The sequence below is a fragment of the Curvibacter sp. GW821-FHT01G03 genome, from assembly GCF_059422285.1.
Genome location: NZ_JBWKWP010000005.1, coordinates 1 through 375,149, shown reverse-complemented (window position 1 = coordinate 375,149; position 375,149 = coordinate 1). Strand labels below are relative to the sequence as shown.

Sequence of the window (375,149 nt, the reverse complement as noted above, 5' to 3'; positions counted from 1 at the left end):
AGACCAGTAGTAGGACAGTTCTGCATGGGCAAATGCATAATTGACGCGATCCCTTATTGATGCAAGGGTAGCCATTCCTCCTAGATGAATGATCGGATACCCAGGATTTATACCTCTTGAGATGCTGTTATTGTTCTTTGCCCCGAAGACACCATCCACATGCGCCGAATGCCAGAACTCCCATGCATTTGGATCGTTATAAAGTGTCGGATAGCTTGCTGACTCATTCTGATGGTTGGAACCGATAACGAGATCGCTTGAGATTGGCGCTACCAATGGTGCATCAAGAATATAGACAGGTGGCTTGTTAAAGCCGCTTGTGAAGTTTGCAGCATCATTGGTGTTGGCAAACCCTTTGTACCACGGAATGACCTCAGCCCCCGAATACACATCTCCCGGGGCAGTTTGTGAGTCAACCAATCTTTTAATTTGCTTTCTTTCGACCTCGAAGATTTCTATGATTCCACTTTCAGACGTCTGAAGCTGTCTAATCTTCTCGGGCGATGCATCAATTTCAAACTCTGTGGCAACCCACGAAAGTACCTTAATCGGCTTGTGTCCGATTTTTTTCAAAATAGCGTCTGCTACATGGCGGATACTGGGTATTTCAAGGTCGGGACCGCCAAATTTTGCATTTTTGGTGTCGCGATGGCGGTAGCCTTTATTTTTTTCGGCTTCTACGAACTTCGCAACAAAGAAAGGGTCAAGTGCGACTCTGCATCTTACCTCTCCGCTCTTGTTTTTAATTTTTCTTGGGCTTTGTGGATGATGATCGTCCTCTTTTTGGGTATTTCTTGTGCACTCGCAATAGTGCTGCAGATTATCGAGATGAATGCTGCTGTTATGCGGAGATTTGAGGTCAGCATATTTTCTCTCACGATATCGATGATTCTTGGAGGTGCTGTTTATGAATTTCCAATACAAAAATTCTGGTGTGGGCAGCTTTGTCGCACAAACGCGGGCCGTCGAACTGTTAGCTTGAGCTGACGAGTGGGCCCAAGGGCGCAAGCAGCGCTGAAAGCCAATGAACGGGCTGGCGCACAACACCGCGCCCAAAGCGAGAGGTCCGCTGCCGATCTGACCAGGGCAGGCCCGCTTCACCCGCACCTTCTGGATGTCCAGGCCTGCATGCAGGCCACCTGGGCCTTTGTACGCGAGACGGTGCAGGGCTTGCAGGACTGGATCAACCCGTCCGCTTGACAGCGGGGTCTGGTGAGGGTTTGCCACGGGTGGACAGGCGGGCACGCTCGTGACATCTTGTGACAACGCGTCGCGCAGTTGCAGCGCGGTTCATTCCCAAGAAGATAGGAGCCTCGGCCATGAAGACACGCCAGAGAATCCTGCTGATGAGCCTGGCCTCGCTGCTGGGCATGGCCTTGATCAGTGCCACGGGCCTGCAAGCTCTGCGCCAGACCCTGGTGGAGGGCAAACAGGAGCAGATCCTGAAAGTGGCCCGATTGGCCCAGGGCGTGGTGGCGCAGTACCAGCAACTGGAAAGCGCCGGCAAGCTGAGCCGTGAACAGGCTCAGACCCAGGCCCGCGAGGCGCTGACGGGCATGCGCTTTGAAGACGACTACCTGTTTGTGCGCACCCTCGACAACGTGATGCTGGTGCACGCCGACCCGCGTCGCGTGGGCAAGGTGGACAAGGGCTCTCGCACCGATGATGGCCGCCTGACCTCCGAGGTCTACCGCGACGGCCTCAGCCGCGCCCGCCAGGTGTTCATGACCGCCTACGTGGCCCGGCCATCCGCGACCGACAAGAGCGAAGTGCCCAAGCTGCTGGGCGCCATCCTGGACGAGCGCTGGGGCTGGGTCATCGGCAACGGGGTGTTCATCGACGACATTGACGCGATCTACCGCAGCTACCTGTTGCGCTTTCTGGGTCTGGGTGGCGTGGTGCTGGCCGTTTTGCTGGGTCTGGGCTGGCGCACCCATCGCGTGCTGCAGCGGCAGCTTGGGGGCGAGCCCGATTACGCGGCCACCATTGCCCGGGGCATCGCCGCAGGGCGGTTGGACCAGTCCATCGTGCTGGAAGGGCCCGCTGAAAGCCTGTTGGGTCAGATGCAAACCATGCAGCGCTCGCTGCGCGACGTGGTGCAAAAGGTTCAGCAGGGGGCGTCCACCATCCGCCAGGCGGCCGAGGAGGTGGCCCAGGGCAGCCAGGACCTGTCCAACCGCACCGAGCAGGCGGCGGCCAGCCTGGAGGAGAGCGCCTCGTCGATGGAACAACTGACCGACAACGTTCAGCACAACGCCGAGGCGGCACAACAGGCCCGTCAGCTGGCCTTGCAGGCCAGCGATGTGGCCAGCCGAGGGGGCTCGGTGATGGCTCAGGTGGTGAGCACCATGGCCGAGATCAATGATTCATCGCGGCGCATCGGCGACATCATCGGCGTGATCGATGGCATTGCATTCCAGACCAACATCCTGGCGCTCAACGCGGCTGTCGAGGCGGCCCGTGCCGGTGAGCAGGGGCGCGGCTTTGCCGTGGTGGCCAGCGAGGTGCGCAGCCTGGCAGGCCGCAGCGCCCAAGCCGCCCGCGAGATCAAGGCCCTGATCGCCGATTCGGGCAGCCGGGTCGAGAACGGCAGCCACCTGGTCCAGCAGGCGGGCTCCACCATGGACGACATCGTGAAAGCGGTGGACCAGGTCAGCGTCATGATCCAGGACATCTCGGAGGCCGGCGCGCAACAAAGCCGCAGCCTGGGCGAGATCGGCAGCGCGGTGTCGCAACTCGACCAGATGACGCAGCAGAACGCGGCCCTGGTCGAGCAAAGCTCTGCTGCGGCCGCCAGCCTGCAGGAGCAGGCCCAGCGGCTGACGGGGACGGTGGGACATTTCCATTGTTAAGGTCGATGGCCCGCCGATGGCCGGGTGTGCGCCCACCGCGAGAACAGGCTCTCAGGCTGACCCAGACCAGGGGTTGAACAGATCGATGCCCAGGCCTTCGAAATCATGGGTGTGGCGTGTCACCATGCACAGGCCGTGAGCGGCTGCGGTGGCCGCCAGCAGCGAGTCGATGGTCGGCAGGGGTCGGCCAGCCTTCGCCAACAAGCGGCCCCAACGATCGCCGACAAGCTGATCCACCGGCAGGATGCGCCCTTGGAAGTAGGCCGGAAGCTCGGTCTCCAGCCAGTCGTTCAAGATCTGCCTTTTCGGAAGGTCCTGCAGGCTGTCGATGCCTTTGCGGATTTCTCCGAGGGTGAGGACGCTGAGGAACAAGGCGCGAGACGGGCGTTGTGATATCCAGTGGGCGACGGCGGGGTTGGGGGCCTTACGCCGCAACTCGGACAGCACGTTGGTGTCCAGCAGATAGCTCACCAGGGAACCTCGGGTACGGTGTCCTGTTGCCGTGTCAGGTCCAACTCCAGGTCCGGAAACGGCGCCTGCTGCATGAATTCCACGAGAGACTGATGTCGACCTGAGAGCGATTCATATTGCTTTTGGGATAGCAGAACCGCCACCGGGCGCCCGTGCAGGGTGATGTCCTGTGGGCCTTCGGTTTCGGCCTTCTTGACGACTTCGGAGAAGCGGGCTTTGGCTTCTTGAACTTGCCAGATGGACATGGGTGCCTCCGTGAATTCTGACCAGACAGGTCATAGTTTATCGCCATGCCATGGGCAGGTGCTTTCGGTGCCCTGTCCGCCGGTCAGTTCGTCAGTTCGTCAGCCTTTCAGCTTGTGCGCCGGCAAGCGTGCCGCCAGCCGCTCGCCCATCTCCGCGCCCAGTGCCTGCAGGCCGCTCAGCGGGCGCACCATCACCTCAAACTCGGTGATCAGCCCTTGGGCGTCAAACTGGATCAGGTCGATGCCCTTGAGCGCCTTGCCCTTCACGTTGGCGCTGAACTCCAGCACCACGCTCAGGCCATCGTCGCTGGCCAGTTCTCGGTGGTAGGCAAAGTCTTCAAACACTTGCATCACCGTGCCCAGGATCATCTCCAGCGCGGCCGCCGGGCCATACGGCGTGTGCGCCATCGGCGAGCGGAACACGGCGTTGGGGTGCAGCAAGGTGCTCAGGCCGCTGAGGTTTTTGGTTTGCACCATGGCGTGCCAGCGGGCCAGGGAGGCCTGCACGGCGGGGTTCAGGTGGGTCAGGGTGTTGATCATCGCAGTCTCCTTTGGGGGTTCAGATTTGGGCGGCGAGGGTGGTGCCTTGGTGGATGGCACGCTTGGCATCCAGTTCGGCGGCCACATCGGCACCGCCGATCAGGTGCACGCTGCAGCCGGCGGCCCGCAGCCCTTCGTACAACTCGCGCTGGGGTTCTTGGCCGGCGCAGACCACCACGTTGTCCACGGGCAGCAACTGGGGTTGGCCGTCCACGGTGATGTGCAGGCCTTCGTCGTCGATCTTCTGGTAGGCCACTGAATTCGTCATGGCCACGCGGCGGGCCTTCAGGGCGCTGCGGTGGATCCAGCCCGTGGTCTTGCCGAGTTGGTCGCCCACCTTGCTGTCCTTGCGCTGCAGCAGGTGCACCTGGCGTGGCGAGGCCTCCACCTGCGGGCGGGCCAGTCCGCCGGCCTGGGCATAGCTTGGGTCGATGCCCCATTCGGCATAGAACTTGGTCGGGTTCTGGCTGGCGCTGTCGCCCGCATGGGTGAGCACCTCGGACACATCAAAGCCAATGCCCCCGGCCCCGATCACGGCCACCGAGCGGCCCACGGGCTGGTGATCGCGCAACACGTCGAGGTAACCGAGCACCTTGGGGTGGTCGATGCCCTCGATCGCCGGGGTGCGTGGCACCACGCCGGTGGCCAGCACGATCTGATCAAAGCCCCCAGCCTTCAGGCCGGCCACATCGACGCGGGTGTTCAGGTGCAGAGCCACCTTCGTCAACTCAAGCTGGCGTTTGAAGTAGCGCAGGGTTTCATGGAACTCCTCCTTGCCCGGCACCTGTTTGGCGATGTTGAACTGGCCGCCGATCTCGGCCGCGGCGTCAAACAGGCTGACCTGGTGGCCACGCTCGGCGGCGGTGACCGCAAAGCTCAATCCGGCCGGGCCGGCGCCCACCACGGCGATCTTCTGCGGCTGGGCCGTGGGCTCGATCAGCAGCTCGGTCTCGTGGCATGCCCGGGGGTTGACCAGGCAGGAGGTGATCTTGCCGCCAAAGGTGTGGTCCAGGCAGGCCTGGTTGCAACCGATGCAGGTGTTGATTTCGTCGGCCCGGTTGTCGGCGGCCTTTTGCACAAAGAAAGGGTCGGCCAGCAGGGGGCGGGCCATCGACACCATGTCGCAGACGCCGTCGGCCAGCAGTTGTTCGCCGACTTCGGGCGTGTTGATGCGGTTGGTGGCCACCAGCGGGATGCCGACATGCCCCTTGAGCTTGCCGGTCACCCAGGCGTAGGCCGCGCGCGGCACCTTGGTGGCGATGGTGGGGATGCGGGCCTCGTGCCAGCCAATGCCGGTGTTGAGGATTGTGGCCCCGGCGGCTTCGATGGCCTGGGCCAGGGTGATCACCTCGGCCAGGGTGGAGCCGCCCTCGACCAGGTCGAGAGCCGACAGACGGTAGATGATGATGAAGTTCGGGCCCACCCGCTCACGCACCTGCCGCACGATTTCGACGGCAAAGCGGATGCGGTTTTCGTAGGGGCCCCCCCATTCGTCGCTGCGGTGGTTGGTGCGCGCCGCAATGAACTCGTTGATCAGGTAGCCCTCCGAGCCCATGATCTCGACGCCGTCATAGCCCGCCCACTGGGCCAGGGCGGCGCAATTCACGAAATCGGCGATGGTCTGCTCCACCTCTTCACCTGACAGGGCCTGGGGCACAAAGGGGTTGATGGGCGCCTGAAGTGCACTGGGGGCCACCAGGCCTTTTTGATAGGAATAGCGGCCGAAATGCAGGATCTGCATGGCAATCTTGCCCCCCGCCGCGTGCACGGCCTCGGTCACCGTGCGGTGCTGCAGGGCTTCGGCCTCGGTGCTGAGCTTGGCGCCGCCCTTCATGGGGCGGCCCGCGTCATTCGGGGCGATGCCGCCGGTCACCATCAAGGCCACGCCGCCGCGGGCGCGCTCGGCGTAAAAGGCGGCCATGCGCTCAAAGCCGTTCGGCACCTCTTCGAGGCCCACATGCATGGAGCCCATCAACACGCGGTTCTTGAGGGTGGTGAAGCCCAGGTCCAAGGGCTGCAGCAGGTGAGGGTAGGGGTGGCTCATCGTCGGTCTCCGTTTTAATTGCAACTGGTTGCATAAAATTCTAGAGGCAAAATTGGTCTTTGTGCAACCGGTTGCATAAACGGTGGCCCAAGCGCCCCAAAAGCTGTGTTGAGGCAAAATCTTCCCCATGTCCCTGCCCCATGCCTTGCTCACGGCCCTGATCGAGCGACCCAGTTCAGGTTTTGACCTGGCGGCCCGTTTTGACAAATCGATGGCCTATTTCTGGCAGGCCTCACACCAGCAGATCTACCGTGAACTGGGCCGGCTGGAAGAGGCGGGCTGGGTGCGCTCCAGTGCCGACGAAAGCGCCCGGGGCGGGCGCAAGGTCTACGAAGTGCTGGACGCGGGGCGTGAGGAACTGCGCCGCTGGGTGGCCGAGCCCGCCGACCCGCGGCCCCTGCGCGAGGAACTGATGGTGCGCCTGCGGGCTGATGCCGCCGTCGGCCCCTGTGGCCTGGAGCCCGAAATTGCCCGTCGGCTGGCCCTGCACCAGGCCCAGCTGGCGGTCTATCAGGCCATCGAACAACGCGACTTTCCAGCGGGCGGTGACCAGCGAGCCCAGCGCCTGCAGCACCTGGTCCTGCAGGCCGGCATCATGGTGGAGTCCATGTGGTGCGAGTTCTCAGAGCGCGCCCTGGCCATCCTGAATGAACCCGAGCCTGAGGCCGGCGAGGGCTCCCCTGCAGCGGATCAGGCAGCAGGCCCGCCATCCCCGTGAACAAAGGGGATCGCGTGCTCCACCGTGTCCCAGATGAAGCGCCCTGAGGGCGATTTCTGTTCTTCCACGATGTGGGCCACCAGCCCGGCCGCACGCGAGATCACGGCAAAGCCGCGCATCACGGCGGTGGGCACGCCCAGTTCGCCCAGCAGGGCGGCCACGGCGCCGGTGGCGTTGATCGTGACGGGGCGGCCCCAGACCTCGTCCACCGCTTGGGACAAGGTCATCAAGGCATCCAGATGGGCCCCCTTCAACTCGGGCTCGGCCCGGCCCAGCTCGATGAGCTTGTAGGCGCGCGGGTCCACCGGTTTGTGCAGGTGGTGGCCGAAGCCGGGCACGGCCTGTTTGCGCGCGCGATGCTCACGGGCGATGGCCAGCGCTTCGGCGGGCCCATCCGGGGCGGCCAGGATGCGGTCCAGCAAGCGGGAGCCGTTCTCCATGGTGCCCACAAAAGAGCTGCCCACGGCCAGCAGACCGGCCGCCACCGCGCCCTGCAGGTTCTCGGGGGCGCTCATGTAGATCAGGCGGGTGGCAATGGCGCTGGGGGTCAGGCCGTGCTCCATCAGCACCACCAGCACCACGTCGGTGATGCGCACATCCACCGGTCGCAGCGGTCGCCCCAGGATTTGCATCAGCATCACCTCGGTGAAGCCTTTTTGGCCCATCAGGTCTTCGACCAGATCCGCATCGCGGTAATGCAGGCTGGTCAGGGTGTGGCGGCACAGGCCGGTGGTCGGGGTGTTCTGGGCTTGGGGGGTCGTCATGGGGATTCCTTTGGAACAGTTTCAGGCAGCGGGGCTCAGCGCTTGCTGGCGCACCTCGGTCTTGAGCACCTTGCCCACGGGTGAGCGGGGCAGGCTGGCATGGAAGTGGATGCGCTTGGGGGTCTGCACCGGGCCCAGGCGCTCACGCACATAGGCGATCAGCGCGGCCTCGCTGGGCAGGGGCAGGGCATCGGGGCGCAGTTGCACTGCGGCCTGCACCGATTCGCCCCACTTGTCGTCGGGCACGCCGAACACCACGCATTCGTGCACGGCCGGGTGCTGACCCAGGGCGTTTTCCACATCCACCGGGTAGACGTTGAAGCCACCGGTGATCACCACGTCACGCAGGCGGTCCTTCAGGAACAGGTAGCCCTGTTCGTCGATCAGGCCCCGGTCGCCGGTGTGCAGCCAGCCTTCCACCAGAGTTTCGGCGGTCTTTTCGGGCAGGCGCCAATAGCCGCTCATGAGCAGGTCGCCGCGCGCCACCACCTCGCCGATCTCGCCGGGCGGCAGGATCTCACCGCTGGGCGACATGATGGCCACGTCGCTGAACCAGGCGGTGCGCCCCACCGCGGCCCAGTGGCGCTCGTCCTCGAAATCGTCCGGGCGCATCACGGTCAGGATCTGCGGCGCCTCGGTCTGGCCATAGGTGGTGCCCAACACCGGGCCGAAGAATTCGCGCACGGCGCGGATCTTCTCGGGCGGCATGGGGGCCCCGCCATAGATCAACTGGCGCAGTTGCGGGTAGTCGGCCCGGCTGCTGCCGGGCAGGGCCATCAGCATGTAGATCAGGGTCGGGGGCATGAAGCACACCGTGCCGCCACGCTCGAGAAAGGCCTGGCGCACCGCCTCGGCCCCGCCCTGGGCCAGCAGCACATGGCAGCCGCCCTGGGCCAGCACGGGCAGCAGGTAGGTCGAGGTGCCGTGCGTGATCGGGGCGGCCACCACATAGCGCGTGTGCTCGTCAAAGCCCCAGGCCTGGATCTGGTTGACGATGTTGGCCATCCAGGCCCGGTAGGGCTGCATCACGCCCTTGGGCAGGCCGGTGGTGCCCCCCGTGAACTTGATGGCCTGGGTGGCCTGATCAGGTTGATGGAAGTGAGGCTCGGGCGCTTGGGCATGGCGCTCGATCAGACGGGTCAGTGCGGCCCCACCCAGGGCGATGCGGTGGCCCGGGGCCTCGCCCAACAGGGCGGTGCCGGCCTCGTCGAGCACCAGCACGCTGGGCTCGGTGGCGTCGACGATGCGGCGGATTTCGGGCGCAGTGCTCTTGGGGTTCAGCGGCACCCAGGTCTTGCCGCAGGCCAGCACGGCCAGCAGGGCCACGATGTGGTCGGCGCTGTTGTGGGCACAGATGGCCACCCGGCTTTGCTCGTGCGGGTCGGCCGCCAGCAGGGCGGCGGCGACGGCGCGCACGCGGCGGGCCAGCTCGGCATAGGGGATGCATTGATCCGGGGCATCGATGGCGATGCGCTCGGGCCAGCGCCGGGCGGCGCGCCAGAAGAAATCAATGGGGTACATATCGGGTTCTCGTGAACGGTGATCAGTGAACGGTGATCAGTGAGTGGGGTCAGAGAGTGGAGGTTGGTGCGCGGCTCAGTCGGCCTTGGCCCCGGAGGCCTTGACCACCTCACGCCAACGCTTGATCTCGTTGGCGATGGTCTGGCGCATCTGCTCGGGCGTGCCGGGCAGGGGGGTGGCCGCCATCTCTTGCAGACGCTGGCGCAGCTCGGGCTGGGCCAGCGATTTGTTCAGCGCCTGGTTCAGGCGCTCCAGCACGGCGGCCGGGGTGCCGGTGGGCGCGGCCAGGCCAAACCATGACTGCACCTCCAAGCCCGGGTAACCCGATTCGGCCAGCGTGGGCACATCTGGCAGCAGCGGCGAGCGCTGGGCGCTGGTGACGGCAATGGCCCGCAGACGCCCGGCCTTGATGTGGGGAAGCGCCGAAGGCATGTTGTCGAACATCGACTGCACCTGGCCACCGATCAGGTCGCTGATGGCGGGGGCGCTGCCTCGGTAGGGCACATGCAGCAGGTTCAGGCGGCTCTGCATCTTGAAGATCTCCCCCGACAGGTGGATCGACGAGCCGCTGCCCGATGAGGCAAAGGTGATGCCCTCTTTGTTCGCCTTGGCAAAGCGCTGGTAGTCGCCCACCGATTGGATGGGCAGAGTCGGGTTGACCACCAGCACGTTGGGAATGCTGGCGATCAGCCCGATGGGCTCGAAATCCTTCACCGGGTCATAGCCCAGGCGCGGATACAACGACGCGTTGATGGTGTTGGCAATCGTGTAGACGTAAAGGGTGTAGCCATCGGCTGGCGCGTGGCTGACGGCCTCGGCCCCCACATTGCTGTTGGCGCCGGTGCGGTTGTCGATGGTCACTGGCTGGCCCAGCTGTTCGCTCAAGCGCTGGCCGACCTGGCGTGCGATCAGGTCGGTGGCGCCACCGGCTGAATAACCCACCACCAAGCGGATCGGTTTGACCGGCCAATTGAGGGTTGGTGTCGCGGTGCCCGGCTGGGCCGCCACCAGGCCGGGCAGGCCGCTCAGGGCAGCCTGGGCGAGCAGGCCCACGATCAGGCGGCGGCCAGACCTGCGGGTGCACAAGGGTTTGAGGTTCATGGTTTTGTCTCCGAGGGTTCAAATCAGCCGCTGGCGTGTCTGGGGCACACTGCGCGGCTGGGCTCAACACCGGATTGTTCTGAATGTCCACGAAACGCATGCATGAAAACGTTCACCTGGTGGACGAAGAACCCTCGCCGGCCTCCCTCCAAACGCCGGGCAAGGGGCTGGACGACGAGGCCGGCAACCGCACCCTGCGCCGGGGCCTGCAGGTGCTGGACCAGGTGCTGGCCGGCGGCCGTGAAGGCGTGCGGGTGGTCGACCTGGCTCGTGCCACCGGCCTGGAGCGGGCCACGCTGTACCGCCTGTTGGCCCCTTTGATCGAGGCGGGCTACGTGGCGCGGCAAGGGCGCTACCGCTACCAGCCCGGGCTGCGCCTGGCCCCCTTGCAGCCGCAGCCTGGCAGCGCCAACTGGGCGGTGCGCCTGGCGCCGGTGCTGGCCCAGGTGAGTGCCTGTGGCGGCGACGCCACCTTTGCGATCGTGCGTGAGGGCGCGCTGTCACGTTGCATTGCCCGGCATGTGGGCACGCACCCGGTGCAGATTCTGGTGATCCAGGTCGGCACGGCCCAACCCCTGGGGGTGGGGGCGGCAGGCCTGGCTTTGCTGTCGGCCCTGCCCGAGACCGAAGTCGAGGCCTGCATTGCGGCCAATGCCGGGCAGTTGGCGGCGTATGGGGGCATGAGCCCGGAGCGCCTGCGCCTGCTGGTGGCGGCCAGCCGTGAGCGGGGCTGGTCGGTGGTGGGCAACCACGCCACCCGCGGCGTGCTGGCGGTGGGCTGCGCCGTGCGCAATGCCTTGGGCGAGCCGGTGGCCGGCATCAGCGTGGCCACCACCCTGGCGCGCCTGCCCAAGGCGCGTCAGCAACTGATGGCACGGGCGATGCAGGAGGCCTTGCAGCAGCACCTGCCCGAGGGCTTGTGAGGAACTGCGGTGGGCGGCTCAGGCGCTCAACGGGGCCTGGGGGGAACGCAGACCGCGGGCCAGCTTGACCAGGTCGATCAGGCGCAGCACGCGTTCTTCGGCCGCCGTCCCGACCAGCACTCGGTCCTCGCGCTGGCCAGCGGGCAGGCGCCCGTGTTCGATGTTGACCAGCGCCGGCACCTTGAATCCCAGCCACTGCCCGTCGTCTTCCAGCACCAGCACCTGCCCGGCGTCGGTCGGGTCTGCCGCCAGACCCAGCAGCGGCGCCAGGGCCAGCACCGGAATGGCCCGGCCCCGGTTCATCAGCAGGCTGCCCTGTCCCAGACCATGCACTGCGGAGCCTGGCTCCCAGGGCAGAATTTCTGCGATCTGCGGCAAAGGGCTGGCCACATCGCCCCCCAGGCGGTAGATCAGCAAGGGGCCGCTGTCACGAGGCGGGGCGGCCTGGGGTTCACCCCCACGCGCTTGCTGGCCACCGGACTGGCTCAGCCGGGTCAGGTCCAGCAGGCGCGCATCGGTTTGCAAGGCCTGCGCGTCGAGCAGCAGAAAAAAGCCGATGCAACTCGGCTCGGGCCGGCCCGGTGTCGCCGCCAGGGCCTCCACCGGCAGGGTGCCGGCAAACAGGGCCGAGCCCGTGAGGCTGTAAGCGGGCAGGGGAACGCGCTGGCGGCAGTCGGCCGCCACCACGTCGGTGATGCTGTCGACCAGGCAGGCCACCAACCCGCCCGCGGTGGGAACCAGAAAGGCCTGCTGATCGGCGCTGACCTGATGGCCTGCCTGGGGGCTCAGCCCGCAAAGCTGGCCCAGGTGGACGGCCGGCACGTCGTGTCCATTGAATCGCATCATCCCCAGGAAGGCCCCCGAGGCATTGCGCACGTCCTGCAGCTCCGGATTGACCACGGTGGTGTGAACGGCCTCGGTGCCGATCGCCATCGGAATGCCCTGGCAGCGGAACAGCATCAGGGGCTGGGCGTCCACCACCGGCAAGGCAGATCCTGCCGGCACGGACGGGCTTGCGACGGGTGCCCTGGGCGACTCAGTCTGGCCGTCTGCGGCTGGTTCGGGCGTCGCTGGCCAGGTCATGGGCAGATGGGGCTGGCTGATCAGGCGTTGCACATTCAGCAGGCTGACCTGGCTGCCATCGTCCGGGCGCTCAAAACCGCCCATCAGAACCGAATCGCTTTGCTGCGCTGGCCCGAGCCGGCGCATGTGGGCCGGGGGCAAGGCGTACACCCCCACCACCCCATCGGCCGCCAGTCCGAGCAGGCGCTGCTCCCATTCAACCACCACCACATAGGGGGCCGGTCTGGGCTGGGCCGTGCCGGGTTGCAGCAGGTGGCGCAGGTCCATCACCGGCACCATCAGGCCGCGCAAGGAGAGCGCGCCGATGATGCTGGGGCACTCGGTGGGCAAGGCGCTCAGGTTCCCGGTCTGCACCACCTCCTTGAGGTGGTGCTGGTACAAGGCCAGTGACATCCCCGCCAGGTGGAACACCCCCACGTGGAGCGGGTCGGCGGCGGCGGGGCTCATGCGCTGGCGGCTGCGGTCAGCTCATGGATCAGGTTGGCCACACCGTCGGCCAGGCGGGCCTGGGCCTCCGCTGCCTGGGCGATGCTCTCCACCCGGCTCACGGTGAGGGTCACATTGCCCAGGATGCCCTCGAAGCTGGTGGAGGCGGCCCGGCTGACTTCTGCCCCCTCATTGACTTCGCGAGAGGATTGCTCGATCAGGTTGGCGATCTCCTTGGCGGCCCCGGCGCTGCGCTCAGCAAGCTTGCGCACCTCGGCCGCCACCACGGAGAAACCCACCCCGTGGGCGCCGGCGCGGGCTGCCTCGATGGCCGCGTTGAAGGCCAGCAGGTTGGTCTGGCTGGCAATGTCACTGATCACGCGCACGATCTCACCCACCTTGGCCGAGCTGGCCTCGATGCGGTCGATCGCGCTGATGGACTTGCGCAACGAGTCATGGCCCAGTTCGGCGGCCCGAGCGGTCTCGGTGGCACGTTCGGCGGCCACCCGGGTGTTGTCGGTGACTTGGTGGATGCTGGTCAGCAGGCTTTCGATGCTCTGGTTCATCTCGTCGGCCCGCTTGGCAATGCTTTGTTCCAGCTGGATCTCCTTGGTGACGTCGAATGCGTATTTGACGATCTTCACCACCTTGCCATTCAGGTCCAGGATGGGGTTGTAGGTGGATTGCAGCCAGACATTGCGCTGGTATTTGCCCACCCGGTGGAAGCGCCCGGAGAGGAATTGACCCTCGCCCAGGCGCAGCCAGAAATCGCGGTACTCCAGGCTTTGCGTGTACTCGGGTGTGCAGAACAGGCTGTGGTGCTGGCCCTGGATCTCGCGCAGCGTGTAGCCCATGGCGGCCAGGAAGTTGCGATTGGCGGTCAGTACATTGCCGTCCAGATCAAACTCAATCACCGCCTGGCCCTTGTCGATGGCTGCCACCTTGGCTTCGTACTCGGAGGTGCGCACCTTGGATGCCGTGATGTCAGAGGCGAACTTGACCACCTTCACCGGTCGCCCCAGGGCATCGAACACGGGGTTGTAGGTGGCATGGATCCAGACTTCGCGCCCCTCGTTGCCGATGCGTTTGAACACATCGGTGATGTACTCGCCGCGCCCCAGGCGCTCCCAGAGCTGGTGGTATTCGGTACTGTTGGCCATGTCGTGCTCGACAAACATGCGGTGCGGGCGGCCCTGGATGTCCTCCAGCGAATAGCCCATCAGGCCCAGAAAATTGCGGTTCGCGGCCAGGATTTTGCCGCTCAGGTCGAATTCGATCACAGCCTGAGCCCGGTCGATGGCCACCAGCCTGGCATCCGCCTCGAGTTGGCGTGACTTGCTGTCGGTGATGTTGTTGGCCTGCACGATCACCTTGGCCAATTGGCCGTCCAGCCCCAGGACCGGGGTCAGGGTGGCGGCCAGCCAGATTTCCTTTTCCGCATGGCCTTTCAGGCGCATCTCGCCAGACCAGCTTTCACCGCGCCGCAGCGTGGGCCAGAGGGCCTGGCGGGCCGGGCTTGGCTTGTCTTCATCAAAGACCAGGCTGCTCTCCGGGCGTCCGAGCAACTCCTCGCGCTGGAGCTCCAGCGCATTCAGCATCGGCTGGTTGGCACTGAGGATGAGGCCCTGGGCGTCGAAATCCATGACACAGGTGGTTTTCTGCAGGGTGTCCATGCGAGCCTGGATGTCGAGGCTGGCCAGCTTCTCGGCCGTCACGTCGCTGCAGAACTTGATCACCTTGATCGGCTGACCGTCCAGGTCAAAGATGGGGTTGTAGGTGGCGCGCAGCCAGACCCGCTTGAGGTTTTTGCCAATGCGCAGGTACTCGCCACCCTCGAACTGGCCTTGTCCCAGCTTTTGCCAGAAGGCCCGGTAGGCGGCCGGGTTGAAGGTGTCGTTGTCGACAAACATCCGATGGTGCTGGCCGGCAATCTCGTCCAGGGTGTAGCCCATCAGGTTCAGGAATTGCTCATTCGCGGTCAGCACGGTGCCGGCCATGTCGAACTCGATGGTGCCGTGCGAGCGTGTGATGGCACTGACCTTGCCATCGTCCTCCAGGGATTTGAGCATGGCCTGGGTCACGTCGGTGGCGAACTTGACCACCCGCACCGGCTTGCCGTCCAGCCCCACGATCGGGGTGTAAGTGGCCTGCAACCAGACGGGGCGGCCCTTCAGGTCGCGTCGCCGGAACGAGCCGGTCTGGGGCTGGCCGGCGCGCAAGGCAGTCCAGAATGCCGGGTACTCCGGGCTGTCCACATACGCCTTGTCACAGAAAAGGCTGTGGCTTTGGCCTATCACCTCGTGGCGGCTGCACTGCATGGCCTGCAGGAACAGGTCGTTGGCCTCCAGGACCTCGCCCTCCAGATTGAATTCGATCACGGCCTGGGTCTGGTCGATGGCCCGCATGCGGACCTCGGCCTCGATGGCCTTGAGCCGGGTGCTGGTGATGTCGTGGGCAAACTTGATGAAGCGCTCGGGCTTGCCATCGGGGCCGATCACGGGTGCAGCAATGCCGTAGATGTGGATGCGGCGACCCTGGGCATCCATGCGCTCGAACTCCCCACACACCGAGCGTCCGGCATGCAGCTCTGACCAGTAATGGTCGTAGGCCGGGCTTTCGACGAGCTCTGCCGGGCACATCACGCGGTGGTGCTGGCCCTGCAGTTGCTCCAGTGGGTAGCCGTACAGGGCCAGAAAATGGTCATTGGCTTCGGTCAGAAAGCCATCGCGGTCAAATTCGGCCAGCGACTGGGCCTGGTCAATCGACTTGCCCAGGCTGATCAACTCGCGGGCTTCGCCCGGCGTGAGGCTTTCGCCCCGCATCAGTTTTTCGGTCAGCAGGTCGTAGAACGCATTCTTGAACATCCGGAGCTCCTTCGATCGTGGTGCATGGGCCTTTGCCATGCACTTTGAATCAACACCTCGGAGCGAATTTATCAGATGATCACATATTTATCAATAAAAATTGTATTTATGAGTCTGAATGGTGGCGGATATCGTATTTATCGAATTAGTTCGAGCATTCGGGCTTGCGGCTCTGGCAGGTAGGCACTCGGCGCCAGGTGGCGCGCTCAGGCCAGGTGCCAGGTGCCAGGTGCCTGGTGGCAGGGGCATGGGGCATGGGGCATGGGGCATGGGCGCCTCAGTCCAGGCTGATGTTGGCCTTCTTGATCAGGGCCTGGTACTGCTGCGACTTGGTGTCGGCGTTCTTCAGGATCTCTTCGACTGACCAGTTCAGCGGCTCGAAGGCAAAGGTGTTGAAGCGCTCGCGCACCTCGGGCTCTGCCAGCACCTTGAGCACATCGGCGTGGATCTTGGCTCGCACCGCGGCCGGCACTCCCTTGGGGCTGAGCAGGCTGACAAAGGAGTTCACGTCCAGACCCGCCGGGCCACCGGCTTCGGCCACGGTGGGCACCTCAGGCAGTTGGGGGATGCGCTTCGGGGCGGCCACTGCGAGGTAGCGCAGCTTGCCGGCCTTGTACACCCCCTGGCTGGACGGGATGCTGGCAAAGCTCCAGGCCACATCGCCATTGGCCACCGAGGTGTAGAGCTGGCTGACCTCCTTGTAGGGGGCGTGGACCATCTGCACCTCGGTCAGCGACTCCAGCCATTCGGCCCCCAGGTGCCCCGGGCTGCCCACCCCCCAGGATCCATAGCTGATGGAACCGGGCCGGGCCTTGGCAGCGGCCAGCAGGTCTGCCATGGTCTTCCAGGGCGACTGGGAGGACACCGCCACCATGAAAGGGGTGCGGAACAAGGGCGCTACCGGGTCGAAGGCCTTGAGGGTGTCGAAATTGCGTGATTTGTACAGGTAGGGCAGGGCGGCCAGGTGCTCGCTGTCGAGTTGCACCAGGCTGTAGCCGTCGGCGGCGGCCCGGCGCGCCGCCTCGATGGCAATGAAGCCGCCGCCGCCAGGCCGGTTGTCCACGGTCACGCTTTGCTTCCATTGGGCCGACAAGCGATTGGCCACCAGACGCAGCACGGCGTCGGGGCCGCTGCCCACGGCGAAGGCGGTGAACACCGTGACCGGCTTGGTCGGGTAGTCGGTGCTGCCTTGGGCCGCCACCGGTGCGTTCAGGCCCAGCCCCCCCAGGCTCAGGGCAGCCACCAGGGCGAAGCGGCGTGTGATGTGTTGGCTCATGCTTGTCTCTTTTCTGAGGTTGGGATGGGATCTGGCGGTGGGTTCAGTCGGCCGGACCGACCTTCAGGGTGACGCGGCCCACGCCGGCCACATGGCCTTCGATGCGGTCGCCGGGCAGCACGGCCCCCACGCCCTCGGGGGTGCCGGTGTAGATCAGGTCGCCCGGCTGCAGGTGGTAGAACTGCGACAGGTCGGCGATGATTTCACGCAGGTTCCAGATCAGTTTGTCGACGTCGGACTGCTGCCGGGTGGCGCCGTTCACGCTGAGGGCGATCTCGCCGTGTTCAATCACCTGGCCCGGCAGGGGCACGATCTCACCGCACACCGAAGATTCTTCGACATCCTTGCCGAGGTCCCAGGGGCGGCCCTTGTCACGGGCCAGCAACTGCAGATCGCGACGTGTCATGTCCAGGCCCGGGGCGTAGCCATAGATCAGCTCATGGGCGTCTTCTGCCCTGACCCGAAAGCCTGGCTGGCCGATGGCCAGCACCAGCTCCATCTCGAAATGGTAGTTGGCCGTGCCGGGGGGGTAGGCCACGGTGGCCCCGCTTTGCACCAGGGTTTGCGGGGCCTTGGTGAAGTAGAAGGGGCGTTCCACGCGCTTGTCCACCGGCTTGCCCATCTCGACCGCATGGGCGTGGTAGTTGCGGCCGACGAAGAACAGGCGGTTGATCGGCAGGCGCCGGGTGCTGCCCTGCACAGGCAGCGACATGACGGCGGGCGGGTTCCAGAGGTAACTGGGGGTCGGGTTCATGGCAGATCGACGGGTTGGGGGCCGCAGGTGAGGTGGATGAGGCGGGAGAGGACGCGGTTCAGCGCACCTCGTAGACGCCCAGTTTCTGGTGCAAGGGGGATTCATCCGCCATGAAGACAAAGGCCGGGGCGTCGGGGCGTGGGTTGACCAGCGTGACGGGCGTGTACCCCGGCGCGCAGCAGGTGTCGGCCTCGGCCAACTGAAAGGACTGATCGTCGACCTGCCCCTGTACCCGAATCTCCAGCGCCCCCTCGATCACATGGAACACGCAGGCGGGTGAGCGTGCCGGCAAGGCCAGGGTCTGGCCTGGACGCAACATCAAGGCGTAAAAGCCCAGGATGTTCTCGGCATGGCCGCCGGTGGCCGGGTTGGTGTAGGTGAGTTGCACCGCGTCGAGGCCCGGCTGGTCCTCGGCCAGGGCCTGCAGCGCGGCGCGGGCCTCCGCCCAGGGGTAGCGCAGCATGGGGTAGGCCCGGGGGCTGCGTTCGAACACCGGGGTGGGCAGCAGGCCCCCGCGGGCGTGGGTGCGCTCACCGTGGCCGGGTTTCACGGCCTGGCGCGGGCCATCCACGTGGTAGGACGCCTCCATGTAATGCACCAGGGGCAGGTCCAGCACGTCCAGCCACACCACGGGCTGGTCTCCGTCGTGGCCGTGCTCATGCCACAGCCCGGTCGGGGTCAGGATCAGGTCGCCCCGGCTCATGGGGCACTTTTCGCCGTCCACCGTGGTGTAAGCCCCTTCCCCCTCAACGATCATGCGCACCGCGTTGGGCGTGTGACGGTGCGACGGGGCCCACTCACCGGGCAGCAGCAGTTGCATGCCCAGGTACATGGCGGCGCTGGCTTGCATCTTGTCCAGCCCATGGCCCGGGTTGGCCAGCACCAGCACGCGGCGCTCGGCTTTTTCGATCGGGGTCAGTTCACCCGCCTGCAGCAACAGCGGTCGCAAGGCCTGGTAAGACCAGGCTGTCGCCCGGGTCTGGGGCCGAGGCTTGCCCGGCGGCAAGACCGCCCGCAGGCTGGGCCACAAAGGCACCAGGTTCTGCGCCTTCAGCGCATCGCGGTAGTCCTGGGGCAGGTCTTCCAGGCGTCCAAGTTCATTCATGAGGGGCTCCAGGCCGGCTTGCAGGGGCTGGCGGGTGTTTCAAATGCATACTGATAGAAAGTGTGCTGACGAAAAGTGTAGGTTTAGAATTTGACGCCCATCACCCGTGCAAACCCTGAACCCTGTCCGATGTCCGCCCTCCCGCCCAGCCTGAGCCCCGATCTCGAGGACCTGCCCGGTTTTCACATTCGCCGACTGCAGCAGATCGCCGTGGCGGTGTTTCTGGAGGAAACCCAGGAACACGGCCTGACACCGGTGCAATACGCGGCCATGGCCGCCGTGCAGCGCCAACCCGAGCTGGACCAGCGCACCCTGGCCCGCACCATCGGCTTTGACACCTCCACCATCGGCAGCGTGATCGACCGCCTGGAAGCCCGCGGCCTGATGCGGCGCAATGCCTCGCCCACCGACCGGCGCGTGCGGCTGCTGACCCTCACCCCCGACGGCGACACCTTGCTGGCCGAGGTGCAGCCCGGCATGCTGCGCGCCCAGGCCCGCATGCTGGATCCGCTGCCCCCCGAGCAGCGAGAGACCTTCATGCAGATGCTCAAGGTGCTGGTGGACGGCAACAACGAGTACAGCCGGGCGCCCAGCGTGCCGCTGGAGCCCGCTGTGGAAGGGCGGCGGGCGGGTTGAATGGAACGCAGGGGTGATCGAGGCATGCAACACTTTGCTGCGCTTGATACCCCGCCGACGACACTTGTTATTAACGGGTGCCGTTATTAATTTCGGATGATCAACCTGGACTCCGACTGATAGGAATGCCAGCCATGGCCCGTGAAATTCCCTGGCCCCATCCGGGTGAGATTCTTTTGCATGGCTATCTGGAGCCCATGGGCATCAGCCAATACGCCTTGGCCAAGGCGATTGGCGTGCCCCCTCGGCGCATCAACGAGATCGTCAAGGGCTTGCGCGGCATCACGGTCGATACGGCATTGAGGTTGGCGGTGTTCTTTGGCACCGATGCCCAAAGCTGGATCAATCTGCAGACGGACCACGATCTGATGCGGGCACGGGAAGACATGGCCGATGTGTTGGCCAGCATCCAGAGGCATACCGGTGTCGCGGAAGCGAACTCTGCGTGAGATCGCCACTGCGAGCCTCAACCACCCCTCAAACCGGCTCCCCCAGATTCAGCATCAGCCGGTTGGCCCAGGCAAAGATGGCGACGGCGTGCAGCATGTCCAGCACCTCCAGGTCGCTCAGGCCCTGGTCGCGCAGCGACTGGATGGCGGCGGGGCCGAAGTCGGCGGGGGCTCGGGTCAGGGCGATCGAGGCGCGCACGATGGCGCGTTCGCGCGGCGTGGTGCCGGCCGTGTCGGGGTCTTCGAACACCTGGGCGATCACGTCGTTGCGCTTGGTCAGTTGCTCGAAGCGCTGCGCATGCACCGAAGCACAGTACACGCAGCCGTTCACCCGCGACACCACCGCGCTGGCCAGCTCGCGTTCGGCCCGCGACAGGCCGCCCGGCGCGTACATGATGGCGTTGAACACGGTGGAGCGCTCTTGCAGGATGCGCGGCTGCTGGCTCAGCAGCAGGTAGTAGTCGGAGCTGCGGGCCTTGGGGTGGCTGCTGTCGAGCACGGCCAGTTGTTCGGGCGTGGCCTGGGCCAGGTCCAGCACCGGCAGCCAGGCCTTCCAGCCCAGGGTGGCGCTGGTGAAACCCTTGATGTTGAGCGGTTCGCCCGGGGGCGGCAGGTTGGCCGGGTGCACGAAGGGGGCGTCGTCGGCCGCCGGGGGCTGGGCGGTGGTGGCGCCCAGGGCCTTCATGGCCTGCAGGCCGGCCAACACGCGCACCTGGTAGCTCACATAGGCGATCAACTGGGCCAGTGCAATCGCTTCCGGGGTCGAAAAACCCGCGGCTGGGAGGCTCAGCAGGGCCTCGCGGTCGCCGGCCACCGGGTTCACGGTCAGGGTGTGGGCAAAGGCCCGGGCCGCGGCCAGCCGGCCCGAGTCCTGCACCGGTCCGTGCTGGCGCAAGGCCTGGGCATAGTGGGCCGTCAGGCCTTCATGGCCGACGGTCTGCGCCATGGACAAGGCCACGTGCAGGCGCTCGCCCAGGCTCAGGCCGTGCAGGGCCGGGTCGAACAGGGCGTCGTGGCTGCCCTGGGTGGCGGCCACCACCTTGTCGCGCTGGTGGCGGGTGGTGTACAGGGCCTCGGCGGGGGCCAGGGGCACCAGGGTGTCGATCAGGTCAGTGCTCATGATGGGCTCTCTCAGGGGTGGGCGTGGGCGGCCTGCGCAGCATGGGCGTCCACGGCTTGTTGTAAAAAATCCAGCACGCCAGCCCAGGAGGCCTGGTCGGCTTGTGCATTGGCGGCGGGGTGGCCCCCGGTGGTGCTGAGGCGACCCGACACCGGGTGGGCATAGACCAACTGGGTGGTGGGCACCGTCGGAAACAGAACGCTGTGGCCGGCCTCGGGCCAGTCGAGCTGGCGCACGGGCCAGGGATGCCCGGCCTGCGCCAGGTGATCCACCACCATGCGCCCGTAGAGGCTGGAAGGCCACGAGCCATCATCCCCCGCGGTCAGCAACAGCACCGGGCCGCGGATGCGCTCCACCCGGATGCGCGCGCGCTCCACGGCCTCGGCATCGTGCAGGGAGGTCAGCAGGGCATGGGTGTGCCGACGGGGTTCGGGGCCTTCATCCCAGGGGGCCCAGCTGGCGTGGCGGTTGTGCTCCCAGACATGCGGGATCGGGCGGCCCTGGTAGAGCCAGGCCCAACCCTCGCGCCCCAGGGCTGGGTCGCAGGCGTTCTGGGCGCAGTTGACCACGGCCGAAGGCACATAGCCGATCACGGCCGACACCAGATCGGGGAACATCGCCCCCAGCAGCAGCACCAGTTCACCGCCGCGCGACTGCCCGCTCAGCGCCACAAAGCCCTGCGCGGGTTGCAACTGCCGGTGCATCCAGTGCAGGGCGGTCTCGAAGTACTCCAGCGGGGTGTTCGAGATGTAGTCGGACAAGCCGGGCGCCTTGAAATAACCCAGCGCCAGAGCGGTGTAGCCGCGCGAGGCATACAACGCGCCCCGGGCTTCGTTGATGCCGCCGCCCGAGCCATTGAGCACCAGCACCGCTGGGTGCGGCCCCGGGCCAGCGGGCGTCCACAGGCTGCCCACCAGGCCTTGCTCGCGGATTTCGCGGCGCTGCACGCCGGGAGCCGCCAGTTGCTGCACCAGCCAGGCCTGCGCCACGACCTGATCGTCGCGCAGCAGGGTGATGTGGGTCCGCAGCGCGGCCCCGGGCTCGGTGCCGAACACCTCGCGGGAGGCGCCGGGCTGTTCGGGCGCCTGGGCCCAGATCAGGCCCATGGCGTCCACGCCCTCGTAGGCCGAACCAGGCAATGGGGCGTCGCGGCCCAGGTCGACCTGACCGGCGGCATCGGCCTGGTACCGGGCCGTGGCCACCCAGGCCACACCGGGCCCGCGCACGGTGCGGCTTTGCAGCGTGATCGTTTCGCCGGGTTGCAGGCCCTGCACCCGGATCTGGCGCGGTACATCGATCAGCGCCTCGGCTGGGAGGATGCTCAGGTGGACGGCGGTGCTCATGGCTTACTTGCCCACGCGGCTGACCTGCATGGCCGTGGTGCGGTCGCTGAGCAGCGGCACCACCTTCAGGCCCTTCTTGGCGGCCCAGATGTTCTGGTAGTGGAACAGCGGGATGGCGCCCACATCGTCGCTCACCAGCTTGGCCGAGTGGCGCAGGATGGCCTCGCGGCGGCGGGCATCGAACTCGACCGTGGCCGCGTCCAGCGACTTGTCGACCGATTCATTGCCGTAGCGGCCCCAGTTCGAGGCGCCGCGGCCGCGCTTGGCGTCCACGCTGGCAAAGGCATTCAGCAGGCCGTAGCTGGCCTCGCCGGTGCCATTGCCCCAGGCCAGCACGCTCACCGCGTACTCGTTCTTGTTGGCCTTGCCGGCATACACCGACCACGGCACCACCTCGACCTTGGTCTTCACGCCGATGCGGCTCCAGAACTGGGCCACCGCCTGGGCGGTCTCGGGGCCTTGCGGGTAGCGGTCGCCAGGCACATGGATGCTGATCTGGAAGCCTTGCGGAAAGCCGGCCGCGGCCAGCAGCTTTTTGGCCTGCTCGGGGTCGTTGGCGATCTCGGGGATGTCGGGGTTGAAACCAAAGCTGCCCTTGGGCATCCATTGGTTGGCGACGGTGACCGTGCCTTGCAGGATGCGGTCGGCGATCGCCTTGCGGTTGATGGCCAGCGACAGCGCCTGGCGCACCCGCACATCGAGCAGCGGGTTCTGGGCCAGCGGCTTGCCGGCGTTGTCGGTGATGAATTCATTGGGCCCCGTGCGGAAGCTGGGCTGCACCAGCAGCACGCGCAGGCCAGGGTAGGTGAAGACGCTGAAGGCCGGGTTTTTGCGCAGTTTCTCGACATCGGTGACCGCCACCTTGTCGATCACGTCCACGTCGCCCGCCAGCAGGGCGGCCGTGCGGGCCGCCCCATTGTTGATGAAGCGGTAGTTCACCTTCTCCCACTCGGGCTTGGGGCCCCAGTAGCTTGGGCTGCGCTCGAACACCGTGCGGTCGCCCGGCACGTACGACACCCATTTGTACGGCCCGGTGCCCACCATGGCCCGGCCGGCGTTGTAGTCCTCGGTCTTGGATTTCTCGCCCACGTGCTTGCTCACGATGTAGACCGAGGCGATCTCCAGCGGCAGCATGGGGTTGGGGGTGGTGGTCTTAATCACCACCGTGTGGGCATCGCGGGCCGTGGTCGATTCAACCGAGCGCAGCGCCCCGGTGTACGAGGCCACGCTGCCCGGCACGTTGCGGGCGCGCTGGAACGAAAACACGATGTCGTCGGCGGTGAAGGGCGTGCCGTCCTGCCATTTGATGTCGGTGCGCAGCTTGAACTCCCAGGTGCGCTCGTCCAGGCTCTTCCAACTGCTGGCCAGGGCCGGCTCCAGCTTGCCGCCATCGCGTGAGTTGATGATCGAATCCCAGAAATGCAGGGCCAGCGAGCGGTCGCCGGCATGGTTGTTGAGCTGGGGGTCCAACGAGGACAGGGGGTCGGCGTAGCCGATCGACAGGGTCTGGGCGCCGGCCAGGGGGCTGGACAGGCTGGCGGCCAGAGCCAGGGCGGTGAGGGTGGTTTTCATGGGCGTCTTTCCGGGTGGGGGTGGGGTTCAGACCGTGTCGTGCAGATGGCAGGCCACCTGATGCCGCACGGCAATGCCTCGCAGCGTGGGCGCCTCGGTTCGGCAGCGCTCGGTGGCTTGGGGGCAGCGCGGGTGGAAATGGCAGCCCGGCGGCGGGGCCAAGGGGCTGGGGATTTCGCCGGCCAGGGCGGTGAATCGGGTGCGACGCTGGGCGATGTCGGGAATCTCGGCCAGCAAGGCCTGGGTGTAGGGGTGGGCCGGCCGGGCAAACAGCTCTTCGGCCGAGGCGCTTTCCACCACCCGGCCCAGGTACATCACCACCACCCGGTCACACAGGTGGTGGATCACGCCCAGATCGTGGCTGATGAACAGGTAGGCCAGGCCCAGCTGGTCGCGCAGGTCCATGAACAGGTTCAGGATCTGGGCCTGGATCGACACATCGAGCGCAGCCACTGCCTCGTCGCACACCAGCATGGCCGGTTGCACCGCCAGGGCGCGGGCGATGCCGATGCGCTGGCGTTGCCCGCCGCTGAACTGGTGCGGGTAGCGGTGGCGCAGGCTGGGGTCCAGCCCGGCGCGCTGCAACTGGGCACACACATAGTCATCCAGCCCGGCGGCATCGGTGAGGCCATGGTGGCGCGGTGCCTCGCCCACGATGCGCGACACGCGCAGGCGCGGGTTCAGGCTGGCATGGGGGTCCTGGAACACCATCTGCACCCGCAGCCGGGCGGCCAGGCGCTCGGCCGGGCTCAGGGCCTCCAGCGACTGACCGAGCACCTGCACCTCGCCCGAGGTGGGGCGCAACAGGCCGGCGGCGATGCGGCCGAGGGTGGATTTGCCGCAACCCGATTCACCCACCACCCCCACCACTTCGCCGGGCTGCACGCTCAGGCTCACGCCATCCACCGCACGGGTGATGCGGGGTGGTGCGGGGGGCAGCAGCCGGTCCAGGCCACGGCCCAGCCAGCCGCGGGGGGCGCGATGGCCAAAGTGCTGACGGATGTCGCTCAGGGCGACCAGGGGCGGCGAGGTCTGGGGCGTCATGTTGGAAAGTGGCGCGCTCATGCATCGGCCTTGTCTGAGGGGGCGGCCAGGGTGGCGGGGCCGGGGTGATGGCAACGCACCGTGTGGTCGGGGGCTTCCGGGCGCGCCGGGCTGATCTCGGGCCGGGTCTGCTGGCAGGTGGCGGTGGCGCGTGGGCAGCGCGGGGCAAAGGCACAGCCCGCGGGCATGTCCAGCAGGCTGGGGGCCATGCCGCTGATCTGGCGCAGGCGGGTGCCGCGCTGGTTGGCACTGGGCAGGCTGCCGATCAGGCCCTGGGTGTAGGGGTGCTGGGGGTGGTCCAGCACCTGGTCGACCGTGCCGTGCTCCACGATGCGCCCGGCATACATCACCGCGATCTGATCGGCCAGGCCGGCCACCACCGACAGGTCGTGGCTGATCCAGATCAGCGCCGTGCCGCGCTCGCGCACCAGGGCCTGCACCTCGGACAGGATCTGGGCCTGCAAGGTGACGTCCAGGGCGGTGGTGGGTTCGTCGGCAATGATCAGGTCGGGCCCGTGCAGCAGCGCAATGGCAATCGCCACCCGCTGCCGCATGCCGCCTGAGAGCTGGTGCGGGTAGGCATCGAGGCGCTCGTCGGGGCTGGGAATGCCCATGCTGGCCAGGGTGTCGCGGGCCAATTGCCGGGCCTGGGCCCGGCTCACGCGGCGGTGCGCCTGAACCGCCTCGATCATCTGGGTGGCGATGTCCAGCACCGGGTTCAGCGTGGCCATGGGGTCTTGAAAGATCATGGCCATGCGGTCGCCTTGCAGGCTGCGGCGCTCGCGCGGGCTCAGGTCGCGCAGCTCGCGGCCCTGGAACAGCAGTTGCCCGCCTTCCACCCGGCCCGGTGGGTCGATCAGGCCCATGATGGAAAAGCCGGTCACCGACTTGCCCGAGCCGGATTCGCCCACCAGCCCCAGCACCTGGCCGCGCCGCAGGGTGAACGAGACCCCGTCCACCACGGGCAGCACGCCCTCGCGGGTGTGGAAGCGGGTGCGCAGGTCGCGCACCTCCAGCGTGATGTCGCCCGCGTCTGTCGAAATGGGAGATGCCATGGCGTTCACTTCATGAGGCGGGGGTTGAGCACATCGCGCAACTGATCCCCCACCAGGTTGATGGCCACGATGGTGGCCAGCAGGGCCAGGCCCGGGAAGACGCTGATCCAGTATTCATTGGACAGCAGGTACTGGTAGCCATTGGAGATCAACAGCCCCAGCGAGGGCTCGGTGATCGGCACCCCCAGGCCCAGAAAGGACAGGGTGGCCTCCAGCGTGATGGCTCGGGCCACCTGCAAGGCACCGATCACCAGCAAGGGGGGCAGGCAGTTGGGCAGGATGTGGCCCAGCAGAATGCGCCAGTCGGGCAGGCCCAGGCCGCGAGCCGCCTCCACGTAGTCACGGCGCGCCTCCACCAGGGCCTGGCCGCGGGCGGTGCGGGCGTAGTAGGCCCATTCGAGCAGCACCAGGGTCAGCACCACATTGCCCACGCCCTTGCCCGTCCAGGCCAGGATCATCAAGGCCATCAGCAGGGTGGGGAACGACAGCAGCAGATCGACCAGGCGCATGATCAGCGCATCGATGCGCCCACCCGCATAGGCGGCCAGCAGGCCCATCAGCGTGCCCACCACAGCCGCCACGGCGGCCGAACCCACGCCCACCAGCAGGCTGATGCGCAGGCCGTAGACGATGGCCGAGTACAGGTCGCGCCCCTGGCCGTCGGTGCCCAGCCAGTAGGTGTACTGGCCGCTGCCCTGCGGGCTGCCTGGCGGCAGGCGGGCGTCCAGCACGTCGAGCTGCATCAGGTCGTAGGGGTTCTGCGGCGTGATCCAGGGGGCCACCAGGGCCACCAGCAGCACCGCCAGCAGCAACAAAAGGCCGGCCAACGCGATGCGCGAGCGCGCAAAGTCGGCCGCCATGCGCCACCAGATCGAGTGTTCGCGGGCCGCCAGCGCGGGTTTGACCAGACGGGTGCCGCTCATGCCGCCCCCTCCAGCCGCACCCTGGGGTCCAGCAACTTGTAAAGCACGTCCACCAGCAGGTTCAGGGTGACGAAGATCAGTACCACCACCATCAGGTAGGCCACCACCACGGGGCGGTCCAGCGAGTTGATGCTGTCCAGGATCAGCTTGCCGGCGCCGGGCCAGGCAAAAATGCTTTCGGTGACCACCGCGTAGGCGATGGTCGAGCCCAACTCCAGGCCCAGCACCGTCACCAACGGGATCAGGGTGTTGCGCAACACATGCCACAGCAGCACCCGGGCCGGCGACAGGCCCTTGGCGCGGGCAAATTTCACAAAATCCTGCGGCAGCACCTCGCGCACGCCGGCCCGGGTCAGGCGCAGCACCAGCGAGATCTTGAACAGGGCCAGATTAATGGCTGGCAGCACCAGGTGATGCAAGCCGTCCAGCGTGAGCCAGGACCAGGCCACGCCCAGCCACTCGCGGGTGGCGCCACGGCCGCTGGCCGGCAGCCAGCCCAGTTGCACGCTGAACACCATGATCAGCATCAGCGCCACCCAGAAGGCGGGCAGCGAAAAGCCCACGATCGAGCCCGCCATCAAGGCCTTGGACAGCGGGTGCTCGGGCCACATGCCCGCCACCAAGCCCAGGGGCACGCCGATCACCACCGCCAGCAGCAGGGCCGACACCGCCAGTTCCAGGGTGGCGGGCAGGCGCTGCAGGATCAGGTGGAAGGCGTCTTCCTGGTACACAAAGCTGCGCCCCAGGCTGCCATGCAGGGCGCCGTCGACAAAGGCCAGGTACTGCCGCCACAGCGGCTGGTCCAGGCCCAGGCGGGCAATGGCCTGCAGGCGCTCCTGCTGGTTCAGGTCGTCGCCGATCAGGATGTCGACCGGGTTGCCCACCGCGTGCAGGCCCACGAACACGATCACCGTCATGGCCAGTACGACCAGGGCCGCCTGACCGATGCGGCGCAGCAGCCAGCCGCTCATGCCGCGGTCGCAGCGGCTGCCACGTCGTCGTAAGGCGGCAGGGCCGGGGCCGGGGTCCATTCCTGACCGTCCAGTTCGGGGTCGGCATAGGCTTCCATGGCGGCAAAGTGCTGCGCGGCGTCCTCGCTCAGCAACTGGGCGGCCAGGCCGCGGGCCAGGCGCTGGGCGCCTTCGCTGATCTGCGGGATGTCACCGGCGCCGGCGCCCTGCGACAGCGCGGCCGCATAACAGAAGCAGTGCACCCGTTCCAGGCCCGGCAGGCTGCCCGGCGTGCGTTGCTGAAATTCGAACAGCGGACCCAGATCAGGCGACTGGTCCAACTCGCTGTCTTCTTGCCCGGCCGGGGCGGTGAAGCGGTCCTGCCAGGTGCGCACATGGGGCGCCAGGCGGGCGTACTCGGGGCGTTGGCTCCAGTCGGTGCGGAAGCCCGTGCTGAAGATCAGCACGTCGGCGGCCAGCGGGCCCTTGGCGGTGTCCACCCGCAGCACGCCGTCGCTGCGCAGGCTGACACCCAGGATGGGGGTGCCCAGATGAAAGTGGGCGTTGGCGTGACGCGACACCCGCAGCGTGCTGCCGTGTGGCGGCGGCACCTGCTGCACATTGATGTAGTGGCGCAAGCGCCACTTCCATTCGTCCGCCAGCGTCGGGTAGCCATGCACCATGCCGGGGTGGCCAGCGCCCTTGCCTTTGTTGACGCGGGGCAGGTCGGGGCGGCGGATCAGCAGGTCGACCCGCTGCGCGCCGTGTTCCAGCGCCGTGGCCGCCACGTCCATGGCCGAGGAGCCGCCCCCCACCACGGCCACGCGCAGGCCGCGCATGCGCTCGCCGTCCCAGACGTCGGAGGAATGCACCCAGCGGTCTCGCGGCACCTGGTGGGCCCAGGCCGGCACCCAGGCCCCGCCCAGGCCATCCCGCCCGGTGGCCAGCACCAGGTGGCGGGCCCGCACGGTCAGCGTGCGGGCCGGTGTCTGCCGCTGGTCCTGCAGTTCGATCTGCACCGTGCCGTCGGCCTGGGGCAGTACATCGGTCACCCGGTGCTGGTTGAGCACCTCCAGATCCAGCACCTGGCGGTACCAGCGCAGGTAGTCTGCCCATTGCAGGCGCGGGATCTTGTCCAGTTCGTTCCAGGCGTCCAGGCCGAATTGGGCCTCGAACCAGGCGCGAAAGGTCAGGGCGGGCAGGCCCAGCGCCGGGCCGGTCAACTCTTTGGGGGAGCGCAGGGTCTCCATGCGCGCCGTGGTGGCCCAGGGGCCTTCAAAACCGGCTGGCGCCTGGTCATAGATGCGGTTGCGGATGCCCAGGTGGCGCAGCGAGGCCGACAGGGCCAGGCCGGCCATGCCGCCGCCGATGATGGCGACATCCAGCACCTCGGGGTCGGCCTGTTGAGGTACCCAGGGCTTGGCGGGCAGGCACAGCCATTGCAGGTCCTGCTTCAGGCGGGCCTCCAGGGCGGCCAAGCCGGCGGGGGAAACAGCGGAGGACACAGGGGTAGCGCTCATGGTCGAGCCTTTCTAGTCAAAGTGAAATCGGGTTGTTCGTCGGGGACTGGGGCGCCAGGCCATGCTCTGCATCGAGCAAGTGGGCGTGGGCCGAGGGCGGGTGTTCCTGGAACCCGGGCAACTGGCGGGCCTGCGCCAGCAAGGCCTGCACCAGGGCCTCGGTGCGCTGCTGTTGGGCCGGCGCCACGGGCCGGGTCGGCAGGGTGATCACGCCAAAGAAAAAGGGCACGTCGGTGTCCAAGGGGCGCACGGCCACGCCGCTGGGCTGCAGGCCGTGCGCGGTCAGCGGCTCCAGCACGGCCACGCCAAGCCCGGCCCGCACCAGGGCCATCGCGCTGGCCGAAGCATTGGTTTCGATCAGCGCGGGCTGTTGGGTCGGCCCGAGCGCATGTTCGAGTCGATGCCGCAGCCGGTAGGGGTTGCCCATGGTGATGAGGCGGCGCTGACCCAGTGCCTGCAGGGGCACCACCGCATGACGCGCCAGTTCATCGTCGGCCGGCAACACCGCCACGCAGGGCAATTGACCAATCCAGTGCACCTGCAGGCCCCGGTGCTCCAGCGGCAGGCTGCACAGGCCCAGGTCCACCTCACCCAGCAGCACCGCCTGCAAGACCTGCTCGGGCACGCCGGTGTTCAGTTGCAGCGGGCTGGGGCCCAGGCCTTGCTCCAGGTGGGCCAGGGCCGGGGGCAACAGGCCCAGGGCCAGGGCCGAGGTGGCGGCCACTTCCAGGGCCGGCAGCTCGCGGCTGGCAATCTGGCGGGCCCGCTCGCCGACCTGGCGCAGGCCGGCGAGGGCACGCTCCACATCGCCGCGCAGGCCAAAGCCGTGCTCGGTGGGGGTGACCCTTGGGCCATGGCGCTGGAACAGCGGGTGGCCGATTTCGGCCTCCAGCTCCTGGATCAGCCGTGTGACCGCCGGCTGCGAACGCGCCAACAGCCGAGCCGCACCGGTGATGCTGCCGCTGGACATGACGGCCGAAAAGGCTTCGAGGTGGCGAGTTTCCATGCCAAGAATCTACATTGCGCATTAATGCAGGTCAATCATTCAATATTTATATGCTTATGAGTTCAGCGTGCCAGGCATGCCGGTCAACTGCTGATAGGCACCCTTGATCGCGGTGATCAGGCCTGACGACCGCTGAAATTGCCTGCCCGTGACCCAAATCACGCGGGCGAGGGCGCAAAAAGCGGTGCTGTGGCCCGCTGCACCGCGGAACCGGAGTGCGCTCGGGTAACATCGTGCCCCGCGGATCATCCGGACCGAAGCCCTGCGGGGTGCTGTCGGTCCCATGCCATCAAGCTGCCTGCGGCGCCCCCGTGGCGACAGGCCGAACAGGGTTTCTCGTGCGTCTCAATTCAATCAAGCTATCAGGGTTCAAGTCGTTCGCCGAGCCGACCAACTTCCTGCTGCCCGGGCAGCTGGTGGGGGTGGTGGGCCCGAACGGCTGCGGCAAATCCAACATCATGGATGCCGTGCGCTGGGTGCTGGGCGAAAGCAAGGCCAGCGAGTTGCGCGGCGAATCGATGCAGGACGTGATCTTCAACGGCACGACCACGCGCAAGCCGGCCAGCCGATCCAGCGTTGAACTGGTGTTCGACAACATCGACCACCGCGCCGGTGGGCAATGGAACCAGTACGAAGAGATCGCCGTCAAGCGCGTGCTGACCCGCGACGGCAACAGCAGCTACTACATCAACAACCAGCCGGTGCGCCGCAAGGACGTGCAGGACGTGTTCCTGGGCACCGGCCTCGGGCCACGTGCCTACGCCATCATTGGCCAAGGCACGATCAGCCGCATCATCGAATCCAAGCCTGAGGAACTGCGCCTGTTCCTCGAAGAGGCGGCCGGGGTGTCCAAGTACAAGGAACGCCGCCGCGAGACCGAAAACCGCCTGTCGGACACGCGTGAGAACCTGACCCGGGTCGAAGACATCCTGCGTGAGCTCAATGCCAACCTGGACAAGCTCGAAAAGCAGGCCGAGGTGGCCCGCAAATACAACGCCTTGCAAAGCGATGTCACGCTCAAGCAGCACCAGTTGTGGTTCCTGAAACGGCGCGAAAGCGAAGGCGACCAGGCCAAGGTGCGGGCCGACGCGGCCCAGGCCGTGAACGACCTGGAGTCGCGCACCGCCGACCTGCGCCACATCGAAGCCGACCTGGAAACCATCCGCCAGGCCCACTACACCGCCGGTGACCAGGTCAACCAGGCCCAGGGCGCCCTGTACGAAGCCAGCGCCGAAGTCGGCCGCCTGGAGGCCGAGATCCGCTTTGTGGTGGAAGGCCGCCAACGCGTGGAGCAGCGCCTGGCCACGTTGCGCGAGCAGATCGGCCAATGGTCGCTGCGCCGCGAAGACGCCGAAGCCCAGCTGGAAACCCTGGCCGAGGACGACATCAGTGCCGAAGAAAAGGCCGAGCTGCTGGCCGCCCAGGTCGAAGAGCAGGCCATGCGTCTGCCCGAGCTGGAAGACGCGCTGCGCCTGAGCCAGCAACGCGCCAATGAACAGCGCGTGCTGGTCAGCCAGGTGCAGCAGCAGATCCAGGTGCTGGCCGCCGAGCAGCGCAGCCTGGATGAGCAAAGCCGCAACCTGAACCAGCGCCACGACAAACTCAGCACCGACCGCAAGGCGCTGGCAGTACCCGATGAGGCCTTGCTGAACACGCGCCGCGCCGAATTGGAAGAAGCCCAGGCCGTGGCCGAAGAGGCCGAGGCCCGACTGCACGAACTGCAGGAAAGCGTGCCCGCCCTGGACGAAGACAGGCGCAGCCGCCAGCAGGCCGTGAACAGCGAGAGTGCGCGCCAGGCCGACCTGTCGGCCCGCCTGGAGGCCCTCAAGGCCTTGCAGGAGAAGGTGCGCACCGACGGCAAGCTCAAGCCCTGGCTGGCCAAGCACGGCCTGGACCACCTGCAGGGCCTGTGGAACCGGTTGCACATCGAAGCGGGCTGGGAAAACGCCCTGGAAGCCGCCCTGCGCGAACGCCTGGGCGCCCTCGAAGTGTCGCGCCTGGAGCTGGTGCGGGGCTTTCTGGGCCAGGCGCCAGCCGATGCGCCGCCCACCCGACTGGCCTTTTTCAGCCCGCCGGCAGCCGCCGTACCCGCGCCCGCCGGGGCCTGGCCTCGCCTGTCGGAGCTGTTGCGCCTCAACGATGCCGGCCTGAGTGCCTTGCTGGCCGATTGGCTGCACGGCTGTTACACCGCGCCCAGCCTGGACGAAGCCCTGGCCCAGCGCGCCAGCCTGAAGCCGGGCGAGGTGGTCTATGTGGCCGGTGGCCATGCCGTGTCGGCGCATGGCGTCACCTTCTACGCCCCCGACTCCGAGCAGGCCGGCCTGCTGGCCCGTGCCCAGGAGATCGAGAACCTCGACAAACAACTGCGGGCCCAGGTGCTGCTCGGTGAGGAAGCGCGCAGCGCCCTGGTACGTGCCGAGGCCGCCTATGCCGATGCCTCGCAACGCCTGGTGGCCGTGCGGCGTGAGGCCGCCGAGGCCCAGGGCCGCCGCCACGAGCTGGACGTGGAGACCCTGAGGCTCAGCCAGCAGGCGGAGCAGGCCCGCCAACGCAGTGAGCAGTTGCAGGCCGATCTGGCTGAAGTCGATGCCGCCCTGGAGGAACTGCAAGAGCGCCGCATCACCGCCGAGGCCCGTTTCGAAGAACTGGACCTGCAACTGGCCGACACCCAGGAGCGGCACGCCCAACTGGACGAACGTGTGATCGAAGCCGAGCGCAAGCTGGCCGAGAGCCGTGAGCAGCAGCGCACCCTGGAGCACCAGGCCCAGGAAGCCACCTTTGCCCGGCGCTCGCTCGAAGCCCGGCGCGGCGAACTGTCCCGCACCATCGACACCGCCCGCCAGCAGGCCGAAAGCCTGGTGGCCGAGCAGCAGCGCGCCCACGACGAGTTGGCCCGCCTGTCCGACGCCGCCGCCCAGGGCGGGCTGCAGGATGCCCTGCACCTCAAGCTGGAGCGCGAGAAGAACCTGGGCGCCCGACGCAGCGAATACGACGACCTCACCACCAAGCTGCGCGCCAGCGACGAGATGCGCCAGAAGCTGGAGCGCGAGTTGGAGCCGCTGCGTCAGCGCATCACCGAGTTCCAGCTCAAGGAACAGGCCGCCCGCCTGGGTTTTGAGCAGTACGAAGGCCTGCTGGCCGATGCCGGCGCCGACCTGGCCGCGGTGGCCGCCTCGATCGAGCAGGGTGTCGTGCGCCTGACCGGCCTTCAGTCAGAGATCGACCGCCTGAACCGCGAGATTGCCGCCCTGGGGGCTGTCAACCTGGCGGCGCTCGATGAACTGACCGTGGCCCGCGAGCGCAAGACCTTTCTCGACGCCCAGTCGGCCGACCTGACCGAGGCCATGAACACGCTGGAAGACGCCATCCGCAAGATCGACGGCGAAACCCGCGAGTTGCTGGCCGGCACCTTCAACACGGTCAACCATCATTTTGGGCGCATGTTCCCCGAGCTGTTCGGCGGCGGCAATGCCAAGCTCATGATGACCGGCGAGGAAATCCTTGATTCGGGCGTGCAGGTGCTGGCCCAGCCCCCGGGCAAGAAGAACCAGACCATCCACCTGCTGTCCGGCGGCGAGAAAGCCCTGACCGCCATTGCCCTGGTGTTTGCCATCTTCCAGCTCAACCCCGCGCCGTTCTGCCTGCTCGACGAGGTGGACGCCCCGCTGGACGACGCCAACACCGAGCGCTATGCCAAACTGGTGGCCAGCATGAGCAAGGAAACCCAGTTCCTCTTCATCAGCCACAACAAGATCGCGATGGAAATGGCCGAACAACTGATCGGCGTGACCATGCAGGAGCAGGGCGTCTCGCGCATCGTGGCGGTCGACATGGAGTCGGCCCTTTCGATGGCCGACCACGCCTGATCCGGCCCAGAGACCCAGGAACCCCAAGCAACCATGAGCAATTTGCAAATCAGCCTGGCCATTGCCGGCGGCGCCATCCTGGCGGCGGTGGTGGCCTACAACACCTGGACTTCGCGCAAGAACGAACCGCGCAAGCCCGAACCAGAGCCCGACAGCCAGCATGCCGGCACCGACCTGACCGATCCCCTGGCGCGCCGTGAGCCTGGCCTGGATGCGGCCCTGGTCGACCCGCTGGAGCCCGCCCAGGCCAGCGATGCCTCTCCTGGTCTGGGCATGCCGCTGCCCGTGCTGGAGCGCAAACCGGGTCTCGACTCGCTGATCGACGTGATCGCCCCCATGTCCCTTGAAGGGGTGGTGTCGGGCGATGCCGCCCTGGCCGCGTCGCCGCACACCCGACGCGCCGGCAGCAAGCCCTTTGCCATCGAGGGGCTGAATGAAGCCAGCCAGCACTGGGAAACGCCCGTGCCCGGCCAGCGCTACGGGGCCTTCCAGGCTGGCGTGCAGCTGGCCAACCGCACCGGTGCGCTCAACGAGATCGAGTTTTCCGAGTTTGTGATGAAGGCCCAGGCCTTTGCCGATGCGGTGAACGCCTTGCCCGAGTTCCCCGACATGCTGCATGAGGTGGCCCGCGGGCGCGAGCTGGACCAGTTCGCCAGCGACCACGACGCCCAACTGACCTTCAGCCTGCGCGCCCGCCAGGCTGCCTGGAGCCCCGGCTATGTGCAGCAGAACGCTGCGCGGCTGGGCTTTGTGCCCGGCGTGATCCCGGGGCGCATGGTGCTGCCCTCGACCGTGGCCGGCCTGCCGCCCATGCTGGGCCTGACCTACGATGCCCAGGCCGCCATGGCCGACGACCCCGAGCAATCGGCCCTGCGCGACATCTCGCTGCACCTGGACGTGCCCCAGGTGCCGCGCAGCGAACAACCCTTCCGCCAACTGCGCCAGGTGGCCCAGGCCCTGGCCGAAGCCATGGACGGCGTGGTCACCGACCAGAACGGCAACCTGATCCCCGAGCAGGCCATGGACGCCATCGGCGTCGACCTGGAACAGCTGTACGACGCCCTCGACAGCCGCGACCTGGCCGCCGGTTCGCCGCAGGCGCGGCGGTTGTTCAGCTGAGCCGAGCCGGACCGTCTGGCCGACACAGGGCTGCATTGAGGCAGCATCTGCCCAGGCCGGCTCACCATCGGGCCTGATGGCTTGCATGCTGTCCTCTTTGCCGCACCTGCGGCGCCTGCCAGAGGACGCGCACCATGTCGTTGCCCACCCCCTCAGCCCCACCGGCTGATCTGCCTGGTTCCCTGCTCACCGACCTGAGAACCCTGATCGAGGGCACCAGGCAACGCGCTGCGGCCACGGTCAACAGCGAGTTGACCTTGATGTATTGGTCAATAGGGCAACGCATTCACAATCAGATCTTGTAAGAGCGCAGGGCGAACTATGGGCAAGAGGTGCTGTTGACTGTGTCCCATCACCTTGAGCATGAGTACGGGCGTGGTTTTGCCGAGAAGAACCTGCGGCGCATGGTTCTTTTTGCCCGCCTCTTCCCCGTTGCCGAAATTGTCGCGACACTGTCACGACAATTGAGCTGGTCTCATTTTTTGGCCTTATTCCCCCTCAAAGACCCGCTGCAACGCGAGTTCTACGCCCAGATGGCCAGCACCGAACGCTGGAGCGTGCGCACCTTGAGAGGGCGCATCGATTCGATGCTGTATGAGCGCACCGCCTTGTCGCAGCAGCCCGCCAACTTGATCGAGCAGGAGCTGACAAGCCTGCGTCAGGAGCAGACCTTGTCGCCTGAGATGCTGATGCGCGACCCTATGTGCTTGATTTTCTGGGCGTGAAAGACAGCTGGCAGGAGCGTGACCTGGAGGCCGCCATCGTGCGCGAGATGGAGTCTTTTCTGTTGGAGCTGGGGGCGGGCTTCAGCTTTGTGGCTCGGCAAAAGCGAATTCAGCTCGATGGAGACGATTTCTACCTGGACCTGTTGTTCTACAACCGCCGCTTGCGACGCTTGGTGGCCGTCGAGCTGAAAGTCGGTGATTTCAAGGCGGCGGACAAGGGCCAGATGGAGCTGTACCTTCGCTGGCTGGACCGGCATGAGCGCGAGCCCGGTGAGGGAGCACCTTTGGGCATTTTGTTGTGTACCGGCAAAAAGGCTGAGCAGATCGAACTGCTTGAGCTGGGCAAGTCAGGCATCCATGTGGCCGAGTACCTGACCAGCCTGCCGCCCCGTGCCCTGCTGACTGAACGGCTGCAAAAGGCGGCGCAGCAAGCGCGCTTGCAGCTTGCGCAGCACCAGTCGCTTTGAACTCTGTCTGGCCGCCCAAGCCCCGCCGCTGCGTTAGGATGGGCGGCCGCTTGGGCGATGGCCTGAGCCATGGCCGGGCAAGCCGGCACCCAGCCCCGAGCCACCCCCATCTTGGATAAAATTTTTGCCGCATGCGGCCCAGCGTCTGGGCCCGCCGCCGGACGTTTTTCATGACCACCCTTGACCCGAACGGGGCTGCCACGCCGCCCGCGGATGCCGCTACCGTGGCGCAGGCCCAGGCCTTGCGCGAGCAACTGCACCACCATGCCCACCGCTATTACGTGCTCGATGCGCCCGAGATTCCGGATGCCGAGTACGACCGCCTGTTTCGAGCCCTGCAGGCCCTGGAGGCGGCCCACCCCGAGCTGCTGACGCCCGACTCGCCCACCCAGCGCGTGGGCGGGCGTGTCTTGGAGGCCTTTGCCAGCGTGCGCCATGCCCTGCCCATGCTCAGCATCCGCACCGAGACCGACACCGAAGCCAGTGGCGCCGAAGCCTTTGACGCCCGCATCCGGCGCGAACTGGGCCTGGGGGAGGGGGGCGATCCGGTCGAGTACGTGGCCGAACTCAAGTTTGATGGCCTGGCCATGAACCTGCGTTACGAGGCCGGCGTGCTGGTGCAGGCCGCCACCCGGGGCGATGGCGAGCTGGGTGAAGACGTGACCAGCAACATCCGCACCATCGGCCAGATCCCGCTGCGTTTGCCGGCGGGGGCCCCGCCCGTGCTGGAGGTGCGGGGCGAGGTCTACATGCGCCGTGCCGACTTTGAGCGCCTGAACGAGGCCCAACGGGCCCGTGGCGACAAGTTGTTCGTCAACCCGCGCAATGCCGCGGCCGGGGCCGTGCGCCAACTCGACTCCAACATCGCAGCCCAGCGGCCGCTGAGCTTTTTTGCCTATGGCCTGGGCGAGGTCACGCCCCCGGAGCAGGGCGGACCGGCCTGGCTGACCCATTTCGAGATTCTGCAAACCCTGAAATCCTGGGGATTCCCGGTCGAGGCGCTGGACCAGACCGCCCGGGGGGCCGCCGAACTGGTGGCCTACCACCAGAAGATCGGGGCCCTGCGCGACCAGTTGCCTTACGACATCGACGGCGTGGTCTACAAGGTCAACAGCCTGGCCCTGCAGCGCCGGCTGGGCTTCGTCACCCGCGAGCCCCGCTGGGCCGTGGCCCACAAGTACCCGGCGCAGGAGCAACTGACCACCGTGCTGGGCGTGGATGTGCAGGTGGGCCGCACCGGTGCGATCACCCCGGTGGCCCGGCTGGAGCCGGTGTTTGTGGGCGGCGTAATGGTGTCCAACGTCACCCTGCACAACCAGGACGAGATCGCCCGCCTGGGCCTGCTGGTGGGCGACACGGTGATCGTGCGCCGGGCCGGCGATGTGATTCCACAGGTGGTGGCGGTGGTGGCCGAGCGCCGCCCGGCCGACCTCGATCTGGCCGCCGAGCCGCTGCCCGAGCCCTACAAGCGCTTTGTCATGCCTACCCAGTGCCCTGTCTGCGGCTCGCACGTGATGCGCGACGAGGGCGAGGTGGTGGCCCGCTGCACCGGCGGCCTGTTCTGCAAGGCGCAGCGCAAGGAGTCGATCCGCCACTTTGCCAGCCGCCGCGCCATGGACATCGAGGGCCTGGGCGAGCGTCACATCGACAACCTGGTCGAGTACGACCAGATCGGCAGCGTGGCCGATCTGTACAGCCTCACGCTGCAGCAGTTTCTCGATGTGAAGCGGCGGGTAGACGAGCGCGACGGCGTGGCCGCCGAGCTGCAAGGCCGCGACGAGGTGCCCACCAAGTGGGCGCAGAACATCCTCGACGGCATTGCCGCCAGCAAGCAGCGCCCGCTGGGCCGATTCCTGTTTGCCCTGGGCATCCGCCACGTGGGCGAATCCACCGGCAAAACCTTGGCCGACTGGCTGGGGCGCCTGGCCTGGGTGCGCCGCGCGCCCTTGCCCCTGCTGCGGGTGCTGCCCGACGTGGGCGACGTGGTGGCCACCTCGATCTACGAGTTCTTGCAGGAAGACCACAACCGCAAGGTCATCGACACCCTGATCGCCCAAGGCGTGGTGCCGCCCGACACCGGCCTGCCCAACCCGGCGCTGGCCGACAAGCTGAGCCTGCCCAGCCTGCTGGGGGCCTTGAAGGTGCCCAAGCTCACCCCGCTGCGCGCCGAGCAACTGGCCCCGCACCTGCGGGCCCTGAGCGATCTGCTGGATGCCCAGGGCGCCTGGCAGGCCGCGGCCGAGCTGCCGGCCGAGGTGCTCAAGTCGCTGCAAGCCTTTGTGGCCGAGCCCGGCCAGGCCGCGGTGCTGAAGGACCTGGACCAGATCCGCACCGAGCTGCTGGCCGCCTTGCCGGCCCCCAGCACGGGGCCGCGATCGTCCTTGGCGGGCAAGACCGTGGTGCTGACCGGCACCTTGCCCACCCTGGGCCGCGATCAGGCCAAAGACTTGCTGGAAGCCGCCGGCGCCAAGGTGACCGGCTCGGTGAGCAAGAAGACCGACTACCTGGTGGCCGGTGCCGAGGCCGGCAGCAAACTCGACAAGGCGCTGAGCCTGGGCGTGCCCGTGCTCGACGAGGCCGGCATGCTGAGCCTGCTGGCCCAGACCGACGGCGGGCCCGAGCCCGTGACACCGGCGACCCCCACCGTGGCGGACGCTGCGTCGCCCCCTGTGGCCGAGCCCCCCCAGGGCCAACTGCCCTTCACCCTGACCGGAGACTGAACATGGCGATCCGAGAGATCCTGAAAATGGGCGACCCCCGCCTGCTGCGCATCGCCCAGCCCCTGGCCGATGCCGATTTCGACAGCGACGCCCTGCACCTGCTGGTGCGCGACATGTTCGAGACCATGGCCGCCGTCAACGGCGCCGGCCTGGCCGCACCGCAGATCGGGGTGGACCTGCAACTGGTGATCTTCGGCACCGACGCCCCCAACCCGCGCTACCCGGATGCGCCGCCTGTCCCCCGCACCGTGCTGTGCAACCCGGTGCTCACCCCGCTGGGCGACGAAGAAGAAGACGACTGGGAAGGCTGCCTGTCGGTGCCCGGCCTGCGCGGCGTGGTGCCCCGCTACAAACGCCTGCACTACCGCGGCCTCGACCCCTATGGCGACCCGATCGAGCGCACCGTGGAGGGCTTTCACGCCCGGGTGGTGCAGCACGAGTGTGACCACCTGATCGGCAAGCTCTACCCCATGCGCGTGCGCGATTTCTCGCGCTTTGGCTTCACCGAGGTGTTGTTTCCGGGGCTGGATCCGAAACAGGACGATTGAGTTCAATCGCAGAAAAAGCACAAGCTCATCGAACAAGGTTTTGGTTGGGCTAAGACGGTGGGTCTGACACGCCAGTTGAAGCGATCTACAACCTGGTACGCGTGCGCACCTTGGGGTAAATGCGAGTGAAGGTGCCGAATTGAGCGAGAGAGCGTGAAAAGCTGGGCTCAAGTCGAGGACAAGCTGAACTTCTCGCCCTGAAATGCCGGGACGGGAGATGCGTACACAGGCCTATAGACTTTGGGCCAGGGCCGCCCTCGCTAAGGGGCACAGTCCTTCAGCCAGCCGAGTCTGTGCCGTGGCTGGTACCTGGCGATACAAGTTAGGAAAAGACCCCGCTCACATTCCTCGAAGCCATCGTCTGAAGATGCACAGGGTTCAATTGCTACATCGAACTTCGCATGCATAGGCGGCCAGATTGAAAGCAGAGTGAGGAAGGATAATTCAACCCTATGAATGATCTCGACATCGCTCTTGTAGGGCAAACCTCGCTGCCGGGTCTTTGTCCTATCGCAGAGGCTGTGCAGCAACTCGCTACTGATTCGGGGCGTGATGAGCGAGGCGCGATCTTCACACGCAAAGAAGTCGTTGACTTCATGCTGGATCTCGTTGGCTACAGTGCAGACGAAGATCTAACCTCTGCCAGGTTGTTAGAACCCTCATTCGGTGGCGGCGAGTTCGTTGTCGCAGCAGTGGCTCGGCTTGTGGATTCTTGGAAGAGGGGGGGATGTGTCGCAGACCTGGCAGCGTGCATCTATGCTGTCGAGCTGCATCAAAGCACCTTCGAGGCCACCATGGAGTCGGTCAGGGCTAAGCTTAAAGAGCTTGGCTTTGAGGCGGCTGAGGCCGCGAGACTGACGCAGGCGTGGCTGCACTTTGGCGACTTCTTGCTTGCACCGATACCAGGTCGATTTGATTTTGTGGTCGGTAACCCACCCTACGTTCGCCAAGAACTGATCCCTGCGGCCTTGCTTGAGGAGTATCGCCGCAGGTTCTCTACCCTCTACGACAGAGCCGACCTCTATGTGCCTTTCATTGAGCGATCTTTGAACTTGCTGGCTGAGAGCGGACAGATGACCTTCATCTGTGCCGATCGCTGGACCAAGAACAAGTATGGTGGTCCGCTGCGTGCCATGGTCTCCAGCGGGTTCTCATTGCGAGCCTTTGTCAATATGACTGAGACCCAAGCTTTTGACACCGATGTGGTTGCCTACCCGGCCATCACTTTGATCGAACGTGGCAGGACAACACAGCCGACCATGGTGGCGGAGAACCCTGCCATCGCACCGCCGATGTTGGCAGAGTTGGCTGGGGCTTTAAGAGGGCAGGTTGACGTGCCGTATGTCCGAATCGTTCCGAACGCAGTCCAAGGCAGTTCTCCATGGTTGCTGACCTCGGGCACCAAGCTCGACATCATTCGACGACTTGAGGCGAAACTGCCGACGCTGGAAGAAGTCGGGTGTAAGGTGGGCATTGGAGTTGCCACTGGAGCTGACCGTGCGTTTATTGCGCCCTTCGACGAACTCGACGTCGAGCCATCTCGAAAATTGCCACTGGTCACCACCAAGGATCTTGCCAGTGGGCACGTTGTGTGGAAGGGACTAGGTGTCATCAATCCTTTTGAAGACGATGGGACGCTGGTTGATTTGGCGAAGTACCCCAAGTTCGCCAAGCACCTAGATACACATCGGGAAGCTATTTCGCAACGCCACGTTGCGAAGAAAGCACCAGATCGCTGGTATCGCACTATTGATCGAATCACCCCTTCGCTTGCGGCTGTGCCCAAACTGTTGATTCCTGACATCAAGGGCGAGGCTCAGGTTGCTTACGAGGCCGGCCACCTCTATCCCCACCACAACCTCTATTTTGTGACCTCAACAGATTGGAATCTGCATGCATTGCAGGCTGTTCTACTCTCCTGCGTCACCACGGAGTTCATTCGATCCTATTCGACAGCCATGCGTGGTGGTTTCCTCCGCTTCCAAGCTCAATACTTGAGGCGGATTCGGATCCCTCGGTGGGTAGATGTCTCCGAGGAACTGCGGGCCAGTTTGATCCAGGCTGCAGAAGTGTTGGATCTGTCGGAGTGCAATGCGGCGGCGGCTAAACTTTATAAGCTCTCAGACGAGGAAATGAGGGAGCTCAAAGGCTGACACCAAAGGAGAATCATGCCGCTCGATCTTTGCGACTACGAAAACAAGGCCAAGCAGGCTATCAAGAATTTTTGGAGCAGTCGTGAGGCTGCAAAAGCCAAACAGGCTGCCTCCGGCAAGGCCGATCAAGGCGAGCGTGCAGGTGTCACGGCAGGCAAAAACATGGATGCCTTTGCTGAGTTGACCATTGATATCGTGAGGGCAAACGGCCTACCTCATGCAGACATTCACCTAAAGAGAAAAGCCCTGACCTTACCAGGCTATTTTCGACCGACGAAGCTGTGGGATCTATTGGTGATGGATCGTGGTCGCCTTATCGCGGCCCTCGAATTCAAGAGCCAGGTTGGGCCTTCTTTTGGCAACAACTTCAACAATCGGACCGAAGAAGCCCTTGGCACTTCGCACGACTTGAACGTGGCGTTTCGCGAGGGAGCGTTTGGAGAGCAGCCCCGGCCGTTTGTGGGCTGGCTGATGGTCGTTGAGGATGCACCCAAATCGCGTGCCTCTGTCCGAGAGAGCTCACCCCACTTTCCAGTATTCGCGGAATTTGCTGGAGCAAGCTACCTTCAACGCTACGACCTACTCTGCAAAAAGCTCATGCAAGAGCAGTTGTATTCGTCGGCCTCGCTCATGGCGACACCTCGATCCGGGGGCTCAGACGGATCCTTCTCTGACATGTCTACCCTGACAAGCCTCAAGTCGTTTGTTGCTAGCCTAGCGGGACACGTTGCGAGTCAGGCTGCGAAATGAACATGACCAGAGGCATTCGAACTGGAGGCGCGATGATTGCGTCTATCTGCCCCTGATAGTCGACTGCTGTATCTAGCGGACTGCACCTACGGCAGGCCCAGTGGCCTGCAAAGTCGCCTGCGCCAGGCTGTCATACACCGGCAACTGGGCGTCGCGGTGCAGCAGGGCGGGCAGGGTCAGGCGCTGGAAAGGCTTGCTGGCGTAGCGGGAGGCGCTGCGGTAGAAGCGCTGCTCCAGCGCCAGGCCCATCCGGGCATAGGCCTCGGCTGCCTGCTCGTCGAGCTTGAAGCCGTCGTAATTGATCACGGCACCCACCTTGTGGCCCAGCGGGGCGCACAGTGCGGTGACGGCGGCGCGGATGCGCTCCACATCGGCTTCGGTGCGCACGCTGAGGTGCTGGAAGTTCAGGAACAGCAGGCCTTGTGCGGCGTCGTACCGGAAGCGGGCCTCAAAGGCCATGTTCAACAGGCGCTCACGCAGGCCCATGGGTTCGGGGCGGAACAGGGCCGGGTCCATGAGGCGGGGCTGCTCGATCAGGGGGCGAAAGCCCATGTGGGCCACGATGTCGCGCTCGATGTCCACACCCGGGGCCACTTCCGTGAGGCGCAGGCCCTGCGGGGTCAGTTCGAACACGCAGCGCTCGGTGATGTACAGCACGCGTTGGCCCTGCAGGGCGGCGCGCCGACCGGCAAAGGTGATCTGCTCGACCTGGGGCAGAAACTTGCGCGAGCGGCCCTCCTGCAGGATGCGCAGTTGACCGTCGGCTGCGGCCACCTTCAGGCCGCCGGCGGTGAAGGTGCCGGCAAACAGCACGGTGCGCGCGTTTTGCGAGATGTTGATGAAGCCGCCGGCACCGGCCAGCTTGGGGCCGAAACGGCTCACGTTGACATTGCCGGCCGCGTCGCATTCGGCCATGCCCAGGCAGGCCAGGTCCAGGCCACCGCCGTCGTAGAAGTCGAACTGCTGGTTCTGGTCGATCACGGCCTCGACGTTGAAGCCGGCGCCAAAGTCCATGCCGCCCGCGGGCATGCCCCCGACGATGCCGGGCTCGGCGGTGAGGGTGAACAGGTCCAGCACGCGCTCTTCATTGGCCACGGCCGACACGCCTTCGGGCATGCCGATGCCCAGGTTGAGCACGCCGTCCAGGGGCAGCTCCAGCGCGCAGCGGCGCGCGATGATCTTGCGCTCGTCCAGGGGCAGCGGGGCCAGGCTGTCGAGCGGCACCTGCAGTTCAGACGAAAATGCGGCCGAGTAGCGCGTACCGTAGGTCTGCATGTGGTTGTCAGCTTGGGCCACCACCACACAGTCGACCAAGGTGCCGGGGATGCAGACCTGGCGCGGGTTGAGCGAGCCGGCCTGGGCCACGCGCTCAACCTGGGCGATCACGATGCCGCCTGAGTTGCGGGCCGCCATGGCCATGGCCAGGTTGTCCAGGGTCAGGGCCTCGCGCTCCATGGTGATGTTGCCGTGGGTGTCGGCGGTGGTGCCGCGCACCAGGGCCACGTCGATGCCGAAGGCCTTGTAGAAAAGCCATTCCTCGCCATCGATGTCCATCAGGCGCACCAGGTCTTCGTGGGTGCACCGGTTGATCTTGCCGCCCCCCAGGCGCGGGTCGACGAAAGTGCCCAGCCCCACCTTCGACAGGGTGCCGGGCTTGCCCGCCGCGATGTCGCGGTAGAGCTGCGAAATGCAGCCTTGAGGCAGGTTGTAGGCTTCAATCTGGTCGGCCAGGGCCATTTGGCCCACCTTGGGGATCAGGCCCCAGTGCCCGCCGATGGCGCGCCGCACCAGGCCCGGATGCCCCAGGTGGTTGAGCCCGCGTTCACCGCCGTCGCCCTGACCGGCGGCAAACACCAGCGTCAGGTCGCGTGGGGTCTGGCTGGCGGTAAAGCGTTGCTCCAGGGCCAGCAGCAACTCCTCGGGGGTGCCGATGCCGACAAAGCCCGAGGTGGCCACCACGTCGCCGTCGCGGACCAGGGCGGCCGCCTCGGCGGCCGAAACGATCTTGTTGCGCATGTCTTGTCTCCGGTGTCTTGTTTTGTTGGCGCAGCCCCGGGGTGGGCCCCGGGCTGCGGCTTTCGGGTCGCAGATCTCAGATCTCAGGTCTCAATAGAGGCCGGTCAGGTAGTAGGTGGCAATGATCACGCCCACGGCGGCCGTCTTGATCAGGGTGATCGCGAAGATGTCCTTGTACGAGGTCTTGTGCGTGAGGCCGGTGACGGCCAGCAGCGTGATCACGGCGCCGTTGTGCGGCAAGGTGTCCATGCCGCCGCTGGCCATGGCGGCCACACGGTGGAACACTTCCAGCGGGATGTGGGCTGCGTTGGCGGCCTGGATGAAGGTGTCGGACATCGCGGCCAGCGCAATGCTCATGCCCCCCGAGGCCGAACCGGTGATGCCGGCCAGTGCCGAGATCGAGATGGCCTCATTGAGCAGCGGGTTGGGGATGGCCCGCAGGGCATCGGCCACCACCGTGAAGCCGGGCAGGGCGGCGATGATGCCGCCAAAGCCGTACTCGGATGCGGTGTTCATGGCGGCCAGCAGGGCCCCACCGACGGCGGCCTTGGTGCCATCGGCGAAACGCTTCTTCACCGGGCCCCAGGCAAACACCACCACGGTCAGGATGCCCATCAGCAGCGCCGCCTCGACGGCCCAGATGGCCGCCACTTTGCTCACATCGGTCACCACCGGCTTGGCCATGGTGGGCAGGGCTGCGGTGTGCACCGCGCCGTAGAACTGCGGGATCAGCACCGTGAACACCTTGTTCATCACCCCCACCACCAGCAAGGGCGCCAGGGCCAGCCAGGCGTTGGGCAGCTTTTCGGCGGCATAGGGTTCGGGTTCGTTGCTGTGGCCGCTGCCATAGCCTTCGCCGGCCTCACGTGCACGACGACGGCACCAGGCGAGGTAGGCCAGGCCGGTCACCAGGATGAACACCGTGCCCACCACGCCCAACCAGGGCGCGGCCCAGGTATTGGTCTTGAAGAAGGTGCTGGGGATGATGTTCTGGATCTGCGGGCTGCCCGGCAGCGCATCCATGGTGAAGGTGAAGGCGCCCAGCGCGATGGTGCCCGGGATCAGGCGCTTGGGGATGTCGCTTTGACGGAACATTTCGGCCGCGAACGGGTAGACCGCGAACACCACCACGAACAGCGACACGCCGCCGTAGGTGAGCAGCGCACACACCACCACGATGGACAGGGTGGCACGCTCGCGCCCCAGCAGCCCGATGACGGCTGCCACGATGGACTTGGAAAAGCCCGACAGCTCGATCACCTTGCCAAACACGGCGCCCAGCAGGAACACCGGGAAGTACAGCTGCACAAAGCCCACGAGCTTGTCCATGAAGATGCCGCTGAACAGCGGTGGCACCAGGGTGGGATCCGTCAGCAGCACCGCCAACAGCGCGCAGACCGGCGCAAACAGGATCACGCTGAGGCCGCGGTAGGCCACGAACATCAGCAAAACCAGCGAAAGCAAAATGATCAAAAAGCTCATGCGGTCCTCCGCAGGGCGAGCTTGTGAGCCTGCGCGGATTGCAGCGCGGCACAGAAAGGGGTGGGGGTCACGGTGTCTGTCTCCAGTCGATATGAGAAGACCGTCGGGCTGTGGGGCGCGACGGTCCAAAGGTGGGGGGCAGATTGTGGGATCAGGAAGCCGTCGGCCTGGGCGTCGCTTGTGAGCGTGTGTTATTTGCGTTTTTGGCTCAGCGCGCTGTTCAGTCCCGCTGGTGTGGGTGGCGGCCTACAAGGCCTCCAGCCAGCGCAGCAGGCGCAGAGGGCTGAAAGGCTTGCCCATGTGGGCCTGGGCCCCCAAGGCCAGGCTGGTCTCAATGTCGGCCTGGCTGGCATGGGCCGAGATGACCAGCACCGGTGTGTCGGCCAGCAGGGCGTGGGCCCGCATCGCCTGCAGCAAGTCGTGGCCGCTCATGCCGGCACCAAAGCACAGGTCGGTGATCACCAGGTCGGGCTGTTCGCGCTGAGCCAGGGCCCAGCCCGAGGCGGCGTCGGCGGCCAGCAGCACCTCGCTGTGCTGGTGCAGCACCAGCCGCAGCAGTTCGATGATGAAAGCGTTGTCCTCGACCAGCAACACACGCCGTCGGGGCCGTACTGGGGGGCCTGGCGTTTCGAGGGGCTGGAGGACTGCGTTCATGGCGATCTTTCGGGGCTGCTGCTGCATGGGCCATCCCACCGTGTGCCGCGCCGTGGCTGGACGGACCTGGGCTGTCGGAAGGATTTGTTGCAGTTTGATGCAGTCCCCGAAGGGGCTGTGCAGGCCACAGACGGCACGCCCTGTAGGAGGGCATCGATGTCCGGACGCGCCATTGCGCCAGGACAGGGCCAAGGCACTCCGCGGCGCCCGTCAGCCGTGCAGGGGGCTGCCCGGCCGCTGACGGCTTGGTTTCAGACCGTGCCCAGGGCTTTCAACAGCTCGGTCTCGATCTCGATCTGCTTGCGGTTCTGCTGCAGTTCGGGGCCCTGGATCAGGAAGGTGTCCTCCACCCGCTCGCCCAGGGTGCTGACCTTGGCCATCTGCAGGCTGATGTGGTGCTGGGCCAGCACCCGGGCCACCATGTACAGCAGGCCCAGGCGGTCGCTGGCCGAAATGCTGAGCAACCAGCGCTGGGCTTTTTCGTCGGGGCGCAGGTCGATGCGCGGGGCAATCGGAAAGCTCTTGACGCGGCGCGACACCCGGCCCCGGCTGGGGGGGGGCAGGGGGCCCGCTTCGGTCAGGGTGCGGGCCAGTTCACTTTGCACCATGCTGGTCAGCTCGCGGTAGTGCTCGGGCAGCATCTGGGTCACGACCTGGAAGGTGTCCAGGGCGTAGCCATTCGAGGTGGTGTGGATCTTGGCGTCCAGGATGCTGAAGCCGGCCTGGTCGAAGTAGCCGCAGATGCGGGCGAACAGGTCGGGCTGGTCGGCGGTGTAGACCAGCACCTGCATGCCTTCGCCCACCGGCGACTGGCGGGCCCGCACAATGGGGTCGAGCGAGGCCACGTGGCGCGACAGCTGCCGGGTGTGCCAGGCGATGTCGCCCGCGTCGTGGCGCATGAAATAGCTCACGTCCAGCGTGTCCCACAGCGGCTTTTGCACCTCGTGGGGCAGTGCGTACAGGGCCAGCTGCACCAGCGCCTCACGCTTGCGGGCCTCGATCTCGGCGCGGGCGTCGGGGGCGCGGCCGCCCAGCACGCGCAGCGTGTAGCGGTACAGGTCTTCCAGCAGCTTGCCTTTCCAGGCGTTCCAGACCTTGGGGCTGGTGCCGCGGATGTCAGCCACCGTCAGCAGGTACAGCGCTGTCAGGTTGCGTTCGTTGCCCACGCGTTTGGCAAAGGCCTGGATCACTTCGGGGTCGCTGAGGTCTTCTTTCTGGGCAATGCGGCTCATGGTGAGGTGTTCACCCACCAGCAGCTCGATCAGCTCGCTGTCATCACTCGCAATGTCATGGTCGCGGCAGAAGCGGCGTACCTCGGCACGCCCCAGCTCGGAGTGGTCGCCCCCTCGGCCCTTGGCGATGTCATGGAACAGCGCCGCCGTGTAAAGGATCCAGGGCTTGTCCCAACCGGCCGCCAGTTGCGAGCAGAAAGGGTATTCGTGCGCGTGTTCGGCCATGAAGAAGCGGCGCACGTTGCGCAGCACCATCAGGATGTGCTGATCCACGGTGTAGACGTGGAACAGGTCGTGCTGCATCTGGCCCACGATGCGGCGGAAGACCCAGAGATACCGCCCCAGCACCGAGGTCTGGTTCATCAGGCGCATGGCGTGGGTGATGCCCTCGGATTGCTGCAGGATGCTCAGGAAGGTGCGGCGGTTCACCGGATCGCGGCGGAAAGCCCCGTCCATCACATGGCGGGCGTTGTACAGGGCGCGCAGCGTGCGGGCCGACAGGCCCTTGAGGCCCACCGTGGTCTCGTACAGCAAAAAGGTTTCGAGGATGGCGTGCGGCTGGTTCAGGTACAGGTCGTCGCTGGCCACCTCGATCATGCCGGCCTTCTCGAAGAAGCGCTCGTTGATGCGCCGCGGCTCATGGGTGTTGGGGTGCAGCCGCTCTTCGATGTTGAGCATCAGGATCTGGTGCAACTGCGACACCGCCTTGGCGGCCCAGTAGTAGCGGCGCATCAGGGCCTCGCTGGCCCGCACGGCCAGGCGCGAGCCATCGGGTGCATGCGACTGGTAACCAAAGGTCTCTGCGACCGCTGTCTGAAGGTCGAACACCAGCCGGTCTTCGCGGCGCTTGGCCACCACGTGCAGGCGGGCCCTGATCAGGCTCAGCAAGGCCTCGTTGCTCTTGATCTGACGGACCTCGAACGGCGTGGCCAGGCCCTTGGCGGCCAGGTCGTCCCAGGTGTCGCCAAACCCGGCCGCCTTGGCCACCCACAGGATGGTCTGCAGATCGCGCAGGCCACCGGGCGACTCTTTGCAGTTGGGCTCCAGCGAGTAGGGCGTGTTCTCCGACTTGTTGTGGCGTTGGCGCAGTTCCAGGCTCTTGGCAACAAAAAAGGCCTGGGCATCCAGATGGGCCCGGAAGGCCTGCTGGAAGGCCGTGAACAGATCGGTCGGGCCGATCAGCAGGCGGGCCTCCAGCAGCGAGGTCTGCACCGTGACGTCCTTGCCCGCTTCGGCCACGCACTCGCTCAGGGTGCGCACGCTGGAGCCGATCTCCAGGCCCACGTCCCAGCAAGAGCCGATGAAGGCCTCGAGCCGGGATTTGAGCTCCGGCTCGCTGTCCGCCACCACGCTGTCGGGCAGCAACACCAGCACGTCCACATCCGAATAGGGAAACAGCTCGCCGCGCCCGTAGCCGCCCACGGCCGCCAACGCAAAAGCGGGCGGAAATCCAGCGCGCCGCCACAGCTCGGCCAGCAGGTCATCGACCAGCCGGGCCAGCCGGGTGAGCAAGCCGTGGATGCCCCGGGTGGTGGCGCCCTCGGTCTGGAGTTGCTGCAACAGAGCCGCTTTCTGCTCTTTGTAGGACTGGCGCAAGGCCTGGAGGTCGGTCATGGCGGGGCGGGCGGCGCGGGGTGAACGGGGCGAAAACGGGACGAGAGCCTGAGGCTCAGGTCTTGGTGGTGGTGACGAAGCCCGGCAGCGGCGGGCTGCCGGCCGACAGCGTCAGCACCTCATAGCCGGTTTCGGTGACCAGGATGGTGTGCTCCCATTGGGCCGACAGGCTGTGGTCTTTGGTGACGATGGTCCAGCCGTCGTTGCCGTGCGACTTCACTTCGCGCTTGCCGGCATTGATCATGGGCTCGATGGTGAAGGTCATGCCGGGCTTCAGTTCTTCGAGCGTGCCGGGCTTGCCGTAATGCAGCACCTGGGGCTCTTCGTGAAAGCGCTGGCCGATGCCGTGGCCGCAGAACTCGCGCACCACCGAAAAGCCATGCCCTTCGGCAAACTTCTGGATGGCGTGACCGATGTCGCCCAGGCGGGCACCGGGCTTGACCTGCTGGATGCCGATCCACATGGCCTCGAAGGTCAGCGCGCTGAGGCGCTTGGCCGCGATCGAGGCGTCGGGCATCACGTACATGCGGCTGTTGTCCCCGTACCAGCCCTTGTCGGTGATCACGGTGACATCGATGTTCATGATGTCGGTCTTCTTGAGCGGCTTGTCATTGGGGATGCCATGGCACACCACATGGTTCAGCGAGGTGCACAGCGAAGCCGGGTAGGGCGGGTAGCCGGGGGGCTGGTAACCGACGGTGGCCGACTTGGTGCCCTGCACATTGACCATGTACTCATGGGCCAGGCGATCGATCTCCAGCGTGGTGACGCCGGGTTTGACGAAGGGGGTCAGGTAGTCCAGAACCTCGGACGCGAGGCGGCAGGCCACGCGCATGCCCTCGATCTCTTCCGCGTTTTTGTAGGTGATGCTCATGACGCGGATTATCCCACCTGAGAATAGCCGCGTCGGGGCACGGCCTTGGCCGGCCCCAGGCTGCCGGTATCAGCGCAGGTTGCCGGTGTGGCCCAGCGAATAGCGGCCAGGTTGCGGCCACACGGCCAGGCCATGGGGCTCCTGCCCCACCTTGATCTGGGCCACGGCGCCGCTTTGGGTGTCAAAGCGGTACACCACGTCGTCAAAACGACCCGACAGCCACAGCCACTTGCCGTCGGCGCTGACATTGCCCATGTCGGGGCTGCCGCCGCCCTGGATCGGCCACTGCGCCGTGACCTTTTCGGTGGCAAAGTCGATCACCGTCACGCTGCCCGGGCTTTTGCGCGGGCCGTGGATGCGGTGCGAGCCCCGGTTGGCCACATACAACTGCTTGCCGTCGCGGCTCGGGTACAGCCCGTGCGCGGCCACCCCGGTGGCAATGAAGCCCACCTCGGTGAGCGAATCACCGTCGAGCACGTGCACGCCGTCGGCCTCCATGTCGGCCACGTAGAAATGCTTGCCGTCGGGCGAGATGCGGATGTCCTGCGGCATGCCCTTGGTGGCCGAGCAGACTTCGGTCTCCATCGGCGACACATTGGGGTCGCTGAGCTTTTGCCCGTCCTTGAAGCGGGTCTTGGGCATCTGCAACTTCAGGTAGCCCAGCACCTCGCGCTTGCCCAGGTCGATCTTGGCCACGCTGCCCTGAAACTCACAGGTGAAGATCGCGTAGCGCCCGTCGATCGAAAAGTCGGCATGGTTGATGCCGCCGCACTTGGGCACATCGATGGCGTATTGCAGGGCCAGGGTCTTGGGGTCGCGAAAATCCAGCCGGTGCTTGGCCTCGGCCACCACGATCAGCGAGGCGCCATCGGGCGTGGCGTACACGTTGTAGGGGTCGTCGACCAGGATCTCCTTGCCCGGCTTGCCGGTGCGCGGGTCGATCGGGGTCAGGCTGCCATCGGTGCGGCGCTCGGCATTGTTGGCCACCCACAGCGTGCGCAGGTCCCACGAAGGCACCACGTGCTGTGGGGCTGGCCCCACCTTGAACTTGTCGACCACCTTCATCTTGGCCGGGTCGATCACATACACATCGTTGGAGCGCAGATTGGGCACATAGATGCGCTCCAGGTCGTCGCGCACGGCCGGGGCCATGTGGTCAGCAGCGGTTTCGCTGTAAAGATTGGCCGGGTTGGGCACCGGCGGCATGCCGGGCACGGTGTTGACCGTCGCCGGCTTGGCCGCGCCATTCTTGCCGACCGCGTCGGCCCCCTGCACCCCGCTGGCCAGCAGGCCCATCACGATGACAGCCGAACTGACGGCCAAACCAACGGCGTTGCGGGCAAAGACTTTCCCGAGGGACATGAGAAGAACACTCCAGATAAAAGAGGCGGCTCAGGGCTTGATGGCCGCCTGGATCGCTGCGGCCGAAGTCTCCACGATTTGCTGCACCCCGACTTGACCCAGCGCAACGCTTGCGCGACGCGGGTCGCCGGTCACGCCCCGGGCTCGGTCGCGGGCGCCTGGGCTGGCCAGTGTGTCGGTGCGCACCAGGGCCGGGTCGGTGGCCAGCATCAGCGAGGTGTCGGCCAGGCCGGCGTGCTCGCCGATCTCGGCCGGGCTGAAGCCGCGCTGCTTCAACTCGGCCACGTAGGCGGTCTGGGTCACGCGGTAGTACTCGCTCAGGGCATGCACCCGCGCCGGCGGGCCGCCGTCACGGGCCCAGGCCTGGTTCAGGCGCTCGGCCACCCGCTCCAGGTTCTTGCGGTAGCCCCCGTGGTCACCCAGAAAGAACACATCGCGAAAACCATGCTGCCGAAAGCTGCGCGCCGAGCCCTCCAGCACGGCCTCAAAAGCCGGCTCGGGGATCGAGATCGTGCCCGCAAAGCGCATGTGCCCGGCCGGCGGGTGGATGCTGCCCTCGGGCACATAGGCCAACACCGGGGCGACCACCGTGTGCCCCACGCGCCGGGCAATCTGACCGGCCAGCACATGCACCCGCACGTTGTGCTTGCCCAGCGCCATCTGCGGCCCGCTCTGCTCGGTGCCGCCGATGGGGATCAGCACCGTGCGCGTGCCCGCATCGAGGCGGGCCTGCAACTCGGGGCTGCTCAGGTCTTCCAGAAAAGGGCTGTCTGGCTCTGCCGCCTGGGCCATCGGCCCCAGCGGGCCGGCCAGCAAGGCCATGAGGCCCAGGCAGGCCAGGGTGTGGGGAAGGTGGCGAAGCGGCATGCGAAGGAGGTCGGCGAAGCGGGAGTTGGGATTATGTGTTGGGTATGTCAACGGGCGGTGAATGGGCGGCATCCGGTCTGCTCATGTCGCCAATATGCAAAAATAGCGACATGATTTCTTGACGTGTTCCAACTTCGACAAAAAAAGAACATGTTGTACGGACATGTCGCCGGCAGCGACATGAACTCAGAACGTGTCGTCGAAACAGGCTTTTTGCATCATGACCAAGAACGTCTTCGCTTGGAATCCCGAGCAGCCACACAACCACTTGCCCGCACTGCCCCCGGCGCACGAGTTGGAAAGCCGCACCGTACTCAAGGCATGCATCGAAGCCCGCGCCGCGCTGGCCGAACTCAAGCAAGCGGCCGAACTCATCCCCAACCAGGCGATGTTGATCAACACCATCCCGCTGCTGGAAGCCAAAGACAGCTCGGAAATTGAGAACATCGTCACCACCACCGACCAGCTTTTTCAATACGCCCAAGGCCATGAGCAGGCCGACTCGGCGACCAAAGAGGCATTGCGCTACCGCACCGCACTGCACCAAGGCTTTCGGTCGCTCCAGCAGCGCCCCCTGTGCACGGCGACCGCCGTCGAGGTCTGCCGCACGCTCAAGGGCGTGGACATGGACATTCGTCGAACGCCTGGCACTCAGTTGGCCAACGACCGCACCGGTGAGGTGGTCTACACCCCGCCTGAAGGTGAAGCCCGTTTGCGGGACATGCTGGCCAATTGGGAGCGTTTTTTGCACGAGGCCACCGATCTGGATCCCCTCATCCGCATGGCCGTGGGACATTACCAGTTTGAGGCCATTCACCCTTTCATCGACGGCAACGGGCGCACCGGGCGGGTGCTCAACATCCTGTACCTGATTCAACAAGACCTGTTGAATCTGCCCATCTTGTACCTCAGCCGCCATGTGATTGCGCACAAGGCCGACTACTATCGCCTGCTGCTCTCCGTCACCCGTGATGAGGCCTGGGAGCCCTGGCTGGTCTTCATGCTGCAGGCGGTCGCCGTTACCTCCAAGTGGACCACCGGCAAGATCGCCGCCATCCGCGCGCTGGCCGAGCACACCACCGAGCATGTGCGCACCCGGCTGCCCAAGATCTACACCCGGGAGCTGGTGGACGTGATCTTCGAACAGCCTTATTGCCGCATTGGCAATCTGGTGGACAAAGGCATTGGCCAACGCCAGGCCGCTTCACGCCATCTGCAAGAGCTGGTCAAGCTGGGTGTGCTGCGTGAAATGCCTTTGGGCAAGGAGAAGCTCTTCATCCATCCGAAGCTGATGCAACTGCTCAGTCGCGACAGCAACCAGTTTCTGCCTTATGAGTGATGGCGCACCTTGGCGAATGTCGGTCGGACTCGAACTTTCTGCCTGTTGAGATGGCGCTTCACACCCCCTCAATCACCGCCGAAACCCCCGCCCCCAGCCGCGTCCAGGGCAGGCTGGCCGGGTCGGCGGGCATGGGGCCTGGGGCGCGGGCGACCAGGATGTGGGAGGCGATGGGGGTGAAGTCGGCGCGGAAGTGCACCGAGCTTTTGTTGACCAGCAGCTTCATGGCCTCGGGCTGGATGCCCACGCAACGGTACAGCTCCCGGTCCAGCATCTGGCATTTGCCGCTGGCGACCACGATCAGCACACCGTCCAGCTCCAGACAGGCGACCTGACCGAGGCGAGTGAGCACGCCGTGCATCATGGGGCCCAGCAGGCGAACGCTGCCCTCGAACAGGGCGCGCACGGTGACCACGGCCTGCACGGGTGGGTCGCTGAGCTGGCCGGGCAGGGTGCTCACCTGGCGGCCCAGGCTCAGGGACAGACGGGCGCCGAGGCCGGCCCGGTGGGCGGCCGCGGCGGCTTCGGGGTCGTACAGCAGGCCCAGCGCCACCTGGCCGGGGTAGCGGTGCCCGGCGCCGGCCTGCAACAGGGCATGCAGCATGCCGGTGGTGTTGCTGTCACCCCCTGCGCCGGGGTTGTCCTGGGTGTCGGCGATCACCACCGGGGCGCTGGCGTGTTCGGCCAGCGCCAGGGCCTGCTGCACCGCAGCCAGGGGTTCGGGCAGGCTGACGCGCCAACGCTGGGGCGGCTGGCAAAGCTGGGTCCACAGTTCTTGCACCACCGCCTCGGCGTGCTCGCCATAGGCCCACACGCAGGGGCCGCAGCAGGCGATGTCGGCGGCCGGGAAGCCCATGGCGATGCTGCTCAGGGTGGCTTGACGGGCATCCACCTCGGGCAGTTGCGCGTACAAGGACGCGGCCGGCTCGATCAGGGTGCAGCCGGCGTTGATCGGGATCAGGAAGGGCACGCGGCGCCAGGCCATCGGCAGGCGTTGGCCGGCCTGCATGCGGCGCTCCAGCAGTTGGGCGGCCAGGCGGCCGGTGGCTTCGGTATCCACATGCGGGTAGGTGCGGTAGGCCACCAGGCCGTCGGCCAGCGCCAACATGTCGGCGCTGACGTTGGCGTGCAAATCAAGGCTGGCCACGATGGGCAGCTGATCGCCCACCAGCGAGCGCAGGCGTCTGAGCAATTCACCTTCGGCGTCTTCGAAGGCAACGCTGACGGCGGCGCCGTGCAGATCCAGGTAGATGGCTTGCAGGCCCGGGCCGGCCAGGGCCTGGCGGGCCGCCTCGACGATGGCGCCGGCAATGCGCTCGAACGCCTCGTCGCTGACCTGGGCCGAAGGCGTGGCCCCCGCCCAGCAGGCGGGCAGCAAGGCCCAGCCCCGCGCCTGGGCCTCGCTGATGAAGCCGCCCATGGGCAGGCTGCTGCCCGTGAAGCGGCGAAGCATGTCGGCCCCTTCGCTGTAGGCCGGAAAGCCGTCGCCGCGCAAAAAGGCGGCCCAGTCGGCCGGGCTGGGGGCGAAGGTGTTGGTCTCGTGCTGAAAGCCGGCGATCAGGATGTTCATGGTGTTTCGCAGTGGGCAGGGAGGGGTTGAGGCTTTGGGCAGGCGGCTACCAGCCCAGGGCCAGGTGCAGGCCGAGCAACACGCCCATGCCGGCAAACAAGGCGTGGTTGATGTTGCGCCGGCCCCCGAAGTAGGTGAGCAGGGCGGCGGCGCAGGCCCACCAGCGGGCATCCTGCCATTGCGGCACCCACTGGCCCTGGTTCAGCGCCACCTCAGGGACGACCATGGCCAGCAAGGCGCCCAGTGGTGCAAAGCGCAGGCAGGTGCGCAGCCAGCCCGGCAGGCGGGGTTGCTGGCCGGGCAGCAGAAAAAAGGCCCGGGTCAGCACGGTGATCAGCACCAGCAGGGCCACGGCCAGCCAGCCCCTGTGTTCGGGGTCATCGAGCATGGGGCCTCGGTCGGCGGTGTTCGGCCAGCAGACCCGCGGCCATGGCGGCCAGCATGGTGACCAGCACCGGCAGGCCGCGTGGCAGCGCCTGGGCCGGCAGGGCCACGGCACAGGCCGCGAAAGCGGCCACGCGGGTGGGGCGGTCTTTGACCATGGGCAGGGTCAGGGTCAGCAAGGCCAGGATGGCCACAAAGCGCAGGCTGTTGGCGCCGGGCAATTGGTCGGCCAGCAGCAGGCCCACCCCGGATGAGAGCTGCCACACCGCCCAGTTGCTCAGCGCCAGGCCGAGGTAGAAGGCCACCTCGCGGCGGCGTTGCCGGCGGTTGTGGCCGGGCAGGGGGTGGCGCTGGGTGAACAGCGCATAGATCGGGTCACCGGCAAAGTAGGACAAGGCCACGCGCTGCGGTCGGCTCAGGTGGTGGAAGTAGCGGCTCCATTCGGCGCTGAACACCACGAAGCGCAGGTTCAGCACGGCCGCGGTGGCCCCCACCAGCCACAACGGGGCTTGGCTGGCCATCAGCGGCAGGCAGGCCAGTTGGGACGAGCTGGCATACACCAGCAGCGACATGGGCAACAACACCGCCATGGGCAGGCCGCTTTGGGCCATGGCCACGCCCGCCACCAGGCCCATGGCGGCCGTGCCGGTGGCCGGCCCGGTGACGGCCCGCACCCCCGCCAGCGCGTGCCTCACGGTGCGTGGGCCGAGCCAGGCGGGCCAAAGGGTCAAGGCAGGCCGCCAGCGGCGCATCAGGCCTCCGCGATGTGCGGCCAGGGCCGTTGGGCCGGGCGCATCTGTTCGAAGGCGCGGGCCATCTGCAGCACGCCCAGGTCGTCAAAGCGGCGCCCGGCGATCTGCAGGCCGATGGGCACGCCATGGCTGTCGTAGCCGCAGTTCACCGAAGCAGCGGGCTGCTCGCTCATGCTGAAAGGCAGGGTGAAGCCGATGTGATCCATGGCCTCATTGACGTTGTTGGTCGGGTACGCCCATTCGGCCGGAAAGCTGGTGTTGGGCGACACCGGCGACAGCACGTAGTCGTAGGGCTGGGTGGCGGCCACGGTGGTGGCGCGGGTCTTGAAGGTCATGCTGTAGGCCTCGAAAGCCTGCTCGCCGCTGAAGCCCAGGCCGCCTTCGGCCCACTGACGCACGATGGGCAGCACCTTGGCGCGGCGCTCGGGCGGCAGGGCCTGCACATCGACGCCCGAGCGGATGCGCCAGAAGCGGTCCACCCCGTGCAGCAGCTCGTTGCTCATCCAGGGCTGCAGGGTTTCGATCACCGCCCCGGCCTGCTCGAACAGGCGGGCCGCCGCCACCACGGCCTGCTGCACCTGGGGCGACACCGGCATGCCGCAGCCGGCCTCCAGCAACAGGCCGATGCGCAGCCCCTTGAGTTCGCGCTGCAGCGACAGCCACGGGATGTCGGACGGCGGCAGGCTCATGGGGTCGCGTGGGTCGGGGCGCGACAGCACGGCCATCATCAGGGCCGCATCGGTGACGGTGCGGGTCATGGGGCCGGCGCAGCGGCCCATGTACGGCGGGTCGATCGGCACCCGGCCCAGGCTGGGCTTGAGGCCGGCCAGCCCGCACCAGGCGGCCGGCAGGCGCACCGAGCCGCCGATGTCGGTGCCGATGTGCAGCGGGCCGTAGCCTGCGGCACCCGCCGCGCCCGCGCCGGCACTGCTGCCGCCGGGGTTCATCGCGGTGTTCCAGGGGTTGCGGGCCAGGGCATGGAAGCTCGACAGGCCTGACGAGAGCATGCCGTACTCGGGCATGGTGGTCTTGGCCACGAAGACGGCACCGGCCTCGCGCAGGCGAGCCGCGGGCGGCGCATCGGCCGCAGCGGGCACCGGCAGGCTGGCGGCGGTGCCCACCGGCACGGGCACGCCGCGGGTGGCGATGTTTTCCTTGATGGTGGCTGGCACGCCGTCGATGCAAACACCGCCCACGCTGATGGGGGTACCGGCACGCCAACGGGCTTCGGCAGCGCGCGCCATGCTCAGTGCGGCATCGGCATCAAGCGCATAGGTGGCGCACAGCACGGGCTCGCAACGCTCGATGCGCTGCAGCACGGCCTGGGTCACTTCGACCGGCGACAGGCTGCCGTCACGGTAGGCCGCCACCATGGCGGAGGCGGAAAGGGCGTGGAGTTCACTCATGGGTCAGGGGTCCTGAGGTGGAGAAAATCGGGAAAGGACGGGGTACTTACATCGGGTCCAGCGGGTAGATCGGGCGGCGCACCCGTTTGAATTGCAGTGCGCCGTAGTCGGACGTGGTCACGCCCAGCCCGTCGCACTCGATCACCTCACGGGCCAGGTCGCCAAAGCCGGCGCGCCAGTGCACCCGGCTCTTGAGGATGACAAAGCGCTTTTGCAGCGGATCGACGCCGACGCTGGACAGGCAGTTCAGGTCAAACGGCTCCTGGTGCTCGGAGATCAGCACGATCTCCAGGCCGCCCACGGCCAGCACCACGGTGGGGCCCAGCCGGGTCTGCACGCCCTGGTACATGGGCCCGCGGTTGCGAAAGCGCCCGTCAAAGGCCAGCTTGACCCGACCGGTGACGCTCAAGGGCGGGCTGTCACGGCGCAGCGCCGGCATGGCGGTCTTGCCGCCCAGGCTCAGTGTGATCTCGCTGCCGATGCCGGCGGCCAGCGCCTGTTGCACGGCCTGGGGGTCCCAGATGGCATAGAAGACGGCCTCGTCCAGGCCCTGGCGCAGCACCTCGGCCAGCACCTCGGTGGTGTCCATCGAGCCGCCCGAGGCCGAGTTGTCGCAATGGTCCAGCAGCACGACCGGGCCGCCGAGGCCGATGGCGCAGGCCTGGGCCCGTGCCACGGCTTCGGCCAACGGGGTGGGGTGGAACACGAAGCCCTCGCGGGCCTCCCAGGCCTGGGTCAGCAGGGCGTCGCAATGCCCGCGGGCTGTCTCAGGCCGTGCGTCGGTGCAGACCACGGCGCTCAGGCCGGCCTGGCTGATGTCGGCGTGCGGAAAGCCCACAAACACCGAGGCGGCCAGCACCTCGCCGCCGGCCTCCAGGGCCTGGCAGCGCGCCTGTAGCGAGCGATTGGGCTCGGCGTGTGTGCCCTGGCGCATCACGTGCGGCAGCATGGGGGCCTGGCCCCACTGCATCACGGGGCGGATCTCGCCACTCAAAGTGCGCAGGATCAGTTCGGCGGCCCGCACACCGGCGGCATGGATGTCCACATGGGGGTAGGTGTGGTAGCCGGTGATCACGGTGGCGTGACGCACCATGTCGTCGTACACATTGGCGTGCATGTCCAGGGTGACGCCCACGGGGATGTCGGGGTCGATCTCGCGCAGGCGGCGCAGCAGCGTGCCTTCGGCGTCTTCCAGCGATTCGGTGACCATGGCACCGTGCAGGTCGAGCAGCACGGCATCGAAGCCGCCCCGCGCCACGCGCGACAGGATGGCCTGGCTGATGCGCTCGTAGGTGGCATCGTCGGTGGGTCGGCTGGGTTGGGCCTCGGCCGCCGTGGCAATCACCACCTCGGCGCCCACGCGCTCGGCCACGTCAATGAAGCCGCCCAGGGCCAGTCCCGTGCCTCGGTAGGCTGCCAGCAGGCTGGCCTGGTCAGCATCGGCCGGCAGAGCACGGTAGAAGCGCTCGAACGGGGTGGGCACAGGTGAAAAGGTGTTGGTCTCGTGCTTGAACTGGGCCAGCAGAAGTCGCATGGTGAGGGTCCTGTCGGGCGGAGGGATTCAGCCCCGGCGGGCCAGCTCGGCCCGGGGGGCGGCGGCCAGCAGGCGGCGGGTGTAGTCGTGGGCGGGCTGCTGGAACACCTGGGCTGTGGGGCCTTGCTCGACGATCTCGCCCTGGCTCATCACGATCACGCGGTCGCACAGTTGGGCCGCCACCCGCAGGTCGTGGGTGATGAACAGGATGCCCAGGCCCAGGTCGGCCTGGATTTCACGCAGCAGGGACAGGATCTGGGCCTGCACCGACACGTCCAGGGCCGACACGGCCTCGTCGGCCACCAGCACCTGGGGCTGGCAGGCCACGGCGCGGGCAATGGCCAGGCGCTGCCGCTGTCCGCCCGAGAACTGGTGTGGGTAGCGGTCAAGCGCGGTGCGGGGCAACTGGATGCGGTCCATCAGCTCTTCGGCGGTCTGGCGGGCCTGGCGCTCGCCCATGCCGAAATTCATCGCCCCCTCCATCAGCGACGAGCCCACGGTGCGGCGCGGGTTCAGCGAGCGGTTGGGGTCTTGAAACACCACCTGCACCCGCGATCGCAGGGGGCGCAGCCGCCCCTCGGGCAGGCCCTGCACCGGGGTCTCGCCCCACAGAATGCTGCCTTCGCTGGGGTCGATCAGGCGGATCATGCAGCGGGCAAAGGTGGATTTGCCCGAACCCGACTCGCCCACCACGCCCACGGTCTCGCCCCGATGCACGGCCACGCTGGCATCGCGCAGCGCGGTGTTGGGCTTGGCCCGGCCCAGCCAGTCACGGCGCACATAGGTCTTGCCCACGCCGGTGGCGCTGAGCAGGGCACGCCCACCGGGCAGTTCGCGCGGGGGGGGCGGGGTCATGCCGGGCACGGCGTCCAGCAGCATGCGGGTGTAGGCTTCGCGCGGTGCCTGCAGCACCTGCTCGGCCGGGCCTTGCTCGACCACGCGGCCGCGGTGCATCACCATCACCTGGTCGGCGATCTCGGCCACCACGCCCATGTCGTGGGTGATGAAGAGCACGGCCGAGCGTTGTTCCACTTGCAGCTCGGCGATCAGGCGCAGGATCTCGGCCTGGGTGGTCACGTCCAGGGCCGTGGTGGGCTCGTCGCAGATCAACAGCCGGGGCTTCAGGATGATGGCCATGGCGATCACGATGCGCTGGCGTTGGCCGCCCGAGAGCTGGTGCGGGTAGCTGTCGTAGATGCGCTTGGGGTCGGGCAGGCGCACCCGGTCAAAGATGGCCAGGATGTGGGCCTTGCGCTCGTGCGCGGGCCACTGGGTGTGGGTGCGCAGCAGCTCATCCACCTGCTCGCCGCAGCTGTGCACGGGGTTGAGCGCGGTCATGGGCTCCTGGAACACCATGCCCATGCGGGTGCCGCGCCAGGCGCGCAGGCGTGATTCGGGGGCCAGTCGGGCCTGGTCCATCAGGGTTTCGCCGGCCAGGCGGATCTGGCCCTGGGTGGCGCACAGGCCTTTGGCCAGCAGGCCCATCACCGTGGTGGCCAGCACGGATTTGCCCGAGCCCGACTCGCCGACGATGCACAGGGTCTGGCCGGCTTCGATGCGCACGTCCAGGTGCTCAATCGCAAAAGGGCGGTCGGCGTCGGCCGGCAGGGCCACCTGCAGGCCCTGCACATCGAGGATCACTTCGGCGGGCCGGGGCACCGGGGGCGGTGCCGAATCCAGGAAGACGGGGGTGGGGGAGGTCAAGGTGTTCATGGCAGGGGGCTCGCTCAGGCTCGCTTGGAGAACTTGGGGTCCAGCACGTCGCGCAGGCCGTCGCCCAGCAGGTTGATGGCCAGCACGGTGGGCACCAGGAACAGCGCCGGAAACATCACATTGCCCGGGCTCTGGGCAAACTGCACCCGCCCTTCGGCCATGATGTTGCCCCAGGTGGGCACGTCGGCCGGCAGCCCCAGGCCCAGAAAGCTCAGGATGGCCTCGGTCAGCACCGCGGAAGCCGCAATGAAGGTGCCCTGCACGATCAGCGGGGCCAGCGCATTGGGCAGGATGTCGCGCCACAGGATGGTGAGGTTGGACGAGGCCAGGGCCCGCGCCGCCTCGACAAAGGGCTCGTCACGCAGGCCCATCACCAGGGCGCGCACCAACCGGGTCACCCGTGGGATTTCGGGCACGGCAATGGCCAGGATCACGGTGGGCAGGCTGGCCCCGAGCATGGCCACCAGGGTGATCGCGACCAGCACGGCGGGGATGGCCATCATGCCGTCCACCAGGCGCATCACCACCGCATCCACGGGCCGGAAGTAGCCCGCCAGCATGCCCAGCAGGCAGCCACCGGTGATGGCGAGCACAGCGGTGCACAGCCCCACACCCAGCGAAACGCGGGTGCCGAAGAGCACGCGGCTCCAGATGTCGCGGCCAAAGTTGTCGCTGCCCATCCAGAACACATGCTGCAGGGTCTGGCCGTCGGGCAGGGTGACTTCGCCATGGGTGCCGGCAGGCACCGAGATGAAGCTGGGGTCCATGGCCGAGGGGTCGAAAGTGCCCAGCCACGGGGCCAGCACAGCCAGCAGCAGCAAGGCGGCCAACACCGCGCAGCCCAGGCGCACGGCGCTGTTGCGCCAGAGTTTTTTCCAGTTGCTCATGGGAGATCCGGGGAAGGAGGGTCAGTAACGGATGCGCGGGTCGAGGAACAGGTAGCTCAGGTCGACCAGGAGGTTGATCAGCACATAGGCCAGGGCAAAGAACAGCACCACCCCCTGCAGCACCGGAAAGTCGCGGTTCAGCACGGCGTCCACCGTGAGCTGACCCAGGCCGGGGATGGCGTACACCGTCTCGGTCACCACCACGCCGCCCAGCAGCAGGGCGGCACTGACGCCGATCACGGTGACCACCGGCACGGCGGCGTTGCGCAGCGCGTGGTGGGTCAACACGGCCAACTCGGTGATGCCCTTGGCCCGGGCGGTGCGGATGTAGTCCTCGGTGAGGGCCTCGCTGACCGCGGCCCGGGTCACCCGGGCCAGCAGGGCCACATAGGTGACCGACAGGGTCAGGCAAGGCAGGATCAGCTGGTGCAGCCAGGGCCAGAGGCCGGACTCCAGCCGCCGGTAGCCCTGCACCGGAAACCAGTGCAGTTGCAGCGCCATCACATAGATCAGCACATAGCCCACCACGAACACCGGCACCGAGAAGCCGGCCACCGAGAACGCCATGACGGCCTTGTCCAGCCAACTGCCCATGCGCCAGGCCGCCAGGGTGCCCAGGGGCAGGGCCAGCACGATGGCCAGCAGCAAGGTGCCGGCGGCCAACGACAGGGTGGGCTCCATGCGCTGGGCAATCAGCTCGACCACGGGCTTGTTCATGAAGAAAGAGTGGCCCAGGTCGCCTTGCAGCACGGCTCCGCCCCACAGGCGGAACTGCTGCCACAGCGGCTGGGTCAGGCCGAGTTGGGTGCGGATGCGGTCCAGGTCTTCGCTGGTGGCGCTGTTGCCTCCGATCACGGCGGCCGGGTCGCCCGGCGTGAGGCGCACGATCATGAAGACCGCCACGGCCACCACCAGCAACACCGGCAGGGTGGCCAGCAGTCGTTTGGCCAAAAATGAAAGCATCAGGAAATCTCCGGAAAACAGTCGCCCCGGCGCCGGCCGCGCCCCTTGCAGGCAAGGCGCAGGCCGGGCCTGTCGGGCAGGCAAGCTGGCGGGCGAGCGGGGCCCGGCTCAGGGCTTCTTGATGTTCCAGTACACCTGGGCGCCGGCCGGCACCAGGCCGGTGATGCCCTTGCGCACGGCGGCAGGTTGGCTGTACTGGCCCACGGGCACGTGGGTCACGGTCTCGAAGGCGCGCAACTGGGCGGCCTGGGCCAGCTTCTTTTTGTCGGCGTCGGTGCTGGCCTGCGAGAACTGCAGCTTGATCTTCTGCAGCTCGGGGTCGTCCTGCCAGCCGAACCAGCCCTTGTCGCCAGCGGCATTCATCATGGCCATGGTCAGCGGGTTGAGGATGTCGGAGGCGGTCCAGGAGGTCATGAAGGCGTTCCAGCCGCCCGCGCTGGGCAGGTCTTTCTTGGCGCGACGGGCGACCAGGGTCTGCCAGTCCATGGTCTGCAGGTCGACCTTGAAGCCGGCCTGCTCGAGCTGCTGCTTGGCCACCAGGGGCAGCTTGGCAATGGCACCCAGGTCGGTGGGGCGCATCAGCACCACCGGCTCACCCTTGTAACCGGCCTCGGCCAGCAAGGCCTTGGCCTTGGCCGGGTTGGCGATGCCGGTGTACTCACCGGTGGCATCGGATTCAAACGGCGTGCCGCAGGGGAACATGCTCTTGCAATAGCGTGACATGCCGGGGGCGCCCACCTGGGTCTTGAGGAAGGCTTCTTGCCCCATGGCCAGCATGGCGGCGCGGCGGATCTTCTCGTTGTTGAAGGGCGCGTGCAGAAAGTTGAAGCGGAAGATGAACTGGTTGCCTGCAGGTTGCGCATCGACCAGGGTCAGGTCAGGGTTGCTGCGCAAGGTGGCGTATTGTTCGAAAGCCGGTTGCTCCAGGATGTCGACCTCGCCGTTGATCAGGGCGTTCATCTGGGTCTGGGCATCGCGCACGATCACCCACTCGACCCGGTCGACATACACGTTCTTGCCGCCGGTGGTGCCCGAAGGGGCTTCGGCGCGGGGCTTGTAACGGGCGTTCTTCAGAAACACGACTTTTTCGCCAGGGCGGTACTCGTCGGCCTTGAAAGTGTAGGGGCCAGAGCCGATGGTCTCCTTGATCTGGGTGTCGCCCGGGGTGTCGGCCACACGCTTGGGCATGATGAACGGCACGTTGGCTGAGGGCTTGCCCAGGGCTTCGAGCACCAGGCCGAAGGGCTCCTTGAGCACCAGCACAAAGGTCTTGGCGTCGGGGGTCTCGTAGTGGTCCAGGGCCTTGGCCAACTGGCCGCCCATCGTGTCGCGGCTGGCCCAGCGGGTCAGCGAGGCCACCACGTCTTCGCTGGTGACGGTCTTGCCGTCGTGGAACTCCAGGCCGTCGCGCAGCTTGAAAGTCCAGGTCTTGTTGTCCTTGGACACGCTCCATTTCTCGACCATCTGCGGCTTGATGCGCCCATCCAGGTCGGTGCCGAACAGGGTGTCATAGATCATGTAGCCGAAGTTGCGCGAGATGTAGGCGGTGGTCCAGATCGGGTCGAGCACCGTGACGTTCGAGTGCGGAATGATGCGCAGCGTCTTGGTGTCGGCCAGGGCACCCAGGTGGGTGCCGGCGGCGGCCAGGCCCAGCAGCAGGCCGGCGGCCCATTGGCGGCGACGGGCGCTGTTGAAGGAACGTTCGGACAAGGCTTTGTGCAGTGGCAGGGGCATGGACAGGTTCCTGTTCGGTGGCAAGGGGGACGGGCGGCGCTGGGGCCTGGGCACTCTGCGCAGGGTCGTCATCAGCGATGGGGGTATTTAGTCACGTCCGATACCAATTGACTATGTACAGTTGGGGCCATGAAGATCAGCACAGTACGCACACGAAGCGCGCCCGCACGCCCCAGCAGCAGACCTTTGGCGCACCGTTTTCAGGCACGCGCGGCTGGGCTGTACCAGGGTGCACCACGATGATCACCTTGCAGTCCGACAGCGCCACGCCGCTGGTGCGCCAGGTGTTCGAGGCGATGGCCGCCCTCATCGACAAGGGCAGCCTGCGCCCGGGCACGCGCCTGCCCTCGGTGCGAGGCCTGGCGCGCGAGCAGGGCATCAGCACCATGACCGTCACCCATGCCTACCAGCGCCTGGTGGCCGAAGCCTATGTGGAGGCCCGTCGCGGCAGCGGCTACTACGTGGCGGCGCCGGCCAAGGCGCAGCCCCGCCATCGCCCCTTTGTGGGCCGTACCCAGGTGGATTCGCTGTGGCTGATCCAGCGCGTGTTCGAAGACGACAGCGCCTTGCTCAACGCCGGATGCGGATGGTTGCCCCCGGATTGGCTGCACCTGGAGGGCGTGCGCCAGGCGCTGGCCAGCCTGGCGCGCAAGAGCCCCGCCGGGCTGGCCCATTACGGCACGGCACATGGCTACCTGCCGCTGCGGCAACAGATCCAGACCCAGTTGGCGGCCCGGGGGGTGCAGGCCAACCCGCATCAACTGGTGCTGACCCATGGCGCCACCCAGGCCCTGGCGCTGCTGGGGCGCTGCCTGCTGCGGCCGCGCGACACGGTGTTGGTCGATTCGCCGGGGGCCACCAACTTCTTTGCCGCGCTGCGGGCCATGGACCTGAGGCTGATCGGGGTGGAGCGCCGGCTGGACGGTCCCGACGTGCAGGCGCTGGCCACCCTGGCCCAGCGGCACCGGCCCAAAGCCTTTTTCACCACGACCACGTTGCACAACCCCACCGGGAGCCAATGCTCGCCCACCGTGGCGGCTCAGGTGCTGAAGTTGGCCGAGCAGCACGATTTTCATGTGGTGGAAAACGAGGTGATGGCCGGCCTGGAACCCCCCGGTTCGGTCAATCTGGCCGCCCTGGCGCCGCTGGGCCGGGTGTCTTATGTGGGCAGCTTCTCCAAGACCATCACCCCCAGCCTGCGGGTGGGCTTTGCGGCGGTGAGTGAAGACCTGGCCGAAAAACTAGTCTACCAGAAGATGCTGGGCAGTCTGACGAGCTCTGAACTGACCGAGAAGCTGGTGCACACCGTGCTGGTGGACGGGCATTACCGCAGCCATCTGGCGCGCCTGGGCGAGCGCCTCGCGCAGGCCCAGCGGCAGGTGTGTGACGGCCTTGAGGCGGCTGGCATGGTGCTGTTCACCCGCCCCCAGGGCGGGCCGTTTGTGTGGGCCGGCCTGGGACACGATGGGGTGGATGTGCAGGCCGTGGCACAGCGCGCCGTGGCCGAAGGGCTGATGCTGGCCCCCGGCAACCTGTTCCGGCCCGATCTCAAACCCACGCCGTGGCTGCGCTTCAATGTGGCCTATGCCCACGACCCCAGGCTGTACCGCTTCCTGAGCCAGGAGGTGAAGCGTGCTGTGCGCCGCTGAAGGGGCTGGCGTGCAGGCCGGGGAGGGGAAGAGGGCGCAGCGACCGCCTGATCGGGTGGGTTGGCCGCCCACACGCTAAAATGCCGGGTTTTCCACGCACCGCTCGGGTCAGGGCGGGCCGGTCCCATTCAGCGACCGGCCGTTCTGCCCCCAGCCCCTGCAGCTCCACCCAAACAGGCCGCCCAAGTGACCTCGCACCCCTCGCCCACGATGCACCACCTGCACATCAGCACCTTTGAAGGCGGCAACGCCTTGAGCGCTTTCCGGGTTCAGCAACTGCTGCCCCGGCTGCAAGTCATCCACGACCGCATCTCCGGCATCGCTGCGCGTTTTGTGCACCTGGTGGCCTCCGAACAGCAGCCCGACGCGGCCACCCGCGAGCGCCTGGCGGCCCTGCTGACCTACGGCGACCCCTACGCCGGCCCCACCGAGGGCGAACTGCTGCTGGTCAGCCCGCGTTTCGGCACTGTGTCGCCCTGGGCCTCCAAGGCCACCGACATCGCCCACAACTGCGGCCTGGCCTTGAAACGCGTCGAGCGCGTGACCGAGTACGTGATCACCCTGAAGCAGCCCTTGCTGGGCAAGGCCACGCTGAGCGATGAGCAGCGCGGGGCCGTGGCGGCGCTGCTGCACGACCGCATGACCGAATCGGTGATGTTCGAGCGGGCCCAGGCCGCCGGCCTGTTCACCGAGCTGCAGGCCCAGGCCATGGCGTACGTGGATGTGCTGGGCGGCGGCCGTGCCGCGCTGGAAACGGCCAACACCCAGTTCGGTCTGGCCCTGGCCGACGACGAGATCGACTACCTGGTGGCCGCCTTCACCGGCTTGCAACGCAACCCCACCGATGTGGAGTTGATGATGTTCGCCCAGGCGAACAGCGAGCACTGCCGGCACAAGATCTTCAACGCCCAGTTCACCATTGACGGCGTGGCGCAAGACAAAAGCATGTTCGGCATGATCCGCAACACGCACCAGTTGGCCCCGCAGCACACCGTGATTGCCTATTCGGACAACGCCTCGGTGATGGAGGGCCATGCGGTGGAGCGTTTCAATGCCGCCTCGGCCCAGGGCCAGTCGGTGGCCTATGCCAAGAGCGAAGCCACCCACCACGTGCTGATGAAGGTGGAAACCCACAACCACCCAACTGCAATTTCGCCTTTCCCGGGCGCCTCGACCGGCGCGGGCGGCGAGATCCGCGACGAAGGTGCCACCGGCCGGGGCTCCAAGCCCAAGGCCGGCATGACCGGCTTCACCGTGTCGCGCCTGGTGTTCGACGAGACGCAGAGCACCGAGTTCGGCAAGCCCGAGCACATCGCCAGCCCGCTGCAGATCATGGTGGAAGGCCCCCTGGGGGGCGCCGCCTTCAACAACGAGTTCGGCCGCCCGAACCTGGTGGGCTACTTCCGCGAATACGAGCAGACCATTGAGTCGGACGTGGACAGCATCCGCCGCGGCTACCACAAGCCCATCATGATTGCGGGCGGTCTGGGCGTGATCGACGCCGACCTGACGAAGAAGATCGAGTTCCCGGCCGGCACGCTGTTGATCCAGTTGGGCGGCCCGGGCATGCGCATCGGCATGGGCGGTGGTGCCGCCAGCTCGATGGCCACCGGCGCCAACGCGGCCGAGCTCGACTTTGACTCGGTGCAGCGCGGCAACCCCGAGATTGAACGCCGGGCGCAAGAGGTGATCAACCATTGCTGGGCTCAGGGCGCGGGCAACCCGATCCTGGCCATCCACGATGTGGGCGCTGGCGGCCTGTCGAATGCCTTCCCCGAATTGACCAACGACGCCGGCCGCGGTGCGCGCTTCGACCTGCGCAAGGTGCCGCTCGAGGAGTCGGGCCTGGCCCCCAAGGAGATCTGGAGCAACGAAAGCCAGGAGCGTTACGTGCTGGCCATCGCCCCCGAGTCGCTGGGCCAGTTCAAGGCCTTCTGCGAGCGCGAGCGTTGCCCGTTTGCGGTGGTGGGTGTCGCCACCGAGGAACGCCAGCTGGTTTTGGCGGACGAGGGCCAAGCGACCCCGGTCGATATGCCGATGAATGTGCTGCTGGGCAAGCCGCCCAAGATGCACCGCGACGTGAAGACCGTGGCGCGCCAGTTCAAGCCGGTGGACCTGACCGGCGTGAGTCTGCAGCAGGCCGCCATCGAAGTGTTGGCCCACCCGACCGTGGCCAGCAAGCGCTTTTTGATCACCATTGGCGACCGCACCGTGGGGGGCATGAGCCACCGCGACCAGATGGTGGGGCCCTGGCAGGTGCCGGTGGCCGACTGCGCGGTCACCCTGGCTGATTACAAGGGCTTTGCCGGCGAGGCCATGAGCATGGGCGAGCGCACCCCGCTGGCCGCGCTCGATGCCCCAGCCTCGGGCCGCATGGCGGTGGCCGAGGCCATCACCAACCTGCTGGCCGCGCCCATCGAGCTGCCCCGCGTGAAACTGTCGGCCAACTGGATGGCCGCGTGTGGCGAGACCGGTGAAGATGCCGCCCTGTACGAAACCGTGAAGGCCGTGGGCATGGATCTGTGCCCGGCCCTGGGCATTTCGATCCCGGTGGGCAAGGACAGCCTGTCCATGCGCACGCAGTGGAAGGACGAATCGGGCCAAGCCAAAAAGGTGACCTCGCCGGTCAGCCTGATCGTGAGCGCCTTCGCCAGCCTGGCTGACGTGCGTGGCACGCTGACGCCGCAGCTCGATGCCAGCGTGGACGACAGCACCCTGGTGCTGATCGATCTGGGCAAAGGCCAAAACCGCATGGGCGGCTCGATTCTGGCCCAGGTGCTGAACCAGGTGGGTGATTCGGTGCCCGATGTGGACGATGCGCAAGACCTGAAGAACCTGGTCAATGCGGTCAACGCCTTGCGTGCCCAGGGCAAGATCCTGGCCTACCACGATCGCAGCGATGGCGGCCTGTTCGCCAGCGTCTGCGAAATGGCCTTTGCCGGCCATGTGGGCGTGGCCCTGAACGTGGACATGCTGGTCACCGAAGGCGACGGCATCAGTGACAGCCGTGCCGAGTACGGCGACAGCAAGAACTGGGCGCAGCAAGTCAGTGCCCGCCGTGAAGAGCTCACCCTGAAGGCCTTGTTCAGTGAGGAACTGGGCGTGGTGCTGCAGGTGCGCACCACCGAGCGCAACGAGGTCATGCAGACCCTGCGCGAGCATGGTTTGAGCAAGCACAGCCACTTCATCGGCAAGACCCGCCCCGCCGGTGCCGCACTGGACGTGGGCAAGGGCGAGATCCAGGTCTGGCGCGACACCAAGAACGTGTTCAGTGCCAGCCTGTCGGACCTGCACCAGGTCTGGGATGCGGTGAGCTGGAAGATCTGCCAGCGCCGTGACAACCCGGCCTGTGCCGACGCAGAACATGCCGCCGCCGGCGCGCCCAGCGACCCGGGCGCCCACGTCAGCCTGAGCTTTGACCCGGCCGACAACGTGGCGGCCCCGTTCCTGAACCTGAGCCGGCCCAAGGTGGCCATCCTGCGCGAGCAGGGCGTGAACTCGCACGTCGAAATGGCCTATGCCTTCACCGAGGCCGGCTTCGAGGCTTACGACGTGCACATGACCGACCTGCAAAGTGGCCGAGCCCAGTTGAGCGACTTCAAGGGCGTGGTGGCCTGCGGCGGCTTCAGCTACGGCGACACCCTGGGGGCCGGCATCGGCTGGGCCCGCTCGATCACCTTCAACCCGGTGCTGGCCGAGCAGTTCAAGGGTTTCTTCGGCCGCAGCGACACCTTCGGCCTGGGCGTGTGCAACGGCTGCCAGATGTTTGCCGAACTGGCCGACATCATCCCGGGCGCCGAGGCCTGGCCGCGCTTCACCACCAACCAGAGCGAGCGCTTTGAGGCCCGCCTGTCCATGGTGGAGGTGCTGGAATCGCCCAGCCTGTTCCTGCAAGGCATGGCCGGCAGCCGCCTGCCGATCGCGGTGGCGCACGGCGAGGGCTATGCCAACTTCAAGTACCGGGGCAAGCCGGCCGAGGCGATCGCGGCCATGCGCTTTGTGGACCACTTTGGTGCGGCCACCGAGGCCTATCCCTTCAACCCCAATGGCAGCCCGCAAGGCCTGACCGCCGTGACCACGGCCGACGGCCGCTTCACGGCCATGATGCCGCACCCCGAGCGCGTGTTCCGCAATGTGCAGATGAGCTGGACTTCGGGCGACAAATCCGAGTTCAGCCCCTGGATGCGCATTTGGCGCAACGCCCGCAAGTGGGTGGGTTGATGCCCACCGGCTGAGCTGCACAGGGCTCGCCGCTGTTCGAAAAGGCCTGGCCGCGTTGCGCTGCCGGGCCTTTTCGTTGGCCGGGCGTCATCAGACTTGATGCGCATCAAGCCTGCGGCATCAGAAATGAGACACACTCTCGCCGAATTGAAGTTTCTTTTTGTAACTTTTTGCCGGAGGTCAGCCCATCTGGGGTCTTCAAACTGAGCGCCCGGCCCGCAAGATGGAGTGTCGTGATGAATGGAAGCCGAGCCCGGTGGCGTGATCTGAGCCTGGGAACCCAATTGTCCCTGAGCAATTTCCTGCTGGTACTGGTGGTTCTGACGGCCTTGATTGCGGCCATCACGTGGTCCGTCTCTCGGGCCACCGAAGAGCAGGCCACCCAGGAGGTGAGCGACAAGACCCAGTTGCTGGTGCACCTGATCAAGGCCACCGACGACGATTTGCGGCTGCGGACCTCGGCCCTGGCTTTGGCCTTCAATGCCCGCCTGAATGGACAGGTGAGCCTGAGTGGCGAAACGGTCGACATGGGCGGCAAGCAGGTGCCTGTGATGCTGCTGCATGGGCGGCAGGTCAATCTGGACAACAGTGTGGTGGACGAGTTTTCTCAACTCACCAAGAGTTCGACCACGGTGTTTGTGCGCACCGGCGACGATTTTGTGCGCATCACCACCTCTCTCAAGACCGAACAGGGCCAGCGCGCCAACGGCACCGCACTGGACCGCCAGCACCCGGCCTATGCCCTGGCCTTGCAAGGCCAGCCTTTCGTGGGCCTGGTGTCACTGTTCGGGCGTCAGTACATGACGCGCTACGACCCCCTCAAAGACACCGCTGGCAAGGTGGTGGGCCTGAGCCTGGTGGCCCAGGAGTTCACCGAGTACCTGGCCATCCTCAAGAAGACCGTCCGCGAGCTGAAGATTGGCGAGACCGGCTATTTCTATGTGCTGGATGCCCGCCAGGGGCCGAACTACGGCAACCTGGTGATCCATCCGGCCAAAGAAGGCAAGAACATGCTCGACTCCAAGGATGCCGACGGCCACAACTTCGTGCGCGAGATGCTGGAGCGCAAGACGGGTGTGCTGCGCTACCCCTGGATCAATGCGGAGCTGGGCGAAACCAGGGGCCGAGAAAAAGTCATCTCCTTCACCTACTTCAAGGAGTGGGACTGGGTGATTGCCGGCGGCACCTATGCCGAGGAATACTCAGCCGGCGTGGTGCACCTGCGCAATCTGTACGCCCTGCTGGGGGCGGTGATCGTGCTGCTGATCTCGGTGGCCTGGTGGCTGCTGTTCCGCAAGCTGGTCGTCCAGCCCCTGGTCGCAGTAGGCCATGCGGCCGACCAGATTGCCCAGGGCGATCTGACGGTGGCCCTGCAGGTGAATCGGCACGACGAAGTCGGGCGTCTGCAGGAGTCCATCAACCGCATCAGCCAGGGCTTGGCTGGCGTGGTTCGCTCGGTGCGCGAGAACTCGCAAAGCGTGGCCACGGCCAGCGCCGAAATCGCCCAGGGCAACCAGGACCTGAGCGGGCGCACCGAAAGCCAGGCCAGCGCCCTGGAGCAGACCGCGGCCTCGATGGAGGAGCTGGGCTCGACGGTACGCCAGAACGCCGAACATGCCCGCACGGCCAGTCAGTTGGCGGTGACGGCCAGCACGGTGGCAACCCGCGGTGGCGAGGTGGTGGGGGAGGTCGTGAACACCATGCGTGGCATCAACGACAGCTCGCGCCGCATCGCCGACATCATCGGCGTGATCGACGGGATCGCCTTTCAAACCAACATCCTGGCCCTGAATGCCGCCGTCGAAGCGGCCCGCGCGGGTGAACAAGGGCGCGGCTTTGCCGTGGTGGCCAGCGAGGTGCGCAGCCTGGCCCAGCGCAGCGCCGAGGCCGCCAAGGAGATCAAGTCGCTGATCAGCGACAGCGTCGAGCGGGTTGAAATGGGCAGCGACCTGGTCGATCAGGCCGGCCACACCATGCAGGAGGTGGTGGAGGCGATCCAGCGCGTCAGCGACGTGGTGAGCGAAATCAGCACTGCCAGCGGCGAGCAAAGCGCTGGCGTAGCCCAGGTGGGCGAGGCCGTGACGCAGATGGACCACGCCACCCAGCAGAACGCAGCCCTCGTCGAGGAGATGGCCGCTGCCGCCAGCAGCCTGCGCCATCAGGCCGATGAACTGGTGCGCTCGGTGTCGCTGTTCAAGGTGGATGAGGGCGCGCCATCATGGCGCACAGTGGCTCGTGCCGAACCTGCTGCGTCTGTGCAGCCCAGGCAGACTCCGTACGCTGCCCGGCCAGCGCTGAAACTGGCGGCGGGTGGGGCTGAGCGCAGAGCCGCACAGGCCGCGATCGGCTCGGGCTCAGAGGTGCGCCGCGGGACCGGCACCACCGGCAGCGGCGGCAGTGGCGGCGCTACCGAGAGCGATTGGGAAAGCTTCTGAACCGGGCAGGGCAGGGGCGATTGACCGCGCCTGCCCGGCGAGCCCGCTGACGTGGGCGCCGAGGTACCGGCTCAGGCGGCCGGCAACTGTTTCATCTCTCGGCGCAAGGCCACAGCATCCAGATCGGCGATCGAGGCTTCACCGTGAGCGAGGCGGAACAGGCGCATCGAGTGGCTGACCTCATCGACCTCAAGGTGCAATGCCTTGGCTGCCGCCGCCAGTTGCTCGACCAGGGCCGCATTCTGCTGGGTGATCGAGTCCATGTCGGCCACCGCCGAGTTGATCTGAGAGATGCCCCCCTGCTGCTCGGCGGCTGAGTGACTGATTTCGTGCAACACCATGCTGACCTTGCCCACCGCGGCCAGTGCCTCGTCCATGCGCCCGCGGGCGGCCTGGGTCTGCTGGCTGCCACTGTCGATGCGCTCGGAGGACTCCACGATCAGTTGGCGAATCTCCTTGGCTGCACCCGCCGTGCGTTGCGCCAGGGCCCGTACCTCGGACGCCACCACGGCGAAACCACGCCCGCTCTCGCCAGCCCGGGCCGCCTCGACGGCAGCGTTCAGGGCCAGGATGTTGGTCTGAAATGCCACCCCTTCGATCAAGTGGATGATTTCACCGATCTTGTGCGACGACTCGGTGATGCCCGTCATCGTCTGAGCCACCGATTGAACCGCCTCGTTGCTGCGTCCGGTCACATTGGACGTCTCGGTGGCCAGGTGCGCCCCCTGGGCCGCAGCAGCGGCACTCTGGCTGACCATGCTGTTGATTTCCTCCATGGCGGCCGCGGTCTTCTCCAGGCTGGCGGCCTGGGATTCCGTGCGGGTCGACAGGTCATGGTTGCCCGCGGCCACCTCACGCACGGCATCGCCCAGGTAATCGACCTGTTGGCGCACGTCGCGCACCACCGTGCGCAGATTGACCGACAACTGATGCAGGCTTTGCTGCAACTGCCCCAGCAGACCGGAGTCGCCGGTCTTGATTTCTTCGGACAGGTCGCCGGAGGCCAGGCGGTTGGCATCGTTCATGATCTGGCGCAAGGGCGCCACGGCCCACGCATGGGTGAGGTAACCCGCGACCAATGCCGCCACCAAAGCGGCCGTTGCGGTGAGGCCGGAAGGGGCACCGAGTGCGATGCTGGCCCAGGTGACACCCGCCACGGCGGCATACAGCACGCTCATGCGCAGGGGCCTGAGCCCTTGCATGACCTGTTGCCAACGGCCTGCCAGACCGGTGCGCAGCACAGCGCCTTGGCGCAGCACATGCCGCAGGTGGCCTTGTCGGGCTTCTTCTCGCATCACGGCGTACAGCGCTTCGGCAGCTTCAATCTCTTCGCGGCGTGGGGCGGTGCGAACCGAAAGATAGCCTGTGATGCGTTGGCCATCGCGCATGGGAGTGGCATTGGCGCGAACCCAGTAGTGATCGCCGTCCTTGCGCCGGTTCTTGACCAGACCGGTCCAGGGTTGCCCTTCTTGCACGGTGTCCCACATGTCGCGGAACGCCTCGGCAGGCATGTCAGGGTGGCGCACCAGATTGTGGGGCTGGCCCAGCAATTCCTCTTTGGGGTAGCCGCTCAGTTCGATGAAGTCCTGGTTGCAATAGGTGATGCGCCCCTTGGTGTCTGTCACCGACACCGGGGTCATGCGGGGTGGGTAGAGATGCTCGCGCTGTGTGACGGGTTCATTGATTCGCATGAAAGTCTCGATGGGGGCCACTCACCACAGGGGCGGCGGCTGGGTGGTTCACGACAACGCAACGGTGACGCTTTGACACTGACAGCCTTGAAATGTAAACCGCCCAGGCCGCTCGCAAACAGATCGCTCCCGCAAAATCGGCATATTCAACAAGAAACCCCGGTCAAGCCTGATCGAATCTGTCACTTGTGAGGGCTTGAATCAACAGCCAGAAGACTTTTCATCAGATCAAGGCCGCAGCACAGCTGCCTCAGTCTCGCGCGGGAATGTTCAGCCCCCGCTGCACGGCCGGGCGTGCCACAAAGGACGACAACACCCGCTGCACCTGCACAAAATCAGCCTGACCGACCAGGTCACCCGCTTCGTAGAAACCGAACAGATTGCGCACCCATGGCCAGATGGCGATGTCGGCAATGCTGTAGTCCTCGCCCATGATCCAGGTGCGCCCTTGCAGTTGCTGCTCCAGCACCCCCAGCAGGCGCCGGGATTCGGCGACATAGCGATCGCGCGGGCGCTTGTCCTCATAGTCCTTGCCCGCAAACTTGTGGAAGAAGCCCAACTGGCCGAACATGGGCCCGATGCCGCCCATCTGGAACATCAGCCATTGCAGCACCTGGTATCGACGCGCCGGGTCGGCCGGCAGCAACTGCCCTGTCTTTTCGGCCAGGTAGACCAGGATGGCGCCCGACTCGAACAAGGCCAGGGGCTGGCCACCCGGCCCTTGGGGGTCCAGGATGGCCGGGATCTTGTTGTTGGGGTTGAGCGAGAGAAATTCGGGCGACAGCTGATCCTGGGTCTGAAAGCTCACCAGATGGGCTTCGTAGGGCAGGCCGATCTCCTCCAGCATGATCGACACCTTGACCCCGTTGGGCGTGGGCAGCGAATACAGCTGAAGCCGATCGGGATGTTGTGCGGGCCATTTGTGGGTGATGGAAAAAGAGGAGAGGGTGGAGGAGGGGGTGCTCATGACGTTGCCGGTGCTGGGGCGCGACCCGGGTCAGGGCCGGCCATTGGTTGGATAAACCGCCATTGGAACCAGTGCGCGCAGGGCCTGCAAGCGGCGACGTTGGTGCCACGGTTCATGGCAGGGGCATGTTCGCCACACCGTGCACGTGCCAGTCCGGCCAGCCTGCTGGATGCCCGCCCGCATCGCTGAAAATCCGGAGGCGGGCCGCTGCTGCGCCCAAACCACTCAAGGACTTCAAGATGGATCTGTCTGCCCTGCAGGCCACGTTGCGCCAGTTTGCCGCCGATCGCCACTGGCAGGCTTTTCACAACCCTAAAAACCTGGCCATGGCCTTGATGGTCGAGGCCGCCGAGCTGACCGAGATCTTTCAGTGGATGACGCCCGACGAAGCAGCGCGCACCCGAGAAACACCCGATGTACAGCAGCATCTGGGCGAAGAAATGGCCGATGTGCTGTTGTACCTGCTGCAGCTGGCCGACCACACCGGGGTCGACCTGGAACAGGCGGTGGCCGATAAATTGATCAAAAATGCCCAGAAGCACCCGCCGCTGCCGCCTGCATGAAGCTGGGGCAGGGCGGGGTATTTCAGCGTGGTTTGCGAGCGCCCGCCGTCGGGGCAGGGCTGACATGGCCCCGGGCCACGAACGGCACCAGGCCCAGCACGAAGCCAAGCACCGACAGGGCGCCCACGTAGTGCGCCGGTGCCAGCACGTCTTTTTGCAACCAGGTGGTCATGATGATCGGCGTCAGCCCACCAAACACGGCATAGGCCATGTTGTAAGCAAATGACAGGCCGCTGAATCGCACCCGGGGTGGAAAGGCCCGCACCCCCACGATGGGCACGATGGCGATGGTGCCCACAAACAGGCCGGTGATGGCGTAGTGCCACAGCAATGAAGCCGGCGTTCCGGGCAGGTCGGTGTAGAACAGGTAGCTGCTGATCAGCAAGCCAGCAAATCCTGTCAGCATCACAGCCCGCGTGCCCAGGCGGTCGCTGGCCCAGCCCACCAGAATGCATCCCACGCTCAGCATCAAGGTAGCGAGGGCATTGGCCTGCAGTGCCAGGGTCACCGGAATGTGGTGGGTCTTTTGCAGGTAGGTTGGGGTGAACAGCACCACCACCACGATGGCGGCCGAGAGCACCCAGGTCAACAAGGCCACCACCACGCAGGCCCAACGATGCTCACGCAGCACGGTCTTCACAGGCAGTTCTTCGGCAATGTGGCGCAGTTGCGCCAGTTCTTTGAAGATCGGGGTCTCTTGGAGAAAGCGTCGCAGGTACACCGACACCATGCCGAAGACGCCCCCCAGGATGAACGGAATGCGCCAGGCAAACCCCTGCACCTCGGCGGCTTCGTAATGGCTGTTGATGCCGATGGCCACCAGAGAACCCAGCAAGATGCCGCCGGTGATGCCCGAGGTCAGCGTACCAATGCCCAGGCCGTAATGGCGCCGCGGCACGTGTTCGGCCACAAACACCCAGGCGCCGGGCATTTCGCCGCCAATGGCAGCCCCCTGCAAAACCCGCATGGCCAGCAGCAGCAAGGGCGCTGCGACGCCAATCGAGGCATAGGTGGGCAACAGGCCGATCACCAGCGTGGGCAGTGCCATCATGAAGATGCTCAGCGTGAACATGCGTTTGCGGCCCAGCTTGTCGCCAAAATGCGCAATCACGATGCCGCCCACCGGTCGCGCCAGGTAGCCCGCCGCAAAGATGCCAAACGTCTGCAACTGGCGGAGCCAGTCCGGCATGTCGGCGGGAAAGAACAGACCACCCAACACCGTGGCAAAAAAGACGTAGATCACAAAGTCGTAAAACTCCAGTGTGCCCCCGAGCGCGGACAGCGCGAGGGTCTGGTAGTCATGGCGATTGAGGGGACGGTGTGGTGCCTGTGGCGCCACACGCTCGGAAGTGGAAGTCATTAAAAGCCTGGATGGGTCGCCGGTGTGGCGACAATGCGTGACGAAGGCCGCAGGTCGTGTGGCAGGATTTCAGCTGTTCAGGGGCCTGGGGGTGGACGGCCACACGCACGCAGACCACGATGGCGACCTGCGCTTGGAACAGATTGGGCTGCGTTGCACCGCCCAAGCCTCCATTTTAGGGTTAACCCTAGATCCGAATCGGAGTCAGGGCTTCTGGTGGCCCGGCTTTGGCCCAAAGGCCAAGGCCTGCCAGGTGTTGCCAAGCCGTCTGCATCTGCGCCTGGCTGCGGAGCCGTCCGTTGAAAGACCTGCTGAATGAGTTGCCCGAACGGCCCAGCGCCGTGCTACGTCTACTTTATACAATGTATATTATGTCAAATATCAGGTGTAGAACGAATACGCAGAATGAGCCCTCGATTGCCGCATTGAATTCCACACCCCATCGGGACTGCTCCAAGGGTTGCGCATCTCCCATGCCCCCTGACATCAGCAGGATCAAAACACGAACTCGCACTCGAAGCGGGCCACACCATCACTGACCAGCATCACCTGGTGCCGTATGGCTGTGCAACGCCATCTCTGGCGCATGGCATCCAGCCCCTGTGGGGGATCGAACAAGGCATCTTGAGCGAAAGCCGCCGCACTGGCCTCGCCGGCCGTGCGCGCTGATTCGTACTAGAGGTCGCCAATAGCCGATCTCGGCGCAGACGGCCACCGGGTTCAGTGTGCCCTGCCACTGGCCGTGCTCGTGGGCGGGGCGAAACCGACGGGCATGTGGCGGGGTGTGCCGAAATGGCCGGCTCATACAAAGGTTCCAACCAGCCCAAAACAAGCCTTTGACGTCACTCCCCTCACCGGCCCTCCGCCCAGGCGTTCATGTGGGGGCTCATATGGCATCCAGGTAGGCCATCGACTCGCTGAATCCGCTGCAGAGACACCCTGCCGCGTGCCTTGTTCAAGCGGTCCAACCACAGCGGACGCTTGCGATCATGCGTGCCCACGAGCACGTCCAGTTTTCCATCGAAAACACAGGTATTGCACTGATCCTCAAGCTGGGCAGCCATTGGCGTCGGCAGAGAGGATCGCCCTCACTGCCCACACGCGGTACCACCGGCGCCCTGCAAGCTCTCGAAACGAATGGATCTCCTGTGCGCTGGAAATTGACATCGATAAGTGATGCTTATCGTGTTTTATTTAATTTAAGATGAGTAATCACACATGCTATGTATGATTAAATACTCTTATCGCTTACGACCTTGATTGAGGCGCCGGCAGGGCCAAAGCCGCGGTGCGCGAAGCCCCTCAGCGTTCGAGGGTGTGACGAGTGCCAAAGTTGAGGCATGCGCCAGTCAACACGCCTTCGCTGTGGCGCTGGAGAATGCCGTGGTGGTTTTTCAATGGGTCACTTATGATCAATTGCCCATTGATACAAATAAGGGGGACTTCATGCCAGCCTGCTTCGTTGAAGCGCATCGGGTGACCCACGGCAAAGGATGCTGCACCAAAGGAATGCAGGAACTGTGACCTCAGATCTCCCTCACGCCCAGAGCGCATCCCCCCTGAACTCGCAGGAAAAGCACTTGCTGAGTGCTGAGGTCTTGACCCTGGTGTATGGGTCGACCCGGCGAAGCACATTGGTGGCTCTTTTGGTGGCAGCCACGGTTCTGGCCCTGCAGCACGGAGCCGCCGCACGGGTGCCGTGGTGGGTCTGGGCAGGCGTGACGATGCTGAGTTACGGCGCCCGTGAAATGCTGGCCTGGCAGTTTCGTACCCGTTCCAGTTCAAACACACCGATGGCACGCTGGCTGCTGGCGTACCGGGTGGCCACGGCCGCCTGTAGCTCGGTGTGGGGCCTGGCCGGATGGTTCTTCTACCCGGGTGGCGACACGGTGGGCCAGGCTTTTCTGGTGGTGATCTTGGTCGGGGTGTCCAGCGGCGGCATCATGGCCTACCTCATCGATCCCCCGTGTGGTCGCCTGTTCTGTGCAGGCATCTATTTCCTGGCATTGCCTGGCTTTTTGACCCACGGCAGTTCCTTTTCGGTGTCGCTGGCCCTGATGCTGGCCTTGTTCATGGTCTACATCAGCTTGTCCAGTGCATCGATGTCCCACCACTTGCGTGAAAACATCAGCCTGCGCATCGTGGCCAATCAGCGTTCACAGGCGGTCCATGAGATGGCCGAACGCCAAGCGCTGCACATCCAGCAAACGCCAATGGGCGTGATCGAATGCGACACCCAATTCAAAGTGACGGTCTGGAATGCCGCCGCTGAATCGATGTTTGGCTACACCGCCCAAGAGATGCTGGGCCAGCCCCTGACCGTTTTGATGCCCCCCTGGGAGCGTGAGCGGGTGAGGCATGTCATGCGCCATCTGTTTGCGAATGGCCTGGCCCAGAACAACCAGAGTGAGAACCTGCGCAAGGATGGCCAGATCATCATCTGCGATTGGTTTGCCACGCCGCTGAAAGACATCGACGGCCGAATCATTGCAGCGGCCGCGCTGGTGGTGGACAAGAGCGAGGCCCAGAAAAACCTCGAGGCAGTGCACCAACTGGCCTATTACGACATGCTGACCGGTTTGCCCAACCGTCGCCTGCTACTCGACCGCATCGAACAGGCCTTTGCCCTGAGTGCACGGCAGCAGGACCATGGCGCCGTGGTGTTTCTCGACCTGGATCGCTTCAAAACGCTCAATGACATGAAGGGCCATTCTGCGGGTGACCTGCTGCTCAAACAGGTCGGCACCCGCTTGCGAGAGATGATGCGCAGCCATGACACGGTGTCGCGCTTTGGGGGTGACGAGTTTGTGGTGGTGCTGGAGGGCCTTGGCGAGCAGCAGGAGACGGCCTTGATGGGCTGCCGACAGGTGGCGCAAAAGATCATCACCGAACTGAACAAGCCCTTCGACATCTCGGGCTTCGAGTACCAGACCTCGCCCAGCCTCGGCATCTGTCTGTTCCTGGCGCATGAACTGAGTGTCAATGAAGTCTTGAAGCGGGCAGACATGGCCATGTACCAGGCCAAGCAGGCCGGACGCAACACCGTCTGCTTTTACGACCAGACGCTGCAGCCGCAACTGGAGGCGCGGGCGAATCTGGAGGCTGACTTGCGCCATGCCATCGCCCAATCGGAGCTGGTGCCCTACTACCAGGTGCAAGTGGATGGACAAGCCGAAGTGCTGGGGGCCGAGTTGTTGCTGCGCTGGCGTCATCCGCACCGGGGCTGGGTGTCGCCGGCCGACTTTGTGCCGATTGCCGAGGAGTCCAACCTGATCTGCGAGATCGGGGAATGGGTTCTGCTGACCGCCTGCCGGCAGCTGCATGCCTGGCAGGGGCAGGCCGGGATGCAGGACCTGCGCCTGTCGATCAACGTCAGCGCGCGCCAGGTGGAGAGAAGCGACTTCGTCGAATCGGTGGCCCGATGCCTGGACGAAACGGGCTGCCCGGCCGGGTTGTTGCGCCTGGAACTGACCGAAGGTCTGATGCTGCGACGAAGCCAGGAGCTGATTGCCAAGCTTCAGGCCTTGCACGCCCTGGGGCTGTCGCTGTCCATCGACGATTTCGGAACCGGCTACTCGTCCCTGTCGATGCTCAAGCATTTCCCGCTGGATGAGCTCAAGATCGACCGCAGCTTCGTCTCCGATCTGCCAGGCAACACCGACGATGCCACCCTGATCAAGACCATCATTGCCATGGGCCGCAACCTCGGCCTGGAGGTGATCGCCGAGGGCGTCGAAACGGCGGCCCAGTTTGAATTTTTGCGCCAATCGGGTTGCATGGCCTACCAGGGCTATTTGTTTGGCCGCCCCTCAGCCATCGAAGATTTCGAGCAACAGTTGAAGGCCCGCGCCACCGCCTTGCAGGCCTGACCCCTGCCCTGCCCCGGGCAGGACCGGCTCAAAGGTCGAACACCTGCCCCTGGTTGTTGCGCTTTTGGCGCTTGAACGGAGGCAGGCCGGCCAGCAGACGCTGGCCAAAGCTGGTGCTGATCAGGCGCCGGTCGTAGCAGTAGACATGGGCCTCATCGGTTTCACTGCGAATGGCACGCCCCACCCACTGAGCCAGGCGGATGCTCACCGCCGGCACCACCAGCTCCATGAACGGATCACGCCCCTTGGAACGCAGCCACTGGGATCGAGCCGAACTGACCGGATCGGAGGGCGGCGCAAAGGGCAGCTTGCAGATGAAGACGCTTTCACACAGCGGCCCAGGCAGATCCAGGCCCTCACCGAAAGACTGCATGCCGAAGATGATGGAGGCGTCGCCCCGCTCCACCTTTTCGCGGTGGCGCTGCAGCAGGGTCTGCCGCGGCAGATCGTTTTGCACCAGCACCCGGCTGCGCAGGCTGCCGCTGAGGCTGTCGACCGCGGTGCGCATCTGGTCGCGCGAGGTGAAGAGCACCAGCGCACCAGCCTGCACCTGGGCCAGGTCCGCCATCAACTCTTTGCACATGGCCTGGTTGTACTCGGCGGCACGTTTGGGGTCGGCCGGCGTATCGACTGCCACAAAATGCCCTTGCCTGGCGAAGTCAAAGGGGCTGCTGACCACCCGGGTACTCACGTTGTCCAGCCCGCGCAAGCCGGTTTCGTTGAGGAAGAAATCAAAGCTGCCGCAACTGGTCAAGGTGGCCGAAGTGATCACCACGCCACGGGCCTTAGCCCACAGCTTGTGGCGCAGGGCACTGGCGGGCAGGATGGGACTGGCCGAGCCCGTGATCGACAGAAACTCGCCATACAGACCAAAGGTGAACCAGCGCGCCGCGGGCACTTCGGTCTCCAGCAGCATCAGTGCTGCCCAGGCCTGCACGGCTTCCAGGCGTGGTGCCAACACCCCCAGCTGAACGTAGTGGGTGGCCAGTTCTCGCGAATCTTCCGGGCGTTCCTTCATCTGGGTGCGCAAAGCCGCCGAGATGGCCTGCAGGTGCTTGAGCATGGCACCTGAAAGGGTCAGCACCTCGCTGACCGGATTGCTCAGCACCGCAGGCAGCGGCCCGATGGGCAGCAACTCCACGGGTTCATCGCTCAAGCCCCGCGGCCGGTACAGGGCCAGCGCCTGCTGCGCCACCTCGTTGAGGTGGACCTTGAGCGCACTGCCCTGCCCTGTCAGTTCGGCGGCCGCATCCAGGTCCAGCATTTCAGCCGTCTTGCGGGCGCGCAAGGCCAGTTGCTCCACCCAGCGCAGCCGGGTCAGGTCGGTGCTTTCCTGAAAATGGTTCAATGCCACGGCGGGCAGGTGGTGGCCCTCGTCCAGCACCAGCAGACAGTCCGACAGATCGGGCAGCGTATTGCCGTTCAGTGTGGCCAGCAACAGGTCGTGGTTGGCCACAATCACCTGCGAGGCCGCCAGGGCCTTGCGCTGGTCAAAGTAGACGCAGTCCTGATAGTCGGGGCAATGCTTGGCCGTGCAACTGCTGGCCTCGGCCGCCACCGGGCTCCACATCTCTGGACTGGGCGGAACGGCCAGGGTGTCCCGATCGCCATCCCAACGGCGCTCCTTCAATTCGGCGGCCATCTGGCGGTAGAAGTGAAGCTGGTATTCGGTGGGTGCACGCCCGTTGCTGGACGCACTGGGGGCGTTTCCGGCCGGCAACTCGTCGGCAAACAGGTCGGGCTCGCCTTCGCCGTTGACCCAACGCATCAGCTTGTACTTGCAGACGTAGCGCCCGCGCCCCTTGGCCAGGGCGTGGGTGAAAGGCTCGGGCATCAACTGGCTGAGCAAAGGCAGATCCTTGTGCACCAATTGCTCTTGCAAGGCCACGGTGGCGGTCGAGATGATGACGCGGGTCTTGCGCGCCAGGGCGGCGGCAATGGCGGGGGCGGCATAGGCAATCGATTTGCCCACGCCGGTACCTGCCTCGATCACGGCAAAGGCGCGCTCGGGCTCTTCCTCACACTTGCCCAGGGTGGGCGTGCTGAAGGTCTGTGCCACCAGTTCGGCCATGTCGCGTTGGCCCGCGCGGGCTCTGAAACCGGTTGAAGCGGCCACCACATGGTCAAACGCGGCCAGAGCGGTGGCCTGGGTTGTCTCTGCGCTCACCAGGTGCCCCGCGGCTGGCGGGCGCGCAAGGCCGCGGCAATGGCCTCCACGTTGGCACTTCGGCCTACTTGCTGCGCAAAGTCGATGGCGGTCAGGCCTTTCTCGTTGCGCAGCGAGGCATCAGCCCCCTCCTCGATCAGCACCTTGAGCACATCGCTGCGCCCATACATGGCCGCCATCATCAGCGGCGTGCTGCCATTGGGCGAGGCGGCATCGATGTAAGCAGCGTTGTCCAGCAGCAGGCGCACCATCTCCACCTGGTTCTGAGAGGTGCCGGAGGCCGCGTAGTGCAAAGGCGTCCAGCCGGTCTTGTTGACATCGGCGTCGTGCTCGATCAGCAGCTTGGCCAGGGGCAGATCACCCCGGATGGCGCACAGCATCAGCGCGCTTTCACCCTTCTTGTTGCGCACTTCGGCCTCGATGTTGGGCGCGCTCAACAAGGCCTCGACGGCACGCATCGACTGCAGGTCCACCGCCATCATCAGGCCGGGCTGGCCGGCTTCATCCACCGTGTTGGGATCAAAACCACGCCGGATCAAGGCCTGGATGGTGCTCGCATCGTTGCGGCGGATGGCGGTGAAGAAGTCTTCAAAAGACCCGGCACGCGCCGGCAGGCTCATGAGAGCCAGGCCTGCGCTGGTCCCCAGGGCAATCAGACATTGGCGGCGGCTTGTTTTCATGCGGCACTCCCGGCGACTTGGCTCACCACTCCACGGAACAGACGCTCGAAGTTCGCACTGGTCAGTGCGCCCACCGCCTCTGCGCTCAGGCCACGCAGTTGCGCGATCTGGGCCGCCACAAGGGGCACGTACGAGGGGTTGTTGGTCTTGCCACGGTAGGGTACCGGGGCCAGATAGGGGCTGTCGGTTTCGATCAGCATGCGGTCGAGCGGCACAAAACCGGCCACTTCCCGCAGATCGCTGGCACTCTTGAAGGTCAGGATGCCGGAAAACGAGATGTAAAAGCCCAGGTCCAGCGCGGCTCGGGCCACCTGCAGGCTTTCGGTGAAGCAGTGGAATACACCGCCGGCGGCGCCTTCGCGCCCGTCTTCACCCAACTCGCGCAACAGGGCCAGGGTGTCGTCGGAGGCGCTGCGGGTGTGGATCACCAGCGGCTTGGCGCAGGCCTGCGCTGCGCGGATGTGGGTTCGAAAGCGCTCGCGCTGCCACTCCATATCGGCCACGCTTCGCTCGCCAAGCCGGTAGTAGTCGAGGCCGGTCTCACCGATGCCCACCACCCGCGGCAATGCCGCACGCTGCAGCAAGTCATCCAGACTGGGCTCCAGCACCCCTTCGTTGTCGGGGTGAACGCCCACCGTGCACCAGAAATTATCGTGCTGCTGAGCCAGCGCATGGACGGATTCAAACTCCTCCAGCGTGGTGCAGATGCAAAGGGCTCGGTCAACCTGGGCATCGGCCATGGCACGCCGGATGGCGGGCAAATCGGCGGTCAGCTCAGGAAAAGTCAGGTGGCAGTGGGAGTCGACAAACATGAAAAACTCAACGGAAAGGCCCGCGACAGGGCGGGCGTCATTCAAACAGGGGGAGATCCGGCCCTTCAGGTACGGCGGCCGGCAGATTTCAGATGGTCTGGGTGGGCCGCTCGGAGGCCAGGTGGCTGCCCAGCATCTCCTCGATCTTGATCTTGAGCAAGCGGGATTTCTCATCACGCGGAAACTGGATACCCACCCCCTGGGTGCGGTTGCCAGCTGCGCGCGGTGGCGTGACCCAGGCCACACGACCGGCAATCGGGTAACGCTGCGGGTCGTCCGGCAGGGACAAGAGCACGTAGACATCGTCGCCCAGGCGGTAGTCGCGCGCGGTCGGAATGAACATGCCCCCTTCGGCAAACAAGGGAATGTAGGCGGCATACAAGGCCCCCTTCTCCTTGATGGCGAGCTGCACAACACTGGGGCGCGGGGTACTGGGACTGTTCATGGCGTGGACTCTGTGGCCGAGTTTAGGGCGATTTGCGCCTCGCTCACAAGCGCTTCCAACATCAAACCTGGGTTATACGGGTGATCTGCCGTTCGAGCCGCCTCGCTGAGGTTGCGCGACCAGCGCAGCAGCACCTTGTGGGCCGGTGGACGCGGCAGTTCGCTGGCCATGAAGTAACGCGGTGCCGCGCCGGAGGCCATGGCCAGCAGGTCATGGCAGACCTTCTGCAGGCTCTGGATGTTGCGTGCGGCGGGCCAGTGGGCCAACACGCCGGGGTCACCCCGCAGCAACGCACGGGGCAATTGCGCCCAGGACTCGGGGGTCAGCCCCTCAGCGGCCAGCATCAGCGCGTCTTCGGGGCGTCCGCCGGCCGCGCGCAGCAACGCCGCGGCGGCGGCAGCCGGCAAGCCCTGCCCCGCCAGCCAATGGCCGGCCTCGTCAGCACCTGGCCAGACCAGTGAGTGGGTCAGGCAACGGCTGCGGATGGTGGGCAGCAACTGGTGGGCCGCTTCACTGGCCAGCACAAAGCGCACATCGCCCGGGGGTTCTTCCAGGGTTTTGAGCAGCGCATTGGCCGTGATGTGGTTCATGTCCTCGGCCGGGTACACCAGCACGGCCTTGCCACGCCCCCGCGATGAGGTGCGCTGGGCAAACTGCACCGCCTCGCGCATCGCCTCGACACGGATCTCGCGGCTGGCCTTGCGCTTCTTGTCGTCAATTTCAGACTGCGCTTTCTCCGACAAGGGCCAGCCCAAGGCCAGCAGTGCTGTTTCGGGCATCAGCACCATCAAATCAGGGTGGGTGCGCACGCGCACGGCGTGGCAACTGGCACAGTGGCCGCAGGCGCCATGCGGTGTGGGTGCATCACACAACCAGGCCTCGACCAGGGCGAGGCCCAGCGGGTACTGACCCAGGCCCGAGGGGCCTTGCAGCAGCCAGGCGTGACCGCGCTGGCTCAACAGGCTGTCAAGCTGCCGTTGCAACCAGGGCGCCAGGGGCGGGCGGGCCTCGCGCTCTTCACTCATTGCGGACCTCCATGGGCGGCCACCATGATGGCCAGCCAGCCCTTGCGCACCAGCACCCGGGTGATCTGCTGCCAGACCTGGTGTCGGCTCTGAGCCGCATCGATGCGTTCAAAACGGCCAGGCGCTGCGGCGGCGCGTGCCGCGTAGCCCGCTGCCACCTGGCCGAAGAAGGCCACGGGTTGAGACTCGAAACGATCGGGCACACGGGCGTCGGCCAGTCGGGCGGCCGCCACCTCGGGGTCGAGATCAAACCAGATCGTGAGGTCCGGCTGCCGCAGGCTGCCACCAGAGCGGCCTTGCACCATGCGCTCGAGCTGGGCCAGGGTGTCCAGATCGAAGCCCCTGCCACCGCCCTGGTAGGCAAAAGTCGCGTCGGTGAAGCGGTCACACACCACCACCTCTCCGCGGGCCAGGGCGGGTTCGATGACCTGTTGCAGGTGGTCACGTCGAGCGGCAAAAATCAGCAAGGCTTCGGTCAGGGGGTCCATGGCGTCGTTCAGCACCAGGGCGCGCAGTTTCTCGGCCAGGGGCGTCCCGCCAGGCTCGCGGGTCTGACACACCACCCGCCCCTGGGCACGAAAGGCCGCCACCACCCCCTCGATGTGGGTGGTCTTGCCGGCACCGTCGATGCCTTCGAAACTGATGAACAAGCCGGGAGTGGGTGGGGTCATGGTCGACGCTGGAATTGGTTGACGGCCCGATTGTGCTCGTCAAGGGTGGCACTGAAGTGGCTGCTGCCGTCGCCACGTGCGACAAAGTACAGTGAACGGCTCTCGGCGGGGTGCACGGCGGCCAGCAAGGCCCCCCGGCCGGGCATGGCGATCGGGGTGGGCGGCAGGCCGGGGCGGGTGTAGGTGTTCCAGGGCGTGTCGGTGAGCAGGTCGCGTTTGCGCAGGTTGCCATCAAAACGTTCGCCCATCCCATAGATGACCGTGGGGTCGGTCTGCAGCAGCATGCCGGTGCGAAGGCGATTGACGAACACGCTGGCAATCAGCGGGCGGTCGCTGCCGCGCCCGGTTTCTTTTTCGACGATGCTGGCCAGGACCAGGGCCTCGTCGGGCGACTTCAGGGGCAGGTTCGGGTCACGGGCCTGCCAGGCAGCCTCCAGTTTCTTGTCCATGGCCCGCAGCGCCCGTTGCAACACAGCCAGATCGCTGCTGCCCTTGGAGTAGGTGTAGGTGTCGGGGTAGAAGCGGCCCTCGGGCACCGTCCCGGGGCGACCCAGACGCGCCATGATGGCGGCATCATCGAGCTCGGTGCTGTCGCCTTTGAGTTGATCGGCCCGTGCCAGGGCCTGGCGTACCTGGCGCCAGTTCCACCCCTCGACCAGGGTGACGGCACGCAGGGCCTCTTCACCTCGCACCAGCTTGCTCAGCAGGCGCCTGGGCGTGATGGTCGCGTCAAGCTCATAGCTGCCGGCCTTGATGCCACGGGCCTGGCCTGAAAAGCGGAACCACGCATACAGGAACAGGGGATTCACCTCCACACCCGCATCCTGCACGTCCTGCGCCAGGGCACGCGGCGAGGTGCCAGGTTCGATCGAGAGGTCGATCGTGGGCGCAGCCAGGCGCAAGGGCGCATCCAGCCACCAGAACACGGCGCCGCCCAGGGCTGCTGCCACCAACACCAACATCACCAGCAAAGCGCGCACAGCCCAGGCCCCATCACGAACAAGTTTTTGACGGGGGATGATAATTCACGCATGACACAAGCCATGAATTCTCCCCAGGCGCTGCTTCACGGTGTGGCGCCCTTGTCGACGCTGGGCGTGATTCGCGCCCGCGGCGACGATGCTGCTTCGTTCCTGCACGGTCAACTGACCCAGGATGTGCTGCTTTTGCCAGACGGGCAGGCCCGCCTGGCCGGCTATTGCTCGGCCAAGGGGCGCCTGCTGGCCAGTTTTGTGCTGCTGCGCCTGAGCGCCGCCGAAGTTTGGCTGGTATGCCCCCAGGCCTTGCTGGCATCCAGCCTGAAGCGCCTGTCCATGTTTGTGCTGCGAGCCAAGGTCAAGCTCGACGATGCCAGTGCCGAATTGAGCGTGCGGGGCCTGGCCGGCGAAGCCGCCTTGGCCGCCCTGCCCGCAGGGACCCCGCCCTGGACGGCCTCCCCCTGCGCTGCGGGGCATGCCATTGCGCTGTATCCGGCAGCCGGTGTGGCACGCGCGCTGTGGGTGGGCCCGGCAAGCGGCAGTGAGTCCACCGCGCCGGCCCTGTCCGAGTCGCTCTGGGCCTGGTCGGAGGTGTTGGCCGCCGTGCCGACACCCGGTGCCTCGCAGACCGACAGCTTTGTGCCCCAGATGCTGAACCACGAGTCGGTGGGCGGCGTGAGCTTCAAGAAAGGCTGCTACCCCGGGCAGGAGGTGGTGGCACGCAGCCAGTTCAGGGGCACGCTGAAGCGCCGCACCTGCCTGGCCCACGGAGCAGGTCTGGCCAGTCTTGAGCAGGCCCCCAGCCCCGGCCAGGAGGTGTTTCTGCCAGATGATGCGGCCGATCAGCCCAGCGGTGTGGTGGTTCAGGCCGCCGTGTCCCCCACCGGCGGGGTCGATCTGCTGGCCGTGGTGCAGGTGACGGCCAGTGCCGCCGGTACCACCTTGCACCTGGGCGCACCGGATGGCCCCGCCCTGGTGGTGCAGCCCCTGCCCTACCCGCTGCTGGCCGACATCTGATCCACGGACCGGATTCGCGTCTTCAGATCGGCGTCTTGGATCAAAGGCCCCGCACCATTTCAATGTGCGGGATATCCACTTCGTAGAACACGTCGCCACGGGGCTCAAAGCCCAGTTTTTCGTAAAACCCGCGGGCGCTGGTCTGGGCGTGCAGCAGCACCTCGCGGTCGCCCCGCTCACGGGCGGCCTCCATCAGGGTGCGCAACACGTCTGCGCCCAAACCCGAGCCCCGCATGGCCCGCAAAACCGCCATGCGGCCAATGCGGGCCACACCGGGCGCATGCACCAGCAAACGGCCGGTGGCCAGGGCCTGGTCGAGGCGGTTGTAGACCACCGCGTGCAGGGCGGTGGCATCGGCCTCGTCCCATTCCTCGTCCAGGGGAATGGCTTGCTCCTGGACAAACACCTCGGTGCGCACGCGGGCCGCATCGGCCCCCAGCGTGGTCCAGTCACCGCGGCGCACCTCGAATACCGGCTGGCCTGCGGCGTGGTCCAGCAGCAGGCTTCGCAAAGCATCCGGCACGCGACGCGAGGTCTGGGTGGCCGGATCAGCGAACACATACAACAGCTCGCCAGACACCAGCAACTGATCGCCCCGGAAAATGGCGCCCACCAGTTCAATCGACGAATTGCCAATGCGTCGGCAGCTCAGGCCGACCTCGAGCACGTCGTCGTAGTGCGCCGAGGCGTGGTACTCCAGCGTCAGACGCTTCACGTAAAGCTCACCGCCCAGCGCCTGCATCGAGGCCTCGTAAGGCAAGGCCAGCTCGCGCCAGTAGTCACCCATGGCGGTGTCCAGGTACATCGCGTAATGGCCATTGAAGACGATTTTCTGCATGTCCACTTCCACCCAGCGCACGCGCAGGCGGTGAAAGAATCGGAAATCGCTGCATTGTGGCGCTGGGGTGCTCATGGGGACTCCGTGGGGGGATTCAGGGCAGCGCGCATGGCCTCTGCCGCATGTTGGTGGGCTTGCAGGGCTTCAGGGATGGCGCGGCCCATCTTGATGAATTCGTGGGTCACGCCGCGGTAGATCTCCAGGTCCACCGCATGGCCGGCCAGACGCAGCTTGTCGGCATAGGCAATGCCCTCGTCCACCAGTGGATCGAACTCGGCCAGCCCCAACCACGCCGGTGCAAGCTGCTCGGTGTCGGGGGCCAGCAAGGGGGCGAAGCGCCAATCCTCGCGCTCCTGACGGGAGGGCACATACTGATCGAAAAACCACTGGATGTGGGACGCCTCCAGCACCAGGCCATGGGCAAAGCGCTGGTGCGACACGGTGTCCTGGTAAGCCGTGGTGCCAGGGTAGAACAGCAGTTGCAGGGCCAGTGGCAGGCTTTCCAACGCAGCCTGCACCGCCAAGGCGGCAGCCAGGGTGCCGCCAGCGCTGTCGCCCCCCACGGCCAGCCTTGATGAATCCAGTCCCAGACCGGGGCCTTGGCCATGCAGCCAGCGCAAGGCATCCCAGCCATCGTTGAAGGCCGTCGGAAACCGGTGCTCCGGGGCCAGCCGGTAATCGAGCGACACCACGGCACAACCCGATCGCAGGGCCAGGCTGCGGCACAGGATGTCATGGGTGGCGATGCTGCCGATCATGAAACCACCGCCATGCAGGTACAGCAACACAGGCAGCCCTGTGTGCAGGGTGGGCCGGTAAAGGCGGGCTGGCAGGGCGACCCCATCGCGGGCCGGTATTGTCAGCTCACGCACCTCGGCCAATTCAGGGCGGCTGATTTCAAGCACATCGGCCCCGGCTGCATAGGCGGCGCGCGCCTGCCGTGGGGACAATGAGTGTAAGGGTGGACGCCTGGCCTTGAGCATGCGGTCGATCACGCCTTGCATCGCAGGGGTCAGCCGGTGGGCTTGGGAAAAAGTGCTGGAAGACATCGGTCTCGGATCGTTGCGGCTGTCAGCACCGGGCCTTGTCACCTGAGTGACCGCCGGGGTGATCTGCCTGGGGTTTGAACGTCTGGTCAGGCCAGGCTTCAGCCGGTAAAGTCAGTTGCGCATCGTACAACGTGGCGCTTGGTCCGATCGGCGACCGGTGTCCCCTCAACCCGTCTGACACTTTATTTTCGCTTCATGGCCTTCATCAACTACGTCACCCAGATCCAGTTCGAGTTTGGCGCCGTGCGCCTGCTGGCGGCCGAATGCGAGCGCGTAGGCATCCAGCGCCCCCTGATCGTCACCGACGCCGGGGTGCGCGCCGCGGGCGTGCTGCAAAAGGCCCTGGATGCCCTGCCGGGCCTTAGCCTGACCGTGTTTGACCAGACCCCCTCCAACCCCACCGAGGCCGCCGTGCGGGCCGCCGTCGAACTGTACAAATCTCAGGGCTGCGATGGGCTGATTGCGGTGGGCGGTGGCTCGGCCATCGACTGCGCCAAGGGCATCGCGATCGCGGCCACGCACGAAGGCCCGCTGACCACCTACGCCACCATCGAAGGGGGCTCACCCCGCATCACCGAGCGCACCGCCCCCTTGATCGCAGTGCCCACCACCAGCGGCACCGGCAGCGAGGTGGCGCGTGGCGCCATCATCATCGTGGATGACCACCGCAAGTTGGGCTTCCATTCCTGGCACCTGGTGCCGCGGGCAGCCATCTGCGACCCGGAACTCACCCTGGGCCTGCCCCCGGGCCTCACGGCGGCCACCGGCATGGATGCCATCGCGCACTGCATGGAGACCTTCATGTCGGCGGCCTTCAACCCGCCAGCTGACGGCATCGGCCTGGACGGCCTGGAGCGTGGCTGGGCCCACATTGAGCGTGCCACCCGCAATGGGCAGGATCGCGAGGCGCGCCTGCAACTGATGAGCGCCTCGATGCAAGGTGCGATGGCCTTCCAGAAAGGCCTGGGCTGTGTGCACAGCCTGAGTCACAGCCTGGGGGGCGTGAATCCCCGCCTGCACCATGGCACGCTGAACGCCATGTTCCTGCCCGCGGTGGTGCGCTTCAACGCCAGCGCCGAATCGGTGCAGCGTGAGCGCCGGCTGGACCGCATGGCCCACGCGATGGGCCTGCGCTCGGGCGGAGACATCCCGGACGCCATCCGCGACATGAACGCCCGCTTGGGCCTGCCCACCGGCCTGGCCGCCATGGGCGTCACGCGGGATCAGTTCGACGATGTGATCAAGGGTGCCTTGGCCGACCATTGCCACAAGACCAACCCGCGCATCGCCAGCCCCGAGGAATACCGCGAGATGCTGGAAGCCTCAATGTGAGCCCTGTCAAAGCCTGGTGCTGGGTTCATTCAGCAAAGCCTCCAGGGTGGGTGCGCTGAACATGTGCTCGGACCACGCTTCCAAATGCTCCACCGATGCACTCTGAAGCCGCTGGTAGACCCAGGCGGGCACGGGGGTGAAGCGCTGCTCTATCACTCGAGTCAGCATCATGGCGATGCCTTGTGAAAGCCCTTGTGAAAGTCCTTGTGAGAGACCCTGTGTCAGTCCTTGAGACAATCCTTGTGAATGCCCTTTGGACAGTCCTTTTTCAATGGCTTCGTTGTAAAGGCGTTCCAGGGTTTCTTCGAGCATGGTCGGGCCTTTCAGAAGGTCGTGGATTTGATCGAGTTCGTCGGCGACGATGTCCGGCATTTTGCGCCGTATCAGGCGACGGAGCCAGACATTGAGGGTTCTTCTCAATTTCTGATGCTCGGGTGCCTGGAGCGCCTGACCCATCGCGTACGCCAGCCTGGCGATGTCGGACCGATTGGTGCTGTGCTCCAACTTGAACAAGGCTTCGGTCACGTTCCGAACTTCGTCAGACTGGGATAGCTTCAATCTGGCTTCATCGATCAGGTGATACAGCAAGCGCGGTCTGTAGGGTTCCAGCGCAGGTATGCCAGGGGCGAAACAGTCAGCCACATCCTGAGCCGCAGACCAGGAGCGATGTCCTTTGTAAAGGACCAAAGGCAGCAAGGGCGGCAGCCTGCCTTGCTCCAACTGCCCTTCCTTGATCAGATGCTGGGCCAGCAGGCCCACATAGACCATCATGCGCACCGCCATCCATTCGTCGGGCTGGCTTTGAAACTCCATCAGCAGATAAACCCAGATCCAGCGCGGCCCCACCAGTAACCGCCAGACCATGTCGTCGTGGCGCTGCTTGTCCGATTCGCTCACGTAGCTGGCATTGACCCGCTCCAGCGTCTCGAACCTGGCCGCCTGCACCCAGTCGCCGGGCACGAAACCGAGCAGCAGGTCGCGCACCATCTCGGGGTGGGAGAACAGCAGCTTGTAGTCGTTGTCGTGGTGCGTGGGCATCGCCCATGCTGCCGCGGATCGCACAAGGGCCAGTTGCATGGCCGCCAGACTGCGCTGTCAGCCTGACAGCGGGTAGCAGCCCAGTCCGGAGGAGCCGTTCAGAGGGCCTCGACCCGACCCATGTCCGGGGCATGCAGCCACTCGGCGAACTCGTCGGCCAGTTGCTGGCTGGCCTGCACGGCCCGAGTCCAGGCGACTGCACGGCCAGCATGGTCATTGCCATAGTGGGTGAAGTCCTTGCGGTCGGGCAGTTTGGCGTTGGGCAGGGTCTGCACCCAGGCCGGGTCGGGGGCCAGCACCAGCATCGGGTCCAGAAAGGCGCTGGCACGGTGGCGCCACTTCAGGGCCTTGTCGAGCCAGCCGGGCACCACGGCCTGCTGAAAATGCGGATACAGCACCACGCCCGGGGCGGGGCTTCGGTAATCCAGGTGCATGTGGTAGTCGGTGATGCCGCCATCCCAGTAGGCCCCTGGTGGGGCGCCGGCGATACCGCTGACCGAGCGCAGCACAAAGGGGATGGAACAACTGGCCTGCACGGCGTCCATGAAATTGGCCGGTGTGAGGGCCACCTGGCGGCTGCGGTAATCACGGGTGCTGAAGGGCAAGGCGGCATGCCGGGCCGAAAACACGACCCGCTCCAGCCAGGCCCCCATGGCACGGCGCTGCACGGTGTTGCTCAGAAATGCGCCCAGATACCCCAGGGGCGTGGCCAGACCATGCTCCTGGGCCAGCACGTGCCGGCCGCGCGAGGCAATCACATGCAGTCGGTAGCGTGGGTGTTCCAGCACTTCATGTTCGCGACCGCCAAAAAACAATTTCAAATTGTCGGCAAATCGCTCGCTCACATGCTCGGCGCTGGGGCGCTTCTGGCCTGGCGCCAGTTCATAGCGTTGGGCGATGTAGTCATGTTCAAGCCGGGCAAAGGCCTGAACGGGATCGTCCAGGCACGCCGTGGCCATGCGCCACGCCCCAATCGAGGCCCCCACCAGATCGATGGGCTGGCTTGAGCGCGGCAGCCATTCGCCGAACAGGAAACGGTCCAGCGGCCCCAGCACCAACCCCTTGGGGCCGCCGGCTGCCGCGGGCACCACGCGAATGTGCTGAGGCTGCAGCCCGTGGGCCTGCAATTGGGCGCGGGCCTGGGGCCCGGCATAAAGACGTAGCGCTCTCATCGGGGCATGCGCGGCTGGTGGGGTCCGGGTTCAGACAAAGGCGCCCACTTCCTGGGGGGTGGTCCAGTCGATCGGATCCTGCTGCAGCACCATGTCGATGTCGAGCTCCAGCGCCAGGCCCACGGTGTCCGGAAAGCTCACCGCCAGTTCGCGGTCGGTGAATCCCGCTTCCTTGGCGCGGGTGCGCCAGGAAGCCAGGTGGATCACACCCGCCAGTGGCTCATAGACCTCGTTCTCGAACGGGGCAACCTGGTACTCGAGCGCATCGACGATGGCCGCCGGAAACTGCCATTTGCGGGCAAATCCGGCACTCACCTGGGCGTAACAGAAGCCCAGCTTCTTGCGCTCGCTGCGCGCCCGCTTGAGATCCAATGGCCCGTGCTCCATGTTGAGCAGCGCCATGTCACGCGGCATGCCCATGTGCATGGCGAGTTCGCCGACCGCATGCAGCAAGCCCGAGGTGAAGGCCGCGCTGGGGTTCTGCCGCACCACGCCGGCCAGAATGCGGGACACCTTGGCCGTGTCCAGGCTGTAGCGCCAGAACTGCTGCAGGTTGATGCCCGCCACGCCGCGGAAGGCGCCGCCCACCGCTGCCGCGGACACCAGGGTCCGAACATGGTTCAGGCCCAGCACGGCCAGGGCCTCGGCCACGCCGTTGACTCGCCGCTCCAGATGAAAGAAGGCCGAGTTGGCCAATTGCAGCAAGCGGGCTGTCAAGGCCGGGTCGGTGCTGATCAGTTGCGTGATGCGACGCAGGTCCGACTCGTCCTTGTCCAATTCCAGCATGAGCAAGGCCACCACCCGCGGAATGCTGGGCAGGGCGATTTCAGAGGCCAGAAGGGCGTCAAGCTCCATGGAAATTGATTTTGAAACTGATTGTTTCCGATTATCGTCAGCGCGAGCGGTTTTGCAGCTTGGCAAATGCAGAAGCCATGGCAGATGGGGTTGCCGCGTCGTTTTGGCGCCGCTGCCCGCCGCCCTGGTGCTGGCGCCCAGCCCCTTCAAAGCGGTTGTCGCGCGGACCGTCGCGGCGCGCCGGTGCGGCGTCGAGCTTCATGGACAGGCCGATGCGCTTGCGCTCCACATCCACCTCCATCACCTTCACCTTGACGATGTCACCGGTCTTGATGACTTCGCGCGCATCGTTGACGAACTTGTGGCTGAGTTGGCTCACGTGCACCAGACCGTCCTGATGCACCCCCAGGTCAATGAAGGCGCCAAACTGGGCCACATTGCTGACGGTGCCTTCCAGAACCATGCCTTCACGCAGGTCCTTGATGTCTTCAACCCCTTCGTTGAAACGGGCCACCTTGAAATCGGGCCGCGGGTCGCGCCCCGGCTTCTCCAGTTCGCCCAGGATATCCTTGACCGTGATGACGCCGAACTTCTCGTTGGCAAACAGCTCTGGCTTCAGGGTCTTGAGCATGTCGGCACGGCCCATCAGTTCGGCCACAGGCTTGCCGGTCTTGGCCATGATCTGCTCCACCACAGGGTAGGTTTCGGGGTGCACACCGGTCATGTCCAAGGGGTTCTCGCCACCGCGGATGCGCAGAAAACCCGCGCTCAGCTCGAAGGTCTTGGCCCCGAGGCCGCTCACGCTGAGCAACTGCTGGCGGCTGGCAAAGGCGCCATTGGCCTCGCGCCAACGCACCACCGCCTTGGCCACGGCGGCGCTCAGGCCCGACACCCGCGACAGCAGGGGCACGCTGGCGGTGTTCAGATCCACCCCCACCGAGTTCACGCAGTCCTCCACCACCGCTTCGAGCGTGCGAGCCAGTTCACTCTGGTTCACATCGTGCTGGTACTGGCCCACGCCAATGCTCTTGGGGTCGATCTTGACCAGTTCGGCCAGCGGGTCCTGCAAGCGGCGCGCGATGCTGGCAGCACCACGCAGGCTCACGTCCACATCGGGCATCTCTTGCGAGGCGAATTCGCTGGCCGAGTACACCGAGGCACCCGCCTCGCTGACCACCACCTTCTCCACGTGACGGTCGATCTTGGCCAGCAGCTTGATCAGGTCGGCGGCCAACTTGTCGGTTTCGCGGCTGGCCGTGCCATTGCCGATGGCAATCAGGTTCACGCCGTGCTTTTCACACAGGCGGCCCAAGGTGTGCAGCGAACCGTCCCAGTCGCGGCGTGGCTCATGCGGGAACACGGTGCTGGTGTCCACCAGCTTGCCGGTGGCATCGACCACGGCCACCTTGACACCGGTACGGATGCCTGGGTCCAGGCCCATCACCACACGCGGACCGGCGGGCGCCGCCAGCAACAGGTCGCGCAGGTTGTCGGCAAACACCTTGATCGCCACCTTTTCGGCCTCTTCACGCAGGCGCGAGAACAGATCCCGCTCGGTGGACAGGCTCAGCTTGACGCGCCAGGTCCAGGCCACGCACTTTCGAAGCAGGTCGTCGGCCGGTCGGCCTGCATGGCTCCAGCCCAGGTGCAGGGCAATGCGCCCTTCTGCCACTGAGGGCTGTCCCGGTTCCGGGGGCACCGGCAACACCAGTTTGGCCTCCAGAATCTCGAGTGTTCGGCCGCGAAACACCGCCAGGGCGCGGTGCGATGGCACCCGGCCAATGGGTTCGTCGTAGTCGAAATAGTCGCGGAACTTGGCCACATCGGGGTGGTTTTCGTCCTTGCCCTCGATCTTGCTGCTTTTCAGCAGACCTTCATTCCAAAGCCACTCGCGCAGGTTTTGCACCAGGGCGGCGTCCTCGGCCCACCGCTCGGACAAAATGTCGCGCACGCCGTCCAGCACGGCCCCGGTGGTGGTGAAATCACTGCCGTCTTCGCCCTTGGCGGTTTTGACATAGGCCTGGGCCTCGTCCGCCGGCACACGGGTCGGCTCGGCAAACAGGAGATCGGCCAGGGGTTCAATGCCGGCTTCGCGGGCAATCTGGCCCTTGGTGCGGCGTTTTTGCTTGTAGGGCAAGTACAGGTCTTCGAGTTCCTGCTTGGTGGGGGCCGCATCGATGGCCGCGCGCAGGGCATCGGTCAGCTTGCCTTGCTCGGCAATGCTCTTCAGGATGGCCTCGCGGCGGTCTTCCAACTCGCGCAGGTAGGCCAGGCGGGCTTCCAGCTCACGCAGTTGGATGTCGTCCAGGCCCTGGGTCACTTCCTTGCGGTAGCGGGCAATGAAGGGCACGGTCGCGCCCCCATCCAGCAGGTCTACAGCAGCGCGCACCTGCGCCTCGTTCACCCTGATTTCAGCGGCCAATTGCCGAATGATCTTTTGCATGTCTCTCGCAGCGTCACGGTCGAATCCGAAGCCGGCGAGTGTGCCACAGCGCCCTGCCCCTGGCGTCCAAATGAGCTGGCTCGGGTGTGAAACTTTGCCGCATCGCAGCCGACAGACGGCAGCCGCTAAACTGCCCGGCAACATGGAGTGAAGCGATGGCCATCGAGCAAGGCAGTGATCTTTTGAAAACCGTGGTGCTGCTGGGCGCCGGGGTGCTGGCCGTGCCGCTTTTCAAGCGACTGGGGCTGGGCTCGGTGCTGGGCTACCTGGCCGCGGGCCTGGCCGTGGGGCCCTTCGGCATGGCCGTTTTCAGTGAGTCCCAGACCATTCTTCATGTGGCCGAGCTGGGGGTGGTGATGTTCCTGTTCGTGATCGGCCTGGACACCCAGCCGAGCCGGCTGTGGAAGCTGCGCCGCCAGATTTTCGGTCTGGGCTTGATGCAGGTGCTGACCTGCGCCACGTTGCTCACCACCCTGGGCCACCTGCTGGGGCTGGCCTGGCCAGTGGCCTTTGTCGCCGCCATGGGGTTTGTGCTGTCCAGCACGGCCATCGTGATGCAGGTGCTGGACGAGCGCGGTGAATCTTCCAGCCCGCCCGGGCAGCGCATCGTGTCGATTTTGCTGATGGAAGACCTTTCCATCGTGCCACTGTTGGCCATCGTGGCCTTTCTGGCCCCTGCACCGGCCGACCAGGAGCCCGTGTCGCGCTGGGTCACCATGGGCGTGGCGCTCAGCGCCATCCTGGGCCTGGTGACGGTCAGCCGCTGGTTGCTCAACCCCTTGTTCAGCCTGTTGAGCAAGGTGCGCGCCCGCGAAGTGATGACCGCGGCCGCTCTCCTGGTGGTCTTGGGCGCTGCCCTGGCCATGCAGTGGGGCGGGCTGTCGATGGCCTTGGGCGCCTTCGCCGCCGGTGTGATGCTGTCCGAATCGACTTTTCGGCATCAGTTGGAGGCCGACATCGAACCCTTCCGGGGCTTGCTGCTGGGCCTGTTTTTCATGGGCGTGGGCATGTCGCTCGACCTGCCGCTGGTCTTGCAGGGCTGGCCCAAGCTGCTGGCGGGCGTGGTGGGCTACATGCTGCTCAAGGGCCTGGGGGTGTACACCGTGGCCCGCCTGACCCGTTGCAACCGGCGTGACTCTGTGCTGCGCGCGGCCATGATGGCCGAAGGTGGCGAGTTCGCCTTTGTGCTGTACGCCACGGCCGCCCATGCGGGCCTGATCGAGGCCGAGATGAATGCCGTGCTGAATGCGGCAGTGATCTTGTCCATGGCCCTGAGTCCTCTGTTGTTGGCCGCCGTGCGCCGAACCCTGGCGGCCCGCCCTGCCCCGCCCGACCTGCGCGGCATCCAGTCCGTGGACGCCGCAGCCGAACTGGCCCCCAGCGTGCTGGTGATCGGCTTCGGTCGTTTTGGCCAGATTGCCTGCCAGAACCTGCTCGCCCGCGGCATCGAGATCGCCATCATCGACCGCGACACCGACATGATCCGGGCCGCGGCCCAGTTCGGCTTCAATGTGTATTACGGTGACGGCACCCGGCTGGACGTCTTGCAAGCCAGTGGCGCCGGCACTGCGCGCGCAGTCCTGGTGTGCGTGGACGACAAGGCCGCCACCACGCGCATTGTCGAATTGATCAAACAGAGCTTCCCCCTGACCCCGGTGCTGGCCCGGGCCTTTGATCGCCAGCACGCCATCGAACTGATGCACCATGGCGTGGATTTCCAGATGCGCGAAACCTTTGAAAGTGCCATGGCCTTCAGCCTGGAGGCCTTGCGCCAACTGGGGGTTGAAGCGTCGGACGCCGCCGCCGTGGGCGAGGACATCCGCCGGCGCGACTCGGAACGCCTGCAAATGCAACTCAATGGCGAAGCCAAGGCGGCCCTGGCGCTGCTGCATGGCAACCGCTGGGCCCCCACCCCGCTGACCACGCCGCAGCGCGAAGGCCAGGCCCTGAACACGGCGGCCGAAGCGGTGATCCATGGCGACGCGGTGGCGGAACCGGCACCGACCCCAGGCCGGAGCTGAACCATGGACCTGTTCAAGGCGCTGCTGCGCTTCATCAAGACCCTGCTGCTGGGCACGCTGGCTTTGCTGCTGGTGTTCGAAGAATGGGGTTGGGACACCCTGTCAGCCCTGGTCGGATGGATCGCCCGGCTGCCGGTGCTGGCCTGGCTGGAGCGCCGCATCCGCGCACTGCCCCCTTGGGCCGCCCTGTTGATGTTCGCGGTCCCGGCCCTGGCCCTGCTGCCCGTGAAGCTGGGCGCCCTGTGGCTATTCAGCCAGGGCCACGCGGCGCTGGGCCTGGTGCTGCTGCTGGGCGCCAAGCTGCTGGGCACCGCGGTGTTGGCACGCCTGTTCCACCTGACCCAGCCGGCCCTGATGCAACTGGCCTGGTTTGCCCGCTGGTACCCTCGCTGGAAAGCCTGGAAAGACCGGCTGCTGGCTTATGTGCGCAACAGCGCGCCCTGGCAGGCGGCCCGCGCCCTCAAGACCCGGGTGGTGGGCCAGGTGCGCGCCTGGTGGCAGGCCTGGCGCGGTTGAACCTAGCCCTGCGGCAACCAGCCCCGCACCAGCCCGCTGAGCACCAGCCCCGCCGCCAGCAAGACGGCAAACTGCATCTCGAACCGGAAGGTCTCGATCAGCAGCGCGCTGTAGTCGTCGGCGTGGGATGCACGCCGCAAGGCCCGCAGAAGGCGCTGTGCCCGGGGCCAGAGCAGGATGGGCAACAGACACAAGGATGACCCCGCCAGCCAAGCCAGGGGCAGCAACAGTGCGAATGTGCCGGTCAGCATCAGCGCATGGGCCCGCCGTGCATGGGCAGCCCCCAGGCACACGGCCAGGGTGCGGCGCCCCACCCGTTCATCGTGGGCCAGATCGCGCAGATTGTTGATGGCCAGTGCCGATGCGGCCAGCCCCCCCATGCAGAGCGCGGCCAGCACGCTGGGGGCGTCGAATCCGCCCGTCAACAGCCATTCGCTGCCCAGCACAGCCACCAGCCCGAAAAACACCAGCACGGTCAGCTCGCCAAATGGCGTGTAGGCAATCGGCCGCGGCCCGCCCATGTAGGCCAGCGCCGCCAGCAACGACGCACTGCCGATCACCAACACCGGCCAACCTTTGAGCAGCACCAGCCCCAAACCGAATGCCGTGGCCAGCAAGGCCAGAGCGGCCACCACCCACTGCATTTGGCGCACTGCGATCCAGCCCAGCGCCGTGGCCCGCGGCAAGCCGGTGGCGGTGGGCGACTGGTGCGCACCGCGCCGGGTGTAGCCGACATCGTTTTGCAGGTTGGTGATGATTTGCATCAACAAGGCCGCCACCACTGCGGCCGCTGCGGCCCAGGCATCCAGCGCACCGGTACGGTGCCACCCCAGCGCGGCCCCCACCAGCACCGGGGCCAGCGCGACCCACAGACTGCGTGGGCGCACGGCCACCTGCCAGGCTTTCCAGGTCTGCCAGCGGCCTCTGGGCGGTTCGGCCGGAGCCGACGGGGCAGATTGCAAGGGGGATTTGTTCACGGCATCGGTTGCTACAGGACGAAACAACCGATTCTGCCAGCCGCGCCCGACTGGGGAAGCCGTGACGGCGCCAACGCATTTGCTTACCAAGCCACCAGGCCGGACAGCCGTGCACCCCCCTACCACTGCCCAAAATCGCCCACCGCCAACCCACCCACCCGCCGTCAAGGAGTCTTTGTGGAAGCCGCCCTTCGCCTTGTGATCGACCCGCTCAACCACCTTCTGTGGAGCCATGTGCTGATTTACGCCCTGCTCGGCGTCGGCCTGGTATTGACCCTGGGCACCGGCGCGGTGCAACTGCGCGGACTGGGCCACAGTCTGGACGCCTTGCGCCGGGATGGTGGCAGCAGCGGCATCACGCCATTGCAAGCGTTCGCCACCGGCCTGGCCAGCCGGGTAGGCACAGGCAACATTGCCGGCGTTGCCACCGCCATCGCCCTGGGGGGGCCGGGGGCCATTTTCTGGATGTGGCTGACCTGTCTGCTCGGCATGGCGTCGGCCTTCACAGAGTCCACGCTGGCTCAGATCTACAAGCAGCGTCACCCGGACGGCAGCTTCCGCGGCGGGCCAGCCTATTACATTCAGCACGGGCTGGGCTCACGGCGCTGGGGCATGGCCTTCGCGCTGGCCCTGATTGTGGCCTTCGGCCTGGTCTTCAACGCCGTGCAGGCCAATTCGATCGTCGACGTGCTGCACACCGCCTATGGCTGGGACAAGGCCGGCATCGGGATTGCCCTGGTGGCCCTCAGTGCCTTGTCCATCTTTGGCGGCCTTCGCCGCATCGGCCGCATCGCTCAATGGCTGGTGCCCATCATGGCCCTGGGCTACCTGCTGGTGGCGCTGTATGCCCTGGTGGTGAACTTTGACCGCGTGCCCGGTGTTTTCGCACTGATTTTTCGCAGCGCCTTTGGCCTGCAGGAGGCCGCCAGCGGCCTGATGGGCTACGGCGTGGCCCAGGCCCTGCAATTTGGCGTCAAACGAGGCCTTTTCTCGAACGAAGCCGGCATGGGCAGCGCCCCCAATGCGGCGGCCACCGCCACGGTGCAGCATCCAGTGTCGCAAGGCCTGTTGCAGATGGTGGGTGTGTTTGTGGACACCATCGTGATCTGCACGGCCACCGCGCTGATCATTCTGTTGTCAGACCAGTTCGTACCAGGCGGGGCACTCAAAGGTGCCGCCCTGACCCAGGCCGCAGTGCAGGCCCACATCGGCAGCGCAGGCCAGGCCTTCATGGCGGTGGCGGTGTTCTTCTTCGCCTACACCTCCATCATCGGCAACTACGCCTATGCCGAGGGCAATGTCGAATTTCTGCGCAGCAGCAAGCCCCTGGTGATGGCTTTCCGGGTGTTGGTGCTGTGCATGGTGATGTTTGGTGCCGTGGCCAGCGTGCCCCTGGTCTGGGACATGGCCGATGTGGCCATGGGGGTGATGGCGTTGATCAACCTGGTGGCAATCTTCAGGCTGCGTCGCTACGCATTTGCAGCGTGGGCCGATTACCGCCGCCAGATCGCCACCAGCAGCACGGCACCGACGTTCCGGGCCGGCGTGCTGCCAGATCAGGGCCGCAGCACGGCGGCCCAAGGCGTCTGGCGGCCTTGAAGCAACGGCTCAGGCGGCGCGCAGCGCGGCCTTGAGCTGCTCGCCCAGTTCTGGCTTGTGGGAGAACGGATCGGTGGGGTTGCGGCCCTGCACCACGTCTTCGAGGCGGGTCTGCACCGAGCCCAGGGCGTGCGGGTGGCTGAAGATGTAGAACTGATCGGCGCTGATGGCGTCGAACACCTTCTGGGCGACCTGGGCAGCCGTCACCTTGCCCGAGCCCACCGCCTTGTCGCTCATGGCCTGGCCGATCAGTTGGCTCTTGGTGGGCTTCTGGTCACGCAGTTCAGCAGGTTGGTTGCGGTGGCTCTGGTTGATGCCGGTGGGCACGAAGAAGGGGCACAGCACGCTGGCACTGATCTGATCGCTGACCAGGCGCAAATCCTGGTACAGGGTTTCAGTCAGGCTCACCACGGCATGCTTGCTGACGTTGTAGATGCCCATGTTGGGTGGGGTCAGCAGGCCGGCCATGCTGGCGGTGTTGACGATGTGGCCCCGGTAGGCCGGGTCTTTGGCCGCGGCCTCCAACATCATGGGCGTGAACAGGCGCACGCCATGGATCACACCCCAGACGTTGACACCCAGCACCCATTCCCAGTCTTTGACCGAGTTCTCCCACACCAGCCCGCCGGCGCCCACGCCCGCGTTGTTGAAAACGAAGTGCGGCGCGCCGAAGCGCTCCTTGACCGCCGTGGCCAAGGCCTCCATCTGGTCGGCCTTGGCCACGTCGACGCGGCGGGCCAGCACCTGGGCGCCGGCAGCTTCGAGTTCGGCCTGGGCCTTGTCCAGGGCATCCTGTTGCACATCCACCAGCACCAGGTTCATGCCCAGACGGGCGCCAATGCGGGCGCATTCGAGGCCGAAGCCCGAGCCGGCCCCGGTGAGCACGGCGGTGGTGTTCTTGAAATCCTTGATCATTCTTTGTCTCCTTGATTGAACGGGTTGCGGAGGCGCTCAGGCCGCGTCGAGCGCGCGCAGCACGTAGCCGATGCGCGGGAAATGGACATGCACGGTGCCGGCGTGCTCGTCGGTGCGCCGCAGGGTGTAGTGCATGCGCGTGGCGGCCACCAGCTCGCCCTCGGTGGTCTCGGTGCCAAAGGCTTCCGCGGCAATGCTCACGCGGCTGCCCAGGGCAATGCCATGCTCATCCTGGAAGGGCTCGTCGCCCAGAGCCACCGGCTGGCTGGCCGCGGCCACGGCGATGGCATCGGCCGAGTCGAACTTGTCGAGGCGGCCGTGCCCCAGCGCGGCCAGCCGATCCATCCACCCCAGGACGCCCGGCGTGGCCTGCAGGATGTCGCCCATGACCGGGTTGCGCACCCGGCTGAACCACAGCGGATGGTAGGCCGCAAAGTCGGCCACCGTGGGCGCATCGCCCAGCAGGAAGGGGTGGTCTTCGAGCATGTTGGCCAGGCGGCGCAGGTAGCTTTTGTAGGCGGCCGTGGCATCGCCAGGGCGCAAACGGGTCATGCCGGTGGACATGGCGCCCCGGTCGGCGGCAAAGGCCTTGGCCACCTCGGGCGGCGCGCCGGCGAACATGGCGGCCGCACCCTTGGGGCTGAGGTTGTAGGCCATGGCGGCCCAGAACAAGGTGGTGTCGGCCCACTGGGCCAGCACCCGGGCCACACCCTTTTGGTGGTCAGGGTACAGCGTGGGGCTGGGCTGGCGGTGCTCCAACACGTCGCAGATCAAGGCCGTATCACAGTAGATGTCGGCACCGATTTGCAGGAACGGGGTCTTGCGGTAGCCCCCGGTCAAGGCCAGCACGTCGGGCTTGGGCATGATCGAGGGGATGATCACCGACTTCCAGGCCAGTTGCTTGTAGCCCAGGATAAGGCGGATTTTTTCCGAGAACGGCGACGTGGGGTAATGGTGGAGGATCAGGTCGTGCATGGCGGGCTCCGTGGGGTTGGGGGGCGCGGGCGCCTCAGATCACCTTGACCAGTTGCTTGCCGAAGTTCTTGCCCTTGAGCAGGCCCAGGAAGGCGTCGGGCGCCGACTCGATGCCCTGGGCCACGCTTTCACGCGGGCGCAGCTTGCCGCTGGCCACCAGGCTCCCCAGTTCGGCCAGGGCCTCGGGCCACACTTCCATGTGCTCACCCACGATGAAGCCCTCAACCTTGAGGCGGTTGATCAGGATCAGGGCCGGGTTGGCCAGCGGCAACGGCTTGCCGTCGTAGCCGGCGATCATGCCGCACACCGCGACGCGGGCAAAGGCATTGGTGCGCAGCAGCACCGCATCGAGGATGTAGCCGCCCACGTTTTCAAAGTAGCCGTCGATGCCGTTGGGGCAGGCCTCCTTGAGGGCCTGCGACAGGCTTTTGACATCGGGGTGGGTCTTGTAGTCGATGCAGGCGTCAAAGCCCAGTTCGTTCACCGCGTAGGCGCATTTCTCGGGGCCACCGGCAATGCCCACCACGCGACAACCGCGCGCCTTGGCCACCGCGGCATAGGTACTGCCCACCGCGCCGGTGGCGGCACTGACCACCACGGTCTCACCGGCCTTGGGATTGATGATCTTGACCAGGCCATACCAGGCTGTCACGCCGGGCATGCCGACCGCGCCCAGGTAGTGGGACAGCGGCACATGGGTGGTGTCCACCTTGCGCAGGGTGCCCGGCGTGGACGCATCGACCACGCTGTATTGCTGCCAGCCCCCCATGCCCACCACCTTGTCGCCCACGGCGTAGCGCGCGTGGCGGCTTTCCAGCACCTCGCCCACGGTGCCACCGATCATCACCTGGCCCAGGGGTTGGGGCTGGGCATAGCTCTTGCCGTCGTTCATGCGGCCACGCATGTAGGGGTCAAGGCTGAGGTAATGGTGTTGAACCAGCACCTGACCTTCCTGCAAGGGGGCGGTGTCGGTCACCACGAGTTTGAAATTGTCGACGGTGGCCTCGCCCTGAGGGCGGTTGTCGAGCACGATCTGCTTGTTCTGGGGCATGGGTTTCTCCTGGTCAGGCCGATCATTCGGCCTTGGGTGGGTGTTCAGGGGGCGTGGGGACATCAGTCCGTGGACACGGCGGCAGGGCCCTGGCCCGGCGTTTCGGTGCGTTTCACGTACTTGAAAGTGCCGGTCGAATGGGCGCAGGCCTCCCCGGCTTCGTTGTAGATCGTGGCTTCGGTGAAGGCCATGCTGCGGGTGCGGTGCATCAACCGCCCCTTGCCGGTCAGGCGCCCGGTCCCCGGGCGCATGAAGCTGGTCTTCATCTCGATCGTCACCACCCCCAGATCGGGGGCCACGCTGCGCGCCGCCGTGGCCATGGTGACGTCCAGCAAGGTCATGATCGAGCCGCCATGCGCCACCTGAAACGAGTTCATGTGCTCAGGCCGGGGCTCGTACACGATCTCGGAATGCCCGCCTTCGAAGCGGGTGAGTTCAAACCCCAGCAGGGTGACAAAAGGAATTTCGACGCCAAAGCTCATAAAAAGGTCCATGGGGATTCAGAGCGCGAGTGTGCGCCCCGTTCGGGGCATTTTCAGCCTGCTGTCACGATCGAGGTACCGCCATCCACCGCCAGCCACTGGCCGGTGATGTGCTTGCCCGCGTCCGAGGCGTACAGCAGGCACAGGCCTTTGAGATCTTCGTCATCGCCGAGACGGCCCAGCGGTGCGTGGGCGGCCAGACGTTCCTCGCCCAGGGCCTTGAGGGTGCCCACGGTCATCTTGCTCGGGAAGAAGCCCGGGCAGATCGCGTTGACACGGATGTTGTGCTGGCCCCATTCCGCGGCCAGGGTGCGGGTGAAGTTGATCACCGCGCCCTTGGAGGTGTTGTAGGCGATGGTGTTCATGCCCTTGGGGTTGCCGCCCAGGCCTGCGATCGAGGCCAGGTTGATGATGCTGCCCTTCTTGCGGGCGATCATGCTGTGTTTGGCCACATGCTGGCTGAGGATGAAATAGCCCCGCACGTTGAGGTTCATGACCTTGTCCCAGGCTTCCACCGGGTGGTCTTCGGCAGGCGAGCCCCAGGCGGCGCCGGCGTTGTTCACCAGGATGTCGATGTGGCCCAGACGGGAGATGGACTCGTCGGCCAGACGGCGGATGTCGTCCTCACGGGCACAGTCGGCTGCAATCCAGCTGGCGTCGATGCCGGCGGCCTTGAGTTCGGCGGCCGACTCTTCCAGGTCTTCGGCCTTGCGCGAACTCAGCACCATACGGGCACCGGCCTCGCCCAGGGCATGGGCCATTTGCAGGCCCAGTCCACGTGAGCCGCCGGTCACCAGGGCGGTGCGGCCTTGAAGGTCAAAAAGTTGTTGCACGTTGCGTGTCATGGGAATGTCTCCTGCTGTTGGATGGCGAACCCGGCGCTGGCCAGGCTCATGCCGGGGTCAAAAGAACGGAACGGAATCAAATGGAATGAGAAGGATTCTGGGCATTCCAGGCGGCGCCACCTGTCTCGGCGGCGATACCTTCAGGCTGACTTCAGGCTCTCAGCGGTCCTCACGGGCTTGCAGGGCGGCGCGCACAAAGATCAGCAGAACGCCAGCAGCGGTCGCCAGACCACCCCAGACCAGCAGACGCTCCCCCTGCCCCGGCGCGACCCGCTCGGTGGCCAGGCCCAGCACCACGCTCAGCAGCCCGCCGTAGATCAGCCACCACACGAGCTGCTGCAGGCGCAACAACAAGCGGGGGCTGACACGCAACAGGGCCACGGGGCAAGACCTCAGAAAGCGTCTTCAGGCAGCTCGGCGCAGGTCTGGTCACGCGTTTCAACCACCCGCAGCCAGGCCCCGATCTTGGGCAATTCGTAATGGAAAAAGAAGCGCGCTGCTGCCAGACGTCCCTGTGCCGTGGCGTCACGGGGGCCACCGGCCTGCACAGCCAGCGCCACGTCCAGCCAGATCCAGGCCAGCACCGTGTGACCAAAGGCCTGCAAGTAGGGCACTGCATTGGCCAAGGCGTCGGTAGGCACGCCAGTGGCCCAGGCCGCCTTGGTGGCCGCACCGACCTGTTGCAGGGCACCACCCAGCGCATTGGCATGGGCGGCCAGTTCGGGCTGCTGCAGCGCACGCTCGATGGTGTTGTTGATGCGGGCCGCCAGCAACTGCAGGCCCCGGCCGTTCTCCATCAGCACCTTGCGGCCCAGCAGATCCATGGCCTGGATGCCGTGGGTGCCTTCATGAATCATGTTCAGGCGGTTGTCACGCCAATACTGCTCCACCGGAAAGTCACGGGTGTAACCGTAGCCCCCATGCACCTGGATGGCCAGCGAATTGGCCTCCAGGCACCACTCGCTGGGCCAGCTCTTGGCGATCGGGGTGAGCACCTCCAGCAACAGGCGCGCATCGTCAGCGGCCTCAGGGGCGCCGGTGTGTTGTTCGTCGACCAGACGGGCGCAGTACAGCTCCAGAGCCAGCGCGCCTTCGCAGTACGACTTCTGGGCCAGCAGCATGCGCTTGACGTCAGCATGCTCGATGATGCGGATCTGCGGCTGAGCGGCGTCCTTGCCACCCACGCCCATGGGGCGGCCCTGGGGCCGGTTGCGGGCGTAGTCCAGCGAGGCCAGATAACCCGCCATGCCCAGCATGGTGGCGGCCATGCCCACGCCGATGCGGGCCTCGTTCATCATGTGGAACATGCATTTCAGGCCTTCGCCCGGGCGACCTACCAGGTAGCCCACGGCCCCGCCCTGCCCGCCTGGCTGGAACTTGCCTTCGCCAAAGTTGAGCAAGGTGTTGGTGGTGCCCCGCCAACCCAGTTTGTGGTTCAGACCCGCGAGGACGACGTCATTGCGCTCGCCCGTCAGACGGCCTTCGGTGTCGACCAGCTTCTTGGGCACGATGAACAGCGAGATGCCCTTCACGCCCGGAATGGTCTTGCCATCGGGACCCGGGATCTTGGCCAGCACCAGGTGAATGATGTTCTCGGTCAACTCGTGTTCGCCGGCCGAGATCCACATCTTGTTGCCCTTGAGGCGGAAGCGCGGGCCCAACGGATCAGCCTCGGCGCCCTCCCCATCGGGCACGGCACGGGTGGCCACATCGCTGAGGCTGGAGCCGGCCTGCGGCTCGGACAGGCACATGGTGCCCGACCAGCGGCCAGCAAACTCGTTCTTGGCGAAAACCTGCTTCTGCAGCTCACTGCCGTGGGCCATCAGCAGGTTGGCATTGCCGGTGGTGAGCATGCCCGAGCCGATGCTGACCGAGGCGCAACCGAAAAAAGCGTTGGCGGCGGCTTCAACCGTGTAGGGCAATTGCATGCCACCCCAGTCGTAATCCTGCGCAGCACTCAGCATGCCGGATTCGGCATAGGCCTTCTGGGCATCATGGGTGGCCTGGGGCAAGGTCACCTTCTCACCGTCGAAATGGGGCTCCTGGGTGTCCACCAGACGGTTGAAGGGGGCGTACTTTTCGCGAGCGATGCGCTCGCAGGTGTCCAGCACGGCATCGAAGGTATCGCGGCTGTGGTCCGCGAAGCGCTCACGCTGGTTCAGGTTGTCGGCTTGCAGCCACTGGAACAGAAGGAAATCGATGCTGGAACGGAGGCTCATGGCGTGGACTCTGTGCGTAAGAAGAGATCAGGGGGAGCCAGCAGAAACAGAGCATGCCGCAGCCCGGAGCGGGCTGAATCTGGGCATGGCGCGTGTCCGTGGCCCGTGCGGAGGCCTGGCTGCCAGGGTGTCAGTCACGCCAAGGCAGCTCAGGCCTGGGAGACTGCGCCGGCATCCGCTGGACGCCGGCACCGCCTCCCGGTGCCGATCACAGCACTTCGAAAATGCCGGCAGCACCCATGCCACCGCCAATGCACATGGTCACGGCCACGCGCTTGGCACCGCGGCGCTTGCCTTCGATCAGGGCGTGGCCGGTCAGACGCTGGCCGCTCACCCCATAAGGGTGGCCCAGGGCGATGGCGCCACCGTTCACGTTCAGGCGGTCAGCCGGAATGCCCAACTTGTCGCGGCAGTAGATCACCTGCACGGCAAAGGCTTCGTTCAACTCCCACAGGTCGATGTCGCTGACCTTGAGGCCCAGGCGGTCCAAAACCTTGGGCACGGCAAAGACGGGGCCGATGCCCATCTCGTCGGGCTCGCAACCGGCCACAGCAAAGCCCAGGAAGCGGCCCAGCGGCTGCAGGTTGTGGCGTGCGGCGTACTCTTCGCTGACCACCACGCAGGCGCCGGCGCCATCGGAGAACTGGCTGGCGTTGCCGGCCGACACCACACCGCCAGGCATGGCCGGCTTGATGCCGCTGATGCCTTCCTTGGTGGTGCCTTCGCGGGTGCCTTCATCGCGGCTCACGGTCACTTCCTTGGTGCGCAGGCCCATCACGGGGTCGGCCACGCCGGCGGTCACGGTGATGGGGGCGATTTCGGCATCGAACAGGCCGGCGGCCTGGGCGGCGCAGGCCTTTTGCTGGCTGGCAGCGCCGTACTCGTCCATCACGTCGCGGCCGATGTTGTAGCGCTTGGCGACCTGCTCGGCCGTCTGCAGCATGGACCAATAGATTTCGGGTTTGACCTTCAGCAGCGCCGGATCGGCCAGCATGTGCTGGTTCATTTCCTGCTGCACGCAGGAGATGCTTTCAACGCCGCCAGCCACATACACCTCACCTTCGCCGGCGATGATGCGCTGCGAAGCCAGGGCAATGGTCTGCAAACCCGAGGAGCAGAAGCGGTTCACGGTCAGGCCCGACACATTCACAGGGCAGCCGGCCATCAGGGCGATCTGACGTGCGATGTTGGCACCCGTGGCGCCCTCTGGGTTGGCGCAGCCCATGATCACGTCCTCGATGTGGGCAGCATCGATACCAGCCCGGGCAATCGCGTGCTTGACGGCATGGCCGCCCAGGGTGGCGCCATGGGTCATGTTGAACGAACCCTTCCAGCTCTTGGCAAGCGGGGTACGGGCGGTGGAAACAATAACGGCCTTGGTCATGGCAGGGTGCCTTTCTGTCGGTTATGGGGTTCGGCTGTGCTCACGAAGCCTTGGAGGCATTGCGCAGCAGTTGTTGATAGAACTGGATCGCTTCCACGTAGTTGCTCACCGAGATGCGCTCGTTGGTGCCGTGGAAACGTGGCAAGTCTTCGGGGTGCGCACGCACCGGCGAGAACTTGTAGATGTTGCTGCTGAGGTCGCCGAAAAAGCGGGAATCCGTGCCCCCCACCATCAGGCCAGGGGCCACAACGGCATCGGCGAACAACTCACGCACCGTGCGGTTGATGAGTTGATAGCCTCGGGCCGAGGTGGGCGAGACGGCCGAGGGCTCGGCACTGTCGCGCAGGCGTTGCAGCTGGATGGCTTCGTTGGCCACCACGGTTTTCACATGCTGTTCAACCGAGTCCAGGCTGTCACCGGGCAGCAGGCGAAAGTTCACCGTGGCTTCGGCGTGGCCGGGCAGCACGTTGAGCTTGTTGCCGGCGTTGACGATGGTCAGGGCCGTGGTGGTGCGCAGCATGGCGTTCGAGCTGGGCGACTTCTCGAGTTGCTGACGCACCAGGGGCCCGAACAGCCACAGGTTGGACAACAGGAAGCGGTTCACACCGTGCATCTCGGGCGCCAGGGTGTTGAACAGATCCTGGGCCACACCCGTCACGCTGGCGGGCAATTGCTGGGCTTCGAGCTGCGTCAAAGCCTTGCTCAGCATGCCGATGGCGGTCTGAGGCGGCGGCATCGACGAATGGCCGGGGGCGGTGTCGACGCTGAGCTGCCAGGTGCCAATGCCTTTTTCGGCCACACCAATCAGCGCCGCCGGCACTTGCAGGCCAGGCAACACGCCTTCGGTGACCACCATGCCTTCGTCCAGCACGAAGTCGAACTGGACCCCGCGCTGCTTCAGTACCTGGGCCATCTCCCGCGCACCCGCCCCGCCGACCTCTTCGTCTCCGCCCGACAGCAGGTAAACCGTCTGACGAGGTTGAAAGCCAGAGGCCAGCAGCGATTCGATGGCTTCCAGCTGGGCCATCAGGTTGCCCTTGTCATCCCAGGCGCCACGGCCCCAGACAAAGCCATCCTGGATGCGACCCTCGAAAGGAGGTACGGTCCATTTGGCTTCGGTGCCGGGGGCGATGGGCACCACGTCCTGGTGTGCCATCAGTGCCAGCGGCAAGGCTTTTGCATCGCTGCCGGTCCAGATGAACATCAGGCTGTGGGCACCGAAGCGCTCCAGCTTGAGCTGCTGGTGAACACGCGGAAACTGCTGCGCCAGATAGGCGTGCAGTCGGTCGAATTCGGCTGCGTTGAGCTGGGCGTCGGATTCCGACGACACCGTCTGGATGCGAACCGCACCGGCCAGTCGCTTGGCGACGGCATCGGCATCGACCTGCGGGGAGGCAATGCGTTCGACGGCCAGTTGCCGCGAGGGTTTGAGGAGGGTGTTGCCCACCACCACAGCACCCAGGCCGGCGCACAGCACCAGCACAGCCAGAGAGATTCGCTTGAGGCTCATGTCGTGTCAGCTGGTGGCGACAGCGCTCAATTGAAGGTCTTGCCTTCGGCCACCAGGCGGGCCAGCAACGGGGCCGGCTGCCAGAACTGGGCGTCGTCGAGCGGGTTCTTGGCAAAACGCTTCATGGCTTCGGCGACGTTGAACAGGCCCAGCTGATCGGCATAGTGCATCGGGCCGCCGCGCCAGATCGGGAAGCCATAGCCGGTCAGGTACACCATGTCGATGTCGCTGGCCTTGCTGGCAATGCCCTCTTCCAGAATGTGGGCGGCTTCGTTGACCAGGGAGAACACCAGACGCTGCACGATTTCCTCGTCGGAAATCTTGCGCGGTGTGATGCCCAGGTCCTTGCGATGCTTCTCGATCAGGTCGACCACCAGCTGGCTGGGGATGGCATCGCGCTTGCCCGGCACGTAGTCGTACCAGCCGGCGCCGGTCTTCTGACCGTAGCGGCCCAGTTCACACAGCAGGTCAGCGGTCTTGCTGTACTTGAGGTCGGGCTTCTCGGTGTAACGGCGCTTGCGGATGGCCCAGCCGATGTCGTTGCCAGCCAGGTCGCCCATGCGGAACGGGCCCATGGCAAAGCCAAACTTCTCGACCGCTTTGTCAACCTGAGCCGGGGTCGCCCCTTCTTCAAGCAGAAAGCCTGCCTGGCGGCTGTATTGCTCGATCATGCGGTTGCCGATGAAGCCATCGCACACGCCCGAAACCACAGCGGTCTTCTTGATCTTCTTGCCCACGGCCATGACGGTGGCCAAGACATCTTTGGCAGTGGCCTTGCCACGCACCACCTCAAGCAGTTTCATCACGTTGGCCGGGCTGAAGAAGTGCATGCCCACCACGTCCTGCGGACGCTGGGTGAAGGACGCAATCTTGTCGACGTCCAGCGTCGACGTGTTGGAGGCCAGAATGGCACCGGGCTTGGCGACGGCATCGAGCTGCTTGAACACGGCTTCCTTGACACCCATTTCCTCGAACACCGCTTCGATGATCAGGTCGGCGTCCTTCAGGTCGCCATAGCTCAGGGTGGTGCTGAGCAGGCTCATGCGCTGCTCATATTTGTCTTGCTTGAGCTTGCCCTTCTTGACCTGGGCTTCGTAGTTCTTCTTGATGGTGGCAATGCCGCGGTCCAGGGCTTCCTGCTTCATTTCCAGCATCTTCACGGGGATGCCGGCATTCAGGAAGTTCATCGTGATGCCGCCGCCCATGGTGCCGGCGCCGATCACGCCCACTTGGCGAATGTCGCGCTTGGGGGTGTCGTCCGCCACATCCGGGATCTTGGAGGCAGCGCGCTCGGCCACGAACAGGTGGCGCAGGGCACGGCACTCGGGGGTCCACATCAGGTTGATGAAGATGTCGCGTTCAAAGACCATGCCGTCGTCGAACTTCTTCTTGGTGGCGGCCTCGACGGCGTCCACGCACTTGCCCGGGGCGGGGAAGTTCTTGGCCATGCCCTTGACCATGTTGCGGGCAAATTGGAAGTAGGCGTCGCCCAGGGGGTGCTTGCAGGGCAGGTTGCGCACCAGGGGGAAGGCCGAGCCGTCGGCGGCATGCTTGGCGGCCACCTCGCGGGCCATCGCCAGCGCTTCGTCGGCCAGCGACTCAGGCGAGGCGGCCAGCTTGTCAAACAGCTTCTGGCCCGGCAGGCTGGCCAGCAATTCGCTCTTGACGGGCTCACCGCTCACGATCATGTTGAGCGCGGTTTCAACACCCAGCACGCGCGGCAGGCGCTGTGTGCCACCCGCCCCGGGGATCAGGCCGAGTTTGACTTCAGGCAGGGCCACTTGGGTGCCGGGGGCTGCAATGCGGTAGTGCGCCCCCAGAGCCAGCTCCAGGCCTCCGCCCATGGCCACGCTGTGCACAGCGGCCACGACCGGCTTGGCCGATTTCTCGACCGCGCCAATCACGCTCAGCAGGTTGGGTTCCTGCAGCGCCTTGGGGCTGCCGAATTCCTTGATGTCGGCACCGCCCGAGAAGGCCTTGCCTGCGCCTGTCAGCACGATGGCCTTGACGGCGGCATCGGCATTGGCCTGCTCAAGGCCGGCCACGATGCCCTGGCGGGTGGCGAGGCCCAGGCCGTTGACCGGGGGGTTGTTCAGGGTGATCACAGCGATATCGCCGTGGACTTTGTATTCTGCCGTCATGCGGGTGTTCCTCGATGAATAAAAAAGAACGATCGTGCGATTTTTATTTTAGGGAAAGCTTGCTGCACCGCAACGACCGGGCTGTCCCAGCCGGGACAAAATGAGCGGTTTTGACCGATGCACAAGGGAAAACCCCTAACAAACGATGTGCAGGGCGGCCGCTCACCACCCTGCCCTGCCCCGTTTTTCGGGGCGTGTCTCAGACCTCCAGCCACTCCTTGCGCACGTCGGCATCGGCACGCAACTGATCAGGCGTGCCTTCGAACACGATGCTGCCATGCCCCATGACCAGCGTCCGGTCGGAGATGGACATGGCGATGGTCAGCTTCTGCTCGATCAGCAGCACCGAAATGCCGCGAGCCTTGAGGTTCTGCAGGTATTGGCCCACCAGTTCGACGATCTTCGGGGCCAGCCCCTCAGTGGGCTCGTCGATGATGATCAGGTCGGGGTCCCCCATGAGGGTGCGGCACAGCGTGAGCATCTGCTGCTCGCCGCCCGACATGACGCCGGCCTCGGTGTGCTGTCGCTCCTTCAGGCGCGGGAACATCTGGTACATGTCGTCAAACGACCAGCGCGAGCCCTTGCCATTGCCCTTGCGGCCCAACAGCAGGTTCTGGTGCACCGTGAGCTTGGGGAAGATCTCGCGGTTTTCGGGCACATAGCCCAGCCCCAGATGGGCGATCTCGTAGGCCTTGCGACCCTGCAGGGCCTGCCCTTTCCAATTGATCGAGCCTTCCCAGTTGACCAGGCCCATGACGGCCTTCGCGGTTGTCGAACGGCCTGAGCCGTTGCGCCCCAGCAGGGCCACGATTTCGCCCGGCTGCACATCGAAATGCACGCCATGCAACACATGGCTCTTGCCGTAGAAGGCGTGCAGGTTCTCTACCTTCAGCATGCTCAATGTCCTCCGGCCTGGTTCTCGGCCACCACGGAGCCCAGATAGGCTTCTTGCACGCGCTGGTTGGCGCGCACGGCTTCAGGCGTGTCAAAGGCGATCACCTCGCCATACACCACCACGGCGATCTTGTCGGCCAGGCCGAAAACCACCCCCATGTCGTGCTCCACCGTGAGCAAGGTCTTGCCCACCGTCACCTCACGGATGAGGCTGATGAAGCGTTTGGTCTCGCTGCGGCTCATGCCGGCGGTGGGTTCATCGAGCAGGATCACATTGGCGCCGCCGCCGATGGTGATGCCGATCTCCAGGGCCCGCTGTTCGGCGTAGGTCAGGTTCATGGCCAGCACGTCGCGCTTCTTGTCGAGGTGGATCTGCCGCATCAGTTCTTCGGCCCGTTCGTTGGCATCGTGCAGACCCGAGAGGAAGCGCAAGAAGGTGTACTTGTAGCCCAGGCTCCAGAGCACCCCGCAACGCAGGTTCTCGAACACGCTCAGCTTCGGGAAGATGTTCGTGATCTGAAAGCTGCGCGACAGCCCGCGCCGGTTGATCTCATAGGGCGGCAAGCCGTTGATGCGCTGCCCGTTGAGCACCACGTCACCGCTGGTGGGTGCAAAGCGGCCGCTGATGAGGTTGAACAGGGTGGATTTGCCCGCCCCATTCGGCCCGATGATGGCCACCCGCTCGCCGTGGGCCACCTTGAGGTTGGCACCGCGGATGATTTCGGAGCGACCGAAGCTTTTGCGCAGGTCGTTGAGCTCCAGGGCGTATTCAGAAGTGGCGGTCATGACTCAGTGGGCCTCCGTGCGCTTGATTTCTTTTTCGATTTCTTCCTGGATCAGGTGCCAGCGGGCCACAAAACGGCGCCGCACCAGCTCGAACAGGCCCAGGCCCACGGCCAGCACCGCACCGGCACACAACCAGCTGGTGGTGGCTTCCGCATTCACGCGCAGGTGCAGGAACTCCATTTCGGGGCCCAGGGCCGCGTTCAGCTGCAGGTGGTAGAGCATCTCGATCATCGAAGCCGCCCCCAGCACCACCACCGAACCGGTCAAGGCCATGCCCAGGTAACAGCTCAGCAGGGGCTTGAGGCGGCCGAAACGGGCCAGCCGCACATTCAGCATCACCAGGCTGGCGATGCCGCCAGGCGCATACATCACCATGAACAGGAACACCAGGCCCAGGTACAGCAGCCAGGCCTTGCTCAGCTCGGACAGCAGCACCGAGGCGAACACCAGCAGCACGGCACCGATGATGGGCCCGAAGAAGAAGGTGGCCCCCCCCAGGAAGGTGAACAGCAGATAGCCGCCGGAGCGGATCACGCTGAGGCTGTCGGCCCCGGTGACGATCTCGAAGTTGATGGTGGCCAGGCCGCCGCCCACGCCGGCAAAAAAGCCGGCGATGATGAAGGCGAAATAGCGCACGCGCTGGGTGTTGTAGCCGATGAACTCGACCCGCTCGGGGTTGTCGCGCACCGCGTTCAGGATGCGCCCCAGCGGCGTGCCCGTGAAGGCGAACATCGCCGCGGTGCAGACGAAGCAATAGAGCGCGATCAGGTAATAGACCTGGATCTGCGGCCCGAAGCTGATGCCCATGAAGCTCTGGCCATACACCCGGTTGGTGGTGATGCCACCTTCGCCGCCAAAGAAGTCAGGCAGCATCAAAGCCATCGAGGCCACCAGCTCGCCCACGCCCATGGTGATCATGGCAAAGGTGGTGCCCGACTTCTTGGTGGTCACCCAGCCCAGCAAGGCGGCAAAACCCATGCCGGCCATGCCGCCCACGATGGGGATCAGCGACACCGGGATGCTCAGCCCCTTGCCGGCCATGTTCATGGCGTGGATGGCGATGAACGAGCCCAGCCCGGTGTAGACCGCATGGCCAAAGCTCAGCATGCCCCCCTGCCCCAGCAGCATGTTGTAGCTCAGACAGATGATGATGAGGTAGCCGATCTGCGAGAGCATGGTCAGCGCCAGGCTGCTCTTGAACAGCAGCGGAGCCACGATCAGGGCCAGCGCGAACAGGGCCCAGATCACGATGCGCCCCAGGTTCAGGGGCTTGAAGCCGTAAACTTGAATGTTGTTGGAACTCATGGATCAATCCTCCCGTTTGCCCAGCAGGCCCTTGGGCCGGAAGATCAGCATCAGCACCAGCAGCAAGTAGGGCAGGATGGGCGCGACTTGCGAGATGGTGAGCTTGAGCACGGAATAGAGCGCAGTGTCTTCGGTGATGTGAAAGCCCAGGCCCACGAGCGCCGTGGCCATCGAATAGTCCAATGCCACGGCAAAGGTCTGCAGCACACCGATCAGCAGCGAAGCCAAAAAGGCCCCTGCCAACGAGCCCATGCCGCCGACCACCACCACCACGAAGATGATGGAGCCCACCGAACCAGCCATCGCCGGCTCGGTGACATAGGTGTTGCCGCCGATCACGCCCGCCAGGCCAGCCAGAGCGGCACCGCCACCGAACACCAGCATGAAGATCCGTGGCACGTTGTGGCCCAGGGCTTCAGCCATGTCGGGGTGAGTCAGCGCGGCCTGGATCACCAGGCCGATGCGGGTGCGGGTCAGCAGCAGCCAGACCGAGGCCAGCATCAACAGCGCCACCAGCATGATGAAGCTGCGCGACTTGGGAAACTGCGTGCCATACAAGGTGAACAGCGGACCTTGCAGTTGCTCGGGCAGCCCGTAGGGCACGGTGGAGCGGCCCCACACCAGTTGCACCACTTCGAGGATCAGATACGACAGGCCGAAGGTGACCAGCAGTTCAGGCACATGGCCGAATTTGTGCACCCGGCGCAGGCTGTAGCGCTCGAACAGAGAGCCCAGCGCGCCCACCGCGAGCGGTGCCACGAACAGCGCCGGCCAGAAGCCGATGGCCTTCGAGATGGTGTAGGCGAAGTACGCGCCCAGCATGTAGAAGCTCGTGTGGGCGAAGTTCAGAACGCCCATCATGCTGAAAATGAGCGTCAGCCCAGAGCTCAGCATGAACAGCAGCAGCCCATAGCTGATGCCGTTGAGCATGGAGATGGTGAAAAACTCAAGATTCATTGAAAGTCTTTTGCATCAGGGTCAAAAAAAAGGCCCGAGCGGCGTCGGGCCTCGCAAGTTCGACAACAGTTCAGGGTCGCTTCATTTCACACGAAGTCGGGGTGCTGGCCACATAGGGTTCATAGAACTTCAGGGGCACCAGGGTATAGCCGGTGTTTTCAGGCGAGTAAGGGTACTTGCCGCCCGCCTTTTCCCACTTGGTGATGTACAGGCCCTGCTGCAACTGGTGATCGGTCTTGCGCAGTTCGACCTCGCCGTTGAAGCTCTTGAACTTCATGCCTTCCATGGTGGCGGCCACCTTGACCGGGTCGGTCGACTTGGACTTGGCAAAGGCCTCGGTGAGCGCCACAAACACGGTGTAGATGTCGGTGGTGTAGAGGTCGTCGTTGAACTTGGCCTTGAACTGGTCGGCCAGCTTCTGGATGTCGCCACCCATGTTGTAGTGGGCGTAGCTGACCTGGTAGATCTTGCCCGCCGAGGCCGCACCCATCGCAGTCGGGGTGCCCGATGTGACGGCGTAGTAGGTCAGGAACTTGACGTTGTTCAGACCCGAATCGTTGGCGGCCTTGATCAACAGCGCGAGGTCGGAGCCCCAGTTGCCGGTGATCACGGTGTCGGCACCCGACTGCTTGATCTTGGCGATATAGGGCGAGAAATCACGCACCTGGGCCAGCGGGTGCAGGTCGTCGCCGACGATCTGGATGTCGGGGCGCTTGCGGCTCAGGTTGGCCTTGGCAAACTTCGAGACCTGCTGACCGTGCGAGTAGTTCTGGTTGATCAGGTACACCTTCTTGATGTCGGCCTGATCCTTCATCCAGGTGGTCAGGGCCTCCATCTTCATCGAGGTGTCGGCATCGAAGCGGTACTGCCAGTAGCTGCACTTGCTGTTGGTCAGGTCGGGGTCGACCGCGGCATAGTTGAGGTAAAGCACCTCTTTGCCCGGATTGCGTGCATTGTGCTTTTCCAGTGCATCGATGATGGCCAGTGCCGGGCCCGAGCCGTTGCCCTGGGTGACGTAGCGGGCACCCTGGTCGATGGCCGAGCGCAAGGCGCTGGTGGTCTCCTGGGGGCTGAGCTTGTTGTCAATGCCGATGATCTCGAACTTCACACCGGCAGCATTTTTCTTGTTGAACTCTTCGGCCAGGAACTGAAAGCTCTTGAGCTGGTTGGTGCCCACAGCCGCCATCAGACCCGACAGCGGATCAAGCCAGGCGATCTTGACTGTTTCACCCTGTTGGGCAAACGCGCCGCCAGCCAGGGCCAGCAGGGTCGAGGCCACCACGGTCTTCATCACGAATTTCATGCTTTGTCTCCGTTCTGTTTGGAATGTTTTCAGCGTAATGTCTTTGTGCAGTGCAGCGCTCAGGGAATGCCCCTAGCATCTATCACGCAGGCGACTGAACCATTCAGCCAGTCGCCCAATCCTCTCGGCATCTTGCGTTCAGAGCCCAGGCAGTTTGTAGCCTTTGAGCTGGTCGCGCAGCCGAGTTTTCAGCATCTTGCCGGTGGCCCCGATGGGGATGGCGTCGACAAAAATGACGTCGTCCGGGATCTGCCACTTCGCCGTCTTGCCCTCGTAAAAGGCCAGCAGCTCCTCTCGCGTCACCTCGGTACCGGGCTTCTTGACCACGGCCACCACCGGGCGCTCGTCCCACTTGGGATGGGGCATGCCGATGCAGGCCGCCATGGCGATGGCCGGGTGGCCCATGGCGATGTTCTCGATGTCGATCGAGCTGATCCATTCACCACCCGACTTGATCACGTCCTTGCTGCGGTCAGTGATCTGCATGAAGCCGTCGGCATCGATCGTGGCCACGTCGCCGGTGGGGAACCAACCCCGCCCCTGCTTGTCCTTGATCAGCGGTTGGCTTCCTTCGTTGCGGTAGTAATCGCCCAGGATCCAGGGGCCCTTGACCAGCAGGTCGCCGTAGGCGCGCCCGTCCCAGGGCAGCTCTTCGCCGTCACCGTCGACGATCTTCATGTCGACACCGAAGATCGCCCGCCCCTGCTTCATGCGGATCTTCATCTGCTCGTCCTTGGACAGGCTCAGGTGCTTGTTCTTGAGCGTGCACAGGGTGCCCAGGGGCGACATTTCGGTCATGCCCCAGGCATGCAGCACTTCCACGCCGTAGTCGTCCTGGAAGGCGTTGATCATGGCCGGCGGGCAGGCTGAGCCTCCGATCACGGTGCGCTTGAGTTGGCTGAACTTCAGGCCACCCGGCTTCATGTGGCCCAGCAGCATCTGCCACACCGTGGGCACGCCCGCGGCAAAGGTGACGCCCTCAGCCTCGATCAGCTCATAGACCGATTTGCCATCGAGTGCCGGCCCCGGGAACACGAGTTTGCAGCCGGTGAGTGCCGCCGAATACGGCAGACCCCAGGCATTGACGTGGAACATGGGCACCACGGGCAGCACCGAATCACGCGCCGACAGGCACATCACATCGGGCAGCGAAGCAGCGTAGGCGTGCAACACGCTGGAGCGGTGGCTGTACAGGGCAGCCTTGGGGTTGCCGGTGGTGCCGCTGGTGTAGCACATGCTCGACGCGGTGTTCTCGTCGAATTCAGGCCAGTGGTAATCGCCGCTTTGAGCCGCGATCCAGGCCTCGTAGCTGACCAGGCCCGGCACGCCACTGTCGGCCGGCAGCTTGTCGGCATCGCACAGCGCCACCCACAGCTTGATGCCGGGGCAGCGCGCATGCACCGCCTGCACCAGGGGCAGGAAGGTGGTGTCGAAACACATCACCTGGTCGTCGGCATGGTTGATGATCCAGGCAATCTGGTCGGGGTGCAGGCGGGGATTGACCGTGTGCAACACGCGGCCCGAACCGCTCACACCGTAATACAGCTCCAGGTGACGGTAACCGTTCCAGGCCAGGGTGGCCACGCGGTCACTGAATTGCAGGCCCAGCTTCTCGACCGCATTGGCCACCTGGCGCGAGCGTGTCGCAAGGTCCTTGTAGGTGTAGCGGTGAATGTCGCCCTCGACCCGGCGCGACACGATTTCGCCATCGCCATGGTGCCGATCCGCGAATTCAAGCAGGGTGGAAATCAAGAGGGGTTGGCTCTGCATGAGACCGAGCATGTTGGCTCCTTAAGTTGATTCAGTCGTTCAAGTTAAACCTTGGGGACTGCGCGCCATTGACATGAGTCAACGCAGGCACTAGGGCCATTCACAGCCGCCTCAGGACGATTCTGGCACCGCCACGGCAGCCCACGGCCCACGCATGTCCCATCGGTTACTGTGTGCACTGTCAGGCCGCAGTGCCCTGGGCACAAACCGTGTCGTGCCATTGACAGGCCGCTAGGGCAAACCCGAATGGCCCCAGGTCAAAGCCGTCGGTCGCCGAAGGGCTCACAATCGCGCCATGCTTCACGGTATCGACCTCATGGCCAGGCAGTTCCTGGCTGCCCAACCCTGGTATGACGGCCTGCCCGCGGCCGAACAGGAGGCGCTGCAGGCTTCCATACAGACCTTTCTGGCCCGCAAGGGCGAGGTGCTCCTGCCACAGGGCCAACGCGTCAACGGCTGGTACGCCGTGCTGTCTGGGCTGGTGCTGCTGGAGAGTGAGTCGCAAGGCCAGCGCCGATCGGCCTTTATCGGCATGCCCGACGGCGAATGGTTTGGCGAAGGCTCGGCGCTCAAGAACGAGCCTCGGCGTTACAACGTGGTGGCGCTGCGCGACACCTGGCTGCTGTGCTTGCCCCAAGAGCGATTCCAGCACTTGTACGCCACCAGCCTGGGCTTCAACCAATACCTGGCCCAGCACCTGAACATGCGGCTGGGCCAGGCCATGACCCTGATCGAAACCGGACGCATGCGCAGCCCTGACTACCGGGTGGCCCTGCACCTGAGCCGCCTGTTCTGGCGCAGCACCCGCCAGCTGTACGTCACCCAGGAGGAACTCGGCAAGCTGGTTGGCGTGTCTCGCCAGACCGTGAATCGGGTGCTGCGTGACCTGGCGGCCCGAGGCATCATCTCGCTCGACCACGGCCGAGTGCTGATCCGCTGTGATGCCGCCCTGGGGCGCTACCTGGCCAGCGCGGATGACATCCCAGGCACTCCGAGCCTGCCCCTCCCGTCCTGAGCCATGCCCCTGCACCGCACAGGCGTTTGCCCCTGCAGGACAATGCACGGATGACCGATCTTGCCTCTGTGCCCGCCGCCTCGGACGCCACCCACGACTGGTCCAGCCGCTTCTGTGCCCTGGGCCCCACCTTCTATACCCTGTTGAACCCCAGCCCCCTGCCCGCACCGGTGTGGGTGGGCCGCAGCGAGGCCGCGGCCCGCAGCCTGGGCTTGAATCCGGACTGGCTCGAATCCGACGAAGCCCTGCAGGTGCTCACCGGCAACCAATTGCTCCATGGCATGCGGCCGCTGGCCAGCGTCTACAGCGGCCACCAGTTCGGCGTCTGGGCCGGGCAATTGGGGGACGGGCGTGCCATTTTGCTGGGCCAGACGCCCTCGGGCGATGAACTGCAGCTCAAAGGCAGCGGCCGAACCCCCTACTCCCGCATGGGCGACGGTCGTGCCGTGCTGCGCTCCAGCATCCGTGAATTTTTATGCAGCGAGGCCATGCACGGCCTGGGCATCCCCAGCTCCCGTGCGCTCAGTGTGACGGGCTCGCCGGCGCCGGTGCGGCGCGAAACCATCGAAACCGCCGCCGTGGTGGCCCGCACGGCGCCCAGCTTCATCCGCTTCGGGCATTTCGAGCACTTTGCCGCCCGCGATGAACTGCCTGCACTGCGTCAACTGGCGGACCACGTGATCGACCAATTCATGCCTGAGTGCCGCGAACACCCCCGCTGGCCCGGCAAGCCTTACGCCGCCCTGCTGGAACAGGTGAGCGAGCGCACAGCCCGCCTGATGGCCCAATGGCAGTCAGTGGGTTTCTGCCACGGGGTGATGAACACCGACAACATGAGCATCCTGGGGCTGACGATTGACTACGGCCCATTCCAGTTCCTGGACACCTTCGACCCGGACCACATCTGCAACCACAGTGACAGCCAGGGCCGTTACGCTCACCAGCGTCAACCCAACATCGCCTACTGGAACCTGTATTGCCTGGCCCAGGCCCTGCTGCCGCTGATCGGCGAGCAAGACGATGCCCTGGCCGCCCTTGAGTCGTACAAAACGGTGTTCCCTGCCAGTTTCGAGGCCCGCCTGCGCGACAAGCTGGGCTGGTGCGAGCCCCGGCCGGGCGACGGCGAACGAATCGACGGCACGCTGCGCCTGCTGGCCCAGCAGCGTGTCGATTTCACGATCTTCTGGCGCCGCCTGAGCTTGGCGGCCGGCAACGCCGATTACGGCCCCGTGCGCGATCTGTTCATGGACCGAAGGGCCTTTGACGACTGGCTGCCAGGTTACCTGAGCCGGGCCCAGGCCGACTGCGGCACGCCGGATGCCGCCCGGATGCTGCGCAGCAACCCCAAATTTGTGCTGCGCAACCACCTGGGCCAGCAAGCGATTGACAAGGCCCAGGCCGGTGACATGTCCGAGGTGCACACCCTGCTGCAACTGCTGGAGCGCCCCTTTGACGAGCACCCAGGTCACGAGGCCTATGCCGACTTCCCGCCCGATTGGGCGTCTTCCATCTCCATCAGCTGTTCATCATGACCTCTATCCACAAGACCGATGCCGAATGGCAGGCCGAGCTGGCCGCCAAGGGTGCCGAGCCCGGCGCCTTCCAGATCACTCGCCAGGCTGCCACCGAACGACCCTTCACGGGCAAATACGAAAGCCACTGGGCCCCTGGCACCTACCACTGCATGTGCTGCGGCCAGAAGCTGTTCGACGCCGACACCAAGTTCGATGCGGGCTGCGGTTGGCCCAGCTTCTGGCAGGCAGCGCTGCCCGGCGCCATCCGCGAAATCGTGGACCGCAGCCACGGCATGGTCCGCACCGAAACAGTTTGTGCACAATGCGGGGCTCACCTGGGCCATGTCTTTGAAGACGGCCCGGCCCCGACCGGCCTGAGGTATTGCATGAACTCGGCCTCGCTCAACTTCGAACCCAAAGCATGAAGCTGCTTCTCGACTTTTTCCCGATCCTGCTGTTTTTCGCAGCGTTCAAGTTCGCCGGCATCTACGCGGCCACCGCCATCGCCATCGTGGCGACCATTCTGCAGATCGGCTACCTGCGCTACAAGACCGGCAAGATCGAGCCCATGCAGTGGATCAGCCTGGGGGTGATCGTGCTGTTTGGAGGCGCCACGCTGATCTCGCACAACGACACCTTCATCAAATGGAAGCCCACGGTCCTTTACTGGCTGATGGGCTCAGCTCTGCTGATCGGGCAACTGGTCTTCAAGAAGAACCTGCTCAAAAGCCTGATGGGGACCCAAATGGAGTTGCCCGAAGACGCCTGGCGACTGACGCAATGGAGCTGGGTGGGCTTTTTTGCCGTGATGGGCTGCCTGAACCTGTGGGTGGCCTACCACTTTGACACCGATACCTGGGTCAATTTCAAGCTGTTCGGCGGCATGGGCCTGATGTTTGTATTTGTCATCGCGCAGGCCCTGGTGCTGTCGCGCTACATGAAGACCGACGACGCCAAGGATCCCTCATGACGCAGCAGGCTGTCACCGCCCAGGCCATTGCCGACACGCTGCGCGTGGCCTTGCAGACCCACACCCTGGAAGTACTGGACGAAAGCGCAGCCCATGCCGGCCATGCGGGCGCCAACGGCAGTGGTTCGGGCACCCATTTCAGGGTGCGCATCGCCTCGCCCTTGTTTACGGGCCGTTCACGCGTAGCCCAGCATCGGCTTGTGTATGATTCGCTGCGAGATTTCATGGACCAGGGCCTGCATGCCCTCGCCATCGAAGTGCTTTAACCGCCTTATTTGCTTTAACGCCCACCAGGCTTGTCTATCCATCAGGCCCCAAGGCCCCAACATCTCCGGATTTTCTGAGGAACAAGGATGAAGAAACTGTCTCTGGGCAGCATTGCTGCTGCTGCCATTGCCGTTACGCTGGCCCTGCCGGCCTCGGCGCAAAACATTGCCATCGTGAATGGCAAGGCAGTGCCCAAGGCCCGCGCCGAAGCGCTGGCCCAGCAAGTGGCCCGCTCCGGCCGCCCGGTCACCCCTGAGCTGGAAGGCCAGATCAAGGACGAAGTGATCGCCCGTGAGATCTTCATGCAGGAAGCCCAGAAGCTGGGTCTGGACGCCACCGAAGACTTCAAGACCCAACTCGAACTGGCCCGCCAGACCATCCTGATCCGCGAACTGTTCGCCGACTTCCAGAAGAAGAATCCGGTCACCGACGAGGAAATCAAGGCTGAGTACGACAAGTTTGCCGCCGCCAACGGTGGCAAGGAATACAAGGCCCGCCACATCCTGGTCGAGAAGGAAAGCGAAGCCAAGGACATCATCGCCCGCCTGAAGAAGGGTGCGAAGTTCGAAGACATCGCCAAGAAGCAATCCAAGGACCCAGGTTCGGGCGCCAAGGGCGGCGATCTGGACTGGGCCAACCCCGGCAGCTACGTGAAGGAATTCACCGAAGCCCTGATCAAGCTCAACAAGGGCCAGACCACCGACGCCCCGGTGCAAAGCCAGTTCGGCTGGCACGTGATCCGTCTGGACGACGTGCGCCAGGCTCAACTGCCCAAGATCGACGAAGTCAAGCCGCAGATTGCCCAGCAACTGCAGCAGCAACGCCTGGCCAAGTTCCAGGAAGACCTGCGCGCCAAGGCCAAGGTCGAATAAGACCCCACCTTGCCGGTTCCATCAAAAAAGCGGCTCAGGCCGCTTTTTTGTTGTCTGAAACCCCATCAGCCTTGGGCGAAGGCCCAGCGCCAGGTCATCAGTGCGCCCAACAGCACGGGTTGGTGCAGCATGTACCAGCTCAGGCTGATGCGGCCCAGGGGGCCCAGCCACCGGCCCCAGAGCGGCAATGGCCGGGTCAGCCAGGCCGGCTGCGAGCGCATCAGCCATTGGCCAGCGGCCAGCCCCCACCACATCACGCCCAGCCAGGGCAGCACGGGCACATAGTCCTCGGTCACCGGCTTGTGGCCGATCAGTCCCAGCCAGTTCAAGGCCCGGCCATCCAACACCGACAAGGCCGGCCAGACCTGGTGCAGCATCGGTGCAGCCCACGCGGCCCCCAGAGCCGCGGCGCCGGCAAGCCACAGCCAGCGCCCCCAGGCGGCGCTCAGGCGGGCCAGGATCAGCATCACCGCCAGGCCGTGCAGCACGCCGAAATAGATGAAGCTGTTGGGAAACATCAGGTACGAGCCCGCGCTGACGGCCAGTGCACAGGCCGCCACCTGGGCCCAGCGCCGCCAGAAGCGCGGCCAGCCCTGGCCCTGGGCCAGGGCCACCGATTGCCCCAGTCCGGCGCACAGCAGGAACAGGCTGACAATCAGAGTGCGCTGAACCGTCCAGAACGGGTCCTGGAAAAAGTTCTGGTGCAGCCACCCGAGGTGGTTGAGATCGAAGCAGAAGTGGTAGGCCGTCATCCACAACATGGCCAGCGCCCGCAGGGCGTCGATGGCGTCAAAACGGGCTGAATTCCGGGTCATGCCCTGAGTGTAGAGGGGCCGATGCATCCGGCTGATCGCCGCATCGTGGGCAGGGCCGCTAAAATCCGCCCTCCTCCTGTCCAGCCGACCGGTCACTGCCGGTGAGCCCACCCATGTCTTTGCTCAACCACCAAATCGAGCTTCTAGCCCCGGCACGCGATGCCGAGATCGGCATCGAAGCCATCAACCATGGCGCCGACGCCGTCTACATCGGTGGCCCCGGTTTCGGTGCCCGGGCCTCGGCCGGCAACGACATCCGCGACATCGAACGGCTGTGCCGCCATGCCCACCGTTTTGGCAGTCGCATCTTCATCACCCTCAACACCATCTTGCGCGACGACGAGCTGGAGCCCGCGCGCCAGATGGCCTGGGATGTCTACAACGCCGGCGCCGATGTGCTGATCGTGCAGGACATGGGCCTGCTGGAGATCGATCTGCCCCCGATCCAGCTGCACGCCAGCACCCAGACCGACATCCGCAGCGTGGAGAAGGCCCGCTTCATGCAAGACGTGGGCTTTTCGCAGATTGTGTTGGCACGTGAGCTGACGCTGGAGCAGATCCGCGACATCCATCAAGGCCTGGACCCCAACCGCTGCCAGTTGGAGTTTTTCGTGCACGGTGCCCTGTGCGTGGCCTACAGCGGCCAGTGCTACATCAGCCACGCCCACACCGGCCGCAGTGCCAACCGGGGCGACTGCTCGCAGGCCTGCCGCCTGCCCTACCAGGTGACCGACAGCCAGGGCCGCTTCGTGGCGCACGACAAGCACGTGCTTTCGATGAAAGACAACAACCAGTCCGACAACCTGGAAGCCCTGATCGATGCCGGCGTGCGCAGTTTCAAGATCGAAGGCCGTTACAAGGACATGGCCTATGTGAAAAACATCACGGCCCACTACCGACGCCTGATCGACGAGGTGATCGAATCGCGTGAAGGCTCCTACGATCCCGCCCGCCCGCCGCTGGCGCGGGCCTCCAGCGGCCGCACCCGCTTCACCTTCACCCCGGACCCCGACCAGAACTTCAACCGCGAGTTCACCGACTACTTTGTGAACGGCCGCAAGGAAGACATCGGTGCCTTTGACACGCCCAAGAACCCCGGCCAGGCCATCGGCTGGGTGACCCAGGTGGGCCCCAACTGGATCGAACTCGAAACCAGCAGCCCCGCCACGGTGCTGCACAACGGTGATGGCCTCTGCTATTACGACCTGCAAAAAGAGCTGGTCGGCGTAGCGATCAATCGGGCCGAGCCAGCGGCAGCCGGCAAGGTGGGGCAGTGGCGCGTCTTCCCCAAAGACCCGATGGAGGGTTTCAAGGACCTGCGCCGCGGGACCGAGATCAACCGCAACCGCGACATGGACTGGGTGCGCCTGCTGGAGAAGAAGTCGAGCGAGCGCCGCATCGGGGTGTGGGCTGCGCTGCAGGACACGCCGGATGGGTTTGAACTGCAGCTGACCGATGAAGAGGGTCACCAGGGCCATGCACGGCTGCAGCACCCGCATGAGCCCGCCCGCGATGCCCAGCGCAACGAGGCCAGCCTGCGCGAGCACCTGAGCAAGTTCGGCGCGACGGTGTTCGAACCCATTGATGTGAGCGTGGCCTTGAGCCAGCCCTGGTTTGTGCCCGCCTCGGTGCTCAACCCGCTGCGTCGGGACGCCATCGCGGCCCTGGAGACCGCCCGCGCGGCCGCCTATCAGCGCCCAGAGCGCGGGCAGGCCGTGCAGCCGCCAGTGAATTACCCCGAAGACACCCTCACCTACCTGGCCAACGTCTTCAACGACAAGGCCCGCGCCTTTTATGCACGCCACGGCGTGAAGGTGATCGCCGCAGCCTATGAAAGCCACGAGGAAGAAGGCGAGGTGTCGCTGATGATCACCAAGCACTGTGTGCGATTCTCGATGAGCCTGTGCCCCAAGCAGGCCAAGGGTGTGACCGGCGTGCAGGGCACGGTCCGGGCCGAGCCCCTCACGTTGATCAATGGCAAGGAGAAGCTCACGCTGCGCTTTGACTGCAAGCCCTGCGAGATGCACGTGGTGGGCAAAATCAAGCGATCGGTGCTGAACCAGGCCAAAGCCGAGCCCCTGACCTTCTACCGCACACGCCCTGACGCCAAGCCCCTGCACTGAGCCCACGCAGGGCCGGGCAAGTCCTGACCTGCGTCAAGAGGAGCCGCCGCCACATCCTGCCCACAGGGTCTTGGACATCCAGGAGATGGCTGCCAGAGGTATATTGATTTCACAGGGTTGCCACACCGTGGCAACCGGTTGTTGAAAGGAATCCTCATGCACATCCTCGTGCCCATCGACGGAACCGATTTGTCTCTGGACGCCGTCCGCTTTGCCATCCGCCTGGCCCATGACGGCCTGCAGGCGCATCTGCTGCTGGCCAATGTGCAATCCCCGGCGACCTTGTATGAACTGGTGAAGGCGCCCAACCCCGAGGTGATCGAGCAGATCAGCACCGCAGCGGGCAGCCATGCCCTGGAAAAGGCACAGGCCTTGCTGCATGCCGCAGGGGTGCCCCACCACACCGAGGTGGTGACCGGGGATCCGGTCCCGGCCCTGCTCGATCTGATCGAGCTCAAACGCTGCGCGATGGTGGTGATGGGCGGCCACGGCAAGAGCCTGCTGCGCACGGCGCTGGAGGGATCGGTGTCCCATGATCTGCTGCAGGCCTCTCCGGTGCCGGTGCTGATCGTCAAGCCCCCTGCACAGGACTGACCCAAGCCCAGGGCGCTGTTCAGTCGCCCTGCTGAAGAGCCAGCAGGCCGGCGTTGTCAAGCAGGCGGTAGCGCCGCCCCAGCCGGTCCATGGGCTCAAGAATCCCGTCGCGGACCAGGGCGCTGACCTCGCGGCTGACCGTTTCCAGCTTCAGATCCAGCATGGCGCCCATGTCCTCACGCCGGAACAGCAGCACCTCGTCGGGCTGCTCACGGATCTGCATCTTGCGCACCAAATGGCTGACCCGTTGCCGTGCCGACCCGAAATTGAGCTCGGCCAGCCAGTCATCCGCGGCCTTCAGGGCCCCTTGCCATTTGGCCATCAGTGCACCATGCAGGCGCGGGCTCTGGGCTGCCAGACCTTGCAAGACCGTCAGCGGTATCCGGCACACAAGCACATCGGATAGCGCAACGGCTTCGCTGTCGTAACGGCGTGTCACCAAGGCCTCCAGGCCCGCCACATCGCCGGGCCGCACCACGCGCACGATGCGCTGACGCCCGTCAGAGGTCAGGCGAACCAACTTCAGCAGCCCCTTGCGCAGGGTGAAAACCCCCTGTGCAGCCTGTCCCTCCGAGTACATGGATTCACCGGCCTTGTATTCGAGGTCGTCTATCGGGGCGTGGATCTGAGCGAAGTCGCGCTCATCCAGCTCGGCGAACAACGCCATGTCACGCACGGCGCAGGCGCTGCAGTCGGAGGTTCCGCGCCAGGCGGATTCGGTCTTGATGGGGATCATGGGCAATGCGCGCGAAAAATGCGTCGTCAAGCCCTGGATTGTGTCCCAGTTGCGCCGCACGAACCAACAAGATGCCCATCTTGCCGTCACGCCGCCCAGGACGGCCGGGCCTTTGTCAGCGTGTCAACGAGCGGTGTCCACAGGCAGCTTGCCCTGGATGAGCTGCAAACGTCGCGTCACATTGACCGCCTTGGCGGGGCGCTCCATCGCGGCTTGCTGTGCCATAAACCAGCCCTGCTGGGCAAGGCAGACCTTCTGTTCCTGGCGGGTCAAGGCCGCCAGCGCAAAACCAGCCACCAGGGCCAGGATGCTGATCGGGGTGAGTGCCGAGGTGCCCTGGCTGCTGAGCCCCATGGAGTGACCCGCCAGATGACCCCAGGCTGCGGCCAGGCCCAACACGATCAGGATGCGTGCAATCTGCCACTGGCGTTGGGCTTGGCTGGATCGCAAGGGTTGAACAATTTGTTTCATATTTTCTCCCTTGCGCGGATGATAAATCCAAACCGGCAACCGCTACCCAGGTCGATTGCAAATTGCCGTTTTCATCTCCCGTGTTGCGGCCAGCACACAACAAACTCAAGCGTTGCCCAGATCGCGTGGCCGACTGCGTTGTTGCTTGACCTGCCCGCGCTGACTCTTGTCCTGCAATCGCCGAAGGCGTGAACCACGGGTGGGCTTGGTCGCTCGCCGTGTCTTGGGAGGGACGGCCACTGAATCGATCAGCGCCTGCAAACGCTGCAAGGCTTCCAGCCGGTTTTGCTCCTGGCTGCGCTGGGTCTGGGCCTTGATCACCACCACACCCTCGGCGGTGATGCGGTGGTCACGCAGCCCCAACAGCCGTTCTTTCAGATCGTCGGGCAGGGAAGCATCGGGAATGCTGTAGCGCAGGTGCACCGCGCTGGACACCTTGTTCACGTTCTGGCCGCCCGCGCCCTGGGCACGGATGGCGCTGAACTCCACCTCTTCTTCGCGCACCACCGGGCCCGCGCCGGCGGGGGCTGGGTTGCGGGTTTCGTCGTCCGGGTCCACGCTCACCGCGGCCGGTACAGCTTGAACAGCTGCTCAGGCCCGACGCTGAAGTAGTCGGCCGGGCCACCCCCACGCAGCACGGGGCCGGCAGCGGCCGTGTCAAAGATGCCGTCGCGCAACAGGCTGCGCTCGATGTGCACCGCCACCACCTCACCCAGCACCAGCCAGGTTGGCACGGTCTCGTGGGCCGCGGTCTGGAGTTGGAGCAACTGGGTCAGGCGGCATTCGAAGTTGACCGGGCTTTCGCCCACCCGTGGCGGCTTCACCAGACGCGAGGCCTTGGGCGTCAGCCCTGTCAGTTCGAACTCGCTGACCTCAGGCGGCACGGCGGCGCAGCTCTGGTTCATGGGCTCGACCAGTGGCCGGTTCACCAGGTTCCAGACAAACTCCCCGGTCTGCTCGATGTTGCGTACCGTGTCCTTGTACCCAATGCTGGCGAACCCCACGATGGGCGGCACGTAATTGAAGGCATTGAAAAAGCTGTACGGAGCCAGGTTCAAGGCGCCGTCAGCCGAGCAAGTCGAGATCCAGCCGATGGGGCGCGGCCCCACGATCGCGTTGAACGGGTCATGCGGCAGGCCGTGGCCCTGGGCTGGTTCGTAAAAATAAGCTTCGTTGTCCAAGGGGTCCTCACTCGATGACGGCACAGGCCGATGCTTCAGCGAAATTTCAGCGCAAATTTCAGCGCAGGTGGCCCCAAAACAGCAGGGCATCGCGCTCGTCCACCGACAGCGACACGGGCGCGCCCACCGGCAGCAAGACCTTGGTGGCCACATGACCATGCGGCAGGCCGGTCAGCACCGGCACCTTCAGCTGGCTGCGCAGCCACTGCACCACTGAGTCGAGCTTGAAACCCTTGTCATGGGGCGTTAATTTGTACTCATTGAACTGGCCCAGCACGATGGCCTTCTGGCGGGCCAGCAGCCCGGCATGCAGCCACTGGGTGAGCAAGCGCTCCAGACGGTAGGGGTGTTCGCCGATGTCTTCGAAAAACAGCACCCCGCCCTTGATGTCAGGCAGGTAGGGGGTGCCGATCAGGCTGGACAGCACCGCCAGGTTGCCGCCCCACAGGGTGCCCTGCTTGACCGTGAAGGGCTTTTGCACCGGCGCGGTGGCCGCGGCGGCCGTGCCTTTGCGGGGGCGTGGCAACTCCCAGCCGGCCCCCTCGCCATGGCCGCTGAACAGGTCGTCCAGGCAGGCCAACATGATGTCGTCGGGCTCTTCTTCGGTGCCCAGGTCGGCCCCCAAGGCTGGGCCGGCCCAGGTGATGGCGCCCGTCTTGGCCAACACGGCATTCTGGAAAGCGGTGAAATCGCTGATGCCGACAAATTCGGTGCCGCGCTCAACGGCTTTGGCAATCGCCTTGTAGGGCAGTTGGGGCAGCAGCCGTGTGAGGCCATAGCCGCCACGCGAGATCAGCGCGATGTCGGCACCGCTGGCGGCCGCCCGGCCAATGGCGGCAAGACGGGTGTCGTCATCACCCGCAAAACGGGTGTGGCTCGCCAGGGCATCGGGGTCGATCTCCACTTCATGGCCCATGGCCCGCAACCGGGCCACCCCACGGCGAAAGGCTGCCTTGTCGCGCACCGCGCTCGAAGGCGAATAGATGTAGATGTGCTTGGGGCCGTGGTCGTGCCCACAGGCCGCGTGGTCGTGATCGTCGAAGTCTGACAAAGTGCTTGTCCGCCGGCCTGGGGGCCGCGGCTCCTTGGTTGTGCGGGGCCTGCAGCCACCGCGGTTCATGGCTTGAAGTATTCCACAGCCCGGCGGGCAATCGGCTCACCGTGCTCCTGAACAAAATGCCCGGCCTCTGGCAATACCCAGGGCTCGGGGCATGCCCGTATCTGCTCACGCAGGCGCTGCATCACCGGCAGGCCCAGCACGGGGTCGGCTGCCCCCACCACCAGCAGGCTGCGACCGGCCCACTCTTGCTGCCAGAAATCCCGGGCCTGGCGCGACAGCGCGGCCCCAGCCGACCCGGGGTGCTCGGGCACCATGGGTGGGAAGGCCTGCAGCGCAGCGCGATGCCCTCGATCGGGAAACGGCGCGTTGTAGGCCGCGCACTCCTCGGTGCTGAGCGCGGGCACAGCCCGTGCCATCAGGCGCCCCACGTCGAACAAAGGCTTGCTGCGGCACATCTCGCGCCAAGCCAGAAAGCCTGGGGACAAGGGCTCCTCACCGGTGGCGAGCAGGGTGTTCATGGCCAGCAGGCCCTGGTAGCGCGAGGGCTCGGCCATGGGCAGGGTCAGGCCCAGAATGCCGCCCCAGTCCTGCACCACCAGCACCACGCGTTGCAGATCCAGGCGCTGCACCAATTCGAGCAGCACCTGGCGATGCCAGTCGAATTGGTGAGCGGCCGGCTTCTTGGGCTTGTCGCTGCGGCCGAAGCCCGGCATGTCGGGGGCCACCACCCGGTGCCCGGCGGCCAGCCACACCGGCAGCATGTGACGGTACAGGTAACTCCAGCCCGGGTTGCCATGCAGACACAGCCAGGTGATGGGCGCGTCGACAGGCCCCTCGTCCAGGTAATGCAGCCGCAATCCGGCCAGGGCCGGCAGATCGCTCAAGTACCGGGGCGCCCAAGGGTAGCCGGGCAGCGCGGCAAAGGCATTGTCGGGTGCGCGCACCGCGTCGTCACGCAGCGGGTGGGCCGCTCTGGCCTGCTCACGCTGAGTCGCTCGCCGGGCCTGAAAAAAATGCTGCAGGGCCAGGCTGCAATCGTGCTCGGCCACGCCACCCTGCACCGTGGTCTGATGGTTGAGCTGGGCTTGCCCGAACAGATTGAGGACCGAACCCGCCGCCCCGGTCTTGGGCTCGGCAGCACCAAAGACCACGCGGTCCAGACGGGCCTGCAGCAGGGCCCCGCTGCACATGGCACAGGGCTCCAGCGTGACGTACAGGCTGCAGCCGTCGAGACGGTAATTGCCCAGGGCCGCACCGGCCTCGCGCAGCGCCACGATCTCGGCATGGGCACTGGGGTCGTGCCGCGCAATGGTCTGGTTGTGGCCGCGACCGATCACACGCCCCGCCTTGACCACCACCGCGCCCACCGGGACCTCACCCGCGGCCGCCGCCAGTCGGGCTTCGGCCAAGGCCAATTGCATGAAGGCGTGGTCCATCGCGGATTGCGGGTCCGGTAGCGGGGTATCAGAAGCCGTCAACATGGTGTGCTCAATTCTCGTCGGGCATGGGCCGCGGCTTTTGCATCAGGGCGTCAACCGCCTCCTTGGTCTGCTGGGGCAGTTGGTTCAGGGGCACCGCCGCAGGCGGCGCACCGGCAGAACCGCTGGCCGCCGCCGGTAACGCGGGCCTGACCAGGGGCGGTGGCGCCACGGCGCTGCCCAGTTGCCGCTTCACCAGCAGGCCCGTGATGACCAGGGCCAGCACCAATCCGATCAAACCGATTCCACCACGCATCACAGATTCTCCTGAGGGACCAGGCCCAGACGTTGCATCCATTGAGCCAGGCCACGCGCAGCGTCGTTGTCGGCGCTGCGGTAGGCCTCGTACATGGCGGCGTGGGATTCGGGCCGGTGCTGGTTGAGTTTGAGCTTGCACTGCAGCGACTCGACACGGAGCTCGAATGCCACGATGCCGCGCAGCATGCCTTGGCGCCAATCGGCGTCCAGCCCGTGCCACTGCGCAGCGTAGCCCGGCTCGTGATCGGCGATCAACTGCTTGAGCAAGGCGTCTTTGGCCTCGGCCTCGTCAAGCAGCCGGGCCTGCACGGTCGCATGCACCGCCAGGTAGTTCCAGGTGGGCACTCGCGCCAGATCGGGGTAGACCGCCGGCGATAGATAGGCCTGCGGCCCCATGAAGGTCAGCACCGCACGCGGGCGCTGTTGCAGGTAGCGCCAGTGCGGGTTGGCCCGGGCACAGTGTCCCAGCAGCAGCGCCGGGCCCCCTGCCCCGTCCTCGGCTGCCAAATGCAAAGGCAGATGGGTGACATAGGGCAGACCGTCATCGTCGTTCGAGATCAGGCTGGCCAGGGGGTGCTCGCGCATCAGCGCGTGGGCCAGCGCCGGGTCCGAGCCGTCGAATTGCGGGGGCAGGTACATCGAATGAGCCTCTCTGCGTCAGAGCGTGACAAGTTCGATATTGTGTGCCAGACCGCCTGCTCTATGGCGCCCCCTGGGCACTGCCGCCCAGAGCCAGGTACAGGGTGACCTGGTTCTTGAGTTGCGAGAGCTGATTCTGCGCCCAGGCGGTTTCGGCGGTGCGGCGGGTCTCCTGGGCATCCAGCCACAGGTTCAGGGCCACGGAACCCTGGCGGTAGCGCACCTCGTACAGTTGTTCGCTGCGCCGGCTGGCGGCCAGCGAGCCGGCCAGCAGTTCGCCCTGCCGGGCCAGGGCACTGCGGTTGCTCAGGGCGTTTTCGACATCGCCCAGGGCCGAATAAAGCGTCTGGCGGAAGCTGACGACCGCACTCTCGTACTGGGTGCGGGCAATGGCGTTGTTCAGCTTCATGGTGTTGACCTGCAGGAACGGCAGGGTCACACCGGCGCCCAGCAAGGCATAGGGATTGGACAAAGCCTGCCCCAAAGCCAGGCTGCTGCTGCCCAGGGCCCCGGTGAGGGTGAGCGCAGGGTAGTAGCTGGCGGCGGTGGCATCGGCGCTGGCCAGGGTCTCACGCAGGCGCAACTCGGCCGCACGCAGGTCGGGGCGTCGACCCAGCAATTGGGCCGGCAGCCCGGGCGCCACCTCGGGCATGGCCTGCAGCGGCAAGCGCTGCGGCTCGGTACCCAACCAGGGCTGCAAGGCCGTGTCGCTCGGCGCCACATCCAACAACAGGGCCAGGGTGGTGCGGGCGCTCAGCCGCTGCTGCTGCAGGTCGGCCAGCGTGGCCTTCTGGCTCAGCACCGTGGCCTCAGCCTGACTGATCTCCAGGGCCGACACCGCACCGGCCCGGTATTGAGCCTGGACCAGGTCTCGGGTCTTTTCGGCGTAGGCCACGCTTTGCTCACCGGTGCTGATGCGCTGGTTCAGGTAGGCCAGTTGCCAGTAGGCCTGCAGCACGCTGCCGATCAGGCTCAGGCGGGTGGCCTGGCGATCCTGCTCGGTGGCCAGCGACTCCCAGCGCGACACATCGCTCAAGCTGCCCAGGCGGTTCCACAAATCGGCCTCGTAACTGACTGAGACGCTGGCGCCGCTGCTGCGGGTGCTGGCCCCGCCGTCCAGCGGCTTCTGGCCCTGGGTGCTGACGCTGCCTGCGAGGGTGGGCCAGCGGTTGCGTTCCGCCAGTTCGGCCTGCAGCCGCGCCTTGCGCACCTTGAGGGCCGCCACGGCCAGATCGTTGTTGCGGCTCAGGGCCGCCTCGACCAGGGTGTTGAGCTGCGGGTCGCCAAAGGCGCCCCACCAAGTATCAGGCCCATCGGCGGGGGCCGTCACCACGGCGCCTGGGTGTGACCAGGCGCCGGGCACGGCCACCTGGGGCGCCTGGTAAGGGGTGCGCACCGAGCTGCAGGCCCCGAGCAACAAGCCCTGTGCCAGGGCCAGTACCAAAGCAAGCGGCAGCGCAAGTCGATGCGGGGCCGGTGTCTTGGGCTTTGAAAAAGGAAGGTCCATCATGAAATCGTTGCGCCACAGCGCCTTGTGTCCAGGGGCGTCCATCTCGGGTCGATCACGGGTCAGTCCTGGGTCAATCACGGGCCAGGGCCTCGACAGGGTTGAGCCGGGCCGCGCTGCGCGCCGGCAGGAAGCCGAACACCACCCCGATGAGGGTCGAGCACAGAAAGGCCGCCCCCATGGCCGAGGTGGAGAAAGCCAGCGTGAAGTTGTTGCTGAAGTGCTTGAAAAGGGCCCCGAAGCCCAAAGCCAGCGAGATGCCCAGCACACCGCCCAACAGGCAAACCAGCACGGCTTCGATCAGGAACTGCTGTTGAATATCGCTTTGCCGTGCCCCCACCGCCATGCGCACGCCGATTTCGCCGGTGCGCTCGGTGACGCTCACCAGCATGATGTTCATCACGCCGATGCCGCCCACCACCAGCGAAATGACGGCAATCGACGACACCAGCAACGTGAGCGTGCGGGTGGTGCTTTCAATGGTCTGGCGGATGCTGTCGGTGTTGAGCACATAGAAATCCACCCGGCCGTGACGGCGCTCCATCAACTGGTTGATGCCCTGCTCGGCGGCGGCCATCGAGATGCGATCGTCCACCCGCACCGTGATGCTGCGCAGATAGCCCTGTCCGATCAGGCGGCGCATGGCCGTGGTGTAAGGCACGAAGACATTGAGGGTCTCCATGTTGGGGCCGAACCCCCCTTCCTTTTTGGCGGTGACGCCCACCACATAGACCGGCATGCTGCCCAGCAACAACACCTGGCCCACCGGGTTGGTGTTGGGGAACAGTTTCTTGCGGGCGTTCTCATCGATCACCGCCACCTGGCCGTAGGCCTGCACGGCGGCTTCACTGAAGGCCGTGCCGCCGGCCATCTCCAGGCCTTTGACCCGAAAATACTGCTCGCCCACGCCCGTGACCTGCACCGAGGCATCGATGTTGGCATACCGCGCCGTGACCGAGGCCTGCACATTGGGGGTGACGCTGTCCACATAGCTCTGCTCTTTGAGCGCGTCCGCATCAGCCGGGCTCAGGGTCTGGATGCGGGCGGCCCGCGGGTCGCCGAACCCGGTGCCCGAGTACACATCGATGGTGTTGGTGCCAATGGAGCTGATGTTGGCCAACACCTTCTGGCGCGAGCCCTCCCCCAGAGCCACCACCGACACCACCGAGGCAATGCCGATGATGATGCCCAGCATGGTCAGCAAGGTGCGCAGGCGGTGCGCATTCATGGCCAGCAAGGCCATGCGGAAGGCTTCACCCAGCCGGTCTGCCCAGCGGCTCAGGGCGGTCCAGGGCCCAGTCCGGCCAGCGGCCTTGGGGCGGAGGATCACCGCGTCACCCGCCGAGGCGGGCGTCAAGGGTTGGCTTGGGACGTTGCTGCGGTCGGAGACCACCTCGCCATCGCGCAGTTCAACAATGCGCTGGGCATGGCTGGCCACCTGCATGTCGTGCGTGACCAGGATGATGGTGTGGCCCATCGCATGCAATTCAGCCAGAATCTTCATCACCTCGGCGCCGGACTGGGTGTCCAGCGCCCCGGTGGGCTCGTCCGCCAGGATGACGCTGCCACCGTTCATCAGGGCTCGGGCGATCGACACCCGCTGCTGCTGGCCACCCGACAGCTTGCCCGGCACATGCGAGGTGCGTCCGGCCAGGCCCAGGCGCTCCAGCAGGGCCAGGGCGCGGGCCCGGCGCTCACGCGCCCCTGAGCCGGCATAGATCGCGGGCACCTCCACATTGCCGGCGGCCGACAGGTCGCCCAGCAGGTGATAGCGCTGGAAGATGAAGCCAAAATGCTCGCGCCGCAGCGCGGCCAGTTCGTCAGCCTGCAGGCTGCCCACTTCGCGACCATTGATCTGGTAGCTGCCCCGGCTGGGCTGGTCCAGGCAGCCGATCAGGTTCATCAAGGTGGACTTGCCGGAACCCGACTGACCCACGATGGCGATCATCTCGCCGGCGGCCACATCGAGGCGGATGTCCTTGAGCACGGCCAGCGGGCTGTCACCGACCAGGAACTCGCGCCACACCCCCTGCAATGACAGCAGGGGCTGGGCGGGATCTGAAGCCGAGGCGGGAGCCGCGCCGCCCGGTGTTGGGTGCGCGCTCATGTCAGAACCCACCCGGTGGCGGGCGCATGCTGCGCGATTCGCCCGAGGCCGACGGGGCCCCGGCAGCATTGCCCAGCACCACCTTCTCACCCTCTTTCAGGCCGTCCAGGACTTCCACGGTCACGTTGTTGTTGATGCCCACGTGCACGGTGCGCGGCTGCAACTGCCCGTCGCCGCCCAGCACGCTGACCCGGTAACTGCCGTCGCGCTGGCGGGCACTGAGAGCGCCCACAGGCATCGTCAGCGCGTTCTTGGCCTGACCGCGCACGATGTAGACCATGGCGGTCATCGAGATGCGCAGCTTGTTGTCGGGGTTGGGCACGTCAAACAGGCCGTTGTAGTAGATGGCCGTGGCGCTGCTGGTGGAGGTCGAACTGGAACTGCTGCTGGAGGAACTGCTGGTGGTGGAGGTGCTGATGCTGTCGGTGGCCGGCTCGATGGTGCGCAAGGTGGCGTCGTAGCGCTTTTGCGGTTCGCCAAGAATCGTGAAGTACACCCGCTGTCCCGGTTTGACCGAGGTGACATCGGCCTCTGAGATCGAGGCCTTGACGGTCATGGTGTCGACCTTGGCCACGATGATGATGGTGGGGGTGGACTGGTTGGCGTTGACGGTGGTGCCTTCTTCGGTCACCAGGGCCACCACCTGCCCATCAATGGGCGACACGATGCGGGTGTAGCCCAGGTTGACGCGGGCCGTGTCCACCGCCACCTTGGCCTGGTCCACCTGGGCGCGCAGCGCCTCCACGCTGGCCCGGCTGGTCTTTTCGGTGGCCAGAGCGGCCTCCAGATCGGCCTGTGAACTTGCCTCGGAAGCCCGCATCTGCTGCTGCCGCTTCAGGGCCAGTTCGGCCTGCGTGAGGGTGGCCTCGGCAGAGCGCAGCTGCGCCTGCACATTGGCCAGGGCAGCCTCGTTGTTGCGCAAGGTGTTCTGCTGGGTGAGCGAGTCGATCTCGGCAACAAGGTCGCCTTTGCGAACGATGTCACCCAAGGCCACCTTGAGCGACTTGACCTGGCCCGACACCTGGGCCCCCACACTGACCTGCTTGAAGGCCTTGAGCGTGCCATTGGCGAGCACGGTGTCTTCGATGTCGGCCCGAGCCACCGGGGCGGTGATGTATGCGGGGGCCGGCGCGGGCGCGAAGAAGGTCTTCTTGCCCGCCACCAGGGCGATGGCCAATACCCCGACCGCGATCCCTGGACGGATCAGGCGTTTGAATTCAATGTTCATGAAAAATCTGAGGCTTGCAAGTCGCCCAGTTTGCCAGCCCCGCATGACACCAGCGCTTGCGCAGCGTCACAGGAAGGTAAAGCGAGCCCGCCCCCATCCGGTTTCAGGCCCGGCCCGTCACAGACCGAACAGAGCCCGCAGTGCACCGTCGTCCATGCCCTCCACCGCCACCCGCTTGGTGCGCCCGCTGCTGCCCAGCTCGATGGTGACGGCCGATTTGGACACCCCGCAGCGTTGCGCAACGAAGGCAATCAGCGCCTTGTTGGCCTCGCCGTCCACCGGCGGCGCCTTCAGCTGGATCTTGGGCTTGCCGTCATGGGTGCCCATCAGCTGGGTTTGCTTGGCGCCGGGTTGGCAGTAGAGAACGATCTTGGCCATGGAGAAAAACGATCAAGGACAGGGAAAGCGGCCTTGGACGGCCCCCAGCATGGCAGGGATGATAGAACGCGGCCACCGCTGTTTCAGTAAGATGACGCTCGCCTGCCCTGCCCCACACCCCCTTGATGACCCCCAGCGCCAGTTTTCCGATCCGCACCGAATGCCCGCCCGGCGCCTGCGTCTGCGACCGTGACGCCCTGCTGCAAAACCCCAGCGGTGACTTGCGCGTGCTGCGCCTGACGCGTGAAGAGGAAAAGCGCCTGCTGCAGCGGCTGGAAAACCTTGCCAGCCTCAGCGACCTGCGCCGCCTCGAAGAGCGCCTGGAAGAGCAGCTTGGCATTCGCCTGACCATCAGCACCAGCCCCAACGAGGTGCGCACCCTGCGCGGCATCACCATCCTGGTCCACGAGCAACCTGGCCTGTGCAAGAAAACCCGCCAGGCCATCCCCGCCGCCATCAAGAAAAGCCTGGAGCAACGGCCTGAGATCGCGTTCGAGTTGCTGGATGAGGGGGGATTGTTTGGGGGAGGATGAGTCGGCGCATTCGGCCTCTGTGCCCTTCCGTATGGACTCGGTCGGGTCACCGAGCGAGCGCAAGGCCGAACGACGACTGAAAGCGGTCTCGCAACGACTCAGCACCTCCTCGGCCAGGTCGGGCAACGCGGACAAAGGCGTTTCCCGAGGCCTGGAGTCGAACACCGCCTGAGCCGGCCGCAAAAGATCGCCTGGGTCCTGATGCCAGTCGAGCACCGCCCAACCCGAGGCCACCGTTCCCTTTTAGCCCTCCCGATGGATCTGGCCCACCCTGACATGCCCGTAGATCACCTGATTGCGGGCTCGGCTGCGGACACGATCTTTCAGTCAAAACGACAGCCGGAGCCCTGAACAAGGAAGTCAGCAACCCTCATGCCTCTATGTGTCGGTAGCTTGACAGAAAGTGCCCCCCCTCGCGTCCTAGAGTAGGCAGACATCGGCAATCTAGTCGTGACAGACGTGATGAAGGGAACCTGTTCATGAAGCAAAAACAATGGCCAGTCGCCGGCGGCGTGAGAGCGCTCGGCTCCGCTGCGTGGGCGCAATCGGAGGCGCAATTGGCGGTGCAAATGTTGGGTGTGCTGGCCAACGCCTCGACCTCCATGGCCAACATGGCCATGTTGGCCATACGAGCCCAAAGCGGTGATGGCGTGCGGTCACTGGCCGTGGGCCTGCGTCACACCTTCTAAAGACGCCATGAACAACCGAGCCCTGGCAGGATTTCTCTGACCGTGGGCTGCCGGAGGGCTCGGACCGATTCCCCCCCCTGTCTGTTCTCCAAAGAGGTCACAATGAACATATCTCCAATTGGCGCGGCACTGCTCTGGAGTTGCGCAGCAGGTGCAGGCGCTGCGCCCGCGAACGACGGCTATCCGAGTCGTCCGGTGCGGATCGTCGTGCAGTACCAGGCTGGCGGCGCAACCGACACCTTGGCGCGAATCCTCACAGAAGCTCTGAGCAAGCGGCTTCATCAGCCTTTTGTGGTCGACAACCGCAGCGGTGCCACAGGCATCATCGGCAGCGACCATGTGGCCAAGAGTGCTGCCGATGGTTACACGCTGCTCCTGACCACGCCAGCGGCCATCAGCACCAACCTGGTCCTCTACAAGAAGCTACCCTACGACCCGCGCACTGACCTGCGCATGATCTCGGATGTCGTCAGACCCTCTTTGGTACTTGCGGTCAATCCATCGGTACCGGCGCGAGACTTCAGGACGCTGATTGAGGCCATACGGCGGTCTCCCGGCAACTATGCGATGGGATCTTGGGGCGCTGGCACATTGCCCCATCAAATTCAGGTGTACATGGACAAAACCTATGGCCTGCAAACTCTGCACGTTGCCTATAAAGGTGAAAGTCCGATGTCCGCAGACCTGATCAGCGGCGTAGTCCAGATCACCTTGGGCTCCGCCGCCACCCTCAAGCCCTTCATCAACACCGGCAAGTTGCGAGCCCTGGCGGTGGTGGGCAACCACCGCGCTCAAGGCCTCCCCCAGGTTCCAACCTTCAGCGAGCAGGGCTACAAAGATGCTGTCTACAGCAACACGGGTGCCATATCGCTGATGGCTCCCGCCCGGACACCCGACTTCATTGTTCAACGCGTGGCTCATGAGCTTGCCGCCGTGATGCGTGAGCCCTCGGTCCGCGAACGCGTCGAGAGCCTGGGGCTTGAGCCGGTTGGGAATACGCCCGCCGAGGCCACAGCCGCCTACGCGAGTTTTCTCCCCGTTGCCCTCGACCTGGCCCGCTCCACCGGCGTGAGCTTGGATTGACCCGGTTTTCAGCAGCAAGCCCCCCCAACCCGGCGAATGCACCCGCTCCGCACAGTGCGCTGCCTGAGTCACCTTGTGGGTCTGATGGGTTGCACTGCCGCGGGCAGCGGCGCCAACCGGCCTGAGCACCGTGCCGGCACGGGTACCGACGCCAAAGAAAAAGGAATCAGCATGACCACCAAAGACGACACCCCTTCCATCCTGTTCATGGGCACCGGCAGCGAAACTGTGGCGCCAGGCCTGCACATCCTGCATGGCCAAGGCCAGTCTTTTGTGGCCGAGACCGATGTCGGTCTGGTCGTCATCGATGCGGGCCCTGGTGGCCCGGTGACCGAGAGCATGATCGCCAGTCTGCGCCAGATCAGCAGGTCTCCTGTGCATGCGCTGTGCTACAGCCATGGGCACATGGGCTACAACGCAGGCGTGGCCACCTGGCTGGCCCATGCAGCAGAACGGGGTGATGCAGCCCCACGGCTGATCGCACACGACAACCTCCCACGCCGGTACGCCCGCTACCGGGAGACTCTGGCACTGCAACATCGCATGGCGGAAGTTCAGTTCAACCGATCGCCCGGTTTCTTTGATCATCGGATCGACTTGCATGAGCCGACAGAGACCTTCGCGGATCGCCTCATCCTCGGCAACGATGAGCAGCGCATCGAACTTTTTTGGGCACCATCAGAGACCGATGATGCGATTGCTCTGTGGTGCCCTGCCCACCGTGTGCTTTACGGGGGCGCTGCATTGCTGAACTCCATCCCCAACATCGGCACGCCTTTTCGCACCCAACGGGACACGGCTCGCTGGGCCAATACGCTGGAAGCCATGGCCGCACTCCGTCCACTCAAGGCCGTGCGCGAGTTCGGCCCCGTGATCGAGGGTGAGGAGTCCGTGCAGCAGGTACTGGGCCACACGGCACGCACGCTGCGTTGGCTGCGATCCGAAGTGGTGAGACTGATGAACGAGGGCTTGAACGAACAACAGGTGCTCGCAGCCATCCGGTACCCTCAAGAGCTCTTCTGTGTGCCATGGATGCAGCCAAGCTATGGCGACCCCAGCTACATCGTGCGCGACATCTATCGCTCCGAGAACGGCTGGTGGGACCGCAACCCGACCTCCTTGCATCCGGCAGCGCCCGAAGCCGTTGCGACCGCCGTGGCGGAAGCCATCACCGACAAAAGTGCCTTGATCAAGCATGCCCAAACACTGGGCGATTCAGGGCAGCATCAATTGGCGCTCCATGTGATCGACCTGCTGGCCATGTCAGACAGCGACGCACCCGATATCACCCTGGCCCGAAAACTCAAGGCAAGCTTGTTGCGGCAACGCGCAACCCAGGTTGAGAGCTTTGTCTCTCAAAATCTCTACCGCGTGAGTGCCGACATGATCGAGCAATCCACATCATGCCGGTTCGGAATTCACTGAGGCAAAACGTGCCCTCATGGGAACCCTGGCACGATGCATGAAAACAGGCGCGTCAAACCGTTGACCCTGTGCCTTGAAACCCCTTCACAGTGCGCGTGCCTGGATTTCAAAGGCTGGCAGGCCTGCACCCTACTCGCTGCGCGGAAGTTCGTGGTGAGCGAGGCTGGCTGTCAGCACCTCGCCTCATCGGGCACCAACGATCCGAGCCAGCGTTTCCTCCAGTAGGCTCCGGTCCGCCACACGCTTGGCGTCGGTGCGCTGAGCCAGGTTGTGTAGCTTGCGCCGCACAGCCGGCAAATCGACCGCATGTGGAAGCCCAATGAGATCGAAGTCCGGCTGCTGATCTTCAATGGATCGTAGGAACGCACATGATGGCTCATCAAGCCAACTGGCGACACGCGCCAACAGGCGTTCACGAATGCCCAGCAAGACTTCGGCTTCAATGGGCTCTGCCGTCATGCCCTTGAAGTGCACCTCGAAGGTAGCCGAGAAATCCGCTGGCACGCGAGGTGCCAGCATCTCCCAAGCAGGCTTGGGGCTACAGGTCAGATAGACGAGGAAAGTCCGCCAGAGTACCTGATCAGCTCGTTTGTCTTCCAGCAACAAGCCAACATCGAAAAGATCGCGCGGATGCTGCCGCGAGAGTGCCGCTGCCAGCTTGCCGGCGTAGAGATCAGCAAAGTCCAACACCTGCACCGAGGCGAAACCGAACGCGTCCTCCACCCTTGGGCGTACCACCATGTTGCGTACTGGATGCACCGCCCCCCGCATGACCGGGGTTGTCTCGATCTGCACACGCGCACGACCGCGACTGGCCACCAACCGCGTAACGCCTGAGCCTTCGCCTGCAGACAACTGCACCTGCAACTGCAGGGGCCGGGCGCGCAGCCTGTCGGCCAGTCGCCCAAGCGCTTCGGCGATCAGCTTCGCATCCTCGGCATAGCCATGTACCGGCAACCAAGCCAGATCAATGTCCACCGACAAGCGTGGCAGGTCGTGCTCGAACAGATTGATTGCCGTGCCGCCCTTGAGCGCAAAACGCGGTTCCTGCGCCAGTAGCGGCAGGATCTCGACCAGCAGCCGGACCCGGTCGGTATAGCGGCGATCCCAGTGATCAAGCCAGGTGTTCATCGAGGTCTGCCGGCAAGGTGATCTGATAGGTCGGATGCAGGCGGCCGCCAGGCACCAGTGCGCGCTTTCCCCGGCCCAGATCAACCCCCTCCAGCGACACGTGCGACAGCCACGCATGCCGGTGGCGCTGGGCCAGCGCCAGAAACACCCGTTTGGCCTTGATGCTGCAACAGTGGCGCAACAGCAGGCCAACCCGCTGCGGCCGCAGCGTCGTCATGGCCTGCATCAGCGCATCGGCCTCGTAGACCCACGTTGCGCCTGCGATGCCGTCGCACAGCTCCAGCATGGCCCGCTCGGGCGTAGAGCAGACCAAGGCATCGGTGCCTGGCGCCGCCTGGTACCAGGCCAGCCCTTGTTCGGACAGCGTGTTCTCAGACACCTCCGATATGAACGACAAGGATGACAGATCGAACGCCCCTCTGCCCAAGAACTCGAAACGCTGCTCCAACGGGAGCTTGTAGAGCCAACCCGGTGACCGCTCCGGCCCATACAACGTGATTGCTCCTGCGTCGCCCAGACGCAGGTAGTGCTCGTGCCCCTGCAGGCTTAGAGCGAATCGGCCGCCGACATGCAGTGGCATCCCCTCGCCAACCTGCAAGCTGCGAACCACCCCCTCCCACTGCAGGTGGCCACCCTTGCGCATGTAAACGCCGCGTACAGGTGACACCAGCCAGCCGCTGCTCACATAACGCGCGACGAGGCTGTTGGAGTAGCCGTGCGCTCGCAGCCAGCGGCTCGATATCAGGCGTGTGTCGCCAAGCTCGGCCAGCAGCAGGTTCAGATTCCCTTTTTTTTGATCACTCATAATGCTCAAAATACAGCTTTTATAAACTCTTGCCAAGGCCTGAAGGTTTGGTTGAAGATGAAAAAGATCACTTATAGTGATCTTTTTACGAAAAAAATAAACCACGCGCCGGGCATTGGCGGCACATTCAGAGAGAGCTGTCATGCCGTTCTCCCTTCACAATGCCGCGCTGCAGACGGACACCACCACGTATTCAGAAAGCGGCTTCGGCACATGGGTTCGCCTGTCAATCCAGGCATCTACCATATCCGCCCACTCCGCAGCATATGGCGCCGCTGCTCGGCGTACTCGGCCGTGTTGCGGATCGAACACGAGGAACAGCAGTCCTCGTGGGCGAGCGGCAGGTCGTCGGCCTTGGTGCGCTCGGACACGATCTGGGTCACTCGGCTGAGCGTCGCCTTGGACATGCGGCGGTCAGGCGGCGTTTCTCCCGCAGCTTCTCCAGCGCGGGAGACTTGCCCTGCGCGACGGCCTTCTTGGCGGCGATCACGCTTTTCACGGGCCATCACCAGCGAAATATTGGGGCTTGAGATTGCGTATTGCTGGGTCGGTCAGCAGCGAGGTCGTTCTCCTGTTTCGTGACGGCTTTCACTGCCAACGATCAGGAGGCCTGCTGACGCCGGGAAAGCCGCCTCAAACAAACTTTCCCGATAAGACCTTTACCGTGAAACACGGGTTGGGTCTGGATAGTGAACTGGCAGGCCTTGATCCGGCCCTCGGTTCTTGCCGGCAGTTCGACCGCCAACCTTTTCTGCTGGCCGGCGATAACAACCGATAGCTGCCGTGACGTATTCTTTTTTAAATCAATACGTTACGGCAGTTTCTCGATCATCTGAGATAGTCCCAGAAGGACCTGATTTCACTCCCACTCGATCGTCGCTGGCGGCTTGGAGCTCACGTCGTAGGTGACGCGGTTGATGCCACGCACCTCGTTGATGATTCGGCTGGAGACCTTCTTCAGCAACGCGTAGGGCAGCTCGGCCCAGTCAGCGGTCATGAAGTCGCTGGTCTGCACGGCGCGCAGGGCCACCACGTAGTCGTAGGTGCGGCCATCGCCCATCACGCCCACGCTCTTGACCGGCAGGAAGACGGTGAATGCCTGGCTGGTGAGGTCGTACCAGGTCTTGCCGGTGGCCTCGTCACGGAAGTTGCGCAGCTCTTCGATGAAGATGGCGTCGGCGCGGCGCAGCAGATCGGCGTATTCCTTCTTGACCTCGCCCAGGATGCGCACCCCCAGGCCGGGGCCCGGGAAGGGATGGCGGTAGACCATTTCGTGAGGCAGGCCCAGGGCGACGCCCAGCTCGCGCACTTCGTCCTTGAACAGCTCGCGCAGGGGCTCCAGCAGCTTCAGGCCCAGTTGCTCGGGCAGGCCGCCCACGTTGTGGTGGCTCTTGATGGTGACGGCCTTCTTGCTCTTGGCACCGCCCGACTCGATCACGTCGGGGTAGATGGTGCCCTGGGCCAGGAAGGTGGCGCCCTTGTGGCCGCCATTGCCGGCCTTGAGCTTGGCCGCTTCGGACTTGAAGACTTCGACAAACTCGCGACCAATGATCTTGCGCTTGGCTTCGGGCTCGCTGACGCCGGCCAATTGCCCCAGGAACAGGTCGGAGGCATCCACACGGATCACCTTGGCGTGGAGCTTGCCTTCAAACATCTCCATCACCATGTCGCCCTCGTTCAGGCGCAGCAGACCGTGGTCGACGAACACACAGGTCAGTTGGTCGCCGATGGCGCGGTGGATCAGCGCGGCGGCCACGCTGGAGTCCACGCCACCCGACAGGCCCAGGATCACCTCTTCGTCGCCCACCTGCTGGCGGATCTTTTCGACCGCCTCACTGATGTAGTCGCCCATGATCCAATCCGGCGAGACGCCGCAGATGCCCAGCACAAAGCGCTGCAACAAGGCCGGGCCTTGTTTGGTGTGCGTGACTTCGGGGTGGAACTGCACGGCGTAGAAGCGACGGTCTTCGTCGGCCATGCCGGCGATGGGGCAGCTGTCGGTGCTGGCCATGAGCTTGAAGCCCGGGGGCAACTCGGTGACCTTGTCGCCGTGGCTCATCCACACGTCGAGCATGCCGTGGCCTTCGTCGGTGACGAAGTCCTGGATGCCTTCGAGCAGACGGGTATGCCCGCGGGCGCGCACCGCGGCAAAGCCGAATTCACGCTTGTGGCCGCCTTCGACCTTGCCGCCCAACTGGTGCGCCATGGCTTGCATGCCATAGCAGATGCCCAACACCGGAATCCCCAGCTCGAACACGGCCTGAGGCGCCTTGTCGGTGGTTTCTTCATAGACGCTGGCATGGCTGCCGGACAGGATCACGCCCTTGAGCTGGCCATCGGCCGCGTATTGGCGAATCCACTCGTCAGACACGTCGCAGGGATGAACCTCGCAGAACACATGGGCTTCGCGCACGCGACGTGCGATCAGCTGGGTGACCTGGGAGCCGAAGTCGAGGATGAGGATTTTCTGGTGTTGCATCGCAGGGGCTTCGCTTACTCGGCGCGGTAGTTGGGCGCTTCTTTGGTGATCTGCACGTCGTGCACGTGGCTTTCGCGGATGCCGGCCGAGGTGATCTCGACGAATTCGGCACGCTCATGCATTTCGGCAATGGTGCCGCAACCGCAGTAGCCCATGGAGGCCCGGATGCCGCCCGCCATCTGGTACACGATGGAGACCATGGAGCCCTTGTAGGGCACACGGCCTTCGATGCCTTCGGGCACCAGCTTGTCGGCATTCGGGTTGCCGGTGCTGGACTCCTGGAAGTAGCGGTCGGCACTGCCTTGTTGCATGGCGCCGATGCTGCCCATGCCGCGGTAGCTCTTGTAGCTGCGGCCCTGGAACAGGATCACTTCGCCCGGGGCTTCTTCGGTGCCCGCAAACATGCCGCCCATCATCACGGTGGAGGCGCCTGCCGCCAAAGCCTTGGCGATGTCACCGCTGTAACGAATGCCACCGTCGCCGATCAGGGGCACACCGGTGCCTTTCAGCGCACTGGCCACGTTGTCGATGGCCATGATCTGGGGCACACCCACGCCGGCCACGATGCGGGTGGTGCAGATCGAGCCGGGGCCGATACCGACCTTGACCGCATCGGCACCGGCTTCCACCAGGGCCAGCGCCGCAGCGCCGGTGGCGATGTTGCCGCCAATGACTTCGATCTGGGGGTAGTTCTGCTTGACCCAGCGCACGCGCTCGATCACACCCTTGCTATGGCCGTGGGCGGTGTCGACCACGATGGCATCGACGCCGGCCCGGACCAGGGCTTCAACGCGTTCTTCGGTGCCCTCACCCACGCCGACGGCAGCGCCCACCCGCAGACGGCCCGAGGGATCGCGTGCAGCATTGGGGAAGCTGGTCTGTTTGGTGATGTCTTTGACAGTGATCAGGCCCTTGAGCTCAAAGGCGTCGTTGACCACCATCAGGCGCTCCAGGCGGTGCTTGTTCAGCAGGGCCTTGGCCTCTTCGGCGGTGGCGCCCTCTTTGACCGTGATGAGTTTCTCGCGCGGCGTCATGATCTGCGAGACCTTGACGTCGTAGCGGGTTTCAAAACGCAGGTCACGGCCGGTCACGATGCCCACCACCTTGCCACCGTCGCACACCGGGAAACCCGAGATGCCCAGTTGCTCGGACAGCTGCATCACCTGCAGCACGGTGTGCTCCGGGGTGATGACCACCGGATCGCGCAACACGCCGGATTCGTAGCGCTTGACCTTGGCCACCTGAGCGGCCTGCTCTTGCGCAGTGAGGTTCTTGTGGACGATCCCGATGCCCCCTTCCTGGGCGATCGCGATCGCCAGGCGGGCTTCCGTCACCGTGTCCATGGCGGCAGACACCAAGGGCAGGTTCAGGGTAATGTTTCGGGTGAATTTCGTGGCGAGGGAAGTGTCCTTTGGCAGGACTTGGGAGTACGCTGGCACCAACAACACATCGTCGAAGGTGAGCGCTTTTCCGAGAAGGCGCATGTCAAAGCTCCAAAAGAAGGATTGTAGCCGTGTCAGGGACCCTTGACCGGCTGGCCCCTCACAACCTGCTTTTGGCGGACTGTCGCGGGACAATGGCCGCAGGATAAACTCAGGCCATGAGATCACTTTTGCTGCTGCTTTCTGCCGCCCTGCTGATGGCGGCGACCCCTGCTTTTGCCCAATGGATGTGGCTGGACAAGGATGGCCGCAAAGTGTTCAGCGATCGGGCCCCGCCACCCGAGGTGCCGGCCAAGAGCATCCTGAAGCAGCCTGGCATGCCGGCGCGTTCCGCAGGCGATGCCTCGGGGGGCAACGACGCGGCAAATGGCGCTCGCAGCGACACGCCGGACGCCCCCAAACCCGCCGCAAACCCTGGCAAGAGCAATCTGGACAAGGCCGTCGAAGAGCGCAAGCGCCAGGCCGAAGCGGCAGAAAACGAGAAAAAGAAAGCAGAAGAGGCACGCATTGCCAGCCAAAAGGCCGACAACTGCGCGCGGGCCCGCCAAAACATGGCCACCCTGCAATCAGGCATCCGACTGGCGCAGGTCAACGAAAACGGCGAGCGGGTCATTCTGGACGACAGTGCCCGCAACGCCGAAGTCACCCGTGCTCAGGCCATGATCGACTCGGATTGCCGCTGACTGGCTGGCACCCAGCGCCGGCAGCGGCGCGGCCAGCCCGCCTCAGGCGCCGTAACCGGCCGCAGCCCCTGGCCGGCGCCGGGCGAACAGACCGGTGCCCCGTGCACCTTGCTTGGCAAAGCGCTCGCGCCGCGCGACCTTGGGGTCGACCACCAGGGCGCGACACAGCTCGACCCGGTCACCCTCCCGCAGGGGCTGATCCCAGCCAGCCCGTCGCCCCCAGACACTGACGGTGTAGTGGTTCAGATCGATGCCCTCGCCGGCTTCCAGCCATCCCGAGGCACGAAGCGCCTGCATGACCGTGACGGGCACAGGCAGCCTCAGTGCCTGCTCGAGCACCTGACGAGGCGCCGGGGCCATCGCCACGGTGAGGGTCAGCAACGGGGTGGACTCAGCCATACACCTGCTCAGCCCGTTTGACGAAAGCATCCACCAGGCTGCCGGCAATCTTGTCGAAAACCGGCCCGACCAGCGCGCCAAGCGCCTTGTTGGAAAAACCATAGCTCAGCACCAGCTCAACACGACAGGCGCGCTGCGTGCCATCACCCACCGGCAAAAATTGCCAGGTGCCTTCGAGCTTGGAAAAAGGCCCCTTCACCAGTTTCATGCCCACCTCGCGGCCTTCCACATGGGTGTTTTCAGTGACGAAGGTCTGACGGATGCCGCTGAAGGCGATGCCCACCTCGGCCGTCATACCGCCCTCTTGCTTGGCCAGGACCTGGGCGTGGTCGCACCAAGGCAGAAATTGGGGGTATTGCGCCACATCGGTGACCAGCTTGAACATTTCCTGCGGGCTGTACCAGATCAGGACGGACTTGTTGACGGTTTTCATGAATTTGCGGGCCAGCCCGCAACTCGGCGCCCCACAGGCACCGGGGCGCCTAAAATCTTGGGTTCAGGCGAAACGGATTGTAGTGAGTGGCTGCCGCCTTTTGGCAGCAAGCCGCGGCGATGGCAGGGTCGGGATGGCCCGGCTCTTTCAATCTCTTGTTGCCGCCCCATCTGGACACCATGGCGAAAAAACCCGAAACCTCTACCCGCATTGCCGACAACAAGAAGGCCGCGTTCAATTATTTCTTCGAAGAGCGCTTCGAGGCGGGCATGGTGCTGCAAGGCTGGGAGGTCAAGGCCGCCCGCGAAGGCAAAGTCCAGCTCACCGACGGCTATGTCGTGATCCGTGATGGCGAGCTGTATGTGCTGGGCTGCATGATCAACCCGCTGAGATCAGCCTCCACCCACGTCAGCCCGGACTCCATCCGCACCAAAAAGCTGCTGATGAAGAAAGACGAAATCAAGCGCCTGATCGGCAAGGTGGAACAAAAAGGCTACACCCTGGTGCCGATCAACCTGCATTGGAAGAACGGCAAGATCAAGTGCGAAGTGGCTCTGGCCAAGGGCAAGGCCGAGCACGACAAGCGCGACACCATCAAGGACCGCGAGGGCAAGCGTGAGGTGGAGCGGGCCATGAAGAGCCGCAACCGCTGACCCTGAAATTTTTTTCAGCGTCACGGAATATTCCGGGCTCGCGACCTGTTCACCCACTTGCAGACCCCCTGCATACCCAGGAGAACACCATGACCCCCTTGAATTTTTCGCGTTCGGCGCTTGTCGCCACTCTGTTGGCCACTGCTTTGCTGGGCGGGTGCGCCTCGATGAGCGCACCGCCCCCTCCAGCGACCGTGTCGGGCGATGCCCTGGTCGGCCCCAGCGGCATGACGCTGTATGTGTTTGACCGCGACGCCGCGAACTCAGGCAAATCCATGTGCAACGGTGCCTGCGCCACCAACTGGCCGCCCCTGAAGGCCGGCGCCTCCGACAAGGCCCGAGGCGACTACAGCGTGATCACCCGAGATGATGGCCAACTGCAGTGGGCCTTCAAAGGCAAGCCGCTGTACCACTGGGCCAAGGACAGCAAGCCGGGCGACCGCACGGGCGACGGTTTCAATCAGGTCTGGCACACGGCCCGCCCCTGATCGTCTCAAACCATGAATGCCACGGCGCTCAGCGAACACATTCCCCGCCTGCGGCGCTATGCCCGCTCGCTGACGGGCGACCGCTGGGCTGCCGACGATCTGGTGCAAGACACCCTGGAACGAGCCTGCAGCAAGTGGCGACTGTGGCTGCCCGGCACCGACCTGCGGGCCTGGTTGTTCACGCTGATGCACAACGTGTTCATCAACCAGTTGCGCCGGCCAGCCCTGCACATCGTGAGCGACAGCCCCGGGCAGGACGATCTGAGCGGCTCGGCGCTGGACCGCGTGGCCGCCCCCGTCTCGGGCCATGAGCAGGCCATGGACTTGCAGCGCTGCCTGCTGCGGCTGCCACACGAGCAACGGGAAACCCTGCTGCTGGTCAGCCTGGAAGACCTCAGCTATGAACAGGTGGCGCACATCACCGGCGTGCCTGTGGGCACCGTGATGTCACGCCTGTCGCGCGGCCGGGCGCGACTGCGGGAATTGCTCGAAGCCCCGGCACGGCCCCAGGCCGCGGTACCAGCCCTGACGCCGGACACCACGGGCAAGGTGCACCCGATTGCCCGGCAACGGCCTCATTGAGGCCCCCACAGCCCATCCAGCCATGCCTGACAACACCCCACACCCCTCTCAGGGCCAGCCGCCGAACCTGCCGCCCGATGACGTTCTGCAGGCCTTGATCGACCAACGCCTGGGCCCTGCCGATAGCGCCGCCGCCTGGCAGGCCCTGGCTCGCGAGCCGGCCCGGACTGCCGAGGTGCAGGCCCAGCAGGCCGATCGGCTGGCCCTGCAGGCGCTGCATGCCGAGGTGCTTGAAGAACCCATCCCCACCGTGTTGCAGGCGACGCTGGAGCGCGCCGGCAGACGACAGCAGCACTGGCACAGCGCTGCCCGATGGTCTGCCATGGCCGCGGCCGTGTTGCTCACGTTTGGTGCAGGCTGGTGGAGCCGGGGCCTGCAAGCCCCTGGCCAGAACCTGGCGCTGGATCGCGCGCCTGGCCGCCAGTTCTCGGCGCAGGCCAGCGTGGCCCATGCGGTGTATGCCCCCGAACAGAAACACCCTGTGGAGGTGGATGCCAGCCAACAACAACATCTGGTGCAGTGGCTCTCCAAGCGGCTGGGACGCCCACTCAAACTGCCCGACCTGCAAACCAAAGGGTATGCCCTGGTCGGGGGCAGATTGCTGCCCGGCGACACCGGTGCGCGTGCCCAGTTCATGTACCAGGATGGGCAAGGGCATCGGCTCACGCTGTACCTGGGTGCCCTGCCCCCATCGCCAGCGCAGGGCACAGGGACAGGCCAAACTCAGGCCGGAGCCGCCCCGCTGGCGGGGTTCAGTTTCAGCCAGGAGGGGCCGGTGCCCTCTTTCTATTGGGTCGAGGGCGATTTCGGCTATGCCCTGCAGGCCGATCTGCCACGCCAAGTCTTGCTGGACCTGGCGTTGGCCGTCTACAAGCAGCTCTGAGGCCGCGTCAAAGACCTCGGGGCTCAGCCCTTCAGGTCACGCAAGGGGTGCTCGGACGCCGACCAGGGGCTGCTGAAGAACTGAGCCACCAGATCCGCAGGCACGTCTTCGACCCGGCTGGGGTTCCAGCGTGGCTGGTGGTCCTTGTCCACGGCCAGCGCACGGATGCCCTCCACCGTCTCGCTTTGGCCAGGGCGCAGGTGAAAGCAGCGGTGCACCATGTCTCGTTCCATGCGCAGGTCTTGCGCCAGGTCCAGGCTGCGGGCGCGCCGGATCTGCTCCAGCACCACATGCAGCATCAAAGGGGAACGCTTGCGCAAGGTGGCCGCCGTGTGACGGGCCCAGTCGTCGCCAGAAGCCGCCAGCGAGGCCACGATGGTGCTGGCATCCGCCAGGGCGAAATGCTGGTCCACCGCAGCGCGGTGGGCTTGCTCTGCCGCTGGTGGCTGAACCCATTGGGTCTGCAAAAAGGCCTGCAGCGCCTCGGTCGTGGCCCATTCACCGCTGGCCAGGGCCTCCCACAGGCCGGCCTGCCGCTCTGCGGGCAGGTAGTGGTCTGCCAGCCCATATACCAAGGCGTCCGCGGCACCGATGGCATCCCCCGTCAAGGCCAGCCATTCGCCCACGCGGCCAGGGCAGCGCGACAGAAAGTAGCCGCCCCCCACGTCCGGGAACAGGCCGATGTTGGTCTCAGGCATGGCCATCTTGGTGCGCTCGGTCACGATGCGCACGCTGCCGCCCTGGCTGATGCCCATGCCACCACCCATGACGATGCCATCCATGAAGGCGATGTAGGGCTTGGGGTAGGCATGGATCAGGTGGTTGAGCGCGTACTCTTCGGTGAAGAAGGCTTCCAGATCCGGATCAGCCGTTGTTCCGGCCTGGTGCAGAAAACGGATGTCGCCACCGGCACAGAACGCCCCGAAAGCGCCCTCCTTGTTGCAGCCACGGATCGCTACAGCCAGCACGGCCGGGTCTTGCGCCCAGGCCTGCAAGGCCACCGTCAGGTCACGCACCATGCCCAAAGAGAGCGCATTCAGCGCCCGAGGCCGGTTCAGCGTGATCAGACCAACGCGGCCACGCACCTCGGTCACCACGTCGCCATTGAAAATACTCATGCGTTTTGCTCCTTCCAACCTAATAGTTCGTTGAATACCAGGGCCCCGATCACCAGAGCCCCGCCGGCCAGCACTTGCGGTGCGGGCCGCTCTCCGGCCCCAAGCCAGGCCAGCAGAATGCCGAAAATCACCTCCAGCAGGGCCAGCAAGGCCACCTCGGGGGCCTTCAGGACCCGCGCGCAGCGCACCGCCAGCACACAGGGAATCGCCAGCTGAACCACCCCCAGCAGGGCCAGCCAGCCCAGATCCGAGCCACTGGCCTGAAAGGGAAACGCCAGCGGCAAGGTGGTCAGGACCGAAATCAATGCGCCGATCAGCACGGAGGGCACCAGATCGATGGTGTGACCCTGGGCATGGGAGCGCTGAACGACGGTCCAATTGATCGAACCCGCCAGCGGCACACACAAAGCAACCAGGGTACCGACCCAGGGAGCATGGCCCAATTGGCTGCCATACATCCAGGCGATGCCCAGCCCGGCCACCACGATGGCCAGCCAGGTCCGTGTAGCGATGCGATGTCCCAGAAACACCCGCGCAATCAAGGCCGTGAACAAGGGCCCCAAGGCCATGGTGACCAGTACGTTGGCCACCGTGGTCAGCATGATGGCCACCATGAAGGCTGTGAACATCACACTCCAGCACACCCCCGATACCCACAGCGCCCGCCCACCATGGCGCATGTTGGCGTACACGGCGCGCCCCTGCACCAGAGGCAGGATCAGCAACAAGGCCAGCACATTGAACAGGCTGCGCCAGAAGGTGACCTCAAAACTCTGGGCATGGTCGAGTTGACGCGTCACGACGCCTGCAATCGACCACATCAGGGTCACGGCCACCATCAGAATGACCGCTCGGGAATGGGAAAGTCGCATCACAAAGAAAGAAAAGCCGGGCCCCTCATGGGGCCCGGACAAGGGGACTGACCCGGCGCATCGGGCCAAATTGAATATTTTGCACGATCCTCAGCCCGACGCGTCGAGCGCGGGGCCCGTCTGCCGCCGTGCCACCCGGATTGGTGCCGGGGGCGGGGTCAGAGCCAGGATCGGGATCGGGCCGCGCTCAGTCGCGGATCTCCAGGGCGCGGTTCAAGCTCAGCGCAGCCAAGGTACCGATGGCGCCCGACAGCAAGTAGATTCCCACATAGGCCAGACCAAAATGGGCCGACAAGCCCAAAGCCACCAGCGGCGCAAAGCCAGCGCCGACCAGCCAGGCCAGGTCAGAGGTCAGCGCCGCCCCGGTGTAACGGAACTTGGCCGGGAAATTGGCGGTCACAGCACCAGCGGCCTGCCCATAAGAAAGCCCCAACAGTAAAAAGCCGGTCACGATGAAGGCATCCTGGCCCGATTGGCCACCCCCCATGAGGGTGGGCGCGGCGGCACTGAACAAGGCAATCAAGGCCGCCAGGGTCCCCAGTGTGGTACGGCGCCCAAAGCGGTCTGCAATCAGGCCCGACATCACCACCCCCCCGGCGGCGAGCACCGAGCCGAACATCTGCACCATGAGGAACTCACTGATGGAGCGGTTGGAATACAAGGTGATCCAGGACAGTGGAAATACCGTGACCAGGTGGAACAGCGCATAGCTGGCCAGGGCAGCCAGGGCGCCAATGATCAGGTTGCGGCCTTGCGAACGCACCAGCTCGGTCACGCGGGTGGGTTGCAGTTCACGCTCTTCAAGAAGCCGGGCGTATTCATTGGTCGAGACCAGACGCAGGCGGGCAAACAGGGCCACCACGTTGATGGCGAATGCCACATAGAAGGGGTAACGCCAGCCCCACTCAAGAAAATCAGATGCCTCCAGGTTGCCCAGCAGGTAAGAGAACAGGCCCGCGGCGATGAAGAAGCCCAGCGGCGCGCCCAATTGCCCGAGCATCGCATACCAGCCCCGGCGCTCAGCCGGCGCGTTCAGCGCCAACAAGGAGGGCAGACCATCCCAGGAGCCCCCCAGGGCAATGCCTTGCGCCACCCGGAACACCGACAGCAGCACGATGGAAGCCATGCCCAACTGCGCATACGAGGGCAAAAAGGCCATGCCCGCCGTCGACAGCCCCAGCAGGAACAAGGCCAGGGTCAGTTTGGCCTCACGCCCCATGTGCCGCTGAATGGCCATGAACAGCACCGACCCCACCGGGCGGGCCACAAAGGCAAACGAGAACACCACAAACGAATACAGCGTACCTTCCAGCCGCCCCTCAAACGGAAAGAAGACGCTGGGAAAAACCAGCACCGACGCGATGGCATAGACGAAGAAATCGAAATACTCGGACGCTCGCCCGACAATCACGCCAACGGCGATCTCTCCGGGGGCGATGGGACTGCCGTGGGCGCCGTGGCCCTCGCGGCGGACTGCGTCCTGAGACGGCAGGTTTGCTTCGGCGCCAAGGCCGAGGGTATGAGTCATGCTGGACACCATAGTTTGCCTCTCAAATAGTTGTGCCATCCGCCCGGGCAGGCCCAAAGCGAACCCCCACCGACATTTGACCTGGGACAAAACGTCCAATCGCCAAAAACGGCAGGCAGCGCTAGATTACCGCACCCAATCTCCTTAGCACATACTGCTTTTCCCTGGCATGACCCTCCTCAAGCCCCTTCGGGGATTGCTGCCGCTGGCTGCAGTTCTCTTGACCGGTTGCAATACCGTGGTGATGAACCCTTCGGGGGACATCGCATCCCAGCAGGCCCACCTGATCGTGGTGTCCACCTTGCTGATGCTGCTGATCATCGTTCCGGTGATCGTGCTGACCTTGCTGTTCGCCTGGCGCTACCGCCAGAGCAACAAGGCCGCGGCCTACGAACCGGACTGGGATCACTCCACCCAGCTGGAGCTGGTGATCTGGGGTGCGCCGCTGCTGATCATCATCGCGCTGGGCCTGCTGACCTGGATCAGCACCCACACCCTGGATCCGTATCGCCCGCTGCATCGGCTGGATGCCCAGCGCGAGATGCCCTCGGACATCAAGCCCCTGACGGTGGAAGTGGTGGCACTGGACTGGAAATGGCTGTTCATTTACCCCGAACAAGGGATTGCCACGGTGAACGAGCTGGCGGCGCCGGTGGACGTGCCGATCCAGTTCAAGATCACGGCCTCGACGGTGATGAACTCGTTCTACATCCCAGCCTTGGCCGGTCAGATTTACGCCATGCCGGGCATGCAGACCCAGTTGCACGCCGTGATCAACCAGGCTGGTGAATTTGAAGGCTTCTCGGCCAACTACAGCGGCGCGGGCTTTTCGGGCATGCACTTCAAGTTCCACGGTCTGAGCGGTGCTGACTTCGAAAAATGGGTGCAGACCAACAAAAACTCGGGCAGCACCCTGGGCCGCAACGAATACCTGAAGCTGGAGCAACCCAGCGAACGTGATCCCGTGCAGCGCTTTGCGAGCGTGGCGCCCGACCTTTACAACGCCATCCTGAACCGCTGTGTGGACAGCAGCAAGATGTGCATGAACGAGATGATGGCCATTGACGCCGCCGGCGGCATGGGCACCAACAACTTCAGCGTGGCCACCCGGGGCGAAGCCCAGGGCTGGAAGCAGCGCGGCGCACGTTACGTGAAGGCCGAGCTGTGCACCCCCAACGACCCCAGCAACCTAGAAGGGGCCTCCAGTGCCTCCACCGGCCTGTGACACGAGCTGCCACTGACGCCTGCGGCCAGACCGCGCACGGCTCCCCTACTCTTTCCCCGCGAGACTGACCATGCTCGAACATCTTGACCTGACGAAGCTTATTTTTGGCCGTCTCTCCTGGGACGCCATCCCGTTCCACGAACCCATTCTGCTGGCCACCTTCATCATGGTGGCGCTTGGCGGCCTGGCCGTGCTGGCCTTGCTGACCAAATTCCGCCTCTGGGGCCCCTTGTGGCGCGACTGGATCACCAGCATCGACCACAAACGCATCGGCATCATGTACATGATCTTGGGCGTGATCATGCTGCTGCGCGGCTTTGCCGACGCGCTGATGATGCGTGCGCAGCAGGCCCTGTCGTTTGGTGACGCCGCCGGCTTCCTGCCGCCGCACCACTACGACCAGGTGTTCACGGCCCACGGCGTGATCATGATCTTCTTCGTGGCCATGCCTTTCGTGACGGGCCTGATGAACTACATCGTGCCCATGCAGATCGGCGCGCGCGACGTGTCCTTCCCCTTCCTGAACAACTTCAGCTTCTGGATGACCACCTTCGGCGCCGTTCTGGTGATGGCTTCGCTGTTTGTGGGCGAATTCGCCCGTACCGGCTGGCTGGCCTACCCGCCGCTGTCGGGCATCCTGGGCAGCCCGGACGTGGGGGTGGATTACTACATCTGGTCCCTGCAGATCGCGGGGGTGGGCACGCTGCTCTCGGGGGTCAACCTGATCGCCACGATCGTGAAAATGCGCGCACCCGGCATGACGCTGATGAAGATGCCGGTGTTCACCTGGACCGCCCTGTGCACCAACGTGTTGATCGTCGCAGCCTTCCCGGTGCTGACCGCCGTGCTGGCCCTGCTGTCGCTGGACCGCTATGTCGGCACCAATTTCTTCAGCAACGACCTCGGCGGCAACGCCATGATGTACGTGAACCTGATCTGGATCTGGGGTCACCCTGAGGTCTACATTCTGGTACTGCCTTGCTTCGGCGTGTATTCCGAAATCGTCTCGACCTTCTGCGGCAAGCGCCTCTTCGGCTACACCTCGATGGTCTACGCCACCGTGGTGATCACCATCCTGTCTTACCTGGTGTGGCTGCACCACTTCTTCACCATGGGCTCTGGGGCGAGTGTGAACTCGTTCTTCGGCATCACCACCATGATCATCTCGATCCCGACCGGGGCCAAGATCTTCAACTGGCTGTTCACCATGTACAAGGGTCGCATCCGCTTCGAGGTGCCCATGCTGTGGACCATCGGTTTCATGGTGACCTTTGTGATCGGCGGCATGACAGGCGTCTTGCTGGCCGTGCCCCCGGCCGACTTCGTGCTGCACAACTCGCTGTTCCTGATCGCCCACTTCCACAACGTGATCATCGGCGGCGTGGTGTTTGCCGTGTTTGCCGCCATCAACTTCTGGTTCCCCAAGGCCTTTGGGTACAAACTGGACTCGTTCTGGGGCAAGTGCTCGTTCTGGTTCTGGCTGGTCGGCTTCTACCTGGCCTTCATGCCGCTGTACGTGCTGGGCCTGATGGGCGTGACCCGTCGTCTGAGCCACTTCGAAGACCCGTCGCTGCAGATCTGGTTCCAGGTGGCCGCCTTCGGTGCCGTGTTGATTGCCCTCGGCATCGGCAGCTTCATCATCCAGCTGGTGGTGAGCTACCTGCGCCGCGAACAACTGCGCGACACCACGGGTGACCCATGGAATGCCCGTACCCTGGAATGGTCCACTTCGTCGCCGCCGCCCGACTACAACTTTGCCTTCACCCCCGTGGTGCATGACAACGATGCATGGGACGACATGAAGAGAAACGGCTACCAGCGTCCGCAGCAGGGCTTTGTGGCCATCCACATGCCCAAGAACACGGCCGCCGGCTTCGTGATCGCTGCGCTGAGTGCCGCCACGGCCTTCGGCCTGATCTGGCAGATGTGGTTGCTGGTCGGTCTGGGCTTTGTGGCCACACTGGCTGCCATCATCGTCCACACCTTCAACTACAAGCGCGACTACTACATCCCGGCCGAAGAGGTCGTGCGTGTTGAAGCCGCCCGTACCCGCCAACTGGCCACCGCCCATGTCTAAGTCACACACCGCCTCTGCCGGCCTGGCCGGCGCATCGGCGGGCTCGAACCCGAGCTCGCGCTACTACGTGCTGGAACACCATCCGGAAAACGGCACGCTGCTGGGCTTCTGGCTCTACCTGATGAGCGATTGCCTCATCTTTGCCTGCCTGTTTGCCACCTACGCCGTGTTGGGGCGCAGCTATGCGGCCGGCCCCTCGGGCGCCGAGCTGTTCGACCTGCCCCTGGTGGCGGTCAACACCTCGCTGCTGCTGCTGTCGTCCATCACCTATGGCTTTGCCATGCTGGAAATGCAGAAGAAGCGCCTGAACAGCACCATCGCCTGGCTGCTGGTCACCGGCGTGTTGGGCGCGGGCTTCATCAGCCTGGAGCTGTATGAATTTGCCCACCTGATCCACGAAGGTGCCGGCCCGCAGCGCAGTGCCTTCCTGTCCTCCTTCTTCACGCTGGTGGGCACCCACGGCCTGCACGTCAGCTTCGGTCTGGTGTGGCTGGTGACGCTGGTGTTCCAGCTGAAGCAGCACGGCCTCAACGCCGCCAACCGCCGCCGTCTGCAATGTCTGTCGATGTTCTGGCACTTCTTGGACGTTGTCTGGATCGGCGTTTTCACCTTCGTTTACCTGATGGGAGTTCTGCCATGAGCGCACACCACCACGACCACGCCGATCATGGCCATGGTCACGACGACCACGATGAGCATGGCGGCCACGACCATGGCAGTCTGAAGAGCTACGCCACGGGTTTCATCCTGTCGGTGATCCTGACCGCCATCCCGTTCTGGCTGGTGATGGGCAAGACCTTCGGCAGCTCCAGCACCACCGCCATGGTGATCCTGGGCTTTGCCGCCGTGCAGATTGTGGTTCACATGGTGTACTTCCTGCACATGAACACCCGTTCCGAAGGCGGCTGGTCAATGCTGGCCCTGATCTTCACCACCATGCTGGTGGTGATCACACTGGCCGGTTCGCTCTGGGTGATGTTCCACCTGAACCACAACATGATGCCGACCTCGGCACATGAGATGCGCAACCTGCCATGAGCCTGACGGCAACCCCCCAATCAACGGCAGAACCACGACAGCGCTCTCGCGCACTGCACGTGGCCCTGCTGTTGGCCGGGGTGTTGCTGATGGTCTTGTTTCTGGCCCTGGGCTCCTGGCAGGTGCAACGCCTTGGCTGGAAGCTGGACCTGATCGAGCGCGTCGAACAACGCGTGCACGCCCCAGCCACACCGGCCCCCGGCCCGGGCCAATGGCCCCAAATCACGGCCCGCAGCGATGAGTACCGCCACGTCAGCCTGCGCGGGCACTTGCTTTCGGACAAGACGAGCCTGGTACAGGCCTCGACCGTGCGGGGTGCCGGCTTCTGGGTGTTGACCCCCTTGCGCACCTCGACTGGCGCGGTGGTGTTCATCAACCGCGGCTTTGTAGAGCACCGGGCGCCCGTGGCTGACCCCGTGACGAGCGAGATCGAGATTCAGGGCCTGTTGCGGCTGAGCGAGCCTGGAGGCGGCTTCCTGCGTCACAACGATACCGCCGAACAACGTTGGTACTCACGCGATGTGCAGGCTCTGGCCCAGATCCACGGCCTAAGCACGGTGGCCCCCTATTTCATCGATGCCGACGCAGGTGCCGGCGATCTGGGACAATCCGGCGCAAACGAAGATGCCAAGGCCGGTCAGCCCCAACGCCCCGTGGGGGGCCTGACCGTCGTGAATTTCACCAACAACCACTTGGTGTATGCGCTGACCTGGTATGCCCTGGCCGTGATGGTGGCCGGTGCCCTGGTCTATGCCTGGCGCCAAAAGCACGCCACAGCCTGACCGTCCGCCGCGCCCGTGGTGTGGCGGGCCGAATGAACCGCCTCCCAACCCCTGATGCGCAGCCCATGACAAGCAAAGAGCAATCCCGGCTGGACCACCTGACCGGACACCGCAACATGTTGCTGCTGATCCAGCTGCGCTGGTTTGCAGTGATGGGCCAGATTGCCACCATTGCCGTCGCCAAGCTCATGCTGGACATCCATCTGCCCATGCCGCAGATGGTGGAGGTGCTGGCCTGCCTGATCGGCTTCAACATCGCCAGCCACCTGCGCTGGCATGAACAGCGCGAGGTGGGCAACCATGAGCTGTTGCTGGCCCTGAGCGTGGATGTGGCCGTGCTCACCTTGCAGCTGTACCTGAGCGGCGGTACCACCAACCCGTTTGTCTTTCTTTACCTGCTGCAAATCGCCCTGTGCGCCATGCTGCTCGAGGCTTGGTCGACCTGGGCGATGGTGGTGGTGTGCACGCTGTGTGTGGCAGGCCTGGCCTTGTTGGCCCGTCCACTGGACTTGCCCCTGGACCATGACCGGGGCTTGGCGAGCTTCTACGTGTTGGGCCTGCTGCTGTGCTTCATGTTGAATGCCGCCCTGTTGGTGGTCTTCATGACCCGCATTCAGGACAACCTGCGCCTGCGCGATGCCCGACTGGCCAACCTGAGGCAGCAAGCCGCCGAGCAGGAGCACATCATTCGCATGGGCTTGCTGGCCTCGGGAGCGGCCCATGAACTGGGAACACCCCTGTCGACCCTGGCGGTGATCCTCGGAGATTGGCGGCGCATGCCCTTGTTCCGCCAGAACCCCGACCTGTTGGATGAGCTGACCGACATGCAGGGAGAGTTGGCGCGCTGCAAATCCATCGTCACCGGCATCCTGATGTCGGCTGGTGAGGCACGCGGTGAGGGGGCCGAACGCAGCACCTTGCAGGCCTTTCTCGAACAGGTGGTGACGCAATGGCGCGGTACCCGCGAACTGGGCCAGTTCGAGTTTGAAATGAAGCTGAAGACCGACCTGCCGTTGGCGGCCGACACCACCTTGCGCCAGATGATCTGCAATGTGCTGGACAACGCCCAGGAGGCCTCACCCGGCTGGGTCAAGGTGAGCGCGCAGAGCGACGACGACTGGCTGACCCTGCAGGTGTCAGACCGGGGCGCGGGATTTGCAGTGGAGGTTCTGCGCCAGATTGGCAAACCTTACCAGTCCACCAAAGGGCGCCAGGGCGGTGGATTGGGGCTGTTTCTGGTCTTCAACGTGGCCCGTACCCTGGGCGGCTCGGTGCGGGCCGAAAATCGCCCTGACGGGGGTGCGGTTGTCACCCTGAGATTGCCTTTGCGGGCCATCACACTCGACGACAATAGCGGCCATGGAAGCTGAACGTCTGCTGTTGATCGTTGAAGACGATGCCGCTTTTGCGCGCACCCTGGGCCGATCGTTCGAACGCCGTGGCTATCGCACCTTGCACGCCAGCACCCTGCACGACATGCAGGCCCTGCTGCAAGAACACCAGCCGGCTTACGCCGTGATCGACCTCAAACTCAACGGAGATGCCACTGGCCTGACCTGCGTGCAGCAACTGCACCAGAAAGTGCCTGAGGCCTTGATCGTGGTACTGACCGGTTTTGCCAGCATTGCCACCGCGGTAGAAGCCATCAAGCTGGGCGCATGCCACTACCTGGCCAAGCCCTCCAATACCGACGACATCGAAGCCGCTTTTGGCCATGTGGCTGGCAGCACCGAGGTCGAACTGACCAACCGCTCCACCTCGATCAAAACGCTCGAATGGGAGCGCATCCACGAAACCCTGGCTGAGACGGGCTTCAACATCTCCGAAACGGCGCGCCGCCTGGGCATGCACCGCCGCACCCTGGCCCGCAAGCTGGAGAAGCAGCGGGTCAAGTGAGCAGCGTCGAAGCCATGGCTTCTGATGAGCTGTTTTAGCCCCCCGCCCAGCCTCGGGCGTTTCCCCAACGGACTCGCCCCTTGATCAAGCCCGTGTCGAGGTAGCCGACCACCCCGAGCCGATATCGGCCCGTCCGAGAAACGCACACCTCACCAGGTCGGCATCCGCTCCAAAAACAAAAAAGGGGGCCCAAAGCCCCCTTCTCTCTTCACAACCCTGCCTGCGTCACATGAACACAGGCGGGGCTGAGTCAGCCACCTCAAGCGCGGCTGGCGCGCTTGCGGTCCTGTTCCTTCAGGTGGCGCTTGCGCAGACGCACCGACTTGGGCGTGATTTCGACCAGTTCGTCGTCCTCGATGAATTCAACGCCGTATTCCAGCGTGAGTTCGATCGGGGGCGTGATCTTGATGGCGTCTTCCTTGCCGCTCACGCGGAAGTTGGTCAACTGCTTGGTGCGGGTGGCATTGACCACCAGATCGTTGTCGCGGCTGTGGATACCGACGATCATGCCTTCGTACACCGGGTCGTTGGCCTTCACAAACATGCGGCCACGGTCGTCCAGCTTGCCCAGGGCGTAGGTGAAAATTTCACCATCGTCCATGGAGATCAGCACGCCGTTCTTACGGCCACCGATTTCACCCTTGTGGGGTTCGTAGCTGTCGAAGATGTTGCTGATCAGGCCAGAACCGCGTGTCAGGTTCAGGAACTCGTTGGTGAAACCGATCAGGCCACGGGCCGGGATGCGGTATTCCAGGCGGACGCGACCACGGCCATCGGGTTCCATGTTGACCAGCTCGCCCTTGCGCTCGCCCAGGGCTTGCATCACGCCACCTTGGTGGCCCTCTTCGATGTCGGCCGTCACCATCTCGATCGGCTCGTAGCGCACACCGTCGATGTCGCGGAACACCACACGCGGCTTGGACACGGCCATTTCATAGCCTTCGCGACGCATGTTTTCCAGCAGAATGGTCAAGTGCAGTTCGCCGCGACCCATGACTTCAAAGATACCTTCTTCGTCGGTTTCCTTCACGCGCAGGGCCACGTTGTGTTGCAGTTCCTTTTGCAGGCGGTCCCAGATCTGACGGCTGGTCACGAACTTGCCTTCACGACCGGCCAGCGGCGAGGTGTTGACGCAGAAGTTCATGGTCAGGGTCGGTTCGTCAACCTTCAGCATGGGCAGCGGAGCCGGGTTGTTCACGTCGGTCACGGTGACGCCGATACCGATGTCGGCAATGCCGTTGATCAGCACGATTTCGCCCGGGCCGGCTTCAGTGGACTGGACGCGGTCCAGGCCCTGGAAGGTCAGCACCTGGTTGACGCGGCCCTTGACGGCCTTGCCGTCCGGACCTTCCATGACCAGCACGTCGCTCATGGGCTTGAGCGTACCTTGGCTGATGCGGCCCACACCGATGCGACCCACAAAGGTGGAGAAGTCCAATGCCGAGATTTGCAGTTGCAGAGGAGCGTTCGGGTCACCCTTTTGCGACGGAACGTGCTTCAGGATGGTATTGAACAGGGCCGACATGTCGGGGCCCCATTGTTCACCCGGAACGCCTTCTTCCAGCGAGGTCCAACCATTGATGCCCGAGGCATACACCACGGGGAAGTCCAGTTGTTCGTCGGTCGCGCCCAGCTTGTCGAACAGATCGAAAGCAGCGTTGACGACCTTGTCCGGGTTGGCGCCGGGCTTGTCGACCTTGTTCACCACCAGGATCGGGCGCAGGCCCAGGGCCAGTGCCTTCTTGGTCACGAAACGGGTTTGCGGCATCGGGCCTTCCTGGGCGTCGATCAGCAGCACCACACCGTCCACCATCGACAGGGCACGTTCGACTTCACCGCCGAAGTCCGCGTGGCCCGGGGTGTCGACGATGTTGATGTGGGTGCCTTCCCAGCTCACGGCGCAGTTCTTGGCCAGAATCGTGATGCCACGTTCTTTTTCGATGGCGTTGTTGTCCATCACGGTGTCCACGATTTTCTCGTGTTCCGCGAAGGTGCCCGACTGACGCAGCAGTTGGTCAACCATGGTGGTTTTGCCATGGTCAACGTGGGCAATGATGGCGATGTTTCGAATTTGTTTGCTCATTTCGTTTCCTCAGTACGGTTGCCTTCGCTTCCGTGGGTTCGTTCCATGTTTTCAAGAATCTGTTGGATCTCGATGGGGCTCAACAGCCGCTCCGGGATCAGCTCACCGGCCAACGTGTGGCCCACCCCCAGCAAAGCGGGCGGTTCATCACCGAACACCGCCACGGCCTGGGCATCAGCCCAGGCGCCTCGGCGGCGCATGCCGCTCAGAAATCGCCCCGCATTCTGACTGTCCAGCGTGACGCGGGTGTGATGCGTCAGCAAGGTCTGTACCGGCATCAGGCTGGCCAGGCGCTCGCCTTCGGGCAGAGCCTCCAGCGCTTCCAGGCTGACGCACTGGCCTTGGTCGAAGTCACCCGTCACGGTGCGGCGCAAGGACACGAGGTAGGCCCCGCAACCCAGCGCTTCGCCAATGTCTTCGCCCAGGGTACGGATGTAAGTGCCCTTGCTGCAACGGACCTCGATGCGCACCGCAGGAAACCCCTGCTCTGCCGAAACGTCTGTCAGTTGCAGCTCAAAAATGGTCACATCCCGCGCCGGGCGCTCAACATCAATGCCCTCGCGGGCATATTCGTACAAAGCCTTGCCGTCTTTCTTCAGGGCGCTGTGCATGGGCGGCACCTGACGGATCGGCCCCAGAAAGCGTTGGCGGACTGCCGCCAGTGACACCGGGCTGAGGCAGGCGGGATCGACCTCACGGGTCTCGATGATCTCGCCCTCACGGTCACCCGTGCTGCTGCGCTGACCCAGGCGGGCCACCGCCACATAGGTCTTGTCGGCGTCCAGATGGAGTTGGCTGAACTTGGTGGCAGCACCAAAGCACAGCGGCAGCACCCCGGTGGCCAAAGGATCTAGCGTGCCGGTGTGGCCCGCTTTTTCGGCGCGCAGCAGCCATTTGGCCTTCTGCAAGGCATTGTTGCTCGAGAGTCCGAGCGGTTTGTCGAGCAACAACACCCCATGCACAGGGCGCCGTTGCACCCTTGTGCGTGGCGCGTTCATGGGGTCAGTCGTCTTTCGCGCGAGAAGAGACCGCCTTGGCAATCAAGGCGTTCATGTCGGCCGCACGCTCGGTGGTGCGGTCGAAGTGGAAGTGCAGTGTCGGCACAGTGTGAATGTGCAGACGCTTGAACAGGCCGTTGCGCAGGAAGCCGGCGGCCTGGTTCAGCGCTTCCTCGGTTTCTTTCGGGTCGCCAATCAGGAGACTGAAATACACCTTGGCGTGCGCATAGTCGGGCGTCACCTCCACAGCCTGCAGGGTGACCATGCCGACACGCGGATCTTTGAGTTCGCGCGCGATCAGCTCGGTCAGATCGCGCTGGATCTGATCGGCCACCTTGAAGCTGCGGTTAGGGGTGCTGGATGCCTTGCGTACCATCGTCTTGCTCGGGTCGTCGCCTCACGCTCACAGCGTGCGGGCGATTTCCTTGATCTCGAAGAACTCCAACTGGTCGCCCACGGAGATGTCGTTGTAGTTCTTGAGCTTGATACCGCACTCGAAGCCTTCCTTGACTTCGCGGACATCGTCCTTGACGCGCTTGAGGGACTCAAGCTCGCCAGTGTAGATGACCACGTTGTCGCGCAGCAGGCGGAAGCGTGCCGAGCGGTTGACCATGCCAGAGGTGACCATACAGCCAGCCACCGTGCCGATCTTGGAGGCGACGAACACAGTGCGGATTTCGGCCGTACCGATGACTTCTTCCTTCTTGTCCGGCGTCAGCATGCCCGACATCGCTGCCTTCAACTCATCGACGGCGTCGTAAATGATGTTGTAGTAATGGATGTCAACCGAGTTGCCTTCGGCCGTCTTGCGGGCGCCGGCATCGGCACGCACGTTGAAGCCGATCACGATGGCCTTCGATGCGATGGCCAGGTTGATGTCGGATTCACTGATCGCGCCCACAGCGGCGTAGACCAGTTGCACCTTGACTTCGTCGGTGGAGAGCTTGAGCAGCGAGGCAGCCAGGGCTTCCTGCGAACCCTGCACATCGGCCTTGATGATGATCGGCAAGGTCTTGACTTCGCCTGCCGACATGTCGGAGAACATGTTCTCCAGCTTGGCGGCCTGTTGCTTGGCCAGCTTGGTGTTGCGGAACTTGCCGGCGCGGTAGGTGGCGATTTCACGGGCACGGCGTTCATCCGTGAGCACCATGAATTCATCACCGGCCTGAGGCACTTCGGTCAGACCCTGGATTTCAACCGGGATCGACGGACCTGCCGACTTGATGGCGCGGCCGGCTTCATCGAGCATGGCACGCACACGACCGTAGGTCTGGCCAGCCAGCACCACATCACCCGTCTTGAGCGTACCGGACTGAACCAGCACGGTGGCCACGGGGCCACGGCCCTTGTCGAGCTTGGCTTCGATCACCAGGCCCTTGGCGTTGGCATCAACCGGGGCCTTGAGTTCCAACACTTCAGCCTGCAGCAGCACCTGTTCGAGCAACTCATCGATGCCCGTCCCCATCTTGGCCGACACCGGCACAAAGGGAGACTCGCCACCGAACTCTTCAGGCACGACTTCTTCAGCCACCAGCTCGCTCTTCACGCGCTCCAGGTTGGCATCCGGCTTGTCGATCTTGTTGATGGCGACCACGATCGGTACACCCGCAGCCTTGGCATGCTTGATGGCTTCCTTGGTCTGCGGCATCACGCCGTCGTCGGCAGCCACCACCAGGATGACAATGTCGGTGGCCTGAGCGCCACGGGCACGCATGGCCGTGAAGGCCTCGTGGCCCGGGGTGTCCAGGAAGGACACCATGCCGCGCGGGGTTTCCACGTGGTAGGCGCCAATGTGCTGGGTGATGCCACCGGCTTCGCCAGAGGCCACCTTGGTGCGACGGATGTAATCCAGCAGCGAGGTCTTGCCGTGGTCGACGTGGCCCATCACGGTCACGACAGGTGCACGAGGCAGTTGTTCGGCGTCCTGGGCTGCCACGTCTTCGTCGGTGAAGGCTTCCGGGTCATCCAGTGCGGCCACGATGGCCTTGTGCCCCATTTCCTCGACCACGATCATCGCGGTGTCCTGATCCAGCGGCTGGTTGATGGTGACCATCTGACCCAGCTTCATCAAGTGCTTGATCACCTCGGAGGCCTTGACCGCCATCTTGTGGGCCAGTTCGGCCACGGTGATGGTTTCAGGCACGTGCACTTCGATCACACGTGCTTCGGCCGGTGCCTGCTGCTGCTGGTCATCGCGGCTGTCGCGGTCATTGCCACGGCGGCCACGCGGACCACTGCGCCAACTGTTACGACCCACGCCACCACTGCTGTCGCCGCGGGTCTTGATTTCTTTCTTCTTGGCCGGATCGCCCGCCCAGCTGGAGGACAGCTTGGCCGACTTGACTTCCTTGTTGCCACCAGGGCCTGCGGCAGGTGCCGGAGCGTTGGCCGTGCGGGTGCCCGCACCAGCGCCAGGTGTTCCGGCAGGCTTGTGCAGCGTGCCCTTGACGCCAGCCTTGGCATCGGCCGGCTTGGCCACCGGCTTCGGCTCCTCGGGCTTCTTGGCCACGAGAACCTTCTTGGGGGTGGCCATCATCGAACGGATGGCGGCCGCTTCGGCCTCGGCCTTGCGGCGGCGCTCGCTCAGGTCGGCAGCACGGGTGGCCTCTTCTTGAGCGCGGGCCCGGGATTCGGACTCAGCCTTCTCACGTGCAGCAGCAGCGGCGGCACGCACGGCAGCGGCAGCTTCGGCCTGCTCCTTGCTGGCCACTTCCTTCTCAGCCATGGCTTGGGCCCGACGGGCTTCTTCCTGGGCGGCATAGGCGGCGGCACGCTCTTCGGCTTCGCGTTCACGACGCTCCAGCTCTTCGCGCTCACGGCGCTTGGTCGCCAGCTCGGTTTCCTGATCACGGATCTGCTCGGCCTGGCGACGGGCTTCTTCCTCACGGCGGCTCAGGTCAGCGTTGTGTGCGGTTTCAGCGGCCGTGGGCGGCACATCCTGCTCCACCACAGCGGCGGATTCAGGGCGCACGTCTTCCTCGCGCTGGATGAAGGTGCGCTTCTTGCGCACTTCCACCTGAATGGTGCGCGCCTTGCCAGTGGCATCGGCTTGCTTGATTTCGCTGGTCGACTTCTTGACGAGCGTGATCTTCTTGCGATCCACAGCCGTGGTGCCGTGGCTTGCTTGCAGAAAACTCAGCAGCTGCTGCTTGTCGGACTCGGTCAGGTTGTCGGAAGAGGAGCGCTTGGAAACGCCCGCCGTGCGAAGCTGCTCGAGCAGGGTTTCAGGGGACTTCTTGAGTTCGTTAGCGAACTCGGCGACAGTGGTACTTGACATATTTGGTTCTTGCCTCCATGACCATTACTCTTGACCCGCGAACCAATGTTCGCGTGCCTTCATGATCAAAGCCGTGGCTTCTTCAGGGGTCTGGCCGGTGATGTCGGTGAGTTCATCCACCGCCAGATCCGCCAGTTCGTCGCGGGTATGGACCCCGCCAGCTGCCAGCTTGCCGATCAATTCGGGGCTGAGGCCCTCGAGATCACGCAAGTCCTGGGAAACTTCGTCAACGCTCTCTTCACGAGCGATTTCCATGGTCAGCAGAGCATCCTTGGCCCGCGAACGCAGTTCATTCACCGTGTCTTCGTCGAAGCTTTCGATCTCCAGCATTTCCTGGATCGGCACATAGGCCACTTCTTCGAGGCTGGTGAAGCCTTCAGAAATCAGGATCTCGGCGATTTCCTCGTCGACATCCAGCTTTTCCATGAACAACTGGCGCGTGGCCTGTGTTTCATTGGCTTGTTTCTGAGCCGATTCGGCTGCATCCATGATGTTGATCTTCCAACCCGTCAGGTCAGAGGCCAAGCGCACGTTCTGACCACCGCGGCCGATGGCGATGGCGAGGTTCTCTTCGTCCACCACCACATCCATGGCGTGCTTTTCTTCGTCCACCACAATCGACTGCACGTTGGCCGGGGCCAGTGCACCGATCACGAACTGAGCCGGGTCTTCGCTCCACAGCACGATGTCGACGCGTTCACCTGCCAATTCGTTGGTCACGGCATTGACGCGGGTGCCGCGCACACCAACGCAGGTGCCGATCGGGTCGACACGCTTGTCGTGCGACAGCACGGCAATCTTGGCGCGGGAGCCGGCATCACGGGCGCAAGACTTGATCTCAAGCAGGCCTTGCTCGATTTCAGGCACTTCCTGACGGAACAGTTCGATCATGAATTCGGGCGCCGAACGCGACAACACGATCGGAGCACCTCGCAGGGTCAGATCGACTTCCATGATCATGGCGCGGACGCGGTCGCCATTGCGCAGGTTTTCCTTGGGGATCATCTCGCCACGACGCAGACGGCCTTCGACACGACCCGACTCGACGATGATGTCGCCCTTGTCCATGCGCTTGACCGTGCCGACAAAAATCTTGTCGCCACGCGACATGAAGTCGTTGAGCAGCATTTCGCGCTCGGCGTCACGGATCTTCTGGAGAATCACCTGCTTGGCTGCCATGGCGCCAATGCGGCCGATCGGCACCGAAGGAACGGACTCTTCGATGTACTCGTCGAGTTCGATGTCAGGGATCTGTTCCTTGGCTTCGAACAGCAGGATTTCCTGGTCAGGCAATTGCAGACCGGCCTCATCGGGCACCACGTGCCAGCGGCGGAAGGTTTCGTAATTGCCCGTGTCGCGGTCAATCGCCACGCGAATGTCCACCTCGCCCTCATAGAGCTTCTTGGTAGCCTGGGCCAGTGCCGATTCGACGGCACCAAAGACCACATCACGCTCCACATTCTTTTCGCGCGAGATGGCTTCGACCAACATCAACAATTCGCGATTCATGTCACGACTCTCCTATCCAAAACGATGCAATGGGGGTGCTGGCAGATCGCTCGGCCAAGCACCCGTTCAAGCAGACGGCGCTTCCTGCGGGGAAGCGCGCCCTTTGAAATCGACGATGGGCGCCAGACGGGCTTCGCGAAGCTCATCAAGCGTGAAACCAAGCACCTGCAAGGGCGCAGGCACGCGCTTCTTGCTGATCTTCTGCCCAGGCTTGACCGCCGGCTCATCACGCCAGACGATTTGCCACTGGGCCGGTGCTTCGGCAGATTCGACACGCTCCAGCGTGCCGCGAAATTTCTTGCGACTCGCGCTAACCAGGCCACCGGCTGCGGCGCCCATGGGGCTTTTCAAGGTGATGTCGATGATCTCGCCCGCAAAACGCACGAAATCCTGTTCGTTGCGCAACGGCCTGTCCAGACCGGGAGAGGAGACCTCGAGACGCCGATAGTCCACATCTTCGACTTCAAGAGCGAATTGCAGTTGGCGAGTGACTTTTTCGCAATCTTCGACCGTGACATACACGGGCGGCAGGGCTGCGGCTTCGGGAGACCAGGGCAGATCAATGGTGATGCGTAGCAAGCCCGATGCGGAGCGCTCGATCTCCACGAGGTCATAACCCAGTCCAGTTACGGTTTGTTCGACGGTTTGCTGTAGCGCCACGTTGATCCGGATGCAACCTGTTAAGAGGTGGTCAGTGGCGCCAAAAGCCAGGTTCACACCAGGGCACAAGCACCACACCAAAAACGATTAACCAAAAAAAACGGGCGGTAATTACCCGCCCGTTTGGTCGTGAAGCCCTTATTGTAACGTCTAAAGTGTTGATTTGCAAAGGTTTCAGCTTTAGTTTTTGCACGAGGCGGGATCAGTGCATACCGTATCGACGCCCAGCACCCCGCGCACCCTTTGCCACAAGGCCTTTGCTTCGGCATCAGTCCTCGGAACGCGCCCCGGATCGGCCTGGAATCCACCCAGCAAACGCGCCAGAACTTCGGGCTGCGGAGGCAAGGCGCCGAAGTGGTGCACCTCAGTGCCACAAGCGATCAACAAGGTGGGAAAGGTCTCCACATCCACGTCGCCCATGACCTCCGCTTCGTCTTCAATGTCCACCCAATGAAAGGCAGCTTCAGGATGGCGCACCGCAAGAGCACGGAATCCTGCCGAATACTCCTTGCAGACCCCGCACCAACCGGCACAGAGACAAACCACAAACCACTCTGACATCGACACCCCCAGTTTGGCCGGATGGTAGCGCAAACTTTTGCAAGTTCATGATCCATGGGCCGCATTTTCAATGCGCAGTTCCGCCGTCGCGAAGAACATCCAGAGGCAGGACTGGCGGCGCGGCGTTTCCCCAGGCATTGCGCACATAGGACAACACAGCAGCCACCTCTTCGTCACGCAAGACCAGACGAAAAGGCGGCATGCCATGCGGCCGCGGGTTGTCCAGCGTACTGGGTCCATACCCACCCTCCAGCACCGTACGCACCAGATTGCTGGTTTGCGGCATCAGCACAGCCCGATTGCCAGCCAACGCGGGGTAGGCCCCCTTGACGCCCTGCCCCTGCTCACCATGACAGGAGGAACAATGGCGCTCATAGAGCTGCCCCCCTGGACCCGCCGCAGCGACAGAAGGCACATGCACCCGCCCCCCCTCCGCCGAGGAGGGCAAGTGTCCAGACGCCTGCGAAGATAGCTCCAGATAGGACGCCATGGCGCGCAAATCCTCCGGACTGAGGTACTGCGTACTGCGGAAGACGACTTCGGCCATGGGGCCGGTCACCACGGCAGCTGCGCCCGCGCCCGATTTGAGCACCTTCACCCACTCTTCACCCCTCCCAGCCGCCACCCCAGCCTGCTCCACATCCATGAGTGACGGGGCATACCACCCCTGTCCAGGCAGACGGTACCCCGCCAATTCAGCGCCAGGGCGATAGCCACCCAGGGCATCTCGCGGAGTATGACAAGCACCGCAATGACCCAATCCCTGAACCAGATAGGCACCGCGGTTCCAGGACGGGCTTCGATCGGGCAGGTCCTGCCAGACTGCGGGACGGAAATACAAGCCGCGCCAGAAAGCCAGCGCCCATTGCGTGCGGTAAGGCCAAGCCAAATCATGAGGCCGATTTTCACGAGTGACTGGCGGAATCGTTCTCAAAAAAGCCCACAAAGCCATCGCATCCTCTGGCGTCACCCGACTGAACTCAAGGTACGGGAACGCAGGATTCAGCAGGCGCCCATCGCGCGAACGCCCGTGCCTTAGAGCCCGCCAGAAATCGTCCGCCGTCCAACGCCCCAGACCCGTCGCTGGATCGGATGTCAAGTTGCTGGAAAACACACGCCCGAACGGGGTTTCGATCGCTCGCCCCCCGCCATATATCGGGCCACCTTGTGCGGTATGGCAAGCTGCGCAATTGCCTGCCCTGGCCAGATAGGCACCCCGGGACACCTGATCGGCAGGCAAGGCCTGTTCACCCCCCCCAGACAGGACAGGCAAAGCCTCCGCCGGATCGCGCCAACCCATCCAAAGCAGCGCAGCAAACACCGTCAACACCGCCCCACAAACCAACGCCGCGACCCAAATCAATCGCCTCATGACGCCTCCCTCACGCTCAGGCCACCACATTTCAAAGGCAGGGGCTGAGGCAGACTCTTGACCGCCCGAGCATTCGCAGGCAACGGCTGAGCGGCCAGCCATGCCGATACGGCGCTGACCTCGTCAGCACTCAGCATGCGTGCGACACGAGCCATGCAATCAGGAGCCAAAGCCTGTCGCTGCCCCGTCTGCCATGCGCCCAACTGGCTGTTGAGGTAATCCCGAGGCAAACCAAGCAGGCCAGGCACCGCCGGCTGCAAACCCGTCATCGCCGGGCCGTGGCATTGAACACAGGCCGGCAAGCCGCGTGCACCATCGCCCTGCTGAACCAGGCGTTTGCCACGCTCCAGCTGCACGGCATCCACCTGCGGTGGACGCGGTGCCGGATAGGGGATCTCCAACTCGGCAAAGTAGCCCGCCATCTCCGCCAGGTAGGCGTCGCTGAGGTGCTCCAGCAAACCGGACATCAGGGGATAGCGTCTGCGACCCTCCCGGAAATTCAACAACTGATGGTAAAGGTAGCCCTGCGGTTTGCCCGCCAAGCGAGGAAAGTACCCGTCCGGAGTGGCCCGCCCTTCGCGGCCATGGCAGGCCGTACAGGCCTGAAGACGTGCAGCCATCGAGTCCGGAGGTGGCACAGCAGAATTCGACATCGGGGCCGGCGCACCACCATTCGGCTTCTGAGCCCATGACAAGGCCGATGCCAGCAAGATCACACCCACAAGGGCCTTAAACCACCAATCACGCTGCACCAGCCACCTCACTCGCCTTGAATCAAAGATACAAAGCACTCTAACGGGCGCCGACCAAAGCACCCATAGCAGAAGCCCGATAAAAGACCGGATCAGCGCAGAGCCGCCAACGCACCCATGACCTTGGCGCTGCCACGATTTTCGACCAGCAGCCAGAACAGGTGACCGCAAGCCAGGCTGCTCATCAAGGCCAAGCCCATCCCAAGGATGTTGACCCAGGGCTGGGTCGGAAACCAATGATGCCAAGCGGCGTTGAACAACAGACAGATGGGAAAGTGAATCAAGAAAACCGAATAGGAAATTCGGCCCAGCCAAGCCAACAAACCATGATGCAGCCAATGCCAGGAACCGCGCAGCAACACCACGCCAAGCAACATCGAAGTTGCCAAGGCAATGGCAATGCGAATGCGGAACTCCAGCATCAACGCCAGACCACCGACCGCCGCCAGAGCAGCCAGCCACAACCAAGGATGACGGCGCCCCGAAGCCCAACGCGCCATCATCCCCAGCGCGTAGGAGCCGAAGAAATAGAGCCCAGTGACATCAAACCCGGCATCCCGATTGAAGAACAGCAGCGAAGCAAGCATGAGCACGCTGGTGAGACTGACCACCCAGGCCGTCAGGCGCGATCGTGCCACCACATCATGGGGATCCATGGGCCCGGCCAGCTTCTGACCCATCCAGAACAACAACACCGCCAGGCTGTACAACTGCAAATCGATGGCCACATACCAGACACCCGCAGACAGCGCCTCATGCCCCAGCCAGTTATGCAACATGAACACATGCGAGATGACACGCCAAAAATCAGGCGCCGACGGCACCGACTCATGGTGCAACCATGGCCTGATCAAAGCAGCCATGACGATGGCCAGCAGCAAGGCGGAGACATAAGGGATTGCCAGGCGAAGATACCGCTGCCAGACAAGGGAGAAAAGAGGAACACGCTGCCCAGAACGGGCAAAGCGGGACAGTTGGCCTGCCGTGAGAAAACCAGCCATGACCAAAAACACCTGAACAGCCAGGCGACCATAGTCATACAGCCAACTGATGAGGGCCGGCGCAAGGGCCAGCGCCACATCCGACATGGGCCCATAAAAAGCCAGATGGTGACTCACGATGAGCACACAGGCGACGCCTTTGAGGGCGTCCACCAGAGGCATTCGATTGACAGCACTAGAAGTCGTCATGACGGCCCATGAAAAAAGCCAGCCCCACGGGCTGGCTTGGGTGTCTTTGGTGGGACGTGCGGGGGTCGAACCCACGACAAACGGATTAAAAGTCCGCTGCTCTACCAACTGAGCTAACGTCCCAACAGCTTTTTCAAATTTTCGATATCTGAATCAGCGAAGCCTCAGATTATATCGTGTTTTTTGACCGTTTAGAACTCACGGCAGCCAATTGATCCAAAACCCAGCCTGCCGCACATTGTCCGAACGTGGCGGTCACGCTAACCACCGACCCATAGCCATGGCAATTCAAGGATCCGTCGCCAGCCAACTGGCACGATGGATCCGGGGGGGCCACTGCCTCGCGACTGAACACGCAGGCCACACCCATGCGCTTACCATCCTTGGGCGCCGCATGCTCGCGGCGCAAGCGGTATCTGAGTTGAGCCAGCAAGGGATCGTGGGTGGTCTGGCTCAGGTCGTCAATGTCCACCAGATGAGCCTGACGCTTGCCACCGGCTGCACCCACCGAAATGAAGGGCACCGACTTTCGCCGGGCCCAGGCGGCCAGCGCCGTCTTGGTTTTGACCTGATCACAGGCATCGATCACCGCAGAAGCCCCGACAGGCCACAAGTCATGCCAATTCTCGGGGGTCACGAAATCCTCCACCCGATGCACGACACAGCCCGGATGGATGTCGGCGATGCGCTCGGCCATGGCGTCCACCTTGGCCTGCCCCACCGTGGCACCCAAGGCATGGATCTGGCGGTTGATGTTGGACTCGGCCACATTGTCCAGGTCGATCAAGGTCAGCTCAGCCACGCCACTGCGCGCCAAAGCCTCGGCTGCCCAGGAGCCCACGCCGCCGATGCCTACCACCACCACATGGGCCGCGCGGATGCGCGCGGCACCCTCGACACCGTACAAACGCGCCAAGCCGCCGAAGCGCCTGTCGAGGTCAGGCTCAAGGCCCTCCAGCAGGTCGGCCACAGGCTTACTTCAAGCGGGCGATGCGGTCACGTGCTGCCGTGGCAGCCTCGGACTGCGGGTACACCTTGACCAAGTCTTCCAAGGTCTTGCGGGCAGCCTTGGCGTCCTTCAACTCGGTCTGGCAGTTGGCAATCGACAACGCGGCCTCCGGCGCCCGAGGAGAATCGGAGGCCACGCTCAACAGCGTCTTGAAGTTGGCAATGGCCTCTTTGTAATCACGTGTCGCGTACTGCGCGTTGCCCAACCAGAACAAGGCCGTCGGCATATAGCCGCTTTGCGGATAGCGACGGATGAAATCAGCAAACCCGCTCTGCGCCTGAGGGAACGCCCCTTGCCTGAATTGTCCCAGGGCAGCCTCGAAGTCTTTCTTTTCGGCCGGATCCACCTGGAACTCGCGACCGTCCACCGTCACCTTGACGGGCTCGAAGCGCCGCAGGCGGTCATCCACGCCCTGGGCAATGTCCTTCTGCCGACGCTGCATCTCGGCCACGTCACGTGCAAGTTGCTCGTTCTGGCCACGCAGACTGGCCTGTTCAGCGCGCAAAGTCTCAATCTGCGCCTGCAGATCCAACAGACTGCGGCGCAGTTGGGCCAGGTCTTCTGCAGCACGGGACGCTTCATCGGCTTGGCGGCGGGTCTGACCGTCCACCTTCTGACGCAACTCGATGATGGCCTGACGAGCCTCATCGTCACCGAACAGCGCAGCCTGGCTGGGCTGCGAGACCAAGGCCACGCAGGCCAATGCCACGCCCGACAAGGTGCGGGCCACAGGGTTCATGGAGCAGCGCATGGCCATGCTCAACGGTAGGTGATTTCAACGCGGCGGTTCTGTGCCAGCGAGGCCTCGTCGGCGCCCAGAGCCACCGGCTTTTCCTTGCCAAAGCTCACAGCCTCAAGCTGCGAATCAGACACCCCCAGCAAGGTCAGAGAACGGCGCACCGCTTCGGCACGCTTTTGGCCCAGGGCCAGGTTGTATTCGCGGCCGCCACGCTCATCAGTGTGACCCTCCAGGTTCACCTTGCGGGCCGGATTGGATTTCAGGAAACGGGCATGCGCATCCAGCAAGGCCTGGAACTGCGGCTTGACCACGTAGCTGTCGTAATCGAAATAAACCAGACGCTCAACACCGACCGGGCCTGCGGCCTTGCTGTCCGCACCGTTCAGGTCCACCCCCTTGACACCGCTTTGTGACGTGCCAGAGGCATTGCCGCTGGCATCTGTCGAACCTGTGGTGCTGGTGGCGCTGCGGTCTTCGACCGGGGCCGGGTCCAGCTTGACGCCGGAGCTGCAACCCGCCACCAGCATGGCGGCCACCAGGGCGATGGAGAAACGTTGGCTCATGAAAAACTCCTGAATGATGTTGATCTGTCAATCTGTAGGGCCTGCCGTGCACAAGGCATCGTCAAGCTCAATTCTTCTGGAAAGGGGCCCAGTCGGGTTCGCGGATGTCGCCGCCCTGCCCCGCCAAGCGGGCTTTGATCTTGCCATCGAGCGTGGTCGTCATCAGGGCTTCACGCCCCCCTTGCTGCGTTGCGTAAACGATCAGCCGGCCGTTCGGGGCAAAGCTGGGGCTCTCATCAGCCTGGGTATCGGTGATCGCGTTGACGGTGCCCGACCCAAGATCCATCACATGGAGCTTGAAAGCGCCTGACACCCGCGAGATGTACGCCAGCCATCGACCGTCCGGGCTCAGCGTGGGCGAAATGTTGTACCCGCCCGTGAAGGTCACCCGTTCAGCGGCCCCACCAGTGGTGGCCACACGGTAGATTTGCGGAGCGCCGCCGCGGTCGCTGACGAAATAGATGTAACGGCCATCGGCCGAATACACCGGCTCGGTGTCAATGCCATTGCTCTGCAAAAGCCGACGTGGCTCTCCGCCGTTGACCGAGTCAATGGTGTAGAGCTGGGAGCCCCCGTCGCGGCTCAGCGTGACAGCCAACTGACGTCCATCGGGCGACCAGGCCGGGGCACTGTTCGAGCCCTTGAAATTGGCAATCAGCCTACGCTTGCCACTGCCCACGTCATGCACATAGACCACAGGCTTGCGCGACTCGAAAGACACATAGGCCAATTGCCCTCCAGAGGGCGACCACGCTGGCGAAATGATGGGCTCAGGGCTGGTCAGGGCCGACTGGGAGTTCTCACCATCGGCATCGGCGACCCAAAGGTTGTATTTCAGACCCGCCTTCGTTACGTAGGCGATGCGGGTCGAAAAAATGCCTTTTTCACCGGTCAGCTTTTCATAAACGAAGTCGGCGATGCGGTGTGAGACAAGGCGCAGGTCGGCGGCTGGCACGGCATAGCTCTGGCCACCCAGATCCTGCCCTCGGACCACATCCCACAGCCTGAAGCGAACGTCATAGCGGCCGTCGGCCAACTTGGAGATGCTGCCGGTCACCAGCGAATCGGTATTGCGCTGCCGCCACAGGCTCACGTCCGGGCGGGAAGCCTCGTCCAACTGGGGCCCTGAGGCATCGATGGGGCGGAACTGTCCGCTTCGCTCCAGGTCGGCCGCAATGATGCCTGCCGGTCGCTGAGGCGTGCTGGTCTCGCCCCTGAAGGGCGCCACAGCAATGGGCAGTTGTGTCAGGCCCACGCCAGACACTTCGACGCGGAACTGGGCCATGGCTGGCATGGCCGCCGACAGGGCCAGCCCCGTCAGCAGAGCGCGCCGCGAGGCTTGGAAAAAAGGAGCTGAACCAGGGAGATCGTGGCGTTGGAGATTCATTCGCAGTGGTGGTCAGGTGACGACACGGGAATTGGTTGGGCGGCGGATGAAAGGCGAGTGGCACCGCGCCAAAGACCGTGATGTTACACACTGCCCAAGGGGCACTGTCACAAAGTGTGTACTTTACATGGTCCGCAGAGGTGTCAATCTGTATCAAGCGCGGGCCCTCATGGGGGCTCAGGCCGGGTCTCCATACCGCTCGGCCACGCGGGGGACCCGTAGAATCGGCCCCCAACATGCCCACCGATGATGCCAACCACCCTACTCTGCCCTTGCGCCAACGACTGGCGCGCCTGAACAGCTACTTTGGGCGCCAGCCCATGGCCTGGAGCATGGCCGTGCTGGCCACGCTGATCGGCGCCGGCACCGAACCCCTGATACCGGCCCTGATGCAGCCGCTGCTGGACCAGGGCTTTACCAAGGGCACTTTGCCGCTGTGGTTTGTGCCATTGGCACTGATGGGCTTGTTTGCCATCCGTGGCTTGGCTCAATTCATCGCCCAGTACGCACTGGCTCGCATCGCCAATGACGGCATGATGCGCCTGCGCAAAGACCTGTTTGATCGCCTGCTCAGCGCTGACTTGCGCCTTTTCCGCGAGCAAAGTGCCAGTGCACTGTCCAACACGGTGGTTTACGAGGTGCAGACCGGTGCCCAGTTGCTGGTGCAGTCCGCGCTGGGCTTCTCGCGCGACGGCTTCACATTGCTGGCCCTGCTGGGCTATCTGCTTTACCTGAACTGGCAGCTCACGCTGATCGTGGGAGTGGTCGTGCCGGGGGTGGCCTGGGTGATGAAAACCCTATCCAAACGCCTTTACCGCCTCACCAAGGCCAGCCAACAGGCCACGGATGAACTGGCCTATGTGGTCGAAGAAAACGTGCTGGCTCATCGAATGGTGCGCCTGCATGGCGCACAGCGTGGCCAGGCTGGGCGCTTTGAGGGCCTGAGTCAACGCCTGCGTGGCCTGGCCATCAAGGGAACGATCGCCTCGTCGGCCATGACGCCCTTGACCCAGTTGCTGTCGGCAGGCGCCCTGTCGATGGTGATCTGCGTGGCCCTATGGCAGGGGCGCCAGGTGGCTGGTGCGGCCAATGCGGCCATCACCGTGGGGGGCTTTGTGGCCTTCATCACCGCCATGTTGATGTTGATCGCCCCCATCCGGCGACTCGCCGATCTGGCCAACCCGCTGACACGCGGCCTGGCCGCACTGGAACGCGGACTGCGGCTGCTGGACCAGGTCCAGCCTGAAACCCAAGGTTCACACCAGGCCACCACGGTGCGTGGACACCTGGAACTGCAAAGCGTCTCGGTCAGTTACCACGCCGACAATCCGCCTGCCCTGGACCAGGTCAGCCTGCGGATCGAGCCTGGCGAAGTGGTGGCCCTGGTCGGTCCGTCGGGCTCGGGCAAGACAACTCTGGCCAATCTGCTGCCACGCTTTGTGAGCCCCAGCCAGGGGCAGGTACTGCTGGACGGTGTGGCCCTGCCCGACTGGAACCTCGGCTCTCTGCGCCATCAGTTCGCCCTGGTCAGTCAGGATGTCGTGATGTTCAACGACAGTCTGGCCAACAACGTGGCCATGGGTCAGGCCGTGGACGAAGCTCGTGTTCTGGCCTGCCTTCAGGCCGCCAACCTCGGCGACTACGTGGCCCGGCAGCCTGAGGGGCTGCGCAGTGTGGTGGGCCACAACGCACACCAGTTGTCGGGTGGGCAGCGCCAACGCCTGGCCATCGCCCGCGCACTGTACAAAGACGCACCGATCCTGATCCTCGACGAAGCCACCTCGGCCTTGGACACGGAGTCTGAGCGGCTGGTGCAAGAGGCCCTGAACCGACTCATGGCTGGTCGCACCACTGTGGTGATTGCGCACCGACTCTCCACCATCGAGCATGCAAACCGGGTGGTGGTGATGGCCGAGGGGCGGATCGCAGAACAAGGCACCCATGCGGAATTGATGGCCCGGCAGGGCCTTTACGCCCGTTTGCAGGCCCAAAGCGGCGGCGGGCACGGCATGAGCCCAAGCACCTCGCTCGACAGCCCACCTGAGCAGCCCAACTGAGCCTTTAGAGCGCCCCCGGCATGTCTGGAGCGCGCCCCCAACGCCCCCTTCATCCTGAAAACTGGCTGGGTGGGCAGCCTCTTAAACCGATGCAGATAACATTTAGAGTCTTATGAACAAGCTGAACTGTGGGCTGCTGGAGCCTTCAAGCCGCAGGAGCCAAGTCAGACTTGGCGCGAATCCGCAGCCCTGCAAGAACCGCGTGGTTTGGGGTTCTTAGGCACCATCGGGGCGTGCCCCCGAAACACACTCCCAACGTACCTGAAGCATGCCCTTGAAACCCACCCCCGGTGCCAGCCACTGCATGGGGCGGGCGCACACCGGCTCGATGCAAATGAATTGGAGTGCCTCGTGATCAGGCAGGTCTGACAGGCCCCGGGCCCCTTCCAGCCCTGGATTCCAGACCATCCACTGCGTGAAGCCGCTGGCCTGCAGGTACAAGGTGTGGGTCGAGGTCTTCAGCTGCAGTGAGGGAAGCCCCTCGAACAGGTACTCCATGCCCTCCGGCCCAAAGCGCCAGGGCTGAGCCTGGGGTGGCAAGGGCTGACCGGACAGGTTGTCCAACCCCGGTGTGGCCTCCAACCCCAGCAGCTCGCAAGCCTCCAGCGAGGACACTGCCCAATACGGATGAAGGCCACCCCCCCATTCAAAACCCGTCTGCCCGGTGTTCTCCACCTGCCAATTCAGATTCAAGGCCTCTCTGTCCAGGGTGGCAATCAGGCGCAATCGCGCTGCGTGCGGCCATCCATCCAACTGGTCTGGCAGTACCTCCAGGCAGTAGCTCAGAGAGTCAGGCTCGGCGCGCTCCAGCGTCCAACGCTGATGCCGGGCAAAGCCGTGCTTGCGCCCCGGGCCAAACTGCGCGAACTGCGGAAACAGCAAAGGCACGCCCCCACGCGCCGGCTGGTCGGCCAAACTCAAGGGGCTGAGGTACAGCAGAGACAATCCCTGTGGGGTGACTGCCTGCAGCAACTGCGCCCCCAAAGCCTGGTGGCGCAAGCCCTGCGCATCCTCCTGACCGTTCAGCATCCCGGGCCTCACAACAGCACAATGTCGTACTGATCCTGCCCCATGCTGCCTTCGGCCTGCAGCGAGATCGGTTTGCCGATGAAGTCCGACAGGCCGGCCAGGTGCTGGCTTTCTTCATCCAGGAACAGATCGACCACCTGCGTCGATGCCACCACCCTGAACTCGCGGGGATTGAACTGCCGCGCCTCCCGCAGGATCTCCCGCAGGATGTCGTAGGTCACGCTGCGGGCCGTCTTCACCTGCCCCGAGCCGCGGCATTGCGGGCAAGGTTCGCACAGCATGTGGGCCAGTGATTCACGGGTGCGCTTGCGCGTCATCTCGACCAGGCCCAGTTGCGAAAAGCCCCCGATCATGGTCTTGACCCGGTCCCGGCCCAGTTGCTTGCGAAACTCCGCCAGCACGGCCTCACGGTGGTCATCACGCACCATGTCGATGAAGTCGACGATGATGATGCCGCCCAGATTGCGCAGCCGCAATTGACGTGCAATGGCCTGGGCCGCCTCCAGGTTGGTCTTGAAGATGGTGTCGTCAAAGTTACGCGCCCCCACAAAGCCACCGGTGTTCACGTCCACCGTGGTCAGGGCCTCGGTCTGGTCCACGATCAGGTAGCCCCCCGATTTCAGGTCCACCCGCCGCCCCAGGGCTCGCACAATCTCTTCCTCCACCCCGAAAAGGTCAAAGATCGGCCGCTCGCCCTTGTAATGCTGAAGTTTGCCTACGGCCGAAGGCATGAACTCCTGCCCGAAAGCCAACAACTTTTCAGACTGTTCTTTCGAATCGATGCGGATGTTCTGGGTCTGCTCGCCCACCAGATCGCGCAACACGCGCTGCAGCAAGTTGAGGTCTTCATGCAGCAACGAAGCCGGTGGCAGACGCACCGACGCATCCTTGATGCGGGCCCAGGTCTTGCGCAGGTACGCAATGTCGTCGGCCAACTCCGCATCGCTGGCATCTTCGCCATTGGTCCGCAGGATGAATCCGCCGCCGCCTCCGGTGGCCTTCTCGCCCACCAGCGCCTGCAAGCGGCTGCGCAAGGCCTCCCGCTCGCCGACCGGGATTTTCTGAGACACCCCAACGTGCTCGTCCTGTGGCAAGAACACCAGCAGACGCCCGGCAATGCTGATCTGGGTGGACAGGCGGGCGCCCTTGGTGCCAATGGGGTCCTTGATCACCTGCACCATCAAGGCCTGGCCTTCAAACACCTGGCGTTCAATGGGCACGGCTGGTTGCGCCTGTCGCGCGGGCGGCGCCTCACCTTCGGGATGCTTTTGCCAGACATCGGCCACGTGCAGGAATGCCGCGCGCTCCAACCCGATGTCGATGAAGGCGGATTGCATGCCAGGCAATACGCGGGTGACCTTGCCCAGATAAACGTTGCTCACCAAGCCCCGCTCCAGCGAACGCTCGATGTGCAGCTCCTGCACAGCGCCGTTTTCGATCACGGCCACGCGGGTCTCCTGGGGAGACCAGTTGATCAGAATGTCTTGTTGCATGGCTTGGCTTTTTCCTCAAAGTCAGGCCGGGCAGGCCTCAAAGTTTCCAGCCGCACTGGCGCAGCAGTTCGGCCGTCTCAAACATCGGTAGCCCCATGATGCCCGAATAACTTCCGCTCAACTGCGAGATCCACGCCGCAGCGCGGCCTTGTACTGCGTAGGCCCCGGCCTTGCCCAACGGCTCACCACTGTCCACGTAGGCCTTGATACGGGCCGGCGTGAGTTCAGCAAAGGTCACCTTGGAGGTGCTCAGCGCCGCCATGCGACGGCGGCCTTTTTGAATGGCCACAGCCGTCAGCACCCGGTGGGTCTGGCCAGACAGCGCAGCCAGCATGCGCCGGGCATGGGCGGCATCATCGGGCTTGCCAAAAATCTCCCGGCCCAGGGCCACCGTGGTGTCAGAACACAACACAGGCGCCACCGGCAGGCCTCGGCGTTTGAGCCGGGCCAAGGCGGCATCCAGCTTGAGGCCGGTCACACGCTGCACATAGGTGGCCGGCGCCTCGCCAGGCAGCACAGCCTCGATGGCTTCGGCATCTTCGCCAAGGTCACCATCGGTATTCGGCAGGAGCAACCGATGCGACACGCCCAACTGCTCAAGCAACTGGCGCCGACGCGGGCTCTGGGAGGCAAGGTAGATGAATTCGGGGTTGGCCATGGACAGGCTCCAGCCAGGTTGACACGGAACAGGGCGCAGCCAAGGCCACGCCCCGGAAATCACTCGCGGTGATAAGGGTGGCCAGCGTTGACCGACCAGGCCCTGTAAAGCTGCTCGATCAGCAGCACGCGCACCATGGCATGAGGCAGCGTCAGGTCGGACAAACGGATGCGCTCATGCGCAGCCTGACGAAACGCGGGCTCCAGGCCATCGGGCCCCCCGATGATCAAGGCCACGTCGTCGCTCGCCAGCTGCCAGCCTTTGAGCTTGGCGGCCAGCGCCACGGTGGTGAGCTGGGTGCCCCGCTCATCGAGCGCCACCACACGGGCGCCCTTCGGAATGGCCGCCTCGATGCGCTCACGCTCGGCCGCCAGCAGGGTTTCAAGCGTCTTGGAGCTGCGGGGCTCAGTCTTGACGGCCTTGAGCTCGACCTTGAGCTCAGGGGGGAAGCGCTTAGCGTAATCGTCCCAGGCTGTCTGAGCCCAATCGGGCACGCGCTGCCCCACCGCCACGATCACCAGCTTCATGCCTGGCGATCCATCAAGCCTTGCTGGGCTTCTTGCGCGGGGCCGGTGCAGCAGCCGCCTTCTTGGCTGCCGGCTTCTTCGGTGCGCCCACCTTGATCACCTTGAGCGGAGCCTTCTTGGCCGCCGGCTTGGCCGTGCTGGTCTTGGCTGCGGTCTTGGTGGGTGTTTTTGCAGCCGTCTTGGCAGGGGCCTTGACCGCCGTCTTGGCGGGTGCGCGGGTTGATGTCTTGGCAGGTGCCTTCTCAGCCACAGGGGCGCCCTTCAAGGCTTTGGTGGCCTTGGCAGCAGCCTTGGCCGGGGTGGTGGCGGCGGGCTCGGCGGTCTTGGCAGACTTGGCGGCCGTCTTCTTGGCTGCAGCCTTCTTGGCCGGCGCCTTGGCACCTTCTGCGGCAACCGGCTTGGGCGCACCCAGTTTCAGACGCACTGGCGTCGCGCCCCAGATCTCTTCCAGGCGGTAGTACTGGCGGATCGCGGGCTGCATCACGTGGACCACGGCTGCGCCGCAGTCAACAATGATCCATTCGCCGTTTTCTTCGCCCTCGGTACGGGGCTTGTTGAAGCCGGCCTCACGCACGGCATCGCGCACGCTGGAGGCCAGGGCCTTGGTCTGGCGGTTGGAGGTCCCGGAGGCCACGATCACGCGCTCAAACAGCGGCGAGAGGGCTTCGGTGTTGAAAACCTGGATGTCTTGGGCCTTCACATCCTCCAGGCCATCGACGATGGCCCGCTGGAGTTTCTGGATGTCTTTTTTAGCGGAGGAGTCCGTGGAGGTGGTCATCAGGCGGATTTGTAAAGATGATGTTGTTCAATATAGCGCGCAACGCCAGCGGGAACCAGATGTTCGATGCCCAGGCCTTGTGCGACGCGCGACCGGATGTCCGTTGCACTCACGGACATGAGGGGCCACTGCAGAGGCTCCCATCGCCCTCCCGGGAGATCTTGAAGCTCAGTTTGACCGCCGGCCGCAGCACTTTGCTCACGACCAGCTACCGAAATTATAGCTTTGCGCAAAATCTCATCGTGGCGATGCCACTGGCCAAAGGCCCGGGCCTGGTCGGCACCGATGATCAGCACCAGCTCGTAGGCCGGATATTCGCGCTTCAGTTCATCAAGCGTGTCCACGGTGTAGCTGGGGCCGGCGCGATGAAATTCACGCTCGTCCACCACCACCCCGGGCAGGCTGGCGAAGGCCAGTCGGGCCATCGCGAGTCGATGCTCGCCTGGCGACAAGCCGGCCCGGTGCGCGGCCTGCCCCGTGGGCAGAACATGCAAGCGCGCCAGGCTCAGTTGCTGCAGCGCCGCCTCGGCCAAGGCGACATGGGCCCGGTGAGGCGGGTCGAATGCCCCGCCGAACACCCCCAAACGGGGCTGTTTCAGGGTCAGACCCACGCCTGGCGCACCAGAAAGTGCTCGTACAGGCGCGCCTCAGCCGTGCCCTCTGCCGGGGTCTGCTGGTAAGCCCAACTGGCCAGCGGCGGCATCGACAACAGGATAGACTCGGTGCGCCCACCCGACTGCAGACCAAAGTGGGTGCCCCGGTCCCAGACCAGATTGAACTCCACATAGCGCCCACGACGGTACAGCTGAAACGCGCGCTCATGCTCGCCATAAGGCGTGCTCACCCGGCGCTCAACGATGGGCAGGTAGGCCTGCAAAAATGCATCGCCCACGGCCTGCGTCATGGCCAGGCTCTGATCAAAGCCAAGTTCAGCAAAATCGTCAAAAAAGACCCCGCCCACGCCACGCTGTTCGTTGCGATGCTTCAAGAAGAAATACTCATCGCACCAGGTCTTGAAGCGAGGGTACTTGTCGTCGCCAAAGGGGGCGAGCGCATCCTGGCAGGTGGTATGAAAGTGCCGTGCATCCTCATCAAAACCGTAAAAGGGCGTGAGGTCCATGCCGCCGCCAAACCAGCACACCGGCGCCTTGTCCGCCGGAGTGGCAGCAATCATGCGCACGTTCATGTGCACGGTCGGGACATAGGGGTTGCGCGGGTGGAACACCAGCGACACGCCCATCGCCTCGAAGGGCGCACCGGCCAGCTCCGGGCGGTGCTGGGTGGCCGAGGGCGGTAACTGCGGGCCACGCACGTGCGAAAAGCCGCAGCCGGCGCGCTCAAACACCGTGCCGCCCTCCAGGATCTTGGTCAGGCCATTGCCCTGCAACTTCTCGCCGGCAGGTTTGTCCCAGGCGTCGGCCAGGAAGCGGGCTGCGCCGCCCCCGGCTGTTTCCTGGGCTTCGATCGCTGAGGTGATGCGATCTTGCAGTCCCAGCAGCCAGGACCGCACCGAGGCCACGGCGTCGTGTGCGGCCTCCATCAGCTCTTCACCGCCCGGTGACCGATGTCACGACGGTACTGCGCACCGTCGAAATGAATGCCCGCCGCCACCTCATACACGCGCTGCTGTGCCAGCTTGACGTTGTCGGCCAAGGCCGTCACGCACAACACTCGCCCGCCGGTCACGCGCACAGCACCGTCTTGCAGCTCAGTGCCCGCATGAAACACCACAGCATCGTCAGCCTCAGCCGGCAAACCGGTGATGACATCGCCCTTGCGGGGGGTCATGGGGTAACCGTGGGCGGCCATCACCACGCCCAGGGCAGTGCGACGGTCCCATTGCAGTTCGATCTGGTCGAGCTTGCCATCGACCGCAGCGGCCAAGACATCGGACAGATCGCTCTTCAGGCGCATCATGATGGGCTGCGTTTCCGGGTCGCCCATGCGGCAGTTGAACTCCAGGGTCTTGGGCCGGCCCTGGGCATCAATCATCAGGCCGGCGTACAAGAAGCCGGTGTAGGGGATGCCGTCCTTTTCCATGCCGCGGATGGTCGGCAGGATGATTTCGCGCATGGCGCGGGCGTGCACGTCGGCCGTGACCACCGGGGCCGGCGAGTAGGCGCCCATGCCGCCGGTGTTGGGGCCTTCGTCGCCATCCAGCAAGCGTTTGTGGTCCTGGCTGGTGGCCAGGGCGGTCACGTTCTTGCCATCGCACAGCACGATGAAACTGGCCTCTTCGCCCTGCAGGAACTCTTCGATCACCACGCGGGCGCCACCATCGTTGTGCACCACGCCAAGCTTGTTGTCGAGCAGCATGAAATCGATGGCTTCATGGGCCTCGGCGGCCGTCATGGCCACCACCACGCCCTTGCCGGCAGCCAGGCCATCGGCCTTGACCACGATCGGTGCGCCCTTGGCGTCCACATAGGCGTGGGCCAGTGCCGCATCGGTGAAGCTCTCGTATTCAGCGGTCGGAATGCCGTGGCGCTTCATGAAGGCCTTGGAGAAGGCCTTCGAGCTTTCCAGTTGGGCCGCCGCCTTGGTCGGGCCGAACACCCGCAGGCCGTGGGCGCGGAATTCATCCACCACCCCGGCGGCCAGCGGGGCCTCAGGGCCCACCACGGCCAGACCGATCTTCTCGGCCTGGGCCCACTCACGCAAGGCCTTCACATCAGTGATGGGCACGTTGATCAGGCAATTGTCGAGGGCCGTGCCGCCGTTGCCGGGCGCCACATAGACCTTGTGCACCTTGGGCGACTGGTTGAGTTTCCATGCCAGGGCATGTTCGCGGCCACCGCCGCCAATGACTAATACTTTCATGGTGCTCACAGTGCAGCGTTGTGGTAGACCTCCTGGACATCGTCCAGGTCTTCGATCATGTCGAGCAGTTTTTGCATCTTGGCGGCGTCGTCGCCGGTCAACTCGATGGTGTTCTCGGCGCGCATGGTCACTTCGGCCACTTCGGGCGTCAGGCCGGCGGCCTCCAGGGCGTTCTTCACGGCCTCAAAGTCAGCAGGTGCCGTCAGCACCTCGATGGCGCCGTCGTCGCCCGTGATCACGTCTTCGGCCCCGGCCTCCAGGGCCAATTCCATCAGCTTGTCCTCGTCGGTGCCCGGCGCAAAGATCATCTGGCCGCAGTGCTTGAACTGGAAGGCCACCGACCCTTCGGTGCCCATGTTGCCGCCGTACTTGCTGAAGGCGTGACGGACATCGGCCACGGTGCGGACACGGTTGTCGGTCATGGTGTCGACGATGATCGCAGCGCCGCCGATGCCATAGCCCTCGTACCGGATTTCCTCGTAGCTCACGCCTTCGAGGTTGCCAGTGGCCTTGTCGATGTTGCGCTTGATGGTGTCGGCCGGCATGTTGGCGGCCTTGGCCTTTTCAACGGCCAGGCGCAGACGGGGGTTGGTGGTCAGATCGCCGCCACCGGCACGCGCGGCCACCATGATTTCACGGATGACGCGGGTCCAGACCTTGCCGCGCTTTTCGTCCTGACGACCCTTGCGGTGTTGAATATTGGCCCATTTACTGTGTCCAGCCACGGGAGATTCCTTATTAATTGTTTAATCTATCGGGACCGATTTTACTTTTCGCCCACCCCACCATGGCCGACCCGATCCTGATTGCCCAAAATGCCCACGCCCAATGCACTCTGCTGCCCGGCCTGGCCAACCGCCACGGACTGATCACAGGGGCCACCGGCACCGGCAAGACTGTCACCCTGCAAACCCTGGCCGAAAGCTTTTCCCGCATCGGTGTGCCGGTATTCATGGCCGACGTCAAGGGCGATCTGACCGGCATCAGCCAGGCCGGCCAGATCAGCGGCAAGCTGGCCGCGGCGCTGAAAGAACGTGCGTTGCCCACGCCCGAATCCCAGGCCTGCCCTACCACCCTGTGGGACGTTTTCGGCGAACAAGGCCACCCGGTGCGTGCCACCGTGTCGGACATGGGCCCCCTGCTGCTGGGGCGCATGCTCAACCTCAACGACACCCAGTGCGGCGTGCTGAACCTGGTGTTCAAGATCGCGGACGACCACGGCCTGGCACTGCTGGACCTCAAAGACCTGCGCGCGATGCTGCAGCACGTGGCCGACAACGCCTCCGAATTCACCACCAGCTACGGCAACATCAGCGCCGCCAGCGTGGGGGCCATCCAACGCGGCCTGCTGCAGATCGAGACCCAGGGTGGCGAAAAATTCTTCGGCGAGCCCATGCTCAACATCAGCGACCTGATGCAGACCGTGGACGGCCGCGGCGTGGTCAACATCCTGGCAGCCGACAAGCTGATGAACGCACCGCGCCTGTATGCCACCTTTCTGCTGTGGATGCTGTCCGAGCTGTTCGAACACCTGCCCGAAATCGGCGACCCCGACCAACCCAAGCTGGTTTTCTTCTTTGACGAGGCCCACCTGCTGTTCAACGAGGCACCCAAGGTGCTGGTCGAGCGCATCGAACTGGTGGTGCGCCTGGTGCGCTCCAAGGGGGTGGGGGTCTATTTCGTCACCCAGAACCCGCTGGACATCCCCGACACCGTGCTGGCCCAGCTCGGCAACCGCGTGCAGCATGCGCTGCGCGCCTTCACACCGCGTGACCAGAAGGCCGTCAAGGCCACCGCCCAGACCATGCGGCCCAAAGCCGGCCTGGACATCGAGGCCGCCATCACCGAGCTTGGCGTGGGCGAGGCCCTGATCAGCCTGCTGGATGCCAAAGGTCGCCCTTGCGAAACCGAGCGTGTCTATGTGCTGCCCCCCGGTAGCCAGATCGGCCCGATCACCCCGGCGCAGCGACAGGTCTTGCTGGCCGGGTCGCTGGTCGCTGGCGTCTATGAAAAGGCCGTCGACCGGGAATCGGCCTACGAAGTGCTCAAGGGCCGCACCGCCAGCGCACCGGCAGCACCAGCCCAGGGATCGGCCAAACCCACCCTGCCCGGCCTGCAGCCGCAGGGCGGCCAGGCCGGCAGTGCCGGCCTGGGCTCAGTGCTCAACGATGTGTTGTTCGGCACCACCGGCCCCCGTGGCGGCCACCACGATGGTCTGGCGCAGACCTTGGCCAAATCGGCGCTGCGCACCATGGGCACCACCGTAGGCAAGGAAATCATCCGCGGCGTGCTGGGCGGCATTTTTGGCGGCAAGAGCCGCTGAGCCCCACGAAAGCCTCCCCATGACCGAACTGCTCCTGCCCACTTACGCCGATGTCGAGGCCGCCTCGGCCCGTTTGGCCGGCCACGCCAACCGCACACCGGTGCTGCGCTCGCGCACGGCCAACGAGGCCCTGCAAGCGACGCTGTTCTTCAAATGCGAAAACCTGCAGCGCATGGGCGCCTTCAAGTTTCGCGGCGCCTTCAATGCGCTGAGCCGCTTCAGTGCAGATCAGCGACGTGCCGGCGTGCTGGCCTTCTCGTCCGGCAACCACGCCCAGGCAATCGCCCTGTCGGCGCGCGAACTGGGCATGCCGGCGGTGATCGTGATGCCCGCCGATGCGCCCGCGGCCAAGCTGCAGGCCACCCGCGGCTATGGGGCCGAAGTCATCACCTACGACCGCTACAGCGAAGACCGGGACGCCATCAGCCGCCGCGTCGCTGCCGAACGGGGCATGACCTTGATCCCGCCATTCGACCATGCCGATGTGATCGCAGGGCAAGGCACCGCCGCCAAAGAGTTGCTCGAAGAGGTGGGCCCCCTGGATGTGTTGCTGGTCTGCCTGGGCGGGGGCGGCCTGCTGGCCGGCAGCGCCTTGGCCGCGCGGGCCCTGTCGCCCGACTGCCGCGTGTATGGGGTCGAGCCCGAGGCGGGCAACGACGGCCAACAATCGCTGCGCCGTGGCGAGGTGGTCCACATCGCCCCGCCCCGCACCATCGCCGACGGCGCGCAGACCCAGCACCTGGGGCAACTGACCTTCGGCATCATCCGCCGCGATGTCAGCGACATCCTGACCGTCAGTGATGCCCAACTGGTCGAATCCATGCGCTTCTATGCCGAACGCATGAAACTGGTGGTGGAACCCACCGGCGCACTCAGCCTGGCAGGCGCCCACCATGGCGGGCTGGACCTGAAGGGCCTGCGCGTGGGGGTGATCATCAGCGGCGGCAACGTCGACCTGCCCCGCTATGCCCAGCTGCTGAGCCAGGGCGTCTGAGCCACGGCACCGCAGGCTGCGGGCCTCAGCCTTGCACGGTGAGGGCCACCAGGCGCATCACCAAGGGCCGCACAAGCATCACACAGACAAAGGCCACCGGCATGGCCAGCGCGTAGGCGCGCAGTACGCGCCAGTGGTAATCGCCTCCCAGGCCCGAGCCGGCGGCGACGATCACGGCGGACATCAGCAAGGCCATGATGCCAGCCATGTAAAAAGCAAAAACCAGCGGCGTGAAACGTTTGTGCAGGCGCGGAATCCGGCGCCGCAGGCAGGTGTCCGTGGTGTGTGGCATGGTCAATTCCCTCAGGTTCAGTTCGATGGCTGGATTCTGGCCAGCTTCATCCCAGCGCAGAAGAGGGCTTGGCACACCGTCAGTCATCCTAAAATCTTTCGACTGATGACCATCATTCAAAAGACATGACCACCCCTTCCCTGCGCGGCATCGAGGCCTTCATCAAGGCGGTGGAAGGCGGGAGCATTGCGGCGGCAGGTCGCCAACTGGGCCTGAGCGCTGCCGCCGCCAGCCAGAGCATTGCCCGACTGGAAGCCGATCTGGGCACCCGGCTGCTGCGCCGCAGCACCCGGTCCCTGGCGCTGACCGACGAGGGCCAGATCTACTTTGAACGCGTTCGCCCAGTGCTCGGCGTGCTGGAGGACGCGCATGGCGAAATCGGTGCACTGCGAGGCGAGCCCCAAGGCCGCTTCAAGGTGGCCTGCTCGGTGGCTTTCGGGCGCCATGTGCTGGGGCCCTGGATCACCGGCTTCATGCAACGCTACCCGCGCCTGAATGTCGAGTTGCTGGTGGTCGACCGGCAGGTCGACTTCTTGCACGAGAACGTCGACGCCAGCATCCGCTACCAGCACATGCTGGAGCCCGGCCTGGTGGCCCGGCGCATCGCCAGTGCGCCGATCCACTACTGCGCCTCGCCAGCCTACCTGGCCCATCACGGGCAGCCCGCCACGCTGGAAGACCTGGCCAGACACCGCTGCCTGGCCTACCGCATGGCCATGGACGGCCGGATCATGCCCTGGCCGTTCATCCGGGAGGGTTTGCGCATTGAAGCCGCCTTTGAGCCCAGCCTGACCTGCAGCGACATCGACACCCTGGCGCAAGCCTGCCTGGCCGGTGCCGGCATCGCGCGCCTGGGCAGCTTCGTGTCCAACCCGCTGATTGAATCGGGCGAACTGATCCCGCTGTTCACCGACCCGGCCACAGCCCATGCCGCACCCGAGCCACTGGAGTTCTATGTGTGTTATCGCGACCGCCAACACGTGCCACCCAAGCTGCGCCTGTTCATCGACGAACTCAGCGAAGACTTGAGCCATCACCCGGGGCTGCACATGCCGCGACGCCCTGGCCTGCCCCCGCCCTGACTGCCAGGCCCACTCGGCCTCGCGGGGCGCCCGTTTCTTGACCATCTGATCAAATTTGGTGCCCCCCAGGCACCAGCCGAGTGCGCCTGCATGGTATTCTTTTGCCCCAGCCACCGCCCGCTGCGGGGGTGCGCCCTGGCCCGGCGTCCGCCTGGGCCCAAGGCCACCCGACAGCGGCCCCTCTTTGCCAAGCCCTGCAGGAGCCCTGTCACCCCATGCCACCGGTCTTCCCCCCATCCTGGCACAGCGCTTGCACTGATCACCCCGGTCCGGCCAGCGCTGCCGGCGGGCGTCCCTGACCTTTCACTGCACCCAAGCCCAACACCATGACCAACGTCCACGTCATCGACCACCCCCTGGTTCAGCACAAGCTGACCCTGATGCGCAACCGCGAGGCCAGCACCAACAGCTTCCGCCGCCTGCTCGGCGAACTGGCGAGCCTCATGACCTATGAGATCACCCGCGAACTGCCGTTGCAGGACGTTGAGGTTCAGACCCCCCTGGAAACCACCACTGGCCGCGTGATCGATGGCAAGAAGCTGGTTTTCGTGTCCATCCTGCGTGCCGGCAACGGCATTCTGGAGGGCATGCTCAACGTGGTGCCTGGCGCCCGGGTCGGCCACATTGGCCTGTACCGCGACCCCGACACCCTCAAGCCGGTCGAGTACTACTTCAAGATGCCCTCGGAAATGACCGAGCGCGACATCATCGTGGTCGACCCGATGCTGGCCACCGGCAACTCGGCCATTGCGGCGATTGAAAAGCTCAAGGCCCTGAAACCCAAGTCGATCAAGTTCGTGTGCCTGTTGACCTGCCCCGAGGGCGTGGCCGCCATGCAGGCCGCCCACCCCGACGTCCCCATCTACACCGCGTCGATCGACCGCCAGCTCAACGACCACGGCTACATCCTGCCGGGCCTGGGTGACGCGGGCGACCGCATCTTCGGTACCCAGTAAATACCGCCTACGGCCGCCACGACGGGCCGTCCGGGGCCTGCCGGGCCCGCTCAATTTTGCAACCCCCGCCAACTTTGCCAAAAGGAGCCTTCATGTCCCGTCGTTTCGCCCCGTCCCGCCGCCACCTGGTGGTGGCAGCCACCGCGCTCGCGGCTTCGGTTTCGTTGCCCGTCCTGGCCCAGACCAAGATCAAGGTGGCGGCCATCTACACCGTGCCCTTCGAGCAGCAATGGGTGAGCCGCATCCACAAGGCCCTGAAAGCCGCCGAGGCCCGTGGCGAGATTGAATACAAGGCCAGCGAAAACGTGGCCAACGCCGACTACGAGCGCGTGATGCGCGAATACATCGCCGGTGGCAACCAGTTGATCGTCGGCGAGGTTTTCGGGGTCGAGGCCGCTGCCCGCAAGGTGGCCAAAGACTCACCCAAGACCTACTTCCTGCTGGGCTCTTCGGGCAAGCCGCAGGCGCCCAACTTCAGCGTCTTCGACAACTACATCCAAGAGCCGGCCTACCTCAGCGGCATGGTGGCGGGTGGCATGACCCAATCCAACAAGATCGGCATGGTGGGCGGTTTCCCCATTCCCGAGGTGAACCGCCTCATGAATGCCTTCATGGCGGGCGCCAAGGAGGTCAACCCCAAGGTGACCTTCAGCGTGAGCTTCATCAACAGCTGGTTTGACCCGCCCAAGGCCAAGGAAGCCACCTTTGCCATGATCGATCAGGGCGCCGACGTGCTGTATGCCGAGCGCTTCGGCGTCAGTGATGCTGCCAAAGAAAAGGGCAAGCTGGCCATCGGCAACGTCATCAACACCCAGGACAAATACCCTGACACCGTGGTCGCCTCGGCGCTGTGGAACATGGAGCCCAGCATCGATCGCGCCCTCAAGCTGGTCAAGGAAGGCAAATTCACCGCCGAAGACTACGGCCCCTACTCGACGATGAAGCACAAGGGCTCTGAGCTGGCGCCCCTGGGCACCTTCGAGAAAAAAGTGCCTGCCACCATCATGAACAAGGTCAAGGCACGCGAGGCCGAGATCCTGTCCGGCAAGTTCACCGTCAAGGTGGACGACAGCCAGCCCAAGTCCAGCGCCAAGTGATGAGGCGGCCTGCCCCACCCAGCGTGCCTCGGTGGCGCAGCTTGCTGACGGCCGGCCTGCTGGCCGGCGCCCTCGCCGCGCCGCTGCAAGCGGCCCCCAGGCACGATGGCGTGCCGCGCACAGCCATCGTGTCTGCGTTCGAGCCCGAGCTGGTGCTGCTGCGCTCGCAGCTGCGCCAGCCCCGCGTGCAACGGATCGCCGGGGTCGAATTCACCACCGGCCAGTTGCAGGGCAAGCCCGTGCTGCTGTTTCTCAGCGGCATCAGCATGACCAATGCGGCCATGAACACCCAACGCGCCCTGGACCATTTCAAGGTGCGCCGACTGTTGTTCAGCGGCATCGCCGGCGGTGTCGACCCTGCCCTGCACGTGGGTGATGTGGCTGTTCCACGCCGCTGGGCCCCTTACCTCGAAGGGGTGCTGGCCCGCGAAACCACCCCAGGCCACTACCAGCCCCCGCCCTGGATGGACGACCTGGTCGGCCCGGGCTTCGGCCCCTTCGTGCCGCGCTCGGTCGAGGTGCGTTCCAGCCGCCAGGCGGGCACCGAGCGCAAAGCCTGGTTCGAAGTCGATGCGGCCCTGCTGGCCATGGCCGAGCGCATCGCCCAGACCCCGCTGCAGCGCTGCGATGCCCGTCAGCAATGCCTGAGCCAGGCACCCCGCGTGGTGGTAGGCGGCAATGGCGTTTCGGGCGCCGCCTTTGTCGACAACGCAGCCTGGCGCGAGTACGCCTTCAATACTTTCCAGGCGCAGGTGCTCGACATGGAAAGCGCCGCCACCGCCCAGGTGGCTTACAGCAACCAGGTCCCCTTCATTGCGTTCCGCTCCCTCAGCGATCTGGCGGGCGGCGGCGAGGGCGAAAACGAAATGCACACCTTCATGACGCTGGCCGCCGGCAATTCGGCGCGGGTTCTGCTGGCCTTTCTGGCAGCCCTCCATGACTGACACCCCCCACCCCGCCCCGGTGCTGCAACTGCAGGGCATCACCAAGCGCTTTGGCCCGCTGGTGGCCAACGACAACATCTCACTGAGCCTGAACGCAGGCGAGGTGTTGGCCCTTCTGGGCGAAAACGGGGCCGGTAAATCCACCCTGATGTCCATCCTGTTCGGCCACTACCGGGCCGACGAAGGCCACATCACCGTGAACGGTCAGCCCCTGCCCCCTGGCAATCCGGCCGCGGCCCTGGCCGCCGGCATCGGCATGGTGCACCAGCACTTCACGCTGGCCGACAACCTCAGTGTGCTGGACAACGTGATCCTGGGCACCGAAGCCCTTTGGCAGCCCTGGTCGGCCCGGGCCCGGGCCCGGAACCGCCTGATGCAGGTGGGTCAGCGCTTTGGCCTGACCGTCCAGCCCGCGGCCCGTGTGGGCCAGCTCTCGGTGGGCGAGCGCCAGCGCGTCGAGATCCTCAAGGCCTTGTACCGCGGCGCGCGCATCCTGATCCTGGACGAGCCCACGGCCGTACTCACCCCGCAAGAGAGCGAAGCCCTGTTCGACACCCTGGCCCAGTTGGTCCGAGAGGGCCTGTCAGTGATCTTCATCAGCCACAAACTGGCCGAGGTGCTGCGCGTCTCGCACCGGGTAGCGGTGCTGCGCGGCGGCCGCCTGGTCACCGAAGCCCCGGCTGCCGGAACCACCCAGGCTCAGCTGGCGCAGTGGATGGTGGGCCACGCCGTCTCAGCGCCCGAACGGCGCCCCGCGGCGGCGCCTGGCCCAGTGGCCTGTGAATTGCGCAACGTCAGCACACCGGCCGGTCAGCGCGAGCGCCTCAGCCAGGTCAACCTGCAATTGAGGGCGGGCGAGATCGTGGCCGTCGCCGGCGTCTCAGGCAACGGGCAACTGGCGCTGGCCGAACTGCTGTGTGGCACGCGCCGCGCCGCCCAGGGCGAGGTCTGGCTCAAGGGCCAGCCCCTGCAGGCCTCGCCTGCCTGGCTGGTCACCCAAGGGGTGGCACGGATTCCCGAGGACCGGCACGCTGTGGGCGTGGTCGGTGATCTGCCGGTCTGGGAGAACGCGGTCTCAGAGCGGCTTCGGCACCCCGTGTTCTCGCGCTGGGGCTGGGTGCGCCGTGCCGTGGCGCGACAACACGCCCAGCGGGTGATCGAGGCCTTCGATGTGCGCGGCGCCGGCCCCCTGAGTCCGGCCCGGGCCCTGTCGGGCGGCAACATGCAGAAACTCATCCTGGGCCGCGCCCTGCTGCCCCTGCCCGGCCAGACCGCCCAACAGGGGCCTTGCCTGATCGTGGCCCACCAACCCACCTGGGGCCTGGACATCGGCGCCGTGGCCTATGTGCAGCAACAGCTGCTGGCCGCCCGTGACGCAGGGGCCGCGGTGTTGTTGATCACCGACGACCTGGACGAAGCCATGGCCCTCGGTGACCGCATCGCAGTCATGCATCACGGGCATCTGAGCCCGGCCCACCCCAGTTCCCACTGGAGCCGCGACAGCATCGGCCTGGCCATGGCCGGCGGCCCGGTCGCGGCCCAGGCCTCGGAGACCCCATGAGACTTGAGAAACGGCACCAGGCCTCTCACCTGGCCCATGTGCTGGCCCCGCTGGGGGCCATCGCCTTCACCCTGCTGATCAGTGCCCTGCTGGTGCTGTGGGCCGGGGCCCCGGTGGGGCGCACCTACGGCCTGCTGGTTCAGGGGGGGGTCGGCTCGCTTTTCGCCTGGAGCGAGACCCTGACGCGCGCCACCCCGCTGATCTTCACCGGCCTCGCGGCCGCGGTGGCCTTCCGGGCCCGGCTGTTCAACATCGGCGCCGAGGGCCAGTTGTATGCCGGGGCCCTGGCCGCCGTGGCCGTGGGTGGCATGCACGACAGCGCCGGCTGGGCCTTGCCATTGCCGCTGCTGTTCACCCTGATGCTGCTGGCGGCAGCCGCGGCCGGCGCCCTGCTGCTGCTGGGGCCGGCGCTGCTCAAGAGCCGGCTTGGCGTGGACGAGGTCGTGACCACCCTGCTGCTCAATTTCATGGCCCTGCTGGGCGTGTCGGCCTTGCTGGACGGTCCCATGAAAGACCCCACCGCCCTGGGCTGGCCGCAAAGCGTGGCGCTGCAACCCGAGCTGGAGCTGTCGCGCCTGGTCGAGGGCACCCGGGTGCACACCGGCCTGTTGCTGGCGGCGGCCCTGTGCCTGGGCGTGTGGGTGCTGATGCGCTTTACCGTGCTGGGCTTTGACATCCGGGCCACGGGCGCCAATGCCCGCGCGGCGGCCTTTGCCGGGGTGGCGACCGGACGCACCGCTTTGCTGGTGGCCATGATGTCGGGGGCACTGGCCGGCCTGGCGGGGGCCGTCGAGGTGGCCGGGCGCACCAGCTATGTGACGCTGGACATGTCACCGGGCTATGGCTACAGCGGCATCGTGATCGCCATGCTGGCCGGCTTGCACCCTCTGGGAGTGCTGGTGGCCAGCATCTTTGTGGCCGGCGTGCAGGTAGGCGCCGACAGCATGAGCCGCGCCGTGGGCGTGCCCACCTACATCGCCGACGTGATCGTGGCGGCCTCGCTGCTGTCAGTGCTGGTGGCCACCCTGCTCACGCAATACCGGGTGCGCCTGAAATGACCGAACTGTTCGACATCCTGGCCCAACCGGCCTTCTGGGTGGCCGTGTTGCGCATCGCCACGCCCCTGATCTTCGGCACCCTGGGCGTGCTGCTGTGCGAACGTGCCGGCGTGCTCAACCTGGGCATCGAGGGCATCATGGTCGCAGGCGCCTTCGCCGGCTGGCTGGCGGTCTACCTGGGTCTGCCGCTGTGGGGCGGCGTGGCTGTGGCCGCGCTGACCGGGGCGGCCTTCGGCCTGTTGCATGCCGCGCTCACCGTGGGCCTGGCGCTGTCGCAGCATGTGGCGGGCCTGGGCATCACGATGCTGGCCACTGCGCTCAGCTACTACGGCTACCGGGTCAGCTTTCCCAAGGTGAACACGCCCCCCACCATCACGCCCTTCACGGCCATGGACGGGCTGGGCATTCCGGTGCTGTCGGCGCAGACCCCGCTCACCCTGCTGGCCCTGCTGCTGGTGCCAGCCCTGGCCTGGTGGCTGTACCGAACCCCATCGGGGCTGGCGCTGCGCATGGTGGGCGAAAACCCCCAGGCCGCAGAAGGCCAGGGCCTCAGCGTGGGCCGCACCCGCACGGCAGGCATCGTGGCCGGTTCGGCCCTGATGGGTGTGGCGGGCTCCTTCCTGACCTTGTCGGCCTTCAACGCCTTTTTCTTCAACATGGTCAATGGGCGCGGCTGGATCTGCGTGGCCCTGGTGGTGTTTGCCTCATGGCGACCCGGCAAGGCCTTGCTTGGCGCCCTGCTGTTTGCCTTCTTTGACGCCCTGCAGCTGCGCCTGCAGCAAGCAGGGGGCAGCGCCCTGCCCTATCAGCTCTACCTGATGCTGCCCTACGCCCTGTCGATCCTGGCCCTGGTGGTGGTGGCGCGCAAAGCCAGTTATCCCCAGGCCCTGATGAAACCCTACCGCAAAGGCGAACGCTGAGCCTGCCCCGGCGCCGAGCCTGCCCCACCGAGACTGCCCATGCTTGACCTCCTGATCCAACACGTGAACCTGCCGGACGGCCGCCGCGACCAATCGGTGGCGGTACAGAACGGCCGCATCGTCGAAGTGGCCGCGGGCCTGCAGGCCCCCGCCCATGAGACGCTGGACGGCCAGGGCCGGTTGCTGAGCCCGCCCTTCGTCGATGCCCACTTCCACATGGACTCCACCCTCAGTTACGGCCTGCCGCGTATCAACCAGAGCGGCACGCTGCTGGAGGGCATCGCGCTCTGGGGTGAACTCAAGCCTCAACTGACCCATGACGCCATCGTGCAGCGGGCCCTGAGCTATTGCGACTGGGCTGTGGCCAAGGGCCTGCTGGCAATCCGCTCGCATGTGGATGTCTGCGATGACCGACTGCTGGCCGTGCAAGCCCTGCTGGAGGTGAAAAAGACCGTGGCGCCCTACCTCGATCTGCAATTGGTGGCCTTCCCGCAGGACGGCGTGCTGCGCTCGCCCAACGCCTTGAACAACTTGAAGCGGGCCTTGGACCTCGGGGTTGAGGTGGTGGGCGGTATTCCGCACTTCGAGCGCACCATGGCGCACGGCGCCGACAGTGTGAAGCTGCTGTGCGAGTTGGCCGCAGAACGTGGCCTGCTGGTCGACATGCATTGCGACGAATCGGATGATCCGCTGTCACGCCATGTGGAGACCCTGGCCTGTGAAACGCATCGACTGGGCCTGCATGGCCGGGTCACGGGCTCGCACCTGACCTCCATGCACAGCATGGACAACTATTACGTCAGCAAGCTGCTGGCCCTGATGGCCGAGGCCCAATTGGGCGTGGTGGCCAACCCGCTGATCAACATCACCCTGCAAGGGCGCCACGACAGCTACCCCAAACGCCGCGGCATGACCCGGGTGCCCGAACAGTTGGCGGCGGGCCTGACCGTGGCCTTTGGCCACGACTGCGTGATGGACCCCTGGTACAGCCTGGGCTCGGGCGACATGCTCGAGGTCGCCAGCATGGGCTTGCATGTGGCCCAGATGACCAGCCAGGCGGCCATGCGCCAGTGCTTCGAAGCCGTGACCACGGCGCCGGCGCGCCTGCTGCACCTGGAGGGCTACGGCCTCGCCGCCGGCTGTCACGCTGACTTCGTGCTGCTCGATGCCTCTGATGCCATCGAGGCCTTGCGGCTGCGCCCGCCCCGCCTGCGCGTCTATCGCCGTGGCCGCTGCATTGCGCAGGCCCAACCGGCGATCAGTCAGTTGCATCTGGCAGGTCGACCGGCCCGCATCTCCAGCCTTCTCTGAATATCATTTGAATCATTTAAATTCGATTCACATGCCATAAAGCAGGGGTTTGACATCCATAAAATAACATTTAAGACAATTTGATCCTGCATTATTGACATTATTTGGGTTCATCTGCGAAGATGCTACCCAATGTGCAATAAATCAAATCAATTTGATCAAAAAAGCCATTCCACAAGCAACGGCTTGCGGAGGCTCCCATGGATCACGGCAACCTGCCTGAGCGGCGGCGCGCTGTGGCTCTACGGCATGGTGGCAGGCCAGGCCTGGTCCGCTTGGCTCGGCGGCATCAGCCTGCTCACCCTTTCCCTGGGGCAAGGGGCCTTGCAATGGCACCGGTCTCGCGCAAGCAGCACGCCCAACCCGGCACATCAGATGGCGGCCAGCCTCAGCCAGCGCCTGACGCAAGCCACCGAACGATGGACCGTGCACGTGCACAGTGCCCAGTCGCAAATGCGCCAGGGTACCGATGAACTGCTGCAGGGCTTTGTGTCCATCCTGGATCAGCTGGATCGCATCACCCAGCACCCCGACAGCAGCGCCCCCGGGCAGCAGTTTGAAACCCTCGGCCAATGCGAAGCTGAACTGCACGCGCTGATCCAGCACTTCAGTGTCTTTGTGGCCTCACGCGACCGCATGCTGGCCACGGTGCTGACGCTGAACACGACTTCGGCTGGCCTGCGCGGCATGGCCGATGATGTGGCCCTGATCGCCCGCCAGACTGGCCTTTTGTCGGTCAACGCGGCCATTGAGGCCGCCCGCGCGGGCCCCTCCGGACGCGGCTTTGCAGTGGTGGCGGCCGAGGTGCGGCGCCTGTCCAACGCCTCGGGCGACACCGGCAAGCGCATCGGCGACCAAGTCCAGGCATTCGGCGAGCAAGTGCAGCGCACGCTCGACGAAACCGCCAGCAGCACCGAGGCTGATGCGCACCTGGTCCACCGCTCGCAGAACACCATCGAATCGGTGCTGCAGCGTGTGAAGAGCACGGTGGACCTGCTCAGTCAGCGCGCCAGCGAGCTGGACGCCAGCAGCCTGGCGGTGCGTGGCCTGGTGGAACAGATGATGGTCTCGTTCCAGTTTCAGGACCGCGTGAATCAGATCCTGGACCAGGTGATGCAGTCCATGCACAGCGTGAACGAGCGACTGACCCAGGCCGCGACACAGGGCGACTGGCCCGATGACGCCGAATGGGAAGCCCTGTTGAGCGCAGGCTACACCACCGTCGAACAGCACCAGTTGCAGCTGGACCGTGCAGGCGCAGGCGACGCCACCTACTTCTGACCCCACCTCATTTCATCCCGAGACCCGCATGAGCAAGACCATCCTGATCGTCGACGATTCATCCTCCCTGCGCCAGGTCGTGAACCTGACCCTGACCCGAGCCGGCTACCAGGTGCTGGAAGCCGTGGACGGTGAAGACGCCCTGCGCCAGCTCGACGGCCGCAAGATCAATCTGATCGTCAGCGACGTGAACATGCCCCGCATGGACGGCATCACCTTCCTGACCCGTGTCAAACAACTCCCACGCTACAAGTTCACCCCTGTGGTGATGCTGACCACCGAAGGCCAGGCCGAAAAGAAGGAACAAGGCCGCGCCGCCGGCGCCAAGGCCTGGATTGTCAAGCCCTTCAGCCCTCAGGTGCTGCTGGACGCCACCGCCAAGCTGGCGTTGGCTTGAGGGGCCACCGCATGAACACGGCCTTCGAACTCCCGCCAGAGTTGACCATCTACACCGCCGACAGCACCCGCCAGGCGCTGCTGAGCTGGCTGCAGGCCCGCCCAACGCAAGCCGCCAGCCCGGTCAGCCTGCAGGCGGCGCAGGTCGAAGAGGTCGACAGCGCAGGTCTGCAGGTTCTGGCCGCGCTGGCCAACACCCTGGCCGAGCAGGGCCAGACCCTGGAGCTACAGCGGCCCAGTGCCCGCCTGCGCGCCGGCCTGAGCGACCTCGGCGCCACGGGCTGGTTCCGGCTCGTTCCGCAGGAGATGCCCGCATGAGCACGAACGACGACGATTTCGACTTTCTGGCCGCTGCGCTGCCCGCCTTCATCAGCGAGGCGCGCGAGCAGGTCAGCCAGATCGAGCACCTGCTGCTGGAACTGGAAGAAGCACCCAGCGACCGAGAGAGACTGGACGCCCTCTTTCGCTGTGCCCACACCGTCAAGGGCTCGGCGGGCTTGTTCGGCCTGGAACAGGTGGTTGACTTCACCCACCACATCGAAACCCTGCTCGACCAGTTGCGCGAAGGCCGCCTGCAACTGACCGCCGCCCTGAGTTCACTGCTGCTGGCCTGCAGCGACCAGGTGCTGGCCTTGGTGAACCAGGCCGCGGGCGAAGCCACCGACGATGGCGAACAACGGGCCCGCCGCGAGGCCCTGGTTCAGCAATTGCAGGCCGCCCTGGTCATCGCCGAGCCATCAAGGCCATCGCCCGACGAGCGGGCAGCCAGCGCACCTGGCCCCGGCGCCGCGCCAGCGGCCCGGCCGGGCCGCTGGGTCCTGGTGGCCCGATTCGGGCGTGACTGCCTGCGCAATGGCATGGACCCGCTCAATGTCCTGCGCTATCTGGCCAGCCGTTCCGACATCCTGCAGGTGCACAGCGAGCGCAGCGCCATTCCGACGCTGGAATTGCTCGAACCCGAAAGCTGCTATCTGAACTGCACCATCACCCTGCGCTCGGAACAGCCTCAAGCGGCCATTGATGACGCCTTCAGCTTCATCCGCGACGATTGCGAACTGCAGCTCACCCCGCCCGAACTCGGCCTCCAGCGCACCCTGGACCAGCTTGAGACGCTGCCGGACCACCCTCGCCTGGGCGAGCTGCTGGTGGGGGCAGGTGCCGTCAGCGAAAGCCAGCTGGCCCACGGTCTGGCATGGCAGGCCGAGGTGCGCCAGCGGGAGAGCGAAGCGGACGCACCGCGCCTGGGTGAAATCCTGAGCGACCATGCGGGCGTCCCCCCTGAGGTGGTGCACGCCGCCGTGCAAAAGCAGCAACGCCCACGCGATCCGGCGCATGAGGAACAGCGCTACCTGCGCATTCCGGCCGACCGACTCGACGCGGTGATCAACCTGCTCGGTGAACTGGTCACGGCGGCCGCGGGTGCAGGGCTGCTGGCGGTTGAAACCCAGCACCCGGCCCTGGTCGAAGCCCACCAACTCATGGGCCATCTGATCCAGGACATCCGAGACAATGCCTTGCAATTGCGCATGGTGCCCATCGGCGGCACCTTCAACCGCTTCCGCCGCGTGGTACGGGACACCGCCGCCGAATTGGGCAAGGACGTGCTGCTCGAAATCGAGGGCGGTGACACCGAACTCGACAAAGCCGTGGTCGAGAAGATTGCCGACCCCTTGATGCACCTGGTGCGCAACAGCCTGGACCATGGCCTGGAGCCGGCGGCCGAACGTGCCCGCCAGGCCAAACCCCCCCAGGGACGCCTGACGCTGAGCGCACGCCATGACAGCGGCAGCATCCTGATCAGCATCCGTGACGATGGCCGGGGCATCGATCGCCAGCGCGTGCTGCAGCGGGGCCGGGAACGGGGTCTGGTCGAGGCGGGCAGCGAGCCGACCGATGCCGAGATCCTGCAGCTGATTTTCGAACCCGGCTTTTCAACGGCTGAACAAGTCACCAACCTGTCGGGCCGCGGCGTAGGCATGGACGTGGTGCGCCAAAACATCGAAGCCCTTCGGGGCAACGTGACGGTGTACAGCGAAGAAGGCCAGGGCACCGACATCGAGATCCGGCTGCCACTGACCTTGGCCATCATCGATGGCTTTCTGATCCGCGTCGCCGCTTCGCGCTTCGTGCTGCCGCTGGATTCGGTGGTTGAGGTGGTGGAAAGCCACGCCGCCGAGCCTGAAGCAGCCGAGCGCGGCAGCCGCTACTGCATGCCGTTGCGCGGCGAACTGCTGCCCGTGCTGCGCCTTCGCACGCTGTACGAACTGAACGAACTGAACGCCCCGCCGACCACGCGCGTCAGCATCGTGGTGGTCAAGGCCGGCCCGCACCGCTTCGGCCTTGAAGTCGACCAACTGCTGGGCCAGTACCAGACCGTGATCAAGCCCCTCAGCCGCCTGTTCCAGCGCCTGCGTGGCATCTCGGGCTCGTCCATCCTGGGCAGCGGTGAGGTGGCCCTGATCCTGGACACCCTGGCCCTCAACGCCCTGGCCACCCAACCCGAACACAGCCTGCGCACTGCGGGCAGCCGCGAGCCTGGCCTCGCCCATCCTCAAACATCCATCTCCATCGAAGGACCCGCCACATGAGCACCTACCAACCCACCCTGATGACCCGCCTGTTCAGTGGTGCCCAATTCGAGCAGCTCAGTACCGCCCTGGCGGCACAAGATCTGGCCCGCCAGGCCGCTGAGACCGAGCTGGCAGAAACCCGCGCCCGCCTGAAGGATGTGGAGGCCGAGCTCAAGGTGCGATGCAACATCATGGACCTGACCAGCATCGTTTCCGAAGCCGATCTGAAGGGCGACATCCTCAGCATCAACGACAAGTTCACCGAAGTCTCGGGTTACAGCCGCAGCGAACTGATTGGCGCGCCACACAACACCACGCGCCACCCCGACATGCCCAAGGAGACCTTCAAACAGCTGTGGTCGACCATCGGCCGCGGCAACCTGTTCCGCGGCGTGATCAAGAACCGCGCCAAGGACGGCACACCGTACTACGTGGACGCCGTGGTGGCGCCGATCATGGGCGACAACGGCAAGCCCCGCAGATACCTGGGCGTGCGCTACGACATCACCCAGTCGGAGATCGAACGCCACAACGCCTTGGGGGTGCTGGGGGCCATCGACAGCGCCTACGCATACATCGAATACGACCTGGGCGGCCACGTGCTGCACGCCAATGCCCGCTTCCTGAGCACCCTGGGCTACCGCCAGGATGAAATCGCCGGCCAGCACCACCGCATCTTTGTTGAAGACGGCCAGGGCCGGGCCCAGCAACACGAGCAATTCTGGCGTGACCTGAATGCCGGCCTGCACCAATCCGATGTGTACAAGCACCTCACCAAGACCGGCGAAGAGGTCTGGCTGCAGGCCGTCTACGCCCCCGTCAAGGATGAGATGGGCCGGGTGGTCAAGATCGTCAACATTGCCACCGACGTGACCGCGCAACGCCTGCAAGCCGCCGACTACGAAGGCCAGATCCTGGCCGTGGGCAAGTCGCAGGCCGTGATCGAGTTCGACATGGCGGGCAACATCCTGGGCGCCAACGAGAACTTCCTGCACACCATGGGCTACACCTCGGCCGAGCTGAAAAACCAGCACCACAGCCTGTTCATCGCGCCCGAAATGCGCCTGAGCCCCGAGTACCGCCTGTTCTGGGACAAACTGGGCCGCGGCGACTACGACGCCGGCCTGCACAAAGGCCTGGCCAAGGGCGGCCGCGAGGTGTGGCTGCAGTCCTCCTACAACCCCATCCTGGATTTGAATGGGCGCCCGTACAAGGTGGTGCTGTACGCCACCGACACCACCGAACAGGTGAATGCCGCCCGCATGCTGAGCCGTGCGGTCGAGGAAGCCCAGGAAGTGACTTCTGCCGCCCGGGCCGGCGATCTGTCGCAGCGCATTCCCCTGGCCGGCAAGCAGGGTCCGATCGCGGTGCTGTGCGAGGGCGTGAACTCGCTGATGGAAACCACCAATGTGATCTTCGAAGATGTGAGCCGAACCTTCGGCGGGCTGGCAGCCGGCAACCTGTCGCAGCGCATCGAGCGCGACTACACGGGCCTGTTCGGCCAGGTGAAGGATGACGCCAACGCCACCTGCGAAAAGCTGGGCCAGATCATCGAGGATGTGGGCCGCGTGCTCAGCGGCATGGCCAACGGCGATCTGACCCAGCGCATCGAACGTGATGCCGAAGGCACCTTCAATCAACTCAAGGACGATGCCAATGCCACCTGCGAAAAGCTGGCCGGCATCATCGAAGAGGTGCGCACCGCCGCCCAGGCCCTGGGTGGTGCAGCCGGCCAGGTGAGTGCCACGGCCCAGTCGCTGTCGCAGGCCGCCAGCGAACAGGCGGCGTCAGTGGAAGAAACCACGGCCTCGATCGAACAGATGTCGGCCTCCATTGCGCAAAACAGCGACAACGCCAAGGTGACCGACTCGATGGCCACCAAGACCTCGGGCGAGGCCGAGGAAGGGGGCCACGCGGTGGTCGACACCGTCAAGGCCATGAAGCAGATCGCATCCAAGATCGGCATCATCGACGACATCGCCTACCAGACCAACCTGTTGGCCTTGAACGCTGCCATCGAGGCCGCCCGCGCTGGCGAACACGGCAAGGGCTTCGCCGTGGTGGCCGCCGAAGTGCGCAAACTGGCCGAGCGCAGCCAGGAGGCCGCCAAAGAGATCGGCGATCTGGCTGGCAACAGCGTGTCCACCGCCGAACATGCCGGCAAGCTGCTGGACGCGATCGTGCCCTCGATCAAGCGCACCTCGGACCTGGTGCAGGAGATCACGGCTGCATCTGAGGAACAAAGCACCACCGTCAATCAGATCGGCAGTGCCATGAACCAGCTCAGCAAGGCCACGCAGCAAAACGCCTCGGCCTCGGAAGAGCTGGCCGCCACCTCGGAGGAGCTGTCCGGCCAGGCCGAGCAGTTGCAAGACGTGATCAGCTTCTTCAACGTGGGCGAGCCCGAGGTCGCCGCAATGCCGGTGCGACGCCCGGAGCTGGAGAACCCCAAGCGCCGCCGCCTGAGCGACGCCGCGGCCATGCCCCGCGCTGCGCAGTGGGAGCACCGAAGCGAATTTTCGGCCTTACTGATCGCCGCTCTACCCCCAAAGGCCACTCATGAGTATTCGCCAAGCCTCCAGCCGCACCGAAGCGGCGCCGCCGGCCGCTGCCGCCCAGTTTTTGACGTTTGTCCTGGGCGACGAGCTCTACGCCATGGACATCCGCACGGTGCGCGAGATCATCCAGCCGGTGGCCATGACCCCGGTGCCGCTGATGCCCGTGTTCGTGCGCGGCGTGATCAACCTGCGTGGCGCCGTGGTGCCCGTGATCGATCTGCAGGCTCGCCTGGGCAAGGCACCCGCCACCCTGGGCAAAAAGACCTGCATCGTGATCTTTCAGACCGCCTTCGAGGCCGGCACCATCGAGCTGGGCCTGCAGGTGGACTCAGTCAACGAGGTGATCGACATCCCGGCGCACGACATCGAGCCGCCGCCCCCCTTCGGCAGTTCGATCGAGCGCGAATTCATCCGGGGCATGGGCAAGGTGGCGGGCCGCTTCCTGATCATCCTGGAGCCTGACAAGGCCCTGGACATCGATGCCATGGCCAGTCTGGCCCCGGCGGCATCACCCGCCCTGCGTCACTGAGCATCGAACATGCCCCAACTCAGCGATGCCAGTTTCAAGCGCATCAGCGCGCTGCTGCATGACAGCATCGGCCTGTCTTTTCCGGAGCACAAGAAAGCCCTGGTGTCCTCACGGCTGGCCACGCGACTGCAGCGCCTGGGCCTGGCCGGATTCGACGACTATGCCGACCTGCTGGACAACCCCGAGGAGGGAGCAGAGTTCCAGATGGCGGTCGATCTGTTGACGACCAACGAGACCTACTTCTTCCGCGAGCCCTTGCACTTTGAACTGCTGTACAAGCAATTGCTGACCCGGCCACCGAAAGGGCCGCTGGCGATCTGGAGCGCCGCCTCTTCGTTCGGAGACGAGGCTTTCAGCCTGGCCATGCTGCTCAGCGAGATGCAGACCAGTGGGCAGTTGCCGGTCAACTGGTCGATCACAGCCAGCGACATCAGTCACAGGGTGCTTTGCGCGGCGCGTGACGCCATCTACCCGGTGGAGCGACTGCGCTTTGTCAGCCCCGAGCGCCTACGCCGCCATTGCCTGCGAGGTGAAGGCCCGGCCGAAGGTCAGGTGCTGATGAAGCCGGCGTTGCGGGCACATGTACAGTTTGGTCAGTTGAACCTGACCCACCGCTTTTCGGGCCTGGGCCCCTTCGACGCCGTGTTCCTGCGCAACGTGCTGATCTACTTCGACGCGGCCACCAAACAGACGGTTGTTGATCGGGTGCTGGGCACACTGAAGCCGGGAGGCCTCTTCCTTGTCGGCACGGCCGAGGGGCGCCCCCCTTGTCGCACCCCATTGCAGGTCTTGGCACCCGGCGTCTTCCGCAAGCCATCCTGAAGCCAGCATGACCGACACAACACCTGCCGTGCCGGGGCCTGGCGCTCCCGCATCGATCCATGGCATTGCTGGGCCTCAGCAGCCCCCGCGCCTCCAGTGGCTGCATCCCGGTGACGTGGCCATGGCCGAGCGAGGCGAGCGGCTGGATACCCTGCTGGGCTCCTGCGTGGCCGTGCTGCTGTGCGATCCGCAGCGCACCGTGGGCGTGATGTGCCACATCGTGCACGCCGTCAACCGGCGCGGTGCCCACCCCGGGGACACCCGCTACGGCCCCGCGGCCCTGGAGCGCATGTTTGAGCTGATGACGGCCAAGGGGTATGCCGCCGCCAAATGCCAGGCCTGGCTGTGCGGCGGCGGCAACATGTTTCCACAGCAGGTCAGCGACAAGCCGATCGGCGAAGCCAACGTGCTGTGGGTGCGCGAGCAATTGCACCGACTGGGCATGCGTGTGGTCGGGGAGTCGGTGGGCGGGCCGCTTTACCGCAAAGTGACCTGGGCGGTGGGCAGCCTGGCACCGGACATCGAGGTGATGCCGGTCCAGGTGACCGAATGACAAGACAAGGAGGCCCGCATGACGGCACCCATCAAAGTATTTCTGATCGACGACTCGGCCGTGATGCGGCAGACCATGGCGTATCTGCTCAAGGATGTGCAGGGCATCGAGTGGCTGGGCAGTGCGCCCAATCCATTGATAGCGCAGCGCAGCCTGCAGCAACGCCGCCCCGACGTGATCCTGCTGGACATCGAGATGCCCGGCATGGATGGACTGACCTTTTTGCGCCGCCAGATGGCCAGCGACCCGATCCCGACCGTGATCTGCTCCAGCCTCAGCCAGCAAGGCAGCAAGGTGGCCCTGGAGGCCCTGGCCGCAGGAGCCCTGTCGGTGGTGGCCAAGCCCCGCCTCGGCCTGAAGCAGTTTCTGGAGACCTCACGCACCGAGTTGATCCAGGCTCTGTTGGAGGCCTCTCGGGCGCGGCCCCGGATGCGCACCCTGCCGCGCCCCGTCGAGGCCGAGGCGAAGAGCGCGGTCGCCAGCCCCGGCCTGCATGCCTTCGCGGTCAACAAGCCGGTGGTGATCGGCAGCTCAACCGGTGGCACCCAGGCGCTGGAGCAAATCCTGACCGCCCTGCCCTCGGATGCTCCGGGCATCGCCATCACCCAGCACATGCCTGAGAAATTCACGGCCATGTATGCCGAGCGCATGAACCAAAGCTGCGCCATGAGCGTGCGCGAAGCCCGTGACGGCGACCGCCTGGAGCGCGGGCTGGTGCTGATCGCCCCGGGCGGACGCCATCTGCACCTGCGCAAGGCCGCCGGTCAGTACTATGCCGTCGTCAGCGACGGGCCCGCGGTCAACCGCCATCGCCCCTCGGTGGACGTGCTGTTCAAGTCGACGGCGGAATGCGCCGGTCGTGACGCCCTGGGCCTGCTGTTGACCGGCATGGGAGATGATGGCGCGCGAGGCCTGAAGCGCATGCACGACGCGGGGGCCCGCACCATCGCCCAGAACGAAGCCAGTTGCGTGGTGTTTGGCATGCCCTTCGAAGCGATCAAACTGGGCGCGGCCGACGACGTGCTGCCCCTGGATCAAATGGCGGGTGCCATCCTGCAGTTCGACGCGCGCGGCTGAGTGCCGCAGACCGGCACCGGTACCTGCCAGCCTCGGCGCTGTCGCCTCAGCCCAGGGCCTGGGCGAAGTCGGCGATCAGGTCTTCGGCGTCTTCCAGGCCGACCGACAGCCGGATCATGCTGTCGGCAATGCCCATGCCGGCACGCACCTCGGCGCCGGCCTCCCAGAAAATGGTGTGTGCCACCGGGATGATCAGGGTGCGGGTGTCGGCCAGGCCGGTGGCCTTGATGGGCAGCTGCAGGCGGTTGCACAGGCCCAGGCAGTCGTCAGCGTTCTTGAGTTCGAAGGACAGCAGCCACGAACCGGCCTTGAAATGCTCACGCGCGCGCTCGTACTGCGGGTGCGACGGCAGGCCGGGGTAGAGCACACGAGCGACCGCAGGGTGCTGCTCCAGCCACTGCGCCAGGGCCAGGGCGGTGGCGCTGGTGCGGTCCATGCGCAGCGCCAAGGTCTCGGCACCGGTGGCCAGTTGGCTGGCCGCATGCGAAGACAGCGTGCCCCCCATGTCGCGCAAGCCCTTCTTGCGGATCTGCTGCAGGCCCCAGCCCTTGGCATCGCCCTTGCGGTAGGGCGGGAAGATGTTGGGGTAGGCCGCCCAATCGAACAAGCCGGTGTCGGTGACCGAACCACCAAGCGCGTTGCCGTGGCCGCCGATGCTCTTGGTCAGCGAGTGGATCACCAGGCCAGCCCCCACGCTGCGCGCCTTGAACAGGTAGGGCGAGGCCACCGTGTTGTCGACCACGTAGAGCAAGCCCTTGTCGCGGCACAGTTGGCCGATGCCGGCCAGATCGGCCACCTGGGTGCCTGGGTTGGCGATGGTCTCGACAAACACCATGCGGGTGTTGGGTTGAATGGCCGCGGCCACCTGGGCCGCGTCGGTGGCGTCCACCGTGCTGACCTGGATGCCCAGGTCGGCCAGGGTGCCGAAAATGCTGTTGGTGTTGCCGAACACAAAGCGGCTGGCCACCAGGTGGTCACCCGCCTTGAGCAGCGTCAGGAAGACGCCGCAGATGGCCGCCATGCCGGTGGCAAAGCTGATGCTGCCCAGGCCTTGCTCCATCTGGGTGAGCTTGGCTTCCAGCGCGGCCGTGGTGGGCGTGCCCTGGCGGGCATAGTTGAAACCGCCCTTGGCAGTTCCCTGGAACACGGCGATCAGGTCTTCGACACGGTCGAAGCCATACTGCACCGAGTTGTGCACGGGCTTGTGCACGCCACCGTGCTCCACGTGGCCGCGGCGGTCGGCATGGACGATCTGGGTGGTGAAGCCGTTGGAGTGGGTATCGGTCATGGCAGGGGTCAAAAAACAGGAAAAACGGTGAAGCCCTCAGAACTCAGGGGCGATGTGTTCGGCGTAATCGTACAAGGCGCCCAGGATGGCTTCGCCGCGCTCATCCGCGGTCTCGGAGAGCGTATCGATCTCAGCAAACAATTGCTCCAGGGTGCGCGCCCCACCCTCACCTTCGAACAGGCGGGCGGTGCGCAACTGCTCCCAGCGCTGGGCTTCGGCGCCTGACAGCGTGGCCGGAAAATTGCGTGCCCGGTAGCGGAACAGCAGTTCACCCAGGCGTGGGTCATCAAAACCCGTGCGGCTGGTGGCCAGCTCTTCGGGCGACTGGGCGCGCAGCTGGTTCAAGCGGCGTCGGTCGGCCGGGCCGATGAAGCCGCCGTACAAATCCTGGTCCACGTCGGTGGGTTGGTCGTCCGCAGGCCGGTGGAACACGTTCTTCCACAGTTCGCTGAGGTCGGGCAGCGCCAAGGCCTTTTCCGCGTGGCACATCGCTTGGGCCAGGTCGATGCCCCAACGCTGGGCCATCTCGGGACGCAATGTCTTGAGCTGCCCCACCACCATGGGCGACTTGTTCAAGTGCACCGATTTGACGGGCAGGCGATGCACCCCCTCGGGCAGTTCATCGCGTTTGCTGAACAGGCGCTGCCGGGCGGTGGCAGCGTCCAACATGGCCAGCTCACTGGGGTCGTGCGCCAGGTCCCAGGCCAGCAGCTCGTTCTTGTTGGTCGGGTGGGTGGCCAGGGGCCACATCACGGCCAAGCAACCCCGGTCGGCCGGGAACATGCCCGAAACGTGCAAAAAAGGCTTGGCGTTTTGCGGCGAGGTGGGCAAGCCCAGCTCAGCGGCTACACGGTCTTTCTTGTGCAGGCTGAAGCAGAAGTCGAACAGACGCGGCTGCTTGTCGCGGATCAGCCGGGCCAGCGCGATGGTGGCACGCACGTCGGACAAGGCATCGTGGGCAGCCTCGTGCTGCAGGCCATTGGCGGCGCTCAGGTGCTCCAGTTTGAAGCTCTGGCTGCCGTCTTCCTTGGTGGGCCAGACGATGCCCTCGGGGCGCAGCGCATAGGCCATGCGCACCACATCGAGCAGGTCCCAGCGGCCACAGCCGTTCTGCCATTCGCGCGCATAGGGGTCGATCAGGTTGCGCCAGAACATGAAGCGCGTGATCTCATCGTCAAAACGGATGGTGTTGTACCCCACGCCGACCGTCCCTGGCTCTGAGAAGGCGGCCTCGATCTGCGCCGCGAACTGGTGCTCAGGCAGGCCTTTTTCGAGGCACAACTGAGGGGTGATGCCCGTGATCAGGCAAGACTGCGGGTCGGGCAGGTAGTCGGGCGCGGGCTGGCAATACAGCATCAGCGGCGCACCGATCTCATTGAGCTCGGCATCGGTGCGGATGGCCGCAAACTGGGCCGGGCGATCGCGCCGGGTGTTGGCGCCAAAGGTTTCGTAATCGTGCCAGAGGAAGGTGTGCGACATGGGCGCCCATTATCCTTGCTGCGCAGGGCCGTCAGGCTCAATGGGCCAGGTCGACACTGCTGCAAGACACGGTCTGCCGCTGGCCCAGCCAACCCAGCACACACTTGTCGCCCTCACGGCGGTACGAGAACGCCACCTTGAAGCGGTTGTCACGCACCAGATCGGCCTCGGTGGGCGTGGGGTTCAGGGTCAGCGAAATGCTGTCCTGGGTCGAGCTGACGTGGTAGGGCTGGTTGAAGACGTTGCCATAGATCACCGGTGGCCCATCGGTCGGGATGCCGCGGATGCCGATCACCACCCGGCTCATGGTCCCGTACTGCCCATAGTCAAACCAGTTGTCATGGATATCGAGGAAAGCCCCGGCCTGGGTCGTGTTGGGGTAGGCGTGCATGTCGACCTGATGGTAGGCATCGCGCCCGCCGCCGGGCCGCACCAGGTTGTGGTGCACTTCATAGCGCTCGCCACTCTGCCCCGAGCCCGCGACGGCATGGCGGTTGAAATGAAACACATTGCAGGCGATGTCCGCCGAGGTGCGGCCGTTTTGCACCACCACACCGTAGCCCAGGCCGGATTTGATGTTGTGGTGGATGTGGTTGTGATGGATGCGGGCCTGGCGCGAGGCCTTGACCGACACCGCAGCCCAGGGCCAGCCGTAGATTTCTGAGTTGTCGACTTCGATGTCCAGGGCGTCCACCGCCAGTTGCAGGCCGATGGTGTTGTTGGCGGTGTTGGCCGCCTGGTAGGGCCCCTCGATGCGCAGGCCACTGATGCGGGAACCTGTGTCCAGGCTGAACACGGCCCACTCGTGCGGCTGCTCGTCTTCGTAGGCCACGCGCAGCAAGGCCCCGGGCTGCCCGTCTTGGCCGCGATCGCCAAACAAGGTCTGCCCTCGGTGCAGCACCACCGCATACTTGCGGTTGGGGATGTCGATGGTCACGCCGGCAGGCACATGGATGTAGGGCTCCAGACGATCCAGGTGCTGCTTGAGCGTGATGTAGTCGATGGCCGTGACGTAGGACACACTGGCCTGGTCCACCCCGCCGGTGCTCAGACCACCGCCGCCCAGAACGCCACAGTGGCCCGCGTCGGGGTCGGGCTGAAGCGGTGCCGGGGCCACCTCCCAGGCCAGCACGGCCAGCGCCTTTGCGCCAGCGGCGTCCAACACCAGCAATTGGGCACTGTAGCGGCCGGGCTGATCGAAGCGGGCGGTCACGGTGGCGCCCGAGACCCCCGAGACGGTCTGTGCGTCGGGCTCCAGGCTCAGCCCTGCTGGCACCGGCCCCAGCCATTGCCAGCGCAAGGCCTCGCCGTCAGGGTCGAGGGCTTGCAGCTTCAGCTCGGTGGTCTGCCCAGCGACCCCGTATTGCACAGGGGCGGTTGCCGGCTGCCAGGTCGGCGCATGGTTGTTGCCCCTGGAGCGCAAGCGCAGGTACAGCGTGTCTTGGCGGGTCTGGGCCTGCAAGCTCAGCAAATCAGGGCTGCCAGCGGGCACATCGCCAGCCGCATCCACACCGACCGCGGGCAGTTCAAGGGGTTGGTCGGCCCAGGCCGGGGCCTGCCAAGGCGTCGCCGCCAGCAACAGGCACAGCCCCCCCACAGCCAGAACCGCTGGGCCACTACGCCGCCAAGCCCACGCGGCCACCAGCGCCACGCCCAACATCAAAACCCCTTGCAGAACAGGCTGCAGCGCCGGAACGGCCTGCACCGACCCGGAGCCAGGGGCCGGCCCACTGTTGGCCTCGGACCGCAGCAGCCAGATGGCCCCGGTACCACCGCCCGTCCCCGAGTCGAGCACATCGGCCCCGGCGCTGACCCGCACCCTCACCGCCGTGGCGTCACCCAGCAAAGCCCAGGGCACGGCCAGGTCCAGCACATCCTCCAGCCCGCCAGGGCCTGACAGGGTGCTGCTGGCCAGCACATCAATGGGCGGCGACGGCGTCACTTCGACAAAGGCGCCGGCCTGGCAGACGCTCCAACGCGCTGGCAGGGGCTCGCCCTGCGCATCCAGCGCCACCTGCAGACGGAACTCAAAACCCGAGGAACCGCCTCCTGCGCCAGCAGCAGCCTCCGTGCAGCCCCCCGTTGGCTGACCGTCACTGTCCAGGTAGAGCTGGTAAGAGACCCCCGCGGCCCCCGCCCAAGCCAGCGCAGGCTGACAGCACAGCAAGCCCAGGGCCAAGCCGGCCCAGCCCACCGTGTGGCCCAACGACACAATGCGACGCAACGCCGCCAGGAGAGAAGAAAACCAATGCATGAACCGCCCAGCCGTCATCGCCCACAAGAGGCACCTTGGCACCGCATGAGCAAGGCACCCCGAACATCCAGGCCCTGGCCTGAAAGCCGGGCAGTCTAGGAGTCGGGGGGGCGTGGCACCGGCAGAGGTGTGTCAAAGCGTAGGCTGCCGCTACAGAGCCTGGCGCCAACGAGCACCGAGTCCCGGCAAGTGCTTGTCATTCAAGGAGTTCGTGAAGCGTCTCGATCTGACAGATTTCAGCCCTTACGCAGTGATACATCTCCTGGGATGGCCGTCTCAACTGTTGGCCGATGGGGTCGATGGGGTCGATGGGGATTTTTCCAACGTGGCCGGGCACGAGGTACAGCTGATCAGCCGCGCCACGTCAAGGCTGTGCTCGCGATCCATGGGGGAGGCGAGCATTCGCAAAAGACGGACCAGGGTGGCCAGCAAGGCCATGACGATGCACAAAATGTCGATCGGATTGCCGTCAGGCGCACTCATCGACGCACCACGAACACCAGGGCCACCACCATCAGCACCACAGCCCCGATCGCATCCGAGCCTGCGGGCAATTGCAGCCCGCCATAGGCCAGCAGCCCCACCGCACTGGAGCCGATCACGCCCACGCCGGCCAGCAGGCGAATCGTGTCGGCCCACTGGACGTAGCGCCGCCGTGGGCTGGCCGGGCCGGCTTCGGAACTCAAAGACAGGGGGCGAGATGACATCGCGATTCCTTGGTGAAAGGGACTGTTAGCAGCAAAGTGGTTTGATGCTCACAGGCCGATTCGCCAAAATCAACGCCAACTGTTCATTCTGTACCCGCAGAAAACAAAAAAGCTGACCCAGATCGCTCCTGGGTCAGCCTTGTTGAGGTCAGCCTCTGGTGGCTGGCGCAGCTCAATCTGCAGCGGCGGCCTCTTCCGGCTCCGTGGGTTCGGCCTTGGGGGCGCGCTCCTTCTTGGGCAGGGGCTGGATGTCCAGCACCACATCCGGCTTTTCGGCGTTGTCGTCGAGGTCGACCGTCAGGCGGCCACCGTCGGTCAGGCGTCCGAACAGCAGTTCGTCGGCCAAAGCGCGGCGGATGGTGTCCTGAATCAGGCGCTGCATCGGACGCGCGCCCATCAGCGGATCGAAGCCCTTCTTGGCCAAGTACTTGCGCAGCTTGTCGGTGAAGGTGACTTCCACCTTCTTCTCGGCCAGTTGGGTCTCCAACTGCAGCAAGAACTTGTCGACCACGCGCAGGATGACCTGTTCGTCCAGGGCCTTGAAGCCCACGATGGCATCCAGGCGGTTGCGGAACTCAGGCGTGAACAGGCGTTTGATGTCGGCCATCTCGTCGCCCGCCTCACGCGGGTTGGTGAAGCCGATGGTCGCCTTGTTCATGGTCTCGGCGCCCGCGTTCGTGGTCATGATCAGGATCACGTTGCGGAAATCGGCCTTGCGCCCGTTGTTGTCGGTCAAGGTGCCGTGGTCCATCACCTGCAACAGCACGTTGAAGATGTCCGGGTGCGCCTTTTCGATTTCGTCGAGCAGCAGCACCGCGTGCGGCTTCTTGGTGATGGCTTCGGTCAGCAGACCGCCCTGGTCAAAACCCACATAGCCCGGGGGCGCACCGATCAGGCGGCTCACGGCGTGGCGCTCCATGTACTCCGACATGTCGAAGCGGATCAGGTCGATGCCCATGATGTAGGCCAGTTGCTTGGCGGCCTCGGTCTTGCCGACACCGGTGGGGCCACTGAACAGGAAGGCCCCAATCGGCTTGTCGCCCTTGCCCAGGCCCGACCGAGCCATCTTGACCGACGAGGCCAACACTTCGAGGGCCTTGTCCTGACCGAACACCACGCTCTTGAGGTCGCGCTCCAGGGTCTGCAGCTTGCCGCGGTCGTCGTTGGAGACATTGGCCGGCGGAATGCGGGCGATCTTGGCCACGATTTCTTCAACTTCGGTCTTGCCGATGGTCTTCTTGCGCTTGGACGGGGCCAGGATGCGCTGGGCAGCACCGGCTTCGTCGATCACGTCGATGGCCTTGTCGGGCAGATGACGGTCGTTGATGTACTTGGCGCTCAGTTCAGCGGCGGCTTGCAGCGCGGCCGCAGCATACTTGACGCTGTGGTGCTCTTCAAAGCGCGACTTCAGGCCCTTGAGGATCTCGATGGTCTGGTCCACGGTGGGCTCGACCACGTCAACCTTCTGGAAACGACGCGACAGGGCCGCGTCTTTTTCGAAGATGCCACGGTATTCGGTGAAGGTGGTGGCCCCAATGCACTTGAGCTGACCGCTGGACAGCGCCGGCTTGAGCAGGTTGGAGGCATCCAGTGTGCCGCCCGAGGCAGCACCCGCACCGATCAGGGTGTGGATTTCGTCAATGAACAGGATGGCGTTGGGCTTTTCCTTGAGCGTCTTGAGCACCCCCTTGAGGCGTTGCTCGAAGTCGCCACGGTACTTGGTGCCGGCCAGCAAGGCGCCCATGTCCAGCGAGTAAACAATGGCCTCGGCCAGGATCTCGGGCACGTCACCCTGGGTGATGCGCCAGGCCAGGCCTTCGGCGATGGCCGTCTTGCCCACGCCGGCTTCGCCCACCAGCAGCGGGTTGTTCTTGCGGCGGCGGCACAGGATCTGGATCACGCGCTCGACCTCGTACTCGCGACCGATCAGTGGGTCGATCTTGCCGTCCTTGGCCAGTTGGTTGAGGTTCTGCGTGAACTGTTCGAGCGGCGATGCCTTCTCGTTGCGCTCACCGCCCTCTTCCTGCTCGGCTTGCGGCTGGTCATTGCCCTTGACGGGTTCCGGCGGCTCGCCCTTCTTGATGCCGTGGGCGATGAAGTTCACCACGTCCAGACGGGTCACGCCCTGCTGGTGCAGGTAGTAGACCGCGTGCGAATCCTTCTCACCGAAGATCGCGACCAGCACGTTGGCGCCGGTCACTTCCTTCTTGCCGTTGCCGGTGGACTGCACGTGCATGATGGCGCGCTGGATGACGCGCTGGAAACCCAGTGTGGGCTGGGTATCCACCTCATCGGTGCCGGCCACCTGAGGGGTGTTGTCCTTGATGAAGTTGGTCAAGGACTTGCGCAGATCGTCGATGTTGGCTGAGCAGGCCCGCAGTACCTCGGCGGCGCTGGGGTTGTCGAGCAAGGCGAGCAGCAGGTGCTCCACGGTGATGAACTCGTGGCGCTGCTGGCGGGCCTCAACAAAGGCCATGTGCAGACTGACTTCCAATTCCTGGGCAATCATGTGAATTCCTTTTGCCTTGCTTTAAGTGGTTGAACTTTAAATCGGATCGAAAGCCATTTATTCAACAGGCTCACTGACACATTGCAGCGGATGACCAGCCTTGTTGGCCGCATCCATGACCTGATCCACCTTGGTGGCGGCCACGTCCCGCGAATACACGCCGCAGACGCCTTTGCCATCGAGATGGATCTTCAGCATGATCTGGGTCGCGCTTTCACGGTCCTTGTTGAAAAACTCCTGGATCACGAGGACCACAAACTCCATCGGGGTGTAGTCGTCGTTCAACATGACCACCTGGTACATCTGTGGTGGCTTGACCTTTTGCGTCAAGCGCTCAAGCACCACGGAATCGCCGCCGCCATGCTCCGGCGGCGCCAGCTTGGGTGCAGCGGGTTTGGAAGGTGATTTCGTTGCCATGAATTTCATTCTAATGACGGTCTTGGGGGCCCGAGGGTTCAAAGGGCAATTGGCCCCCACGAGTGGACATTTCAAGGGCTGATTTTTCACAAAATGAAAAAATTTCGCCCTCAACCGCCACTCTGCGGGTTCGTCAGCCGGCTCAGTCGTAAATGATGCGGGCCTGCCCCTCATGGGCCTGCGCTGTCCAACCTGCCAAAGCGGCATCGCTGGGGAAAAAGCGGGCGCCCTCGCCGAGGTGCAACTCGGCCGAAACGGCCATGCCATCCTTTTCGCGCAGCACTTGCAGGCGAATGTCCATGCCGCGCTCCAGGGTGCCGGATTCCGACTCTTCCAGGCGCGGCGGGTGTTCGCGCAGCAGCCGGGCAATGTCGGGCGCCCGGCCGTTGACCACCACCTGCAAATGCTTGCCGAAACGGCAGCGTGCTGACGCCAGGTCCCAGATCTGCACCACCTGCAGGCGCAGCCCGCCCGAAAACCGATCGGGCTGGCACTTGGCGCTGACGATGATCATCTCGTCGTCCTTGAGCAGGTTCTTGTTGGCATTGATCAAGGCTTCATCGGCGGTGGCCTCGATCGTGCGGCTCTTGTCGTCCAGCTTGAAGATCGCCAGTTTGCCGCGCTGGCCATTGATGACGCGCAGGTCGCTCACGATGCCGGCCACCATCTGGGGATCCCGGCTGTCGGCCAGTTCATCGATCTGCCGCCTGACAAAGCGGCGCACCTCGGTGGCCACCTCATCGAACAGGTGGCCCGAGAGGTAAAAGCCCACCGCCGTCTTTTCGTAGGTGAGCCGTTCCTTGATGCCCCAGGGCAGCGTTTCGACCAGCCCAGGCTCCTGCGTGCTGGAGCCGTGCGCATCGTCGCCGAACATGTCGAACAGGCCGCCCTGGTTGGCATTGGCCGCCGTGGCATTGGCAAATTCGAAGGCCCGGTCGATTGAAGCGACCAGCGCGGCCCGGTTCGGTTCGATGGCATCGAAAGCACCGGCCTTGATCAGGGCCTCGACCGTGCGCTTGTTGATGGCCTTGCGGTCCACACGGAGCGCAAAGTCGAACAGACTCTTGAAGGGGCCGCCCTCTTCACGCGCGGCCACCATCGCCTCGATGGCCGACTGCCCCGTGCCCTTGACGGCCCCCAGACCGTAACGGATCACCGTGTTGGTGACGGGCTCGAAACGGTACCGGCCGCGGTTCACATCGGGCGGCTCGAAGCTCATGCCCATCTTCACGCCGTCTTCGTACAACACCTTGAGCTTGTCGGTGTCGTCCATTTCAACGGTCATGTTGGCGCAGAAGAACTCGGCGGTGAAATGCACCTTGAGCCAGGCCGTGTGGTAGGCCAACAGGGAGTACGCGGCCGCGTGCGACTTGTTGAAGCCGTAACCCGCAAACTTCTCCATCAAGTCGAAGACTTCGTCGGCCTTCTTTTCGTCCAGACCATTCTTGGCCGCACCGGCGCGGAAGATCAGGCGGTGCTCGGCCATCTCCTCGGCCTTTTTCTTGCCCATGGCCCGGCGCAGCAAGTCGGCGCCGCCCAGCGAGTAGCCGCCCAGCACCTGGGCGGTCTGCATCACCTGCTCCTGGTACACCATGATCCCGTAGGTCTCGGACAGCACCGCCTCCACCAGCGGATGCGGGTACTCGACCTCTTCGCGACCGTGCTTGCGGGCCACAAAGCTGGGGATCAGGTCCATCGGGCCCGGACGGTACAGGGCATTGAGTGCAATCAGGTCTTCCAGGCGCGAAGGCTTGGCGTCTTTCAGCATGCCCTGCATGCCGCGGCTTTCAAACTGGAACACCGCCTCGGTCTTGCCGTCCTGGAACAGGCGGTAGGTGGGCAGGTCATCGAGCGGGATGGTCTCGAAGTTGAAGTTCTCCTGGCCCTTGTGGCGCTTCATGATGAATTCGCGCGCAATTTCCAGGATCGTCAAGGTGGCCAGGCCCAAGAAGTCGAACTTCACCAGGCCAATGGCCTCCACGTCATCCTTGTCGTACTGGCTCACGGCCGACTCGCTGCCCGGCTGCTGGTAAAGCGCACAGAAATCGGTCAGCTTGCCGGGTGCGATCAACACCCCCCCGGCGTGCATGCCGATGTTGCGGGTCATGCCTTCGAGCTTCTGCGCCATCTCGATGACGGTCTTGACGTCTTCTTCTTTCTGGATGCGCTCGGCCAGCACCGGCTCCAGTTCGATGGCGTAATTGTTCTTGTCGCCCTCTTTCTTGGGGTTCGGCGGGTACTGCAGGGTGTAGGACATGCCCGGCTTGTTCGGCACCAGCTTGGAGATGCCATCGCAAAAGGTGTAGCTCATGTCCATCACGCGCCCCACGTCGCGGATGGCCGCCTTGGCCGCCATGGTGCCAAAGGTGGCAATCTGGCTCACGGCGTCCTTGCCGTACTTGTCCTTCACGTAATCAATCACGCGGTCGCGGTTGCCCTGGCAGAAGTCGATGTCAAAGTCAGGCATCGACACCCGCTCAGGGTTCAGGAAACGCTCGAACAGCAGGTTGTATTGCAGCGGATCCAGGTCGGTGATCTTCAACGCATAGGCCACCAGCGAGCCGGCCCCCGAACCCCGGCCCGGGCCCACCGGGCAACCGTGGGTCTTGGCCCACTGGATGAAGTCGCCCACGATCAGGAAGTAACCCGGGAACCCCATCTTCAGGATGGTGTTGAGCTCGAACTCCAGCCGCTCCACGTAGCGTGGGCGTTGGGCATCTCGCTCCTCGGCCTTCGGGAACAGCAGTTTCAGACGCTCTTCCAACCCCTCGTGCGAGGCGAAGCGGAAGTACTCGGCAATCGGCATGCCGTTGGGCGTGGGGAAGTCGGGCAGTTGGGGCTTGCCCAACACCAGCGACAGGCTGCAACGGCGGGCGATCTCGACCGTGTTGCGCAGCGCCGAAGGCAGATCGGCAAACAAGGCCTGCATCTGCTCGGAGTTCTTGAAATACTGCTCACGCGTGAACTTGCGCACGCGCCGCGGGTTGGCCAGGATTTCACCCTCTGAAATACAGACCCGCGCCTCATGGGCTTCAAAGTCGTCCGGCCCGGTGAACTGCACCGGGTGGGTGGCCACCACCGGCAGCTTGAGGCGCGCCGCCAGTTTGACTGCGGCCACCACGTGGGCCTCGTCCTCGGCGCGGCCGGCGCGCTGCACCTCCATGTAGAAACGGTGCGGAAACACGCTGGCCATCTGCAAAGCCAGGTCGGCCGCCGCGCCTTCATCGCCGCGCAGCAGGGCCTGCCCCACCGCCCCCGAATGGGCCCCTGACAAGGCAATCAAGCCCTCATTGAGTTCGGCCAGCCAGTCCCGGGTGCACACCGCCTGGGCGTTGTGCACATTGCGCGTCCAGCCCCGGGCCAGCAACTCGCACAGGTTCAGGTAGCCCTGGCGGTTCTGCACCAGCAGCAGCATGCGCGACACCTGGGCAGGGGCCTGCGGCGTGCCTTCCAGCACGATTTCGGCCCCGATGATGGGCTTGACGCCCTTGCCGCGGGCCTCTTTGTACAGCTTGATCGCGCCGAACAGGTTGTTGAAATCCGTCAGGGCCAGGGCAGGCTGGGCATCCTTGGCCGCCAGCTTGACGACCTCATCGATGCGGGTGGTTCCGTCGACCACGGAAAACTCGGAATGCAGGCGCAGGTGAACAAACATCCGGCCATTGTAGGAAAGGCCGCCCCAGGGCACGGGCCTGGCAGCACAAATCCTTTGCACCAGACCGGCACTGACGGGTTCCAAGCCTCGCGAACGATCCACTGACCGCTCGATACCGACGAGCGGCACAAGCAACCACTCATCGTTCAATATTTACCAATCATCACCTAGATTCACCAGATCTGAACCATCTTCACTGGCAATGTTAAATTTGGTATCGGTAGTAATCCATTGATCATTCAAGTTACAAAACTCATGTCCGCCCCGATGTTCTCCCGCTTGCATCACCCTTGCCGCCGCCTTGCCAGCGGTCGCGCACAGGGTGGCTTCTCATTGCTGGAGGTGCTGGTGGCCATTTTTGTGCTGTCCTTCGGCATGTTGGGCATGGTGGGCATGCAGTCGTTTTCGCTGCAGGCCAATCGGCAGGCACGCATGGCCTCCACAGCGGCTGGCTTGGCCCGCGAGATGGCAGAGATGATGCGGGGGAACAAAAACCAAGCACAACTGACCACCAACAACCCCTATGTCGGCACCTTCACCAGCCCACTGACCCCCACCACGGCCAGCTATTGCATCAGTGTGAGCAATGCCTCAACAGGGTGCGGCAACACCCTCTCGGACATTGCCAACGCTCAGATGACTGAATGGCTCAGCCGTGTCGAAAACGAGTTGCCGGGCTCCAAGGTTCAAATCTGCTTTGACAACACGCCTTATGACAGCAACGGCATACCTCAATGGGGCTGCAACGGCTCCGGGTCCGACGGCGTGATCTACATCAAGATGGCCTGGACACAACCCAGCACCAACCGCAGCGACACGGGCTCAGCAGCTCTGATCCAGGCCAGTACCCGGCCCATTCTCGTCATCCCCATCACCGCCGGGAATACCTGATGCGTGCAACCCATTCCCCCGTACCAGCCCAACGCCACCTGGGTGTGACCCTGGTCGAATTGATGGTCGCCCTGGCGATCAGCTTCATCGTCGCGCTGGCGGCGCTGGCCGCGCTCAATATTGCGCGCCAAGGCTTCACGGTCAATGACGCGGCCTCGCAGTTGCGCGAAAACGGGCGTTTCGTCTCCGATTTGGTGCAGCGCCTGATCGTGCAAGCGGGTTTCAAAGACCTGGCCTATGCCACCACGGCCCGCCCAACGAATGTCACCGGGATGGTTAGCAACCCACCGCCAGCCATCTATGGCCTGGACAACAGCAGCCGCAGCACATCTGACGCCTGGGACGGCGGCACCCCCCGCTCCGCCGGGACCACAGGCTACGGCAGCGATATCCTGGTATTCCGTTTTCAACCGAGCACGACCTCCTCGACCGCCGCCACGGCCGACGGCAGCATGATCGACTGCAATGGGCAAGGCCTGACGACCGTTGCCACCGGGCGTGACGATCGGGCTATCAGCATCCTCCATGTGGACACGGACAGCGACGGTGAGCCTACCCTGATGTGCAGCTCCATCCCCGTCAACAGCACCACAGTAACGCAGACCGCCCTGGTGCGTGGGGTCGAGAATTTTCAGGTGCTGTACGGTATCGACAACATTGGCCCCAACAACACGGCAACCTCGTCCGCATCCGATTCGGTGCCGGACAGGTACTTGCGGGCCAGCCAATTGACTGTTCCCAGCAATCCCTCTGCCACCTATTACAACTGGAGCAAAGTGCGCAGCGTGCGAATCGGCATGATCCTGCGCAGCCTGCCCAGCCAGTCGAACGACATCAGTTCGGCAAGCTTCTACCCCTTTGGCGTGGCGCGTGACGGCAGTTCGGGTGCGATTGGCAGCCTGCTCGCCAGCAGCGCGGACGTCGGCACCACAGGCAGTGCCACTGTTTTTAGCGACCGGCGCCTGCGCCGGGCTGTCACCTTCACCATCCATCTGCGCAATGACCAAGGGAACTGAAATGACCAGGTCAAACCGTCCCCTGTTGCGCCCATGGACCCAGGGCCCCCGTCAACAGCAAGGTGCCTCGCTCATGGTCGTGCTGGTGCTGTTGATCGTGGTCTCGCTGCTGGGTGTGGGTGGCATACAGATCGCCACCATGGGCGAACGAAGTGCACGAAACGACCGCGACTTGCAGATCGCCTGGCAAGCGGCCGAAGCCGCGCTGATGGATGCCGAATTCGAAATCGATACCAAAAGCGCAATCTCAGGCACACGCAGAAGCACCTTCACCCCCACGACCGACACCAATGCCTTTGTGATCAGCTGTGGTAACTCCTCGACCAACCAGGGGCTTTGCGCTGAAAACGTGACCGGAAAGCCAGCTTGGTTGACCGTGGATTTCACAGACACCAGCAGCAATGCCAAGACCGTCGCGTGGGGCACCTTCACAGACCGGAGCGGTACGACCTACCCCACAGGCGGTGGCCTCAAGTCCGCTCAGGCGCCACGTTACGTCATCGAGGCCATCAAGGACCCGGCCGAGGTTCAAACCAAAGGGCTGACTGAATCCCGCTACGTCTACCGCGTCACCGCCATGGGCTTCGGCCCGCGTCAGGACATCCAGGCTGTCATCCAAATGATTTACCGCTTTTGAGCAGGCTTCTCCATGAACGCTCCCACGATCACCACCACGCGGCTTCAACGATGGCGCCTTTGCCTGAGCCAGCGTGCCGGCTTTGCAGGTGCCGCCGCGGCCTTGTTGCTGACAGGCCTCGGGCTGTCCTGGCTGGCACACAGCACGAGTACAGCCCCCAGCTACCCGGCCATCGCACTGTCATCGACCCCGCTGTATGCCACCACGCCCATCGACAAGCCCAGCCTGGCCTTGGCTCTGTCGGTGGAGTACCCCACCGTGGGCGCCCAATACACCCCGGGCGGCAACAGCGACAACACCTATTCCAACGCCACTGAGTACCTGGGTTACTACGACGCCGAGTCGTGCTACACCTACAACGACAGCCCCAGCGAAACGCCGGCCACCGGACTCAGTGCCAGTGATTACAAGCGATTTGACCGCAGCGGCCCAGCGACCAATCGCAAATGCAGCAACGCCTTCAGCGGCAACTTTCTGAACTGGGCCAGCAGTTCGGCCATCGACATGCTGCGCCTGGCCCTGTCAGGCGGCGATCGTTACATCGACCAAGACGGTCTGACCATTCTGCAGCGGGCCTTGATCCCCAATGGCGACCCGATCTGCATGTGGAACAGCAGCAACTTCCCGGCCAAGCAGCTCACCAAGGACGGCGGTGGCGCCGGCACCTACTGGGGGGCCGTGCCTACGGCCATGATCACCGCAGCCAATGGCAGCGACATCTATGTGGCCAATACGCTGAACCGCATCTATTTCGGCACCTCGGCCACAGGGGACTGTGGTTCGGGGCCGAGCAGCTATGTGCTGAACAGCCCAGCGGCCAGCCAGGCCATGGGACCGATCACGACCTATAGCAATAAGAGTTTGCCCGGCAGCACGACGAACTGCGCCTCGGAGAACGGTACCTGCAGCTTCACCGGCGTCTTGGAGGTCTGGTATGGCTCAGGCAGCAAGTGGGCTGTGGCACCCGTCAAGAACGGGGTTGGGTGCAACAACACGGTGTTTGGGGACCCCTACCCTGGTGTGGCCAAGAATTGCTACACACGGACCTACACGGGTACCTGGACCCCGCCAGCAGCCACCGGCTCGCAACTGAACAGCGACGGCTACTTCTACTCGCGGGTCCAGGTCTGCAACAAGAGCAGCGGTGCCCTGGCCGACGTCCGGGATTATGGGTTGTGTACGCTCTACCCCAGCGGCAACTACAAACCCACGGGCGTGATCCAGAAATACAGCGACCAGTTGCGACTGGCCGCCTTCGGCTACCTCATGGATCAAACGGCCAGCTACAACAATGGTCGCTACGGCGGTGTGCTGCGCGCCCCCATGAAATACGTGGGCTACAAGACCTTCGACGAAACCGGCAACGACAACACCCCCAGCACCGGCAATGCCAATGTCGAATGGAACACGACCACCGGCATCTTTGTCGCCAACCCGGACAGCAATGCCATGGGCATCAGCGGTGTGGTCAATTACCTCAACAAGTTCGGTCGCACCGGTCCGGTCGCTGGCCGCTACAAGATCTACGACCCGGTGGGCGAGTTGCATTACGAGGTGCTGCGCTATCTGCAGGGGCTGAGCCCCAGCGCCGACGCCATCAGCAACATCACCGATACCTACAAGGACGGCTTCCCCGTCTTCACCACCTGGAGCGACCCCTATGGTGGCAGCCGCAGCAGCACGGCAGACTACTCCTGCGTGCGCAGCAACATCGTGGTGATTGGCGACATCAACACGCATGACGGCAATCGGTTGCCCTCAGTTGACATGGCAAACAACATCATCGACATCAATGCATGGCGTACCACCGTGCAGAATTTCGAAAAAAATGCGAGCACAACCTATGCCGATGGGTGGACTCCTTCTCAAAACCGGACCACTGGCAACCCCAACGGAGCCAATTACAGTGTTCCATCCTCGACCACAACCAGCCAGATCATGGGCTCAGCCTACTGGGCGCACACCCATGACATCCGAGGGAGTACCTGGACCAATGCAATGACCATGCAACGCCCTGGCCTGCGCGTCAAGACTTTCCTTTTTGACGTCAACGAGTACGGCGCCCAGAACGACGCCAACACACGTCACTACGCCAACCAGTTCTTCATGGCCTCCAAGTACGGCGGCTTCGAGACCGATGCCTCCAACGTGGGCAGCAACCCCTACAACACCTGGGGCAACCCCTTCAAGCAGCAGGACGGCACCAATAACAACAACGTCTGGCAGAACCTGACCTCCCCCGGCGAAGCCAGCACCTATTACCTTCAAAGCAGCGCGCGCGGTGTGCTCAGCGCCTTCAATGGCATCTTCAGCCGTGCGGCCAACTCGTCACGCAACATCGCTGGCGTGGCGCTGCAATCCAAGTACCTCACGGCCACCAATGGCAGCGTGATCTATCAGGGGGCTTTCGATACCAGCAACTGGACAGGCGATGTGCTGGCATTGCCTTTGACCGTGAGCGGAAGCACGATCACCCTGGGCGCCAACGCCAATTGGAGTGCGGCCGACATGCTGACCAACCGGGCCAACCCGGCCACCACACGCAACATCGTGATGGGGGTGGCGGGGGCCACGGCCAACCCCACGGCGACTGATTTCCAGTGGACCTCGATCAGCACCACAGTCCAAGCTGCGCTGAACAAGGCCTCGCCGACAGCGGCCACGGACTCGCTGGGCCAAAGCCGGTTGAACTACCTGCGTGGCGATCGCTCCCTGGAGGGCACCACCTTCCGAACGCGCAGCAAGCTGCTGGGCGACATCATCAACTCCAGCGTGGTGTATTCGGGCAAGCCTGCAACGGGCTATACCGAAAACAGCTACGGCACCTTCTACAGCAACAATTCGAGCCGCACAGCGGCAGTCTACGTGGGCGCCAACGACGGCATGCTGCATGCCTTCAATGCCAGCACCGGAGCCGAACTGTTTGGCTATATTCCAAGCTGGATGTCCACCAAGCTCTCAGCCCTGACCGGCACCAGCTATGCCAACAACCACCAAAGCTATGTGGACGGGCTGCCCGCCGTGGGTGAAGCCTGCGTAGGGCCATCGCATACCTTGAGCGCCACCACCTGCACCTGGAAGTCGGTACTCGTCTCCGGCACCGGCCCCGGTGGTCAAGGCGTGTTCGCCCTGGACGTGACCGACCCGACGGCATTTTCGACCTCCAAGGTCATGTGGGAATTCACGGACGCTGACGACAACGACCTGGGTTACGTGGTGGGCCAGCCCCAGATCCTCAAGCTGGCCACCAGCGCACCTGGAGCGACGTCCACCACCTACCGCTGGTTTGCCGTGGTGGCCAGCGGCGTCAACAACTACGTGACCGATGCCAATGGCAACTTCAGCACCACGGGCAATCCTGCACTGTTCTTCCTGGCCCTGGACAAGGCTGCGGGTGACGCCTGGACTTTAGGCACCAACTACTACAAGGTGTCTCTGCCGCTGGACACGACCCTGGCGGCCAGCAAGGCCCCCGGGGTGACCAATTTCACGGCACTGTACGACTCTGCCGGTGCGGCCAACCGCATTTTTGTAGGTGATTTGCACGGCAAGCTCTGGAAGTTTGACTTCACGCCACGCGCCGTCAGCACGACGCGCGCGGCTTTCGATCCCACAGTGCTCGCCAACTGGAACGCCAACAACCTGTCCTTCTTCTCCAAGAGTGGCGACCCGGCCTCCCCGACGGCCTACCCGATGTACATCGCCAAGGACGCCACAGCCAACACCAACAACCAGCCCATCTTCTCGGCCCCGAAAGTGGTCACTGGCCCGGTGGTGGGGGGGCTGCAGACCTTCTACGTGATCTTCGGCACCGGCAAATTCCTAGAGTCGAGCGACAAGACATCGACCGCACAGAACTCCATCTACGCCATTTACGACGATGGCAAGACCACGCTCAATCAGTCCGACAGCGCCACGCTCAGCAGCAGCACCCCCAGTGTGATCACCGGTCGCAGCCGGCTTCAACAGGGCTCGGTGGACACGAGTGCCAAGACCATCACGGTGTCGGCCTTTGTGTGGGGCCGCCCCATGACGGACACGGCCACCTACTCTGACATCAGCACCGGTTCGACCGTCACCCTGCCCCTGAAATCGGGCTGGTATTTCGATCTGCCGGTCACGGGCGAGAAGATGATCAGCAACTTCCTGGACCTGAGCCCACAGGTCACGTTCAACACCATCATCCCGGGCGCGGCAGGGGGCACCGGCTCGTGCACGGCCACGCCGGGTAGTGGCAACCAGTATGTGGTGACCATCGCAACGGGCAACGGCACCTACACCCCCTCGACAGTGGGCTTGCTGGGCGCCAGCTTGTACGTGGACCTGGACTCGGCCATCCAGATCGGTAATAGCGACAGCACAGGGAAGCGCACACGGACCACCGTCAAGACCAGCCTGCAAAGTGGCTCCACGGGGTCGGCTGTGGCCGGGACCTCCGTCACCGTCGTCGATTACGTGGGGCGTTTGAGCTGGCGCCAGATCAACAACTACTGGGATTTGAAGAAAGCACCATGAAATTCGAACCACGCTCCGGGGGCTTCACCCTGATCGAACTGATGATCACCGTGGCCATCGTGGCCATCCTGGCCAAGGTGGGCCTTGGGGCTTACCAAGACTCGGTACTCAAGGCCAAGCGGGCCCAGGGCCGAACAGCGGTCGTCGAGATGCTGCTGCAGCAGGAGCGCTACTTGACCCAGCGCAACTGCTATCTGGCATTCACCGTGCCCAGCGGAACACCCACCGCCGGCAGCAGTTGCGGGGTCACTCCGAGCTTTGGCAGTGCGAACCCATTCCCGTTCAAGTATTACTCTGGCGACTCCCCAGCCAATTCGGCCTACCTGCTGGCTGCTGGCGCCTGCGGCACCACCCCCATGACAGATTGTGTTCAGGTCACCGCCACGCCTCAGTTCACAGACCTGGCCGTGAACGTCTTGCAGGCCACCAGCACCGGCACCAAGACCTGCACCGGCACAGCATCCTCCAGCAACCCCAAGTTGTGCTGGCCATGAAAATGCTGCCGCGCCCGGCTGCCCGGGGCTTCACGCTGATCGAACTGATCGTGGTCATGGCCATTGTCGTGGTGCTGGCGATGGTGGCCATCCCCAACTTTGTGACCTTCCAACGCAATTCGCAGCTGACGTCGGCAGCCAACAGCCTGCTGGCCTCGATCAACACGGCCCGCGGTGAAGCCATGAAGCGCAATCAGACTGCCTTTGTTGTGCCCAACACGGGTACCAACTGGACCACGGGCTGGAAGGTGTTTGTGTCACGCCCCGGCTACAGCACCGCCACCGGGACGTACGACGCCACCTCGACGGCGACCACCTCCTCCACTTATACCGATGGCCAGGACCTGCTGGTGCAAAGCGTTCCGGCCCAGGCCAGCTACCTCAACATCACCTCCAGCGACTCGTCAGGCACAGCCGTGGGCTTGATCCGCTTTGATGGTTCGGGCTACTCCAAGACCTCCGACAACAGCGGTTTTCAGGCCATGACGATGCGCCTGCAACGCAACGACGTGAGCACGGGTCAACAACCCAGCGAGACCCGCATCATGGTGCTGGCCCGAACGGGCCGGGCCCGGGTGTGCAAGCCGGTCTCGTCCAGCGACAGCAACTGCAGCACCACGTCCACACAATGAGTGCGGGCTGGTTCGGCCCCCTACAATGCGCGCCGTGAACACCCCCGTCCTCAACATCTCCTGCTACAAGTTTGTGCCGCTGCCTGATGCGGCCACACTCCGCGATCAACTGGCCGAGCAGACCCAACGCCTGGCGTTGCGCGGCACCATCCTGCTGGCCGAGGAAGGCATCAACTTCTTCCTGGCCGGGCCCGCTGAGGCTGTGCGCGAGGTGGTCAACACCCTGCGCCAAGATCCGCGCCTGTCCGATCTGGCGCCCAAGGAGAGCTGGTCAGACCACCAGCCGTTTCGCAAGATGCTGGTCAAGGTCAAGCGCGAGATCATCCGCATGAACCACCCCACCATCCGCCCTGCCGAAGGTCGGGCCCCCGCCGTCATGCCGGCCACAGTGCGCCGTTGGCTGGAACAAGGCCATGACGATGAAGGTAGGCCCGTGGTCACCCTGGACACCCGCAATGCCTTCGAAGTGGACCACGGCACGTTTGAAGGCGCGGTCGACTGGCGCATCCAAAAGTTCACCGAATTTCCAGACGCCTTGCGTGCCCACAAAGCTGAACTGCAGGACAAGACCGTGGTGAGCTTCTGCACCGGCGGCATCCGGTGCGAAAAGGCCGCCATCCTGATGCGCGAGGAAGGCCTGCCCCATGTCTATCAGCTCGAAGGCGGCATCCTCAAGTACTTCGAGGAAACCGACGGCGCCCATTACCAAGGCAGCTGCTTTGTGTTTGACGAGCGCGAAGCGCTGGCGCCGGACCTGTCGCCGCTGCGCTGAGCCCGCTCCAGGGGCCTGGGGCCAAGGCCCCTGCCCCCTTCGATTTCCGGCTCAGTGGCCGGGACGCACCGGCAGATCGATGCGCTCGGTCTCGCCGGGCACCTGCCCCATGCCGGCCTCTGCGCGCCCCTGAGCCCAGTCCTGCTCGGCCTGCTCGATGCGGGCCTTGGACGTCGAGACAAAGTTCCAGCGGATGTTTCGATGGCCCAGGGGCTGGCCGCCCACCAAGACCCAGCGACAGCCCTCAGGGCCGGCCTTCAGATCCAGCGAGCCCTGCGGCAGCACCAACTGCTGCAAAGGCAAGGCCTGCTCGTCGGCCAGCAAGCCGCCCTGCACCACGTACAAGGCCTGCTCCTGGGCCAGCAAGGGCAGGTGCAAGGTCGCACCAGGCGCCATCTGCACATCGAGGTACAGCGTGGGCGACAAAGTCTGCACCGGTGAGCGGTGACCAAAGGCCTCACCCACCAGCACCCGCACCTGGACGCCGGGGTATTGAATTTCAGGCAGCGCCTCGGCCGGGGTATGGACAAAGCTCGGCGCCACGTCTTCCAGCGCTTCGGGCAAGGCCACCCACAGCTGCAAGCCATGCATGGCATAGGACTGGTCCGTCAGGTCAGGCGGGCGGCGTTCCGAATGCACAATGCCCCGGCCGGCCGTCATCCAGTTGATCGCACCGGGCTCGATGCGTTGCTCGAAGCCCAGGTTGTCGCGGTGGATCTGCGCCCCTTCAAACAGGTAGGTCACCGTGGCCAGACCGATGTGCGGATGGGGGCGCACGTCAAACTGATCGGCAGGCTGCACCTGCACCGGCCCGAAGTGGTCGAAGAACAGAAAAGGCCCCACGGCCTGCCGCTGCGCTGCCGGCAAGGCCCGGCGCACCAGGAAGCCGCCACCCAGGTCTTTGGTGTGGGGCGAAATCAGGGTCCAGGACGTCATGGGCGGTGCTCCTTGCGAAATAAATGGGAGGCCTGCACCCACCGGGCAGCAGGCCCCAGGCCCCTTCGATTATTTGGCGAGGCGGGCTGCCGTGGCGGCCACGCGGGCGCCGAACGCCTTGGCCCCTTCCAGGTCACCCGGCAGCATTTCGGCGGGCGAGCAGTCCGAGGGGCTCTGGGCCATGGCGCCAAGCGAAGCACCGAGCACGTTCGAGTCGTTGCGCTGGGCCGCCTTGCTGTTGCTGGGCAACAAACCCAGGCCCACCCAGACACCGCCATGCTGCATGGCCAGGGTCATCAGGTATTGCAGGGTGCTTTGCTTGTCGCCATTCAGCGAGGCACTGTTGGTGAAGCCGGCGAAAAGCTTGTCCTTCCAAGCTTGGGTGAACCAGGCCTTGGAGCTGGCGTCGGCAAACTTCTTGAACTGCCAGCTGACCGAGCCCATGTAGGTGGGCGAGCCCAGGACGATGGCGTCCGCGGCGTTCAGGGTGTCCCAGCCGCCTTCGGGCAGGTTGCCCTCGGCGTCGATGGGCAGCAGGGTGGCGCCGGCGCCTTCGGCCACGGATTGCGCCATGCGCAGGGTGTGACCATAACCCGAGTGGAAAACAACAACGACTTTTGCCATGAAAGACTCCTTGGTTGAGAAAAACGGATTCTGACGCCCGCTCAGGGCGCCAGTTCAAACACCAGCACTTCGGCATCGCGACCGTGACGGAGGAAGAGTTGGCTCTCGTGCTCCAGCAGCAGCGCATCGCCGCCCTCCAGGCACTGGCCGTTGGCCTGCAACTGCCCGCGAACCAAGTGCACATACGCCTTGCGACCCGTGCGCAGCGCCAGGGTGGCCTGTTCGGCCTCCCCGTCGAACAGGCCGGCGTACAGGCTGGCATCGGCATGGAGGCGCACCGAGCCGTCGGCGCCATCGGCCGATGCCACCAGGCGCAGGCGACCGCGCTTGTCGGCGTCTGAGAATGCCTTCTGCTCGTAGCCAGGCTCGATGCCCTGCACGTCGGGCAGGATCCAGATCTGCAGAAAGTGGGTCGTCTGGCCCGGGGCGTGGTTGAACTCGCTGTGGGTCACACCGCGTCCGGCGCTCATGCGCTGCACCTCGCCAGGCCGGATGCCCTTGACGTGGCCCATGCTGTCCTGGTGGGCCAACTCGCCACTCAGCACGTAGCTGATGATTTCCATGTCACGGTGGCCATGGGTACCGAAACCAGTGCCGGGCGCAATGCGGTCTTCGTTGATCACCCGCAGGTTGCCCCAGCCCATGTGGCGCGGATCGTGGTAGCCGGCAAAAGAGAAACTGTGGAAGGACTTCAGCCAGCCGTGATCGGCATAACCTCGTTCCCCTGATTTGCGAATGCTGAGCATGGTGTGCATCTCCTGAAGCTGAACTTTAGGGCCCGCCCCGCGTTCTGCCATGCGCGGTGATTGATGGCATCATTCATTTTTTTTGAATCGACGTTGGCCATGCCCTCCACGACCCCCACGGCCCGCGATGTCCTGACCCCCGATGCCCTGGGCATGTTGAAGGAAATCGCCCAGAGCGGCAGCTTTGCTGCGGCGGCGCGGCAACTCAACCTGGTCCCCAGCGCCCTCACCTACCGGGTGCGTGCCATCGAAGACGCATTGGACGTGCTGCTGTTTGACCGCAGCAGCCGCCAGGCCCGCCTGACCGAGGCGGGGCAGGAACTGCTGCGCGAAGGGGAGCGCCTGCTGGACGAGATCGATGCCGTGGCCAACCGTGTCAAGCGCGTGGCCACGGGGTGGGAACCCCAGTTCACCCTGGCCGCCGACGGCGTGATCACCCGCAGCACCCTGCTGGAGCTGACCGGCGACTTCTTCCAGCTCAACCCGCCGACACGGCTGCGCATCCGTGACGAGATCATGACCGGCACCTTGCAGGCTGTGGTGCTGGGGCATGCCGACCTGGCCGTCGGCGTGGTGATGGATGGCTCTACCCCCACTGACATCCAGCAGCGTGAGCTGGGGGTGATGCACTTCCTGTATGTGGTGGCCCCGCACCACCCCCTGGCCAAGATCGAAGAGCCCCTGTGCGACGACCTGATTCGTCAACACAGAGCAGTTGCCGTCGCCGACTCCAGTCAGCGTGGCCGGGGCATGACCGTCAACCTGCTGCCCGGCCAGGATGTTTTCACGGTGCCCACCATGCAGGCCAAGGTCGAAGCCCAGCTGCGCGGGCTGGGTGCGGGCTTTCTGCCCGAATCCATGGTGCGAAACTACCTCGAAGCAGGCATGCTGATCCACAAGCCCCTGGAGCGGGCAGCGCGCACGGTCCGCTGCGGCTATGCCTGGCGGGCCAGCCCGGGCCAACGTCCGGGGCGGGCGCTGCAATGGTGGCTGGATCGCCTGGAGTCGGCCGCCACCCGGCAAGCGTTGCTGGAACAGCCTCGCCCTGTCGTGCGCTGAGGCCGGGCCAGGAACGTGCTGACGCTCCCAGGGGCGGGAAAGCCCTGAAGCCTGCAACACAAAACGCTGATCCAACTCGTCCGGAGCGCCCGCCAATTGGGTTAGGCTTTGTGACGTCCTCATTGATCGGAGACCCAGCATGGCAAAACGTCCTCGCAGCTCGACCGGCCCGCGCAAGAAGCCGGCCTCACCCACACTGGTGCCCCAACGCATTGCCATCGTCGGCGCCGGCATGGCCGGCATCACCTGCGCCCGTACCCTGGCCCAGGCGGGTCACGACGTCACCGTGTTCGAGAAGAGCGCGGGCGTCAGCGGCCGCATGGCCAGCACCGAGTCGGCCTTTGGCAGTTTCGACACCGGAGCCCAGTACTTCACGGTGCGCGATCCCCGCTTTGAGCTGGCCCTGGCCACCGCCCCCAACGCTGCCCGCCGCTGGAGCGCCAATGCCGTGCGCGTGCTCGATGAGCATGGCCAGGTCAGCTCCCCCAGCCTGCCCCACCCCGAACCCCATTGGGTGGGTGTACCGGCCATGAACCGCCTGGTGAGTGACTGGGCCGCGCCCTTGCAAGCCCAGGGCCGCCTGCTCACGCAGACCCGCGTCAGCGCCCTGCAGCGCGACACCCTGCAACCCCAACGCTGGCAACTGCACACCGCTGGCGACGACGGCAGCAGCCAGGTCCATGCCGGCTTTGACGCCGTGCTGCTGGCCCTGCCGGCCCCCCAGGCGGCCGAACTGCTGGCCGCAGTGCCCAGCGCCAATGCCCTGGTCGAAGCCTTGCAGCCCGTGAACATCGCCCCCTGCTGGACCCTGATGCTGGCCTTCCCGCAGGCGGTGCAGCCGGGCCTGACCACCTTGGGCCCGCAATGGAACGCGGCCCGCAGCACCCACCACCGCATCGCCTGGCTGGCACGCGAATCATCCAAGCCCGGGCGCAGCCAGATCGAGCGCTGGACCGTCCAGGCCAGCGATGTCTGGTCAAGCGAACACCTGGACGACAGCGCCGAGCGTGTGCAGGGCAAACTGCACCGCGCCTTTGTCGACATCACGGGCATCCATGCCGAGCCCAGCCACATCGCACTCAAACGCTGGAAGCACGCCAAAACGCTCAAGCCCCTGGGTCAGACCCACCTTTGGGACCCGGCCAATGGCGTCGGACTGTGCGGCGACTGGTGCCTGGGCCACCGGGTCGAAGACGCCTTCGTGTCCGGCCTGAGCCTGGCGCTCTCGCTGAGCTGACCTGCCCCCCCCGGGCGGCCATGGCCGCCCTCGCCTGCCATGCCTCTGCCATGCCTCTGCCACTTGGCGGCTACACCGGCCGCTTTGCCCCCTCCCCCACCGGCCCGCTGCACGCGGGCTCACTGGTCGCGGCCCTGGCCAGCTGGCTTGACGCCCGTGCCCATGGCGGGCAGTGGCTGGTTCGCATCGAAGACATCGACCCACCGCGCTGCAGCCCGGGCGCTGACCAACACCTGCTGCAACAATTGGCGGCCTGCGGCCTGCACCCCGATCAGCCACCGGTCTGGCAATCCCAACGCCATGCGCTGTACGCCAGCGCCCTGCAGACCCTGATCCAGGCGGGCCTGGCCTATGGCTGTGCCTGCACCCGCAAGGAGATCGAGGCCGCCCTGCTGGCCCAAGGCCTGCAGCGGGCAAGGCACCAGCAAGCCGTCTACCCGGGCACCTGCCGCCAGGGCCGCCAAGGCCGCCCCGTGCGGGCCTGGCGTTTGGCCGTGGGGCAGATCCCCGGGGCCACCGCCCTGCGCTGGCAGGACCGGCGGCTGGGGCCCCAGATCCAGGATGTGGCGGCCGAAGTGGGCGACTTCGTGCTCCAGCGCGCCGATGGCCTGTGGGCCTACCAGTTGGCCGTGGTCGTGGACGATGCGGCCCAGGGCGTGACCGACATCGTGCGCGGCGCCGACCTGTGCGACAACACGGCGCGCCAGATCCTGCTGCAACACGCGCTGAACCTGCCCACGCCGCGTTACCTGCACACCCCGCTGGTGCTGGACGCACGGGGTGAGAAACTGTCCAAGCAGCATGGGGCGCCAGCCATCGACACGTCAAGCCCAGCCGCCTGCCTGGCCGCTCTGCGCCAAGCTGCCGCGGCCCTGGATTTGCGGCATGCAACCGCGCCCGACGCCAGCATCAGCGATCAACTGACCCAATGGACCGGCCTGTGGCGGGCGCGCTGGGCCTGAATGAGCCCACAAGGCGCCCGCTTGCCTACAATCTCACTCCATTTGGCGCCACCCGGCCGCCTGGCCCAGCGCCTGAAACCCCGACATCATGCAAGAACACCAAGAACACACCGCCCCCGTGGCCCCCGCCCCAGTGGACGAACCGTCTGGCACGGCCTCTGACGCCCAGCCGACCGGCGCCCCTGCCGGCGTGGCCTTCCCCAAGACCATCAAGAGCTTTGTGCGGCGCGCCGGCCGCACCACCACCGGACAGGCCAAGGCCTTTGAGTTGCTAGGCCCCCGCTTCATCCTGCCCTACCGCGCCGCGCCACTGGACCTGAGCGAAGCCTTTGGCGCGCCGGGCCCGGTGGTGCTGGAGATCGGCTTCGGCATGGGCGACGCCACGGCCCACATTGCAGCCCTGATGCCTGACACGCACTTTCTGTGCTGCGAAGTGCATGAACCCGGAGTGGGTGCCCTGCTCAAGCAGGTGGGTGAGCGCGGACTGAGCAACATCCGCATCCTGCAGCACGACGCGGTCGAGGTGATCGACAACATGCTGCCTCATGGCGTGCTCGAAGGCGTGCACATCTTCTTTCCCGACCCTTGGCACAAGACCAAGCACAACAAGCGACGCTTGATCCAAGCGCCGCTGGTGGCCAAATTGGCCGCCCGGCTGCGCCCCGGCGGTTACCTGCATTGCGCCACCGACTGGCAGCCCTATGCCGAGCAGATGCTGGAGGTACTGGGTGCCGAGCCTCTGTTGCGCAATCGCCAGGCCGCCGGTGGCTACGCTGATCGCCCAGCCTACCGGCCCGAGACCAAATTCGAGCGCCGTGGCCTGCGTCTGGGGCATGGCGTCTGGGATCTGGTGTTCGAAAAGACCCCGTGACAGCCCCCGTGACCGGAGCGGTTCGCCCCTGGGGCTGGCCCCAGGCGCTGGCGGGCGAGGCAGTGACCCCAACGCCTGCCCAAGGCCCGGGTCTGCTGCATTTATGCGACAAAACTGTCTGAAATCAAACAATTCTCAGGACAGCCCAGCACCGCACAAGCGTGCTTTTACAAAAACTGGCTACCATCGCGCCTCATCCATCTTCTGCCGGGATTGAAACGGATCCGCCTCATTCGGCCCGGCTCGAACTCGTCATTTCCCCTTGTGTGCAACCGGTTTTGACAATGAATCCACTTTTGCAGCATCTGGTCGAGATCACGGGTCATCGAGATCACGCCCGCCTGGAGATCTCGGTCATCTCGGCCTTGCATCAGTTGGGCAATGTGAAAGAGGTTCGCGCCCTGGAGGTGGTGACCATTGGTGAAGAGACCCACGTGCGGCCCAAGGCCTGGATCAGCGAGGGGGCACTCCAATCCATCGAAGACCCTCAGCACGCCGACATTCCGCGCCTGCCTCTGATGGCCTACCCGGCCTTGGCCGCCTGCATCGCCGAAAAATCTGCCGGTCGGGAAGAGCGCTCTTCCAGCGGGGAGCATGAGCTGTGGCTGCCGGTGTGGCTGCAGGAGAAGGTGGTGGCCTGCCTGGAGATCCGCAACGACAGCCCCTTTGCCCAGGACACCCTGAACGTGATCCATGGCATCTTTCACGTCTACCGCAACTACCAGAGCCTGCTCGACTACAGCGAGCGCGATGCACTGACCGGCTTGTTCAACCGCAAGACCTTTGACGCCGAGTTCTCCCGTCCCGCCCACAGCCCAGCCGCCAATGGCGCGGCAGAGGCCAACGATGAAGACAGCCCCCGTCATTGGCTGGCCGTGGTGGACATTGACCACTTCAAACAGGTCAACGACCGTTTCGGTCACCTGTACGGCGACGAGGTGCTGATCCTGATGGCCAACCTGTTGCGGGCGTCCTTCCGGGCCCAGGATCGGATTTTCCGCTTTGGTGGCGAGGAATTTGTGATCCTGCTGCGCTCCGCCACGCTGGCCACCGCACGGCAGATCTTCAACCGCTTTCGCCAGGCCGTGGAGCACCATGACTTTCCGCAGGTCGGGCGCGTCACCGTCAGCGTGGGTTTCGTCAGTACCCACGAAGGGTCTGCGGTCGAGATCCTGGGGCACGCAGACCAGGCGCTCTATTTCGCCAAGGAGCACGGCCGCAACCAGGTCTGCCATTACGACGAACTCATCGGCTCAGGCCAGTTGAAGAAGCAAACGCAGGCCCACGACGAAGTCGAGCTGTTCTGAACGGCCGCTGCAGAACGCAGAGCCGATCGCTGCCGTCGCGCAAGGCCTAGGCCGGCAGCGCGACGCTGGCACGGGCCTCACACCAGGCTTGCAGATCCGAGGCCGAGACCGGCCGGCTGAAGTAATAGCCTTGCATGCTGCAGCAGCCGAACGCCACCAGAAAATCGGCCTGCTCGCGGCTCTCCACCCCTTCGGCGATGACCTCCAGTTGCAAGTGGTGCGCCAGATCGATGATGGCGGTGATGATGGCCATGTTCTTCGGGCTGGCCTGGTAGTCATCCACAAACGATTTGTCGATTTTCAGCACATCCACCGGCAGGGTGGCCAGGTAGGCCAGGCTGGAATAGCCCGTGCCGAAGTCATCAATCGCAATGCGCAGGCCCAGCGCCTTGAGCGCATGCAGCACGCCGGCCATGGCCTCCATGTTCTGCATCAAGCCGCTCTCGGTGACTTCGATCTCCAGCAGGGCCGGCGGCAGTCCGGTGCTTTTCAGCACCTGCTGCACCTCGCTCACAAAGCTGGGGTCGGCCAACTGCCGGACCGACACATTGACCGCCATGGGGGCGCGCAACAGTCCGAGCCCGCAAAGACGGCTGGCCTCTTCACAGGCGGTGCGCAGAATGTGGCGCCCGATCTCGATGATCTGACCACTTTCTTCGGCCAGCGGAATGAACTGGGCCGGCGACACCCGCTGCCCAGACCAGCACCAGCGCGCCAGGGCCTCCACGCCCACGACTTGGTCCGCACTGAAATCGACCTTGGGTTGGTACTCAAGAAAGATCTCGCCATGCCCGAGAGCCGCCTTCAGTGCCTGTTCCTGCTGCAACCGCTGATGGGCGGCCACCCCCAGTTCACGCGTGAAGTAATGGAAGCGGTTGCGGCCTGCATTCTTGGCCGCATAAAGGGCCGCATCGGCGTGCTTGGCCAGTTCATCGAAGCTGTTGCCGTCGGCCGGAAACAAGGCAATGCCGATCGTCACCGACACATTCAGCTCCCGGCCCTGCACCACAAAAGGCTCGCTGCACAGGCGCAGCAGCTTGCGGGCCAGGTGGCCGGCCTGGGCCCCATCTTTCAGACCGGTCTGCAGGATCACGAACTCATCCCCCCCCTGTCGGCTCAGGGTGTCGGAATGGCGCATGGCCCCCGACAGGCGCCGCGCAAAATCCACCAGCAGGCGGTCACCCACCTCATGACCCAGCGAGTCGTTGACGGTCTTGAAGCGGTCCAGATCCAGGTACATCACCGCCACCTGCTCTTGCTCGCGCTGAGCCAGCAAAATAGCCTGTTCGGCCCGGTCGTACAACATCAGCCGGTTGGGCAAACCGGTCAAGGCATCGTGCTGGGCCAGGTGGGCCATGCGGATGGCCATGGAGCGCATCTCACTGACATCATGAAACACCATCACCGCACCGATGATTTCACCGTGCCGGTCCTTGATCGGTGAGGCAGAGTCCTCGATGTCAAATCGTTGCCCATCCCGCCGGACCAAGGACGTGTCGGCGGCCAGCCCGACCGTGTCCTGAAGCTCCAGGGCGAGCCGCACCGGGTTTCGCAAGGGACTGCCATCGACCGAGTTGACGATGGGCATCACCGCCTCCACCGGCTCGCCCCGCGCCAGATCCAGGCGCCAGTCGGTCATCATCTCGGCCACCGGGTTGAGGTAGGTCACCCGACCCGCCACATCGACCGTGATCACGGCGTCCCCGATCGAACTCAGCGTGACCCTGAAACGCTCCTTCTCTTCGAAGACCTGGCTCTCGGCCTGCTTGCGATCGGTGATGTCCATGAGCTGGGCAAAAATGCCCGCGACCCGGCCCTCGCGGAGATCCGGCGCCAAGGACACCAGCAAGGTGCGCAGCAGCCCCCCGGGCAGCTTGACCGGCCACTCAAAAGTCTGCGCCTCGCCCGCCAGAGCCAACTTGATGTACGGCCCGTAGCGATGCATCAGGGCCGGTCCCACCACATCAGGCAGGGTCTGTCCCCGCAAGACCTCAGGCAGAAGACCGAAGAGGTCGCGGTGCAGGTGGTTGGCAAACAGGTTGCGCAGGTCGCGGTCCCAATAGCTGACCAGCGACGGCAGGTGGTTGACGATGGTGCGCAGATGCCCTTCGGCGTGGGCCAGCAGTTGCGACACCTGCTGACGATGGCGCAATTCGCGCTCGAACAGCAGCACCAACCCCAGACAACCGGCCACCAGGACCAGCGTCACCCCCCCGGTGCTGGCAACCCGCTGCCACCAGGCCGACTCGACCGCCCCCACAGGGCGCATCAGCACCAGGCGCAGGGGCGCATCGCCAACCTGCAGGTAGCTGACCAGGCGGGGTGCACCGTCACCCGCCAGATCCGAGCGGAAGCTGCCGGCCGGCGCCGGCCCTTGTGGCCCCTGTTCCGGCCAGTTCAGGCTGCCACTGAGCGAGGCCCCCCCTGGGCCAATCGCCCCGGCCAGGTAGGTGCCATCGCGGTGCTCCAGCCAAAGCAGCGAGTCGCCGCCGAGGTCGGCCTTGTCCAGCAGCCCCTGCCAATGGGCCAGCGGAACCAGGCCCACCGCCACACCGGCAAAATGCCCCTCTTCATCCTGCAGTCGCCGGCTCAGGGCCAGCGAAGAAATCTTCTTGATCTGACTGACAAAGGGATGGCTGATGTAGAGCGCATCGCGGTCCGCATGCCATTGCGCCTGAAAATAGTCACGCTGGGTCGCCGTGACGAGGCGGGGCACCAGGCCCGCGCTGTCGGCCACGGCGCGGCCGGCACGGTCCAGTACCAGGGTGGCGGCAAATACCGGTTCACCCGTGAGCCGTTTGAACAACAGACGCTGGCGCCACTCCGGTGCCAGTTTCTGCAGACCAGGGTCCTGCCAGTCATCGCGCAAGGCCCCCAACACACGGTCACCCAGGCTCACATGGCGCCCCAGCTCCTCGCCCAGTTGGGTCAGGACGCGGGCATCGTGCTCTGCCACGCGCCCCCAGGTTTCACGCAGATCCGTGCGCGCCCAATGCACCGACAGACCCGCCATGGTCAGTGCCAGACACAGGGCCATCAGCAACAGCCAGCGGGAAGTGATGGGGCGAAGCATGGTCGATTTGGGGGGGCCAAGGGCGGATTCTAGGGACGGGGTAGGTCACCACATTGATGCCCGTCAAGCTCCACCCTTGCCGCTGGCGCCGCAATGGCCCATGCCGTGTCAAATCCTTGACATGGGGCGGCGCCTGCGTGGGGCAAGATGCGGCACCCCACCCCGCATTCGATCCCCCTTTCAGGAGACAGCATGAACATCCCCTCACTGCAGCAGCAGGTCAGCGTCGAAGAGTGGCAGCTGCGCGTCGATCTGGCCGCCTGTTACCGCCTGGTGGCGGCCTACGGCTGGAGCGACCTGGTCTTCACCCACATCAGCGCCAAGCTGCCCAGCTCGGTGGCGGGCGATGAACACCAGTTTTTGATCAACCCCTACGGGCTGATGTTTGATGAAATCACCGCCTCCAGCCTGGTCAAGGTGGACATGCAGTGCAACAAGCTGCACGACAGCCCCTTCCCGGTCAACCCGGCGGGCTTCGTGATCCACAGCGCCATCCATGAGGCCCGCCCCGAGGCGGGCTGTGTGCTGCACACCCACACCCGCGCCGGTGTGGGCGTGAGCGCACAGAAGCACGGCATTCTGCCGCTGAGCCAGCAATCCACGTTTGTGCTGAGTTCGCTGGCCTACCACGACTACGAAGGGGTGGCGATCCGCGACGATGAAAAGACCCGTCTGCAGGCCGACCTGGGCACCGCCAACTACCTGGTGTTGCGCAACCATGGGCTCCTGACCGTGGGGCGCAACATTCCTGAGGCGTTTTTGGCCATGTACACCTTCGAGAACACCTGCCGGATCCAGATCGATGCCCTGGCGGGTGGCGGCGAAGTGATCTCGGTCAACCCCACCATCCTCGACGGCGTGGCGCACGCGATGAAGGTGCAAACCAGTGGCCTGGGTGGCCAATTTGTCTGGCCATCGCTGCTGCGCAAGCTGGAGCGACTGGACCCCGGCTACAAGACCTGAGAGCGCCCCAGGCAACGCGGTCCTGCCGCAGCCCCGGGCGGGGGCGGCGTCACCCGCTCACTTCGACGCGGTCTCGCCCTTCGCTCTTGGCGTGGTAGAGCATGGCATCAGCGCGTGCCAGCAGGTCAGCCACACCCTCGTCCGGCCCGCACTGGGCAACGCCGAAGCTGGCTGTCCGGGGGATCACCATGCCCTCCCAGAGGGCGGGTTGCTCGCCCACCCGTTCACGCAATCGCTCTGCCGCCTGGCGCGCGTCCACCAGATCGCTTTCAGGCAGAACGATCAGAAACTCCTCGCCCCCATAGCGGGCCACCCAATCCACCTGGCTGCGCAGTTGCCCCCGCAGCAAGGTGCCAAAGTCGCGCAGCACGGCGTCGCCCGCCGCATGGCCATGGGTATCGTTGATGACCTTGAAATGGTCGATGTCGGCAAAGATCACTGACAGCGGCCGGCCATAGCGCCGCGCCCGCTCGATCTCGGAGGGCAGGCGCTCCTCGATCACGCGCCGATTGAAACACCCGGTCAGCGCATCCGTGATCGACAGCCGGTGCACCTCGCCAATCAACTTCTCCAGCTGCTGGGTGCGCTCGGCCACCAGGCCATCGAGGTTGGCAATGTGGCTTTGCAGCTCGCCCTGGAGCTGGCGAAAGCCCTGGGTCACGAGATCGATCTCGTCCAGATGATCGCTGCTGGCACGGTCCAGCACCAGGGGACGCGAGATTTCCTGTGGCTTGAGCTCGGACGCAAAACGCGCAATCTGCTGCAGCGGCTGCTGCAGGTCTCGCCGCAACATCCAGGCCACGACCAGGCACAGCAAGGCGGTGAAGACGCCATAACCGGCGGCGATGGTGAGGGTATTGGCCAGAATCTGTTGGTAAAGGTAGCTGGGATCCACCCACAGTTGCAATTGGCCCACTGCCTTGCCGCCCTGGGGCGACGCGATCTCGAGCGTGTGGGTCGGCGGTGTGTCGCCGCCCACCTCGGCCGACAACGCGCCAGCCTCAAAAATCTGGCCCGTGCTGGCCAACACCCGGGCACGCCCGATTTCGGGCAGGCCCGCCAACCAGTTCATCTGGCGCTGGATCACCTCGGGCTCGATGTCCCACAACGACAGCGACAGCATCGGCAGGCTGTTGTCGGCAATCTCGCTGACCGCGTGCTCCACCTGTGACTGACTGCTGCGATAGGCCAGACCCGCCTGAAGCAAGGTCATGGCCAGCAGGCAAAGCCCGGCCAGCACCACGATGCGCCGGATCAGCGTGGCGGCAATCGAACGGTAATAAGGCTGGTTCAAAGACATGTCGGCTTAGCGTAACAGGTCGCCTACATCAAAATCGTAATGGACCAGGCGCGGATTCAGCGCCAGGCTGTAGCGCCTGAAATCCAACGCCCCACCATCGCCCGCAAAACGCTGCAGAAAGCGCTCGGCCAAGGGGGGGGTGAACAGGATGAACATGGGCACCACCATCTCCAACCCCTCGGTCTTGGCAAAGTCATGGCCCTTGGCATGGTCGTAGATCATGACCAGCGCCCAGGCCCCGGCCATGAAATGCCCACCCGCCAGAGCAGAAAGCTCGCCCGAACGCACCGCATTGAGGGCTTCTGTGGAGGTGTTGACACCACTGAACAGCACATCCTTGCCCGGCACGTCGGCATGCTCACGCCAGGCCTGCATGGCACCAAAGGCCATCTGGTCACTGCCCGCCCACACCAACCGGGCATCCGGGTGGCGGCGCACCAGCCAACGCGACTTGGTCAAGGCGGTTTCGCGACTCCAATTGGCGTAAACGATCTGGTCCAGCACCACATCCGAGGCCTCGGCCAGGGCGCGCTGCAGGCCGGCATTGCGGGCCGCCGAACTGGGCGTGGAGCGGTCGCCAGCGATGGCAATCACATGCAGCAGGCCGTCCGCCCCTCTCAGCTGGGCGCGGCGACCTTTCTCGATCAAGGTTTTTGCCGTGAGGTAGCCCGCGTCTTCGGCGCGGGGCTCCAGCGTCCCCAGCCAGAAATCGTATTTCTCGCGAGGACCACCGGTGGTGCGACGGTCTGCACCATGAATGCCGCTGAAGGCCATCATGGCCTTGATACCCGAGCCGTTCAGCAGCCGAAGAATCTCCGGGCCGGTAGCGTAGTCGTTGGAGAAAATCACATAGTCAGGCCTCTGGGCCGCCGGCCGGGCCGCCAGAGACGCTGCAATCTCCAACGTTTTGAGGTGGTCCCGCTCGGCATAGCGCACCTCCAGCTGCAGGTCGAGGCTGCGTGCCGCCTGCACCATGGCAGAGGCTGCGGCGACCCAATAGGCCTCGTTGCTGCGCCCCGGGTTGATGAAGGCCACCGACAAAGCCTGGGCCGGACCCACCAGGCCCAAGGTCATCGTGAACAACAGAAAGAGTCGATTCAGCGCGGCACTCACAACAGGGATCCAGAAGAAGTCAACCCAGTTGGCACGGGGCGAAGGGCTTGCAAGGGGACAGGTGGCCCAGGGCCATGGGCCGCATTATCAACTTGAGCGCGGCCACCGCCACCGGACAAGCCCCATCCAGGGCGTGCCTCAGTCGGGGGCAAAGCCCGCCCCCTGCACAGAAGCCCCGCGTCAGGCGCGCTCGGCCACCCAGCCCTGCACCGAGGCCAGGGCCTTGGCCAGGCCGGAGGCATCCGTGCCCCCCGCCATGGCCATGTCGGGTTTGCCGCCCCCCTTGCCGCCCACTTGCTGGGCCACAAAGTTGACCAACTCACCCGCCTTGACCTTGCCAACGCTGTCGGCCGTGACGCCGGCCGCCAACTGCACCTTGCCACCGTCCACGGCAGCCAGCACGATGGCGGCGGTCTTGAGCTTGTCCTTGAGCTTGTCCAGGGTCTCGCGCAGGGTTTTGGCATCGGCGCCATCGAGCAAGGCGGCCAGCACCTTGATGCCCTTGACGTCCACCGCCTGCCCCATCAACTCGTCGCCTTGCGAGGAAGCCAGCTTGCCCTTGAGCGCAGCCACTTCCTTTTCAAGCGTCCTGACCTGGTCCAGCACCTGGGTGATGCGGCCTTGCAGCTCGGCTGCCGGCGCCTTCAGCGTGCCAGCGGCCTGCTGCACCGTGGCTTCGAGGCCTTGCAGGTAGGTCAATGCATTGACACCGGTGACGGCTTCAATCCGCCGCACACCCGCCGCCACGCCGCTTTCAGCCACCACCTTGAACAGGCCGATGTCGCCGGTGCGCTGCACGTGGGTGCCGCCGCACAGTTCACGGCTGCTGCCGATGTCGAGCACACGCACGGTTTCACCATACTTTTCACCGAACAGCATCATGGCGCCAGTCTTTTGGGCCGATTCGATGTCCATCACGCGGGCCTGGGTGGGGGCATTGGCGAGAATTTCGGCGTTCACCTGGGCTTCGATGGCGCGGATCTGTGCATCGGTCACGGGGGCGTTGTGCGCAAAGTCGAAGCGGGTGCGATCGGCATTGACCAGCGAACCCTTCTGTTGCACGTGGTCGCCCAGCACTTCGCGCAAGGCCTTGTGCATGAGGTGGGTGACCGAGTGGTTGCGCATGGTGGCAGCGCGCACAGCGGTGTTCACGGCAGCCGTCACGTGGTCGCCCACCGCCAGCGTGCCGGATTCCAGCGTGCCATGGTGACCGAACACATCGGCCTTGATCTTCAGGGTGTCGCCCACGGCGAACATGGCCGAGCCGCTGCGGATCACGCCTTCATCGCCCACCTGACCACCGCTTTCGGCGTAGAAGGGGGTGGTGTCCAGCACGACCACACCGGTCTGGCCGGCCTTGAGTTCGGCAGCCGGGGTGCCATCCACGTACAGGGCCACCACCTTGGCAGCGGCTTCGAGCTGCTCGTAGCCCACAAAGGTGTTGCCAGCGCCGGTGTACTCCAGGGCGCGATCCATCTTGAACTTGCCGGCAGCACGGGCCTGGGCCTTTTGCTTGTCCATGGCCAGCTTGAAGCCGTCTTCATCGACGGCCACGTCACGTTCACGGCACACATCAGCCGACAGGTCGAGCGGGAAGCCATAGGTGTCGTGCAGCTTGAAGGCCACCTCGCCCGGCAGGGTCTTGCTGCCATCGGCCAGGGCGGCGTCCAGGATTTCCATGCCGTTGGCCAGGGTTTCGAAGAAGCGCTCTTCCTCGGCCTTCAGCACCTCGGTGATGCGGGCCTCATCGGTTTTGAGCTTGGGGTAGGCATCGCCCATCAGCACCACCAGGTCTTTGACGAGCTTGTGGAAAAACGGGGTCTTCTGGCCCAGCTTGTAGCCATGGCGGATGGCGCGGCGCACGATGCGGCGCTGCACGTAGCCGCGGCCTTCGTTGGAGGGGATCACGCCGTCGCTGACCAGGAAGGCGGTGGCACGGATGTGGTCGGCGATCACGCGCAGGCTCTTGTTGTCCAGGTCTTTCTCGCCGGTTTCGCGCGAGGCCGCCTTGATCAGCGTGTCGAAGATGTCGATCTCGTAGTTGCTGTGCACGTGCTGCAGGATGGCGGCCAGGCGCTCCAGGCCCATGCCCGTGTCCACGCAGGGGGCCGGCAGCGGCTTGACCGAGCCATCGGGCTGCATGTCGAACTGCATGAACACGTTGTTCCAGATCTCGATGTAGCGGTCGCCATCGGCGTCGGGGCTGCCCGGAGGGCCGCCCGGGATTTCGGGGCCGTGGTCGAAGAAGATCTCGCTGCAGGGACCGCAGGGGCCGGTGTCGGCCATCATCCAGAAGTTGTCAGAAGCGTACTTGGCGCCTTTGTTGTCGCCAATGCGCACCACACGCTCGGGCGGCAGGCCGATTTCCTTCGTCCAGATGTCGTAGGCCTCATCGTCGTCGATGTAGACCGTGGCCCACAGCTTGTCGGCCGGCAGCTTGTAGACCTCGGTCAACAGTTCCCAGGCCCACTTCAGCGACTCACGCTTGAAGTAGTCGCCAAAGCTCCAGTTGCCCAGCATCTCGAAAAAGGTGTGGTGGCGGGCGGTGTAGCCCACGTTTTCCAGGTCGTTGTGCTTGCCGCCGGCACGCAGGCAGGCCTGAACCGAAGCCGCACGCACATAGGGGCGCTTGTCGGTGCCCAGGAACACGTCCTTGAACTGCACCATGCCTGAGTTGGTGAACATCAGCGTCGGGTCGTTGCCCGGCACCAGCGAGCTCGACGCCACCACGGTGTGCCCCTTGGAGGCGAAGAAATCGAGGAAGGTCTTGCGAATCTGGGCGACGGTGATAGGTGTGCTCATGGGGTGCAAAGAGAGGGTTCTGGTTGGGTGGGTGGTCCATGCCCTCACCCATTGGTGAGCTCATGGCGCCGCCCGCGCCGTGACGGGGCCCGCGCGCAGTGCCGGGCCAAACAGGCAATTATAAGATTCGGCGGCCCGGGCAGCGCATCACTGCGCCACCTGACGCCCCAGCTCGATGCGCTGGGCCAGAAACTGCCACAGGCGCTCGTCCTGGCAGAACGCCACGTTGAAGCGCAGCCAGCCGGTGGGCCGCGGCTCGACCAGGAACAGCTGCCCCGGCCCCAGCATGATGCCGGCGGCCGTGGCCTCCTTGGACAGCTCGGCACTGTCGGGCAGGTCGGGGTGGCGGGCCCACAGGTACATGCCGGCCTCGGGCTCATGGAACAGCTCAAAACCCAGGCTGTCCAGGCGCCGGCCCACCTGACGGTGGGCTTCGCCCAGGCGATCGCGCAGCGATTTGAGGTGCTTGCGCCAGCGCCCATCGGTGATCACGCCAAACGTCACGCGCTCGGCGATGTCGGAGGAGGTCAGGCCGGCCACCATCTTGAGCTGCACGAACTCGCCCAGCATGTCGGGACGGGCCAGCAAGTAACCCACCCGCAGATTGGGCGAGATGGTCTTGGAATAGCTGCCGATGTAGACCACCCGGCGCAACTGGTCCAGGCTGGCGAGCGAGGAACGCGAGGTGCCGTCCATGTCGGCATACAGGTCGTTTTCGACCAGCACAAAATCGTGTTGCTCGGCCAGTTGCAGCAAGCGGTGCAAGTGCGCCACCGACGCCAGCGAGCATGTGGGGCTTTGCAGGCGAGGCTGGGTGAAGAAGGCCTTGGGCTTGTGCAACTGAACCAGCGCCTCCAGTGCGGGCAGGTCATAGCCCGTGGGGGTGCGCGGCACGCCGATCAACCGGGCACCGGCGAAGCGCAGCATGTACAGCAGGTTGGGGTAGGCCGGGTCGTCCACCAGCACGGCATCCCCGGGCTTGAGTAGGCAGCGCGCCACCAGGTCCAGCGCCTGGCTGGAGCCATGGGTGAGCAGCACCTGGTCGGCATCGACGGTGATCTGGTGCTCGGCCAACGACTCGGCAATCATCATGCGCAGGGCCATGTGGCCCGAGGGCAGACCGTAGCCGTCCAGTTCGGGGCCGTCGGTGGACAGCTGCCTCAGGCTGCGCCGCACGGCGTCACCAAACAGCCAGTCGTGCGGCAACCAGCCACAGCCCGGCTTCATGGGCAGGTTGCGGTTTTCGAAAATCTGCTTGAGGTACCAGCGCGCATCAAAGCGCGGCGCCTCACGCGGCGCCTGACCGGCCACCGCTGGCGCCGCGCCCTCGTCGCGCCGCTTCACAAAAAAACCGGCATTGGCACGCGAGACCAGCCAGCCCTGAGCCACCAGGCGGTCATAGGCCTCGACCACGGTGAAGACGCTCACGCCATGGGCCGCCGCAAAGGCCCGAATGGAAGGTAGTTTGCTGCCCGGCTTGATCACCTGGCCCGCGATCAGGCCGCGCAAGCCGTCGACGATCTGGCTCACCAGCGGGGTCTGGACATCGGTACGGAGTGTGAGCATCAGGAAGACAGAAGACCCGGATCGAAAAAACACGGCGCCCGGGGATCGCTGGCCGGGCAGCCACCAGCGGGAAGTCTAACGCCCAACGCCATCGACCCATCGATTCAAGCTGGCGCTGCGGAAACGCCCCAAAACAGGGCCTTGATGGGGCGCAAATCCAAGGGTTAACCCGCGATTCAGAATCTGACGATGCCCCAAGCCGGCGCATGCCTGGCCAAGCGACACAGGCTTTTGCGCCACTGCGGTGCAAGGCACCAGATCAGGGATTCCATGTACAGGCAACTCGACCTGCACAGTGCGTCCAAATCCTGAAGTGTGTGTACATGGTTCAAAACAGAAACGATCCGTAAAGTCCATCCATCTGTTCAACCAACCGCTTGAAACCATGAAGTCAGAACGCCATTTCACCAACGCCGCCCTTCTTGCCCGCCGCCAGGCCGCCGTCGCCCGCGGCGTGGGCCAGTCGCACGAGATCTTCATCCAGAAGGCCGAAAACGCTGAGTTCTGGGACGTGGAAGGCCGTCGCTTCATCGACTTCGCGGGTGGCATCGCCGTGCTCAACACCGGCCACCTGCACCCCCAGGTGATCGCCGCCGTGCAGGCCCAGCTGGCGCTGTACACCCACACCTGCTTCCAGGTGGTGGCCTATGAACCCTATGTGGAAGTCTGCGAGCGCCTGAACACACTGGCTCCCGGCGACTTTGCCAAGAAGAGCCTGCTGCTGACCACCGGCGCCGAAGCCGTTGAAAACGCCATCAAGATCGCCCGCGCCCACACCCGCCGCCCGGGTGTGATCGCCTTCACCGGCGGCTACCACGGCCGCACCAACCTGACCCTGGGCCTGACCGGCAAGGTCGCCCCCTACAAGGTCGGCTTCGGCCCCTTCCCGGGCGAGATCTACCATGCCTTGTTCCCCAACGACTTGCATGGCGTGAGCGTGGCCGATGCCCTGCATTCGATCGAACTGATCTTCAAGAACGACATCGAGCCCCAGCGCGTGGCGGCCTTCATCGTCGAGCCGGTGCAGGGCGAAGGCGGCTTCAATGTGGCCCCGCCCGAGTTCATCTCGGGCCTGAAGGCCCTGGCCGAGCGCCATGGCATCTTGTTGATCGCCGACGAAGTGCAGACCGGCGCCGGCCGCACCGGCACCTGGTTCGCCTGCGAGCAATGGCCGGTGGCCCCGGATCTGATCACCACCGCCAAGTCGCTGGCCGGCGGCTTCCCGCTGTCGGGTGTGGTGGGCCGCGCCGAAGTGATCGACGCCCCCGCCGCCGGTGGCCTGGGCGGCACCTATGCCGGCAGCCCGGTGGCCTGCGCCGCCGCCCTGGCCGTGATCCAGGCCTTTGAAGACGAGAAGCTGCTGGAGCGCAGCAAGACCCTGGGCCAAAACTTGCAAGCAGGTCTGCGCCGCATTGCCGAGAGCGAAGCCTCGATTGGCGATGTGCGCGGCCTGGGCGCCATGGTGGCCATCGAGCTGTTCGAGAACGGCGACAAGAGCCGCCCCGACGCGAACCTGACCAAGAACGTGGTGGCCGAAGCCGCTCGCCGCGGTCTGGTGCTGCTGTCCTGCGGAACCTACGGCAACGTGATCCGCATCCTGGTGCCGCTGACCGCCTCTGACGCACTGATCGATGAAGGTCTGGCCATCCTGGCCGAGAGCTTCAAAGCCCAGCGCTGATCCAACACGCTACTTTCCTGCCCTTGCACACAAACATGTCTCAAGCAGAACCCCTGGTGCGCTTCTCCGGCGTGCAAAAGACCTACGACGGCGAACAGCTCGTGGTGCGTGATCTGAACCTGGACATCCAGCGCGGCGAATTTCTGAGCTTGCTGGGACCCTCGGGCTCGGGCAAGACCACCACGCTGATGATGTTGGCCGGCTTTGAATCGCCCACGGCAGGCGACATCCTGCTGGACGGCCGCCAGATCACCGGCACGCCGCCGCACAAGCGCAACTTCGGCATGGTGTTCCAGAACTACGCCCTGTTTCCCCACCTCACCGTGGGGCAGAACGTGGCCTACCCGCTGACCGTGCGCAAGGTGCCCAAGGACGAGCAGGCCCGCCGCGTGGCCAAGGCGCTGGACATGGTACGCCTGGGCGGCATGGCCGATCGCCTGCCGGGCCGCCTCTCGGGCGGCCAGCAACAGCGGGTGGCGCTGGCCCGCGCCCTGGTGTTCGAGCCACAGCTGGTGCTGATGGACGAGCCGCTGGGTGCGCTCGACAAGCAACTGCGCGAGCACATGCAGATCGAGCTGAAGGAATTGCACCGGCAATTGGGCGTGACCTTTGTCTACGTGACCCACGACCAGGGCGAGGCACTGACCATGAGCGACCGTGTGGCCGTGTTCAACGAAGGCGTGATCCAGCAACTGGCCTCGGTGGAAGACCTGTACGAAGCCCCGAGCAACCGCTTCGTGGCTGGCTTCGTGGGCGACAGCACCGTGCTCAAGGGCAGCCTGCAGGGTGGCAACGCCCTGCAACTGGCCGATGGCCAGCGCCTTCAGGGCCTGAACGTGAACGGCGTGGCCGACGGCGCCGCCGTGGAAGCCTGTGTGCGGCCCGAGCGCATCGTGCTGCACCTGGGCTCGGCCGCGCCGGTACCCAACTCGCTGGCCGCCACCGTGGCCCGCGTGATCTATTACGGCGACCACCTGCGCCTGCTGTGCTCGCTGGGCGAGGGCCAGGCCGAGGCCACCGTGAAGCTGCCTTTGACCCGTGCCGACAGCAACCCCCATCCACAAGCTGGCGAGCCGGTGCGGCTGGAGTTCCCGGCCGCGGCCACCCGCCTGTACGCGGTGTGAACCACGACAACGTTTTTTTCGCGCTCCCTCTCTCTAGAACCTCAACTTCCAACAAAGGAAAACGTGCCATGAAAAAGAGCCTGATCCCCTGCGCAGCCGCCGCCCTGGCCGCCTGCCTGGCCCTGCCCAGCTTTGCCGAGCAGCAGTTGACCATCGTCAACTTCGGCGGCGCCAACGCCAACGCCCAGAAGAAGGCCTACTACGAGCCCTTCGAAAAAACCGGTGTCAAGGTGGTGCCGGTGGAATACAACGGTGAGCAGGCCAAGATCAAGGCCATGGTCGAGACCAAGAAGGTGACCTGGGATGTGGTCGAGGTCGAATCGCCCGACGCGGTGCGCGGCTGCGACGAAGGCCTGTTCGAAAAGCTCGACTACAGCAAGCTGGCCGACAAGGCCGACCTGCTGCCCGCCGCCGTCACCGAATGCGGTGTGGGCGTGTTCGTGTGGTCCACCGTGATGGCCTACAACGGCGACAAGCTCAAGAGCGCCCCCAGCAGCTGGGCCGACTTCTTTGACACCAAGAAGATCCCTGGCAAGCGCGGCATGCGCAAGGGCGCCCGTTACAACCTCGAATTCGCACTGCTGGCCGATGGCGTGAAGCCGGGCGATGTGTACAAGGTACTGGCCACCAAGGACGGCGCCGACCGCGCCTTCAAGAAGCTGACCGAACTCAAGCCCAACATCCAGTGGTGGGAGGCCGGCGCCCAGGCGCCCCAGTTCCTGGTCGCCGGTGACGTGGTGCTGAGCACGGTCTACAACGGCCGCATCGACGCCGCCAACCGCGAAGGCCGCAACCTGAAGATCTATTGGCCCGGCGGCATATATGACCTGGACTACTGGGTCATCCCCAAGGGCGCGCCGAACAAGGAACTGTCGCAAAAGTTCATCGCCTTCGGCCTGCAAGCTGGCAACCAGGCCGTGTACGCGCAAAACATCGCCTACGGCCCGACCAACAGCAAGGCCCTGGCCAAGCTCGACAAGAAGGTGCTGGACGACCTGCCCACCTCGGCCGCCAACGCCAAGGAAGCCCTGCAGTTCAACGTGAGCTTCTGGGCCGACCAGGGCGAAGCGCTTGAAAAGCGCTTTGCTGCCTGGGCCACCCAGTAAACACGCCTGAGCCTGAGCAACACTGACTGAGAGACGGAGCCGATTCACCATGGCAGCACCCATCCGAGCCGCCGGCGCACCGGGCGATGAGCCCGGCGCACTGCGCAAAGCCTTATCCCGAGCCGAAGCGCGCCGCCAGTGGCGAGCCTTCGGACTGACCCTGCCCTTGCTGGTGTTTCTGCTCCTGACCCTGCTGGTGCCGATCGTCGCGCTGCTCCAGCGCGCGGTCGAAAACCCCGAGGTGGCCAACGCCCTGCCCCTGACCATCCGCGCGCTGGACGGCTGGAACGGGCGTGACACCCCCGCTGCCGCGGCCTACGGCGCCCTGGTCAAGGACCTGGCGCAACTGCCCGACAGTGCCGATGCCGGCCAGTTGGCCCGCCGACTCAACACTGAGGTGCCCGGTGCCCGCTCGCTGGTGATGGGCGCCTACCGCGCCCTGCCCTTCGAGGGCAGCGACGCCGACATCCAGGCCCGCCTGCTGCAGGCCGACCCACGCTGGGGCGAGGTCCCGTTCTGGCAGGCGATTGCCAAGAACGGCTCGCGCTGGACACCCGACTACCTGCTGGCCTCGCTCGACCTGAAACGCGACGCCGAGGGTGCCATCGAGCGCATGCCTGAAGAGCAGCGTGCCTTTGGCGCCATCCTGCTGCGCACCTTTCACATCAGCCTGGTGGTGACGATCTGTTGCCTGCTGCTGGGCTACCCCCTGGCCTGGTGGCTGGCCTCACTGCCCGAGCGTTCGGCCAATGTGCTGATGATCCTGGTGCTGGTGCCGTTCTGGACCTCGATCCTGGTGCGTGTGGCCGCCTGGATCGTGCTGCTGCAGTCCGAAGGCCTGGTCAACAGCGGGCTGATGGGCCTGGGCCTGATCCACGAGCCCCTGCCCCTGCTGTTCAACCGCACCGGCGTGGTGATCGCCATGGTGCACATCCTGCTGCCCTTCATGATCCTGCCGCTGTACAGCGTGATGAAGAACGTTCCCCCCACCTACCTGCGCGCCGCGGTGTCGCTGGGCAGCGCGCCGCTGGCCGCTTTCTTCCGCGTCTATGTGCCGCAGACCTACCCGGGCATCGGGGCTGGCGCCTTGCTGGTGTTCATTTTGTCGATTGGTTACTACGTGACCCCGGCCCTGCTGGGCGGGGCCGACGACCAGATGCTGAGCTACTACATCGCCCGTTACACCAACGTCGAGGTGAACTGGGGCATGGCCTGCGCCCTGGGCGCCATCCTGCTGGGCGCCACGCTGATTCTTTACGGCGTGTACCGCCGCATCGGCAAAGCCGAACTGAGTCTCGGCTGAAATATGGCCCCCACGCTCACTCACTTCGTGTGGTCGCTGCCCCCCAAGGGGGCCCAGCCCGCCTTGGGGCGGCCCGGCGGCGGGCTGTGTCCTGTTCCTGTTTGAAAGATGCGCGATGTCAATCAAGATGCCTGAATTCCCCCTGTACGCCACCGCCGCCGACAAGGCCGGCTGGTGGGCGGTGCGGCTGCTGTGCGTGGCCGTGCTGGTGTTCCTGCTGGCCCCCATCCTGGTGATGGTGCCGCTGTCGTTCTCCGACAGCTCGTTTCTGGCCTACCCGATCCCGGGCTGGTCGCTGAAGTGGTACCGCAACCTGTTCGAGTCCACCGAATGGGCTCGGGCCACGCGCAACAGCTTCATCGTGGCGCCGGCTGCCACGCTGCTGGCCACCTCGCTGGGCACCTTGGCTGCGGTGGGCCTGTCGCGCGCCACCTTCCCGTTCAAGGGCCTGCTGATGGGCGTGCTGATCGCGCCCATGGTGGTGCCCATCGTGGTGGTGGGCGTGGCCACCTACCTGTACTTTGCGCCGCTGGGCCTGGCTGACAGCTACTTCGGCCTGATCATCGTGCACGCTGCCCTGGGCGCCCCCTTTGTGCTGACCACCGTGCTGGCCACGCTGGCGGGCTTCAACCACAACCTGGTGCGCGCCTCGCTGAGCCTGGGCGAGACCCCGTTCAACACCTTCTTCCGCATCACCCTGCCGGTGATTGCACCGGGTGTGATCTCGGGCGCGCTGTTCGCCTTTGCCACGTCGTTTGACGAAGTGGTGGTGACGCTGTTCCTGGCCGGGGCCGAGCAGGCCACCCTGCCGCGCCAGATGTTCACCGGCATCCGCGAGAACATCTCGCCCACGATTGCCGCGGTGGCCACCCTGCTGATCTGCTTCACCACCGCCTTGCTGCTGGCCCTGGAATGGCTGCGCGGGCGCAAACGCTGAGCGGGGGCCTGCCATGAGCCACACCCCTCCATCCCACTTGAACCAGCCACTGGGCGGCAACACCATGCCGCGATTTGCCGGCCTGGCCAGCATGATGCGCCTGCCCGTCACCACCTCCGCGCAGGGGCTGGATGCGGCCTTCATCGGCGTGCCACTGGACATCGGCACCTCCAATCGCTCGGGCACCCGCTTCGGCCCGCGCCAGATCCGCGCCGAATCCTGTCTGCTGCGCCCCTACAACATGGCCACGGGTGCCGCACCGTTTGATGCGCTGCAGGTGGCCGACCTGGGCGATGTGCCGATCAACACCTACTCGCTGCCCAAGTCGGTGGACATCATCACCGCCTTCTATGACGAGGTGCTGAGCCACGGCTGCGTGCCCCTGACGCTGGGCGGCGATCACACCATCGCGCTGCCCATCCTGCGCGCCGTGGCCAAACACCACGGTCCGGTGGCGCTGATCCACGTCGATGCCCATGCCGACATCAACGACGACATGTTCGGCGAACGCATCGCCCACGGCACGCCCTTCCGCCGCGCCGTCGAAGAAGGCCTGCTGGCCCGCGACAAGGTGTGGCAGATCGGTCTGCGCGGCACCGGCTACGCCGCCGATGACTTTGACTGGCCGCGCCAGCAGGGCTTCACCGTGGTGCCGGCACACGAGGTCTGGTACCAGTCGCTGGCCCCCTTGATGGCCCAGGTGCGCGAACGCATCGGCCCCGATCATCCGGTGTACATCAGCTTTGACATCGACGGTCTCGACCCCAGCTACGCTGCCGGAACCGGCACCCCTGAAATCGGCGGCCTGACCGTGCCCCAGGGGCTGGAAATCGTGCGCGGCTGCCGCGGATTGAACGTGATAGGCTGCGACCTCGTGGAGGTCAGCCCGCCCTACGACGCCAGCGGCAACACGGCCTTGCTGGCGGCCAACCTGTTGTACGAGATGCTGTGCGTGCTGCCCGGCGTGCCCTGCCGCTGAGCCCCCTCCCCCCCTTCTTTTCTTGCCGACACGGAAAACCAAGCCATGGACATGAAGACCTCCCCCCTCGCCCTGCTCAAAGACCCCACCCTGCTCAAGACTGACGCATTGATCAATGGTCAATGGGTGGCCGGCAGCAGCCGCTTCGACGTCAACGACCCAGCCACCGGCCTGAAGCTGGCCGACGTGGCCAACCTGGGCGCGGCCGATGCCGAAGCCGCCATCGCGGCCGCCAACGCCGCCTGGCCCGCCTGGCGCGCCAAGACCGGCAAAGAGCGCCACGCCATTCTGCTCAAGTGGTTCCAGCTGCTGATGGCCAACCAGGAGGACCTGGGCCGCATCATGACTGCCGAACAGGGCAAACCTTTTGCCGAAGCCAAGGGCGAAGTGGCCTACGGCGCCAGCTTTGTCGAATGGTTTGCCGAAGAAGCCAAGCGCGTGAACGGCGAAACCCTGCCCCAGTTCGACAACAACCGTCGCCTGATGGTGCTCAAGCAGCCCATCGGCGTGTGCGCGGCCATCACGCCCTGGAACTTCCCGCTGGCCATGATCACCCGCAAGGTGGCGCCTGCCCTGGCGGCCGGTTGCCCGGTGGTGATCAAACCCGCAGAGCTCACCCCCCTGACCGCGCTGGCCGCCGCTGAGCTGGCCGTGCGCGCCGGCATCCCGGCCGGGGTGCTGAACCTGTTGACGGCCGATGGCAGCAACAGCATCGCTGTGGGCAAGGTGTTCTGCGCCAGCGACGTGGTGCGCCACATCAGCTTCACCGGCAGCACCGAGGTGGGCCGCATCCTGATGGCCCAAAGCGCCCCCACGGTCAAGAAAATGTCGCTGGAACTGGGCGGCAACGCACCCTTCATCGTGTTTGATGATGCCGACCTGGACAGCGCGGTCGAAGGCGCCATGGCCAGCAAATACCGCAACGCCGGCCAGACCTGCGTGTGCGCCAACCGCCTCTATGTGCAGGATGGCGTCTACGACGCCTTCATTGAAAAGTTCGCCGCCAAGGTCAAGGCCCTGAAGGTGGGCAATGGTTTCGAGGAAGGTGTGAACCAGGGCCCGCTGATCGAGGATGCGGCCGTCGAGAAGGTTCATCGCCATGTGGCCGATGCCCTGGCCAAGGGCGCTCGCGTGGTGGCTGGCGGCAACAAGCTCAGTGGTCAATTCGTCGAACCCACCGTGGTCGCCGATGCCACGGCCGACATGCTGTGCGCCCGTGAAGAGACCTTTGGCCCCTTCGCACCGGTGTTCCGCTTCAAGACCGAGCAAGAAGCCATCGACGCGGCCAACAACACCGAGTTCGGCCTGGCCAGCTATTTCTACAGCCGCGACGTGGGCCGCATCTTCCGCGTGAGCGAAGCCCTGGAATACGGCATGGTCGGCATCAACGCCGGCGTCATCGCGACCGAACACGTGCCCTTTGGCGGCGTCAAGCAGTCGGGCCTGGGCCGTGAAGGCTCGCACCACGGCATGGACGACTACGTCGAACTGAAGTACTTGTGCCTGGGTGACATTTTGAAATGAAATAGGTCCACCCTGTTGGGTGGCCTCACTGCGTGTGGCCCCCCATCCCCCTCAAGGGGCACACCCAGAGGCCTGGCAGAGCCAGCTCCTCGGGTGTCGCTGGTATGGCCTGCTCCGCGGCCTTTTGGGCCTTGGCGTGGTGACGAACTTCAACGCTCTGATGGCTGGTTTTTCAGGGCTGAAAAGGACCACCCTGTCAGATGGCCTCACTGCATGTGGCCCCCATCCCCCTCAAGGGGCGCACCCAGAGGCCTGGCAGAGCCAGCTCCTCGGGTGCCGCTGGCTTGGCCTGCTCCGCGGCCATCTGAGCCTTGCTGCCGTGACGAACTGAAGCCTGGTCGAGGCGGTTTTGGGCCCTTTCAAACATCGGGCCAATCCCTTCGCATTTATCAGTTGACTGCGCTTTGGCGGGGCTTGGGCGCTGCTAGGATGGGTGGCAGCAACTCTTGAGCCGATGGCTCCAACGCGCATGACAGACCAAATCCAGATCGCCAGCGAATTGCTGCGTGCCTTTTCGGGTCAGCAGGCGCTGAGCCTGGACCTGTATGTGGAGGGCATTGCGTCCCATGAGGCCGCTTTGGCCGCTTCGCTCAACGAAGACGCCGACGATGCCTTGCTGTGCGTGCTGGTGGATGAAGGCGAGGCCGCCGTGCTGTTGATTGGCTGGGACGGCACGCTGTACCGCAATGAAAAAGGCCTGAACCACCTGCGTGCCATGTGGAAAGAGCGCTATCACAACCACCTGACCACCCTGATCCCGGTGTTTGCCGAGCACATCAGCGAACACAACCTGGGTGTGGCCGGCATCCGCTGGACCGCCACCGAGGGCGGCAGCTCCTGAGCTTCACTGAGCATAGGGGGCTGCGTCAGCCCCTCAGGAACCTCAGAACTCGGCGTGCAGGCGCACGGACCCCACATTGACCGGACCACGGTCAGCGTTATAGGCCGGGTTGCTGATGCGCTGGTAATCGAGCGACACCCACAGATTCTTGTGCACGTTCATGTTGTAGTACAGCTCAACCAGGGTTTCAGGCTTGTAGCGCAAGGCACCATCGCCGATGAAGAACGAGATGCCGCCAGCCGCCAGGTAGGTACGCCGATCGGCCGACAGCATGTTGCGCGCAAACATGAAACCCACCGTGTCCTGCGACCGGCCCCAGGCCTTGCCTGAGCTGGCGTAGCCGGTCGAGAACGAGGCATCGGCCTCGGCAAAGGCATAGGTCTCGGTCTTGCCATCGGCCTTCATGGCCCGCATGAACACACCGGATTCGGGGTTGATGGCCTGCTCGATGTTCAGGCCCAGGCCATACTTGGTCTGCTCGGGCCCGCGGACTGCAGCAATCCATTGCTTGTCGGCGGCACCCGGGTTGGCCTGCCCGTAGGCCAGTGCGGTATCGTAACGGGCCAGTTGCGCCCGGGCACGCCAAGCCAGCACCCGGACCTTGCCGGGCTGCCCTGCCAATTCGTGCGCATGCTCAACTTCAAACTGATCGCCGTAGTGCTTGAAGATGCGCAGGTCCACCGGCTGCCCGTTGGGTGTGGTCGGGCCGGTCATGCGGCCGGCGCGCAAGACCCACGGACCCTGGTACCACTCCAGCGCCGCGCCCCAGCCAAAGCCACGTGCGTCGGCCGCGTAGTCGTACGAGGTGTGCGACATGCCCGACCAGTTCATGAACTGGGTGCGCGGGTCTTTGGCATAGGCGTTGTCATCAAACACGTCGAGCGTCGAGAAATTACCGGCGGTCAGTACCCACCGGTTGCGGTCCACCGTGCCGGCCATCTGATCGACCGCCGCGTCCACCTTCTCCTGCCCGCCACCCTGGTTCCAGGTCTGGCGCAAAAACAGCTTTTGCCGGTACAGCGTGGGGTTGGTGCCACTGACGCGCGTGGCCTCACCGTTGGTGAAGCCGCCCAGGCCCGTGAGTGAGGACAGAGGCAGGCCCTGGTTGATCTCGGGAACGAAATAGACCTCGCCATCCTTCCAGGGCTTGAAGCCCAGGAAGGCGTCAAAGGTCAGGGTATAGCTTCGCTCCGCTTGCGGTGTGAGGCTGTTGGGGCCTGAGTAAGGCGCCTGGAAGGCCTTCTTTTTCTGCCAGATGTAGGTGCTCTGGAAGCGCGCCATGCTGGATTCGTCAGCGGCAGAGGGGTCTGTACCCTCGCCTGCATCGGCCCAGACCGGAAGCGTGGCCATGCTGAGAGCGCTCAGAAGCAGGCCGGAAAGAAGATTGAAACGAAAGTACACAAGCGCATCCAATTTGCAAGACCGCGCAGTATAGGGGGGGTGTCATGACTGCGCTGTGACCAAGGGTTGCCAAAGGTAGTCGTCGTCCAGATCGGCAACCCAGGCAGGCTAACCGGGCTGACATACGACACGGGGGGCGGACAGGGAAGCCGAACTTCCCTGTGGATGAACAACAAAAAACCCGCTTGCCAGAATGAGGTCAGCGGGTTCTGAGGTGGCCTGAGGCCTTATGAGATGGGAATCTGGAGCGGGTGAAGGGAATCGAACCCTCGTATGAAGCTTGGGAAGCTGCCGTTCTACCATTGAACTACACCCGCGGCAGCCGGCATTATAGGGGTAGAACGAGCTCGTTCCGGAGCATCCGGCCAGCCCGTTCAGTGTGACCAATCGACCGGCACCGTGAATTGATGCCAACTGGCGAAGCGCCGTCCGTCGACACCACGGGTAAGATCCACCCCAACGCCACCTGCCTCGCCACCACCATGACCACCCGCCAAGCCCGTTTCGAAGCTGCCTGCGCCCCCTGGGGCGATGCCTTTTCCGGCCCCATCGTGATCGGGGGCAACTACCAGAGCGTGCTGAGCCACGGCGACACGGTGTATGTCAGCGGCCAGGTGCCCCGCGTGGGCACCACGGTGCAGGTCACCGGGCGCGTGGGGGCCGGCACCTCGCTGGAGCAGGCGCGCACCGGCGCCCGCATCAGCGTGCTGCGCGCACTGGCCCTGCTGCAGCAGCAACTGGGCAGCCTGGACCGCATCCAGCAGGTGCTGCGCGTCACCGTGTATGTGCAATGCGCCGACGACTTCACCCAGCACAGCGAGGTGGCCGATGCCGCCTCTGACCTGCTGGTCGAGGTACTGGGGGCCGCCGGCCGCCACACCCGCACCTCGGTGGGGGTGTGGCAACTGCCGAAGAATGCGTCGGTCGAGATCGATCTGGTGGCGGCTCGGGGCTGAACGGGTCCTGCCGCCCATGCTGACGAACGAGTGTCAAAACGAGTGTCAAGCGTGCGCGGCTGTTGCCAGGACCTCTGCTGCCCACTGATTCAAACTCTTGCCCGCGGCCTGGGCGGCAATCAGTGCAGAGCCGTGAACCTCTGGTGGCACCCTCAACATGAGCTTCCCGCTCGCAGGCTTTTGGGGAGGCTTGCCAATTTTTTCGCAGGTTTGAAGGTAATCATCCACCGCTTCGTGGAAAGCCTCCCGAAGTTGAGCCACGCTGTCCGCATGAAAGCTCACCACATCCTGAATACCCAAAAGGCGGCCCACCAGGATGTCATCACGGTCATCAAAATCGATGCGACTGGTATAGCCCCTGTAGATCATGGTGTTCAAGGCGTTACTCCAATGGATTTCAGAAAGTCACGGGCGTCTTCGACTTGGTAGGCCTTGGCCGCCTTGGCAGGGTGTGGGCGATGAAAGCTTGCCACCACTTGGCCGTGCACGAAGCGCACGCGGGACCCACGCCCCTCCACCACAAGGCAACCCACAGCGATCAGAAGCGCTTCAATTTTTGCCCACTCCAAAGTCTTGCTGGTGGGCACTGCAAAAATGGCCGCCAGTGTCTTTGCATGTTTGCCGTTCATGCTTGCAATATTAGCTAGCACTCTAAGGATAACAAACAAGCTACTTGTTAACAATGTGACGAGGCGAACTTTGCCTCGACATCGGATCGCCCTCAGGCCTCCCCTGGCCAGCGCAGCCTCAACCCACTGCGAAACTGACGGGGCTGGCCCGTCACCGGGTCGTCGAAGGCCAGGGCCCGCGCCAGCAGGCGCAGGGGCTGTGAGTAATCGCCCTCGGGCGGGTCGTTCACCACCGGGTAGAAGTGGTCGTCGTGGATGGGCAGGCCCAGCGCATTCATGTGCACCCGCAGTTGGTGGCGCTTGCCGGTGACAGGGCTGAGTTGGTAGAGCGCCAACTCGCCACGCACCTCCAGCACATCGACCGTGCTGTCGGCATTGGGCTCGCCGGGCACCTCGCAGCAGCGGAAGAACTGCGCCGGGTCTTCCACGATGCGGCTCTGGCGTCGGATCGGAAAGCTCAGTTCGGGCCGCCAGGGCGCCATGGCCTCGTATTGCTTGCTCACCTCCCGTTCGCGGAACAGGGCCTGGTAAGCCCCCCGGCTGGCCGGGTCCACCGAGAACAGCACCAGCCCGGCGGTCTCTCGGTCGATGCGGTGGATGGGTGACAGCGTGGCAATGCCCAGTTGATGCTTCAGGCGCACCAGCAAGGTCTCGTGCAGATAGCGCCCGCCGGGTGTGACCGGCATGAAATGGGGTTTGTCGGCCACCAGCAGATGCTCGTCCTGGTACACCACGCCGACCTCGAAAGGGATTTGCGGCTCGGTGGCCAGCTCACGGTAGTAAAACAAGCGCAGGCTGTGCTCAAAGGGCCGCTCGGGGGTCACCGTCTTGCCGCGCTCACAGACCACGTCACCGCGGGCCATGCGTTCGATCCAGTCCTGTCGGCTGACCTTGGGCAGGCGATGCACCAGAAAATCGAGCAGGGTCGGCCAAGGGCCTGCGGGCACCGCCACACAACTGGGGCTGACCCCCTGGCGAATGGGCAGAACGGCGGGACGGTCAGGCTTGTACATGGGGTGGCAGGTTCGGGGCCCGCGTGGGCAGGGATGGGCAGGGATCGGCGGCCGAACTATAAGCGAGCCCGCAGCCTCGGAACGTGTTGACGGCCTCAGGTCCGCAAACGGCCAGCAAGGCCCCACAGAAGCTGCGAGACTTGCCGTCTGCCTACCCATCCCCTCCTTTTGCACAAGCCCCCTGCATGACCGACGCCAAGCTGCCCGCTGCCTTCAACCGCCTGGCCTGGGCCAACCTGGCCGCCCAGGCCGCCGAACAACTGAGCCTGGCGGCCACGCCCATTGTGGCGGTCACGCTGCTGGGGGCCGGTCCGGGTGAAACCGGGCTTCTCGCCACCTTCCAGACCCTACCCTTTCTGCTGTTCTCGATCCCGCTGGGCCTGCTGGCCGACCGCGGCTCGCGGCTGCGCCTGATGGTGGGTGCCGAGTTGTTGCGGGCCGTCTCGCTGCTGGCGCTGCTGGGCGCCCTGTTGACGGGCCAGGCCAACCTGCTCTGGCTGCTGGCCATGGGCTTCATCGGGGCCCTGGGCACGGTGGGCTTCAGCGTGGCGGCCCCGGCCCTGGTGCCGTCGCTGGTGCCGGGCAGCGCCCTGGCACGGGCCAACGGACGGCTGGAACTGGCGCGCAGCCTGGCGTATGCGGGGGGCCCAGCCCTGGCCGGCAGCCTGGTGGCCTGGGCTGGCGGCTCGACCGCCTTTGTGGTGGCCGCCGTCGGCTCGGGCCTGGCCGTGGCCTGGATGCGCGGCCTGCACGAGCCCCGCCGCACCGCGGCGCCGCCGCGCCACCCGTGGGCCGAACTGCGCGAGGGCGCCCGCCAGGTGTGGCACCAACCCTTGTTGCGCCCCATCTTCCAGACCGCCGTGATCTGGAACATCGGCTGGTTCGTGCTGCAGGGCACTTATGTGTCTTATGCGGTGCGCCACCTGGGCCTGAACGCGGCCAGCGTGGGGCTGACCCTGGCTGGCTTTGGTGCCGGCATGGTGTGCGGTGCCCTGCTGGCCAGCCGGGTGCTGGCCCGCCTGCCCCTGGGCCGAGCCGTGCAGTTCGGGCCGGCCATGTCGCTGCTGGCCTGCAGCACCCTGGCGGCCACCGTGTGGTGGCCCTCGGCCGCACTGGCCGGGCTCGGCTTTTTTGTGTTTGGCTGCGGGGCCATCATCTGGACCATCAGCTCGACGACGCTGCGCCAGACCGTCACGCCCGGGGCCTTGCTGGGCCGGGTATCGGCCATCTTTCTGACCGGCAATGCCGGCGCCCGCCCTCTGGGCGCCGCCCTGGGTGGGCTGGTGGGCGCGCATTGGGGCGAATCGGCCTGCCTGGGGCTGGCGGTGCTGGCCTTCGCCTGGCAACTGCTGCTGATCTCGGGGCCGGCCATCAGTCGGCTGCAACGCCTGCCGCCGCAGGAGGTGTGAACACCCTGCGGCCGATGCCCTGCCCCTGTGCTGGGTCAAGCGCAAGGGCCGGGCAGCAGGCAAAATCGGTGCATGAGCAACAAAACCAGCCCTTCGGCGATTGCCGACCTGCGCAAAAGCTACGAGCGCGCAGAACTCAGCGAAGACGCCTCCGAGGCGCAACCCTTGCGCCAATTCGAGAAATGGCTCAACGAGGCCATCACGGGCGAGGTACCCGAACCCAACGCCATGACCCTGGCCACCGTGGGCCACGACCTGCGCCCCAGCACCCGCATCGTGCTGATCAAGGGCTATGACGAACGAGGCATCGTCTGGTACACCAATTACGAAAGCCGCAAAGGGCATGAGTTGGCCGGCAACCCGTTTGCCGCCTTGCAATTCCACTGGGTCGAGCTGGAGCGCGTGGTGCGCATCGAGGGTCGGGTGGAAAAGGTCAGCGATGAGGAAAGCGACGCTTACTTCAACAGCCGGCCGCTGGATTCCCGCATCGGCGCCTGGGCCAGCCCACAAAGCCAGGTCATCAGCGGCCGCAGCGTGCTGGTGGCCAATGCGGCGCGCTATGGCGCACAGTTCATGCTGAAGCCGCCACGCCCGCCGCATTGGGGCGGTTTCAGGCTGGTGCCCGAGCGCTGGGAGTTCTGGCAGGGCCGCAAGAGCCGCCTGCACGATCGCCTGCGCTATCGCCTGGAAGACAACGGCGGCTGGGTTCGCGAACGTCTGGCCCCGTGAGGATCACAGCACGCCGCGCACCAGCAGCATGGCCAGCGGCAGCGTGACCAACCCCATGACGGTGGTCACCGCCACACTGGCGGTGGTCAGTTCCTCGGCCACGCCATACCGCTGCGAGAACAGGTAGACATTGGCGCCGATTGGCAGCCCGGCGGTCACCACCATCACCGCCAGGGGCACGCCCCCCAGCCCCAGCAGCCAACCCAGGGCCAGCACCACCGCGGGGTGCAACACGTTTTTCACGCCCGCCATCATCAGCGCCCCCTTGAGGTGGCTGCCCACCGAGCCGTAGGCCAGGGTCACGCCCACCAACACCAGGGCGATCGGCCCCATGGCATTGCCCAGCAACTGCAGCGGCTGGTCCAGCAGCGGCGGGATGCTGAGACCGGTCGATCCGAACAGCAAGCCGGCCAGGATGGGCAGCGGAATCGGGTGGATGATGCCCTTGCGCAACGCGCCCCCTACCGTCACCCACACACTGTGCGCCGGGGCCACGCCGCGGCGGGCATCTTCGCGTTGGGCCGCCAGCTCCAGCACGATGTTGCCGGCCGTCAGCAAGACCAGCGAATGCAGTGAAATCAGCGTGAACAGGGTCACCATGCCAGGCTGCCCATAGGCCAGCCCGATCAAGGGAATGCCGATCATGCCGGTGTTGCTGAAGGTACCGGCCAGGGCCAAAACCGCGCCTGTGGGGTTGTAACCCTTCACCGCGATCACCAGCGCATACACCAGACCGGCCGCGCCAAAGTACATGGCGATGGGCTTGAAGTCGAGCTGCCCCAGATGCACCGCACTCATGGTGCGAAACAGCAGGGCGGGCAGCAAGAGCATGAAGACGAGGTTCGACAGGTCACGCACCGCCCCACCGCCAATCCAGCGCCGCCGTCCCGCCACGTAGCCCGTGAGAATGAACAGGACAACGGGCAGCAGGGCAACAACGACAGGATGATTCACGGCAAAACGGTCTGGTGGGCCAAAACACAACGGCCCGCACGCTGCGGGCCGCTATCAAGCCACCGATTGTCGCTGCTTTGGCGCGGGTTGTCTGACAACCAGGACCTAGAACGCGATCTGCAAGCCCACCTTCAGACTGCGCCCGGGCAAGGGCGCCTTGGGGTACGCCGTGGTGGTCAGGATCGAGGTGGCGCTGTAGGCCAGCTGGTTGGTCAGGTTGTCCAGGCGTGCGTACCACAGCATCTGCGTGGCCTGCCCGCCCAGGCGGGCCGTGGTCTTGTAGCTGCCCATGGCGTTCCACAAGGTGTAGGCCGAGGTGGCGCGGCTGTCGCTGGGCACCCGGGATTGGGCGGCCGAGTGGTCAAAGCCACCGCGCACCGACCAGGGCCCGCGCGTCCAGGCCAGCGAAGCCCCCAGGCGGGCCGGGGCGATGCGTGGCAAGGGGTCCAGCGTGTCGGCATTGATGGCCCGCACCAGGTCGCCCCGCAGCAACAGATCCAGTGCCCCGGCGCTGCCACCGGGCTGCAGGCCGCCCGGCCCCATCAAGCGCACGGTCGCGTTGCCCTCCAGCCCGGTGAAGCGGGCCCGGATGCCGCTGTAGCGGTATTCGGGGTAGGTGGTCAGGCTGCTGTCGGCAGGGTTGCGTTGACCGTCGGCCGTCAGCTGATCGCCGGTGGCCAACAGACCGATGTAATTGCGAAAGCGCGTCTGATAGGCATTGACGGAGGCCTGATGAGCGCCCTGCTTCCATTGCAGGCCCAGTTCGGCGCTGGTGGAGCGCTCCTTGCCCAGCGAGGAATCCCCGGTTTCCCAGGCCACCGTGGCCATGTGGGGGCCGTTGGCAAACAGTTCGTAGTCTTTGGGGGCCCGCTCGGTATAGGCCAGATTGCCCGTCATCTGCCAGGCCGGGCTCAGCTTGTACAGGGCCCCCAGCGCCGCACTGTGAGGGTTGAAGCGTCGCTCACCGGACTCAAAGCGGCTGGTCTCTGCACTGCCCAGCGAACGCACGGACACGCTCTCGGTGCGGGCGCCGGCGCTCAGCTTGCCCCAGGAGGTCGGCAGTTCCTCATGGATGAACAAGGCCTGGCTGCTGCTGCGGCTCATCGGCGCGAAGGCTTCCTCGCCCAAGGCCGCAAAGCGGCCCGTCTCGGCCTGCAGGCCGATCACGCCGTCCAGGCCCACAAAGCGTTCATGCCGCGCCTCCAGCCGCAAGTCATTGCCCTGATTGGTGAAACGCGTGCCCGCCACACCCGACTCGTACTCGGTGTGGGCGTAGTCGGAATGGCTGAACTGCCCCTTGATCGATTGGATGAAAGCCACCGGGGGGCGCCACTCGCCTTCCAACGCGTAGCGGTTGCTGCGCATGCCGATGGTCACGTTGTCCTCGGCCACCGTGCCGTAGGTGGTCTGGTAGGTGGCCGCCGAGGCGCCCAGGTAACCCTTGTCCCAGAACAGGCTCCCCCCCACCGCCCCGCCCTGCGCGTCGCTGGCGGAGTTGCAGATGCGGCTGGCCTGCGGGCTGGCCCCGGTCTTCTCGCAAGGCAGGCTGACCGGCACGTTGACGTCCCCGGTGCGCCGCTTGAAACCATCCACATGCAGGGCGTAGCGATCGTTGCCGCCTTCCACCATCGCGGCGGCGCTGCGTTCACGGTTGCCGCTGGCCAGGCCCAGGTCGACCTTGCCAGTGACGCCGTCCAGGGCTTCGCGCGGAATGCGGTTGTCGATCACATTGACCACGCCGCCCACGGCGCTGCCACCGTATTGAAGGGCCCCCGGCCCTCGCAGCACCTCGATGCGGTCCACCGTGATGGGCTCCAGCGGCACGGCATGGTCAAAGCTGAGGGCCGAGGCATCGACGGTGGCGCCGCCGTTGTTCAGCACCCGGATGCGGTCCCCATCGAGGCCCCGGATGATGGGTCGGCTGGCATTGGGTCCGAAATAGGTGCTGCTCACACCCGGGGTGCCGTCCAGGGTCTCGCCCAGGGTGCCCCGGGCACGCTCGGTCAGCTCGTCCCGCTGCAAGGAGGTGACCGGCACCACCAGCTCGGAGGCGCCCAGCGGGTTGCCGGTCACGGTCACCTCGCGCAGGCTCGGGCCAGGGCTGCTGCTGGCAGGGGGGTTGGCTTCGGTGCTGCTCTGGGCCTGCGCCAGGGGCACCGAAGCAATCAGGGACAGGCAGGCCAGGTGCAAGAGGCTGGGACGAATGGAAGGCAGGCGCGCCAAACGCGCAGCAGAAGGCAAGGAAGTCATGGCGAATCTCGTTGAAACAGGGTCGGACACACGCCGCGCCACCCCATGGGCAACGCGGCGGGGGCGGCCAGCTTGGCCGCCCGATCAGGCAGACATCAACGAGATAGGGGGGGCGCCCTGGCCTGGCAGCGGGCGGCCGTGGTGGCCACCAGGGTCGCATCCAGCCACCAGGGCAGGAAATGGCTCAATGCCGGGCCCAGGTCGGCCACGGCGATGGCCTGGGGCGGCGCGTCATGCCCCAACTGGTCAAACACCAGGCAGTCTGCGTCGCCGCTGTGGTGTGAAAAAAGGCGATCCAGCCATTGCTCTGCGCGAACCTGCCCTGGCTCAGCAGCCGCCGTGTCAGGGGTCAGAGCGAGCACAGCCGGCGCCGCTGCAGCGCGCCAGGCCGGGTGGTGGATCCGGTGCATCTGCCCCAACACAGGGGCCAGCACCAGCACCAGAAGCAAGCCCACCCACCCCAGGCGCCGCCCACCCGCGCGCAGCAACGCACCGCACACGTCGGCAAGGCCGGGCGCGGGCATGACTTTCATGGCGGACAGGGAAATCATCTTCACAAAACGGAACTGGGCGGTGACCGGCGCAAACAGCGATTGTGCTGTCGCACAGTCACGGGATTGTGACAAAAACCAGCTCAACCTTTCAGAAAACGGGCAAAGGTTTTTTGGAACTTGGCCACCTTGGGGCCCACCACAAAGGCGCAATAGCCCTGGCCCGGGTGCTGCTCGAAGTAGTCCTGGTGGTAATCCTCAGCCGGCCAATAGTTGTCCAGCAGGGCCACCTCCGTGACCACGGGCTGGGGCCAGGTGCCGCTGGCGTTCACGGCAGCCACAAAGGCCTGCGCCTGGGCCAGTTGCGCCGCATCCTCGGCATAGATGCCGCTGCGGTACTGGGTGCCCACATCGTTGCCCTGCCGGTTGAGCGTGGTCGGATCATGGATCGAGAAAAAGATCTGCAGGATCTCGTCCAGCGAAATCACGGCCGGATCGAAGCGCAGGCGCACCACCTCGGCATGGCCGGTGCTACCGCTGCACACCTGCTCATAGCTGGGCTGAACCACCTGGCCATTGCAGTAACCCGACTCCACGTCCAGCACACCGCGCACACGCACGTAGACGGCCTCGGTGCACCAGAAGCAGCCGCCGCCCAGGGTGATGGTCTCGATCGTCATGTTTTCAAGCCTTTTTGCACAACAACACAATCCCGCAATGTAGCCTGCCCCCGAAAGAATCGCATGCCGGGGGTCATCGTCTCCGCCCGACCCTGAGCGGCCTCCTGGCTTGACGCGCGGCAAATGCGAACGTTACATTACTAACCGATCAGTCATTAACCCCATGCCCCTGCCCAAATTCAAGCTCTGTTCTGCCAGCGAAAGCCATGCCAAGCGCGAGCGCCGCAAGGAAGCCCGCCCCGGCGAACTGCTGGAGGCCGCGCTCGACCTGTTCGTTGAAAAAGGTTTTGCCGCCACTCGGGCCGAAGAGGTGGCGGCCCGCGCCGGGGTGTCCAAGGGCACCCTGTTCCTGTACTTTGGCAGTAAAGAAGAGTTGTTCAAGGCCGTGGTGCGGGAGAACATCTCCGGCCGCTTCACCGAATGGCAGGCCGAGCTGGAAGCCTTTACCGGCACCAGCGCCGAGCTGATGGCCTATGCCATGCGCAGTTGGTGGGAGCGCGTGGGCATGACCAAGGCCTCCGGCATCACCAAGCTGATGATGAGCGAGGCGCGCAATTTTCCTGAGATCGCCGAGTTCTACCAGCAAGAGGTGATCCTGCCAGGGCGCCAGTTGATCCGCCGCATCCTGGAGCGCGGCGTGGCGCGCGGCGAGTTCCGCCCGCTGGACATGGACCACGCGGTCTACTGCGTGATGTCGCCCATGATTTTCCTGATGATGTGGCGCCATTCGGTCGGGGCTTGCGCCCCCAATGACTTCGAGATGTCGCCCGAGCGCTTCATCGACCAGCAGATCGACCTGCTGGTCGATGGGCTGCAGACACGTGCCCCCGGTGTCAGCGCGCCAGCCGCCCCATCAGGCCCACCCGCCCCCTGAATAACAACGAGACAAGTGATGACGCAAATGCAACCCTCGTCCGGCCGAAGCCGGTGGATCAAGTGGGCCGTGCTGGCCCTGGTCGTGCTGGCCCTGGGCTTCAGCGTGCTGCGGGCCCTGTCGGCCCGCAAGGCCCAACAGGCGGTGGTGGCTGAGGCCAGTCAGCGGGCGCAACCGGTGATCGAGCTGGCCCCGACCGACCTGGTGCTGGCCAAGGTCCAGACCCTGAGCCAGGGCCTGCCGGTGTCGGGCACGCTGCGGGCCGTCAATTCGGCCTTCATCCGCACCCGGGTGCCCGGCGAGCTGCAAGAGCTCACGGTGCGCGAGGGTGACAGCGTCAAGGCAGGCCAGGTGTTGGCGCGCATCGAAGTGACCGAGTTTCAGTTCCGGCTGCGTCAGACCCAGGATCAGGCCGATTCGGCGAAGGCGCAGATCGACATCGCTCAGCGCCAGTACGACAACAACAAGGCGCTGGTGGCCCAGGGCTTCATCTCGCAGACCGCGCTGGACACCTCACTGGCCACGCTGAATTCCGCCATCTCCACCTACAAGGCCGCCCAGGCCGCAGTCGAAGTCACCCGCAAGACCTTTGAGGACACCGTGCTCAAAGCCCCCATCAGCGGCCAGGTGGCGCAGCGACTGGCGCAACCCGGCGAGCGACTGCCGGTGGACAGCAAGGTGCTGGAAATCGTCGACCTGAGCCGGCTGGAACTCGAAGCCACGTTCAGCCCCGCCGACTCGCTGGCCCTGCACGTGGGCCAGCGGGCGCGGCTGAGCATCGAGCAGAACGGCCAGGACAGTGCCACCGTGGGGGCCACGGTTTCACGCATCAACCCCAGTGCCCAGGCCGGCAGCCGCAGCGTGCTGGCCTACCTGACGCTGGACACCCCCGGCAGCACCGGCCCGGTGCTGCGCCAGGGCCTGTTCGCCCAGGGCATGCTCGACACCGTCAGCGTGAAAGCGCTGGCCGTGCCGCTTTCGGCTGTGCGCACCGACAAACCCAAGCCCTATGTGCAGACCGTGCTGCAGGGCCAGGTCAAGCACCTGGCGGTGACACCCGGTGCCCGCGGCGATGTAGCGCAAGACCTCTGGGTGGCGGTGCCCGATCTGCCCGAAGGCACCGCGGTATTGCGCGGCGAACTGGGGCCCTTGCGCGAAGGCACGGCAGTGCAGATGTCTGCCGAATCTGCCCCCGCCACAGCCCCCGCCGCTGCAGCCGCATCGACCCAGGCCACCCCGGCCGTCCGGAACTGACGCACCATGTGGTTCACCCGCGTCAGCCTGAAAAACCCCGTGTTCGCCACCATGGTGATGCTCGCCATCGTGGTGCTGGGCCTGTTTTCGTACCAGCGCCTGCAGGTCGATCAGTTCCCCAACATCGACTTCCCGGTGGTGGTGGTCACTACCGAATACCCCGGCGCCTCGCCCGAGATCGTTGAAAGCGAGGTCACCAAGAAGGTCGAAGAAGGCGTCAACTCGATCGCCGGCATCAACAACCTCACGTCGCGCACCTACCTGGGCCAGTCGGTGGTCATCATCGAGTTCCAGTTGCAGATCGACGGTCGCAAGGCCGCCGAAGATGTGCGCGAGAAAGTGGCATCGATCCGGCCCAATTTCAGGACTGAGGTCAAAGAACCACGCGTGCTTCGCTTCGATCCAGCCAGCAAGGCCGTGTGGTCGCTGGCCGTGCTGCCCGAAGCCGGGCCCGATGGCCGCCAGGGCATGAGCCCGGTCGAACTCACCAACTGGGCCGACCAGGTGCTCAAAAAGCGACTGGAGAACGTGCGCGGTGTGGGTTCGGTGTCGCTGGTGGGCGGCACCAAGCGCGAAATCAACATCTACCTGAACCCGGCCGCCATGGAGTCCTTCGGCGTCACGGCCGATCAGGTGGCGGCCGCCGTGCGCAATGAGGCGCAGGACCTGCCCGTGGGCTCGGTGCGCTCGCTGGCCCAGGAGCGCGTGGTGCAGATTGACGCCCGCATGCAGCGTCCCGAGGATTTCGGTCGCCTGATCGTGGCGCGGCGCGGCGGCAGCCCGGTGCGCCTGGAGCAGGTCGCCCGCGTGTCCGACGGCGCCCAGGAGCTGGACAGCCTGGCGCTGTACAACGGCCAGCGCACCCTGCTGCTGTCGGTGCAGAAGGCGCAGGACGAAAACACCATCCAGGTGGTGGATGGCCTGTACAAGACCATTGACGAGATGAAGGGCCAGTTGCCCCCGGGGCTCACCCTGCAGCCCATCCTGGATGGCTCGCGCCCGATCCGGGTGGCCGTGGACAACGTGCGCCGCACGCTGATCGAAGGCGCCGTGCTGACGGTGCTGATCGTGTTCCTGTTCCTGAACTCCTGGCGCTCCACGCTGATCACCGGCCTGACCCTGCCAATTGCGCTGATCGGCACCTTTCTGTTCATGAACCTGTTCGGCTTCACCATCAACATGATCACGCTGATGGCGCTGTCGCTGTGCGTGGGCCTGCTGATTGACGACGCCATCGTGGTGCGAGAGAACATCGTGCGCCACGTGCAGATGGGCAAGACAGCCTTCCAGGCCTCGCTCGACGGCACCCAGGAGATCGGCCTGGCGGTGCTGGCCACCACCTTGTCCATCGTGGCGGTGTTCCTACCCATCGGGTTCATGGAGGGCATCATCGGCAAGTTCTTCCACGAGTTCGGCATCACCATCGTGGCCGCCGTGATGATCTCGATGTTTGTCAGCTTCACGCTCGACCCCATGCTGTCGTCCGTCTGGCACGACCCCAGCATCCACGCCCATGGCGAGCGGCAAGCCCCCGTCACCCTGTACGACAAGACCATCGGCCGGGTCACCGGCGCGTTTGACGATGCCACCGAATGGCTGGCCGAGGGCTACCAGACCCTGCTGCGCTGGGCACTGGGGCACCGCCTGGCCACCCTGCTGCTCGCGCTGGGCATTTTTGTGCTGAGCGTGGTGATGGTGCCGCTGTTGGGCACCGAGTTCGTGCCCAAGGCCGACTTCTCCGAGACCACCGTCAACTTCTACACCCCGGTCGGCTCGTCGCTGGAGGCGACCGAGGCCAAGGCACGCCAGGTCGAGGCCATCGTGCGCGAGGCGCCCGAGGTGCGCTACACCCTGGCCACCCTCAACACCGGCACCGCCCAGGGCAAGATGTACGCCAGCCTGTACGTGCGCCTGGTCGATCGCAAACAGCGCAGCCGCAGCGTGGATCAGATGTCGGCCGTCCTGCGCGAGCGCCTGCGCCAGGTGCCGGGCATCACGGTCACCCATGTGGGCCTGCTGGATTCGGTGGGTGGCAACAAGCAGGTTGAGTTCTCGCTGCAGGGCCCAGACCAGAACGAACTGGAACGGCTGAGCCGGCTGGTGATGGACAAGGTGCGGAGCATCCCGGGCCTGGTCGACCTGGATTCGAGCGTGAAGGACGCGGCCCCACAGATTTCGGTGCAGTTGCGCCGCGATGCGGCCTCCGACCTGGGCCTGAGCGTGGGCCAGGTGGGTCAGTCGCTGCGCCTGCTGGTGGCTGGCGAGACCGAAGGCACCTGGCGGGCGCCCGACGACCAGACCTACGACATCAACGTGCGCCTGGCCCCGGACGCCCGCAACAGCCCGCAAGATCTGGAAAGACTGCCTTTTGCCCTGGCCACCGCCGCAGACGGCAGCACCCGGGTGGTTCGCCTCAACCAGGTGGCCCAGGTCCTCGACACCGCAGGCAGCAACCAGATCAACCGCCGCGACTTGACGCGTGAGGTGGCCATCAATGCCAACGTGTACGGCCGCTCGGCCGGCGAGGTGTCCGCCGACATCCAGAAAGCCATGCAGGGTGTGCAATTGCCGCCAGGTTACCGCTATGCCTTCAGCGGCTCGACCAAGAACATGGCCGAGTCCTTTGGCTACGCCGTGTCGGCCCTGGCGCTGGCCATCATCTTCATCTACATGATCCTGGCCAGCCAGTTCAAGAGCTTTCTGCAGCCCCTGGCCCTCATGACCTCGCTGCCCCTGACCCTGATCGGGGTGGTGCTGGCCCTGCTGATGTTTGGCTCGACCCTGTCGATGTTCTCCATCATCGGCATCGTGATGCTGATGGGCCTGGTCACCAAGAACGCGATTTTGCTGGTCGACTTTGCCATTCGGGCCCGAGAGGGCGGCCTGGACGAGCAAGGTCAGCCGGTGGCCGGACTGCCCCGTGCAGAGGCCCTGCTGCTGGCCGCCCGGGTGCGGCTGCGCCCCATCCTGATGACCACGCTGGCCATGATCTTCGGCATGGTGCCGCTGGCCTTCGCCATCACCGAGGGTTCGGAGCAGCGAGCCCCCATGGGCCAGGCCGTGATCGGGGGGGTGATCACCTCCTCCTTGTTGACGCTGGTCGTGGTGCCCGTGGTGTATTGCTACCTTGATGACCTGACGGCTTGGCTGCGTCGTTCGCGGCAGCGCGGCCAAACACCGGCCAGCCCGCCTAAAATCGATGGTTTGTCCTGATCCACCGCCGGAGAACCCCAACATGTCCATGCCCCAGAACCTCGAGCAAGCCCGCTTCAACATGATCGAACAGCAGATCCGCCCCTGGGATGTGCATGCGCCTGAGATCCTGGAACTGCTCAACACCCTGCACCGCGAAGATTTCGTGCCCGAAAGCCAGCGTGCCATCGCCTTCGTCGACATGGAAGTGCCCCTGCCCGGCGGCCAGGTGATGCTGGCCCCCAAGTACGAAGCCCGCGTGATGCAAGAGCTGAAGGTGCAGAAGAACGAAAAAGTGCTCGAAATCGGCACCGGCTCGGGCTACATGGCCGCCCTGTTGGCGCATCAGGCGCAGCGCGTGGTCAGCCTGGAAATCAACCCTGAACTGGCCGAGTTCGCCCGTGGCAACCTGCAGCGCGCCGGCATCCACAACGTGGAAGTGCGCCTGGCCGATGGCGCCCGCACCGTGCAGGCCGACGGCCCCTTCGACGTGATCGTGCTCAGCGGCTCGGTGGCCGAAGTGCCTGCGGCCCTGCTGGACCAACTCAAGGTGGGTGGCCGCCTGTTCGCCATCGTGGGCGACGAGCCTGTGATGCGCGCCCACTACATCACCCGCAGCGGCGACAAGCGTTTCGAGACCAAGACCCCCTGGGACACCATCGCGCCCCGCCTGCAAAACTTCCCCGAGCCTTCGCGCTTCCGTTTCTGACCCTCACCGGAACCCTTGCATGATTGACCAAGTCCGACCCGCCAGCCTGCACGACTGGCTCCAGGCCCACCCCGGCATCCAGCCCGTCGTGCTGGACGTGCGCGAACCCTGGGAGCTGCAGACCGCCAGCATCAAGCCTGCGGCGGACTTCCGACTGGTCAGCATTCCGATGGGAGAGATTCCGGCGCGACTGGCCGAACTGGACCCCGCCATCCCGGTGGCCTGCCTGTGCCACCACGGGGCCCGCAGCCAGCGCGTCGCTGCCTTCCTGGCAGCAAACGGTTTTGATTCGGTCGTCAACATTGCCGGCGGCATCCACGCCTGGGCATTGGAGCGCGACCCCGAAGTACCCGTTTATTGATGAACCTCCCCGGAGTGCCCTTTTCATGCTTTCCATGCCAGTTTCCTTACACGCCCTGCGGCGCCTGCCCGCCTTGCTGACCCTGATCGGCCTGGCCACGGGCCTGAGTGCTTCGCTTCACGCCCAGAGCCTGGACGAGCTGTACCAGGCCGCTCGCGACTACGATGCCAGCTACCGCGGTGCCCGCTCGCAGTTCGAGGCCACGCTGGCCCGCGCCGACCAGGCCAAGGCCAATCTGCGCCCCACGATTGGCATGCAGACCTCGATCACCCGCAGCACGGTATCGGGCAACATCGATTCGGTGCCCTATTTCAAGCACCCGTATGGCGTGCGGCAAAACGGGGTCAACCTGACCCAGCCGCTGTACCGCCCCGGCAACCTGGCGGCCTACCAGCAAGGCGAAAAACTGCTGCAGCAGGCCGATGCCCAACTGGCCCTGGCCGAACAGGACTTGATCGTGCGCGTCAGCCAGGCCTATTTCGACGTGCTGGCCGCACAAGACAGCCTGGTCTTCGTGCAGGCTCAGAAGGTCGCTGTCGAAGAGCAACTCGCGTCGGCACAGCGCAACTTCGAGGTGGGCACCGCCACCATCACCGACACCCGCGAAGCCCAGGCCCGGCGTGATCTGGTGCTCAGCCAGGAGATCGCTGCCCAGAACGACCTGCGGGTGAAGCGTCTGTTCCTGGATCAACTGGTGGGCCGCAACAACACCAGCCCCAAGCCCCTGCAGCCCAACGTGCCCATCAGCGCGCCGCCGGCCGAGCAGATCAGTCAATGGATTGACGCCACCAACGAACACCCCAGCGTGCAACTGGCCCAGACCGCCGTCGACGTGGCCGAACTGGAGGTGCGCAAAGCCCAGGCGGGCGAAAAACCCACGGTCGACCTCACGGGCAGCTATGGCTACGCCCGCAATGAGAACGGCTCCAGCCTGTCGCCTACCAGCACCGTCAGCTCGCGCATCTACCAGGGCTCGATTGGCGTGACCATGAACATCCCGCTGTACGCCGGTGGCGCGCTGCAGAACCGCATCCGCGAAACCCTGTCGCTCGAAGACAAGGCCCGCAGCGACCTCGACGCCGCCCGCCGCAACGTGGCGCAGGCCACCCGCACCGCGTTCTACGGCGTGGTGTCGGGGGCCAGCCAGGTGCAGGCTCTGCAGGCAGCCGAGGCCTCCAGCCAGGTGGCACTGGACGCCAACCGCCTGGGTTACCAGGTGGGCGTGCGCATCAACATCGATGTGCTGAACTCGCAAAGCCAGCTCTACCAGACCAAACGCGACCTGGCCCAGGCCCGCTACAACGTGCTGCTCGGCGGCCTGAAGCTGCGCCAGGCCAACGGCAGCCTCAAACCGGAAGACCTGCAGGCGGTGAATCAGTTGCTGGTGCCTTGAGTCGGATGCGCCATGGCGCCGAAACCCCGGCAGCCTTTTGACAGGGCCTGGCCCTGGCATCAGGTTTCATTGCGGGAGCAAAGCCCATGAGACCTTCTGAAGCCTTGGCCTTGAACCGAGCCGCGATCCGTGAAGTCGTTGCATCTCACCGGGCTGGAAATGCTCGGGTGTTCGGCTCGGTGCTGCATGGCAGCGATACGGACACCAGCGACCTCGATCTCCTGACTGACCCGACGCCTCAAACGACCCTCTTCGATATCGGCGCGATCATGCATGAGCTGCGCCTGCTGCTGGGTGTGAAGGTGGACGTGCTCACACCCCATGCGCTTCCAGACAGCTTCCGAGCCCGGGTTCTGGCGGAAGCGCTTCCAGTATGAGCCGTGATGAGCTGCGATTGCGCGACTACCTCGCCCACATCCAGGAAGCCTTGGATCGCATCAGCGCCTACGCCATACACCTGGATGCCCCGGGCGTTTCTCCATCAAAAACTGGTGCAAGACGCCGTGATCCGTCACCTGGAAATCATCGGCGAAGCGGCCAACAACATCGAAAAGCACCACCCCAGGTTCGCGGCGGCACATCCAGAGTTGCCCCTTTCGATTGCCGACGACATGCGCAATGCTCTGGCGCACGGTTACTTCTGAGTCGATCTTGGCGTGGTCTGGCAGCCCCTCCAAAGCGACCTGCCGGCGTTGAGCGTGCTCATCACCAGGGCCCAAGAGGATCTGCTCAACGGCGACGATCCCGCAACGAAAGAGGCTTGAAGTCAAACGGCGGCGGGTACGTTCCCGCCCCGATCAAGCGTTCACGTCCGCCCACAAACCAGCCGCCGCCTCCGCCGTGCGCTGGGCCGCCCCCCGATGGGCCTGGGTGAAGGCCACCGCCGCCTGGGCGGCGTCCAGGCAACGGCGCTCGTCGGCCAGCAGGGCCTGCGCCTGGCCCACCGCGTGGGCCATGTCGCTGACGCGCCAGGCCGCGCCGGCCTGCAGGGCCAACTCGACGGCATCGGCAAAATTGAAGGTGTGCGGGCCCACCAGCACCGGGCAGCCGCTGGCACAGGCCTCGATCAGGTTCTGCCCCCCAAGGGGTTCGAAACTGCCGCCCAGCAGGGCCAGGCGGGCCAGCCGGTAATACAAGGCCATTTCACCGAGTGAATCGCCGATCCAGACATCGGCCTGAGGGGGCAGCACCGGGGCCGCCAGATCGCCCCATTGGCTGCGCCGGGCCACCGTCAAGCCCGCGCGTTTGAACAGTTCAGCCACTTCATCAAAGCGTTGCGGATGCCGCGGCACCACCAGCCATTGAATGGCGGCATTGCCCACGCTGCCGGCGTTGCTGCGCCAGCTTTCGATCAGGGCTGCCTCCTCGCCCTCGCGCGAGCTGGCCAGCAGCACCACGCGTTGACCCCGTTCGTTGTCCAGGCGGCGCGCCAGCGCCCGCCCCAGCACCTGCTGGACCTCGTCAGGCTGGGCGTCGAACTTGACGTTGCCCAACACCGCCTTCACCGGCGCCCCCACGGCGCGCAGGCGGCCGGCATCGTCTTCGGTCTGGGCCCAGACGGCACTGAAGCCTCGGTAGGCCGGCTCGCTGAGCCAGCGCAAGCGCTGGGCCGCAGCGCGTGAGCGCTCATTGAGCCGCGCATTGGCCAGGGCCAGCGGGATCCCCGCCCCCTGGCAGGCCGCGATCAGGTTGGGCCAGACCTCGGTTTCCATGATCAGCCCCAGCGCCGGCTGGAAATGGCGCACGAAACGCTGCACCGCCGCCGGCGTGTCCCAGGGCTGCCAGACCTGCACATCACCGTCACGCAGCAGGCGCTGGCCTTCAGCCCGCCCCGTGGCGGTGCCGTGGGTCAGCAGCAATCGAAATGACCAGCCTCGGCGTGCCCATTCGGCCCGCAAGGCAGCAATCAGGATCCCGGCAGCCCGGGTCTCACCAAGCGACACCGCGTGAACCCAGACAAAGCCTTGCCCGGGTGCTTGCCGGTAGTGACCGAAGCGCTCTTCGATCGCCTCCAGGTACCCCGGCTCAGTGACCCCACGGCGCGCCAGTTTGCGCCGCAACAAGGGTTGTGCAGCCACCAGGGCCGCCGAGTAAAAAGTGCGCACCAGCGTCATGCGCGGCCCGCCCAGGATGGGGGAGGCCCTGCGGTCGACACCGTGGCCGCCGCGTCAGTGAGCCGCACTGCCAACCTGGGCGTCGGGCTTGATCTGCCGCAGCAGGGCCAGCATGTCGCCCTCGATGCGGTGCAAGGCTTCGGCATCCTGCCCCTCAAAGCGCAGCACCAGCACCGGCGTGGTGTTGGAGGCCCGGATCAGCCCGAAACCATCGGCCCAGTCAACGCGCAGCCCGTCGATGGCCGAAATCGTCGGGGTGGCCGGCGTGACGCTTTGCCCCCGCGCCGTGGCTCGCTGCGCCAGGAAGGCGGGGGCGGCGGCCTGCAATTCGGCCGTGACACGGTGCGGCTCACCCTCGGCACAGGCCACGTTCAACTCGGGTGTCGAATGGCTTTGCGGCAGGCCATTGAGCACCACATTGGCGTCGGGGTGGCGGCTCAGGATCTCCAGCAGGCGGCAACCGGCATAGGTGCCATCGTCAAAGCCATACCAGCGCTCTTTGAAGAAGATGTGGCCGCTCATTTCGCCGCCCAGAGGGGCATTGGTTTCACGCATGCGGGCCTTGATCAACGAGTGACCGGTCTTGAACATCACCGGTACCCCACCGGCAGCACGGATCTCAGGGGCCAGGCGTTGGGTGCATTTGACGTCGAAAACAATCTCGCCCCCAGGCACACGCGACAGCACGTCGCGTGCAAACAGCATCATCTGGCGGTCGGGGAAGATGTTCTGACCGTCCTTGGTGACGATGCCCAGACGATCGCCGTCGCCATCAAAGGCCAGGCCCAGTTCGGCATCACCGGCCTGCAGTGCCGCCATCAGGTCACGCAGGTTCTCGGGCTTGCTCGGATCAGGGTGGTGGTTGGGAAAGTCGCCATCCACCTCGCTGAACAACTCGGTGACCTCGCAGCCCAGGGCGCGGAAGATGGCCGGGGCCGATGCACCCGCAATGCCGTTGCCCGAGTCGACCACGATCTTCAGCGGGCGGGCCAGCTTCACGTCACCCACGATGCGGTCCTGGTAAGCAGGGCCCACATCGGCCTGGCGCACGCTGCCACCAGCCAGGCGCGGGGCGCTGTCGGCCTCCATGGTGCGACGCAGGGCCTGGATCTCATCGCCGTAGATGGCTTTGCCAGCCAGCACCATCTTGAAGCCGTTGTAATCCTTGGGGTTGTGACTGCCCGTGACCTGGATGCCGCTGCGGCACAGGGTGCTGGCGGCAAAGTACAGCATGGGCGTGGTCACCGCGCCCACATCAATCACTTCGATGCCGGCCGCCATCAGGCCACGGATCAGCGCCTGAACCAGGGACGGCCCACTCAAACGGCCGTCGCGCCCCACCGCCACGGTCTTCTCGCCCAGCACCTGGGCAGCGGCACCAAATGCCAGCCCCAGGGCCTCGGCCACCTCGGTGTTCAGGGTCGTGGGCACAATGCCCCGGATGTCATAAGCCTTGAAGATCGCTGCATTCACTTGCATGGATAGAGCCCGTACGGAGGATGTGTCACTGATCAAAACCGGCACACCACGCGCCGGAACTCCGACCGATTGTAGTGAGGGGAAAGCCTGAGTTGACAAATTCTTACTCATCCGTTTAGGGGAAGGACGGGGTCCGAAAACGGCCAGCGCATCACCCTGCGCTGCGTATCATGCCGGCATGGCCTCACCACCTGTCCCTTCCACGGCGCTGCCCGAAAGCCCCCCCCGGGCGGGTGGGCGGGCGCAGCCCGCGGGGCTGAGCGCCGACCCCGAGGCCTGCTACCTGGCGCTCAGCACCCGCGATGCGCGCTTTGATGGCCACTTTTTCACGGGGGTCACCAGCACCGGCATCTATTGCCGCCCGGTCTGCACGGTGCGTGCGCCCAAACGCGAGAACTGCCGCTTCTTCGAGCTGGCTGCCCAGGCCGAGCAGGCGGGCTTTCGCCCCTGCCTGCGTTGCCGACCCGAGCTGGCCCCGCAGACACTGGCGTGGTCCAGCACCGATGCGCGCCGGATTCTGGCTGCCGAGGCCTCGCGCTGGCTGGACGACCCCAGCCACTGGCCTCAGGTCGGCGAACCGGACGCAGCCCCCGTCATGGCCCGGCTGGCCGCTCACCTGGGGGTGAGCGACCGGCACCTGAGGCGTGTCTTTGAAGCCAGCCTGGGGGTGGCACCCCTGCGTTACCTGCAGACCCGGCGGCTGCTGACGGCCAAGCAGTTGCTGACTGACACCCCCCTGCCGGTGACCGACATCGCACAGGCCAGTGGCTTTGCGAGCCTGCGCCGCTTCAATGCCGCCTTTGTTGAACACTACGGCCTCAACCCCAGCCAATGGCGCAAAAGCCCCGCCGTGGCGGACACCGCCCAGACCGCCATCCGCCTGGCCTACCGCCCCCCCTACGACCAGGCGGGCCTGGTTGGGTTTCTGGCCCAGCGGGCCTTGCAGGGTCTGGAAGCCATTGAGCAGGCCGCCGATGGCCTGCGCGTGGCGCGCACGCTGCGCCTGCCAGCCTTGCACGGCGGAGGCCAACCGCTGATCGGTTGGGTACAGGTGCATTGGCCAACGCAACCGCACCAGGTGTTGTTGACCTGCAGCGAAAGCCTGAGCCCTGCCCTGCCCACCGTGATTCGCCGGGTGCGCCAGTGGCTGGACCTGGACGCCGACCCAGGCGCCTTCGACCAGGTTTTGGCGCCCCACTTCGGGCCACTCAACGGCTTGCGCGTGCCGGGCACACTGGACGGGTTTGAACTGGCGGTGCGTGCCATCCTGGGCCAGCAGGTCACCGTGGCGGGTGGGCGCACCTTGTGCCAACGCCTGGTCGACCTGCTGGGGCAGGCACTGCCCGCCGACATCCCACGCCCTGTGGGCCTGACCTGCGTGTTTCCTGATGCTGCGGCCCTGGCTGCTCTGGACGATGGGCAGGGATTGGCCCCCCGCCTGGGCGAACTGGGCATCGTACGACAACGACAACGCGCCCTGATGGCCCTGGCCCAGGCGTTGCTCGCAGGGCGCCTGACGCTGGATGGCAGCGCTCCCCTGGCCCAGACCCTGGCCGCACTCACCGACTTGCCCGGCATTGGCGACTGGACAGCTCAGTACATCGCGCTGCGTGCCCTGCGCTGGCCCGATGCGTTTCCGGCTGGCGACGGTGTGTTGCAAGAGCGCCTGGGCACGCGCCAGCCAGGCAGCACGCCGCGCCAGCGCCTGCTGGCCACCGAAGCTGCCTCGGCCGCATGGCGACCCTGGCGCGGCTATGCCGTGCTGCGCATCTGGGGACACGGCCCCCCCACGGCGCCCGACACGGCCTGACGCTGCCCTCCGGGCCCCGCCCCTCCCCACTTCCCCGCATTCACCCCACAGGATTTGCCGATGACCTCCCCCTCTGAACGGGTTCAACTGGTGTTTGACACCCCGCTGGGCCCCATGCACCTCGCAGCCAGCCCACTCGGCCTGGCCGGTGCCTGGTTTGCCGGCCAGCGCCACGCCCCGGCCCGACTCGATGGCCCGGACGCCTGGCCGCTGGCCCCCGGGCACGCCCTGCTGCTGCAGGCCCGTGATGAACTTCAGGCCTATCTGCAGGGGCACCTGAGGCAGTTCTCCGTGCCGCTGGACCTGAACCAGGGCACGCCGTTCCAGCAGGCCGTGTGGCAAGCGCTGCTGCGCATCCCCTGCGGCCAGTTGCAGGGCTATGGGGCCTTGGCCGCCCAGTTGGGGCGGCCCGCCGCGGCACGAGCGGTCGGCGCCGCCGTGGGGCGCAACCCGGTGTCGGTGATCGTGCCCTGCCACCGAGTGGTGGGCGCCGATGGCAGCCTGACCGGCTATGCCGGTGGCCTGGAGCGCAAGCAGGCGCTGCTGCGCCTGGAAGGCCAGGCCCTGCCCGATGGGCCTGCCAGCCAGGCTTTGCTGTGGACCGAGGTGCCCGCATGAGCGCCGCCTGGGTCCTGGAGTTTGTGTTGCTGGCAGCGCTGTGGGGCGCGTCTTTTCTGTTCATGCGTCTGGGGGCCTCCGAGTTCGGCCCGCTGGCCACGGCCGGCCTGCGGGTGATTCTGGCCACGGTCTTTCTGTGGCCCATCATGGTCTCGCGGGGGCAGTGGCCGGCACTGAAGGCCCAATGGCGGTCGATTTTGCTGATCGGCGTGGTCAATTCAGCGATCCCGTTCGCCCTGTACGCCTGGGCCGTGCTGTCCATCAACACCGGGCTGGCGGCCATCCTCAATGCCACCACCCCCCTGTGTGGCGCCCTGTTGGCCTGTTTGTGGCTGGGTGAACGCCCTGGACGCATGAAGGCCTTGGGCCTGGCCATCGGCTTCACGGGCGTGGTGCTGCTGGCGGTGGACAAGGCCAGCTTCAAACCCGGTGGCAGCGGCTTCGCCGTGCTGGCCTGCCTGGCGGCCACGTTCTGCTATGGCTGGGCCGCCAATCTGACGCGGCGCTTCCTCGGTGGGGTGCCCGCCCTGGCCAATGCCACCGGCAGCCAACTGGGCTCAGCCCTGGTGCTGGCCGTGCCCACCGCCCTGTCGTGGCCAGCCCAGGCTCCCAGCCTGCAGGCCTGGGCCGCCATCGCTGCGATCGCGGTGTTTTGCACTGGCATTGCCTACATCCTGTATTTCAGGCTCATCCTGCATGCCGGTCCGGCCCGTGCCATGACGGTCACCTTCGTCACGCCCCTGTTCGCCGTGGCCTATGGTGGCCTGTTTCTGGGCGAACAGATCACGCCATGGATGGTGCTGTGCGGCTTGGTGATCGTTTGCGGCACCGCGCTCTCCACCGGCCTGATACAGATCAAGAAATAGGCAAACGCAGCCCTGGCAGGGGGCCTCCCCGGGTTTGCCCCCCCTTGGACACGCCCTGGCGCGCCCTGAGGCGGGCCACCATCCCTCTACACTTGTGTGCAGTAACACAGTCCGGCGCCCTGCCTCAGGCTGAAGGCCTCACCCCAGGCCTTGAGGCCTGCGCCCGGATGCCCGGCTTCAAGACATGAACGAGGTGATGGGTTGATTGACTTTCCGCTTGACTTGGCGGTGAACAGCGGTATCACGGCGGCCGTGGTCGGCGTGTTCCTGCTGCTGCCCCCCGGCTGGCTGTTGACCCCCAGCCTTCGACAACGCCTGTTCACAGGCGCGCTGCTGGGCCTGGCCTCAGTGGCGGCCATGTACTGGAACGTGCTGGCGGGGCTGTCGCCCATGGCCGAACTGCGGCCAGCCTACCTGACCCTGGCGCTGTACATCATGGGGCGCCGAGTCGGGCTGATCGCTCTGGTGCCGGCTTTGCTGGCGGCCGTGATCCTGCGCCCCCCCTCTGCGGACGCACAGGTGTTGCTGACCTTCATGCTCATGGCCTGGGCCGATGTCTGCCGCCAGTTGCTGCGGCGTGAGGGGTCCAAGGCCTCGCCGCGGGTCAGGGTGTGGCTGTCCTTGCTGATGCTGGCGGCAGGGGTGCAGGCTCTGATGTTGCTGGCCAGCCAGTTGGGCTGGTTGAGTGATCAATCGCACGCCCAGCTGTGGCGCTACGGGGGGAGCACCCTGCTGCTGGGTTGCTGCCTGGAGTTGATGCTGGGGCGGGCACGGTACGAACTTCAGCTCAAGCGGCGAGAAAACGAACTGCTTCAGGTACTGGACTCCTCGGGCGGCGGTCGCTGGATCTGGGACGTGCCCAAGCAATGGACCACCTTCCAGGGCAGCTTTTACGACCAGTTCGATCTGAACGGCCCCCGTGGCACCGACCCCTGGAAGGTCTGGTACCAACACTGGCACCCTGACGACGCCCATCGGCTCGAAAACGTCCGACAGGACCTGCTGCGCAGCCCCGACGATGCTTTTGAGACCGAGTTCAGGGTGCACGACCGCGACGGCCGCTGGCACTGGGTGCTGGCACGTGGGCGCATTGTCGAGCGTGACGAACTCGGCCGGGCCAGCCGGGTGGTGGGCATGCACCACGACATCACGGCCAGCCACCAGGCCAGCGATGCGCTGCAACTGTCGCAAGCGAAGTTTCAGACCATCTACGAGGCCTTGCCCGATGCGGCAGGCATCACCCGCATCAGCGATGGCACCTACCGCGAGGTGAACCCCGCTTTCTGCCGTTTGCTGGGCCGCCCGCGCGACGACATCGTCGGGCACACCTCCCTCGAACTCAGCATCTGGGCCAGCCCCGCGGAACGCGAGAAACTGTTGAAATGCTTCCGCGACAAGGGGCAGGTCGACAGCCTGCCCCTGCTGGCGCGCAGCGTTGAGGGCAGCATCATCCCGGGACGCATGTCGGCGCGGCAGATCAACATGGACGGCGAGCCCTGCTTCATCTTCCTGTTCCATGACATGAGCGAGCACCAGTCCATGCAAGATGAGCTGGTGCGGGTGAACGCCCTGCTGCAACAGGCCGGGCGCATTGCCCGCCTGGGGGTGTGGGAAGACTCGCCCGACCCCACCGAGCGTTACTGGTCGGACGTCTGCTACGAACTGCACGGCCTGTCTGCGGGTGAAGGTGTGCCAGACCAGTATGTCGATCAGTTCGTGGCCCTGCCCTACCGTGAGGTCTTCCGCGAGGCGATGCGGCTCGCCGTGCTGGAGCACAAGCCCTTTGAACATGAGATCCAGATCGTGCGCCGTGACCAGCGTGTGGTCTGGGTACAAGCCATGGCCGAGCCTGTGGTTCAGGACGGCCGGGTGCGCCGGGTGCGCGGCGTGATCCGCGACATCGATGAAGCACGCCGCGGCCGTGATCGCCTGCGCGAATCGGAAGAGCGGTTTTCACGCATCTTCCAGGCCATTCCCGACCCCATGGGCATCTGCAGCAAGGCCACCGGGCATTACCTGGAGGTCAATCCCGCCTGGGAGCAGGCCACGGGCATCAGTCGCAACGAGGCCTTGCAAGACACCTCTTCAGCAGGCCTGGGTCTGTACACCCAGGCCGATCGCGACGCGCTGCTGAGCATGGCCAACGCCCAGGGCGTGCTGAATGCCTACGAAGTCGATTTCACGCCGCGCGGCCACCCGACACGCACCGGCCTGCAATCCATGCAGACCATCGAATTCGATGGCCAGGCCTGTTGGCTGTTCGGCATCAAGGACATCACCGAACGCAAACAGGCCGAACGCCTGGTGCAAGAGCGCGAGGCCCTGCTGTCGCTGACCATTGAAGCCGCCGCCCTGGCCCTGTGGGACCTGAACATGCAGACCGGTGAGGTGGTGGGAGACCGTCAATGGCGTGAACTGCGGGGCCTGCCCCCGGCCGACCCCAGCTCGGCGCCGGAACGCTGGGGCGACGTGGTTCATCCCGACGACCGCGCGCTGGCATTTGCGGCACTGGATCGCCATCAAAACCACCCCAATCAGCCCTTTGACGTGACCTTGCGCCTGCAGCATGGGGACGGCAACGTGCGCTGGGTGCGCAACCTGGGCCGAGTGATTGCCCGCCAGGTCGACGGCAGGCCCCTTCGCATGGTGGGGGTGGGGCTGGACGTGACGCGCCAGCGCGAACAAGAGGCTCAGCTGCAGAAGTTGGCCCACTTCGACGCCCTGACCGGCCTGCCCAACCGGGTGCAACTGGCCCAGGCCCTGGAATCGGCCATGCATGAAGCCCGCCAGAGCGGCCAACTGCTGGGGGTGGCCTACCTGGACCTGGATGGCTTCAAGCCAGTCAACGACCGGCTGGGCCACGGTGTGGGTGACCAGTTGCTGGTCGAGATTGCGCGCCGGCTGCAAAGCGCCATCCGTGCCCAGGATCTGGTGGCCCGACTGGGCGGCGACGAGTTTGTGATCCTGCTGACCCAGCCCGAATGCCGAAGGGATTGCGAAGCCACCCTCGGCCGCCTGATGCAGCGCATGGCCGAGCCGGTGCGCCTGGAGGGTGAGGCCCTGACCGTGACCGCCAGCATCGGGCTGACGCTGTACCCCGATGACGACGCCGATGCCGACACCCTGCTGCGCCACGCCGATCAAGCCATGTACTTGGCCAAGCAGGCAGGGCGTAACCGAATCCACCTGTTTGATGCCGAACGCGAACGGGCCTCTCGCGAGCACCACACCCGGCTGGACCGCCTGGCCACAGCGCTGCAGGCCAACGAGTTCTGCCTGTACGTGCAACCCAAGGTGGACATGCAGGAAGGCACGCTGGTGGGGGTGGAGGCCCTGGCCCGCTGGCGCCACCCCGAACAGGGCCTGTTGGGGCCGGGCGAGTTCCTGCCTCAGATCGAAGGTTCCGTGCTGGAGGCGCCTTTTGGTGAATGGGTGCTGACCCATTCCCTGACGCTGCAACGGGAATGGCTGGCCCAGGGGCTGCGCGTGCCCTTGAGCCTGAACATCTCGGCGCGGCATCTGCAGATGGCCGATTTTCCGCTGCGCGTACAGCAGTTGCTCGCCGAGTACGCCGATGTCCCCACCTCGCTGCTGGAGATCGAAATCACCGAAAGCGCCGCCCTGACCGACATCGATGCGGTGTCGGCCACACTGGTCCAATTGCGCAACATGGGGCTGTCGGTCGCCATCGACGACTTCGGTACCGGCTACTCCTCGCTCACCTACCTGCGCCAATTGCCGGCCGACACGCTGAAGATCGACCGCAGCTTTGTGATGGGCATGATGACCGACATCGGCGACATGGCCATCGTGGACGGGGTGATCGGGCTGTCACGCTCCTTCGGGTTGACCTTGATCGCCGAGGGGGTGGAAACCACCGAGCAAGGCCTGCGCCTGCTGCAGATGGGCTGCCTGCTGGGCCAGGGTTATGGCATCGCCCAGCCCATGCCGGCCCACGAACTGAAGGCCTGGGCCGCCCAATGGCGCGCGCCCGAGGCCTGGGCTCAGGGCTTGGCGAAACCGTAAGTCGCCAGAATCTCCTGGGCAGGCGCCGAACGCACGTAGCTGATGAAGCTCTGGGCCAGGGCCTGGTTCTTGCCTGCGGCCACCGGTGCGATCGGGTAGCTGACCCGCGTGCCGGTGGGCACCGTGAAGGCAATGCGCACCCGGTCTTTCTCGATCAGGGCATCGGTGCGGTACACAAAGCCGGCGTCCACCTCGCCCCGCGCCACATAGGCCAGCACCTGGCGCACACTGTCGGCGTAGATCCAGCGAGGTTGAAAATCGGCCTCCAGCCCGGCGGTCTTCACGGCTTCCAGGGTGTAACGCCCTACGGGCACGGTGGCCGGGCTGCCGGTGGACAGGCGCTTGAAAGCCGGACTGGCCAGATCGGCCAGGGCCTTGGGGGTGGCGGCGGAGGTGACGGGCTGCACCAGCACCAGGGTGTTGGCCGCAAAGTCGACCCGGCCCGGCGCCAGCAATTGCGCGGCCGCCGCTCGGTCCATGGTTTCCTGGTCTGCCGAAGCGAACACATCCACCGGCGCGCCCTGGCGGATCTGCTGCAACAAGGGCCCGGAGGCCGCAAAGTTGAGCACCACCTTGCTGCCCGGGTGGGCCTTTTCAAAGGCTTTGGCAATGTCCTGAAACGCATTGGTCAGGCTGGCAGCGGCTGACACGGTCAGCTCCTGGGTAGGGGCCTGGGCCAGGGCAAAACCCGGTGCCAGGCCCATCAAAGCCAGCAGAACAAGCCTTCGGGGGGCGCGGATGAGGAAGTGGTCCATGATCGCTATTCCGTTAATGAATAGCGAATAGTAAGGCCATCCACCCTGATCAATGGGCATTCACCCAGTTCTCGACCCTCAGGCCCGGGAAAGCCAGAAAATCAGACTCGTTGTTGGTGACCAGCACCACCTGCAGCGCCAGGGCATGCGCGGCGATCAGTTTGTCCAGGGCATGCCGATTTCGCTCACGGTGTTGTGCCCGCGAAGGTCCGTAGGCGCGCGCTGTACCGGTTTCAAAAGCAGCCACCGTGATGTCTTCGAGCAGGCTGCTCAGAGCCGCCTGGTTGCGTGCCTGAGCCTCGCCAGAGCACGCGACGCCGTACTCAAGTTCGGCCAGCGTGATGGCCGAGAGCACGACATCCCCGACATAGCAAGCCGCAAAGCGTTCACGAACCTCCGCAGGCTGGTGCTTCATCAGGTAGATGCAGATGTTGGTGTCGAGCATGTAGCGCGGCATCAAAGGGCCTCACGCTCACCGGCCTCGACCTGCTCACGGCCGTCGGCCATGAAATCGGGTGAAAACTGGGCAAACTTGCCCAGCACATCGCCCATTCGGCGACGCGCCGGTCGAATCAGCAACTCGTCGCCTCGACGCTCGATGACCAGATCGAGGTCCCATTGGGTGTAGGCCAGTTCGGCAGGGATGCGAACCGCCTGGGAATTGCCGTTCTTGAATAGCTTGGTCTGAATCACGGCGGCCTTGAAAACAAAATAGGATGTACACGTACATCCCATTTCGGATTTCTGGGCTGTCAAATCAGGACCCGATGAACTGGCCCCGTCACGTTCAGACGGTGCTGGCCTGCAGGCGCGGCGTGGGGCCGTGCTCAGCCAGGTTGAACCATGTCGCGCACCTGCTGCAGGGCCGCGGGATCGTCCATGGTGGTCAGGTCACCCGGGTCGCGGCCTTCGCACACGGCCTGCAGGGCCCGGCGCAGCAGTTTCCCGCTGCGTGTCTTGGGCAGCACGTTGACGATCAGCACGCGTGCCGGGCGGGCCACGGCGCCCAATTGGCCGTCCACCACCTTCATGATCTCGCCTTCCAGCGCCAGGCGGGCCGCTTCGCTGTCGACCGAGGCCGCGTCCTTGGGCACCACGAAGGCCATGGCCACCTGGCCCTTGAGCTTGTCGGCCACCCCGACCACCGCCACCTCAGCCACGTTGGAATGGCTGGAGATGCTTTCCTCGATCTCGCGGGTGCCCAGGCGGTGCCCGGCCACATTGATCACGTCGTCGGTGCGGCCCAGGATGAAGAAATAACCATCTTCGTCGCGAATGCCCCAGTCGAAAGTGCTGTACACCAGCTTGCCCGGAATGCTCTTCCAGTAGGTGTTCACGAAGCGCTGGTCATCACGCCACACGGTCTGCATGCAACCCGGAGGCAACGGCCCTTCGATGGCCACCACCCCTTTCTGGTTGGGGCCCTTGAGTTCTTCACCGGTGGACTCGTCGAACAGCTTGACGTCGTAGCCATACATGGCCAACCCCGGGCTGCCGAACTTGCTGGTCTGGGCCTGCACGCCGTTGGCCAGCGTGAGGATGGGCCAGCCCGACTCGGTCTGCCAGTAGTTGTCGATGATGGGCACATTGAGCGCGCTGCTGATCCACTGTGCGGTGGGCTCGTCCAGCGGTTCGCCCGCCAGGTACAGGGCCTTGAGGCTGGACAGGTCGTACTTACTCAGGTAGGCCGGGTCCTGCTTCTTGAGCACGCGCACAGCCGTGGGGGCGCTGAACATGCGGGTGACCTTGTATTTTTCGACCAGATGCCACCAGATGCCGGCATCTGGGCGGGTCGGCAGGCCTTCATAGACGATGGTGGCCATGCCGGCGATCAGCGGGCCGTAGACGATGTAGCTGTGCCCCACCACCCAGCCGATGTCGCTGGTCGAGAAATAGGTCTCGCCCGGATTGCCCTGGAAGATGTGCTTCATGCTGGCGGCCAGGGCCACGGCGTAGCCCCCTGTGTCGCGCTGCACGCCCTTGGGCTTGCCCGTGGTACCGCTGGTGTACAGGGTGTAGCTGGGGTGGGTCGAGTCCACCCACTCGCAAGGCACACGGGTGTCCAGGTGCTGTTGGCGCAGATCGGCCCAGCGGTAATCGCGGCCGGCCGCGCAGTTCATGGGCACCAGCCCACGGTCCACCAACAGCACCGCGGCGGGCTTGTGCGCGGCCAGACTGATGGCGGCATCGAGCAAGGGCTTGTAGGGCACGGGCTTGCCACCACGCGAACCACCGTCCGCACTCACGATCACCACCGGCTCGGCATCATCGATGCGCGAGGCCAGGGCGCCGGAGGCAAAGCCCCCGAACACCACGGTGTGCAGCGCCCCGATGCGCGCGCAGGCCAACATGGCAAAGGCCGCCTCGGCAATCATGGGCATGTAGATCAAGACCCGGTCGCCCTTGCCCACACCCAGTGATTTGAGCGATGCAGCCATGCGCTCGACCTCGCGCTGCAGCTCGGCAAAGGTGTAGACCCGCTCGGAGTTGGTCTCGGTGGACACCGCGATCAACGCAGCCTGGTCACCGCGGGTGGCCACATGGCGGTCCACCGCGTTGTGGCACAGGTTGGTGGTACCGCCGACGAACCAGCGAGCAAAAGGCGGGTTGCTGTCATCGCAAACCTGCTGGGGCGCCTGTTGCCAGTCGATCAAGGCCGCCTGTTCGGTCCAGAAGGCGTCGCGCTCCGTCAGGGAGCGCTGGTGGAATTGTGCGTAAGTCATCCGGTTGATCTCCTCTCACCGACTCTGGGACCCCCCGCTGCAAGCCGGGCTGGGGGCTTGGGTCTATTCAATTGAATTCATAATTATTCATCAGGGGCTTGCTCAGACCTGACACGCGTCATCTCGACCTCACAGGCCCCAGCACGAGGCCATCCCGGCCCGGCCCGGCAACACAGCTTGATTTGCATCAAGAAAGCCCGATACTGAACGCTTGTCGCCCCTGACATCGGTGCTCCAATCACGCGGGCGCGCTCCACGCTCCATGACCGAAATACCCATTCCCCACTTTGTCGACCTGTTTGCAGGCGCCCGCAGCCTGAGCGAACGCCTGCGCGAGATGCACGAGCATCTGCGAGCCGCCGTGCCCTCGCTTGACCGCGTCGCCTGTGCGCTCTATGACGAGAGCGAAGACCGCCTGAAAACCTTTTTGCACAGCACCCGCACCGGTGAGGCGCTGCGCGGCTATGAGTTTCCCCTGCACGAAAGCCAATCGCTTCTTGCCTTGGCGCGCAGCGGCGAGTTGCGCGTGCTGGACCACATCCCCAAGGTCATCGGCCAAGGCAGTGAGCATGCCCAATGGCTGAACCAGCAGGGCTACCAGTCGTCGTTCACCGTGCCCATGTATGGCCAGGGAACGCTGCTGGGCTTCGTGTTCTTCGACTCTCTGCAGCCCGAGGTCTTCAACCCCACCGTACAGCGCGATCTGGTGCTGGCCTGCAGCCTGATCAACATGATGATCAGCAGTGAGATGGCCACGGTGCGCATGCTGCTGGCGTCGACTCAGATCGCACGGGACTTTGCCAACCTGCGCGACTTCGAAACCGGGGCCCACCTGGAGCGCATGTCGCGCTACGCACGACTGATTGCGCGCGGCGTGGCGCCGCGCTATGGGCTGAATGACGAGTTTGTGGAGAACATCTACCAATTCGCGCCACTGCACGACATCGGAAAGATCGGCATCCCCGACCGCATCCTGCTCAAGGAAGGCTCACTGGACGCCGACGAGCACCGCATCATGGAAACCCATGTCGAACTCGGCTGTGCGCTGGTCGGCAAGATGATGGGCGACTTCAAGCTCAATGACCTGCCCAATTCGGCGATGATGCACAACATCGTGGCCTATCACCACGAATTGCTCGATGGCTCCGGCTACCCGCGGGGGCTGAAAGCCCCCGAGATCCCGATCGAGGCCCGCATTGTCACCGTGGCCGATATCTTCGATGCGCTGACCAGCCCCCGCCCCTACAAGGAAGGCTGGCCGACCGACCAGGCCCTGAGCGAGTTGCAGCACATGGCCGAGGCCGGACAGCTTGACCCGCATTGCGTCGCGGCCCTGGCCCAGGAGCGAGCCACCATCGAAGACATCACGCGCCGCTTTCGCGACAGCGCCTGAGGCCCGGTCCGCCGCCAGCGGCTTATTTGATCAGGCCCTGAACCGCCTTGAACTGAGGGTGCTCGGCGGTGCGCAGCCATTCAAACAGCACCATCTCGGTGGTCACCAGTTCCGCACCGGCACCAGCCAGGCGGTCAAAGGCCGCATCGCGGTTGCGTTCGGTGCGCGAGCCGCAGGCGTCGGTCACCACCCAGACATCGAATTCGTCCTCAATCAGGTCCAGTGCAGTCTGCAGCAGGCACACATGGGCCTCGCAGCCGGCCAGCACGATGGCGCTGCGCTCGGGCTCACCCTGGGCCGGTTTTTGCAAATGCTTTGGCAGGCTTCGCGCATTGCCCTGAACCGGCTTGGCCGGCGGGCGCAGCCACTCGGACAGGCCCTCTTCGCAGGCGCTGAAATGCATCTTGGCCAGCGTCTGCTGGCACAAGGCCCTGAGCTCGGGCGCGTTCTCGCCCAGCTTGGAAGGGTTCTGCTCGGTGCCAAACACAGGCACTTGCAAAAGGCGGGCCGCACGGGCCAGGCGCTGCGCGTTTTCGAGCACCAGCGGGCCTTCATGGATGGCGGGCATCAGGCGGGTTTGGTAGTCGACCAGCACGAGCTGGGATTCCTGGGCGTCAATCAACATGGTTCTTCTCTCATCATGCCGGCCTACAGCAGGCCACGGCCCTTATTAGAACCCAGTCCCGCCCCCGGATGCCCGCCCCGGGTGGCCCTCCGCCCTGCGACAGATCAACGTCAACCCAGGTGCCGGTGCTTTCTCGTGAATCCCCGCTTGACTTGAACCTGACAGGTCGTTAACCTCTGCGCCCATGTCTCGTTGGCTCTGCCTACTCCTTCTCGGCCTCACGATCTTCGGTTTAGCCCTTCGGGCTCAGGCGGCGCCATCGACCCAGCCGGTCGACGACGTGGAACGCCTGCTCGCCGACCGAGGCCTGCTCACCCAACTGAGCTATGTGCGTCAAAGCCTCAGCAGCCGTGCTTCCGAGCTGGTGGTCAACGCCATGGGCTTTCTGGGCGTGCCCTACCGCCGCGGCGGCAACAACGCCGAAACCGGCTTTGATTGCAGCGGCTTCGTCCGAGCGATGTACGAGCAGACCGTGGGTCTGGTGCTGCCACGCCGCGCCGACCAGCAGGCCGCCGCCACCCAGACCATCGACAAGCAAGAACTGCAACCCGGCGACTTGGTGTTTTTCAACACCATGCGCCACGCCTTCAGCCACGTGGGCATTTATGTTGGCGACGGTAAATTCATTCACTCTCCCCGCACAGGCAGCCAGATCCGTGTCGAAGACATGCGCGACAGCTACTGGCAGCGCCGCTTCGATGGCGCCCGCCGCGTGAACGTGCCCTCGGTTTCTGCCTCGACCGACAACGTCAGCCCACGCTGAAGCCCAGAGCGCCTTGATCGTCTTGATCGCCCTGGCCTCTTGAGCGGCCCCCACCTGCCGGGGTCGCCGCCCTCCCCGCTCAAAACAAAAACAGCTTCACCCCTGCGGTGAGGCGGCTTCGCACCAGGCTGCCAAACTCGGTCTGCACACTGCCAACCGTGCGGCTCAGCACCACAAAGCCCGACAGCTGGCGCCAGAAGTTTTTCTCGCCATAAAGCAGCACCTGGCCGCTTCGGTCGGCCAGCTGCGTGCTGTATTCGGCACGCCAATAAAGGCCGCTTTCCTGCGGATTGCTCTGCAGGCCCAGCCACAGATAATCGCGCCCCAGCAATCGGGGCGCCTGTCCCAGGGCCTGGCCCAGGCTGCCATAGGCCAGGGCCGGGTTTTGTGTGGCCAAGGCATTGGCCCGACCCGCCTGGGCCCAATAAGCGGCCTGCCCCGCCTCGCTGTAGCCCCCCGTGCTGTGCAACCATTCACCGATCAGGACATGACCACTCTCCAAGGTGTAGCTGGCCCCCAGCAGGGCATCCGTGCTGCGCGGGGCCGGTTGTTGCCACCGGTAAAGCGGGCCATTGCCGGGGCTGCCTACCTGCAGCAGGCCGGGCTGGCGGTTGCTGCCCACCTCGCCATAGAGCAGCCAGGCATCGTCGGGCGTCCATTGCGCAAAGCCGCCGACAAAGGTGGAACCGCCCCGCTGCTGGCTGATCACCAGACTGGCCAGGTGCGCGTCACCTTGCTGATCCAGCTTCAACCAGCTGCTGTGCCCCAGATCGGTGGCCGGGGTGATTTGCGAGGTCGACAGCACATAGCCGCCCCCCAGGCGCCAGCCTGGCGCCAGTTGCCCGGTGTAGCGCAGCACGTCCACCCCCGGCGTGGCGGCCAGCGGGTTGGTGCGGCCGGCATCAAAGTAGAACGGGTTGCTCGGCGAGCGGAAATTGGCCGGGCCCCAGCTCAACAGTTCGCGTCCCACCGTCCACACCCCCTCCCCCTGCCGATAGCGCGCAAACGCCTGGCCCACCTGCTGGGTGTCGTCACTGTCGCGCCGGTCTGGCCGTGCGGCCTGTTCGGTCTGACTGCGCTGCGAGGTCAAGCGCAGCGAGCCGACCAGGGCCAGCGGCCCCTCTTCGGCGCGCCCGTTCAGGCGGACATCCAGCAAGCCCAGCTCGCGTGGCAAGGCGGCCACCCGGTTGCCCGGGTTGAGCAGGCTGGTGCTCAACACACCGTTGTGGGTCCCGTACACCCAGGCCTCGCCCGAGCCACTGAGGCGCCAGGAGGACTCGGCCTGCGGGGTACCGGACTGAGGGGCATCGGACTGCGCGGTATCCGCCTCGGGCGCTGCGCTCTCCTGCGCCAGAGTGGGCAGCGCCAGCGCAGTCGCCACGGCCCAGGCCACCGCCCGCCATCGGATCCGGGCGGGCCTCATTGCAGGTTCCCCACGTCGAACTCCGAGCTGGGGATGGCCTGCGGCGAGATGCGGCTGTAGACCAGCGTGGTGCGGGCATCGCTGAGCGCGTCTGCAATCGCCATCCGGCTCACGAACAACACGGTCTTGCCCTGAATGCTCAAGCTGTTGCCATATTCGAACTGCGCACTTTTGAGCTTCTTGCCCGACAGCGACAGGAAATCGGCCTGCACCCCCACGCCCCGGCGCACCGAGATCCAATAGGTGATGCGGTCGTAAGTGGTCTGGCGGCTGGCCGCCGTCAGCTCCAGCACGTGGCAGGGCTCGTTGCCCACGTCCTCCTGGCGCAGATAGCGGGCCTGGTAGTCCTTGGCGTAGTTGGTGGCCGCAATGTCACCGATGGCGGCTTGCCCCGTCAGGCGCTGGCGTGGCGAGATGGCCACCGGCTTCTTCAGGCCGGGCTTGGTCAGCCACATGTTGCGCTCGACCTGCAACATGCGTGAACCCTTGCTGCTCAGGGGCTCCAGCACTTCGGCCACACTGGCGTTGTCGATGGCCTTGATGCGCAGCCGCTGATCAGGCTGATCGTCGGCCTGGCTGCCACTGTTGTGGGCATGCACCTCCCAGATCAAGCCCGGAAAGCCGCCCCCGCGGGCCTGATCGGCCTGGCGCAGCAACTGGGTGGCATCGGGTTCGGCCGCCCCGGCCGGAGCGGCCCCCAAGAAGCCGCCCAAAGACAGGACCAGCGCGCTGCGGCGGGTCCAACACGAAAATTCAGCGTGGTTCATACATGCCCCAAAGAAGCGGTGATCGAGTGGTGGGCTGCGCGGCGGGCCGGCCAGTAGGCGGCAAACACCGCCAGCACCGCCAACACCCCGGCAGCAAACGCCGTGCGCGGCAAGTCAAAGCCGATGTAGATCGGCACGCTCTGGGTGTTGCTGGGGGGCACATAGCGGATATCGGCCACGTTCACCCCCCAGCGCACCGCAGCCGTCAGCAGCAGGCCGGTGAGGGTGCCGACCAGCACCAGCATCAGCGCCTCGTTGACAAACAAACGGGCGATGCCGCTGCGGCGCACACCGATGGCGCGCAGGGTGCCGATCTCGCGGGTGCGCTCCACCACCGCCATGCTCATGGCATTGGCAATCGACAGCACCACAATGGCCAGCACCACCGACAGCATCAGCGCAAAAATCATGTCGTACATGCCCTTGACCTGACGGAAGAAGGCCGACATCTCCTGCCAGGTGCGCACCTCCATGGCGAGGCCGGCGGCCTTGAAGTCGGCATTCAACTGGTCGCGCACGGCCACTGACTGGGCTTCACTCGGCGCGGGTCGGGTGTACATGTCACGCACGCGGCCATCGGCATCGGCGCTGTCGGCCTGCCCTTCGCCGGGCAGCAGCACGGTCAGGGTCTCGGCCCGCCCCTTGGCGTCCATCAGGTCCTGCACCAGGGCCAGCGGCATCAGCATCAGCTTGTCGTTGGTGGCCACGTTGCCGGTGTTGACTGCATCAGCAATGTCCACGTCAGAGGCATTGGCCTGCCCGTGCAGCGTGCTGGCCAGCACCGAGGCGCTGTCGCCGATCTTCAGGCCCAGCACATCGGCCAGGCCCTGGGCAGCGGTCACGCCCTGGGGCTGCTCGTCCTTCAGGGCGCCCGGTGCAAAGCGGAAGGGCCCGCGCAACAGATCGAGATCAGCCGGTGCAATGCCGGCCCCCACAAAGATCGTGCTGCTCTTGCCGTTGGACAGCAGCCCGGTGGCGCTGAGCTTGGGAATCAGGCGGGCGCCTGGCAGGCGCTTCTCGACAATGGCCTGCACCTGGCGGATCTCATCGGCCGTCAGCAGGTATTTGTCGGGGTGCAGCTTGCCCTCGGTCTGCCAGCCCTGGCGATTGATGGTCAGGTGGCCGATCAACTCGGCATGGATGGCCGCGTTGCTGAGCGCCACATACACCGCGCTGGTGTACCCCGCAAACAAGGCCACGGCCGCAAAGCCAAAGGCCAGGCTGAGGATGGTGGCGGCGCTGCGGCGGCGGTTGCGCCACAGATTGCGCCAGGCGAGCTGGATGTTGCCGATGCCGGTCATGCGGCCTCCTGGTAACTGTCTTGTGAGATCAGGCCGTCCTGCAGGCGCAACTGGCGCGGCACTCGGGCCAGCAGACGGGGGTCGTGGGTGGTGAAGATGCAGGTCACACCGGTTTCCCGGTTCAGCCGCTCGATCAGGTCGATCACCTCGCGGCTGGTCTGTGAGTCGAGGTTGGCCGTGGGCTCATCGGCAATCAGCAGGCGCGGCGCGCCGACCAGGGCACGGGCAATGGCCACACGCTGGCGCTGTCCGCCGCTCAGGCGATCCGGGCGAAAGTGGAGGAACTCACCCAGGCCCACATGCCCCAGCCACTCAGCGGCACGGCGCCGCACTTCGGCGGCCTTCACGCCCTGCACCTGCAGCGGCAGGGCCACGTTTTCAAGCGCGGTCAGCACCGGCACCAGGTTGAAGCTCTGGAACACAAAGCCGATCTTGTGGTTGCGGCAGTCCGACAGCGCATCGTCCGAGAGCTGGCTCACGTCCTGCCCCTCGAAACGCAGCACGCCCTTGTCGGCCGCATCAATCAGGCCCAACAGGTTCAGCAGCGTTGATTTTCCGCTGCCCGAGGGGCCCCAGATGGCCATGAATTCACCGGGTGCCACGTCCAGGTCGATGCCGCGCAAGGCGCGGATGCGGGTCTCGCCGAGCGCGAACTCGCGCTCGATGGCGCGCAGCGACAACAGGGGCTCGGGGGTCTTGGGTTCAGTGCTCATGCCGCCCACCTCACTGGCCCGACAGCTTGAGCTGGATGCGTTGCGGCTCTGCCCCCACCTTGATGGCCGCGTCGTCGAACTTGGGCGGGCCGAACTGGCCCTTGGCATCACGTGAAAAGCCATAGGGCTCGGTGGGCATGCCCACCATGTTGGCGTCCAGGCGCTGGTTGCTGTTCAGGTCCTGGTAGGCCGACACGGCATAGGTGCCCGGCGCCAGGTCTTTGAACACCAGCTCGACCTGACCCGGCTTGGCCGGCGTCATCTGACCATTGAGCACCTTGCCGCGCGGAAAGCCGGCCGCCTCATTGAACAAGGCCACCATCACCTGCCCCTCAGCCTTGGTGATACCGCTGACCACCACGGTCAGATCGGCGGCCTGGGCCAGGCTGGCACCCAAAAGCAAGCTCACACCGCCCAGGGGCAGCACACGAAAGGCGCGTTGCAAAATCGACATGGTTCCGACTCCTGTTTGAACAAGTGTCGGCAGTGTCGGCCGGCCTTCGACGCCCCACCACCGGCTTGCGACAAACCAGCGTCAGACGGGCGCGAAATGCAGCTTGCCGGAGCCAATAGCAGGCCCCGCGCGCGGAAATTCAATCGGGCGTGACCTTCGCCTCGCGGATCACCTTGCCCCATTTGCTGGTTTCGGAGGCCAAAAAGGCGTCGAACTCCTCCGGCGTGCCGCCCCCGGGGAAGGTGCCCATGGCCTCCAGGCGAGGCCGCATTTCTTCGCTGCGGACGATGCGGGTCACCTCGTCGGACATGCGCCGCAAGATGTCACGCGGCGTGCCGGCCGGGGCGATCATGCCGGCCCAGGTGCTGCCGGTGAAATTTTTAAAACCCTGCTCCACAAAGGTGGGCACGTCGGGCAGCACCGGCAGGCGGCGGTCGCTGGCCACACCGATCAGGCGCACCTTGCCTTGCTTGCCCATGTTGATCAAACCGGTGGCGGCATCAAAAAACAGCTGGATCTGCCCACCGATCAAGTCAGTCAGGGCCGGTGCCGCGCCCCGGTACGGGATGTGCACCATGTAGGCGCCAGTCTGCATCTTGAAAAGCTCGGTGGTCAGGTGCACGGCCGAGCCATTGCCCGACGAGCCATAGCTGACCTTGCCCGGGTTGGCCTTGGCATAGCGGATCAGCTCCTGGGCCGTTTTGAACGGCGCATCGAGCGGCACCGCCGCCACCAGGGGCGACACCCCCATCAACGCCACACCCGTGAGGTCTTTGCGGGCGTCATAGGGCAGCTTGGGGTACAGCGTGTTGTTGGCCGCATAAGCGGCGATCACCACGCCGAAGGTGCTGCCGTCCGGTGCCGACTTGGCCACCGCATCGACCCCGATCACGCTGCCGGCCCCCGGCTTGTTGTCAATGATCACGGTCTGGCCCAGGCGGGTCTGCAGGCCGTTCTGGATCAGGCGGGCCATCTGGTCGGTGAAGCCGCCGGGGGTGTAGGGGACGATCAGGCGAATGGGCTTGCTCGGCCAGCCGGTATTCTGGGCCCAGGCCGGGGCAGCCAATGAGGCCACCGAACCGGCGGCAGCGGTCAGCACCCGGCGGCGGGAGGGACGGTCAAGAGAAATGGGGGACGAAGGCATCAGGCCAGACTCCGGCAACAAGACAAAACCTGATTCTCAGCACCCTGGGTACCCAGCGCATTGGGGCAAGCCCGGCCGAGCCGTCGCCTGGGCGACCGGCCGGACCTCAGCCCTTGAACATCGGGCCGACGATGCGGGCTGCCGCCTGCAGGCTGGCCGGTGCGTAGCCGGCATAGCCGAACAGCCAGCCCCGCCGTGGTGAGGCCACCGCATAGCGGGACAGCGGCGTCAGCACCACCCCCTGGGCGGCTGCCCGCCGGCTCAGCGCTTCGTCATCGGTGCCTGCAGGCTGCTCCAGACAAAGGTGCATGCCTCGGTCGCTGGCCTGCAGTTGCAAAGCCCCATTGCTGGCCTCGGCCAGCGAGTCAATCATCACCTTCTGCCGCCCCTGATACAGCTCACGCATGCGGCGCAGATGCCGCAGCAGGTGGCCTTGCGCAATGAAGCTGGCCAGCACCGCCTGGGTGTCGCCTGGGGCATGCCGATCGCTCAGAGCACGGGCCATCGAAAAGGAAGCCACCCAGGCCGGCGGCAGCACGATGAAGCCCAACCGCAGACCGGGGTGCAGGGTCTTGGAGAAGGTACCCACATACAGCACCCGCTCGGACCGCGGCAGGCTGCACAAGGCAGGCAAGCGGTGGGGCCCGTACTGGAACTCGCCGTCGTAATCGTCCTCGATCACCCAGGTCTGGTGGCGATGCGACCAATCCAGCAGGGCCTGGCGACGCGCCAGGCTCATGCGCACGCCGGTTGGAAACTGATGCGTCGGCGTGACCACGGCCAGGCGTGCCCGAGGCCATTGCCGCTCGGCCTCGGCGATGCACAGGCCCTCCTCGTCCAGCGGTACCGGCCGGGCCTGCACGCCATGGCCCAGCAGGCTGGCCCGGATGCCGGGGTAGCCCGGGTCTTCGACCAGCACCTCGTCCCCGACATCGAGCAACAGCCGCCCCACCAAGTCCAGCGCCTGCTGCGAGCCCGAACACACCAGCACCCGACCGGCATCGCACCGAATGCCGCGCGAGGCCCAGAGCCACTGGGCAATCGCCTCGCGCAGCGCCGGATCGCCAGCGGGGTCCAGGTACTGAGCGCCCGCCTGCCGCTGCTGCGGTGTGCGTTGTCGGCACAACCGGTCCCAGGTGCTGAAGGGAAAGCCGGCCACATCGGGCGCACCGATGCGAAACGGGGTGGCCGCCTGCCGGGGCGGGCTCCAGTGCTGAGCCGTCTCGGCAATCAATTGCCCGCGCCGGGACAGGCCCAGCGGCAAGGCGCTCAAGGCGCCGGCCCCGCTGGGGACAGCCAGCTTGGCGCTGACATAGCTGCCATCGCCCACCCGGGCCGTCACGTAGCCCTCGGCCTGCAAGCGCTCCATGGCCCACAACAAGGTGTTGCGCGACACCCCCAAGGTGCGCGCATGGTCCCGCGTAGCGGGCAGTCGACTGCCCGCCGCCAGAGCGCCATTCTCGATGGCCAGGCGCAATTGCTCGTACACCTGCTGCCGGCGGGTTGGCCCCCGATGGCTCCCCTGATTCATGGTCAATTGGCTCCTTGAATGGATCATGATCAAAATAGACTGGGGGATCATTTCACCAATCAGAGCGAAACGGAAACCCCATGGCCCATTACACCGCCAGCGTGCGCTGGCAACTCGATGGCAGCAGCTTCAGCCAGCGGCGCTACAGCCGGCGCCACCAATGGCACTTTGATGGCGGTGTGAGCGTACCGGCCTCGTCATCGCCCCATGTTGTGCCGCTGCCTTGGTCCGATCCAGCGGCGGTCGACCCTGAGGAGGCCTTTGTGGCGGCCTTGTCCAGCTGCCACATGCTGTGGTTTTTGGACCTGGCGGCACGGGCCGGCTGGGACATCGTGTCGTATGACGACGAGGCCAGCGGCGTGATGGCCGCCGATGCCCAAGGCCGGCAAGTGATGACCGAGGTGACTTTGCGGCCGGTGGTACGCCTGGCAGCGGGCGCCGAGCGCGATCAGGCGGCCCTGCAGGCCTTGCACCACCGGGCCCACGAGGCCTGCTTTCTGGCCAACTCAGTGCGCACCCGCATCGAGTGCGAACCCAGCTTTGCCATGGAGGCGCCATGAACACAGGCAGCCCCACGAACAGCGGAGGCATCGTCATTGCGCCCTTGCAGGCCGGCGACCGGACCGACTGGCTGCCGCTGGCACAGGCCTACAAGGCGTTCTACCAGACCCCCACCCGAGACGCCGAGTACCAGCGGGCCTGGGAGCGCTTGCTGGCCGGCGACGGTGTGCAGGGCCTGGGCGCCCGCGTGCAGGGGCAATTGGTGGGCATCACCCACTACCTGTTCCACACCAGCACCTGGGCACCCCGGGTCTGCTACCTGCAAGATCTGTACGTGTCGGAAGCCCACCGCGGACAAGGCACGGCAGCCGCGCTGATCGAGGCCGTGGCCAAGGCGGCGCAGCACGGCGGCGCGCAACGCCTGTACTGGCTGACCCAGTCGGACAACCTGCGGGCACGCCGCCTGTATGACCGGGTGGCCGAACACCGGGGCTTCATCCGCTACGACCACCCACTGCCCGGCTGAAGAGACCGGGCCGAAGAAGCCAGGCTGAAGCAACGAGCCAAAGAGGCGCGCTCAGTCGCCCTGCACGGCACGGGTCAGGCGGCTCAAGGCCTCCAGCACCCCCTGCACGGCCAGACGGGTCTTGTCGTCGCTCAGGGCACCCTCGGCCGTGAAGGCCTCGGCTGCACGCCCCAGCGCGTACTGCTGCGGCACCACCAGTGATGCAAAGTTCATCTGCAGATACTGGCGCACGTAGTTGAGCGCTCGCAAGCCCCCCATGGGGCCGGGCGAGGCCGACAGCAGCGCCGTGGGCTTGTTGGCCGTGGCCGCGACACCCGTGGGCAGGCGCGACAGCCAGTCGAAGGCGTTGATGAACAAGGGCGTCGGGAACCCGTTGTACTCGGGCGTGACCACCACCAGGGCGTCGCTGTCGAGCAAGGCCTGCTGCAAGGCCGTGGCCCCGGCGGGCACGCCGGAGGCGGCCTCGGCGTCACCGTCGTACAGGGGCAGGTCCAGGGCCCGCAGATCCAGTTCATGGGGCACAAAGCCGGCCTGGGTGGCACCCAGCGCCACGGCATGGGCCAGTCGGCGATTCAGCGAACCCTGGCGGGCGCTGCCGGAAATGATCAGAAGACGCGGAGATGGGGTGGACATGAACAAGGCTCCAAGGCGGGGATTGGCGACAATGCCAGGCAGTGCATATGCACCGGGCTGCGCCATTGTGCAGCCCCCATCGTCCGCCGTCTGTCAGACAAAACTAACGTTGATCAGAATCCCGCCCATGAACCCTGCCCCCCGTTATTGGTTGATGAAATCCGAGCCCGAAGAATGCTCGATCGACGACGCCCTGGCCGCCCCAGAGGCCACCGTGCCCTGGACCGGGGTACGCAACTACCAGGCCCGCAACTTCATGCGTGACCAGATGCAAATCGGTGACGGCGTGCTGTTCTACCACTCGAGCTGCGCCGAGCCCGGCATCGCGGGTCTGGCCCGGGTGGCCTCGGGCGTGCGCCCCGACCCCACCCAATTCGACGCCACCTCGCCCTACTTCGATCCCAAATCGCCGCCCACGGCACCACGCTGGCTGCTGCTGGATGTGCAGGCCTTGCGCAAGACCCGGGTGGTCGGCCTGGGTGAGTTGCGTGCCCAGCCCGAACTGGCCGAGATGACGGTGTTGCAGCGAGGCAATCGCCTGTCCATCACCGAAGTCACGCCTGAACAATGGGCGTTCATCGAAAGCCGCCTGCTGTCAGGCGCCTGAGCCTTGACCCTCCAGCGCAAAGCGCTGAAACAGTTCGATCACCTTCAAGGCCATCGGGGCCGGCGTGCGATGGCGCAGGCGCACGATGCCCATGTCGGCGTACACCACCGGCAGTTCGGGCAGCTCCAACGCACGCAGCAGACCTTGCGCCACCAAGTCGGCCACCGCCAATTCGGTGGTGGCAATCACGGTGTCCGTGCCCAGGCCGATCTGGTGCAACAGCCTGGGGTCATCGCACTCCAGCGCAGGCTGGGTCAGTGCGTCGCCCCCCCCCAGCTTGGCCAGCACGGTCTTGAGTGCTTCGGGCAGGCGGGTGGTCCCGACGCCGTAGGGCCAGACCTCGGCCAGGCGATGCGTCCCCGGGCCCAGGGGGTGCTCGGCCCGCACATAAAAACGCCCGGCCTGCCGCATCAATGGCTCGACCTGCAAGGCCGGGTCGGTCGGCAGGTCGCGCACCTCGGCCACAAAGAACTCGATCTGCTCCAGCCGCAAGCGCTCCAGCAGCAAAGCCCAGTTGTTGATCTCCAAGCGCATCCTGATCTGGGGATAGACCTGACGAACCTCGGCCACCACGTGGGGCCCCAGGGTCACATTGGGCATGGGCCCCATGCCAAAGGCCACATCCCCGAGTTGGTGTTCGAGGTAGAGGGCCAGGTCACGCTCCAGGCAGCGGGCCTCAAACAACAGACGGCGCGCACGCTCCAGCAAAAAGGCACCGGCCGGTGTCGGTCGCACCTCCCCGGGCTGGCGCTCGAACAGCCGCAGGCCCAGCTGGGCCTCGATGGCCTGGATGCTGCGGCTGAAGGCTGGCTGGCTCAGGTGCACCCGCGCCGCCGCACGCGCGAAATGGCGCTCCTCGGCCAAGGCCAGCACATGACGGTATTGGTTGAGGTTGATCATGGTCAATGCAGCAATCACATCATGATGATGCAGACAATGCAATAGACACATTAAAACACCCGTCTTACATTCGCAAAAAAACGAATGGAGACTTGCCCGTGACTGCCAACCAGTTCCAGAACACCCTGATCCTGTGCTTCATGATCGGCTTCGCGCTGATGGAGTTCATCACCCGACGCTACCAACGCACGGTGACCGCCAATGCCAACGACACCAAGCTGGAACTGCTGATGTTCCTGAGCCTGCTGGCCATCACCCAGCCCCTGGCCTTGCTGGCCACCGCCAAGCTGGGCGCCTGGCTGGCCCCCGACTGGCACAACCGACTGGCCGACCTGCCCGCCTGGGCCATGGTGGGCCTGCTGCTGGTCGGCGACGACATGACCCAGTACTGGTGGCACCGCCTGTCGCACTCGCCCCTGATGTGGCCCCTGCACCGGGCCCACCACTCGGCCAGCTACATGAGCATCCGCATCACCTACCGCAACAACTTTTTCTACTACCTGATGATGCCGGGCCTGTGGATTGGCGGCGCCCTGCTGTACCTGGGCGTGGGGGGCATGGTCTATGCCAGCTACATGATCGTGAAGCTGCTGGTGATCCTGGGCGCCCATTGCGCCTGGCGCTGGGACGAGCCGCTGTACCGCATCCGCGCCCTGCACCCGCTGGCGTGGTTGCTGGAGCGCACCGTCTCCACCCCGGCCACGCACTGGGCCCACCATGCCATCACCAACGAAGACGGCATCGGCCACTACAAAGGCAATTTCGGCAACCTGCTGTTCTTCTGGGACGTGCTGTTTGGTTCCGCCCACATCACCCGCCGCTACCCTGCCCAGGTGGGCCTGATCGACGACCGGCTGTTTGGTGAGGAAAAGTGGCAGCACCAGATGTTCTACCCGGTGCTGCAAAGCCAGCGGGTGCACAGCGCGCTGAGGGCGGGTGGCAAGGCTTATGAGGAAAGGGGCGACTTGGCGAGCAAACAAGCTTAAGCTGGAAGCTCCCTGTTCAAGCCGACGACTTGCCCCATGGGGGACGGCAGCGGCACTCGATCATGATATCTTGGGCAATATCATGGCAAAATGAATACCGCAGCCAAACTGCTGAGTGCCATGCGGCGCAACCCGAGCGATTGGTCCATGCCAAACGTGTTGCGCTTGGCCCAACACCATGGCTTTGAAGTCAGAAACAATGGTGGTAGCCACTGTGTTTTCTCTCACCCGCTGCTGACCGTGCACCTGACCATACCGGCTCGCCGCCCCATCAAACCCCTCTACATCAAGAGGTTGGTCACATTGATCGATCAGCTCCAGACATCGTCTTCATCATGAGCCCCGTGCGAATCCCCTCCGTGCAGCCCCCTTTCCCTTTTGAGGCCTACAGCCATGTGCTGGGCCCCATCGCAGCGGAGGATGGCGGCGGCTATCAGTTCAGCATGCCCGATTTTCCGGGCCTGCTGGCGGATGGTGACACCGAGATGGAAGCCATTGCCGACGGACGCGAGGCTTTCCTGGCGGTTGTGAGCGCCCTTGTGGACCAAGGGCTCCCGATTCCGGCGCCACAGTTCAAGATCCAGGATTTTGCGCCGGTTGCCGCATCAGGCCGATTGCTGACCCGCGTGCCCAAATCCATGCACCGCCAACTGGCCGCACGTGCCAAAACCGAGGGGGTGTCGCTGAACACCCTGGTCCTCACCCTGATCGCCGAAGGCCTGGGGCGACGCAGCGCTGTCGACCTCACCCCCTGACCGAGCCGGCTTAACGCACCATGAGTTCATGAAAAAAGCCACCGCCTTGGATCATGGGTGGTACCTTGCGGTGCCAGGCTCGGACGAGCCCACGTTGCACACACCACTGCGGGCTCAGGCACCACTGCCCTGGGGCTGCTGCAACTTGATCACAGCTCGATACCCCAAAGCTTTGGCGTAGCGCTGTACTGTTTGCATCGAAGGCTGGCGCCCGCCACTCTCCAACCTGGCAATCGTGCTTTGGCTTGTGCCCATGCGCTGGGCCACCTCGGCCTGGGTCAGGCCTGCACGATGACGAGCCGCGATGAGTTCTCGCGCCATTTCGAACTCATCGGCCAATCTGTCGTACTCGGCTTGAGCTTCTGCCTCAGCGAGCAGGCTGGGTTTGAAATCTTTCAAGCTTTTCATATCACCGCCTCTGATCTGTCTAAGGCCATCTCAAACGCTCTTCGGGGTGTGGCCTGGGTCTTCTTCACAAACACGTGCAGCACGATCAATCTTTGCCCGCGGATCGCGGCATCGACGGCCCGAGAAATGCCATCGCGCCCCCGCAGCCGCATTTCCCACTGTTTGTTTTCAAGCGGCCGCACGTGCGGCAAGCCGACTTGCTGGGGCCCCAGGTCCTCCAGCCACTCGGCAATCCGCAGGAAGCGGGCCTTCATGTCCGCAGGTAACGCTCCCAATTCGGGCTCTGCCAACGGGTGAATCACAACGGTCCAAGCGCTCAAATTATATCCTTTTGGGTATTTTTTGAGGTCGCGGTCAACACCTGTGCCAGAAGACCTGCGTCAGAACCCCAATGAAAAAGCCTCATGGGACGAAACGTCGCATGAGGCTTAGGAGGCATTTTCAGACGCAGGGCTGCACGGCAGCCAGAGCCCAGGCCGCATCCCGCCCTGAAGGTCAGGGTGGAAGGGCGAAGCGGGGCGGGGCCATCAGGCCCCTGCCCCTTACTTGCGCGCTGGCGGCAGGTCGGTGCAGCTGCCGTGGGCGGCTTCGGCGCACAGGCCGATGCTTTCGCCCAACGTGGGGTGCGGGTGGATGGTCTTGCCGATGTCGATCTCGTCGGCGCCCATCTCGATGGCCAGGGCCACCTCGCCGATCATGTCGCCAGCGTGCGTGCCCACCATGCCGCCACCCAGGATGCGGTGGGTCTCGGCGTCGAACAGCAGCTTGGTGAAGCCTTCGTCGCGGCCGTTGGCAATCGCACGGCCCGAGGCGCTCCAGGGGAACAGGCCCTTCTTGACCTTGATGCCCTGGGCCTTGGCCTGGTCTTCGGTCAGGCCCACCCAGGCCACTTCGGGGTCGGTGTAGGCCACGCTGGGGATCACGCGGGCATTGAAGGCGGCGCTGGCCAGTTCCTTGTCGCCCTTGAGTTCGCCGGCAATCACCTCGGCGGCCACGTGCGCCTCATGCACCGCCTTGTGCGCCAGCATGGGCTGGCCCACGATGTCGCCGATGGCGAAGATGTGCGGCACATTGGTACGCATCTGGATGTCGACGTTGATGAAGCCCCGGTCGGTCACGGCCACGCCGGCCTTGTCGGCGCTGATCTTCTTGCCGTTGGGCGTGCGGCCCACGGCCTGCAGCACCAGGTCGTAGGTCTGCGGTGCGGGCGCCGTGCCGCCTTCTTCGGCCGCGGCAAACGTCACCTCGATGCCTTCGGGCGTGGCCTTGGCCGACACCGTCTTGGTCTTGAGCATGATGTTGTCGAAGCGGTGGGCGTTCATCTTCTGCCAGACCTTGACCAGATCGCGGTCAGCGCCCTGCATCAGGCCGTCCATCATCTCCACCACGTCCAGGCGCGCGCCCAGGGTGCTGTATACCGTGCCCATTTCGAGGCCGATGATGCCGCCACCCAGGATCAGCATGCGCTTGGGCACTTCCTTGAGCGCCAGCGCGCCGGTGCTGTCGACCACACGCGGATCGTCAGGCATGAAGGGCAGGCGCACGGCTTGCGAGCCGGCCGCGATGATGGCGCGCTGAAAGCCGATGGTCTGGGCCTTGCCCGTGCGCACCTGGGCTTCGCCGCTGGTTTCTTCCACCTGCAGCTGGTGGCTGCTGATGAAGTTGCCGTAGCCCCGCACCACCGTCACCTTGCGCATCTTGGCCATGGCGGCCAGACCGCCGGTCAGCTTGCCGATGACCTTTTCCTTGTGGCCGCGCAGCTTGTCGATGTTGACCGTGGGGGCCCCGAAATCGACGCCCAGATCGGCCATGTGGCTGACCTCGTCCATCACCGCCGCCACGTGCAGCAGCGCCTTGGAGGGGATGCAGCCCACGTTCAGGCACACGCCACCCAGGGTGGCATAGCGCTCGACCAGCACCACCTTGAGGCCCAGGTCGGCCGCGCGGAAGGCGGCCGAGTAGCCACCGGGGCCGCCACCGATCACGATCACGTCGCAATCGATGTCGTTGCTGCCCGTGGGCGCTGCGGCCACCGGGGCCGGGGCGGCAGCCACCGGCGCAGGGGCCGCGGCAGCGGGTGCCGGGGCCGCGGCAGCAGGCGCTGCAGCGGCAGCGCCTGCCACTTCGAGCGACAGGATCACCGAACCCTCGGCCACCTTGTCGCCGAGCTTGACCTTGAGTTCCTTCACCACGCCGGCGTGCGACGAGGGGATCTCCATCGAGGCCTTGTCGGACTCGACCGTGATCAACGATTGTTCAGCCTTGACCGTGTCGCCGGGCTTGACCAGCAGTTCGATGATGGCCACTTCGGAAAAGTCACCGATGTCGGGGACCTTGATGTCTATCAGGCTCATATGGAACCTTTCAATTTGATCGTGAAGATGTTGATGGGCGCGGCCGAGTTGCGGTCGAATTCGCAACTGGCGGCCAGGCCGGCCTCGGCCACCTCGCGGGCGGTCTTGGCCCGGGCATAGGTGGCATGCATGGCGCCGAGGGCAAAGCTGCGTCCGGAGCCGATGCCCCAAAACTCTTTGAACTCGAACACCTCGCGGTAGCTGTACAAGCCATAGATGCCGCTTGCGTTGGCAATCAGCACGCTGAACTGGCTGGACTCGTAGGGGTCGTTGTCGTCTTCCTTGGTCTGCAGAAAGAAGGTTTCTTTCAGCAGCGGGTGCAGTCGCGTGAAGGTGTCAAACACCTCGTCGCGGCTGCCCAGACGCAACTGATCCTTGGGCAAGGCATTCAGCGCCTTGCGCAGCACCGGGAAATGCGCCACGGTGCCGGCCATGCCGATGTAGCTGGGGCCGCCCATCGCATCGACCTTGAAGAGCTTTTCATTCTCTTCAAAGCGCTGCGACAGCCGGGTATCGCCAAAGGTGACCAGGGTATCGGCCGCAATGGCCACCTGCCCACCCTTGCGCACGACGACCACGGTCGTCATGCGCAGGCCCCCTGCCCCATCGGGCACACGCCGGCCTGCCGGGCGCCGCCAGCCCACACCACAGCGAGCGTGGGGTGCCGTGCCGTCACAGCAGGACGCGACGGAAGTCGGCCAGGATCTGACCCAGGAAGGCGTTGAAGCGCGCGGCAGCCGCCCCGTCGATCACGCGGTGATCCCAGGTCAGCGACAGCGGCAGCATCAGGCGCGGCTGGAAGGCCTTGCCGTCCCACTTGGGTTCGATCTGGCTCTTGCACACGCCCAGGATCGCCACCTCAGGCGCATTGATGATGGGCGTGAAGTAACGCCCACCAATGCCGCCCAGGCTGGAGATGGTGAAGGTGGCACCGCTCATGTCGGCCGGGCCCAGCTTGCCATCACGGGCCTTCTTGGCCAGTTCGCCCATTTCCTGGCTGATCTGCAGCACGCCCTTCTTGTCGGCGTCCTTGATCACCGGAACGACCAGGCCGTTCGGGGTGTCGGCGGCAAAACCGATGTGGTAGTACTGCTTGTAGACCAGCGAGTCGCCGTCGAGGCTGCTGTTGAACTCGGGGAACTTCTTGAGCGCGGCCACCGAGGCCTTGATCAGGAAGGCCAGCATGGTCACCTTGACGCCGCTCTTCTCATTCTCCTTGTTGGTGGAGACGCGGAAGGCTTCGAGGTCGGTGATGTCGGCATCGTCATGGTTGGTGACGGCCGGGATCATGATGGCGTTTCGCAGCAGGTTGGCGCCGCTGATCTTCTTGATGCGACCCAGTTCCTTGCGCTCGATCGGGCCGAACTTGGCGAAGTCGACCTTGGGCCAGGGGATCAGGCCCAACTCAGAGCCACCACCACCGGTCGAAGCCGGAGCCTTGGCGGCCTGTGCCTTGGTCTGCACCGAACCGGCCATCACAGCCTTGGTGAAGGACTGCACGTCGGCCGGGGTGATGCGGCCCTTCAGGCCCGTGCCCTTGACCTCTTCGAGCGGCACACCCAGTTCGCGGGCGAACTTGCGCACCGAGGGCGAAGCATGCGGCAGCGCAGCCGAAGGCGTGCCCGGCTGGTGGGCCGGCACGGCCAGGGCAGCGGGCGCGGCGGCCACGGCAGCCACAGCTACCGGGGCAGCAGCTGCGGCGGGAGCGGCGGCCGGTGCCGGTGCGGCGGCCGGGGCCGCAGCGCCAGCGGCGCCTTCCAGCACGGCGATCAGGTCACCGATGTTGACCTTGTCGCCGATCTTGACCTTGAGCTCCTTGAGCACGCCGGCATGCGACGAGGGGATCTCCATCGAAGCCTTGTCGGATTCGACCGTGATCAGCGATTGCTCGGCCTTCACGGTGTCGCCGGGCTTGACCAGCAGTTCGATCACGGCCACGTCCTTGAAGTCGCCGATGTCGGGCACCATCACATTGACCGGGCCGGCCGCAGCGGCCGGGGCCGCCACAGGGGCCGCTACTGGGGCCGCCACCGGAGCGGGTGCGGCAGGGGCCGGCGCCGCAGCAGCCGGCGCGGCGGGTGCTGCAGCCGGGGCTTCGGCGGCACCCGCCACCTCCAGCGCCACCACCACCGAGCCTTCGGAGACCTTGTCACCGAGCTTGACCTTGATTTCCTTCACCACGCCGGCATGCGACGAGGGGATTTCCATCGAGGCCTTGTCGGATTCGACGGTGATCAGCGACTGCTCGGCCTTGACCGTGTCGCCCACCTTGACCAACAGCTCGATGACGCCCACTTCGTCGAAATCACCGATGTCGGGGACCTTGATATCTACCAATGCCATGTTGTGTCTCCTGGCCGTATCAGGCGTACAGCGGGTTGATCTTGTCGGCCTGGATGCCGTACTTGGCAATGGCCTCGGCCACCTTGGCCACGGGCACGGTGCCTTCTTCGCTCAGCGCCTTCAGTGCAGCCACCACAATGTAATGGCGGTTGATCTCGAAGTGCTCGCGCAGCTTGCTGCGGAAGTCGCTGCGACCAAAACCGTCGGTGCCCAGCACCTTGTAGGTGCGGCCCTTGGGGATGAAGGGGCGGATCTGCTCGGCGTAAGCCTTCATGTAGTCGGTCGAAGCCACCACCGGGCCATTGTGGGCGCCGAGTTGCTGGGCCACGAACGGCACACGCGGGGTTTCCAGCGGGTGCAGCAGGTTGAAGCGCTCGGCTTCCTGACCGTCGCGGGTCAGTTCGTTGAAGCTCGGGCAGCTCCAGACGTTGGCGGCCACGCCCCAGTCCTTCTCCAGCAGCTCTTGCGCAGCAATGCTTTCACGCAGGATGGTGCCCGAACCCAGCAATTGCACGCGCGGGGTCAGCTTGGCGCCTTCCTTGCACAGGTACATGCCCTTGATGATCTGCTCTTCGGTGCCGGGCGTCAGGCCGGGCATGGCGTAGTTTTCGTTCAGCAGGGTCAGGTAATAGAAGACGTTGTCCTGCTTTTCAACCATGCGCTTCAAGCCATGGTGCAGGATCACGCCCACTTCGTGTGCAAAGGTCGGGTCGTAGCTGACACAGTTCGGGATGGTGCCGGCCAGGATGTGGCTGTGACCATCTTCGTGCTGCAAGCCTTCGCCGTTCAGCGTGGTGCGGCCCGAGGTGCCGCCCAGCAAGAAGCCGCGGGCCTGCATGTCGCCAGCCGCCCAGGCCAGATCGCCAATGCGCTGGAAGCCGAACATCGAGTAGTACACGTAGAACGGCACCATGATGCGGTTGCTGGTGCTGTAGCTGGTGGCCGCAGCAATCCAGCTGCTCATGCCGCCGGCCTCGTTGATGCCCTCTTGCAGGATCTGACCGGCCTTGTCTTCGCGGTAGTACATCACCTGGTCCTTGTCGACCGGGGTGTACTGCTGACCTGCCGGGTTGTAGATGCCCACCTGACGGAACAAGCCTTCCATACCGAAGGTACGGGCTTCGTCCACCAGAATCGGCACCACGCGCGGGCCCAGGGCCTGGTCACGCAGCAACTGGGTCAGAAAACGCACATAAGCCTGGGTGGTGGAGATCTCGCGGCCTTCGGCCGTGGGCTCCATCACCGACTTGAACACCTCCAGCGAGGGCACGGTGAACTGCTCGTCGGCCTTGGTGCGGCGGTGCGGCAGGTAACCCCCCAGGGCCTTGCGGCGCTCGTGCAGGTACTGCATTTCCGGGGTGTCGTCGGCCGGCTTGTAGAACGGGATGCTCGGCAGGTCGCTGTCCGAAATCGGGATGTTGAAGCGGTCGCGGAAGATCTTGATGTCTTCGTCGGTCAGCTTCTTGGTCTGGTGAACGTTGTTTTTGCCTTCACCGGCCTTGCCCATGCCAAAGCCCTTGACGGTCTTGATCAGCAGCACGGTGGGCTGGCCCTTGTGCTTGGTGGCGGCGGCGTAGGCGGCATACACCTTCTGTGGATCGTGGCCGCCGCGGCGCAGCGCCCAGATCTGCTCGTCGCTCATCTTCGACACCATTTCGAGGGTGCGCGGATCGCGGCCGAAGAAATGCTTGCGCACATAGGCGCCGTCGTTGGCCTTGAACGACTGGTAGTCGCCGTCCAGGGTTTCCATCATGACCTTGCGCAGCGCGCCGTCCTTGTCGCGGGCCAGCAGCGGATCCCAGTCAGAGCCCCACAGCAGCTTGATCACGTTCCAGCCAGCACCGCGGAACTCGCCTTCGAGCTCTTGCACGATCTTGCCGTTGCCGCGCACCGGGCCGTCCAGGCGCTGCAGGTTGCAGTTGACCACGAAGATCAGGTTGTCGAGCTTTTCGCGCGCCGCCAGACCGATCGCGCCCAGCGATTCCACTTCGTCCATCTCGCCGTCGCCACAGAACACCCACACCTTGCGGTTTTCGGTGTTGGCAATGCCGCGGGCATGCAGGTACTTCAGGAACCGGGCTTGGTAGATCGCCATCAGCGGGCCCAGGCCCATCGAGACGGTCGGGAACTGCCAGAACTCAGGCATCAGCTTGGGGTGGGGGTAGCTCGACAGGCCCTTGCCGTCCACTTCCTGGCGGAAATGCAGCAGTTGCTCTTCGGTCAGGCGGCCTTCCAGGTAGGCGCGGGCGTAAACGCCAGGCGACACGTGACCCTGGATGTAGAGGCAGTCACCGCCATGGTTTTCGCTCTCGGCGTGCCAGAAATGGTTGAAGCCGGCGCCAAACATGTGGGCCAGCGAGGCGAACGAGCCGATGTGGCCGCCCAGATCACCGCCATCCACCGGGTGGTGGCGGTTGGCCTTGACCACCATGGCCATGGCGTTCCAGCGCATGTAGGCGCGCAGACGTTCTTCGATTTCGATGTTGCCAGGGCAGCGCTCTTCCTGGTCGGGCTCGAGGGTGTTGACATAACCGGTGGTGGCCGAAAACGGCATGTCGATGCTGTGCTCACGCGCATGTTCGAGCAATTGCTCAAGCAGGAAGTGGGCGCGCTCTGGGCCCTCAGCTTCGATCACGGCGGACAGTGCGTCCATCCACTCACGGGTTTCTTGGTTGTCCAGGTCTTGTGCCGGGTTGGCAGCAATGCCGGGCACGTGCTCGGGTTGGGCTGACATGCTTGTCTCCTGCTAAAGGGGTTGCGTCATGATTTTGACGGGGCGAGTGTCTCACAAAAAATTCAAATTTCAAATGATGACCTTCGATTTCGCATTATGAACTTACATGTCTTCCACCTCCGATACATGACCTGACACTTGAGCCCCCTCCCCTACACTTGAGGGCATGCAACCGTCTGATTCCGCCGTGCCGTCCAGCGCCGGCAAACTGCGCACTGTCGCCTGGATCCGCCATTGGTGGGGTCAACAATCCCCCAACCGGCAGGACCGCTTTGCCATGCTGGCCCCGCTGGTGGCCGTGGTGATGTTTTTGGCAGCCATCGGTTCTGCATTCTGGTACCTGAGGGCCGAGGAAATCGAGCGCGAGCACGAAGCCGTGAAACGAGATGTGGAATACGCCCAGCAGCGCCTGCGCCTGCGCCTGCTGGAGCGACAGGAGCAACTGATGCGCCTGGCCCGCGACGTCTCCAACCGCGAGCTCAACCGCAACGACTTCAACGCCCGCGCCGACAACCTGATCAACCAATACCCCGAGCTGCAGACCCTGAGCTGGATCGACGACAAGCGGCGGGTGCGCGCCTCTCGCGCGGCCCCCACCGTGCCGGGCTCGCGGCTGCTGAACCCGGGCGACACCCTGCGCGCCGGCGAGACCGACGAGACCTACGGCCTGACCAAGGACCTGCAGCAGCCGGTCTACTCTCAACCGGTGGGCAATGAGGAGTCAGCCCAGCTGCAGCTGCACGTTCCCCTCAATGAACAGGGTCGCTTTGCCGGTGTGGTGGCTGCGGAATACTCGGTCGACGGCCTGCTGCGTTATGGCGCCCCCACCGAGGTGCTGGCCAAATACGCGGTCTCTCTGATCGATGCCAGGGGCCATTTGCTGGCTGGGGCCGTGCTGCCCCCGCACAGCAAAGCCAGCCGCCTGCTGCCCTGGACGGTCAAGGCCAATGAATTCGAGGTGCCCGTGTCGCCCATCGGCAACAGTCTGCTGCTGCGTGCCCAGGGTTACCGCACCTCGCTGGGCCTGATCGGCAGCGGGCAGTTCTGGCTGGTGGGCGTGCTCAGCGTGATGACGGCCTGGATGCTGATCGCCAACTGGCGCCACACACGCCGACGCGTGCGCACACAAGAGGCCCTGGTGGCCGAGACCAATTTCCGCCGCGCCATGGAAAACTCGATCCTCACCGGCATGCGGGCCATGGACATGGACGGCAAGGTCAGCTATGTGAACGCCGCGTTCTGCCAGATGACGGGCTGGACAGCCCAGGAGCTGGTCGGCCAGACCCCGCCCTTCTCTTACTGGCCCGAAGAGGACCACGCCGCACTGGCTGCGCGCCTGCGCGACGAACTGTCAGGCAAGACCATCCAGGGCGGCTTCCAGGTCAAGGTCAAGCGCAAGAGCGGCGCCCTGTTCGATGCGCGCCTGTATGTGTCGCCCCTGATCGACGCCCATGGCCACCAGACCGGCTGGATGACGTCGATGACCGACATCACCGAACCCAACCGCATCCGGGAGCAGCTCTCGGCCTCGTACGAGCGCTTCACCATCGTGCTGGAGGCGCTGGACGCCTCGGTGTCCGTCGCGCCGCTGGGCAGCGAAGAGCTGCTGTTTGCCAACAAGCTTTACCGACTGTGGTTTGGCGCCCACACGGGTGGCCACCTGCAACTGGTGGTCCAGGCTGGCGTGCCCACCAGCCAGTCGCAGGAGCAATCGCTCGATGACGTGGACGGCCTGGCCGGCCTGCCCACCGAATCGCTCACCACGGCCCAGGCCGAAAACGCCGAAATCTTCGTGCCCGAGCTGGGCAAATGGCTGGAAGTGCGTTCACGCTACCTGAACTGGGTGGACGGCCGCCTGGCCCAGATGGTGATCGCCACCGACATCACCCCCCGCCGCCAGGCCGAGGAACAGGCTGCAGCCCAGGCCGAGCGGGCGCAAAACGCCAGCCGCCTGATCACCATGGGTGAAATGGCCTCCAGCGTGGCGCACGAGCTCAACCAGCCGCTGACCGCCATCAACAACTACTGCAATGGCATGGTCTCGCGCATCAAAGACCAGCAGATCACCGAAGAAGCCTTGCTGGCCGCGCTGGAAAAGACCTCCAAGCAGGCACAGCGGGCTGGCCAGATCATCCAGCGCATCCGATCTTTCGTGAAGCGCAGCGAACCCAACCGCACCCTGTCGGACATTGGCGGCATGGTCAGCGAGGCGGTCGAGCTGGCCGAAATCGAACTGCGCCGGCGCAACGTGCGCCTGAGCTACTACGTGGCCGCCCGCCTGCCACGCCTGCTGGTCGACCCCATCCTGATCGAGCAGGTATTGGTCAACCTGATGAAGAACGCCTCCGAGTCCATCGACGCCGCCGACCGCCCCTCCCCGCGCCGCAGTGTGGAGTTGCGCGTGGTACCGCGCCAGGTCGATGGCCAGAACGCGGTCGAATTCTCGGTGGTCGATACCGGGCAGGGCCTGGCCCCCGAGGTGCTGGAGCGCCTGTACGAAGCCTTCTTCTCGACCAAGGCCGAAGGCATGGGCATCGGCCTCAATCTGTGCCGCTCCATCATCGAGTCGCACAGCGGCCGGATGGAGGCTGAGAACCTCTACAATGGCGCCGACATCACAGGTTGCCGGTTTTCCTTCTGGTTACCTGTGGCCCAACAGCCCATTGAGGGCGCTGCACGTTCTGCTGAACAGACAAGGATCCCGGGGTAACGCATGAGTTTGATTCCAAAGAAGGGCACTGTTTACGTTGTTGACGATGACGAAGCCGTCCGTGATTCCCTGCAATGGTTGCTCGAAGGCAAGGATTACCGGGTTCGCTGCTTCGAATCCGCTGAAGCCTTTCTGAGCCGCTACGACCCGCGTGAGGTCGCCTGCCTGATCGTCGACATCCGCATGGGCGGCATGACCGGTCTCGAACTGCAAGACCGCCTGCTGGAGCGCCGCTCCCCCCTGCCCATCGTCTTCATCACCGGCCACGGCGACGTGCCCATGGCTGTCAACACCATGAAAAAGGGCGCCATGGATTTCATCCAGAAGCCCTTCAAGGAAGAAGAATTGCTGGGCCTGGTCGAGCGCATGCTCGAACACGCCAAGGGCGCCTTCAGCGAGTACCAGCAGGCCGCCAGCCGCGACGCCCTGCTGTCCAAGCTGACCTCGCGCGAAGCCCAGGTGCTGGAGCGCATCGTCGCCGGCCGCCTGAACAAGCAGATCGCCGACGACCTGGGCATCAGCATCAAGACGGTCGAGGCCCACCGCGCCAACATCATGGAAAAGCTCAATGCCAACACCGTGGCCGACCTGCTGAAGATCGCGCTGGGACAAAACGCCCCGAAAGCCTGATCACCCCCATTTTTGCTATCAACGTCATAGCCAACTTCGCCCGCCTGATTGCTTCCAGCGGGCGTTTTTACTTGAGAATCCGAAAACATGACCGCACAACTCATCGACGGCAACGCCCTCTCCAAGCAACTGCGCGCCCAGGTGGCCGAACGCGCCTCTGCCCTCAAGGCCCAGGGCGTCACCCCCGGCCTGGCCGTGGTGCTGGTGGGTGACAACCCGGCCAGCCAGGTGTATGTGCGCAACAAGGTCAAGGCCTGCCAGGACAGCGGCCTGCACTCGGTGCTCGAGAAATACGAAGCCGACATGAGCGAGGCCGACCTGCTGGCCCGCGTCGAGGCCCTGAACAACGACCCCAGCATCCACGGCATCCTGGTGCAACTGCCGCTGCCCGCGCACATCGACGCCCAGAAGGTGATCGAAGCCATCTCGCCCCTGAAAGACGTGGACGGTTTTCACATCGCCAGCGCCGGTGCCCTGATGACCGGCATGCCCGGCTTCTGGCCCTGCACCCCCTACGGCTGCATGAAGATGCTCGAATCCATCGGCTACGACCTCAAGGGCAAGCACGCCGTGGTGATCGGGCGCAGCAACATCGTGGGCAAGCCCATGGCCCTGATGCTGCTGCAGAAGAACGCCACCGTCACCATCTGCCACAGCGCCACCCGCGACCTGAAGGCCCAGACCCTGCAGGCCGACGTGATCGTGGCTGCCGTGGGCAAGCGCAACGTGCTCACCGCCGACATGGTCAAGCCCGGTGCCGTCGTGCTCGACGTGGGCATGAACCGCAATGACGAAGGCAAGCTGTGCGGCGACGTCGACTTCGACGGCGTGCGCGAAATCGCCAGCCACATCACCCCCGTGCCCGGCGGCGTGGGCCCCATGACCATCACCATGCTTCTCGTCAACACCCTCGAAGCCGCAGAACGTGCGGCCTCTGGGGCTTGAAGCCAGCCCTTTCGGCGCCACCATCCAAAGCATGAGCAATCCACTCCTCGACTTCTCCGACCTGCCCCTGTTCGACCGGATCCAGCCTGACGACGCGGCCCCGGCCATCGACGCCTTGCTCGCCGATGCCAACCAGGCCCTTGAAACCGTCACCGCCCCCGGGTTTCCAGCCGACTGGCTGGCCATCGCGCGGGTGCTGGATGTGGCCACCGAACGCCTGGGCCGCGCCTGGGGTGCCATCAGCCACCTGAACGCCGTGGCCGACACGCCCGAGCTGCGTGCCGCCTACAACGAGGCCCTGCCCCGCGTCACCGAGTTCTGGACCCGCCTGGGCGCCGACGAACGCCTGTACGCCAAGTACAAGGCCATCGACGTGGCCAGCCTCAACACCGAGCAGCGCCAGGCCCACCTGAATGCCGTGCGCAATTTCGTGCTTTCAGGCGCCGAGCTGCAGGGCCCTGCCCGTGAGCGTTTCGCCCAGATCCAGGAACGTCACGCCGAGGTCACCCAGAAGTTCAGCGAGAACGCACTCGACGCCACCGATGCCTTCGCCTACTACGCCAGCGAAGACGAGCTGGCCGGCGTACCGGCCGACGTGGTGCAGGCGGCCCGCCAAGGCGCCGAGGCCGAAGGCCAGGCAGGCTACCGACTCACGCTCAAGATGCCGTGCTACCTGCCCGTGATGCAGTACGCCCACAGCAGCGCCTTGCGCGAAAAGCTCTACACCGCCTATGTCACCCGCGCCAGCGAGCTGGGTGACGCCCGCTTTGACAACACCCCGCTGATCCGCGAGATCCTGGCCCTGCGCCACGAAGAAGCCCAGCTGCTGGGTTACGCCAACTTTGGCGAGGTGTCCCTGGTGCCCAAGATGGCCCATTCGCCAGCCCAGGTCAGCGAGTTTCTGCGTGACCTCAGCCGCAAGGCCCGGCCCTACGCCGAGCAAGACCTGGCCGACATGCGCCAGTTCGCCGCCACCGAACTGGGCCTGGCCGATCCCCAGCCCTGGGATTGGCCCTACATCGGCGAAAAGCTCAAGGAAGCGCGCTACGCCTTCAGCGAGCAAGAGGTCAAAGAGTACTTCACCGCCCCCAAGGTACTGGCAGGCCTGTTCAAGATCATCGAGACCCTGTTCGAAGTCAACATCCGGCGTGACCAGGCCCCGGTCTGGAACCCGGCCGTCGAGTTCTACCGCATCGAACGCAACGGGCAACTGGTGGGCCAGTTCTACCTCGACCAACCCGCCCGCACCGGCAAGCGCGGTGGCGCCTGGATGGACGACGTGCGCGCCCGCTGGCTGCGGCCCGACAACGGCCAGTTGCAAACCCCGGTGGCCCATCTGGTGTGCAACTTTGCCTCCGGCGTGGGCGACAAGCCGGCCCTGCTCACGCACGACGACGTGATCACCCTGTTCCATGAATTCGGCCACGGCCTGCACCACCTGCTGACCCAGGTCAGCGAGCGCGACGTATCAGGCATCAGCGGGGTCGAGTGGGACGCCGTCGAACTGCCCAGCCAGTTCATGGAGAACTTCTGCTGGGAGTGGGACGTGCTGCGCCACATGACCGCCCACGTGGACACCGGCGAGCCCCTGCCGCGCGCCCTGTTCGACAAGATGATCGCGGGCAAGAACTTCCAGAGCGGCCTGGGCACCCTGCGCCAGATCGAGTTCTCGCTGTTCGACATGGAACTGCACACCCGGGCCGACGCCCCCGACGCCTTCATGGACGTGCTGGCCGCCGTGCGCCGCGAAGTGGCCGTGCTGCAACCGCCGGTCTTCAGCCGCACCGCCCACACCTTCAGCCACATCTTTGCCGGTGGCTATGCCGCCGGCTACTACAGCTACAAATGGGCCGAAGTGCTGAGTGCCGATGCCTACGCTGCCTTCGAAGAAAGCGTGCTGCCCGATGGCAGCCCCAACCCCGAGACCGGCCGGCGCTATCGCCAGTCCATTCTTGAGGCCGGTGGCAGCCGCCCGGCCATGGAATCGTTCAAGGCCTTCCGGGGCCGTGAACCCAGCCTGGATGCGCTGCTGCGCCACCAGGGCATGAACTGAGACCCTGCCCCTGCAGACAACCCCTGCTCACTGACCATGGCCGCCCCCACTTCAGCCTTTCAGACCTCGACCTCGGTCAGACACCTGCGGGTGTCCAGCCCCCTGCTGCTGGGGGCTCTGCTGGCCCTGGGAGCGGGGCTGATGGCGGCCCCCCCCGTGCAGGCGCAGCAGGTCTACCGCATCGTGGGCCCTGACGGCAAAGTCACGTTTTCAGACCGGCCGCCCGAAAAACCCGATGCCAAGGTCGCCACCGTGCGCTCCGGCAGCAGCCAGGCCGAGGCCAATGCCACCCTGCCACCCGACCTTCGGCGCATTGCCAACCAGTACCCCGTCACCCTCTATGTGACCCGTGACTGCGATGTCTGCAGCGCCGCACGCCAGGTGCTGACCAGCCGTGGCATCCCGTTTGCCGAAAAAACCATCATTTCCAACGCCGACATCAGCGCGTTCAAGCAGCTCAGCGGCAGCGACACCCTGCCCGCGCTGAGCATCAGCAGCCAGTTCCTGCGTGGCCTGCAGGAGAACGAATGGAAGAGCTACCTGGATGCTGCCGGCTACCCGCCCCAGATCCAGCTGCCTGCCGCCTACCGCCGCCCGGCCCCTGAGCCACTGGTGCCCGCGGGCGATGCCCCAGCCAAGCCCCTCAGTGACGCCAAGCCCAAAGCCAAGCCCGCCCCTGAATTGCCGGTGGCCCCCAGGCGCGCCACTGAAAACAACCCTGCAGGGCTTCAGTTCTGAGCCTGCGCCTTTGCAGCCGGCGCCTTTGCAGTAGGCGTTTTTGCAGTCGGTACTTTCAAGCCTGCGCTTTTGGGTCGGCACTTCTGAGCCGGGGTCCCCTCTCGGCTCAGGCTGGATTCAAGCGCCTTCAAGACGACCTTGGTCAACAGCAGGGGCCTCCAAAGCGTGCCAAGGGCTCACGATGCCACTAAACTCGAAGCCCGTCCGTCGTCAGAAATGAGCGGGCGATGCCGCCGCGGCGGGCTCACCGCTGCCGGCTGTCTTCTTCAAGGTTTCTCATGCGCACTTTCCTGCGGGCTCTGGCCCTGCTCATGCTCCTCCCCCTGCTGGGCTTGGCCGGTTTGGCCTCGGCAGCCCCAGGCCCCACGGGCGCGGCCCCCTTCCGCATCGGGGTGGCCCCCCACTCCAGCGCCCGGGTGATTCTGGAGATGTACCAGCCCCTGCGTCTGTACCTTGAAAAAGCCCTGGAACACCCGGTCGAGATCGTGACCGCGCCCGACTTCACTGAATTCGCACGCCGGGCCCTAGCCCAGCAATACGACATGGCCATCACCACCGGTCACCAGGCCCGGCTGCTGCAGACCGACGCCGCCTACCGCCCTCTGCTCACCTACCAAAACGACTTCAAGGCCGTGGCCCTGGTGGGCCCTGACAGCGACTACCGCAACCCACAAGACCTCAACGGCAAACCCGTGATCGGCCTGTCGGCCAGCTCGCTGGTCACCCTGTGGGGGCAGCACTGGCTGATCCGCAACAGCGTCAGCAACACCACCATGCGCTATGTCAGCGCATCAGACAGCGTGGGCCAATTGCTGCTCAAGGGTGAAGGCAGCGTGGGCTTCATGTCGCTGGCCAACTTCCAGAACCTTCAGCCCGCCGTGCGCGACCGCCTGCGCGTGGTGGCCGAAAGCCTGCCCATGGCCGGCCGCGTCTACGTGCTGAACCAGCGCCACGCCAAACGCTATGACGAGATCCTGGCGCATCTGCGTGCCTTTGCCGACACCCCCGAAGCCAAGCAGTATTTCAACCGCTACAACCTGGGCGGTTACCGGGCCCTGGAGCCGCGTGAGCTGGTGGCCCTGGAGCCCTACGCCAACGAGGTCCGGCTGGCGCTCAAGCAAGGCAAATGATGCGCCTGCACCTGCCTTGGCGCACTGTGCGCGGGCGCCTGCTCATGGCCGCCCTGCTCGTCGAAATGGTGATGCTCGCCTTGCTGGTGGGCAACAGCCTGCGGCTGCTGCACGACGCCATGGGCGACCAGGCCCGCGAGCAAGCCGACCAGATCGCCCCCGTGCTGTCGGCGGCATTGGTGGCCCCGCTCGCACAGTATGACTACGCCACCGTGCAGGCCGTGCTCGATGAAAGCCATGCCATCCATGGCATCGAATACCTGGCCGTGACCGATGCCAGTGGCGAGGTGGTGGCCACCAGTGGCTGGCCCACTGGCAAGGCCCTGCCCCCGGTCACGGGTGAGTTCAACCTCGATGCCGCCAACACCCCGCCCCGCTACGACATGGCCCTGCCCATCCGCCAGTCAGGCCAGACGCTGGGCAAGCTGCAGTTCGGCCTGGACCTGACCCGCATCCTGGTGGCACGCCAGCAGCTGGTCACCCAGGGCGTGCTGATTGCGCTGTCCGAGCTGCTGCTGTCGGCGGGCCTGCTGACGCTGCTGGGCCTGCTGATCACGCGGCAGTTGTCGGTGCTGACGACCGCCAGCCTGCGTGTGGCCCAGGGGCAGCTCACCATGCAGCCCGTGCCCGAAGGCCAGGATGATGTCGGCCGCCTGGGTGCCGCCTTCAACGTGATGTCGCGGGCCATTGCCGAGCGGGTGGAACAACTCACCCGTGCCAACCAGGAGACCGCCGACATTGCTGCCTCGCTGCAAGAGCGCAACCGCGAACTGGCCCTGAGCCACGCCCAACTGAGCGCCGAGAACGCCATCCGGCTCAAAACCCAGCAAGAGCTGGAAGACGCCCTGCAGCGCATCGGTGACCGCAACGAGCAGCTCAATGCCATCTTCGAGCTGAGCCCCGACGGCTTTGTGGCCTTCGACAGCGAGCAACACGTGAAGTACGCCAACCCGGCCTTCCACCGGCTGACTGGCCTCAGCACCAGTGACGTGGTGGGCCTGGACGAAGCCTGCTTTTCAGCGCGCCTGGCCCAGGCCTGCCAGCCCAAGGCCCGCTTTCCGGGGCTGGCAGCCTTGCTGGAGCCGTCCCATACCGGGCGCGGCCCGGGCGCCGGCCCGCGCCATCAGATCGAACTGGCGGCGCCCCTCCACCGGGTCTTGCAGGTGGCCCTGCGCGAATCGGCCGCCGAATCGGTGTCGCAGATCCTGTACCTGCGCGACGTGACCCACGAAACCGAAGTGGACCGCATGAAGAGTGAGTTCCTCTCGCACGCGGCCCATGAATTGCGCACCCCCATGGTCAGCATCTTTGGCTACACCGAGCTGATGCTGCACATGCCTTTCAAGGAAGAAAAGCGCAAAGAGGTGCTGGGCATCATCTACCGCCAGTCCGAACTGATGATTGCCATCATCAACGAACTGCTGGACCTGGTGCGCATCGAGGAGCGCCGCGGCCAGGACTTCGACTTTCAGGCTGTCGATGCCGACGCGCTGACCCGGCAGGTGGTGGTCGATTTCGGTGTGCCCGCAGGCCGGCAGGGCCCGCTGTTGCCGGCCGAAGCCGGCCCGATGTGGGTGCGGGCCGACCGCAAGAAGCTGATGCAGGCGGTGCGCAACATCGTCTCCAATGCCTACAAGTATTCGCCCGACGGGGGCGACGTGAGCGTGAGCCTGCTGCAGGCCCACCCCGACCAGCCCGGCCGCCTGGGCATCCGGGTGCGCGACCAGGGCCTGGGCATGACGCCCGAGCAAGTGGCTCGCGTGTTCGAGCGCTTCTACCGCGCCGACACCTCGGGCCAGATCCCGGGCACCGGCCTGGGCATGAGCCTGGTCAAAGAGATCATCGAGCTGCACGGCGGCACGGTCGAGCTGCACAGCGAGTTGGGCCAAGGAACCGAAGTAACCCTGTGGGTGCCTGTGACGGAAGGTCCGGCACCTGCACCTCCCTCGGCCTGATGTCGAAGCATCCCCCCCAAACAGAAGGGCCCCGCGGGGCCCTTCTTCTTGGCAACTCAAAACACCTTGCGGCTCAAAACCCCAAGACGTGCGGCAACCAGGTCGAGATGGCCGGCACAAAAGTCAACAGGATCAGCACGATCAGGTGCGCCAGCAAAAACCAGGGCAGCTCGCGGGTCAGGTCCTTCAGCGGCACCTTGGTGGCCACCGAAGTCACGAACAGCAGCCCTCCCACCGGGGGCGTGATCATGCCCAGGGTCAGGTTCACGATCACCACCATCGCGAAATGGATCGGGTCGATGCCCAGCGCCGCCGAGATCGGTGCCAGGATGGGCACCAGGATCATCACCCCCGGCAAGGGCTCCATGAAAATGCCGAACAGCAGCAACAGCACATTCACCGCGATCAGGAAGGTGACAGGCAAGAGGTTCCAGCCCACGATGGTCTGCGCCAGTTGCTGAGGCACGCCTTCCACGGTCAGCACCCAGGCAAAGGCCGCCGACGCCGCCACCACCAACAACACCGAAGCCGTCAGCAAGGCCGAGCGGGCCGCAATGTGCGGCAGCGCCTTCCACTCCAGCGTGCGATACACCCATTTGCCGCAGACCAGGGCATAGAACACCGCCACCACCGACGCCTCGGTGGGGGTGAAGATCCCGAAGCGGATGCCCACCAGAATCAACACCACCAGGCCCAGTGCCGGGATGGCCTTGAAACTGTTGACCAGCATCTCGCGGCCCGAAGGCTGCGGCTCGCGCGAGCGGTAGTCACGCTCGCGGCAAACCCGCCAGTTCACCACTGCCATGGCCAGCGCAATCAGCAGGCCGGGGATGAACCCCGCGATGAACAGCCCGCCCACCGAGACCTGCTCATCCTGCAAAGCGTAGATGATCATGATGATCGACGGCGGGATGATGGGCCCCACGATGGCCGTGCTGGCCGTCAGTGCCGCCGCGTAGGCACGCGAGTAGCCCGCCTTTTCCATCATCTTCACCATCATCGAGCCCGGGCCGGCCGCATCGGCCAGGGCCGAGCCCGAGATGCCCGAGAACAGCGTCAGCGACAGGATGTTGGCATAACCCAGGCCGCCGCGCAGGTGGCCCACAAACTGGGCGGCAAAGCGCAACAGCACCGTCGTCAGCGCACCGCCCGACATGATCTCGGCGGCCAGGATGAAAAAGGGCACCGCCATCAGCGGAAAACTGTCGATGCCGGTGAACATCTCCTTGAAGACGATCAACTGCGGGTAGCGCCCGCCGACAAACACGGCCAGCGAGGCCGACATGGCCAACGCAAAGGCCACCGGGAAACCGAGCGTCATCAAGACGATGGCGGCAATGAAAAGAGTCAGGGTCATGGGTGTTGTCTCCGGCCGTTCACAGCGAGGCAGCCGATTCGGCATCCATCTCGTCCGACTCTTCAAAGCGGCCGGCCGAGATGTAGCCACGCGCCACAAACATCAGGTGCAGCAGCATCAGCACAAAGCCGATCGGCATGGCCGTGTAGATGTAGGCAATCGGGATGTCGGTGGCCGCCGTGGTCTGAAACCGCGTGGCCCACACATACAGGATGGAGAAATACGTCATCACGGCACAGAACAAGCCCATGCCCACCACCACCACCGTGCGCAGCAACCGGGCCAGCGGGGTGCTGACCACCTGATGCAGGTTGTCGATGGCCACATGGCCACCAAAACGCAGCACCAGGCCGGCCCCCAGAAAAGTGCCCCAGATCATCAGGTGGCGGGCCACCTCTTCGGCCCAGACGATGGAGTCGCCCGTGGTGTAGCGCAGCACCACATTGGCAAACACGATGCAGGCCATGACCAGCAACAACAGAATCAGCACCCAGCGGTTGCAGGCCACCAGGACGCGTTCAAGGCGATTGAACATAGGCAATGGAACAGGTGAACACGGCGCCACTGGGGCGCCGTGAAGGTGGGGGAAAAGACGGGCCCCGGCCACCTGCGGCGGCCAGGCGGACCGGCTTACTTGGCGTGGCTGATCTCGTCCAGCGTCTTCTGGCCGAACTTGCTGGCGTACTGCTTGTAGGCCGGGGCCAAGGCCGCCTGGAAGGCCGCACGATCCACCTGGGTCACCACCTGCACGCCATGCGACTTGATCTCTTCAACGCCCTTCTTCTCGACCTCATCCACAAACTTGCGCGATGCCAGCGCACCGGCCTTGGCACCTTGCGTGAAGGCGGCCTTCTGGGCATCGTTCAGGCTGCCCCAGAATCCAGGCGACACAATCAGCGCCATCGGTGCGTACACGTGCGAGGTCAGCGTCAGGTGCTTCTGCACCTGCCACAGCTTGGCCGACACAAACACCGAGATCGGGTTCTCCTGGCCGTCGATGGTGCCTTGCTGCAGGGCCCCGATCACTTCGGGCCAGGCCATGGGGGTGGGCGAGGCACCCAGGGTGCGGAAGGCCGTGATGTGCACCGGGTTCTCGGTCACCCGGATCTTCAGGCCCTTGAGGTCTTCGGGCTTGCTGACCGCCACCTTGTTGTTGCTCAGGTGGCGAAAGCCCTGCTCCCCCCAGGCCAGGGCGATCAGGCCGCGGGCCTTGAACTTGCCCAGCAGGTCCTGGCCGAAGCTGCCGTCCAGCACGGCGCGGGCGTGCGCGGTGTCACGGAACAGGAACGGAATGTCCACCACACCCACATCCGGCACGAAATTGCTCAAGGCCCCCGTGGAAACAATCACCGCTTCGACCGTGCCCAACTGCAGGCCTTCGATCAGTTCGCGCTCACCGCCCAGTGCACTGGAAGGGAACTGCTTGAACTTGAAGGCGTTGTTGGTGGCCTTCTCTACCGATTCAGACCAGGCCTGGGCGGCGGCACCATAGTGCGAATTGATGGCCAGCGCATAACCCAGCTTCACCTCCTTGGCCTGTTGGGCCAAGGCCATGCCAGAGCAGGCCACCAGGGCCGATGCCACGCAGGCAGACAGAATCGTGCGACGCAGAAACATGGTGTTTATCTCTATGTTGTGAATATGTTAAATAACCTGTAATTGTAGGTTTCACATTCACAAGCCTCGTGTGCCGCAGGGCTCAACCATGGCTGCGCCGCCCTTGCCCAAACGACATGGGGGCCATCGCCAATGCAGATTGCAGCCCGGTGCCCGGGCTCAAAACAGGTCTCAGTAGCTGAGGGTTTCCACACCACGCGGCGTGCCCAGCAGGCACACGGCGGCCTTCTGATGGGCAAACACGCCCACGGTCACCACGCCAGGCCACTGGTTCACTTCGGATTCAAAGGCCAGCGGGTCGGCGATCTTGAGGCCGCGCACATCCACGATCACCTGGCCGTTGTCGGTGATCAGGGGCTGGCCGTCTTTCAGGCGCACGCTGCCCTCACCGCCCAGGGCGGCAAACTGCCGGATGATGCGCTGGGCGGCCATGGGGATCACCTCGACCGGAAGCGGAAAGCCGCCCAACACCGGCACCTTCTTCGACTCGTCGGCAATACAGACAAAGCGCTTGGACAGGCTGGCCACGATCTTTTCGCGCGTCAGGGCCGCACCGCCGCCCTTGATCATGTAACCGTTGCCGTCGATTTCATCGGCCCCATCAATGTAGACCGACAGGCTGCTGACCTCGTTGGCATCCAGCACCGGGATACCCAGGGCCTTCAGTCGCACCGTCGAGGCCTCGGAGCTGGACACCGCACCCGGGATCTGGTCGCGCATGCTGGCCAGCGCATCGATGAACTTGTTGACCGTCGAGCCCGTGCCCACCCCCACGATTTCGCCTGGCACCACGTAGTGCAGCGCGGCCTGGCCAACCAGGGCCTTGAGTTCGTCTTGGGTGTAGGTGGTGGTGCTCATGGGGAATCCGGGGAAGTGGGGTGAGGGATTGGGGGAAAATCGGGGGAAGACTTACAAAACGCCCGAATTATCCAATGTCGCTTCTGCCCTATGCCCTCGCCCGCCCCTTTTTGTTCAGCATGGACGCCGAAAAGGCCCATGAACTGACCCTGAACGCCCTGGCGCGCACCCAAGGCACGCCGCTGCAATGGGCCTGGGCTGGCAGCCGGGTGAGCGACCCTGTGACCGTGGCTGGCCTGAGCTTTCCCAACCGCATCGGCCTGGCCGCCGGGCTCGACAAAAACGCCCGCTGCATCGACGCGCTGGGCGCCCTGGGCTTTGGCTTTGTCGAAGTGGGCACCGTCACCCCCAAGGGCCAGCCGGGCAACCCCAAGCCGCGCATGTTCCGCCTGCCCCAGAGCAACGCGCTGATCAACCGCCTGGGCTTCAACAACGAAGGCCTGGACGCCTTCATCGCCAACGTCAAACGCGCCCGCTTCCGCACCCAGGGCGGCAGCCAACCCATGCTGCTGGGTCTGAACATCGGCAAAAACGCTGCCACGCCCATCGAACAGGCCACCAGCGACTACCTGACCTGCCTGGACGGCGTCTACCCCCATGCCGACTACGTGACAGTCAACATCTCCAGCCCCAACACAAAAAACCTGCGCGCCCTGCAAAGCGATGAAGCCCTGGACCAACTGCTGTCGGCCCTGGCCGCCCGGCGCGCCGAACTGCAAGCCGCCCAGAACCGCCGCGTGCCCTTGTTCGTGAAAATCGCCCCCGACCTGGACGAGGCCCAAATCGAGGTGATTGCCGCCACCCTGCAGCGCCACGGCATGGACGGTGTGGTGGCCACCAACACCACCCTGAGCCGTGATGCCGTCAAGGGCCAGGCCCACGCCGACGAAGCCGGTGGCCTCAGCGGCGCCCCGGTGCTGGAAGCCAGCAACCGCGTGATCCGCCGCCTGCGGGCCACACTGGGCCCCGCCTACCCCATCATCGGCGTGGGCGGTGTGCTGAGCGGCCGCGACGCCGTCAGCAAGCTCGAAGCCGGCGCCAGCCTGGTACAGCTCTACACGGGCCTGATCTACCGCGGCCCGGCCCTGGTGGGCGAAGCCGCCGCCGCGCTCAAGGCGCACCACCCGCATTGACGCGCCACGAAAAAGCCTGACCTAGCTCAGGTTTTGCTTTCCCGGGCTTGGGCACAATGCCCCACCCTCACCCTTGTTCGCCAAGCTCCCTATGCTCAGTTTTCTCCCGCCCCTGCTCAGGGGCGTCATCGCCTTTGTGCTGCTGGTCCTCAACACCTTGTTCTGGTGCGCCCTGCTGTTCATCCTGGCGCTGTTCAAGCTGGTACTGCCCTTTCAAGGCGTGCGCAGCTTCATCGACCCCTGGCTGAACCGCATCGCCACGGCCTGGATCAGTTGCAACAGCGGCTGGATGGCCCTCACCCAACGCACCCGCTGGGATGTGCAAGGCGTCGAGCAACTGCCCTACCAGGGCTGGTACCTGGTCAATGCCAATCACCAGAGCTGGGTCGATATCTTTGCGTTGCAACACCAGTTGAACCACCGCATCCCGATGCTCAAGTTCTTCATCAAGCAGCAGCTGATCTATGTGCCGGTGATCGGCCTGGCCTGGTGGGCGCTGGATTTTCCGTTCATGAAGCGCCACTCGCGCGATGCCCTGCGCAAAAACCCGGGCCTGCGCGATCAAGACCGCGAAACCACCCGCAAGGCCTGCGAGAAATTTGCCCAGGTGCCCACCAGCATCATGAACTTTGCCGAAGGCACGCGCTTCACCCCCGACAAGCACCGCCGCACCTCGTCGCCCTACCGCCACCTGCTCAAGCCCAAGGCCGGCGCGCTGGCCCTGTCGCTCAACGCCATGGGCGAGCGGTTTCACTCGCTGATCGACGCCACCATCGTCTACCCCGATGGCGTGCCCAGCTTCTGGGATTTTCTGTGCGGGCGTTGCCCCCGCGTCATCATGCGCGTGCACCAGGTGGCCATTCCGCCCGAGTTTGCCCAGGGCGACTACGACAAGGATTCTGAATTCCGCGGTACTTTCCACCGCTGGCTGGGTGATCTTTGGGAGCGCAAGGACGCCGAGATCGACACCCTGCTGCCAACCAAGCCCGCTCCAGGCAAACGCTGAGCCACGGCGGCCACCCGGCCGCCGTCAAACACCTGCCACATCCGGCAGGCCACAATCCCCCCGTCGGGCCGCAACCGCGGCCCGCACCACACACACTGGAGCCACCATGCCCAACACCCGGGACACCGACAAGTCCATCCCCCTCGATCAGCCCCTGGTCAACGGCCTCACGCCGGCTGAGATCTTCACCAGTTGCGTGGAGGGCTTCAACTTTGGCACCGCCCACCAGGAAAGCTGGATCGAGCGCTTCGGCGAACCCGAATGGGATGCCGAGTTCGTCAACGAACGCACCGGCTTCACCTGCCGCATCGCCACCTTCTTCGAGCTGCTCGAAGACGAGACCGGCGACGCCGAAGCCGAGGACTACACCGTGCTGCGCTATGTGGTTGAACTCAAGCTGGGCGATGCCGAGTACATCTCGGTGATGTGGGAGGCTCACAACGCCGGCCCGGCCGACGCCGAGTTCATGAAGCAGTGCGCCCACAAGACCCTGATCAAGATGAGCGCCGTGATCGGCGTCAAGGTGGGCTACGAGCTGATGCAAGACCCGTCGGAGTACTGATCCACCCTAGGCAGCCCAGGCCCTCCCGGAAACCAGGCGGGCCTGCGACCGCCCTCACTGCCCAGCCACCACGGTTGGGCACTTACCCCATATTTGTCACTATGATCAAGTGCTAAAAATTACCAATGAGTAAAAGGGGTGTAATTTCATGGTGGTTTGTTACGTGAATCTCAGGGCTCCAGGCCGATCGCTCGGTTCGATGATCTTGGCGGGGGCCCTTGTGATCGGGCTGAGTGCCTGCGGCGGCGGCAGCGGCGGCGGTAGTGGCGCTAGCAACGACACCGGCAACGGCGGGCAAAGCACCAGCACAGCGCCGTCCGCCCCCACGGTCGCGATCACCAATGGCAGTGCCGCCTACGCGCAGAACACGGTCAAGTTCACGGCCAGCAGCACCGACCCCGCAGGCCGCGCCCTCAGCTTCACCTGGGATTTTGGCGATGGCTCATCCGCCGTCACCGGCACCAGTGTGGCGCACGTTTTCGCGGCGGCCGGCACCTACAACCTGAAACTGACAGCCACCAACACGGCCAACGTTTCCACCGCCAGCACCCTTCCCATCCAGGTGCTGTCTTCGGCCCCTTCGACCCCCCAGTTGACGATCAACAACGGCGCGGCAATTTATGCCACGGCGTCCACCAGCCTGAGTGCCAGCAGCACCGACCCCTTGGGTCTCAACCTGGGCTACAGCTGGGATTTCGGCGATGGCCAGGGTGCCACAGGCGCCAATGTCAGCCACACCTTCAGCTCAGCGGGTACCTATACCCTCAGCGTCAGGGCCACCAATACGGCCGGCCAGTCGACGACCGCCAGCCAGCAGATCACGGTCATCTCCCCTGCGGTGACCACACCCACCATCAGCAGTTCGGCCACCTTGCCCACGGTGGGCCAGGTGGTCAGCTTCACGGGCAGTGCCACCAGTGCCAAGGGCCTGGCCCTGAGCTACCAATGGGCCTTTGGCGATGGCAGCACCGGGACCGGCAGCCGCGTCACCCACACCTACACCAGCGCCGGTACCTATGCCGTGAGCCTGACGGTGCAAGACAGCAATGGCGGCAGCGCCACAGCGTCGCTTCAACAAGCCGTCGCAGGTACCGCAGCCAGCAATGCCCTCAGCGTCGATTGCAGTGGCAGCAACTGCGGTGCACTCAGCGCCAACACCTACTCGGGCAACGGCGTAGGAGCTTGGCGCTTTGTCAACCCCGACAACGCACCCGCGGTTCTCAACATCAACATCGCGGGCGTGAAATCCGGACAACGGGCCACCCTGCTCTTTGCCAACACCGGCACCACGACAGCAGCCCAAAGCCCATCCTTGGGCACCTTGAGCAGCCCAGTGCTCAGCTCGCTCACCACCACGGCTGCCGGCACCAAGGCGACAGTGAAAGCCCCTGAACGCCTGATCAGTGCCGCAACCGAGGCCCATTTCCACAGCGAATTGCTGGCCAAGAACCAAGCCTTGTCGCGCCTGTTGTCGAGTGGCAAGGCAGCCCCCCCGGCTGGGCGGGCCGCTCAGGCCAGCCCCACGCCGTCGGTCGGTGCCTCGCGCACCTGGAATGACCTCTTCGACAGCAAGACCACGCCCGTGCCCTACGCCACCACCGTGGTGGCCACGTGCGGCCTGCCATCCGGGCGCAACGTGGTGTTCTGGCTGGACCCCAATGCCACGCGGGCCGGCGTGGTCACCGCCAGTGACATCACCGCCATGCAGGCCACGGTCTGTGGCACGTCAGGGGGGTTTGATCGGATGAACAGCCTGCTCGGCGACGTCTGGGGGGCAGCGGCCAGCAGCTACCCGACCCAGTTGATCCAGGACGGCAGCAACCTGCAGGACATCAACATCGCCATCGTCAACGCCCCCGACACCGCCGGTTGGGCAGGCTACTTTTATGGCGTGAACAACTTCTTGCAATCCGCCGACGCGTCGATGGCCAATTCGAATCAGGCCTTGGTGTTTTTCATCAACGCCAATCAGATCCAGGCCTCACGGGCCTACGCCCTATCGTCGTTGCTCCACGAAGCCACACACATGACCAATTTCTACCAGCGCGCCGTGGCCCGCGACACCGCGCACGACACGTGGCTGGAAGAGACGTCCGCGATGATGACCGAAGACATCGTGACGCCAGTGGTCAATGCAGGCTACAACCCGATCGCGTCGATCCGCGTGCCCACCTACATGGCGACCGGGGGCGGCACCTCGTACATCAACTGGCTCGACCTCGCCGACGCCCATTACGCCATCGGGGGCTCGTTTGGCGCCTTCATCAATCGACGGTACGGCCTGGCGATCTACAAGCAGCTGATCACCAACTGCAACGACGGTAGCACCAGCAATGGCAGTTACACCTGCCTCGATGCCCTGATCAAGGCCAATGGGGGCAGCGGCTTTGCTGACGAGTTCTCTCATTTCGGTGCGGCACTGTTCGCTGCGCTGCCACTGTCCTCGGCCATCGACCACTATGGTCTGCCCAGTAAAACTGATGGCGGCTACACCCTGGGGGCGGTAGACACATCGCAGTTTGTGTCCTACCTCCCTGCCCAACCGACACCGATTGACGCCTCCGGCTTCAAGGCAACCAGCCATTACTACAGTGTGGACACCCTCGGTGCCGGCGCCGTGAGCTATGTGCGCAACAACGTGATCGTGCCCGCCGGCAGCACCCTGACGCTGGTGATCCGCTGACATGACCCAACACACCACGGCGCTGCGCCTGATGCTGGCCCTGGCCTGCGGCCTGGGCCTGGCGGCTTGTGCCAGCCCGGAATCCGCCACCGCCGCAGGCCCCCGGCCTGCGCGCGTGGACAACGATTCGGTCACGGCCTGGACAGGGGTCGGCCTGCTGACACGCAAGGGCAGCGCCCCCTTCTCGTGGTGGGCCTTGCAGACCGACTCAGGCCAGGTCTGGCGGCTTGAACTGCCAGCCGCCCTGCCCGACGCAACGCTGGAGCCCAGGCAGAACTGTCAGGTCGAGGCCAGCGGCGACGCATCAAACGGCCTGCTGGGCAAGCGGGTTCTGCAGTTGAGCAGCCTCAAGGGCTTGCAGCGACCTGAACTGGGCGCCCCGGAAAACCTGCGCTGCCAGTTTTCACTCAAGCTGCGCTGATTCCCCGGGCTGGTCGCCAGCCACGCCGATCCTCCTGTCATACCGCGGCAAGGCCCCATACAAAAAAGCCCGCTCTGCGCAAGCGCAAGCGGGCTGGGTCGAACGGGTCGACAAGCCTCTCGAAAGGCCTGCCGTGTCAGCCGTCGATCAATTCTTGTGCAGGTCGCCGTTCAGGATGTCTTCGCCGTTGTCGAGCTTCTTGGCGAAATCGATGTTGCGACGGGTGCGCACCACTTCCAGACCACCCGTCTGGTTGTGACGGCGGAACGTCACGGCATTGATGCCCACCAGCTCGATGGCCTTCACGGTCTTGCCGTTCAGCGGATGGCCTTCGATGTCCACCTTCACCAGCGACGAAGCCATCAAGGCCACTTCAGCCGCCAGGATCACGGCGTCCCCCACCGGAATGCCCAAAGCCGAGTTCACCTCCAGCAGGCAGTTGCGGCCCACCGAGATCGGCGTGTTGTTGCCCCCCGAGAGCACCCCCAGCGTAGAGGCGCCACCGCCCAGGTCGGTGCCCGCGCCCACGAACACCGACGAACTGATGCGGCCTTCAACCATCGACGGGCCTTCGGTGCCCGCGTTGAAGTTGATGTAGCTGGCCCCCGGCATCAGGGTGGTGCCCTCGCCCAGGTAGGCACCCAGACGCACCTTGTGCTGGTCGGTGATGCGCACGCCCATTTTCACGGTATTGATGCGGTGCACATACAGCGGAAACTTGTCGACCATGTGCGGGGCAAATTCGGTATTGCCAAATGCAGCGCCCATCAAGGCCTGGTCAATTTCAGCCGCGTCCATCGGCACATCACCCACCCAGGCCACATTCGGGAACTTGGTGAAAATCTTGGTCAGATTCAATTGGTTCGGCTTGAAATGGCGCTGGCTCAGGCCATAAAGCTTCAGGGTGCTGTCTTCAACGCCTTGCGGATCAATGTCATCAAAGATGAAAGTGGCCACGATTTCAGAAGCGGCGCCGGCCGGGGCGGCTGCCAGCTGGGCTGCCGCCTGCTGCAGGGCCACCAGATTGGGGTGTTGCTTGCCGTCGTTCACAAACGGGGCAAAGTAACGCAGGGCCTCGGCCAGTTGTGCGGCGCTCAGCACCACGTTTTGCACACCCGCGGGCTCAACGCCGAGCACCTTCATCAAAATGGCGGCGCTGCCGGTATTCTGGCCTGGGCCATTCACCACCGGATAACGCACCGAAGCCAGCGTGCGGTTTGCTGTATAAACCTGACGCCCCACCGCAAACAAAATCGGATTCTTATAAGCCGCAGTGGCTTGATAATCGCTGACGACGCGCTTGAATGCGTCGGCGTCTTGCGGATAATCTTGGGTAGTCTGGCTCATTATCTGATTCCTTCGCCCCGGCTCGGGCTGATATTGACGAAAAATGTCCAAAATTATAAGGGCGATGCCCCCCTGCCCGCCTCAACCCACGCGGATGGCCGTGGGCTGTGGGGGGTGATCGGCTGGGGACCGACCCGGTGATCGGCCGGGGTAACATCCAGCCGCACAGTTGAACCCCACCGGAGCCCACGTGACCTCTACGCGCCTGCCTGCCCTGTACCTGCCGCATGGCGGTGGCCCCTCGTTCTTCATGACCGGTGAACGCAAGCAGCGCTACCAGGCCACCGAAGACTTTCTGCGCAGCGTCAACAGCTTGCTGCCCGCCACGCCCAAGGCCATCCTGATCATCACCGCCCACTGGGAGACCGAGGTGCCCAGCTTCACGGGGGGGCCCCAGCCCGGGCTGATCTACGACTACTACGGCTTTCCGCCCGAGACCTACACCTTGCAATACCCGGCGCCCGGCCTGCCTGCGCTGGCCCAGCGCGCCTGCGACCTGCTGCACGGCGCCGGCCTGCCGGCCCGGGTCGACACCGACTACGGCTGGGACCATGGTGTGTTCATACCGCTCAAGGTGATGTACCCACAGGCTGACGTGCCCGTGGTGGCCATGTCGCTGCAAGCCAGCCTCGACCCCACGCTGCATTGCCAGCTGGGTGCCGCCCTGAGCCCCCTGCGCGACGAAGGCGTGCTGATCGTGGGCGCCGGCATGAGCTATCACAACCTGCGTCAATTCGCCCTGGCCGCCCCCTTGTCGCACGATTTTCACGACTGGCTCGACACCGCTCTGCAAGGCCCTCAGGCCCAGCGCACCGAACACCTGGCGCAATGGCACCGGGCCCCGGGCGGTCTGGCGTCGCACCCGCGCGAAGAGCACTTGCTGCCCTTGATGGTGGCCAGTGGGGCCGGCTCTGATGCGCCGGGCCGCAGCCTGTGGCGTGGCGCGGTGGGCCCCAGCGCCCTGGGAGCCTGGGCCTTCGACTGAGTGCGCCAAGCCCCGGCTCTGCGCGTGCCGCCCTAGCGAGGAAGGTCGGAAAGCTCGGCCAAGTCGGCCACCACCGTGGCATTGAACAGCGAGTCACTGAAGCCCGGCCCACGCCGTTCGCTGGGGGCCGCCAAGGCCAGGCGCTCCATCTCGGCCGCCGGAATCGGGCGCGAGAACAGGTAGCCCTGCAACTCATCGCAGCCCATTTTCATCAACCAGTCGCACTGCTGCTGGGTTTCCACCCCTTCGGCCACCACCTTGAGGTTCAGGGCCTTGGCCAGCCCGATGATCGAGTTCGCAATCGAGCGGGCGTCTTCGCTCTCGGCCAGGTCAGACACAAAGGCCCGATCCACCTTGAGCTCAGAGGCTGGCAGCCGGCGCAGGGTGGCCAGGCTCGAATACCCGGTGCCAAAGTCATCGATCGACACATGCAGGCCGATCGAGCGCATTTTTTCAAAGGTCTGCTGGGTGCCCTTGGTATCTTCCATGGCCACCGATTCGGTGATCTCGCAGGTGAAACGCCCGGGCTGCAGGCGGTGGCGACGCAATGCCTCCGCGATGCGCTCCACCAGATCGTCCTGGCGCATCTGATAGCCCGAGATATTGACGGCCACCCGCATGCGCAGGCCCAGCTCACGCCAGTGCCCCGCCACCCGGCAGGCTTCTTCGATCACCCAGTTGCCAATGGTGCCGATCAGGCCATTGCGTTCGGCCAGGGGAATGAACACCGCCGGGCTGACGTGCCCGCGCGTGGGGTGATGCCAGCGCAGCAAGGCCTCGGCTGCAGTGATGTGCAGGGTGCGGGCATCCACCTTGGGTTGGAAATAGAGCTCGAGTTGCCCTTGTTCGATGGCCTGACGCAGGTCCGCCACCAACAGGGTCTGCTCACGCAGATCGGCGCTCATCTGGGGGTCGTACAGGCAAAAGTCGCCGCCCCCCTGCCGCCCCACCTGGCGGGCTGCAATCGACGCATTCACCAACAGCCGCGAACGGCCCCCATGCGCCGGGTAGACCGACACCCCGATGGAACAGGTCAGCACGGTGGTGCCGTCATCGTGCATCAGGGCCTGGGCAAACCGGTCAAGCAACAGGCGGGCCGTGTCCAAGCCCACCGCCTCGTTGCCCGACAGCAGCAACACAAACTCACCGTCGTTGAAACAACTCAGGTCAGCACCGTCGGGCAGCGAAGACCCCAGCCGCTGCGCACTCAGCTTGATCAGCCGATCGCCAAACTCCTGGCCAAAGGCCTGATTGTGGGATTTGAACTCATCGATGCTCAGGAACACAGCGCAAAACGCGCTGCCGTCCCGATCAGCCCGGGCGATCCAATGACCCAGCGCGGTCTCGATGCCATGCCGATTGAGCAGGCCCGTATTGCTGTCGTAAAGCGACAGGGCATCCATTTCTTCGGACACCGTCACCAACTTCGCCCGGATGCGCCTCGACCGCCAGCGTTCACGCAACAGCAGGCCCAGGGCCACAAAGGTACACAACAGGCTGAAGGCCAGAATTTCCAACGAGATTTGAAAGTCTGCCATGCCGGTGATGATGCGTCAGATTTCTATTTGCAACACCCTGGCAATGTCAATTACTTCTCGAAATCCCATTAATGATCCCTCACTAGATCAATCGGGCAGGCCGTCTTCAGCCCTGGGCATACCCCATCGGGTTGCGATGCTGCCAGCGCCAGCTGTCTTCGCACATTTCCTTCAAGCCACGCTGTGCCTTCCAGCCCAACACGCGGTTGGCCAGGCCAGGGTCGGCGTAGTAGCTGGCCAGGTCGCCGGCACGCCGCGCTGCCACTTCAAACGGTATTTTCTGCCCCGTGTACTGCTCGAAGGCCTGCACCATCTGCAGCACCGAAATGCCCTGCCCCGTGCCCAGGTTGGCCATCAGGCAGTTGCGGCCGGTCAGTTCGCCCTGCAGATAACGCAGAGCCGCCAGGTGGCCATCGGCCAGGTCCATCACGTGGATGTAGTCGCGCACCCCGGTGCCGTCGGGCGTCGGGTAATCGTTGCCAAAAACGCTCAGCTGCGGGCGGCGGCCCACAGCCACCTGACCAATGAACGGCATCAGGTTGCCCGGCACGCCCCTTGGGTCTTCGCCCAACAGGCCACTGATGTGCGCGCCCACCGGGTTGAAGTACCGCAAACAGGCCACCCGCCAATCGGGGTTGGCGGCGGCCACGTCACGCAAGATGTACTCGACCATCAGCTTGCTCTGGCCGTAGGGGTTGATGGGGGCCAGCGGTGCCGACTCGGGCAGCGGTGAGGCATCGCTGTTGCCATACACCGTGGCCGACGACGAAAACACCAGTGTCTTCACGCCCGCACGCTGCATGGCCCGGATCAGGGTCACCGAACCCGACACATTGTTCTCGTAATACAAGGCCGGTTCGGCCACCGACTCACCGACCGCCTTGAGGCCCGCAAAATGAATCACGCCCTGGATCGGGTAACGCGCAAACAGCGCATCCAGCGTGGCCGCGTCGCGCACATCGCCCTGCACCAGGGTGGGCTTCAGCCCGCCCACCTCGTGCATGCGATCCAGCACCGCCGGCACGCTGTTGCAAAAATTGTCGAGCACCACGTACGGTATGCCCGCCAGCGCCAGGGCCACGCCCGTGTGGCTGGCGATGTAGCCCGCGCCCCCCGTCAACAAGATCATGATTTCTTCCCTTTTTATTTTCAGACCGGCTCGGGCTTGCCAAAGAAGTAGCCCTGCCCGGCGTCGTAAATGCCCACCAGCCGCTGGGCGTCCATCTCAGACTCAATGCCCTGGGCCACGATCTGCACGTCCATCGAACGGGCCAAGGCCGCAATCGCATTGACCCAGTCGCCCGACACCTCTTCGCCTTCCACCTCGTGGATCAAGGCACTGTCAAGCTTCACGTAATCAGGCGGCACCTGGCGCAGCACACGGGTCGACAGCGCATCCAGACCCAGGCGATCGATGCCAAAACGAGCGCCCTGCTCACGCACCATCGACGCAAAGGCCCGCGCTGCCTCAATGTCTTGCGAGCAGCCAAAGCAGGTCAGCTCAAACGACAACAACGGCGCCTGCGGCCCCTGCTCACGCAGCACGCCACGCAACCATTCCACAAAACTGCGCTGACGCACGCTTTGCAGCGACACATTGATGGCCATCGGCTTGGCCGGGGCGCCATGGCCACGCAAACGGGCCACCGCCAACAGCACCACCGCCCGGTCCACCTCGGGCATCAATTTGTGGCGCATGGCCATCGGCACAAAGCTGGCGGCCGGCACCAGGCCGTTGTGCTCGTCAAGCAGCCGCACCATCAGCTCTTGGTGCAACAGACGCCGGTCTTCCAAAAACACCACCGGCTGGGCCAGCAAGCGCCAACGGTTGTCGTTCAGGGCATGCTGGATCAGGGCGCGCCAACGCTCAGAACCCAGGGCGTCGAGTTCGGTCCCCTGGTGGTCGCTGGCAAACACCGAATTGCGCCCTTGTTGCCGCGCTGCTTCGATCGCCAGGTCCAGCCGGGCCATCAGGTGGCTCTTCTGCTCGCCAGGGTTGAAAGGCACCGCCCCCACGCTGCATGACACCCCGGCGTCTTCCACATCGGCCAGCACCTCATGCAGCCCGGCCAGCAACTGATGGGCCAGATGGCGCCCCTCCTCGAAACCCACATCGACCAGCACAAACCCAAAGCTCGCACCGCTCAGCCGCGCAGAAATGCGAGCGTGCCCCTGCAACACCTCAGCACTGATGCGAGCCACCGCCTGCAGCAAGGCATTGCCGCGCAGGTAACCGCCGCCAGTATTCAGGTCTTTGAGGCCGTTCAGCTCAAGCCCCACCAGCACACCATGGATGTGCGGCTCAGGCCCCGACAGCAGCTCGCCCAGGTGCAGATCAAAACTGCGGCGGTTGTCCAGGCCCGTCAGCTCATCGTGCAAGACCTGCTTGCGAAACCCCTCCACCTTGGCGGTTTCGGCATCAAGGATCTCGGCGATGCGCCGCGCCATGTCGTTCATGGCACGCACCACCCGAGCCAGCTCGCGCGCGGCCGGCTGGGTCACGATCTGCTCAAAGCGCCGCTCCTGAATGGCGCGGGCCGAACGCTCAATCGCATACAAGGGGTTCAAGATGATCTGCAGCAACAGGTGCGACAGAAACAAGGCCACCAGGTAGGCCAGAAAAACCCACATGGCCACCTCTCGGGCCGACTTCCAGAGGTATTGATACGCGTACTCGGGCTGGCTTTGCACAATCACCTTGCCCAATTGGCGCCAGCCCGACGACACAAAGGCCTCGCCCCCGGGCGACGCCAGCGGAAACGCGCGGGTGAACCACTGCGGCACCTCGGCCACCTTGTCAGGCAGTTCGCGCTCGACCAGCACCTTGCCTTTGGCATCGGTCACCACAACGCGCTTGAAAAACCCGCGGTCGAACACGCTGGCCACATTCAACTCGGCCAGCACCATGTCGTCACGCCCCATCGACTGCGCCAGGGGCAGCGACAAGGCGGTGGCCGCATCCTGCGCATGCGAGGCCAGTTGCTGCTCCAGGTAATCGCGCGTGCCGCGCACACTGAACACCAGCAGGCCCGCCAAAATGCCCAAAAACACCAGCGAAATCACACCCAGAATCTGACGGCGCAAAGTCATGGCTGATCCCCTTCATCACCCGATTGATGTCGCCCCGAGGGCAGCGCATGCGCCACCCAGCCCATGGCCATGATCACCATCAGGGTGAGCACATTGGCCGGCAATTGCAGATTGAAATCGACCCAGCTGTGAATGGCCAGCGCCGTGATGGCCATCATCACGCCAAAGGCAATGCCCCGCGGCAACGAGGTGCGCCGGCGCGCCATGGTGCGTGCCGCCACACCAAAAGTCATCAGCACAAAGCTGCCCAAAATACCCAGCCCGACCAAACCATAATCACAGGCCAGCTCGATGTAATCATTATGGGCATGGTCAAAATAAATGGGGCGGGGCGTGCGATAACGAACATAGCTGCCGTAAAAACTGCCACCACCCGTGCCAAACACCGGGAATGCACGGGCCAGATCCAGCGCATGCATGGCCGCATCCTGGCGCGCCTCAATCGATTCTTCGGTGCCGCCGGCCGCATCGGTTACACCGGTTTCCTGCACCCGGTGCACCACCTTGTCCAGGCCCACCCACGAGCCCACCACCACCACGTCGACAATGATCAGGCTGATGATCAGGGTCACCATGGCCGGCGCCGAACGCCGCGTGAGGGCCAGCGTGATCACGCCCACCACCAGCAAGGCGGCAAAAAAACCGGCATTGCCCATGCGCGAACGGGTCAGCACCAGGGCAATCACCATCACCACCAACAGCAGGCGCAGCCGCATCTTGGGGCTCAGCACAAACTGCATCATGCGCGCCAGCCGGTGCTTCCAGCCCGAGCCCTGCTGCCTGTCGTTGCCCAGGCGCGCCAGCATCAGGCCCACGCCGATCGAAAGGCACAGCTCCATGTAACCCGCAAAGTGGTTGTGGTAGCCAAAGGTGCCCTTCACGCGGTCGTGAATCACCTCAAAGAAATAGATCTGGTAATGCGCCCCGGCCGAGAACAGCATCACGCCGATCACCGCCTGAACCACGCCCGCCACCACCAGTGCCATCGCCAGGGTGTCCAACCGGGCCCGGTCACGCACCGTCAGCAACACCAGCAAGAAGGCAAAGAAGTACCCGGTCGAAAGCGACGCGTAAATGCGGGTCTGAAACACGTCCAGCGAGATGCGGAATGGCGCCACGCCGTCCTGCACCCGCCAGGTTTCGGGTGATATCAGCTGCAGCCAGGCCGACGGCAGCTCCCAGGTCTGAAACCACACCAGCAACACAAACAGCGCCAGCACCCCCAGGGGCCACCTGAAGGTGTACAGGCGCTGCCAAGCCTGGTCGGCCTGATGCCGCCATGCCCACACGGCCCCCAGCAGCAGCAAAGCCACCCAGGCCACCAGAATGCCTACGGCAAACGTGCGGTTGCTGCCCAAGGGCAAAGGCGCCCAGAACAGCAAGGCGATCAAGCCGCCAAAAATCCATCCATCCCTGACAACGGTGGTGCCGCCTTGACGGCTATTGCGCACCCCGCGATTTGTGCTCTTATTGATTCGCGCCATCCCTGATCCGAACCGGCTGACTAAAAAAAATGGCAGCGCGCAGCTGCCATTTCGGGGATTTTATGCAGTCAATCAGCTGCGGCTTGCGCCACCGCCACCGCCACCACCAAAGGTGGAGCCGGCCGAGCTACCGAAGCTGCTGCCACCGCCAGCGCCCGTTGCGCCACCGGCGTCGCCACCACCAGAACCTGTTGCCTGAACCAACGAAGCGACGTTCACGCCAGGTACGCTCAGGGCTGCGGTCATGATGCCCGCCTTTTCGGCGTCGGACACGCCGATGGTCAGGGCAGCCACCACTTGGTTGGCGGACGAAGGAGAAGCCGACACGACAGCACTCGTCACAGCCGAGGAAGATTGACCTTGAGCGACCAGTTCAACAGCCAGTGCAGCGGGCGAAACGCCTGCAGCGATGGCGGCTTGAGCAAGGTCAGCCAAGCTCGTATTGGCAGCCAGTGCTTCACGCACTTGGGTAGCCAGAGCGGCGCCGGTCTGACCCGGGGCGAATTGAGCGTTAGCGGCGAAGCCGAGGCATGCAATGCCCAGCGCGACCACAGCCTTCTTGGTGAAACTGTTCATAGTTACCTCTCTGCTTTGGTTGAAAGTGATGCCAGTCTAGCAAAAGCCGTTCGTCGGAACAACTTTTTTGTGCGCAGCAGCAAACCGGCGAAACTGAATGATTTGATGAAGTCGCTGCCCTGATTCACCAAGTTGGTGAGAATTCTCAAAAATTGTCGCCCCGCTGGTGGCGCAGCGACAGAAATATGCTGCCAATTCTGTATTTGGTGCATTGAAAGAATGGGTGTTAATTGGAAAAAATTTAAAAACCCACCCCCGCCAACACCCAAAAACCGCTTGTCGCCGGCTCAGAAGGGCACTTGATCCGTCGGATACTTCCAAAAATCCTTCAGCAAATAGCTCACCGGCAGGTTCAGCGCCACGTTGCCGGGCGGGATCGGGCGCATGAACCAGCGCTCGTACACGGGGTAGATGTCGCGGCTGACGATCAGGCGCTTCATCTCTTCGTCCACCAACTGCTTCAAGGCCACATCGCCCTTGGGCAACATGATGGCCAGCGGCTCGGTGGTCAGGTAGCGGCCCACCACCTTGAAATCGGCCGGGGTGGGGCTGCTGGCCACCAGGCCGAACAACAGCACATCGTCCATCACAAAGGCATCGGCCTTGCCCTGGGCCACCATCTGCAGCGCCTGCTGATGGTCTGCCGCCTCGGTGATCTTCAGGTTCAGCAGGTGCTGGCGGTTCAACTGGTCCATCACCTTGAGCGGCGTGGTGCCGCGGGTGGACACCACTGTTTTGCCCGACAGGTCCTCCAGCCGGGCGACCGTGCTGTTGGACCGCACCAGAATGCGCGCCCCCACAATGAAATGCGGCACGGTGAACGCCACCTTTTCGCGCCGCTCGGCATTGTTGGTGGTCGAGCCGCACTCCATGTCAGCCTTGCCCTGCGCAATCACATCAAGGCGATCGGCTGCCGTCACCTTCACATAGTCAATCTGCATGTCGCGGGCGCCGGTCTTCTTGCGAATCACCTCCGCCAGCCGCAAGCACAGGTCCAGTGCATACCCCACCGGCTTGCCATCGGCATCCAGGTATGAAAACGGAATCGATGAATCGCGGTGCGCCAGCACCAGGTGCCCGCCCGCCTTGATGCGGTCCAGCACACCGGCGGCCTGGGCAGTGAGCGTGGCGCAGGCCAGTACCACAGCAACGGTACTCGAACGGTAGGGAGCAAAAGACATCTTGGAGCGCACAGCAACCTCGGCAACAAACAACCCTGCCCTGGCAAGCAGGCTTCATGCCCATCGGCCCGGCTGTTGCGTAGGGCCAGGACGGAAGGCACACCTGCTGGCGGGCGAGGCAAAAACCCGCCATCCCTGATCAAGCGGCTGGGTACAAGACCTTGGGCCGCCAAGCTGGTGCCTCTGCTTGAGCACCTGTGCAAGCTCGATCATATGACACCGCATGTCGCCAGTAGCGACCGTTGCCCGCGAAACCTGGAGGCCAATGACCGCACTGCGCGCGTCCCTCGCGCCTCACTCGGCCAGCGTGGCTGGGCCAACGCCGGGCACCCCGGTGGGGATCGAGATTTCCGGCCTGAACAGGGTCCCGGGCCAGGGCTCAGGCAGCGCAACTTGGCGCCCACTGCCTGCGCGTCATGGCGGGCGTTCGCCGCACAGCCCTGCAGGCATTGCAGCCCTGCCAGCCTGCCTGGCCCGCCCCAAAAGAGTGCCAGCCTACAGGGTTTACCTTGATCTGCGCCCGGCAACCAGCGGGGCACAGTTATTGCGCTGAATTATTTCCGCAGCGTAAAGCTGCCTATTTTTTGTTGTCACAGGGATACGAAATGAAGAAAACAGCATGGCTTTGGGCGTCAGCCCCCGTGGCCGCGGCCTTGGCCCTGTATGGGTGCGGGGGTTCAGACTCCGGCCTGATCGTCGACACCAATGCCCAGAGTTGCTCGGTGGCCTCCAGTACCGGCACCCCCGTGGTGGTGGGCTCAGGCCAGGCGGGTGACCCCGCCGCCCCCGAAGCTGCCTCGGGCTATCGCCTGGGCTACAAGGCCAAGACCTCAAGCAACTACATGGTCGTGGCCAACACCCCACTGGCCACCAAAGCCGGCTGCGATGTGCTCAAGGCCGGTGGTACCGCGGTGGACGCAGCAGTGGCCGTGCAAGCCGTGCTGGGCCTGGTCGAGCCCCAATCCAGCACCATTGCGGGCAGTGCCTTCATGGTTTACTACGACGCGGCCACCCGGCAGGTGGTTGCCTACGATGGCCGCGAAGCAGCCCCTGCCGCAGCCACGGGCTATTACCTGGCACGCCAGACCCAATCCGACGCTTCGTCCCCCGCGCCCGTGCCCAGCGCGCGTCGCAGTGGCCGCTCGATTGGTGTGCCCGGCGTGATGCGCATGCTCGATCTGGCCCACAAAGAACACGGCAAGCTGTCCTGGGGCCCCTTGTTCGACGAAGGCGTCAGCTTGGCCACCAATGGCTACAAGATCCCCTCGCGCATGGGCGATGCCATTGCCGCCAACGCGGCCAGCCTGCGCCTGGACGCCAATGCCGTGGCCACCTTTTTCAATGCCGACGGCAGCCCCAAGACCACCGGCACCGTGACCACCAACCTGCCCTATGCCCAGTCGCTGCGTGCGATTGCCGCCGGCGGCGCAGACGTGATGTACTCAGGCGCCATGGCCGAGGCCATCGTGGCCAAGGCAGCCCAGTCGGTCGGCGACGACACGGCCCAAACCCCCATCACCCCCAGCCTGATCACGGTGGCCGACCTCAAGGCCTACCAGGCCAAGAAACGCGACCCCGTGTGCACCACGTACCGCAGCAGCTACTACATCTGCACCATGGCACCGCCGTCGTCGGGCGGTATCGCCATCGCACAGTCGCTGGGCATTCTGGAGAACTTCGACCTCGCCCAATACAGCCCAAGCAACCCCAGCAACGAAGGCGGGGTGCCCAGCGTGATGGGCGTGCACCTGGTGTCTGAGGCTGAACGCCTGGCCTACGCCGACCGCGACAAATATGTGGCCGATACCGACTTTGTGCCGCTGCCCGCCAATGGGGTGTCGTCCATGATCGACAAAACCTACCTCAAGCAACGGGCCACGCTGATCAACGCCAACGGCAACTCCATGGGAACCGCTGCCGCCGGCAACCTGGGCGACGTGCCGCTGGGCGTCGACAAGACCCTCGAAAAAGGCACCACGCACTTTTCGATCGTCGATGCCTATGGCAACGTGGTCTCCATGACCTCGACCGTCGAATCCAGCATGGGGTCGTTCCACATGGTGGGCGGCTTTTTGCTGACCAACCAGCTCACCGACTTCTCGGCCCTGCCCACCGACACCGCAGGCGTGCCGGTGGCCAACCGCGTGGCCCCGGGCAAGCGCCCCCGCAGCACCATGGCCCCGACGCTGGTGTTCAAGGGCACAGCACCCGGCAACTTTGTGATGGCCACTGGCTCGCCGGGTGGCGGCACCATCATCCAATATGTGCTCAAAACCGTGGTGGGCGCCCTGGACTGGGGCCTCGATGCCCAGCAAGCCACCTCGCTGGTGAACATCGGTGCCACCAACAGCGCGACCACCAACGTGGACGGGTCCAACACCTCGCTCGACCTGAGCGCGTTGATCAGCGGCCTCAAGGCCAAGGGCCACACCGTGAACAATGGCGCGCAGTCCAGCGGCGTCTCCACCATCATGCGGGTCAACCGCAATGGCCAGACCAAGCTCGAAGGCGGCGTCGACCCACGCCGCGAGGGCATTGTGCTGGGTGACGGCGCCCTGTGACCAAGGCCTGCCCCTGAAGCCATGGCCGCCCTACCCTGGGCGGCCATGGCTACCGGCCCCAGCACCGATCACGCACCGCCCCGGCGGTGCTTTTTTTTGGGTGACCCCAACGCGGACCTGCATGTGACATCCCCCGACCGATGCGCCAAAATCTTGCACAGACCGGCCCCAAGCTGCGCCGGGTTCACACCTGAATCGCGCCCCCACAGGACACACACATGAGCACTGGTTTCCAAGCCGCGCGCCGCCATGCACTCATCACCGCTGCCGCCACCGTGCTGTCGGCCTGCGGCGGCGGAGGCTCTGGCGGCGGGGCAACGTCTGCTGCGACAGGCCAGGTGATCAACTCGACGATCAAGTCGACCTCCACCGGCAACACCTACCCCATCCAGGTGTTCTTGCCCGACGCCTACGCCACCAGCACCGCCCTGCTGCCCGTCATCTACGCCATCGAATCAGACGCCCAGTACGCCGGCCCCGGTGTCTCGCGCTTCGACGCCTTCAAAGAGGTGATGCAACGCCGGGGCACCCAGGCCGTGCTGGTGGGAATCGGCGGCACGGCCTGGCGCAACGCCGACTTCCTCATGCCGGGCGCTGCAAAGTACCTCGACTTCATCGTGAAAGAACTCGCGCCCGTCATCGAGCGCCAGTACCGCGCAGACCCGAAACGAAGGGCCTTGTCGGGCTTGTCGCACGGTGGCTACTTTGTAATGGCCGCGCTGATCCTGGACGCACTCGCCAATCTGGCCCCCCGTTTTTCGTACTACCTGTCAACAGAGTGCAGCGTCGGCGAGCTCGCCAACCCCGCCGCCGTTCTGGCCTTTGAAAAGCAGATCAGCGGCAAAACCGTACCGGCGACCTTGTTCCTGGCCGGCGCCGTGGGCGGCAACCAGCCCTTGATCGGCGGCCCCCTGTTCGACCAGATCGCCGCGCAACACCTGCCGGGTCTGGTCGCGCTCAGGGCCGAGTACGACACCACCCACGTGGGCGCCGATTTGCCAGCCTTTGAAGACGCGCTGAAGCGCTTCTTTTCTTGAGCGGTTCCTGGGCTTTCTGACGCACCGGCCAAGCGTATGGCATGGCTCAGCACCGGCCATGTGGGCGGGGCCGCTCCGCCGCGGCAGCCGGCGCTTCAACTGCTGGCCGCCACGCCGGTGAGCTTGACCACCGCCTGCCAGCGCGCGATCTCGTCATTCAGGTAGCCCGCAAAAGCCTGCGGCCCACCGGGCATGGGGTCGATGAAGGCCGAGGCCAGCTTGGCCTTCACTTCGGGCAAGGCCAGCACCTTGTCGATGGCGGCATTGAGCGGCTGCAGGATGTCGGGCGGGGTGCGCGCCGGGGCCATCAGCCCGTACCAGGCCTGGCCCACCATGCCCGGCACGCTCTCGGCAAAGGTCTGCACGCTCGGCATGCGGGGGTGGCGCGCCGGGCTGGCAATGGCCAGCACCTTCAGGCGGCGGGCCTCCAGGTGCGGCATGCAGGCCGGCACCGAGTTGATCACCAGCGGAATCTGCCCGCCCACGACATCGCTCAGGGCACTGCTGCCGCCTTTGTAGGGCACATGGATCAGATCCAGCCCGGTCTTGACCCGCAGCGTTTCGCACAGCAGGTGCGGAATGGTGCCCTGGCCCGGGGTGCCCACGCTCAGCTCGCGGCTGCGCTCACGCGGCAAGGCCAGCAACTCACGCAGCGACGAGGCCGGCACCGAAGGGTGCGCCACCAACAACTGCGGCGACGAGCCCACCAGGCTCAAAGGCGCGAAATCTTTCACCGGGTCAAAAGGGGTCTTGACATGCACCGCCGCATTGGTGGCGTGGGCGGCATCGGCCAGCAGCAGGGTGTAGCCGTCGGCGGCGCTCTTGGCCGCGGCATCGGTGCCAATCAGGCCCGCTGCGCCAGCCTTGTTGTCCACCACCACGTTCCAGCCCAGGGTCTCGGTGAGCTTCTGGGCCAGCAGACGCCCCACAAAATCCGAGCCGCCCCCGGCACCGTAAGGCACGATCATGCGGATCGGCCGCGAAGGAAACGCGTCGGCGCGGGCCGGCGCAGCCAGCGTGGCGCAGACACCGCTGGCCGCCACGGCCAGAAGTTGACGACGAGACAAGGGAGACATGCTCAAACTCCTGAAAGGGATGAATCAGAAAACAGGGGCTCACCCAGCCAAGGCGTCCGCCACACGCTGCAGCGCCTCGACCGCCCGGTCGACCGCCGCTTCGTCGATGTGACGATGGGTCACCAGACGCAGACGCCACGGGCCCCAGGGCCGCACCCGCACGCCGTGCGGCAGCGCCGCCTCGGCCCAGGCGGTGCTCTGCGGGCCAGGCTGCGGCAAATCGATGAACACGATGTTGGTGACCGGCTCGGTCACCCCCAGTGCCGGGGGCAACTGCAGGCGCAACGAGCGGGCCAGCCGCTCGGCCATCGCGTGATCGTGTGCCAAGCGCGCCGGCTGGCTGTGGATCGCCTCCAGCCCGGTGGCCGCCAGCAGCCCGATCTGCCGCTGCGTGCCCCCCAGCACCTTGCGATGGCGGCGCGCCACCGCCAGGGTCTCGGCACGGCCCACCAGCACCGCACCCGCCGGCGCGCTCAAGCCCTTGGACAGGCACAGCGACACCGTGTCGGCATGGCGGGCCAGCTCAGCCACCGGCAGCTGCAAGGCCACGGCGGCATTCATCAGCCGCGCGCCATCCAGATGCAGCCGCGCCTCGTGCCGACGCGCACAGCCCTGCGCCGCCTGCAGCACCTGCGCCGACAACACCTGGCCGCCCGAATTCAGGTGGCTGTTCTCCAGGCCCACCAGTCGGCAAGGCGAAGCCCCCGGCATGGTCAGCGCCGCCTGCAGCGCCTCGGTCGAGATGGCCCCGCCCTGCCCGAACACCCCCTGGTAATCGACCCCGGCCAGCAAAGCCCCGCCGCCCTCCGACAACAGCATGTGCGAGCCCGACTCCAGCACCACCCGCGAACCCCGTGGCGCCTGGCTCAGCACCGCCAGCAGGTTGGCCATGGTGGCGGTGGGCGTGTACAGCCCCGCCTCGTGGCCCAACAGATCGGCCACGGCGCGCTCAAGCCGCCGCACGGTGGGGTCGCCATCCAGACCATCGTCGCCCAGTTCGGCCTGGGCCAGGCGGTGCAGCATTGCCTCGGTGGGCAGCGTGACGGTGTCGCTGCGCAGATCAATCCAGGGGGCATGGGCATCGGCAAGGTGCGCCGAGAGGGGTCGGGCCAAAGTCATGAAGCGCAGTATTCACGCCGCCGCCCAATACATCAAATGCTTCTTGAAGGGCTTTTCATACAATATTGATATGAGCGAACGCCGCATGACCCTCAAGCACATCGAGGCCTTCAGGCTGGTGATGCAGACCGGCTCGATGACCGAAGCTGCCCACGCCCTGCACACCTCGCAGCCCCAGGTCAGCCGGTTGATCGCCCAGCTTGAAGGCATCACGGGCTTTGCGCTGTTTGACCGCAGCGGCACCCGGCTGAACCCCTCACTCGACGGCAAACGCTTTTTTCAGGATGTCGAAAAAACCTTTGCCGGCCTGCAAAGCCTCGAATCGGCCGCCCACCACATCCGCAGCTTCGGGGGCGACCGCCTGACCGTGGCCGCCATGGCCCGCATTGCCGGCGGTCTGCTGAGCCAGGCCGTGGTGAAATTCAAGCAAGCCCACCCCCAATCGCTGGTCACCTTGCATTCAGGCGCCGCCACCACCATCAACAGCTGGGTCAGCGCCGGCCTGTGCGACATGGGGCTGGCCATTCTGTACGGCGGCGACCCGCCGGGCATGCAGGTCGAGACCCTGCTCAGCATGGACTGCGTGGCCCTGCTGCCGGGCGAGCACCGGCTGGCCCGGCAAAGCCGGCTGCAGGCCGCCGATTTTGAGGGCGAAGACTTCATCTCGTTTCCGCAGGGCAGCGACCCGCGCGAACGCATCGACCGGGTCTGGGCCAGCGAGGCCGTGCGCCCCAACACTGTGCTCGAATCCGACCTGGGCGCCTCGGTTTGCGCCCTGGTGGCCGCCGGCCTGGGCGTGAGCCTGCTCAACCCCCTGGCCGCACTCGAAGAACAGCCCCGCCATGCCTTCGTGATCAAGCCTTTCAGCCCGCCGGTCACCGTGCGCCTGGCCATCCTGCTGGCCCCCCAGGCCCCCAACTCACGCATGGTGGCGGCCTTCCGCCAGGCCGTGCTCGAGGTGATCGAGACCGAACTTCGGCCACTGCTGCTCCAACACGCCCCCCAGCCGGCGCCAAAGCCCCGGTAACCCAAGGCCAGCCCCAGCCCGCCCACCAGCAGGCTTTGATCAGCGACAACCCATGGCGCGAGCCACTGTGCCCCACTCAACCGCCGAAAGCGGCCCTCCAGGGCCACGGCCTGCCAACCCCAGGTCCGGGCGGGCCAAGGCCCCCACGATGGCCAGCCATGGCCTCCACAACCTCGCACGACAGCGGCTACAAGCAACTGTTTTCGCACCCCCAGATGGTGCGCGACCTGCTGCTGGGCTTTGTGCCCGGGCTCTGGCTCAAGAACGCTCGTTTTGACACCCTGGAGCGCATCAACGCCAGCTACGTGAGTGAGTCTGAGCAACACCGCCACAACGACATGGTGTGGCGCCTCAAAGTGGGCACCCGTTGGGTCTGGGTCTATCTGCTGCTAGAGTTTCAGAGCAAGCCCGACAAGTGGATGGCCGTGCGCATGATGGCCTACGTTAGCCTCCTCGCTCAAAGCCTGATCAAACAAAAACAACTGCAGCAGGGCAAGCTACCTAGCCTCATCCCCCTGGTGCTTTACAACGGCCAAACCCCTTGGAGGGCCCCCACCGACGTCAACCAGTGCTTCGCCCCCAGCCTGCCCGGCCTCGCCAGGTTTCGGCCCCGGCTGATGTACCACCTGATCGATGAGGCCCGGCTGCAACTGTCACCCTCGGCCGAGGTGCGCAATCTGGTGGACGCGGTGTTTCAACTCGAACGCAGCACCGAATTTGATACCGTTGGTCGGCTGGTCATGGCCCTCCGACTCGCCTTGCAGGCCCCGGGGCAAAATGAACTGCAACGCACGCTCAACGCTTGGCTGCGCGAACAACTCAGCCGCAAGGCCCCGCCCGAGCTCAGCGAAGGCGTTGCCACAACACTTGCCCACCTACCCGATCTGATGGAAGGAACCCCGATGCTTGCCGACACCATGGGCCGCCTGTTCACAGAGGCACTGCAGAAAGGAAAGAAACAAGGCCGCAAAGAAGGACGGCAGGAAGGGCGACAAGAAGGACGCGATGAGGGTCTCAACTCGATGCTGACCCATCTCGTCGAACACCGCTTCGGCCCCATCCCCGACTGGGCTATTACCCGCATTCAATCGGCCCAGGCCGATCAACTGATGCGCTGGGCCCAGTTGATCCTGACGGCACCCAGCCTTGAAGCCCTGTTCGAGCTCAACGACCCAAGCCACTGAGCCCCCCAGACCACAAGAGTGGCGCCCGTGGCCTCAACCCAGGCGCAACGAGCGCCTCGCCACAACACTTGCCCACCTACCCGATCTGATGGAAGGAACCCCGATGCTTGCCGACACCATGGGCCGCCTATTCACGGAGGCACTGCAGAAAGGAAAGAAACAAGGCCGCAAAGAAGGACGCGATGAGGGGGTAGCCTGGACGTTGACCCAGCAGATCGAACACCGCTTCGGCCCCATCCCTGAATGGGCCCTCGCCCGCATTCAATCAGCCCAGGCCAATCAACTGGCGAGCTGGGTCTCGCTAATTTTGACGGCACCCAGCCTTGAAGCCCTGTTCGAGCCCAGCGACTCAGCACACTGAGCTCAGCCCCCCCCCGCAGCCCCTACCCCGCAGGCATCGGCATCGCCAGCAGCACCCGCGCCTCATGCGGGCTGCGGTTGATCAACTGCCGGGCCTCATGGGGCGCCAGCGCCACTGAGTCAAAGGGGTGCAGCTCGGTTTCCAGTGGGTGGCCGCCGGTTTCGGTGATCAGGATCAGCGTTCCCTGCAGCACCACGTAGTGCTTCTCTAGCGGCGAGGCGTCCAGCGCAGTGTGGCCACCCGGGGCCACAATCGACAGGCCCAGCCACAGGGCGGGCCGGGCCTGCACCTGGCCGGCCTCGTGGCCTTGCAGGCGCAGGCAGCTCATGCCCTCGTGCCGGGGTGGGTGGTAGGCCGGGGCCTGGTTGAAGCGAGTCAGGTTCATGTGATGCCTTTGAAGGTTTCTGGGCTGCGGCCGATTTCAGGGCTTGAGCACGATGCGCTCGGTGGCCCCGGCCAGCACGCGCAGGTAGGCCGCCTGGGCGTCTTGCAGCGGGTAGCGGGCCTGCTCGCCCACGGCAAAGGGCTGCAGCTCGCCGGCCTCAAAGCCCGGGTGCAGTTGGGCCAGGGCTTCGCCGCCGTACTGGCTGCTCAAGGCCAGCGTGTCAATGCCCACATATCGGTGCTGCCCCCGGTAGAACTTAAAGATATCAAAGGGCACGGCGCGCTCCGGGGTGGCAATCAAGATCTGCCAGGCGCCCAGGCCCATGGCCTGGTTGGCAGCGGCAAAGTAGGGGCTGCCAACCGTGTTGAACACCACATCGGCACCGCGGCCCTGGGTGTGCTCCAGCACCGCCTCGGCCAGCTTGTGCGGCTGCAGCACTTGCACGCCCGGCGGCGTCCAGCCGGGCAATGGGCCCTCGGGGCGTTGCACGGCCAGCACGCGGGCGCCGCAGCGCGCCGCAATCTGCACCGCCGCCTGGCCCACCTTGCCATTGGCCCCCAGCACCAGCACCACCTGCCCTGGGCCAGGCAAGCCCCCTGCCCGGCTCAGCCCGGTCAGCGCGGTGACAAAGGGCACGCCCACGGCACCGGCTTCATCCATGCTCAGGTGGGCCGGCTTGGCCTGCAACGAGGCCACCGGCACGCTCAGGTAGCGTGCATGGCTGCCATCAACACTCATGCCCAGGTCACCGCCCGAACCCCAAACCTCGGCGCCCACCCAATCGCTGGGGCCATCGACCACCACCCCTGCGTAGTCACGCCCCGGTGTGCGCGGCCAACACACATGCGGCATCAAGCCCAGGGCCGCTTTCACGTCGCTGGGGTTGACGGCCGCGCTGCACACCCGCACCACGGCCCAACCCGAACTGGCTCGCGGCGCCGTGCCCTTGCCAAGATGCAATTGAAGCTGCTTGGGGTCAGACACCGCGGCCTTCAGCCGCAGCGCCAACTGGTCTTCCTTGAATTCAACCGCCCCCTGAGACGGGGCCGGTGCTGTCGAAGATCGTGTGGAGCTCATGAGAAATTCCTTCGCTTGGATGGGCTGCAGGGCAGCAACGCCCGCAACCACTGAAAATCGAAACATTGATCAGATAAAAAGCAAACCGCCGGTGCCATGCCTGAGGCGCCGCCGGCGCTTCAGGCACCGCACCTGCCCTAACCTGCCGGCCGCAAGCCCAGGGCCGTGCGCATCTCGGCGGGGCTGGCCAGGCTGCCCCCCAGGTCGCTCACCAACTCGCGGGCCTTTTTCACCAGCTCGGCATTGCTCAAGGCCAGTTGGCCCTTGGCCAGGTACAGGTTGTCTTCCATCCCCACGCGCAGGTGGCCGTCCAGCAAGAAAGCCTGGGCCAGCATCGGGTACTCGTGCCGTCCGATCCCGAAGGCCGACCACACCGCCCCGGCGGGCAACAGACTGCGGGCATACATGAGCGTGGCCGGCGTGGCCGCAAAGCCATAGCGCACCCCCAGCACAAACGACCACAGCCCCGGCCCCTGCAGCACGCCGCGGGCGATCAGATCGGTGGCCAGGTGCAGGTCACCCGAATCGAAGATCTCCAGCTCAGGCATCACCCCGCAGGCGCGAATGGCCTCGGCCATCACCTGCACCGTGCGCGGGGTGTTGATCACCACCTCCTGGCCAGAATTCATGGTGTTCAAGTCGAGGGTGCAGATGTCGGGCCGAATCAACTCGATGTGACGCAGCCGCTCCAGCGGCGGCAACAGCGTAGTGCCCGGGCCGGCCTCACGGGGTTGCACCAGGCCGGGCACAAAGCGCCCGCCCGGCCCGGTGGTCAGGTTGATCACCAGGCCTTTGTTCTGCTGCCGTATCAGCTCAACCACCTCTTGGTACAGGCCCACCTCCATCGAGGGCTGGCCGGTGGCCGGGTCGCGCACATGGATGTGCACGGCCGCCGCCCCCGCCTCGGCGGCATCCAGGCTGGCCTCGGCAATTTCTTGCGGCGTGATCGGCAGGTACGGCGATTGGTCGGGCCGGGTCAGGTTGCCGGTGATGGCACAGGTCAGAAAGGTCTTGCGCATGTCAGGTCCTTTGACTGTCACAGGTGGCGCCCGCCGTCCACCACAATGCGCCCGCCCGTGGTGTAGCGCAGCGTGGTGGCGCAGGCTTCAACGGCGGCCGCCACGTCGTCGGCCGTGCCCACGCGCCGCAAGGGCAGGCTGGCCGCGGCCTTGGCATTGAAGTCGTCGGCCCGCCCCGGCACAAATCCGGTGTCGATCACCCCCGGCGACACCGACACCACCCTGATCCTGGGCGCCAGCGCACGGGCCAGGGCATCGCCCACCACATCGATCCCCGCCTTGGCGGCCACATACGCCAGGTTGCTGCCCACCCCCGTGAAGGCAGCAATCGATGAGATGTTGACGATCAGGCCATCGCCCGTGGCCTGAAGCAGCGGCACAAAGGCGCGAATGGTCGCCAGCACGCCCCTGAAGTTCACCCGCAGCATCTCGTCGATCAACTCGTCACTCAGGGCATTCAGGTCGGCGGTAGGCACGGCCCGGGTGTACCCGGCGCTGTTCACCAGCACATGCACCGGCCCCAGCAAGGCACTCACCTGCTCGGCCGCGGCCAGCAGCGAGGCCGTGTCGGTGATCTGGGCAGGCACCACCCCATGGCCCTGGCCGGGCAAGGCCGCCGCTTGCTGGGCCGCGCGGGCCCGGGCCGGGTCGTCGGCCTCAGTCTGGCCGGGGGTCGGCAGGTACAGCAAAACGCAGCGCGCCCCCAGGCGGCCCAGGCGGGCGGCCGTGGCCAACCCGATCGCACCGGTGCCCCCGGCAATCACCACGTGGCGCCCCTCCAGGCTGCGCATGGGTTTGAATTGAGAATGTTCCATGAAAGGCTTTCAAAAAATAAAAACAAAACAGCGCCACGCCCCCAGGCCGCCGGGGGGCAGGCCGGCCCTCAAGGGATGGGCGGCGCCGGGAACACCGGCACACCGGGCAGCAGGTGAAAGTCCTGCGCCAGCTCGGCCTGCTCAAGCCCCTGCTGCAACACCGTCTTGAAGTGCCCCACCAGGCCCTCGGTCACGCCAAACACCGGGTCGCTGCCCAGGGTGGCGGCATCGTCGGCAAACACCTGCGACACCAACACCTTGTGGCCCGGGGCCGACACCATGAAGTGCAGGTGCGCCGGCCGATGGGGGTGGCGCTGCTGCAGGCGCAACAGCTCGCCGCAAGGCCCATCGGTGGGCACCGGGTAACCCGCGGGCCGCAAACTGCGAAAGTGGTAGCGCCCCTGCGCGTCGGTCAAAAACCGCCCCCGCAGGTTCATGTCGGGCTGGCTCGGGTCTTGGTTCTCGTACAGGCCCACGGGCGAGGCCTGCCACACGTCGACCACCGCCTCGGCCAGCGGCTGCCCATCGGCGCCAAACACCCGTCCACTCACCTGCAGGGGCATGCCCCGTGCCGGATCACGGCTGGCCTCGGGCGCGTCACCCTGGGCCTGGTCGATCGACCTGCCCAGCGGGTAAAACGGCACGTTCGCGCGCCAAAAAGGCCCCAGCAACGCCGCCTCTGAATGCCCCTTGAGCGGGCGGTTGTTGATCAAGGCCACCAGGGTGGACAAACCCAGCAAATCGGCTGCCAGCACCACCTCATTGGTGTTCTGGCCCGTGGCTTGGCCCAGGCGCACCACAAAATCAAGGGCCTGCTCAAACTCGGCCTCGGTCACGGCGTGCGCCAGCACAAAACGGTGCAGGCACTCGGTCAGGCCCAGCAACAGCGTGCGGGCCCGCGGGTCGGGTGTGCCTTGCATGGCCTGCTGCACCAGCGGCCACAACGATTCGGGGGTGGTGGGCAGCACCAGCCCCTGCAGGTCGGCTGCGCCTGTCGGCTTGAGGTCGGGGGCGGTCATGGCGGCACTCGTGGCGGCGCTCATGGGGCCACCTCGGCACGGCGGTCACCAATCACCGCCACGGCCTGGATCTCGACCAGAATGCCGGGCTTGGCAAAGTTCGAGACGGTGATCAAGGCACTGCCCGGGTAACGCCCGTCTGGCCACAAGGCCTTGCGCGAGGCCACCACCTTGTCGCCCAACCGCGGGTCCAGCAGGTACACCGTGATCGTCACCACGTCTTTCAGGCGGCCGCCCTGCAAGGCCAGGGTCTCGTCGATCTGCTCCCACACCCGCTTGAGCTGCGCATCAAACTGGTAGGCGATGTCGTTGCCCTGCGCATCCTTGAGGGCCGACGAGCCCGCCAGCCACACCGTCTTGCCCCCTTCGGTGACCACCCCTGGCGAAAACGCCCGGTCGGTCTGGTAGGCGTTCTTGCGCAGGTGCTCGGCCCCCTGGGCCGTCCCTGCCAGGCCGAGGGCCAACGCCAGCCCCAGTACCTGCCCCAACGTTTTTCCCAACGTTGGCCCCAACGCAAGCCCCAATCTAGTCCCCATCGGCCGGCGGCCCCGCCGCCCGGCCCATGCCCACAAGTTGGTCTGGTTTGATTTGAATTGACTCATCACTCGCTCCCTTCAGTACAGCTTGAAAAACACACAACCCCGCCACTCACCTGGCCTGGCGGTTCGGCCCCCGGGTGCCCCGGTCCATCCCCCCCTGCAGTGCGGCCCCCGGGCGGGGCCTCCAGCTGCAGGGCTTGCCACCAACGCAAATCCACCGGCACCGCGGGCGGGGCCTTGCCAGCCGGGTCGCTGGGCTGCGCCGGCCCGTGCACCTGGCGCAGCTGCTGCACCGCGGCCAGGGCCTGCAGGTCGATGGCCATCGAAAAGTTCAGGCCCCCTTGCGGCGCCAGCAGGTCGGCCAGCACCGCGGCCGCATCGGTGGCCAACAGCTCAGCAAAGTGCTGTTGCAACAAGGCTTGCGCCTGGGCCCGGTGGCCGGGCTGCTGCAACCAGTGCAGGGCATCGCGGTAGGCCCGCAAAAAGCCCATCACGGCCTGCGGGTGGGCCTGGGCCCAGGGCGTTCGCACCACCCCCACCGTGCCCAGGTAATGCGGCGCCACATCGGTGCCCCTGGCCAGCACGCCATAGCCCTGGCGCTGCGCCAGCCGCTCGTAAGGGGGGCGCAGCAAGGTGGCCTCAAAGCGGCCTTGCACCAGTTGCTGGTAGCGCTGCGCAGTGCCCCCTGCGCTCAGCACCTGCACCTGCTGCGGCCCGGGGCCTACCGCCAGCCCGGCGCGGGCCACCAGCTCGCGCGCCACAAAGGCAAAGCCGGTGGTCTGGGCATCTACTGCCAGGCGCAGGCCCTGCAGGCCGGCCACGCGGCTCACGCCGGGGCACGCCACCAGCGACAACAAGCCGTTGTCGCCCGCCATGAAAGCCACCAGATCCGCCCCGGCCCGGGCCTGGGCCGACTCGCCCTGCCCGCCGGCATAGGCCAGCACGTTGTCCACGCTCATCAAGGCCAGCTGGGCCTGCCCGGTGTGCAGTGCCTCCACCACCTGCACCGAGCCACGGGCCGGCTGCACGATGATCTGCAAGCCTTGCGCCGCAAAATAGCCCTGCTTTTGCGCCACCCACAGCGGCAGGTTGAAAGCGCCCTCAAACACCATCACCGTCAGCGCCTCGGGTTCGGCGGGGGCGGCTGTTGCCGCCGGGGGCAATGGGGCAGGCGGGCCGGGCTGGCCCACCGCGCAGGCGACCAGCCCCCAGGCCAGCAGGCCCGCCACGGCCCTCCGGCAGGTTCTCCGCCAGGCCCAGCGGCTTGGGGCCCGCGCGCTCATGGTGCCCCCCCGTGCTCGGCCACCTGGCGCAGCCTTTGCTGCAGCTCTTCCCGCGTGAGCACGCCGTTCCAGCGGGCAATCACCAGCGTCGCCACGCCATTGCCGATCATGTTGACCAGCGCCCGCGCCTCGCTCATGAAGCGGTCAATCCCCAAAATCAAGGCCATGCCCGCCACCGGAATGCTCGGCACCACCGACAAGGTGCCCACCAGCGCAATGAAGGCCGCCCCCTGCACCCCGCTGGCCCCCTTCGACGTCAGGGCCGCCACCAGAAACAGCGACAACTGCTGCTCAAAGCTCAGCTCCACCCCCATGGCCTGGGCCACAAACAGGGCGGCCAGGGTCATGTAGATGCTGGTGCCGTCGGTGTTGAAGGTATAGCCCGTGGGCACCACCAGGCCCACCAGTGATTTGGGCAGGCCCAGGGCCTCCAGCTTTAGCATCAGGCTGGGCAGCGCCGCATCTGAAGAACTGGTGCCCAGCACCAGCAAGATCTCTTCTTTGATGTAGCCCAGAAACCTGAAGATGCTGAAACCCACCCACCAGCCAATGCCGCCCAGCACCACCACCACAAACAGCAGCGAGGTCAGGTAAAACGTGCCGATCAGCTTGAGCAGCGGCCCCAGCGAGGCCAAGCCGTAGCGCGCCACCGTGAAGGCAATCGCCCCAAAGGCGCCCAGGGGGGCCAGCTTCATGATCAGGTTGACCAGCGCAAATGCCGCGGCCGACACGCCGTTGATGCCCTGCAGCACCCCATGCCCGCGCTCGCCAATGGCCGACAGCGACACCCCGCACAACACCGCCACCAGCACCACCTGCAAGATGTCGCCCTTGGCAAATGCATCCACCAGGGTGTTGGGGATCACATTCAGCAAAAACTCGACCACGCTTTGCTGTTTGGCCTGCCCGGCGTAGCCCATCACTTCTTTGGCGTTCAGCGTGGCCGGGTCGACATGCAGGCCGGCACCCGGCTGCAGCCAGTTGGCCACCCCCAGGCCGATCAGCAACGCAATGGTCGACACCACCTCAAAGTACAGCATGGCCTTGGCCGCCGTGCGCCCCATGCTCTTGAGGTCTTGCATGCTGGCAATGCCCGACACGATGGTGCAAAAAATGACCACCGCAATCACCATCTTCACCAGCTTGATGAAGCCATCGCCCAGGGGCTTCATCTGCACGCCCCAGCCCGGCATCAGGTGGCCCAGCACAATGCCCAGGGCCATGGCCAGCAACACCTGGATGTACAACACCCGGTACCAGGGCTTGCGGCCTGGCTTGGCGCCCATGCGGGCCCCCATGGTGGCAGCGTGCGGGCTCATGAGGCACCCCCTGCTTGGGCGTGCAACTCGGCATCCAGCCGCTGCGCCGACTGCATCAACGTGGGCAGCACTGCGTTCAAAATGACATTGCTCATCACTGTCTCCCTTTGAAAAACCCAAGCTCAAAACGAGTAAGACCAACCCAGCTCAAACCCAGTTGATGCGGCGTTGGCCTGCCCTGGCACCAACGCACTGACCGCCATGCGTGCCCCGCCCTGATTGCGGATGCGCGCCGCCGTGGCGTAAACCTCAAAGCGCTTACCCCAGGCGGCTTTTGGCATGGTTTGAGTTGCCCATGGCGGTGGTGCGCGGCCCGCCCTCGCTCAGGTACTGGCCTACCGACACATCAATCAAGCCAAACAACTGCGCCGAGCCCTTGCTGCCGGGGGCCGGCGCCAGCGCCGCTTGCGATACCGGCTGTTGAGCCTGCGCAAATACAGCCAAGGGCCAAAAAACGGCAACAGAAATCCCTACCTCTTGAAAGAAGCGTTTCATAAAAACCTTGATTCACTGGATTGCAAAACAGCCCCGTCAAACGGGGTGCGGAACCCTTTGCGCCCTGGCCGCAACGCACTCAGGTTGGTGCAAGGCCCTGGTCATGGCCGTGCTGAAGCAACAAGCTTTGGCTCAAAAATCCAACGCGGGTTGGACAATCAGCCGCCAGACAAGCAATCCGATTTGCACAACTCAAGTTAGAGGTACGAATGGAAATTGCCGTGGCATTTGGCTTGGCGTTGAAGCAGCGCCGGCAGGCTGCAGGCCTCAGTCAAGAAGCGCTGGGCTTTGAAGCAGGCCTGAGCAAGAACTACATCAGCCTGCTTGAAAACGGCCAACGCCAGCCCACCCTCGCCAGCCTGCTCAGCCTGGCCCAGGCCCTGAAGCAGGCGCCGCCTACCTTGATCCACCAACTGCTGCCCCTGCAAGCGCAGGCGCGCGCTCAGGGCGGGTAAGGCGGGCGACCCGCAGCGCAAGGCCTGGCAACAAAAGGTGGGGGATAGGGAGCGGCAGCAGCGCGATTGCTGGGCCTGAGATGGCCGTATGGCATGGTTCAGTACTCCACAGTGAGACTGCAAACCACCCTCGGTCTTATTACGGACATCAGAGTGGTCGGAATGTTGGCAACCCGAACAAAGCCGTGCACCAAGCGTTGCCGCTCTGGTCATCCCGTCCGAAAGCGAAGCCCCCGGTAAAACCGAAAGCCATGAATTCTGACGTGACAAAACCTCATTTCGGAGAGATTGCGCCGCACTATGCGGGTGTTGCTTGCACCAACCCTTTCGGGCTGCAGCGACTATGAATTAGGAACCACCTTGGCCACCCCCCAGGAGACCAGGCAAGTTACCTGTGGCGAGTCTAGCGGTTTGGGCGGGCGGAATGGGGCGCTGCAGTGCCTGTGTCGGCACCTGGTCGACAGCGGCCTCATGCTGATACGGCAGGCATTTACCGCTGCATTTGCCGCTGCATTTGCACACCCATTTGCAGCCAGGTACGAGACGATTCGGCAGATGATTTGCGTCATTTGTACCAACATTGCGCCTGATGTACGCAACAAGGAGGCTAACCATGGCTGCAGCCACCCCACGTTCGGCCCGGCTGGGGCTGCGCGCGACACTCGAACAAGAAGCCGTGTTGCGCCGCGCGGCCGAAGTCGCACACAAATCGTTGACTGATTTCAGTCTCGAAGCCGCTTACCAGGCAGCCGAGCAGACACTGCTGGACCAGCGATTGTTCATGGTCTCAGGCAGCCAGTACCAGGCGTTTCTAGAAATGCTGGACCGTCCGGAGGCGGACAACCCCGGCTTGGCAGACCTGTTCTCGCGGCGCCCTGTCTGGGCTGAAAAATGAGTGTGTCGGCACCGGAGCCGCTAGACGCGCATCACCGGCTGGAAGGTTTTGACTGCGGCAAGCCCACACTCACCGATTGGCTGCTGCGACACTCACGCCAAGGTCAAAGCAGCGGCTCGGCAAGAACTTTCGTCGTGGGCGATGGGGATCGCATTGCAGGCTACTTCAGTTTGACCGTTGGTCAGATCGACACACTTGAGGCAGCGGCCCGAGATGCCGATTGAATGGCTAGCCCCGGTGCCAATCCTGGCCCTGGCTGCGCGCTGCGCCTTAACCGTCAAACCCTCACACCTCATGGGCGCAAGGCCCTGCGGGCGGTGGCAAGTAGTGGGCATGCGCTGCTTTGGCCGGCACTTTTCGCTAAACTGTTGGGCACAACTTCACCGGGTTTAAGCCATGCCACCGCGCCCCACCAACGCCCGCAAAAAGCCCAGCATGGCCGCCCTGCGTCGGGCCGTGGCCAGCTCAACCGCCATCGAAACGGGCCAGAACATCCAGAAGCTAGAGCAAAAACTGCAGCAGCCCAGCCAGCAGCGGTTTGCCCACATCAAGTTGGCGGCGTAGGGCTTTCGGCCCACAGGTTCAGGGCGGTTCGAACCCAGAACTTCATGGGTTCGTAGTTCATGGCCACACCGGCGTGGATGGCGCTCAAATAGCCATTCTTGTGTGTTTCCCAACTGCTGTAGTCCAGCGGGTTGTGCCCCGCTTGCACCGCCATTGCATCGGCCAGCAAGCGTGAAAGCCGGCCGTTGCCCTCACGAAACGGGTGGATCAAGATCAATTCGACATGCGTTACGGCAATGGCTTCGACCAGGCCCGCTGGCGTGTGGCGGTCGCAAGGTGTGTAGCGCCTGAGCACATTCTTTTCAAAGCCCGCCAACAAGCGCGGAATCTGCCCCGCCGCCGCAAAGCTGAAGCCCCCCTTGCTCATGTTGACCGAGCGCTCTTGCCCCGCCCAGGCATACACATTGCCAAGCCAGCGCCGGTGCCAACGCTTGATGTCGGCCACCGACAGGGCCTGGTCTGGCAGCTCGTCAACCAGCACGTTTTGATAAAGCTGGGCCAGCAACTGCAGCTCCAGGTCGTTCATGTCGTCAACGGCCGTGATGCCCGCCAGATTGCGCAGCACCAGCCCGCCCGAGCCTGGCTGGGCCTCGTTGTCTGCAGCATGTAGCGCGTACCGGCCCATGCGGCCAGTATCAGCAAGCAGTGCAAGCCCCTGCGGGCCCCAGCTTGCCGTACAGGGCTGCATCTGCCCGGCGGCGTGTTCTGGGGTACTGTGCGGGGCCTGACCCAAGCCGCAGCCCTTCTTGCCTGCACGATGCCCGCCTTGAGCATTCTCGGGCCGGCACTGCGCCTAAAAATCACATGGCGCTGCACGGTGAACACGCCGGGTGTGTAGTCCAGCTTCTCGCTGACGTCTTCGCCGACGCGTTTGAGTGGGCGCCACACCCTGGGGTGGTGCACACCGTGGCGCTGGGCTCGTGACTGATGCTGATGCGGGGCAGCTAGGGCGGCAAGGTTTGGCGCTTGGGGATTTGCTTGGGCACCTGTGCAGCTTGAGGTGCGGCCTTCAACTCGGCCAGTTCTTCTTCCAGCGCCGCGATGTCGGCTTGAACGGCTTCTTCAAACAAGTAGCGTGCTTCGTCTGTTCACCTGTGCTCGACGCTCGCCCACGACCCATTCCTGGGATTCGTCGCGCTCAACTACAAAAATCTCATAAACAATGAATTTTCGTAGGTTAACAAGCCAAGTCATTTCAAGGAATGAAATTTCATAGGTTAAATCACTATAGGCTTTTATTAGCCATGAGCTAAACTATTATTTTTCATAGTTTGATCCAGTTTTTTCTAGATAAACCCTGCTATGTCATCACTTGTTGATCTCAATGCCTCTCCAGCCGAGCTCGAAGCTTGGCTTGGTGAGCAGCTCCGGGCTGAGCGGCTGCGCAAGAACATCACGATGGCCGACCTTGCCATTCGCGCCGGGGTATCTGACCAGACCATCCGCGCCTTGGAGGCGGGACGCGGCGGCCGTGTGGAGTCGCTGATCCGGGTGGCTGTTGCGCTAGGGCGCAAAGACTGGCTAACCAGCTTTCGCCCCCCGGTGAAGATCAGTCCCTTGCAGATCGCCCAAGGAACGCCCCGACGTCAACGGGGCTCCCGCAGCGTCCTCACCTCCAGCCAACCGAAGGATCGCTAGATGGCATCGTTCAAACCCGTGGAAGCCGTCAGCGTTGAAATATGGGGCCACAAAGTCGGCGCTGTTGCGTTCAACCCCGAATCAAGGTTCTATGCATTCGAGTATGAGCCCAGGTTTCTTCGCTCGGGCATCGAGCTCGCTCCGCTGCAGATGCCCCTCGCACTGGGTAGCGAACCCTTCGAATTCCTGAGTCTGCCAACGGAAACCTACCACCGCTTACCGGCAATGATCGCCGACGCCTTACCCGACAAATTCGGCAACGCCCTGATCAACGCCTGGATGGCCGACCGTGGCATGAACATCAACAACATCACGGCGTTGGATCGGCTCGCTTACATGGGCCAACGCTCCATGGGTGCCTTGACCTTCAGACCCAATCGCGGGCCATCAAAGACTCAACCCTCGGCACTGCAGATGTCCGCGTTGGTGACCCAGGCCCGCAGTGCCATCAGTGGCGACTTCGACAACAGTGACCATACGAGCGACGTGCTGCGCCAGATCATCCAGGTCGGCACCTCGGCCGGTGGAGCCCGAGCCAAGGCAACTATCGCCTGGAACCCTCAAACCCAAGAGGTACGGACGGGCCAGTTCGACATCCCCGATGGTTTCCAGGCTTGGCTGCTCAAGTTCGATGGCATGGGGGCCGACGCACAGTTGGGCCTGGGCCGCCATTACGGCCGGATCGAATACGCCTATTCGCTCATGGCCAAGGCTGCGGGCCTTGACATGACCGAGTGCCGTTTGCTTGAGGAAGAAGGCCGGGCACACTTCATGACTCGACGCTTTGACCGCAGCGGCAACGAACGCCACCACATGCAGACGCTGTGCGCCATGGCACATCTGGACTTTAACCAGATCGGCACCCATAGCTATCACCAACTGTTTCAGACAGCCCAGATGTTGGAACTGGATCGGGCATCCATGCAAGAGATCTTGCGCCGCATGATCTTCAATGTGCTGGCGGCCAACCATGATGATCACACCAAGAACTTTTCCTTTCTCTTGCGCCGGGGCCATGCCTGGGAACTGGCTCCCGCCTATGACATCACCTTTGCCTTCAATCCCGAAAATAAGTGGCTCAAGCAGCACCTGATGTCGGTGAATGGCAAGTTCGAGGGCATTACCGAGTTGGATTTTCGAGAGGTCGCAGATCGCTACGAACTGCTGGGTGTCTGCAAGGACACCATTGCAGACATACGCGCAGCGGTGGCGCGATGGCCGCAGTTCGCGAACGAGGCCGGCGTGCCGCCAGCCTTGGCCGAAGAGATAGCTCAGTCGCTTGCTGGACGTTGATGTCAGGTTTGAGCACGGTATTGACTCGTGTCCCCAAGGGGGGGGGGGTACCAGCACAAAATGTTGAGCTTGCTTATATCGACCCACTGCTCAATCACAGACGGATTTAGTACCTAAGCCCCGGCTGACCTCAGTGGCCGTGGTCTTGCCTTGCATGATGCGCACCACCAGCCCACCCGAGCCTGGCTGGGCCTCGTTGTCTGCAGCCTGTAGCGCGTGCCGGCCCATGCGGCCAGTATCAGCAAGCAGTACAAGCCCCAGCGGGCCCCGGCTTGCCGTACAGGGCTGCATCTGCCCGGCGGCGTGTTCTGGGGTACTGTGCGGGGCCTGAGCCTCAGCCCCACGGCCCAAGCCGTAGCCCTGGCCTGCACCATGCCTGCCTTGAGCATTCTGGGGCCGGCAATGCGCCTAAAAATCAATGAGCGTGCGGGTGGACGTACTGGTGGGCGTACTGGTGGACGTGCGAGTGGGCGTGAGGGTGGGCGTGAGGGTGGGCAGGGCTTTCAGGGCAACGAATCAAGACCCAAATCAGACAACCCTTGGCCATTCAACCCCCAATCAAGGGAATTCAAAATGGCCTTGATTCAAGCAAGCATTGAATTGCAAAAACATGGGTTTTGAAACCATCGATTCAACCGTGTTTAAACCATTAAATGCGCAGCCCCATGCGCTGATGGGCCCATGCCCGGGTCAATGGGCTGATCAACAGGTTGTGGCTTTAAAACAAAAACCTTGACGGCCTGCGTTGAAGTTTTGTGAGCGCCACTCAAGCAGCCCCCCCCACATGAGCCCCCCGGCACCGGCGGCTACCAAGCAACGCATTGACTAGCTTGTTTTCAGCGACTTTTGAACTATAAAAATCAATAGGTGTTGTGCACCACCATCTAAAAGTCAGCTTTCTTTGTGGGCCCTCACTGATGATTTCTATGCCACGCCGCCAAGACATTGGCAATAATGACAAAGCGTGAAATATTAAACAAAAATAGGGAAATCAGGGATGAGTTCTAACAACGAACCGTGTATAGGCGCACCTGCCCACTACCGCACACGGGGCCCGGTGGATGCCCCGCCGTGCCCCTTGCACACGGCCGCCGCCGGGCCCGCTAGGCTAGGCAGCCCCCGCGGCACGGGCCAGCACCCCACCTTGCCGCGCCCAAGCCTGGGCCCGCAAGCGCCAGGCAAGCCCCCTACCCGGCCCCGCACCAGTCACAAGCCGTGCTGCCACACGGGGTGGGCCGGCACCACCCCGGCCCACCACCGCCGAAAATGACAACGGAGAAGACCATGACAACGCATGCCATGTTTTTGCTCTATGTGTTCATTGGGCTGCTGGGTTTCATCATCAATATGGTGCGAGAGGCAAACAACCATATCAGCGAATGGAAACACTCGTCGATTGACCTGCCCGATGACCTTGAAGAAAAGACCGGAAAGCTGCTTTTTTGGAAAATACTCAACAAAGTCATTTCATTGATGTTTCAGCTTTTGCTTTATGCGATCTTTTGGCCAGTAATGCTGTCGCTTTATATCGTTTCAAAACTGCGATCACCAAAGCAAGATACAGATTATCAAGAAACCAAGTTTTTTGAAGAGTGATGGGGCAACCCAAAATAATGCGCATCAAGTACGGTTGCAGTCCAATCATCCATTGGTTGATGAAGCCACAGCCATGCTTTGCTGTTGTGGGCGCCCTCAAGCGGCAGACCTGGCGACAACCCACGGGGATTGATAGCAAGCCCCGGCACCCCACGCCCTCACCATCAGGCCACCTTGTTCTGGTAGAACACCACCATGACCGACCGCACCCCCCCCCCAGCGCCATCGCCTCGGCACCGCCAGTTGGCGCACCCCAAGGCCCCATCCTGGGTCACCTGCCTTTGAGCGACTTTGCCACCGTGGTGCAGTCTGCACCATTGGTGTCGATTGATCTGGTGGTGGTGCGCAACCACAGCCATATTTTGCTGGGCCAGCGTACCAACCGGCCCGCCCAGGGCTACTGGTTTGTGCCAGGGGGCCGAATCTATAAAAATGAAACCACGCAACACGCCATGCGGTGCATTGCTGAATCTGAAATCGGGATTACGCGGAATATGATAAAAGGCTGCATTAAACCCCAATAGCTTGGGGCATATGAGCATTTTTATGCTGATAGTTTTGCTGCCCAACAGGCTATCACCACGCATTATGTGGCGTTGGCCCATTTGCTGCATGTGCCCGAAAGCTTTGAGCCCGCGCACCGCGACGCCCAACACCAAGCCTGGCGCTGATGGCCGCTGCAGCAGGCCCTGGCCAGCCCCGAGGTGCATCACTTCAGCCAAAACTACCTTCGTGATTTACAACAACCTAGGGTTTGTAAGTAGCTGTACATAAATTTTGATAATAATGGCCCTGCGTGAACCATTTAACAAAATCAGGGGAATCAGGGATGAGTCCTGGCAACGAACAACGCATTTACATGGCAGGCCACCGAGGCCTAATGGGCTCGCCGTTGGTAACGGCTGCGGCAAGCCCAGGGAGACGTCGTGCGGGCGCGCAAGCATGTCGAGCTGGACTTGACCCAGGCTGACCAGGCCGAGGCATTTTTTGCTGCCGAGAGGCACACTCAGGTAAACCTGGCCGCGGCGAAGGTGGTCGGAATTGTGATGAACAACAGCCACCCTGGTGACTTCATCTGCGACAAACTGATTACTTAAATCAAGCGACGCAGTTGGTTTTTCAAAAATAGCAATTAAATACCACCGGCAATTATTCGTTATTTTATAAAACAAGGTGTAAGCGATGCAGCCGAACTCACCTAACGAAGCATTCTCATCCAAAAATCCTCGACACATTCACAATACGGTCAATATTAAATACCTTATTAGAAATAATACTTTAAAAGATATCGTCGCCTCAAAAAATAGAATAAAATATTCATCATGAGCACCGTGCTTCAACAATAAAAATCCAACCGACACAGATCAAATTTTGGCGCAATTACTGCGCACACATTCCAAAATCAGAGAGCATATATGGAGTATAGAAAAGAGATAGATGGACTAAGAGCACTCGCTGTTGTTCCAGTTATAATTTTTCATGCCGGCTTTAAAACTTTTAGCGGCGGCTTTGTAGGTGTTGATATCTTTTTTGTCATCAGCGGCTACTTGATCACAACCCTCTTGATTGAAGATCTCCAGAAAAACAAATTCTCGATTATTTCATTTTACGAGAGGCGTGCAAGGCGAATATTGCCTGCACTTTTCTTTACTATGCTCGCCTCACTATTTTTTGCATGGTGCTGGCTAAGCCCTAGCGATGCGAAAAGCTTCTCTGGAAGCATGGCGTCTGTACCAATATTTTTATCAAATATTTTTTTCTGGCGACAGGCAGGTTATTTTGACATTGCAAGCGAGGTAAAGCCGCTTATACACACCTGGAGCCTAGCGGTTGAAGAACAGTTTTACATCTTATTCCCAGCCCTCTTAATACTATTAAGGCGCCTTGGAAAGAGATTTATCCATTTAATATTAATTTGCATTTTTGCGGTTAGTTTCACATTTTCAGAATATAGTCAAAGACACCATCCCGATGTAGCCTTCTACTTGCTTCCGAGCAGGGCTTGGGAATTTATCATTGGGACGCTTACAGCACTTTTTCTGAGCGACCCCAACGCGTATCAATTTAAAAAAACCACATCACAGATAGCTAGCATACTTGGAGCCATATTAATACTAACTCCAGTTTTCACATATAATAAAAATACTCCATTTCCGGGCTTTTACGCATTACCTCCAACAATTGGGGCCGCGCTTGTCATAATTTTCACAACAAAAGAAACGTTAATAGGAAAACTGCTCTCCGGTAAAATTATTTCTGGAATTGGATTAATAAGCTACAGCGCCTATTTATGGCACCAACCCATACTTGCCTTTGCACGCATTCGCAGTTCAGACATCCAATTTGAAAAATCTTCTATGCTATTACTAGCGGCAGCATCACTGGCTGCCGGCTATCTTAGTTGGAGATACATTGAACAACCTTTTCGAAATAAAATTAAGTTCAATATCCACCAAATACTACTCATCGGAGCAATAGGCGGCTCATTCTTTCTAGTTCTAGGAATTCATGGTTTCATCTCAAACGGATGGATGTCACTCCGACTAAACAAAGGGCAGATACACTTAATGGAGACAGCTATACCGAGTCCAAAACGAGAAGCCTGCCATACCGGAGGCGACAATTACATAAAACCAGAAAAAGCATGCGAATTTTTTGGAACCCATATCACTTGGGCGGTCTTCGGCGATAGTCATGGGGTTGAACTATCATACGCATTAGCTGGGCAATTAAGATCCTCAAACATTGGAGTAAAGCAACTCACATTTAGTGGCTGCTCTCCATCGTACTGGTACAACACACAGATTGAAGAAACATCATGCTCACGCTGGACCAAAGAAGTTGTTGACTACCTAGATCGAACCCCCGAAATCAGCACTGTCATTGTTTCTTACCGCATAAATCAATATCTTTTTGGAAAGCATGACGGATTTTATCCCGAACTACCGAGTCAGGTCTCACCCGATAATCAAACCAAGATATGGAACTCCTACATTGGACTTTTAGAGCACCTTTCCAAAAAAAAGAAAAATGTAATTATAGTATTGCAAGCACCCGAAATTAGACGACGGATCGACGATTTGATATTTAATCAAAGAGATCAATTCGATGAAATTATTGGCACCTCCGACGAATGGTGGCAGCGAAGGAATAGCTACCTAAACAACCACATAGCAGAAATACCTTCCAATATAAAAATAATGAATACAACCTCTTTATTTTGTCAAAATGCCAATTGCTATGCAGCGAGAGCAGGCATCTCTTACTACTTTGACTCAGATCATTTGTCAATCAAAGGTGCGGACTTGGTAGCAAGAGAAATTATCAATTTAAGCGGACGCCAATGATAAAAATTAACTAGTCGTCCCCAAAAAATTCAAATCCCAAGCTAGGGCACCAAATAGTGGTGCCGTTGTAGCGCGCCAATTGAAGGCTACACGCGCCCAGTTCACCGGGGTTCGATACGTTTTCCCTCATATGGCCTGCTTTAGGCACCCCTTTCCTATATAAATCAACGGCTTAGCTGCTGTTTTCTGAATTTCTTTACAGTGTAAACATTTCGTCGTGTCGGTAGCACCTACTTTTCCATCTTCCGCTAAACTCCAGACATAACTTGCTGAACCGACTGTCCACGCACAAGGTCAGCCGGATTACGGAATTACTGCCCCACAAGTGGGCTGGTGTACGCGAAGGCTGAATTCAACAGAGAAATTGAAGGGTACTCATGCTCGCACTGATTAGCGTGGACATGAGTACCCTACTGTATTGACCCAGTGATTTCCTGCTCAGGTGTTATCGTTGAAAGGAAACACAGATGAGCACCCTGATGGAAGACGACATCAAGCGTTGGACGGCCAAGAGAAAGACGGCTTTGGTCCTGGACATCATTCAAGGCAAGACCACGGTCTCAGAGGCCAGCCAGGCCTACGACCTCAACCCATCTGAGGTTGAACAGTGGGTCGATGAAGGCAAACGCGGCATGGAGAACGCGCTGCGCAGCAAACCCCTGGAAATCAAAGAGCAGTACGAACGCCAGCTCAGTGATCTGCAGCAGGCCTACGGCGAAGCGATGTTGGAGCTGCGTGCCAGAAAAAAGCTGGCCTCCCTGCTGGGCAACGAGGACGAGAAATGATCCTCAGCCTTCAGCAGGGATTGGCAGAAGACGGGATTGCGGTCAGCCTGGTCAAGCTGTGCCAGTGGTTCCAGATTCCGCGGCGCACGGTGTACTACCGCAGCACCAAATCGGCGCTCAAGGTTCAAGAACACTTGGTTCAACCCATCAAGGCCATGATCGAAGAGAACCCCTCCTTCGGTTATCGGACAGTGGCGCACCTGCTTGGCTTCAACAAGAATACTGTGCAGCGCATCTTCCAGATCAAGGGCT

The 375,149-nt window shown here is 64.7% G+C and carries 325 protein-coding genes, 2 tRNA genes and 5 pseudogenes; 141 read left to right on the top strand and 191 right to left on the bottom strand.

Annotated features, from left to right (window positions below; genetic code table 11):
- Positions 1–1,227, bottom strand: a 1,227-nt coding sequence (locus AC07VS_RS09475) for a hypothetical protein (RefSeq protein WP_494750815.1), incomplete at its 3' end; no start/stop codon positions are given.
- 92 nt (positions 1,228–1,319) lie between these two features.
- On the opposite strand from AC07VS_RS09475, the gene AC07VS_RS09470 reads away from it, so the two are divergent.
- A complete protein-coding gene (locus tag AC07VS_RS09470; RefSeq protein WP_494750814.1) occupies positions 1,320–2,852 on the top strand; it encodes a methyl-accepting chemotaxis protein in 1,533 nt (510 codons plus the stop codon).
- 51 nt (positions 2,853–2,903) lie between these two features.
- Here the strand turns inward: AC07VS_RS09470 and AC07VS_RS09465 are convergent, their stop codons facing one another.
- The 4 genes from AC07VS_RS09465 to AC07VS_RS09450 form a co-directional block, all read right to left on the bottom strand.
- Positions 2,904–3,323 (bottom strand): type II toxin-antitoxin system VapC family toxin, encoded by a 420-nt coding sequence (locus AC07VS_RS09465; protein ID WP_494750813.1) that lies wholly within the window; start codon positions 3,321–3,323, stop codon positions 2,904–2,906.
- Positions 3,320–3,568 carry a type II toxin-antitoxin system Phd/YefM family antitoxin gene (locus AC07VS_RS09460; protein ID WP_492345455.1) on the bottom strand — a complete coding sequence of 83 codons (249 nt, stop codon included), beginning with the start codon at positions 3,566–3,568 and terminating at the stop codon, positions 3,320–3,322. The genes AC07VS_RS09465 and AC07VS_RS09460 overlap by 4 nt, the downstream gene beginning before the upstream one ends.
- 99 nt (positions 3,569–3,667) lie before the next feature.
- Positions 3,668–4,108 carry a nuclear transport factor 2 family protein gene (locus AC07VS_RS09455; RefSeq protein WP_494750812.1) on the bottom strand — a complete coding sequence of 147 codons (441 nt, stop codon included), beginning with the start codon at positions 4,106–4,108 and terminating at the stop codon, positions 3,668–3,670.
- Between the two features lie 19 nt (positions 4,109–4,127).
- The gene (locus AC07VS_RS09450) at positions 4,128–6,152 is read right to left on the bottom strand and encodes an oxidoreductase (RefSeq protein WP_494750811.1); all 2,025 of its coding nucleotides are present in this window, start codon (positions 6,150–6,152) and stop codon (positions 4,128–4,130) included.
- Between the two features lie 127 nt (positions 6,153–6,279).
- Between AC07VS_RS09450 and AC07VS_RS09445 the strand changes: the two genes are divergently transcribed.
- Positions 6,280–6,870 carry a PadR family transcriptional regulator gene (locus tag AC07VS_RS09445; RefSeq protein WP_494656079.1) on the top strand — a complete coding sequence of 197 codons (591 nt, stop codon included), beginning with the start codon at positions 6,280–6,282 and terminating at the stop codon, positions 6,868–6,870.
- Here AC07VS_RS09445 and AC07VS_RS09440 read toward each other — a convergent pair.
- The 3 genes from AC07VS_RS09440 to AC07VS_RS09430 form a co-directional block, all read right to left on the bottom strand.
- Positions 6,843–7,634, bottom strand: coding sequence for a citryl-CoA lyase (locus AC07VS_RS09440; RefSeq protein WP_492345459.1), 792 nt, complete (start codon positions 7,632–7,634; stop codon positions 6,843–6,845). The genes AC07VS_RS09445 and AC07VS_RS09440 overlap by 28 nt on opposite strands.
- 21 nt (positions 7,635–7,655) lie before the next feature.
- Positions 7,656–9,155 carry a class I adenylate-forming enzyme family protein gene (locus AC07VS_RS09435; protein ID WP_494750810.1) on the bottom strand — a complete coding sequence of 500 codons (1,500 nt, stop codon included), beginning with the start codon at positions 9,153–9,155 and terminating at the stop codon, positions 7,656–7,658.
- Positions 9,156–9,230: 75 nt separating this feature from the next.
- Entirely contained in the window at positions 9,231–10,256 is a 1,026-nt protein-coding gene (locus AC07VS_RS09430) for a Bug family tripartite tricarboxylate transporter substrate binding protein (protein WP_494750809.1), read from the bottom strand.
- An 83-nt stretch (positions 10,257–10,339) separates the two neighbouring features.
- Here AC07VS_RS09430 and AC07VS_RS09425 point away from each other — a divergent pair, with 83 nt between their 5' ends.
- Positions 10,340–11,179, top strand: a complete 840-nt coding sequence (locus tag AC07VS_RS09425) for an IclR family transcriptional regulator (RefSeq protein ID WP_494750808.1) — start codon at positions 10,340–10,342, stop codon at positions 11,177–11,179.
- Between the two features lie 18 nt (positions 11,180–11,197).
- On the opposite strand, the gene AC07VS_RS09420 is transcribed toward AC07VS_RS09425, so the two are convergent.
- The 5 genes from AC07VS_RS09420 to AC07VS_RS09400 form a co-directional block, all read right to left on the bottom strand.
- Positions 11,198–12,709 (bottom strand): chemotaxis protein CheW, encoded by a 1,512-nt coding sequence (locus AC07VS_RS09420; protein ID WP_494750807.1) that lies wholly within the window; start codon positions 12,707–12,709, stop codon positions 11,198–11,200.
- Positions 12,706–15,552, bottom strand: a complete 2,847-nt coding sequence (locus AC07VS_RS09415) for a PAS domain S-box protein (RefSeq protein ID WP_494750806.1) — start codon at positions 15,550–15,552, stop codon at positions 12,706–12,708. The genes AC07VS_RS09420 and AC07VS_RS09415 overlap by 4 nt, the downstream gene beginning before the upstream one ends.
- A gap of 277 nt (positions 15,553–15,829) precedes the next feature.
- Positions 15,830–16,828, bottom strand: coding sequence for a Bug family tripartite tricarboxylate transporter substrate binding protein (locus AC07VS_RS09410; protein WP_492345465.1), 999 nt, complete (start codon positions 16,826–16,828; stop codon positions 15,830–15,832).
- A gap of 43 nt (positions 16,829–16,871) precedes the next feature.
- Entirely contained in the window at positions 16,872–17,582 is a 711-nt protein-coding gene (locus AC07VS_RS09405; RefSeq protein WP_494750805.1) for a fumarylacetoacetate hydrolase family protein, read from the bottom strand.
- A gap of 58 nt (positions 17,583–17,640) precedes the next feature.
- Positions 17,641–18,687 (bottom strand): cupin domain-containing protein, encoded by a 1,047-nt coding sequence (locus AC07VS_RS09400; protein ID WP_494750804.1) that lies wholly within the window; start codon positions 18,685–18,687, stop codon positions 17,641–17,643.
- Positions 18,688–18,816: 129 nt separating this feature from the next.
- On the opposite strand from AC07VS_RS09400, the gene AC07VS_RS09395 reads away from it, so the two are divergent.
- Together AC07VS_RS09395 and AC07VS_RS09390 are read left to right on the top strand one after the other, a co-directional pair.
- Complete coding sequence (locus AC07VS_RS09395; protein ID WP_494750803.1) at positions 18,817–19,323, top strand: MarR family winged helix-turn-helix transcriptional regulator; 507 nt, start codon at positions 18,817–18,819, stop codon at positions 19,321–19,323.
- 134 nt (positions 19,324–19,457) lie between these two features.
- The gene (locus AC07VS_RS09390; RefSeq protein ID WP_494750802.1) at positions 19,458–19,772 is read left to right on the top strand and encodes a HigA family addiction module antitoxin; all 315 of its coding nucleotides are present in this window, start codon (positions 19,458–19,460) and stop codon (positions 19,770–19,772) included.
- 28 nt (positions 19,773–19,800) lie between these two features.
- Here the strand turns inward: AC07VS_RS09390 and AC07VS_RS09385 are convergent, their stop codons facing one another.
- The 9 genes from AC07VS_RS09385 to AC07VS_RS09345 are packed head-to-tail and all read right to left on the bottom strand — an operon-like array spanning position 19,801 to position 30,305.
- Entirely contained in the window at positions 19,801–20,892 is a 1,092-nt protein-coding gene (locus tag AC07VS_RS09385; protein WP_494750801.1) for a CMD domain-containing protein, read from the bottom strand.
- A gap of 11 nt (positions 20,893–20,903) precedes the next feature.
- Positions 20,904–22,235 carry an acyl-CoA thioesterase/bile acid-CoA:amino acid N-acyltransferase family protein gene (locus tag AC07VS_RS09380; protein WP_494750800.1) on the bottom strand — a complete coding sequence of 444 codons (1,332 nt, stop codon included), beginning with the start codon at positions 22,233–22,235 and terminating at the stop codon, positions 20,904–20,906.
- A gap of 3 nt (positions 22,236–22,238) precedes the next feature.
- Positions 22,239–23,807 carry an ABC transporter substrate-binding protein gene (locus tag AC07VS_RS09375; protein WP_494750799.1) on the bottom strand — a complete coding sequence of 523 codons (1,569 nt, stop codon included), beginning with the start codon at positions 23,805–23,807 and terminating at the stop codon, positions 22,239–22,241.
- A 27-nt stretch (positions 23,808–23,834) separates the two neighbouring features.
- Positions 23,835–24,851 (bottom strand): ABC transporter ATP-binding protein, encoded by a 1,017-nt coding sequence (locus AC07VS_RS09370; RefSeq protein WP_494750825.1) that lies wholly within the window; start codon positions 24,849–24,851, stop codon positions 23,835–23,837.
- Between the two features lie 17 nt (positions 24,852–24,868).
- Positions 24,869–25,906 carry an ABC transporter ATP-binding protein gene (locus tag AC07VS_RS09365; RefSeq protein ID WP_494656090.1) on the bottom strand — a complete coding sequence of 346 codons (1,038 nt, stop codon included), beginning with the start codon at positions 25,904–25,906 and terminating at the stop codon, positions 24,869–24,871.
- A 5-nt stretch (positions 25,907–25,911) separates the two neighbouring features.
- Complete coding sequence (locus AC07VS_RS09360; RefSeq protein ID WP_492345474.1) at positions 25,912–26,829, bottom strand: ABC transporter permease; 918 nt, start codon at positions 26,827–26,829, stop codon at positions 25,912–25,914.
- On the bottom strand, positions 26,826–27,800 hold the full coding sequence (locus AC07VS_RS09355; protein ID WP_494750798.1) for an ABC transporter permease: 975 nt from the start codon (positions 27,798–27,800) through the stop codon (positions 26,826–26,828). The genes AC07VS_RS09360 and AC07VS_RS09355 overlap by 4 nt, the downstream gene beginning before the upstream one ends.
- A complete protein-coding gene (locus AC07VS_RS09350; RefSeq protein WP_494750797.1) occupies positions 27,797–29,299 on the bottom strand; it encodes a SidA/IucD/PvdA family monooxygenase in 1,503 nt (500 codons plus the stop codon). The genes AC07VS_RS09355 and AC07VS_RS09350 overlap by 4 nt, the downstream gene beginning before the upstream one ends.
- A 16-nt stretch (positions 29,300–29,315) precedes the next feature.
- Complete coding sequence (locus AC07VS_RS09345; protein WP_494750796.1) at positions 29,316–30,305, bottom strand: LysR family transcriptional regulator; 990 nt, start codon at positions 30,303–30,305, stop codon at positions 29,316–29,318.
- Positions 30,306–30,643: 338 nt separating this feature from the next.
- Between AC07VS_RS09345 and smc the strand changes: the two genes are divergently transcribed.
- From smc to AC07VS_RS09310, 7 genes and pseudogenes are all read left to right on the top strand, one after another.
- A complete protein-coding gene (gene smc / locus AC07VS_RS09340; protein ID WP_494750795.1) occupies positions 30,644–34,171 on the top strand; it encodes a chromosome segregation protein SMC in 3,528 nt (1,175 codons plus the stop codon).
- Positions 34,172–34,204: 33 nt separating this feature from the next.
- Positions 34,205–35,290 carry a cell division protein ZipA C-terminal FtsZ-binding domain-containing protein gene (locus AC07VS_RS09335; RefSeq protein ID WP_492345479.1) on the top strand — a complete coding sequence of 362 codons (1,086 nt, stop codon included), beginning with the start codon at positions 34,205–34,207 and terminating at the stop codon, positions 35,288–35,290.
- 134 nt (positions 35,291–35,424) lie between these two features.
- A pseudogene (locus tag AC07VS_RS09330) lies at positions 35,425–36,482 on the top strand (PDDEXK nuclease domain-containing protein).
- Positions 36,483–36,652: 170 nt separating this feature from the next.
- Positions 36,653–39,202 carry an NAD-dependent DNA ligase LigA gene (ligA, locus tag AC07VS_RS09325; RefSeq protein ID WP_494750794.1) on the top strand — a complete coding sequence of 850 codons (2,550 nt, stop codon included), beginning with the start codon at positions 36,653–36,655 and terminating at the stop codon, positions 39,200–39,202.
- A 2-nt stretch (positions 39,203–39,204) separates the two neighbouring features.
- Positions 39,205–39,750, top strand: coding sequence for a peptide deformylase (locus AC07VS_RS09320; RefSeq protein ID WP_492345483.1), 546 nt, complete (start codon positions 39,205–39,207; stop codon positions 39,748–39,750).
- A gap of 452 nt (positions 39,751–40,202) precedes the next feature.
- Positions 40,203–41,903: an Eco57I restriction-modification methylase domain-containing protein gene (locus AC07VS_RS09315; RefSeq protein WP_494750793.1), complete on the top strand. Its 1,701-nt coding sequence runs from the start codon at positions 40,203–40,205 to the stop codon at positions 41,901–41,903.
- 15 nt (positions 41,904–41,918) lie between these two features.
- A complete protein-coding gene (locus AC07VS_RS09310) occupies positions 41,919–42,653 on the top strand; it encodes a PaeR7I family type II restriction endonuclease (protein ID WP_494750792.1) in 735 nt (244 codons plus the stop codon).
- A gap of 72 nt (positions 42,654–42,725) precedes the next feature.
- On the opposite strand, the gene AC07VS_RS09305 is transcribed toward AC07VS_RS09310, so the two are convergent.
- The 7 genes from AC07VS_RS09305 to AC07VS_RS09275 form a co-directional block, all read right to left on the bottom strand.
- Positions 42,726–44,669, bottom strand: coding sequence for an acyl CoA:acetate/3-ketoacid CoA transferase (locus AC07VS_RS09305; RefSeq protein WP_494750791.1), 1,944 nt, complete (start codon positions 44,667–44,669; stop codon positions 42,726–42,728).
- A gap of 90 nt (positions 44,670–44,759) precedes the next feature.
- Positions 44,760–46,151, bottom strand: a complete 1,392-nt coding sequence (locus tag AC07VS_RS09300; RefSeq protein WP_492345485.1) for a GntP family permease — start codon at positions 46,149–46,151, stop codon at positions 44,760–44,762.
- A gap of 246 nt (positions 46,152–46,397) precedes the next feature.
- A complete protein-coding gene (locus tag AC07VS_RS09295; RefSeq protein ID WP_494750790.1) occupies positions 46,398–46,805 on the bottom strand; it encodes a response regulator in 408 nt (135 codons plus the stop codon).
- A gap of 251 nt (positions 46,806–47,056) precedes the next feature.
- Positions 47,057–49,651 (bottom strand): [protein-PII] uridylyltransferase, encoded by a 2,595-nt coding sequence (locus AC07VS_RS09290; protein ID WP_492345487.1) that lies wholly within the window; start codon positions 49,649–49,651, stop codon positions 47,057–47,059.
- Between the two features lie 55 nt (positions 49,652–49,706).
- Positions 49,707–50,525: a type I methionyl aminopeptidase gene (gene map / locus AC07VS_RS09285; protein ID WP_492345488.1), complete on the bottom strand. Its 819-nt coding sequence runs from the start codon at positions 50,523–50,525 to the stop codon at positions 49,707–49,709.
- A gap of 69 nt (positions 50,526–50,594) precedes the next feature.
- The gene (locus AC07VS_RS09280) at positions 50,595–51,887 is read right to left on the bottom strand and encodes a YncE family protein (protein ID WP_494656099.1); all 1,293 of its coding nucleotides are present in this window, start codon (positions 51,885–51,887) and stop codon (positions 50,595–50,597) included.
- Positions 51,888–51,917: 30 nt separating this feature from the next.
- Complete coding sequence (locus AC07VS_RS09275) at positions 51,918–52,754, bottom strand: creatininase family protein (protein WP_492345490.1); 837 nt, start codon at positions 52,752–52,754, stop codon at positions 51,918–51,920.
- Positions 52,755–52,974: 220 nt separating this feature from the next.
- Here AC07VS_RS09275 and fic point away from each other — a divergent pair, with 220 nt between their 5' ends.
- A complete protein-coding gene (gene fic / locus AC07VS_RS09270) occupies positions 52,975–54,093 on the top strand; it encodes a protein adenylyltransferase Fic (RefSeq protein WP_494750789.1) in 1,119 nt (372 codons plus the stop codon).
- 58 nt (positions 54,094–54,151) lie between these two features.
- Here the strand turns inward: fic and AC07VS_RS09265 are convergent, their stop codons facing one another.
- From AC07VS_RS09265 to AC07VS_RS09225, 9 genes are all read right to left on the bottom strand, one after another.
- Positions 54,152–55,663 carry a M81 family metallopeptidase gene (locus AC07VS_RS09265; RefSeq protein ID WP_494750788.1) on the bottom strand — a complete coding sequence of 504 codons (1,512 nt, stop codon included), beginning with the start codon at positions 55,661–55,663 and terminating at the stop codon, positions 54,152–54,154.
- A 46-nt stretch (positions 55,664–55,709) separates the two neighbouring features.
- Positions 55,710–56,051: an AzlD domain-containing protein gene (locus AC07VS_RS09260; protein ID WP_492345494.1), complete on the bottom strand. Its 342-nt coding sequence runs from the start codon at positions 56,049–56,051 to the stop codon at positions 55,710–55,712.
- The gene (locus tag AC07VS_RS09255; RefSeq protein ID WP_492345495.1) at positions 56,041–56,778 is read right to left on the bottom strand and encodes an AzlC family ABC transporter permease; all 738 of its coding nucleotides are present in this window, start codon (positions 56,776–56,778) and stop codon (positions 56,041–56,043) included. Before AC07VS_RS09255 ends, AC07VS_RS09260 begins: the two co-directional genes overlap by 11 nt.
- A 20-nt stretch (positions 56,779–56,798) precedes the next feature.
- Positions 56,799–58,205 (bottom strand): amidase, encoded by a 1,407-nt coding sequence (locus tag AC07VS_RS09250; protein ID WP_492345496.1) that lies wholly within the window; start codon positions 58,203–58,205, stop codon positions 56,799–56,801.
- Positions 58,206–58,251: 46 nt separating this feature from the next.
- Entirely contained in the window at positions 58,252–59,739 is a 1,488-nt protein-coding gene (locus tag AC07VS_RS09245) for a M81 family metallopeptidase (RefSeq protein WP_492345497.1), read from the bottom strand.
- Between the two features lie 27 nt (positions 59,740–59,766).
- On the bottom strand, positions 59,767–61,452 hold the full coding sequence (locus tag AC07VS_RS09240) for a dipeptide ABC transporter ATP-binding protein (RefSeq protein ID WP_492345498.1): 1,686 nt from the start codon (positions 61,450–61,452) through the stop codon (positions 59,767–59,769).
- A 14-nt stretch (positions 61,453–61,466) separates the two neighbouring features.
- Positions 61,467–62,339, bottom strand: a complete 873-nt coding sequence (locus AC07VS_RS09235) for an ABC transporter permease (RefSeq protein ID WP_492345499.1) — start codon at positions 62,337–62,339, stop codon at positions 61,467–61,469.
- A 21-nt stretch (positions 62,340–62,360) separates the two neighbouring features.
- Positions 62,361–63,302, bottom strand: a complete 942-nt coding sequence (locus AC07VS_RS09230; RefSeq protein ID WP_492345500.1) for an ABC transporter permease — start codon at positions 63,300–63,302, stop codon at positions 62,361–62,363.
- A gap of 108 nt (positions 63,303–63,410) precedes the next feature.
- Entirely contained in the window at positions 63,411–65,036 is a 1,626-nt protein-coding gene (locus tag AC07VS_RS09225; RefSeq protein WP_494750787.1) for an ABC transporter substrate-binding protein, read from the bottom strand.
- A gap of 239 nt (positions 65,037–65,275) precedes the next feature.
- Here AC07VS_RS09225 and AC07VS_RS09220 point away from each other — a divergent pair, with 239 nt between their 5' ends.
- The 3 genes from AC07VS_RS09220 (at position 65,276) to AC07VS_RS09210 (ending at position 73,341) form a co-directional block, all read left to right on the top strand.
- Positions 65,276–66,685, top strand: a complete 1,410-nt coding sequence (locus tag AC07VS_RS09220) for an aminotransferase-like domain-containing protein (protein ID WP_492345502.1) — start codon at positions 65,276–65,278, stop codon at positions 66,683–66,685.
- A gap of 210 nt (positions 66,686–66,895) precedes the next feature.
- A complete protein-coding gene (gene purL, locus AC07VS_RS09215) occupies positions 66,896–70,906 on the top strand; it encodes a phosphoribosylformylglycinamidine synthase (protein ID WP_494750824.1) in 4,011 nt (1,336 codons plus the stop codon).
- Positions 70,907–71,142: 236 nt separating this feature from the next.
- On the top strand, positions 71,143–73,341 hold the full coding sequence (locus AC07VS_RS09210) for a methyl-accepting chemotaxis protein (RefSeq protein ID WP_494750786.1): 2,199 nt from the start codon (positions 71,143–71,145) through the stop codon (positions 73,339–73,341).
- Between the two features lie 71 nt (positions 73,342–73,412).
- Here the strand turns inward: AC07VS_RS09210 and AC07VS_RS09205 are convergent, their stop codons facing one another.
- Together AC07VS_RS09205 and AC07VS_RS09200 are read right to left on the bottom strand one after the other, a co-directional pair.
- Entirely contained in the window at positions 73,413–75,032 is a 1,620-nt protein-coding gene (locus tag AC07VS_RS09205) for a methyl-accepting chemotaxis protein (RefSeq protein ID WP_494750785.1), read from the bottom strand.
- Positions 75,033–75,282: 250 nt separating this feature from the next.
- Positions 75,283–75,999, bottom strand: coding sequence for a glutathione S-transferase N-terminal domain-containing protein (locus tag AC07VS_RS09200; protein WP_494750784.1), 717 nt, complete (start codon positions 75,997–75,999; stop codon positions 75,283–75,285).
- A gap of 239 nt (positions 76,000–76,238) precedes the next feature.
- Between AC07VS_RS09200 and AC07VS_RS09195 the strand changes: the two genes are divergently transcribed.
- Positions 76,239–76,562: a nucleotide pyrophosphohydrolase gene (locus AC07VS_RS09195; RefSeq protein ID WP_494656110.1), complete on the top strand. Its 324-nt coding sequence runs from the start codon at positions 76,239–76,241 to the stop codon at positions 76,560–76,562.
- Positions 76,563–76,584: 22 nt separating this feature from the next.
- On the opposite strand, the gene AC07VS_RS09190 is transcribed toward AC07VS_RS09195, so the two are convergent.
- Complete coding sequence (locus tag AC07VS_RS09190; RefSeq protein ID WP_494750783.1) at positions 76,585–77,922, bottom strand: MFS transporter; 1,338 nt, start codon at positions 77,920–77,922, stop codon at positions 76,585–76,587.
- A 1,649-nt stretch (positions 77,923–79,571) separates the two neighbouring features.
- Here AC07VS_RS09190 and AC07VS_RS09185 point away from each other — a divergent pair.
- Positions 79,572–81,791, top strand: coding sequence for a putative bifunctional diguanylate cyclase/phosphodiesterase (locus AC07VS_RS09185; RefSeq protein WP_494750782.1), 2,220 nt, complete (start codon positions 79,572–79,574; stop codon positions 81,789–81,791).
- Positions 81,792–81,819: 28 nt separating this feature from the next.
- On the opposite strand, the gene dinG is transcribed toward AC07VS_RS09185, so the two are convergent.
- From dinG to mltG, 7 genes are all read right to left on the bottom strand, one after another.
- Positions 81,820–83,958 carry an ATP-dependent DNA helicase DinG gene (gene dinG / locus AC07VS_RS09180; RefSeq protein ID WP_494750781.1) on the bottom strand — a complete coding sequence of 713 codons (2,139 nt, stop codon included), beginning with the start codon at positions 83,956–83,958 and terminating at the stop codon, positions 81,820–81,822.
- Positions 83,955–84,638, bottom strand: a complete 684-nt coding sequence (locus tag AC07VS_RS09175) for an ankyrin repeat domain-containing protein (RefSeq protein WP_494750780.1) — start codon at positions 84,636–84,638, stop codon at positions 83,955–83,957. Before AC07VS_RS09175 ends, dinG begins: the two co-directional genes overlap by 4 nt.
- Complete coding sequence (locus tag AC07VS_RS09170) at positions 84,635–85,450, bottom strand: TatD family hydrolase (protein WP_494750779.1); 816 nt, start codon at positions 85,448–85,450, stop codon at positions 84,635–84,637. Before AC07VS_RS09170 ends, AC07VS_RS09175 begins: the two co-directional genes overlap by 4 nt.
- 88 nt (positions 85,451–85,538) lie before the next feature.
- Positions 85,539–85,895 carry a PilZ domain-containing protein gene (locus tag AC07VS_RS09165; protein ID WP_027474505.1) on the bottom strand — a complete coding sequence of 119 codons (357 nt, stop codon included), beginning with the start codon at positions 85,893–85,895 and terminating at the stop codon, positions 85,539–85,541.
- The gene (locus tag AC07VS_RS09160; protein ID WP_494750778.1) at positions 85,892–86,920 is read right to left on the bottom strand and encodes a DNA polymerase III delta subunit-related protein; all 1,029 of its coding nucleotides are present in this window, start codon (positions 86,918–86,920) and stop codon (positions 85,892–85,894) included. The genes AC07VS_RS09165 and AC07VS_RS09160 overlap by 4 nt, the downstream gene beginning before the upstream one ends.
- Entirely contained in the window at positions 86,917–87,591 is a 675-nt protein-coding gene (gene tmk, locus AC07VS_RS09155; RefSeq protein ID WP_494750777.1) for a dTMP kinase, read from the bottom strand. The genes AC07VS_RS09160 and tmk overlap by 4 nt, the downstream gene beginning before the upstream one ends.
- Positions 87,588–88,553, bottom strand: a complete 966-nt coding sequence (mltG, locus tag AC07VS_RS09150; RefSeq protein WP_494656276.1) for an endolytic transglycosylase MltG — start codon at positions 88,551–88,553, stop codon at positions 87,588–87,590. Before mltG ends, tmk begins: the two co-directional genes overlap by 4 nt.
- Before the next feature lie 81 nt (positions 88,554–88,634).
- On the opposite strand from mltG, the gene ygfZ reads away from it, so the two are divergent.
- A complete protein-coding gene (gene ygfZ, locus AC07VS_RS09145; protein WP_494750776.1) occupies positions 88,635–89,585 on the top strand; it encodes a CAF17-like 4Fe-4S cluster assembly/insertion protein YgfZ in 951 nt (316 codons plus the stop codon).
- Between the two features lie 40 nt (positions 89,586–89,625).
- Here the strand turns inward: ygfZ and AC07VS_RS09140 are convergent, their stop codons facing one another.
- Together AC07VS_RS09140 and AC07VS_RS09135 are read right to left on the bottom strand one after the other, a co-directional pair.
- Positions 89,626–90,498, bottom strand: coding sequence for a YbgC/FadM family acyl-CoA thioesterase (locus AC07VS_RS09140; protein WP_494750775.1), 873 nt, complete (start codon positions 90,496–90,498; stop codon positions 89,626–89,628).
- Complete coding sequence (locus AC07VS_RS09135) at positions 90,495–91,472, bottom strand: alpha/beta hydrolase (RefSeq protein WP_492345516.1); 978 nt, start codon at positions 91,470–91,472, stop codon at positions 90,495–90,497. The genes AC07VS_RS09140 and AC07VS_RS09135 overlap by 4 nt, the downstream gene beginning before the upstream one ends.
- Before the next feature lie 195 nt (positions 91,473–91,667).
- On the opposite strand from AC07VS_RS09135, the gene gbd reads away from it, so the two are divergent.
- Positions 91,668–92,804 (top strand): 4-hydroxybutyrate dehydrogenase, encoded by a 1,137-nt coding sequence (gene gbd, locus AC07VS_RS09130; protein WP_494750774.1) that lies wholly within the window; start codon positions 91,668–91,670, stop codon positions 92,802–92,804.
- 6 nt (positions 92,805–92,810) lie between these two features.
- Here the strand turns inward: gbd and AC07VS_RS09125 are convergent, their stop codons facing one another.
- Genes AC07VS_RS09125 through AC07VS_RS09110 form a run of 4 tightly spaced genes read right to left on the bottom strand, consistent with a single transcriptional unit; the run spans position 92,811 to position 98,252 of the window.
- Positions 92,811–93,881 (bottom strand): Rpn family recombination-promoting nuclease/putative transposase, encoded by a 1,071-nt coding sequence (locus AC07VS_RS09125; protein WP_494750773.1) that lies wholly within the window; start codon positions 93,879–93,881, stop codon positions 92,811–92,813.
- A gap of 59 nt (positions 93,882–93,940) precedes the next feature.
- On the bottom strand, positions 93,941–95,014 hold the full coding sequence (locus AC07VS_RS09120; RefSeq protein ID WP_494750772.1) for a patatin-like phospholipase domain-containing protein: 1,074 nt from the start codon (positions 95,012–95,014) through the stop codon (positions 93,941–93,943).
- Between the two features lie 30 nt (positions 95,015–95,044).
- Positions 95,045–95,869, bottom strand: a complete 825-nt coding sequence (locus tag AC07VS_RS09115; RefSeq protein WP_492345520.1) for an HDOD domain-containing protein — start codon at positions 95,867–95,869, stop codon at positions 95,045–95,047.
- A 37-nt stretch (positions 95,870–95,906) separates the two neighbouring features.
- Entirely contained in the window at positions 95,907–98,252 is a 2,346-nt protein-coding gene (locus AC07VS_RS09110) for a Tex family protein (protein WP_494750771.1), read from the bottom strand.
- Between the two features lie 155 nt (positions 98,253–98,407).
- On the opposite strand from AC07VS_RS09110, the gene AC07VS_RS09105 reads away from it, so the two are divergent.
- The gene (locus AC07VS_RS09105) at positions 98,408–100,273 is read left to right on the top strand and encodes a monovalent cation:proton antiporter-2 (CPA2) family protein (RefSeq protein WP_494750770.1); all 1,866 of its coding nucleotides are present in this window, start codon (positions 98,408–98,410) and stop codon (positions 100,271–100,273) included.
- A 3-nt stretch (positions 100,274–100,276) separates the two neighbouring features.
- Positions 100,277–100,789, top strand: coding sequence for a hypothetical protein (locus AC07VS_RS09100; protein WP_494656125.1), 513 nt, complete (start codon positions 100,277–100,279; stop codon positions 100,787–100,789).
- A gap of 2 nt (positions 100,790–100,791) precedes the next feature.
- On the opposite strand, the gene menA is transcribed toward AC07VS_RS09100, so the two are convergent.
- Positions 100,792–101,766, bottom strand: coding sequence for a 1,4-dihydroxy-2-naphthoate octaprenyltransferase (gene menA / locus AC07VS_RS09095; RefSeq protein WP_494750769.1), 975 nt, complete (start codon positions 101,764–101,766; stop codon positions 100,792–100,794).
- A 177-nt stretch (positions 101,767–101,943) separates the two neighbouring features.
- On the opposite strand from menA, the gene AC07VS_RS09090 reads away from it, so the two are divergent.
- A complete protein-coding gene (locus AC07VS_RS09090; RefSeq protein WP_492345525.1) occupies positions 101,944–103,365 on the top strand; it encodes an alanine/glycine:cation symporter family protein in 1,422 nt (473 codons plus the stop codon).
- A 9-nt stretch (positions 103,366–103,374) separates the two neighbouring features.
- Here the strand turns inward: AC07VS_RS09090 and AC07VS_RS09085 are convergent, their stop codons facing one another.
- From AC07VS_RS09085 to AC07VS_RS09010, 16 genes are all read right to left on the bottom strand, one after another.
- The gene (locus AC07VS_RS09085) at positions 103,375–104,280 is read right to left on the bottom strand and encodes an SDR family oxidoreductase (RefSeq protein ID WP_492345526.1); all 906 of its coding nucleotides are present in this window, start codon (positions 104,278–104,280) and stop codon (positions 103,375–103,377) included.
- A 36-nt stretch (positions 104,281–104,316) separates the two neighbouring features.
- A complete protein-coding gene (locus tag AC07VS_RS09080) occupies positions 104,317–105,255 on the bottom strand; it encodes a glutathione S-transferase family protein (protein WP_494750768.1) in 939 nt (312 codons plus the stop codon).
- A gap of 34 nt (positions 105,256–105,289) precedes the next feature.
- Positions 105,290–106,306 carry an NADP-dependent oxidoreductase gene (locus tag AC07VS_RS09075; RefSeq protein WP_494750767.1) on the bottom strand — a complete coding sequence of 339 codons (1,017 nt, stop codon included), beginning with the start codon at positions 106,304–106,306 and terminating at the stop codon, positions 105,290–105,292.
- A gap of 62 nt (positions 106,307–106,368) precedes the next feature.
- Positions 106,369–106,788: a PaaI family thioesterase gene (locus AC07VS_RS09070; RefSeq protein WP_494656277.1), complete on the bottom strand. Its 420-nt coding sequence runs from the start codon at positions 106,786–106,788 to the stop codon at positions 106,369–106,371.
- A 53-nt stretch (positions 106,789–106,841) separates the two neighbouring features.
- Positions 106,842–107,633 (bottom strand): SDR family oxidoreductase, encoded by a 792-nt coding sequence (locus tag AC07VS_RS09065; RefSeq protein WP_494750766.1) that lies wholly within the window; start codon positions 107,631–107,633, stop codon positions 106,842–106,844.
- Positions 107,634–107,792: 159 nt separating this feature from the next.
- Positions 107,793–108,014 (bottom strand): hypothetical protein, encoded by a 222-nt coding sequence (locus tag AC07VS_RS09060; RefSeq protein WP_492345531.1) that lies wholly within the window; start codon positions 108,012–108,014, stop codon positions 107,793–107,795.
- An 11-nt stretch (positions 108,015–108,025) separates the two neighbouring features.
- Positions 108,026–109,852 (bottom strand): acyl-CoA dehydrogenase, encoded by a 1,827-nt coding sequence (locus AC07VS_RS09055; RefSeq protein WP_492345532.1) that lies wholly within the window; start codon positions 109,850–109,852, stop codon positions 108,026–108,028.
- Positions 109,853–110,060: 208 nt separating this feature from the next.
- Positions 110,061–111,236, bottom strand: coding sequence for an acetyl-CoA C-acyltransferase (locus AC07VS_RS09050; protein ID WP_492345533.1), 1,176 nt, complete (start codon positions 111,234–111,236; stop codon positions 110,061–110,063).
- 40 nt (positions 111,237–111,276) lie between these two features.
- The gene (locus AC07VS_RS09045) at positions 111,277–112,746 is read right to left on the bottom strand and encodes a M20 family peptidase (RefSeq protein ID WP_494750765.1); all 1,470 of its coding nucleotides are present in this window, start codon (positions 112,744–112,746) and stop codon (positions 111,277–111,279) included.
- Between the two features lie 26 nt (positions 112,747–112,772).
- Entirely contained in the window at positions 112,773–114,887 is a 2,115-nt protein-coding gene (locus AC07VS_RS09040; RefSeq protein ID WP_494656131.1) for a 3-hydroxyacyl-CoA dehydrogenase NAD-binding domain-containing protein, read from the bottom strand.
- A gap of 199 nt (positions 114,888–115,086) precedes the next feature.
- Positions 115,087–115,782, bottom strand: a complete 696-nt coding sequence (locus tag AC07VS_RS09035; protein ID WP_492345536.1) for an ABC transporter ATP-binding protein — start codon at positions 115,780–115,782, stop codon at positions 115,087–115,089.
- A 2-nt stretch (positions 115,783–115,784) separates the two neighbouring features.
- The gene (locus AC07VS_RS09030; protein ID WP_019575513.1) at positions 115,785–116,567 is read right to left on the bottom strand and encodes an ABC transporter ATP-binding protein; all 783 of its coding nucleotides are present in this window, start codon (positions 116,565–116,567) and stop codon (positions 115,785–115,787) included.
- Between the two features lie 3 nt (positions 116,568–116,570).
- Entirely contained in the window at positions 116,571–117,872 is a 1,302-nt protein-coding gene (locus AC07VS_RS09025) for a branched-chain amino acid ABC transporter permease (protein ID WP_492345537.1), read from the bottom strand.
- A gap of 3 nt (positions 117,873–117,875) precedes the next feature.
- Positions 117,876–118,829 (bottom strand): branched-chain amino acid ABC transporter permease, encoded by a 954-nt coding sequence (locus AC07VS_RS09020; RefSeq protein WP_492345538.1) that lies wholly within the window; start codon positions 118,827–118,829, stop codon positions 117,876–117,878.
- Positions 118,830–118,899: 70 nt separating this feature from the next.
- Complete coding sequence (locus AC07VS_RS09015) at positions 118,900–120,132, bottom strand: branched-chain amino acid ABC transporter substrate-binding protein (RefSeq protein ID WP_494656132.1); 1,233 nt, start codon at positions 120,130–120,132, stop codon at positions 118,900–118,902.
- A gap of 138 nt (positions 120,133–120,270) precedes the next feature.
- Complete coding sequence (locus tag AC07VS_RS09010) at positions 120,271–121,914, bottom strand: 3-(methylthio)propionyl-CoA ligase (protein ID WP_494750764.1); 1,644 nt, start codon at positions 121,912–121,914, stop codon at positions 120,271–120,273.
- A gap of 283 nt (positions 121,915–122,197) precedes the next feature.
- Between AC07VS_RS09010 and AC07VS_RS09005 the strand changes: the two genes are divergently transcribed.
- The 6 genes from AC07VS_RS09005 to AC07VS_RS08980 all read left to right on the top strand — a co-directional run bounded on the left by AC07VS_RS09005 (position 122,198) and on the right by AC07VS_RS08980 (position 126,540).
- Positions 122,198–122,917 carry a Crp/Fnr family transcriptional regulator gene (locus tag AC07VS_RS09005; protein WP_494750763.1) on the top strand — a complete coding sequence of 240 codons (720 nt, stop codon included), beginning with the start codon at positions 122,198–122,200 and terminating at the stop codon, positions 122,915–122,917.
- A 50-nt stretch (positions 122,918–122,967) separates the two neighbouring features.
- On the top strand, positions 122,968–124,449 hold the full coding sequence (locus tag AC07VS_RS09000) for a protein adenylyltransferase SelO (RefSeq protein WP_494750762.1): 1,482 nt from the start codon (positions 122,968–122,970) through the stop codon (positions 124,447–124,449).
- Positions 124,446–124,856, top strand: coding sequence for a peptide-methionine (R)-S-oxide reductase MsrB (gene msrB, locus AC07VS_RS08995; protein ID WP_492345543.1), 411 nt, complete (start codon positions 124,446–124,448; stop codon positions 124,854–124,856). Before AC07VS_RS09000 ends, msrB begins: the two co-directional genes overlap by 4 nt.
- Positions 124,853–125,401: a septation protein A gene (locus AC07VS_RS08990; protein ID WP_494656136.1), complete on the top strand. Its 549-nt coding sequence runs from the start codon at positions 124,853–124,855 to the stop codon at positions 125,399–125,401. Before msrB ends, AC07VS_RS08990 begins: the two co-directional genes overlap by 4 nt.
- Entirely contained in the window at positions 125,398–125,667 is a 270-nt protein-coding gene (locus tag AC07VS_RS08985; protein WP_492345545.1) for a BolA family protein, read from the top strand. The genes AC07VS_RS08990 and AC07VS_RS08985 overlap by 4 nt, the downstream gene beginning before the upstream one ends.
- An 87-nt stretch (positions 125,668–125,754) precedes the next feature.
- Entirely contained in the window at positions 125,755–126,540 is a 786-nt protein-coding gene (locus AC07VS_RS08980; RefSeq protein WP_492345546.1) for a peptidylprolyl isomerase, read from the top strand.
- Positions 126,541–126,605: 65 nt separating this feature from the next.
- On the opposite strand, the gene AC07VS_RS08975 is transcribed toward AC07VS_RS08980, so the two are convergent.
- Positions 126,606–127,355 (bottom strand): heparan-alpha-glucosaminide N-acetyltransferase, encoded by a 750-nt coding sequence (locus tag AC07VS_RS08975; protein WP_494750761.1) that lies wholly within the window; start codon positions 127,353–127,355, stop codon positions 126,606–126,608.
- A 113-nt stretch (positions 127,356–127,468) separates the two neighbouring features.
- On the opposite strand from AC07VS_RS08975, the gene AC07VS_RS08970 reads away from it, so the two are divergent.
- A complete protein-coding gene (locus tag AC07VS_RS08970) occupies positions 127,469–129,478 on the top strand; it encodes a peptidase U32 family protein (protein ID WP_494750760.1) in 2,010 nt (669 codons plus the stop codon).
- A 156-nt stretch (positions 129,479–129,634) separates the two neighbouring features.
- Positions 129,635–130,072, top strand: a complete 438-nt coding sequence (locus AC07VS_RS08965) for a universal stress protein (protein ID WP_492345549.1) — start codon at positions 129,635–129,637, stop codon at positions 130,070–130,072.
- Between the two features lie 19 nt (positions 130,073–130,091).
- On the opposite strand, the gene AC07VS_RS08960 is transcribed toward AC07VS_RS08965, so the two are convergent.
- The 12 genes from AC07VS_RS08960 to AC07VS_RS08905 form a co-directional block, all read right to left on the bottom strand.
- On the bottom strand, positions 130,092–130,808 hold the full coding sequence (locus tag AC07VS_RS08960; RefSeq protein WP_494750759.1) for a Crp/Fnr family transcriptional regulator: 717 nt from the start codon (positions 130,806–130,808) through the stop codon (positions 130,092–130,094).
- A gap of 123 nt (positions 130,809–130,931) precedes the next feature.
- Positions 130,932–131,279 (bottom strand): hypothetical protein, encoded by a 348-nt coding sequence (locus AC07VS_RS08955; protein WP_492345551.1) that lies wholly within the window; start codon positions 131,277–131,279, stop codon positions 130,932–130,934.
- A gap of 105 nt (positions 131,280–131,384) precedes the next feature.
- Entirely contained in the window at positions 131,385–131,837 is a 453-nt protein-coding gene (gene arfB / locus AC07VS_RS08950; RefSeq protein ID WP_494750758.1) for an alternative ribosome rescue aminoacyl-tRNA hydrolase ArfB, read from the bottom strand.
- 2 nt (positions 131,838–131,839) lie between these two features.
- Positions 131,840–132,460, bottom strand: a complete 621-nt coding sequence (locus AC07VS_RS08945; RefSeq protein WP_494656140.1) for a flavin reductase family protein — start codon at positions 132,458–132,460, stop codon at positions 131,840–131,842.
- Between the two features lie 58 nt (positions 132,461–132,518).
- Positions 132,519–133,511, bottom strand: coding sequence for an LD-carboxypeptidase (locus AC07VS_RS08940; RefSeq protein WP_494750757.1), 993 nt, complete (start codon positions 133,509–133,511; stop codon positions 132,519–132,521).
- A 65-nt stretch (positions 133,512–133,576) separates the two neighbouring features.
- A complete protein-coding gene (gene tadA / locus AC07VS_RS08935; protein WP_494750756.1) occupies positions 133,577–135,001 on the bottom strand; it encodes a tRNA adenosine(34) deaminase TadA in 1,425 nt (474 codons plus the stop codon).
- A 7-nt stretch (positions 135,002–135,008) separates the two neighbouring features.
- Positions 135,009–135,254 carry a hypothetical protein gene (locus AC07VS_RS08930; RefSeq protein WP_494656143.1) on the bottom strand — a complete coding sequence of 82 codons (246 nt, stop codon included), beginning with the start codon at positions 135,252–135,254 and terminating at the stop codon, positions 135,009–135,011.
- Positions 135,254–135,895, bottom strand: coding sequence for an FMN-binding negative transcriptional regulator (locus tag AC07VS_RS08925; protein ID WP_492345557.1), 642 nt, complete (start codon positions 135,893–135,895; stop codon positions 135,254–135,256). Before AC07VS_RS08925 ends, AC07VS_RS08930 begins: the two co-directional genes overlap by 1 nt.
- Before the next feature lie 61 nt (positions 135,896–135,956).
- The gene (locus AC07VS_RS08920; RefSeq protein WP_494750823.1) at positions 135,957–137,405 is read right to left on the bottom strand and encodes an efflux transporter outer membrane subunit; all 1,449 of its coding nucleotides are present in this window, start codon (positions 137,403–137,405) and stop codon (positions 135,957–135,959) included.
- A gap of 70 nt (positions 137,406–137,475) precedes the next feature.
- The gene (locus tag AC07VS_RS08915) at positions 137,476–139,509 is read right to left on the bottom strand and encodes a MacB family efflux pump subunit (RefSeq protein WP_494750755.1); all 2,034 of its coding nucleotides are present in this window, start codon (positions 139,507–139,509) and stop codon (positions 137,476–137,478) included.
- A gap of 1 nt (position 139,510) precedes the next feature.
- Positions 139,511–140,737 carry an efflux RND transporter periplasmic adaptor subunit gene (locus AC07VS_RS08910; protein WP_494750754.1) on the bottom strand — a complete coding sequence of 409 codons (1,227 nt, stop codon included), beginning with the start codon at positions 140,735–140,737 and terminating at the stop codon, positions 139,511–139,513.
- A gap of 117 nt (positions 140,738–140,854) precedes the next feature.
- Positions 140,855–141,115, bottom strand: a complete 261-nt coding sequence (locus AC07VS_RS08905; RefSeq protein ID WP_494656146.1) for a DUF167 domain-containing protein — start codon at positions 141,113–141,115, stop codon at positions 140,855–140,857.
- A 125-nt stretch (positions 141,116–141,240) separates the two neighbouring features.
- On the opposite strand from AC07VS_RS08905, the gene AC07VS_RS08900 reads away from it, so the two are divergent.
- From AC07VS_RS08900 to AC07VS_RS08885, 4 genes are all read left to right on the top strand, one after another.
- On the top strand, positions 141,241–141,648 hold the full coding sequence (locus tag AC07VS_RS08900; RefSeq protein WP_492345561.1) for a hypothetical protein: 408 nt from the start codon (positions 141,241–141,243) through the stop codon (positions 141,646–141,648).
- Between the two features lie 479 nt (positions 141,649–142,127).
- The gene (locus AC07VS_RS08895; protein ID WP_494750753.1) at positions 142,128–142,337 is read left to right on the top strand and encodes a hypothetical protein; all 210 of its coding nucleotides are present in this window, start codon (positions 142,128–142,130) and stop codon (positions 142,335–142,337) included.
- A gap of 102 nt (positions 142,338–142,439) precedes the next feature.
- A complete protein-coding gene (locus AC07VS_RS08890; protein ID WP_494750752.1) occupies positions 142,440–143,420 on the top strand; it encodes a Bug family tripartite tricarboxylate transporter substrate binding protein in 981 nt (326 codons plus the stop codon).
- Positions 143,421–143,591: 171 nt separating this feature from the next.
- A complete protein-coding gene (locus AC07VS_RS08885; protein ID WP_494750751.1) occupies positions 143,592–144,845 on the top strand; it encodes an alkyl sulfatase dimerization domain-containing protein in 1,254 nt (417 codons plus the stop codon).
- Positions 144,846–145,028: 183 nt separating this feature from the next.
- Here the strand turns inward: AC07VS_RS08885 and AC07VS_RS08880 are convergent, their stop codons facing one another.
- The 4 genes from AC07VS_RS08880 to guaB all read right to left on the bottom strand — a co-directional run bounded on the left by AC07VS_RS08880 (position 145,029) and on the right by guaB (position 150,744).
- Positions 145,029–145,976: a nucleotidyl transferase AbiEii/AbiGii toxin family protein gene (locus tag AC07VS_RS08880; RefSeq protein WP_494750750.1), complete on the bottom strand. Its 948-nt coding sequence runs from the start codon at positions 145,974–145,976 to the stop codon at positions 145,029–145,031.
- A complete protein-coding gene (locus AC07VS_RS08875; protein ID WP_494750822.1) occupies positions 145,960–146,781 on the bottom strand; it encodes a type IV toxin-antitoxin system AbiEi family antitoxin domain-containing protein in 822 nt (273 codons plus the stop codon). The genes AC07VS_RS08880 and AC07VS_RS08875 overlap by 17 nt, the downstream gene beginning before the upstream one ends.
- 859 nt (positions 146,782–147,640) lie before the next feature.
- On the bottom strand, positions 147,641–149,260 hold the full coding sequence (gene guaA, locus AC07VS_RS08870) for a glutamine-hydrolyzing GMP synthase (protein WP_492349010.1): 1,620 nt from the start codon (positions 149,258–149,260) through the stop codon (positions 147,641–147,643).
- Positions 149,261–149,274: 14 nt separating this feature from the next.
- Entirely contained in the window at positions 149,275–150,744 is a 1,470-nt protein-coding gene (guaB, locus tag AC07VS_RS08865) for an IMP dehydrogenase (protein WP_027474456.1), read from the bottom strand.
- Positions 150,745–150,860: 116 nt separating this feature from the next.
- Here guaB and AC07VS_RS08860 point away from each other — a divergent pair, with 116 nt between their 5' ends.
- Positions 150,861–151,385: a DUF4124 domain-containing protein gene (locus AC07VS_RS08860; RefSeq protein WP_494750749.1), complete on the top strand. Its 525-nt coding sequence runs from the start codon at positions 150,861–150,863 to the stop codon at positions 151,383–151,385.
- Positions 151,386–151,427: 42 nt separating this feature from the next.
- Here AC07VS_RS08860 and AC07VS_RS08855 read toward each other — a convergent pair whose 3' ends face one another.
- Together AC07VS_RS08855 and AC07VS_RS08850 are read right to left on the bottom strand one after the other, a co-directional pair.
- Positions 151,428–151,784: an RnfH family protein gene (locus AC07VS_RS08855; RefSeq protein ID WP_494750748.1), complete on the bottom strand. Its 357-nt coding sequence runs from the start codon at positions 151,782–151,784 to the stop codon at positions 151,428–151,430.
- Complete coding sequence (locus AC07VS_RS08850; RefSeq protein ID WP_492349014.1) at positions 151,777–152,217, bottom strand: type II toxin-antitoxin system RatA family toxin; 441 nt, start codon at positions 152,215–152,217, stop codon at positions 151,777–151,779. The genes AC07VS_RS08855 and AC07VS_RS08850 overlap by 8 nt, the downstream gene beginning before the upstream one ends.
- Before the next feature lie 179 nt (positions 152,218–152,396).
- Between AC07VS_RS08850 and smpB the strand changes: the two genes are divergently transcribed.
- From smpB to AC07VS_RS08830, 4 genes are all read left to right on the top strand, one after another.
- Positions 152,397–152,870, top strand: coding sequence for an SsrA-binding protein SmpB (smpB, locus tag AC07VS_RS08845; RefSeq protein ID WP_492349015.1), 474 nt, complete (start codon positions 152,397–152,399; stop codon positions 152,868–152,870).
- A gap of 89 nt (positions 152,871–152,959) precedes the next feature.
- Positions 152,960–153,358 carry a COG4315 family predicted lipoprotein gene (locus AC07VS_RS08840; RefSeq protein ID WP_494750747.1) on the top strand — a complete coding sequence of 133 codons (399 nt, stop codon included), beginning with the start codon at positions 152,960–152,962 and terminating at the stop codon, positions 153,356–153,358.
- A gap of 12 nt (positions 153,359–153,370) precedes the next feature.
- Positions 153,371–153,940: an RNA polymerase sigma factor gene (locus AC07VS_RS08835; RefSeq protein ID WP_494750746.1), complete on the top strand. Its 570-nt coding sequence runs from the start codon at positions 153,371–153,373 to the stop codon at positions 153,938–153,940.
- A gap of 22 nt (positions 153,941–153,962) precedes the next feature.
- Positions 153,963–154,823, top strand: a complete 861-nt coding sequence (locus AC07VS_RS08830) for an anti-sigma factor family protein (RefSeq protein WP_494750745.1) — start codon at positions 153,963–153,965, stop codon at positions 154,821–154,823.
- Between the two features lie 23 nt (positions 154,824–154,846).
- On the opposite strand, the gene AC07VS_RS08825 is transcribed toward AC07VS_RS08830, so the two are convergent.
- The 3 genes from AC07VS_RS08825 to AC07VS_RS08815 form a co-directional block, all read right to left on the bottom strand.
- Positions 154,847–155,941: an enoyl-CoA hydratase/isomerase family protein gene (locus tag AC07VS_RS08825; protein ID WP_494750744.1), complete on the bottom strand. Its 1,095-nt coding sequence runs from the start codon at positions 155,939–155,941 to the stop codon at positions 154,847–154,849.
- Entirely contained in the window at positions 155,938–156,813 is an 876-nt protein-coding gene (locus AC07VS_RS08820; protein WP_492349020.1) for a DMT family transporter, read from the bottom strand. The genes AC07VS_RS08825 and AC07VS_RS08820 overlap by 4 nt, the downstream gene beginning before the upstream one ends.
- Positions 156,814–157,000: 187 nt before the next feature.
- A complete protein-coding gene (locus tag AC07VS_RS08815; RefSeq protein ID WP_492349021.1) occupies positions 157,001–158,341 on the bottom strand; it encodes an MFS transporter in 1,341 nt (446 codons plus the stop codon).
- Positions 158,342–158,510: 169 nt separating this feature from the next.
- On the opposite strand from AC07VS_RS08815, the gene cyoA reads away from it, so the two are divergent.
- The 7 genes from cyoA (at position 158,511) to AC07VS_RS08780 (ending at position 165,359) form a co-directional block, all read left to right on the top strand.
- The gene (cyoA, locus tag AC07VS_RS08810; RefSeq protein ID WP_494656156.1) at positions 158,511–159,566 is read left to right on the top strand and encodes a ubiquinol oxidase subunit II; all 1,056 of its coding nucleotides are present in this window, start codon (positions 158,511–158,513) and stop codon (positions 159,564–159,566) included.
- 70 nt (positions 159,567–159,636) lie between these two features.
- Positions 159,637–161,643, top strand: a complete 2,007-nt coding sequence (cyoB, locus tag AC07VS_RS08805; protein WP_494656157.1) for a cytochrome o ubiquinol oxidase subunit I — start codon at positions 159,637–159,639, stop codon at positions 161,641–161,643.
- Positions 161,636–162,283, top strand: a complete 648-nt coding sequence (cyoC, locus tag AC07VS_RS08800; protein ID WP_492349024.1) for a cytochrome o ubiquinol oxidase subunit III — start codon at positions 161,636–161,638, stop codon at positions 162,281–162,283. Before cyoB ends, cyoC begins: the two co-directional genes overlap by 8 nt.
- On the top strand, positions 162,280–162,681 hold the full coding sequence (gene cyoD, locus AC07VS_RS08795) for a cytochrome o ubiquinol oxidase subunit IV (RefSeq protein WP_492349025.1): 402 nt from the start codon (positions 162,280–162,282) through the stop codon (positions 162,679–162,681). Before cyoC ends, cyoD begins: the two co-directional genes overlap by 4 nt.
- On the top strand, positions 162,678–163,463 hold the full coding sequence (locus AC07VS_RS08790; RefSeq protein ID WP_494750743.1) for an SURF1 family protein: 786 nt from the start codon (positions 162,678–162,680) through the stop codon (positions 163,461–163,463). Before cyoD ends, AC07VS_RS08790 begins: the two co-directional genes overlap by 4 nt.
- Before the next feature lie 65 nt (positions 163,464–163,528).
- The gene (locus AC07VS_RS08785) at positions 163,529–164,833 is read left to right on the top strand and encodes an ATP-binding protein (protein WP_492349027.1); all 1,305 of its coding nucleotides are present in this window, start codon (positions 163,529–163,531) and stop codon (positions 164,831–164,833) included.
- Positions 164,823–165,359: a response regulator transcription factor gene (locus tag AC07VS_RS08780; RefSeq protein WP_494750742.1), complete on the top strand. Its 537-nt coding sequence runs from the start codon at positions 164,823–164,825 to the stop codon at positions 165,357–165,359. The genes AC07VS_RS08785 and AC07VS_RS08780 overlap by 11 nt, the downstream gene beginning before the upstream one ends.
- 259 nt (positions 165,360–165,618) lie before the next feature.
- On the opposite strand, the gene typA is transcribed toward AC07VS_RS08780, so the two are convergent.
- The 16 genes and pseudogenes from typA to tolB form a co-directional block, all read right to left on the bottom strand.
- Positions 165,619–167,442: a translational GTPase TypA gene (gene typA / locus AC07VS_RS08775; protein WP_492349029.1), complete on the bottom strand. Its 1,824-nt coding sequence runs from the start codon at positions 167,440–167,442 to the stop codon at positions 165,619–165,621.
- On the bottom strand, positions 167,439–168,440 hold the full coding sequence (truB, locus tag AC07VS_RS08770; RefSeq protein WP_492349030.1) for a tRNA pseudouridine(55) synthase TruB: 1,002 nt from the start codon (positions 168,438–168,440) through the stop codon (positions 167,439–167,441). Before truB ends, typA begins: the two co-directional genes overlap by 4 nt.
- A 4-nt stretch (positions 168,441–168,444) precedes the next feature.
- Positions 168,445–168,816, bottom strand: coding sequence for a 30S ribosome-binding factor RbfA (rbfA, locus tag AC07VS_RS08765; RefSeq protein ID WP_492349031.1), 372 nt, complete (start codon positions 168,814–168,816; stop codon positions 168,445–168,447).
- Positions 168,817–168,843: 27 nt separating this feature from the next.
- Positions 168,844–171,717, bottom strand: coding sequence for a translation initiation factor IF-2 (gene infB / locus AC07VS_RS08760; RefSeq protein WP_494750741.1), 2,874 nt, complete (start codon positions 171,715–171,717; stop codon positions 168,844–168,846).
- A 24-nt stretch (positions 171,718–171,741) separates the two neighbouring features.
- Positions 171,742–173,226, bottom strand: coding sequence for a transcription termination factor NusA (gene nusA, locus AC07VS_RS08755; protein WP_492349033.1), 1,485 nt, complete (start codon positions 173,224–173,226; stop codon positions 171,742–171,744).
- 66 nt (positions 173,227–173,292) lie between these two features.
- Positions 173,293–173,886: a ribosome maturation factor RimP gene (gene rimP / locus AC07VS_RS08750; protein WP_494750821.1), complete on the bottom strand. Its 594-nt coding sequence runs from the start codon at positions 173,884–173,886 to the stop codon at positions 173,293–173,295.
- A gap of 180 nt (positions 173,887–174,066) precedes the next feature.
- Positions 174,067–174,480 (bottom strand): thioredoxin family protein, encoded by a 414-nt coding sequence (locus AC07VS_RS08745; RefSeq protein WP_494750740.1) that lies wholly within the window; start codon positions 174,478–174,480, stop codon positions 174,067–174,069.
- 34 nt (positions 174,481–174,514) lie between these two features.
- Positions 174,515–175,045 carry a c-type cytochrome gene (locus tag AC07VS_RS08740; RefSeq protein WP_494750820.1) on the bottom strand — a complete coding sequence of 177 codons (531 nt, stop codon included), beginning with the start codon at positions 175,043–175,045 and terminating at the stop codon, positions 174,515–174,517.
- A 336-nt stretch (positions 175,046–175,381) separates the two neighbouring features.
- A pseudogene (locus AC07VS_RS08735) lies at positions 175,382–175,747 on the bottom strand (c-type cytochrome); the annotation flags it as partial.
- A 68-nt stretch (positions 175,748–175,815) separates the two neighbouring features.
- Positions 175,816–176,472 (bottom strand): c-type cytochrome, encoded by a 657-nt coding sequence (locus tag AC07VS_RS08730; RefSeq protein ID WP_494656160.1) that lies wholly within the window; start codon positions 176,470–176,472, stop codon positions 175,816–175,818.
- A 191-nt stretch (positions 176,473–176,663) separates the two neighbouring features.
- Positions 176,664–177,725, bottom strand: coding sequence for an acyltransferase family protein (locus AC07VS_RS08725; RefSeq protein WP_494750739.1), 1,062 nt, complete (start codon positions 177,723–177,725; stop codon positions 176,664–176,666).
- 83 nt (positions 177,726–177,808) lie between these two features.
- Positions 177,809–177,884: transfer RNA gene (locus AC07VS_RS08720), tRNA-Lys, on the bottom strand.
- Between the two features lie 46 nt (positions 177,885–177,930).
- On the bottom strand, positions 177,931–178,731 hold the full coding sequence (locus AC07VS_RS08715; protein WP_494656162.1) for a tRNA threonylcarbamoyladenosine dehydratase: 801 nt from the start codon (positions 178,729–178,731) through the stop codon (positions 177,931–177,933).
- A 4-nt stretch (positions 178,732–178,735) separates the two neighbouring features.
- Positions 178,736–179,509, bottom strand: coding sequence for a tol-pal system protein YbgF (gene ybgF / locus AC07VS_RS08710; RefSeq protein ID WP_494656163.1), 774 nt, complete (start codon positions 179,507–179,509; stop codon positions 178,736–178,738).
- Positions 179,510–179,529: 20 nt separating this feature from the next.
- Entirely contained in the window at positions 179,530–180,072 is a 543-nt protein-coding gene (gene pal, locus AC07VS_RS08705) for a peptidoglycan-associated lipoprotein Pal (RefSeq protein ID WP_492349039.1), read from the bottom strand.
- Positions 180,073–180,139: 67 nt separating this feature from the next.
- Positions 180,140–181,366 carry a Tol-Pal system beta propeller repeat protein TolB gene (gene tolB, locus AC07VS_RS08700; RefSeq protein ID WP_494750819.1) on the bottom strand — a complete coding sequence of 409 codons (1,227 nt, stop codon included), beginning with the start codon at positions 181,364–181,366 and terminating at the stop codon, positions 180,140–180,142.
- A 329-nt stretch (positions 181,367–181,695) separates the two neighbouring features.
- Between tolB and msbA the strand changes: the two genes are divergently transcribed.
- On the top strand, positions 181,696–183,516 hold the full coding sequence (gene msbA, locus AC07VS_RS08695) for a lipid A export permease/ATP-binding protein MsbA (RefSeq protein ID WP_494750738.1): 1,821 nt from the start codon (positions 181,696–181,698) through the stop codon (positions 183,514–183,516).
- Positions 183,517–183,732: 216 nt separating this feature from the next.
- On the opposite strand, the gene AC07VS_RS08690 is transcribed toward msbA, so the two are convergent.
- Genes AC07VS_RS08690 through AC07VS_RS08650 form a run of 9 tightly spaced genes read right to left on the bottom strand, consistent with a single transcriptional unit; the run spans position 183,733 to position 191,546 of the window.
- On the bottom strand, positions 183,733–184,545 hold the full coding sequence (locus AC07VS_RS08690; RefSeq protein ID WP_494750737.1) for an aldose epimerase family protein: 813 nt from the start codon (positions 184,543–184,545) through the stop codon (positions 183,733–183,735).
- A gap of 8 nt (positions 184,546–184,553) precedes the next feature.
- A complete protein-coding gene (gene rng, locus AC07VS_RS08685; RefSeq protein ID WP_494750736.1) occupies positions 184,554–186,038 on the bottom strand; it encodes a ribonuclease G in 1,485 nt (494 codons plus the stop codon).
- 37 nt (positions 186,039–186,075) lie between these two features.
- Positions 186,076–186,696 (bottom strand): Maf family protein, encoded by a 621-nt coding sequence (locus tag AC07VS_RS08680; protein WP_492349043.1) that lies wholly within the window; start codon positions 186,694–186,696, stop codon positions 186,076–186,078.
- A gap of 59 nt (positions 186,697–186,755) precedes the next feature.
- Positions 186,756–187,223 carry a 23S rRNA (pseudouridine(1915)-N(3))-methyltransferase RlmH gene (rlmH, locus tag AC07VS_RS08675; RefSeq protein ID WP_492349044.1) on the bottom strand — a complete coding sequence of 156 codons (468 nt, stop codon included), beginning with the start codon at positions 187,221–187,223 and terminating at the stop codon, positions 186,756–186,758.
- A gap of 13 nt (positions 187,224–187,236) precedes the next feature.
- On the bottom strand, positions 187,237–188,001 hold the full coding sequence (rsfS, locus tag AC07VS_RS08670) for a ribosome silencing factor (protein WP_494750735.1): 765 nt from the start codon (positions 187,999–188,001) through the stop codon (positions 187,237–187,239).
- On the bottom strand, positions 188,001–188,606 hold the full coding sequence (gene nadD / locus AC07VS_RS08665) for a nicotinate (nicotinamide) nucleotide adenylyltransferase (protein WP_492349163.1): 606 nt from the start codon (positions 188,604–188,606) through the stop codon (positions 188,001–188,003). The genes rsfS and nadD overlap by 1 nt, the downstream gene beginning before the upstream one ends.
- Positions 188,603–189,541, bottom strand: coding sequence for an oxygen-dependent coproporphyrinogen oxidase (gene hemF / locus AC07VS_RS08660; RefSeq protein WP_494750734.1), 939 nt, complete (start codon positions 189,539–189,541; stop codon positions 188,603–188,605). Before hemF ends, nadD begins: the two co-directional genes overlap by 4 nt.
- A complete protein-coding gene (gene purD / locus AC07VS_RS08655) occupies positions 189,541–190,821 on the bottom strand; it encodes a phosphoribosylamine--glycine ligase (protein WP_494750733.1) in 1,281 nt (426 codons plus the stop codon). The genes hemF and purD overlap by 1 nt, the downstream gene beginning before the upstream one ends.
- A gap of 5 nt (positions 190,822–190,826) precedes the next feature.
- A complete protein-coding gene (locus AC07VS_RS08650; protein WP_494656168.1) occupies positions 190,827–191,546 on the bottom strand; it encodes a YebC/PmpR family DNA-binding transcriptional regulator in 720 nt (239 codons plus the stop codon).
- A gap of 62 nt (positions 191,547–191,608) precedes the next feature.
- Between AC07VS_RS08650 and AC07VS_RS08645 the strand changes: the two genes are divergently transcribed.
- Positions 191,609–193,144 (top strand): helicase HerA-like C-terminal domain-containing protein, encoded by a 1,536-nt coding sequence (locus AC07VS_RS08645; protein ID WP_494750732.1) that lies wholly within the window; start codon positions 191,609–191,611, stop codon positions 193,142–193,144.
- A 19-nt stretch (positions 193,145–193,163) separates the two neighbouring features.
- Positions 193,164–194,138, top strand: a complete 975-nt coding sequence (locus tag AC07VS_RS08640; protein WP_494750731.1) for a threo-3-hydroxy-L-aspartate ammonia-lyase — start codon at positions 193,164–193,166, stop codon at positions 194,136–194,138.
- 25 nt (positions 194,139–194,163) lie between these two features.
- Here the strand turns inward: AC07VS_RS08640 and AC07VS_RS08635 are convergent, their stop codons facing one another.
- Positions 194,164–194,430, bottom strand: a complete 267-nt coding sequence (locus AC07VS_RS08635; protein WP_494750730.1) for a DUF2798 domain-containing protein — start codon at positions 194,428–194,430, stop codon at positions 194,164–194,166.
- 125 nt (positions 194,431–194,555) lie between these two features.
- Here AC07VS_RS08635 and AC07VS_RS08630 point away from each other — a divergent pair, with 125 nt between their 5' ends.
- The 17 genes and pseudogenes from AC07VS_RS08630 to AC07VS_RS08550 all read left to right on the top strand — a co-directional run bounded on the left by AC07VS_RS08630 (position 194,556) and on the right by AC07VS_RS08550 (position 213,145).
- Positions 194,556–195,512 (top strand): LysR family transcriptional regulator, encoded by a 957-nt coding sequence (locus AC07VS_RS08630; protein WP_492349052.1) that lies wholly within the window; start codon positions 194,556–194,558, stop codon positions 195,510–195,512.
- A gap of 326 nt (positions 195,513–195,838) precedes the next feature.
- Positions 195,839–196,468, top strand: a complete 630-nt coding sequence (gene upp / locus AC07VS_RS08625) for a uracil phosphoribosyltransferase (RefSeq protein WP_494750729.1) — start codon at positions 195,839–195,841, stop codon at positions 196,466–196,468.
- 92 nt (positions 196,469–196,560) lie between these two features.
- Positions 196,561–197,565 (top strand): BMP family protein, encoded by a 1,005-nt coding sequence (locus AC07VS_RS08620; RefSeq protein WP_494750728.1) that lies wholly within the window; start codon positions 196,561–196,563, stop codon positions 197,563–197,565.
- The gene (locus AC07VS_RS08615) at positions 197,565–198,509 is read left to right on the top strand and encodes a 5'-methylthioadenosine/S-adenosylhomocysteine nucleosidase (RefSeq protein ID WP_492349055.1); all 945 of its coding nucleotides are present in this window, start codon (positions 197,565–197,567) and stop codon (positions 198,507–198,509) included. Before AC07VS_RS08620 ends, AC07VS_RS08615 begins: the two co-directional genes overlap by 1 nt.
- Complete coding sequence (locus AC07VS_RS08610; protein ID WP_494750727.1) at positions 198,502–200,070, top strand: ABC transporter ATP-binding protein; 1,569 nt, start codon at positions 198,502–198,504, stop codon at positions 200,068–200,070. Before AC07VS_RS08615 ends, AC07VS_RS08610 begins: the two co-directional genes overlap by 8 nt.
- Entirely contained in the window at positions 200,067–201,128 is a 1,062-nt protein-coding gene (locus AC07VS_RS08605) for an ABC transporter permease (protein ID WP_494750726.1), read from the top strand. The genes AC07VS_RS08610 and AC07VS_RS08605 overlap by 4 nt, the downstream gene beginning before the upstream one ends.
- A complete protein-coding gene (locus AC07VS_RS08600) occupies positions 201,125–202,048 on the top strand; it encodes an ABC transporter permease (RefSeq protein ID WP_492349058.1) in 924 nt (307 codons plus the stop codon). The genes AC07VS_RS08605 and AC07VS_RS08600 overlap by 4 nt, the downstream gene beginning before the upstream one ends.
- Before the next feature lie 39 nt (positions 202,049–202,087).
- Positions 202,088–203,359, top strand: a complete 1,272-nt coding sequence (locus AC07VS_RS08595) for an amidohydrolase family protein (protein WP_494750725.1) — start codon at positions 202,088–202,090, stop codon at positions 203,357–203,359.
- A 186-nt stretch (positions 203,360–203,545) separates the two neighbouring features.
- The gene (locus tag AC07VS_RS08590; protein WP_494750724.1) at positions 203,546–204,640 is read left to right on the top strand and encodes a methyl-accepting chemotaxis protein; all 1,095 of its coding nucleotides are present in this window, start codon (positions 203,546–203,548) and stop codon (positions 204,638–204,640) included.
- A 28-nt stretch (positions 204,641–204,668) separates the two neighbouring features.
- Positions 204,669–205,037: a response regulator gene (locus AC07VS_RS08585; RefSeq protein WP_492349061.1), complete on the top strand. Its 369-nt coding sequence runs from the start codon at positions 204,669–204,671 to the stop codon at positions 205,035–205,037.
- 11 nt (positions 205,038–205,048) lie between these two features.
- Positions 205,049–205,354, top strand: coding sequence for an STAS domain-containing protein (locus AC07VS_RS08580; protein ID WP_494750723.1), 306 nt, complete (start codon positions 205,049–205,051; stop codon positions 205,352–205,354).
- Complete coding sequence (locus AC07VS_RS08575) at positions 205,351–207,624, top strand: chemotaxis protein CheA (protein ID WP_494750722.1); 2,274 nt, start codon at positions 205,351–205,353, stop codon at positions 207,622–207,624. Before AC07VS_RS08580 ends, AC07VS_RS08575 begins: the two co-directional genes overlap by 4 nt.
- A pseudogene (locus tag AC07VS_RS08570) lies at positions 207,621–210,038 on the top strand (PAS domain S-box protein); the annotation flags it as partial. The gene AC07VS_RS08575 and the pseudogene AC07VS_RS08570, both read left to right, overlap by 4 nt.
- 127 nt (positions 210,039–210,165) lie before the next feature.
- Positions 210,166–210,693, top strand: a complete 528-nt coding sequence (locus AC07VS_RS08565) for a chemotaxis protein CheW (protein ID WP_494750721.1) — start codon at positions 210,166–210,168, stop codon at positions 210,691–210,693.
- 9 nt (positions 210,694–210,702) lie between these two features.
- A complete protein-coding gene (locus tag AC07VS_RS08560; protein WP_494750720.1) occupies positions 210,703–211,515 on the top strand; it encodes a CheR family methyltransferase in 813 nt (270 codons plus the stop codon).
- 7 nt (positions 211,516–211,522) lie between these two features.
- Positions 211,523–212,068, top strand: a complete 546-nt coding sequence (locus AC07VS_RS08555) for a chemotaxis protein CheD (RefSeq protein ID WP_494750719.1) — start codon at positions 211,523–211,525, stop codon at positions 212,066–212,068.
- Between the two features lie 18 nt (positions 212,069–212,086).
- Positions 212,087–213,145: a protein-glutamate methylesterase/protein-glutamine glutaminase gene (locus AC07VS_RS08550; RefSeq protein WP_492349068.1), complete on the top strand. Its 1,059-nt coding sequence runs from the start codon at positions 212,087–212,089 to the stop codon at positions 213,143–213,145.
- Between the two features lie 46 nt (positions 213,146–213,191).
- Here the strand turns inward: AC07VS_RS08550 and AC07VS_RS08545 are convergent, their stop codons facing one another.
- From AC07VS_RS08545 to dnaE, 8 genes are all read right to left on the bottom strand, one after another.
- Positions 213,192–214,433, bottom strand: coding sequence for a cystathionine gamma-synthase family protein (locus tag AC07VS_RS08545; protein ID WP_494750718.1), 1,242 nt, complete (start codon positions 214,431–214,433; stop codon positions 213,192–213,194).
- 36 nt (positions 214,434–214,469) lie between these two features.
- On the bottom strand, positions 214,470–215,912 hold the full coding sequence (sbcB, locus tag AC07VS_RS08540; RefSeq protein ID WP_494750717.1) for an exodeoxyribonuclease I: 1,443 nt from the start codon (positions 215,910–215,912) through the stop codon (positions 214,470–214,472).
- Between the two features lie 37 nt (positions 215,913–215,949).
- Positions 215,950–218,166 carry a hypothetical protein gene (locus AC07VS_RS08535; RefSeq protein WP_494750716.1) on the bottom strand — a complete coding sequence of 739 codons (2,217 nt, stop codon included), beginning with the start codon at positions 218,164–218,166 and terminating at the stop codon, positions 215,950–215,952.
- 276 nt (positions 218,167–218,442) lie between these two features.
- Entirely contained in the window at positions 218,443–218,649 is a 207-nt protein-coding gene (locus AC07VS_RS08530; protein WP_492349072.1) for a hypothetical protein, read from the bottom strand.
- The gene (locus AC07VS_RS08525) at positions 218,646–218,873 is read right to left on the bottom strand and encodes a hypothetical protein (RefSeq protein ID WP_494750715.1); all 228 of its coding nucleotides are present in this window, start codon (positions 218,871–218,873) and stop codon (positions 218,646–218,648) included. The genes AC07VS_RS08530 and AC07VS_RS08525 overlap by 4 nt, the downstream gene beginning before the upstream one ends.
- Before the next feature lie 172 nt (positions 218,874–219,045).
- Positions 219,046–221,382, bottom strand: coding sequence for an ATP-dependent Clp protease ATP-binding subunit ClpA (gene clpA, locus AC07VS_RS08520; RefSeq protein ID WP_492349074.1), 2,337 nt, complete (start codon positions 221,380–221,382; stop codon positions 219,046–219,048).
- Between the two features lie 57 nt (positions 221,383–221,439).
- On the bottom strand, positions 221,440–221,808 hold the full coding sequence (gene clpS, locus AC07VS_RS08515; RefSeq protein WP_494656179.1) for an ATP-dependent Clp protease adapter ClpS: 369 nt from the start codon (positions 221,806–221,808) through the stop codon (positions 221,440–221,442).
- A 133-nt stretch (positions 221,809–221,941) separates the two neighbouring features.
- Positions 221,942–225,454: a DNA polymerase III subunit alpha gene (dnaE, locus tag AC07VS_RS08510; protein WP_492349075.1), complete on the bottom strand. Its 3,513-nt coding sequence runs from the start codon at positions 225,452–225,454 to the stop codon at positions 221,942–221,944.
- A 255-nt stretch (positions 225,455–225,709) separates the two neighbouring features.
- Between dnaE and pilV the strand changes: the two genes are divergently transcribed.
- Genes pilV through AC07VS_RS08475 form a run of 7 tightly spaced genes read left to right on the top strand, consistent with a single transcriptional unit; the run spans position 225,710 to position 234,411 of the window.
- The gene (gene pilV, locus AC07VS_RS08505) at positions 225,710–226,345 is read left to right on the top strand and encodes a type IV pilus modification protein PilV (RefSeq protein ID WP_494750714.1); all 636 of its coding nucleotides are present in this window, start codon (positions 225,710–225,712) and stop codon (positions 226,343–226,345) included.
- Positions 226,346–226,389: 44 nt separating this feature from the next.
- Entirely contained in the window at positions 226,390–227,361 is a 972-nt protein-coding gene (locus AC07VS_RS08500) for a PilW family protein (protein ID WP_494750713.1), read from the top strand.
- On the top strand, positions 227,345–227,998 hold the full coding sequence (locus AC07VS_RS08495) for a pilus assembly PilX family protein (RefSeq protein ID WP_494750712.1): 654 nt from the start codon (positions 227,345–227,347) through the stop codon (positions 227,996–227,998). Before AC07VS_RS08500 ends, AC07VS_RS08495 begins: the two co-directional genes overlap by 17 nt.
- A gap of 12 nt (positions 227,999–228,010) precedes the next feature.
- Positions 228,011–232,513, top strand: coding sequence for a pilus assembly protein (locus AC07VS_RS08490; RefSeq protein WP_494750711.1), 4,503 nt, complete (start codon positions 228,011–228,013; stop codon positions 232,511–232,513).
- Entirely contained in the window at positions 232,510–233,007 is a 498-nt protein-coding gene (locus tag AC07VS_RS08485; RefSeq protein WP_494750710.1) for a type IV pilin protein, read from the top strand. Before AC07VS_RS08490 ends, AC07VS_RS08485 begins: the two co-directional genes overlap by 4 nt.
- Positions 233,004–233,639: a GspH/FimT family pseudopilin gene (locus tag AC07VS_RS08480; RefSeq protein ID WP_494750709.1), complete on the top strand. Its 636-nt coding sequence runs from the start codon at positions 233,004–233,006 to the stop codon at positions 233,637–233,639. The genes AC07VS_RS08485 and AC07VS_RS08480 overlap by 4 nt, the downstream gene beginning before the upstream one ends.
- 25 nt (positions 233,640–233,664) lie before the next feature.
- Positions 233,665–234,411: a sulfurtransferase gene (locus tag AC07VS_RS08475; RefSeq protein ID WP_494750708.1), complete on the top strand. Its 747-nt coding sequence runs from the start codon at positions 233,665–233,667 to the stop codon at positions 234,409–234,411.
- Between the two features lie 51 nt (positions 234,412–234,462).
- Here the strand turns inward: AC07VS_RS08475 and AC07VS_RS08470 are convergent, their stop codons facing one another.
- The 3 genes from AC07VS_RS08470 to AC07VS_RS08460 form a co-directional block, all read right to left on the bottom strand.
- Positions 234,463–235,347, bottom strand: a complete 885-nt coding sequence (locus AC07VS_RS08470; protein ID WP_494750707.1) for a pirin family protein — start codon at positions 235,345–235,347, stop codon at positions 234,463–234,465.
- Positions 235,348–235,416: 69 nt separating this feature from the next.
- A complete protein-coding gene (locus tag AC07VS_RS08465; RefSeq protein WP_492349084.1) occupies positions 235,417–235,971 on the bottom strand; it encodes a flavodoxin family protein in 555 nt (184 codons plus the stop codon).
- Positions 235,972–236,012: 41 nt separating this feature from the next.
- The gene (locus AC07VS_RS08460) at positions 236,013–236,717 is read right to left on the bottom strand and encodes a pirin family protein (protein ID WP_494750706.1); all 705 of its coding nucleotides are present in this window, start codon (positions 236,715–236,717) and stop codon (positions 236,013–236,015) included.
- A 99-nt stretch (positions 236,718–236,816) separates the two neighbouring features.
- On the opposite strand from AC07VS_RS08460, the gene AC07VS_RS08455 reads away from it, so the two are divergent.
- The 5 genes from AC07VS_RS08455 to AC07VS_RS08435 all read left to right on the top strand — a co-directional run bounded on the left by AC07VS_RS08455 (position 236,817) and on the right by AC07VS_RS08435 (position 242,153).
- Complete coding sequence (locus AC07VS_RS08455) at positions 236,817–237,776, top strand: LysR family transcriptional regulator (RefSeq protein WP_494656189.1); 960 nt, start codon at positions 236,817–236,819, stop codon at positions 237,774–237,776.
- 139 nt (positions 237,777–237,915) lie between these two features.
- The gene (locus AC07VS_RS08450; protein WP_494750705.1) at positions 237,916–239,013 is read left to right on the top strand and encodes an NAD(P)/FAD-dependent oxidoreductase; all 1,098 of its coding nucleotides are present in this window, start codon (positions 237,916–237,918) and stop codon (positions 239,011–239,013) included.
- 50 nt (positions 239,014–239,063) lie between these two features.
- Complete coding sequence (gene gluQRS, locus AC07VS_RS08445) at positions 239,064–239,975, top strand: tRNA glutamyl-Q(34) synthetase GluQRS (protein ID WP_494750704.1); 912 nt, start codon at positions 239,064–239,066, stop codon at positions 239,973–239,975.
- Positions 239,976–240,063: 88 nt separating this feature from the next.
- Positions 240,064–240,846, top strand: coding sequence for a tRNA (guanosine(46)-N7)-methyltransferase TrmB (gene trmB, locus AC07VS_RS08440; RefSeq protein ID WP_494750703.1), 783 nt, complete (start codon positions 240,064–240,066; stop codon positions 240,844–240,846).
- Positions 240,847–241,130: 284 nt separating this feature from the next.
- On the top strand, positions 241,131–242,153 hold the full coding sequence (locus tag AC07VS_RS08435) for a GGDEF domain-containing protein (protein WP_494750702.1): 1,023 nt from the start codon (positions 241,131–241,133) through the stop codon (positions 242,151–242,153).
- Positions 242,154–242,199: 46 nt separating this feature from the next.
- Here the strand turns inward: AC07VS_RS08435 and AC07VS_RS08430 are convergent, their stop codons facing one another.
- Positions 242,200–245,226: a bifunctional diguanylate cyclase/phosphodiesterase gene (locus AC07VS_RS08430; protein ID WP_494750701.1), complete on the bottom strand. Its 3,027-nt coding sequence runs from the start codon at positions 245,224–245,226 to the stop codon at positions 242,200–242,202.
- A 192-nt stretch (positions 245,227–245,418) separates the two neighbouring features.
- Between AC07VS_RS08430 and AC07VS_RS08425 the strand changes: the two genes are divergently transcribed.
- A complete protein-coding gene (locus AC07VS_RS08425) occupies positions 245,419–246,189 on the top strand; it encodes a class II aldolase/adducin family protein (RefSeq protein WP_494750700.1) in 771 nt (256 codons plus the stop codon).
- Between the two features lie 49 nt (positions 246,190–246,238).
- Here AC07VS_RS08425 and AC07VS_RS08420 read toward each other — a convergent pair whose 3' ends face one another.
- From AC07VS_RS08420 to AC07VS_RS08405, 4 genes are all read right to left on the bottom strand, one after another.
- On the bottom strand, positions 246,239–247,489 hold the full coding sequence (locus AC07VS_RS08420) for a sensor domain-containing diguanylate cyclase (protein WP_492349093.1): 1,251 nt from the start codon (positions 247,487–247,489) through the stop codon (positions 246,239–246,241).
- 6 nt (positions 247,490–247,495) lie between these two features.
- Positions 247,496–248,602 carry an ABC transporter substrate-binding protein gene (locus AC07VS_RS08415; RefSeq protein ID WP_492349094.1) on the bottom strand — a complete coding sequence of 369 codons (1,107 nt, stop codon included), beginning with the start codon at positions 248,600–248,602 and terminating at the stop codon, positions 247,496–247,498.
- A 180-nt stretch (positions 248,603–248,782) separates the two neighbouring features.
- Positions 248,783–251,404 (bottom strand): alanine--tRNA ligase, encoded by a 2,622-nt coding sequence (alaS, locus tag AC07VS_RS08410; RefSeq protein WP_494750699.1) that lies wholly within the window; start codon positions 251,402–251,404, stop codon positions 248,783–248,785.
- Positions 251,405–251,551: 147 nt separating this feature from the next.
- Positions 251,552–252,970, bottom strand: coding sequence for an aminotransferase-like domain-containing protein (locus AC07VS_RS08405; protein ID WP_492349096.1), 1,419 nt, complete (start codon positions 252,968–252,970; stop codon positions 251,552–251,554).
- Positions 252,971–253,355: 385 nt separating this feature from the next.
- Between AC07VS_RS08405 and gabT the strand changes: the two genes are divergently transcribed.
- The 8 genes from gabT to AC07VS_RS08365 all read left to right on the top strand — a co-directional run bounded on the left by gabT (position 253,356) and on the right by AC07VS_RS08365 (position 262,462).
- The gene (gene gabT / locus AC07VS_RS08400; protein WP_492349097.1) at positions 253,356–254,648 is read left to right on the top strand and encodes a 4-aminobutyrate--2-oxoglutarate transaminase; all 1,293 of its coding nucleotides are present in this window, start codon (positions 253,356–253,358) and stop codon (positions 254,646–254,648) included.
- 35 nt (positions 254,649–254,683) lie between these two features.
- Positions 254,684–255,772 carry an ABC transporter ATP-binding protein gene (locus AC07VS_RS08395; RefSeq protein WP_494656193.1) on the top strand — a complete coding sequence of 363 codons (1,089 nt, stop codon included), beginning with the start codon at positions 254,684–254,686 and terminating at the stop codon, positions 255,770–255,772.
- Positions 255,773–255,840: 68 nt separating this feature from the next.
- A complete protein-coding gene (locus AC07VS_RS08390; RefSeq protein WP_492349099.1) occupies positions 255,841–256,878 on the top strand; it encodes an ABC transporter substrate-binding protein in 1,038 nt (345 codons plus the stop codon).
- 49 nt (positions 256,879–256,927) lie between these two features.
- Positions 256,928–258,181: an ABC transporter permease gene (locus AC07VS_RS08385; RefSeq protein ID WP_492349100.1), complete on the top strand. Its 1,254-nt coding sequence runs from the start codon at positions 256,928–256,930 to the stop codon at positions 258,179–258,181.
- A 115-nt stretch (positions 258,182–258,296) separates the two neighbouring features.
- Positions 258,297–259,118, top strand: coding sequence for an ABC transporter permease (locus tag AC07VS_RS08380; protein ID WP_494750698.1), 822 nt, complete (start codon positions 258,297–258,299; stop codon positions 259,116–259,118).
- Positions 259,119–259,131: 13 nt separating this feature from the next.
- A complete protein-coding gene (gene speB / locus AC07VS_RS08375; RefSeq protein WP_494750697.1) occupies positions 259,132–260,097 on the top strand; it encodes an agmatinase in 966 nt (321 codons plus the stop codon).
- Between the two features lie 45 nt (positions 260,098–260,142).
- Positions 260,143–261,621: an NAD-dependent succinate-semialdehyde dehydrogenase gene (locus tag AC07VS_RS08370; protein ID WP_494656194.1), complete on the top strand. Its 1,479-nt coding sequence runs from the start codon at positions 260,143–260,145 to the stop codon at positions 261,619–261,621.
- Between the two features lie 469 nt (positions 261,622–262,090).
- Positions 262,091–262,462: a hypothetical protein gene (locus AC07VS_RS08365; protein WP_492349103.1), complete on the top strand. Its 372-nt coding sequence runs from the start codon at positions 262,091–262,093 to the stop codon at positions 262,460–262,462.
- A gap of 42 nt (positions 262,463–262,504) precedes the next feature.
- Here AC07VS_RS08365 and AC07VS_RS08360 read toward each other — a convergent pair whose 3' ends face one another.
- Positions 262,505–263,812 carry a carbohydrate porin gene (locus AC07VS_RS08360; protein WP_494656195.1) on the bottom strand — a complete coding sequence of 436 codons (1,308 nt, stop codon included), beginning with the start codon at positions 263,810–263,812 and terminating at the stop codon, positions 262,505–262,507.
- A gap of 294 nt (positions 263,813–264,106) precedes the next feature.
- Positions 264,107–264,180: transfer RNA gene (locus tag AC07VS_RS08355), tRNA-Gly, on the bottom strand.
- A 165-nt stretch (positions 264,181–264,345) separates the two neighbouring features.
- On the opposite strand from AC07VS_RS08355, the gene AC07VS_RS08350 reads away from it, so the two are divergent.
- The gene (locus AC07VS_RS08350) at positions 264,346–264,819 is read left to right on the top strand and encodes a RidA family protein (RefSeq protein ID WP_492349115.1); all 474 of its coding nucleotides are present in this window, start codon (positions 264,346–264,348) and stop codon (positions 264,817–264,819) included.
- A 45-nt stretch (positions 264,820–264,864) separates the two neighbouring features.
- On the opposite strand, the gene AC07VS_RS08345 is transcribed toward AC07VS_RS08350, so the two are convergent.
- From AC07VS_RS08345 to AC07VS_RS08335, 3 genes are all read right to left on the bottom strand, one after another.
- A complete protein-coding gene (locus AC07VS_RS08345) occupies positions 264,865–265,188 on the bottom strand; it encodes a type II toxin-antitoxin system HicB family antitoxin (RefSeq protein ID WP_492349164.1) in 324 nt (107 codons plus the stop codon).
- 5 nt (positions 265,189–265,193) lie between these two features.
- Positions 265,194–265,448, bottom strand: coding sequence for a type II toxin-antitoxin system HicA family toxin (locus AC07VS_RS08340; RefSeq protein ID WP_494750696.1), 255 nt, complete (start codon positions 265,446–265,448; stop codon positions 265,194–265,196).
- Between the two features lie 92 nt (positions 265,449–265,540).
- A complete protein-coding gene (locus AC07VS_RS08335) occupies positions 265,541–266,461 on the bottom strand; it encodes a pseudouridine synthase (protein WP_492349117.1) in 921 nt (306 codons plus the stop codon).
- 185 nt (positions 266,462–266,646) lie between these two features.
- Between AC07VS_RS08335 and AC07VS_RS08330 the strand changes: the two genes are divergently transcribed.
- Positions 266,647–267,870, top strand: coding sequence for an MFS transporter (locus AC07VS_RS08330; RefSeq protein ID WP_494750695.1), 1,224 nt, complete (start codon positions 266,647–266,649; stop codon positions 267,868–267,870).
- Between the two features lie 72 nt (positions 267,871–267,942).
- On the top strand, positions 267,943–268,599 hold the full coding sequence (gene pdxH, locus AC07VS_RS08325) for a pyridoxamine 5'-phosphate oxidase (protein ID WP_494750694.1): 657 nt from the start codon (positions 267,943–267,945) through the stop codon (positions 268,597–268,599).
- A gap of 3 nt (positions 268,600–268,602) precedes the next feature.
- Here the strand turns inward: pdxH and AC07VS_RS08320 are convergent, their stop codons facing one another.
- The 4 genes from AC07VS_RS08320 to msrA form a co-directional block, all read right to left on the bottom strand.
- Positions 268,603–269,553 (bottom strand): AEC family transporter, encoded by a 951-nt coding sequence (locus AC07VS_RS08320; RefSeq protein ID WP_492349119.1) that lies wholly within the window; start codon positions 269,551–269,553, stop codon positions 268,603–268,605.
- Positions 269,554–269,658: 105 nt separating this feature from the next.
- Positions 269,659–271,803 (bottom strand): TonB-dependent receptor, encoded by a 2,145-nt coding sequence (locus tag AC07VS_RS08315; RefSeq protein ID WP_494750693.1) that lies wholly within the window; start codon positions 271,801–271,803, stop codon positions 269,659–269,661.
- A 95-nt stretch (positions 271,804–271,898) separates the two neighbouring features.
- The gene (locus tag AC07VS_RS08310) at positions 271,899–272,336 is read right to left on the bottom strand and encodes a hypothetical protein (protein WP_492362985.1); all 438 of its coding nucleotides are present in this window, start codon (positions 272,334–272,336) and stop codon (positions 271,899–271,901) included.
- Between the two features lie 101 nt (positions 272,337–272,437).
- A complete protein-coding gene (gene msrA / locus AC07VS_RS08305; protein ID WP_494750692.1) occupies positions 272,438–272,974 on the bottom strand; it encodes a peptide-methionine (S)-S-oxide reductase MsrA in 537 nt (178 codons plus the stop codon).
- 163 nt (positions 272,975–273,137) lie between these two features.
- On the opposite strand from msrA, the gene AC07VS_RS08300 reads away from it, so the two are divergent.
- From AC07VS_RS08300 to AC07VS_RS08265, 8 genes are all read left to right on the top strand, one after another.
- Positions 273,138–273,848, top strand: coding sequence for a TetR/AcrR family transcriptional regulator (locus tag AC07VS_RS08300; RefSeq protein WP_492349132.1), 711 nt, complete (start codon positions 273,138–273,140; stop codon positions 273,846–273,848).
- Positions 273,849–273,866: 18 nt separating this feature from the next.
- Positions 273,867–275,102, top strand: coding sequence for an efflux RND transporter periplasmic adaptor subunit (locus AC07VS_RS08295; protein WP_492349133.1), 1,236 nt, complete (start codon positions 273,867–273,869; stop codon positions 275,100–275,102).
- A 6-nt stretch (positions 275,103–275,108) separates the two neighbouring features.
- On the top strand, positions 275,109–278,315 hold the full coding sequence (locus tag AC07VS_RS08290) for an efflux RND transporter permease subunit (protein ID WP_494750691.1): 3,207 nt from the start codon (positions 275,109–275,111) through the stop codon (positions 278,313–278,315).
- A gap of 22 nt (positions 278,316–278,337) precedes the next feature.
- Positions 278,338–279,003: a protein-L-isoaspartate O-methyltransferase family protein gene (locus AC07VS_RS08285; RefSeq protein WP_492349135.1), complete on the top strand. Its 666-nt coding sequence runs from the start codon at positions 278,338–278,340 to the stop codon at positions 279,001–279,003.
- Between the two features lie 19 nt (positions 279,004–279,022).
- Positions 279,023–279,364: a rhodanese-like domain-containing protein gene (locus AC07VS_RS08280; RefSeq protein WP_494750690.1), complete on the top strand. Its 342-nt coding sequence runs from the start codon at positions 279,023–279,025 to the stop codon at positions 279,362–279,364.
- A 34-nt stretch (positions 279,365–279,398) separates the two neighbouring features.
- Positions 279,399–280,757 carry a TolC family outer membrane protein gene (locus tag AC07VS_RS08275; RefSeq protein ID WP_494750818.1) on the top strand — a complete coding sequence of 453 codons (1,359 nt, stop codon included), beginning with the start codon at positions 279,399–279,401 and terminating at the stop codon, positions 280,755–280,757.
- Positions 280,758–280,843: 86 nt separating this feature from the next.
- On the top strand, positions 280,844–281,134 hold the full coding sequence (locus tag AC07VS_RS08270) for a nucleotidyltransferase family protein (protein WP_494750689.1): 291 nt from the start codon (positions 280,844–280,846) through the stop codon (positions 281,132–281,134).
- A gap of 114 nt (positions 281,135–281,248) precedes the next feature.
- Complete coding sequence (locus AC07VS_RS08265) at positions 281,249–281,401, top strand: HepT-like ribonuclease domain-containing protein (RefSeq protein ID WP_494656204.1); 153 nt, start codon at positions 281,249–281,251, stop codon at positions 281,399–281,401.
- A 153-nt stretch (positions 281,402–281,554) separates the two neighbouring features.
- Here AC07VS_RS08265 and AC07VS_RS08260 read toward each other — a convergent pair whose 3' ends face one another.
- Both AC07VS_RS08260 and AC07VS_RS08255 read right to left on the bottom strand, forming a co-directional pair.
- Positions 281,555–282,871 (bottom strand): 3-deoxy-D-manno-octulosonic acid transferase, encoded by a 1,317-nt coding sequence (locus AC07VS_RS08260; RefSeq protein WP_494750688.1) that lies wholly within the window; start codon positions 282,869–282,871, stop codon positions 281,555–281,557.
- 54 nt (positions 282,872–282,925) lie between these two features.
- On the bottom strand, positions 282,926–284,350 hold the full coding sequence (locus tag AC07VS_RS08255; RefSeq protein WP_492349140.1) for a phosphomannomutase/phosphoglucomutase: 1,425 nt from the start codon (positions 284,348–284,350) through the stop codon (positions 282,926–282,928).
- A 178-nt stretch (positions 284,351–284,528) separates the two neighbouring features.
- Between AC07VS_RS08255 and AC07VS_RS08250 the strand changes: the two genes are divergently transcribed.
- The 4 genes from AC07VS_RS08250 to AC07VS_RS08235 all read left to right on the top strand — a co-directional run bounded on the left by AC07VS_RS08250 (position 284,529) and on the right by AC07VS_RS08235 (position 291,670).
- The gene (locus AC07VS_RS08250; protein WP_494750687.1) at positions 284,529–286,160 is read left to right on the top strand and encodes a DNA-3-methyladenine glycosylase 2 family protein; all 1,632 of its coding nucleotides are present in this window, start codon (positions 284,529–284,531) and stop codon (positions 286,158–286,160) included.
- Positions 286,161–286,220: 60 nt separating this feature from the next.
- On the top strand, positions 286,221–286,778 hold the full coding sequence (locus tag AC07VS_RS08245; protein WP_494750686.1) for a methylated-DNA--[protein]-cysteine S-methyltransferase: 558 nt from the start codon (positions 286,221–286,223) through the stop codon (positions 286,776–286,778).
- Positions 286,775–287,644 (top strand): DMT family transporter, encoded by an 870-nt coding sequence (locus AC07VS_RS08240; protein WP_494750685.1) that lies wholly within the window; start codon positions 286,775–286,777, stop codon positions 287,642–287,644. Before AC07VS_RS08245 ends, AC07VS_RS08240 begins: the two co-directional genes overlap by 4 nt.
- 228 nt (positions 287,645–287,872) lie before the next feature.
- The gene (locus tag AC07VS_RS08235) at positions 287,873–291,670 is read left to right on the top strand and encodes a sensor domain-containing protein (RefSeq protein ID WP_494750684.1); all 3,798 of its coding nucleotides are present in this window, start codon (positions 287,873–287,875) and stop codon (positions 291,668–291,670) included.
- Here AC07VS_RS08235 and modA read toward each other — a convergent pair.
- The 4 genes from modA to AC07VS_RS08215 all read right to left on the bottom strand — a co-directional run bounded on the left by modA (position 291,649) and on the right by AC07VS_RS08215 (position 295,148).
- Complete coding sequence (gene modA / locus AC07VS_RS08230; protein WP_494750683.1) at positions 291,649–292,425, bottom strand: molybdate ABC transporter substrate-binding protein; 777 nt, start codon at positions 292,423–292,425, stop codon at positions 291,649–291,651. The genes AC07VS_RS08235 and modA overlap by 22 nt on opposite strands.
- A gap of 49 nt (positions 292,426–292,474) precedes the next feature.
- On the bottom strand, positions 292,475–292,882 hold the full coding sequence (locus AC07VS_RS08225) for a type II toxin-antitoxin system VapC family toxin (RefSeq protein ID WP_494750682.1): 408 nt from the start codon (positions 292,880–292,882) through the stop codon (positions 292,475–292,477).
- Complete coding sequence (gene vapB, locus AC07VS_RS08220) at positions 292,882–293,118, bottom strand: type II toxin-antitoxin system VapB family antitoxin (RefSeq protein ID WP_494750681.1); 237 nt, start codon at positions 293,116–293,118, stop codon at positions 292,882–292,884. The genes AC07VS_RS08225 and vapB overlap by 1 nt, the downstream gene beginning before the upstream one ends.
- A gap of 134 nt (positions 293,119–293,252) precedes the next feature.
- Positions 293,253–295,148, bottom strand: a complete 1,896-nt coding sequence (locus AC07VS_RS08215; RefSeq protein ID WP_494750680.1) for a propionate--CoA ligase — start codon at positions 295,146–295,148, stop codon at positions 293,253–293,255.
- A gap of 262 nt (positions 295,149–295,410) precedes the next feature.
- Between AC07VS_RS08215 and AC07VS_RS08210 the strand changes: the two genes are divergently transcribed.
- A complete protein-coding gene (locus AC07VS_RS08210) occupies positions 295,411–296,541 on the top strand; it encodes an HD-GYP domain-containing protein (RefSeq protein WP_494656212.1) in 1,131 nt (376 codons plus the stop codon).
- A gap of 22 nt (positions 296,542–296,563) precedes the next feature.
- Here the strand turns inward: AC07VS_RS08210 and AC07VS_RS08205 are convergent, their stop codons facing one another.
- Positions 296,564–297,166, bottom strand: a complete 603-nt coding sequence (locus AC07VS_RS08205; RefSeq protein ID WP_494750679.1) for an isochorismatase family protein — start codon at positions 297,164–297,166, stop codon at positions 296,564–296,566.
- 184 nt (positions 297,167–297,350) lie between these two features.
- Here AC07VS_RS08205 and AC07VS_RS08200 point away from each other — a divergent pair, with 184 nt between their 5' ends.
- Entirely contained in the window at positions 297,351–297,929 is a 579-nt protein-coding gene (locus AC07VS_RS08200; protein WP_492349151.1) for a C40 family peptidase, read from the top strand.
- A gap of 79 nt (positions 297,930–298,008) precedes the next feature.
- Here AC07VS_RS08200 and AC07VS_RS08195 read toward each other — a convergent pair whose 3' ends face one another.
- The 7 genes from AC07VS_RS08195 to pdxR all read right to left on the bottom strand — a co-directional run bounded on the left by AC07VS_RS08195 (position 298,009) and on the right by pdxR (position 305,262).
- The gene (locus AC07VS_RS08195; RefSeq protein WP_494750678.1) at positions 298,009–299,352 is read right to left on the bottom strand and encodes a hypothetical protein; all 1,344 of its coding nucleotides are present in this window, start codon (positions 299,350–299,352) and stop codon (positions 298,009–298,011) included.
- On the bottom strand, positions 299,349–300,119 hold the full coding sequence (locus AC07VS_RS08190) for an outer membrane lipoprotein-sorting protein (RefSeq protein WP_492349153.1): 771 nt from the start codon (positions 300,117–300,119) through the stop codon (positions 299,349–299,351). Before AC07VS_RS08190 ends, AC07VS_RS08195 begins: the two co-directional genes overlap by 4 nt.
- Positions 300,116–301,420, bottom strand: coding sequence for an ABC transporter permease (locus AC07VS_RS08185; RefSeq protein ID WP_494750677.1), 1,305 nt, complete (start codon positions 301,418–301,420; stop codon positions 300,116–300,118). Before AC07VS_RS08185 ends, AC07VS_RS08190 begins: the two co-directional genes overlap by 4 nt.
- Positions 301,417–302,133 (bottom strand): ABC transporter ATP-binding protein, encoded by a 717-nt coding sequence (locus tag AC07VS_RS08180; protein WP_492349155.1) that lies wholly within the window; start codon positions 302,131–302,133, stop codon positions 301,417–301,419. Before AC07VS_RS08180 ends, AC07VS_RS08185 begins: the two co-directional genes overlap by 4 nt.
- 10 nt (positions 302,134–302,143) lie before the next feature.
- On the bottom strand, positions 302,144–302,587 hold the full coding sequence (locus AC07VS_RS08175; RefSeq protein WP_494750676.1) for a DUF2141 domain-containing protein: 444 nt from the start codon (positions 302,585–302,587) through the stop codon (positions 302,144–302,146).
- 139 nt (positions 302,588–302,726) lie between these two features.
- Complete coding sequence (locus AC07VS_RS08170; protein WP_494750675.1) at positions 302,727–303,731, bottom strand: tripartite tricarboxylate transporter substrate binding protein; 1,005 nt, start codon at positions 303,729–303,731, stop codon at positions 302,727–302,729.
- 106 nt (positions 303,732–303,837) lie between these two features.
- The gene (pdxR, locus tag AC07VS_RS08165; RefSeq protein WP_494750674.1) at positions 303,838–305,262 is read right to left on the bottom strand and encodes a MocR-like pyridoxine biosynthesis transcription factor PdxR; all 1,425 of its coding nucleotides are present in this window, start codon (positions 305,260–305,262) and stop codon (positions 303,838–303,840) included.
- Between the two features lie 80 nt (positions 305,263–305,342).
- On the opposite strand from pdxR, the gene AC07VS_RS08160 reads away from it, so the two are divergent.
- Both AC07VS_RS08160 and AC07VS_RS08155 read left to right on the top strand, forming a co-directional pair.
- Positions 305,343–305,822 (top strand): OsmC family protein, encoded by a 480-nt coding sequence (locus AC07VS_RS08160; RefSeq protein ID WP_494750673.1) that lies wholly within the window; start codon positions 305,343–305,345, stop codon positions 305,820–305,822.
- Positions 305,819–306,289 (top strand): GNAT family N-acetyltransferase, encoded by a 471-nt coding sequence (locus AC07VS_RS08155; RefSeq protein ID WP_494750672.1) that lies wholly within the window; start codon positions 305,819–305,821, stop codon positions 306,287–306,289. The genes AC07VS_RS08160 and AC07VS_RS08155 overlap by 4 nt, the downstream gene beginning before the upstream one ends.
- Before the next feature lie 51 nt (positions 306,290–306,340).
- Here AC07VS_RS08155 and AC07VS_RS08150 read toward each other — a convergent pair whose 3' ends face one another.
- Entirely contained in the window at positions 306,341–306,922 is a 582-nt protein-coding gene (locus AC07VS_RS08150; protein ID WP_494750671.1) for an NADPH-dependent FMN reductase, read from the bottom strand.
- Positions 306,923–307,049: 127 nt separating this feature from the next.
- Between AC07VS_RS08150 and AC07VS_RS08145 the strand changes: the two genes are divergently transcribed.
- On the top strand, positions 307,050–307,529 hold the full coding sequence (locus tag AC07VS_RS08145) for an EVE domain-containing protein (protein ID WP_492346648.1): 480 nt from the start codon (positions 307,050–307,052) through the stop codon (positions 307,527–307,529).
- Here AC07VS_RS08145 and AC07VS_RS08140 read toward each other — a convergent pair.
- Entirely contained in the window at positions 307,518–308,429 is a 912-nt protein-coding gene (locus AC07VS_RS08140) for a LysR family transcriptional regulator (protein ID WP_492346647.1), read from the bottom strand. The genes AC07VS_RS08145 and AC07VS_RS08140 overlap by 12 nt on opposite strands.
- Positions 308,430–308,569: 140 nt before the next feature.
- Between AC07VS_RS08140 and AC07VS_RS08135 the strand changes: the two genes are divergently transcribed.
- The 3 genes from AC07VS_RS08135 (at position 308,570) to AC07VS_RS08125 (ending at position 310,170) form a co-directional block, all read left to right on the top strand.
- Entirely contained in the window at positions 308,570–309,415 is an 846-nt protein-coding gene (locus AC07VS_RS08135; protein ID WP_494750817.1) for a sterol desaturase family protein, read from the top strand.
- A gap of 90 nt (positions 309,416–309,505) precedes the next feature.
- Entirely contained in the window at positions 309,506–309,754 is a 249-nt protein-coding gene (locus AC07VS_RS08130) for a type II toxin-antitoxin system HicA family toxin (RefSeq protein ID WP_494750670.1), read from the top strand.
- Complete coding sequence (locus AC07VS_RS08125; protein WP_494750669.1) at positions 309,751–310,170, top strand: toxin-antitoxin system HicB family antitoxin; 420 nt, start codon at positions 309,751–309,753, stop codon at positions 310,168–310,170. Before AC07VS_RS08130 ends, AC07VS_RS08125 begins: the two co-directional genes overlap by 4 nt.
- 114 nt (positions 310,171–310,284) lie before the next feature.
- On the opposite strand, the gene AC07VS_RS08120 is transcribed toward AC07VS_RS08125, so the two are convergent.
- The 6 genes from AC07VS_RS08120 to aceE all read right to left on the bottom strand — a co-directional run bounded on the left by AC07VS_RS08120 (position 310,285) and on the right by aceE (position 318,009).
- A complete protein-coding gene (locus AC07VS_RS08120) occupies positions 310,285–310,578 on the bottom strand; it encodes a helix-turn-helix domain-containing protein (protein ID WP_494750668.1) in 294 nt (97 codons plus the stop codon).
- Positions 310,575–310,898: a type II toxin-antitoxin system RelE/ParE family toxin gene (locus tag AC07VS_RS08115; RefSeq protein WP_494750667.1), complete on the bottom strand. Its 324-nt coding sequence runs from the start codon at positions 310,896–310,898 to the stop codon at positions 310,575–310,577. The genes AC07VS_RS08120 and AC07VS_RS08115 overlap by 4 nt, the downstream gene beginning before the upstream one ends.
- Before the next feature lie 222 nt (positions 310,899–311,120).
- The gene (gene lpdA / locus AC07VS_RS08110) at positions 311,121–312,932 is read right to left on the bottom strand and encodes a dihydrolipoyl dehydrogenase (protein ID WP_494750666.1); all 1,812 of its coding nucleotides are present in this window, start codon (positions 312,930–312,932) and stop codon (positions 311,121–311,123) included.
- Positions 312,929–313,519, bottom strand: coding sequence for an MFS transporter (locus AC07VS_RS08105; protein WP_492346642.1), 591 nt, complete (start codon positions 313,517–313,519; stop codon positions 312,929–312,931). Before AC07VS_RS08105 ends, lpdA begins: the two co-directional genes overlap by 4 nt.
- A gap of 85 nt (positions 313,520–313,604) precedes the next feature.
- Positions 313,605–315,275 (bottom strand): dihydrolipoyllysine-residue acetyltransferase, encoded by a 1,671-nt coding sequence (gene aceF / locus AC07VS_RS08100; protein ID WP_494750665.1) that lies wholly within the window; start codon positions 315,273–315,275, stop codon positions 313,605–313,607.
- A 19-nt stretch (positions 315,276–315,294) separates the two neighbouring features.
- Positions 315,295–318,009: a pyruvate dehydrogenase (acetyl-transferring), homodimeric type gene (aceE, locus tag AC07VS_RS08095; protein ID WP_492346640.1), complete on the bottom strand. Its 2,715-nt coding sequence runs from the start codon at positions 318,007–318,009 to the stop codon at positions 315,295–315,297.
- 166 nt (positions 318,010–318,175) lie between these two features.
- Here aceE and AC07VS_RS08090 point away from each other — a divergent pair, with 166 nt between their 5' ends.
- The 7 genes from AC07VS_RS08090 (at position 318,176) to AC07VS_RS08060 (ending at position 328,170) form a co-directional block, all read left to right on the top strand.
- Positions 318,176–320,719, top strand: a complete 2,544-nt coding sequence (locus AC07VS_RS08090) for a PAS domain S-box protein (protein ID WP_494750664.1) — start codon at positions 318,176–318,178, stop codon at positions 320,717–320,719.
- Between the two features lie 3 nt (positions 320,720–320,722).
- A complete protein-coding gene (locus tag AC07VS_RS08085) occupies positions 320,723–321,349 on the top strand; it encodes a response regulator transcription factor (RefSeq protein ID WP_019576848.1) in 627 nt (208 codons plus the stop codon).
- 87 nt (positions 321,350–321,436) lie between these two features.
- A complete protein-coding gene (gene folD, locus AC07VS_RS08080; protein ID WP_492346638.1) occupies positions 321,437–322,294 on the top strand; it encodes a bifunctional methylenetetrahydrofolate dehydrogenase/methenyltetrahydrofolate cyclohydrolase FolD in 858 nt (285 codons plus the stop codon).
- Positions 322,295–322,325: 31 nt separating this feature from the next.
- Positions 322,326–324,347, top strand: coding sequence for a M3 family metallopeptidase (locus AC07VS_RS08075; RefSeq protein WP_492346637.1), 2,022 nt, complete (start codon positions 322,326–322,328; stop codon positions 324,345–324,347).
- Positions 324,348–324,383: 36 nt separating this feature from the next.
- Positions 324,384–325,085, top strand: a complete 702-nt coding sequence (locus AC07VS_RS08070; protein ID WP_494750663.1) for a DUF4124 domain-containing protein — start codon at positions 324,384–324,386, stop codon at positions 325,083–325,085.
- A gap of 311 nt (positions 325,086–325,396) precedes the next feature.
- Positions 325,397–326,215, top strand: coding sequence for a phosphate/phosphite/phosphonate ABC transporter substrate-binding protein (locus AC07VS_RS08065; protein WP_494656241.1), 819 nt, complete (start codon positions 325,397–325,399; stop codon positions 326,213–326,215).
- Positions 326,212–328,170 (top strand): ATP-binding protein, encoded by a 1,959-nt coding sequence (locus AC07VS_RS08060; protein WP_494656242.1) that lies wholly within the window; start codon positions 326,212–326,214, stop codon positions 328,168–328,170. Before AC07VS_RS08065 ends, AC07VS_RS08060 begins: the two co-directional genes overlap by 4 nt.
- A 73-nt stretch (positions 328,171–328,243) precedes the next feature.
- Here AC07VS_RS08060 and AC07VS_RS08055 read toward each other — a convergent pair whose 3' ends face one another.
- The 4 genes from AC07VS_RS08055 to rpiA form a co-directional block, all read right to left on the bottom strand.
- Positions 328,244–329,527, bottom strand: a complete 1,284-nt coding sequence (locus AC07VS_RS08055; RefSeq protein WP_494750662.1) for a TRAP transporter large permease — start codon at positions 329,525–329,527, stop codon at positions 328,244–328,246.
- Positions 329,528–329,546: 19 nt separating this feature from the next.
- A complete protein-coding gene (locus AC07VS_RS08050; RefSeq protein WP_492346632.1) occupies positions 329,547–330,062 on the bottom strand; it encodes a TRAP transporter small permease in 516 nt (171 codons plus the stop codon).
- A 95-nt stretch (positions 330,063–330,157) separates the two neighbouring features.
- Positions 330,158–331,144: a TRAP transporter substrate-binding protein gene (locus tag AC07VS_RS08045; protein ID WP_492346631.1), complete on the bottom strand. Its 987-nt coding sequence runs from the start codon at positions 331,142–331,144 to the stop codon at positions 330,158–330,160.
- Between the two features lie 171 nt (positions 331,145–331,315).
- On the bottom strand, positions 331,316–332,002 hold the full coding sequence (gene rpiA / locus AC07VS_RS08040) for a ribose-5-phosphate isomerase RpiA (RefSeq protein ID WP_492346630.1): 687 nt from the start codon (positions 332,000–332,002) through the stop codon (positions 331,316–331,318).
- Positions 332,003–332,076: 74 nt separating this feature from the next.
- Here rpiA and AC07VS_RS08035 point away from each other — a divergent pair, with 74 nt between their 5' ends.
- From AC07VS_RS08035 to AC07VS_RS08015, 5 genes are all read left to right on the top strand, one after another.
- A complete protein-coding gene (locus AC07VS_RS08035) occupies positions 332,077–333,135 on the top strand; it encodes a quinone-dependent dihydroorotate dehydrogenase (protein WP_494750661.1) in 1,059 nt (352 codons plus the stop codon).
- A gap of 91 nt (positions 333,136–333,226) precedes the next feature.
- Positions 333,227–334,141 carry a 1-acylglycerol-3-phosphate O-acyltransferase, YihG family gene (yihG, locus tag AC07VS_RS08030; protein ID WP_494656247.1) on the top strand — a complete coding sequence of 305 codons (915 nt, stop codon included), beginning with the start codon at positions 333,227–333,229 and terminating at the stop codon, positions 334,139–334,141.
- 106 nt (positions 334,142–334,247) lie between these two features.
- The gene (locus tag AC07VS_RS08025) at positions 334,248–334,703 is read left to right on the top strand and encodes a hypothetical protein (RefSeq protein WP_492346623.1); all 456 of its coding nucleotides are present in this window, start codon (positions 334,248–334,250) and stop codon (positions 334,701–334,703) included.
- Positions 334,704–334,908: 205 nt separating this feature from the next.
- Positions 334,909–337,386 carry a M30 family zinc metallopeptidase gene (locus AC07VS_RS08020; RefSeq protein ID WP_494750660.1) on the top strand — a complete coding sequence of 826 codons (2,478 nt, stop codon included), beginning with the start codon at positions 334,909–334,911 and terminating at the stop codon, positions 337,384–337,386.
- A gap of 1 nt (position 337,387) precedes the next feature.
- Positions 337,388–337,807, top strand: coding sequence for a hypothetical protein (locus AC07VS_RS08015; RefSeq protein ID WP_494750659.1), 420 nt, complete (start codon positions 337,388–337,390; stop codon positions 337,805–337,807).
- 147 nt (positions 337,808–337,954) lie between these two features.
- Here AC07VS_RS08015 and AC07VS_RS08010 read toward each other — a convergent pair whose 3' ends face one another.
- Complete coding sequence (locus AC07VS_RS08010) at positions 337,955–339,154, bottom strand: tetrahydrodipicolinate N-succinyltransferase N-terminal domain-containing protein (RefSeq protein WP_494750658.1); 1,200 nt, start codon at positions 339,152–339,154, stop codon at positions 337,955–337,957.
- 190 nt (positions 339,155–339,344) lie between these two features.
- On the opposite strand from AC07VS_RS08010, the gene AC07VS_RS08005 reads away from it, so the two are divergent.
- Positions 339,345–340,139, top strand: coding sequence for a DODA-type extradiol aromatic ring-opening family dioxygenase (locus AC07VS_RS08005; protein ID WP_494750657.1), 795 nt, complete (start codon positions 339,345–339,347; stop codon positions 340,137–340,139).
- 32 nt (positions 340,140–340,171) lie between these two features.
- Here AC07VS_RS08005 and AC07VS_RS08000 read toward each other — a convergent pair whose 3' ends face one another.
- The 5 genes from AC07VS_RS08000 to AC07VS_RS07980 form a co-directional block, all read right to left on the bottom strand.
- Complete coding sequence (locus AC07VS_RS08000; RefSeq protein WP_494750656.1) at positions 340,172–341,677, bottom strand: putative bifunctional diguanylate cyclase/phosphodiesterase; 1,506 nt, start codon at positions 341,675–341,677, stop codon at positions 340,172–340,174.
- 106 nt (positions 341,678–341,783) lie between these two features.
- Entirely contained in the window at positions 341,784–342,806 is a 1,023-nt protein-coding gene (gene galE, locus AC07VS_RS07995) for a UDP-glucose 4-epimerase GalE (RefSeq protein WP_494750655.1), read from the bottom strand.
- Positions 342,807–342,826: 20 nt separating this feature from the next.
- Positions 342,827–344,767 (bottom strand): bifunctional diguanylate cyclase/phosphodiesterase, encoded by a 1,941-nt coding sequence (locus AC07VS_RS07990; protein ID WP_494750654.1) that lies wholly within the window; start codon positions 344,765–344,767, stop codon positions 342,827–342,829.
- Positions 344,764–346,158 (bottom strand): O-antigen ligase family protein, encoded by a 1,395-nt coding sequence (locus tag AC07VS_RS07985; RefSeq protein WP_494750653.1) that lies wholly within the window; start codon positions 346,156–346,158, stop codon positions 344,764–344,766. The genes AC07VS_RS07990 and AC07VS_RS07985 overlap by 4 nt, the downstream gene beginning before the upstream one ends.
- A 165-nt stretch (positions 346,159–346,323) precedes the next feature.
- Complete coding sequence (locus AC07VS_RS07980) at positions 346,324–346,578, bottom strand: hypothetical protein (protein ID WP_492346614.1); 255 nt, start codon at positions 346,576–346,578, stop codon at positions 346,324–346,326.
- Between the two features lie 33 nt (positions 346,579–346,611).
- Between AC07VS_RS07980 and AC07VS_RS07975 the strand changes: the two genes are divergently transcribed.
- Positions 346,612–346,950 (top strand): hypothetical protein, encoded by a 339-nt coding sequence (locus tag AC07VS_RS07975; RefSeq protein WP_494750652.1) that lies wholly within the window; start codon positions 346,612–346,614, stop codon positions 346,948–346,950.
- Between the two features lie 164 nt (positions 346,951–347,114).
- Here AC07VS_RS07975 and AC07VS_RS07970 read toward each other — a convergent pair whose 3' ends face one another.
- Entirely contained in the window at positions 347,115–348,008 is an 894-nt protein-coding gene (locus AC07VS_RS07970) for an amino acid ABC transporter substrate-binding protein (RefSeq protein ID WP_494750651.1), read from the bottom strand.
- A gap of 605 nt (positions 348,009–348,613) precedes the next feature.
- Between AC07VS_RS07970 and AC07VS_RS07965 the strand changes: the two genes are divergently transcribed.
- Together AC07VS_RS07965 and AC07VS_RS07960 are read left to right on the top strand one after the other, a co-directional pair.
- Positions 348,614–350,569, top strand: coding sequence for a gamma-glutamyltransferase family protein (locus tag AC07VS_RS07965; RefSeq protein ID WP_494750650.1), 1,956 nt, complete (start codon positions 348,614–348,616; stop codon positions 350,567–350,569).
- A 218-nt stretch (positions 350,570–350,787) separates the two neighbouring features.
- Positions 350,788–351,606 carry an alpha/beta hydrolase gene (locus tag AC07VS_RS07960; protein WP_494750649.1) on the top strand — a complete coding sequence of 273 codons (819 nt, stop codon included), beginning with the start codon at positions 350,788–350,790 and terminating at the stop codon, positions 351,604–351,606.
- A 95-nt stretch (positions 351,607–351,701) separates the two neighbouring features.
- Here AC07VS_RS07960 and AC07VS_RS07955 read toward each other — a convergent pair whose 3' ends face one another.
- Together AC07VS_RS07955 and AC07VS_RS07950 are read right to left on the bottom strand one after the other, a co-directional pair.
- A complete protein-coding gene (locus AC07VS_RS07955; protein ID WP_494750648.1) occupies positions 351,702–352,682 on the bottom strand; it encodes a tripartite tricarboxylate transporter substrate binding protein in 981 nt (326 codons plus the stop codon).
- 39 nt (positions 352,683–352,721) lie between these two features.
- On the bottom strand, positions 352,722–353,801 hold the full coding sequence (locus AC07VS_RS07950) for a threonine aldolase family protein (RefSeq protein ID WP_494750647.1): 1,080 nt from the start codon (positions 353,799–353,801) through the stop codon (positions 352,722–352,724).
- A 70-nt stretch (positions 353,802–353,871) separates the two neighbouring features.
- Between AC07VS_RS07950 and AC07VS_RS07945 the strand changes: the two genes are divergently transcribed.
- From AC07VS_RS07945 to AC07VS_RS07935, 3 genes are all read left to right on the top strand, one after another.
- Positions 353,872–354,828, top strand: a complete 957-nt coding sequence (locus AC07VS_RS07945) for a LysR substrate-binding domain-containing protein (RefSeq protein ID WP_494750646.1) — start codon at positions 353,872–353,874, stop codon at positions 354,826–354,828.
- A gap of 158 nt (positions 354,829–354,986) precedes the next feature.
- Positions 354,987–356,012 (top strand): Rpn family recombination-promoting nuclease/putative transposase, encoded by a 1,026-nt coding sequence (locus AC07VS_RS07940; protein WP_494750645.1) that lies wholly within the window; start codon positions 354,987–354,989, stop codon positions 356,010–356,012.
- A 103-nt stretch (positions 356,013–356,115) separates the two neighbouring features.
- A complete protein-coding gene (locus tag AC07VS_RS07935) occupies positions 356,116–356,373 on the top strand; it encodes a hypothetical protein (protein WP_494750644.1) in 258 nt (85 codons plus the stop codon).
- Between the two features lie 22 nt (positions 356,374–356,395).
- On the opposite strand, the gene AC07VS_RS07930 is transcribed toward AC07VS_RS07935, so the two are convergent.
- From AC07VS_RS07930 to AC07VS_RS07890, 9 genes are all read right to left on the bottom strand, one after another.
- On the bottom strand, positions 356,396–356,758 hold the full coding sequence (locus tag AC07VS_RS07930) for a cupin domain-containing protein (protein ID WP_494750643.1): 363 nt from the start codon (positions 356,756–356,758) through the stop codon (positions 356,396–356,398).
- Positions 356,759–356,794: 36 nt separating this feature from the next.
- Entirely contained in the window at positions 356,795–357,835 is a 1,041-nt protein-coding gene (locus AC07VS_RS07925) for a quinone oxidoreductase family protein (RefSeq protein WP_494750642.1), read from the bottom strand.
- Positions 357,836–357,972: 137 nt separating this feature from the next.
- Positions 357,973–358,854, bottom strand: a complete 882-nt coding sequence (locus tag AC07VS_RS07920; protein WP_494750641.1) for a beta-keto acid cleavage family enzyme — start codon at positions 358,852–358,854, stop codon at positions 357,973–357,975.
- Positions 358,855–358,871: 17 nt separating this feature from the next.
- Positions 358,872–359,669 carry an SDR family NAD(P)-dependent oxidoreductase gene (locus AC07VS_RS07915; protein ID WP_494750640.1) on the bottom strand — a complete coding sequence of 266 codons (798 nt, stop codon included), beginning with the start codon at positions 359,667–359,669 and terminating at the stop codon, positions 358,872–358,874.
- A 68-nt stretch (positions 359,670–359,737) separates the two neighbouring features.
- A complete protein-coding gene (locus AC07VS_RS07910; RefSeq protein ID WP_494750816.1) occupies positions 359,738–360,688 on the bottom strand; it encodes a dioxygenase family protein in 951 nt (316 codons plus the stop codon).
- Between the two features lie 20 nt (positions 360,689–360,708).
- On the bottom strand, positions 360,709–361,188 hold the full coding sequence (locus AC07VS_RS07905) for a RidA family protein (protein WP_494750639.1): 480 nt from the start codon (positions 361,186–361,188) through the stop codon (positions 360,709–360,711).
- Positions 361,189–361,289: 101 nt separating this feature from the next.
- A complete protein-coding gene (locus tag AC07VS_RS07900; protein ID WP_494750638.1) occupies positions 361,290–362,456 on the bottom strand; it encodes an ABC transporter substrate-binding protein in 1,167 nt (388 codons plus the stop codon).
- A gap of 50 nt (positions 362,457–362,506) precedes the next feature.
- Positions 362,507–363,829, bottom strand: a complete 1,323-nt coding sequence (locus AC07VS_RS07895; protein ID WP_494750637.1) for a dicarboxylate/amino acid:cation symporter — start codon at positions 363,827–363,829, stop codon at positions 362,507–362,509.
- Between the two features lie 258 nt (positions 363,830–364,087).
- A complete protein-coding gene (locus AC07VS_RS07890; protein ID WP_494750636.1) occupies positions 364,088–364,273 on the bottom strand; it encodes a hypothetical protein in 186 nt (61 codons plus the stop codon).
- Positions 364,274–364,545: 272 nt separating this feature from the next.
- Here AC07VS_RS07890 and AC07VS_RS07885 point away from each other — a divergent pair, with 272 nt between their 5' ends.
- From AC07VS_RS07885 to AC07VS_RS07875, 3 genes are all read left to right on the top strand, one after another.
- Positions 364,546–364,779, top strand: coding sequence for a helix-turn-helix domain-containing protein (locus AC07VS_RS07885; protein ID WP_494750635.1), 234 nt, complete (start codon positions 364,546–364,548; stop codon positions 364,777–364,779).
- A 613-nt stretch (positions 364,780–365,392) separates the two neighbouring features.
- A complete protein-coding gene (locus AC07VS_RS07880) occupies positions 365,393–365,674 on the top strand; it encodes a type II toxin-antitoxin system TacA family antitoxin (RefSeq protein ID WP_494750634.1) in 282 nt (93 codons plus the stop codon).
- 396 nt (positions 365,675–366,070) lie between these two features.
- Positions 366,071–366,238 (top strand): hypothetical protein, encoded by a 168-nt coding sequence (locus AC07VS_RS07875; protein ID WP_494750633.1) that lies wholly within the window; start codon positions 366,071–366,073, stop codon positions 366,236–366,238.
- On the opposite strand, the gene AC07VS_RS07870 is transcribed toward AC07VS_RS07875, so the two are convergent.
- A complete protein-coding gene (locus tag AC07VS_RS07870; RefSeq protein WP_494750632.1) occupies positions 366,222–366,863 on the bottom strand; it encodes a Fic/DOC family protein in 642 nt (213 codons plus the stop codon). The genes AC07VS_RS07875 and AC07VS_RS07870 overlap by 17 nt on opposite strands.
- 176 nt (positions 366,864–367,039) lie before the next feature.
- Positions 367,040–367,308 (bottom strand): annotated as a pseudogene (locus AC07VS_RS07865) (IS66 family transposase zinc-finger binding domain-containing protein); the annotation flags it as partial.
- Between the two features lie 232 nt (positions 367,309–367,540).
- Here AC07VS_RS07865 and AC07VS_RS07860 point away from each other — a divergent pair.
- From AC07VS_RS07860 to AC07VS_RS07840, 5 genes are all read left to right on the top strand, one after another.
- On the top strand, positions 367,541–367,876 hold the full coding sequence (locus tag AC07VS_RS07860) for a helix-turn-helix transcriptional regulator (RefSeq protein ID WP_492346588.1): 336 nt from the start codon (positions 367,541–367,543) through the stop codon (positions 367,874–367,876).
- Entirely contained in the window at positions 367,877–369,169 is a 1,293-nt protein-coding gene (locus AC07VS_RS07855; RefSeq protein ID WP_494750631.1) for a type II toxin-antitoxin system HipA family toxin, read from the top strand.
- Between the two features lie 610 nt (positions 369,170–369,779).
- Entirely contained in the window at positions 369,780–369,905 is a 126-nt protein-coding gene (locus AC07VS_RS07850; protein ID WP_494750630.1) for a hypothetical protein, read from the top strand.
- Positions 369,906–370,453: 548 nt separating this feature from the next.
- Entirely contained in the window at positions 370,454–370,765 is a 312-nt protein-coding gene (locus AC07VS_RS07845) for a hypothetical protein (RefSeq protein ID WP_494750629.1), read from the top strand.
- Positions 370,765–371,289 carry an NUDIX domain-containing protein gene (locus AC07VS_RS07840; RefSeq protein ID WP_494750628.1) on the top strand — a complete coding sequence of 175 codons (525 nt, stop codon included), beginning with the start codon at positions 370,765–370,767 and terminating at the stop codon, positions 371,287–371,289. The genes AC07VS_RS07845 and AC07VS_RS07840 overlap by 1 nt, the downstream gene beginning before the upstream one ends.
- A gap of 213 nt (positions 371,290–371,502) precedes the next feature.
- Here AC07VS_RS07840 and AC07VS_RS07835 read toward each other — a convergent pair whose 3' ends face one another.
- Positions 371,503–371,985 carry a hypothetical protein gene (locus AC07VS_RS07835; protein ID WP_494750627.1) on the bottom strand — a complete coding sequence of 161 codons (483 nt, stop codon included), beginning with the start codon at positions 371,983–371,985 and terminating at the stop codon, positions 371,503–371,505.
- A gap of 195 nt (positions 371,986–372,180) precedes the next feature.
- Here AC07VS_RS07835 and AC07VS_RS07830 point away from each other — a divergent pair, with 195 nt between their 5' ends.
- The 3 genes and pseudogenes from AC07VS_RS07830 to AC07VS_RS07820 all read left to right on the top strand — a co-directional run.
- On the top strand, positions 372,181–374,112 hold the full coding sequence (locus AC07VS_RS07830; RefSeq protein ID WP_494750626.1) for an acyltransferase family protein: 1,932 nt from the start codon (positions 372,181–372,183) through the stop codon (positions 374,110–374,112).
- Positions 374,113–374,579: 467 nt separating this feature from the next.
- The gene (locus tag AC07VS_RS07825) at positions 374,580–374,897 is read left to right on the top strand and encodes a transposase (RefSeq protein ID WP_494750625.1); all 318 of its coding nucleotides are present in this window, start codon (positions 374,580–374,582) and stop codon (positions 374,895–374,897) included.
- Positions 374,894–375,149 (top strand): annotated as a pseudogene (locus AC07VS_RS07820) (IS3 family transposase); the annotation flags it as partial. The gene AC07VS_RS07825 and the pseudogene AC07VS_RS07820, both read left to right, overlap by 4 nt.

What these genes read in the sequence shown, in the direction of transcription:
- AC07VS_RS09125 (WP_494750773.1), bottom strand. Translation starts at nt 93,881, where the DNA reads ATGCAACTGGCCCTTGTGCGATCCGCGGCAGCATGGGCGATGCCCACG.
- AC07VS_RS08610 (WP_494750727.1), top strand. Translation starts at nt 198,502, where the DNA reads ATGACTGACACCCCCCACCCCGCCCCGGTGCTGCAACTGCAGGGCATC.
- AC07VS_RS08310 (WP_492362985.1), bottom strand. Translation starts at nt 272,336, where the DNA reads ATGAAAGTCATGCCCGCGCCCGGCCTTGCCGACGTGTGCGGTGCGTTG.
- AC07VS_RS08205 (WP_494750679.1), bottom strand. Translation starts at nt 297,166, where the DNA reads ATGTTGATTGACGCCCAGGAATCCCAGCTCGTGCTGGTCGACTACCAA.
- AC07VS_RS08150 (WP_494750671.1), bottom strand. Translation starts at nt 306,922, where the DNA reads ATGTCCACCCCATCTCCGCGTCTTCTGATCATTTCCGGCAGCGCCCGC.
- AC07VS_RS08280 (WP_494750690.1), top strand. Translation starts at nt 279,023, where the DNA reads ATGATTGACCAAGTCCGACCCGCCAGCCTGCACGACTGGCTCCAGGCC.
- AC07VS_RS08275 (WP_494750818.1), top strand. Translation starts at nt 279,399, where the DNA reads ATGCCAGTTTCCTTACACGCCCTGCGGCGCCTGCCCGCCTTGCTGACC.
- AC07VS_RS09170 (WP_494750779.1), bottom strand. Translation starts at nt 85,450, where the DNA reads ATGTTTGTCGACTCCCACTGCCACCTGACTTTTCCTGAGCTGACCGCC.
- tadA (WP_494750756.1), bottom strand. Translation starts at nt 135,001, where the DNA reads ATGTTGACGGCTTCTGATACCCCGCTACCGGACCCGCAATCCGCGATG.
- msrA (WP_494750692.1), bottom strand. Translation starts at nt 272,974, where the DNA reads ATGACGATCGAGACCATCACCCTGGGCGGCGGCTGCTTCTGGTGCACC.
- AC07VS_RS08535 (WP_494750716.1), bottom strand. Translation starts at nt 218,166, where the DNA reads ATGCATTGGTTTTCTTCTCTCCTGGCGGCGTTGCGTCGCATTGTGTCG.
- AC07VS_RS08560 (WP_494750720.1), top strand. Translation starts at nt 210,703, where the DNA reads ATGCCCCAACTCAGCGATGCCAGTTTCAAGCGCATCAGCGCGCTGCTG.
- AC07VS_RS07915 (WP_494750640.1), bottom strand. Translation starts at nt 359,669, where the DNA reads ATGGAACATTCTCAATTCAAACCCATGCGCAGCCTGGAGGGGCGCCAC.
- AC07VS_RS08450 (WP_494750705.1), top strand. Translation starts at nt 237,916, where the DNA reads ATGGCAAAACGTCCTCGCAGCTCGACCGGCCCGCGCAAGAAGCCGGCC.
- nusA (WP_492349033.1), bottom strand. Translation starts at nt 173,226, where the DNA reads ATGAATCGCGAATTGTTGATGTTGGTCGAAGCCATCTCGCGCGAAAAG.
- AC07VS_RS08425 (WP_494750700.1), top strand. Translation starts at nt 245,419, where the DNA reads ATGAACATCCCCTCACTGCAGCAGCAGGTCAGCGTCGAAGAGTGGCAG.
- AC07VS_RS09195 (WP_494656110.1), top strand. Translation starts at nt 76,239, where the DNA reads ATGGATCTGTCTGCCCTGCAGGCCACGTTGCGCCAGTTTGCCGCCGAT.
- AC07VS_RS09345 (WP_494750796.1), bottom strand. Translation starts at nt 30,305, where the DNA reads ATGGAAACTCGCCACCTCGAAGCCTTTTCGGCCGTCATGTCCAGCGGC.
- AC07VS_RS07850 (WP_494750630.1), top strand. Translation starts at nt 369,780, where the DNA reads ATGGGTTTTGAAACCATCGATTCAACCGTGTTTAAACCATTAAATGCG.
- AC07VS_RS09225 (WP_494750787.1), bottom strand. Translation starts at nt 65,036, where the DNA reads ATGCCCCTGCCACTGCACAAAGCCTTGTCCGAACGTTCCTTCAACAGC.
- AC07VS_RS07950 (WP_494750647.1), bottom strand. Translation starts at nt 353,801, where the DNA reads ATGACTTTGGCCCGACCCCTCTCGGCGCACCTTGCCGATGCCCATGCC.
- rpiA (WP_492346630.1), bottom strand. Translation starts at nt 332,002, where the DNA reads ATGAGCACCACCACCTACACCCAAGACGAACTCAAGGCCCTGGTTGGC.
- AC07VS_RS08545 (WP_494750718.1), bottom strand. Translation starts at nt 214,433, where the DNA reads ATGACCGATACCCACTCCAACGGCTTCACCACCCAGATCGTCCATGCC.
- gluQRS (WP_494750704.1), top strand. Translation starts at nt 239,064, where the DNA reads ATGCCTCTGCCACTTGGCGGCTACACCGGCCGCTTTGCCCCCTCCCCC.
- AC07VS_RS08975 (WP_494750761.1), bottom strand. Translation starts at nt 127,355, where the DNA reads ATGACCCGGAATTCAGCCCGTTTTGACGCCATCGACGCCCTGCGGGCG.
- AC07VS_RS09265 (WP_494750788.1), bottom strand. Translation starts at nt 55,663, where the DNA reads ATGAACATCCTGATCGCCGGCTTTCAGCACGAGACCAACACCTTCGCC.
- AC07VS_RS08085 (WP_019576848.1), top strand. Translation starts at nt 320,723, where the DNA reads ATGAGTTTGATTCCAAAGAAGGGCACTGTTTACGTTGTTGACGATGAC.
- AC07VS_RS09055 (WP_492345532.1), bottom strand. Translation starts at nt 109,852, where the DNA reads ATGAGCCTCCGTTCCAGCATCGATTTCCTTCTGTTCCAGTGGCTGCAA.
- aceE (WP_492346640.1), bottom strand. Translation starts at nt 318,009, where the DNA reads ATGTCAGCCCAACCCGAGCACGTGCCCGGCATTGCTGCCAACCCGGCA.
- AC07VS_RS08595 (WP_494750725.1), top strand. Translation starts at nt 202,088, where the DNA reads ATGCTTGACCTCCTGATCCAACACGTGAACCTGCCGGACGGCCGCCGC.
- AC07VS_RS08875 (WP_494750822.1), bottom strand. Translation starts at nt 146,781, where the DNA reads ATGAGTGATCAAAAAAAAGGGAATCTGAACCTGCTGCTGGCCGAGCTT.
- AC07VS_RS08055 (WP_494750662.1), bottom strand. Translation starts at nt 329,527, where the DNA reads ATGACCCTGACTCTTTTCATTGCCGCCATCGTCTTGATGACGCTCGGT.
- AC07VS_RS08345 (WP_492349164.1), bottom strand. Translation starts at nt 265,188, where the DNA reads ATGATCTACAGGGGCTATACCAGTCGCATCGATTTTGATGACCGTGAT.
- AC07VS_RS09050 (WP_492345533.1), bottom strand. Translation starts at nt 111,236, where the DNA reads ATGACCAAGGCCGTTATTGTTTCCACCGCCCGTACCCCGCTTGCCAAG.
- AC07VS_RS09045 (WP_494750765.1), bottom strand. Translation starts at nt 112,746, where the DNA reads ATGAGCCTCAAGCGAATCTCTCTGGCTGTGCTGGTGCTGTGCGCCGGC.
- AC07VS_RS09030 (WP_019575513.1), bottom strand. Translation starts at nt 116,567, where the DNA reads ATGACCGCCACTTCTGAATACGCCCTGGAGCTCAACGACCTGCGCAAA.
- AC07VS_RS07940 (WP_494750645.1), top strand. Translation starts at nt 354,987, where the DNA reads ATGGCCTCCACAACCTCGCACGACAGCGGCTACAAGCAACTGTTTTCG.
- AC07VS_RS07990 (WP_494750654.1), bottom strand. Translation starts at nt 344,767, where the DNA reads ATGACTTTGCGCCGTCAGATTCTGGGTGTGATTTCGCTGGTGTTTTTG.
- AC07VS_RS09000 (WP_494750762.1), top strand. Translation starts at nt 122,968, where the DNA reads ATGACCGATCTTGCCTCTGTGCCCGCCGCCTCGGACGCCACCCACGAC.
- AC07VS_RS08680 (WP_492349043.1), bottom strand. Translation starts at nt 186,696, where the DNA reads ATGGCCAACCCCGAATTCATCTACCTTGCCTCCCAGAGCCCGCGTCGG.
- AC07VS_RS08780 (WP_494750742.1), top strand. Translation starts at nt 164,823, where the DNA reads ATGGAAGCTGAACGTCTGCTGTTGATCGTTGAAGACGATGCCGCTTTT.
- AC07VS_RS09140 (WP_494750775.1), bottom strand. Translation starts at nt 90,498, where the DNA reads ATGAGCACCCCAGCGCCACAATGCAGCGATTTCCGATTCTTTCACCGC.
- tolB (WP_494750819.1), bottom strand. Translation starts at nt 181,366, where the DNA reads ATGCCAGCCATGGCCCAGTTCCGCGTCGAAGTGTCTGGCGTGGGCCTG.
- AC07VS_RS09080 (WP_494750768.1), bottom strand. Translation starts at nt 105,255, where the DNA reads ATGCACGACCTGATCCTCCACCATTACCCCACGTCGCCGTTCTCGGAA.
- tmk (WP_494750777.1), bottom strand. Translation starts at nt 87,591, where the DNA reads ATGACCCCACCCACTCCCGGCTTGTTCATCAGTTTCGAAGGCATCGAC.
- AC07VS_RS08430 (WP_494750701.1), bottom strand. Translation starts at nt 245,226, where the DNA reads ATGCTTCGCCCCATCACTTCCCGCTGGCTGTTGCTGATGGCCCTGTGT.
- AC07VS_RS08210 (WP_494656212.1), top strand. Translation starts at nt 295,411, where the DNA reads ATGACCGAAATACCCATTCCCCACTTTGTCGACCTGTTTGCAGGCGCC.
- AC07VS_RS07930 (WP_494750643.1), bottom strand. Translation starts at nt 356,758, where the DNA reads ATGAACCTGACTCGCTTCAACCAGGCCCCGGCCTACCACCCACCCCGG.
- AC07VS_RS09070 (WP_494656277.1), bottom strand. Translation starts at nt 106,788, where the DNA reads ATGAGCTTTGGCGTCGAAATTCCTTTTGTCACCCTGCTGGGGTTTGAA.
- AC07VS_RS08185 (WP_494750677.1), bottom strand. Translation starts at nt 301,420, where the DNA reads ATGACCGGCATCGGCAACATCCAGCTCGCCTGGCGCAATCTGTGGCGC.
- AC07VS_RS08895 (WP_494750753.1), top strand. Translation starts at nt 142,128, where the DNA reads ATGAAGCAAAAACAATGGCCAGTCGCCGGCGGCGTGAGAGCGCTCGGC.
- AC07VS_RS07825 (WP_494750625.1), top strand. Translation starts at nt 374,580, where the DNA reads ATGAGCACCCTGATGGAAGACGACATCAAGCGTTGGACGGCCAAGAGA.
- AC07VS_RS08880 (WP_494750750.1), bottom strand. Translation starts at nt 145,976, where the DNA reads ATGAACACCTGGCTTGATCACTGGGATCGCCGCTATACCGACCGGGTC.
- rng (WP_494750736.1), bottom strand. Translation starts at nt 186,038, where the DNA reads ATGCAACAAGACATTCTGATCAACTGGTCTCCCCAGGAGACCCGCGTG.
- AC07VS_RS08565 (WP_494750721.1), top strand. Translation starts at nt 210,166, where the DNA reads ATGAGTATTCGCCAAGCCTCCAGCCGCACCGAAGCGGCGCCGCCGGCC.
- AC07VS_RS08840 (WP_494750747.1), top strand. Translation starts at nt 152,960, where the DNA reads ATGACCCCCTTGAATTTTTCGCGTTCGGCGCTTGTCGCCACTCTGTTG.
- dnaE (WP_492349075.1), bottom strand. Translation starts at nt 225,454, where the DNA reads ATGTTTGTTCACCTGCGCCTGCATTCCGAGTTTTCCGTGGTCGACGGA.
- AC07VS_RS07845 (WP_494750629.1), top strand. Translation starts at nt 370,454, where the DNA reads ATGACAACGCATGCCATGTTTTTGCTCTATGTGTTCATTGGGCTGCTG.
- AC07VS_RS08385 (WP_492349100.1), top strand. Translation starts at nt 256,928, where the DNA reads ATGGCAGCACCCATCCGAGCCGCCGGCGCACCGGGCGATGAGCCCGGC.
- purD (WP_494750733.1), bottom strand. Translation starts at nt 190,821, where the DNA reads ATGAAAGTATTAGTCATTGGCGGCGGTGGCCGCGAACATGCCCTGGCA.
- AC07VS_RS08090 (WP_494750664.1), top strand. Translation starts at nt 318,176, where the DNA reads ATGCAACCGTCTGATTCCGCCGTGCCGTCCAGCGCCGGCAAACTGCGC.
- AC07VS_RS08930 (WP_494656143.1), bottom strand. Translation starts at nt 135,254, where the DNA reads ATGCGTGGTGGAATCGGTTTGATCGGATTGGTGCTGGCCCTGGTCATC.
- AC07VS_RS08000 (WP_494750656.1), bottom strand. Translation starts at nt 341,677, where the DNA reads ATGGCAGACTTTCAAATCTCGTTGGAAATTCTGGCCTTCAGCCTGTTG.
- AC07VS_RS09470 (WP_494750814.1), top strand. Translation starts at nt 1,320, where the DNA reads ATGAAGACACGCCAGAGAATCCTGCTGATGAGCCTGGCCTCGCTGCTG.
- AC07VS_RS09295 (WP_494750790.1), bottom strand. Translation starts at nt 46,805, where the DNA reads ATGAACGCAGTCCTCCAGCCCCTCGAAACGCCAGGCCCCCCAGTACGG.
- AC07VS_RS09220 (WP_492345502.1), top strand. Translation starts at nt 65,276, where the DNA reads ATGATCACCTTGCAGTCCGACAGCGCCACGCCGCTGGTGCGCCAGGTG.
- clpA (WP_492349074.1), bottom strand. Translation starts at nt 221,382, where the DNA reads ATGATTGCCCAGGAATTGGAAGTCAGTCTGCACATGGCCTTTGTTGAG.
- AC07VS_RS07840 (WP_494750628.1), top strand. Translation starts at nt 370,765, where the DNA reads ATGGGGCAACCCAAAATAATGCGCATCAAGTACGGTTGCAGTCCAATC.
- cyoD (WP_492349025.1), top strand. Translation starts at nt 162,280, where the DNA reads ATGAGCGCACACCACCACGACCACGCCGATCATGGCCATGGTCACGAC.
- AC07VS_RS09425 (WP_494750808.1), top strand. Translation starts at nt 10,340, where the DNA reads ATGTCCACGAAACGCATGCATGAAAACGTTCACCTGGTGGACGAAGAA.
- AC07VS_RS08070 (WP_494750663.1), top strand. Translation starts at nt 324,384, where the DNA reads ATGGCCGCCCCCACTTCAGCCTTTCAGACCTCGACCTCGGTCAGACAC.
- AC07VS_RS08630 (WP_492349052.1), top strand. Translation starts at nt 194,556, where the DNA reads ATGACCACCCCTTCCCTGCGCGGCATCGAGGCCTTCATCAAGGCGGTG.
- AC07VS_RS08645 (WP_494750732.1), top strand. Translation starts at nt 191,609, where the DNA reads ATGGCCGACCCGATCCTGATTGCCCAAAATGCCCACGCCCAATGCACT.
- AC07VS_RS08615 (WP_492349055.1), top strand. Translation starts at nt 197,565, where the DNA reads ATGAGGCGGCCTGCCCCACCCAGCGTGCCTCGGTGGCGCAGCTTGCTG.
- AC07VS_RS07860 (WP_492346588.1), top strand. Translation starts at nt 367,541, where the DNA reads ATGTCATCACTTGTTGATCTCAATGCCTCTCCAGCCGAGCTCGAAGCT.
- AC07VS_RS09245 (WP_492345497.1), bottom strand. Translation starts at nt 59,739, where the DNA reads ATGCGACTTCTGCTGGCCCAGTTCAAGCACGAGACCAACACCTTTTCA.
- AC07VS_RS08245 (WP_494750686.1), top strand. Translation starts at nt 286,221, where the DNA reads ATGACCTCCCCCTCTGAACGGGTTCAACTGGTGTTTGACACCCCGCTG.
- AC07VS_RS09315 (WP_494750793.1), top strand. Translation starts at nt 40,203, where the DNA reads ATGAATGATCTCGACATCGCTCTTGTAGGGCAAACCTCGCTGCCGGGT.
- ygfZ (WP_494750776.1), top strand. Translation starts at nt 88,635, where the DNA reads ATGAATTCTCCCCAGGCGCTGCTTCACGGTGTGGCGCCCTTGTCGACG.
- AC07VS_RS08605 (WP_494750726.1), top strand. Translation starts at nt 200,067, where the DNA reads ATGAGACTTGAGAAACGGCACCAGGCCTCTCACCTGGCCCATGTGCTG.
- AC07VS_RS08225 (WP_494750682.1), bottom strand. Translation starts at nt 292,882, where the DNA reads ATGCCGCGCTACATGCTCGACACCAACATCTGCATCTACCTGATGAAG.
- AC07VS_RS09415 (WP_494750806.1), bottom strand. Translation starts at nt 15,552, where the DNA reads ATGTTCAAGAATGCGTTCTACGACCTGCTGACCGAAAAACTGATGCGG.
- AC07VS_RS08600 (WP_492349058.1), top strand. Translation starts at nt 201,125, where the DNA reads ATGACCGAACTGTTCGACATCCTGGCCCAACCGGCCTTCTGGGTGGCC.
- AC07VS_RS09135 (WP_492345516.1), bottom strand. Translation starts at nt 91,472, where the DNA reads ATGTCTTCCAGCACTTTTTCCCAAGCCCACCGGCTGACCCCTGCGATG.
- AC07VS_RS08380 (WP_494750698.1), top strand. Translation starts at nt 258,297, where the DNA reads ATGTCAATCAAGATGCCTGAATTCCCCCTGTACGCCACCGCCGCCGAC.
- AC07VS_RS08195 (WP_494750678.1), bottom strand. Translation starts at nt 299,352, where the DNA reads ATGAGGCCCGCCCGGATCCGATGGCGGGCGGTGGCCTGGGCCGTGGCG.
- mltG (WP_494656276.1), bottom strand. Translation starts at nt 88,553, where the DNA reads ATGTTGGTGTTGGTGGCAGCAGCCCTGGGCGGCGCCGTGTTCTGGTGG.
- AC07VS_RS07910 (WP_494750816.1), bottom strand. Translation starts at nt 360,688, where the DNA reads ATGACCGCCCCCGACCTCAAGCCGACAGGCGCAGCCGACCTGCAGGGG.
- aceF (WP_494750665.1), bottom strand. Translation starts at nt 315,275, where the DNA reads ATGGCATTGGTAGATATCAAGGTCCCCGACATCGGTGATTTCGACGAA.
- gbd (WP_494750774.1), top strand. Translation starts at nt 91,668, where the DNA reads ATGGCCTTCATCAACTACGTCACCCAGATCCAGTTCGAGTTTGGCGCC.
- AC07VS_RS09025 (WP_492345537.1), bottom strand. Translation starts at nt 117,872, where the DNA reads ATGAGTTCCAACAACATTCAAGTTTACGGCTTCAAGCCCCTGAACCTG.
- AC07VS_RS08985 (WP_492345545.1), top strand. Translation starts at nt 125,398, where the DNA reads ATGACGCAGCAGGCTGTCACCGCCCAGGCCATTGCCGACACGCTGCGC.
- AC07VS_RS09300 (WP_492345485.1), bottom strand. Translation starts at nt 46,151, where the DNA reads ATGAGCTTTTTGATCATTTTGCTTTCGCTGGTTTTGCTGATGTTCGTG.
- AC07VS_RS09450 (WP_494750811.1), bottom strand. Translation starts at nt 6,152, where the DNA reads ATGAGCCACCCCTACCCTCACCTGCTGCAGCCCTTGGACCTGGGCTTC.
- ybgF (WP_494656163.1), bottom strand. Translation starts at nt 179,509, where the DNA reads ATGAACCCTGTGGCCCGCACCTTGTCGGGCGTGGCATTGGCCTGCGTG.
- AC07VS_RS08855 (WP_494750748.1), bottom strand. Translation starts at nt 151,784, where the DNA reads ATGGCTGAGTCCACCCCGTTGCTGACCCTCACCGTGGCGATGGCCCCG.
- AC07VS_RS08395 (WP_494656193.1), top strand. Translation starts at nt 254,684, where the DNA reads ATGTCTCAAGCAGAACCCCTGGTGCGCTTCTCCGGCGTGCAAAAGACC.
- typA (WP_492349029.1), bottom strand. Translation starts at nt 167,442, where the DNA reads ATGAGCAAACAAATTCGAAACATCGCCATCATTGCCCACGTTGACCAT.
- AC07VS_RS09005 (WP_494750763.1), top strand. Translation starts at nt 122,198, where the DNA reads ATGCTTCACGGTATCGACCTCATGGCCAGGCAGTTCCTGGCTGCCCAA.
- AC07VS_RS08460 (WP_494750706.1), bottom strand. Translation starts at nt 236,717, where the DNA reads ATGCTCAGCATTCGCAAATCAGGGGAACGAGGTTATGCCGATCACGGC.
- AC07VS_RS09120 (WP_494750772.1), bottom strand. Translation starts at nt 95,014, where the DNA reads ATGAGAGCGCTACGTCTTTATGCCGGGCCCCAGGCCCGCGCCCAATTG.
- AC07VS_RS08825 (WP_494750744.1), bottom strand. Translation starts at nt 155,941, where the DNA reads ATGAGTATTTTCAATGGCGACGTGGTGACCGAGGTGCGTGGCCGCGTT.
- AC07VS_RS08470 (WP_494750707.1), bottom strand. Translation starts at nt 235,347, where the DNA reads ATGACGTCCTGGACCCTGATTTCGCCCCACACCAAAGACCTGGGTGGC.
- AC07VS_RS08075 (WP_492346637.1), top strand. Translation starts at nt 322,326, where the DNA reads ATGAGCAATCCACTCCTCGACTTCTCCGACCTGCCCCTGTTCGACCGG.
- AC07VS_RS07875 (WP_494750633.1), top strand. Translation starts at nt 366,071, where the DNA reads ATGCCACCGCGCCCCACCAACGCCCGCAAAAAGCCCAGCATGGCCGCC.
- AC07VS_RS08155 (WP_494750672.1), top strand. Translation starts at nt 305,819, where the DNA reads ATGAACACAGGCAGCCCCACGAACAGCGGAGGCATCGTCATTGCGCCC.
- AC07VS_RS07880 (WP_494750634.1), top strand. Translation starts at nt 365,393, where the DNA reads ATGGCTGCAGCCACCCCACGTTCGGCCCGGCTGGGGCTGCGCGCGACA.
- upp (WP_494750729.1), top strand. Translation starts at nt 195,839, where the DNA reads ATGACCAACGTCCACGTCATCGACCACCCCCTGGTTCAGCACAAGCTG.
- AC07VS_RS09100 (WP_494656125.1), top strand. Translation starts at nt 100,277, where the DNA reads ATGGACCTGTTCAAGGCGCTGCTGCGCTTCATCAAGACCCTGCTGCTG.
- truB (WP_492349030.1), bottom strand. Translation starts at nt 168,440, where the DNA reads ATGAACGCGCCACGCACAAGGGTGCAACGGCGCCCTGTGCATGGGGTG.
- AC07VS_RS08635 (WP_494750730.1), bottom strand. Translation starts at nt 194,430, where the DNA reads ATGCCACACACCACGGACACCTGCCTGCGGCGCCGGATTCCGCGCCTG.
- AC07VS_RS08405 (WP_492349096.1), bottom strand. Translation starts at nt 252,970, where the DNA reads ATGCTCACACTCCGTACCGATGTCCAGACCCCGCTGGTGAGCCAGATC.
- AC07VS_RS08365 (WP_492349103.1), top strand. Translation starts at nt 262,091, where the DNA reads ATGACAGACCAAATCCAGATCGCCAGCGAATTGCTGCGTGCCTTTTCG.
- AC07VS_RS09015 (WP_494656132.1), bottom strand. Translation starts at nt 120,132, where the DNA reads ATGAAATTCGTGATGAAGACCGTGGTGGCCTCGACCCTGCTGGCCCTG.
- AC07VS_RS08370 (WP_494656194.1), top strand. Translation starts at nt 260,143, where the DNA reads ATGGACATGAAGACCTCCCCCCTCGCCCTGCTCAAAGACCCCACCCTG.
- AC07VS_RS09230 (WP_492345500.1), bottom strand. Translation starts at nt 63,302, where the DNA reads ATGCTTTCATTTTTGGCCAAACGACTGCTGGCCACCCTGCCGGTGTTG.
- AC07VS_RS08335 (WP_492349117.1), bottom strand. Translation starts at nt 266,461, where the DNA reads ATGTACAAGCCTGACCGTCCCGCCGTTCTGCCCATTCGCCAGGGGGTC.
- AC07VS_RS09280 (WP_494656099.1), bottom strand. Translation starts at nt 51,887, where the DNA reads ATGTCCCTCGGGAAAGTCTTTGCCCGCAACGCCGTTGGTTTGGCCGTC.
- AC07VS_RS08160 (WP_494750673.1), top strand. Translation starts at nt 305,343, where the DNA reads ATGGCCCATTACACCGCCAGCGTGCGCTGGCAACTCGATGGCAGCAGC.
- AC07VS_RS09085 (WP_492345526.1), bottom strand. Translation starts at nt 104,280, where the DNA reads ATGATCAAGGATTTCAAGAACACCACCGCCGTGCTCACCGGGGCCGGC.
- AC07VS_RS08790 (WP_494750743.1), top strand. Translation starts at nt 162,678, where the DNA reads ATGAGCCTGACGGCAACCCCCCAATCAACGGCAGAACCACGACAGCGC.
- AC07VS_RS08390 (WP_492349099.1), top strand. Translation starts at nt 255,841, where the DNA reads ATGAAAAAGAGCCTGATCCCCTGCGCAGCCGCCGCCCTGGCCGCCTGC.
- guaA (WP_492349010.1), bottom strand. Translation starts at nt 149,260, where the DNA reads ATGCAACACCAGAAAATCCTCATCCTCGACTTCGGCTCCCAGGTCACC.
- AC07VS_RS07945 (WP_494750646.1), top strand. Translation starts at nt 353,872, where the DNA reads ATGAGCGAACGCCGCATGACCCTCAAGCACATCGAGGCCTTCAGGCTG.
- AC07VS_RS08140 (WP_492346647.1), bottom strand. Translation starts at nt 308,429, where the DNA reads ATGATCAACCTCAACCAATACCGTCATGTGCTGGCCTTGGCCGAGGAG.
- purL (WP_494750824.1), top strand. Translation starts at nt 66,896, where the DNA reads ATGCACCACCTGCACATCAGCACCTTTGAAGGCGGCAACGCCTTGAGC.
- AC07VS_RS07895 (WP_494750637.1), bottom strand. Translation starts at nt 363,829, where the DNA reads ATGAGCCCGCACGCTGCCACCATGGGGGCCCGCATGGGCGCCAAGCCA.
- AC07VS_RS08240 (WP_494750685.1), top strand. Translation starts at nt 286,775, where the DNA reads ATGAGCGCCGCCTGGGTCCTGGAGTTTGTGTTGCTGGCAGCGCTGTGG.
- AC07VS_RS08270 (WP_494750689.1), top strand. Translation starts at nt 280,844, where the DNA reads ATGAGACCTTCTGAAGCCTTGGCCTTGAACCGAGCCGCGATCCGTGAA.
- AC07VS_RS08200 (WP_492349151.1), top strand. Translation starts at nt 297,351, where the DNA reads ATGTCTCGTTGGCTCTGCCTACTCCTTCTCGGCCTCACGATCTTCGGT.
- fic (WP_494750789.1), top strand. Translation starts at nt 52,975, where the DNA reads ATGACCAAGAACGTCTTCGCTTGGAATCCCGAGCAGCCACACAACCAC.
- AC07VS_RS09075 (WP_494750767.1), bottom strand. Translation starts at nt 106,306, where the DNA reads ATGCCCCAGAACAAGCAGATCGTGCTCGACAACCGCCCTCAGGGCGAG.
- infB (WP_494750741.1), bottom strand. Translation starts at nt 171,717, where the DNA reads ATGTCAAGTACCACTGTCGCCGAGTTCGCTAACGAACTCAAGAAGTCC.
- AC07VS_RS07965 (WP_494750650.1), top strand. Translation starts at nt 348,614, where the DNA reads ATGAAGAAAACAGCATGGCTTTGGGCGTCAGCCCCCGTGGCCGCGGCC.
- AC07VS_RS08135 (WP_494750817.1), top strand. Translation starts at nt 308,570, where the DNA reads ATGATCGGCTTCGCGCTGATGGAGTTCATCACCCGACGCTACCAACGC.
- clpS (WP_494656179.1), bottom strand. Translation starts at nt 221,808, where the DNA reads ATGAAATTCATGGCAACGAAATCACCTTCCAAACCCGCTGCACCCAAG.
- AC07VS_RS09320 (WP_492345483.1), top strand. Translation starts at nt 39,205, where the DNA reads ATGGCGATCCGAGAGATCCTGAAAATGGGCGACCCCCGCCTGCTGCGC.
- galE (WP_494750655.1), bottom strand. Translation starts at nt 342,806, where the DNA reads ATGATCTTGTTGACGGGGGGCGCGGGCTACATCGCCAGCCACACGGGC.
- AC07VS_RS08495 (WP_494750712.1), top strand. Translation starts at nt 227,345, where the DNA reads ATGACCAAGGGAACTGAAATGACCAGGTCAAACCGTCCCCTGTTGCGC.
- gabT (WP_492349097.1), top strand. Translation starts at nt 253,356, where the DNA reads ATGAAGTCAGAACGCCATTTCACCAACGCCGCCCTTCTTGCCCGCCGC.
- AC07VS_RS09110 (WP_494750771.1), bottom strand. Translation starts at nt 98,252, where the DNA reads ATGCAAAAGATCATTCGGCAATTGGCCGCTGAAATCAGGGTGAACGAG.
- AC07VS_RS09190 (WP_494750783.1), bottom strand. Translation starts at nt 77,922, where the DNA reads ATGACTTCCACTTCCGAGCGTGTGGCGCCACAGGCACCACACCGTCCC.
- AC07VS_RS08330 (WP_494750695.1), top strand. Translation starts at nt 266,647, where the DNA reads ATGACCGACGCCAAGCTGCCCGCTGCCTTCAACCGCCTGGCCTGGGCC.
- AC07VS_RS09290 (WP_492345487.1), bottom strand. Translation starts at nt 49,651, where the DNA reads ATGACCGACCTCCAGGCCTTGCGCCAGTCCTACAAAGAGCAGAAAGCG.
- AC07VS_RS08690 (WP_494750737.1), bottom strand. Translation starts at nt 184,545, where the DNA reads ATGCTGAACGGTCAGGAGGATGCGCAGGGCTTGCGCCACCAGGCTTTG.
- AC07VS_RS08820 (WP_492349020.1), bottom strand. Translation starts at nt 156,813, where the DNA reads ATGCGACTTTCCCATTCCCGAGCGGTCATTCTGATGGTGGCCGTGACC.
- AC07VS_RS08885 (WP_494750751.1), top strand. Translation starts at nt 143,592, where the DNA reads ATGACCACCAAAGACGACACCCCTTCCATCCTGTTCATGGGCACCGGC.
- AC07VS_RS09405 (WP_494750805.1), bottom strand. Translation starts at nt 17,582, where the DNA reads ATGAACCCGACCCCCAGTTACCTCTGGAACCCGCCCGCCGTCATGTCG.
- AC07VS_RS08025 (WP_492346623.1), top strand. Translation starts at nt 334,248, where the DNA reads ATGCCCAACACCCGGGACACCGACAAGTCCATCCCCCTCGATCAGCCC.
- AC07VS_RS08955 (WP_492345551.1), bottom strand. Translation starts at nt 131,279, where the DNA reads ATGAAACAAATTGTTCAACCCTTGCGATCCAGCCAAGCCCAACGCCAG.
- AC07VS_RS08525 (WP_494750715.1), bottom strand. Translation starts at nt 218,873, where the DNA reads ATGTCATCTCGCCCCCTGTCTTTGAGTTCCGAAGCCGGCCCGGCCAGC.
- AC07VS_RS08620 (WP_494750728.1), top strand. Translation starts at nt 196,561, where the DNA reads ATGTCCCGTCGTTTCGCCCCGTCCCGCCGCCACCTGGTGGTGGCAGCC.
- cyoA (WP_494656156.1), top strand. Translation starts at nt 158,511, where the DNA reads ATGACCCTCCTCAAGCCCCTTCGGGGATTGCTGCCGCTGGCTGCAGTT.
- AC07VS_RS08315 (WP_494750693.1), bottom strand. Translation starts at nt 271,803, where the DNA reads ATGACTTCCTTGCCTTCTGCTGCGCGTTTGGCGCGCCTGCCTTCCATT.
- rsfS (WP_494750735.1), bottom strand. Translation starts at nt 188,001, where the DNA reads ATGACCACCTCCACGGACTCCTCCGCTAAAAAAGACATCCAGAAACTC.
- AC07VS_RS09020 (WP_492345538.1), bottom strand. Translation starts at nt 118,829, where the DNA reads ATGAATCTTGAGTTTTTCACCATCTCCATGCTCAACGGCATCAGCTAT.
- AC07VS_RS08550 (WP_492349068.1), top strand. Translation starts at nt 212,087, where the DNA reads ATGACGGCACCCATCAAAGTATTTCTGATCGACGACTCGGCCGTGATG.
- AC07VS_RS08190 (WP_492349153.1), bottom strand. Translation starts at nt 300,119, where the DNA reads ATGAACCACGCTGAATTTTCGTGTTGGACCCGCCGCAGCGCGCTGGTC.
- AC07VS_RS08555 (WP_494750719.1), top strand. Translation starts at nt 211,523, where the DNA reads ATGACCGACACAACACCTGCCGTGCCGGGGCCTGGCGCTCCCGCATCG.
- AC07VS_RS09430 (WP_494750809.1), bottom strand. Translation starts at nt 10,256, where the DNA reads ATGAACCTCAAACCCTTGTGCACCCGCAGGTCTGGCCGCCGCCTGATC.
- map (WP_492345488.1), bottom strand. Translation starts at nt 50,525, where the DNA reads ATGAGCATCACCTACAAAAACGCGGAAGAGATCGAGGGCATGCGCGTG.
- AC07VS_RS09275 (WP_492345490.1), bottom strand. Translation starts at nt 52,754, where the DNA reads ATGCCGCTTCGCCACCTTCCCCACACCCTGGCCTGCCTGGGCCTCATG.
- AC07VS_RS08480 (WP_494750709.1), top strand. Translation starts at nt 233,004, where the DNA reads ATGAAAATGCTGCCGCGCCCGGCTGCCCGGGGCTTCACGCTGATCGAA.
- folD (WP_492346638.1), top strand. Translation starts at nt 321,437, where the DNA reads ATGACCGCACAACTCATCGACGGCAACGCCCTCTCCAAGCAACTGCGC.
- AC07VS_RS08360 (WP_494656195.1), bottom strand. Translation starts at nt 263,812, where the DNA reads ATGGCCACGCTTCCGGTCTGGGCCGATGCAGGCGAGGGTACAGACCCC.
- sbcB (WP_494750717.1), bottom strand. Translation starts at nt 215,912, where the DNA reads ATGTCGCACACCTTCCTCTGGCACGATTACGAAACCTTTGGCGCCAAC.
- AC07VS_RS08490 (WP_494750711.1), top strand. Translation starts at nt 228,011, where the DNA reads ATGAACGCTCCCACGATCACCACCACGCGGCTTCAACGATGGCGCCTT.
- AC07VS_RS09400 (WP_494750804.1), bottom strand. Translation starts at nt 18,687, where the DNA reads ATGAATGAACTTGGACGCCTGGAAGACCTGCCCCAGGACTACCGCGAT.
- rbfA (WP_492349031.1), bottom strand. Translation starts at nt 168,816, where the DNA reads ATGGTACGCAAGGCATCCAGCACCCCTAACCGCAGCTTCAAGGTGGCC.
- pal (WP_492349039.1), bottom strand. Translation starts at nt 180,072, where the DNA reads ATGAGCCAACGTTTCTCCATCGCCCTGGTGGCCGCCATGCTGGTGGCG.
- AC07VS_RS09455 (WP_494750812.1), bottom strand. Translation starts at nt 4,108, where the DNA reads ATGATCAACACCCTGACCCACCTGAACCCCGCCGTGCAGGCCTCCCTG.
- modA (WP_494750683.1), bottom strand. Translation starts at nt 292,425, where the DNA reads ATGGACCACTTCCTCATCCGCGCCCCCCGAAGGCTTGTTCTGCTGGCT.
- AC07VS_RS08835 (WP_494750746.1), top strand. Translation starts at nt 153,371, where the DNA reads ATGAATGCCACGGCGCTCAGCGAACACATTCCCCGCCTGCGGCGCTAT.
- smpB (WP_492349015.1), top strand. Translation starts at nt 152,397, where the DNA reads ATGGCGAAAAAACCCGAAACCTCTACCCGCATTGCCGACAACAAGAAG.
- AC07VS_RS09240 (WP_492345498.1), bottom strand. Translation starts at nt 61,452, where the DNA reads ATGAACACCTTGACCTCCCCCACCCCCGTCTTCCTGGATTCGGCACCG.
- cyoB (WP_494656157.1), top strand. Translation starts at nt 159,637, where the DNA reads ATGCTCGAACATCTTGACCTGACGAAGCTTATTTTTGGCCGTCTCTCC.
- AC07VS_RS09205 (WP_494750785.1), bottom strand. Translation starts at nt 75,032, where the DNA reads ATGCGAATCAATGAACCCGTCACACAGCGCGAGCATCTCTACCCACCC.
- AC07VS_RS09370 (WP_494750825.1), bottom strand. Translation starts at nt 24,851, where the DNA reads ATGACGCCCCAGACCTCGCCGCCCCTGGTCGCCCTGAGCGACATCCGT.
- AC07VS_RS08585 (WP_492349061.1), top strand. Translation starts at nt 204,669, where the DNA reads ATGAGCAAGACCATCCTGATCGTCGACGATTCATCCTCCCTGCGCCAG.
- AC07VS_RS08130 (WP_494750670.1), top strand. Translation starts at nt 309,506, where the DNA reads ATGAATACCGCAGCCAAACTGCTGAGTGCCATGCGGCGCAACCCGAGC.
- alaS (WP_494750699.1), bottom strand. Translation starts at nt 251,404, where the DNA reads ATGAGCACACCTATCACCGTCGCCCAGATTCGCAAGACCTTCCTCGAT.
- AC07VS_RS08970 (WP_494750760.1), top strand. Translation starts at nt 127,469, where the DNA reads ATGTCTTTGCTCAACCACCAAATCGAGCTTCTAGCCCCGGCACGCGAT.
- AC07VS_RS08830 (WP_494750745.1), top strand. Translation starts at nt 153,963, where the DNA reads ATGCCTGACAACACCCCACACCCCTCTCAGGGCCAGCCGCCGAACCTG.
- AC07VS_RS09440 (WP_492345459.1), bottom strand. Translation starts at nt 7,634, where the DNA reads ATGACGACCCCCCAAGCCCAGAACACCCCGACCACCGGCCTGTGCCGC.
- AC07VS_RS09390 (WP_494750802.1), top strand. Translation starts at nt 19,458, where the DNA reads ATGGCCCGTGAAATTCCCTGGCCCCATCCGGGTGAGATTCTTTTGCAT.
- AC07VS_RS08915 (WP_494750755.1), bottom strand. Translation starts at nt 139,509, where the DNA reads ATGAGCGCGCACCCAACACCGGGCGGCGCGGCTCCCGCCTCGGCTTCA.
- AC07VS_RS09385 (WP_494750801.1), bottom strand. Translation starts at nt 20,892, where the DNA reads ATGAGCACTGACCTGATCGACACCCTGGTGCCCCTGGCCCCCGCCGAG.
- AC07VS_RS09040 (WP_494656131.1), bottom strand. Translation starts at nt 114,887, where the DNA reads ATGACGGCAGAATACAAAGTCCACGGCGATATCGCTGTGATCACCCTG.
- AC07VS_RS08250 (WP_494750687.1), top strand. Translation starts at nt 284,529, where the DNA reads ATGGCCTCACCACCTGTCCCTTCCACGGCGCTGCCCGAAAGCCCCCCC.
- AC07VS_RS09310 (WP_494750792.1), top strand. Translation starts at nt 41,919, where the DNA reads ATGCCGCTCGATCTTTGCGACTACGAAAACAAGGCCAAGCAGGCTATC.
- AC07VS_RS09365 (WP_494656090.1), bottom strand. Translation starts at nt 25,906, where the DNA reads ATGGCATCTCCCATTTCGACAGACGCGGGCGACATCACGCTGGAGGTG.
- AC07VS_RS08890 (WP_494750752.1), top strand. Translation starts at nt 142,440, where the DNA reads ATGAACATATCTCCAATTGGCGCGGCACTGCTCTGGAGTTGCGCAGCA.
- AC07VS_RS07830 (WP_494750626.1), top strand. Translation starts at nt 372,181, where the DNA reads ATGGAGTATAGAAAAGAGATAGATGGACTAAGAGCACTCGCTGTTGTT.
- AC07VS_RS08475 (WP_494750708.1), top strand. Translation starts at nt 233,665, where the DNA reads ATGCGCGCCGTGAACACCCCCGTCCTCAACATCTCCTGCTACAAGTTT.
- pdxR (WP_494750674.1), bottom strand. Translation starts at nt 305,262, where the DNA reads ATGAATCAGGGGAGCCATCGGGGGCCAACCCGCCGGCAGCAGGTGTAC.
- ligA (WP_494750794.1), top strand. Translation starts at nt 36,653, where the DNA reads ATGACCACCCTTGACCCGAACGGGGCTGCCACGCCGCCCGCGGATGCC.
- AC07VS_RS08120 (WP_494750668.1), bottom strand. Translation starts at nt 310,578, where the DNA reads ATGAAAAGCTTGAAAGATTTCAAACCCAGCCTGCTCGCTGAGGCAGAA.
- AC07VS_RS09175 (WP_494750780.1), bottom strand. Translation starts at nt 84,638, where the DNA reads ATGAAAACAAGCCGCCGCCAATGTCTGATTGCCCTGGGGACCAGCGCA.
- AC07VS_RS08035 (WP_494750661.1), top strand. Translation starts at nt 332,077, where the DNA reads ATGTCGCTTCTGCCCTATGCCCTCGCCCGCCCCTTTTTGTTCAGCATG.
- AC07VS_RS09375 (WP_494750799.1), bottom strand. Translation starts at nt 23,807, where the DNA reads ATGAAAACCACCCTCACCGCCCTGGCTCTGGCCGCCAGCCTGTCCAGC.
- AC07VS_RS08580 (WP_494750723.1), top strand. Translation starts at nt 205,049, where the DNA reads ATGAACACGGCCTTCGAACTCCCGCCAGAGTTGACCATCTACACCGCC.
- AC07VS_RS09335 (WP_492345479.1), top strand. Translation starts at nt 34,205, where the DNA reads ATGAGCAATTTGCAAATCAGCCTGGCCATTGCCGGCGGCGCCATCCTG.
- AC07VS_RS09420 (WP_494750807.1), bottom strand. Translation starts at nt 12,709, where the DNA reads ATGAGCCCCGCCGCCGCCGACCCGCTCCACGTGGGGGTGTTCCACCTG.
- AC07VS_RS08530 (WP_492349072.1), bottom strand. Translation starts at nt 218,649, where the DNA reads ATGAGTGCGCCTGACGGCAATCCGATCGACATTTTGTGCATCGTCATG.
- AC07VS_RS09250 (WP_492345496.1), bottom strand. Translation starts at nt 58,205, where the DNA reads ATGAGTGAACTCCACGCCCTTTCCGCCTCCGCCATGGTGGCGGCCTAC.
- AC07VS_RS08905 (WP_494656146.1), bottom strand. Translation starts at nt 141,115, where the DNA reads ATGGCCAAGATCGTTCTCTACTGCCAACCCGGCGCCAAGCAAACCCAG.
- AC07VS_RS08045 (WP_492346631.1), bottom strand. Translation starts at nt 331,144, where the DNA reads ATGTTTCTGCGTCGCACGATTCTGTCTGCCTGCGTGGCATCGGCCCTG.
- AC07VS_RS08640 (WP_494750731.1), top strand. Translation starts at nt 193,164, where the DNA reads ATGACCGAACTGCTCCTGCCCACTTACGCCGATGTCGAGGCCGCCTCG.
- msrB (WP_492345543.1), top strand. Translation starts at nt 124,446, where the DNA reads ATGACCTCTATCCACAAGACCGATGCCGAATGGCAGGCCGAGCTGGCC.
- AC07VS_RS09200 (WP_494750784.1), bottom strand. Translation starts at nt 75,999, where the DNA reads ATGAGCACCCCCTCCTCCACCCTCTCCTCTTTTTCCATCACCCACAAA.
- AC07VS_RS08255 (WP_492349140.1), bottom strand. Translation starts at nt 284,350, where the DNA reads ATGCAAGTGAATGCAGCGATCTTCAAGGCTTATGACATCCGGGGCATT.
- speB (WP_494750697.1), top strand. Translation starts at nt 259,132, where the DNA reads ATGAGCCACACCCCTCCATCCCACTTGAACCAGCCACTGGGCGGCAAC.
- AC07VS_RS08260 (WP_494750688.1), bottom strand. Translation starts at nt 282,871, where the DNA reads ATGACGCTGGTGCGCACTTTTTACTCGGCGGCCCTGGTGGCTGCACAA.
- AC07VS_RS08815 (WP_492349021.1), bottom strand. Translation starts at nt 158,341, where the DNA reads ATGACTCATACCCTCGGCCTTGGCGCCGAAGCAAACCTGCCGTCTCAG.
- AC07VS_RS09445 (WP_494656079.1), top strand. Translation starts at nt 6,280, where the DNA reads ATGTCCCTGCCCCATGCCTTGCTCACGGCCCTGATCGAGCGACCCAGT.
- AC07VS_RS08295 (WP_492349133.1), top strand. Translation starts at nt 273,867, where the DNA reads ATGACGCAAATGCAACCCTCGTCCGGCCGAAGCCGGTGGATCAAGTGG.
- AC07VS_RS08065 (WP_494656241.1), top strand. Translation starts at nt 325,397, where the DNA reads ATGCTCCTCCCCCTGCTGGGCTTGGCCGGTTTGGCCTCGGCAGCCCCA.
- AC07VS_RS07955 (WP_494750648.1), bottom strand. Translation starts at nt 352,682, where the DNA reads ATGTCTCCCTTGTCTCGTCGTCAACTTCTGGCCGTGGCGGCCAGCGGT.
- AC07VS_RS09380 (WP_494750800.1), bottom strand. Translation starts at nt 22,235, where the DNA reads ATGAGCACCGCCGTCCACCTGAGCATCCTCCCAGCCGAGGCGCTGATC.
- AC07VS_RS08175 (WP_494750676.1), bottom strand. Translation starts at nt 302,587, where the DNA reads ATGTCGATTTTGCAACGCGCCTTTCGTGTGCTGCCCCTGGGCGGTGTG.
- AC07VS_RS08910 (WP_494750754.1), bottom strand. Translation starts at nt 140,737, where the DNA reads ATGAACATTGAATTCAAACGCCTGATCCGTCCAGGGATCGCGGTCGGG.
- AC07VS_RS09115 (WP_492345520.1), bottom strand. Translation starts at nt 95,869, where the DNA reads ATGGAGCTTGACGCCCTTCTGGCCTCTGAAATCGCCCTGCCCAGCATT.
- trmB (WP_494750703.1), top strand. Translation starts at nt 240,064, where the DNA reads ATGCAAGAACACCAAGAACACACCGCCCCCGTGGCCCCCGCCCCAGTG.
- AC07VS_RS09210 (WP_494750786.1), top strand. Translation starts at nt 71,143, where the DNA reads ATGAATGGAAGCCGAGCCCGGTGGCGTGATCTGAGCCTGGGAACCCAA.
- AC07VS_RS09010 (WP_494750764.1), bottom strand. Translation starts at nt 121,914, where the DNA reads ATGCTCGGTCTCATGCAGAGCCAACCCCTCTTGATTTCCACCCTGCTT.
- AC07VS_RS07970 (WP_494750651.1), bottom strand. Translation starts at nt 348,008, where the DNA reads ATGTCTTTTGCTCCCTACCGTTCGAGTACCGTTGCTGTGGTACTGGCC.
- pdxH (WP_494750694.1), top strand. Translation starts at nt 267,943, where the DNA reads ATGAGCAACAAAACCAGCCCTTCGGCGATTGCCGACCTGCGCAAAAGC.
- AC07VS_RS09350 (WP_494750797.1), bottom strand. Translation starts at nt 29,299, where the DNA reads ATGAGCGCTACCCCTGTGTCCTCCGCTGTTTCCCCCGCCGGCTTGGCC.
- AC07VS_RS08180 (WP_492349155.1), bottom strand. Translation starts at nt 302,133, where the DNA reads ATGAGCACTGAACCCAAGACCCCCGAGCCCCTGTTGTCGCTGCGCGCC.
- rlmH (WP_492349044.1), bottom strand. Translation starts at nt 187,223, where the DNA reads ATGAAGCTGGTGATCGTGGCGGTGGGGCAGCGCGTGCCCGATTGGGCT.
- AC07VS_RS08920 (WP_494750823.1), bottom strand. Translation starts at nt 137,405, where the DNA reads ATGATGGACCTTCCTTTTTCAAAGCCCAAGACACCGGCCCCGCATCGA.
- AC07VS_RS09035 (WP_492345536.1), bottom strand. Translation starts at nt 115,782, where the DNA reads ATGCTGAAGGTAGAGAACCTGCACGCCTTCTACGGCAAGAGCCATGTG.
- AC07VS_RS08850 (WP_492349014.1), bottom strand. Translation starts at nt 152,217, where the DNA reads ATGAAAACCGTCAACAAGTCCGTCCTGATCTGGTACAGCCCGCAGGAA.
- AC07VS_RS08465 (WP_492349084.1), bottom strand. Translation starts at nt 235,971, where the DNA reads ATGGCAAAAGTCGTTGTTGTTTTCCACTCGGGTTATGGTCACACCCTG.
- AC07VS_RS08860 (WP_494750749.1), top strand. Translation starts at nt 150,861, where the DNA reads ATGAGATCACTTTTGCTGCTGCTTTCTGCCGCCCTGCTGATGGCGGCG.
- AC07VS_RS08290 (WP_494750691.1), top strand. Translation starts at nt 275,109, where the DNA reads ATGTGGTTCACCCGCGTCAGCCTGAAAAACCCCGTGTTCGCCACCATG.
- AC07VS_RS08900 (WP_492345561.1), top strand. Translation starts at nt 141,241, where the DNA reads ATGACCCCCAGCGCCAGTTTTCCGATCCGCACCGAATGCCCGCCCGGC.
- AC07VS_RS08730 (WP_494656160.1), bottom strand. Translation starts at nt 176,472, where the DNA reads ATGTCGAATTCTGCTGTGCCACCTCCGGACTCGATGGCTGCACGTCTT.
- AC07VS_RS07855 (WP_494750631.1), top strand. Translation starts at nt 367,877, where the DNA reads ATGGCATCGTTCAAACCCGTGGAAGCCGTCAGCGTTGAAATATGGGGC.
- AC07VS_RS08105 (WP_492346642.1), bottom strand. Translation starts at nt 313,519, where the DNA reads ATGACGACCGTGGTCGTCGTGCGCAAGGGTGGGCAGGTGGCCATTGCG.
- AC07VS_RS07960 (WP_494750649.1), top strand. Translation starts at nt 350,788, where the DNA reads ATGAGCACTGGTTTCCAAGCCGCGCGCCGCCATGCACTCATCACCGCT.
- AC07VS_RS08340 (WP_494750696.1), bottom strand. Translation starts at nt 265,448, where the DNA reads ATGAACGGCAAACATGCAAAGACACTGGCGGCCATTTTTGCAGTGCCC.
- guaB (WP_027474456.1), bottom strand. Translation starts at nt 150,744, where the DNA reads ATGCGCCTTCTCGGAAAAGCGCTCACCTTCGACGATGTGTTGTTGGTG.
- AC07VS_RS08435 (WP_494750702.1), top strand. Translation starts at nt 241,131, where the DNA reads ATGAATCCACTTTTGCAGCATCTGGTCGAGATCACGGGTCATCGAGAT.
- AC07VS_RS08050 (WP_492346632.1), bottom strand. Translation starts at nt 330,062, where the DNA reads ATGTTCAATCGCCTTGAACGCGTCCTGGTGGCCTGCAACCGCTGGGTG.
- AC07VS_RS07935 (WP_494750644.1), top strand. Translation starts at nt 356,116, where the DNA reads ATGCTTGCCGACACCATGGGCCGCCTATTCACGGAGGCACTGCAGAAA.
- AC07VS_RS07870 (WP_494750632.1), bottom strand. Translation starts at nt 366,863, where the DNA reads ATGGGCCGGTACGCGCTACATGCTGCAGACAACGAGGCCCAGCCAGGC.
- AC07VS_RS09355 (WP_494750798.1), bottom strand. Translation starts at nt 27,800, where the DNA reads ATGAGCGGCTGGCTGCTGCGCCGCATCGGTCAGGCGGCCCTGGTCGTA.
- AC07VS_RS09065 (WP_494750766.1), bottom strand. Translation starts at nt 107,633, where the DNA reads ATGACACGCAACGTGCAACAACTTTTTGACCTTCAAGGCCGCACCGCC.
- AC07VS_RS08965 (WP_492345549.1), top strand. Translation starts at nt 129,635, where the DNA reads ATGCACATCCTCGTGCCCATCGACGGAACCGATTTGTCTCTGGACGCC.
- AC07VS_RS08990 (WP_494656136.1), top strand. Translation starts at nt 124,853, where the DNA reads ATGAAGCTGCTTCTCGACTTTTTCCCGATCCTGCTGTTTTTCGCAGCG.
- AC07VS_RS08960 (WP_494750759.1), bottom strand. Translation starts at nt 130,808, where the DNA reads ATGATCCCCATCAAGACCGAATCCGCCTGGCGCGGAACCTCCGACTGC.
- AC07VS_RS08980 (WP_492345546.1), top strand. Translation starts at nt 125,755, where the DNA reads ATGAAGAAACTGTCTCTGGGCAGCATTGCTGCTGCTGCCATTGCCGTT.
- hemF (WP_494750734.1), bottom strand. Translation starts at nt 189,541, where the DNA reads ATGGAGGCCGCACACGACGCCGTGGCCTCGGTGCGGTCCTGGCTGCTG.
- pilV (WP_494750714.1), top strand. Translation starts at nt 225,710, where the DNA reads ATGTCCGCCCCGATGTTCTCCCGCTTGCATCACCCTTGCCGCCGCCTT.
- AC07VS_RS09395 (WP_494750803.1), top strand. Translation starts at nt 18,817, where the DNA reads ATGTCCGCCCTCCCGCCCAGCCTGAGCCCCGATCTCGAGGACCTGCCC.
- AC07VS_RS08485 (WP_494750710.1), top strand. Translation starts at nt 232,510, where the DNA reads ATGAAATTCGAACCACGCTCCGGGGGCTTCACCCTGATCGAACTGATG.
- AC07VS_RS08455 (WP_494656189.1), top strand. Translation starts at nt 236,817, where the DNA reads ATGCCCTCCACGACCCCCACGGCCCGCGATGTCCTGACCCCCGATGCC.
- AC07VS_RS09460 (WP_492345455.1), bottom strand. Translation starts at nt 3,568, where the DNA reads ATGTCCATCTGGCAAGTTCAAGAAGCCAAAGCCCGCTTCTCCGAAGTC.
- AC07VS_RS08125 (WP_494750669.1), top strand. Translation starts at nt 309,751, where the DNA reads ATGAGCCCCGTGCGAATCCCCTCCGTGCAGCCCCCTTTCCCTTTTGAG.
- AC07VS_RS09360 (WP_492345474.1), bottom strand. Translation starts at nt 26,829, where the DNA reads ATGAGCGGCACCCGTCTGGTCAAACCCGCGCTGGCGGCCCGCGAACAC.
- AC07VS_RS08215 (WP_494750680.1), bottom strand. Translation starts at nt 295,148, where the DNA reads ATGACTTACGCACAATTCCACCAGCGCTCCCTGACGGAGCGCGACGCC.
- AC07VS_RS08015 (WP_494750659.1), top strand. Translation starts at nt 337,388, where the DNA reads ATGACCCAACACACCACGGCGCTGCGCCTGATGCTGGCCCTGGCCTGC.
- AC07VS_RS07925 (WP_494750642.1), bottom strand. Translation starts at nt 357,835, where the DNA reads ATGAGCTCCACACGATCTTCGACAGCACCGGCCCCGTCTCAGGGGGCG.
- AC07VS_RS08785 (WP_492349027.1), top strand. Translation starts at nt 163,529, where the DNA reads ATGACAAGCAAAGAGCAATCCCGGCTGGACCACCTGACCGGACACCGC.
- AC07VS_RS09160 (WP_494750778.1), bottom strand. Translation starts at nt 86,920, where the DNA reads ATGAGTGAAGAGCGCGAGGCCCGCCCGCCCCTGGCGCCCTGGTTGCAA.
- AC07VS_RS09410 (WP_492345465.1), bottom strand. Translation starts at nt 16,828, where the DNA reads ATGAGCCAACACATCACACGCCGCTTCGCCCTGGTGGCTGCCCTGAGC.
- AC07VS_RS09165 (WP_027474505.1), bottom strand. Translation starts at nt 85,895, where the DNA reads ATGAACAGTCCCAGTACCCCGCGCCCCAGTGTTGTGCAGCTCGCCATC.
- AC07VS_RS08010 (WP_494750658.1), bottom strand. Translation starts at nt 339,154, where the DNA reads ATGAGCCAGACTACCCAAGATTATCCGCAAGACGCCGACGCATTCAAG.
- lpdA (WP_494750666.1), bottom strand. Translation starts at nt 312,932, where the DNA reads ATGAGCCTGATAGACATCAAGGTCCCCGACATCGGTGACTTTTCCGAA.
- AC07VS_RS08300 (WP_492349132.1), top strand. Translation starts at nt 273,138, where the DNA reads ATGCCCCTGCCCAAATTCAAGCTCTGTTCTGCCAGCGAAAGCCATGCC.
- AC07VS_RS08925 (WP_492345557.1), bottom strand. Translation starts at nt 135,895, where the DNA reads ATGTACCTGCCCCCGCAATTCGACGGCTCGGACCCGGCGCTGGCCCAC.
- AC07VS_RS08060 (WP_494656242.1), top strand. Translation starts at nt 326,212, where the DNA reads ATGATGCGCCTGCACCTGCCTTGGCGCACTGTGCGCGGGCGCCTGCTC.
- AC07VS_RS08145 (WP_492346648.1), top strand. Translation starts at nt 307,050, where the DNA reads ATGAACCCTGCCCCCCGTTATTGGTTGATGAAATCCGAGCCCGAAGAA.
- yihG (WP_494656247.1), top strand. Translation starts at nt 333,227, where the DNA reads ATGCTCAGTTTTCTCCCGCCCCTGCTCAGGGGCGTCATCGCCTTTGTG.
- AC07VS_RS08350 (WP_492349115.1), top strand. Translation starts at nt 264,346, where the DNA reads ATGACCACCCGCCAAGCCCGTTTCGAAGCTGCCTGCGCCCCCTGGGGC.
- AC07VS_RS09105 (WP_494750770.1), top strand. Translation starts at nt 98,408, where the DNA reads ATGGCCATCGAGCAAGGCAGTGATCTTTTGAAAACCGTGGTGCTGCTG.
- AC07VS_RS07920 (WP_494750641.1), bottom strand. Translation starts at nt 358,854, where the DNA reads ATGCGCAAGACCTTTCTGACCTGTGCCATCACCGGCAACCTGACCCGG.
- AC07VS_RS08575 (WP_494750722.1), top strand. Translation starts at nt 205,351, where the DNA reads ATGAGCACGAACGACGACGATTTCGACTTTCTGGCCGCTGCGCTGCCC.
- AC07VS_RS08285 (WP_492349135.1), top strand. Translation starts at nt 278,338, where the DNA reads ATGTCCATGCCCCAGAACCTCGAGCAAGCCCGCTTCAACATGATCGAA.
- AC07VS_RS08170 (WP_494750675.1), bottom strand. Translation starts at nt 303,731, where the DNA reads ATGCCTTCGTCCCCCATTTCTCTTGACCGTCCCTCCCGCCGCCGGGTG.
- AC07VS_RS09235 (WP_492345499.1), bottom strand. Translation starts at nt 62,339, where the DNA reads ATGAGCAACTGGAAAAAACTCTGGCGCAACAGCGCCGTGCGCCTGGGC.
- msbA (WP_494750738.1), top strand. Translation starts at nt 181,696, where the DNA reads ATGCCCACCGATGATGCCAACCACCCTACTCTGCCCTTGCGCCAACGA.
- AC07VS_RS08420 (WP_492349093.1), bottom strand. Translation starts at nt 247,489, where the DNA reads ATGTCTTTGAACCAGCCTTATTACCGTTCGATTGCCGCCACGCTGATC.
- AC07VS_RS09305 (WP_494750791.1), bottom strand. Translation starts at nt 44,669, where the DNA reads ATGCGCAACAAGATCGTTTCGGCCGCCGAGGCGGCCGCCCTGGTCCGC.
- AC07VS_RS09260 (WP_492345494.1), bottom strand. Translation starts at nt 56,051, where the DNA reads ATGCTCGATGACCCCGAACACAGGGGCTGGCTGGCCGTGGCCCTGCTG.
- cyoC (WP_492349024.1), top strand. Translation starts at nt 161,636, where the DNA reads ATGTCTAAGTCACACACCGCCTCTGCCGGCCTGGCCGGCGCATCGGCG.
- AC07VS_RS09435 (WP_494750810.1), bottom strand. Translation starts at nt 9,155, where the DNA reads ATGTACCCCATTGATTTCTTCTGGCGCGCCGCCCGGCGCTGGCCCGAG.